Source organism: Massilia sp. Bi118, from assembly GCF_918697865.1.
Classification (GTDB): domain Bacteria; phylum Pseudomonadota; class Gammaproteobacteria; order Burkholderiales; family Burkholderiaceae_D; genus Telluria.
In genome coordinates this window covers 1-326,672 of the sequence record NZ_CAKKMV010000006.1, presented here as the reverse complement: position 1 = coordinate 326,672, position 326,672 = coordinate 1, and the positions used below count along the sequence as shown (strand labels likewise).

Genomic DNA, 326,672 nt, shown 5'->3' with positions numbered 1-326,672 from the left:
GGATGGGCAGGGCGAGTTGTATGTGCTCACCGCGAGCAGCATCCTGAAAATCGTGAAAGGTCAATAAGCGGCGTTCAGGCCGCTTGCCGGCCCGAGAAATCGGCGATCGCTTCCAGCAGGACCTTGGCCCGGAAAGGCTTCAGGATGACGCGGCCGATGCCGCGGCCCTGCAGCTCCTTCACCAGTTCGGTCGTCGCCCGGTCCGCCATGATGGCAATCGGCATGTCGGCGTCGCTGAGGCTCAGGCCCTGGCGGATCAGCTCGACCAGGGTCATGTCGTAGCGGCGCTCGCCCTCGCCTTCGACGCACTCTACCGCGATCACGGCGCCGTCGAAGCGCCGCTGGCCCAGCAGGCGGCGCGCAGCCTCGACGCTGGCCGCTTCATGCACCATGCCCAACCCCAGGCTGCGCGCCGTCAGCGAGACGGTACGGCGCAGCAGGGTTTCCGGCTCCACCAGCAGCATGTGCAGGGCGTGGTCAGTCATCGGCCTCTCCCTCGGCCCGGCCCAGCTCCAGCACCGCCAGGTCGCGCAGGGTCGCCAGGATGCCGAGTTCCATCGCATCCAGGGTACGCGGACGGCGGTCGATCAGGCAAAGGGTGCCGAGCGCGGCGCCGGACGGCAGTATCAGCGGCGCGCCCGCATAGAAGCGGATGCCTGGCTCGCCGGCGACGAGGGGGTTGTCGGCAAAGCGCGGGTCTTGCAGCGCGTCCGGCACCACCATGATGTCGCGCGCCAGGATCGCGTGACCGCAAAAGGAGATATCGCGGCCGGTCTCGCAGACATCCAGGCCGGTGCTGGCCTTGAACCATTGGCGCTCGCGGTCGACCAGGGTGAGCAGGGCGATCGGCACGTCGAATTCGGCAGAGGCGAATTCAACGATCTTGTCGAAGCGCTGTTCGGGCGGGGTATCGAGGATCAGCAGCGCGTACAGCGCGGCCAGGCGTTCGGCTTCGTTGTCGGGCAGGGCGGGTGCTTGCATGGACCTTATTATGCACGTCCCGCCGATGAGAAACCACCTCCGTGCATCTCCTCGATGCGCGGACGGCTCCAGCGATCCGGCTCGGCCATGTACACCTGGTCGGCGCTGGTGCTCACGACCTGGCCGGCCCCGTTCCATCCCCACACGCTTACGCGCCCGTCCGCGGCGGACGCGTACAGCTTGCGCACGTCCTCGAACAAGGGATCGGCGACCAGCTGTATGGCTTGCGCGCCGTCGAACTGGTTCGCCGCGGAAAAAAAATACAGTGCACCCCGGGCCGTGGCGAACAGGTCGGTGGTATTGTCGGCATGGCGACAGGCGGCGATCGTCTCGGCGGCGAGTTCCCCGGGCAACGCGAGGCGCCGCGACTGCGTCGGCAGCGAAGGAATGAAGGGGTTGTAGAGCGGGGAATACAGCAGTTGCGGGGTATCGCCCACTTTGCTGGCCAAATAAAGGCCGTCCACATTCCAGCTGCCGCGGCTGCGTCCGAGGCAGGCGGCGTAGACCTGCGCCTGGGGATGGCCCGGCGCATCGTGCGCGACCCAGCGCGGCGTGCCGTTCCGGCCGGTATCGATGTAGTAGCGCGAGCTCAGCGGCGCAGCGGCGCCGGGATTGCCGGCCATGTCGACGACGATGAAGGTCGCGTCGCTCGCTTCGCCGATCCGGACTGCGGCGATGTTCGGCCGCACCTGCGGCACGCCGCCGTCGAACGGGCAGGCCGTCCACACTGGCGCGCCGTGCAAGGCCAGTTCCGGCGCCGGATTCGACAGGCTCAGGTACAAGTGGTCCCCATGACCGTCATTGACGACCATCGCCAGGTGGATCAGGCCGGTCTGGCCGGGACTGCGGATCGTGCGTGCGCTGGCGAAGTGCTTGCACTGGCCACTCGGGTGGTCGCGCCGGATGTGCGCGTCGATGGAAAACAGCAGATCGCCGCCGTAGCTGCCGATAGCGAAGTTGCTGCATGCCGATCCCATCAAGTTCTCCCGGTAATAGACGCTGCCCGGCGCCCGTGAGACAAGCCGTTTGCAAAACGCATGCCAGAGGCCTGACAACGTGTTTCAGTAGGGAAATTGCGGCGCTGCGGCAAGTACAATGTGTAAATTGACACGGCAAGGACCGCGCTTTACATTGCTTTTTTACACTTCGACATGACAACAGCCGCATGCACGATCCGGACATCACCCTGACCTCGCCGCTGCCGGGCGCCGCCGGCCCCGGTGCGCCTATCCTGGCGCTGACCGTGCTCTGGCATCCCGACGCCGGTCGTGTGGGCGCCCAGTACCTGGAACCGGATGCGCGTGGCGTGATCGAGCTCAGCCGCTTCCTGCCCCTGTTCGCCCATCCCGGCGAGGACGGCCTCGGGCTCGGGCATGGCGGCGTGTCGCGCCTGCCGCTGCGGATCGCGCGCGAGGCGGATGGCAGGCTGTCGCTGGCGCCGCCGGAAAGCCGCATGGCGGTCGAAGTCAACGGCGCCGAGATCGACCGGCCGGTCGTGCTCGACGCCGCGCAGCTGGCGCAGGGCGTGGTGCTGGGACTCGGACGGGCGATCCTGCTGTGCATTCACTGGACCGACCGGCTGCCCCGCGACAACAAGGTGCCGGGCCTGCTCGGCGTGAGCAGCGGCGCGATCAAGGTGCGGGAACTGATCCGCGCCGTGGCCGCTACCGACATGCCGGTCCTGCTGCTGGGCGAAACCGGCACCGGCAAGGAAGTCGCGGCGCGCGCCATCCACGCCCTCGGCCGGCGCGCCGCGGCGCAGCTGGTGGCCGTGAACATGGCGGTACTGAACGAGGGCCTGGCGGCCGCCGAGCTGTTCGGCGCCGCACGCGGCGCCTATACCGGGGCGCAGTCGGCGCGCACCGGCCTGTTTGCCGAGGCCGACGGCGCCACCCTCTTCCTCGACGAGATCGGCAACACGCCGGCCAGCGTCCAGCCGATGCTGCTGCGGGTGCTGGAAAGCGGCGAGTACCGGCCACTCGGCGGCGACACCGACCGGCACAGCAGCGCCCGCGTGATCGCCGCGACCGACCAGGACCTGAGCGGGGAGGACTTCAACCAGGCCCTGCTGCGCAGGCTGGAGCGCTTCGTGATCGCCTTGCCGGCCCTGCGCGCGCGGCGCGAGGATATCGGCGTGCTGATGCTGCATTCCCTGGAACAGGCACGCGAGGACGGCGCCCAGCCGGCGCCGCTGCCCTTCGCCTTCGCCAGCGCCTGCGCCAACTACGATTGGCCGGGCAATGTGCGCCAGCTGGCGCATGTGCTGGGACGCGCCCTGCTGGAAATGCGGACCGGGCACGAGCCGGTGTTCGAGACACTCGTAAACGTCCGGCGCGGCACACCGGCGACGCCGGCTTCCGCCATGCCGGGAAAACGGCGCGCGCTCGGCGAAGTCGATGAAGAAGAGATCCTGGCGGCGCTGCACAACAATGGCTGGCGCATCCAGGGCGCGGCGGGCGAACTCGGTATTTCACGGCCCTCGATGTACAAGCTGATCGAGGCCCATCCGGCGATCCGCCGCCCCGAGGACATCGTCCTGGACGAACTGGCGGAAAATCTGCAGAAAAGCGGCGGCGATGTCGAACGCTGCGCCGCTCTCCTGCTGACGCCGCTAGAAGCCTTGCGGCGTCATTTGCGCGGGCTCGGCCTGTTAAGCTGAGGTCGCGACGCCATCATCGTCCGGTGGCGTGGCGCCGGTGGTGACCTGGCCTTCCGGATCGAAGGAGAATACGCGGTATTCGAGGCCTTTGGCCGTTTCGATTGCCACGGTCATGACGAACGAGATCTCCCAGCGTCCGCGGTTACGGATGATCAGCGCGGCGTCGGAATCCCAGCTCATCTGCGCCGCCGTGCCGAGGGCCTGGCCCTGGCCGAAGCTGAAGGTGGCGCCCTGGCCGTTGACCATCGTGGCCGGATTGAAGAAGGGCGAGGGATAGGGGTAGGTGCCGGCCAGCTGCCCTGGATTGCCGCGCTTCGAGAACATGACCGGACGATGCATCAAGTGGCAATCGATGATGTGCACGGAGCTCAGCTGTCCCTGGTAGCTGTTGGCCACCACGTTCAGGCGCATGGCGTCGCCGTCGTCGAACACGAACTGGCCGGTTTCCAGGCCGGTTGCCGGCTTGACCGGCTGGTGTTCCGCGTCTAGGAAGGTCCAGTCCAGCCTTTCGCTTTCCTGGCAAATGTCGAAACTCACATTCAGGTAATAACAATTCGGAGTCACTTCAGAATTCCCTTTGTTTGAATGGATTGGTAACGCGCGTCGCGGCGCAAGGCGACGAAATCCGGTTCGGCCTCGATGGCACTGGCTGGATAGCCGAGCCGCTTCGCCTGGGCCAGCGCATCGAGCGCCAGCTCCCGGTGATGCAGCAATTCGTATGCCAGGGCGGCGCGGAAATGCACGTCCGCGTTCTTCGGGGCCGTCGCCACCGCCTTGGCCGCCATCTGCATGGCGCCATCGGCGTCGCCACTGCGGGCCGCGTACAAGCCCATACGCGACAGCATGGTCACGTTGCCCGGCGCGCGTGCCAGCCGCGGCGCCAGCAGTTCCCTGGCCTTGGCATAAGCACTGCGTGCCTCTGTCTCGCGGCCTGGAATCCACAGCAGGGTATCGCCCAGGTTGGCCCAGTTCAGGTAGCGGTTCGGATTGCCCGCCGGCGGCGTCACCGCGCGCTCGAAGGCGCTGGCCGCGCCCACGTAATCGCCGCGCCGGAACAGCGCATTGCCCAGGTTGGTGTACAGGACGGCGTTCGGCCGGACCCGCAAGCCCTGCTGGACCACTTGCAGGGCTTCCTCGCTGCGGTCCTGGCGCAGCAGCGCCTCGTTCAGGTTGGCATAGGCATTACTGGCATCGGGTTCCAGCTGAATGCTGAGGCGGAATGCCTGCTCGGCCTCCTTGTAGCGGCCTTGCAGGTGATGCAGCGCGCCGAGCGCGTCGGCAAAGACACGCTGGCGCGGATGGCGGCGCAGCATGGCCTCGCCCCAGGCCCTGGCCTCGTCGTAGCGGCGCAGCCTGGTCAGGAAAGTGATCTTGCCGAGCGCCGCAAAATAATTGTCCGGCTCCAGGCCGAGCGCCTTTTCCACGGCCGCCAGCGCTTGCTCGGCCTGGCCCTGGTTGTTCAGCACCCAGGCCCGGGCCACGTGGCTGAGGGCCAGCGTCGGGTCGAGCCGCAGGGCTTGCTGGGAAGCCGCATCGGCACGCTTCAGCCAGGTGTCGTCCTGGGTATCGCCGGCGTAGCGGAAACTGTCCACCAGCGACATGCCGGCCACCGCGGCGGCATTGTCCGGGTCCCTGGCCAGCAGCGCCGCGAAATCGGCGCGCGCCGCTTCCAGACGCTCTTTCTGGTCGAAAGCTTCGAGCGCATGCAGGCCACGGGCGATGGTGGCCGCGCGCGAAAAGGCGGGGGTTCCGGTGCGCGCATGGTCGAGCGCAATGGCGCCGCCCACGCCCAGCGCCAGGACCAGGACGCCGCCCAGCCAGAGCTTGCGCGACCGGAGGCGGAGCAGCATGGGTAGGTGCGGCGGCGCGGCTTCCGGCGCCAGCTTCGGTGCCGGCGCCAGTGCGGTTTCGGCGGCAGGGCGAGAGACTGCCGCCGGCGCGCCATCGCGGCAGCCAGCCAGGGCGGCGCCGGCTTCTTCCATCCCAGCAAGGCGCTGCTCGGGCTGGCGCGCCGTCATCGAACGGATCAGCTCGATGAGCGGGGCCGGCGTCGAGGCCGGAAATACCCAGCTGGCCGAATTCGTTTGCATGTGCGCCGCCGCCAGGGCCAGGCCGGACAGGTTCGCGAACGGCCGTTCTCCGCAGACCATCTCGTAGAACATCACCCCCAGCGCATACACGTCGGACAGGCGGCTGGGCGGCTTGCCCAGCAGGCACTCGGGCGCCATGTAGGCGATCGTGCCCTGCTGGTCGAGTTCCATGACCGAGCTGGTCGCCTGCGGATCGTCGTGGAAGGCCAGGCCAAGGTCGAGGATGCGCAGCGTGCCGCCTTCGTCGACCATCAAATTCGAGGGTTTCAGGTCGCCGTGGACCAGGCCGCGCGCATGGGCCGCCTGCATCGCCGCCGCTGCCTGGGCGACCAGGTCGAACACCTGCTCGGTGGCGATCGGGCCGCGAACGATCAGTTCGCGCAGGGTGATGCCGGAAATCAGCTCCATCACGATCGCATGGCCGCCGCCGTCTTCCTCGATCGAATAGATTTTCACGAAGGCCGGATGCTCCAGCGAGGCGGCCAGGCGTGCCTCCTGCAGCAGGCTGCCCGGGTGCCCCGGAAGGCCCGCGGCCTTGAGCCGCTTGATCGCCACCCGCCGCTGCAGCGTGTCGTCCCAGGCCTCGCGCACTTCGCCAAAGCCGCCGGCGCCCAGCTGCCGTCCCAGGCGGTAGTGCCTGAACTGTTCTTGTGGGGTGGAGGTGCTGTCGTCGAGCTCTGTGCTGAGATCCATTGGCGGTGGACGGGTGAAACGAGACGACGAGTCTGGCACAACATTCCGCTCTCGGCCAGAAAAATCTTGCCGTAGTGATACATCCGCAACGCGTCATCAGCCTCCGACCTGCCTGAACGGATCAAGCGCCATGTCGATCAATCGCCGCTTGCGCACCACGATCTCGGCCGCCGCCGTCATGCCGTAGCGCAGCGGATACGCGGTGTCGCCGACCGTGTAGTGGTCGCGGTCGAGCGTGATCCGCCCTTCGTACACCGGCTGCCTGGTCTGCGCGGAAGCCTTGGTGGCCGGCGAGATGGTCTGCAACGTGCCGCCGATGATGCCGTAGCGCTGGTAGGGAAAAGCATTGAATTTCAATTGCACCGGCTGCCCCTCGCGCAGGAAGGCGCGGTCCTGCTCGGCGATCTCGATTTTCAGAATCGGCCGCGTGTTCTTCGGTGCGATGCCGCCCAGCGGGGTATTCGCTTGGATCTTGTCGCCCGGCTGGGTCGAGGTCACCTCGGTGATCACGCCATCCACCGGCGCCAGGATGCGCAGGAAGTTGTCCTTGTCGATGTTCTCGAACTGGATGCGCGAAGCGGCGTCGGCCACCAGGCGCGCGGTCTGCACCTGCAATCTGAGCTTTTCCTCGACGTTGCTGGCCTCGCGCGTGGCCGCCTCGTACTGCAGGCGCAGGCTGGCCAGCTGCTGGCCGCTGGTTTCCAGCTGTGCGCGCGCCTGGGTGGTTTCCAGGCTCTGGCGCGCGCCCAGTTCGCCGACCCGCGATTCCGCCACCCGCACCGCGTTCTCGGCGGCCTGCAGCGCGTTCTTCTTGGCTTCCACCTGCAGCTGCGAGACCCCGCCGCCGCCCGGCAGTGCGAACAGGCGCGCGTACTTGGCGGCCTCGTCGCGCGCGGCGGCGGCGGCGCGGCGTGCATCCTCGAGGTTGGTGCGCGCTTCCTGGCTCTGCGCGCGCTGGCCCTGCACGAGCTGGCCGGTGCCCTCGGCCAGGCGCCGCTGGTGCTGTTTCTCCTCGGTGTCCATCGCCTCCTTGAGCGCCGCCACGCGCTGGTCCAGCAGCGCTTTCTTCTGCGGGAATTCCTTCCATTCGCGCTCGGCGTCCTCGAGCTTCAAACGCGCTTCCAGGGCGTTGCGGGCGGCCTCGATCGCGCCGCGCGCGTACAGGCGCGCCACCACGTCGCCCTTCAGCACCGGCTGCCCTTCGGCGATGTAGATGTTCGCCAGTTCGCCGTCGATCGGCGCATACAGGCGCCGCACCTCGGAGGCCGGCACCAGGGTCCCGGGCGCGGTGACCAGCACGTCGGCGCGGCCGAAGAAGGACCAGGCCAGGCCCGCCAGCACCAGGCCCACCATGACCTGGATCGCCAGGCGCGTGTAGCGCCAGGGCTCGGCGGTCAGGATGCCGATGCCCTCGTCGCTGTGGTCTTCCAGCGCGCCGATCAGCGGCCGCAGCCCTTTTTTATTGATCGCTGCCATTGCTTCCTCCCGCCAGCGCCAGCTTGCGCAAGTCGCTCGCCACTTGCGCGTAGGTGTCGCGGAACGCCGGCACATAGGCCGCGATGGTCGCCGACGCGCGCTGGTGCGCCTGCTGCTCGTCCTGCCATTGCCTCAGAATGCGCTGGATGCGCGCCTGCTCGGCCGGATTGCGCACCGGCGCGTCGGCGCCGCCGCGCGCGGCGACGAACTGTTCGACTTCGCCGACCCACGCGATCTCCGCCACCAGCGGCGCGGCGTCGGCATTGTTCCGGCTCAGCCCCCGCATGCGCGCCACCGTCTGCGCGGCGGGCCCGAAACGGCGCGCCTTCACCTGCGCCATCCAGGGCGGCAGCTCGGCCCGCAGCAGCGCCTCGGTGCCCAAGGCGCGCAGCTCGGCGTTGTCCGGATCGCGCGCCAGGCGCTCGGCGGCGAGGGTGCTGGCGGCCACGACTTCACCGCTGTCGAGCAGGGCCTGCAGGCGGCGCTGGGGCGCGCCGGCCAGGTGGACGGCCAGCACGGCGGCCAGTACCAAGCCGCTCAGGACCATGATCCAGCGCCGCAGCCTGGCCTGGTCGGCCTCGCCGGCCGCGCCCAGGGCGTCGAGCAGGCCGGCCGCCATCAGGGCGACTTTGCCGCGTGGCTGTTTACTGGCCTGCTGCGCCGCGCCGGCAGGCGGCGCTTCCGCCGGATTGATTTCATCCTCCTGGGCGGCGGCGCGGTCGACGCAGAAGATGTCGAGGAAGGAGCCGGCCGCATCAACGAAGGTGGTGTGGTCGGCATCTTCCGTGGCGGCCGGAGCGGCAGCGGCCGACCTGAAACGGGTGACGGTGGGTTCGGGCGCCTGCTCGGGGGGCGCTTCCCACTGCAGGCCGACGCGGTACACGAAGTGGTGGCCGCCGAAGGCCACCACGTCGCCATCCTCGAGCGCGTGCGCATGCTCGTCGAGCCGGGCCGCGCCGATGAAAGTGCCGTTGGTGCTGCCCAGGTCCTCGATCCAGGGCAGGCCGCCCTTGATGAAGATGTGGGCATGACGGCGCGACAAATAGCCGACCTGGTGCGGTTCCTTGTCGCGGTAGCGGGCGAAGGTGTCGTCGACCTTGCTGATCAGGAAAGGAAAACTGCTGACGACGATGGTCTCGAGCCCCAGCTCGGCGCGTTCCGGGGTCAGGCTGAGGCTGGCCAGCCGCGCGGGCGGCGTTGACGCCGATGCGGCGGCGGCCTGCAGGCGCACGCGGTAGGCCAGCACCCGGGCGAAATCGACTTCGTCGCCCTCGTGCAGGCGCACGGCGGCCTGGCGTACCGGCGTGCCGTTGACGGTGGTGCCGTTCTTGCTGTCCAGGTCGGCCAGCCAGGCATCGCCGTTTTCCATGAAGATACGCGCATGGCGGCGCGACAGCTCGCCCACGACCTCGGGCGGATAGCCGGCGAAGGGCTGCTCGGTGCGGCCGATGGCGAACACGCCGTCGTCGATGGCGAGCGGCCCCAGCTCGGGATGGGTCAGCGCTTCGAGCACGATGGCGACGCGCTGGGCTGCCGGTGCCTGCCTGCTCCCCTGCATGGTCGCGGCCACGGCTTCCTCAGACGCCATCATTTGCCCGCCACATCGCGCACCTCGGTCGGGGGCCAGCCGCCACCCAGGGCCTTGTACAGCGTGACGGTGTCGGACAGGATCTGCTGCCGGTTGGCCAGCAGCGCCAGCTGGGCGGCCAGCAGCGAGCGCTCGGTCTCGAACACTTCCAGCTGCGACACCACGCCCTCCTTGCGTTGCGCATCGGTGGTAGTAGCGACAAGTTGCAGCTGGTCGACCTGCTGCTGCAGCTCGTTTCTCTGCTTCTTGTGCGCCTCGAGGTTGACCAGCGCGTTTTCGACGTCCTCGAAGGCGGCCATCACGGTGCTGCGGTACTGCTGCTCGGCGACTTTGGTTTGCGCCTCGCTGGTTTTTACGCGCGCCTTCACGCCGGGGTCGAGGATGGGGAAGTTGATGCTGGGGAGCAGGCCAAACGTAAACGACTTGAGCAGGGAGCCCAGCGCAAAGCTGGAGGTGCCGCCGCGCCCGGTCAGGCTGATCGAGGGCAGCTGGGCCAGCTTGGCCTGCCCGGTGAGATTGTAGGCTTCCAGCACCCGGTACTCGGCGGCGACGATGTCGGGCCGGCGCTTGAGCAACTGCGAGGGCAGGCCGCCCGGCACCTCCGGCACCTTGACCCGCTCCTGCAGGCGCCCGGTGGGCATCCGGTACTCGCCGGCCGGCACGCCGAGCAGGGTGGCCAGGGCATTGCCGGCCAGCGCGCGCAGGCGGCGCAGCTCGATCAGGTCCGTGCTCAGGCGGTTGACCTCGGCCGACTGCTGCAGCACGCGCGTGTGGGGGATCAGGCCGTTCTGCTCCATCGCCCCGTAAGTGGCGAGGATCTGCCGGTTCTTTTCCAGCGTCTTCTGCTGCTGCTCGATCTGCTCGTCGAACTGCAGGATCTGGAAATAGGTCGTCGAGACGTCCGACACCAGGGTCAGGTAAGCTGCGCGCCAGTCGGCTTCGGTGGCGGAAAACTCGGCCTTTTGCGCCTGCACGCCCTTTTCGACCTTGCCCCAGATGTCGATGTCCCAGTTGGTCTGGGTCGCCAGGTTGAACTGCTTGGTGAACTTCTGCCCGGTGCTCTTCTCGAAACTCGCTCCCGCACCGGCATCCAGGGTCGGCAGGGCGCCGGCGCGCGCTTCGCCGATCTGGGCGTTGGCCACGCCTATCCTCGCCGCCAGCACGGACAAATCGACGTTGCCGGCGATCGCGCGGCTGACCAGCTGGTCGAGGGTGGGGTCGCCGAAGCCGCGCCACCAGTCGGGCACGATCAGGTCCGTGCGGGAAATCGGCACGTCCGCCGAATTCGACCACGCCGCCTTGGAAGGCGTGTCCGGGCGCTGGTAGGGCCGCATGCTCACATCCGCGCAGGCGCTCAGCAACAGGACGGCGATCATGGCCAGGATGCGCTTCATGATGCGATCCACGCCTGGGCGTCGACGAAGACCTGGAACAGATTGCCGTCGATATGCCCGGCATCGCATTCTTCGCGCATGATATCCAGCGCCAGTTCCACCGGCACCGCTTTCTTGTACGGCCGGTCGCCGGCTGTCAGCGCGTCGTAGATGTCGCAGATGGTCAGGATCCGGGTCTGGACGCTGATCTGCGGCCCTTTCAAACCCATCGGATAGCCGGAGCCGTCCAGTTTTTCGTGGTGGCCGTGGGCGATCGCCGGCACCCCGCTCAAATCGCGCGTCCATGGAATCAGGACCAGGAAGGAGTAGGAATCGACCACGTGCTCCTCGATCTGGCGCCGCTCGTCGGCGGTCAGGCAGCCCTTGGGCAGGCTCAGCGCCGCCACCTCGTGCTCCTCGAGCAGGGGCAAGGGCAGGCCGTCCGGGTCGTGGCAGGCGTAGTGGACGATGTCGCGCAGGTCGGGCAGCGGGCTGCCGCGCTTGACCGCCGGCTCGTTGGCGCTGCGGATCGTGGCCAGGAAGGCGTCCAGCCGCCCGGTCTCATCCAGCAGCTGCACCTCGATCCCTTCCTTCTCGCTGCGGAACCTGGCCGCGCTCCAGCCTTCCTCGATATGGCGCTGCGCCAGGCCGCGGAAGGCGTGCCGCTCCATGCAGGCGCGCGCGTAGCGGAAACGCTGCTCGAGCAGGCGCATGTCGGCATGGTGCAGCTTCTTCTCCTTGCGCAGCACGTGCTCGCGCACGCCCACCTTGCCGAAATCGTGCAGCAGCGCGGCGTAACGGATTTCGCGCAGCTGCTCCTTGCTGAAAGTGATCCGGCGCAACTGGGGGTCGGCGGCGCGGTCGAGAGCGACGGCCAGCGACTCGGCATAGGTGGCGACCCGGAACGAATGGCCGGCGGTGACCGGATCGCGTTCCTCGATCGCCTGCACCGAAGCGCGCACGAAGCCGTCGAGCAGGCGCTCGATGTCGGTGTACAGCTGGAAGTTCTTCAGGGCGACCGCGGTTTCGGCGCACACCCCGGTCAGCAGTTCGAGGTCCGCCTCCTGGAAGGCGTGCGGGTCGGAGGAACTGTCGACCTGGATCAGCCCCAGCACCTCGTTGCCGACGATCAGCGGCGCGCACATGGCGCTGCGGATGGCCTGGGACACGATCGAATCCTGCGAGGCGAAATGGCGGTCGGATAGGGTGTCGCTCGACAGGATCGCATGCTTCTTGTTCATCACTTCGTCGACGATGGTGTGCGACAGCCTGGCCTGGCTCGGGTCTTCGACAGTGCCGTTGCGGCGCCGCGCGGCCACCGGCACCGGCGGGTCGCGTTCGCTCTGGCGCAGCAGGATGAAGGCGCGCTCGGCCAGCGGAAACAGGTCGAAGATGAAGTTCATGATCTTCTCGCTGAGCGTCTCGCGGTCGGTGACGACGCCCAGGGCGATGCTGACCTGGGCCATGGCGTGCAGTTTCAATACCGACTGTTCGAGCTCGCCGCGGGTGGCGTCGTGCGCGGCCGACACGCTCATAGTCGCCGGCAGGGTCGTGGGCGCATACTGGGTGGCGTCGACGCTCTTCCGGATCACGGTCGGCATGCTGGCGGCGCTCGGCGCGACCAGCGAGCGGAATACCAGCTGGGTCGAGGCCAGGGCCAGCTCGTCGCCGTCGCCCAGCTCGCGCCAGGAACCGGGCAGCAGGCGCTCGCCGTTGACGAAGGTGCCGTTCGAGGAGTGCAGGTCTTCGACCGACCAGGCCGCGCCGCGGCGGCGCAGGCGCACATGGCGGCGGCTGATGGTGTGCTGCGGGATGCAGACGAACTGGTCGGAGGGCAGTGCATCCTGGCGGTCACGGCCGATCACGATTTCGTCGTGCAGTGGAAAAAGCTGCGGCTTGGCCGCCCGGTTGCCGAGCAGCTCGAGATAGGCGCTGACGCCGCCTCCCGCCTGGTCAGGTGCTGCTTGTGTAGTCATGCGCGCTCCCCCGAACGCCCGCGTCGGCCGAATTGATAAGACAGCGGCGGCGCGCCGCAGTTCGCGGCCAGGCGCATTTCAGGGCGCGCTTGAGCACTCACTTCACCGTGATGGTGATCTTTTTGGACTGCACCGAGGGCTCGAAAGTCATGTGCTGGTCGTCGCCCATCACCAGCTGCAGCGTGTGCTTGCCGGGTGGGAGTTCGATCGTGGTTTCGGTCTCCCCGGTGCCGAAGTGCAGGTGCTGGCGGTCGCTCGGGATGGCGACGCCCGGACCGGGCGCATCGGTGTCGATCAGCAGGTGATGGTGGCCGGTGTTCGGGAATTTCACGCCCTTCGGCGCCACGCCCATGTTGCGCAGGCCGAACCAGACGCGGATCGGCTTGCCGCTTGATACCACCTGGCCGTTGTTGGGCCAGCCGATGTACAGGTAGGCGTCGGGCGGGGCCGGGGTGGCGGCCATGGCGGTGCCGGCGGCGGTGCCCAGAACCGCAAGGGCGAAGGCGGCGGCGAGTAGCTTGCGCATGATGGCCTCCTGGCTCACTTGACCGTGACGGTGATCTTCTTCGACACGACGGGCGGGTCGTGCGGGATGTGGTCCTTGTCGGCCAGCAGCAGCTGCAGCGTGTGGCGCCCCGGCGGCAGCTCGACCCGCGCCTCGGTTTCGCCGGCGCCGAAGTGCAGGTGGCTGCGGTCGCTGGCGATCGGCTCGTCCATGTTCTCGGGCAGGTCGACGTCGATCAGCAAATGGTGGTGACCCGTGTTGGCAATGTCCGTGCCCTTGGGCGCGACGCCCATGTTGCGCAGTCCCATGCGCACCCAGAAGGCGTGGTTGACGGTCATGCCGTCGCTGGGCCAGATGAAATACACCTGGGCGTTCTCGGGCGCCGGCGTGCGCGCCAGCACAGGCAACGACGCCAGCAGCGCCGTGCCAAGTATCAGAGCAATTTTCTTTCGCATACATCCTCCTGCCGGTGTGGGGGCCGCCGTTCCGGCAGCATCCATCAGGTACGGGCTGCGCCACCTGTGGCAGCACAAAGAGTTGGCCGGCACAATCGCGGCGCCCGGTGGTCTAAGCGGTTTGTGGCGAACTTCAGGGGAACTCCGGTGCGGACCAGACTCTCGATCCTGTGCGGCCTGGCCGCGATGATGACGATGGCGGCAATGTCGGCCGCAGCCGGCGTGCAAGCGGTGCGCCAGCACGCCGGGGATATCCAGCTTGCCGGCGTGGTGCCAAAAAACAGCGCCGAGCAGTTCGAACTGGCGTTCTGGAATTCGGTCAAGGACAGCAAGCAGGTCGGCGACTACGAGGCTTACCTGAAAGCCTATCCCAAGGGCCGCTTCGCCGCGCTGGCGCGGGCGCGCATCCAGCAACTCAAGAGCGCCCCGCAGCAGGTGCCGGCGCCCGCGCAAAAACCGGTCGCGCAGCCGGCCAAACCGGCCGAGAGCAAGCCGGCGCGCGAGCAGGCCCAGGCCAGGACCGCCAACACCAGCAAGGCCCAGCAGGGCAAGGCGCGCCCGCAGCAGGCGGACGCCACCGACGACGACCAGGAAGAGGCGCCGGCGCCAAACACGGCCGGCGCCATGGCCACGGTCAAGGATTGCGAGGCCTGCCCGACGATGGTCGCGCTGTCGCCGGGGCCGTTCACGATGGGCAGCAACAGCAGCGACCCCAGCGAGAAGCCGGCGCACAAGGTGGCGCTGCGCACGCCCTTCGCCATCGGCAAGTACGAGGTCACGGTGGACCAGTGGCGGCAATGCATCAAGGCGAACGTGTGCCCGACCGTGCCCTTGCCGGACGATGCGCCCGGCAACATCCCGATGCGCGACGTCAGCTGGGACGAAGCCCAGCTCTACATCAAGTGGCTCACCACGGCGAGCGGCAAGCCCTACCGGCTCCCCACCGAAGCCGAGTGGGAATATGCGGCGCGCGGCGGCACCGCCACCCGCTACTGGTGGGGCGACGAAATGAAGGGCGGGAATTCCAGCTGCAAGGATTGCGGCCAGCCCTGGAAAATGGAGGAGCCGCCGCCGGTCGGCAGTTTTCCCGCCAACCCCTTCGGCCTGCACGACATGAACGGCAGCGTGTGGGAATGGGTACAGGATTGCTGGCACAGCTCCTACAAGGGCGCCCCCACCGACGGCAGCGCCTGGGCCGAGCCGAATTGCCAGACGCGCGTCATCCGCGGCGGCTCCTGGCGCGAGGACGGCAGCTATATGCTCTCCACCACCCGCTTCAAGTACGACGCCAGCGTGCGCCAGTCGCAGAACGGGTTGCGGGTGGCGCGCTCGCTGAAATAACTCTATCGTTTTGGGTGCGTGGTAATTTGCAGGAACTCCACCGTGACCGCAGCCGCGCCGTGCGACTTGGCGACCCGCGCCAGTTGCTCGTCCAGCGCGCGCAGATAATCCGCTCCGGATTCGGGGTTCGCACGCACGCCGCCGAACAGGGGCTCAGGTGTGGCCATCAGCACCACCATTTCGGTACCGAAGGGCGCGCCGACTCCCCAGTTGTTCAGACTGCCGATGGTGGCGGTGTAGTTCGGCGGCGCAAAGGTCTCGCGCTCCAGCAAGGTCGGCAGCATGTGCACGACTTTTCCGTCGAGCGTGAAATAATCGACCGCCAGATAGGATTGATAGGCCGGCGAGGTGACGTCGAACAGCAGGGTAGCCCCCGCCTTGAGGTCGGTGCCGCGGCCGCTTTCCCTGTTCACCTTGATCGCGCTCGTGTCGGCGGCCGCGCCCGGCGCCATGCGGTGGGCTACCCAGTAGCGGCCCAGCACGCCCAGCAAGGCGCACTTGTTCTCGTCCACCTCCTGCACCGCCAGGTCGACCCCCGACACGCCCGGCAGCGCCATCAGCGTGTTCTTCAAGTGCGCTTTCCCGCTGCTGCGCCCGATATAGCCCTGTACGCGCACGGTACGTCCCTTGATAGTGGGCGCGAGCGCCGAACACGGCAAGTCGGCCAGGGCGGCGGACACGGCCGGCAGGCTGGGCGCGGATGCAGACGGTTTTGGTGCGGGCTGCACGGACTGAGCCGGCGGCGCTGCCTGGGGCGGCGCCTGGGCTTGCTGCGGCGCCCGGGCCTGCGGCGTCCCCTGCGGCGACCCGCTTGCCGTATCCGCAGCCCCAGCAGGCGGCGCCGCCTTCTCGGCGCCGTTCCACAGGAACAGGCGCAGCGCCACGAACACCACCAGCGCCGCTACCGCCGACAGGCCCACGCCCACCAGGAAGGATGGCTTTTGCCACACATCCTGCGCACCGATCTCCTGCAGGAACTGGTTCACACTGGGGGTGCGCTGCTCGCGCTGGAAGGACAGCGCACAGCGCAGCGCGCGCCACTGGCGGTGGCCCAGCCTGGGCGGGCGCTGCGGGCGCAGGCCGGCATCGCGCGCCTGGGTGGCGGACAGGCGGTTGAAAGGGTGCTTCCCGGTCAGCAGCTCGTAGGTGATGCAGCCGAGCGCATAAATGTCGTCGCGCGGATCGGGCTCGCGGTTTTCCAGCATTTCCGGGCTGGCGTAGGCCGGCGTCAGCGCGCCCAGGCTGCCGGGGTCGAAGACGGTGACGTCGGGCGCTTCCTCGGCCTTCTGGAACACGCGCGCAATGCCGAAGTCGATGACCTTGACGCCGCCGGCATCCAGCAGGACCACATTGGCCGGCTTGAAGTCGCAGTGCACGAAGCCGCGCTCGTGCGCATAAGAGAGCGCCTTGCCCATGCCGCGCACGATCTTCATCGCCTCTTCGAAGGGCAGGGCGCGGAAATCCGGCGCGCGCAGCAGCTGGCCGAGCGACTTGCCGGCCAGGTATTCCATCGTCACATACACCATCGAGCCGTCGCGGTCGAAGTCGTAGACCTGCACGATGTTGGCGTGGGCCAGGGTCTGCGCCTTTCTCGCCTCGCGCTGCAGGGCGATCAGCGACTTCGGATGCCCCTGGAACTGCACATTCAGCACCTTGATCGCGATATAGGGATGGCGGTCCGAGGCCTCCAGCTTGCGCAGGTCGAGCGCTTTATACACGGTGCCCATGCCACCGAAGCCGATGCATTCCTCCAGCACGAAGCGGCCGTTGAGGGTGTCGCCGACGCCCTTCATGCGCTCGACCGGGGCATCGTTGGCGTTTGCGCCCGCATAGGCGCCGGGCTGCGTCGGCTGCAGGGGCTTGGTCTGGACAAAGGTTTCCTCGTCGCCCACGCGCTGGCCGATGCGCCGGCCGCTGCGCTGCCGTACTTCGATCGCACGGGCGATACGGCGCTCGACCTCGCCATAGACCTCGGCCGGCAGCGGCGAACGGCGATGCGCTTCGTTGAGGGTCTTCAGCAGGCTGGATACGCTCTCGTGCGTATCCGCGAGCAGCCGGTCAAGGCGCGCGAACATCTCGGCCTGCCCGAGGGAGCCGCTCTGGAACAGGCGAAGGGTGTCGGCGAGACTGTCCATGTCACTTGCTCAGACACTGGAGCGCGCCGCGAATTCACCGCAGAGCCCTTGTGTTGTGGCCGGCCAAACAGTGCGACGAAAAGTGTTGGGACAAAGCCGCCGCTTCGAGCGCTGTTCGTTGGTGAACGCACAAGTAAAGTGGGCGAAAGGCCTGTTTCGGGGCCTGGCACGCTTCTCGCAAAGAGTAGGGTGAGCACGACGAAACCGGCTCACCAACCAACCCAATCTCAAGGAGCACTGACATGAAAACCCTGACCATCAAAGACCTGGCCCTGACCTGCGAACTGGACCGTGGCGCCATGGCGCGCGTACGCGGCGGTTACAAGATGCAGCAGCAAGCGCATTCGCTGGTGCCGATGCCGAGCTACAGCCCGAGCTTCGAGTCGTCGATCAAGGTCGACCAGAGCCTGCAGCAGCTGCAGAACGTGGTGAACGCCACCGCCAACGGCTCGGCCTTCATCGATGGCGTCACCGTGCACAACAACACCGACCAGTTCGGCCAGAACAACGTCGCTGTCTACCGCTAAGCAAAACCAGGCGGAGAGGCTCGTCTCCTCTCCGCCGAACCAAAGGAGAAACTCCATGTCTTCCATTCAGATCCACGACCTCGCACATGCGCAGCGTCTCGACCGCCATGCGATGGCAAGCGTACGCGGCGGCGTGCTCGGCGCACCGAACGTCAACGTCAACGTCACGCTCAACCAGCAGATCGCGCAGTTCCAGGACATCGGCGTGAACGTGCTGAACAACAACGGCGTGATCGGCGCCGGTTTCACGGGGCCCAGCATCGAGCTGAGTCCGCTGCAGTGGGCAAAGAACGAGGCGCAGCTGCCGAAGTTCTGAGCCACCCTGCCCATCCGCGCCAGCCCGGCCATCCTTGCGATGGCCGGGCTGGCACCCGTTTTTTTCAGGAGATAGAGATGGCTAGCATCGTTATCAAGGACCTGTCCGACAACCTCGAGCTGGACCGGAAGGCCATGCAGGCGATCAGCGGCGGCTCGCGGTTGCGCTCGCAGGTCAGGGCGGCCGGCACTGCACCGGCATCCTCGCCCCGGATCGTCGACTTTAAAACCCACGCCGTGCCCAGGGGGGCGCCGGGTAAGCAAACCAGATAAACGATTTATCTTAATGCGCGGCCGCCACCGATGCCGCCCGGACCGCAAGGCTGGGCGGCATTTTTACGTCCCCGTCCAGGCGGGTGTTGGGCCGTTCCGCACAGTACCTGGCCGCTGTTGGCCGATACCCACCAGATTCCCTGCCCAACAGGCCAAAAACGAAGACAGCCCGTCAACAAAAGGCCTGTTGAAGGCCGGTTTGGGGCCTGGCACGCATTCTGCTCATACCCAAGTGAGCACAAATCAAAGTGCTCTTAACCCAAATCACCGACTCAAGGAGAAAGACATGAAAACCCTGATCATCAAAGACCTGGCACTGAGCAACGAACTGGCCCGCAGCGACATGGCTGCCGTGCGCGGCGGACATGGCAAGCCCAGCATGCCGTGGCTGCCGACCTACAGCCCGTCCTACAACACCTCGATCAAGGCGGACCAGAGCCTGCTGCAAATGCAGGACGTGCAGAACCTGACCGCGAACGGCTCGGCCTTCGTGTCCGGCGTCCACGTCACCAACAACACCGATCAATTCGGCCAGAACAACATCGCCGTACTGTAAAGGAGAACCGACATGAAAACCCTGACCATCAAGGACCTGGCCGTTTCGTCCGACCTGAGCCGCAAAGAAATGACCGCCGTGCGCGGCGGCCACAAAGCCGGCTACACGATGCCCTCGTACTCGCTGTTCCCCATGCCTTCGTACGCGAAGTCGATCGATGCGTCGCAAGACCTGCGCCAGGCGCAGCAGGTGGTCAACGAGACCGCCGACGGCTCGGCCTTCATCTCGGGTGTGAACGTGACCAACAACACCTCGCAGTTCGGCCAGAACAACCTGCTGGTCGCCTGAGGCGAACCTGGCAAGCAAGGAGAAGATCATGGCATCGATCCTGATTCAAGACCTGAACCGTAAGCGCGAACTGGACCAGTGTTCCATGTCCGCGATCCGCGGCGGCAGCAAGGGTCTGGCCGCCTTCGGCCCGAACGTGAACCTGAACCTCGACCAGCGCATCGGCCAGGTGCAGGACATCAAGGTCAACGTCCTGAACAACAATGGCGTGATCGGTCCCGGCTTCGTCGGCCCCGATGTGACCCTGAATCCGCTGCAATGGGCCACCAACAACGCTGCAATCCCGCTGTAAATCCATTCATTCTTCAAGGAGCATCATCATGAAAACCCTGAACATCAAAGATCTGACCCGTACCCAGGAACTGGCCCAGGCCGAGATGGCTGCCGTGCGCGGCGGCCATGGCAAGAGCAGCGCTCCCTGGTTCCCCCAGCCCGGGCCGGCACACGTCAGCTCGTCGCTGGACGCCAGCCAGGACCTGACCCAGCTGCAAAAAGTCGTCAACGCGACCGCCAACGGCTCGGCCTTCATCGACTGCGTGGACGTGACCAACAACACCCACCAGTACGGCCAGAACAACATCCTGGTTGCTTGACCCTGACCGGTGGAGGCCGCAAGCGGCAACACTTGCGCGACCTCCACCAAAATATTGAACCAAAGGCGGTTTCAACTTGTCTTTCTACTGTCCCGCGACGCATCCAGGAGACGCATCATGGCCCAACTCCGCATTGACGATCTACGCTGCGACCGCACCCTCGACACCAGGGCGATGGCGCACATCCGCGGCGGCGACGGCGCGGCCTGGTGCTTCGGCTGGATCCAGCCCTACCTGCCCGCGCAGGCGCGCGGCGTGACGCCGGTGATCAACTTCTACCAGATCAACAACTACGCCGACCAGATGATCAATCAGTTCCAGTCGGTCAGCGTGAGCAACTCGGCGCCGAATTCGGTACTCACCGTCGGCGTGGACGAACGGAGCACCAACAACGGAACGATCTAATGGGCGACGAGACGCAGTTACGCTGGACCTCGGCGGCGCGCACCGATACCGGACTGGTGCGCAGCAATAACGAGGACATGGTGCTGAACCGGCCGGAGCGGCGCATGTGGGCCGTGGCGGACGGCATGGGCGGACACGCCTATGGCGAAGTGGCAAGCAGGATGACGGTCGAGGCGCTGGACGCACTGCCCGCGGGCGAACCGCTGCAGCAGGCGGCCGCGCAGGCGCGCGTCTGCCTGCTCGGGGTGAACAACACCCTGGTGGCGGAAGCGGTGGCGCGCAACGTCCCCGTTATCGGCACCACCCTGGTGCTGCTGCTGGCCTCCGGCCGCAGCGCGACCTGCATCTGGGCCGGCGACAGCCGCATCTACCTGTGCCGCGGCGGCAGCCTTCATCAACTCACGCGCGACCACAACCAGCTCGAAGAACTGCAGAGCAAGAACCACCTGTCGCGCGAGGAAGCCCAGGCCTGGCCCGGCGCCAACATGATCACGCGCGCGCTCGGTGCGGCCACGGGGCTGGAACTGGACGAAATCCAGGTGCAGGTCTGCGACGGCGATATTTTCCTGCTCTGCAGCGACGGCTTGAGCAATATGGTCAGTGCCGAGGCGATGTTCGGCGCGCTGACGGGCGGCGATTGCGCGCAGGCGGCCGATGCGCTCATCGCATTGGCCCTGGCCGGGGGCGGGCGCGACAATGTGTCGATGGTGGTGGTGCGGGCGGACGATGTGGAGCCGGATCAGACGGTGATGAATCCGTCGCTAGCTTGACCGTCGTCCCCGCGAAGGCGGGGACCCAAGTTTGTTTGAGCTGACGATACGCTGGCAGAACTTGGGTTCCCGCCAAGGCGGCCGGCGAGGTCGGGAACGACGTTTGATTACCTCGCCTGCCTGAAATCCTTCGAATGCAGCCCATGCTTCTTCAGCAAAATCTGCAAATGCGAGCGGTTCATGTCCCAGCGCCGCGCCAGTTCGGCCACGGTGCCGCCGACGTCCTTCAAACCGCGCTCCAGGCAGGCACGCTCGGCTTCGTCGCTGGCGGCGCGCTTGGCCTCCGCCAGCGAAGCCGGCGCCGGTGGCGTGGCCGCAGCGCGGTCGGTCTCTTTGAGCGGCGCCGGTGCAGGCACAGCCCGCGGGCGTATATCTTCCGGCAACTGCGCCAGGTCGGCCAGGTCGCCGGCCAGGCAGGCCAGCCGGTACATCAGGTTGCGCAGCTCGCGGATATTGCCCGGGTAGGCATACTCGAGCAGGAACTCGCGCAGGCGCGGACTCAAGGCCACCGGGCGCCGCTTGAGGACCTCGGCGGCCTCGTCGCCGTAATATGCCAGCAGCAGCGGGATCTCGTCCTTCCGCTCGCGCAGCGGCGGCAGGCTCACGTGGATCACGCTGAGGCGGTAGAACAGGTCTTCGCGGAACTGGCCTTCTTCGATCAGCTTGCGCAGATTCTTATTCGTGGCGGCGACGATGCGCGCGTCCACCGCAATCGTCTCGTCCGAGCCAACGCGCTGGATCTCGTGCGACTGCAGCACGCGCAGCAGTTTTACCTGCCCCTGCAGCGGCAGTTCGCCGATCTCGTCCAGGAAGATCGTGCCTTTATGCGCGCTCTCGAACTTGCCCTTGCGGTCGGTGGCCGCGCCGGTGAAGGCGCCGCGCTTGTGGCCGAACAGTTCCGATTCGATCAGGCTCTCCGGAATCGCGCCGCAGTTGACGGAGATATAGGCCTTGTCGGCGCGGGCGCCGTTGGCGTGGACCACCTTGGCCATCAACTCCTTGCCGGTGCCGCTTTCGCCGTCGATCAGCACAGGTAAATCGGTGGGCGCCGCCTTTTCCGCGATCTCGAGGGCGTCGAGCAGGCGCGGATTGTCGCCGAAGGTGCCCTCGAACACGAAGCTGCGCGCCAGCAGCGCCTGCCTGCGTTCGCCCGGGGCCGGCGCAGGCTTGTCCACAGCCTCGCTGCGCCGGTCGGTATCGAGCGCTTGCACGAAGCGCTCCTTGTGCGACAGCTGCATCACCTCGTCGCGCACGGCATTCGCCTGGCGCAGCAGTTTTTCGATGTCGGGCCGGTCGAGCTTGTTCGCCCAGCGCAGGGTGGAGCGCAGGATTTCGAGCCGCTCCAGCAGGCCGGCATAGGACATCGATGAACCGCGGGGTGCGAGATCCTGGTTGAAGAGCTTCATGCTGCCGCCAATTGCTTTTGGACTAATTCATAGTACATGCCGCGCCGCGCGAGCAACTCCTCATGCCGGCCCTGCTCGGCGATATGCCCCTCGTACAGCACCACGATCTTGTCGGCCCGCATGATGGTGCTGAGCCGGTGGGCGATGATCACGGCCGTGCGTCCGGCCAGGATGTCGTGCATGTTGGCGATGATGTTGCTTTCCGACTGGGTGTCCAAGGCCGAGGTCGCTTCATCGAAGACCAGCAGGCGAGGGTCGTGATACAGCGCCCGCGCGATGCACAAGCGCTGCACCTGGCCCCCGGACAAGCCGACGCCGCGCTCGCCGACCACCTGCTCGTAACCCAGCGGCATCTTGCTGATGAAAGCATGCGCATCCGCCATCTTGGCGACCTGCTCGATGCGGCGCCGGTCCGGGCTGTCGTCGCCGCTGGCGATGTTCTCGGCGATGGTGCCGGAAAACAGCAGATTGCTTTGCATGACATAGCCGACCTGGGCGCGGTAATAATCCTTGTCGATGGCGGCCATGTCGTAGCCGTCGACCAGGATCTTGCCGTCGCTCGGCATGTAAAAGCCGACCAGCAGCTTGGCCAGCGTGGTCTTGCCCGAGCCGCTGCGGCCGACGATGGCGATCAGCTCGCCACGCCGCATGTCGATGCTGATGTTGTCCAGCACGTAGGCGGTGTCGTCGCCGCCGTAGCGGAAATAGACGTTCTCGAGCTTGATGTCGCCCTGCAGGTCGGGCAGCACCACCCGGCTGGCGGCTTCGCTCGGCTTCTGTTCAGGTTCGATGTCGAGCACGTCGCCGAGTCTCTCCATCGCCACGCCGGCGTCGGCCAGCCGGCTCCACAAGGCCACCAGACCCATCAGCGGCGCGAGCACGCTGCCCATCAGGGCGTTGAAGGCGATCAGCTGGCCGATCGTCAGTTCGTGCTCGAGCACCAGGCTGGCGCCAGCCCACAGGATGGCGATCGTGGTGCCGGCATTCAGCAGCTGGCTGGCCAGGCCCACCAGGATATTGAATTGCTGCGCGCGGTACTGGGTGTCGAGCGCCTTGACGTATTTCTTTTCCCATTTCAAGCGCACCGGCCGCTCGCTGCCCATGCCCTTGATGGTCTCGACGCCGCCGAGCGCCTCCATCAGGAAGGCGTGCGCATCGGTCGAGGCGTTGAACACCTCACGCGCATACTGCTTGATGTGCGGCGTCGTAAAAATCGTCAGCGCCATGATGGGGATGACAAAGGCGATCAGGATCAGGGTCAGCTTGACGTTGTAGACGAACAGGATGGTGAAATAGATGAACACCATCAGCAAATTCAGCATCGTGGTGACGGTCGACTCGGTCAGGAAGGCGCGAATGGTCTGGTTTTCCTGAAAGCGCGCGATGATGTCCCCGGTTTTTCTCTTGGCGAAGAAGGAGAAGGGCAGCGACATCGTGTGCTTGAAGAAGCCCGCCATCATCGAAAAATCGAGGTTGCGCATCATGTAATTGGCCAGGTAGGCGCGCACGGTCGCCATCAGCTGCGAGAACACGTTGGCGATGATCAGCCCGCCGATCAGCAGATGCAGCAGGCTGACGTTCTGGTGCACGACCACGCCGTCGAGGATGTTCTGGATGATCAGCGGCGGCACGATGCCCAGCATCTGGATCACGAAGGTGGCCAGGAAAAGATGCAGCAGGATGGTGCGGTAAGGCCGCAGATAGGCGACGAAGCGCAGCCAGGGCGAGCGCTCGACGGCGGCCTGGGCCATGTCCTGGCTCGGCGTGAAGACCAGGCAAGTGCCGCTCCAGCCGCGCTCGAATTCCTCCACCGACATCTTGCGGAAACCCACCGCCGGATCCGCTACCCACACCTGGCGTTTCGAGACACCGTAGACGATCACGTAGTGGTAACCCTCCCAGTGCACGATGAAGGGCAACTCGAAACCCTGCAGCGCGTCGAAGGTGCATTGCACGCCGCGGCTCGAAAAGCCGAGGGTCTCGCCGGCGCGCGCCAGGCTGTCCAGGGTCGCGCCCTGGGTGGTGACGTTCGCCAGTTCGCGCAGTTTTCCCAAAGTGACTTGCAGGCCGTAATGGCGGCACAGCATGGCCAGACAGGCGGCGCCGCAATCCATCTCCTCGGCCTGCTCGACCAGGGCGAAGCGGCGGATGACTTTTTCGCCCAGCGCCGGCTTCGATTCGAGGTCCAGGCGCAGCGGGCGCTTGCGGCGCTCGGCCAGTTTCTTCTGGCGCTCCAGTTCGCGCTCGATGAAACGGATGCGGTCTTCCAGCACCTCGCGCAGGCCGGCATTGCGCTCGAGGATGGCGTGGGCGGTCTTTTCCGGAATCACCAGCAAGGTACAAGGCGTGACGGCCACCGCCGAGGCCATCTGTTCCTGGCGCATCAGGCAGGCTTTTTCGCCGAAGGTTTCGCCGGCCTGCAGGGTGGCCAGCGTGTATTCGTCGGCGCCGTCGTGATACAGCAGTTTTACTTGTCCCTGGCGCAGCACATACAGGCGGCGGTCCTCGCGCCCGTCCTGGGTCAGGATCTCCTTGCCGGCGGCGACGCGCTTGACGCCGACGCTGTGCACGAACTCTTCCAGCTCGTCCTTGCCGACCTTGCCGCGCAAATCGAAGAGGCGCGCCACCAGGCCGCCGGCCGAGCTGATCGCGACATAGCTGGTGACGAAATCGCGCGCCACCGGATTGCGCACCAGCACCGGCTCGATGGCCGTGCGCGGGATGAACCACAGCTCGGTTTTCAGGGAGGCGCGCGCCGACAGTTCGTGGTGGACTTCGCGCAGCATGGCGATGTCGCCGATGACTTCGCCGCTCTTCCTCACGCCGATGCTGACTTCCTTGCCGTTCTCGTCGGAAAACACGCGCACCGAGCCGGATTTCACCACGAACAAACCTTCGGCCGGCTCGCCGGCCTTGCAGACCGTGTCGCCGAAGGCGTAATGGCGCACCTGGATCGCTTCCGCCAGCTGTTCCAGCTCCTCGTCCGTGAAGGGAGACAGCAGGTCGACCGATGACAGGAATCTGGCGGGCGACTGCGCCTGGGACTGTGCTTCTTCCATAAGGGTCTATCGGGCCCGGCGCCTAGCGCACAGGGCACGCTTCGATCACGTGCTCCTGGGCGCGCGCCATCAGCCATTCCTCGCGCAGCAGGCGGCGTATCTCGGCGGCGGTATCAAGGTCGAGCGCGGCCGGGTGTCTGGCGTTGACGCAAAAGATCTCGTAGCAGGCGCCGTCAAGCGAGGGGAAGGGTCCGAGCAATTCGCCTTCGCGTGCATTGAACACGCGCGCCTCGATGTCGCCCTTGAGCGAGCCGCGCAGCACCTTGCCGATCCGGCCGCCCTGTCCCTTGGTATCGGGATCGATCGAGTGTTCGCGCGCCATTTCGGCAAAGGCTTCCGGCTCTTCCTGCAGCACCGACATCATCTCGCGCGCCGCGCCTTCCGCATCGAGCACGATGTGGCTGACCTCGACGCTGTCGAAGCGCGGCGAGTTGAGCGTGAAGTACCGGGTCACGGCGGTGTCGCTGCAGACCTGCTCGAGCATCTTTTCCCGGTACAGGCTGTCCGTGATCCAGACCTCGAATTCGTCCAGCGAGACGCCGAGCGCATCGAGGTAGTGGTTGGTGTCGGCGGCGCGGTGCAGGCCCAGGGCGCGGCGGAATTCGTCGGCGCGTTCCTGGATCTGCTCGGGCGCCAGTTGCAAGCCGGCCTGTTTCGCGGCGCGCGCGGCGAGGTGGTCGCGCACCATCTGCTCGACCAGGCCTTCGAACTGCCCGCTCAGTTTCAAGGTTCGGATGAAGTCGTCGGTGGTGATGACCTCGTCGTCGATGCGCACGATGCCTGACATAGGGGATGCTCCTGACGCCGGATGGTGTCCGGTGCAGGAGTTAGAGGGGCGTTCCGGCCTAAGGTTCGACCGGCGGCCCTGCCACCACAGGCAGCCGGATGGAGAAGGTGGCGCCCTGGCCGCGGCCGGCGCTGCTGACGCTGAGCGTGCCCCCGTGCAGCTCGACGATGCGGCGGGCGATGTACAGGCCCAGTCCGAGTCCGCTGGCGTTGTCGTGCTGCTGCAGCCTGAAGGCGCCGAATACATGCGGCAGGTCTTCCGCTTCGATGCCCTGGCCGGAGTCGGCGATGTCGATCTCGACCATGCCATCGACGCGCCGGATGGCGATGCGGATGACGCCGCCCGCCGGCGTGAATTTCACGGCATTGAACAGCAAATTCCAGATCACCTGCTGCAGGCGCCGGCCGTCCGCCTCGAAGCGGATCGGGTCGCCATAATCGGCCGGCGTCACCTGCAGCAGGATCTGCTTGGCGTGCGCATGCGGTTCCACGGTCGAGATGGCGTCGCGCAATACCTGGCCCAGCACGACCGGCGTGCGCGTGATCGACATCTGCCCGGTCAGCGTGCGCGCCGCGTCGATCAGGTCTTCGACCATCCCGGCTTCCTGGCGCACATGCACGCGCATGGCCTCGAGCCCGCTGACCGCACTCGGCGGCAGGTCGGGAATCGTGCGCAACAATACTTCAATGCGCATCGACAAGGCCGACAGCGGCGTGCGCATCTCGTGCGATACCGTCGCCAGGAACAGCTCGCGGGTGCGGTTCACGCGCGTCAGGTCGTCGATGGTTTCGCGCTGGCGGTCGAGCGTACTCGACAGGGTTTTCAGGAGGCCCGCATAGGTGCTCATGCGCTTGTCGGAGACGGGTGCATCGAGCCGCGCCTCGTTCCAGAGCAGGTGGCCGGCCAGCCCGATCTGCTTGGCGATGCGTTCGCAGGCCAGCGGCGAACTGAAGTCGGCAAAGCGCCAGCCGAACACCAGCACGCCGTAGACCTGGCCACGCAGCAGCAGCGGCTGGGCGCACACGCGGAAGCCTTCGTCGAATTGCCCGGACGCCGACTCCTTTTGTTCGCGTGCCTGGTGCACCAGCGTGCGTTCGAAGGCCGTGCCGGGACCGTCCTCGGCCCACAGCGTCGAGCGCTCCGCCAGCAAGGCCGACAGGCGCGACCCCGTCAGCGGACCGATTTGGCGCACCCCTGCCGCGTCATAGGCCGACGTGACGAGGCCCGTCGCTTCGGTGAACTGCCGCAGCGGCGTCTGCCAGTCGTCCCAGTCGACCGGCGTGTTGTCCGGCAGTTCGGCCTTGATCACCTGGGCTTTTCGGCCGGCAGGCGCGCCGAGTCGGGCAGAGGGGCGCCGCTGGCCACGGCTTCTTCGATGGCCGGGCTCTGGCGCGACGGTGAACGCGACAGCAAACCGTAATAGGACGAGAACGGCAATTGCGGCACGGCCTGGGTATCGTTGCCGCCTTCGTCGATCAGCACCAGGCCGCCGACGCCGATTTCGTATTCGCGCGTGACCTGCATGTTGCGGCTGCCGCGCACCTTCGGCACCGCCAGGGCCCGCCGCAGCACGGTCGAGATTTCCACATAGTTGAGCAGAATGATATTGTCGACCAGGTGCGAGCCCTTCAGTTCCTCGCTGATCTGCGAGACGCCCAGCAGTTCCGGGCTCTCGTAGTTGAACAGGGTCGTGGCCAGGCGGTTCTTGAAGAAGCTTGCCAATGCGTACAGGTAATCGGCAACCTCGTCGGCACTGGTCATTTCGTACACGGCCACCGAATCGAGGACGATACAGTCGATCTTTTCCTGCTCGACCAGCTTGACGATGCGGTCGAAATGCACATCCAGTTCGAGTTCCAGCGGCGACTCGTAATGAATGAACAGCTTGCCGTCGTCGATCAGCCCCTGGAGGTCGAAGCCGAGCGACTTGGCATTGCGGATCAGCTGGCGCGGATGTTCGTCCAGGCTCACCAGCAGCGCCTTGTGGCCATTCTTGATGGCGTCGGTCAGGAACTGGACGCTGAACACGGTCTTGCCGGTGCCGGAAATACCGCTCACCAAGGTCACCGATCCCTCGTAGATGCCGCCGTCCATCATCTTGTCGATGGCCGCCGAGCCGGTCGACAGTCTGCGCTCCGAGGTCGGCTGGTCGGGCGAAGCAACCGGGCGCGACTGGGCACGGCGATACACGTGCACGCCGACCTTCGGTTCGATGCGCATGGTATGGCTGCCGCCAATGAAATCCTGGCCGCGCGACTTCGTCACCGTCAGGCGGCGGTGGGTCCGGCGCCGCGCCTCGCCGAAGGTGAGCGAAATGATGGTGTCGAACACGAAGCGCTCGTGCGCCAGCACGCCGGTCATCGACTCGTCCTTCTCCGCCGTCACCATGGTGGTCACGCCCAGGCGCGTCAGGCCTTCGATCAGCAGGTGCACATCCTGGCGGAAAGGCATGTCGTTCACTTCGGCGTACAGCCGCAGCGGCGTCAGCCCGTCGATCAGCAGGCGCTTCGCGCCCATGGCCACGAGCGAGGCGGCGAAGGCGCCGTCGTCACTGCGGAACTCGCTCAGCAGCACGGCCGGGCTGGTCTGGATGATCTTGATCTTGCCCTGGTCGATCATGCCCTGCAGGTCCCAATTGAAGCCGGCGGCATCGCGCAGCAGCTTGGCGGGATCGAGTTCGAAGGACACGATGGCGCCCGGCTCATCGCAGTCGAGTGCGCCGTGGTAGATGAAGCCCAGCCCGAGCGTGGTCTTGCCCGAGCCGGGCGGACCTTCGACGATCAGGTTGTTATTGCGGGGAATGCCTCCGTGCAGTACCTCGTCCAGTCCGGTAATGCCCGTCTTGACCAGCTCGTCCATCGATTCGTCCCTTTTAAGTGTGTCAGCTTAGCATGCGGCGGCGCAACAGTCTGCCGAAGGCATTGCCGGCGCCAGCTGTCCTAGCTCGATGCGAACTTACTTTGCGAAAGTATTCGAGGGATTCTAAGACAGTTGGAAGCCGTGTATTAACACAATTGAAACATCTGAATGAGCGCTGCTTTCGCATTATTCGTTTGGCTGCGCGCGTGCTTGCAGCCTTTATGCGACACAAGTTCAAGCGCGCCGGGGTCGGCCGCGCACGGTCCTATGATGGTCCCGCATATTGATGAGTGATCCCTGACCAGAAACCATAAAAGGAGATCCGCCATGAAGCTGCTTGCCCTTGTTGCTGCTCTCGCCTTGACCGGCTGCGCCTCGCAGCCGGCGTATCCCGGAAAAACCACCATCAACGTCCCGCGCACGGAAAAGTGCAAACCGACCTCCGAAAAGAAGATCGCGGCCCTGTTCGAGCGCTGGAACGATTCACTCCAGACGGGCGACCCGCACAAGGTCGTGGCCAACTATGCGGAGGAATCGATCCTGCTGCCGACCGTGTCCAACCAGCCCCGGCTGACGCCGGCGGAGAAGGAAGAGGATTTCGAGCATTTCCTGCTGAATGAACCGTCCGGGGTGATCGACCTGCGTCGGATTTACCTCGGCTGCAATGTCGCTTTCGATGCCGGGCTGTACACGTTCACCTTCGGCCGGACCGGGCAGGTGGTGCCTGCGCGTTATACCTTTACTTATCGGTGGGATGGCGAGGAGTGGCTGATTACGAGTCATCATTCTTCGGCTTTGCCGGAGCAGGAGTGAAGGCCGGCAGCGGGGCGAAAAAAAACAGGCCGCGAGCTTTCGTTCGCGGCCTGTTTTGACTGGGATGAACCGGACTCTTACTCCACCGTCACCGATTTCGCCAGATTACGCGGCTTGTCCACATCGGTACCACGCGCCAGCGCCGTGTGATACGCCAGCAGCTGCAGCGCCGCCACGTGCAGGATCGGCGACAGCAGGCCATAGTGCTCCGGCAGACGGATCACGTGCAGGCCTTCGCTCGAGGTGATCTGGGTGTCGACGTCGGCGAAGCAGTACAGCTGGCCGCCGCGGGCGCGGACTTCCTGCATGTTCGACTTCAGCTTTTCCAGCAGGGCGTCGTTCGGGGCGATGGTCACGACCGGCATTTCTTCGGTCACCAGTGCCAGCGGACCATGCTTCAGCTCGCCTGCCGGGTAGGCTTCGGCGTGAATGTACGAGATTTCCTTCAGTTTCAGCGCGCCTTCGAGGGCGATCGGGTAGTGGATGCCGCGGCCCAGGAACAGGGCGTTTTCTTTTCGCGCGAATTCCTCGGCCCAGGCGATGATCTGCGGTTCCAGCGCCAGCACCGAGCTCAGCGCGACCGGCAGGTGGCGCATCTGCTTCAGGTAGGTCGCTTCTTCCTCCTCGCTCAGGCGGCCGTTGACTTGCGCCAGCGTCAGGGTCAGCAGGAACAGGGCTGCCAGCTGGGTCGTAAACGCCTTGGTCGAGGCGACGCCGACTTCGACGCCGGCGCGGGTGATATAGGCCAGCTTGCACTCGCGCACCATCGCGCTGTGCGCAACGTTGCAGATGGTCAGCGTGTGGGTCATGCCCAGGCTGCGCGCATGCTTCAGCGCGGCCAGGGTGTCGGCGGTTTCGCCGGACTGCGAAATGGTGACGACTAGGGTCTGCGGATGCGGGACGCTGTCACGATAACGGTATTCGCTGGCGATCTCGACGCTCACCGGGATCTTGGCCACCGATTCGATCCAGTACTTGGCGGTCAGGCCGGAATAATAGCTGGTGCCGCAGGCCAGGATCAGCACGCGGTCGATTTCCTTAAACACGCGGAAGGCCTGGTCGCCGAACAGTTCCGGCATGATGCCAGTGACGCCCTCGAGGGTGTCGCCGACCACGCGCGGCTGCTCGAAGATTTCCTTCTGCATATAGTGGCGGTACGGGCCCAGTTCGGCGGCGCCGGTGTGGGCGTGCACGGTCTTGACTTCGCGCTCGGCCGGGCGGCCATCGACGTCGACGATCCAGTAGCGGGCCAGCTGCAGGTCGACCACGTCGCCTTCTTCCAGGTAGATGATCTGGTCGGTGGTGCCGGCCAGGGCCATCGCGTCCGAAGCGACGAAGTTTTCGCCTTTGCCGAGGCCGACGATCAGCGGCGAACCCTGGCGCGCAGCCACCACGCGGTGCGGCTCTTCGCGGCAGAATACGGCGATCGCGTAGGCGCCGTGCAGGCGTTTCACCGCTTGCTGCACGGTTTCGAACAGGTCGCCGTTGTACATGTGGTCGACCAGGTGGGCGATGACTTCGGTATCGGTCTGGCTGGTGAAGTTGTAGCCGAGGTCCGTCAGTTCGCGGCGCAGTTCGTCATGGTTCTCGATGATGCCGTTGTGGACCAGGGCGATGCGGGCATTGTCTTCGGTCGGCGAGAAGTGCGGGTGGGCATTCTTGGTGGCCGGGGCGCCGTGGGTGGCCCAGCGGGTGTGGGCGATGCCGGTGAAGCCCTCCAGGCCGGTTTCCTTGATCTGGGATTCGAGTTCGGCCACGCGCGAGGTGCTGCGCGAACGCTGCAGGCGTCCATCGACGTGCAGGGCAACGCCGCAGGAATCGTAGCCACGGTATTCAAGGCGCTTCAGACCTTCGATCAGGATAGGGGTGATATTGCGCTGGGCTACTGCTCCGACGATACCGCACATGATGAGCTCCAATAAAAATTAACAGATGTCACTAATGTAGAGTAGGCGTCATGAAATAAGCTTTCTAAATTCAGCATTTTTTGATAGATTCTTTCATGACCTCGTAAGCATGAAATATTCTTTCAAATATCGAAGAAATCTTTATAAAAATGTCGACAGAGCCCGAAATCCTGGACGATCTTGATCGTCGCATTCTGAACACCTTGCAAGTTGACGCCTCTCACACCAATGCCGAGTTGGCGGAATTGGTACATGTGTCGCAGCCAACTTGTCTGCGAAGGGTCAAACAGCTGAGCGCGAGCGGTGTTATCGAAAGGCAAGTTGCGATCGTCTCGCCGGACAAGGTGGGTGCGAGACTCACCGCCATCGTCGAGATCACGCTGGACGTGCAGGCGGCTGATCGCATGGCCGAGTTCGAAGACGTCGTTGCCGAAGAGGCGGCCGTGCTGCAGTGCTACCGCGTCGCGCCCGGCCCGGACTTCGTGCTGGTGGTGCAGGTGGCGGACATGCCGGCCTACCACGCGCTGGCGCACCGCCTGTTCACCACCCATAAGAACGTGCGTAACGTAAAAGCCTATTTTTCAACCTTCCGCAGCAAGTTCGAGACCCGCATCGTGGTCTGAACAGGCCTTCACGCACAGGCTATCCACAGGGAGCTGTGAATAATGTGGATAAGCTGTTTACCTGTAAACTTTGCTACCGTAAAAGTAATGCACAATTCATCCACAGTGCGATGTGGACAAAGTGTGACACTGCTGAATTACTGAGCAAATGGCTGTCCTGACCAGCCATTCACACCGAATCGCAGCTGCCGGCACCCTGGTTCATGCGTTGTGGATAAGTCATGCAGCTGGCATGCCGTCGGGTTCACGCCACCTTCACGCCCTTGGACAAAAAGCGCGGTAAAACAGGCGCCAATAAAGACAACAGGCCCGCCGGAATACCGTGCGGGCCTGTGGATGACTTTGTGGATGACTGGCTGAAAACCCTGTGCAAAGGCGGTGGATCAGGCTGTGATTATCCTGTGATTCCCCTGTGACTTTGCTGTGGGTTTGCTGTGTGTGGCCAGTGGATTACTTGGGCTTCTTGACCGGACGCTTCCAGTTCTCGATCGTCAGCTGCCGCGGACGCGAAATGGTCAGCATGCCGGCCGGCGCATCCTTGGTCAGCGTGGTGCCGGCGCCCAGGGTCGCCCCCTTGCCGACGCGCACCGGGGCCACCAGCTGGCTGTCGCTGCCGATGAAAGCCTCATCCTCGATCACCGTGCGGAATTTATTCGCGCCATCGTAGTTGCAGGTAATGGTGCCGGCGCCGATGTTCACGCGCGAGCCGACGTCCGCATCGCCGACATAGGCCAGGTGGTTCGCCTTGCTGTGGGCTGCGACCTTGCTGTTCTTCACTTCGACGAAGTTGCCGATGTGGACATCTTCGGCCAGCTCAGTGCCCGGACGCAGGCGCGCATAAGGGCCGATCTGCGATTTTTCGCCGACAATGGCGTCTTCCAGGTGGCAGAAGGGTTTGATTTGCACGCCGGCAGCCACTTTGGTGTTCACCAGCACGCAGTTGGCGCCGACCGTCACGCCATCCGCCAGTTCGACGCGCCCCTCGAACACGCAGCCGACGTCGATCGAGACATCGCGGCCGCAGATCAGCTCGCCACGCACGTCGATGCGGGCCGGATCCAGCAGGTGCACGCCCTTCTCGAGCAGGGAAATGGCGATGTTCAGCTGATGGCGGCGCTCGAGTTCGGCCAGCTGCACCTTGCTGTTCACGCCGGCGACTTCCCATTCGGCCGAGGGGTGCGCGGACACCACCGGCACGCCGTGCGCGACCGCCTGGGCCACGATGTCGGTCAGGTAATACTCGCCCTGTGCATTGTTGTTCCCCAGCGCGCCGAGCCAGCTGTTCAGATAACGCGTCGGGATCACCATGATGCCGCTGTTGATTTCCTTGATCGCGCGTTCTTCCGCGTTGGCGTCCTTTTCCTCGACGATGCGCACGATCTCGCCATCCTCGCGGATGATGCGGCCCAAGCCGAAGGGGTTGTCCTGCACGACAGTCAGGATCGCCAGTTTATCGTTGCCGGCGGCCTCGACCAGGCGTTGCAAGCTGGCGCTGGTGGTCAGCGGCACGTCGCCGTACAGCACCAGGGTCGGCGCGTTTTCGTCGATCTGGGGCAGGGCCTGCATCACGGCATGGCCGGTGCCCAGCTGGGGCTGCTGCAGCGCGGTGTCGATGACCATGCCTGCTTCCGTACCCCATTCGTGTACCGCACTCGGCACCGCTGCGCCGCCGTGCCCGTAAATCACGCATAATTTAGTCGGGTTAAGACTGCTGGCTGTGGCTATGACATGTTGCAACAGCGGCTTCCCAGCCAGAGGATGCAGGACTTTTGGCAGAGCGGATTGCATGCGCTTTCCCATGCCAGCGGCGAGGATGACTACGTTCATATGTGCCGTTCTCAATAGAAAATGTAGTTGAATAATATGAAAAAGTTTAACACGCCCCAACCCCTGTTTTACCGTGCGCGCCTGCTGTTTCTGGTGGCGCTGATGGCCTTGCTGAGCGCCTGCAGCACGATCCGCTTCACCTACAACCACGGCGATACGCTCTTGTACTGGTGGTTGAATGCTTACCTCGATCTGGACAGCGACCAGTCCGACTGGGTCAAGAAAGACATCGATAAGCTCTTCCAGTGGCACCGCGCGACCCAGCTTCACGATTACGCCGGCCTGCTGACCAAGATGCAGCGCCAGATGGGCGACGGCAGCGTCACCCAGGAAGAGCTGCTGTCCGATTACCGCGACATCAAGGCGCGCACCGAGTTGCTGGCGTTCAAAGCGCTGCCCCAGCTGGCCGACCTGGCGATGTCGATCAAGCCCGATCAGATCGGTCAGATGGAGCAGAAGTTCGCCAAGAATAATGACAAGTTCCGCAGGGAGTTCATGAGCGGCAGCGTCGAGGACCAGAAAAAGGCGCGCTTTAAAAAGGCGATGGACCAGTTCGAGCTGTGGTTCGGCAGTTTCAGCCGCGACCAGGAAGCGGCTTTGCGCCGCGCCTCGGATGCGCGCCCGCTCGACAACGACGTCTGGCTGCAGGAGCGCCAGCTGCGCCAGAAGAAGATCGTCGCCCTGCTGCGCCGGGTGCACGACCAGAAGCTGAACAAGGAGCAGACCATGTCGGCCATCCACGACCTGCTGCGCGACATGTTCGACCGCATGGAGGCACCGGAACGCAAGGCCTTCTTCGACGCCTATGTGGATAACACCTCGAAATTCGTCCTCACGGCGATCAAGCTGACCAATGCGGAGCAGAAGCAGCATGCGCAGAAACGGATGCAGGGGTGGATCGACGATTTCAATACATTAGCCAAGGGTAAGTAAGCGTGGGCCGCGGGCACGGTGTGCCCACGACCAAACCGGAATACGCTGCGTGGTATAGTCCGCCCATGCAAAAGAAGTCCTCAAACAAACCCTCTTACCCCCGCCGTCCCGGCCCGCCGCAGCAAGTCCGCATCATCGGCGGCGCCTGGAAACGCACCCCTTTACCCGTGCTCGACGCCTTCGGCCTGCGCCCCACGCCCGACCGCGTGCGCGAGACCGTGTTCAACTGGATCCGCCACCAGCTGGATGGCGACTGGGACAGCCTCGACTGCCTGGACCTGTTCGCCGGCAGCGGCGCCCTCGGCTTCGAGGCCGCCAGCCGCGGCGTCCGTTCGGTGACCATGATCGACACGCTCGGCCCGGTAGTACGCCAGCTGGAAACGATCAAGGACAAGCTGAAGGCCGACAACGTGAAAATCCTGCGCGCCGATGCGCTGGCCGTGGCGCGCGACCTGGCCCAGCGTGGCCAGCGCTTCGACCTGATCTTCCTGGATCCGCCTTATCAACAGGATTTCCTGAGCCAGGCCCTGCCGCTGTGCGCAAGCCTGCTGAAGGAGGGCGGCCTGGTGTATGCGGAGTCGGGCGCCGCGCTGCCCTTCGCGGAAACGGAACAGGATGAGACGCCCGCGTGGTTGTCGGGCTGGCAGCCGGTGCGTGGCGACAAGGCCGGCATGGTCCACTTTTACCTGCTGAAGTTGCACTAAAAAACCGCAAAACCTGCCCCACTGCGGGGCGGCTGCCGAATTTTCAGGCATAATGCGCGCTTATTCAGGTGCATTCTCCCAGGGAGCCGCAATGGTTGTAGCCGTTTATCCAGGAACTTTCGATCCGCTGACCCGCGGCCACGAGGATTTGGTGCGTCGCGCATCGGGTCTGTTCGACACCCTGGTCGTCGGTGTCGCCGACAGCAAGAACAAGAAACCTTTCTTCTCGCTCGACGAACGCCTGGAAATCGCCAACGAAGTGCTGGGCCATTATCCGAACGTGAAGGTCGAAAGCTTCAGTGGCCTGCTCAAGGATTTCGTCCGCCAGCACGATGCGCGCGTGATCGTGCGCGGCCTGCGCGCCGTGTCCGACTTCGAGTACGAGTTCCAGATGGCCGGCATGAACCGCTACCTGCTGCCCGACGTCGAGACCCTGTTCCTGACCCCGTCCGACCAGTACCAGTTCATCTCCGGCACCATCGTGCGCGAGATCGCGATGCTGGGCGGTGACGTCTCCAAATTCGTGTTCCCTTCGGTCGACCGCTGGCTGCAAAAGAAAATCGCCGCCATGGCCGCCGCGCCGAAGGCGTAAGCATTCAAAGGTTGTAGAAATGGCTTTGCTGATTACCGACGACTGCATCAATTGCGACGTGTGTGAGCCCGAGTGCCCGAACGACGCCATCTCGATGGGCGCGGAGTTCTACCAGATCGACCCGCACAAGTGCACCGAATGCGTCGGCCACTTCGACGAACCGCAGTGCGTGGCGCTGTGCCCGGTCGCCTGCATCCCCTTCAACCCTGAGTGGCGCGAAACCCGCGAAGAACTCCAGGCCAAGTACGAAAAGCTGACCGCCGCCAAGGCAGCCTGATGCCGGCAGCGCCCGAGGCCGCCCGGCCCTGGCGCTTTTCGTGAACCATCCCCCTGCAGAAGCCGCAAGGCTTCATGCGCGAATCGGCGGTGCCGCGTCCGCGGACCGCTCGCGCGCCTCCTGTCGAGGCCCGGCTTCGGCATCTACGCAACACACTTTCCTCAGTAACTCCCGGTTGTGCGTCCGCAGCATCGAAATAGTCTCAATTATTTAATTTGGGCAAATTATTTGGTGCTATATTTATTATCAAAAAAATAGCACGCCCATACTTTTCCGATTGGGGACTACGGAGACACAATGATTAGAAATATGAGTATCGGCCAGCGCCTGGCCGTGGGCTTCGGCTTCGTGATTGCCTTGCTGATGGTGCTGGCAGGGATTTCGTATCTGCGGATGGAGAGCCTGAACAAGGAGATGGAGACCCTGGTGCAGGTGCGCTACGCGAATACCGTGGCCGCCAACCGGGTTAAGGAAGACGTCAGCGAAGCCACGCGCAGCATGCTGAATGTCCTGATCATGGGCGATCCGGACCAGATCAAGAAGGAACTGGCGAACACGGAAGCGCGCAGCGCCAAGGCCAGCGCCTCGGTGGCGCAACTGGCCAGGCACACCAGCGACGCCGAGGGCACCGAGATCCTGAAGGCGATCGCCGTCATCCAGGACAAGTTCCTGCCGGCCCAGACCAAGTTCATCGGCCTGGTCAACGAGGACAAGAAGGACGAGGCCATGGTCAAGTTCATGTTCTCGCTGCGTCCCCAGCAAGGCCGTTATTTCGAACAGCTCGACAAGTTCGTCGCCTACCAGAACGCGGCCATGAACCGCGCTGGCCTGGAAGCCGCCGCCGTCACCCGCCGCACCCAACTGCTGATCCTGGTGCTGGCGGGCGCGGCCTGCTTCCTGTCGCTGGGCGTGGCCATCCTGTCGACGCGCAGCATCACCGGACCGCTGGCCCAGGTCGTGCAGATCGCCCAGCGCGTCGCCGACGGCGACCTCACCAGCGAGATCGCCGTCGACAGCCGCGACGAAGCCGGCCAGATGATGGAAGCGCTGCGCCACATGAACGACAGCCTGATCCGCATCGTCGGCGAGGTCCGTTCCAGCACCGAATCGATGGCGGGCGTATCCGGCGAGATCGCCAGCGGCAACCTGGACTTGTCGAGCCGTACCGAAGCCCAGGCCAGCTCGCTGGCCCAGACCTCGAGCTCGATGCGCGAACTGACCGACACCGTGCAGCAGAACGCGGACAACGCGCGCCAGGCCAACGCCCTCGCGGCCCAGGCCTCCGAAGTGGCGGCGCGCGGCGGCGCCGTGGTCTCGCACGTGGTCGCCACCATGGGCTCGATCACCGATTCCTCGAAGAAGATTGTGGATATCATCGGCGTGATCGACGGCATCGCCTTCCAGACCAATATCCTGGCCCTGAACGCCGCGGTCGAAGCGGCGCGCGCGGGCGAGCAGGGCCGCGGCTTCGCCGTGGTGGCGTCGGAAGTGCGCAACCTGGCGCAGCGCTCGGCGGCGGCGGCGAAAGAGATCAAGTTGCTGATCAGCGATTCTGTGGATAAAGTGCATGAAGGCAGCCACCTGGTCGAGCAGGCCGGCGTGACGATGGCCGAGGTGGTCGAGAGCGTGCGCCGCGTGACCGACATCATGGCCGAGATCACGGCCGCCAGCGTGGAGCAGAGCGCCGGCATCGCCGAGGTCAGCCAGAACATCGTCGAGATGGACCAGACCACGCAGCAGAACGCGGCGCTGGTCGAGGAAGCGGCAGCAAGCGCGGCGGCGATGCAGGACCAGGCGGCGCGGCTGGCGCGCGCGGTCAGCGTCTTCAAACTCGACCAGGCCGCGGCCTCGGCGCCCGTATTAACGTCGCGTGAACCCCGGCTGACGCTGGGTTAAACCATTACAACAGTTTCATTCCTGAGGAGACATACATGACTTCCATCCGCACCACCTCCTTCGCCCGCAGACTCGTCGTCAAGGGCATGATGGCCGGCGCCCTGCTGGTGGCCGCCATCAGCCTGCCGGCCCAGGCTTCCGTCGACGTCAACGGCTACAAGTTCGAAGAAACCGCCAAGGTCGCCGGCAAGGACCTCAAACTGAACGGCGCCGGCATGCGCACCAAGCTGGTGTTCAAGGTGTATGCGGCCGGTCTCTACTTGCCGGAGAAGAAAAACGCCACGGCAGAGATCCTCAAACTGGAGGGGCCGCGCCGCGTAACCCTGCAGATGGCGCGCGACCTGACCTCCGAAGAGTTCGGCAAGGCCTTCATGGATGGCCTGAACGAAAACCTGGACAAGGCGGAAAAGCAGAAGATCGTGGCCCAGATCGGCAAGATGGGCGAGCTGTTCGCCTCGGTCGACGCGATCAAGAAGGGCGACGTGCTGCACCTGGACTGGATCCCGGGCACCGGTACCCAGGCTGAGCTGAACGGCAAGAAGCTGGGCGATCCCATCCCGGACGTGAACTTCTACAACGCCATCCTGCGCATCTGGCTGGGCGACAAGCCGGTCGACAAGTCGTTGAAGCCGGCCCTGCTCGGCGAAGCCAAGTAATGTAATCCTCGGCATCCTGGTTTAACGCGGCCCCGGGCAACCGGCGCCGCGTTTTTTTTCCCGTTCCGCCAAGCCTACGCAATTCTGTTCATTATTGAACAAATTTACTGTTGGCTTCCTGCTTCGCCGAGGCCGGTTTCGCCGCGTTCTTGCGACCGCGACCAGAGCCTTCCTCTCCACAGGCTGACACCGTGGAACTCACGGCCATCTGCTCAAGATTGATAGCAGCATTTACATCACGGTTGTGATGGGATCCACATGTCGGACAAGTCCATTCCCGAATCGACAACGACAATGTCTCTAGTTGAAACCCGCAGGCCGAGCACCTTTTGCTGCTTGCGAAAAAGCGATCTGCTACGATCACCTGACCACCACGCATCGCTGCCTTATATCTTAGCTGGCGTCGAAATTCGAAAAAGCCCATGTCAAGAATCGAGCGCGCCAAGCACCGGTTCTTTACCATGCCGCGCACGTTTAGATCCTCGATACCGATCGTATGGAAGCGACGTGTCAGATCTGTCGTAAGTTTGTTTAACGAATCGGATCGAATGGCTGCGATGCGGGAGTGAAGATTTGCCAGTTTGAACTTAGCCTTCCCACGATTCGCCGATCCATTTTGTTTGCGTGACAGGCTGCGTGCGAGCTTACGTTGGCGAGCTAGTAGCGCCCGGTGTGGTTTCGGTCCAGAGATAGGCGATCCTCCTGTGGAAAGCGTCGCCAAGGCCGACACGCCCAAGTCCACACCGACCACGCCTTGGTTTTCGGCTTTAGGCAAGTGCGATACGTCGACTGTATCGACAGTGAGACTGACATACCAGCGTTGCGCTGTGCGAGATACCGTTGCCGACTTTATTTTGCCGGCTAAACGCAGCGACTCGCGCATCCGTACCCAACCCAGCTTTGGAATATGGATGCGGCAGCCGTCGACGTGGAACTGGTCGTTGGTGAGAGCAAAACTGTCGTGTACACCTTTTTTATGAAAGCGGGGGTAATGTGCGCGACCGGCAAAGAAGTTCTTGAACGCCATGTCCAGATGACTAATAGCTTTCTGCGGCGCATTTTTAGTTACCTCTAGCATCCAAGGGAATTGTTCACGCTTAATGGCGTTGAGCTGACGCCCTAACGCTCCTTTAGATGGAAGGCACTGTCCCGGATCAACCTTATGCGCTTCGTACTGCCGCATCCATTCGGCCAATGCCCAGTTGTATGTAAAGCGCGCAACACCAGCGGCTTTCGCAAAGTAACTTGCCTGCACATTGTTTGGATCGAGTGCGATCTTATGAGCGATTAGCATCATGGCCCTCGGGCACATCCCTGCGCAATGTTGATCCTGCTTGTCCCTCTGTCCGCTCGGCGATTAATCCTCTGATTTCTCACTTGCGCAAGTCCTAATTTTGACGACTTCGCCCATGCGCACCAAGCTACCCATAGTCTTGACTTATTTAGTGCAAATTTCAAGCGAGCTTCTCTGCTCTCAATTTTTGACTGCGTGCCTACCGGATTTTCGGGAGGGGTGGGACCCCAGCCGGGCTTGCAACGGCGCTGGCGGCTTGTGCGTTCGATTCGATCGATGTGACTACTACTCATCCATATATAGCTACTATTGTTGAACTTCTGGCTTTTTATCGCTATCTCCTCACTAAGATGGTTCGATTGAATGTCTTTGTTCCTACTTCTTGTGTAATAAATATAATTTCAGGCAGGCCACGCTCAAGTACTGGAATACGATTAATATCATCTATTTCAAAGCTAAAATTCATCAATATGCATTCATCATGCATGGTGAACGATATTCGAATTCATGCACATCGCATACGATAGCGACTGATTGTTAAATCGATTCAGTCAAAACCCCCCCTGAAAAGCCGAGCGACCGGAAGTCGACGGCGATTCTTCATTCCCGCTCGTGTTTGGCGGGGCAACGGGGAAAAATGGGCGAAAAAAAACGGCACCCCGTTGTCGGGATGCCGTTCAAGGAGAAAGACGGGTGTAAAACTGAATCAGGAACGCAGGGCGCGGACCTCGGTGCTGCCGGTGACGGCCGCGGCGGCCTGTTGCGCCAGGCGCAGCTTGCGGCGTGCGGCCAGCTCGTCCTTGGTCGGACGGGGGCGCACCACCAGCACCAGCGCGCGGGCGATGCCGATCAACAGCGGGCGGAAGAACATCAGCACGCCGCCCAGCAGGGTCAGCTGGACCATGCTGATGAAGAGCTGCATGAAGGGTACGCCCGTCATGGGGTCCTGGAACAGGGTAGCAGCGAAGGACATGGCTGAATTAAAGCTCAGTTAAGTGTGAGAATGTGTTTGATGTTAAGGTTCCATGTAACTATAGTGCAACGCAACATATAAATCTAATCACGTTTACTGATGGTCCTTATATTGATCGTGAATGGAAATCGGGTACACTAACCGGAACCCAAAAAAACGCTGCCCCGAACGGATCCCATGAGCTTCCTCACGCTTGACCTGAACCTGCTCCGCGTCTTCGACGCCGTCATGACCGAGCAAAACCTGACCCGCGCCGCCGGCCACCTGGCCATGACCCAGCCCGCGGTGTCGAACGCCGTCAAACGCCTGCGCGAGAGCCTCGGCGACGAGCTCCTGATCCGCACCGCCTACGGCGTGAAGCCGACCCCACGCGCCGAAGCGCTGTGGCCGGCCGTGCGCCAGGCGCTGGCTGCGCTGGAAGCAGCCGTGATGCCGGAAACCTTCGACGTCTCCAAGGCCCAGGCCACCTTCCGCCTGGCGATGGCGGACGCGACGGCGGCGCTGTGGCTGCCGTCGCTGGTGCGTTCGATCGAAAAGGAAGCGCCGGGCGTGAACATCCGCATGGTGCCGCTGACCACGCGCGAACCGCGGCCGATGCTGCTGCGCGGCGATATCGACCTGGCTGTCGGCTTCTTTCCCGGCGTGGCGGCCCAGCTGTCGTATGAGACCGGCTCGCCGATCCGCCACGAGCGCCTGTATTCGGGCGAATATGTGGCCGTGATGCGCAAGAACCATCCGCTGGCCAAGGACAAGCTGGACCTGGACGCCTATTGCAAGTCGGACCACCTGCTGGTGAGTTTCTCGGGCCGCGCGCACGGCCTGGTCGACGAGGCGCTGGCGCAAATTGGCCGCGAGCGCCGCATCCTGCTGACCGTGAACCAGTTCTTCACCGCCGGCCGTGTGGTCGCGAATTCGGACCTGGTGACGGTGCTGCCGCGCCACCTGATCGCCTCGACCGGCGCCGCCGATGCCCTGGTATGGCGCGAATTGCCCTTCCAGCTGCCGGCCGTGCACCTGGACATGCTCTGGCACGAACGCGACGGCCGCAGCCCGGCGCACCGCTGGCTGCGCAAGAACCTCGAACAGATGTCGGCCGCGGCGCAGAAGACGCTGCCGCAGGCTTCGGAGGCGAATGTGAAGATGGAGAAAATTGCTTAGATCGTCGTTCCCGCGCAGGCGGGAACCCAAGTTCTGCATGAGCTATCGAAATGCGAACAACTTGGATCCCCGCCTTCGCGGGGACGACGAGATAGCTGCTTATTTGATCGGCAGCTTGGTCGTATTCTTGACCTCTTCCATCACCGCATACGTGTGCGTCTCCCGCACCCCCTTCTGCAGCAAGGTTTTACCCAGGAACTCCCGGTAAGCCGCCATGTCCTTCACCCGCGCCTTGACCAGGTAATCGAAGCCGCCGGCCACCATGTGGCACTCCAGGACTTCCGGAATCAGCTGGACGCTCTGCTTGAAGGCGTCGAACACCTCGGGCGTCGTGCGGTCCAGCACCACTTCGATGAAGACCAGCAGCGACACGTCCAGCAGCTGGGGGTTCAGCTGGGCCGTGTAACCCATGATGTAGCCGGACTCGTGCAGCTTACGGACCCGCTCCAGACAGGCTGCCGGCGACAGGTTGACGCGCGCCGCCAATTCGACGTTGCTGATTCGCCCGTCGCTCTGCAACTCGGCAAGGATTTTCTTGCTGATCTTGTCCAGCATGTTTGTCGCTCTCCACTATAAATATTATTTGGTGAAATTCTCTCACCAAAAACTATCTATTGCTAGTCTTCTCTAAAAACAGAATTAATCCAGAAGATTTCCCTCTACAATCGAATTCATGTATTTGTATTTGCACTTGCGCCGGCCATCCCCGATGGACCGGCGCTTTGTGCATGTGGATCCGATATTTACTTTTAGCCAGAGCCTTCATGAACATTGCCGCCACCCCGGCCATCACCTTCGTTCCCTTCGACGCCCTGCAGGCCGAGACCAACCGCGAGCAGACCCCGCTGCGCGCCGCCATCACCAGCGCCTACCGCCGCGACGAAACCGCGGCCGTCGAATGGCTGCTGGCCCAGGGCGCCGCTGCCTCGGCCGACGCCTACATGCTGGCACACCGCCTGGTCTCCGCCGTGCGCGAAAAACGCACCCGCTCCTCGGGCGTCGATGCACTGATGCACGAATTCTCGCTGTCGTCGGAAGAGGGCGTGGCCCTGATGTGCCTGGCCGAGGCGCTGCTGCGGATTCCGGATTCGGACACCGCCGACCGCCTGATCGCCGACAAGATCAGCAAGGGCGACTGGAAGAAGCACCTGGGCGAATCGCCGTCGCTGTTCGTGAACGCCGCCACCTGGGGCCTGCTCATCACCGGCAAGCTGGTCTCGAGCAGCAGCGAAAAAGGTCTCGGTTCGGCGCTGACCCGCCTGATCGCCAAGGGCGGCGAACCGCTGATCCGCAAGGGCGTCGACATGGCCATGCGCATGCTGGGCAACCAGTTCGTGACCGGCCAGACCATCAACGAAGCGCTGAAAAACAGCCGAGAGAATGAAACCCGCGGCTACCGCTACTCCTACGACATGCTGGGCGAAGCGGCGCTGACCGAGCTCGACGCCGAAAATTACTACGCTTCCTACGAAGCCGCGATCCACGCCATTGGCAAAGCCTCGAACGGCCGCGGCATCAAGGACGGCCCGGGCATTTCGATCAAGCTGTCGGCCTTGCACCCGAGATATAGCCGCGCCCAGTACGCCCGCGTGATGGGCGAACTGCTGCCGCGCGTGAAAAAACTGGTGCTGCTGGCCAAGCAGTACAACATCGGCATCAACATCGACGCCGAGGAAGCCGACCGCCTGGAAATCTCGCTGGACATGCTGGAAGCGCTGGCCTTCGATGCGGAACTGGCCGGCTTCGAGGGCATCGGCCTGGTGGTGCAGGCTTATCAAAAACGCTGCCCCTTCGTGATCGACTTCGTGGTCGACCTGGCGCGCCGCAGCGGCCAGAAGTTCATGGTCCGCCTCGTAAAAGGCGCCTACTGGGACGCCGAGATCAAGCGCGCCCAGGTCGACGGCCTGCCCGGCTACCCGGTCTACACGCGCAAGGTTTATACGGACGTCTCCTATCTGACCTGCGCGAAAAAGCTGCTGGGCGCCACCGATGTCATTTACGCCCAGTTCGCGACCCACAATGCGCACACCCTGTCGGTGATCTACACCTGGGCCAAGGCCGAGGGTGTCTCGAACTACGAGTTCCAGTGCCTGCACGGCATGGGCGAGACCCTGTACGACCAGGTCGTGGGCGCGGAGAACCTGGGTAAAGCCTGCCGCATCTACGCGCCGGTCGGTTCGCACGAAACCCTGCTGGCCTATCTGGTGCGCCGCCTGCTGGAAAACGGCGCGAATTCCTCGTTCGTGAACCAGATCGTCGACGAAAGCGTGCCGATCGACACCCTGCTGGCCGATCCCTTCGAGCAGGCCCGCGCCGCGCACTGCCTGCCGCACCCGCGCATTCCGTTGCCGCTGGACATGTTCGGCCTAGGGCGCAAGAACTCCGCCGGCCTGGACCTCGCCAACGAGCACGTGCTGCGCGCCCTGGCGGACAACCTGGGTACCCCGCGCCACTACCTGGCCGCGCCGCTGGTCGACGGTCCGCTGGAAGCCGTGGGCGCGGTCAATGTGATCAACCCGGCGCAAGCGGCCGATATCGTCGGCCAGGTGACCGAAGCGACGGTCGGCGACGTCGACACCGCGCTGCAGGCCGCCGCCACCGCGTTCCCGGCCTGGGAAGGCCAGGGCGCCGCTGCCCGCGCCGACATCGTCGCCAAAGTCGGCGACCTGTTCGAACAGAACATGGGCGAGCTGATGGCCCTGGCCGTGCGCGAAGCGGGTAAGTCGCTGCCGAACGCGATCGCCGAGATCCGCGAGGCGGTCGATTTCCTGCGCTACTACGCGAACGAGATCCGCGAAGAGGGCGATGCCAAGGCGCTGGGTCCGGTGACCTGCATCAGCCCGTGGAACTTCCCGCTGGCCATTTTTACGGGCCAGGTCGCCGCCGCGCTGGCGGCCGGCAACGTGGTCCTTGCAAAACCGGCCGAGCAGACCCCGCTGATCGCGCACCGCGCCGTGCAGCTGTTCCACGAAGCCGGCGTGCCGATGGGCGCCCTGCAGCTGCTGCCGGGCCGCGGCGAGACCGTCGGCGCCGCCCTTACGGCCGACCCGCGCGTGAAAGCCGTGATTTTCACGGGCTCGACCGAAGTCGCCCAGCTGATCAACCGCACGCTGGCCAGGCGCGCGGTCGAGGAAGGCTGCGACATCCCCCTGATCGCCGAAACCGGTGGCCAGAACGCGCTGATCGTCGATTCCTCGGCGCTGCCGGAGCAGGTGGTGCAGGACGTGCTGTCGTCGGCCTTCGACAGCGCCGGCCAGCGCTGCTCGGCCCTGCGTGTGCTGTTCCTGCAGGAAGACATCGCCGACAAGACGATCAAGATGCTGAAGGGCGCGATGCAGGAACTGCGCGTCGGCGTGCCGGACCGCCTGGCCACCGACATCGGCCCGGTGATCGACCGCGAAGCCCAGCAGAACCTGCTGGCCCACATCGAGGCTACGCGCGCCAGCGCGAAGCAGTACTTTGCGCTGGAGCTGCCGGCCGACCTGCAGGCGCAAGGCACCTTCGTGCCGCCGACCGTGCTGGAAATCGGTTCGATGGCGGAACTGCAACGCGAAGTCTTCGGCCCGGTGCTGCACATCGTGCGCTACCGCCGCGCGGACCTGGGCAAGGTGGTCGACACCATCAACGGCACCGGCTACGGCCTGACCCTGGGCGTGCATTCGCGCATCGACGAAACCATCGATTTCATCACCTCGCGCGCCCATGTCGGTAACATCTACGTGAACCGCAACATCGTCGGCGCCGTGGTCGGCGTGCAGCCTTTCGGCGGCGAAGGCAAATCCGGCACCGGCCCGAAAGCCGGCGGCCCGCTCTACCTGAAGCGCCTGCAACAGGCGGCCTTGCCGCTGCTGCAACGCGCGCGCCACAGCAATGCCGCGCTGGACGGCCTGATGGGCTGGATGCAGGCCAACGGCCACGGCGATGTCGCCGTGCTGGCCGAGGGTTATACCAACACCACCCTGGACGGCGTCAGCATCGACTTACCGGGCCCGACCGGCGAGCGCAATGTGCTCGGCTTTACCCCGCGCGGCGCCATCCTGTGCGCGGCGAGCGACACGAAAGGCTTGCTGAACCAGCTGGCGGCGGTGCTGGTCACCGGCAACCGCGCACTGGTGCTGGCCGACTCGCGCGACCAGGTGCTGGGCAGCCTGCCGCCGGAAGTGAAGGCGCAGGTGCGCTTCGTCGGCGAGGCAGAGCTGGACAGCCTGGATATCCAGATGGCGCTGGTCGAAAATGGTGTCAAAGGAAATCTGCAGGCGAAACTGGCGGCCCGGACCGGCGCCATCGTCGGCATCGTCGATACCCGGGCGGATCAGCCGGTCGCGCTGTGGCGGCTGGTGGCCGAACGGGCCTTGTGCGTCAACACGACGGCGGCTGGCGGTAACGCAAGCCTGATGACGCTGAGCTTGTAATCATAAGAAGAAATGACCGGGGCGCATGCCCCGGTTTTCACATGAGCAGTCGTTTCAGTTGTTAAAACTTGGAGGAAGACATGCTAGTTGGCGTTCCAAAGGAAATCAAAAACCATGAATACCGGGTCGGCCTGACCCCGCCCAGCGTCCACGAACTGGTGGGGCGCGGGCACCAGGTGCTGGTGCAGGCCGGCGCCGGGGCCGAGATCGGCTTATCCGACGAACAATACACGGCGGCGGGTGCCAGCATCGTCGCCAGCGCGAAGGAAATCTTCGAACGCGCGGACATGATCGTGAAGGTCAAGGAACCGCAGCCCCAGGAATGCGCGATGCTGCGCGAGGGACAAATCCTGTACACCTATCTGCACCTGGCGCCGGATCCGGAACAGACCGCGGCGCTGGTGAAGTCGGGCGCCATCTGCATCGCCTATGAAACCATCACCGGCGCGGGCGGCGGGCTGCCGCTGCTGGCGCCGATGAGCGAGGTGGCGGGGCGCATGTCCATCCAGGCCGGCGCCAGCCACCTGGAAAAATCGAAGGGCGGCATGGGCCTGCTGCTGGGCGGCGTCCCGGGCGTGGCGCCGGGGCACGTGGTGATCATCGGCGCCGGCGTGGTCGGCACGAATGCGCTGCAGATGGCGGTCGGCACCGGCGCGCGCGTATCCGTGCTGGACAAGAACGTCGATCGCCTGCGCCAGCTCGACCTGATCTACGGCAACCGGATCTCGACCCTGTACTCGAACGCCCATGCGATCGAGGAAGCGGTGCTGTCGGCCGACCTGGTGATCGGCGGCGTGCTGGTGCCGGGCGCGGCGGCGCCTAAGCTGGTGACGCGCAGCATGGTCTCGCGCATGAAGAAGGGGGCGGTGGTGGTCGACGTCGCGATCGACCAGGGCGGCTGCTTCGAGACTTCCCACGCGACCACCCACGCCGATCCGACTTTCGTGGTCGACGGCGTGGTGCACTACTGCGTGGCGAACATGCCGGGCGCGGTGGCCCGTACCTCGACCTTTGCCCTGAACAACGCCACCATCGGCCACGCGGTGGCGCTGGCAACCAAGGGCTGGCGACAGGCGCTGCGCGACGATCCGCACCTGAAGAACGGCCTGAACGTCTGCCAGGGCAAGGTGACCTACGCAGCTGTGGCGAAAGACCTGGGCTACGACTACGTGCCGGCGGACACCCTGCTTGCCTGAGCCGCCTGTAACTGGGCGCAGAACTGCCTGACGACATAAAAGGCATACCGCGCGGCTACCGACTTCACGAAGCGCATGAAGTCGGTGGCCGCGTTTTCATTGGCGTTGTCGGAAATCGTTCGGATCACGCCGAACGGAATCCCGAGCTCGAAACACACCTGCGCCACCGCGGCGCCTTCCATCTCTACCGCCAATAAGCCCGGCAAAGCCGCGCCAAGGGCCTGGATGCGCTCCCTGTGGCTGACGAACTGGTCGCCGCTACCGACCAGGCCGCGGTGCACCCGCGGCGCCTGGAGCGCGAATACGGCCCTTTCCTGGGGATCGATGGCCTTCTCGAACTCGAGTTCAAGGAAGCGCTGGGCGGCGTGCGTCAGCTCCAGCGCCATCTGGCGGTCGCCGGCGAAGTGGCTCAAACCCGTCAGCGGCACCTCGTAACGCGGAAACAGCGGACTCGCATCCATATCGTGCTGGACCAGGTTTTCGGCCACCACGATGTCGCCGACACGCACGGAAGCGTCACCTGACCCAGCCACACCCGTAAACAGGATGTGGGTAACACCGAACTTCTCCACAAGCGTCGTGGCTGTCATGGCCGCTGCAACCTTGCCTATACGCGATAAAACGCAAACAGCGTCGATTTCCCAGAGTTTACCGGTCCAGTACTCACGCATGCCATGGATGAGCTTGTAGGGCCTCTCCATGGCTTCTACGAGTCCCTGCTGTTCTTCGTGCAAGGCGCTGATGATCCCTAATCGCATGTTTTTCTCGTCCTGGATGGCCTTTCGACCGGGGTTTGAAGCGGTTTTGCAGCTCAGTGTTTTAATAAAACAAGATGTATATAAAAACTGGTAGTAGATAGTAAACAGGCAGTTTGCTGTGGATAAGACGAGATTTGTCTACAGCGTCAAAGGTTTACGTGCTGCCGGATGCGCTGGAAAAACATTGTATCCAAGCTGAACGGAACTTGGACAAAAACGCCTGGGCTTCCAAAAAACGGGCTTCTGCACATTTGCTGCTGTGGATATGCAGGCGTTTTTCCACAGACGAGATGGTTTGCAGGGCGTTTGAGCTGCTGAACTTGTCTGTTTGCATACAGATCAGCTGGCAAACAAGGCCGGCAGTTGGAGACCAGCAAGTCGGCGATCAGCAATCGGTGATCGGCGATCGCGTTTCGGATGTTGGCAGGATGCCGGCGATCGTCTTGCGCCGGTCTCGGCGGTTCCACTTTCTTCCTGAAGACAAAAAAACGCTCGAGCAGCGTTGGCCGTTGTCGATCGCCTTCGGCGTTTGCATTTCGTTGTTGCTGTTCGCTTCTTGTTTGGTAGCTGTTGGCTACAGGCGAATGGGGGCAAAGTGCCCGGTTTTCCACGCGAAGTCGTTCCTTTGTATTAGTTAACTTGTTTAGATATATAAATTGGTAGTGATAGTAAACGCCGCGCCTTCTGTGGATAAGTTGAATTTTCTTCGCAGGCTCAAGGGTTTACGTGCTTTTCAAACTGCTGAACAAGGCTTGCGTCTGGCAAGGACGTTAACTGGACAAAAAAGCGTCTGTGTCCAAGTCGCGTGGTTTCGCACATTCGATCCTGTGGATATTCATGGGCTTGTCCACAGAGGCGGGTAGTTTGCTGCTTGCCGACGTGTTTTTGGCTGCTTGCAAGCAAGGTCGAGGTGTTCGCTGGGTCGCCTGCTTGGCCAGAGTCGGAAAAATTTTTTAGTAGGTCTAGCCACTAAGGTTGGATCGTTTTCCGGGCGTTTTGGTCGAAGACGGATGAGTGACTGCGTTTTGTTTGCAAGGATGAAAGCAATGGAGAACGTTATGTATGGGTAGTTTGCGCCTGCTGCGAAGGATGCTAAATGTTTGTAGCGCACAAGATTAGGCTTGATCCGAACAATAATCAGCGTACTCATCTGGCTCGCGCAGCTGGAACCGCCCGCTTCGCCTATAACTGGGCATTGGCTGAATGGAAGCGTCAGTACGAGGCCTGCCAGGTCGATCCAGCGTTGAATCAGCCGAATGAAGCTGCTCTGCGGCGCCAGCTCAATAGCATCAAGCGAACGCAGTTTCCGTGGATGTTGGACGTAACCAAATGCGCCCCGCAGATGGCGATCATGCAGTTGGGACGGGCTTTTAGTAATTTTTTTGCTGGCCGTGCGGATTACCCGAGGTTCCGACGTATAGGAAGGGATGACCGTTTTACGATAAGCAACAACGAGTTTCATGTCAAAAACAGGTGCATACGGATCCCCAAGCTTGGTTGGGTACGCATGCGAGAAGAGTTACGTTTCACTGGCCATATCGTGTCAGCGTCAGTGTCTCGTACTGCCGGACATTGGTATGCCAGCATCACTGTCAACTGTCCTGAGCCGCTTCTACCGTACGCCGAAAACCAAGGCGTTGTGGGTATCGACTTAGGTATCACTAACCTTGCCACCTTGTCGACTGGCGAAAAGTTCAATAGTCCGCATGCTTTGCGTTGTTTGCTAGGTAGCGTACGGCGGTTGTCGCGTGCCTTGTCCCGCAAAGTAAAGGGTTCAAGCAATCGAGCGAAGGCAAAACTACGGTTGGCCAAGTTGTACGAGAGACTCGCACATATCCGCCAGAACAGCCTGCATCAACTCACTAGCAATCTCACACGCCGGTTTCACATGATTGGCATCGAAGACCTCAACGTAAAAGGCATGTTGAAAAACCGCCGGCTTGCGTTGGCGATCAGTGACATGGGCTTTTACGAGTTTCGACGCCAGCTTGAATACAAGGCAGCACAGCGCGGAAGTTGGGCCGTTGTAGCCGACCACTGGTATCCAAGCAGCAAAACTTGCTCAGTTTGTGGTTATGTAGCCGAGACGCTGGCTTTAGCGCAGCGCCGCTGGGTCTGTTCGAACTGCGGGACTCCACATGATCGTGACGTCAATGCCGCGGTTAATTTGAAGAATGTGGCGGTGAGTTCCACCGTCTTAGCCTGTGGAGAGGAAGGCGCTGGCCTTGCGCAAGAGCGTTAGGTGAACCGGCCTCGATGAAGCAGGAATCCAACTGCAAACTTAGCAACGCATGAGCTTTGTGTAAGTTCGGAAGAACGGTTTACAACTAAAGCTTGTTTACAAAATAGTGGTAGTAGTTAACGGAGGTACTCATCTGTGGATAAACCCTGTTTTGTCCACAAGATCAGCAGTTTACGCGCCGCATAAGCCAGTGCACTTGCCTTGCGTTTGCCTGAGGGAAAAAATGGATAAAAATTCGCGCTGCATGTAAACGGCGTGTTCCGCACAATCGATACCTGTGGATATACAGAAGCTTATCCACAATCACTAAGCCTTGACGATCTGGTAAGCTTGCCCAAACGAAGCATCACCGCATCTGAACGATAGGGGGCAGCGTGGAATCGGCAGGGGAATACGACTACATCATCGTGGGCGCCGGCACTGCCGGTTGCGTGCTTGCCAACCGCCTGTCCAGAAAGCCGGACGTCCAGGTCTTGCTGATCGAAGCCGGCGGCAAGGACGATTACCTGTGGATCCACATTCCGGTCGGCTACCTCTACTGCATCGACAATCCGCGCACCGACTGGCTATTCCGCACCGAAGCCGATCCTGGCCTGGCGGGGCGCGCGCTGATCTACCCGCGCGGAAAAGTGCTGGGAGGCTCGTCCTCGATCAACGGCATGATCTACATGCGCGGCCAGGCCGGCGATTACGACCGCTGGGCCGAGCTCAGCGGCGATCCGTCCTGGCGCTGGGAACATGTTTTGCCCCTGTTCCGGCAGAGCGAAGACCACCACGGCGGCGCCAGCGACATCCACGGCAGCGGTGGCGAATGGCGCGTCGAGCGCCAGCGTCTGTCCTGGGAAATCCTCGACGCTTTCCGCGAAGCGGCGAGCGAAGTGGGGATCCCGAAAATCGCCGATTTCAACGGCGGCGATAACGCCGGCTGCGCCTATTTCGAAGTCAACCAGCGCCGCGGCATCCGCCTGAACACCGCCAAAGCCTTTCTCAAACCGGCGTCGCAGCGGCCGAATCTCACCATCATGACCGGCTGCCATGTCGAAAAACTGCTGATCGAATCGAACGAGAACGGCAAGTTCTGCCGCGGCGTGCAGTTTACGGGCGGCGGCCGGGCCTTCAGCGCCACCGCGCGCCGCGAAACTTTATTGGCCGCCGGCGCGATCGGTTCGCCCACCATCCTGCAACTGTCCGGCATCGGCCCGGCCGCCAGCCTGGCGCAACACGGCATCGAAGCGCTGGTCGATGCCCCGGGCGTGGGCGAAAACCTGCAGGACCACCTGCAGCTGCGCATGGTCTATCGGATCACCGGCGCGCCCTCGCTGAACACGACGGCGGCCAGCTGGGTCGGCAAGGCCAAAATCGGCCTGCAATACATGCTGTTCCAGAGCGGGCCGATGTCGATGGCGCCGTCCCAGCTGGGCGCTTTCGCCCGTTCCGACCCCGGCCAGGCCACGCCCAACCTGCAATACCATGTGCAGCCGCTGTCGCTAGAAAAATTCGGCGACCCGCTGCACGGTTTTCCCGCCTTCACCGCCAGCGTCTGCAACCTGCGCCCGACCTCGCGCGGCCACGTGCGCATCGCCGCGAACGACAGCTACGCGCCGCCGAAGATCACGCCCAACTACCTCAGTACGCCTGAAGACCGGCAAGTGGCGGCGCACGCGCTGGCGCTGACGCGCCGCATCGTCGCTTCACCGGCGCTGGCCAGGTACCGGCCCGAGGAATTCAAGCCGGGCCCAAGCTACCGCACGGAGGAAGAACTGGCCACAGCCGCCGGCCTGATCGGCACCACGATTTTCCATCCGGTCGGCACCTGCAAGATGGGCAAGCTCGACGATCCGCTGGCCGTGGTCGACAGCGAGCTGCGCGTAAAAGGCGTGCGCGGACTGCGCGTGGTCGACGCCTCGATCATGCCTTTTATTACTTCCGGCAACACGAACTCGCCGACCCTGATGATTGCCGAGAAAACGGCCCAGCTGCTGGCGAAACAAGTGCACCGCTGAGCAAAAATGCACAATGGGTTTGCGCTGACGCAGACGCGACACGGGCGCGGGCGCAAACGATGTGTTGTATCGTGGCGATTCCTAAAAATGTGTAAGATTTGGAAAGTTTTCCACTCGTATCACTCGTCGATGGAGAAGTCATGGCGGACGTCATCCTGGAAACCCGCAAGCTGACGAAGGAATTCAAGGGGTTCACGGCCGTCGGCAGCGTGGACCTGCAAGTGCAGCGCGGCCATATCCACGCCCTCATCGGCCCGAATGGCGCCGGCAAAACCACCTGCTTCAACCTGCTGACCAAGTTCCTGGTGCCGAGTTCGGGCCAGATCCTGTTCAACGGCCGCGACATCACGGGCGCCCGGCCGGCCCAGATCGCCCGCATGGGCATCATCCGCTCCTTCCAGATCTCGGCCGTGTTTCCGCACCTGACGGTGCTTCAAAATGTGCGCATCGGCCTGCAGCGCGCGCTCGGCACCAGTTTTCATTTCTGGCGCAGCGAGCGCAGCCTGGACCAGCTGAACCAGCGCGCCATGGCCTTGCTGGAAGAGGTCGACCTGGCCAGCTTTGCCGGCATGCTCACCGCCGACCTGCCGTATGGCCGCAAGCGCGCGCTCGAGATCGCGACGACCCTGGGCATGGAGCCGGAACTGATGCTGCTCGACGAGCCGACCCAGGGCATGAGCCACGAAGACGTGCACCGGGTGACGGAACTGATCAAAAAAGTGTCAGCAGGGCGCACGATCCTGATGGTCGAACACAATATGAACGTGGTGTCCGGCATCTGCGACCGCATCTCGGTGCTGCAGCGCGGCGCCATCCTGGCCGAGGGCAGCTATGCCGAGGTCTCCCGCAACCCCCAGGTGCTCGAGGCCTACATGGGCACCGAAGCGCCGCTGCAAGGAGCGCATTGATGGCGGCCGCACTCGAGATTCAAGGCTTGCAGGCCTGGTACGGCGAATCGCACATCCTGCACGACGTCGGCTTGAGCGTCGATGAGGGCGAGGTCGTGACCCTGCTGGGCCGCAACGGCGCCGGCCGCACTACCACCTTGCGCGCCATCATGGGCCTGACCGGCACCCGGCGCGGCTCGATCCGCATCCACGGCCAGGAGGCGATCCGGCTGCCGACCTACAAGATTGCCCACCTCGGCGTCGGCTATTGCCCGGAAGAGCGCGGCATCTTTTCCTCGCTGTCGACCGAGGAAAACCTGCTCCTGCCGCCGGTGCTGGCGGCGTCGCAGGGCAGGGCGGCCGGCATGTCGCTGGACGAGATCTACGAGATGTTTCCCAACCTGTACGAGCGCCGCCGCAGCCAGGGCACGCGCCTGTCCGGCGGAGAACAGCAGATGCTGGCGGTGGCGCGCATCCTGCGCACCGGCGCCAGATTGCTGCTGCTGGACGAGATCTCGGAAGGCCTGGCGCCCGTTATCGTGCAGGCGCTGGCCCGCATGATCACGACCCTGAAGGCCAAGGGCTATACCATCGTGATGGTGGAACAGAATTTCCGCTTCGCCGCGCCGCTGGCGGAGCGCTTCTATGTGATGGAACACGGGCGGATCGTCAAAACGGTCCGCGCCGCCGAACTGCAGGCCAGTATGCCCGAGCTCACCGAGCTCCTCGGCGTCTGAATAACATCTTTTAAAACGGAGACCAGCCCATGAAACGCACCGCCATCGCCCTCGCCGCCACCGCCTTTGCCGCGGCACTGTCCTTCCCCGCCCAGGCCCAGGTGTCGGGCGACACCATCAAGATCGGCATGATCACCGACTTGTCCGGCGTGTATTCCGACATCGACGGCAACGGCGGCGCCGAGGCCGTGCGCATGGCGATCGCCGACCTCGGCGGCGCCGTCAACGGTAAAAAAATCCAGTTCATGGTCGCCGACCACCAGAACAAGGCCGATATCGCCGCGAGTAAAGCCCGCGAATGGTTCGACCAGCAGGGCGTCGACATGCTGATCGGCGGCACCAATTCCGGCGCCAGCCTGGCCATGGCCAAGGTGGCGCAGGAAAAGAAAAAAGTCTTCATCGCCATCGGCGCCGGCTCGGCCAGGCTGACCAACGAGGATTGCTCGCCCTACACCGTGCACTACGCCTACGACACCGTGGCGCTGGCGCGCGTGGCGGCACCGGCCATGATCAAGCAGGGCGGCAAGTCCTGGTACTTCCTGACCGCCGACTATGCCTTCGGCCAGTCGCTGGAAAAGGATGCCACCACCATCATCAAGGCCAACGGCGGCACCGTCGTCGGCAGCGTCAAGCATCCCTTGTCCGCGTCCGACTTCTCGTCCTTCCTGCTGCAGGCGCAAGCCTCGAAAGCCCAGGTGCTGGGCCTGGCCAACGCCGGCGGCGACTTCATCAACTCGATGAAAGCCGCCAAGGAATTCGGCCTGACCAAGACCATGAAGATGGCCGGCCTGCTGGTGTTCATCAACGATATCCACACCCTGGGCCTGAACACGACCCAGGGCCTGTACCTGGCCGACGGCTGGTACTGGGACCAGAACGACCAGACCCGCGCCTGGTCCAAGCGCTACTTCGCCAAGATGAAGAAACAGCCCTCCATGCTGCAGGCAGCCGATTACTCGGCCACCACCAACTACCTGAACGCGGTGAAGGCGGTCGGCAGCGACGATGCCGACAAGGTCATGGCCCAGCTCAGGAAGACGAGAATCAACGACATGTTCGCCAAGAACGGCGAGATCCGCCCGGACGGCCGCATGGTCTACGACATGTACCTGATGCAGGTGAAAACGCCGAAGGAATCGAAGGGACCGTGGGACTACTACAAGGTCGTGTCGACGATCCCGGGCGCCCAGGCCTACACGGCCAAGGCCGAGACCAAATGCGCGGCCTGGAAATAAGTAGATGCAGGCGATGATGAGCCAGCTCCTGCTGGGGCTGGTCAACGGTTCCTTCTATGCGATGCTGTCGCTGGGCCTGGCCGTGATCTTCGGCCTGCTCAACGTCATCAATTTCTCGCATGGGGCGCTGTACATGATGGGCGCCTTCCTCGCCTACATCGGCGTCACCGCCTTCGGCCTGAACTATTGGGCGATGCTGGTGCTGGCGCCGCTGCTGGTGGGCGTGTTCGGCATCCTGGTCGAGAAAACCATGCTGCGCTGGCTGTACAAGCTGGACCATTTGTACGGCCTGCTGCTGACCTTCGGCATCACCCTGCTGCTGGAGGGCGTGTTCCGCTCCTTCTACGGCGTGTCCGGCCAGACCCTGGACGTGCCGGAAGCGCTGGCGGGCGCCACCGACCTCGGCTTCATGATCCTGCCGAACTACCGCGCCTGGGTGGTCGCCGCTTCGCTGACGGTCTGCCTGGCGACCTGGTTCACGATCGAAAAGACGAAACTGGGCGCCTACCTGCGCGCCGGCACCGAGAACCCGAAGCTGGTCGAAGCCTTCGGCGTCAATGTGCCGCTGATGGTGACACTGACCTATGGCTTCGGCGTGGCCCTGGCGGGCTTTGCCGGCGTGCTGGCGGCGCCCGTCATCAACGTCACGCCGCTGATGGGATCGAACCTGATCATCGTCGTGTTCGCGGTGGTGGTGATCGGCGGCATGGGCTCGATCCTCGGTTCCATCCTCACCGGCCTGGGCCTGGGCGTGATCGAGGGCCTGACCCGGGTGTTTTATCCGGAAGCCTCGGAGGTGGTGGTGTTCGTGGTGATGGTGATCGTGCTGCTGCTGCGGCCGGCCGGCCTGTTCGGCAAGGAGAAATAAAGGACCTCGCAAACCTGCCGCGGTTTTCGAGGCCCTTTAAGAAAGGAATTATGAATAGGAAACTCGGCTATTTGATCGCCCTGGCTGTCGCACTGGCGGCCCCCTTCGTCGGCTACCCGGTTTTCCTGATGAAGCTGCTGTGCTTCGGGCTGTTCGCCTGCGCCTTCAACCTCTTGATCGGCTATACCGGCCTGCTGTCCTTCGGCCATGCCGCCTTCTTCGGCGGCGCCGGCTATGTGGCTGGTTACGCCCTGACGACGCTGGGACTGCCCTTCGAAGCCGGCATCGTGCTCGGCGTGCTGGCCGCCGCCGCCATCGGCCTGGTGATGGGTCTGCTCGCGATTCGGCGCCAGGGCATTTATTTTTCGATGATCACGCTGGCGCTGGCCCAGATGGTCTACTTCGGCGCCCTGCGCGCGCCCTTTACGCATGGCGAGGATGGCTTGCAGGGCGTGCCGCGCGGGAAACTGCTGGGCGTGCTCGACCTGGGCCATGACCTGACGATGTACTACGTGGTGCTGGCGCTGTTCGTGGGCGCTTTTGCGCTGATCGTGCGCATCATCCACTCGCCTTTCGGCCAGGTGCTCAAGGCGATCAAGGAAAACGAGCCTAGAGCCATTTCCCTGGGCTATGAGGTCGACAGGGTCAAGCTGCTCGCCTTCGTGCTTTCCGCGGCCCTGGCGGGCCTTGCAGGGGCCTTGAAAACGGTCGTACTGGGCTTCGAGACTCTGACCGACGTGCACTGGACCATGTCCGGCCTCGTCATCCTGATGACCCTGGTGGGCGGGATGGGGACATTGGCGGGACCGATCCTAGGCGCCTTCCTGGTGGTCGCCCTGGAAAACAAGCTCGGCGACGTAGGGAACTTCCTCGCCGAGAAGACGCATGTAGAATGGTTTTCATCCCTGGGCGAATCGGTGGGCATCGTCACCGGGCTGATCTTTGTCGCGTGCGTGCTGCTGTTCCGGCGCGGCATCGTCGGCGAAATCGCGGCGGTCTTCGATGCCGCCAGGCGCAAGGGGACAGCAGCCTAAAACACTGGAGGTGCATGTGGTCGACGAATCCCTGATGGTGAATACCAACGGCATCCACATGCACGCCACCTCGACCGGGCAGGGGCCGGTCATCCTGCTGCTGCACGGTTTTCCCGACACCCATCTCGTCTGGCGCAAGCAGGTGCCGGTGCTGGCCGGTGCCGGCTTCCGCGTCATCGCCCCCGACCTGCGCGGCTATGGCCGTACCGATGCGCCTCCTTACGTGCTCGACTACACGCTGGACAAGATCCGCGCCGACATTCTCAGCCTGCTGGACGCGCTCAAGATCGACAAGGTACACCTGGTCGGGCACGACTGGGGCGGCATCATCGGCTGGCAGCTGGCATCGATGGCGCCGACGCGCATCGAGCGCTTCGTCACGATGTCGACCGGCCACCCTTCGGCGATTTTCCATGCCGGTATCCTGCAGCAACTGCGCATGGCCTACGTGCCGTTTTTCTGCATGCCGGGCATCGCCGAACACGCGCTGCGGGCGGCCGACTGGTTCGCGCTGCGCCAGTTCACCAGCGAGCCAGGCCAGGCCGATTTCTGGAAGCGCGACCTCGACCCACCGGGGCGCCTGACGGCGGCGCTGAACTATTACCGGGCCAACCTGAAGCTGGCGCTGCCGCAATCTTTGCCACCTGTAAAAGTTCCCGTGATGGGCATCTGGAGCGACCGCGACGCAGCCCTGGGCGAAAAGCAGATGCGCGATTCCGCCCATTACGTCGATGGCGAGTTCCGCTTCGAGCGCATCCACGACGCCGACCACTGGCTGCAGCTGACGGCGCACGATAAGGTGAATACCTTGCTGCTGGATTTTCTTGGGGCGAAGAAGCCGCAGAGCAGCTTCTAAGTTAGCTTGTTCACGTCGTTCCCGCGAAGGCGGGAACCCAAGTTTGCTTGGATTCCCGCCTTCGCGGGAATGACGGCGGATTCACAGCGCGGCCGCGTAAATCGCACGCGCATCCTCCCGCGTCAGCTCGCGCGGATTATTCCCCAGCAGGCGGGTCTGCAGCATCGCATCGTCGGCCAGGCGGTCGAGGTCGCGCTCGGCGATCCCGACCTGCTGCAAGGTCGTCTCCACCCCCGTGATCTTGGCGATCTGCTGCATTGCAACAATCAAGGCCTGGGCCCGCGCCTCTTCGCTGCCGCTGGCGTGCGGCACGACGATGCCGGCCAGTTCCGCATAGTGGCTGCTCGCCGCCGGCAGGTTGAAACGCAGCACGTGTGGCAAGACCAAGGAGTTCGACAGCCCGTGCGCCACGTGAAAAATCCCGCCGATCGGATAGGCCAGCGCGTGCACCGCCGCCACCGGCGCATTCGAGAACGCCTGCCCGGCCAGGCAGGCGCCCAGCAGCATAGCTTGTCTCGCATCGAGGTTGTGGCCGTTCTCACAGGCCTTGACGATATTCGCCGACAGCAGAGACAGCGCCTGGCGCGCCAGCATGTCCGACAGCGGGTTCTTCTTGTGCCGGCTGGTATAGGCTTCGATCGCATGCACCATGGCGTCGATGCCGGTGGCGGCGGTGACCGCCGGCGGCAGGCCCACCGTCAGGCTGGCGTCCAGCACGGCCAGGTCGGCATACAGCTGGGGCGCGACCACGCCCATCTTGGTGGTCTCGCCGGTGGTGACGATGGCGATGTTCGTGACTTCGGAACCGGTGCCGGCGGTGGTCGGCACCTGGACGAGCGGCAGGCGCTGGCCAGCGACCTTGCCGATACCGTACATCTCGGCCAGCGGCTGCTCGTTGCCGGCCAGCACCGCGACCAGCTTGGCCACGTCCATCGAGCTGCCGCCGCCAAGGCCGATCACCAGTTCGCTGCCCTGCTTGCGGGCGAAGGCCGCAGCTGCCTCGACCACGGCCTCGGGCGGATCGGCGAGCACATCCGCGTAGACGCTCACCGTCATCCCATGGCGCTCCAGGCTGGCGCGTGGCGGCTCGGCCAGGCCGGTGCGCAGGAAGCCAGGATCGGTCACCACCAGCACCCGCCGCACGCCCGGGAAACGCTCGGCGACGAACTGTCCCAGCCGCAGCGAAGCGCCGGGTTCGGACACCATGCTGGACACGGTACTGAAGCTGAATGCGGAGGTGAAGGTGCTCATCGTGGCGTCTCCTGATGATGTTGTGTTTTCTCAAGCTTACACCAGCCACCGCGTTTCGTTACCGTACAATGGCGGTTTCCCTCCGAGTGCATTTGTTTCCATGTTCGACCTTGTCCTCCTGGCCTGCGCGGCCTTTCTTGCCGGTCTTGTCGATGCTGTGGTGGGAGGGGGAGGGCTGATCCAGATCCCGGCGATCTTTGCCGTGTTCCCGAAGGAAGTGCCGGCGACGCTGATCGGGACAAACAAGCTGGCGTCGATCTGCGGCACCTCGGTCGCGGCCGTCAAATATGCGCGCCGGGTGCCGGTGGCATGGGGTACCGCCGCGCCGGCCGCCGCCGCTGCTTTTGCGCTGGCCTTCGTCGGCGCCTGGACCGTGACCCGCGTGCCGGCCGATTTCGTGCGCAGCCTGCTGCCCCTGGTGCTGGTGGCGGTCGCCATCTACACATTTAAAAAGAAGGATTTTGGGTCGGTGCATGCGCCGGTCCATAGCGGCATGACCGAGCGCGTGCTGGCCATGGGTGTCGGCGCCGCCATCGGTTTTTATGACGGCTTCTTCGGTCCGGGCACCGGCAGCTTCCTGATCTTCATGTTCGTGCGCTTCTTCGGCTTCGATTTCCTCGGCGCCTCGGTAGCGGCGAAGATCGTCAACGTCGCCTGCAATTTCTCGGCCCTGATCTGGTTCGGCTACAGCGGCCACCTGATCTGGAAGCTGGCGGCGGTGATGGCGGTGTTCCAGGTGATGGGCTCGCTGATCGGGACGCGGCTGGCGCTGAAGCATGGCAGCGGTTTCGTGCGCAAGCTGTTCCTGGTCGTGGTGTCCTTGCTGATTGTAAAGACAGCCTACGACTCCTTCAAACACCTCGGCTGGTAATGTTTCACGTGAAACAGCTGGACATTATTTCGGTTGTTTGACTTTTACCACCAGAGTTGGCAACTCCCAGGCCCCGCCCGCTGCAATGCCTTTGCACATGCCGGTCGTCATCGACGACGTGTGAACAAAACCTTGTCCGTCCCAGGTCCAGGTGTCGCTCGATATGCAGTCACCCATGCCGCGGCCTTTCTGGATGGCGTAGATCCTGCCCTCGCTGTAATCGCTGCCGGCGTTTGTCACCATTACTGGGGCAAACGGCGGCAACGCGTTGGTTACCCAATAAGCGTCGCCGCTGTTATAGGTCGCCATGAAACAGCCTAGCGACACCAGGAGCCGAGAATCAGACAAGCGGTACGCGGACAGCTTGGCTGGGCTGCGTGCGTTCTCGTCGAAGCCCTCGCAGCTGTTTCCATCTTCGTCGCCGAGTGTCTTGCGCAGTTCCGCCAGCAGTGCCGTCAGTTGTTTCGCCGGCACTAGGCGCGGATCGGGCTCGTCGCTACGGACCGGCGCCGCAACCAGTTCGGGAAGCGGGAGGGCAGGCGCCACCGACGATGCCGATTTCCTTCCTTTGCGCACCAGCGCGCCGGGCGTGCCCAGCCGTCCCTGGAATTCATCCATTTTCAGCAGGACCGCATTCGCTCCTTTGGTGGAAAGCTTCCAGCTTTCCGTTTTCGCCGTCCAGCTGATCGGTGCATCCTTGAGCACGGCCGCGAGCAGTGCCTCGGTCTGGCTTGCGTCGAGCTCACCCTTGGCGTCGCCGTCGATCTTGACGGCGCCGAGCCGCCGGCCGGCCACGTGCATCTGCACGCTGTCGGGCGGAGCCGAGCCGGTGTCTGCCAACTTCAGCTGCACACGCGGGTTCTGATTCGCGCCGGCGGCGCGGGTCAGCAGTACCGAGACACCCGCTTCGGCATCGTCGTCCTGGTAGCCGGCTGCGCGGCAGGTACGCGTGTTGTCGCAGGCAATTTCCCAGTCCTTGTGAAAGAAACGCAGCTGCGGTGAGTCAGCCGCGTAAAGCGTCGACATCGGCAAAACGGACAAGAGCAGGGCGATACGGGCAGGATAGCGAATCATCTGGGGAGCTCGTAGACAGGCTGGAAAAGCATAGTATCAACCGCATATTCACAGTCCAGCAAGCCGTCTGTTTGGTTCCACGTGAAACAATTTTCTGTCGTTTTCGACCCGCAAGCGAAGCCGCACGGAAAAAAGAATCTATAATCCCTGCTTAACTCTCCTCGCAGCACATTCCATCATGTTATTTCCGACAGAATTCGACGTGATCGTCGTCGGCGGCGGCCATGCCGGCACCGAAGCGGCACTCGCGTCTGCACGCATGGGTCAGAAGACCCTATTGCTTACTCACAACATCGAAACCCTCGGGGCGATGTCCTGCAACCCGTCGATCGGCGGTATCGGCAAGGGCCATCTGGTCAAGGAAGTCGACGCCATGGGCGGCGCGATGGCCATCGCCACCGACGAAGCCGGCATCCAGTTCCGCATCCTGAACTCGTCGAAAGGCCCTGCCGTGCGCGCCACCCGCGCCCAGGCCGACCGCGTCCTGTACAAGGCGGCGATCCGTTCGCGCCTGGAAAACCAGCCGAATTTGTGGCTGTTCCAGCAGTCGGTCGACGACCTGATGGTCGAAGGCGAGCGCGTGGTTGGCGCCGTGACCCAGATCGGCCTGCAGTTCCGCGCCCGCGCCGTGGTGCTGACCGCCGGTACTTTCCTTGACGGGAAGATCCATGTCGGCCTGCAGAACTACACGGCCGGCCGCGCCGGCGATCCGGCAGCGGTCTCACTGTCCGCGCGCCTGAAGGAATTGAAACTGCCGCAGGGCCGCCTGAAAACCGGTACGCCGCCGCGCATCGATGGCCGCAGCATCGATTTCGCGGCCATGACCGAGCAGCCGGGCGACCTCGATCCGGTGCCGGTGTTCTCGTACATGGGCAATGTTTCCATGCACCCGAAGCAGGTACCGTGCTGGGTCACGCACACGAATGCGCAGACCCACGACATCATCCGCAACGGCCTCGACCGCAGCCCGATGTACACCGGCGTCATCGAAGGCGTCGGCCCGCGCTACTGCCCCTCGATCGAAGACAAGATCCACCGCTTCGCCTCGAAGGAATCGCACCAGATCTTCCTCGAGCCGGAGGGTCTCACCACCAACGAGTTCTACCCGAACGGGATCTCGACCAGCCTGCCTTTCGACGTGCAGCTGGCCCTGGTGCGTTCGATGCGCGGCCTGGAAAACGCGTTCATCCTGCGCCCCGGCTATGCGATCGAATACGATTATTTCGACCCGCGCGGCCTGAAAGCTTCGCTGGAAACCAAGGCCATCCAGGGCCTGTTCTTTGCCGGCCAGATCAACGGCACCACCGGCTACGAAGAAGCGGCGGCGCAGGGCATGCTGGCCGGTATCAACGCCGCGCTGCAGACCCAGGGCAAGGAAGCCTGGACCCCGGGACGTTCGGAAGCCTACCTCGGCGTGCTGGTCGACGACCTCACCACCCAGGGCGTGGCCGAGCCCTACCGCATGTTCACCAGCCGGGCGGAATACCGCCTGTCGCTGCGCGAGGACAATGCCGACATGCGCCTGACCGAGATCGGCCGCAAGCTGGGCGTGGTCGGCGATGCGCAATGGGAAGCCTTCGAGCGCAAGCGCGAATCGGTCGCGCTGGAGCTGGAACGCCTGCGTGCGACCTGGGTGAATCCGCGCATCCTGGCGGCTGCCGAATCCGAGCGCGTGATCGGCCAGGCCATCGAACGCGAGTACAACCTGGCGGATCTGCTGCGTCGACCGGGCGTCGAGTACGACAAGCTGATGACCATGCAGGGCAACGAAGGGCAGGCGCTGGCCGGCCCCGGCGTGGAAGATCCGGCGGTCAAGGAGCAGGTCGAGATCCAATTGAAATATTCGGGCTATATCGATCGCCAGGCGCGCGAAGTGGAGCGTCACGACTACTACGAAAACCTGAAACTGCCGGAAAACCTGAACTACCTGGAGATCGTGGCGCTGTCGATCGAGGTCCGCCAGAAGCTGGATAAGCAGCGTCCGGAGACCCTGGGCCAGGCTTCGCGCATCTCCGGCGTGACCCCGGCGGCGATCTCCCTGCTGCTGGTGCACCTGAAAAAACGCGGCGCCAAGGGTTTTACCAATACCCCGACGGAGAACACCGGTGAAGAGCCGAAGCAGGAGCTGGCCGAATGAAGAATTTCGACCGCCACACCCTGTCGCAAGTGCTGGCCGAGGGGATCGCCGAGATGAAGCTCGATGTAACCCCGGCCCAGCAGGAAAAGCTACTGGATTATTTGGCGCTGATGTTCAAGTGGAACTCTGTGTACAACCTGACCTCGCTGCGCGATCCGATGCAGATGGTGACCCACCACCTGCTCGATTCGCTGGCCGCGGTGCCGGCCTTCGCAGACTCGAAGAACGTGCTGGACGTCGGCTCGGGCGGTGGCCTGCCCGGCATCGTGCTGGCGGTGGTGCGCCCGGACATGAAAGTGTCCATGATCGACACCGTGCACAAGAAAACCGCCTTCCTCACGCAGGTGAAGGCGCAACTGGGCCTGGTCAACGTCAGCATCTATACCATGAAGGTGCAGGAACTGACGGTAAGCGACAAATTCGACGTCATCACCTCGCGCGCCTTTGCCGACCTGTCCGATTTCGTCAACTGGTCCTCGCACCTGCTGGCGGAGCAGGGCCGCTACATCGCCTTGAAAGGGACAGCGCCACAGGACGAACAGCAAAGGCTGCCGGCCGAATGGAAGGTGACGAAAGTGGAGCCCCTGCAGGTGCCCAGGCTGGGAGCGGAACGCCACCTGGTTCATATTGAGAAAATGCGCCAGAAGTCAGAATAACAGCGCAACAGGCTAAACGATATAAACAGTTCATACCGTATTACCGAGTAAACAGTATAAATCGTTTTAATGGTATTAACGGTATGGCTTTATAAAGGCATACATGGCGAAAATTTTTTGCGTAGCAAACCAGAAGGGCGGGGTCGGCAAGACCACCACCAGCGTCAACCTGTCCGCCGGGCTGGCCAAGCTGAACCAGCGCGTGCTGCTGGTCGACCTCGACCCGCAGGGCAACGCCACCATGGGCGCCGGCATCAACAAGGCCGGGCTGGCCTCTTCGATCTACCAGGTGCTGCTGGGCGAGGCCGACGTCGCCGCCGCGCGCCTGCGCAGCGAAGCGGGGCGCTTCGACGTGCTGCCGGCGAATCGCGAGCTGGCCGGCGCCGAAGTCGAGATGGTCGAGCTGGACAACCGCGAACGCCGCCTGAAGGAAGCCCTCGCCAAGGTCGATGCCGACTACGATTTCATCCTGATCGACTGCCCGCCCGCGCTGTCGATGCTGACCCTGAACGGCCTGGTGTGCGCGCACGGTGTGATCATCCCGATGCAGTGCGAGTACTACGCGCTGGAAGGCTTGTCCGACCTGGTCAACACGATCAAGAAGGTGCACGCCAACCTGAACCACGACCTGCGCATCATCGGCCTGCTGCGCGTGATGTTCGATCCGCGCATGACCCTGTCGCAGCAAGTCTCGGCCCAGCTCGAGCAGCACTTCGGCGACAAGGTCTTCAAGACCATCATCCCGCGCAACGTGCGCCTGGCCGAAGCGCCCTCGTACGGCATCCCGGGCGTGGTGTTCGATCCTTCGTCGAAAGGCGCGCAGGCGTACATCGCCTTCGGCGCCGAGATGGTCGAGCGCATCAAGACCATGTAATCCACACACATAACAAATCAGTCCAACACCATGGCAACGAAAAAACTGAAGGGACTCGGCCGCGGCCTCGACGCCCTGCTCGGCGGCGACGCCCACGACACCCCGGCCACGCCCGCCGGCAGCCCATCGACCCTGGCGGTGACCCGCATCCAGGCCGGCAAGTACCAGCCGCGCACGCGCATGGACGACGGTTCGCTGTCGGAACTCGCTGCCTCGATCAAGAGCCAGGGCATCATGCAGCCGGTGCTGGTGCGTCCGATTACCGGTGCCGGTGAGGTCGGCTACGAAATCATCGCCGGCGAACGCCGCTTCCGCGCCGCCCAGCTGGCCGGCCTCGAAGAGATTCCGGTGCTGGTGCGCGAGGTCGATGACCAGAACGCGGCCGCGATGGCCCTGATCGAGAACATCCAGCGCGAAGACCTGAACCCGCTCGAAGAAGCGCAGGGCATCGCGCGCCTGATCTCGGAATTCGACTTCACCCACGAACAGGCGGCGAATGCGGTCGGCCGTTCGCGCAGCGCGGTGTCCAACCTGCTGCGCCTGGTAAACCTGGCCCAGCCGGTGCAGACCATGCTGATGGCAGGGGATATCGACATGGGCCATGCGCGCGCCCTGCTGGCGGTCGACGCCGCCAGCCAGATCACGCTGGCGAACCAGGTGATCGCGAAACGCCTGTCGGTGCGCGAGACGGAAAAACTGGTGGCCCGCACGCTGGAGGAGCAGAACGCACCGGCGGCCACCACGCGCCAGAAGGAAAAGTCGGGCGACATCGTGCGCCTGGAAGAGGAACTATCGGACCGCCTGGCCACCCCGGTCGTGTTCAAGATGGGTAACAAGGGCAAGGGCCAGATGATCATCGACTTCGCTGATCTCGACGTGCTCGAGAGCGTGCTGGCGCGCCTGCGCGGCTGAAGTAACACTGCTTCACGGCTGTGGGTAAGTGGTAACTTGTCCACAGTGCATCCCGCCCCAACTCCCCCGGCGTGCTCCGTCTATGCACACTGCGTGCGCTGCGAGATCCCATTGTGTTGCTGCGAATACGAGGATTTTCGTAGGAAATTTAACAGTTTCGGCCGAAAATCCTTTGTCGTTTTTACATCGTCCAGCCTGCGATATAAGGACGGAAGAGTTTGACTACCGCGTTCATAAGCCCTTATAATCCCGCTGATTCATGTAATTACCATACCGTAACTCGGTTCCACCCTGGCTAGCGCGAAAGAACAAGAAAAATGCTGCGCCTGGTCTCCCTGCAAATGATGGCAACGATCGTGGCCGGCCTCATCGCCGGACTGATCGGGGGGTGGTCTGCGATGTTTTCCGCGGTATTGGGTGGCTTGTGTTGTGTCGTTCCCAACGGTGTCATGGCCATGCGCCTGTTCGCTGGCACGCAGAAGCCGGGCGGCGCGAACCCTGCCACATTTTTCATCTGGGAATTTGTAAAGATTGCTTTGACGCTGGCGCTGCTGTTTGTGACGGCGCGGCTCTACCACGATCTGAATTGGTTCGCCCTGATAGGCGGGTTCATCGTGGCGCTAAAAAGTTACATCATCTTATTATTTAGGCATTCACAATGACGAGTCCAACGGTAGAAACCGCCGCGGAGCATGCGCCAACCGCCGGCGAATACATCCAGCACCACCTCCACCACCTGACCGCCGGCCATCAGAGTTTCGTGGTCGATTTCCATGTGTGGAACCTCGACACGATCTTCTGGTCGATCTTCGCCGGTGTACTCGGCTGCCTGATCATGTGGCTGGCCGCGCGCCGCGCCACCTCGGGTGTGCCGGGCCGTTTCCAGGCCTTCGTCGAAATGATCGTCGAAATGGTCGAAGACCAGTCGAAAGCCATTATCCACGGCGATCGCAGCTTTATCGCCCCGCTGGCCCTGACCGTGTTCGTCTGGGTTCTGCTGATGAACTCGCTGGACTTCCTGCCGGTCGACCTGTTCTCGTCGCTGTTCCACCTGCTGGGCGTCGAGCACCTGTTCCCGACCCACCGCGTGGTCCCGACCGCCGACCTGAACGGCACCATGGGTATCGCCCTGGGCGTGCTGGCCGTGGTTCTGTTCTACAACCTGAAGGTCAAAGGCGTGGGCGGCTGGATCCATGAACTGTTCGCGGCGCCGTTCGGCATCTGGCTGGCACCGGCCAACTTCCTGCTGAACCTGATCGAATACGCAGCACGCACCGTGTCGCTCGGCATGCGACTGTTCGGCAACATGTACGCCGGCGAGCTGTTGTTCCTGTTGATTGCTCTGCTCGGCTCCATGGCCACTGCCTTCGGCTTTATCGGCCACGTGGTTGCCGGCTCGATCTGGGCGATCTTCCACATCCTGATCGTTGTCCTGCAGGCATTCATCTTCATGATGCTGACGTTGGTCTATATCGGTCAGGCCCACGAGAGCCACTGACCGACGCGTCGCAAGAACGAACAAGATAGTGGTAGTAAAGAAGTTGTAAATTTTCTAGTTTTTTAATTTTACTTTTGGAGTATTGTAATGACTGACTATTCTTACGTTGCACTGGCTTGCGGTCTGATCATCGGCCTGGGCGCTATCGGCGCATGTATCGGTATCGCTCTGATGGGCGGCAAGTACCTGGAAGCTTCGGCACGTCAGCCTGAACTGATGAACACCCTGCAGACCAAGATGTTCCTGCTGGCTGGTCTGATCGACGCGGCATTCCTGATCGGTGTCGGTATCGCAATGCTGTTCGCATTCGCAAATCCGTTCCACGCCTAATCGAAACACCATTCGGTTTTGAACAGCCGAACCTCCACGGTTCGGCATCCGTTTTTGTGAGAAGGAATTTACCGTGAACTTGAACGCAACTCTGTTTGCCCAGTTCGTGGTCTTCTTCATCCTGGTGTTCTTCACGATGAAATTCGTGTGGCCGCCGCTGATGAAAGCGCTCGACGAGCGCTCCGAGAGGATCGCGAACGGCCTGGCCGCTGCCGACCGTGGCAAGGCAGAAATGGCTGCCGCCGAAAAACGCATCGCCGCCGAACTGGCGTCGACCCGCGAAGAAAGCGCCAAGCGCATCGCCGACGCTGAAAAGCGTGCTGCAGCGATCATCGAAGAAGCCAAGCAGACCGCCTCCGTGGAAGCCGCACGCATCGTCGAAGGCGCCCGCGCCGACGCCGAGCAGCAGGTGACCCGTGCCCGCGAAGAACTGCGCGGCCAAGTGGCTGCCCTGGCTGTTGCCGGCGCCGAGCAGATCCTCAAGCGCGAAGTGAACGCAGCGGCCCACGCCGACCTGCTGAACCGCCTGTCGACCGAGCTCTGATCATGGCTGAGTTCGCAACCGTCGCCCGCCCTTACGCCGAAGCGCTGTTCCGTGTCGCCCAGAATGGCGACATGGCGGCCTGGTCCGGCATCGTCTCGGAACTGGCGCAAATCGGCGCCAATCCGGACATGCAGGCTTTTGCCGGCAATCCGAACGTCACGCCGGCCCAGCTGGCCGAGACGATTGCGTCGCTGGTCAAGTCGCCCCTGAGCCCTGAAGCGAAGAACTTCATCGCGATGCTGTCCGAGAATGGCCGCATCAACCTGCTGCCGGAAATCGCGGCGCAGTTCACCCAGCTGAAGAACGCATCCGCCGGCGCCGCCGACGCCACCGTCTACAGTGCCTTCGAGATGTCGGCTGACCAGGTGAATGCGCTGGCCGCCGCGCTGGAAAAGAAATTTGGCCGCAAGCTCAACCCCACGGTCGAAGTCGATCCGTCGCTGATTGGTGGTGTGCGCGTGGTCGTCGGTGACGAAGTGCTGGATACCTCGGTCCGCGCGAAGCTGCAGCAAATGCACAACGCGCTGGTAGCCTGAGGTTCCTGGCACCGTCTACCGCGTCCAAGCCCTTGCCCTACGCATCAAGAAACTATTAGGAGTTAGCACTCATGCAACTTAATTCGTCTGAAATCAGCGAACTGATCAAGAGCCGCATCCAGGGCCTCGAAGGTTCGGCTGATGTTCGTAACCAAGGCACGGTGATCTCCGTCGCCGACGGTATCTGCCGCATCCATGGTCTGTCGGACGTGATGCAGGGCGAGATGCTGGAATTCCCGGGTAACACCTTCGGTCTGGCGATGAACCTCGAGCGTGACTCGGTCGGCGCCGTGATTCTGGGTGCTTACGAGCACATCTCGGAAGGCGACACCGTCAAGACCACCGGCCGCATCCTGGAAGTCCCGGTCGGTCCGGAACTGCGTGGCCGCGTCGTCAACGCACTGGGCCAGCCGATCGACGGCAAGGGGCCGATCAACGCCGCCCTGACCGCCCCGATCGAAAAGATCGCCCCGGGCGTGATCGCGCGTGAATCCGTCTCGCAGCCGATGCAGACCGGTATCAAGTCGATCGACGCGATGGTGCCGATCGGCCGTGGCCAGCGCGAGCTGATCATCGGCGACCGCCAGACCGGTAAATCGGCTGTTGCTGTCGACGCGATCATCAACCAGAAGGGTCAGAACATGACCTGCGTGTACGTGGCGATCGGCCAGAAGGCCTCGACCATCAAGAACATCGTGCGCTCGCTGGAAGAGCATGGCGCGATGGAGTACACGATCGTCGTCGCCGCTTCCGCTTCGGAATCGGCTGCAATGCAGTACATCTCGGCCTACTCTGGCTGCGCGATGGGCGAATACTTCCGCGACCGCGGCGAAGACGCGCTGATCGTGTACGACGACCTGTCGAAGCAGGCTGTCGCTTACCGCCAGATCTCGCTGCTGCTGCGCCGTCCGCCGGGCCGCGAAGCTTACCCGGGCGACGTGTTCTACCTGCACAGCCGCCTGCTGGAGCGTGCCGCTCGCGTGAACGCCGACTACGTGTCCGCCTTCACCAACGGCGCCGTCACCGGCAAGACCGGTTCGCTGACCGCACTGCCGATCATCGAAACCCAGGCAGGCGACGTCTCGGCCTTCGTGCCGACCAACGTGATTTCGATTACCGACGGCCAGATCTTTCTGGAGACCTCGCTGTTCAACGCCGGTATCCGTCCTGCGATCAACGCCGGTATCTCGGTGTCGCGCGTCGGTGGCGCCGCCCAGACCAAGGTCATCAAGGGCCTGTCCGGCGGTATCCGTACCGACCTGGCGCAGTACCGTGAGCTGGCTGCGTTCGCGCAGTTCGCATCGGACCTGGACGAGTCGACCCGCAAGCAGCTGGACCGCGGTGCGCGCGTGACCGAACTGCTGAAGCAGAAGCAGTACTCGCCGCTGCCGATCTCGCTGATGGCCGCTTCGCTGTTCGCCGTCAACAAGGGCTATTTCGACGATATCGAAGTCAAGCGCGTGCTGGATTTCGAAGCCGGTCTGCACAACTTCCTGAAGTCCAGCCACGGCGCGCTGCTGTCGAAGATCGACGACAGCAAAGCCCTGGACAAGGACGGCGAAGCAGCGCTGGCCGCCGCCATCGCCGACTTCAAGAAGTCGTTCTAAGCGCGGCTATCTGATGGAATGCGGGGCCGGGGCAACCCGGTCCCTATAAGGAGTAAGGGCTCATGGCAGCAGGCAAAGAGATACGTGGCAAGATCAAAAGCGTAGAAAATACGAAGAAGATCACCAAGGCGATGGAAATGGTCGCCGCGTCCAAGATGCGCAAGGCGCAGGACCGGATGCGCGCCGCCCGTCCCTACAGCGAGAAGGTCCGCAACATCACGGCCAACCTCGCCACTGCGAACCCGGAGTACACCCACGCGTTCATGGCGAATGCCAAGGACACGAAAGCGAAAGCCGTCGGCTTCATCGTCGTCACGACCGACAAGGGTCTGTGCGGCGGCATGAACACCAACGTGCTGCGCCAGGTGACGCAGAAGACCCGCGAGCTGGAAGCCGCGGGCAATCGCATTGAAGTCGTTGCAATCGGCAACAAAGGTCTGGGCTTCCTGAACCGCATCGGCGTGAAGGTCGTTTCGAGTGTCACGCAAATCGGCGACACCCCGCACCTGGACAAGCTGATCGGCCCGATCAAGGTCATGCTCGACGCTTACCAGGATGGTCAGCTGGACGCGGTGTACCTGTGCTACACCAAGTTCATCAACACCATGCGCCAGGAACCGGTGGTCGAGCAATTGCTCCCGCTGCCGGCCGGGCACCTGAAGGCGGATGAAGGCGCCCACTCGTGGGACTACATCTACGAGCCGGAAGCGCAAGTCGTCATCGACGAGCTGCTGATGCGCTACGTCGAAGCGCTGATCTACCAGTCGGTGGCCGAGAACCTGGCGTCCGAGCAGTCGGCGCGCATGGTGGCAATGAAAGCCGCAACCGACAACGCGGGCAACGTCATCGGCGAGCTGAAGCTGGTCTACAACAAGACCCGCCAGGCAGCGATCACGAAAGAACTCTCCGAGATCGTCTCGGGCGCGGCTGCAATTAGCGCTTAAATGCGGCAGCTAAGCCGAACAAGCGATCTTACGAAACGACATTAAAACTATATCTGAAGGAACGAACATGGCTGATGGCAAAATCGTTCAGTGTATCGGCGCCGTGGTTGACGTGGAATTCCCGCGTAACGCAATGCCGAAGGTGTACGACGCACTGAAAATGGAAGGCTCGGAACTGACCCTGGAAGTCCAGCAGCAGCTGGGTGACGGCATCGTCCGTACCATTGCACTGGGCAGCTCGGAAGGCCTGCGTCGCGGCATGACCATCCAGAACACCGGCAAGCCGATCATGGTGCCGGTTGGTAACGCTACCCTGGGCCGTATCATGGACGTGCTGGGCAACCCGATCGACGAGCGCGGTCCGGTCAACGCCGAGACCACCGCATCGATCCACCGCACCGCCCCGGTGTACGACGAGCTGTCGCCGTCGCAGGACCTGCTGGAAACCGGCATCAAGGTGATCGACCTGGTCTGCCCGTTCGCCAAAGGCGGTAAAGTCGGCCTGTTCGGCGGCGCCGGCGTGGGTAAAACCGTCAACATGATGGAACTGATCAACAACATCGCTAAAGCGCACTCGGGTCTGTCCGTGTTCGCCGGCGTGGGTGAGCGTACCCGTGAAGGTAACGACTTCTACCACGAAATGGCCGATGCCAAGGTCGTCGATCTGGACAACCTGGGCAACTCGAAGGTCGCGATGGTCTACGGCCAGATGAACGAACCGCCGGGCAACCGTCTGCGCGTCGCGCTGACCGGCCTGACCATGGCCGAAGCCTTCCGTGATGAGGGTAAAGACGTTCTGTTCTTCGTCGACAACATCTATCGCTACACCCTGGCCGGTACCGAAGTCTCGGCACTGCTGGGCCGTATGCCGTCGGCAGTGGGCTACCAGCCGACCCTGGCCGAAGAAATGGGCCGCCTGCAAGAGCGCATCACCTCGACCAAGACCGGTTCGATCACCTCGATCCAGGCCGTGTACGTCCCTGCGGATGACTTGACCGACCCGTCGCCGGCAACTACCTTCGCCCACCTGGACTCGACCGTCGTTCTGTCGCGTGACATCGCTTCGCTGGGTATCTACCCGGCAGTGGATCCGCTGGACTCGACCTCGCGCCAGCTGGACCCGCTGGTCGTCGGTGAAGAGCACTACGCCACCGCGCGCGCCGTGCAGGGCACCCTGCAGCGCTACAAGGAACTGCGTGACATCATCGCAATTCTGGGCATGGACGAACTGGCGCCGGAAGACAAGCTGGTCGTCGCACGCGCTCGCAAGATGCAGCGTTTCCTGTCGCAGCCGTTCCACGTCGCTGAAGTCTTCACCGGCGCACCGGGCAAGTACGTTTCGCTGAAAGACACGATCAAGGGCTTCAAGATGATCGCGTCGGGCGAACTGGACCACCTGCCGGAGCAGGCGTTCTACATGGTCGGCACCATCGAAGAAGCGATCGAGAAGGCCAAGAAGCTGGCTGCTTAATCAAGCCAACTTCAAAGGACACTTATGGCAAACACTATTCACGTAGACGTCGTCTCGGCCGAAGAGCAGATCTTTTCGGGCGAAGCCGAGTTCGTCGCGTTGCCGGGTGAATCGGGTGAGCTGGGTATCTACCCGATGCACACCCCCTTGATCACGCGCATCCGTCCGGGCGCCGTGCGCATCACCGTGCCGGGCCGTACCGAAGAAGAGTTCGTCTTCGTGGCCGGCGGCATCCTGGAAGTCCAGCCGAAAGGCGTGACCGTCCTGGCCGACACCGCGATCCGCGGCGCCGACCTGGACGAGGCGAAAGCCCAGGAAGCCAAGCGCATGGCTGAAGAGCTGATGCTGAACAAGGAATCCCAGATCGACTACGCCAAGGCGCAAGCCGAACTGGCGGCCGCGATCGCCCAGCTGGCGGCCATCGCCAAGCTGCGTCACAAGGGCCGCTGATCTCAGCGTTTATCTTGTGATGAAAAAGAAGGCAGCCTGCGGGCTGCCTTTTTTATTGCCTGGCCGTTCTGGAAATACGGCGTCTCGGCCTTATATAGCGTGGACTACAACGATGGCTTGAAAGGACGGACCATGAAACAAGAAACCGCAATCCTCGCCGGCGGCTGCTTCTGGGGCATGCAGGACCTGATCCGGAAGATGCCGGGCGTGCTGTCGACCCGGGTCGGCTATTCCGGCGGCGACGTGCCGAACGCCACCTACCGCAATCACGGCACCCACGCCGAGGCGATCGAGATCGTGTTCGATCCGGACCGGATCGGCTACCGGCAGCTGCTCGAATTCTTCTTCCAGATCCACGACCCCAGCACAGCCAACCGCCAGGGCAACGATATCGGCGCCAGCTACCGCTCGGCGATCTTCTATACCAGTGACGAACAGAAGGCGGTTGCGCTGGACACGATCCAGGACGTCGACGCCTCCGGCCTCTGGCCCGGCAAGGTCGTGACCGAACTGAAACCCGCCGGCCCGTTCTGGGAAGCGGAACCGGAACACCAGGATTACCTGGTCAGGCATCCGAACGGCTATACCTGCCACTTCGTCCGCAAGGACTGGCGTTTGCCGCACCGCGACGCGACCGCCTGAGTTATCCGGGGGCATTGACTTAATGGGCGTCTGTGTAGAAACTGGTGTTCTTGCAAGATGTTTATCGAAAAGGAGCTGCCAGTGGATTACCAGTTCGCCCGCACCGTGCGTTACCTTGGCCGCTATTACCAGCGGCTCCCGCGTGAAGGCCGTATGCTCGTCATCGGGATGGTCTTGATGCTGCTCTTCATGCAGGCCGAATATATGGGCGAAAAGCTGGGCAAGGCTCTGTATTACCTGACCCACTAAGATCTTGTCTCAGTACATTCGTGGGCACAGCGTGCCCACCCTACGGGCCCTGATCCGGCGCCGCTCATCCCCTTGATGCCACCGCTCATCGGCGCCATTTCCCGATCGTCGTAAACGCATTGCCGCCTGTACTGACAGCGCCTATCTTGTCTCGACCATAACAACCGAGAGAGAAGGAGCCACCATGTTCAAGCCGTCCCCCGTCTGCGCCGCCATTGCCGTTCTGATGATGGCGCCGCTGGTCCACGCCGCGCCGGCATCCAGCAAGGATGTCGCCGCGCGCATCGACCAGGTGCTGGCCGCGACCTATCAAGCCGATGCACCGGGCGCCACCGTCATCGTGGTCAAGGACGGCAAGACCATCCTGCGCAAGGCTTATGGCCTGGCCGACGTCGAGCGCAAGCTGCCATTGGCGCCGGACACGCCGATGCGTCTCGGCTCCATCACCAAGCAGTTCACCTCGACCGGAATCCTGATGCTGGTCGACGAAGGCAAGATCAAGCTGGACGACGACATCACGGTCTACCTGCCGGACTACCCGACCCAGGGCAAGAAAATCACCATCGAGCACCTGCTGACCCATACTTCGGGCATCGTCAGCTATACCGGCAAGCCGGGCTATTCGCTGGCCATGCAAAAGGACCTGACGGTGCAGCAGATGGTCGACAGCTTCAAGAACGACCCGCTGGACTTCGCCCCGGGCTCGCGCTACAAGTACAACAACTCAGGCTATTTCCTGCTAGGTGCCATCATCGAGAAGGTGTCCGGCAAAACCTACGACAAGTTCCTCGAGGAGCGTATCTTCGTGCCGCTGGGGATGCAGCGCAGCGCTTACGAAGGCCGCGAGCGCGACAGGATCCCGCGTGCGCAAGGCTATTCCGGCGCACCGGGTGGCTTCCAGCTATCGAAGCCGATCAGCATGAGCCAACCCTATGCGGCCGGCTCGCTGGTGTCGACCGTCGATGACCTGGCGCGCTGGGATGCCGCCGTCAGCAGCGGCAAGCTGTTGAAAGCCGGAAGCTGGCAGCGCGCCTTCACGCCCTATACCCTGAGCACGGGCAGCAGCACCGGTTATGGCTACGGCTGGGAGACCGGCAAGCTGCGCGGCGCGCAGATGATCGGTCACGGCGGCGGCATCCCCGGTTTCAACAGCTTCGCGCTGCGCCTGCCGGCCGAGAAGCTGTACGTGGCGGTGCTGAGCAACGCCGATTCCGGCCTGGCGTCGGCCGGCGAGGCAGCATATAAAGCGGCCGCGATCGCGATCGGCAAGCCCTTCCCGGACTACAAGGAGCTCAAGCTCGATCCGAAAGTGCTGGATGCCTATACCGGCGTGTACCGCGTCGAGGGGAACGACACCCGCACCGTGCGCCGCGACGGCGAGCGCCTGGTGCTGCAGCGTGCGGGCCGGCCTCCGGTGACGCTGCAAGCCTATTCCGAGACCGGCTTCTTCATCCCGGATACGCTGCAAACCTTCGAGTTCAGCCCCGATGCCCAGGGCAAGGCGAGCCAGCTGATAGTGCACAACCCGACCTCTGACCAGATCAGCGCGCGCATCGGCGATGCGCCGCCGCCGCGCGTCGCGGTCAGGATCGACCATGCGAAGTTCGACGCCGTCGCCGGCCGCTACCAACTGGCGCCGACCTTCGTAATCGAGCTCACCCGCGATGGCGACCGCTACTGGACCCAGGCCAGCGGCCAGGGCAAGGTCGAAGTGTTCGCGCTGAACGACAAGACCTTCTTTTCGAATACCGTGGATGCGGAACTGCGCTTCGACGACGCCAACCCGGGGCAGATCGTGCTGGCCCAGGGCGGGCGCGAACTCAAGGGTGTGAAGCTGCCGTGATCGTGGCTGCTGCTGCAGCCCGCTTCTATTTTTGTTCCTGCGCCAGCCGCAACGCCACCTTGTGCCTGAAATAGCCATCCTGTACGTAGCGGTACAGGTTGGCGCCGGGGCAGACCGTCTGCTTCGAAAAATCGCGGTGGCTGGCGATGTGATCCAGGCCCACATCGTATTTCTTCGCCAGCAGCGCCATGAGCCGTACGACGGCATCCAGCTGCTGCTGGTTCGGCTCGACTTCCTCGAAATTCCCGACCACCTCGATCAGCGCGTGCCCGGTCGGGTCGTATTCGGTATTGGTGTCGCCGGCGTAGTCGATCTTGCGGCCTTCGAAGATCTTGCCGTCGAGGTCGATGATGTAGTGGTAGGGGATGTCCAGCCAGTGCTTGGTCCCGCGCGACCATTTTTGCAGGTTGCGCAGGTACTGCTGCGGATCGGTGCCCGGCTTGTAGGTCTCGCCCTGGTGGTGCAGGGTGATGTGGGTGATCGTCTGGCGATGCGCCAGTGCGGGATCGGCCGGGGTGCCGCCCCAGGCGGACACGGGGACGATGCTTCGTTCGACGTCGGCGAGGGACTGGGCCGAAGCGGGAACGGCGGCGAACAGCAGCAGGGAGAGAGCGAGCGCCAAGGCGGAGGAAGGTCGGATCGTCATGGAAGAGGTTTCATGCGCCGTGGCGCGTTACAAAGCTGATAAGCTAGACGTGACCATAACATAGCGAGCCCAGCATGCGAACCATCGAACAAATCCTGAAGTCCGCCAAGACCGTGGCCGTGGTCGGCATGTCGAACAAGCCCGAGCGCGCCAGCTACGAGGTGGCCGACTATCTGCAGTCGCAAGGCTACGAGATCCTGCCGGTGAACCCGGCCTACGCCGGCCAGGAAATCCTCGGCCGCAGCGTCTACGCCACCCTGCAGGAAGCCGCCGACGCGCTGGCGAAGGATGGCCGCCGCATCGACGTGGTCGATGTCTTCCGCAAGGCCGAAGACGTGCCGCCGGTGGCCAAGGACGCCATCCACGTGCGCGCCGGCGCCCTGTGGATGCAGCTCGGGATCGAGAACCAGGTGGCGGCCGACCTGGCGCGCGCGGCCGGCCTGGACGTCGTCATGAACCATTGCATGCTGGTCGAGCACCGCAAGCTCGGCGTGCAGGCATGAACGCCCGCGAGCGCTTCCGCGCGCCCAAGAAGCTCGAGCTGCGCGACGAGGACGCCGGCCTGACGCCCTTGCGCGAAAAGAACGGGGAGAAGAACGGCGGCACCAAGCAGCGCGAGCGATCGCTCACTAGCGAGCTGATCGGCCAAGTTGCCCACTTCCAGGAAATGCTGTTCGCCAGCCACAAGCAGAAGCTGCTGCTGATCCTGCAGGGCATGGACACCTCCGGCAAGGACGGCACCACGCGGGCGCTGTTCTCGCAGTCGCAGATCAGCCCGATGGGCCTGCAGGCCACCGGCTTCACCGCCCCGACCGAACGTGAACGGGCTCACGACTTCCTGTGGCGCATCCATGCGCATGTGCCGGGCGCCGGCCAGATCGCGGTCTTCAACCGCAGCCACTACGAGGACGTGCTGGTGCCGCGCGTGCTGGGCGATATCGACGGCAAGGAGACCAGGCGCCGCCTGGCCCACATCCGCGACTTCGAGCGCATGCTGTTTGAGACCGGCACCACGATCATCAAAGTCTTCCTGCACATCTCGAAGGACGAGCAGAAGAAGCGCCTGCAGGAGCGCCTGGACGATCCGGAAAAGCACTGGAAGTTCGACCCCGCCGACCTGGTCGCGCGCGAACGCTGGGACGACTACCAGCGCGCCTACGAGGATGCGATCGCTGCGACCGACGCCAACCACGCGCCCTGGTACATCGTGCCGGCCGACTCCAAGACCCACCGCAACCTGATCGTCGCCCACCTGCTGCTGGAGACCATGCAAGGCATGAAGCTGGCGTGGCCGGCGCCGAAGGCCGACCTCGACAAGGTCAAGGTGGAATAGAATGGCATTTCTTTAACCCCTGACCTTCGCCGCCATGTTCAAGACTACCGCTCTGCTGCTTTCCCTCGGCGCCGCGCTCGCCGCCACCACGCCTGCCCTGGCCCAGAGCGCGTCCGCCGCGCCGGTGCCGGCTGCCGCCGCGGCATCCTGCCCGGCCGTGCTGAAGCACACCTTCAAACGCCTGCAGGACGAGGCGCCGCAGGACCTGTGCCAGTACAGCGGCAAGGTGGTGCTGGTGGTGAACACGGCCAGCTACTGCGGCTTTACCCCGCAATACGAAGGCCTGGAAGCGCTGTACGCCAAGTACGCCGCGCGCGGCCTGGTGGTGCTGGGCTTCCCCTCGAACGATTTCAAGCAGGAGTCCGAGGACGCCAAGAAGATCGCCGACCTCTGCTACAACACCTATGGCGTGAAGTTCCCGATGTTCGCCACCACCCCGGTGACGGGCGCCGCTGCCAATCCCCTGTACGTCGACCTGATCAAGGCCACCGGCAACCAGCCGAAATGGAATTTCAATAAGTACCTGATCGACCGTAACGGCAAGGTACTCGACTACTTCCCGAGCAAGGTCACGCCGCAGGATCCGGCGCTGGTAGCCAGGATCGAGCAGGCGCTGGGCGGCTGATCCCTACTTGATTGCCTAGCGCAGCCAGGCCGCGCGGATTTCGTCCACGTAGCGCCGGCGCGAGCTGCGTTTCACCTCGTGCGGGGCGAAGGGAGAGGAAGCGCGGTCGAGCAGCTCGACCGCGGCCGCCAGCCTGTCTCGCTCCTCTTCCTTCAGCCCCTGCGGCGCGCCCGATGCCGTCAGGGCGCGGATCAGCACGATGGCCGCTTCCTTGGCGGCGATGTCTTCCGGCAGTCCCGAACGTGTGCACAAACCATAGGTCCCGTCCAGGAAGTGCCGCCATTCGGCTTCGATGTGGGTGTCGGCCGCCAGCGCCTGTGGATACGTGACCCGCTTGTCCACAGCCAGGTTCGCAAGGCGCCGCCGGTAGCGCTGCGCGAACACCGCGTAGGCCTCGCGCGGACCGTCCAGCGCCGCCAGCAGACCGGCCCAGGCCACATAGCCTTGCGCATACCAGTCGATGCGGTGGCTTTCCTCGTGCTGGCCGAAGAAGGAGCCGCAGGCCAGGTCCAGGCGCAGGCGGTAGGAGGGGCGCGGCATCATGCCGAGCGCCTGCCACTCCTGCAGGCGGTCCTCATCGATGCCGGTGCGCGCCAGCAGCTGCTCGCGCGTCAGGAAGTGTTGTTTCAAATAGTCGATCAGCTTCATGCCCGTGATCGTAGGGCAGGACGCTCCTGCCTTGCTTCGGCCGGCGCCGAAGCGTCAGCGCCGGATCGTCGCCCGCAGCGGCCCGCGCAGCGCGTTGCACACCACGATCTCCTGCGCGCGCTCAAGGGTCTCGCGCGAGATCGGGCATTCGATGGCATTCCAGGCAGGGTCTTCCAGTACCAGGGCCCGCATCACGCCGGGCAGCACGCCGGAGGACAGCGGCGGTGTGTACCAGCGCTCGCCGACGCGCACGAACACGCTGCTGCGGCCACCCTCGGCCAGCTCGCCGCGCTCGTTGAAGAACAGGGTGTCAAAGGCGCCCACGCTTTCAGCAAGCTTCCAGGCGGCGTCGTAGCGGCTGCGGATATTCGTTTTATGGCGCGCGAACAGGGAGTTCGAGTCGACCGGCTCGTCGGACAGCAGCACCGTCACGGGACAATTCGCCGGGCCATCCAAAGGCGCCAGCACCGAGGTGTGCACGATGACTTCGCCGTCCGGCTGCAGGGCCAGGCGCAGGCGGTGCGGCGTGTTCGCCGGCAGCACCGCGCAGGCGGCGATGGCGCCGGCCTGCGCCAGCTCCTCGGTAAAGGGGTAGCCGAAGTAGGCGGCGGACGCCTGCAGGCGCGCCAGGTGGCGTTCCAGGTGGCGGCAGCCCTCCTCGCGGGTCGCGTGGATGGTCTCGAAGATCTCGAAGCTGTTCGGCAGCCCGGTCAGGAAGCCCGCCTTCAGCCGGCACTCGGCATACTCCGCGCCCGGATCGCTGTCGTAGACGATGCCGGCGCCGACGCCGAGCTCGCCGTGGCGCACGCCGTTGTGCTCCGGATGCAGCACCAGGGTGCGGATCGGCACGGATAAACAGAAGTCGCCGAAGCGCGCGCCGTCCTGGGCGCCGAAGGCCGGCGGATCGATCCAGCCCAGCGCGCCCGTGTAGATGCCGCGCGGGGCCGGCTCCAGCTCGTGGATGATTTCCATGGTGCGGCGCTTGGGCGCGCCGGTGATCGAGCCGCAGGGGTACAGGGCGTCGAAGATGTCCGCCAGCGAGGTCCCTTCACGCAGCTGCGCCTGCACCGTGGAGGTCATCTGCAGCACGCTGCTGTAGCGGCGCACCTCGAACAGGGCCGGCACGCCGACGCTGCCGGTGCGCGCGATCCGTCCCAGGTCGTTGCGCAGCAGGTCGACGATCATCAGGTTTTCGGCGCGGTTCTTGGGGTCGGCGGCCAGCGCGCTGGAGCGCACTGCGTCGACGGCTTTGTCGCCGCTGGCCGGCGCGGTGCCCTTCATCGGCCGCGCCAGCAGGCGTCCGGCGTCATGGCGCACGAACAGCTCCGGCGACAGCGACAGCACCGCGCAGCCGTCCGGCAGCCCGATCAACGCGCCATACGGCACCGGCTGGCGCTCGCGCAGGCGCGCGTACAGCGCGTAGATGGAGCCGAAGGCGTCGAAGCGGATGCGGTAAGTGTAGTTGACCTGGTAGGTGTCGCCGGCGGCGATGTAGTCGCGGATGCGCCCGATGGCGCGCGTGAAGGTGGTTTCGTCGACGTTGCTGCGCACGTCGGCGATACCGGCCGGGCCGGCCATGCCGGCGCGTTCCGCCAGCCAGGCCTGCACTTCCTCGTTCGAGAGCGAGTCGTAGCCGCGGAACAGCAGCACCTGGGCCAGCGGGGCTTCGTGCAACTGAGCCTGGGCCTGCGCCGGCGGCACGATCCCCAGCAGCTGCTCGCCCAGTTCGTAGCGCAGCACCGGCACTGCGTACAGGCCGGCCGCCAGCGCTTCCTGCAAGCGCGCCAGCAGCAGCGGCCATTCCTCGGCCGCATGGCAGGCCAGCATGCCGGCGTAATCGCGGTACAGGCGCGAGCGCGCCGGCGGACTGGCGTCCGGGCTGGCGTCGTCGAGCAGGGCGAAGATCTCGTTCATTGCCGCTCAGGCGCTCAGGCAGCGAGCAGCAGGGACAGCTGCAGGCCGCTGTTCTCCGCCGGATGCTGGCGGAAGCCGCTCTTGGCGAAGCGGTGCCAGCGTCCGGTCACATAGGACACCAGCAGGCTGGCGCGCGCGGTCACGTCTTCCTCGCGTCCATGGCCCTGGGTGACGGCCACCCGCAGCGCGCCTTTGAAGGCCAGTTCGACCTTGTCGTAGAACTGGTTCATGCGCAGCTGCAGGCGCTCGTCCTCGCCCACCAGCGCATCGCCGATCAGCACCCGGGTCATGCCCGGATTGTTGGCGGCGAAGGAGAGCAGCATCTGCAGCATCGCGTGGGCTTGCGCCACGCCGTCGTCTTCGCGCTCGACGATCTGGTTGAACAGGCCGAAGACGCTCGATTCGATGAATTCGATCAGGCCTTCGAACATCTGGGCCTTGCTGGCGAAGTGGCGGTACAGCGCCGCTTCCGATACCGAGAGCTTCGCGGCCAGCGCGGCCGTGGTGATCTTTTCGCCCTTCGGCTGTTCCAGCATCGCCGCCAGGGCCTGGAGGATCTGCAGTTTACGTTGGCCCGGCTTGGTGCTTGCCATGTTGTCGCGGTGCTCCGTGTTCAGGTCGATGATTCGGGTCGATTTCAGGTCGCTGAGCGCAGCCGGCGCAGGTGCGACGGCAGCTGAAGCACGGATTTTACTTTGACATCGACGTAGGCGGGTCGTTTTAGCATCTTCGGCAAGGGCGCTTTACCGATCGGATCGCTGTAGCGCAGGTATTGCGTGACCCAGGCCGTGCGCACGCCGAGGCGCTTGGCCTGCTTCAGGTTGACCAGGGTGTCCTCGACCAGCACGCAGCGCCGCGCCGCCAGCCGGTGTTTTTTCAGCAGGCGCCGCAGCATCAGCGTCGACGGTTTCGGGCGCAGCTGGCGGTGCACGTGCATGTCCTCGATCGCGATGTGATGCGCGAAATGGCGCTGCAGGCCAATGTGGCGCACCACCTGCTTCGAATACGCGGTCGGCGCGTTCGTCAGCAGGATCTTGCGGCCGGGCAGGCGTTTCAACAGGCGCGACAGGCCGCGTTCCCAGCGCACCATTTCATGCAGGGCCTGCAGGTCGTGGGTCTCGCGTAAAAAATCGGCGGCGTCGACCTGGTGGTGGCGGATCATGCCGAGCAGGGTCGCACCGTAGCGCTTCCAGTAGCCTAGCCGGGCCGCGTTGACCGCTTCCTGGCTGGCCGGCGTGACGCCGTCGCCGAGCACGCGGGCGATATAGGTGTTCATGTTGGCGCTGATCGCCGGGAAGATCGCGTGGGACGCGTCGTGCAGGGTGTTGTCGAGGTCGAACAGCCAGACGATGGGGGAGGGTGTAGGCACGGCAAGCTTTGCGAAGAGAGGCAGTCTTGCATTATATCGACACCGGTATCTGCGCATGCGCAGAGGGTCTCCGTCGGGCAGTTTGATAATGAAATGGCAAGTTTCATTATCCATCCCGACTGGAGGCCGTATGCGCCGCCCGCTCTTTGCCTTCCTGTTCAGCCTGCTCTGTCTGCTCGCGTCCACCGCCTCCGCGGCTTCCGCCACCGAACGCGGCGCCCTGTTCAAGGTCAGCATCGACGGCCACGAAATGCATTTGTTCGGCACCCTGCACGTCGGCCTGCCCGAGTTCTATCCGCTCGAGCCGCGCATCGCCGAGGCGCTGGGCCAGGCCTCCACGCTGGCGCTCGAGATCGACCCGGCGCAGCCGCAGCGCGAATTGCTGCGCGCGGTGCGCGAGCACGGCATGCTGGACCCCGGCGCGCCCGGCTACGACGCCATGGAGGCGCAGCAGCGCGCGCTGCTGGACAAGCTGATCGAACAGGGCCGCATCGACGCCTCCCGCGCCATGACATTCAAGCCGGTGCTGCTGGCGACCCTGCTGACCCTGGCCGAGTACACCAAGCAGGGCTACCGCACCGATCTGTCGAGCGAAGCCTGGCTGGCGCGCCAGGCGCGGACGAAGGGAACGCGGATACTGGAGCTCGAATCGCTGGACCGGCAGCTGTCCCTGCTCGACCGCCTGGCGGAGCCGGACCGCTGGCGCTTCCTCGACGAGATGATGGCCTCGATCGTCTCCGGCGCCCAGCGCAGTGAGGCGCGCAAAACGGTGCAGGCCTGGAGCAGCGCCGACCGCGAAGCCCTCGACGCGATCGCCGCGCGCTGCGAGCTTGACGCCAGCGTGTCCGGCAGCTTCGTGAACAGGGTGCTGCTGAAGGAACGCAACGCGGGCCTGGCAGACAGCTTATTGGATTTGCTGCGGAAGGAGCCGCGGACCTTTGCCGCGGTGGGCGTGCTGCATTTGCTGGGGGCGGAAAGCGTGCCGAAGCTGCTGCAGGAGAAGGGCGTGCAGGTCGAAAGGATTTACTGAGGGCGGAAAAGAAAAAAGGCCCGAACAAGTCGGACCTTCTTTCTTTGATTCTGGCGGAGCGGACGGGGCTCGCCCACATCCTGCGGGCCGCGGAATCGCTTGCAAGCGATTCCCTTCGAGCCCGAAACCGGATCTCCCGCAGGGGAGATCCTCCTGTACCTGAAAAGAAAAAAGGCCCGAACAAGTCGGACCTTCTTTCTTTGATTCTGGCGGAGCGGACGGGGCTCGAACCCGCGACCCCCGGCGTGACAGGCCGGTATTCTAACCAACTGAACTACCGCTCCAGATGGTGCCCTTGACGTGGATTGAACACGTGGCCTCTCCCTTACCAAGGGAGTGCTCTACCACTGAGCTACAAGGGCATCAGACATTCATTTCGCAGCACCTTGAAGCGCTGCAAAATTTCAGTGAGACCGGATCATAGTGCCAAAGGCCTGTTCGGTCAAGACTTCCAGCAACAAACTGTGTTCAATGCGCCCGTCGATGATGTGCACGGTATTGACGCCGGACTTGGCGGCATCGAGTGCCGACGAGATTTTCGGCAGCATGCCGCCGGAAATCGTACCGTCCGCGAACATCTCGTCGATCTCGCGTGCCGACAGGTCGGTCACCAGCTTGCCCTGCTTGTCCTGCACGCCGGCGATGTTGGTCATCATGATCAGCTTTTCGGCTTTCAGGATTTCCGCGATCTTGCCGGCGACGACGTCGGCGTTGATGTTGTAGGCCTGGCCATCCTGGCCGAAGCCGATCGGCGAGATGATCGGGATGAAGGCGTCGTCCTGCAGGGCTTTCACCACGGCCGGATTGATCGCCTCGATTTCGCCGACGAAGCCGATGTCGAGGAATTCGCCCGGCTTTTCCTTGTCCGGCATCGCCATGCGGCGCGCGCGGATCAGGCCGCCGTCCTTGCCGGTCAGGCCAACCGCCTGGCCACCGTAGTGGTTGATCAGCATGACGATGTCCTGCTGGACTTCGCCGCCCAGCACCCACTCGACCACTTCCATGGTCTCTTCGTCGGTGATGCGCATGCCTTGCACGAAGGTGCCCTGCTTGCCGATCTTTTTCAGGGCGTTGTCGATCTGCGGACCGCCGCCATGCACCACCACCGGGTTCATGCCGACCAGCTTCAGCAGGATGACGTCGCGCGCGAAGCCGTGCTTCAGGCGTTCGTCGGTCATCGCGTTGCCGCCGTATTTGATGACGATGGTTTTTCCGTGGAAATTACGGATATAGGGAAGTGCTTCGGCCAGGATCTGCGCCTTGATCTGCGGCGAGACCGCAGTCAGGTCGTTCTTCTGGTCGTCGCCCGTCATTGTGCTCAGCGTAGCGTTCATTGGGGGTCCAAAAAGAATTTGCGAGATTTTACAGGCAATGGCCCGTCGCAGTGCGCATTATAAAGGCAGCTTGTTGTATTTTCCGGTCCATGCGGCTAAGGTGGGCCCATGAGCACTTGTACCCGTTGCGGCGCCAGCTTCGGCTGCGCCATGGTCGATGGCAGCGATGCCCCCTGCTGGTGCACCAGCCTGCCGCCGATTGTTCCCGTTCCTGCCAGCGCTTCCACGGCCTCCGGCGCGGATGCGTCCGCGTCCGGCTGCTGGTGTCCGGCCTGCCTGCGTGAGCATATCGCGCATCAAACAGAAGCGTCGTCCGGGACGGCGCGCTGATCCATCGCGCTCATCGCCGCGTCCGGAAGAAGCGCATCATCTCGCGGCTCGCGTTCGGGCCCTTGCCGTCCGTGTAGGTGCCGCGCGCATCGCCGCCCGACCAGGCGTGGCCGAAGCCGTGCACCAGCCAGTGTTCCGCGTGGATGCTGCCGTCCGGCTGGCGGTGCACGGTGCGCGTAAAGGCGTGGCCGTCCGGCACGCGGCCCGGCTCGACCGCGATCTGCTCGCCGGCATGGCGGCGCCGGCGCCGGATGAGTTCTTCGCCATTCGCCGGGTGCACGGTGGTGTCCTGGTCGCCGTGGAAGACGATGATCGGCAATTCGCGCACCTTGTTCCCTTTCGGGCGGCGGAAATCGCCTTTCATGGCCGCCATCGCGGTGGGCAGATCGTGCGCGGCCGCGAAAGGGAGGCCGGAGTGCACGCCCACCGCCGCGTACAGCTCGGGATACAGCGTGCCCATGATGGCCGACATCGCGCCGCCGGCCGACAGGCCCGCCACGTAGACCTGTTCCGGATCGATCGTGTAGCGCGCCATGATCTCGCGCGTCATGCCGGCGATGATGGACGGCTCGCCCTGGTCGCGCTTCTGGTCGATCGCATTGAACCAGTTCCAGCAGCGGTGGGCGTTGGCCTGCTGCGACTGCGCCGGATACAGCACCAGGCAGCCATGTTCCTCGGCCAGCACGTTCATGCCGGTGCCGAGCGCGAAGTCGTCCGGATTCTGGGTACAGCCGTGCAGCATCACCAGCAGTGGCGAGGCCTGGCCGGCATAGGTGCTGGGCACGTAGAGCTTGTAGTCGCGGGTGCCGGCCTCATTGGTGAACGAGGCGTCGACGAAATGGCCGGGCATGCCGATCGCGGCCGCACCTAGCGACAGCGGCGGCACATTGAAGGGATTCACGGACTGGCCGATACGGCTGAGGTCGGCCAGCATGTCGGACACGGGATCGAAGCTCATCTGGTTGGAGGCCGGTTGTTGTGTTGCCGCAGGGTGCAGGCTCGAGGCGGTCTTGATCGACTCGCGCATCATGGTGCGCGCCACGGACGGGCCGCGGCGCATCAGTGAACGGGTAGCGGCGCGCATCTGCGCCAGCATTTTCTTACTCAGGGACATCAGCCCTCCTTTGTCGGCGCTCTGGCCGCGCTTGCAGTGTTGCTCAGTCTTGGTCGGCAAACTTGCATCAACCTTACTGTGTTGGGCCAAAGGGTCGAACTCTACGCGCATGCGCTTTGCGGTCAAGCGCGATTCGTCCGGATACGTTAATCTGCCCACCATGAGCCCAACATTTCAGCCAGGCATCTGCTTCGAGTGGCAGTACACGGTGCCCGAGCGCGCTACGGTGCCTCAGCTTTATCACGATACCGCATTCTGCCTCGACATGCCGGATGTGCTCGCTACCGGCTACATGGTCGGGATGATGGAGCTTGCCTGTGTGCACGGCATGATGCCCTACATGGACTGGCCGCATGAACAAAGCCTCGGCACCATGGTCAATTTTCAACACCTGGCGCCGACCCCGCCCGGCATGACCCTGCGCGTCAAAGGCGAAGTCATCGAAGTCGACGGCCGCCGCGTGCGTTTCAAGGTCGAGGCCTGGGACGACGTCGAACGCATCTGCGAAGGCACCCACGAGCGCATCGTGATCGACCCGGCGCGCTTCAATGCCAAGCTGGCGGGCAAGATCGAGAAAGCTGCTGCATGAACCCCGAAGACCGTACGCCCATCCCATCCCCCTGCATCAACATCTGCCGCATGGTCCCTGCCACCGGCCTGTGCGAAGGCTGCATGCGCACCATCGACGAGATCGTCGCCTGGGGCCGCGCCGACGACGACACCAAGCGCGCCATATGGGCCGAGATCCGGCGGCGTGAAGCGCAGCTGTTCGAGTGATGCAGCTGCCGGCCTCGATGCGGGTGTTCGAACGCGGCTGGCTGTCCGCCAACAATATCCTGTTCATCGGCCGCGATGAAACGACCCTGGTCGATACCGGCTATGTGACGCATGCGCCGCAGACGCTGGCGCTGCTGCGTCACGCATTGGGCGCGCGGCCGCTGGACCGCATCGTCAACACCCATCTTCACTCCGATCACTGCGGCGGCAACGCGGCTTTGCAACAAGCCTTTGGCTGCCGCATCGCGATTCCCGTGTTCGAGGCCGACAAGGTGCGGGACTGGGACGAGGCGGCGCTGAGCTACCGGGCCACCGGCCAGCAATGCGCGCGTTTTACCTTCGACGAAACCATCGCGCCGGGCCAGATGCTGGCGATGGGCGACCTGGCATGGCAAGCGCTGGCCGCGCCGGGCCACGATCCGCACGCGCTCTTGTTCTGGTGCGCGGAGGAGGGCATCCTGATCGCCGGCGACGCCCTGTGGCAGAACGGTTTTGGCGTGATCTTCCCCGAGCTGGCCGGCGAGCCCGGTTTCGGCGAGGTGAAGGCGACGCTGGACCTGATCGCTTCCTTGCGGCCGCGCCTGGTGATTCCAGGCCATGGCGCGCCTTTTACGGACGTCGGCGCCGCCTTGCAGCGGGCTTATTCGCGCTTGGACTACCTGTCCGCCGACCCGGTGCGCAATGCCGAGAACAGCGTCAAGGTCCTGCTGAAGTTCTTGCTGCTCGAGCGCCGCGCGATGCCGCTGGCCGACATCGACACCTTGTTCGAGACGGTGCCGCTGCTGGTGCTGGCGCGCGAGCGCTTCCTGCCGCGTCCGCCTGCCGAGCTGGCGCAGTGGGCGGTGCGGGCGCTGGAGAAGGCCGGGGCGGCCACGGTGCAGGGCGGCATGCTGGTCGACGCCTGAATTAGAGCGCAGGATCTAGCACGGTCGTGCTTTTTTCGACCTATAATCGCAAAAAGCTGGCCCCGATCAACCCTCTACGAGAACATCCATGGCGCTGCCCCCAGTCCTGCAAGACCTTTCCTTACCCGTCATCGCTTCGCCGATGTTCATTGCCAGCAGCCCCGCGCTGGTCGCCGCGCAGTGCAAGGCCGGCATCGTTGGCTCCTTCCCGGCGCTGAACGCGCGCCCGGCCGAGCAGCTGGACGTCTGGCTGACGGACTTGCAGCGCGAGCTGGCCGACTACCAGGCGGCGCATCCGGGTCAGCGCGTCGGGCCGATTGCCGTCAACCAGATCGTGCACCAGTCGAACGACCGCCTGGCGCATGACGTCGAAGTTTGCGTCAAGCACCAGGTGCCGATCATCATCTCTTCGCTGCGCGCGCCGCCGCAGGAGATGCTGGACGCAGTGCACGCCTATGGCGGCATCGTGCTGCACGACGTGGTCTCGATTCGCCATGCCGAGAAGGCGCTGGAAGCGGGCGTCGACGGCCTGATCCTGGTGGCGGCCGGCGCCGGCGGCCATGCGGGCGCCCTGTCGCCGTTCGCGCTGGTGGGCGAGGTGCGCAAATTCTTCGACGGCCCGATCGCCCTGTCCGGTGCTATCGCGACCGGCGACGCCATCCTGGCCGCCCAGGCCATGGGCGCCGACTTCGCCTACATCGGCTCGCGCTGGCTGGCGACCAGGGAATCCAACGTCAGCGAGGCCTACCGCACTGCGATTGTGGAGTCCGCGGCCTCCGATATCGTGTACACGAATCTGTTCACTGGCGTGCACGGCAACTACCTGAAAAAATCGATCGTCGCGGCCGGGCTGGATCCGGAGAACCTGCCGGTGTCGGACAAGAGCAAGATGAGTTTTGGATCGGGCAGCGCCAAGGCCTGGCGCGATATCTGGGGCGCGGGGCAGGGCGTGGGCTTGATGGACGATGTGCCGACGGTGGCGGAGATGGTGGAGCGTTTGGCGCAGCAGTATCAGGCGGCGCGGACGCGTTTGGGTATCCGCTGAGCGTCGTTTCCCACTAGCGTTCGCATGTCATCCCCGCGCAGGCGGGGATCCAAGTTCGGCGATCAGTGCAAACGTATAGGCTGTTCGCCAAACTTGGGTTCCCGCCTGCGCGGGAACGACGAGTTTAGGCAGGTGGCGCATCCTCCACCTGCTTGTCCTCCTCCTTGATCACCCACAGTCCCGGCAGGTTACGCCAGTAACCATGCGCATCCATCCCGAAGCCGACCACGAACTTGTTCGGGATGGTCAGCCCCACGATGTCCGCCTGCACCGGCTTCTGCTTGCCCAGGTCCTTGTCCGCGAACACGGCCAGGATCACCTCGGCCGCGCCCATGTCCAGCAGACGCTGCTTCACGTGGGCCAGGGTTTCGCCTTCGTCGAGGATGTCGTCGACCACGATGATGGTGCGGCCGGCCACGTTCTGGCGCGGGATCACCTTCCACACGACTTCGCCGCCGCGGTCCTGGTCGCCGTAGCGCGTGACGTGGATGTAGTCGAATTCGAGCGGGAAGCTCAGCTGGGGCAGCAGGTGGCCGGTGAAGACCACCGCGCCGCCCATCACGCCCAGCACCAGCGGGAATTCGCCGGTGCTGTCGCTGTCGAAGCGGCTGTTGAGCACCTCGGCGACGTTGCGCACCGCGGCTTGCACCGTGTCGGCGCTGACGAGTTCCTCGGCGCGGGCCAGCAGGTCGCGCGCGCGGGTGTAGTGGAAATCCTGTTCTTGCATGATTTATTGTGAGAAAAAGAATGCAGCTCCGATTATCCGCCAGATTGCGTTGGGCCAGCGTTCCTCTTGGTTCAACGCAATGAGGCTCTGCGCCATATCCGTACAGAGGGGGGTATGATACATAGCTTGGAGAATCCACAACACATTCGTATCCCCGATATGCCAGCAACCACCGACACCACCGGCCTGCGCGCCGAACGCCTTTCCCAGCTGCGCGCCGCGATGGCCCGCCACCAGGTCGACGCCTTCATCGTCCCTTCCGCCGATCCCCACCTGTCCGAGTACCTGCCCGGCCGCTGGAAGGGCCGCGAATGGCTGTCGGGTTTTACGGGTTCGGTCGGCACCTTCATCGCCACCAGGGACTTCGCCGGCGTCTGGACCGACGGCCGCTACTACACCCAGGCCGAGCAGGAGCTGGCGGGCACCGAAATCCGCCTGATGAAGATCCCCTCGGGCGCCAGCCTGCTGCACATCGACTGGCTCGCCGAGACCATGCAGCCGGGCCAGACCGTCGCCGTCGACGCCCGCGTGCTGGGCCTGGCCGTCGCGCGCCTGCTGGAAGACGCGCTGAAGGCGCGTGGCATCAAGTTGCGCACCGACCTCGACCTGCTCGACGAGATCTGGAGCGAGCGCCCCGGCCTGCCGGCGGACGCCGTCTACGAACACGAAGCGCCGTACGCGACCACCACGCGCGCGGATAAACTGCACGCCACCCGCAATGCGATGGCCAGGCTGGGCGCCGAGCGCCATTTCATCTCGACCCTGGACGACATCGCCTATTTGTTCAACCTGCGCGGCGCCGACGTCAGCTACAACCCGGTGTTCGTGGCCCACGCGCTGGTCGAAGCCTCGCGCGCGACCGTCTTCGTCGCCGACGGCAAGGTGCCGGCCGCGCTGCGCGAACGCCTGGAGCAGGACGGCGTGCGCGTCGCCCCCTACGAACAAGCGCTTGATGCGCTGCAGGCGCTGCCGCCTGACTCCAGCCTGCTGATCGACCCTCGCCGCATCACCGCCGGCATGCGCGCCGCCGTGCCGCAGGGTGTGCGCGTGGTCGAGGCGATCAACCCGACCACCTTCGCCAAATCGCGCAAGCTGCCGGCGGAGCTTGACCACGTGCGCGATGCGATGGAACAGGATGGCGCCGCGCTCTGCGAGTTCTTCGCCTGGCTCGAACCGCTGCTGGCCGATCCGCAGCGCGCGCCGCTGACGGAGGTCATGATCGACGAGCAGATCACCGCGGCACGTGCACGGCGCCCCGGTTTTGTCAGCCCCAGCTTCGGCACCATCGCCGGCTTCAACGCCAATGGCGCGATCATGCACTACCGCGCCACGCCCGAGAATCACGCCACCATCACCGGCGACGGCCTGCTGCTGATCGACTCCGGCGGCCAGTACCTGGGCGGCACCACCGACATCACCCGCGTGGTCCCGGTCGGCACGCCTTCCGCCGCGCACAAGCGCGACTTCACGCTGGTGCTGAAGGGGATGATCAACCTGTCGGTGGCGCGCTTCCCGCGCGGCACCAGGGGCCCGATGCTGGATGCGCTGGCGCGTGCGCCGATCTGGGCCGCCGGCATCGACTACGGCCACGGCACCGGCCACGGCGTCGGCTACTTCATGAACGTGCACGAAGGCCCGCAGGTGATCTCGCCGACCGCCATGCCGGAAGCGCACACCGCGATGGAGCCGGGCATGATCACTTCGAACGAGCCGGGCATCTACCGCCCCGGACAATGGGGCATCCGCATCGAGAACCTGGTGCTGGCGCAGGTCGTCGAGACCACCGAGTTCGGCGAATTCCTCGGCTTCGAGACGCTCACCCTGTGCCCGATCGACACCCGCTGCATCGACATGGCGCTGATGCGCGGCGACGAAGTCGCGTGGCTGAACGACTACCACCGCAGCGTGCGCGCGCGCCTGCTGCCGCTGGTCGACGGCGCCGCCCGTGACTGGCTCGAACAGCGTACCCGGGAGATCTGAATGGCAGCCGGCATCCGCTCCACCCGCGCCAGCGCCGCCGTCGACCGGCTCAAGCGGCGCACCGGCATCACCACCTATTCGATGGCGCGCACCGGCGCCGGCCACTTCTTCCTGTCCGAGAAGGCCGGCGCGCCGCCGCTGTGCCCACCGATGGAGCTGGACGACTTCGTGAAATTCGTCGACGGCCTCGGGCCGCAGCCGGAAAAGCGCATCACCAAGAACGACGCGGCCTTCGAAAAACAACTGGTGCGAAAGAAGCAGCCTTGAATCCGGTGACACCGCAGAACGCTGTCCTGACCCTGCCGGACCTGGTCCACCTGTATTGGTCGCACGCGGAACTGCAAACGAATGCCCTGATTCTGCTGCACCTGATCGGCGCGCTGCTGCTCGGCCTGATGGTCGGCTACGAGCGCTCCTACCACGGCCGCGCGGCCGGCATGCGCACCTATGGCCTGGTGTGCATGGCCTCCTGCGCCTTGACCATCATCGCCGGCTACCCGAACGCCTGGTATGGCGGGCATGGCGCCGCCGTCGCGCTGGTCGACCCGACCCGCGTGATCCAGGGCGTGGTCACCGGCATCGGCTTCCTCGGCGCCGGCGTGATCATGCGCTCGGGTTTCAATATCAGCGGTCTGACCACGGCGGCCTCGATCTGGGCCTCGTCGGTGATCGGCATCATGGTCGGCGTCGGCTTCTACATGGCGGCAATGGGCCTGGCCTTCTTCTCGGCGATGATCATGATCTACCTGAACCGCGCGGTCAGCCTGCTGCCCTCGCGCCAGGCGGTGGCGGTGACGCTGCGTTTCAAACCCGGCGTGCGGCCGCAGGAAGACGAGCTGCGCACGATGGCGCTGGAACGCGGCTACGAGATCGCCGGCGGCTCGCTCACCATCGGCAGCGACAAGGATTGCCAGGAATGGCGCTTCGTCGCGCTGGCGCTGGCGAATCACGCGGGCGCGCCGCTGTCCTCGCTGGCCTCGGAGCTGGCGACTTTCCAGGGCGTGGACGGCTTCCTGCTCTCGCACGCCCGCAACTGACAGGAACATCAAATGACAGCACAGGAAGTACGCGACTTCTGGTTCGGTGCGCCCGGCAGCGACGCCGAAGGCCAGCCGCGCAAGGAATGGTTCGTCAAGAGCGATGCCTTCGACGACGAAATCAAACAGCGCTTCGGCGCCACGGTCAAGCAGGCGATTGCCGGCGGGCTGCGCGAATGGGATGCCGAGGGGCCCCAGGGCGTCCTGGCGCGCATCCTTGTCCTTGACCAGTTCACCCGCAACGCTTACCGGAACAAGCCGGAGTCCTTTGCCGGCGATGCACTGGCCCTCGCGGCGGCGCGCCAGCTGGCCGACAGCGGCGCGCACAAGGAACTGCCGCCGCTGCAGCGCGCCTTCGCCTACATGCCTTTCGAGCACGCCGAGGATGCCTTCATGCAGGAGCGCGCCGTCGAGCTGTTCACGGCGCTGGCGGCCGAACACCCGGGCTTCGACGACATGCTCGATTATGCGCACCGCCACCGCGGCGTGATCGCGCGCTTCGGCCGCTTCCCGCACCGTAACGAGATCCTCGGCCGCGCCTCGACCCAGGAAGAGATCGAATTCCTGCGTCAGCCGGGCTCGCGCTTCTGATGGCGCCGGCGCTGAACATCGTCGGCGCCGGCCATGTCGGGCGCGCGCTGGGGCGCTTGTTCGCCACGCGCGGCGTGTTCGCTGTACAGGATGTGCTGACCCGCTCGAGCGGCAGTGCGCAGGCGGCGGTGGCGTTCATCGGCGCCGGTTGTGCGCGTGACGATGCGGCGGCGCTGCGCCCGGCCGGCTTGTGGATGCTGGCCGTCTCCGATGACCGTATCGGCGAGGTGGCGCAGCAGCTGGCGGCGCGCGTTGTGATGAAAGACGCAGTGGTGTTCCACTGCAGCGGCGCCAAGGCCTCTTCGGAGCTGGATGCGTTGCGCGCGGCCGGCGCCTTTGTCGCCAGCGTGCACCCGGTGCGCAGCTTCGCCGATCCCGCGCAAGTGGCCGCCGCCTTCGACGGCACCTTCTGCGGCGTCGAAGGGGATGCGCAGGCGCTGGCGCTGCTGGTACCGGCTTTCGAGGCGATCGGCGCGCGCGTGGTGCCTATCGACGCCAGCGCCAAGACGGTCTATCACGCGGCCTCGGTGTTCGCTTCGAACTATCTGACCACGGTGCTGGACGCCGCCCTGCGCGCCTACCAGGCGGCCGGCATCCCGGCGGACGTGGCGCGCGAACTGGCGCGGCCGCTGGCCACCGAGACCCTGGCCAATGTGTTCCGGTTGGGACCGGAGACGGCCTTGTCCGGCCCGATCGCGCGCGGCGACACCGCCACCGTGGCGCGCCAGCAGGCGGCGGTGTCGGCCTGGGACCCGGCCGCCGGAGACTTGTACGAAGCGCTGGCCACGGCCACCTGGGCCCTGGCGCGGCGCAAGCATGGAGAGCAACAATGATCAAATGGAGTGCATGGGCCACCCTGGCGGTGCTCGGCGTGTATGTCTGGACCGGCGTGATGGCCGGCTGGGCGAGAGCGAAATACAAGGTGCCGGCGCCGCAAATGGACGGTCCGCTGCCTTTCTAGAGCGCGCAGCGGGTGCAGGCCAATACCCTCGAGCAGCTGCCGCTGGTGCTGGCGCCGCTGTGGCTGTGTGCTTATTATTTGGGCGATACCTGGGCGGCGGCCGGCGCGCTGCTGTGGTGCCTGGGGCGCATCCTGTATGCGCTGGGCTATTACCGCGACCCGAGCAAGCGCGAAGCCGGTTTTATTATCGGCATGCTGGCTTGCGGCGCCCTGGTCGCTGGCAGCGTGTTCGGATTGCTGTTGCAGTAGAGCAAAAATTCAGCAAGCTCACGTCGACAAAGTTCCCGTAGTGCAATAAGCTGGGAAGTCTAGACCACGGAGGATCGCATGCTGTTTTTGAAGAGTACCAGCGTTACCAAGGCGCCGGGCATTTACGAAGTCGACGTCGCTGCCAAACCGCCGGGCAAGACCTTCGGCGTCTTCCTGGCTACCGACCCGGACAATCCGCCGCAAGCCGTGCTGGCCGCGCTGCAGGAACTCGGGTTCAAGAACACCCATCAGCAAGGCTATGTCCACAAGGACAAGGGCAAAGTACTCGACATGCACTTCCAGAAAGACGGCACCGATCTGTTCAATGGCTGGAAGACCGATGAGTGCGCGAGCAACCTGGCGGCGCTGGATACGCTGTTCGGTAACTTTGGCGTCACAGTCGCGCCGCGGGTCATGAGCCTGGCGGAAGCCTACGCTTAAGACTTCACCTCGATGTGATACAGCGCCCAGGGGCAAGCCGCAAAGCGCTGCCCCAGCGGCAGCTTTGCCATGTCCGGCGCCCGGTCGGCGTCGTAGACAGCCCATAGCGGTCCCAATCCTCCCAGCGGCATCGGCTTGCCGTCCACGTGCGTGGCGATGACGAAGCGCCTTGCGCGCGCCTGCGCCAGCGGCAGCTCGACGTTGTAGCCGTCCACCGCGCGCAGCACCAGCACCGTCTTGTCCTCCAGTCTGGCGCCGGCGCGTGCCAGCACGTCTTCCAGCAGCGGTCCGCGCAGCATATGTGGCCTGGCGTCGTATTCCAGTGTCGGTTTGATCGTCTGTGCCGGCAGCGCGCGCAAGGCGGCATCGTCGAACACCCAGGCCTTGCGGAAGCTGACGCCGTGCTTGTGCATCATCTGGTCGAGCGCCGGGTCGAAGGGGCCGCGGTTGCTGTGGTCGATGTTGCCGGTGATCGTCAGCAGGGCCGGCCCGTCCGGCGGCGCCGGCTGGGAGGCTGCCGCGGCCCGGCCTGCAAGCGGGACGGCGCCGGCCGCTGCCGCCGCGCCGAGGAACTGGCGTTTGTTCATGCGAAAATATCCTGGTTATGGAATCTTGCCATCATACCTAGACTTACCTGCATGGATCTGTTTTCCGACGAGGCCAAATTGCAGGCCATCCCGATCGAGGATGGTGAACTGGCGCTGCTGCACCGGCTCCCTATGCCGCTGAGCAATGCCGAGATCTTCGCGCGCCTGGTCAATGACACCGCCTGGCGCCACGAGACCATCGTCGTCTACGGCAAGCGCCACCTGCAGCCGCGCCTGACCGCCTGGCATGGCGAAGCCAGCTATACCTATTCCGGCCTGCGCCTCGAAGCGCTGCCGATGACACCGCTGCTCGCCGAGCTGCGCAGCGCCGTCGAAGCCGCCACCGGCCACCGCTATAACAGCGTGTTGCTGAACTATTACCGGGACGGCGCCGACAGCATGGGCATGCACAGCGACGACGAGCCGGAACTGGGCCCGCAGCCCGCCATCGCCTCGCTCAGCTATGGCGCCAGCCGGACCTTCCTCCTGCGCCACAAACGCAGCAAGCGCACGCTGAAACTCGAGCTCGCCGACGGCAACCTGCTGCTAATGGCGGGATCCCTGCAGCGGCACTGGCTGCATGGGATCAACAAGACTGCAAAACCGGTCGGCGCGCGGCTCAATCTCACTTTTCGCTACATCGCTTAATTACTAAGCATTTGTAGTCAATATCAGTGATTTTATTACTGAATAATGGGTCAGTAAGTTACATGTTCTTACAGTTCTTACGAAATGGGCACTGACTTAAGCATTTGGCAGCTGATATCTTGACCACATCGCGATTCACTTTCGCATCGCGACTCAGTCAAACCAAATAAAGGATGCCGAATATGAAAAAGCTCATCGTTGCACTGATCGCAGGCGCCGCCATGACCGCTGCCCAGGCCCAGAACTTCACCACCGACCAGCCGCATGCCTATGTTGGCGTGGGCGTGGCCTCGGCCAAGAACATCCAGTCGGACGACTACAAGGCCGGCGGCAAGCTGTACGGCGGCTACGAATTCAACCGCACCTGGGCTGCTGAAGCCGGCTACACCGATTTCGGCGACCATGACGCCGCCGGCGGCACCACCAAGGGCCACGGCACCTATATCGCCGCCAAGGCCACCGCGCCGGTGAACGACCAGTTTGCCGTGTACGGCAAGGTCGGCGTGCAGCACAGCGAGCGCAAGTTCGACAGCGCGGCCCTGAACCTGAAGGACACCGATACCGGCGCCTACGGTGCGCTGGGCGTGCAGTACAAGCTGAACCAGAAGGTTGCGCTGACTGCCGAGTATGAGCGCTATGGCAAGGAGAAGGACATCGGCGCCAAGGCTAACGTTTGGACTGTTGGCGCGCATTACAACTTCTAAGAGGTCGGCGTAACGCTGACGTCATGCGTGGGCACGGGGTGCCTACAGGAACATCAAAGGGCCTTCGCGGGCCCTTTTTGCTTTTACAGGGGGAGCTGCGCCGATGGGTGGAGCGGACCCGTCCAAGGCGGTGGCGCCAGCGGCGGCTGCGGCGCGTCGAATCCGGCGGCAACGAAGCGGTGCAACGAGGACCAGGGCCAGTCGGAGGCGTGCTGGCAAAAGCCGTGGCGCATCGGATTGCTGTGTACGTAGTCGATCAGGGCCGCGTATTCGTTGTCGTCGCCGACGCGGTAATCGCGGTAGTGGCGCTCCCAGATCGCGGCGTCGGCCGCGCTCGCCAGCGCCAGTCCGGTCTTGTGCAGTGCTTTGGAAAAGGCGATCTTGACCGCGCGCCAGCGTGTGGCGCAATCGTGGTCGCCGGGAGGCAGGGTCCAGATCGCATGCGCGTGATCGGGCAGCACTACCCAAGCATCGACGTGGAAGGGTTTGCGGATCCGGGCCTGGCGCATGGCTTCGCCGAAGGCCGAGAAGTGGTCCGTCAACAAAGTGCTATTCCGGTCCAGCAGGCGCACCGTGAAAAAGTACGTCATGCCGGGAACGCGGTTATCGCGGTAACGTGTCATGAATGATCGTGGCGTGAGCCGACCTCAACGACGCCTGATTCTACACATGAGATGGAAATCGGGCCGATCCATTTCCGCGCGAAAAAATCGAGGCACGCACATCCGGGAAACCAGGCTTCAGGATTGTCCACATGCGCTGCTATCGCCAGCGAAGAGCGAAAAAAAAGCTCCCCGCAGGGAGCTTTTGTGGTGCAAACGCTACTAAAGCGCTGCGATGCAGCCAACTCAGGTAGTGAGCGGCTTGTAGCGGATACGCTTCGGCTTGGCGCCTTCTTCGCCCAGGCGCTTCTTCTTGTCGGCTTCATATTCCTGATAATTGCCGTCGAAGAAGGTGACTTGCGAGTTGCCCTCGAAAGCCAGGATGTGCGTGGCGATACGGTCGAGGAACCAGCGATCGTGGGAGATCACCATCACGCTGCCGGCGAATTCCAGCAGCGCATCTTCGAGCGCGCGCAGGGTTTCGACGTCGAGGTCGTTCGACGGTTCGTCCAGCAGCAGGACGTTGCCGCCTTGCAGCAGGGTCTTGGCCAGGTGCAGACGGCCGCGTTCGCCGCCCGACAGGTTGCCGACCACCTTCTGCTGGTCCGCGCCCTTGAAGTTGAAGCGGCCGAGGTAGGCACGCGACGGCATCTCGAAGCGGCCGACGCTCAGCATGTCGGCGCCGCCGGTGACATCTTCGAACACGGTCTTGTTGTTGGCCAGGTCGTCGCGGCTCTGGTCGACCAGCGAGACTTTCGCCGTCTGGCCGATGTGGACTTCGCCGCTGTCCGGCTGCTCTTTGCCGGCGATCATCTTGAACAGGGTCGACTTACCGGCGCCGTTCGGGCCGATGATGCCGACGATGGCGCCCGGCGGAATCGTGAACGACAGGTTGTCGATCAGCAGGCGGTCGCCGAAGGCTTTGCTGACGTTCTTGAACTCGATGACGTCGTTGCCCAGGCGCTCGGCCACGGGGATGAAGATCTCCTGGGTCTCGTTGCGCTTCTGGTATTCGTATTCGCTCAGCTCGTTGAAGCGGGCCAACCTGGCCTTCGACTTGGCTTGCCGCGCCTTCGGATTCTGGCGCGACCATTCCAGTTCCTTCTGCAGCGCTTTCTGGCGGGCCGACTCGGTGGCTTCTTCCTGCTTCAGGCGGGCCTGCTTCTGGTCCAGCCAGGACGAGTAATTGCCCTTCCATGGAATGCCCGAACCGCGGTCCAGTTCCAGGATCCATTCGGCGGCGTTGTCGAGGAAGTAGCGGTCGTGGGTGATGCCGACCACGGTGCCCGGGAAGCGCAGCAGGAACTGCTCCAGCCACTCGACCGATTCGGCGTCCAGGTGGTTGGTCGGCTCGTCCAGCAGCAGCATGTCCGGCTTGCTCAGCAGCAGCTTGCACAGCGCCACGCGGCGCTTTTCACCGCCCGACAGCACGGCGATCTTCTGGTCCCAGGGCGGCAGGCGCAGCGCGTCGGCGGCCATTTCCATCTGCAGGTTCAGGTTGCCGCCGTCGGCCGCGGCGATGATCGATTCCAGGCGCTCCTGCTCCTTGGCGAGGGCGTCGAAATCCGCGTCTTCATCGGCATAGGCGGCGTACACGGCCTCCAGCTTGGCTTGCGCCTCGAAGGCTTCGCCGAGGCCGCTTTCCACTTCCTGGCGCACGGTCTTTTCCGGATCCAGCTGGGGTTCCTGCGGCAGGTAGCCGATGTTCAGGCCCGGCATCGGGCGCGCTTCGCCCTGGATATCGGTGTCGATGCCGGCCATGATCTTCAGCAGGGTCGACTTGCCGGAGCCGTTCAGGCCCAGCACGCCGATCTTCGCGCCCGGGAAAAAGGACAGCGAAATATCCTTCAGGATCTGCCGTTTCGGTGGGACGATCTTGCCCACGCGGTTCATGGTGTAGACGTAATTGGCCATGTGATAGGTGTAATTCGGTGAGAAATAAGGACGACAGGATACTGTAAAAATTCGGGGTCAGAGCACATTTTCGGCTCGGCGCCGCTTGGAAGCTTGCCGAAAAATGTGCTCTGACCCCAAATTGAAGAAATTGCTCGAAAAAGTGCTCTGACCCCGAATTATTCTGACCCCGAATTATTCAAGCTTTGGCCGGGGTGGGGCGGCGCAGCAGGCCTTCGGCGGCGAACAGGGCGAGGGCGGCCCAGATCAGTGCGAAGCCGACCAGGCGGTCCGGCGTAAACGGTTCGTGGAACAGCCAGACGCCGAGCAGGAATTGCAGGGTCGGCGACAGGTATTGCAGCAGCCCCAGCACGGACAAGGGGATCTGGCGCGCGCCCGAGGCGAACAGCAGCAGCGGGATCGCGGTGATCGGCCCGGCCGCCATCAGCAGCAGCTGGGTCGAGGTCGATTCCGTGTTGATGAAGGCGTTCTGGCCGTTCATCGTCAGCCAGACCACATAGGCGGCCGCCACCGGGAACAGCACCATGGTCTCGAACGACAGCCCCTCCAGCGCGCCCAGCGCGGCGGTCTTGCGCAGCAGCCCGTAGCCGCCAAAGGAAAAGGCCAGCGCCAGCGCGATCCACGGCACGGTGCCCGCCTGCCAGGTCAGCCAGGCCACGCCCAGCGCCGCCACGGCGATCGCCGCCCACTGCGCCGGCCGCAATCTTTCTTTCAGCAGCAGGTAGCCGAGCGAAATGTTCACCAGCGGATTGATGAAGTAGCCCAGGCTGGCTTCGATTACGTGATTATTGTTGACCGCCCAGATATAGATCAGCCAGTTCACGCTCAGCAGCACGGCGGAGGCGATGAAGCTGCCGAGTATGCGCGGCTGGCGGGCGACAGCGAGCCAAGCCCATTGCCTGCGCACGGCCAGCACGATCAGCAGGAACAGCAGCGACCAGAGCATGCGGTGCGCCAGGATCTGCATTGGCGGCACCTCGCCGATGGCGTGGAAATACAGCGGGAACAGGCCCCAGCACAGGAAGGCCGAGGCGGCGGAAAGGATGCCGGTACGCATGGGGGACGGTGTGTCGATTGCAGGACCGACATTATCCCCGATCTAAAAAAGCGCCGCCGGCGATCCCCTGATTCGGATTATTTGCCGATCGCGAACAGGATCGCGTTATTGATCGCGTACACGGTCCCGTCCGCGCCGATCGCGGTCGGCGTGTAGGACTCGCCCAGGCCGCTGGTCAGGCGGATTTTCTGGCTCAGCGTGTTCGAGCTCAAGTCCCAGCGGTACAGCCAGCCATCCTCGCTGTTGATCAGGATGGACTTCGTGAAGGGATCGACCGCGGCCGTGTTGATACACCATTCGACCACACCGCCCGGGAAGTCGGGGTCAAGCGTCACGCCCATCACAGCCAGCACTTCCTTCATGACCGGGACCGAAGGCGCCACCAGGTCGGGCTGGCTGGCATTGGGATCCAGCACCGCGACCTTGTTGCGCGAATCGCCGCTGCCCGCGCGGCCATAGTTGTTGTACTTGGTGGTAAGCAGGTACTTGGACGGACCGGCATAGCCGGGCACCATCGATGCCGGGACGATCGAGGCCGTGTCGTCCCAGCCGAAGGAACCCGGGGTTTTGCTTTGCGCCAGCGCCGCATCGAAATGCAGCAGCCAGCCGCGCCCATTGTGCTGGTTCTGCGTGGTCTCGAGCACGCCGAAGAAGACTTCGCCGTCCGGGCCGATGGTGGGCGAGGCCGTGCTGTCGTCGGACACGCGCGCCGGCTGCTTGGTTTGCGGATCGAGCAGCAGGACTTTCGACTTCGCCTGCAGCGTGGCGGCGTCCAGCGCGACCAGATAGCCCTTCGAACTCGGTCCGTTGACCGCCACGTATAGCGTCTTCTGGTCGGGCGACAGGGCGGGGGCGCTGTTCATCGCCGCCTTGTCGACGGCATCGTCCTGCGCCAGCGTGCTTGCGGCGACCCAGCTGCCGGCGCCGTTCGCGCCGATGCGGGCGATGCCGCCCTTCAGGCCCGCCGGATTCGAGGGCAGGGCGCTGAAGCCGAAATACAGATTGCCCTGCGTGTCCGCCGTGATGGGCGTGTTGATGAAGACCGAGGCGTCGAACGCGCCCTTGGCGCCGTTGTAAGTGGATTCACCGTAGAACACCAGGCTCTTCACGGGGCCATTGGCCGCATCGGGGGCGTCGCGCAGCATCAGCTTGCCGCCCGCGCCGGGGAAGGCCAGCTGGTTGCCGGCGGTGAGGGTGAGGTTGTAGCTCGGCGTCCAGCGGTGCGCCGGCATGATGTAGTCGCTGTCCAGGGTCCAGGCCAGCGCGCCAGTGCGGCCGTCGTGCGCTTCGATGCGGTACAGCTCCTGCACGCCGCGCTTGACCGGCACCAGCACGGTGTTTTTCGTGGTGATGGCCGGCGAGCCGTAGTGCACCAGCAGATAGCCCTGGGCGCTGTACTGCGGCGCCATGTCCACCGCGGTGCGCCAGGCGATGCGCGCCAGGTCCTGGGTCGCCACCTGCGCCTGGGCCGCATGCTGCGCGTCGCCGCCGAAGCCCAGCCAGGCTGGCCCATTGACCGGCGTGCCGCCGCCGCCGACCGGAGGCGGATTGGCCACCACCGCCGGCGAGCCGCCACCACTGCCGCCGCAGGCGACCAGCACGGCGCAGGCGAGGGTGGCAAGGGCCGCCAGGCGGCGGGCATGCGGGTTGGCTGCAGCGATCGGCATGGCGTCTCCATTGTTGAAGTTTTGCTCACAGCTTGCCGAAAGCGCCTAAAAATTGCAACCTGGCATGAGGGCTCGGCTACACTTTATTCAGTTCGACAACAGGATTTATCCATGACGCGTTTCCGCTGCTGCTTTCTGGTCCTGCCGCTGGTGCTGTGCGCCGGCGCGCAGGCAGCGGCGTCCGCAGCACAAACAGCGCAAACAGCACAAACAGCGCAGCCGGTCCGGCTACGCTATCCGCTGCTGTTCGCGGCCCAGGTGCCGCCGCAGCACGATCACGCCACCCGCTTTTCCGCCTTCGCCAACCACCTGCCCGGTATCGAGGCCGCGCCACGCGGCGGCGACCTGATGCTGCGCTACCCCGACGGCAAGCTGCGCAACCTGACTCGCGAGGCCGGCTTCGGCAGCGAGGGCGAGCAGGGAGACAAGGCCATCGCCGTGCGCGAGCCGGCGGTGCACTGGGATGGCAAGCGCGCCCTGTTCAGCATGGTGGTCGGCAGCGGCCCGCGGGCGTTCTGGCAGGTGTACGAAGTGGCAGGCCTGGGAGCGGGCGAGCAGGTCCGCATCCAACAAGTGGCGGGACAGCCCCCGGATGCGAACAACCTGTCGCCCTTCTACGCCACCGATGGCCGGATCCTGTTCACCTCGGACCGGCCGCGCAGCGGCTTGCCGCACCTGTATCCGCAGCTGGACGAATACGAGGCGACGCCGACTACCACCGGCATCTGGAGCCTGGACCCGGCCAGCGGCCGGCTGCGCATCCTGAACCACACGCCGAGCGGCGCCTTCAGCCCCTTCGTGGACAGCTATGGCCGCATCGTGTTCGTGCGCTGGGACCATCTGCAGCAGGACCAGCTGGCCCAGCGCGACCGCGACGCCCAGGGCAATGGCGTCGCGCTGCCCTTCAAATCCTTCAACTACGCCGGCGAAGCCGCCAATGCGCCGGCGCTGGCCACGCGCGCCGAGACCTTCCCCGAATCGCGCACCGGCGGCAGCGGCCCCTACGGCGCGGTGAGCGCCTTCACCACCAATTTCTTTACCGCCTGGCAGATGGAGCAGGACGGCAGCGGCGAGGAGACCTTGAACCACATCGGCCAGCACGAGCTGTCCTTCGGCCATTTCATTCCCAGCTTCCGCGACGATCCCAACCTCTCTAGCCGCAGTGTCGACCGCCTGCACGCCAACCGCAGCAGCGTGCGCCGCGAGGGCGGCCTGTTCCAGCTGGCCGAGGATCCGCGCCGGCACGGCAGCTATCTCGCGATTGCGGCGCGCGACCGCGACACCTATGCCACCGGGCAGATCGTGCGCCTGAGCGGCGCGCCCGGGCTGGATGCGGAGCGGATGACGGTGGCGCCGGTGACGGCCGGGCATCCCGGCGACGCGCTGCCGACGGGGCGCTTCCGCAATCCGCTGGCGTTGGCCGACGGCGCGCTGGTGGCCAGCCATGCGCCCGAAGTCGACGCGCCGGCGCCGGACCGGCCGCTGGCCGGCTTGCGGCTGGTGCGCCTGGTGCGCGGTGGCGACGGCCTGTATCGCGCCGGCGCTCCGCTCACGGCGGGCATCCGGCGCGCCCTGTGGTGGCGCGGCGCGCATGGCCGCCAGGCGTGGTCGGGCGAATTGTGGGAGATCGAGGCGGTCGAGCTGAGGCCGCGCGCGCGTCCTGTGCGTGCGCGCAGCGGGCTGGAGGCGCCGGAGCGCGCGGTGCTGGCCGCCGAAGGCGTGGACGAAGCAAGCTTGCGGCGCTGGCTGACCACGCGCGGCCTGGCGCTGATCGTCACGCGCGACCAGACCAGCCGCGATCGGGCAGAATTGCAGCAGCCTTTCAACCTGCGCGTGCCGGGCGGCATCAGGACGGTGTCGCAGGATAAGCCGGGCGGGCGCACCTACGACATCGCGCACTTCCAGCTGTTCCAGGGCGACCAGGTGCGGGCCTACCCGGGCCGCCCCGGACGGCGCGTGCTGGCCAAGGCGCTGCACGAGGCGGTGAATCCGGCCAATCCGGGCGGACCGCCGGGGAGCGTGCGGATCGCCCGCGACGGTTCGACTGCGGCGCTGGTGCCGGCCGGGCGCGCCCTGACCTGGCAGACCACCGACCCGCAAGGCACGGCGGTGGTCCGCGAACGCAACTGGATCAGCTTCCAGGCGGGCGAGATGCGGGTCTGCGCCTCTTGCCACGGCGTCAACCAGCGGGATCAGGCGGGGCGGTTTGCGCCCCTGAACCAGCCGGAAGCGTTGCGGGATTTGCTCAAATGGTGGAAAACCTTGCCGAAATGAGGCCCGCACCATGAAAGATTTGCATTTTTCTTGACGATATCTTATGGTGCGGTGCACCAGAACAAGCAATGGTGACATCTTGAGTGAGCAACACAAGAAAAGCAGCCTCGCGGCACTGACCCTGGCTGCCGTCGGTATCGTCTACGGCGACATCGGCACCAGCCCGCTGTACACGCTGAAAACCATCTTCGACCCGACCCACGGCCTGCCCCTGAGCACGCCGAACCTGCTCGGCATCGTCTCCCTGATCTTCTGGGGCCTGACGATGATCGTCTCGCTCAAGTACGTGACCCTGGTGCTGCGCGCCGACAACCGCGGCGAGGGCGGCATCATGGCCCTGATGGCGCTGGCCCTGAATTCCGTCACCCGCCACTCACGCTGGCACTATGTGCTGATGATCATCGGCGTGTTCGGCGCCACCATGTTCTACGGCGACAGCGTGATCACCCCGGCGATTTCCGTTCTGGGCGCGATCGAGGGCCTGGAAGTGGCCACGCCCGGCCTCGAAAAATGGGTCGTGCCGCTGACCATCGTGGTGCTGGTGATCCTGTACAGCGTGCAGCGCCATGGCACCGCCGGCATCGGCCGCTTCTTCGGCCCGATCATGATCGTCTGGTTCGCGGCCCTAGCCATCATGGGCGTGATCAACATCGTCGAGGCGCCGGTGATCCTGCAGGCCCTGAACCCGCTGCACGCCTTCGAATTCATGCTGCGCAACCGCTTCATCGCCTTCGTCGCGCTGGGCGCGGTGGTGCTGTCGCTGACCGGCGCCGAGGCCCTGTACGCCGACATGGGCCACTTCGGCAAGAAGCCGATCCGCGCGGCCTGGTTCATGGTCGTGTTCCCGGCGCTGGCCCTGAACTACCTGGGCCAGGGCGCGCTCTTGATCATGCACCCGGACGCCGTCGAAAACCCCTTCTTCCACCAGCTCGGCAGCTGGAGCGTGCTGCCGCTGGTGGTGCTGTCGACGATGGCCGCGGTGATCGCCTCGCAGGCGACGATTTCCGGCACCTTCTCGATGACCAAGCAGGCCATTGCCCTCGGCCTGCTGCCGCGCATGCGCGTGATGCACACCTCGGAAAGCGAGATCGGCCAGATCTACATCCCGGCCGTCAACTGGCTGCAGCTGGCGGTGGTTCTGATCGCGGTGGTCGGCTTCGGCTCGTCGGATAAACTGGCCGGCGCCTACGGCATCGCGGTGACGGCGACCATGTTCGCCACGACGATTCTCACCTTCTTCGTGACACGCTACCGCTGGCACCTGCCGCTGGCGCTGTGCTTCGGCGCGACCGGCTTCTTCATGATCATGGACATCATGCTGTTCTCGGCCAGCACCCTCAAATTGCTGCACGGCGGCTGGTTCCCGCTGCTGCTGGGCGCGATCCTGCTGACCATCATGCTGACCTGGAAGCGCGGCCGTGAGCTGGTGTTCGAGAACCTGGAAAAGCACGCGATCCCGCTCGAGGACTTCCTGCAATCGCTGTTCGTCGGCCCCCCAAGCCGCGTGGCCGGCACCGCGATCTTCCTGCGCGGCGAAACCGACGGCGTGCCGCACGCCCTGCTGCACAACCTGCTGCACAACAAGGTGCTGCACGAGCGCGTCGTGTTCCTGACGGTGCACATCCGCGAAGAACCCTATGTGCCGGAGTCGGAGCAGGTCGAGGTGGTGTCGCTGGGCCACAACTGCTTCCAGCTGAACGTCAGCTACGGCTTCAAGGACGAGGCGAACATCCCCGACATCCTGCGCCTGTGCGCCTTGCAGCAGCTGGAATTCGAGATGATGGAGACCTCCTTCTTCATCGCGCGCCAGACCGTGATCTCGGTGCCGGGATCGGGCATGATGCCGTGGCGCGAGCACCTGTTCGTGCTCATGCAGCGCAACGCCCGCACCGCCGCCGACTACTACCAGATCCCGGCGAATCGCGTGATCGAGCTGGGCACGCAGGTAGAAATTTGAACGTCTTATTTAGACAAAGCCGTACAAATTTGGCATAGACAGCCACAGTGACTCCTTGGTATGGTCGAAGTTTCCCTAGTTAAACTTCAATCTGTACGAGGATTACCATGAAACTGTTGTCCTTCCCGCTGGCAGCCGCCTTCGCCGCCGTATTGAGCCTGTCCGCCTGCGGCGGCGGCGGTGGTGGTGATTCCGGTAGCAACGTCGTCGTTGCCAACCCGGCCGCCCTGACCAAGACCGACACCGTGGTCGGCACCGGTACTGAAGCCGTCAACGGCAAGAACGTCACGGTCACCTACACCGGCTGGCTGTACAGCACCACCGCGGCCGGCAACAAGGGCGCCCAGTTCGATACCGGCAGCTTCAGCTTCCTGCTCGGCGCGGGCAAGGTCATCGCCGGTTTCGACCAGGGCGTGGCGGGCATGAAGGTGGGCGGCAAGCGCACCGTGCTGATCCCGTCGAACCTGGGCTACGGCGCCAGCGGCAGCGGCTCGATCCCGCCGAACGCCGGCCTGGTGTTCGACATCACCCTGACCGCGGTCCAGTAAGCCTTCACTCCCGCAGCGCCAGCGCCGGCCGGATCCGCACCGCGGCCAGCGTGTGGCGCAGGGTCGATCCCAGCGTCACCGCGCAAGCCAGCAGCAGCGCGGCAACGATGGTCCAGGCGCCGATCGGCGCCCGTTCCGCAAAGCTTGCCAGGTAGCGCTGCATGGCGACCCACGCAAAGGGCAGCCCGGCCACGGCGCCGGCGCCCACCAGCAGCGCGAATTCGCGCAGTACCAGGCCGCCCACCGCCATCCCGTTCGCCCCATACAGCTTGCGCAGCACGATCTCGCGTTCGCGCCGCTGCACGCTGTAGGCCGCCAGCACATAGATGCCGAAGGCCGCGATCGCCATCGCGATCACGCTGGATGCCGCCAGCAGCTTGGCCAGGCGCAGGTCGTCGGCATAAAACTCCTCGACGATGAAGCTGTCCATGTGCACCACGCTCACCGGCTCGTTGGGGAAGTGGCGCGGCCAGATCTCCTCGATCGCATGCTTCACCGCCACCGGGTCGCCGCTGCAGCGGATCGTCAGGATCCGCACCCGGTCGCGCAGGTAGAACACGCTCGGCTGCGCGCCCTCGCGCGCCGAACGGTGCCGGATGTCCGGCGCCACCCCCACCACCTGCATTTGCCGGTCCTCGTTGTCGGTACCCTGGATCACCTTGCCGACCGCATCGTGCGGGCTGGCGAAGCCGAACTTGCGCGCCGCCGAGGCGTTGATCACCACCCGGTCGGTCTGGTTCATGCGGTCCAGCGCCGCGCTGTACAGGCGGCCCGCCACCGGCTTCAGGCCGTACACGTCGAAGAATTCCGGGCTCACCGAATACTGGTTGACGTCGGTCGCCTGGCCGCCTTCGCGGCGCAGCGTGGTATAGGCGTTGGTGAAGGTGACCGGCGTGCTTGACTCGGCCACGTTCGCCACCCCGGGCAGGCGCAGCACTTCGTCGCGGAAGGCGCGCAGGCGCGGGTCGCGCATGTCGTTCCCGGCCGGCAGCGTCAGCAGCGGGCGCGGATCGAAGCCCGGGCTGAGCGTGCTGGCGTAATGGGTTTGCCAGGCCACTGCCAGCGTGGTGCCGGTCAGGCCCATGGCCACCGCGAACTGCAGCGCGGTGAGGGAACGCCGCAGCCACAGGCCGCGCGCGGTCTCGGTGCCGTTGCGGCCGGCCAGAGCGGCGCTGGCGCGCACCCGCAGCGCCGACCAGGTCGGCCAGGCGCCGGCCGCCACGCCCAGCAGCACGCCGAAGGCCAGGGCGCCGGCGATCGCACCCGGGCTGAACATGGTATCGAAGCGGCGCTGCACCAGGTCGGCAAACAGCGGCAGCACCAGCCAGGCCAGCAGCAGACCGAGCACGGTGGCGATCAGGCACACCAGCACCGATTCGGCCAGGAACTGGCGCGCCACCGCCGGCGCCGAAGCGCCCAGCACCTTGCGCATGGCGATCTCGCGCTGGCGCGCCAGGGTGCGGATGGTGGCGAGGTTGACGTAGTTGGTCGCCGCCAGCAGCAGGATCAGCAGCGCCACCACGGCCAGTCCCAGCATCGCCTGGCGCTCGCCGTGAATCGGCGAGTGATCCGTCGTGTCGGGGTCGAGGTAGGCATCGGCGATCGGCCCGAGCTTGTACTCGATCAGGTCGCGCCCGCCGAGCGCCGCGACCTGCTCGGCATAGTCGCGCTGCACCAGCGATGAGGCACGCAGGCCGCGCCTGACGGCTTCCAGCACGGCTTGCGGATCGGCGTCGGGCAGCAGTTTCAGGTAGACCCGGCCGGCCGTGCCGCCCCAGGTGTTCCTGAAATTCTTGATGGAGGGCCAGACCGTGCCGCCGCTGCCCGCCAGCGCCTCGTAGGGCAGGGTGGTAGCGGCCGGCTGGTCGGCCACCACCGCCGCCACCAGATAAGTCTGGCGGTCATTCTGCAAGGTCTTGCCGACCACGTCGGCGCGCCCGAACATCTTGATAGCGGCGTCCCGCGTCAGCGCCACCGCATCCGGGCGGGTGAGTGCGGCGTGCAGGTCGCCGGCCAGCACTTTCGGCGCGAAGATCTTCTCGAAGTCCGGGTCGACCAGGGCCACGCCCAGCGTGCCGACGATGTCGCCGGCGCGCACGTCGAAGCTGACGCCGGAGACGGCGCTGGCCAGCAGCGGCTGGCCGCTCGCCAGCGCCGCGTCGCGCGCCGGCAGGCTGACGCCGTCGGACCACCCGGTGCCGATCGCTTCCACGTTCCAGTGCTGCATCAGCCGCATCACGCGCTCGCGCTCCGGCACGTTCTCGTCATAGGAAAAGGAATGGCGTACGAAGCCGAGCAGCAGGAAGCACACGGCAATGCCCACCGCCAGGCCGAACACCACCACCGCCGAATACGCCGGTTCCTTCACCAGTAAGCGCCAGCCGATGCGGAAATCGCGCAGGCTTGTTTTCATCGTCATGCCGTGTCCTTATTCGCGCAGCGCCAGCGCCGGGCGGATCCGCACCGCCGCCACCGTATGGCGCAGGGTCGAGCCCAGCGCCACCGCGCCCGCCACCAGCAGTGCGCCGACGATGGTCCAGGCGCCGATTGGCGCGCGTTCGTTGAAGCCGGCCAGGTAGTTCTGCATCGCCAGCCAGGCCGGCGGCAGCCCGATCAGGGCGCCGGCGCCGATCAGGGCCAGGAACTCGCGCATCACCAGGCTGCCCACCGCCGCGTTGCCGGCGCCGTACAGCTTGCGCAGCACGATCTCGCGGGCGCGCCGCTGCACGCTGTAGGCCGCCAGCACGTAGATGCCGAAGGCCGCGATCGCGGTCGCGATCACGCTGGATGCCGCCAGCAGCTTGGCCAGGCGCAGGTCGTCGGCGTAGCTCAGGGCGAAGCTGCTGTCGACGCGCTTCACGTCGATCACGTCGTTCGGAAAATAGCGCGGCCACATTTCCTCGATGGCGCGCTGCACCGCTTCCATCTGGTGTGCGCTGCGCACAGTAAAGGTGCCGATGCGGTCCGACAGGAAGTAGACGGTCGGCTGCATCGGTTCGTGTGCCGAGCGGTGGCGGATATCGGGGGCGACGCCGACCACCTGCATCGGATCTTCGCCGTTCGGCTGGCGGATGGTCTTGCCGATCGCGTCCTGGGCGCTGGCGAAGCCGAACTTGCGGGCCCCGGATTCGTTGAGCACGATCTTGTCGCCGTCTTCGAGCTTGTCACGTGAAGGCTCGTAGAGGCGGCCCGCCACCGGCTTCAGGCCGTACACGCCGAAGAATTCCGGACTCACGCGGAACCAGTTGATCTCGATCGGCTGGCCGCCGTCGCGCTGCAGCGCGGTGCTGTTGAAATTGAGGGTGACCGGGTAGTCGGTCACGCCGACGCTGTCCACGCCCGGCAGGCGCACCAGGGCATCGCGGAAGCTGCGCTCGTTGGCGTCGCGCAGGTCGCCGCTGGTGCGCACCACCAGCAGCGGACCCGGATCGAAGCCGGGATCGAGGGTGCTGGCGTAGTGCGTTTGCCAGGCCACGGCCAGGGTCATGCCGGTCAGGCCCATCGCGGTGGCGAACTGCATCACCGTCAGCACGCGGCGCAGCCACAGGCCGCCGGCGGTCTCAGCGTTGCCACGGCCGGACAGGGCGGCGGTGGGACGCACCTTCAGCGCCGACCAGGTCGGGTAGGCGCCGGCCAGCACGCCCAGCAAGGCGCCCAGCAGCACCGACAGGCCCAGCGAGGCGGGCGTGAACATGCGGTCCAGCTTGCGCTGCACCAGGTCGGAGAACACCGGCAGCAGCAGCCAGGCCAGCAGCAGGCCGATGGCGGTGGCGATCAGGCACACCAGGACCGACTCGGCCAGGAACTGGCGGCTGACCGCGCCGGCGCTGGCGCCCAGCACCTTGCGCACCGCGATCTCGCGCTGGCGGCGCAGGGTGCGCACGGTGGCCAGGTTGACGTAGTTGGTGGCGGCCAGCACCAGGATCAGGATCGCCACCGCGGCCAGGCCGAAGATGGTCTTGCGGTCGGCGTGGGTACTGGAGGTGCCGCCGATGTCGGGATCGAGATAGGCGTCGGCCAGCGGCCCGAGGCGGAAATCGATCATGTCGCGCCCGTTCAGCGAGGCCTTCTGCGCCGCCGTCTGGCGCGAATAGAAGTTCGAGGCCAGCATCGCGCGGCGCACGCCGTCGGCCACCGCCTGCGGATCGGCGCCGGGGCCGAGCTTGATGTAGACCCCGCCGTGCGACGAGCCCCAGTTGGTGGTGACCAGCTGGCGGTATTCCTGCTTCCAGATCGTGGTGGCGCTGCCGGCCAGCGATGCGTAGGGCAGGGTGGTGGCGGCCGGCTGGTCGGCCAGCACCGCCAGCACACGATAAGGCTGGCCGCCGATTTCGACCGTCTTGCCGAGGGCGTCCTGGCCGCCGAACAGCTTGGTGGCGGTCTCGCGGGTCAGGGCCAGCGCGTCCGGACGCGCCAGTGCGGCGTCGAGGTCGCCGGCCAGCACCTGCGGCGCGAAGATGCGGCGGAAGTCCGGATCGACCACGACCACGTTGATGGTCTGCACATGGGCGCCGATCTTGACGTCGATGTCGCGCGAAATGAAGGAGGTAGCCTGCAGCGGCACGCCGCTGGCGATGGCGCCGTCGCGCGCCGGCAGGCTGGCCGAATCGCTCCATTTGCCGTCGGCGGTGGAGATATTCCAGCGCTGCATCAGGCGGTAGACCTGTTCGCGCTGCGGCACGTGGCGGTCGTAGGACAGCGAGTGATTCACGTAGCCGAGCAGCAGGAAGCAGGCGCAGAAGCCCACCGCCAGGCCGAGGATCACGACCGCGGAAAAGGCCGGTTCCTTGACCAGCAAACGCCAGCCGATGCGGAAATCCCGCAAGTTGATTTTCATGGTGCTCTCCTCAAGCCGCCTGCAGGGCGTCGACCACCACGCGGCCGTCCAGCAGGTGCAGGGTGCGCGAGGCCTGGGCCGCGTGCGCCGGCGAGTGGGTCACCATCACCACCGTCGTGCCCTCGGCGTTAATCTGGCGCAGCAGGCGCATGACTTCGTCGCCGTGCGCGGTGTCGAGGTTACCGGTCGGTTCGTCGGCCAGCAGCATGGCGGGACCCGCCACCAGCGCGCGCGCGATCGCCACGCGCTGCTGCTGACCGCCGGATAGTTGCGAAGGACGGTGGCCGGCGCGGTGCGCCACGCCCAGGCGCTGCAGCATTTCCTGCACGCGGCGCTTGCGCTCGGCGGCCGGGGTGCCGGTGTATTCCAGCGCCAGCTCGACGTTCTCGTACACGCTCAGCTCTTCGATCAGGTTGAAACTCTGGAAGATGAAGCCGACCTTCCCGCGGCGCAGCGCATTCAGGCGCGCCTCGCTCCAGCCGGCCACGTTCTGGCCCTCGAACCAGTATTCGCCGGAAGTCGGCACGTCCAGCAGGCCGAGCACGCTGAGCAGGGTCGACTTGCCGCAGCCGGAGGGCCCGGTGATGGCGACGTATTCGCCGGCCGCGATGTCGAGGTCGATACGGTCGAGGGCCGTGGTTTGCACTTCGCCCGCGTGGTGGACTTTGCTGACGCCTGAGAGTTTGAGCATGCTGGAATCCCTGTTCTGTGAGTGTGAGTTTTACTTGGTGAGCTGCAGCCGCTCGGCCTTGCCGAATGGTGCGTAGCTGGAAATGACCACGTTTTCGCCCGGCGCCAGGCCGGACAGCACTTCGATCTGGGCGTTGTTGCGGCGCCCGAGTTTGACGCTGCGCTTCTCGACCCGCTCGCCGTCGCGCCCGACCACGAACACCCAGGCGCCGCCGGTGTCGTTCACGAAGGCGCCGTTCGGCAGCAGCATGGCCTTGGCCGGCTCGCCCAGGGTCAGCTGGGCGTCCATGCTCTGGCCGGGGCTGATCACCCCGGGTTGGGCACCCAGGAACACCATCTCGGCGGTGAAGCGGCCCTCCTTGATTTGCGGGTAGACGGTGGCGACCTTCAGCGCAAAGGACTTGCCGTCCTGGGTGACGGTCCCCAGGCGGCCGACCGTCAGGCGGCTCAAATAAAACTCGTCGACCTGGGCGCTGAGCTTGAAGTGCTGCGGATCGTCGATGCGGCCGATGTGCTGGTCCGGGCGCACGGTCTGGCCGACCAGCATGCGGAAGTCGGTCAGCACGCCGTCGGCCGGGGCGCGCACGGCCAGCGCGTCGACGGTGGCGCTGACCAGCTTCAGGCCCGACTGCAGGCCGTGCAGGCCGCTGTCCAGCTGGTCCAGCGCGCGGTCGCGCACTTTCTCTTCGCTGGCGACGGCGCGCTTTTCCTCGTCCAGCGCGCGCTGCTGCTGCGCCAGTTTATCCGCCGACTCTTCGAGCGCCACGGCGGAGATGAAGCCTTGCGCTGCCAGCCGCTGGTTGCGCGCGTGCTGCTTCCGGGCCTGGCTCAGTGCGAATTCGAGATCCGACTGGCGGCGCTGGTGGTCGGTGCGTACCGCTTCCTGGGCCACGCGCAGCTGGGCCGCGTTGAAGATCTGCTGCGAGTACTCGGTCTGGCGCGCCAGCAGCTCCAGGTTGCGCTGCGGGTTCGAGAGCCGGAACAGCAGGTCGCCCTTTTTGACGGCCTGGCCGTCCTTCGCGAACACCTCCTCCACACGGCCGCTCTCCACCGAGTCGAGGATGATCGAATTCAGCGGCTCGGCGGTGGCGCGCACGACGATATCGTCGCGGAACACGCCCTGTTCGACTCTGGCCAGGCGCACGTCGCGGCTGGCTACCTGCAGGCCGTGCGGGACGAACTGCCAGCCGGCCCAGGCCAGCACGCCGGTCACGGCGCAAGCGACGGCGATGCGCTTGAACAGCCGGCCGCGCCGTTTGGGGACGACGGTGTCCATGGCGGCGCCGGTGACGGCGGGAGGAGGAATGTGGTCCATGTGATGCGATGCGTTGAACGATGATGTGATCCCTTTTGCAAGTGCCGTGCCAGGCCGTTTTTACGCGCTTTTTGCTTGGTTTTCGGGGTCTGTCCGCTCCACCTGTCCGGATCCGGACAGCTATGCATGTGCGCTAGCGGACAGGCGTCCGCGGCGGCCCCTGCCAACGGTCGCCGGCCGGGTTAGGCGCTGCTAGAATGGCAACACAATGGCCGACTCCGCCCACATCCTGATCCTCGACGACGACACCGACGTCGCCTATGCCGCCCAGATGCTGCTGCGCCGCCGCCATGGCCGGGTGGCGACGCTCGACGATCCCGCGCGTTTATCGAACCTGCTGGAGGCCGGCGCACCGGACGTGGTCCTGCTCGACCTGAACTTCACGCCCGGCCGCATCGACGGCGCGGAAGGCCTGGCGGTGCTCGACCGCCTGCGCGCGCTGGCGCGGCCGCCCGCCGTGATCGCCCTGACCGCCTACGCCGACGTGCCGCTGGCCGTCGAGGCGCTGAAACGCGGGGCCAGCGATTTCATCACCAAGCCCTGGGACAACGCGAGACTCATCGCCGCCGTCGACAGCGCGCTGGCCCGGCGCAGCGCGGCTGCCGGTGCGGCCGCCACCAGTGGCCTGATGGGCGATTCGAACGCGATGCGCGACGTGAAGTCGATGATCGCCAGCGTCGCGCCCACCGAAGCGAATGTGATGGTGCTGGGCGAGAACGGCGTCGGCAAGGAACTGGTGGCGCGCGCGATCCACGCCGCATCGAGCCGCGCCGGCGCCACCTTCCTCGCGGTGGACATGGGCGCGCTGCCCGAATCGACCTTCGAGAGCGAATTGTTCGGCCACCGCAAGGGCTCCTTCACCGATGCGCGCAGCGACCGTGCCGGGCGCTTCCAGGCGGCGCGCGGCGGCAGCCTGTTCCTCGACGAAATCGGCAACATGCCTTTGGGAGCCCAGGCGAAGCTGCTGACGGCGCTGGAGCGGCGCGAAGTCACGCCGATCGGCGCCGACCGTCCGGAAGCGATCGACGTGCGCATCGTCAGCGCCACCAACCTCGATGAGGCGCGCCTGTTCGACCCAGGCGTGTTCCGTCCCGACCTGCTGTTCCGCCTGAACACCATCGTGATCCGCGTGCCGCCGCTGCGCGAACGGCGCGATGACGTGCCGGGGCTGCTGCACCATTACCTGTCGCTGTACGAGGCGCAGTACCGGCGCCCGGTGCGCGAGCTGGCGCCCAGCGCCCAGGAGCGCCTGTGTGCATGGTCCTGGCCCGGCAACGTGCGCGCCCTGCGCCATGCCTGCGAACGGGCCGTGATCCTGGCTGCGCAGGACGAATACCGCTACGAGGATTTCGGGCTGGCGATGCCGGCGCCGGCGGCGCTACCCGAGGCGCCGGCACGCCTGGCCGCCGTCGCCGCGCATGAGGGCGCCGACGGCGAATTCCGCCTCGGCGCGCTGGAACGCGAGACCATCGCCGCGGCCCTCGACAAGGCCAAGGGCAATATCAGCCTGGCGGCGCGCATGCTGGGCCTGAGCCGCGCCGCGCTGTACCGCAAGCTGGGCAAGCATGGCATCTGAAGCGCGCCTGAAGGCAGGCGCTGTGCTGGCGCTGGCCGGCGTCGCCCTGCTGGCCTTCGGCGCCGGCGCAATGCACGATTCGCCGCGCCTGACGGTGCTGTGCGGCCTGGCCGCGTTGCCGCTGGCTTTTCATTTGTGGCGCAGCCTGGACCGGCTGGCCGCGTTGCAGCATACCCCGCCCGCACCGGCTTCCGGACTGCCGATCGAGCAGCAGGCCCTGCTCGACAATGCGCTGGCGCTGGAAGCGCGCCTCGAGCACACCCCGGTGGCCCTGTTCCGCATCGACGGCGCCGGCGGCGAGGGTCAGGCGGCGCCGCTGAATGGCAATGCCCGTAAACTGGTGGCGCCGGGCCGCGCCAGCGATCCGGCCGCTCTGTACCGCCAGCTGGCGGCGCAGCCTGGCGAGCAGCGCGCCTTGATCGATTTCGACACCGAGCGCGGCACCGAGCGCGCGCTGCTGGCGGTGTCCTCGATCACCCTGCAGGGCAGGCCGCAGCGGCTGGCGGCCCTGATGCCGGTCGAGAGCGAGCTGGAAGCGGAAGCCCTGCACGCCTGGCGCCAGCTGGTGCACGTGCTGACCCACGAGATCATGAATTCGCTGACGCCGGTGGCCTCGCTGTCGCATACGGCCTACGGCTTGCTGGGCGAGTTCCGCGGCGCGCTGCCGGAGGACGTCGGCACGGACCTGAGCACCGCGCTCGACGCCATCCGGCGCCGCGCCGACAGCCTGGTCGATTTCGTCGCCAGCTACCGCAGCCTGTCGAACGTGCCGGCCGCGCGTCCGGAGCGGGTGCGCCTGGATGCGCTGTTCGAGCGCGTGTCCGCCCTGGTGGGGCCGGCCTGGCGTGCGCGCGGCGGCGAGGTCCACTTCTCGGTCGAACCGGCCTCGCTGGAATTGATGGCCGACCCGGGCCAGCTCGAGCAGGCCCTGATCAATCTGCTCAAGAACGCCTTCGAAGCGACGGGCGGCGGCCCGGGGCAGGCCTGGGTGGCGGCAAGGCTGGTGCGCGGCGCGCGCCTGCGCATCGAAGTCAGCGACGACGGCCCCGGCGTGCCGGAGGGGCTGGCGGCCCATATCTTTACGCCCTTCTTCACGACCAAGAAGCAGGGCGGCGGCATCGGCCTGGCCATGGTGCGCCACCTGGTGCACGAGAACGGCGGCACGGTGCGCCATGCGCGCTCGGTGGGACGCGGCGCGCGCTTCGTTCTCACTTTCTAAGAGCGCCCAACAAAACCTCCATGGCGGCGTTGCAGCGTCTCGCCGTACTGGCGTACTGTCTTCGCCGCTGCGCCTTGCCCTGAAGGCTTTGTTGGACGCTCTGAAAAAGCTTACTGCGCACGCCTGATCTGGCGCAGGCCGGCCTTATGCGGGCGGCGTATCGTTGGCAGCCTGATGTCCGGAGCCCGCCATGCGCTTGATGATGCTTGTCTTGTTACTGTTATTTTGTCCGGCCGCGCTGGCCCAGGGGAGCTATAGCGCGACCTTCCTGCCCGCGAATTTCCAGGCCTTGGCCATCGACGATGCCGGCCGCGTCGCCGGCCGCGGCACGGATCCCAACGGCAATGCGGTCGCCTTCGTGTGGACCGCCGGCAGCCTGGTCTTCCTGCCGGCGCCGGCGCTGCCGCCTGACGGGCAAACAGTCGTGGCCAACGCCATCGACGGCGGTGTGGCGGCGGGCGCCTGGCAGTCCGGCGGGATGACGCGCGGCTTCGTCACCATCGGCGGCGCCAGTCAGGACACCGGCACGCTGTACGGCGGCGACACCGCCGCCTGGGGCGTCAACGCGGCCGGGCAGGCGGTCGGCGAATCGCTGGACGCCGACGGCAACAGCCGCGCCTTCCTGTACAGCGGCGGCGGCATCGTCGACCTCGGCACCCTGGGTGGCGCTACTGCCCAGGCGCGCGACATCAACAACGCCGGGGCGATCGTCGGCGGCGCCCAGCCGGGGCCGGACTTTCCGGACGACGGCGCCCACGCTTTCCTCTACAGCGGCGGCGTGATGACCGACCTCGGTACCCTGGGCGGCGGCTTCAGCTGGGCGAATGCCATCAACGAGGCGGGGCAGGTGGCGGGCTACAGCCTGATCGCCGGCGACACGGCCTTCCACCCCTTCCTGTACAGCGGCGGCGCGATGCTGGATCTCGGTTCGCTGGGCGGCGACTACGCCGAGGCGCGCGCGCTCAACGAGGCCGGGCTGGTGGTGGGCCTCGCCAGCCTGCCGGGCTTCGGCTTTTCGCACGCCTTCCTGTACGCGGAGGGCAGCCTGCTGGACCTGAACCTGCTGGCCGAGGGCCTGGGCGACTTCACGCTGACCGAGGCGGTCGGCATCAACGGGCAAGGCCAGATCATCGCCAACGGCTGCAACGAGTTCGGCTTTTGCGCGCCGGTGTTGCTGACGCCCGTGCCCGAGCCGGCGCAATTGTTCCTGCTGCTGGCAGGGCTGCCGCTGCTGTCGCGCCGTCTGCTGCGCGCCACGAAACGCGAATAGCCACTATGCTAAGTCTGCCTGGCCTTTGGCAGATTTGGAGAATGGTATGGCAACAACGGACACGGCAAACGCACACGCGATCCAGGATCTGACACCGCGGCAGCGGGTCTTCGCGATCATCGGCGCGTCGTCGGGCAACCTGGTCGAATGGTTCGACTTTTATATCTACTCGTTTTGCGCGCTGTATTTCTCATCCGCGTTTTTCCCGAAAGATAATCCGACCACCCAGCTGCTGAACACGGCCGGTATCTTCGCCGCCGGTTTCCTGATGCGCCCGGTGGGCGGCTGGCTGTTCGGCCGCGTCGCCGACCGCTACGGCCGCCGCAACGCGATGATGATCTCGGTGCTGATGATGTGCGGCGGCTCGCTGCTCATCGCCGCGCTGCCGACTTACGCCACGATCGGCACGGCGGCGCCGGTGCTGCTGCTGGTGGCGCGCCTGTTCCAGGGCCTGTCGGTGGGCGGCGAATACGGCACCAGCGCCACCTACATGAGCGAAGTGGCGGAGCCGGGCCGCAAAGGCTTCTTTGCCTCCTTCCAGTACGTCACCCTGATCGGCGGCCAGCTGGCGGCGCTGCTGGTGCTGGGCATCCTGCAGCTGCTGCTGACGCACGACGAACTGGTGGCCTGGGGCTGGCGCATCCCCTTCGTGGTCGGCGCCGCCTCGGCCCTGGTCTCGCTCTACCTGCGCCGTTCGCTGCACGAAACCACCAGCGAATCGGAGCGCAAGAGCGAGCAGGCCGGCAGCGTGGCTTCGCTGCTCAAGCACCACGGGCGCGCCTTCGTCACCGTGCTCGGCTTCACGGCCGGCGGCTCGCTGATCTTCTACGCGTTCACGACCTATATGCAGAAGTACCTGGTCAACACGGTCGGCATGAGCGCCACCACCGCCAGCCGCGTGATGACCGTGTGCCTGCTGATTTACATGCTGATGCAGCCGGCCTTCGGCGCGCTGTCGGACCGCATCGGCCGCAAAACCTCGATGATCCTGTTCGGGCTTCTCGCCGCCATCTTCACCGTGCCCATCCTGAGCACGCTGCGCGGCGTCGGCAGCCCGCTGATGGCGGGCGTGCTGATCACCTGCGCGCTGGCGATCGTCAGCTTCTATACCTCGATCGGCGGCCTGATCAAGGCCGAGATGTTCCCGGTCGAAGTGCGTGCGCTGGGCGTCGGTCTGTCGTATGCGATCGCGAACGCGATCTTCGGCGGCTCCGCCGAATACGTGGCCCTCTGGTTCAAGCAGGCCGGCCACGAGCCCTACTTCTACTGGTACGTCAGCATCATGGCGGGCATCGCCTGCGTGGTGGCCTTCCTGATGCCGGACCCGACCAGGTCGGGCCACCTCAAGTAATCAGACCGGGGCGGCAAGTACCATGTCGATGTGCAGGATGCCGTCTTCGTCATAGGGTTCGGAGACGGTAACGAAGCCGAAGCTGTTATAAAAGGCTTCCAGGTGGGCCTGCGCGCCGATGCGGATCGCATGGCCCGGGTGCAGCTGCTGCGCCAGCGCGACGCCCTGCGCCACCAGCTCGCGGCCAAGGCCGCTGCCGCGCGCGGCCGGGCTGGTGACCACGCGGCCGATCGACATCTCTTCGTACTTCGCGCCCGGCGCCAGGCAGCGCAGGTGGGCCACCAGTTCCGCCTTGCCGTCGACTTCGCGCCAGCCGAGCAGGTGCTGGGCGCCCGGGTCGAGGCCGTCGATGTCCGGGTACAGGCAGGTCTGCTCCAGCACGAACACTTCCTGGCGCAGCGCCAGCATTGCGTACAGCTGCGCGACCGTCAGCGCATTAAATCCGTTCCATTGCCAGGTGATCATTTGTTTGTTTGCGTGAACAATTGTTTGTGATTCAGGCCGCCGTCTCGAAACCTTCGAGGACGTTGACCACGTTGATGCCGAGCTCAGGTCCCACTAGGCCACCTTCGAACACGAAGACGGTAGGCAGGCCCAAGTAGCCGATGCGCTCGCCGATGCGCAGGAAATCCGCGCTCGACAAACCGAAGCCGCCCACCCCCAGCGACACCACCAGCGCCTGCGGCGCGAACATCGACATCTTCAGGCAGGCCGACTCCAGCGCCGCGAACCATTGCGCCGTGCCGGCGTCCTGCGGCAGCGGCAGGTTCATGTTGTAGCCGAGGCCTTCACCGGCCCCGGTCTCGTCGGCGTGGCCGAGATAGTAGGGGAAGTCCTGGCGCGGGTCGGCGTGGACCGAGGCGAACAGCACGTCCTTGCGGTGATAGAAAATGCTTTGGGTGCCGTTGCCGTGGTGCTGGTCGAGGTCGAGGATGGCGACGCGCTGCAGGCCGTCGTCCAGCAGGTGCTGGGCCGCCAGCGCCGCATTGTTCAGGAAGCAGTGGCCGCCGAACCAATCGGCGCCGGCATGGTGGCCGGGCGGCCGGGTCAGCGCAAAGCTGCCATGCTCGCCCAGGCGCAATGCGTGGGCCGCGTTGACGGCGCAATCGGCGCCGGTCTTGGCCGCGACCCAGGTGCCGGCGGTCAGTGGGGTGCCGCTGTCCATCGAGTAGAGGCCGAGGCGGGCGCCGAAATCGTCGGGTTCGATGTCGTGGCGCATGCCGCGGATCGGCCAGGCCGAGGGCAGCGCATCGCGTTCAAGATTGCGCGGGTCGAGATTCAGCCACTCGCTCCAGGCCGAACGCAGGAAATGCAAGTAGCGCGGTGTGTGCACCCGCTCCAGCGACACCAGCGGTACGCCGTGCGGCGTGACGATCTGGCCCAGGCCGCGCCGGCTCAGCTCGGCAACGACGAGATCGGCCCGCTCGGGCTTTTCCGAACACGGGACGCGTTCGCCGCCGGACAGCGCGTGGCGCGGGGCGTGTTGGGCGTGGTGTTCGTTGTAAAAGGTGAGCAAGGTGGGAGCCCCGTGCGGTGGCGAGATCGTCGTACCCGCGAAGGCGGGTACCCAAGTTTGCACGCGTTTCGATAGCTCACGCAGAACTTGGATTCCCGCCTTCGCGGGAATGACGGCTAATCAGCAATTACCGCACAGTGTACTGCTGTTATACGCAGCAACAAAATCATCGAAGCTACCGGTGTCAAGCTGCTCGATCTGCCGCTGCTCGGCCAGCGACGCCTGCGCCATGTCGTCGAACACGCCGACTTCGGCCGGCATCAGCGCCTCGAGGCGGAAGGCTTGCGCGTGCAGTTCGCTCTGCTGCAGGCCGAATTTGGCAAACGAACCGAGTTCGCGCACTGCTTCCAGCACGCGCGCCGACGGGGTCAGGGACGCATCCAGCACCTTGGCCTTCTGCGCTTCCAGCGATTCCAGGTGGGCGCCATTGTAGTTGTGTTCCTTGTCCAGCAGCTCGGCCAGCGGGCGGATGCGTTCGATGAGTTCCAGCGCCCAGTCTTTCAGCGGGATCTCCTGATCGTCGCGCGTCAGCGTCAGCCCCGGGCGGCGGCCTTCCTTCACGGTGCGGGCGAAGTTGCGGGCGTGGATTTGTCCCTCCATCGCATTGATCTTCGGGCTTTCCTCAAGCGCGCAGAAGAGCAGGAAGGCGTCCAGGAAGCGGCCGGTTTCCAGCGCGATGCCGACCGGTTCGAAGGGGTCGACGTCCAGGCAGCGCACTTCGATGTACTGCACGCCGCGGTTGCACAGCGCCTGCACCGGGCGCTCGCCGGTGCGGATCACGCGCTTCGGACGGATCGTCGAATAGTATTCGTTCTCGATCTGCAGGATGTTGGTCGACAGCTGCACCCACTCGCCATCCTTCTTGGTGCCGATCTCTTCGTACGGCGGATATGGGCGGTTGACCGCGTCCATCAGCGAAGTGACATAGCTTTCCAGGCTGTTCTCGTGCGGGCGCAGGCCGGACTGGGCGTCGTTCTGGTAGCCCAGGTCGCTCATGCGCAGGCTGGTGGCGTACGGCAGGTACAAAGTGTCGTCGGACAGGGTTTCCAGCTGGTGCGAACGGCCGCGCAGGAAGCCATTGGCCAGCGCCGGCGAGGCGCCGAACAGATACATCAGCAGCCAGCTGTAGCGGCGGAAGTTGCGGATCATCGCGATGTAGCTCTCGGACTGGAAGTCGCGCAGCGCGTGGCGGCGCTCTTCCATGATGCCTTCGCTTTGCGCGATCAGGGTCCACAGCTGTTCCGGCAGCGAATAGTTGTAGTGGATGCCGGCGATGCATTGCATGGCCTTGCCGTAGCGCAGCGCCAGGCCGCGGCGGTAGACGTGCTTGAGCATGCCGATATTCGAGTCGCCGTACCAGGCGATCTCGATGTCTTCCTCGGAAGGCAGGTCGCAGGGCATCGACTGGCTCCACAGCATCTCATTGCCCAGCTTGCCGTAGGCGTAGCGGTGGACTGCGTCCAGGCGGTGCAGGGCCAGGGCGATGTCGTGTTCGGCCGGGGTGATGAATTCGAGCAGGGTTTCCGCGTAGTCGGTGGTGATCTGCGGATGGGTCAGGGCCGAGCCGAGCTGCACCGGATGGGGCGTGCGCGCCAGGTGACCCTGGCTGTCGACGCGCAAGGTCTCGCGCTCGATGCCGCGCAGGCCCTGCAACAGCAGGCCGCGGTGCGCATCGTCGTCCAGCAGGGCCAGGCGGCGTTCAAGTTGATTCGGCTTCGACACGGTGTTTCCTTTCTTGTACTGCAGATGAGGTGCAGAGATTAACCGAAAATAGCCAAGCGCGCCGGGTACCCCCCAATTCTGCAGTATGTGGTGTTTTTGTTACTGAAATATGTCGTCCGGGTCGCCGGGTTTGGCGCCTGGCGGGGTGGCCGGCGCTGCTGCGGCCGGGCTTGCCGGCACAGGCGCCGCGGCTGGCGCAGCCTCGGCCGGCGGCGTGCGCTGGGCGGCAATCCAGCGCCGCACCTGGCGCTCCAGCACCCCCAGCGGCAGGGCGCCGTTCTCGAGCACGGCGTCATGAAAGGCGCGGACGTCGAAGCGTTCGGCCAGCGCCGTTTGCGCCTCCGCGCGCAGCGAGGCGATGCGCAGCTGGCCCAGCTTGTAGCCCAGCGCCTCGCCCGGATGGACGATGTAGCGGTCGACCTCGACCTCGTTGTCCGCGGGCAGGTTCGCAGTGTTGGCGTTCAGGTAGTCGACGGCTTGCTGGCGGGTCCAGCCCATCGCATGGATGCCGGTGTCGGCCACCAGGCGCGCGGCGCGCAGCAGCTCGTCGGCCAGGTAGCCGAAGCGCGAGAACGGATCGCGCAGCAGGCCCAGTTCCGGTCCCAGGCTCTCCGCGTACAGGGCCCAGCCTTCGCCATAGGCCACATACCAGCCTTGTCTCCGGAAGGCCGGCAACGCGGCATTCGCCTGCGCGCGCGCCACCTGCAGGTGGTGGCCGGGCAGGCCTTCGTGCAGGGTCAGGGTTTCGATCTCCCACATCGGCCGCGTGTTCAGGCGCGAGGTGTTGATGACCAGCGCCGCCACCCGGTCCGGGCTGCCGGCTTCGTAATAGGCCGCGCCCTGGCCCTCGGCGCCGGCCGCCTGCACCGGCTTGACCGCCAGTTCGTCCTGCGGGATCGCATTGAACAGCAGCGGCAACTTGCTGGCTACGCGCCCGATCGTCCGGCGGTAGCGGTTCAGCAGCGCTTCCGGTTCCGTGTAGTAGAGGCGCGGGTCGCTGCGGGCAAAGGCGATGAATTGCGCCAGGTTGCCGCGGAAGCCCGTGCTCGGCACCAGCGCCGCGATCTCGGCGCGGATGCGCGCCACTTCCTTCAGTCCCAGCGCGTGGATCTCGGCCGGGGTCAGGTCGCTGGTGGTGGCGCTCTTGACGAGGTAGGCGTACCAGGCGGGGCCGCCGGGCAGGCTGGAGGCGGCGATCGTGGCTCTCGCCGCCGGCAGGTAGTCGGTGCGGATGAAGTCTTCGAGCTGCTGCAGGCTGGGCGCCAGGGCGGCGACCGCGGCCAGGCCCTCAAGCGCCAGTTTTTCGCGCGCGTCCTGGGGAATGGTGGCAGGCAGGCGGCGGAAGGGCTCGGACAGGGCGCCGTCGCCGAGGTGCTCGCGCAGCGCGCGCAACTGGTCCGGCAGCGCGGCCATCGCGGCTTTCGGCGCGGTCCAGCCGGTGCGCATCCCATAGCGCATCAGCTCGATCAAGCCTTCGACGTGGCGCGGCGCCGCGTTCAGGCGCGCGATATAGGTGCGGTAATCGTCTTCGTTCACGAAGGGCATCTGCGCAACCAGCTGCGGCAGGCGGATGTGGAAGCCGTCGCGCGCCGTGATCGGCTGCGGGTCGACCGGCGCAATGGCGATGCGCGCCAGGCTGCGTTCCTTGTCGGCGACGAACAGCTCGAGCGAGAGCAGATCCTGCCCGCTTAACTGGCTGCGGTCGAGCTGGCGCGCCAGGTCCAGCATGCGGCGCTCGTGCTCGACGGCTTTGGCGGCGCCGGCCGGCGAACTGTCCGACAACTGGGCGTCGTAGCGGTGATCGCCGACCGAGGTGGCGAATTCCGGCTGGTTCTTCAGGCGCCACTGCCAGTCGCGCTCGAACAGCGCATGCGCCTGTTCTTTCACATTGTCCGCCGCCGTGGCGCGCGGCGGCGCAAGCAGGCACAGGGTGGCGAGCAGGGATGCGGTGAACAGGGAAAGAGTCAGCCGGGCCGCGAACAGCCGGGGCGCGGACGGGCTAGGCATGCGTTCGCTCCGGAAAGTGGGCCTGCCATTGTAACAAATGGGGTTCTTGGCCAGCGCCGGGGTGGTTTATTTGCTGACCCGCCCGCCGCCGACCCGGCCGCCGCTGACGCGCTCGATCCCGGCCAGGTCGCGCCAGCTCTGCACCTCGGTATAGCCGGCCCCATCCAGCAGCGCGCGCACGGCGGCGGCCTGGTCGTAGCCGTGTTCCAACAGCAGCCAGCCGCCGGGGACCAGGTGGGCCGGGCTGCCGTCGACGATGGTTCTCAAGGCCGACAGGCCGTCAGCAAAGTCGGTCAGGGCGCCGGTGGGTTCGAAGCGCAGGTCGCCCTGCGATAAATGCGCGTCGCTGGCCGCGATGTAGGGCGGATTCGAGGCGATCACCTCAAACGTCTCGCCGGCGGCCAGGGCCTGGAACCAGTCGCTTTGCAGGAAGCGCACGCGGGCCCCGTTGCAGGCGGCGTTCTGGCGCGCGATGGCCAGCGCCGCTTCGCTCACGTCCAATGCGGTGACGGTAGCGTCCGGGCGGCTGTGGGCGACGGCGACGGCAATGGCGCCGCTGCCGGTGCCCATGTCGAGCAGGCGCCCTTGTGCCGGCAGGCGTTCGAGGGCGAGTTCCACGATCAGTTCCGTGTCGGGGCGCGGGATCAGCACCGCCTCGCTGACGGCGAAGTCGAGGCCGAAGAATTCGCGCTTGCCGACGATGTAGGCGATCGGCTCGCCGGCCAGGCGGCGCGTTATTAACTCGCTCAGCTGCGCGGCCTGGGCTTCGTCGAGCGGCTGCTCGGCGCGGGTGATCAACTGGACGCGGCTCAAACCCGTCGCGTGGCACAGCAGGATGCGGTTTTCCAGCGCATCGAGCGGCAGCGCGGCCTGGACCGCGGCAATCGTGGCGCCTGGCTGGATCATCATTGCGAAGCGCCTCAGCGTGCGCGGCGCACCAGCACCCAGACCAGCGCCAGGGTGAGGGTCACCAGCCAGACGGCCGACCACTGCGGCACGTTCAGGCCGAGCACCGTGTCCTGGGCCGCTTCGCACAGGCCGTCGGCGCGAAGCAGCCAGGGCAGCGCGGTCGCGGTCGGGATCTTGTTCAGGAAGGTCTCCATCGGGTCGATCCCGCAGGAGAAGCCCGGATGCGCCAGCACATACAGGTGCTTGCCGACCGCCACCAGCCCGCCCACAGCGGACAGCAGGGCCAGCACGCCGAAAGCCTTGATCTTGTTGGCGAAGGCGCCGATCAGGCTGAAGATTGCAATGCCCAGGAAAGCATAGCGCTGGAACACGCACAGCGGGCAGGGCAACATGTCCTTCACGTGCTGGAGATAGAGGGCGGCGCCAACCAGGGCCAGGCTGACGGCGGCGATCAGGAGCAGGGCGTTGCGGGACGTGGGCATGAATATTCCTGTGAAGACGAATCTTGCGATTTTCGCACGAACAAGCTTAATTAGAACTGAACCAAAATTCGGGGTCAGAGCACTTTTTTGAGCAATTTCCCAAAAAAGTGCTCTGACCCCGAATTATCGACTTCAGTCGCCCAGGGCTGCCAGCAGCTCGGCCTGGTGCTCGGCGGACAGGGCGCTGGTGAGTTCGTTCAGGTCGCCGTCCATGATCATGTCCAGTTTATACAGCGTCAGGTTGATGCGGTGGTCGGTCAGGCGGCCCTGCGGGAAGTTGTAGGTGCGGATGCGCTCGCTGCGGTCGCCCGAGCCGATCAGGCTTTTACGGGTGGCCGCTTCCTTGCTCTGCTGTTCGCGCAACTGCACGTCCTTGATGCGGGCGGCCAGCACCTTCATGGCCTGCGCCTTGTTCTTGTGCTGGCTGCGGTCGTCCTGGCACTCGACCACGATTCCGGTCGGCAGGTGGGTGATGCGCACCGCGGAGTCGGTTTTGTTGATGTGCTGGCCGCCGGCGCCCGAGGCGCGATAGGTGTCGATGCGCAGGTCGGCCGGGTTGATGTCGATGTCCTCGACTTCGTCCGCTTCCGGCATCACGGCCACCGTGCAGGCCGAGGTATGGATGCGGCCCTGGGTCTCGGTGGCCGGCACGCGCTGCACGCGGTGGCCGCCGGATTCGAATTTCAGCTTCGAATAGGCGCCGCTGCCGACCAGGCGCACGATCACTTCGCGGTAGCCGCCCAGGTCGGACGGCGATTCCGACACCATCTCGACCTGCCAGCGATTGCGTTCGGCGTAGCGCGTGTACATGCGCAGCAAATCGCCGGCGAACAGTGCCGATTCGTCGCCGCCGGTGCCGGCGCGGATCTCGAGGAAGATGTTGCGCTCGTCGTTCTCGTCCTTCGGCAGCAGCATTTTTTGCAGTTCCAGGTCGAGTTCGAGCAGGCGTCCTTTCGCCGCCTCGATTTCGTCCTGGGCGAATTCCTTCATCTCCGGATCCGCCAGCATCTCCTGCGCCGCGACAATGTCGCCCTGCGCCGTCTGGTACTGGTGATAGACGGCGACCAGCGGCCCGAGTTCGGCGTGCTCGCGGCTCATCTTGCGGAAGTTGTCCATGTTCGAAGTGGCGCCTTCAGTCGCCAGCAGTTCGTCCAGTTCGACGAGGCGGTTGGCCAGCTGGTCCAGCTTGAACAGCATGGATGGTTTCATAGTGGTATAAAACGGAAGAGGTGAACAGCCGCGCAGGCGGCACGGAATGCGGTCGCGACCGCAGGATAGCAGAAGCGGGGGCCGCTAACGGCGGCCGCGGAACAGCTGGGGCAGCAGGGCGGCCAGGCGCGCGCGTTCGTCGCCCTGGGCACGGTGCAGGGCCTGTTGCGGGCCGTGCAGGAATTTGGCGGTAAGACCTTTCGATAGCGCTTCCAGCACGGCGTCGGCGTCTTCGCCTTTCGCCAGCAGTTTTCTCGCGCGTTCGAGTTCGGCCAGGCGCAGGCTTTCGCTGGACTCGTGCAGGTCGCGGATCACCGGCACCACGGCGCGGTCGCCGATCCAGTGCATGAAGGATTGCACGCGGTTCTCGATGATGGCCTCGGCCTGGGCCACGGCCGCCTGCCGGTGTTCGACGCCGGTGCGCACCACGTCGGCCAGGTCGTCGACCGTGTACAGGAAGACGTCGTCGAGCTTGCCCACTTCCGGTTCGATGTCGCGCGGGACCGCCAGGTCGACCATGAACATCGGGCGGTGGCGGCGCGCCTTGACCGCGCGCTCGACCAGGCCTTTACCGATCAGCGGCAGCGTCGACGCGGTCGAGGAGATCACGATATCGTACTGCGGCAGCAGCTCGGGCAACTCGGCCAGGCGGATCGCGCGGCCGGAAAAGCGCGCGGCCAGGTTCTCGCCGCGTTCGAGCGTGCGGTTGGCGATCGTGATCGATTTCGGGTTGTGGGCGGCGAAGTGGGTGGCGCACAGCTCGATCATCTCGCCGGCGCCGATGAACAGCACGTTCTGGCTGCTCACGGAATCGAAGATGCGTTCCGACAGGCGCACCGCGGCGGCGGCCATCGACACGGAATGCGCGCCGATCTCGGTGGTGCTGCGCACTTCCTTGGCCACCGCGAAGCTGCGCTGGAACAGCTGGTGCAGGTAGGTGCCCAGGCCGCCGGCTTCGTCGGCGACCCGCACCGCATCCTTCATCTGGCCCAGGATCTGTGCTTCGCCCAGCACCATCGAATCGAGGCCGGAGGCGACGCGGAAGGCGTGGCGCACGGCGTCATGCTGGGGCAGCATGTACAGGTGCGGACGCAGTTCGGAAAAATTCAGCCGGTGGTAATCGGCCAGGAAGCGCGCGGAGGCGTCGAGCGGATCGGCGACGTCGCTGGCGGCGTACATCTCGGTGCGGTTGCAGGTCGAGAGCAGGGCGGCTTCGTGTTCGCCGCCGCTGCTCAGTTGCGGATCGAGACGGGAGAACCAGCTGCGCGCCGCCTGCACCGCCTGGCCCAGATGCTCGGGCGCCAGCGCCAGTTGCTCGCGCAGCGAGACCGGTGCGGTGGTGTGGTTCAGGCCGACGGCGAGCAGTTGCATGGGTGGTCAAAAAATGGGCAGCGCGCCCATTATACCCCGTTGCCGGGAGGGTTTCACGCCCCCAGTTTTTCCAGCCGGTAGCCGTAGCTGTATACGGGAACCAGGCGGAAACCGTTCTCCGGACGCAGGCGCAGCTTGTTGCGCACGCGCGAAACGTGGGTGTCCATGGTGCGCGACGGTACCGCGGTTTCACGCACCCAAATTGACTCGTGGATGTAGGCGCGCGACAGCGGACGGCCCAGGTTGCGGAAGAACAGCAGCGCCAGGTTGAATTCCTTGTGCGTGACGTCGATCGCTTCGCCGCCCATGGTCAGGCGGCCCGGGCGGGTTTCGAAGGTGTAGGGGCCGAATTGCAGCTGCTCGGCGCCGTTCTGCGACGGGTAAGCGCGGCGCAGCAGGGCTTGCACCCGCGCCACCAGCTCGCCGCGGCGCAGCGGCTTGACCAGGTAGTCGTCGGCGCCGGCGGTAACGCCGGACACGATATCGTCCTCGGAAGCGCTGCCGGCCAGGAAGATGGTCGGCGTGTTCGGCGCCATCTTTTCCTTGGCGCGGCGCAGCAGCTCGGCACCCGGCACGTCGTTGACCTGCCAGTCGAGCACCAGCAGGTCGGTGCTGTCCTTGCGCAGTTGCCCCAGCATTTCCTTGCCGCTGTCGAAGGCCTGGCATTGGTGCCCGGCTCCGGTCAGCACCTGGCAGATCAGCTCTGCCTGGGCGGTATCGTTATCCAGTACTGTGATTCTCATTTTGGTGCGTTTCCGGCAAGTGGGACTGTAACTTATGTTGCTGTAGGAGCACTCCTACAACTTATTTCCGAATATAGCAGACTTTTTAAAATCAAAGCTACATATGCTTCAGATAAATTTACATTTTCGTTGGGGAATAGCGTCACAGCCGTGACAACGCATCCACAGCAGGCGGGCTACACTGTCCTTACGAAAGCAAACCGGGGAAAGGCGATGCTCAAGAAAATCTTCAGAAAAAAGACACAGACCGGTACCGGGACGGTGGCCGTGCTGCCGCTCTCGAGCGACGACATCGGCCGGGTACGCGAGCGCTGCCGGGCGCTGGTGCGCAGGAAGGCGGCGATCTCGGCCGGCATCTCGGCGGTGCCGATCCCCGGCGTGGACATCGTGGCGGATCTCACCAGTTTCGCCTCCATGGTCGAGGCCATCAACAAGGACTTCGGACTCACACCCGCGCAGATCGAGGCGCTGCAGCCGCATATGCGGGTCGTGACTTACCAGGCGATGGCGGCGCTGGGCAGTACGCTGGTGGGCAAGCTGGTGACCAAGGAACTTGTGCTGAAACTGTTACAGAAGTCAGGGGCCAAGCTGGCGGCCAAGTCGGCCACCAAGATCGTCCCGCTGGCGGGGCAGATCGCCTCCGCGGCGATCGGGTTCGCGCTGTTCCGCCAGATGGGGTACCAGCACGTGGAAGCCTGCGCCAGGGTGGCGCAGGAGGTAGGACAAAAGACAGCGGCGCCGGCTTAAGCGTCCGGCAGGACCACGTTGACGTCGAGGACTTCCAGGTTGCCCTGGCGGTCGAGCGAGATCTTGATGTCGTCCGCGTTGACCTTGGTGTACTTCGAGATCACTTCGATCAGTTCGCGGTGCAGGGCCGGCAGGAAGTCCGGACCGCCCCGGCCGCCGCGTTCGCGGGCGATGATGATCTGCAGCCTTTCCTTGGCCGCACCCGCACTTTTCTGTTTCTGAGGAAACAGGAATGAAAGCAGAGGCATGTCACTTTGCTCCAAACAGGCGCTGCAGGAAGCCCGGCTTCTCGTAGCTGGTGTAGCGCAGCGGGATCTCTTCGCCGAGGAAGCGGCCGACCACGTCCTGGTAAGCCTGGGCGACGTCGGTGTCCTTGAAGTGGATCGCCGGGTTGCCCTGGTTCGAGGCGTGCAGTACGGCTTCCGATTCCGGAATGATGCCGATCAGCGGAATGCGCAGGATTTCCTGGACGTCCTCGTAGGACAGCATTTCGTCGTTTTCCACGCGGCGCGGCGAGTAACGGGTGATCAGCAGGTGTTCCTTGACCGGCTCGCCGCCGCTCTGGGCGCGGCGCGATTTCGCCTGCAGGATGCCGAGGATGCGGTCGGAGTCGCGTACCGACGAGACTTCCGGGTTGGTGACGATGACGGCTTCGTCGGCGAAGGTCAGGGCCATCAGCGCGCCATGCTCGATGCCGGCCGGCGAATCGCAGATGATGTAGTCGAAGCCCATCTGCACCAGATCGTTGAGCACGCGCTCGACGCCGTCTTCGGTCAGGGCGTCCTTGTCGCGGGTCTGCGAGGCCGGCAGGATGAACAGGTTTTCGCAATGCTTGTCCTTGATCAGGGCCTGCGTCAGCGTCGCTTCCTTGTTTACCACGTTGATCAGGTCGTACACCACGCGGCGTTCGCAACCCATGATCAGGTCGAGGTTACGCAGGCCGACGTCGAAGTCGATGACCGCGGTCTTGAACCCGCGCATTGCCAGGCCGGTCGAGAAGCTCGCGCTCGAAGTGGTCTTGCCCACACCGCCCTTGCCGGACGTTACAACGATAATTCTTGCCATGAAATATTTCAGTCCTATTCAGTATCTGGTCAGTGCCGGGTAGCTCAGGCGCGAGGCGCCGAACCCAGCGATGATATATCGATTCGGTCGCCAACCAAACGGATTTGTGCCGGCTGGCGCGACAGTTCTGTCGGGAAACCTTCGTCGAACGTCCGATAAACACCCGCGATCGACACCAGTTCAGGCTGCATCGCCAGCGCAAAGATGCGCGCATCCGCATTGCCGGAGGCGCCGGCCAGGGCGCGGCCGTGCAGCGGCGCATACACGTGGATGCTGCCGTCGGCGATGATCTCGGCGCCGTTGTTGACGACTGCCGTGATGATCAGGTCAGTGCCGCGTGCATAGATGCGCTGGCCGGCGCGCACCGGGGTATCGACGATCATGGCCTGGGCCGGCGCCGCCGGTAGCGGCGCGGGAGTGGGCGCAGGCGTCGGGGCGGGAGCCGGCGCAGCCGGGGCTTCCTCGCGCGCTGCCGGGATTGCGGCCCGCGTTTCAGGGGCACGCGCGTCGGCTGGCCGCACCCCGCTCGAGCCGTCGTCGAGGAACAGCCCATGGCTGCGGATCGTCTCGTGCACCGCCGCCGGGGCGCCGCGCACCGCGACCGCGTTCAGGCGGTAATTCTTCAGCAGCGCCACCAGCGCCGGCCAGTCGACTTGCACGGCATCGTCGGCGATGCCGGCGATGTCGATGACGGCGAATTCATCTTCGAAAAAGTCCGAAACCCCCCCGGTCATCTGCTTGAGTGCGGCATCGATCGCGATCGGATCGGCCGAATGCAGGATGGTCGAAATAGCCACGACCGTGGAAATCTTGATTTCGATGGGTAAGGAAGTCGGGCTCTTGGACATAAAACGTTCTGGTTGGCACTAGCCCGTGCATTCTACTGTGAAATTTCCTTGAAAGGTAAAGGGTTTCAGCCCTTTGGTTATAGGCGGCAACGGGTATTTCCATAGATAAAAAACTGAACAATAAGAGATGCTCAGCAATAATCTCCTAAGTAGTTTTCGCAGTTCTCTTCAATAAATAAACTGATAAGATTGATTTTGCTTAAACGTCTTACTAGGGATGCATCTAACATTGTTGGCTTTCTGCCCAACAGGCTTATTTTTCGGAGATTGATATGGAAGACGTCGTCATCGTGGCCGCCGGCCGCACCGCCATCGGCAAATTCGGCGGCACCCTCTCGAAGGTCCCTGCCACGGAACTGGGCGCGCAGGTGATCAAGCAGCTGATGGCCAGGACCGGCATCGATCCGGCCGCCGTCAGCGAAGTCATCATGGGCCAGGTGCTGACCGCCGGCGTCGGCCAGAACCCGGCGCGCCAGGCCGTGATCAAGGCCGGCCTGCCCGACAGCGTCCCCGCCTCCACCCTGAACGTGGTTTGCGGCAGCGGCCTGCGCGCGGTCCACCTGGCGGCCCAGGCCATCAAGTGCGGCGACGCCGAGATCGTCATCGCCGGCGGCCAGGAAAACATGAGCGCCTCGCCGCACGTGCTGAACGGTTCGCGCGACGGCTTCCGCATGGGCGACGTCAAGATGACCGACACCATGATCGTCGACGGCCTGTGGGACGTCTACAACCAGTACCACATGGGCGTGACCGCCGAGAACGTGGCCCGCAAGTTCGAGATTTCGCGCGCCGAGCAGGACGAATTCGCGCTGCAATCCCAGCTGAAGGCCGAAGCCGCCATGAAGGACGGCAAGTTCAAGGATGAGATCATCCCCATCGAAATCCCGTCCAAGAAGGGCCCGACCGTCTTCGATACCGACGAGTATCCGAAGCATGGCGCCACCCTGGAAGGCCTGGCCAGCCTGCGCCCAGCCTTCAACAAGGAAGGTTCGGTCACCGCCGGCAATGCCTCCGGCCTGAATGACGGCGCCGCCGCCGTGATCCTGATGTCGGCTTCGAAGGCCAAGGAACTGGGCCTGACCCCGATCGCCCGCATCAAGGCCTATTCGCTGTCGGGCCTGGACCCGACCATCATGGGCATGGGCCCGGTGCCGGCGGCGCGCGCCTGCCTGGAAAAGGCCGGCTGGACGCACGAAGACGTCGACCTGATGGAAATCAACGAAGCCTTCGCGGCCCAGGCCGTCGCCGTCAACAAGCAGATGGGCTGGGATACCTCCAAGATCAACGTCAACGGCGGCGCCATTGCACTGGGCCACCCGATCGGCGCGTCCGGCGCCCGCGTGCTGGTGACCTTATTGCACGAAATGGTGCGCCGCGATGCCAAGAAAGGCTTGGCCAGCCTGTGCATCGGCGGCGGCATGGGCGTCGCGCTGGCGGTCGAGCGCTGAGTCATCGGGGTTAAGGACGTTCAACGAGAACAAGCAGTTCTGACAGGTTCGTAAAAACTAGGAGAAGACAATGGCAAGAGTGGCATTAGTGACTGGCGGCATGGGCGGACTCGGTGAAGCAATCAGCATCAAGCTGCTGGCGCTCGGCTATACGGTCGTGACGACGTATTCTCCGGGCAGCAAGAAGGCCGAGGGCTGGCTCGCCGCCATGAAGGAACAGGGCTACGAATTCAAGGCCTACGAGTGCGACGTTGCCGACTACGATTCGGCCCAGGCCTGCGTGGCCAAGGTGACCCAGGAAGTGGGTCCGGTGGACGTGCTGGTGAACAATGCCGGTATCACGCGCGACATGACCTTCAAGAAGATGGACAAGGTCAACTGGGATGCGGTCATGAAGACCAACCTGGATTCCGTGTTCAACATGACCAAGCCGGTCTGCGATGGCATGGTCGAGCGCGGCTGGGGCCGGGTCATCAACATCTCGTCGGTCAACGGCTCGAAGGGCGCCTTCGGCCAAACCAACTACTCGGCGGCCAAGGCCGGCATCCACGGCTTCACCAAGGCGCTGGCGCTGGAAGTGGCGCGCAAGGGCGTGACCGTGAACACCATCTCGCCGGGCTATATCGGCACCAAGATGGTGACCGACATCCCGAGCGAAGTGCTGGAATCGAAGATCCTGCCGCAGATCCCGATGGGCCGCCTGGGCAAGCCGGAAGAAGTGGCCGGCCTGGTCGCCTACCTGTCCTCGGACGAGGCAGCCTTCGTGACCGGCGCCAACATCGCCATCAACGGCGGCCAGCACATGCAGTAAGCTGGGCCGTTTGCTGCTTTGAAACACCGCCTCCGGGCGGTGTTTTGCTATGTGAGAGGCTGTCATGTCCTTTGCCGCCAAACCCTATTTGCGCTCGGTTGCGATCGCGCCAGGCGCCGAGCCCGACCTCGACGAATATCCGTTCACGATTCCCGCCGTGCGCGAACTCGGCCTGCTGGAGCCGCATCCGGACGTGACTTTCTTCGTCGGCGAGAACGGCGCCGGCAAGTCGACCGTGCTGGAAGCCATCGCGGTGGAGCTGGGCATGCCGGCCGAGGGCGGCAACCGCAGCGTGCTGCGCGAGCAGCAGGCGGTGTCGCCGCTGCACGGTTACCTGAAACTCGTGAAAAGTTTCCGGCAGCCGAGCGCAAGCTATTTCCTGCGCGCGGAAAGTTTGTTCAACGTCTTCACCTATATGGATGAAGTCGGCGGCAGCGTCCGCAACGGGCGCGGGCTGCACCTGCGTTCGCATGGCGAAGCATTCATGGACCTGATGTCCAATTTTCGCGATGGCGGGCTCTACCTGCTGGACGAACCCGAAGCCGCACTATCGCCCAACCGCCAGCTGGCCGCCTTGTCCGTCATCGACCGTCTGGTCAAGGCCGGCTCCCAGTTCATCATCGCCACCCATTCGCCCATCCTGCTGGCCTATCAGCGCGCCAAAATCCTGCTGTTCGATGAAACAGGCATCAGCCATGTCGACTACGAGGACACCGAGCACTACGCGGTCACGCGCGACTTCCTGAACCATTATCCGCGCCGCCTGCAGCAGCTGCTGGAAGAAGAGTAGCCGCTGGGCTGCGCCATGCCTGCGGCCCCTTGTCGTATCCTCGGCCTCACAATGACGACAAGGACGAGGCGGCAAGCATGGCAATCGATACCAGGCAGGTCCAGGAAACCGTGATGCTCCCCGGTCCGCAGCGCTACGAATATTTCATTCAACGCGTGGCTGCAACGCGCACTGTCTGGAGCCTGTTCCGCAACGGCTGGGCGCTGGCGAAGAAGGAAGACGGCACCCTGGTGTTTCCGCTGTGGCCGGACAGCGAATTTGCGAAAATATGCGCGGATTACGAGTGGACCGGCTATGAGCCGCAGTCGTTTCCGCTGGACGAACTGGTCGGCGAGCTGCTGCCCCAGCTGGAGCAGGACGGCATCGCCACCGGCGTGTTCTATACCCCGGGCGCGCGCGACGTGATGCCGAGCGCCGGCTTGCTGCTGCGCGACCTGGACGATGAATTGAAGCGTTTGAGTAGTCAGAGGAACCCATGAATGCCTTGCCCCACGGCGGCCTTGCGCTGTCCAGTCTCGAAGAACAAGTATTGCAGCCCGGCGTCAAAGGCTTGCCGATCACGGCGCCGCTGCGCCAGGGCGCGATCGGCGTGCAGGGCTGGAAGCTGCTGCATGGCGACACCAGCTTTCCGGTCGCCGTCCTGAAAACCTCGGCGCTGCGCCACAACCTGGACTGGATGCGCGCCTTTTGCGAGCGCAACAAAGTCGAGCTGGCGCCGCACGGCAAGACCACCATGAGCCCGCAATTGTTCGGCGCCCAGCTCGCCAACGGCGCCTGGGGCATCACCCTGGCGAACGCCGTGCAGGTGCAGGTGGCGCACCGCTTCGGCGTGCGCCGCGTGCTGGTCGCGAACCAGCTGGTGGCGAGAAGCGACGTGCGCGCCGTGCTGCAGCTGCTGCACGACGATCCGGACTTCGAATGTTTCGTGCTGGCCGACTCGCTGGCCGGGGTGGCGCGACTCGCCGAGGAAGTCGCTCGGCATCCGCTTTCCCGGCCGCTGCCGGTGCTGGTCGAACTCGGCCTGTCCGGCAAGCGCGCCGGCTGCCGCACACCGGAGGAGGCGATGACGGTGGCGCGCGCGGTCGAAGGCGCCCCTGGCCTGCTGCTGGCCGGCTTCGAAGGCTACGAGGGTTTGTTGGACGACCCGCGCGCGGTCGAGGACTTCGTGCGTCAACTGTGCGCACTGGTGCTGGAAGCGGACGACGAGGGCCTGTTCGGCAGCCCCGAGATCCTGGTCACGGCCGGCGGTTCCGGTTTCTTCGACCTGGTGGCACGCGGCTTCCAGGGCTTGCACGGCTTGTCGCGGCCCCTGCGCCCGGTGCTGCGCAGCGGCTGCTACCTCACCAGCGACCATGGCATGTACCAGGTCCAGCTGCAGCGCCTCGACCAGCGCGAGGGCATCAAGCCCGGCGAGGGGCTGCGTCCGGCGCTGGAGATCTGGAGCGTGGTGCAGTCGCGCCCGGAACCGGGCCTGGCCATTCTCACCATGGGCAAGCGCGACGCTTCGCACGACGCCGGCCTGCCGGTGCCGCTGTGGACCCACCGTCCCGGCCCGGGCGCGCCGCATGCGCTGCCGGCCGCCTGCGAGATCGTCAAGATGAACGACCAGCACGCCTACCTGCGCCTGCCGGAGGGTGACCCCATCCGCGACAGCCTGGCGGTCGGCGACCTGGTCGGCTGCGGCATCTCGCATCCGTGCACGACCTTCGACCGCTGGCCCTTGTTGCTGGCGGTGGACGACGACTACCTGGTGCGTGGGGCATTGAACACCTTCTTCTGATGCTCGTTTGATACGGCCGGGCGGTGCGCTACAATCGGGCTGTCGCTCCATGAAAACCATGCCCATGCCCGCCATTCCACCGTCGCTGTTCCCGCCCATCCTGCCCAACCGTCACGGCATGCTGGCCGTCGACGGCCTCCACACGATCTATTGGGAAGAGGTGGGCAACCCGAACGGGATCCCGGTGATCTTCCTGCACGGCGGTCCCGGCGCCGGACTGTCGCCGCAGCACCGGCGCTTCTTCGACCCGGCGGTCTACCGCGTGATCCTGTTCGACCAGCGCGGCGCCGGCAAGTCGACCCCGCTGGGCGAGTGGCGCAACAACACGACCCAGCTGCTGATCGAGGACATCGAACGCCTGCGCGGCATGTTCGGCATCGAGCGCTGGCTGGTGTTCGGCGGCTCCTGGGGCTCGACCCTGGCGCTGGCCTACGGGCAGGCGCATCCGGAGCGCTGCCTCGGCTTCGTGCTGCGCGGGATCTTCCTGTGCACGCCGGCCGAGATCGAGTTCTTCCTGTACGGCGTGCAGTGGTTCTATCCCGAGCTGTACGACGAATTCATCGCCCCGATTCCGATCGAGGAGCGCGGCGACCTCTTGAAAGCCTATACGCGCCGCCTGCTGTGCGACGATCCGCAGCAGTACTGGCCGGCCGCGCGCGCCTGGAGCCGCTTCGAGGGCCGCCGCGTGTTCCTGCTGCCACAGGAAGAGGAGACCTCGTCCGACACCCTCGACCTGGGCGTCGGCCGGCTCGAGTCGCACTACATGGCGAACGGCGCCTTCCTCGAGGACGACCAGCTGATCCGCGACGTCGGGCGCATCGCCCACCTGCCGGCGGTGATCGTGCAGGGCCGCTACGACGTGATCTGCCCGCCGCTGTCGGCCTACCGCCTGCACCAGGCCTGGCCCGGCTCGCGCCTGCGCATGATTCCGGACGCCGGCCACGGCGCGCTGGAACATGGCATCGCACGCGCCCTGGTTGCCGCGACCGAGCAGTTCAAGCGTTTCGGCAAATTCGAATAAGAGCTCATGAACATCCAGACCAACGACATCGGCCACGTCATCCAGCTTGCCATCGCGCCCGTGTTCCTGCTCACCGGCGTGGCCACCAAGCTGACCGTGCTGATGAACCGCCTGGCGCGCATCATCGACCGCACCCGCGTGCTCAAGGACGAGCTGCGCAAGGCCCCGAACGAGGAATGCAGCGAGGAGCTGGACGTGCTCTACACGCGCTGGCAGCTGATCAACTATGCGCTGACCGCCAGCACCGCCTGCGGCTTCCTGATCTGCGTGATCATCGCCTTCCTGTTCCTCGACGACACGGCCAACCTGCCGCTCGATCGCTACATCGCCGGCATGTTCGTGCTGGCGATGGTGGCCCTGATCGCCAGTTTCATTTTCCTGCTGCGCGAGGTGTTTGTCTCCTTCCGCTACATGCGCATGCATCTGCATGACACCGCCCGTTAGAATCAACCGAAAGACCAGTTTATGCACGACTACCAACGTCCTCCCACCCTGCATCGCTATGGCATGCGCTCCGACCTGGAACAGGCGCTCAGCGCCGGCCAGTTCCGCCTGCTGCCGGCGAACGGCTTCCTGACCCTGTCCTTTTCGCAGGCCTGGGACAAGCAGCTGTTCACCGCGCTGGGCCCGGCCGACGCCTGCCTGGTCATCCACAACACCGAAGAATTCGGCGAGCGCCTGCACCGCGCGGTCCAGCGCACGCTGCCCAACTGGGCCGGCATCGACGGCCCGGTCGAATACGGCGTGCGCTCGCGCCTGGGCCTGGCCTTCAGCAAGAGCGAGGCCGAAGCCCGCGAAAAGGAATGGAAATTCGCCTGGCGCTCGATGTCGCCGCAGGCCAGTTTGAATCCGGTGACGGTAAGGATCGGCAGTATCGAACAGTTTGCGGAGTTGCGATCGCCGGAGAGCTATCCGGTTTGATGCTGGATATTTTAGAAACACGGGTCTAGGAAAACGCGGTTTAATCCGCTTATCCAGCACCGTCATTCCCGCGAAAGCGGGAATCCATACTGAGTTTCCGAAGTCGGCAATTCCGTAGTAACGTATCATCAACGACTTCGGTGTCTCCGTTTGGGTTCCCGCTTTCGCGGGAACGACGTTTAACTATGACCCGAATGAACGCACCCATCCCCACCACCGCCTACCCGCACCTGCTGTCTCCCCTCGACCTCGGCTTCACCACGCTGAAGAACCGCGTAATCATGGGCTCGATGCATACCGGGCTCGAAGACCGCTTTTACAACTACGGCAAGCTGGCGGCCTTCTACCGCGAGCGGGCGCGCGGCGGGGTCGGCCTGATCGTCACCGGCGGCATCTCGCCGAACCGCCAGGGCTGGCTGCTGCCTTTCGGCGGCACGCTCAATTTCATGGGCGACGTCCTGAACCACCGCCGCGTCACCCGCGCCGTGCACGAAGAGGGCGGCAAGATCCTGCTGCAGATCCTGCATGCGGGACGCTACGGCTACCAGCCGCTGGTGGTCTCAGCCTCGAACCAGAAGTCGCCGATCTCTCCGTTCCGCCCGCGCGCCTTGAGCGAAAGCGGGATCGAATCCACGATTAAAGATTACGTGCGCTGCGCGACGCTGGCGCAGCAGGCCGGCTACGACGGCGTCGAGGTAATGGGCAGTGAAGGTTATCTGCTGAACCAGTTCCTGTGCGCGCGCACCAACCGCCGCCAGGACCGCTGGGGCGGGGCGATCGAAAACCGCATGCGCCTGGCCGTAGAGGTGGTGCGCCGCATCCGCGAAGCCGTGGGCCGCGACTTCATCATCATGTACCGCCACTCGGTGCTCGACCTGGTCGAAGGCGGCAATACCTGGGACGAGATCGTGACGGTCGCCAAGGCCCTGGAAGCGGCCGGCGCGACCATCCTGAATACAGGCTACGGCTGGCACGAAGCCAGGATTCCGACCATCGTGACCTCGGTGCCGCGCGCGGCCTTTGCCGAAGTGGCGGGGCGGCTGCGCAAGGAAGTACGCATCCCTGTAGTGGCCTCGAACCGCATCAACATGCCGCACGATGCCGAGAATCTGCTGGCGCGCGGCGATGCCGACATGGTGTCGATGGCGCGGCCCTTCCTGGCGGACGCCGACTGGGTCGTCAAGGCGGCGTCAAACCGCAGCGACGAGATCAACACCTGCATCGCCTGCAACCAGGCCTGCCTCGACCACACCTTCTCGAACAAGCGCGCGACCTGCCTGGTGAATCCGCGCGCCTGCCACGAGACCGAGCTGGTGTTCCGCCCGGTGGTGCGCAAGCGCCGCGTCGCCGTGGTGGGGGCGGGGCCGGCCGGGCTGTCGGCGGCCACCGTCGCCGCCGAGCGCGGGCACGAGGTGACGCTGTTCGATGCACATGAGCGCATCGGCGGCCAGTTCAATGTGGCGATGCGCATCCCCGGCAAGGAAGAGTTCACGGAGACCATCCGCTACTTCGGGCGCAAGCTGGAATTGACGGGGGTGCAGCTGCGCCTGGGACAGCGCGTGACGCAGGAAGAGCTGATCGCGGCCGGCTACGACGACGTGATCGTGGCCACCGGCGTCACGGTGCGCATGCCGCGCATCGAGGGCATCGACCATCCGAAGGTGCTGTCCTACCTGGACGTGCTGCGCGGCGGGGCGGCGGTCGGCAAGCGCGTGGCGATCATCGGCGCGGGCGGCATCGGCTTCGACACGGCGGAATTCCTGCTGCACGATCCGGCGGAGGCGCTGCCGGTGCCGGTCGCAAAATGGATGGGCGAATGGGGCGTCGATCCGGCCGTGCGCAATGCCGGCGGCCTGATCAAGGCGCACAAACCGGCGCCGCTGCGCAGCATCTGGCTCCTGCAGCGCAAGACCACGCGTCCCGGCGCGGGTCTCGGTAAAACCTCGGGTTGGGTGCACCGCGCTACCCTGGTGCGCAACGGCGTGACGATGCTGGCGGGCGTGCAGTACGACCGCATCGACGACGCCGGGCTGCACATCACGGTGGGCGGCGAGCAAAAGCTGCTGGAAGTGGACAACGTAATCGTCTGCGCGGGGCAGGAGAGCCTGGCGGCGCTGATGCCTTCGGATGAGCCGAAGGCTGGGCCGCGTTTCCACAAGATCGGCGGGGCCGCGCTGGCGGCCGAGCTGGATGCGAAGCGTGCGATCCGGGAAGGGGCGGAGCTGGCGGCGCGCCTGTAAAAAAATGGCCGGGTGCCTACCGCCACCCGGCCGCCATTACCAGGGAATCGGGCCTCAGTCCTGCCCGGCCCCGCTGCTGCGTTTCTTGGTTTTCCTGCTCGAATGATCCGATGCCGGCTGCGCAGTCTGGGTGGATTGCGAGCCCGAGGCCTGCTTCTGTTCCATGCCGCCATAGCCCGACTGGCGCGAGGCGTTCAGGCGGTCTTCCTCGCCGCGCGCCTGCATGCGCTGGGCGCTCTGGCGGGCGCTCCAGCCGGCCTGCTGGGCGGCACCGCCGCCGCGCTGGCTGCCGACGTTCTGGTCACCCATGCCGTTGCCCTGCAGCGAACCGCGGGAGCGCAACGCAGCACCTTGCTGTTCAATATTTGCCGACTGCACGTTGGCACTGCCCGGCGCCACCCAGCCCGGCGCCCGCGGCTGCTGGCTGCCGCTCGCGACGGTGACGGTTTTTTCCTTGGCGATGCCGCGTGCGCGGACGCTATCAGGTCCTTTTTGCTTCGTCATTTTGATCCTCCTCAGGTGCTGCGCATGTTGATGCGCTGACTGGGAGATGATGCGCGCGGGGAAGGCCGTATTCCAGAGGAATCGGGAGCGCACCTTTGTAGGACTGGAACTACCAACACTCTTCAGTGGGTGAAGAGTGTTGGTTAATGCTGAGCTTGATGATGCAGCACGAACTTGGACCCCCGCCTGCGCGGGGGTGACGGTCCTTACTCGCCGGGGCGACGGCGTTATTTTTTTCTCACCACCACACAGCCGATCGAATACCCGGCGCCGAACGAGCAGATCACGCCCTGGGCGCCGCTCGGCAGGTCGTCCTGGTAGCTGTGGAAGGCGATGATCGAGCCGGCCGAGGAAGTGTTGGCATAGGTGTCGAGGATCACCGGCGCTTCGCCGGCTTCGGCGTCGCGGCCCAGCAAGGTGCGGGTGATCAGCTGGTTCATGCTCAGGTTGGCCTGGTGCAGCCAGAAGCGGGAGATGTCCTCAACCTTCAGGCCGGCGCCTTCGACCGTGGTGCGGATGGTCTCGGCCGCCATCGGGCAAACCTCTTTAAAAACCTTGCGCCCCTGCTGGCGGAACAGCTTGTCCGCTTTGCCGACGCCGTCTTCGTCGAAGCGGTTCATGAAGCCGAAGTTGTTGCGGATATTGTTCGAGAATTTGGTCTTCAGCTTCGAATCGAGGATCTCGAACTGGTGCTCGCCGACGGCGGTCTCAAGCGCTTCGATGACCATTGCGGTGCAGGCGTCGCCGAAGATGAAGTGGCTGTCGCGGTCGCGGAAGTTCAGGTGGGCGCTGGTGATTTCCGGATTCAGCACCAGGACGGCGCGCGCCTGGCCGGTCTGCACGGCGCCGGCCGCGGTCTGGATCGCGAAGGTGGCCGACGAGCAGGCCACGTTCATGTCGAAGCCGAAGCCTTCGATGCCCAGCGCATCCTGGACCTCGACCGCCATGGCCGGGTAGGCGCGCTGCATGTTGCTGGCGGCGACCAGCACCATGTCGATGTCGGCCGGGGTGCGGCCGGCGCGGGCCAGGGCCTGGCGCGCGGCGGCGACGCAGATCTCGGCCTGCAGCGACAGTTCCTCGTCGGCGCGCTCCTTGATGCGCGGGGTCATGTGCTTCGGATCGAGGATGCCGGCCTTTTCCATCACGTAGCGCGACTTGATGCCCGAGGCTTTCTCGATGAAGCCGCTGCTGGACGGTTCCAGCGCGGTGACTTCGCCGGCCGCGATCTTTTGCGCGTTTTCGGCGTTGAACAGTTCGACGTAGGCGTTGAAGGCCGTCACCAGCTCATCGTTGGAGATCGAATTCGGTGGCGTAAACAGGCCGGTGCCGCTGATGACGACAGGTTTCATGGTTGGCTTTCAAAGGTGATAACGGGAAGAAACTCCCTGCGAATCTGCCGATTCTACACAATCGTACAGACCGTGGGAACGGTCCCGGTATTACATCAAAAGTGCGTCAGTGGGCCTGTTGCGCCAGCGGTTCGGCCTTGTCCATGCCGCCGGCCCGCTTCGACAGCTGCAGCGGCAAGCCCTGCAGGTGGCGCAGCGCCTGGGCCAATTGAAAATCGGTGTCGCTGCCGAATTCGACCGGTTTGCGGTGGCGCTCGGCGGCCAGGATGCGCATCTGCGCCCTGATGTCGTCCTTGCGCGTGGCTTCCTCGCGCTCGCGGTCATTCGAGAGGTGGCTTTTCAGGTCGGCTTCGCGCATGCGCAGCGCGTTCAGGCCATCGCCGTCGGCGTTTTCGTCGACCGGGAAGTCGGGCACCACGCCGCGCGCCTGGATCGAGCGGCCGCTGGGCGTGTAGTAGCGCGCCGTGGTCAGTTTGACGGCGGTCTCGCCGGCCATCGGGCGGATGGTCTGCACCGAGCCCTTGCCGAAGGTCGGGCTGCCGACGATCGCCGCGCGCTTGTAGTCCTGCAGGGCGCCGGCCACGATTTCCGAGGCCGAGGCCGAGCCGGTATTCACCAGCACCACCATCGGGATGGTCTTGAACAGCGCCGGCACCTTTTTCAGCGGGTCGTCGCCGCGGCCCAGCATGTAGTGCTCGGGGCGGCCGTAGAAGCGCGCCTTCGATTCTTCCAGCTGGCCGTTGGTCGAGACGATTTCGGCGCCGGCGGGCAGGAAGGCGGCGGCGGTGCCGATCGCGCCCTGCAGCAGGCCGCCCGGGTCGTTGCGCAAATCGAGCACCAGGCCTTTCAGGTCCGGCTCCTCGCTCGCCAGCGTGGCGAGTTTGCTCGCCAGGTCGTTGACGGTCGGTTCCTGGAACTGCGAGACCCGCACCCAGGCATAGCCGTCGCCGTGGGACTTGAGGATTTTCCCCTTCACGCTCTTCTGCACGATCTCGTCGCGCACCACCGCGATTTCCAGCGGCGCCGGCGCGCCCGTGCGCAGGATGCTCAGCACGACCTTGGTATGCGGCTCGCCGCGCATGCGCTTGATCGCCTCGTCGATGTCCATGTCCTGCACCTTCGCGCCGTCGATGCGGGCGATCAGGTCGCCGGCCTGGATGCCGGCGCGGGCGGCCGGCGAATCCTCGATCGGGGCGACGATCTTGACGTAGCCTTCGTCGCTCTGGCCGATCTCGATGCCGAGGCCGACGAAGCGGCCCTCGGTGCCCTCGCGCAGCTCACGGTAGGCTTTCTTGTCCAGGTAGGCCGAATGGGGGTCGAGCGCATCGACCATGCCGGACATGGCATGGGTCATCAGCTTGCGGTCTTCGACCGGTTCGACGTAGGTGGATTTGATCAGGCCGTAGACGCCGGCCAGCTGGCGCAGGCTGTCCAGGGGCATGCCGTCCGCGACCGGTTTCTGGGCCAGCGCCGAAAATTGCATCGTGACCGCGACGCCGAGAACGGCGCCCAGGGCGAGGAGGGCGGAATGCTTGAGTTTCGAGCCCATGTGCTGATCGGTCCTTCGATAAGTTTATGCCTGAGCATGGTGGAGTATAACCGTCCCGCGCACGGAACGGACGCCCGGGCCCGGTCTTCGTGAATATGCACGGTGATATAATGGCCCGTTCACGTGCATATGTTGCTTATTTAAAATGAAGAAAGTCCTCATTCTCGGCGTCAACGGCTTCATCGGCCACCATCTGTCCAAGCGCATCCTCGAGACTACCGACTGGGAAGTCTACGGCATGGACATGAATTCCGAGCGCATCACGGAGCTCCTGAGCCACCCGCGCATGCATTTCTTCGAAGGCGATATCACGATCAACAAGGAATGGGTCGAGTACCACGTCAAGAAGTGCGACGTGATCCTGCCGCTGGTCGCCATCGCGACCCCGTCGACCTATGTCCAGGCGCCGCTCAAGGTGTTCGAGCTGGACTTCGAGGCGAACCTGCCGATCGTCCGTTCGGCCGCCAAGTACAGGAAGCACCTGGTGTTCCCGTCGACCTCGGAAGTCTACGGCATGTGCCACGACGACGAATTCGACCCGGAAAACTCGGAACTGGTCTACGGCCCGATCAGCAAGCCGCGCTGGATCTACGCCTGCTCCAAGCAGCTGATGGACCGCGTGATCTGGGGCTACGGCATGGAAGGCCTGAATTTCACCCTGTTCCGCCCGTTCAACTGGATCGGCGCCGGCCTGGATTCGATCCACACTCCGAAAGAGGGTTCCTCACGCGTGCTGACCCAGTTCCTGGGCCATATCGTGCGCGGCGAACCGATCCAGCTGGTCGACGGCGGCGCCCAGAAGCGCTCCTTCACCTATGTCGACGACGGCATCGACGCCCTGGTGCGCATCATCGACAACAAGGATGGCAAGGCCAGCGGCAAGATCTACAACATCGGCAACCCGTCGAACAATTACTCGATCCGCGAACTGGCCCACATGATGCTGGAACTGGCCGCCGAGTACCCGGAATACCGCGACACCGCCAAAGAGGTGAAGCTGGTCGAGACCAGCTCGGGCGCCTACTACGGCGCCGGCTACCAGGACGTGCAGAACCGCGTGCCGAAGATCGAGAACACGGTGTCGGAGCTGGGCTGGTCGCCGCAAGTGAATATGCGCGATGCGCTGGCCAGGATTTTCGATTCCTACAAGGACAATCTGGTCGATGCGAAGGATCTGATTCCGGAGCGCCGCCAGCTGCAGCGCGACTAAGACCCGCTATAGTAAAACAACGCCATTCCCGTGAAAGCGGGAATGGCGTTTTTACGTTTACGGTTTCATTCCCTTTACGATTTAAGGGAACTTGTAAATCCGTGTATGGCCCCGGATAGCGTGCCGTAAGTAATTGTAAGAATCAACACGAGAGAAAATCCCCGAGCCTATAGTTCTTATCAGTTTTTCTCTCTCTCCACTTCTTGAAGTGGTCTTTGCCCACGGTGCCCCCGTGGGCTTTTTTATGGTGACGATCCCTATGCCTACCCGCCTCCTTCGCGCCTGCCTGTTCGCCTGTGCCCTCGGCGCCGCAGGGTCGACGCTTGCCGTCCCGTTGATGGACATGCGCGCCGAAGACCTTGTGCCGATGACGTCCGAATTCAAGAAGTCGCTGAACCTGAACGCCAACCAGCAGACCCTGTGGCAACAGGTCGAAAGCCGCTCGCGCGCCGTGCTGCGCGAGCGCCAGCACCGCCGCGAGGCGCTGCAGGACAAGGCGAAAACGCTGCTGGCGAAGCCGGACGTCGAACTGCGCGAACTGAACGCCCTGGTGGAGGCTGAAAGCGCCGCCGTCGTCCAGGAAGACAAGCAGCTGCGCGAACTCTGGCTCGGCCTGAACGACGCCCTCGACGATACCCAGCGGCGCCAGGTGGCGACCCTGGTGAACGAACAGCTGCTGCGCGTGGTGCCGGAAGGACGTCCGGGTGGCGAGCGGGGCGGCGAGAAGGGCGGAGAACGCGGCGGCCGCGGGATGGGCGGTCACGGCCGTGGCGGCATGGGCGGACCCGGCGGTGGCATGGGCGGCATGGGTGGCAGCGCCGGCGGCATCAATATCGGCGGTTAGACATACATACGATGTATCGTAAAGTAACATCGGGCGCCTGACCCGTATCCTGGCTATGCTTAACGGCTAGAATTTGGTCCAACCGGACGGCAACAGTCCGGGCAACCGATCAACGATAAGCATGAGCAAACTGATCCCGATGGCCTGCCTGGCCTTGCCGGGCACGGCGGGACACGCATGGGCTTCCGCCCAGGAAGAGCAGGCCGCACGCACTGCAGGCCATATGTACCGGCGCCACGCCGGTTCACTCCCATTCCTATTCCAGTGTAATTGCCAGACAACAGCCCGGTTTTGGCAAGCCGGGCTGTGATACATTTGCCGATGGCCACAAGCCGTTCATATCCCGCAACCAAGGACATCTTCGTGAAACGTTACCTTCTGAGCACCCTGACCCTGTCCATGATGGCCGCCTTCGCCGGCGCCGCCGACAATGTCCATTCCGCTGCCGCCGGCACGACCTCCGGCATCGAGACGCAGTACATCGACCAGGGCGTGCGCGTCCAGGACGATTTCTTCGGCCACCTGAACGGCAAATGGCTGCAGACCACGGAAATCCCGTCGGACCGCACCAGCTGGGGCACCTTCATCGCGCTGCGTGACAGCACCCAGGGCCAGATCCGCGGCATCGTCGAAACGGTCCAGAAGAAGCCGGGCAAGAAGGCCGGCAGCGACGAGCAGAAGATCGGCGACCTGTACACCAGCTTCATGGACGAGAAGAAGCTCGAAACCCTCGGCGCGAAGCCGCTGGCCGGCGAGCTGAATCGCATCCGCGCGCTGAAGGACAAGAAGGGCGTGCCGGCCCTGGTGGCCCACCTGTCGCAGATCGGCGTGTCGGTCCCTTACGGCATCGGCGTGGCCCAGGATGCCAAGGAATCGACCAAGTACGCGACCTACATCCGCCAGGGCGGCCTGGGTCTGCCGGACCGCGACTATTATCTGAAGATGGATGACAAGCGCATGGCCGGCATCAAGGCCAAGTACGAGCAGCACGTCGCCAACATGCTGGCGCTCAGCGGCGACAAGGATGCCGCCGCCAAGGCCAAGGCCATCGTCGCCTTCGAGACCGAGCTGGCCCAGGCGCAGTGGAACCGCGTCGACCTGCGCGACCCGAACAAGAGCTACAACAAGATGAGCGTGGACGAGCTGTCCAGGCTGACCCCGGACTACGACTGGAAGGCCGCGCTGGGCGCCGCCGGCATCGGCAACAAAGCGGACTACGTCATCGTCGGCCAGCCGAGCTACATCACCGGCTTCAACCAGGTGCTGGCCAAGACCGATCTCGAGACCGTGAAGTCCTATTTCCAGTGGCAGGTGCTGCGCGAGTTCTCGCCTTTCCTGTCCAAGAAATTCGTCGACGAGCGCTTCGATTTCTACGGCAAGACCCTGTCGGGCGTGAAGGAAATGGAACCGCGCTGGAAGCGTGGCGTCAGCACCGTCGAAGGCGCGCTGGGCGAAGCCCTGGGCCGTGAATACACCGCCCAGTACTTCCCGCCGGAGCGCAAGGCGCGCATGGAAGAGCTGGTGAAGAACGTGCTGGCCGCCTACAAGGAATCCATCGACAAGCTCGACTGGATGGGCCCGGAGACCAAGAAGGAAGCGCAAGCCAAGCTGGCCAAGTTCAACCCGAAGATCGGCTACCCGAACAAGTGGCGCGACTACTCGAAGCTGGCGATCAAGAAGGATGACCTGATCGGCAACGTGATGCGCACCGCGACCTTCAGCTACAACCGCAACATCAACAAGCTGGGCAAGCCGATCGACCGCGAAGAATGGGGCATGACGCCGCAGACCATCAACGCCTACTACAACTCGCGCCTGAACGAGATCGTGTTCCCGGCCGCGATCCTGCAGCCGCCCTTCTTCAACGCCGCCGCGGATGACGCGGTCAACTACGGCGCGATCGGCGCCGTGATCGGCCACGAAATCGGCCACGGCTTCGACGACAAGGGCAGCCAGTCGGACGGCGACGGCAACCTGCGCAACTGGTGGACCAAGGAAGACGAGGCCCGCTTCAAGGCCAAGACCGACATGCTGGTCAAGCAGTACGACGCCTTCGAACCGGTGCCGGGCTACCACGTCAACGGCGCCCTGACCCTGGGCGAGAACATCGGCGACAACTCGGGTCTCGCCATCGCCTATAAAGCCTACAAGATCTCGCTGCACGGCCAGCCGGCCCCGGTGATCGACGGCCTGAGCGGCGACCAGCGCTTCTTCATGGGCTTCGGCCAGGTGTGGCGCTCGAAGATGCGCGACGAGGCGGCGATCAACCAGGTGAAAACCGATCCGCACTCGCCGGGCCAGTTCCGCGCCAACGGCACCCTGCGCAACCAGGCCGCCTTCTATGAAGCCTTCGGCGTCAAGGAAGGCGACAAGATGTACCTGAAGCCTGAAGAGCGCGTCACGATCTGGTAATACCAAGCGCCAGAACAGGGGCGGCGGCGATCCCGCTGCCCCCATCCACCAATAATACCGAGGGAGATGCAAGAATGAAGAAGCAGTACCTGTTGAGCGCCCTGACCCTGGCCCTGATCGCCAGCGTCAGCCACGCAGAGGGCAGCGGCGCCGCCGCCGCCGCGAAAGCCACCGCCACCAAGGGCCAGACCCTGAGCGCCGGCATCGCTACCCAATACATCGAATCGTCCGTGCGCCCGCAGGACGATTTCTTCGAATACCTGAACGGCAAGTGGCTCAAGACCGTCGAGATCCCGTCGGACAAGTCGAGCTGGGGCTCGTTCATGGAACTGCGCGAGAACACCCTGCCGCAGCTGCGCGGCATCATCGAGAACGTCGCCAAGAAGAACGCCGCCAAGGGCACCGACGAACAGCGCATCGGCGACTTCTACGCCAGCTTCATGGACGAAGCGCGCCTGGAACAGCTGGGCGCGACCCCGCTGAAGGGTGAGCTGGACAAGATCGCCGCACTGAAGGACAAGTCGGAGCTGCCGGCCTTGCTGGCCCACCTGGGCAAGATCGGCGTGGGCGTGCCCTTCGACTTCGGCATCCACCAGGACAACAAGGATTCGACCAAGTACGTCGCCGACATCGGCCAGGGCGGCCTGGGCATGCCGGACCGCGACTACTACCTGAAGGCCGACGACGCCAAGCTGGCCGCCACCAAGGCCAAGTACCAGCAGCACGTCGAGAAGATGCTGAGCATGGCCGGCGACAAGAACGCCGCCGCCTCTGCCCGCGCCATCGTCGACTTCGAGACCGAGATCGCCAGGGTGCAGTGGACCAAGGTCGAGCTGCGCGACCCGATCAAGGCCTACAACAAGGTCAACCTGGCCGACCTGAACACGGTCGCCCCGGGCTTCGACTGGAAGACCTGGCTGGACACCACCGGCCTGTCGGGCAAGGCCACCTACGTGATCGTGGGCCAGCCGACCTACCTGAAGTCCTTCATGGAAGTCGCCAACAAGACCCCGATCGATACCTGGAAGGCCTACCTGTCGCTGCACCTGATCGAATCCTACGGCAGCTTCCTGTCGAAGAACTTCGTCGACGAGCGCTTCGACTTCTACGGCAAGACCCTGTCGGGCGTGAAGGAAATGGAACCGCGCTGGAAGCGTGGCGTGGGCGCGGTCGAGCGTTCGCAGGGCGAAGCGGTGGGCAAGCTGTACGTGGACAAGTACTTCTCGGCCGAGAAAAAAGCGCGCATGGAAGCCCTGGTGAAGAACCTGCTGGCCGCCTACAAGCAGTCGATCGACAAGCTCGACTGGATGAGCCCGGCCACCAAGAAGGAAGCGCAAGCCAAGCTGGCCAAGTTCAACCCGAAGATCGGTTACCCGAACAAGTGGAAGGACTATTCGAAGCTGGTGGTGTCGCGTGACGACCTGGTCGGCAACGTGATGCGTTCGCGCGTGGTCGAAGCCGACCGCGAGATCAACAAGCTGGGCAAGCCGATCGACCGCGACGAATGGGGCATGACGCCGCAGACCATCAACGCCTACTACAACCCGGAGATGAATGAAATCGTGTTCCCGGCCGCGATCCTGCAGCCGCCGTTCTTCGACGCCAACGCGGATGACGCGGTCAACTATGGCGGCATCGGCGCCGTGATCGGCCACGAGATCAGCCACGGCTTCGACGACCAGGGCGCCCAGTACGACGGCGACGGCAACCTGCGCGACTGGTGGACCGCATCAGACCACAAGAACTTCAAGGCCAAGACCACCGCACTGGTCAAGCAGTACAACGCCTTCGAGCCACTGCCGGGCTACCACGTGAACGGCGAGCTGACCCTGGGCGAGAACATCGCCGACAACTCCGGCCTGGCGATCGCCTACAAGGCCTATCACATCTCGCTGAAGGGCAAGGCGGCACCGGTGATCGACGGCATGACCGGCGACCAGCGCCTGTACGCGGGCTGGGCGCAGGTGTGGCGCTCGAAGATGCGCGAGCAGCAGCAGATCGTGCAAGTGAAGACCGACCCGCACTCGCCGGGCCAGTACCGCGCCAACGGCACCCTGCGCAACCAGCCGGGCTTCTACGAAGCCTACAAGGTGAAGCAGGGCGACAAGATGTACCTGGCGCCGACCGAGCGCGTGATCATCTGGTAAACACCTCACTGTTGTAATGAAGGCCGCGGCATGCCGCGGCCTTTTTTATTGGCGCTACAATAAGAAGACAACAACAAACGAAGGGACGTCCTGTCATGAAACGCCTTGCATTGAGCGCATTGAGCCTGGCATTGGCCGCCGGCTTCGCTCACGCCGCGCCCGCGGCCAAAACCAGCGCATCCGCCGCCTCGCGCCCGGTCCTGGCCAGCGGCATCGCCACCCAGTACATCGATCCCGCGGTGCGCCCGCAAAACGACTTCTTCGCCCACCTGAACGGCAAGTGGCTGCAGACCGTCGAAATCCCCGCCGACCAGGCCAGCTGGGGCTCCTTCGACCAGTTGTATGAGGATTCGCTGACCCAGCTGCGCGGCATCATCGAGAAAGTCTCGGCCAAGGAGGGCGTCAAAGGCGCCGACGAGCAGCGCATCGGCGACTTCTATGCCAGCTTCATGGACGAGCCGCGCTTGGAACAGCTGGGCATCGCGCCCTTGAAGCCGGAGCTGGACAGGATCGCCGCGCTGAAGGACAAGGCCGAGCTGCCGGCCCTGCTGGCCCACCTCGGCAAGATCGGCGTCAACGTACCCTTCGACTTCGGCATCCACCAGGACAACAAGGACTCCACCAAGTACGTGGCCGACATCGGCCAGGGCGGCCTGGCGATGCCGGACCGCGACTACTACCTGAAGGACGACGACGCCAAGCTGGCCTACGCCAAGGCGAAGTACGAGCAGCACGTCGAGCGCACGCTGACACTGGCCGGCAACCCGCGCGCCGTGTTCGATGCGCGCTCCATCGTCGGCTTCGAGACCGAGATCGCGAAGATCCAGTGGACCAAGGTCGAGCTGCGCGATCCGATCAAGGCCTACAACAAGGTGAACCTGGCCGACCTCGACAAGCTGGCGCCCGGCTACGGCTGGAAGTCCTGGCTGGACGCCGCCGGCCTGTCCGGCAAGACGAGCTACGTCATCGTCGGCCAGCCGAGCTACCTGAAAGCCTTCGTCGAGCTGTCGAACAAGACCTCGCTCGACACCTGGAAGGCTTTTCTAGCGATGCACCTGGTCGACGCCTACGCCGGCTACCTGTCGAAGGCCTTCGTCGACGAGCGCTTCGGCTTCTATGGCAAGACCCTGTCCGGCACCCCGGAGCTGGAACCTCGCTGGAAGCGTGGCGTCGGCGCGGTCGAGCGTGCGCAGGGTGAGGCGCTGGGCAAGCTGTATGTGGCCGAATACTTCCCGCCGGCGCGCAAGGCACGCATGGAGGCGCTGGTGAAGAACCTGCTGGCCGCCTATAAAGAGTCGATCAACAAGCTCGACTGGATGAGCCCCGCCACCAAAAAGGAAGCGCAAGCCAAGCTGGCCAGGTTCACCCCGAAGATCGGCTACCCGAACAAGTGGAAGGATTATTCGAAGCTGGTAGTGAAGCGCGATGACCTGGTCGGCAACGTGATGCGCGCGCGCGTGGTCGCCGCCGACCGCGAGATCGACAAGCTGGGCAAACCCATCGACCGCGACGAGTGGGGCATGACGCCGCAGACGGTGAACGCCTACTACAACCCGGAGATGAACGAGATCGTGTTCCCGGCCGCGATCCTGCAGTCGCCCTTCTTCGACGCCAACGCCGACGACGCGGTGAACTATGGCGGCATCGGCGCCGTGATCGGCCACGAGATCAGCCATGGCTTCGACGACCAGGGCGCCCAGTACGACGGCAACGGCAACTTGCGCGACTGGTGGAGCAAGGCCGACCACAAGAACTTCAAGGCCAAGACCGCGATGCTGGTGAACCAGTACAACGCTTTCGAGCCACTGCCGGGCTACCACGTGAACGGCGAGCTGACCCTGGGCGAGAACATCGCCGACAACTCCGGCCTGGCGATCGCCACCAAGGCTTATAAAATCTCGCTGAAGGGGAAGAAGGCGCCGGTCATCGACGGCTACACCGGCGAGCAGCGCCTGTACATGGGCTGGGCCCAGGTGTGGCGCGCCAAGATGCGCGAGCAGCAGACCATCGCGCAGATCAAGGCCGACCCGCACTCGCCGGATGCGTTCCGCGCCAACGGCACGCTGCGCAACCAGCCGGGCTTTTATGAAGCCTTCGGCGTCAAGCCGGGGGACAAGATGTACCTGGCGCCGAAGGAGCGGGTGATTATCTGGTGAAGCGCATCCGGTGATAAACACCTTTTAAGCGCCCTGCATCGCGCCGCGGCCACTGTTGTCCGCCGGTTTACCCGGCAGACAACAGTGGCCCTTTTATATGTTGCTAAACGAACTCTTCCGCATTACCCTGTACAAAAAATCACTTTGATATAAGTCAAACTGCGTCCTGCAGCGGCTTTCGCGTCCAGAACTCTGCCCAGCCTAAAAGCATATCCATGCTGTTCAATTCGTTTACTTTTCTTTTCCTTTTCCTGCCGCTGACTGCGCTCGGCTATTTCATGCTCGCCCGGAAGAGCCATGAATATGCCGCCGCATGGCTGGCGCTGGCATCGCTGATCTTTTATGGCTGGTGGAGTGTGGCTTACATTCCGCTGCTGCTGGGCTCCATCGTCTTCAATTACTGGATGGGGCAACGCATAGGCGCGGCCAGCGGACCGGCGCGCAAGCAGTGGCTGACGGCCGCGGTCGGCGCCGACCTGCTGCTGCTCGCCTATTACAAATACACCGACTTTTTCATTTCGGGCGTCAATGGCCTGACCGGCGCCGATATCCCGGCGCTGCATATCATTCTTCCGATCGGTATTTCCTTCTTCACCTTCACCCAGATCGCTTATCTGGTGGACACCTACCAGAGCAAGGTGAGCGAATCCCGCTTCCTGCATTACGTCCTGTTCATCACTTATTTCCCGCACTTGATTGCCGGCCCGGTCCTGCATCACGCGGAAATGATGCCGCAATTCGGCCGCGCCGCCAGCTACCGCTTTTCAAACCGGAACCTGGCGGTCGGCCTGAGTATTTTTGCGATCGGTCTGGCCAAGAAAGTCCTGATTGCCGATAACCTCGCGCCCTACGCGAACTTCCTCTTCGATAAAAGCGACATGTTTTCGCTGGCCCTGGCATGGGGTGGCGTGCTGGCCTATGCCTTCCAGCTCTACTTCGATTTTTCCGGCTATTCGGACATGGCGATCGGCATCTCGCTGCTGTTTGGCATCCGCCTGCCGCTGAATTTCGATTCGCCGTATAAATCCGTGAACATCGTCGAGTTCTGGCGGCGCTGGCACATGACCCTATCCCGCTTCCTGCGCGACTACCTGTATGTGCCGCTCGGCGGCAACCGCAAGGGACGGGTACGGCGTTACGTGAACCTGATGCTGACCATGGTGCTCGGCGGCCTGTGGCATGGCGCGGGCCTGAATTACGTGATCTGGGGCTTGCTGCACGGCGTCTACCTGGTCATCAATCACAGCTGGGAAGCCCTGGCGACCAGGATCGGCTTCCCCCGCACGTCGCGTCCGTGGGCCCTCTTCAGCGTCGCGCTGACCTTTGCCGCGGTGTGCGTCGCCTGGGTGTTCTTCCGCGCGGCCGACATGGGCAAGGCGCTGCTGATCCTGCAGGGCATGGCCGGTGTCCACGGCCTTGGCCTGCCGGCATCGATCGGTGCGCAGCTCGGCGGCCTGAAGCCGGTGCTCGAGCATTGGGGCGTCGTGTTTTATATGGGCGGCGGCTCGCGTTTCCTCGAAACCTGGCAATGGGTGGTCATCGGCGGCCTGATCGCCTTCTGCCTGCCGAATACCCAGCAGATCATGGTCCGCTACGAGTCGGCGCTGGGCGGCGCCAGCCGGCCGTACCGCGCCACATGGCAGGTCTGGCAGCCGTCCAGGCGCTGGGGCATCTATATCGGCGCCATTTTATTGGGCAGCATGCTGTCGCTCAGCCGCCCTGCCGAATTCCTTTATTTCCAGTTTTAAGGTCGAACGATGGAACATATCCACAGCCAGGATGATGAGTTCGCCAGCCTGCCCGGCGTCGCGGCGGCAGCGGAACGTACGCCGTCTTTCGCCGTCTTCACGGCATGGTGCGCAGGCATCCTTGCCGCCGGTGCGGTATTGGTCACGGGTTTCGTCGTCGTGGCCGACCCATATCACCAGTTCGGCCTGGTCGATGCCGAAGGCTTCAATCGCATCAAACCGCTGCCGGAACAGTATCGCGAGCAAATCAAGGTCGCCCAGGCCAAAACGGCCCGTCCCAAGGCGCTCTTGCTGGGCAATTCGCGGGTCGAAGTCGGTTTCGATCCGGACAGCGGACCCTTGCACTCGCACGGCTATCCGGCTTACAACCTGGCCCTGGCCGGAACTAGCCTGGCGGTCTCGCAGCGTGTCTTCGAAGAGGTGCGACGCGACGTTCCGCCTCCCGCGATGGCGGTGGTCGGCGTCGAGTTCCTGGATTTCCTGGTGCAGCCGGACAGCCAGCCGGCATCCCAGCCGGCCAATGCGCAGTCGTGGCAATGGCGCGTGGACACCGTGTTTTCCCTGAAATCGCTGATGGACGCCGCGCGCACCTTGTCGATCCAGAAAGCGCCGGAAGTGGAGACCCTGACGGCGAGCGGCCATACGCCCTTGCTCGAGTACCGGAAATATGCGCGCCAGGAGGGCTATAACGCCATCTTCAAGCAACGCGCGCAGGAAAACGCCAAGAACCTGGTGCGCAAGCCGGCCAACCTGTTCCTCAAGGGCACCGGCAGTTCAGCCAGCATTGACCGCCTGCGCGAAATGCTGGCGCGCATGGCGCAGGACGGCACCGAAGTGAACTTGGTTATCTATCCCTACCATGCCCAGCTGATGGCCATGTTCGAGGAAGCCGGGCTGCAGCCGACGATGGAAGAATGGAAGCGCGTGCTGGTGCAGGAGGTCGATGCAATGCGCCGGCGCCAGCCGAATGCCCGCATCCATCTCTGGGACTTCAGCGGCTTCGATGCGGTCCAGTGCGAAGCGATTCCGGCAGCAGGCGATCTGCGCAGCACCACGAAATGGTATTGGGAAGCCGGCCACTTCAAGTCCGCCACCGGGGACTTGATCCTGCGCCGCGTACTGGGAGAAGAAGTGCCGTTCGGCATTGCGCTGACGGCACAGAATCTGGAACAGAACCGCCAGCGCATCGCGGCCGAGCGCGCACGGTGCCTGGGCAGTATTCCGGAGATCTTTGCAGATGCGCGCGCGACGATTGCCGACGCGCGCACCCACGCGCACTGATTACTGCGCCTCGTAGGCGCCGATGTCGAGATTGCCCAGCACCGGACGGGCCACGCCGGACGCCGTGTGCTTGTACTGCGCGACCGGCTTGAGCGAGACGCCGCTGCTCGAGGTACCCGGGGTCGAACCGGCGTTGGTCACCAACGCATTCGCCAGTGGACGCAGGTCCCAGGCCGAGCGGCTCACGAAGCCCGGTGACACCGAGCGGTAGTTGGTCTTCTGGACCGCGCTGGTCTGGGTGCTCAGGGTGCCGGTGCCGCCGAAGATGTTGTTCTGCAGCAGGACCGGGGTGGTCACGCCCGAACCGACCATCACGAAGGTGCCGCTCGAGCTGTTGTCGTTCAGGAAGGTGTTGTTCACCACGTACAGGTCCTTGCCCGGGTTGCTCGCGCCTTCTTCGCCGTAGGCCAGCAGGGTCGGGTTGCCGTTGACAGACGGCTGCTGGATCACGTTACCGATCACATAGGAAGTGCCGGCGTTCGGCAGGTCGATCTCGTAGCTCGGCTTGCCGATCGCGGTGCTGCCGGCCACGCCGGACGAGAAGCGGTTGTACACGATCGTGTTGACGCGTGCACGCGACTTCAGGTTGTGGCCGATGTTCGCGTCGTGCGAATAGTTGTAGCGGAAGGTCAGGCTGCCGACGTTGTTGATGTACAGGTTGTGGCTGTAACCGTCGCCATAGCCGTTGTGGCCGAACTCGCTGTATTCGATCACGATATTGCTCGAGGTATTCGAGTTGCTCAGGATACCGTTCTCGTTATCGTGCAGGAAGGAATTCCTCAGCGTGAAGTTGACGCCTTCAAGGCGCAGCGCGGCGCCGTTCTTGTCGGCGACCTTGGCGCCGTACATCTCGACGTTGTCGACGGTGACGTTGCTGCCTGAAACCACCCAGATACCTTTACCCATGGCGTTTTTGCCGTTGGCATTGATCTTCGGGCGGCCGTTCACGCCGCGGATGGTGATGTTGCTGGCGTAGACGCCGCAGACGTCGCCGCTATAGGTCGTGTTGCCGGTAATTTCGACCACGTCGCCGCTTTTCGCGACAGCGATGGCCTTGCAAGGGCTTGCGTAGATTTTGCCCGGACCCACCGACAAGGTGGCGGCCGAAGCGGACGATGCGAATGCCAGGCCGAGAAGAGCGGCCGGAACGAAGATGGAAGTCTTACGGGTGGACGGGTTGATTCGACCTTGCATGTGTTTCCTCTAGTCCAAGAAAGAGAGTCCGTTTCGAAAGTCAATGCTTATCGGAAACGCGAAACCTCAAGCTTAGCGAACAAATTGTGACGCGGAAAGTAACCATGTGTAACAAGATTGATGACTAAATGTTCTTTTTCCTAGGCATCGCTCTATGACAGAGCTTATTTTTGTCGTGCAGAAAATTGTTACAGAAAAAATTAAAGTAATGGCGTAAAAGCGACAAGAAGTTACAAGAAGGCATGTAAAAAAACCGAGGCAGCGCTGGCTGGCGCTACCTCGGCTTGCGTGCAGATTAGATCAGGTCAAATCAGCGCGGAACGATGGCAAACTGCGGGCCGTTGCCGTAGTTGGGCTTGACGCTACGGCCTGCGAACAGGGCCCAAGCGTTCTTGCCTACGTTGCCACCGACGGTTGCGGCGTACGACAGTGCCGGCTGCATGTTCGACGGATAGCCGTCCGGTTGCGATGCGTAGCCCTTCATTTCACCGACCTTCAGGCCGAGCTTGCTTGCCATGGCGGCGCTATTGCATTCCAAGGCCAGGATGTCGGCCGTGTGGCTGGCTTTGTAGGCTTCGGCGATCGTGTTGTAGAACGGGCTGGTCGACGAATCGCGTACCTTCATCGAGTAGATAGCGGCATCGATCCAGCAGGTGCCTGCACCCACCATGCGGGCGATCGGGAACTTCGCTTTCCATGCCAGCAAGGCGTTCGCCTTGGTAAAGCCGAGTTCAGCGCTATGACCGACGGCCGAGGTGAAGAAGTCATCCTGCCAAGGAGCGAGACCGGTACCGTTGTCGTAGCCGAGAGCATGGCTGTCGGTCAGAACGCCCAGGCCGGTTGCAGACGGATTGTTCGTATAGGTCGCGTTGTAGAAGTCCAAGTTGTTGTTGACGATGTTCGTGAACGTCGCCTTCAACGGGTTGCTGTCCGGCGTGATGTAAGCCGCTTCGGACGCGGTGCGCAAGCTCCAGGCCTGGCCGCGGATCTGGTCGGACACATACAGGCCTTTTGCGTACTGGCGGTAGTAAGGATTCGACGAGAACGAGTTCCACATCGCCCAGAACTGCAGCTCTTCCAGGTAGTAATAGTCACCCGTGACAAGGTAAGGCAGGTAGGCCAGGTTCGGTTGGTGCGCCGCGTCGTGCGTGTTCGGCGTGGTGCAAGCCGTCGACGATGCACATGCCGGGAAGGCTTCGTATTGCTTGGTCGCCGTATTAAAGGTGTCGGTGGCGCGGGCCAGGATCGTGGCGTAAGGATAGTCTGCCACGCTCATGGGCCGATCGGTCTTGCGGTCGCGGTAGTGCGACGACCAGCTGCCCGACAGGTCGGCAGTACCAAGCATGACTTCCTTGGCGCGCTTGTCCATGCTCAACAGATAGGTCGCGCTCCAGCCCGGCAGCAGGCCGATATCAGGACGGCCGCCGGTGTTCGGCATATACGAAATCGCCATGCCCGTGCCCATCGGTTGCGTCAGGTTACCGGTCCACTTCGTCTTCAGCGCCGCCAGTGCGGTTTCCGGAACGACCACGCTCTGGTCGTAGTTCGGGATCGCCTTCGAGGCGATCAGGTAAGCCGTGTTGTGCTTGACGTTGAGTTCCGGTGCAGCAGTGTTGTACCAGAACACCTGACGCCAGCGGGCATGGTGGTAATGGGTCATCGCGGCTTTGCTGTAGACCGACTTGCCGCCCATGACGACGCTGGCGTCATATGTGAAGTTCTGCGGCGACGGTTCATACGCCCAGTCGTTCTCGACAACGACATCGACGCGCGCCTTGTTCGTACCGGCATACCAGCGAACGGCGAAACGCGCCGAGAGGTGCGGGTGCTGTGCGCCGCTGCTGGTACGCAGCGGGGCCGAAACTTGCCATTCGGTGGCGATCGGGCCGTTCAGCCAAGTGGTCGCAGTGGCGCTCTTCAGTAGCTCGTCGGCCGAGGCGTAGTAATCGACGCCGCCAATTTTGGCGTGGACTGACGCGGTGAAGCCGCTGCGCAGCAGGGAATCGGTGGTGACGGTGCCGGTCGGCGCGGTGCCGCCTTTCACCAGCGACATGGTGCGCACCTTGGCCGGGGCGATGCTCGGCACGACAGCAGAAATAATGGCATGGCGCACCGAGCCGTCGGGGTGAGTCGCCTTGACGTCGACCTGCAGCGGCACCGTGGTGCCGTCTTCCAGGCGACCGGTCAGCTTGTCGGTTGCGAGCAGGTTGCCTTGAGCGAAAACTTGACCGAAAGTCACAGGAACATTGGTCTGGGTTGCGCTCGTGCTGGTGTTTTCGAAACGGATATCGGTAATGCCCGTGCCGGAGACGGCAGTGGGCGTGGTCGTGCCGCCGGTCGAGGGCGGCACGGTGGTGGTGATCGGGCCGGTCAGTATGCCCGGCAGGGAGGTGCTGAGGGACGCAGCGGTCTGGGCGCTGGAAGCGGTGCCCTGGGTCTGATCGCTACCCGCGCCACAGGCGGCGAGTGCGGAGCTGGCGACAACAACGGAAAGACGCCGGAGCGACAAGAAGTTTTTAACAGATTTCATTTCGGGTTTCTCTGGTTAAGCGCTAGTCGGTTTCTTTTTGTTCGGTAACGCTAGATTACGCCAAAGAAATTAGTGATGCACGGAAAAAGTCAAATAAGTGGCTGTTTGTTCCCGTAGGGCAACGAAATATTGTCTAGCAACTTATGAATATTATTCGGAAGCAATGTAATTTCGACAGTTTTTTGTATGGTTAAAAACATTGATTTAAAAACAAAAAACAAAAAAGCCGCCCTCGGGCGGCTTCTTGTAAGAGAGAAATTGTTACTTTGCTGCGGCTACCATATAGTCGACCGCACTTTTCACGTCGCCATCCGGCGCGCTCGACCCACCCTTCGGCGGCATCATGCCGGTCTTGCCTTGGAAGCCCTTGAGCGCATGCTCGTACAACACCAGGTTGCCTTGGGCAATGCGCGGCGCCCAGGCAGCCTTGTCGCCCATCTTCGGCGCACCCGCAATGCCGGCGCCATGGCAGGCCATGCAGGTGGAGCCGTACAAGGCCTTGCCGGCGCCGCTGTCTGCGGCGGCCATCACCGGCGCGCCGGCTGGCGAGGGAGCAGCGGCTGCCGGGGCCGCAGCAGGAGCAGCGGCCGCAGGAGTAGCAGGCGCAGCAGGCGCAGCGGCTTGCACCTGGGTGGCAGGTGCCGGCGCTTCCGGCTCCTTGAACTTGCCGCCCGATTGATTCGTCATATATACAAGGGCGCGCGCCACCTCGACATCGTCCAGGTCCGGGTTGCCACCCTTGGCAGGCATGGCGCGGATACCGTTGATCGCGTGCTGGAGGAGAGTGTCGTAACCTTGCGCGATGCGTGCGCTCCAGGCGCCGGCATCGCCGGCTTTCGGTGCACCGGCGGCACCGGTGGCGTGACAGGCGGCGCACACGGCGGTATAGACGGCCTGGCCGTTCTGCAGCACCTTGGGCGCATTCGCATCCTTCAGTGCGAAACCTTCTTCGGCAACCGGACGCAGGCGCGCCACGACCGATTCCGGGTTCTGGCCTTCCGAGCCCGCGCCCGTCAAATGTTGATTGGTCACGAACGACACCAACAAGATGATGCCGATGACGATGACGAGGAAAAACCCGGCCACTGCGGCGATCAGCTGTTTCGGGGTTCGGATGAAAGCCTGGTGTTCACTGTGATGTGCGTCGCTCATGATTTCCTTACTTAAACAATAAAAAAACCTGCTGGCGTCCGGCGCTTAGCTACCTTACCCGTCATAAATGGCGCGGAACCGGGCGATTATAGATCGAAAGCACGTTAATGGAAACGCAATTTCTCTATGGCCAACATTAGTGTCCATAGACGTGCCGGTCAAAACTCTGTATCCTTCGCTTCACTCCTGCGCGGCTGTAGCTCAGTGGATAGAGTATTGGCCTCCGAAGCCAAGGGTCGTGGGTTCGATCCCCGCCAGCCGCGCCAACTCCTCTCAGTAAATCAATAAGTTACCGTTCGCCACACTGGTGCCCGCGAACTCATACTCTTCTACGTCTAGTTCATCAAAAAAAGCAATGATTCCTATGCGCACGATTGCCGCGCAAACAAATTGCTTTTTCGAAGAATGTTAAAATTACATCTGACTCAGCGATGTTGCTTGTTGGAATTCTTGCGGCCTACGATGTTTTGCTTGCCTGCTTGAAACTACGGCCAGCAGCGCCATCCTGTTGTTTTTTAAGGAGAGAATCCTTGTCAGTTGTTGAGTGCAATTCTGTTTCCATGCTATATTTAAAATTAACAGAATTGCAAAAATTAATATTTGATCGGAATGTGCGAGATGAAAGCAGATGAAGTCGTCGCAGTAGTTGGCTTGGGCTATGTTGGGTTGCCGCTGGCTGTCGAGTTCGGCAAGAAGGCGAAAACGATCGGCTTCGACCTGTCGGCCAGCAAAGTTGAAAACTACAAGAAGTTCGTTGATCCGACCGGCGAAGTCTCGACCGAGCAGCTGAAGGCGGCGCAGCACCTGGAAGTCACCACCGACCCATCCGCACTGGCGCAGGCCGACTACATCGTGGTGGCCGTGCCGACCCCGGTGGACATCGCCCACAACCCGGATTTCACGCCGCTGGCCGGCGCCAGCAAGACCGTCGGCAAGCACATGAAACGCGGCGCGATCGTCGTGTTCGAGTCGACCGTCTACCCGGGCGCCACCGAGGAAGTCTGCATCCCGATCATGGAAAAAGAGTCGGGCCTGAAGTGGAAAGAGGATTTCCACGTCGGCTTCTCGCCGGAGCGCATCAACCCGGGCGACAAGGAACATACCCTGACCACGATCCTGAAAGTGGTGTCGGGCGATGACGACGCTACCCTGGACAGCGTCGCCAAGCTGTACGAATCGGTGGTGACCGCCGGCGTGTACCGCGCCTCCAGCATCAAGGTGGCCGAAGCCGCCAAGGTGATCGAGAATACCCAGCGCGACCTGAACATCGCCCTGATGAACGAACTCGCGATCATCTTTGACAAGGTCGGCATCGACACGCTGGAAGTCCTGAAGGCCGCCGGCACCAAGTGGAACTTCCTGCCCTTCCGTCCGGGCCTGGTGGGTGGCCACTGCATCGGCGTCGATCCTTATTACCTGACCCATAAGGCGGAGATGGTCGGCTACCACCCGCAGGTGATCCTGGCGGGCCGCCGCATCAACGACGGCATGGCCAAGTTCGTGGCCGAAAAGACCGTCAAGTCGATGATCTCCTCGGGCTTCCACGTGAAGGGTTCGAAGGTCAACGTGATCGGCCTGACTTTCAAGGAAAACTGCCCGGACCTGCGCAATTCGAAGGTCGCGGACATCGTCCACGAACTGGAATCCTACGGCTGCGAGGTACACGTCTACGATCCGGTGGCCGAAGCCGAAGAAGCCCAGCACGAATACGGCATCAAGCTGGAACGCTGGGAAGACCTGCCGAAAGCCGATGCCCTGGTCGTGGCCGTGCCGCACAAGGAAGTGCTGGCCCATTCGCTGCTCGATTTCCAGGCCAAGCTGAACGACAACGGCTGCTTCATCGACGTCAAGTCGCAATTCGATCCGAAGGCGATCAGCGAAGCCGGCTACTGCGTCTGGCGCCTGTAATACCGCCCCTACGGCCGTCCGCGACCGCGGGCGGCCGCGCAATCCGTAAGTAAAGTGTCTGCAAACGTGAACAAGATTCAAGACGTCCAACAGCAGCTGCGCCAACGCAGCTACCACTGGCTGGTCACCGGCGCAGCTGGTTTCATCGGCTCGAACCTGGTCGAAGCCCTGCTCAAGCTGAACCAGCGCGTCACGGGCCTCGACAACTTCGCCACCGGCCACCAGCGCAACCTGGACCAGGTGCGCGAGCTGGTGGGCGAGGCGGCATGGGCCAACTTTACTTTCCAGCAGGCCGACATCCGTTCGCCCGAGGATTGCGCACGTGCCTGCGAGGGCATCGACTTCGTCCTGCACCAGGCCGCACTGGGCTCGGTGCCGCGCTCGATCGCGGATCCGCAGCTGACCAACGAAACGAACATCACCGGTTTCCTGAACATGCTGGTGGCCGCGCGCGACGCCAAAGTGAAACGCTTCGTCTACGCCGCCTCCAGCTCGACCTACGGCGACCACCCAGGCCTGCCGAAGGTCGAGGACCGGATCGGCAAGCCGCTGTCGCCGTACGCCGTGACCAAGTACGTCAACGAGCTGTACGCCGACGTGTTCGGCCGCACCTACGGCATGGAATCGATCGGCCTGCGCTACTTCAACGTGTTCGGTCCGCGCCAGGATCCGAACGGCGCCTATGCGGCCGTGATCCCGAAATGGGTGGCGGCGCTGATCCGCAACGACGAGCTGCGCATCAACGGCGATGGCGAGACCAGCCGCGATTTCTGCTATGTGGATAACGTGGTCCAGATCAACCTGCTGGCGGCGATGGCCGGCAGCGACGCCGCCAACCAGGTGTACAACGTGGCGCTGAACGACCGCACCTCGCTCAACCAGCTGCATGCGCAGATGTGCGAGCTGCTGGCGCCGCGCTACCCGCACGTGGCCGCGCACAAACCGGTGTACGTCGACTTCCGCAAGGGCGACGTGCGCCATTCGCAGGCCGATATCGGCAAGGCCGCCGCGATGCTGGGCTATGCGCCCACCCACCGCATCGGCGAAGGGCTGAAAGAAGCCATGGACTGGTACGTGCACAACCTGTCCGAATAAGCACTGCAGTATGTGACCAAGAAGAATACCGGAGGGTAGCGTGCTTAAGATTTCCAACCACTATGTGTCGAAGATCGTCTTCGTCCTGCTGTTCGTCGAGGTGCTGGTCCTGCTCGGCGCCGCTTACGTCGGCGCGGCGGTGCGCTTCATGGAACTGGGCCAGCCGCTCGGCCTGCCGAACGTCGAGAACCTCGACCACTTCTTCACCTCGGCCATCGCCTTCACCGCCGCCATCATCTTCAGCATGAGCGCGATGGGCATGTACCAGCTCGACTTCAACGAAGGCCTGCGCAATCCCTTCTTCATGAAGCTGATGCCCTCCTTCCTGATGGGCTTCCTGATCCTGACCCTGGTGTTCTACGTCGCCCCGGACCTGTACTTCGGCCGCGGCATCCTGGCCCTGGTGTTCGCGATCGCCGCCGCCGGCATCTTCATCGCGCGCATGATCTTCTTCAAGAGCTCGGAGCTGCGCTTCCTGGAGACGCGCATCCTGTTCCTGGGCAGCGGCCCGCTGGCCAAGGAATGCAGCGACCTGGCCCTGCAGAGCGCCAGCTACCACCGCTACAACATCACCGGCTTCGTTCCGACCCCGACCGAGGAGCTGTGCGTGCCCTCGACCAGCCTGCTGAACGGGCGCGAGGGCGATACCCTGGTGGCGCTGGCGCGCCAGTACAACGTCGAGGAAATCGTGGTGTCGGTGCAGAACCGCCGCGGTGGCTTCCCGATCAAGGAACTGCTCGACTGCAAACTGGCCGGCCTGAAGGTCACCGACGCCGCCACCTTCTTCGAGCGCGAGACCTGCCAGATCCGGGTCGACTCGCTGCAGCCGTCCTGGCTGGTGTTCGGCGGTGGCTTCGACCAGAGTTTTGTCCGCACCTTCATGAAGCGCAGCTTCGACATCGTGTGCAGCGTGATCATCCTGGTGCTGACCCTGCCGCTGATGCTGCTGGCCGCGCTGGCCGTCAAGCTGGAAGACCGCGGTCCGGTGTTCTATTCGCAGGAACGGGTGGGCAAGGACGGCAAGACCTTCTTCGTGCATAAATTCCGCAGCATGCGCACCGACGCCGAAAAGGGCGGCAAGCCGCAGTGGGCCCAGCAGAACGATCCGCGCATCACCCGGATCGGCAACTTCATGCGCAAGACCCGCATCGACGAGCTGCCGCAGATCCTCAACGTGTTCAAGGGCGACATGTCCTTCGTCGGCCCGCGCCCGGAGCGCCAGTATTTCGTCGACCAGCTGATCGAAGTGGTCCCGTATTACAATGTGCGCCACAGCGTCAAGCCGGGCATCACCGGCTGGGCCCAGGTGCGCTACGGTTACGGGTCGTCCGCCGAGGACGCGCTGCAGAAGCTGCAGTACGACCTCTACTACGTGAAGAACAACAGCCTGTTCCTCGACGTCCTGATCCTCATCGACACCCTGAAAGTCGTCCTGTTCCGCAGCGGACGCTGACCGGCTCCGCCGTGCATCGTGACCAATATCACAGCCTATAGTTACGCGTTTGCCGCAGCCGGGTACCTGTTGCTGGGATTGCCCGTCCTGTCGGGCTGGCGCGGGCGCTTCCAGCGCGGCAGCCTGTCGGCCGCCTGCCTGCTGAGCGCCCTGTGGGCCGCCGCCCTGGCCTGGGACGCCGTCAACGACAGGTTGTGGACCTCGCTCACCGGCGCGCTCGAAGTGCTGCGCGACGGCGCCTGGTCGGTGTTCCTGGTCGCGCTGCTGGGCCACTGGCAAGGCGAAAACAGCCGGCTGCCCTTCGGCATGCGGCCCTCGCTGTTCGCGGCCGGCTGCGCCTACCTGGCGCTGCTGGCGGCGCTGGTGATCGGCCACTGGTACAACGAACTCCTGAACACCCTGGGCGCGCTGCCGGTGGTGACCTCCTTCGCCTGCCTGGCGGTGTACGGCATGCTGCTGGTCGAACAGGTGTACCGCAACAAGACCATCGAAGAGCGCTGGGCGATCAAGTTCGCTTGCCTCGGCATCGGCGGCATGTTCGCCTACGACTTCTACCTGTACACCAATACCATGCTGTTCCGCGACCTGAATCCGGAACTGTGGAATGCGCGCGGCCTGATCAACGCCCTGACCGTGCCGCTGCTGGCGGCCTCGATGGCGCGCCGCAAATCCTGGACCACCTCGGTCGGCGTCTCGCGGCGCGTGATGTTCCATTCGGCCGCGCTGTTCGGCTCCGCGATCTACCTGCTGGCGATGGGCTCGGCCGGCTATTACCTGCGCTTCTTCGGCGGCCGCTGGGGCACGGTGATGCAGGCCGGCTTCCTGTTCGGCGCGATCTGCCTGCTGCTCGTGATCCTGTTTTCCGGCACCTTCCGCTCCTGGCTGAAGGTCTCGATCAGCAAGCACTTCTTCACCTATAACTACGACTACCGCGAGGAATGGACGCGCTTCACGCGCACCCTGTCCGAACGCGGCCCCAACCTCGGCGACCGCGTGATCCAGGCCATGGCGGCGCTGGTCGAAAGCCCCGGCGGCACGCTGTGGCAGCGCGACGACGGCAACCGCTTCGAGCCGCGCGCGCACTGGCAGGCGCCGGACACCAGCATGGCCGAGCCGCACAACTCGCCGTTCTGCCAGTTCATGGAAAGCACCCAGTGGGTGATCGACATCGACGAGTACGTGGAGCGCCCCGACAAGTACGAGGGCCTGGCCGTGCCGCAGTGGCTGCTGGACTATCCGCGCCGCTGGCTGGTGGTGCCGCTGATCCTGCACGAGAAGCTGTTCGGCTTCGTGGTGCTGCAGCGCGCGCGCAGCCCGCTCAAGCTGAACTGGGAAATCATCGACCTGATGGAAATCGCCGGCAGCCAGGCGGCCGGCCACCTGGCCCAGGAAGACGCCGCCAACGCGCTGATGGTGGCGCGCCAGTTCGAATCCTTCAACCGCATGTCGACCTTCGTCGTGCACGACCTGAAGAACCTGGTGGCCCAGCTGTCGCTGATGAACGCCAACGCCGAGAAGCACAAGGACAACCCCGAGTTCCAGCGCGACATGCTGGAAACCCTGAACCACTCGGTGCAGAAGATGAAGCTGCTGCTGCAGAAGCTGTCGCGCACCGAGAACGCCGAGAAGCCGCTGCCGCTGGCGGTCGAGCAGGTGGTGCGCCAGGCGGTGGCGCTGAAGAACGCCTTCGAGCCGCGACCGCAGCTGGTGGTCGAGGTGCCGGGCCTGAAAGTGATGGCGGACCGCGAGCGCCTCGAGCGCGTGGTCGGCCACCTGATCCAGAATGCGATCGAGGCCACGCCGCGCGACGGCCACGTGATGATCCGCCTCGGCCGCCGCGACGTCGACAACGGCGCGCATGCGGTCGAGATCGAGATCACCGACACCGGCGAAGGCATGAGCGAGGAATTCATCCGCGAACGCCTGTTCAAGCCCTTCGACTCGACCAAGTCGGCCGGCATGGGCATCGGCGTGTTCGAGAGCCGCGAATACATCACCGAGCTGGGTGGCATGCTGGAAGTCAGCAGCAAGCCCGCGCTCGGCACCACGTTCAAGGTCGTGCTGCCGCTGTACCACGAGCCGGCGCCAGCCCTGATCTCCTGAGAGGACATCCGTGACCCAAACCAAACCCAAACTGTTAATCATCGAAGACGATCCCGGCCTGCAGAAGCAGCTGCGCTGGAGTCTCGACGCCTATGAGGTGGTGGTGGCCGGCGACCGCGAGGCCGCGCTGGCCCAGATCCGCCGCCACGAGCCGGCGGTGGTGACCATGGACCTGGGCCTGCCGCCCGACCCGGACGGCTCGACCGAAGGCCTGGCCACGCTGCAGCAGATCCTGGCGCTGGCGCCGGACACCCGCGTGATCGTCCTGACCGGTAACCAGGACCACAACAACGCCGTCAAGGCGATCGGCATGGGCGCCTACGACTTCCACCAGAAGCCGGTCGACCCCGAAGTGCTGAACCTGGTCATCCAGCGCGCCTTCTTCCTGCACAACCTGCAGCAGGAAAACCGCCGCATGCAGCAATCGCAGGCCGATTCGCCGCTGGCCGGCGTGATCTCGCGCGATCCCGGCATGCTGAAGGTCTGCCGCACCATCGAAAAGGTGGCGCCGACTTCCGCCTCCGTGATGCTGCTGGGCGAATCCGGCACCGGCAAGGAAGTGCTGGCGCGCGCCGTGCATGGCATTTCGCCCCGCTCGAAAGAGCGCTTCATGGCGATCAACTGCGCAGCGATCCCGGAAAACCTGCTCGAGAGCGAACTGTTCGGCTACGAGAAGGGCGCCTTCACCGGCGCCGCCAAGCAGACCAAGGGCAAAGTGGAACTCGCCCACGGCGGCACCTTCTTCCTCGACGAGGTCGGCGACCTGCCGATGCCGCTGCAGGCCAAGCTGCTGCGCTTCCTGCAGGAGCGCGTGATCGAGCGCATCGGCGGCCATGAAGAGATCCCGGTCGACGTGCGCATCGTCTGCGCGACCCACCAGAAACTCAAGGACCTGTGCGCGCAAGGGCGCTTCCGCGAGGACTTGTACTACCGCCTTTCGGAGATCGTGGTGACGATCCCGCCGATGCGCCAGCGCGAAGGCGACGCCGCGCTGCTGGCCCACCATTTCAAGAACAAGTTCTGCGCCCAGGAATCGCGCTCCTCGCTGCACTTCGCGCCGGACGCGCTGGCGGCGATCGAAGCCTATGCCTGGCCGGGCAATGTGCGGGAGATGGAAAACTGCATCAAGCGCGCGGTCATCATGGCCGACGGCAACACCATCGTCGCCGACGACCTCGGCCTGCCGGAACTGCCGGAATCAGACGCGGAAGAATCGCCGCTGAACCTGCGCCAGGTGCGCGACGAAGCCGAATATAAAGCCATCGTGCGGGCGCTGGCGCGCTCGGACGGCAATATCGTCAAGGCTTCCGAAATGCTGGGCGTCAGCCGCCCGACCCTGTACGACCTGATGGGACGGCACGGCATCAAGACCGGTGCGTGAGCGTGGCGCGCGCATGAAGGGCGTTTCGGTCCGCCGTGTGCTGGGCGGCGGCGTGCTGCTGGCGATCCTCGGCGCCGGCGCCGCCTTGTTCTACCTGCAGGGGCAAGGCATCGCGCCGCGCACTCTGGCGCCGTATGTCGACAAGCGCAGCAGCGGCCACAACATCCTGATCACGGGCGCCGGGCAGTGGCTGGGCGCCAGCCTGCTCGATCTGGACCGCGGCGAAACTATACCCGCCCTGGCACCGCCGCTGAGTGTCGGCGCTCAAGCGGCAACGGCTCCCCGCAGCGACGGCACGCGCAAGCTTGCGGGAACGGGCGAGGAGCTGCGCCGCGCGGTCGCGGCCGCCGCACCGGGCGACATCATCGTGCTCCTTCCCGGCAGCTACCGGATCCACGGGGATGTCCTTGCCAGCCGCGCGGGAGACAGCACGGCGCCCATCGTGGTGCGCGCCGACCAGCCGGGCACGGTGACCATCGAGTTCGACGCCGGTGAAGGCTTCAAGGTATCGGCGCCTTACTGGCGCTTCGAGAACCTGAGCATCCGCGGCGCCTGCGCGCGCCAGGAATTCTGCGAGCATGCCTTCCACGTGGCAGGCGGCGCCCACCATTTTGCGGCGGTGAACAACACCATCCTCAACTTCAACGCCCACTTCAAGATCAACGGCGATGGCGGCCTGTTTCCGGATGCCGGCCTCATCGAAGGCAATACACTCGGCAATACGGCGCCGCGCCGGACATCGAGACCCGTCACCCCGATCGATATCGTCGCCGCCAGCGATTGGATCATCCGGCGCAATCTGATTACCGACTTCATCAAGGAAGGCGGCGACCAGGTCAGCTATGGCGCTTTCGCCAAGGGCGCCGGGACGCGCACCCTGTTCGAACAAAACGTGGTCTTGTGCGAGCAGCGCCTGCGCGGCTTGCCGGGGCAGCGCGTCGGCCTGTCCTTCGGCGGTGGCGGCACCGGCAAGCCATATTGCCGCGATCGTCAATGCATCACCGAACAGGACGGCGGGACCATGCGCGCCAACCTGATCGCATCCTGCTCGGACGCCGGCATCTATGTCAACGCGAGCGCCGGCAGCCGGCTGCTCGACAATACCCTGGTCGACACGGCCGGTATCGACGCCCGCTTCCCCGAGAGCAGCGTCACGCTTGAGGGCAACCTGGTGGATGGCGATATCCGCGGCCGCAACGGCGCGCAGTTGCACGCCGGCGACAATCTGCAGACGCCGACCGCGCTGCTCTACCTGGGCTATCACCCGCTGCGCAAGCTGTTTGCCACGCCGGCCGTGTTCGATTTCAGCTGGCGCGAAACGCCGCGGGAATACATGGCGCCGGCAGCGCCATCGAAGGACTTGTGCGGCGTGGTGCGGCAGGGCAGGCGCCGCTACGGCGCCTTCGAGGACTATAAAGCCTGCCTGGCGCGGCCGCGCTAGCGCCTGGTACCTACCAGGACCGCAGCCAGCCCGCGGTCCAGCCTACCACCTGCTCGTGCCATTCACGCCGCGAACAGGTGTGGTCGGCGCCAGGAAGCAGGTGGCGGGTGACGGCGGGGCCATCCAGCAGGCGCTGCCAGTCGCGCGAGCCCGACGCCAGTCCGGCGAATTCCTGCGCGGTCAGGTCGGCGCCGCTCAGCATCACCAGCATCTTCCCCTTGAACGCCTGCAGGGCCGCATGCATCCGCCCGGGCAGGTCCGGTTCCGCCGCGCTGTCCGGCGCGGCGGGCTGGCCGGCGCCGAAGGCCGAGCGCAGCGAGGACGCGAAGGAGCGCGCGGCCTGGCCGGCGTCGAAGCGGCCGCTGGCGATCTTCTTCCACAGGCCCGGATCGAGCAGCCTGGCGCGGTAATAATGCTTCAACGTGGCCTTGGCGGCGCCCTGCTCGGTGCGCACCCAGGGATTGAGCAGGGCCACGCCGGCCACGCGCGCATCGCCGGGCGCATACATGGCCGCCGCCGAGGCGCCGTCGCACAGGCCCCACAGGACCACGTCGCGCATGTCCGGTACTTGCGCGAAGAAGCAGTCGAGCGCGGCGCGCAGGTCGTCCTGCACCTGTTCGAAGTCGCGCTGTTCGCCTTCGCTGTCGCCCATGCCACGGTAGTCGAAGCGCATGACGGGAAAGCCGGCCTGCGCCAGGCTGCGCGCCAGCAGCGTGAACTGGCGGTGGCTGCCGGTGCGCACCTGCGGGCCGCCGACCACGATCAAAATGCCGCGCGCGGCGGCTTGCGCCGGCAGCGACAGCACGCCGTACAGCCAGGCGCCGGCGCAGGAAAAGGACAGGGCGCGTTCTTCAGCCTGCATGCGCGGCCTCCCGGTACAGCTGGCAGGTGGCGTCCAGCAGGGCGGGACATTCGGCGATTTCCGGCGTGGTCCAGAACGCTTCTCCCTGCACCAGGTGCACGCCGAAGTCGATGCGCTGGGCCTGCCAGATGGCGGCGATCCGGCTTGATGCCGGCGGCAGCGGACGGCCGGCCGCGGGCAGGACCTCGAACCAGTCGATGCGGCAGCCGCGCGGCGCCAGCACCGAGGCGTCGAGCGGATCGATGGCGGCGACCAGTTCCGGCGCCAGGTCGTAGCCGGCGATTTCCACCGAGCGGCCCTGTTCGAGCGCAGCGCGCAGCGCCTTGGTGCCGCCGTTGGCCGCGCCTTCCTGCACCATGTCGGCGGCGATGCGCAGGCGCAGGAACTGGTTCATCACGGCGGCGCCGTTGGTGACCGGCTGCCACAGCAGCAGGCGCTGCGGCAGCTCCCGCGCGCCGGCGGCGTAGTCGAGCGCGAGCAGGGCGCCCAGGCGCAGTCCCCACAGCCCGGTCGAGCAGCCCAGGCGCTGCTGCAGCCAGGCGCGCGCGGCGTCGACGTCGCGCTTCCAGCCGTCCCAGCGCGCATCGCCGAACTCGCCGCTGCTGTCGCCGCAGCCGTGCAGGTCGATCTGCAGCACGCCCACGCCCAGCGCCGCCAGCGCGCGCGCCTGCAGCGCGGCCATGCGGCGCGTCTTGTTCATCTCTTCGGCAAAGGGATGCAGGTAGACCAGCGCGCCGCGGCAGGCGCCGGCGGGCGCGTGGTAGAGGCAATAGCGGACGCCGTCCTGTACGGGCAGGAAGAAGCTTTCCGCAGGCGCGTGGGTGGCGGTCATGCCTCAGCCGGCCTTTGCGGCCACGAAGGCGGCCAGGCTGCCGAGGGTTTCGAAGGTGCTGGCGCTGATGTCGTCGTCGTCGACAACGATGCCGAAGTGGTCTTCCAGCGCGCCGATCAGGGTGACCACCGCCATCGAGTCGAGCTCGGGCAGGCTGCCCAGCAGCGGCGAACCGGCATCCAGCTTCTCTCCGGCGGCGCCGAGGTTGAGCACGTCGATCAGGATAGTCTTGACTTCATTCAGGTACATGGGTGCTCCGTGAGGTACTGCGCAGGCGACCCAGGACCGCCCACCGGTAATAATTGACATGGTACATAGTGCGCACCTGATCCGTCCAGCGCAGGTGCCACTCCATGACGCGGCCATAGAACTCGATGCGGCGCATGCGGCCTTCCTCGAACAGGCGGCGCGTCGCTTCCTCGCGCATCAGCAGCGTCGGCGACAGGCTGGACGGCACGGTTTCGTCGTAGCTGGTCTTCAGCACCACGATGCTGTCGCGGTCTTCGATGCACAGGTCCATTGCCACCAGCCGGTCATTGAACCAGTAGCGGTAGACGCTGCCCTGGCCGCGCCGGCAGAAGGCTTCCAGCATGGCACGGTAATAGCGGCCCTGGGCATTGTCGGCGTGGACCGCGGTGCCTTCGCCGGCCTTCCAGCCCGAGCTCTCCAGGCGGCCGTAGTCGGCCACCGCCTCCGCCATCTGCCAGGCTTCGCGGCAGACCTCGAGGCGCGTCGCCGTGCTCTCGCGCTGCAGGCGGTTGCGCTGCTTTTTCAGGTTGCTCCGCAGGTTCTTGCCGCGCGCCTCCCAATAGTCGTCGAAGCTGCCCGTCAGGTCGACGTGGGCGGTGGCGATGTAGTCCAGGGTCCGGACATGGCCTTCATCGGCCGGGCGCGGTGTCAAGAGCGGGTCCATCTGGGTCAGGCCGAACACCAGCGGCATGCCGGGCAGGGCGCGCAGCAGGGCGCGCAGCAGCGGCTCGAGCGGCTGGCTTGGGTGCTGCAGCCAAAGGCCGAGCGGCGCCTGGGACGGCTGCAGCGTGGCCCAGCTCCCGCGTCCGGCCGGCACGACGATGGCCATCGCCACGATCTGGCCGGCCTGCTCGCAGCAGGCCAGCAGGGCATCGGCGGGGGCGAATTCGGTGATCAGCGGCGCGACGAAGTCGGCGTCCAGCAGGATCGAGGCGGCGCTGTCGGCGTGCAGGCGCCGCCAGCGATCGGCGAAGGCGGCGAAGCGGGCCGCCGGAACGAGGGTCCAGGTCATGCTTGCAGGGCTCATGCTTGTAAAATCGCGCGCAGGGTCGCGCACATCCATTCCAGTTCGTCTTCGTGCAGTTCCTGGTGACAGGGGAAGGCCAGCACGCGGGTCGAGAGCATGCTGCTGACAGCGCACACGCTGTCGTCCACGCCGGGCCAGAGCGGGCGGGCAAAGCGCGTGACCGGTACACCGGCGGCGCGCACCTCGTCGAACAGGCGCTCGGGATCGTCCACCAGCAGCGGGAACATCCAGGGGCAGACGCCATCGGGCAGGGACGGGAACAGCGGCCGCACGCCGGGCAGGCCGGCCACGGCCGCCTGCAGCCGCAGGTAGCGTGCGCGCCGCAGCGCGACGATGGACGCCGCCGGCAAGCGCCGCAGCAGCAGGCGCGACAGCCAGGACGAGCGCTTGTCGAGCCAGGCCGGATCGAAGTCGAAGCTGCTGTCGGAGGACGCCGGCGCCAGCGCGGCCGCTGCCGGCGCGGGCGCGTTGCGGCGGCCATCGCGCAGGCGGCGCAGCGCGCCCTTGAGCCACAGCGGCGGCGCCAGCAGCGCGCGCAGCAGCGGCAGGCGGCCGTAAGCAAAACCGCTTTCGAGGGTGGCCAGCGCGGCCTTGGCCTCGAAGCCGGCGCCGGCCGCGCGCAGCGCCACGTTGTCCAGCGTGCGGCGCGCCGACACCAGCGCCCCGCCCTCGTAGACCGGATAGAACTTCATGCTGCTGGCGGCAGCGGCATCGCCCCAGGCGCCGACCGGGCGCCCGCCATGCGCGCCGAAGAAGGCGTGCGCGCAGTCTTCCAGCAGCAGCAGGCCGTGCGCATCGCAGAAGGCGCGCAGCGCGCTCAGGTCCTGCAGGAAGCCGAAATAATGCGTCACCATCAGCACCTTCACCTGCGGCGTGAGCTTGGCCGCGACGTCGTCGAGGTCGACCGAGGTGTCCGCGCGCAGCCGGTAGAACACGGGGCTGGCGCCGGCGTGCAGCACCGGCGGGATCATCGACGGGCTGTGGTAGGCCGGCACCAGCACCGCGTCGCCCGCCTGCACGCCGAGTTCGCGCAGTGCCAGCGCGATCGCGATGCGGCCGCTGGTGACCAGGCGCGCCTTGCCGGCGTCCAGCACCGACGGCAGGCAAGGTTCAGCCGGCGCCCGCCGCCACAGGGATGCTGCCGCCAGCACGGGGGGCAGCGGAATACGGGGACGGGCGGGAAGATTCGTTCGAAGCATGGCCAAGTATAGCCGCGATGTTAAGATGGCGGCCATGCCTGATCTGATCCACGATTTCATCTTCGACGCCGCCCGCCGCACGCCGGACGCCGAGGCGCTGGTGCATGGTGCGGCCCGGCTCGACTACGCGGCGCTGGCCGCCGCCGTGCGCGGCGCCGCCGGCGCTCTGCTCGGCGCCGGCATCGAGCGCGGCGAGCGGGTGGCGGTGTACCTGGAAAAGCGGATCGAGAACGTGGCCGCGATGTTTGGCGCGGCCCTGGCCGGCGCCGTGTTCGTGCCGGTCAATCCGCTGCTCAAGCCGGAGCAGGTGGCCTACATCCTGGCCGACTGCAATGTGCGTGTGCTGGTCACCTCGAACGAGCGCCTGGCCCAGCTGGCGCCGGTGCTGGCCGGCTGCCCGGACCTGCGCAGCGTGCTGGTCACCGGCGCGCCGAATACAGCGGCGGCGCCGGACGGCGTGCGCCTGAGCGGCTGGGATGCGGCCCAGGCCGAACCGGACGACGCCCTGCTGCGCGCGCGGCGCGCGATCGACGCCGACATGGCGGCCATCCTGTACACCTCGGGCAGCACCGGGCGCCCGAAAGGCGTGGTGCTGTCGCACCGGAACATGGTGGCGGGTGCGCACAGCGTGGCCAGTTATCTGGCCCTGGGGCCGGCCGACCGGGTACTGGCGGTGCTGCCGCTCAGCTTCGATTACGGCCTGTCGCAACTGACGACGGCGTTCCTGGCCGGCGCCACCGCGGTGCTGATCAACCACCTGTTCGCGCGCGACATCCTGCACGCCGTGGTGGAGGAGCGCATCACCGGCCTGGCGGCGGTGCCGCCGCTGTGGATACAGCTGGCGGCGCTGGCCTGGCCGGCCGGCTGCACACTGCGCTATCTGACCAATTCCGGCGGCGCCATGCCGGTCGAGACGGTGCGTGCGCTGCGCGCGGCGCTGCCCGGCGCCGAACTGTTCCTGATGTACGGCCTGACCGAAGCCTTCCGCTCGACCTACCTGCCGCCCGCGGAACTAGAACGCCGCCCTGATTCGATGGGCAAGGCGATCCCGAACGCCGAGGTGATGGTGGTGCGTCCCGACGGCACGCCCTGCGCGCCGGACGAGCCGGGCGAACTGGTGCATCGCGGCGCGCTGGTCTCGCTCGGCTACTGGAACGACCCGGTCAAGACCGCCGAGCGCTTCCGCCCGGCGCCGGGACGCAATCCTGCGTTGCCCATCGTCGAGATGGCGGTGTGGTCGGGCGACACGGTGCGCATGGACAGCGAAGGCTTCCTGTACTTTGTCGGCCGCAGCGACGACATGATCAAGGTGTCCGGCTACCGCATCAGTCCGACCGAGGTCGAGGAAGCCGTCCATGCGACCGGACTGGTGCTTGAGGCCGCGGCCTTCGGCGTGCCGCATCCGTCGCTGGGGCAGGCAGTGGTGCTGCTGGCGCTGCCGCGCGAGCCCGGCCTCACGCCGGCCGCGCTGCTGAAGGAATGCCAGCGTCGCATGCCGGCCTACATGGTCCCGGCCCACGTCGAGCTGCGTGCCGAAGCCTTCCCGCGCAACCCGAACGGCAAGTTCGACCGCAAGCTGCTGCAGCAGTCCTACCTGACTTTGTTTGAAGGTAAAGCACCATGAGCACCAAGCCCGTCCACGCGGCGCAAACCCTGTATCCCGTCGCCGGCGGCTGCCTGCAGGTCGGCGGCATTCCTCTGACCCGGCTCGCGCAGCGTGTCGGCAGCACCCCCTTCTATGCCTACGACCGCCGCCTGGTGAGCGAACGTGTGGCGCACCTGCGCGCGCACCTGCCGGCGGATCTCGAACTGCATTATTCTATCAAGGCCAATCCGATGCCGGCGCTGGTGCAGCACCTGGCCGGCCTGGTGGACGGCCTGGACGTGGCATCTGGCGGCGAACTGAAGGTCGCGCTGGACACCGGCATGGCGCCCGAACGCATCAGCTTTGCCGGTCCCGGCAAGTCGGATGCGGAACTGGCCTGCGCAGTCGCGGCCGGGGCCTGCGTGCACGCCGAATCCGAACGCGAGATCCGCGCGCTGGCGCGTATCGGCGAACAGCTCGGCATCGCGCCGCTGCTGGCGCTGCGCATCAATCCGGATTTCGAACTGAAGGGTTCCGGCATGCGGATGGGCGGCGGCGCCAAGCAGTTCGGCATCGATGCCGAAGAGGCGCCGCACATGCTGGCGCTGGCCGCGCAGCTCGGCCTGACGGTGGACGGCCTGCACATCTTCAGCGGCTCGCAGAGCCTCAAAGCGGAAGCGATCGTCGAGGCCCAGGCGCAGACCATCGAACTGGCGCTCCGGCTGGCCGGCGCGGCGCGCGCGCCGCTGCGCACCCTGAATATCGGCGGCGGGTTCGGCATCCCGTATTTTCCGGGCGAGGCTGCGCTCGACATCGCACCGATCGGCGCGCGCCTGCAGGAAGCCCTGCCGCGCGTGCAGGCGGCGCTGCCCGGCGTGCAGGTGGCGATCGAACTGGGGCGTTACCTGGTGGGCGAAGCGGGAGTGTATGTGGCGCGCGTGGTCGACCGCAAGGTCTCGCGCGGCCAGGTGTTCCTGGTCACCGACGGCGGCCTGCACCACCACCTGGCGGCGTCGGGCAATTTCGGTCAGGTGATCCGCAAGAATTATCCGGTCGCGATCGGCAACCGGATGAACGAGAGCGTGGAGCCGGTGTCAGTGGTCGGCCCGCTGTGCACGCCGCTCGACCTGCTGGCCGAGCGCATGGAACTGCCGCGTGCGGAGGTGGGGGACCTGGTGGTGGTGTTCCAGTCCGGCGCCTATGGAAAAAGCGCCAGTCCGGCGGCTTTCCTCAGCCATCCGGACGTCGTCGAAGTGCTAGTTTAATCAGCCGATATTGCGCGCCTTGTCGAACTGCTGCTCCAGCATCAGGCCGTCCATGAAGAACTTGGTGGCCCAGTTCGGGTAGCGGTAAGTCATGTAGTCGCCGTTGACCGGGTGCGAGCCCTTCAGCGCGCCGCGCACGTTCAGGTCGCCCGTCTGCAGGTCCTGGATGCTCATGTTGAAGCGGTTGGCGCGGACAGCCGCATCTTTGCACCATTGTTCGCCGGTCAGCTGGGCCAGGCGCAGCCAGTTGATCGCCATCTGCGAGTTGCCGGTCACGCAGCTCCAGGTGCAGACCGTGTTCCAGTCCGGATCGTAGTAGCCGTTCAGGGCGCCGTCGTCGCGCTGCTGCCTGGCGACCTGCTTGGCCATGCGCAGGGCGATCTCGATCCATTCCTGGCGGCCGGCGCAGGCGCCGACTTCGAGGATGCCCCGGATCGAGTAGGCGATCGTGTGGGTCAGCGCCTTTTCCACTTCATGCTTGGTCAGGCAGTTGTCCGGCAGCCAGCCGTTCGGCTTGGCGCGGCTCAGCGCCCATTCGACGTTCTTGACGGCCGCTTCCAGGTAGCGCGAATCGTCCAGCGCTTCGAAGGCGCGGATCAGGCCGAAGGCCGAACGGGTGTTGTAGCTGTTCAGCTTCGAGGTCGTGAACGGCGACGGGAAACGGCGCCAGCAGCCGTCTTCGTCCTGCGCCGCCACCAGCCAGTCCGACGCGCGGATCAGCGAGGTCTTGAAACGCTCGTCGCGGGTTTCCAGATAGGCCTTGGCCCAGCCGAACAGCGCCTGTCCCGTGTTGAAAATGGTCGGCGCAACGATCTCGGCCGACATGGTGCCGGCGCGCACGCCGCCGTCGTCGAGCTGGATGTCGCATTCCCATTCGGTCATGCGGCGCGCGGCCTCGGCGTATTCGGGTGCGTTGTAGTAGTTCGCGTAGTCGTACAGGGTGGGGATCGCGTAGCCGGTGGTTTCCGGGTAGGAGGCGTTCCAGCTGCGCGAGCGGATATCGTAGCTGTGGGCGACGCCGTCGTCGGGCGTGGCTTTTTGCGCGACCAGCAGCCAGTCCGCTGCCGCCTTCAGGTGGGTTTCGATGGACTGGGCCGGCGCGGTGCTGGCACCCAGTTTGTCCTTAAAGAGCTGAGTGAGATGTTTCATTGTCTTGAATGGGTAAGGAAGGAACAGTCGGCACCGACTTTAGTGTGTTTATTAATAAATTGCAAATATCTCGTATCGCGCGCTCGTCCAGTCCGGCGCTGAACGGCAGGCCGAGCAGGCGCCGCGCGGCGGCCGTCGCTGCGTCGTCCGGGCGCTCGGCGCAGACCCGGGTCTGGTAACCCAGGCGGGTCTCGACGCCGGCGCGCGCCAGGCGCTCGCGCAGCGCATCGAGGTCGGTTGCGGGCGGCAGCGACAGCATCACGCGCGACAGGTAGCGCCCCGGCGCGTATTGCGGGAAGCCGATGCCGTACCCTGCGGGCAGGGCGGCGTGGTAGGCCTCGGCGCAGGCGATGCGGCCGCTGCGCAGGCGCGGCAGGCGCGCCAGCTGGGCCAGCGCGATGGCCGCATCCAGGTTGGCGATGCGGGCCGGCTGCGGCGCCACGCGCTGCCAGCCCAGGCGTTCGCCGATGCGGCGGAAGTAGTAGCCGCTGTTGCCGGTCCAGCCCTGCCACTGGTAATTCCAGAGGAAGTCCAGCAGCGCGCGCAGGCGTCCGCGCGGCGCCGGCAGCTGTTCCCAGGCGGCGCGTGCCTCATCGTCCAGTTCGGGGTCGTTCACCAGCAGCACACCGCCGGAGCCGGCGACGCCGGTGACCACCGCCTTCGATTGCGCAAAGCTGATCAGGCCGACGTCGCCGAAGGTGCCGAGCAGGCGGCCGCCGGCCGCTTCGCCCACCACTTGGGCGGCATCGTCGACCAGGAACACCCCGGCAGCGCGGCACAGGGTTTCGATGGCCGCGATCGGCGCCGGGCTGCCGAACATGTGCGGCGCCACCACGGCCAAGGTGCGTTCGCCGAGCACGGCGCGCACGCCGTCCACGCTCAGGTTCAGGTCGGGGCCGATGGCGGCCGGCACCGCGCGCAGGCCGGCCGCTTCGACCGTCTGCACCACGCTCGGGCAGATATAGTCCGGCACCACGACTTCATCGCGCGCCGGGCGGCGCTTGCGGAACAGGTCGAGCGCGATGGCCAGCCCGGTATGCGCGAAGTTGAGCGGGTACACGGTGGACGGCGCATACTGCGCGGCCAGGCGCGCCGCCAGGCGCTCGGGCGCCGGCCCGCGCGCCACCCGGCCGCCCAGCAGGCAGCGCAGTGCGGCGCCGTATTCGGCGGCCGACCAGTCGGCGTAGCGGATGCGTTGGCGTTTCAAGCGTCGTGCTCCGTCTTCAGCGGCCCAGCTTGGCGCCGATGCGGCCCAGCATCAGGTCGAGCCAGGGGCGCGGATCGTTCCAGCGCCAGTAGGCGTCGCACACCTTGTGGCCGGCCGAGCGCTGGTCGACGCCGCCGCCGCCTTCTTCCAGCGACCAGCGGTCGATCAGTGGCTCGCGCCAGATGCGCGGCACCGGCACCTTCTTCGGCGCCACCTGCGGCAGCCCCGATTCGTAGCGGTAGGCCGCTTCCGGGATGTTGACGCCGTTCAGGCTCGCGACTTCTTCCTGGAAGTCGGTGCGCGCCACGGTCGGCTCGACCATGTAGAAACGGCCGTCGCGCTCGTCGCGCTTGTATTCCATGCTGCCCATGCCCGTGAAGCCGACCTGGGCGAAGAACCGGGCGGTCATTTGGTCGAGTTCATCCGATACTTCCCAGGCCGCGGTGCAGCTGGCGGTGCCGCCGATGCGCGGCGGCCAGGCGCGGATCTTGCGGCCGCTGAAGGAGCTGACGACTTCACCGCCTTCGCCCACGTACTGCAGGCAGAAATAGACTTCGTTGTCGGCGCCTTCGATCCATTCCTGCACCACCATGTCGGCCAGCACCGGGAAGATCTGTTCGTACAGCTCGGCCACCTCGGCCGGCGACTGGACCTTATAGGCCTTCTTGAAACGCGCGCCGTACTCGTAGCTCTTGGCGGCCGGCTTGAACACGCAGGGGAAGGTCAGCGCCTCGATGCGCGGCAGGTCGGCCTTCGATTCCAGGCGCACGGTGCGCGGCACCGGCGCGCCGACCGCTTCGGCCAGGTCCTGGAAGCCCTGCTTGTGCATCAGCGCCATCAGGCGCTCGTGCTCGGGCAGGCGCAGGTGGAAGCGCGCGGCAAGGCGCGCACGCGACTTCGAAATCTCGGTGACCGTCTTTTCCTCGGTCACGAACAGCATCAGCTTGCGCTCGTATTTTGCGCCGAGGTCCAGCATGGCCTTGACGAAGTCTTCGCCTTCGAGGGCGGCGCAGCGCAGCTTGCTGCCGTAGCGCGAGCGCATCGCCGGCGAGCGCGGGTCGGTGTCGGCCACGATCACGGGAATGCCGGCGCTGCCCAATGCGCGCACGATACCGAGCGCATTCAGGCCGCCGCCGACGACGACAGCCGGGAGTAACTTGTTGTTTTCAGTAGTCATGGTTGGCTTGCTTGCACGGTCAGTGCACGGTTGAACGGCCAGTGCGCGAGGCGCTGTTCGGAGATGCCCAGGTCGAGCATGACCTGGCGGATTTCGGTCAGCCCGCGCTTGTCGAACTGGACGATCCACAGCACGTAGGCGACGGCGCCGGTGAGGATTTCGATCCCCAGCATCGCGAAGGCCGGCACGCCGGCCAGCAGCATCGCCTCGCGCACCGCCAGCACCGCCGCCGCCATCGCGGCCGCCGCCACCAGCACCGGCAGCAGGGTGCGGTAGTAGTCGCTCATCTGCAGGCCGGTACTGCGGCGCACCAGGTAGAGCAGGCGCACCGACAGCAGCGGGTAGACCACCATCCACACCAGCGAGACGCCGCGCAGGCCGTCGAACAGGGCGCCGCCGACCACCGCCAGGCTCATCGCGACGCCGCACATCAGCGTATAGCCGGACAGGCGCTTGGCGTTGCCGGTGGCGATCAGGACCTGGGACAGCAGCGGATCGACCGACTTGATCAGGCCCATCACGCACAGCGCGCCGAAGGGCACCAGCATGGCGATCCATTTATCGCCGAGCAGCACCGCGACCAGTTCGCGCGAGCACACCAGCATGCCGATCAGGGCCGGATAGGTCACATACGCCACCCCGCGCGTGAAATGCAGGATGAAGGCGCGCAGCTGCGCCATGTCGTTCTGCAGCTTCGAGAACAGCGGCGAGGCGACGTTGGTGGCCAGCGTGGTCACCTGGCTGGTGGGCAGCGTGGCCAGCGAGAAGGCCATGTCGTAGATGCCGAGCGAACGGTCGCCCAGCACCTTGCCGATGATGACCTTGTCGGCATTGCTGTACAGGTACCAGAACACGCGGCTGGCGGTCACCTGCAGGCCGTAGTTGACCAGGCCGAGGGCGGCGCGCAGGCTGAAATTGCGGCTCGGACGCCAGCCGGCCAGCCAGAAGGCGCCCAGCGACTGGATCACGCTGGAAGCGATGAAGCTCCATACCAGCGCCCAGGCGCCCATGCCGGCAAAGGCCAGCGCCAGCGACAGCAGGCTCTGGATGAAGACGCTGACCACGTTCACGCCGGCCACCGCCTTGAAGTTCATTTCCTTGCGCAGGAGGCCCAGCGGCACGGTGCCGATCGCGCCGAACACGAAGGCGCTGGCCAGCACCGCGATCATCGGCTGCAGGCGCGGATTGCCGAAGAAGCTGGCGGCGAGGCCGCTGCCCAGGGCCGTGAGAGTGAACAGCACCAGGCTGGTGAGGATCGAGAAGACGAAGCAGCCGTTGACCTCTTCTTCCTTCAATTCGGTCTTCTGGACGATCGCGGCGCCGATGCCGATCTCGTTGAAGAAGCTGACGAAGCCGACCAGCACCATCGCCATCGCCATCAGGCCGTAGTCGGCGGGCGTCAGCAGGCGCGCCATGACCAGGGTCGCGCCCAGCGAAATCACCTTGCCGAGGGCGCCGCCCAGTCCGAGGTGGCCGACCGCCTTGACGGTCTTGGAACGAAGGTCGGTACTCATGCCAGTGGTAATTCCTGTTTGGGGGCGTCGGCCGCGGCCGGAATGCTGCCGGATGCGGCGTCGTTCAGCACGGTGGCCAGCTGGCCGGCGCGGTGCACGCGCGAGGAGCCGGCGACCAGTTCGTCGCTGGCGATGTAGGCGCGGCCGGCCGCGATGTCGTCGATGAAGCCGGACAGCACCGGCGCGATGGCATCGGCGTTGTCCATGTCGGCCAGGCTGAGGAAGCCGGCGGTGCGCAGCACGCGCGCGGTCTCGCCGGCCGGGTCGACCAGGCCCATGACCGGCTTGCGGGCACGGAAGTACTCGTAGATCTTGGCCGGGATCTGGGTGTTGAAGGGGGTGCCCTGGAACACCAGCAAGCCGTCGGCGCCGAGCATCTCGCGCAGCGCGTCGCGATAGGGCACCGGCGGCGCCGATTCGACGATGTCGTCGACGCCGTGGCGCTGCGCCAGCTCGGCGATCTCCTTGACGTCGCCCGGGGCGCGCAGGATCACGCGCAGGGTGGCGGCGCTGGCGCGGCCCTCGGCCTTCAGGCGCGCAACGGCGGCCAGGAAGGCCGACGGATCGCGTCCTGCCTGGTACAGCACGCCGCTGTGGACCAGGGTGATGCGGCCCGCGGCGCCCGGCCGGGCGGTAGCGGCGGCGGACGGGTCGAAGCCGTCCTCGTCATAGCCGTTCTCGATGACCGTGAACTTCGATGCCGGCAGGTGCGGGAAGCGCTCGCGGTAGGAATTCAGGGCGCTGTGCGTGGTGAACACGGCGAGAGTGCAGCGTTCGATGGTGCGTTTCTCGATCCAGGCGTACATGGCGCGCTGCAGGCGCGGGGTCGGATAGGCCGGCTGGATCATCGGGTCGCGGAAATCGGCCACCCACGGCAGGCCGGTCAGGCGCTGCAGGCTCAGGCCGATCAGGTGCGCGGTGGCGAGCGGGAAGGTCGACCAGATCACCTCCGGACGGTAGCGCCGGATCAGCGACAGGCCGGCCGGCACCGCGCCCAGCCACCAGCTGATCCAGCGGTCCGGCAGCGCCAGCCAGCCCGGATAGCGGCCCTTGATGCCCAGGTGGTGCTTGGCGTCGAGCGCGAACACGCGGCGCACCACCAGGTCCGGCGGCACGCTGGTCAGCTGCGACGGGTTTTGCACGCTGTAGGCGCGCGGGTGGGCCGACAGCACCATCGGCTCCCAGCCATACTTTCCCAGGTGTTTTGCGAAGCTTAACGTGCGCTGGATGCCGCTGCTTGCCGCCTGGGGCGGAAAGTGAAAGGCGATCAGTAGTGCGCGTTTGGTCATGATGTTTCCAGTAATAGAACTTGTTGAATCGTGAGGCTAGCGTGGCGGAACGCGGGCTGGTATCGCCAGACCGTCAGCGGACGCCGGTACCTGCTCCGGCAGCACACTGGGTTTTTTTTGTTTGTACATCAGCAATTTTTCCATGGCCACCAGCAAGACCATGATGTCGTAAAGGAGGTCGAAATACGCCAGCGACAGGAAGGCGCCGCCGGCCATGAAACCGATCATGCTGACCTGGGACATCGAGGCCAGGTCGGACGCCCATTTCAGCTCCGGCTTGTCGCGGCAAAAGCGCACGATGCGGGTGCCGGTGCGCCAGACCAGGAACAGGAACACCAAGTACAGCGCCAGTCCGATGAAGCCGTGTTCCCCCATCACCTGGAAGTAGATGCTGTGCGGTGCGTGCACGTCGTGCGGGTTCGGCGCATAAATCTGGAACATGCGCGGCGTGAAGGTCCGGTAACCGCCGCCGGCCAGGCTGTCGGAGGCGATGTTGTAGGCGAACTGCCAGGCATTCAGGCGGCCGTTGGCCGAGGCGTCGCTCTTGTATTCGCCGATCGTGTTCATGCGGCCGAACCACTTCTCGGGCATCAGCGCATACACGGCGCCGACCAAGGCCAGCAGCACCAGGGCAGTACGCACCTTGTTCTTGTTACGCAGCCACAGCATGCTGAGCATCGCCGCACCGGCCAGCAAGGCGCCGCGCGAGTATGAACCGGCGGCCGCGGTGATCGTGAGGCAGGCCAGCGCCAGCAGGCCGTAGCGTATCCACTTGCGTGGTGCCTGCAGGCTCAGGTACCAGATGAGGGGAACGGTGGTCAGCAGCGCCAGAGCGATATCGTTGTTGTCCGTAATATATGAATCAGGCGGACCCAGCACGCGGCTGGTGCCGCCGGAAGTGATCGTGAAAATCCCACCCTTGGCGCCATAGAATCCGAGCGAAAGGCCGACCACCCAGGCGAACAGTTTGACGTCCCGTTCGGTGTTCAAGACGGCGATGGTAATGAAGATCATCACCATCTCCTTGATCACCCGCTCCCATTCGGCCCAGGCGCGCACCTGTTCGTTGGCAAAGAAAGTGGTGAACGTCATCCAGGCAATAAAGCAGGCCAGGACGACCAGGACGGGCAATTTGGGAATCATTTTGGGTTCGCGCGACTTCAGCATGCTGAACACGGTCAGCACGCTGATCATCAGCGCAAACTGGAAGTCGTAGGCGGCGCCGTAGGTCAGGCGGTGCGGATTCATCAGGCTCAGCCAGGCGAATACCATCACGCCGTAGGCCGGCCGCTTCAGGATAAAGGGAATGGTCCCGAAAATTAAGATGAAAACAAAGACGTCACGCATGGCAATCCCGGATCAGAACACGAGCCAGCGCAGCAGGCGCAGGGAGAACAGCAACGGATTGCTGTCCCATGGCAGGCTGCGCGGCAGGCGGAAGCGGTCGTCGCCGCTGGAGGCCGCGCCCAGCGCCGTGGTAAAGGCCGCCGAATAGCCGGCTTCGCGCGCCATCGCCACGTGGCGCTGGTCGAAGTCGCGGCCTTCCTTGCCGTTCGGGTAGGCGAAAAGGCGCACCGCGGCGCCGGTCACGGCTTCCAGCTCGTGCTTGCAGGCGACGATCTCGCGCCGCGCGCTGTCGTCGTCCAGGCTGGTCAGGATCGGGTGCGACACCGTGTGCGCGCCGATCTCGATGTTCGAGCGCGCCATCGTGCGCACCATCTCCGAGGTCAGCATCACGTCCGGCGCCGCGGCGCCGCCGGCGCGCCGTTCGAGTTCGGCGACCAGCACGGCGCGCCCTTCCGGCGGCAGGTATTTGGCGGTCTGGGTCAGCTGGCGCACGGCGTGGCGGCGCGCTTCCAGCCCGTTCAGCTGGTAGCTGCCGGCATCGTGCGCGCCCAGGTCGAGCGCGCCGTCGGGCAGGCGCCGCACTGCTTCCAGGATGCGGTCGTTCCACATATTGCCGTGGTCGAGGAAGCCGCTGGTGACGAACACCGTGGCCGGCAGCATGTATTCGCGCAGCACCGGCAGCGCCAGGTCATGCACCGAGCGGTAGCCGTCGTCGAAGGTGATCGCCACCGCGCGCGCCGGCAGGCGGCCGCGCGCCAGCAGGTCGACTGCGTCGGACAGCGGCAGCACGTTGAAGCCATCGGCCAGCAGTTTCATCTGCCAGCGGAAGATCGCCAGGTGCGGCTCGAACCCAACCAGCGGATCGGGCTGGGCCAGCACGCGGTGGTAATTCAGGATGCACAGGCGCCGTCCCTCGGACTCCTGGCGCGCAAGGCGGTCTCCGGCGAAGCGCACCAGGCGCGCACCGGGGTGACGCGAACGGACGTAGATCGTCATGCCGGCTCCCCGTCAGGCGGCACGCCGTTCCGGCTGCGGCGCCGGACTGTCCTGCAGCAGCTCGTCGAACAGGCCGACCACGCGGCGCGCATTCGCGTCCCAGGTCAGCTGGCGCGTGACGATCGTGGCGCGGGCGTTTTCCGCGACCCTGGCGCGCAGCGCATCGTCGGTGCACAGCACCTGGATCGCATCGGCCAGCGCGTCCGTGTTGTCCGGGTCGAACAGCACCGCGTTCTGGTTCTGCACCAGGATCTCTTCGATGTTCGGCTGGGCCGGGCCGACGATGGCCTTGCCCAGCGCGAGGTATTCGAACAGCTTGAGCGGCGAGGCGTAGGCCACCACCGCCGGCTGCAGCGCGACGTCGAAGGCGGCCACGTGGCGCGCGACGTCGTCGCGGCCGACGATGCCGGTGAAGGTCACGCGGTTCTCGATGCCCAGCTCGCGCGCCTGGCGTTCCAGGTTGGGCCGGGCCGGGCCGTCGCCGACCACCAGCAGGTGGCGGCGCGACGCCGGCGGGTCGTTGGCGATCAGGTTCAGCACCTTGTCCAGGCCGTGCCAGTCGCGCACGAAGCCCGTGAAGCCCAGCACCAGGCGGCCGTCCAGGCCGAGGGCGTGCTTGGCCGCCTCGACGTCCGGCGCGGATTCGAAACGCTCGCCGTTGATGCCGTTCGGGATCACCACGATGCGCTTGGGATCGACGCCGTAGGAGGCCACGATGTCGCCCAGCACCTGGGTCACCGGCAGCGTGACGTCGGCGTTGCGCCAGGCGTAGGCTTGCGACCAGCGCGCCAGGCGGGTCAGCGACAGGCCGTCGTAGCGGCTGCGTTCTTCCAGGATCGGCGCATTCACCTCGAGCAGCAGCGGCAGCTTGTAGCGGCGCGCAGCCCAGATCCCGGCCGGCAGGAACAGGTTGTAGCGCTCGTAGATGCAGTCCGGCTTGTGTTCCTGGATCGCCTTGGCCAGGCGGCGGTAGGCCACCGCCGAATAGCCCAGCTCCATCAGCTCGTAGAACCACTTGGGCAGCCAGCGCTTGAGCAGCGCGACCGCGCCGGCGTCGGAACCGAAGTCCTCCGTCTCCGCGCTCGGCGGCGCCACGATGATCACCTCGTGGCCCTGCTTGCGCAGCGCATGGATCATCTCTTCGATATGGACGTATTGGCCGTCCTTGGACCGCGTACGGTGGTGGTAAAGAATGCGCACTTAATTCTGCCCCATGATGATGTTTCGGAACAAATCGATCTGACCCTGGGTCGTGTCGTCCCAGCTGAAGCGTTCGGCGTAGCGGCGGGTGGCGCTGCGTTCGGGGCTGGCGGCGCGCAGCAGGCGCACCGCTTCGACCAGGCTGCCCGGGGTGCGCTCAGCCATCAGGCGCCCGGCTTCGGGCTGGGTCACCACCTCCGGCGTGCCGCAGACCGCGCTGGCCACCACCGGCGTGCCGCAGGCCATGGATTCGAGCAGCACGTTGGCCCAGCCTTCGCGCTCGGACGCCAGCACCAGCAGGTCGGCGGCGTTGTAATAATTGCGCAGTTCGGTCTGCGGCACCGGGCCGACCAGGCGCACGCGTTCGGCCACGCCCAGCTCGCGCGCCAGCTGTTCCAGGCGCTCGCGGTCCGGACCGCTGCCGGCCACCAGCAGCCTCACGTCCGGCAGCTGCGGCAGCGCGCGGATCGCGATGTCGTGGCCCTTGTGCGGCACCAGCTGGCCGACCGACAGCAGGGTGAAGGCGTCCAGGCCCAGCGCGGCGCGGGCGGCGTCCTTGTCGAGCAGCGAGAAGCGCTGCAGGTCGACGCCGTTGCGCAGCGGGACGATGCGGTCGGCGCGTGCGCCCAAGCCCACCATCTCGTCCTTGAGGTAGCTGCAGACCGTGATCACGGCGCGTGCGTTTTCCGCCGCCCACAGGATGAACTTGCGCGGGATGCGGTAGCGCGGCAGCAGGTTGATGTCGCTGCCGCGGGCGGTCACCACCACCGGCTTGTTGAAGTACTTGCCGAGCATGACGGCGGCCACACCGTCCGGATAGAAATAATGGGCGTCGATGGCGTCGAAATCGTAGCCTTCGTCGAGGATGCGGCCGATGGTCGAACGCGCCGCGCGCGCCATCAGCAGCGGCGCCACATTCATGCCGACCCGCGGCAGGGCAAGGTAGCGCGGATGTTCGACCTGCAGTCCGTTGCGCTCGGCGCGCGCCGGCACCGCCGCGTATTTCGCGTAGTGGCCGAAGCGCGGATGGGCAAGCGGAAACCAGGGGATGGGCGCGACGACGCGCGATTGCACTTCACCACTGGCGACCAGGTAACGCAGTCGGGTTTCCACGAACAAACCGTGATTTGGCTGTTGCGAATTTGGAAACAGGGTGCTGAAGGTAAGTAATTTCATGTCGAAGCCAAAGCAGGCAGCTGCGTGCCAACCGATATCAACCCTGCAGCACAAGTGCCGATTGTGACAGATATCAAAAGTAAAACAGCATCTTACCGTAGAAAAATTAAAATTTCGCACTGTTTCGTGCGAGCAATATTTGTTTTTATTTTATTCTTTTTTTACAACGCACGATAGAAGATGCTTGTTTGCAAAATTTCTATGCAACTGCTAGTCTTTCGCTAACTCAACCATTCCTTGACGCCGTCTTAGCGCATGTCAAGGCTCCTGCTTCCTCTCGAAGGCCTGGATCTCATATGAAAATTTCGATTATCGGCACCGGCTATGTAGGCCTGGTGTCGGGGGCTTGCTTTGCCGACGTCGGCAACACCGTGCTATGCCTGGACGTGGACGAGCGCAAGATTGCCATGCTCAACAACGGTGGGATTCCGATCCATGAGCCGGGACTCGACGCGTTGGTTGCACGCAACGCCAGTGCCGGCCGGCTGTTGTTTTCCACCAGCTATGACGAAGCGGTGGCGCACGCCGACGTGATTTTCCTGGCGGTCGGCACCCCGCCGGACGAGGACGGCAGCGCCGACTTGACCCACATCCTGTCGGCCGCGCGCAGCATCGGCGCGCGCATGGAGCGTCCGCTGGTGGTGGTCGACAAGTCGACCGTCCCGGTCGGCACCGCCGAAAAGGTCAGGGCCGCGATCGCGTCGGAACTGGACAAGCGCGGCGTAGCGGTCGAATTCTCGGTCGTCAGCAATCCGGAATTCCTGAAGGAAGGCGCGGCGATCGAAGACTTCACCCGCCCGGACCGGATCGTGATCGGCTGCGACAGCGCCGAAGCCAGCCGCCTGATGCGCCAGCTGTACACGCCGTTCAACCGCAACCACGAAAAGCTGGTCGAGATGGACATCCGCAGCGCCGAGCTGACCAAGTACGCCTGCAACGCCATGCTGGCGACCCGCATCAGCTTCATGAACGAAGTCGCGAACCTGGCCGAAGTGCTGGGCGCCGACATCGAGGCGGTGCGCCTGGGCATGGGCCTGGATCCGCGCATCGGCTCGCACTTCCTGTATGCCGGCACCGGCTACGGCGGCTCCTGCTTCCCGAAGGACGTCAAGGCGCTGGTCAAGACCGCCTCCGAGCACGAGCAGACCCTGCACCTGCTGGAAGCCACCGAGAAGGTCAACGAAAACCAGAAGCACGTGCTGTTCACCAAGCTGTGCCGCTTCTTCGGCGGCGCCGAGCACCTGCGTGGCCGCACGATCGCGCTGTGGGGACTGTCTTTCAAGCCGAACACCGACGACATGCGCGAAGCCCCGAGCCTGGTGCTGATCCGCGCCCTGTTCGAGGCCGGCGCCAAGGTCGTGGCCTACGATCCGGTCGCGAGCGAGGAAGCCAGCCGCATGCTGCTGTCCGAGCACGGCCCGCAGCGCTGCGCGGAACTGCTGCGCATCGTCACCTCGGCCAGCGAGGCGGTGCAGGGCGCCGACGCGCTGGTGCTGGTCACCGAATGGAAGGAGTTCCGTTCGCCGGACTTCGGCGCGCTCGCTACTGCACTGAAGGCGCGCGCCGTGTTCGACGGCCGCAACATCTATCCGCCGGAGCTGGTGACGGCCGCCGGGCTGCACTACGAAGGCATCGGCCGCCGCGCCCGCGCCCGCTGATTCCGCCGCAGCATGAAGAAAGCCACCCGCGGGTGGCTTTTTTTTCGTCCCTGAGCGTCGGGATCAGGATTCGAGGCTGACCCGCAGGAAGGCCTCGAACATCATCAGCGACCACAGCGGCGCGCTGTAGTCCGCCGCGCCGGATTCGTGCTGCGACACCATCTGCTCCAGGAAGCGGCGGTTGAAGATGCCGGTATCGAACATGCGCGTGCTGAGCACCGATTTACGGACCGCTTCGCGCAGCGGGCCGCGCAGCCAGTCGGCCACCGGGATCGAAAAGCCCTTCTTGGCGCGGTACATGATGTCGTGCGGCAGATGCGGCTCGAGCGCCTTCTTGAGGATGTATTTGCCTTCGCCGCCGCGCAGCTTCAGGTCGGGCGGCAGGGTCGACGCCCATTCGAGGAAAGTATGGTCCAGCAGCGGCACCCGCACTTCGAGCGAGTGCGCCATGCTGGCGCGGTCGACCTTGGTCAGGATGTCGCCCGGCAGGTAGGTCTTGAAGTCGACGTACTGGATCAGCGACAGCGGATCGTCGGTCGGCGCATTCTTCGCGTGGGCGCGCATCGCCTCGACCGCGCGGTAGCCCTGCAGGCCGCTGCGGAAGCTGTCGCTGAACAGCTGGTCGCGCACGCGGTCGGGCATGATGGACACGCCGTGGAAGTAGCCCTCGACCAGGTCGCGCGCCAGCGCCTCGAAGGTGGTCTTGGCGCGGAACATGCGCGGCGCCCAGTCGGCCTTCGGATAGATGCTGCCCAGGGTGCCGAACAAGGGTTTACGGATCGCTTCCGGCACGCGCGAACGCACGCTGTGCTCGGCCATCGCATAGCGGTAGCGGCGGTAGCCGGCGAAGTTCTCGTCGCCGCCGTCGCCGGACAGCGCCACCGTCACGTGGCGGCGCGCCAGCTGGCAGACGCGGTAGGTCGGGATCGCCGAGCTGTCGGCGAAGGGTTCGTCGTACAGGTGGGCCAGGGTGTCGATCAGGCCGTAGTCGTCCTTGTCGACGATCTGGGCGTGGTGCCTGGTATGGTAGCGCTGCGCTACCGCGTCGGCATAGCGGCTTTCGTCGAAGTCGGGATCGTCGAAGCCGATCGAGCAGGTGGTGACCGGATCGCGGTCTTCCTGGGCCATCATGGCGACCACCGCGCTCGAGTCGACGCCGCCGGACAGGAAGGCGCCGAGCGGCACTTCGGATTCCATCTGGCTCTGCACGGCTTCGCGCAGGCGCGCGATCAGCTCCTGCTCGACCTCGGCTTCCGGACGCGCCGGCGCCGGCTTGAACGGCAGGTCCCAGTAGCGCTGCGGCCGCACTTCGCGCTCGCCCACCTTCAGCAGGATGCAGTGGCCGGGGCTGAGTTTATAGGCGTTGTGGAAAATGGTGTTCGGTTCCGGCACGTAGCCGTAGGCGAAATAATCCTCGACCGCGCGCGGGTTGATCTGGCGCGACAGTTCCGGGAAGGTCATGATCGACTTCAGCTCGGAGCCGAACACGAACAGGCCGCCCGGCAGCAGCGAGTAGAACATCGGCTTGACGCCGACGTGGTCGCGCGCCAGGAACATGGTCTGCTGGCGGCGGTCCCAGATGCCGAAGGCGAACATGCCGCGCAGGCGGCGCACGCAGTCGGCGCCCCAGGCGATCCAGGACTGCAGCACGACCTCGGTGTCGGACCTGGTCTGGAACACGTGGCCGAGGGCGATCAGCTCGTCGCGCAGCGCGCGGTAGTTGTAGATCTCGCCGTTGAACACGATGACGGTGTCGCGCGCCGCGTTCAGCAGCGGCTGCTGGCCGGTCGCCACGTCGATCACCGACAGGCGGCGGTGGCCCATGCCCAGGCCTTTTTCAGTGTACAGCTCGCCCTCGTCGGGGCCGCGGTGATGCTGGCTCTCGTTCATGCGCCGCAGTGCTTCGCGGTCGATGTCCCGGTTGCCGTTGGTGTCAAAGATGCCGACTATTCCGCACATGATTTTGCTTTCTTGCTTGAAGATGAAACCGGCGCCTTGCGGCGGCACAGGCCGTCGTACAGGTCGCCGTAGGACGCCAGCATGGCGCGCATGCTGAAACGCTCCTCGACGCGCGCGCGCCCGGCGCGGCCGTGCTGCGGGCCGAGGTCCGGATTGCGCGCATAGCGGCCCAGCGCCTGCGCCAGCGCATCGGCGTCGCCGGCCGGCACCAGCAGCCCGTGCTCGCCGTCGGCCACCACTTCCGGGATGCCGCCGACGCGCGAGGCCACCACCGGCAGGCCGCTGGCCATCGCTTCCAGCAGCGAGACCGGCGTGCCTTCGGCCAGCGAGGGCAGGGCGAACAGCGAGAACGATTGCAGCAGGGCCTTGATGTCGGAACGCGCGCCGGGCAGCCAGACGGCGTCCTGCAGGCCGAGTTCTTCGACCTGGCGCCGCACCGCCGGCAGCAGCGGGCCGTCGCCGACGATCGACAGTTTGAGTCTGGTCGCCAGCTCGGGGTGCAGCGCGCGCAGGCGCGCGAAGGCCTCGACCAGGCAGGCGTGGTTCTTGACGTCCTGCACCCGCGCCACGGTGCCGATCACGAAGTCGCCCGCCGCCCATGGCGAATCGGGAGACGGATTGCCGCCGGGCGCGAACTTGTCGGTGTCGACGCCGTTCTTGATGAACAGGGTCTTGGCGCGCGGGATGCGCACCACCTCGCCCAGCCAGCGTTCGAGGTCGTCCGAGACCGGCACGAAGCGGTCGACGAAAGGGACCAGGCGGCGGCGCAGGAAATTATGCTTGGGGTTCAGGCCGTGCGGATCGCTGGCGTCGCGTCCGTGCTCGGCGTGGACCCGCACCGGCACGCCGGCCAGGGTCGCCGTGAACGCGTACTCGAGCGCCGACAGATTATAAGTGTGCAGCACGGTCGGGCGCAGGCGCCGCATCAGCTGCCAGAATTTGACGTGGGTGGCCAGGCCCAGGCCGGGCGGCTTGCCCAGCGCGTAGAGTTCGACGTCCGGGCGGGTGATGTTGTCGGCGAACGAACTGTAATTCGTCAGGCACACCACGGCGTGGCGGTAGGCTTCGGCCGGCATGCGGTTGATGCAGTCGACCAGCAGCACTTCCATGCCGCCGATACTGAGCGAGTGCACCAGGTGCACGACCAGCGGACGCGTGTCGACGCCGGCCGGCGCCAGGCCGGGCACGTAGGCGTTCATCGGCCGCGTTCCGCCGCGAGGCTGCGGTCGAGGGTTGGGCCCTGTTCCTGCACGAAGCGCTGCAGCGCGGCGCGCGCTTGGGCCGGATCGTCGGCCGGGGCCGACAGCATGATCGCCGCGCCGTCGTCGCCGCGCAGCAGGGCCTTCGCGCTGGCCTGGTACAGCTTGCCGGCGATGTCGCTGCTGGTGTAATGCCCGCCGATCCACATCCAGGACCAGACCATGATGTTCCCGCCGGGCTGGCGCAGGATGGTTTCGCGCAGCGCCAGCGGGCGGCCGGCGAAGCTCACGCTACGGGTTGCCGACTCGACCGCATGCCAGCTGTCCTTGTAGCCGGCCAGGCGGTTGATGGAGCTGATCAGGGACTTCTGGCGGTCCTGGTTGCGGTAGTACAGCACGGTCAGCGCCACCGGCGTGGCGCCGGCCTGGTAGCTGCGGTGCAGGGTGACGTCGGGCGCCATGTAGTCCGGCTTCCAGTCGGCGAATTCCGGCGCCGCGGGCCAGCTGACGGGAACGTCCCTGAAGGCGACCGGCAGCGGATTCTGGTTGCTGCGTTCGCCGACCAGCGCCAGCGCCGGCCACAAGGCTGCCGCCAGGATGACATAGCCGGCCATGGCAGGGATGCGGCGTCCGGCGCCGGCGCTAGCTGCGGCCTGCGCATCCGCCGTACCCGCGGCGGCCGGTGCCGCCGCCGGCGTGTCGGTGTCTTCGCGCCAGTAGCTGCCGATCCAGAACATGATGAACATCACCAGGCCGAAGAACAGCCAGCCGTAGATCAGGTGGTCGACGCCGGTGGCCAGCTCCATGCCAGACAAGTGGCCGATCATCACGATCATGTAGGCGCGCAAGCCGTTGGCGATGATCGGCACCACGATGGACAGGCCGATGAACAGCGCGCGCCGCGTCATCGAGCGGTAAGTCAGGTAGGCATACAGGCAGCCCAGCGTGATCGAGGAAATCAGGTAGCGCACGCCGCTGCAGGCCTCGACCACCGACCAGTTCCCGGTCGGCAGTTCGAAGCGGGTGCCGCTGCGCAGCACCGGAATGCCGGTGGCGCGCACCGCGGCCACCGTGAAGTCGGCGGTGAAGTGGATCAGCGGCTCGACGAAGATTTCGCCGAAGGGCACCGCGAACAGCAGGAACAGCAGCGGGAAGGCCAGCGAACCGGCCAGGCGCGGGCCGAACAGGGCCAGCGCCGCCACCGGCAGCATGGCGACGAAGGTGTATTGCGAGACCACTTGCACTTCGCCCAGCTGGGATGCCAGCCAGCCAGCGCCGAGCAGCGCCAGCAGTACCAGCCCCGGCGCGTAAGGCTGCGGTGGATAGAGGCTGAAGTTCGCGCGGCGGCGCCAGATCAGCCACAGGCTGATCGGCAGGATCACGTAGCCGTGGGCGAAGGTCTCGGAGCTGTTCCAGATCGAGACGATCGAGCGCACGGTACCGAAATACAGGGCGAAGGGCGCCAGCAGGGCCAGCGCGATCAGGACGATGGACGAACGCGCCAGCGGGGGCGCGGCCGGGGCGGCGGCGTGGGCGACGCCGGGCGGCGGATTCAGGAGCATTCCAGGTTCTCCCCTATGCATGCGAGGTTGCTCGACCAGCTGTAGCGGCGCTGGACCTTGGCGCGTGCGGCCTTGCCGATGGCGTCGGCGGCGCTGGCCTGGCCGGCCAGCAGGGTGGCGACGGCGTCGACGAAGGCGGCGGCGTCTTCGGCCAGCACCAGTTCGCTGCCCGGTTCGGCCTCGATGCCTTCCAGGGCCTGCGGCGAGACCACCACCGCGCGCGCCATCGCCATCGCTTCCAGCACCTTGTTCTGGATGCCGCGGGCGATGCGCAGCGGCGCCACGGCCACCGCCGCGTGCGCGATATACGGACGGACGTCGGGCACGGTACCGGTCACCACCACGCCGGCCTGGCTGGCCAGGGCCTGCACCGCCGGGGCCGGGCGTGCGCCGACGATGTAGAAGCGCAGGTCGGCAAAGCGCTCGCGCAGTTGCGGGAAGACGTCCCGCGCAAACCATTCGACGGCGTCGACATTCGGCCAGTAATCCATCGCGCCAGTGAACACCAGCGCGCGTTCGCCGGCCGCGTAGGGACTGGCGTGGGCCTCCTCGGGCGAGAAGTAGTCGGTGTCGACGCCGTTATTAAAATGGCCGATCTTGGCGGTGCTCTCCGGCGCCAGCTGGCGGAACAGGTCGGCCTCGGGCGCCGACACGAACAGCGAGGCGTCGTAGTCGCGCGCTACCTGGCGCTCGTAGCGCAGCAGCTGGTTCGCTTCGTAGCGGTACAGCCAGCTGACGGGCGCGGATTTCTTGTCGGCGTACTGGCGCCATTTATCCGAGTCGACGTCGCAGAAATCCACGACGCGGCGCGCCTGGCGGTACGGGTCGGCGTACTGCGCCATCGCCGACGAGAACACCAGCACGCGTTCGATGCCGTGTGCGGCGACGGTGTCGCGCACCCAGCGCGTCATGCCGGCGTCGCGGTAGTACTCGAGCGAGAGCGAACGGTTCTTCAGCAGGGCGCTCAGGCTCTTGATACGCGCGGCCAGCGGATGCATGCGGGCGAAATGGCTGCTCGCGCACAGCGCCTCGACGTGCGGTACGTACTGCCAGTCGTCGGGATCGTCCACGAAGGTCGCCAGGTGCACGCGGTAGTGTTTCGCCAAGTGCTTGAGCAGGTGGTACGAACGGATCTTGTCGCCCTTGTTGGGCGGGTAGGGGATCCGGTGGATCAGCAGGAGCAGGTCTTCCACGATTTTCAGCCCAGGTTGCGGACGATATAAGGACCCATGAAGTTCGCCACCGGCAGCGGCAGCTTCTTCCACATCTTGATGAACAGCTGGTATTTCGGGTTCAGCGGGTTGTTGTCCGGCAGGGCGGTGGCGCCGTACAGCTTGTACTCGTAGGGCAGGTGCTCGGCGGTGAAACCCCAGTTCTTCTTGAAGTCGTAGGCGCCGGTGCCCAGCTTGCTGCGGCCGAAGTCGAAGATCCGGCAGCCGCGCGCGGCGGCGGCCTGCATCAGGTTCCAGTACATGAAGTCGTTGCCGGCCACGTTGCGCGCGATGTCCATGCCGCCGCCGTAGTAGGGCACGACTTCGTCGCGCCAGTAGAAGGACAGCACCGATCCCACCAGTTCGTCCTTTTCGGTGAGGATGGTGCGCACTTCGCACTCGTCGCCGAAGGTCTTCTGCAGCAGGGCGAAGTATTTTTTCGGGAATACCGGGGTGCCGAGCCGGTGCACGCTGTGCGCATAGGCTTCGAACATGCGGTCGACGTTGTCCTCGACCACGTCCTTCAGGCCCAGCTTGATGCCCTTGCGGACCATCGCGCGCTGCTTGCGCGGGATCGCGTTCAGGTTTTCTTCGTCATCGCTGCTGATCTCCTTGCGGAAGGTGACGTACAGCTCCTTGGTGTGCCAGCTCGCGTCCTCCGGGTGGAAGCGCCGCATGCCGCGGTATTCCAGGTGGCCCACGCCCAGCTTCTGCGCCAGTTCGTGCGCGGCCTGGTCCAGCAGCGAGCGCGCTGCCTCGTTGATTGCGACCGGGCCGCCGTAGACACAGAAGGGCATCGCGCCCAGCGAGTGGCCGAACAGGCGGCTCTTGATTTCGGCGAGCGGCAGCACGCCCTGGATCTGGCCGTCCTGCTCGACAAAGTAGAACCAGGTCTTGATGCCGAACGAGGCTTCGATCACCTGCTGCCAGCCGGACAGGTGGAAGAAGGTCGCTTCGGGGCAGGCGCGCACAAAAGCGTCCCAGCGGCTGCGGTCCTGCGGCTGCATCAGGTGCAGGGTCAGCGGTCCGGCAGCCGGGGTGGGGCCAGCTGCGGGCGCCGCGCGCTTTACTACTGCTGCTTCGATGATCGAGTTCATGCTTGATTCAGAAAAATGCGGTCCATGCGGTCCCAGGCGAAATCGCGCGCCAGGGCTTCGATGCGGCTTTCCATCCGGTCGATGTTGATGTAGTGGCGAAAGCGCGATTTGGCGTCCAGGCCTTCAGGGCGCGGCTGCTGGCTGTCGATCTCCCAGGGATGGAAGTAGAACAGCGAGGGCTGGCGGTCGTCGCGGTTAACCTTGGCCATCATCCAGCGCGACAGCGCGTAAGGCAGCAGGCGGAAGTAGCCGCCGCCGCCGGCCGGCAGGTTACGACCCATCATCTGGACCGTGGTGATCGGCACTTCCAGCAGGCCGTCCGGGCCGTTCGGATAGAAGGCGAAGCGCGGCGCTTCCGGCATGCCGTAGTGGTCGTGCGCGATCGGGTAGATACTGGAGCTGTAGCGGTAGCCGGCTTCGAGCAGTTCGTCCAGCGCCCACAGGTTGGCGCGGCCGATCGAGAAGCTGGGCGCGCGGTAACCGAGCACCGCCTGGCCGCCGATGTCTTCCAGCAGCGCCTTGCTGGAGCGGATGTCGTTGGCGAATTCGGCGCGGGTCTGGTCGGAGGCACGCAGGTGGCCGTAGCCGTGGCTGGCCAGCTCGTGGCCGCCGGCGACGATGCGGCGCACGACCTGCGGATAGCGCTCGGCGATCCAGCCCAGCGTGAAGAAGGTGGCGTGCACGCCATTGCGCTCGAACAGGGCCAGGATGCGGTCCATGTTGGCTTCGACGCGGCACTCGCGGCTCGGCCAGCTGGCGCGGTCGATGTAGGGCGCGAAGGCCGAGACCTGGAAGTAGTCCTCGACATCGCAGGTCATCGCATTGCGGATGCGTTCCCCAGGCGCCGCCTGGGGCTTTGGTGCGAGTTCGAACATGTTCATTCTTGGTTGTCCATCGGCTGGGTTACCGCCCCCTGGGGCGTGGCGACGATCTTCTTCAGGATCGACAGCACGGAAACGATCGATTTTTCAAGACGCATCATGCGTTCGTCCAGCACCTCGACGCTGGCGACGCGGCGCTCGCCGACGCGCTGGTCGAGCGTGCGCAGCTCCTGCGGCAGGCTGCCCAGGGCGGCGCCCGGCAGCGTTTCCTGGACCGGTGCGGCTTGACCCTCGGGCAGCTGGAATTCCTCGCTGATGTCGCTGATGACGGCGCTGATGTCGGCTTCCGTGAAAGCGTGCATCTCTTCCAGGTAGCCCATCAGCAGCACGCGGTCCAGCAGGGTGTTGACCTTGCGCGGGATGCCGCCGCTGTAGGCGTAGATCGCGGCATGGGCGCCCTCGTCGAAGGCCGGGTCGCCGCTCCAGCCGACCGTCGCCAGGCGGTGCTCGATGTAGGCGCGGGTCTCCTGCGCATCCATCGGGCCTAGGTGGTAGCTGGCGATCACGCGCTGGCGCAGCTGCTGCATGCCGGGGCTGTGCAGGGTGGCGCGGAATTCGGGCTGGCCGAGCAGGAAGGTCTGCAGCAGCGATTTGTCGTCGGTCTGGAAGTTCGACAGCATGCGCAGTTCTTCGACGGTGCGCGCCGACAGGTTCTGGGCTTCGTCGATGACCAGCAGGGCGCGCTTGCCCTGGCGGTCGACTTCGGTCAGGAATTTTTCCAGGCGCGTCAACAGGTCGGTCTTGCTCGCGCCTTCGTACGGCAGGCCGAACGCCGACACCACCATGCGCAGGGTGTCTTCCGGGTCCAGGTGGGTGTTGACGATATGCGCCGCCACGATCTGGTCCGAAGGCAGGCGGTTGAACAGGTTGCGCACCAGCGTGGTCTTGCCGGCGCCGACTTCGCCGGTCACGATGATGAAGCCCTCGCCCTGCGACAGGCCGTACTCGAGGTAGGCCATGGCGCGCTTGTGACCCTTGCTGCCGAAGAAGAAGTGCGGGTCCGGGCGCAGCTGGAAGGGTTTGGCGGAAAATCCGTAAAAGGTCTCGTACATCGCTGCTCCGAATTAAAGCTGAACGGCTAGCGTCGCCGCCAGGGCGTTCTCGTTGTAGCCGGCAGGGGCTGCACCCGCGCTGTTGATCAGGGCGCCGCTCGGGCCATGGACATGGCGCAGCTCGAGGCTGCCGCGGGTCTTGCGGTCGAACTGGCGCGTCAGCCCCAGGCTGATCTGGTGATTTGGCGATTCGATGCCGGTCGTGAGCGACAGGGCGCGGCTGCCCGTCACCAGCAGATTGGCGCTGGTCCGCGGCGACAGGCGGTAGTCGAAGCCGGCCTGGATGCCCTTCTGGCGCACATTGTCGTTCAGTGAACCCAGCTGGGTTCCCAGCAGTTCGCTGTCGCTCTGCTGCGTCGTCAGGCCGACGCGTTCCGACTTGTACACCGACAGGCTCACGCTGCTGTGCGGCATGGTGTAGATGTAGCCCGCCTGCAGGCGCTTCTCGCGCATGAAACGGTTGCTCAGGTAGTTCACGGAGTCGGCCAGGGTCGGCGGCAGGCCGCTGGCGGCAAGGTAGTTCTGGACTGCCTGGGCGCGCAGGACCGGGTCGGTAATCGTGGCGCTGAACAGCTGGTCGAGCAGGGCCGCGGTGTCGATCGCCGCGGGCAGCAGGAATTGCGAGCGGCTGGTCGTCACCTGGTCGGTGTAGCTGACGCGCGAGACCAGGTGGCGGTTGCGCTGCACCGCCTGCAGCGAACCGGTCTTGCCGAGATAGCTGTGCCCGAACCGGGCGTCGACGCTGGTGCGGGCGGTCGGCGTCCAGGTGAACCCGGCGGTGAGGCTGCGGCCGGCATTGCGGTCGTGCGAGGACGAGTATTCGTAGCTGTCGTAGCCGCCCGTGCCAAGCACGGTCCAGGTGCGGCTGAGGCGGTAGTGCAGCGTTGCCGACGCATTCGTCGAGCGCGACGCGCCGAAGCGCTCGGTTTCCATGTCCTGGCGCGAGTACTGCAGCGTCCAGCCGAGCGGATTCGTGCTCTGCCTGCTGTTCAGGGTGAAGGACCCCGCGGTCGAGAAGCTGTTGCCGAACGCGGAGGTCTGGTTCCGGCCATCGGTCTTGACGCCGTCGCGCGTCAGCTGGGCCCGCAGGTCGGCCACGCTGCCGAAGCGGTGCTGCAGGATCGGGCTGATGCTCCAGGACTGGACGTCGGTGCTGTTGAAAGTCGAGTAGGGCGTCGTGAAGCGCGGCCCGAAGGCCGAAATCGCCTGCCTGGCGCCGCTCGCGCGGGTTTCCAGGGTCAGCAGATTCTCGATCAGCATGGCCTGCGCATTCGCCGAATAGCGGCGCTCGCGCGAGTGCGTGTTCGGCAGGTTCTTGTCGTCGTAGGCATAGAAATGCCATTCGCCGGAGGCCGCCAGGCGCAGGCGGCGCGAACGGCTGAGCAGCGTGAAGCCGGGGGTCGATTCGGCGATCCACTGGCCATGGGCTTCCTGGTCGCGCTGCAAGCCCGGGTTGTCGCTATAGGTTTCGGAGACGCCGATGGTCGGCGTGAACTTCCAGTCCGCACGGCACTCGGCCGACAGCATCAATGCCGCGAGGGCGAACGGCGTCAGCCGCAGCGCCTTGAGCGGCAGTTTAGCCGTAGTGATAGTCATACGTCTCTTCGATGCCGGGGAGATCCCTGGTCTTGTTATAAATGAGATTGACGTTGTTGAAGCCTTCGATCTGGCTCAGTGCTTCCTTGACCGCGTGCTGGGTCGTGGTCTGGGCTTCGACCACCATCACGATCTGGCCCATGTGCGAAGCCAGCTCCCGCGATTCGCTGGTCAGCAGTAGCGGCGGCGAATCGAAGATGACGACGCGGTCCGGGTAGCGGTTGGCGATTTCGTTGACCAGGTTGGTCATGGTCGAGCTGGCCAGCAGTTCGGTCGCGCGCGCGGTACTGGTGCCGGCCGGCAGGATCGACAGGGTATCGACGTTGGTGCGCAGCATGACGTCCGCCATGTCGAGCTTGTCGTCGACCAGGATGTCCATCAGGCCGCGCTGGTTCGGCAGGCCGAGCGTGCGCAGAACCGAGGGACGGGCCACGTCGGCGTCGACCAGCAGCACGGTGTGGTCGAGTTCCATGGCGATGCTCATCGCCAGGTTGATCGCGGTATAGGTCTTGCCTTCGCCTGGCAGCGAGCTGGTCACCATGATCAGGTTGCCCGGCTTGCCGGTCGGCGAACGCTCGCCGAAGGCGCGCTGCAGCAGCGGACGCTTGATGATGCGGAAGTCTTCCAGCAGCGGCGTACGGCCGCCGGCCGCGGTGACCATGCCCAGTTCGCGCATGCGCGCCAGGTCCAGCTCGACGCGGCGGGTCGTGAATTTTGGCGTTGCCGGCTGTTCGTTGCCGATGGCCAGGGCGGCCGGCGCGGCCGGGATCGCGTGCGCGGGTTCGTGGATGACCTTGTCCTGAACGACGGCCTCGTGGATGACGGCCTCGGCCACGGCCGGGCTGTCCGCCAGCACGGCGTGGGCCACGCCCGCCTCGGCGGGGCCGGCAGGGACGGCCGTGGCGGCGCTGCGCTGCCGGTCGATGCGGCTGGCTGCTTTTTCAATAATGCTCACGTGGTACTCCTTGCAATCTTTGCGGGGGCGCCGCGATTAAAGCGTCGGGTGGGACAGGATGGCCGCCATGCCGGCCCCATAGATGCCGAACAACACCAGCACCGATACCCCGAGGGCGGCCAGGCGGCGCTTACGGCGCACGGTCTGTTCCGCGGTCCAGTTCATGCCGATCGAACCGAGCACCGGCAGGCCGGTGACCTCGCGCAGCGTGGCCTGGCTCAGGAAGGTCGGGCGCAGCTGGCTCATCAGGAAAGCGACGGCAATGCCGGCCGCCAGCGCGCCGGCGAACACCAGCGAGAACAGGCGCAGGCGGTTCGGGCCGGTCGGCTGGGTCGGGACGGTCGGCGGATCGATCACGCGGAAGGTCAGCATGTCGGTGGCGGACGACAGGTCGCCCGACAGGCGCGCCGATTCGCGGCGTTCCAGCAGCTTCTGGTAGTTTTCCTTGTTGACCTGGTAGTCGCGATTCAGCTGGGCGAGCTGGGCTTCGACTTCCGGCACTGCGGAACTCTGGGTGCGCAGTCGCGCCACGCGGGCCGCGTATTCCTCGACGCGGGTGCGCATCGACGCCACATGGGCTTCGGCCTGCGACAGCGAGACGCTCAGCTGCTGCAGCATCGGGCTGTAGCCGGCGCCCGGATCGGCGCTGCGCTTCTTGTTCTTGGCCAGCTCGGCCTTCTGGGCCAGCAGCTGGTCCAGCAGGCGGCGGTTGGCGACGATGTCCGGGTGCTGCTCGGTGTACTGCAGGCGCAGGGCGTCCAGGTTCTTTTGCGTGGTGGAGATGCGGTTTTCCAGTTCCGGATCGGTGACCGGGATTTCGATGACCTCGCCTGGCTTGCCCGGCTTGGCCGGTTCGCCCGAGATCTGGCGGCGGATCGCGTTGCGGGCCTGCTCGGCCTCGGCCAGTTCCAGGCGCGCCTGGCTCAGCTGGTCGGTGGCCGAGATCAGCTGGCCGCTGAAGTCGCCGCCGCCTTCGCGCGGCAGCAGGCCCATGTTCTTGATCTTGAACTCTTTCAGCGAGTTTTCGGCGGCGGTCAGCTTGTCTTCATACGATTTGATCTGGTCTTCGATGAACTGCACGGCCTTTTCCGAATCCTGCTTCTTGCCGCTGAAGCTGCCCTCGACGAAGATTTGCAGCAGCGACTGGACGATGTCCTTGCCCAGCTTCGGGTTGCTGGCGTTATAGGTGATCGTGTAGATGTCGTCGCGCTCGGTGCCGCCGATCTTGATCTGGGAGATCAAGTCGTCGACCATCTTTTCGTGTTCCTTGCTGTCCTTGGCCTTGACGTCCAGGTCCACCATGCGCATCAGGCGCTCGACGTTCGGGCGGCTGATCAGCGTGCGGCGCATGAACACCACCTGCTGGTCCAGGTTGGGCATCGTGGTCATGCCCGACAGCAGAGGCTTGAGAATGCTCTGGGTATCGACATAGACACGGGCCGAGGCCTCGTACTGGTTCGGCAGGCGCAATACCACGGCCCAGCCGATGACGGCGATGGTCCAGGAAATGGCGACCGCGTACCAGCGGTACTTGCCGATTGCTTTAAGGAAATTCAGGAGGGTGGCTGTGATCTCTGCCATCGTGTCAATCTCACCATGAAAGATCTGGAATCGAGTAGTGATCCAAATCAAAGGAAAATGGAATACTTCGCATCATCGCTTGTACTCAGGGCAATTGCAATTAAGCACAAGAAAAATGTGAAGGGCTCAACAAGGCGTACCTCGTCTACAACACAAATTCCTTTAAGAAACCCGGAGTTAGGCTTAATTTTGCATTGGTTTTGTGAAATTATTGACGGGGGTTTAATGAAATCGCTTCCATTTTTTGCATTGAGGAAATAGGGCTGTGACGTGCGAAGCATTCATGAAGTAGACTTGCGGAATCGCAACTTTCTCAAAGTAACTGCTTCATTGTAATGTCTAAATTGCAAAAAGGGGTGCACGGTTGGTGCGCCATCGAAACACCGTGGAAGCTGTGGCAAGTTCTGTTGGCTGGCCTGGCCGCGATCTGCCTGCTGGCACCGGCAATGGCGGCCGACTTGACGGCAGTGATTCCGGTCGTCAAACGATCGGTGGTCGGCGTCGGCACTTTTGAGCGCACGCGCAGTCCATCGATCGTGTTCTTCGGCACCGGCTTCGTGGTGGGAGACGGCTTGAGCGTGATTACCAATGCGCACGTGGTGCCCGAGAGGCTGGACGAAGCGCACATGGAGCAGCTCGGCATCGTCATCGGCGACGGCGACATGGTGCGCTTCCGCCCGGCCCAGCTGGTGGCGCGCGACACCGAACACGACCTGGCGCACCTGCGCCTGAGCGGATCGCCGCTGCCGGCATTAAAGCTGGGCGATTCGGACGGCGTGCTGGAGGGGCAGGGCCTGGCCTATACCGGCTATCCGCTGGGCATGGCGCTTGGTCTGCATGCCGCCACGCACAAGGCCAGCCTGGCCGCCATCACGCCGATCGTCATGCCCTCGCTGAATTCGCGCAAGCTCGACCCGCGTCAGGTGGCGCAGCTGCAGCGCAGCTCCTTCGATATTTTCCAGCTCGACGGCACGGCCTATCCCGGTAACAGCGGCAGCCCGGTCTACGACCCCGCCAGCGGCGAAGTCTGGGGCGTCATCAATGCCGTGTTCGTGAAGGGCTTGAAGGAAAGCGCGATCAGCAATCCCAGCGGGATCACCTATGCGGTGCCGATAAAATATGTGAAGAATCTCCTGCAACAGAAGTGAGACTTTGGGAAAGATTTCTAGCGTGCGAGGCTTTTCCTAAAGCACTATGTTATACAATACATAGCCGTTAGCGGCTTATTAACATTTGTGTTGGACGAAAGGGAATGACGTGGGCAAGTACAAGGCGAACCTGATCAAACATACGGCATTGGCGGCCACCGCCGCGCTTGCACTGGTCCTGACCGGCTGCGCCACCCGGACTCTTCCGCCGCAAACCCAGGTGACCAATCCCGACTACCTGATCGGGCCGGGCGACACCGTCAACATCATGGTCTGGCGCAATCCGGAGGTGTCGATGTCGGTGCCGGTCCGTCCGGACGGCAAGATCACCACGCCGCTGGTCGAAGACCTGCCGGCCGCCGGCAAGACCTCGACCGACCTCGCACGCGATATCGAAAAAGCGCTCGCCAAGTTCATCCAGCAACCGGTGGTGACCGTCATCGTCACCAACTTCGTCGGCAATTTCAGCGAACAGATCCGTGTGGTGGGTCAGGCCGCCAAACCGCAGGCCTTGCCGTACCGCCGTGACATGAGCCTGATGGACGTGCTGATCGCGGTCGGCGGCGTGACCGAATTCGCGGCGGGCAACCGAGCCAGCCTGATCCGTACCGTCGACGGCAAGCAGCAGAAGTTCAACGTGCGTCTGGACGACCTGATCAAGGAAGGCGATATCTCGGCCAACATGCCGATGCGCCCGGGCGACGTACTTGTCATTCCTGAAAGTTTCTTCTGATTTTGTCAGGTTTTTTTACATCATCAGTCCGTTGAACTCTGCAATAGCCTCTAAAGTTTAGTTAAGTCACTGATTCCAAAAGAGTTGCTTATGGGAAGCTAGTCGATGGCACAAGGATTGCTTCTTCATAAGGAATCTGGCATTGTATCTAGTGCGCGACTATTAAATTGGATGAGGACCCCCCGTGGCTACCGAAGATTTTCCTGAGAGAGAAAGCAGTGAGCTTACCCCTGGCATGGCGCCAGGCACTGCCGCTGCCAAGCCGTCCTTGCTTTCGACTAAAGGTGCAGCGCGACGGCGTTTCAGCAAAGCCGGTGCCGGTGCAGCCGGCGTCCTGCTGACACTTCACAGTGAGCCCGGCATGGCTTGTACCTATTGCGGCTTGTCGGGCTCGGCGGCTTTGTCCGTGCAGGCCGGTGCAACCAGCTACCACCGAAAAGGTTCGGCTGTATGCAATGGTCGGCCACCGTACGACTGGCGCACTTTGGGCTGGCCATCGTCCTGTCCGTCGGGTGATTTGTTCCGCCGGCATTTCACGATCAGTCGCTATAGCCCGTATTACAACTTGAAATGCATGGACGTCATCAAAGGTGCGCAGTGCGATACGACCAAAATGGGTCAGTACGTCATGGCCGCCTACTTGAACGTCTTGTCGAAGCGTGTGAATTTCCAGACACTCGAATCGGTGCGGAACATGTGGACCGAGTGGAGCACGCGAGGCTATTACGAACCGACGGCAGGGCAGCGTTGGAATGCCTACCAAATCGTGGACTACCTCAAAAAGACAATGGATTGAGCTGTGGAAGCTGGCGATACATGGTATCTGCGGCCGGGTCAGCATTTGCAGTACCATGGCTGGGATGATGAATACCTGGTGTACAACGATCTCTCGGGTGACACTCACCTTCTCGGCGCGCCAGCCATCGAAATTTTGCTCGCGTTGAAACCAGCCTCGGCTACCCGCCAAGCGCTGATGGCTTTGCTGAAGGCAGAATTCGATATCGACGATGTTGAGCTGGAGGAGGAAACCGACGCCCTGCTCGAACAAATGAAACGCCTGTACCTCGTCGATACGATTGCATGTTGACGCTTGCATCCCTTACCCGGCGCCAACTGGAAGAGCGCCTGGCCGGCAGGGGGCTGGATATGCAGACTGGGCCCTTCATCAGCCGCATTTACTCGTCCAGTCCCAACGTGGCCGACGGAATTTCCTTGTTATATTCGGATTATCCGGTGCCCGAGCCTTGCGAGTTTGCCGACTTCCACGTTCGGCTGCGGAATGCCGGCGGCATGCGCAAATGGTTCCGTCCCCAAATCATCTTCGATCTCGACGGCTTGACGCCATTCGAGCCCTTGCCCGAGGCCCATGCGTTTCCCATGTTCGAGTGGGGGTTGAACTGGTGCATTTCAACGCGGGCTCACACCTATCTGATGGTCCATGCAGCCGTGGTCGAAAAAGATGGCTTCGCGGCGATATTGCCCGCCCCCCCGGGCTCGGGCAAGAGCACCTTGTGCGCTGCTCTGGTCAACCGCGGCTGGCGCCTGCTGTCCGACGAGCTCGCGCTGTTCCGGCCGCATGACTTGCGCCTGGCGCCCGTGCCGCGGCCGGTCAGCCTCAAGAATCGGTCGATCGATGTTATCCGCGCTTACGTCCCGGATGCGGTGTTCAGCCGCCCTGTCAGCAATACCACCAAGGGTACGGTGGCCTATCTGAAGGCGCCCGCTGGCAGCGTCGCCCGTGCCGGCGAAACGGCGCAGCCAGCCTGGATCATTTTTCCGAAGTACGAACCCGGTGCCGCGCTATCGCTGACGCCAATCCCGCGTACACGCGCTTTTTTGCGAGTGGCCGAGAACGCTTTCAATTACAGTCAACTGGGTGCGCAGGGATTTGCCACCCTGGGCGGCGTGATCGAGCGCTGCATGAGCTTCGATTTCCGCTACAGCGATCTCGATGAAGCGATTGCGATGTTTTCGGCGCTGGAGCGGCCACGGCCATGAAGGGGGTGTCGCTGCTGCTGCGTGCATTGCGCGACCCGGATCGGCTCCCCGCATTCAGCGTGAATGAGTGGGACCTGCTGATGCGCCAAGCGGCGGCGGCCAACCTGACCCCATCCTTGCTGGTGCTGATCGAGGAGCGGGAGCTGCTGCCGCAAGTGCCCGCGCGTGCGCGTGCGCTGTTCGAATGGGTCCGTCCGCTGGCGATACGCCATCGCCAAGCCGTGCATTATGAAGTTGCCTGCATCCAGGAAGCGCTGCGGCCAACCGGCCTGCCGGTGCTGCTGCTGAAGGGGGCCGCATACACGATGGCAAACCTATGTGCAGGTGATGGACGGCTTTACAACGACATCGATATCCTGGTGCCGAAGAACCGATTGGGCGAAGTCGAGTCGGCGTTGATGGTGCACGGTTGGGCCGGTACCCACCACGACGCCTACGACCAACGCTACTACCGCGAGTGGATGCATGAGCTGCCGCCGATGGAGCACGTCCGGCGCCAGAGCAGTATCGACGTCCATCATGCGATACTCCCCGAGACGGCAAGGGTGCGCCCGGATCCGGAAAAGCTGCGTGCTGCCGCCCGTCCGCTCGCCGATGCGCCTGGCCTGGCAGTGCTGGCACCGCAGGACATGGTGCTGCACAGCGCCGTGCACCTGTTCTCGGACGGCGAATTCAGTCATGGTTTGCGCGACCTGTTCGATATCCACCGGCTGCTGCTGCAGTTCGGCGGCCAGGCCGGGTTCTGGGCGGGGCTGGCGCCGCGCGCGCGCTCGCTCGAGCTGGAGCGGCCGCTGTTCTATGCGCTGCGCTATGCGGTGCGCCTGTTCGGCACGCCGGTGCCGGACACGGTGCTGGCGGACGCTGGCAGCGGGCGCGGAAGCCCGGGCCGGGCACTGCTGGCGCTGATGGACCGGCTGTTCCTGCGTGGCCTGGCGCCGGCCCACCCGAGCTGCGCCGATGCCATGACGCCGCTGGCGCTGAGCATGTTATATGTGCGCGGCAACTGGCTGCGCATGCCGCCCTTGCTGCTCGCGCGGCATCTGTTCCATAAAGCCTTCATCACGCCGCGCGTCGACGCCGGCCAGGTCCAGCAGTAAAAAAAACAGAGTAGAAATGAAAACACCCTGCAAGCCGAGGCTGTGCAGGGTGTAAAGAATTCCGTCAAGCCGAAGCCGGTGGCGGCTTCGGCCTGGCAAGGCCGGATTATCCGGCGCTTGTCCTGACGATTACTTGCGGCGGCGACGCAGGCCAGCCACGCCAGCCAGGCCCAGGCCCAGCAGAGCCAGCGAACCCGGTTCCGGAACGGCGGCGCCTTGCACGTCACCGCTGGCGTCGACGGTCCAGCCAGCAGCTGCCGATGCACCGGTCTGACCGTAGGTGACCTTCAGGAACAGGTCGTGCATGTTGCCGTTCGGGTCCATCTGGCCGTCGGTATCGAAGGTGTAGGCCATGCTGCCGCCGGTCACATCCAGGAAGCCCTGGCCGCCACCCGAAATGGTGTTGTTGGCAAAGCTGGAGGTGTAGGTGTATTCCGGATCGCCGCCCAGAACGCCTGCGCCGAAGTTAGCCGACAGCGCGAGGGTGCCAGGGACGTCGGTGATGCCCTTGTAGCCGAATTCGCCCAGACGGCCGTTCGGACCGTAGGAGGCGTTGTAGTTCTGGCTGGTCAGGTACATGTTCAGCCAGCCGCCGGTGCCCAGTGCCAGGGTCTGCGGCGATTTGTTGCCGCTGACTTCGACATAGGTGTCATGGATGCCGCCGAACATGCCGGTCATGAATTCGTTAGGGCCGGCGGTCCAGATCAGGCTGCCATCCGACACGCGCGAGATGCTCTGCACCGAGAAGATACCCCAGGTGTCTTCGCCGTTGTAGGCGTTCGGCGCCGGCGATGCTGCTTTGGTGTCGCATACAGCAGCGGTTTCGCATTTCACGCCAGAGGTGTTGCCGTAGCCGACGGTGCCGGCGTCAAAAGCGTTGATGGTGATCTTGATGTCACCAGCCACCAGGGTAACTGCGCTAGCCGGGGCAGCCAGGCCAATTGCCAGTGCGGCGCCGGCGACGATTCCCGAAATCTTCTTCATGTTCATCTTTGATCCTCACAAGGTAGTTATACACAACAGCGACATCGAGTAATAAGCACTATCTGTGCCAGCTTTAAGACTTATTGGCAAGTAACTGATTTCAAATGAAAAAAATGAGAAGGGGGTAAGGGCTTCGAAATCCTGCCCGTAAGGCTGTAAGAAAAACCGACAGTTAACCAGCGAACACAGCTGTCGTAAAATGAAGAAACTGTATCAAGGATATGATCACCCGCTCGACCCTCCGCCCACTACCAGCGAGACCTATGACTACCTTTAACTACGACGAATTTATCAAGCGCAACAGCGGCTATATCGATGCGACGACCCAGGACAAGATCCGTAACGCACGCGTACTGTTCGCCGGCTGCGGCCTCGGCGCCAGCACGGTGACCTGCGCGGCGCGCACCGGGTTCCAGAACTTCGTGCTGATCGATGGCGACACGGTCGACGCCCATAACCTGAACCGCCAGTTCTTCGATTTCGAGGACGTGGGCACGCCGAAAGTCGAAGCGCTGAAAAAGCATATCCTCCGCATCAATCCGGAAGCCAAGGTCGAAGCCCATGTCGCCATGCTCGACAAGAACAATGCGGCCGATCTGGTCAGCCAAGTCGATTTCATCTTCGATACCATCGATTTCGTCGACCTGGAAGCGGTGCTGGCCCTGCACGGCAATGCGGCGGCCCAAGGCAAGGCGATTTTCACGGCCATGAATATCGGCCCTGGCGCAGGTGTGCTGTATTTCCCGCCGAATTCAGGCAATTCCCTGCCGGAGATCCTGCAGCGCGACGTCGAGGCCGCGGCAGCCGAAGGCAATCTGAATTACACGGCAGTGTTCGGTCGCGTCATCGAGCGCATCGGCGCTCATCTGGACCCGCAGGTAAGGAGGGAGGTGGCGAAGGCGCTGACCATCATGGCGGACGGTACGCCTTGCCCGGCATCGCAGATTGCCGTCGGCAGCTTCGCGGTGGCGGCACTGGCGGTATCGATGATGCACGACATGCTGGCGGGCCTGGAAGTGCCGGCGGCGCCGAACATGGTCATCCACAGTTTCCGCAACCACATCACGAAATTCGTGAGTATCGCCGCCGCTTAATTTTCCTGCTGGCGCACGACGTGCAGGTGCGCCGCATGTTGCTCGACCACCGGCAGCCGTTCGCTGAACCAGGCTGCCAGTGTCGGGTTACCCGATGCCATCTTGTCGCGCACATCTTCGAGGTCGAGGATGTAGGGCGTCACGGCGCCGTAATAGCTGGCTTCCGGACCGATCGGCGTAAACCGGAAACCCATCTTTTTCAGGGCGTGGGCGAGCGAACGTTCCATTGCTGCAAACCAGAAGCGTACTCCCGTTTCGAAGCTGTGGCGGAACATTTCACGGTACATGCCGAGCAGTAGCATGGGTGAGGTATGGTCGCGGCGATCGATGGCGGGATCGATCGGCGGCTCTTCCGAACCGAAGCCCGGAATGCCCAGCACACTGTCGGCGCGACGGCGCCGATGGCTTTTCCTGACGACCAGGCGCGAAATCTCGGCCGATTGCTCGGGGGCGGGCATTTCGAAATCGTCGAAGGTCTGGCAGTGGAGTTCGAAAGGATAGGGCTTCGTACCCTTCGGCTGCACCAGCCTGACGGCCCCCACCAGTTTCTCGTCCATCGTATAGGCGGCGAAGTGGGTGGAGACATGATCGTAGTCGTCGAACTCGAGACCGTCGACGTACTGTTCTGCCTGCAGAAAAGCGCATTCCACGCAATACACCTGGTGGCGCAGCTTGAAAATGTCGCTAGGCACCGTACTGGCATGGTTGCCCAGGTATATTCGGAAAATTTTACGGTTGACGTAATCGACGCGCTCTTGGTGCGCCTCGTAATCGACTGGTGGCAGGAAAGCGCTGGGCGCGGCGTATGCTTTTCCGTTGTTCATCCCATTTATTGTCCTGTCGGACCCTTTTATTTTTTCCTGAAGCGACCCTCCAGGAAGTTGCCGACCATGGTTTTTACCATGATCCACATGGGGATCGGCTCGTCATTGAACCACGCAGCCAGAAACTTGTTTTCGTTCTGCAGGCGGCCGATCAACTCATCCAAATCTGCGACAAAAGGCGTGACCGGACCGTAATAGTCGACTTGCGGACCGATCGGCACAAATTTGAATCCCATCTTTTCCAGTGAACGCGCAAGCGAGCGTTCCATGGCGGCATACCAGTAACGGATGCCGTTCTGGCGGCTGTATCTGTAGAGCTCGCGATACATGCCGAGCAATAATAGCGGACTATTTCCGCGCTTGTCGCGCCGTACGGTTGGGCGCGGTTGAATCGACTTCGTGCTGCCTTTTTCCATGAAATCCGCCGAAATACCCTCCATCGAGTCGCCACGGCGCCGGCGGTGCGTCTTCTTGACAACCAGGCGCGAAATCTCGGCAGCATTGTCGCGGGCAGGATAAACGAATTCCGGAAATGCTGAACAATGTGTTTCGAACGGATACATCTGGCCCGGCGGCGGCTGCACCAGGCGCACGGTGCCGACGATATCGTTGCTCAAGGAGTAAGCGGCAAAATGGATCGAGCAATCGTCGTATTCGTCCATCTCCAGCTCTTCCTCGAAATCGCTAGCCTCCAGATAATGACGCTCGAGACAATAGACGTCGTAGCGCAAGCGGTATATCTCTTTCAGAACGTAGGATTCCATATCCCCTTTTAATACCCTGCGGAAATTAAAATAAGGAACCAGAATGTCGCTCTTGCCGAGCAAACGGTCGGTCATTCGAGAGAAAAATCCGGTGGGTGCCTGTTCGTAGTCTTGCTCTTGAGTAATGGAGGTCATGATGGGCTCATCCTGGCGGACGTAATTGCGAAGCTGGAAAGGAGCCACCGCAGTGGCTCCCTTAATATCAAAGCTGTTTCAGCAGATCCCTGGCCTTGTCCTTGGCAGCAAACGGCTGGTCGCTTGCCAGCGCTTGCTCGGCTTCCCTGCGGGCGCCGGCTTTGTCGCCGTTTTTGGCCAATGCAAACGCGAGGTGGTAGCGGATTTCCGGCATTTTCGGTGCGCCATCGACGGCTTTACGCAGCAAATCGGCAGCGCGCGCGGCGTCGCCTTTCTGCGCCAGAATCCAGCCCAGCGTATCCATGACCGCGGGATTTTGTCCGGCCAGCTGGTAGGCCTTTTCCGCCGTCGGCAATGCACGCGGATCGTTTTCCTGCTGGTAGGCGAAGGCCAGATTGTTGAGCGTTGCCGGATTCAATGGATTGGTTTTCAGTGCGGCTTCGAGGCTGACGATGGCGGGCTTGAACTGGCCTTTGGCCAGATAGTTATCTGCGACCAGCATCGCGATCATGTCGTTGCCGGGATAAGCCGTATGGAATTTGACCAGGCGCGCTTCCGCTTCCGCCGCTTTGCCATTGCTTGCCATGATTTGCGACATCTTGGCCAGGATCTGCGGCGAATTGGTCAGGGCAAAGCCTTTTTCATACGCAGCCAAGGCCGGCGCAATTTTCTTCTGGTTGAGCATCAGGTCGCCTTCCAGCACATAACCGGTGGCCGCCTTCGGCATGTTTTTCTGCACCTGGCGCGCTACTTCAAGCGCTTCGTCCGGCTTTTTGTTATGCATGGCGAGATCCATTTGCGCGACATAGGCCTGAGTGAAATTCGGATCGATGCTCAGGGCGCGTTTCAGATCCTGGGCGGCGGCGCTTTCGTTTTTATTCGCCGCATGCGCCGCTGCCAGGCGTACCTGGACAGCCGGCGATTTCGGCAGGACGGCGGCGAGTTTGCTGAAGGTCTCGACGGCGCCGTTCAGGTCCTTGGTCGCGAGCTGGGCCTGGCCCATCAAGTCCAGCAGTTCCGGGCTGCCCGGGTGCGCGACCAGCATCTGGCGTCCCAGCGCCACTGCCTTTTCAGGCTGCTTCAGGCGCAGGTATTGGCGGCCTAGGGTAATTGCCGGAGGAATCGCGTCGGGATTTTCGGATTGCGCCTTTTCCAGCCAGGTGGTGGCTTCGGCGGTTTTGCCCTGGCTCTGTTCGATGGCCCCCAGCGCGCTCATGGCGTCGATGTTTTTCTTGTCCTTGGCCAGTACGGCTTCGAAACGCTGTCTGGCCGCGGCGGGGTTCTTGTCGATCATGTCCAGACGGGCCAGGCCGGCAACCGCCGGAATGAAGGTAGGCTGCAGGGAAACGGCCTTTTCGAAGGCAGCGCGGGCATTCTTGGCGTCATTCTTGCTCAGGTAGACCTGACCCTTGATGTTCTGGACGGCGGGATTGTCGGGCTGTGCCTTCTCGAGATTCTGTACGGCCGCCAGTGCCTTGTCATATTCGCCGTGGCTCAGTTCGGCCTGGATGAGGGCGAAACCTGCGTTGACCGATTTCGGATCGAGGGTCGTCGCTTGCTGGAGTTCCTCGACGGCGTTATTCCACTCGCCCTTGCCAAGTTTGGACAGGCCCAGCGAGGTGCGGATGTCGGCGACGCCGGGCGCCAGGGCGCTGGCTTGCTCGAGGTAGTCGGAAGCCTTGCCGAACTCGCGCATTTGCAGGTAGGACTGGCCAGCCAGCGCCAGCATCTGGGCATCCTTGCCGGTATCCTTGAGTGCGGGCGCCAGCACGTTCGCCGCATCGGCTGCACGGCCCTGCTTCAGCATCGCCTGCGCCAGCAGCTTGCGCGCATAGGTATTTCCTGGGTTTGCGGTCAGGTAGCCACTCAATAATTGCTCGGCTTGCTGAGTATTGCCCAGGTTGAGCTCGACGGCGCCCAAGAGCAGGATACTCGGCAGGTGCTGAGGTGCAAGCTTCAGGACCTTCTGTAGCGAATCGCGCGCTTCCTTGTTTTTGCCAGTGTTGTAGTCGAGCAGGGCTTGGGTATAGGTAACGGTGAGATCGTTCGGGTGATGCTTGCGCGCCGCGTCAAGGTCAGCCTTGGCCGCATTGAAATCCTTGCCGCTGATGTGGAGCATCGCTTTCTCGACGTTGGCCGAGCGGTGCCCAGGCTCGATCGCCAGCACTTTGTCATAGGCAGCCAGTGCATCCTGGGACTTACCATTGATGCGGGCGAGGTTGCCGACGATCATCCAGACTCCGGCATTGTTCGGCGCGCGAGCCGATGCCTCGGCCGCAAAGCGCTGGGCGCCGGCCATATCCCCCGACATTGCCGCATGGCGCGCCATGCCGATCAGGGCATCGCCCGAGTTCGGGTCGAGCGCCAGAGCGGCCTTGTAGCTGTCGAGGGCCTTGTCCTTGTCGCCAAGGCCGAGGAAGGCATCGCCGCGGCGCGCCAGCAGCAGGGCGGAACCCTTTGCTTTTTCTTCAGTGACACTATCGAGCAGTGGTTGGAATTTATCTTGCGTTAAAAGGGTCTGTGCCAGCAAAGGCTGAATCTTGTCGGCTGGCGCACCCAGGCTGGCCGCCTTGCTCAATTCTTTTTCGGCCGAGACGGCATCACCGGTCTTGAGATGTTCGATACCCAGTTGCAAGCGTGCGTCTGCATTCTCCGGATTGTTGGCCACGGCATTCTTGAGCTGGATAAGCGCTGCCTTGTGATCGCCTTTTTGTTGATATTGTTTGGCGTCGGCAAGTAATTCTTCGGTAGTTTGCGTGCGTTTACAACCAATCATCCCTGCGCTGAGCAGGACAGCGCCGAGTACGACGGCTACTTTGGTTTTGGTGAGATTACCCGGCATGATCGTTCCCTTTGATGAAGGCGCTTGCGAACTTGGGGACTGCAAGCAAAAGTTTCCCGAGTGTTAATAATACCCTATGGAATGGGAATAAAAAGCGCACGAATTCATCAGGCAACACAATTTACGGCTGTCCGTTGCTATTCTGGGAAATAGCAGAAGACAAGTGTTGATTTGGGGAAAGATAACAGAAGTTCGCTTGGAAATGCCACGCCACGCGAGGGGGAATCAGGGCTTGCGCAGCCGGCTCAGCAGGGCTTCCACATTGTCGCCGGCAGGAATGCCGTGACGGCGCAACAGCTGCACATGCAGCACCAGGTTTTCCAGCACCAGCTTGGCCGATACCGCGAGAAGGGTCATCAGGCGGTCTTCGGTACTGAAGTTTTCCATCGACGCCGCCATCTCGCAAAGATGGCTGGCCACCAGCTCGCGCAAATCGTCTTCGGCGAAGGGCAGATCCGCGAAATCGATCGGGTCTTCCTGCTCGACCTCGCGCATCAGGGCGGCGAGTTGCTCGGGCTTGATCGGCATATATATAGCTCCGTCGTGGCGTCGGAACCATTCTAAAGTACAAATGAAAAACGGCGCCCGCAGGCGCCGTCATTTGCCGAAGCAGCGCAATTACATATTGCGGCGATACTGACCGCCCACCTCGAACAGCGCGGTGGTGATCTGGCCCAGCGAGCACACGCGCACCGCATCCATCAGGCGGGCGAACACGTTCTCGTTGTCGATCGCGGCCTGCTGCAGGGCAGCCAGGGCGGCCGGAGCGGCGTTGGCGTTGCGCTGGTGGAAGGCTTCCAGGCGCGTCAGCTGCGACTGCTTCTCGTCGTCGGTAGAACGGGCCAGCTCGATGGTGGCCGGGGCTTCCGCGCCCTTCGGGTTGCGGAAGGTGTTCACGCCGATGATCGGCAGCGAGCCGTCGTGCTTCTTGTGCTCGTACAGCATCGACTCTTCCTGGATCTTGCCGCGCTGATAGCCGGTTTCCATCGCGCCCAGCACGCCGCCGCGCTCGGCGATGCGTTCGAATTCCTGCAGCACGGCTTCCTCGACCAGGTCGGTCAGCTCGTCCATGATGTAGGAACCCTGGTTCGGGTTTTCGTTCTTGGCCAGGCCCCATTCGCGGTTGATGATCAGCTGGATCGCCAGCGCGCGGCGGACGGATTCGTCGGTCGGCGTGGTGATCGCCTCGTCGTAGGCGTTGGTGTGCAGCGAGTTGCAGTTGTCGTAGATCGCGATCAAGGCCTGCAGCGTGGTGCGGATGTCGTTGAAGTCGATCTCCTGCGCGTGCAGCGAGCGGCCGGAAGTCTGGACGTGGTACTTCAGCTTCTGGCTGCGGTCGTTGGCGCCGTACTTGTCGCGCATCGCCACCGCCCAGATGCGGCGCGCCACGCGGCCCAGCACCGTGTATTCCGGATCCATGCCGTTCGAGAAGAAGAAGGACAGATTCGGCGCGAAATCGTCGATGTGCATACCGCGCGCCAGGTAGGCTTCGACAAAGGTAAAGCCGTTCGACAGGGTAAACGCCAGCTGCGAGATCGGGTTCGCGCCCGCTTCGGCGATGTGGTAGCCCGAGATCGACACCGAATAGAAATTGCGCACCTGGTGGTGAACGAAGTATTCCTGGATGTCGCCCATCACCTTCAGCGAGAACTCGGTCGAGAAGATACAGGTGTTCTGGCCCTGGTCTTCCTTCAGGATGTCGGCCTGCACGGTGCCGCGCACATTGGCCAGCACCCACTCTTTGATCTTGGCCGCTTCGTCGTCGGTCGGCTGGCGGCCGTTGTCCGCGACGAACTTGTCGATCTGCTGGTCGATGGCGGTATTCATGAACATCGCCAGGATGGTCGGGGCCGGGCCGTTGATGGTCATCGACACGGACGTGGACGGGCTGCACAGGTCGAAGCCGTCGTACAGCACCTTCATGTCGTCCAGGGTCGCGATCGACACGCCGGAGTTGCCGACCTTGCCGTAGATGTCGGGACGCAGGGCCGGATCGGCGCCGTACAGGGTCACCGAGTCGAAGGCCGTCGACAGGCGTTTCGCATCCATGCCGGTCGACACCAGCTTGAACCGGCGGTTGGTGCGGAAGGCATCGCCTTCACCGGCAAACATGCGGGTCGGGTCTTCACCCTCGCGTTTGAAAGCGAACACGCCGGCCGTGAAGGGGAAGGAGCCCGGCACGTTTTCCAGCATCAGGAAGCGCAGGACTTCGCCATGGTCTTCGTACTTCGGCAGCGCGACCTTGCGGATCCTGGTGCCGGACAGGGTCGTCTGCACCAGTTTGGTACGGATTTCCTTATCGCGGATTTTGACGACGTAATCGTCGCCGGCGTATGCCGCCTGCATGTCCGGCCACATGGCCAGCAGCTTGCGGGCGCCGGCATCCATGGCGCCGTCGCGCTCGGTGATCAGGTCGTCGAGCACGACTTCGCGGTTGGCGGCCGCCAGCATGCGCTTGGTCTCAAGCAATTGCTGGCGCTCGCGCGCCAGTTTCACCTGCTTGTTGACGTTGCGGTGGTAGCCGCGCACGGTATCGGCAATCTCCGCCAGGTAGCGCGTGCGGCCAGGGGGCACGATCACGTTCTTGCCGCTCGAGTACTTCTGCGAAGGCTGCGGCAGCTTCGGCGCTTCCGCCTTCAGGCCCAGATTGGCGAGGGCCGGCAGCAGGCCGTGGTAGAGCGCGGTGACGCCGTCGTCGTTGAAGCGCGAGGCCTGGGTGCCGAACACCGGCATCTGGTCCGGCGACTGCGACCACAGTTCGCGGTTGCGCTGGTACTGCTTCGCCACGTCGCGCAGCGCGTCCTGGGCGCCCTTGCGGTCGAACTTGTTGATGGCGATGAAGTCAGCGAAGTCCAGCATGTCGATCTTCTCGAGCTGGGAAGCGGCGCCGAATTCCGGGGTCATCACGTACATCGACAGGTCGACGTGCGGCACGATGGCGGCGTCGCCCTGGCCGATGCCCGAGGTCTCGACGATCACCAGATCGAAGCCGGCCACTTTGCAGGCAGCGATCACTTCCGGCAGCGCCTGCGAAATCTCGGAGCCGGCTTCGCGGGTCGCCAGCGAGCGCATGAACACGCGAGATTGACCGTTCCACGGACTGATCGCATTCATGCGGATGCGGTCGCCCAGCAGGGCGCCGCCCGACTTGCGGCGCGAGGGGTCGATCGAGACCACGGCGATGTTCAGGCGGTCGTTCTGGTCCAGGCGAATGCGGCGGATCAGTTCATCGGTCAGCGAGGATTTGCCCGCGCCGCCGGTGCCGGTGATGCCGAGGACCGGCACTTGCAGACCTTCGGCCGCATCGACGATCTGCTTGCGCAGCTCGGCCGAAGCTTTACCGTTTTCCAGCGCCGTGATCAGCTGGGCCAGCGGACGATGGCGCTGCTCGATGGCGCCGGTGGTCAGCGGCTCGAGCGAGGTGGGCGAATAGGCCGAGAGATCGATGTCGCAGGTCTCCAGCATCGAGCGGATCATGCCGACCAGGCCCATGCGCTGGCCGTCTTCCGGACTGAAGATGCGGGTCACGCCGTAGGCATGCAGCTCGTCGATTTCGCTCTGGACGATCACGCCGCCGCCGCCGCCGAACACTTTGATGTGCGCACCGCCGCGCTGGCGCAGCAGGTCGATCATGTACTTGAAGTATTCGACGTGGCCGCCCTGGTAGCTGGAGATGGCGATGCCTTGCACGTCCTCGGCCAGGGCCGCGGTGACGACGTCGTCGACCGAGCGGTTGTGGCCCAGGTGCACGACCTCGGCGCCGTTCGACTGCAGGATGCGGCGCATGATGTTGATCGAGGCGTCGTGGCCGTCGAACAGCGAGGCGGCGGTCACGAAACGCACTTTATTGGCCAGTTTCGATTGCTCCGGCAGGTCGAGCTTGGCGGCGGGGGTGATGTCGTTCATGGTGTTCCTTGAGATTGCGGAAGCGAACAGGAGTTCTTGGTACGGTATATGACGTTAACGTAAACGTCAAGAATGCAAAACACCGTCGTCTCCGTGAAAACGGGGACCCATGCTGAGCTACCGAATTCGATCAAGCAGTAATACTGTTCAGCTTATCGATTCCTGATACTCAGTATGGGTTCCCGCTTTCGCGGGAACGACGGGGTGAAATTACGCGGCGCGCTTCTTGACGCTGCCGCTCAGCAGCTCCGCCTTGCGCACGCGGTACTCTTCCACCGCCTTTTCCTTCACGTGGCCAAAGCCGCGGATCTGTTCCGGCAGAGCAGCCAGCTCGACCGCAGTCGCGTGGGTCGACGCGTCCAGCGAGCGCAGCACGTCCTCGATCATCCCACGATATTCGCTAATCAGCGCGCGCTCCATCTTGCGCTCGGCCGTGTAGCCGAACAGGTCGAAGGCGCCGCCACGCAGGCCTTTCAGCTTGGCCAGCAGTTTGAAGGCGCTCCACATCCAAGAGCCGAATTCGGCTTTTACCAGATGACCCTTGGCGTCCTTCTCCGCGAACAGCGGCGGCGCCAGGTTGAATTTCACCGAGAACTTGCCTTCGAACTGGGTGGCAAGCTGCTCGACGAAGCGGCCGTCGGTGTACAGGCGCGCGACTTCGTACTCGTCCTTGTAGGACATCAGCTTGAACAGCGACTTGGCCACGGCCATCGACAGTTTATTCCCCAAGTTCTGCGCACCCTCGGCCGCGCGCACGCGCGAGACCAGCTCTTCATATTGCGCCGCATAGGCGGCGTTCTGGTAGCCGGTCAGGAACTCGACGCGCTTCTTGATCACCGAGTCCAGGCTCTGCGGCATCTGCACGACAATGGCTTGCGCCGGCGTCGCGGTCTTTTCGACGCGTTTGATGTCCACGGCGGCGCGGCGGCCCCACAGGAAGCTGCGCTTGTTCGAGCCGACGGCCACGCCATTCAGTTCGATGGCGCGCAGCAGCGAAGCTTCCGACAGCGGAATCAAACCCTTCTGCCAGGCGTAACCCATCATGAACAGGTTGGCGGCGATCGAGTCGCCCATCAGGCTGGTGGCCAGCTTGGTGGCGTCGATGAAGTCCACGCCCGATTCGCCGCCGACCGCTTCCACGATCAGCGAGCGCACCTGCTCGGCCGGGAATTCCCAGTCGCGCTGCTGGGCGAAGGTGCCGGTCGGCTGCTCGTGCAGGTTGACCACGACGGTGGTGCGGCCCGGACGCATCTTCGAGATCGCGTCCGAGGCGCCGGCGGTCAGCATGTCGCAGCCCAGCACCAGGTCGGCTTCGCCGGTGGCGATGCGCTGGGCGCGCAGGCGCTCCGGCGTTTCCGCAATCTTGACGTGCGAGGTGACGGAGCCGTTCTTCTGGCTCATGCCGGTCATGTCCAGCACCGAGGCGCCTTTGCCTTCCAAGTGGGCGGCCATGCCCATCAGCGCGCCGACGGTGATCACGCCCGTGCCGCCGATGCCGTTGATGAGGATGTTGTACGGCGATGCGATCGAGGGCAGCATCGGCTGCGGCAGGGCGCCCCAGCCATCGTCCGTGCCTTCTTTCGCGACGCCGGCCTTGTTCTTCTTCAGCGTGCCCCCTTCGACGGTAACGAAGCTCGGGCAGAAGCCCTTGGTGCACGAGTAATCCTTGTTGCAGGACGACTGGTCGATCGCGCGCTTGCGGCCGAATTCCGTTTCCTTCGGCAGGATCGAGACGCAGTTCGACTGCACGCCGCAGTCGCCGCAGCCTTCGCAGACGGCTTCGTTGATCACCATGCGCTTGTTGAGGTCGGGGAACTCGCCTTTTTTACGACGGCGGCGCTTCTCGGCGGCGCAGGTCTGGTCGTAGATCAGGACCGTCACGCCCGGCAGTTCGCGCAGTTCGCGCTGGATGTCGTCCATGTGCTTGCGGTCGTGGATGGTGACCAGTTCCGGCAGGGCCGAGCGGTCCTCGTAGCGCGACAAATCTTCGGTGACGAGGGCAATGCGCTTGATGCCTTCGGCCGCCATCTGCTGGGCGATCAGCGGCACCGAGGTGATGCCGTCGACCGGCTGGCCGCCGGTCATCGCGACCGCGTCGTTGTAGAGGATCTTGTAGGTGATGTTGACCTTGGCCGCGACGGCGGCGCGGATCGCCAGGTAACCCGAGTGGAAGTAGGTGCCGTCACCCAGGTTCTGGAAGACGTGCGGCACTTTCGAGAACGCGGCCTGGCCGATCCACGGGGTGCCTTCACCACCCATGTGGGTGGTCAGCTTGTTCATCTCCGGGTAGATCGAGGTCGCCATCACGTGGCAGCCGATGCCGGCCAGCGCGAAGGAGCCGTCCGGCACCTTGGTCGAGGTGTTGTGCGGGCAGCCGGAGCAGTAGAAGGCCGGACGGAACGGCGTCGTGACGGCCTTCATCAGCACCGCATCCTTGGCTTCCAGGAAGGCTAATCTCGCCTTGATCAGGTCGCGGGTGCGGTCTTCCAGGTTCAGGCGGGCGATGCGGCCGGCGATTACGCGCGCCACTTGCGCCACCGAGAAGTCTGCTTTAGGGGGCAGCAGCCATTCGCCGCGCGGCGAAACCCATTCGCCCTTGTCGTCGAACTTGCCGACGATGTGAGGACGGACGTCGTCGCGCCAGTTGTACAGCTGTTCTTTCAGTTGGTATTCGACGACCTGGCGCTTCTCTTCGACCACCAGGATCTCTTCCAGGCCCTGGGCGAATTCGCGCACGCCTTCCGGTTCCAGCGGCCAGATCATCGCAACCTTGTACAGGCGCAGGCCTACCTGGGCCGCCATCGCTTCGTCGATGCCCAGCTCTTCCAGCGCTTCCAGTACGTCCACATAGGATTTGCCGGAGGCGATGATGCCCAGCTTGGCGTCCGGGCTGTCGATGGTGACGCGATTCAGCTTGTTTTCACGTGCGTAGGCCAGGGCTGCGTAGATCTTGTAGTCCTGCATCAGCGCTTCCTGGGTGCGCGCCTGCTGGCCCAGCGGCACCGATGACAGGCGCGTATTCAGGCCACCCTCCGGCATTGCGAAGTCCTGCGGCAGTTTCACCTCGACGCGGAACGGGTCGGCATCGACCGAGGCGCTGGATTCGACGGTATCCGCCAGCGCTTTAAACGCCACCGCCAGGCCGGAGAAGCGCGACATCGCCCAGCCGTGCACGCCCAGGTCCAGGTATTCCTGCACGTTCGACGGGTACAGCACCGGGATCATGCAGGCCGCGAAGATGTGGTCGGACTGGTGCGGCAGGGTCGAGGAATAAGCGCCGTGGTCGTCGCCGGCCACCAGCAGCACGCCGCCGTTCTTCGCCGTGCCGGCGTGGTTCATGTGTTTGAAGACGTCGCCGCAGCGGTCCACGCCCGGGCCCTTCGCATACCACATGGCGAACACGCCGTCGTGCTTGGCCGGGCCGATCAGGTCGACGGTCTGGGTGCCCCAGACGGCGGTCGCGGCCAGGTCTTCGTTCACGCCCGGCACGAACTGGATGCTCTTCGCTTCCAGGTGGCCCTTGGCCTTCCACAGGTTCTCATCCAGGCCGCCGAGCGGCGAACCGCGGTAGCCCGACACGAAGCCGGCCGTGTCCAGGCCCGCCTGTTCGTCGCGGATCTTCTGGATCATCGGCAGGCGCACCAGCGCCTGGATCCCGGACAGGAAGATCTTGCCGGAGGTGGCGGTGTACTTGTCGTCGAGGCTGACGTCTTTCAGGCGGTCCGGCGTACCGGCAGGCGTGGCGGGAGCGGCAGGTGCGAGGGGCGCAGGCGCGCCCTGGCCCAGGATGGTGTCAGGCATGGTGTCTCCAAATGGTATTCAGGTGGGCTGGCGCCAGGCTTCGTGCCGGGTAGGCACTGGCTGGGGCGGGCCAATTAACGCTTTTTTAGCTTTGGCCCGCAGTGTAGAGACAAGTTGACGTATACGGAAATACGGAATGAGGATGGGGCTATAAGAAAAAATGATGGCCCATCAAACGGGCTGGATGGCCCTGGCGCCGATCCAGGCGCCGTCTGCGCACAGTTCCAGCGCCACCTGCGCTACCAGGCGGCTGACGGCGGCGGCGGCATTCGTCAGCGGGATGTTCTTCGAAGTGCACAGCACCACGGTGCGCGAAATCGCCGGACTGTGGATCGAAAGCGCGCGCATGGCGCCGCGCTCGACTTCGTCCTGCACCGGCGCCACCGGCAGGACGGTCGCGCCCATGCCGGCCAGGATCGCCGATTTCAGGATCGCGATCGAGTTGATCTCGATGACGCCGCGCGTATGCAGGCCGGCGGCGCGCGCCGTGCTTTCGATGCGCGGACGCACGCCATGCTGCAGGCCGGGCAGGATCAGGGTCGCGTCCAGCGCCTCCGCCAGGTTCAGGCTGTCGCGGCCTACCGCCCACGGTGCGTCGGCGCGGCAGATGAAGCGCAGCTCTTCCTCGACCAGGGGCGTGGTCGCGAAGCTGGCCAGCTGGCCGTCGTCGAGCAGCACGGCAAGGTTGACGCGGCCCGCGCGCAGCTGCTCGGCCAGGTTGCCGGTCAGTTCCTCGGTCAGCTGCAGGGTGATCTCCGGATAACGCTGGCGGATCGCGGTCAGCAGGGGCAGGGCCAGCGCGCCCGAAATACTGTGCGGCAGGCCGAGGGTGACGCTGCCGGACGGCCGTTCGGCCGACTGGGTGACGGCGGCCTGGGCGTCGGCCACCTGCTTCAGGATCGCCAGCGCGTGCTCGTAGAAGACTTTACCCGCATCGGTGCTGACCACGCCCTGCGCCGAACGGTGCAGCAGCTGGGCGCCGAGCTCGTCTTCCAGCTGGCGCAACTGCTGGGTCAGCGCCGGCTGCGCCACATGCAGCACCAGCGCGGCGCGGGAAAGCGAGCCGTGATCGACGATGGCGACGAAATAGCGGAGTTGGCGTAATTCCATGAACTTGTGGTTGTAGCCACAATGATACATTGCGGCAGGTAATGTTTATTTAAGGCAATGCTGGGGCTGAACAGTTGTTATACTGAACCTGCGTAAAAACGCGCCGAGATTAACACACCCCGTTTGCTTCCCATGCTCAAGAAAATCGATTCTTCACAGCTTCGCGTGGGGATGGCCATCCACGACCTCGATTGCGGCTGGATGGAGCATCCCTTCGTCCGTAACCGCTTCGTCATCACCAGCGAGGACGAAGTCCGCAAGGTGCTGAATGCCGGCATCCGCGGTGTGACCATCGATTGCAGCAAGGGGCTGGACGTCGACGATGCCCCGACCGTCGAGGAAGCGCAGGCGGTGCTCGATGCCGAAGTGGCGGCGATCGCGGCCAAGCCGGTGGCGCCGCTGCGCACCTCGCTGGCCGAGGAGTTCGATCGCGCCGTCGCGATCCGCCGCCAGGCGGCCGGCCTGGTGAAGACCGTGATGCAGGATGCGCGCCTGGGCAAGGCGGTCGAGCTGGACAAGGTGTCGCCGGTGGTCGAGAACATCACCGCGTCCATCCTGCGCAACGCCAGCGCTTTGCTCGGCCTTTCGTACATCAAGAACAAGGACGACTACACCTTCCTGCACTCGGTGAGCGTGTGCACGCTTCTGGTGGCCTTCTGCCGCTCGCGCAAGATGGACGACGAGACCATCTACCAGGCCGGCATCGGCGGCCTGCTGCACGATACCGGCAAGGCGCTGGTGCCGGACCATATCCTGAACAAGCCGGGCCGCCTGACCGACGAGGAGTTCGAAGTGGTGCGCCGCCATCCGCGCGACGGTTACGACATCCTGCGCCGTTCGCCGGAGATCGGCGCGATCCCGCTCGACATCACGCTGCACCACCACGAGCGCCGCGACGGCACCGGCTATCCGGACCGCCAGGGCGCGGAGCAGATCAGCGAGCTGGCGCAGATGGCGGCCATCGTCGACGTCTACGACGCGATCACCGCGGACCGCTGCTATCACAAGGGCATGCCGGCGGCCGAGGCGCTGCGCAAGATGTACGAGTGGAGCAAATTCCACTTCAATCCTTCGCTGACCCAGGAGTTCATGCGCTGCGTCGGCATCTACCCGGTCGGCACCCTGGTGCTGCTGGAATCGGGACGCCTGGGCGTGGTGGTCGAGCCGCACGAAACCAGCCTGCTGACGCCGAAGGTGAATGTGTTCTTCAGCACCAAAAGCCAGACCTATATCAAGCCGGAGACCATCGACCTGTCGCGCGGCCTCGGCTTCGGCGGCGGCGACAAGATCGTGCGCCACGAATCGCCCGAGAAGTGGAAGGTCGATCCGATGCGCTTCATGGCGCTCGCGGCTTAAGCGAGCCGGGAAGATTCAGAAGAACTCGGCGGTGTCGTTCGAGGCCACCGCCTGCAGCACGCCGTGCGAGACCAGGTCGTCGTAATGGCAGGCCTGGTTGCGGCCGTTGCTCTTGGCGTAATACAAAGCCTGGTCGGCGTGGCCCAGGGTCACCACCGGCGACTCGTAGGCGCTGATGCTCACGAAGCCCACGCTGACCGTCACCTTGCCCACCTGCGGGAACTCGTGGTTCTCGACATTGGTGCGGAAGCGCTCGATGATCTTCCAGGCGTTTTCCAGGGTCGTGGAACGCAGCAGCACGACGAATTCCTCGCCGCCGAAGCGGAACACGCGGTCCTGCCCCCGGAACGATGACTGCAGCAGGTTGGCGATCAGGATCAGCACCTCGTCGCCGTACAGGTGGCCGAACTTGTCGTTCACGGCTTTGAAGTGGTCGACGTCGACCACCGCCAGCCACTGCTTTTCCGGCCCATGCAGCTGGCGCCGTTCGGCTAGGCCGGGCAGGCGTGGGTCCTGCTCGTGGGCGCCATGCAGCATGCGCGCCAGCTGGTCGTCGAAGGTCTTGCGGTTGAGCAGTCCGGTCAGCGAGTCGCGCTCGCTGTAGTCCAGCAGGTTCTGGAAATTGCGGTAGACGCCGACGATGCCGCCGACGGTGTGGATGGTGGCGTTGCAGAAGGGTTTGTCGTTGCGCAGCTCGAGGCAGGTGCTGGCCTTGTCGCCGAACCAGATCGGCAGCCACAGCGTGCGGCTGCCGTCGGCGCCGATTGCTTCGGCGCTGTTACGGTGTTCGATCAGGCAGCTCGCCAGTTCCGGGCTCAGGGGCTCGCCGAGGGCGCCGTCCTGGGCGTCTTCCAGGCGCGCTTCGCCGCCCGACAGGATCGTTGCACGGGAACGCAGGTACTGCTGTCCGGCCACGGTGGCAATGCTGAGGATGCGCGTCTGCGCGGCGCCGGCCAGTTCCTGCACCGCCGAAATCACGGAGATGTCGAGCATCGCGTGATCGCGGTGACCGGTCATGTCCACCATGTGTTTCAGAAGCGAGTCCATGTCGTTCTCAGCAATGTAATCCACCGACCTGCGGGCCAAATCCAACCGCCGTTGCGTCTGCAGGTATCTGGCATGTCACAAAGAGCAAGCGAAACAGCATATAGCGTTTTTGTATTCTATGCAATTATGCAAAAGCAATTTTTTTCGCCCTCAAGCCATTTTCTCAAGAATCCACATGATGCGCTTCCCCCCGATAGGGGGTGACTGATTCTGCTCGACAAGAAAAGATGCCCTTGGGAAAACTTGTGTACAGTCAACTTGCCGTATGGCATCACCTTTTATAGTGAACTCACTGGCCGACGCGGAGCAGCAAGCCGCAGAAAGCAACAAGTAGTGCATCCGGCCAGGGTTGTACTTACTAACCTACCATATGGGAGTAAATCATGAGCAACTTCATCTCCGCAGTCAAAGCCTTCGCTGCTGATGAAAATGGTGTGACGGCCATCGAGTACGGCCTGATCGCCGCGCTGGTTGGTGTCGCAGTCATCGGCGGCGCCACTGCTCTCGGCGGCAAGCTGAGCAAGCTCTTCAGTGATATCGGCACCAAAGTGGGTGTCACTGTTGCGTAAGCCATGATGTTCAAGACCCCCTGGCGCTTGCCATGGGGTCTTTTTTCCTCACGAAAAAGCCGTGGCCGATGCCTTTCCAAGCTTTCCGACAGGCCGGTAATCATGGTGATCGATCTATCCCCGCCAAGGCCAGTCGCACTTTCGGCCGACGCTGCTTCACTAGCCTTTCTTACTGGAGCCTGTCATGAGCAAGTTCATCTCCGCACTTAAAACCTTTGCCGACGATGAAAGCGCGATAACGGCCATCGAGTATGGCCTGATCGCCGCGCTGGTCGGTGTCGCAATCATCGCCGGCGCCACTGCGCTGGGTGGCAAGCTCGGAAAACTTTTCGACGATATCGGCACCAAGCTGGCCGGTATCACCATCTGAGCGCTTCATCTCGTCCAGGTGCCTGGCTACAGAATCCCTTGCTCTGGAGGCGGCTATGCCAACTGACTCGTACCTCGAGGTCTGCCTGCTGCTGCTGGTGAGCGTTGCGGCTGTCAACGATGTGGCAACACGCCGCATTCCGAACCGCCTGCTGCTTGCCAGCCTCGCCTGTGCATTCCTGCTGCGCTTGCTCTCTCCCCATCCGGGCTCGTCCTTGCTGGACGCGCTTGGCGGCATGGCCACGGGGCTGGCGCTGTTCCTTCCGTTTTACATGCTACGCGGCATGGCAGCCGGCGACGTCAAGATGATCGCGGTGGTGGGCGCATTCACCGGCCCCAACGACGTGTTCGAGATTGCCGTGTTGAGCTGGTGCGCCGGCGGGGCGATGGCACTGCTGCTGGTGCTGGTGAACCGTCGGCTGGTTCTGGTTATCGGCAATCTTGGGCGCATGTTGCGCGGCGCCCTGACACCCGGGATGGGAATCGTCGCGCCGACGGAACAGACGAGTGCCGGTTCGATGCCTTATGGACTGGCGATCGCGTTCGGCACGGTCCTGTCCCTGGTTCGTCATTATGGTTGAGTCCGCCTTTTTGGTAAAACGCAAAGGCGGGCCGATAGCCGGTCGCTAGAATCAATTCCGACACATTTCGGAAAACATGCAGTTCTTAGGGGATTCCGATGATTGAAACGCTATCGATAGACAGTGCTTCAGCGCGTGCTGCGCAAGCGTTGCCGCCGGATGGACCGGACATCGTGCCCATCCTGCCGCGCCAGGCCAAGACTGTGCGCGATACCGGCCTGGAGCCGCGCTTTGTGACCGATCTGGTGCTCAAGACCATCCAGGCCAGCGGCAAGGTACAACTGGCAGTATTGGCAGGCAAGCTGCGGCTGTCGATCAGCGTACTGCGCGAGGTCCTGAATCCCCTGATCGCCGAACAGCAGGTGGAAGTGGCTTGGTGCGGCGAATCCGACATCGACATGCAGTACCAGTTGACGGCGATCGGACAGCGCGCCGCCGCCGATGCCCTGGGGCGTTGCTGCTACGTGGGACCCACTCCGGTGACGCTGGCTTCGTATCGTGCGATGGTCGAGCGCCAGGCGCTGCGCCATGCGGATATCGCGCGCATTACTTCGGCCCAGCTCGCCGCCGCATTGGGTGAGGATGGCCTGGCACCGGCCACGCGCGACATGCTGGGCGCCGCCTTGTACGCGCGCCGTTCGCTGCTGCTGTACGGTCCCTCCGGCAGCGGCAAGACCCAACTCGCGGGCAAGCTCGGACGGCTGCTGCCGGGACCGATCGCGGTGCCGTACGCATTGCTCGTCGGCCGTCAGGTGATCCGCCTGTACGATCCGGCGCTGCACGTGGCGCCGCCCCCGCTCGCACGCCAGCAGGAAGAACGGCGCAGCTGCGATGCGCGCTGGACCGTCTGCCAGCGTCCGCTGGTGCACGTCGGCGCCGAGCTCGGACGCGAGATGCTCGACCTGCGCTACGACGCCGAAGAAGGCCTGTATCATGCGCCGCCCCACCTGCAGGCGAACAACGGCATGCTGGTGATCGACGACGTCGGCCGCCAGCGCATCGGGGCCGCCGAGCTCCTGAACCGCTTCATCGGCCCGCTCGACGCCGGCGTTGACCAGCTGACGCTGCAGGGCGGCCAGGCCGAGGCGGTGCCCTTCGACGCCGCCGTGGTGTTCGCCACCAACCTGACGCCCGGCGCCATCCTCGACGACGCGGCCTTGCGCCGGATCGGCTACAAGGCCGAGATCGGGGCCTGGCCGGCCACCGCTTACCGCGCCCTGCTGCGCCGCCAGTGCCGGCTGCGCCGCATCGAGTACGACGACACTGCGGCCGAGCACCTGATCGAGCGCCTGCACGTACAGTCCGGGCGTGCGCTGCTGGCCTGCTATCCGGGCGAGCTGCTCGACCGCATCGCCGACTTTGCCGGCCTCGCCGGGCAGGACGCGCGCCTGACCACGGCGTCGGTCGAGCAGGCCTGGCGCAGCATGTTCATCGCTTGCGAAGCGGAGGCATAAATGAAGAACAAGCGCGCCGTTGCGATGATGGCCATCGCAATCCTGTTCGGCCTCATAGCCGTGGTGTTCGCCTCACGCTGGCTTCTGAGCCAGCCGGGATCCTCGGCCGGGCGCATTACCGTTGCTGCCGTCGACATCAGTCTCGGCCAGCGCCTGACGCCGGAGATGTTCAAGCTGGCCGACTGGCCGGCGCACAGTGTGCCGAAGGGCGCATTCACCGATCCGCAGAAGCTGAATGGCCGCGTCCTCAAGAACAACCTGGTGATGGGTGAGCCGGTCAGCGAAGCCAAGCTGGCACCGGCCGGAACCCTGGGCGGCCTGTCGGCCCTGATCACCGAGGGCAAGCGCGCCATCACGGTGCGCGTCAACGACGTGATCGGCGTGGCCGGCTTCGCCCTCCCGGGCAACTACGTGGACATCATCGTCAGCATGCAGAAAGACGTACCTCCCGGCTCCAACGCCCGCGAGCAGAACATCTCGAAGATCGTGCTGGAGCGGATCCTGGTGCTGGCAGTGGCCCAGGAAGTCAACCGCGACGAAACCAAGCCGAAGGTGGTCAACGCGGTCACGCTCGAGGTCACGCCGGAGCAGGCCGAAAAGCTCGACCTGGCGCGCAGCGTGGGCACCTTGTCGCTGGCCCTGCGCAACCAGGTCGATCCGCAATCGGCTTCTACCGAAGGCGCAACCAAGCTGACGCTGTTGCCGGAAGCGGCGCCGCCGCCGAAGCCTGCGCCCAAACCGGTTGTCGTGGTGCGCCAGGTGCCGGTGGTTGTCAAGACCGCGGCCAAGGTGGAGCGCGATTGCGTCACCGTGCTCAATGGCCTGCGCTCGGCGCAGGAATGCTTCTGAATCTATCCCTGGGTGCTGCCATGAACGGAAGTCCGATGCATACGCCGATCGTCCGCATTCTCTTCGCCGGCTTGGTCCTGGCCGCGTCCGGGCCCGCGCTCGCCGCCGCCAAGACCGCCGCGCAGGCGAACGACAACCCGACTGCCATGCGTTCCGAGCCCGGGCCGCGCTGTCAGGGTGAAGCCGCCCGGCCCGCCCAGCTGACCCTGAACGTCGGCAAATCGCAGCTGATGCGCCTGCCGGAAGCGGTCCAGCACCGCAGCGTCGGTAATCCGGGTGTCGTGCAGGCGATCCTGGTGGCGCCGGATACGCTGTACATCGCCGGCGTCGACATCGGCACCACCAATATGATCGTGCAGGGCAAGAGCGGGGTCTGCAACATGCTCGACATCACGGTGGCGATGGACCCGTCGGCCGTACGGGCCACGCTGGAGGCCGCACTGCCGGAAGAGCGCGACATCAAGGTACTGGCCGCTGCCGATACGCTGATCCTGAGCGGGGCCGTGAGCGATGCTGGCGTCGTCGAGCGCGCGGTCGAACTGGCGAACGCCTACGTGCGCCGGCCGCTGCGGCCGCTGGCGATGCCCGACAAGGACGAAGCTGCACCCGGCACCGTCGGCGGTGCGAACGGCGCCGCCGGAGGCGCTGCCTCGAGCACAAGCCAGTCGGGCGCCTCGAACGCACGGGTGATCAATCTGCTCACCGTCCACGCGCCGCAGCAGGTGCAACTGGAAGTGAAGGTGGCCGAAGTGTCGAAATCGCTGCTCGAACGCCTGGAGGCCGGCGCCGCCTGGCGCTTTGGCTCGGGCAGCTGGGGCGCGCAGCTGCTGTCGAACTTCCTCACCGGCAGTGCGCACGGTGCGCTGCAGGGTGCCAAGGTCACTGGCAACAGTGTGAAAGGTGTGAGCATCAATGCGGAGAAGGAGGACAGCCTGGTGCGCGTGCTGGCCGAGCCGAACGTGATGGCGATCAGCGGCCAGGAAGGCACCTTCCTCGCCGGCGGCAAGTTCTACGTGCCGGTGGCCCAGGATAACAATCGCGTGACGCTGGAAGAGAAGGAATTCGGCGTCGGCATCCGTTTCACCCCCACGGTGCTGGGAGGAGGGCGGATCAATCTGCGGGTCGCGCCCGAGGTCTCGGAACTGTCGCGCGAAGGTATCGGCATTTCGGCCACCGGCCTCAACGGCGCCGCCATCCTGCCCGTCGTGACCACGCGCCGCGCCAGCACCACCGTGCAGTTGTACGACGGCCAGAGCTTCGTGATCGGCGGCCTGATAAAAAACAACCTGGTCGCCAATCTGAAAGGCTTGCCGGTCCTGGGCGAAGTGCCCGTGCTGGGGGCGCTGTTCCGCAGCACCGACTACCAGCATGACCGCACCGAACTGGTGTTCGTGATCACCGCCCACCTGGTCAAGCCGCTGCAGGGTCCCGGCTACGAACTGCCGACCGACAAAGTGGGCATACCGTCGCGCGGTGCGATGATGCTCGGCGGTCGCCTGGACGCCCCGGCGCCGGAAGTCAGTACCGCCGCGGCATCGGCTCCGGCGCCGGGCCAGCGCCCGTCGCAAAGCGCCGGCGGCTTCGAACTGAAATAGGAGGAAGCAATGCCCATCACACGCAATCGACTCGGGGCAGCGGCGTTGACAGCCCTGCTGCTACAGGGCTGCAGCTCGGCCCCGCGCTTCGAGGACCACTTCGGGGGCTCGGTGCGCGCCAACCTGGCGGCCCAGGTCATCGACCCGGCCGCAGCGGCGAACGCCAATCCCGCTTCCGGCGTGGACGGCAAGACCGCACTCGCGGCTCGCGAGCACTATCAGCGGTCGTTCAAGGAACCCGACTCCAAGCCCCTGCAACTGCTGATCGGCGCGAGCGGCGCCAAATGATGCAGCGCTTGCCTGACTGGCTCCAGTGCGCGCCGCCCCCACCCGACATGGAACCGACCGATTGCCGTCCCGAGGAACCCAATGAAAGCCCTGCTGATCAGCCGCGACACCCAGCTTTACGCGGAGATCGCCTCCCAAGGCGCAGCGCGCGTGCCGCCGCTGAATGTCGCGGCCAGCCGCGCCAGCCTGCGCGACGCGCTCGACCGCCCGCTCGTTGATGCCCCCAGCCTCGTCATCGTCGACACCAGCGAAGCCGAGGCCGCCGATGGCGATCTGCTCGAGCGCCTGACCCGCCATTACGCGGCAGCGCATTTCATGCTGCTGACCGATAACCACCACCCCGAACTGCTGATTCGCGCCATGCGTGCGGGCGTGCGCGAGGTGCTGCAACTGCCGCTGGTGCACCGTGCGCTGCACGAAGCGATCGACCGCATCGCCGCCAGCGCAGGGGTGGCGTCGCTGCGTGACGGTAAAGTACTCGCCTTCATCGCCTGCAAGGGCGGCAGTGGCGCGACCTTCATCTCGACCAATTTCGGCTATGCGCTGGCCACGCTGGCCGACAAGAAAGTGCTGCTGATCGACCTGCATCGCCAGTTCGGCGACGCCACCCTGTACCTGTCCGACCAGAAGCCGGCCATGACGCTGTCGGACGTATGCCGGCAGATCGCCCGCATCGATGGTCCCTTCCTCGAATCCTGCCTGGTGCACGTGGCGCCCGGCTTCGGCGTGCTGGCCGCTGCCGACGACCCAGGGCAGACGACCGAGGCGAAGCCCGAGCACATCGACACCATCCTGCGCGTCGCGCGCCAGCATTACGACTACATCCTGCTCGACGTCGGCCGCCAGATCGACGCCGTGTCGCTGCGCGCGCTCGACAGCACCGATGCGATCTATCCTGTGCTGCAGCTGGCGCTGCCCGACATCCGCGACGCCCGGCGCCTGCTGGACATCTTCCGCTCGCTCGGCTACATCACCGACAACATCCGCCTGATCGTGAACCGTTACGAGAAGGGCGGGCGCCTGCGCCTGCAGGACCTGCATGCGGCGCTCGGCGCCGAAGTGCTGCATACCGTCCCCAACGATTACGTGGCGGTCACCGATTCGGTCAACCAGGGCATTCCCGTGCTGCAGCTGGCGCGCGGCAGCGCCGCCGCGCGCAGCCTGGCCGACCTGGTCGAAGTGGTGACCGCGCGCCGCGTGACCGAAACCAAGGGCCTGCTCGACCGTTTGTTCGGCCGCGGCGAAGGCGATGACTGAACTTTGAAGGAGCCGATCCCATGTCCCTGCGCGAGCGATTGTCCGGAGCCGACGAGGAACGCCAGCATCACAACCACCTGCCGGAAGTGGCGCAACAGGCGTATCAGGAGCTGAAGAAGACCATGCACCAGATGATCCTCGACCGGATCGATCTGGAGCGCCTGAAGCGCCTGACCAGCGAGCAGTTCAAGCACGAGCTGGCGCTGCTGGTCCAGCGCATCATCGAAGAAGAACGGATCGTGCTGAACCAGCAGGAGCGGCACCACCTGGTGCTCGACATCCAGCACGAAATGCTCGGCTTCGGCCCACTCGAGCCGCTCCTGAACGACCCGAGCATTTCCGATATCCTGGTTAACACCTGCAACAAGGTCTACGTCGAGCGGCGCGGTCGCCTGGAACTCACCGAGGTGACCTTCCACGACAATGCCCACCTGATGAAGATCATCGAGAAGATCGTCTCGCGCGTGGGCCGCCGCGTCGACGAATCGAGCCCGATGGTCGATGCGCGCCTGCCGGACGGTTCGCGCGTCAACGCCATCATCCCACCGCTCGCGGTCGACGGCCCGCTGGTCTCGATCCGGCGTTTCGGCGCGACCCCGCTGACGGTGCAGAACCTGCTCGACCTGAAAAGCGTGACGCCACCGATGATCAAGGTGCTCGAGAGCCTCGGCATTGCCAAGGTCAACATCCTGATCTCGGGCGGTACCGGCAGCGGCAAGACCACGCTGCTGAATCTGATCTCCGGCTTCATCCCCGGCAACGAGCGCATTGTCACCATCGAGGACGCCGCCGAGCTGCAGCTGCGCCAGCCGCACGTGGTGCGCCTCGAGACCCGGCCGCCCAACATCGAAGGCAAGGGTGAGGTCACGCAGCGCGCCCTGGTGCGCAACTCGCTGCGGATGCGGCCCGACCGCATCATCCTTGGCGAGGTGCGCGGCGCGGAAGCGATGGACATGCTGCAGGCGATGAACACCGGCCACGAAGGCTCGCTCGCGACGATCCACGCGAACACGCCGCGCGACGCCCTGGCGCGCCTGGAGAACATGGTCGGCATGGCGGGCGTGAGCCTGACCCCGCGCGCGATCCGCCAGCAGATCTGCTCGGCCATCACCGTGGTCCTGCAGGCTTCGCGCCTGACCGACGGCACCCGCAAGGTGGTGAGCATGCAGGAGATCACTGGCATGGAAGGCGACATCATCTCGATGCAAGAGATCTTCCGCTTCGAGCAGACCGGTGTCGACGCCGACGGCAAGGTGCTGGGCCACTTTTGCGCAACCGGCGTGCGCCCGCGCTTCGCAGAGCGTCTCAAGATGTTCGGCGCGCCGGTGCCCGAGGACACCTTCGACCCCGACCGGATCTTCACCTAGGCGCGAGGGGAATCTCGCATGGATATCCTTTTCTATGCTTTCGCGGTGTTCCTGTTCGCTGCCATCATCCTCGGCATCGAAGGCTTCTATCTGTGGTGGGTCGGCGCCCACGGCGCGGCGGCGCAGCGCGTGGCGCGCCGCCTGCAGCTCATGTCCGGCGGCGCCGGCCGCACGGGTGAACGCATCTCGATCCTGAAACAGCGCCGCTTCAGCCGCCACGATCTGGCCGACCAGCTGCTGCACCGCGCCGTGTTCGCGCACCGCATCGACCAGCTGCTGGTGCAGTCCGGACTGAAATGGTCGGTCGAGACCTTCCTGTTGTGGTCGGGCGCCGCGCTGCTGGCGGGTGCTTTCCTGGTCACGCAATGGCCCCTGCCGCTGGCGCTGCGCGCCGGCATCGCACTCCTGTTTTCGTTGATCCCGCTGGTGCTGGCGCGGCGCGCGCGCGCGCGGCGCCTTGCACGCATCGAAGAGCAGCTGCCGGAAGCGGCCGACTTCATCGCCCGCGCTCTGCGCGCCGGCCATTCGTTCACCAACGTGCTGCAAATCGTCGGCAACGAGCTGCCGGAACCGCTCAGCGGCGAATTCCGTATCGCGCGCGAGGAGATCAACTACGGCGTGCCGATGAGCGAAGCGCTGCACAACCTGGCGGCGCGGATTCCCCTGACCGACCTGCGCTACCTGGTCATCGCGATCCTGATCCAGCGCGAGACGGGCGGCAACCTGGCCGAAATCCTCGGCAACATCAGCCAGATCATCCGCGGCCGCCTGAAGCTGGCGGCCCAGGTGCGGGTGCTATCGGCCGAAGGCAGGATGTCGGCCTGGATCCTGGGACTGCTGCCGTTCGTGGTGACCGGTGTGCTGTTGCTGATCAATCCCGGTTACATCAAGCCGCTCTGGGCCGATCCGACCGGAAACCGGATGCTGTGGTACGCGCTGGTGATGATCGTCTTCGGCGTGATATGGCTGCGCAAGGTAATCCGTATCCGCATCTGAGGAGGCATCGATGACTAGCGCACAGTTGTTTTTTCTGCTGATCGTGTTCGCGATTGCCTGCGGCCTGGTATGGCTGGGCATGATGCTGTTCGCGCCCGGCACCCTGCGCGCGCGCCTGGCGGATTCCACGGCCCGCCCGGACACCGACGCTGCGGATCGCCGCCGCGGCTGGGTCGAACAGGTGGTGCGCGCCGTACGCCCGCTGACCAAGCTGTCGGTGCCGGACGAAGGGTGGGAGAAGTCGGCCCTGCGCGCCCGCTTCATGAATGCCGGATGGCGCAACCCGTCCACGCCGGCGCTCTACTTCGCCTCGAAAACCGTGCTGGCGCTGGTTCTGCCTGCGCTGGCCGGCATCGGCATCGCCTTCCTTCCCGCCGTCCCGGACGGCACCTCGATAATGTTCCTGCTGCTGCTGGCGGCGTCCTGCGGCTACTACCTGCCGAATGCGGTCCTGGCCCGCATCATCAAGCGCCGCAAACGCGAGATCTTCGAGACCATCCCCGATGCGCTCGACCTGCTGACCGTCTGCGTGGAAGCGGGCCTGAGCCTGGAGCGCGCGCTGGTGAAGGTGGCGGCCGAAATCCACATCAAGAGCGTGACCCTGGCGCAGGAACTGCAGCTGGTGCTGATGGAAATGCGCGCCGGCTTCAGCAAGGAGAAAGCCTTGCGCAACTTCGCCTTGCGGATCGGCCTGGACGACGTTGACTCGCTCGTCGCGATGCTGATCCAGTCCGAGCGTTTCGGCACCAGCATCGGCGACGCCCTGCGCGTGTACTCGGAAAATCTGCGCAACAAGCGCCGCGTGATCGCCGAGGAAGCGGCCGCCAAGATCGGCCTGAAACTGCTGTTCCCGCTCATCTTCTGCATCTTCCCGACCTTGCTGATGGTCCTGCTCGGCCCCGCCGTGATTCAGCTATCGAGCATCTTCGGCAGTATCGGCAGTAATCAATGATCTTTCGCGGAGAGTGTCATGCGTACCCGAATCCTGACCCGTACCTTGCCCCTGCTGTGCAGCGGCGTCCTGCTGGTGGCCTGCGGCAGTCCTTACCTGCGGCATGAAGCGCCGCAGGCCGCCGTCGCAGCCGCCGACGAGCACTACCTGCGCGGCCGCAACCTGCACCTGGGGCGCCGCTACGACGATGCGATCGCGGCCTACCAGCAGGCGCTGCAGGCGGATGCGACCCACGTGAACGCACGCAACGGCCTGGCGACCGCCTACGCCGAGCAGCGCGATTTCGCGAAAGCGATCCCGATCTGGCGCGAGCTCACGCGCGGCGCCACGATGGCCTCGGGCGCCGGCACCGCCTACCTGTTCGGGAACCTCGGCCATGCCTATTTCCTCAACGGCCAATACGATGAAGCCCTGGTCGCGCTGGAAAAAGCCTGCCTGCTCGACCCGCTCAACCACCGTACCTGGCAGCGCCTCGGCGAGACCCTGCAGCAGCTCGGCCAGGATGAGCGCGCCGGGCAGATGCTGCGCCAGGCCAGCGCCCTGCGCGAGCACGACTTCCGCGCCGATTACGCCGCCGCCGACGGTGGCACCAGGCTGCCCGCCATCGAACAGGCCGTGAAAACGCCGCAGCGGCCGGACCAGGACTGGGCCTTCGTCGAAGTCACCACCAGGCAGAACGGCATGCTCGAACTGCGCCGCGTGGTGCCTTCGCGCGGCACGCCGCCGGCGCCGGCGGCCAGGCTGCCCGCGCCGCAGCTGCCGAAAGAAAACCGGGATCCGGTCATCGTCGCCGCGCTCGAGATCAGCAACGGCAACGGGCGCCAGGGCCTTGCGCGGCTGATGTCGCGCCAGCTGCGCGATGCCGACCTGAAGGTGGTACGGCTGACCAACGAGAAGGGTTTCGCTGTGCGCCAGACCCGCGTCGAGTACCAGCCGGCCTTCCGCGGCGTGGCCGAGCGGTTGGCCGAGCGTTTCGGCGCCGGCAAGCCGGTCGAGGTCAGCAAGGCCGGCCGCGCCAACCTGCGCTTGGTGATCGGGCGCGACCTGTCGGCCGGATTGATTGCCAGCCGCGCGAGCGCCGTCCCGGCAGGGCAGGCAAGCGCAACGGGAGCTCCCTGAACGGGAACGGTATCGTTTTCACAACAGTATCGAGCGCCGGTCTACACCGAAATTGGGAATAATAAAAATCTCAACCAATTCGGGAGAACTGCCATGGCTTTTACTCGTCGTTTCCAGATCGCTATTGCCCAATCTGTCATCGCTGGCGCCATGCTGGTATCGGTGGTTGCCTGCGCCCCGACTGCCACCCGCGAAGGCACCGGCGAATACATCGATGACTCGATGATTACCGGCAAGGTGAAGGCAGCCTTCGCCGCCGATCCGACCGTCAAGGCAACCCAGGTTCAGGTGGAAACGTTCAAGGGTACGGTCCAGCTGAGCGGTTTCGTCGACTCGCGCGAAAGCGCCCAGAAGGCTGTCGAACTCGCGCGCGGCGTGAAGGGCGTGAAATCCGTGAAGAACGACACGGTGATCCGCTAAGCGCTGCCTCTGCAATACCGGCCGGTTCCACCGGCCGGTGTTCCTGGCGACTCAGTACCAGCCGAATTTACTGCCAGCTCACCTTACCGAATCCATTCGTGGTCGCATTGCGCGTCGACGGCTTGCCGTAGACAGTGGCCGAGCCCATGCCGTTCAGGCTGACGTTGGCCGCGGTCTTCGCGAACACGCTGGCGCCGCCCAGGCCGGACATGTCGAGGTCCACCGAGTCGGCGCGCAGCTGCTGCGCATCGAGGCTGCCGACGCCGCCCAGGTGGGCGCGCAGCACCTTGGTCTGGCCGCTCACGCTGATCTGGCCGGCGCCGCCCAGCTCCACCTCGATGCGGTCGGCCTGACCGGTCGTGTTCAGGGTCAGGCCGCCGACGCCGCCCAGATGCGCATTGATGTCGCGGTACTGGCCGCTGACTTTGACGGCGCCCGCGCCATCCAGCGAGACGGTCAGCCTGTCGCCGCTGAAGCCCGATACCTCGCTCGAGCCCACGCCTTCGGACACGAATTCCTGCAGGTTCGGCACCACCAGGTCGGCGCGCAGCTCGCCCGGATTATTGCGCCCGAAGTGCAGGTTGTTATTGTTTTCGGTGTCGATCGACAGCGTGTCGCCGCGCTGGGTCGTGGTGATCTTCGCCACGTAGCGGCGGTCGCCCGACACCACCAGCGACGGGGTCGCGCCCTGGCGCACGTTCAGGCGGATCACGCCGCCCAGGTGGATCTTCGAGACCCTGGCATCGACAGCGCGGTTTTCGCGCACGATGTCGTCCGCCCAGGCGGCATGGGTGCCCATGGCGAAGGTGGTGGCCAGGAATGCGGTGCCGAGCAGTTTGTTCATGACTTGTCTCCAAAAGGTGTTCTGATGGATTCACTATATGCCTGCGCATCCGGCCGGCAGGCCGGATTGCGACAGACTGCAGCATCGTCGGTATGAAGCGCAAAAAGGCTCAAGTTTGCAAGGCATCCCAGGACAGGCCGAAGCGCGCCAGATACTTCTTCAGGCGGTCGGCGTCGTTCGGCTGGCGCTTGGCATTGCGCGAGACCGCGAACAGCCTGCGGCCCGCGTCCGACAAGGTCTTCGACTGCCGGCACACGCCTACCACCGCAGCCAGCTGCAGCGCGTCGAACTGGTCCAGCTCCGCCGCAGCGTCGGCGCCGAGCAGCTGGTCCAGATCCACGTCGGCGCTGCCGCCGGCCGGCTCGCGGAAGGGCTGCCAGAGCCGCTTTAAGCGTACGCATTCCGCTTCGACGATCTCGTTGGTGATGCGGCCCGCCTCCGCCAGCGTGGCCATGCGCATGACCGAGGCCGACAGGTCGCGGAAGTTGCCGGTCCAGCGCGCCGCGTCCGACATCGCAAAGCGCATGTAGCGGTCGCGCGCCTCCTTGTTGAAGCGGACCATCTGGCCGTGCTCGGCGCCGAACTCGCGCAGCAGGTAGTCGATATTCGGCTCGATGTCCTCGAGGCGCTCGGCCAGGCCGGGCAGCTCGTAGGTCCACAGGTTGATGCGGGCGAACAGGTCATCGCGGAAGCGCCCGCGCGCCACTTCGCGCGCGAGGTCGCGGTTGGTGCCGGCGATCAGCTGGAAGTCGCTGTGCACTTCATGGTCGCCGCCGACCGGCAGGAAGCGCTTCTCCTCGATCGCTTTCAATAGCATCGCCTGCTCGTCCAGGCCCAGTTCACCGATCTCGTCGAGGAACAGCAGGCCCTTGTTCGCGGTGCGCAGCAAGCCGGCGCGATCGGAGGCGGCGCCCGTGAAAGCGCCCTTGATGTGGCCGAACAGGGTGGAGCCGGCGCCGTCGCCATGCAGGGTCGCGCAGTTGATCTCGACGAAGCCGCCCTCGACCTGGCGCCGCGCCTTTTTCAGCTCGTAGAGGCGGCGCGCCAGGAAGGATTTACCGGCGCCGGTGGGGCCCATCAGCAGCATCGGTGCCTTCGACTTGATGGCAACGCGCTCGATTTCCTCGATCATCCCGTTGAAGCGGCCATTGCGCGTGGCGATGCCGGACTTCAGGAAAGCCACGCCTTCCTGCTGCTCGCGCGAGAAGCGCTGGGCGATCTGGTCGTATTTCGACAGGTCGAGGTCGATCAGCGCATAACTGCCCGGCACACCCGGCTCGTGGCGCCGCGGCGGCGAGGTCTGGAGCAGGCGACCGGGGAAGTAATTCGCCTCCGTCATCAGGAACAGGCAGATCTGCACGACGTGGGTGCCGGTCGTGATGTGGACCCAGTACTCCTCCCTGTCCGGATCGAAGGGATAGGTCTTCGCAAAATCGAACAGGGCACCATACACCTGCTCGAAGTCCCACGGGTCGTCGATCTCGACATGGCGCGGCACGACCGCGGTCTCGGGCGACACCGCGCCGATATCCTGGCTGACCTGTTCGACCAGCGCATGCATATTCCCGTTGAACAGCAGCTCGATGCGGTCGACGACCACGTCTTCATGCTGGGTGAGCGCCACCGTCGACCGCCATTTTTCCCAGCGAACGCTGCCCCTGCCGCTGTCGAGCTGGGCGCCGACGAAGCCGATCACCACGATTTTCTTGTTTTTCATTGTATAAAACCTTATCCGTAAATATAAATTTACCATATTCCAGGATAGGCTCTTCGTTAAAAGAAAATCTTTTTCTTCTTATGAATCAATGGCTTGATGAAATTCCACAGTCCTCGAAAGCCGCTGGCACGCCAATTGCAATAGTAGAAGAACAAAGCGAAGACAAAAGGAGATGGAAAATGGGCTGGATCATCAGCGTCGGCAGGGCTGGCGTAAAAAGAACATCAGGGCTGCAAGCGGTTTCGCTGCGCGTGGACGTGCAGGGGATGCCGCCCCAAGTCAAGGTATTCGCGGATGCGGGCCGCCTGGCCGCCAACAGCGCCGATGCGCTTCCCGCCCTGCAGGCGCAGCGCGTCTGGCAAAACGTCCTCGCGACCCTTGTCGGGCACTGAGAACACGCTATATCGTTATACGGAAGAGAGAGAACAAATGAAAAACGAACACTACGATGTCCTGAACGTGGAAGGCGGCCGTCCGGTCAAGATGTGGACCCGCGGCGTGCCGGTCGAAGAGGAAGCCAAGCGCCAGCTGGCCAACACGGCGCGCATGCCCTTCATCTACAAGCACATGGCAGCGATGCCCGACGTCCACCTCGGTAAAGGCTCGACCATCGGCAGCGTGATCCCGACGCTGGGCGCGATCATCCCGGCCGGGGTCGGCGTCGACATCGGCTGCGGGATGATGGCGGCCAAGACCACCCTGAGTGCAAACGACCTGCCGGACAATCTCGGGCCGCTGCGCAGCGCGATCGAGCGCTCGGTGCCGCACGGGATGTCGCCCAAGACGCGCGGCTTCAAGGGACGCGACAAGGGGTCGTGGGATTCGCCGCCGCAAGCCGTGGACACCGCCTGGATGGCGCTGAAGGACGAATTCGACCTCATCTGCCAGAAGACGCCGCGGCTGCGCAACACGAACAACTACAAGCACCTGGGAACGCTGGGAACGGGTAACCACTTCATCGAGATCTGCCTCGACGAGGAGGGCTTCGTCTGGTTCATGCTGCACTCGGGCTCGCGCGGCGTCGGCAATGCGATCGGCACCCACTTCATCGAGCAGGCCAAGCAGGACATGCGGACCCACTTCATCAACCTGCCGGACCAGGACCTGGCCTATCTGCCGGAGGGCACGCAGCACTACGACGACTATATCGAAGCGGTCGGCTGGGCCCAGAAGTTCGCCCGCATGAACCGCGAGGTGATGATGCGGAACCTGATCGCGGCGGTGCGCACGGTAATAACGAAACCGTTCGAGACCCACGTGGAAGCGGTGAACTGCCACCACAACTACGTGCAGAAGGAGCAGCACTTCGGCAAGGAAGTGCTGGTAACGCGCAAGGGCGCGGTGTCGGCGCGCGAGGGAGAACTGGGCATCATTCCGGGTTCGATGGGCGCGAAGAGCTATATCGTGCGCGGCAAGGGCAATCCGGAGAGCTTCAACAGCTGCAGCCACGGCGCGGGCCGCACCATGAGCCGCACCGAAGCCAAGCGCCGCTATTCGATCGACGACCAGGTCAGGGCGACCGAAGGCGTCGAGTGCCGCAAGGACGAAGGCGTGATCGACGAGATCCCGATGGCATATAAAGACATCGACGCAGTGATGCAGGCGCAGAGCGACCTGGTCGAAGTGGTGCATACGCTCAAGCAGGTCGTGTGCGTGAAAGGATAGGAGAAGATGATAGAACTGGATGGATCGGCTGGCGAAGGCGGCGGCCAGATCCTGCGCACGGCGCTGACGCTGGCGATGATCACCGGGCGGCCATTCCGGATCCGGCAGATCCGCGCCCGCCGCGCCAAGCCCGGCCTGATGCGCCAGCACCTGGTGGCGGTGCAGGCCGCCGCGCGCATCTGCGGCGCCGAGGTCGCGGGCGCATCGCTCGGCAGCCAGGAGCTGGAATTCAATCCCGGCAAGGTGCAGGGCGGCGACTACCACTTCGCGATCGGCACCGCCGGCAGCTGCACGCTGGTGCTGCAGACCGTGCTGCCGGCGCTGCTGACAGCCGAGCGCCCGTCGACCCTGCGGCTGTCCGGCGGTACCCACAATCCGATGGCACCGCCGGTCCAGTTCCTGCAACGCGCCTTCCTGCCGCGCCTGGCCGAGATGGGCGCGCGCATCGAGCTGCACCTGGAACGCTTCGGCTTCTATCCGGCCGGCGGCGGCGAAGTGCTGGCCAAGGTCAGCCCGTGCGCAGAGCTGCGTCCGCGCAGCTGGATGGCGCGCGGCGAGCGCAAGGCGGCGTATGCCGAATGCTTCATCGCCGGCATCCCGGGACGGGTCGCGCAGCGCGAGCTGGAGTGCGTCGGCAAGTCCATGAACTGGGGAGAAGAACAGCTGCTGAACCGCAGCCTGCCGGCCGACCAGGGACCCGGCAATGCGCTGATGCTGACCCTGGAATACGCGCATGCAACCGAGGTGTTCACGGCTTTCGGCGAGAAATCGGTGTCGGCGGAGACGGTGGCGCGCCATGTCGTCCAGCGCGCCCGCCAGTACCTGTGCACGCAGGCGGCGGTGGCCGAATACCTGGGCGACCAGCTGATGCTGCCGCTGGCCCTGGCGGGCGGCGGCGGTTTTACGGTCGACGAAGTGTCGATGCATGCGCGCACCAATGCCGGAGTCATCGAACGCTTCCTGCCGGTGCGCTTCGCGTTCGGCAAAAACGAGGGCACCGACGCCATCACCGTGCATCCACGCTGATCTTGCCAAGCCCTCCCTCATCGCCTACGGTGGTGAGAGGAGGGCACCATGAAACCTCATCGAATCCTGCTGGCCCTGGCAGGCGCCGGCTTCGTTTCGCTGCTGGGCTTATCGCCATCGCAGGCCGGACGCGACCCGCAGCGCCCTGCCTTCGACCCATTGTTCGCGGGAGGCGCCGGCTGCACCGCGGCCCAGCCCGGACGCCCCGTGCTGCTGGCCAGCCTGCTGCAGGCCCAGCAGCCGCCTCGACAAACCTATCCGACCGAAACGCGGCCCTTCCGGCCGGGCCAGGCTTTGCCGGCCGCTGGCGACAACGCACCGCCGCCGCTGTATGACAATCTCGGCAAGCTCCACGTGCCGGTCACCACCAGCAGCCCGCAAGCCCAGGCCTATTTCGACCAGGGCCTGCGCCTGAATTTTGCCTTCAACCATGCCGAGGCCGTGCGCGCCTTCCGCGCCGCCGCACGCATCGACCCCGACTGCGCGATGTGCCACTGGGGCGAAGCGCTGGCGCTCGGCCCCAACATCAACGCGCCGATGTTCCCGGATGCGGTCGCCCCGGCCCATGCCGCGGCGCAGAAGGCCCTGCAGCTCTCAAGCCGCGCCAAACCGCATGAGCAGGCGCTGATCCGCGCCGTCGCCCAGCGCTACGCCGACACGGCGGTGGAAGACCGCGCCCACCTCGACAAGGCCTATGCCGACGCCATGGGAGAAGCGGCGCGCGCCTGGCCGGCCGACGACACCATTCAGGTGCTGTACGCCGAATCGCTGATGGACCTCGCGCCCTGGGATTACTGGCAGGCCGGCGGCACCCAGCCGAAGGGCCGCACGCCGGAGATGATCGCGGCGCTCGAGACTGTCCTCAAGCGCAATCCGAACCACCCCGGCGCCGCCCACTACTACATCCATGCGGTGGAAGCCTCGTCGACGCCGGAACGGGCCTTGCCGTCCGCGCGCCTGCTGGCCCGGCAGATCCCCGGCGCCGGCCACATCGTGCACATGCCGTCCCACATCTACTACCGGCTCGGCATGTACAGGGAATCGCTGGCAGCGAATATCGACGCCGTCGCCACCGACGAGCGCTACTTCGGCCGCTCGGGCAGCGACCCGGTCTACAAGGGCGCCTACTACCCGCACAACATCCACTTCGTGATGGTGTCGGCGCTGATGGGCGGCGATGGCAAGACCGCGCTCGACGCGGCCAATAAACTCGACAAGTCGCTGCCGCATGAACTGGTGGCGAAATTCCCGAGCATCCAGCCGGTGAAGGCGGCGCCGTATTTTTCGCAGGTGCAGTTCAGCGATCCGGACACGCTGATCGCGCTGCCCGACCCGGGACCGGAACTGGTGCTGGTGAAAGCCATGTGGCACTACGCGCGCGCGGTCGGCTATGCGCGCAAGAGCATGGTCAAGGAAAGCCGGCGCGAGATCGATGCGCTGGCGGCGATCGAGCGCAACACGGACTTCAAACCCTTCGCCGCCTGGAACGTGCCGGCCCAGGACATCGTCAGGACCGCGAGATACGTCGCCACCGGCCGCCTGGCCGATGCCCAGGGCGACCATCTGGTGGCGCTGGCGGCCTACCGCGAGGCGGTGACGGTGCAGGACAAGCTGCCGTATATGGAACCGCCTTACTGGTATTACCCGGCGCGGCAGTCGCTGGGCGTGGCGCTATTGCAGGTCGGGCGGCTGGACGATGCCGAGGACGTGTTCCGTGCGGCGCTGGCGCGTACGCCGAGCAATGGCTGGGCGCTGCGCGGGCTGATGGAGGTGTATCGGCTGAAGGGGGATACCACCTCGCTGCGGCTGGTGCAGCAGCGCTTCAATACGACCTGGCTGGGCAAGCAGGGGATGCCGGCCCTGGCAGCCTTGTAGCCTGCCTGGGTTCATTCCAGGCGGGATGCGCTCGTCATTGCGGAATAGCCCGACATCGGCATCCTGTCGAGTCGGCCGCCATGTGTCAGGACCGCAGAAAACACCGCCGTACAGGCAATCGCCAGGAGGATCCAGGCGGCCAGGGGATAGTAGAGCGGGTGTACTGATCCACTCAAGAGGACCAGGCCGGACACGGCGCCTGCCGTCAGTATTGCGGAAGAAATAAAGAAGTGAGTACGGCATACGGAAATCCTGGTCCAGGGGACAAGCACCATGCCCAGGGCGACTAGCGCAAGAAGAAAGATTGACCCATCAATCACAAACAAGGCAACCCCAAGGCCGGCTGCGGCAAGCAGCAGGCAAGACGAGATGGCACGGAAATCCAGCTGAAACCTGGATCCGTGGTCAATTGGCCAATGCCGGCGGTAACGGTAAATCGTGACCCCGGCCAGGGCAAGTCCAGGTATTGCCAACAGAATGTGCGTGAACACACGTGCATGGATATGTATTCCCCAGGCGTGCAGCAAGCCCCAGCCAAATAGCGTCAGGAAGAACGCGCCAAAAAGACTGTTGGTCGCCAAATTTCTCGACTTTGGACTGGATTTGATCATCTAGGCCCTCGCGGTAAGGATCGATCTCTTTAGAGTGATATTAGATTTTTTCTTAAAGATATATCGATTGCGATACCTCAAACTTGATGATTAGCCCAGCCGTAGAATTTTCTGAGAGCTTTCGAAAAGAAATTACCTCTATTCAATATGAGAGGCGCGGATGCCTGGGATAGACCGCCAAATTGTCGTGCCATGCCCTCGCATGCACCGGTCGCGTAAGTCTCCGCTACTACTGCGGCGTCAAAGCGGCGCTTTTGCGGTAATGACAGGCGTGTTGATTGTGATCATATTGGGCGTTTGTGGTCTGGCTATTGACTTGAGCCGGATGTATAACCGCAAAGTCGAATTGCAGACGGCTGCAGATGCTATTGCGATCGCAGCGGCCAAAGAACTGGATGGGACAGACACCGGTGTCACCAGGGCGTTGGCTTCCGCCGCGCAAATGGCTAGTCGGCATTTTTACGCCTACAACCTTGAAAGGGTCGAATGGCTGAACGATGCGATTCGCTTCGGCGCGACACCGTATGGCACGACCTGGCTGGACGAGACCGCAGCCAAGCAGCCAAGCAATGCAGCAAACTTATTCTACGTTCGGGTCGACACAAGCCGGCTTTCCAGTCAACACAGCGACGTAGGGATATTTTTTGCCGGGGTTCTCCCATCCGTTGGCAGCACCGCGCATATCGGCAGTGTTGCGACTGCAGGACGATCGTCGATCAATGTCATGCCGCTTGCCGTCTGTGCGATGTCGGACACGCCCGGACAAGCCCGGGGGACCGAGCTCGTCGAGTATGGATTTCGCCGCGGCGTGAGTTATAACCTGATGCAGTTGAACCCGAGGAACGATAGCAAAGGCGCTAATTATCTGATTAACCCTGTTACATTGCCGGGCACAACTGGCGTATCCGTAATGAGCAGAATGGATGTCGTCCGCCCTTTCGTTTGCACAGGAACACTTGCTATTCCCACCCTGGCAGGTGGCAATATTACAGTCGAGTCCGATTTTCCCCTGAGTTCGGTGTACCAGCAACTGAACTCACGTTTCGACTCATATACCGCCCCATGTGTTTCTACGACTGCGCCGCCGGATACCAATGTTAAGGAGTACATTTATTCAAGTGAATTTCCTTGGATGAATAGTCAGCCGACATCACAAGCTGCGGAGACGAGAACCAGGGCAAGTCCCAAGCAGTTGCTCACGGTCGCGGACCTGCCGACAGACGAGATCCCCGGCACCACAACAGGTGGCATGTATGGCCCACTATGGGTCTATGCCCAGGCTGTCGTCAAAGACGGTAAATATGTAAGCGGCACAGCGGAGCCAACAAGTGGCTACACAAAATTCGCTGCAACGGATTGGCCCACTCTCTATACGCCTGGAGACCAGAAAGTCAAATCCGGATTCAGCTATCAGGCGACGCCTTACAAACTCATCAAGAAACCGTCGCCCAGCGGTTTGAAAGGCATAGCTGACCGTCGGATATTGAACGTGCCCTTGCTTCGTTGTCCGGTGGGTTCGGGATCGCCTGCCACTGCCGAGGTGATGGCGATTGCAAAATTCTTTATGACCGTATCGGCGACAGAGTCGAATCTTTACGCCGAATTTGTTGGATTGGCGCCGCCAAAAGCGCTTGGTGGACAAGTGGAGCTATACCCATGAAACGCCCGTTCAAGTATATCTCGCGGCAGCGTCAGGAAGGCTCGGTTGCGGTGGAAGCCGCGGTCTGTATCGCATTAGTTTTGGCTCCCTTGATATTGTTCATATTCGTCTTTGGGAGATTCTTCTGGTATTACACGGCTGTGCAGAAGGCCATACATGACGCGACTCTCTATTTGGCGAGCGCGCCGCTTTCCGAGATCAAGAGTCCGGCCGCCTTGAATTTGGCAAGCGACATTCTGGCCCGCGAAACTGCCGACCTTTCTCCTGATACGACAATAGAATCCGCGTTCAATTGCGGGTACAAGATTTCGCCGAATTTTCCTGATCTGGCCTTCAGTAACTGCAGCGGAAGCACGACGCCGGATGCCGTTCAGACTTTTGCTATCGTAAGTTTTCCGATGCCTTTCTTTTCCGAGAGCGAAAGCATCCAGATTCGTCCTATCGCGGTGATGGCTTATGTCGGAAAGTAATCAAAAACTGCGCCAACCGCGCTTTGGCCTGGTGCGGCGTCAACGAGGTTCGACGGCTGTCGAATTCGCGCTTCTCGCTATCGTTTTTTTCATCATCGTTTTTGGTATTCTCGAGATAGCACGCGCATTTTACTTGTTCAATACCTTGCAGGAGGTAACCCGGCGTGCGGCCGCCACGGCGGTGAACTCGCATTTTGACCAGACAAGCATCGATAACATACGCAAAGCGGCATTGTTCGCGGATGTCGATGGAAATCTTGTTTTGGGTGAGCCGGTCACGCCTGCACACTTGAAGATCGAGTACTTGTCTGTGGCTCGCGATTCGGGCACAGGTGCGCTCACGCTGCAGCCGGCTGCACCAATGCCGTCGTGCCCCGCAAAAAACAAGCTCAACTGTTTGACCGACCCCTACGGTGCAAGCTGCATCCGCTTTGTCCGCGTGCGGGTCTGCCAACCTGGCGGCGGTGCCGAATGTACCCCCGTTCCTTACAAAATGATTTTCCCGCTGATCGACCTTTCCTCGATGAAGCTGCCATTGTCCACGACGATCGCGCCGGCGCAAACGTTAGGCTTCACATTCGGATCCATTCCCTGTCCCTAGGCAATTGCGGGACCCAGAAAAGCAAAAGCCCAACCATGAAGGCTGGGCTAAGTGCTTGATTCTATTGGTGCCGGCTGCAGGACTCGAACCCGCCACCTGATGATTACAAATCAACTGCTCTACCTGATGAGCTAAGCCGGCAATGTGGCCAGAATTATACCCTTATTTGATCCTGGTCAACGTCGGGCGGCCACCTTTTTTCGGCGGCTCGTTGTCGCCGTCGGGTAGATGCGACACCTCGGCAGTTGGCGCACTCGAAGCCTTGCCGGGCACAGCCGACAAGCCGGCAGGCGCAGCAGCAGAAGCCGTTTCCGCCGATGGAGAAGAAGCCGGCGCGGAAGCAGCAGGCGGCGCCATGTCGGCAGCCGTCGTGCTCACATCGAAAGCCATCCCCTGGCCGTTCTCGTTGGCGTAGATCGCCAGCACGTTCTGCACCGGAATGTAGAGCTCGCGCGAGACGCCGTTGAAGCGGGCGCGGAAGGTGATTGCGTCGTTGTCCATCTTCAGCCCGGAAGTGGCGCCGTAGCTGATGTTGAGGATGATCTCGCCCTTCTTCACGTATTCCATCGGAACCGTGGTGGCGGCGTCGACCTTGACCGCCAGGTAAGGCGTGTAGCCACTGTCCGTGCACCATTCGTAGATGGCGCGGAGGAGATATGGCTTCGTTGAAATGTCTGGCATGTTCAGGATCAGATTGCTTACAAGTTGTTACACGCCAGTGTAATCCGATTCGCCGGAGGGCGTCGAACGACTGGCGTGCAACGGTGCAGCTTAGCGGCGCATGACCTTTTCCGAAGGCGTCAGCGCTTCGATGTAGGCCGGACGCGAGAAGATGCGCTCGGCGTACTTCATCAGGGGGGCGGCGGTCTTCGACAGTTCGATGCCGTAGTGATCCAGGCGCCACAGCAGCGGGGCGATGGCGACGTCCAGCATCGAGAACTCGTCACCCAGCATGTACTTGTTCTTCAGGAACAGCGGAGCCAGGGTGGTCAGGCGGTCGCGGATTTCCGCCCTGGCCTTGTCGTGGCTCTTGTCGCCGACCTTGTTGCGTTCGTTCTCGAGCGTGTTCACGTGGACGAACAGCTCTTTCTCGAAGTTGAACAGCATCAGGCGGGCACGGGCGCGCATCAGCGGGTCGGCGGGCATCAGCTGCGGATGCGGGAAGCGCTCGTCAATGTACTCGTTGATGATGTTCGATTCGTACAGGATCAGCTCGCGCTCGACCAGGATCGGCACCTGGCCGTACGGGTTCATCGTCGAGATGTCCTCGGGCTTGTTGAACAGGTCCACGTCGCGCACTTCGAAGTCCATGCCCTTTTCGAACAGGACCAGACGGCAGCGCTGGGAGAACGGGCACGTGGTGCCGGAGTAGAGAACCATCATGGTTTATAGTTCCTTCAAGAAACAAAGGGGTGAAGCGCCACGCGGCTCACCCCAGGATAATAATTGCCCGCATTATAACCGGGCAATCAAATCACTTTACGTCTTTCCAATAAGAAGCGTTCAAACGCCACGCAAGGAAAGCGAAACAAGCAAGGAACAGCAACACGATTGCACCGAGGCGCTTGCGCAGATCCTGCGCCGGCTCCGCCATCCAGTTCATGTAGGCGACCAGATCGGCCACCTGGGTATCGAACTCCTGCTGCGTGAGCTGGCCTTTGCTGACCTGCTCGAAACCGGCGAACTTGTGCACCTTCTTGCCGTGCTCGTGCGGATCGTCTTCTTCGACCATCTTGACGGTGCGCACGCCCTGCAGCTGCCACAGCACGTGCGGCATGGCCACGTTCGGCACCACCATGTTGTTCCAGCCGGTCGGGCGGGCGTCGTCCTTGTAGAAAGTACGCAGATAGGTGTACAGGTAGTCCGCACCCGAACCGGCGCCGGATGCGCGGGCGCGCGTGATCACCGACAGGTCCGGCGGCACTGCGCCGAACCAGGCTTTTGCGTCCGCAGGGCGCATCGCGATGGTCATCATGTCGCCCACCTTCTCGCCGGAGAACAGCAGATTGTTCCTGATCTGGTCTTCAGACAGGCCCAGATCCCTCAGGCGATTGTAGCGCATTGCCGACGCCGAATGGCAGTTCAGGCAGTAGTTCACGAACAGCTTGGCGCCATTCTGCAGCGAGGCGACGTCGTTGCGTTCCGGCGCGTGATCCAGCGGGAAAGTTCCTTCGTTCGCAAAGACCAGTCCCGGCAGCAAGGCAAGGACCGCGAGTATCTTCTTCGATAATTTCATGGTTGTCCTATTCCTTGGCGATCAGTGCGGGGTGAACGTCACGCGATTCGGCACGGCCTTGAACCGGCCCGAAGCGCTCCACCACGGCATCAGCAGGAAGAAGCTGAAGTAGATCAGCGTGCAAGCCTGGGCGATCAGCGTGTAGGCCGGGGTCGGCAGCTGGGTGCCGAGGTAGCCCAGCGCGACGAAGCAGATACCGAACACCAGGTACACGTACTTGTGCCAGCTAGGGCGGTAGCGGATCGACTTCACCGGCGAGTGGTCCAGCCATGGCAGCAGGGCCAAAATCACGACGGAAGAGCCGAACAGCACCACGCCCCAGACCTTCGCATCCAGGAACAGCATGCCGATTTCCAGCACCACGGCGATCGCGGTGATGGCGACCTTGGTCTTGTACGACAGGCGCGAACGCAGCCAGATGAACACGACGTAGGCCGCCACGCCGGCCATCACCACCCACATGAAGTCGGAGGTGGTGGCGCGCAGCACCGAGTAGAAAGGCGTGAAGTACCAGGTCGGCGCGATGTGCGGCGGGGTCTTCATCGAATCGGCCGGGATGAAGTTGTTGTACTCCAGGAAGTAGCCGCCCATCTCGGGCGCGAAGAAGATCACCGCGCTGTAGATGAACAGGAACACCGACACCCCGAACAAGTCCTTGGTGGTGTAGTAGGGGTGCGACGGGATCATGTCGACGCCATGGCCGTCCGGGCCGACGTTTTCCTTCACTTCGATGCCGTCCGGGTTGTTCGAGCCGACTTCGTGCAGTGCGATCAGGTGCGCTGCCACCAGGCCCAGCAGGACCAGCGGGATCGCGATCACGTGGAAGGCGAAGAAGCGGTTCAGGGTCGCGTCGGACACCACGTAGTCGCCGCGGATCCACAGCGACAGGTCCGGGCCGATGACCGGGATCGCGCTGAACAGGTTGACGATCACCTGGGCGCCCCAGTACGACATCTGGCCCCAGGGCAGCAGGTAGCCGAAGAAGGCTTCCGCCATCAGGCACAGGAAGGTGGCGAAGCCGAACAGCCAGATCAGTTCGCGCGGCTTGCGGTAGGAACCGTAGAGCAGGGCGCGAGTCATGTGCAGGTAGACCACGATGAAGAACATCGAGGCGCCGGTCGAGTGCATGTAGCGCACCAGCCAGCCCCACGGGACTTCACGCATGATGTATTCGACCGAGCCGAAGGCCAGGGCGGCGTCCGGCTTGTAGTGCATGGTCAGGAAGATGCCGGTGACGATCTGCAGCACCAGGATCAGCATGGCCAGCGAGCCGAAGATGTACCAGACGTTGAAGTTCTTCGGGGCGTAGTAGCGGCCCCACTGGTCGTTCCACAGCTTGGTCAGCGGGAAGCGATCGTCGATCCAGGCCAGGGCTTTCTGGCTCTTCGGGGCATCCGCCGGGAGTTTGGTTTCCTTGAACGCAGCGCCCATCTTATGCCTCGCCTTTCTCGTCTTTGCCGATCACGATCTTGTTATCGGCCAGGTACATGTACGGCGGGACGTCGAGGTTGGCCGGCGCCGGCTTGTTCTTGAAGACGCGGCCGGCCAGGTCGAAGGTCGAACCGTGGCAGGGGCACAGGAAGCCGCCATGCCAGTCGTCCGGCAGGTTCGGCTGCGGACCTTCGGCAAAGCGCGAAGAGGGCGAGCAGCCCAGGTGGGAACAGATGCCGACCGCCACCAGCACTTCCTTGTGCTCGGCGCGCGAACGGGTCTCGTTCTTCGCATAGGAAGGCGTTTCCATCTGGTAAGGCTTGTCGGATTTCGGATCGGCGACCAGATTATCGTTCTTGGGTAGGCTCGCCAGCATTTCCGGGGTGCGGCGCAGGATCCAGACCGGCTTGCCGCGCCATTCCACCACTTTCATTTCGCCAGGCTTGACGTCGGAGATATCCACCTCGACCGGCGCGCCCGCCGCCTTTGCTCGTTCCGAAGGCTGGAAAGTACTTACCAGGACTCCGGCCGTTGAAACACCGACAACGCCACCCGCCGCGCATGTAGCCACGAGCAAGTTTCGCCGGCCGGTATCGACCTGCTTCTCTTCACTCATACCAACTCCATTCGTCAAATGCGAAATGCTGCAATGCAATAGATTGCAATCAGGTAAAAACCTTTTTTGCAACAGTCGATTATATGTGAACAGTTTTGCAAATTAAAGAAAAAATGTTCTTTGGGTCATGAGGGCTTCCAAATGTGCATTTCCGCTTCCCCCTACGCCGGCATCGGAACTCTCTCGCGGCAGGGACAGTCCGGCTTTCAGGTATCATCGCCGGGGGTATGTCGAAAACGATAAGGAGAATCGGGATGGCTATGATGGAAGAGTTCAGGAAGTTCGCGATGCGGGGCAATGTGATGGACCTTGCCGTCGGCGTGATCATTGGCGGGGCCTTCGGGCGCATCGTCGATTCGCTGGTCAAGGACGTGATCATGCCGCCAGTCGGCATGCTGTTCGGTAACCTTAACTTCGCCGACTATTACATCCCGCTGGCGCACCAACCGAGCGGCCTGCCACTGGCCGAAGCGCAGAAGGCTGGTGCCGTACTGGCCTACGGTAATTTCCTGACGATCCTCCTGAACTTCCTGATCCTTGCCTTCGTCATCTTCCAGATGGTGCGTTTGATGAACCGGCTCCGGAATTCGTTCCACCACGAGGAGGAGCAGAAGACGGCAGCGCCGGCGGCCACGCCGGAAGATGTCCTGCTGCTGCGCGAGATCCGCGACTCGCTGAAGAGCAGATAAGTCCCGGCCATGCGGCGCTTCTGGCTCCTGTTCGCGCAGACCGTCACGATCGCCCTCGGCGTCTATGCCGTGATCGCGGCCCTGCGCCCGGAATGGATAAGCTCGCTGCCATTGCGCCGGGAGCCGGTCCAGGTCGGCGTCGGCGGCGCGGGGCGGGCGGTGCCGGTGCTGCAGGCGCCGGGCGGCGGGCCGGGGATGCCGACGCCCGGCAGCTACCGCGAGGCGGCCGGCCGCGCCATGCCGGCGGTCGTCAACATCCTGACGAGTAAAGCCCTGCGCGATACCCATCCGCTGCTGAAGGATCCGTTTTTCAAGCGCTTCTTCGGCGACAAGCTGCCGCCGCAGGAACAGATGGCCAGCCTGGGTTCCGGTGTGATCGTCAGCGCCGACGGCTACATCCTCACCAACTACCACGTGGTCGAGGGCGCCGACGAGATCGAGGTCGGCCTGGCCGACGGCCGTAAAGCTGCCGCCAGCATCGTCGGTACCGATCCGGAGACGGACCTGGCCGTCATCCGCATCAAGACCAGTAAACTGCCGGTGATCGTGCTGGGCGACCCCAATGAAGCGCGGGTCGGCGATGTCGTGCTGGCGATCGGCAACCCGTTCGGGGTGGGCCAGACCGTCACCCTCGGCATCATCTCCGCCCTGGGCCGCAACAACCTGCACATCAACCATTTCGAGAATTTCATCCAGACCGACGCCGCGATCAACTTCGGCAACTCGGGCGGCGCCCTGGTCGACACCCGCGGCAACCTGCTCGGCATCAATTCCGCGATCTATTCGCAGACCGGCGGCTCGGTCGGCATCGGCTTCGCGATTCCCGTCTCGACGGCGAAGACCGTGCTCGATTCCATCATCAAGCACGGCCAGGTGGTGCGCGGCTGGATCGGCATCGAATCCCAGGACATCACGCCGGAACTCGCCGACAGCTTCGGCCTCGCGCGCGACAGCGGCGCCATCATCGCCGGGGTGGTGCGCGGCGGACCGGCCGACCGTGCCGGCATGCGCCCGGGCGACATCCTGCTGTCGGTGGACGGCAAGAAAGTCTCCAGCACCAACGACATGCTGAACCTGATCGCCGAGCTGGCGCCGGGCGGCAAATCGACCATGACGGTCATGCGCAAGAACCGCCAGGCGACCCTGGCTGTCACGGTCGGCCGCCGCCCGCGCCAGACGCCCTGATTTCCCTTCAATGAACAAGAAAAACTTATGCATCTGCGCGACCTGACGCAATTCCTCACTGAACTCAAGGACAACAACACCCGCCCCTGGTTCCTCTGGAACAAGCCCCGCTACGACATCCTACGGACCGAATTCGAGGAAACGGTAACGGAGCTGATCAAGGAAATCTCAAAATTCGATCGCCAGGTGGCAGGCTGCAATCCGAAGAAGGCAATGTTCCGCTTCCAGCGCGACACCCGTTTTTCGAACGACAAAACGCCGTATAAAACCCACTTTTCGGCAGGCATCGCGCCCGGCGACAAGCGCCGTCCCAGCGCCGCCGGCGGCCCGACCTATTACTTCCACATCGAAGCCAACGGCACCCTGCTGTTCGGCGCCGGCGAATACCTGCCGCCGGCGGCGCGCCTGAAGGCGATCCGCGAGCACGTGGTCAACGATGCGACAGGCTTCGGCAAAATGTTGAAGAATAAACATCTGCGTGAGACCTACGGCGACCTGAACCCGGAAGATAAATTGCAGCGTCCGCCGAAAGGCTTCGATCCGAACCACCCGCTGGTCGAATATCTCAAGCTGAAGAGCTATTTCGTGTGGATCGAGCAACCGGTCGACATCAATGCTCCGGAAAAGCTGGTGCCCCAGCTCGCGCAAGGATTCAAGGACGCCACCGCGCTGGTGAACTGGCTGCGCGGGGTGCCGCAGGTATTCGAAGAGACAGAGTAAAAGGAGAACCACCATGGCCTTGCAGCATGCGAGATCCGGCGAATGCATCGCGCTCGAGCGCGGCGAAGACGACATCGCGAACTTCACATCGATCGCACTGATCAAGACCGACCACATGGAGCTGATCCGGCTGGTGCTGCCGAAGGAAAAGCCGATGCCGGAACACTGGGTCGAGGGAGAAATGACCCTGCTTTGCCTGGAAGGGGAAATCGCGTTCGAGGCCCACGGCCGCACCACCATCCTGCGTCCGAACGAACTGGTCTACCTGGCCGGCGGCGAGCCGCATGCGATTCGCGCCAACCAGGATGCGGTAGCGCTGATGACCATCCTGCTGCACCCGGGCGACAACAGCGGCGGTCCGACGCGCCGCGATACGAACGGCGCAACAAATAACTGACGCGATGGGCCGTGGGGCATTTCAGGCCGGTGGCCTGAAATGCCCCACGCACCACGTCAATTACGCCAATTCATTTCGCGGATCGCGCGCCAACAAACGATCCACGGTCTCCTGTACCGACTCCCCGTCGAACAGCACGCCGGCCACGGCATTCGTGATCGGCATGTCCACGCCGAGCTTCGCCGCCAGCTCGCGCACCGCCTTCGCGCACGGCACCCCTTCGGCCACGTGGCCGAGTTCGCGGACGATGGTGTCGAGCTGCTTGCCCTGGGCCAGCGCCAGGCCGACGCGGCGGTTGCGCGACAGGTCCCCGGTGCAGGTCAGGATCAAATCTCCCATCCCGGTCAGGCCCATGAAGGTGCTGGCCTGGGCGCCGAGCGTGACGCCGAGGCGGGTGATTTCGGCCAGGCCGCGCGTGATCAAGGCCGCGCGCGCATTCAGGCCCAGGCCCAGGCCATCGGCCGCGCCGGTGGCGATGGCCAGGATATTCTTGACGGCGCCGCCGACTTCCACGCCGACCATGTCGTCGCAGGCATACACGCGCACACTGCCGCCGTGCACCAGAGAGACGACGCGCTCGCGCAGTTCGGCGTCATTCGACGCCACGGTCAGGCCGCAGGGAAGGCCGCGCGCCACTTCCTGGGCGAAGGAGGGGCCGGACAGGGCCGCGCCGGGCACCGGAGCGCCGGCCGCCGTATCGCCGAGCACTTCTCGCACCACCTGGTGCGGCAGCAGGCCGGTCTCGTATTCAAAACCTTTGCACAGCCAGACGATGTTCGGGATGGCGCGCCCCTTCAGCTGCTGCAGCAGCGGACGCAGACCGGCCACCGGACTGGCCGCGATCACCAGCGGCGTCGTCCCGGCTGCCGCCCCGGTGACGTGGGCGAGCGCGGCCTCGAAATCGGCCGTCACGCGCAAGGCGGGCGGCAGCGGATGGCCGGGCAGATAGGTGACATTGTCGCGCGCCGCTTCGGTGGCGGCCATCTGCTCGGGGTTGCGGCCCCACAGCAGGACGTCGTGGCGGGCGGCCAGCGCGATTGCGACCGCCGTGCCCCAGGCGCCGGCGCCGAGGACAGTGATGGGTTGGGATTGTTTTGTATCGGGCATGGAGGAGCGGGCTGAGATGCGGGGCTTAAATGCCCCAGACGTCGGCGGCCTTGACGTAGCCGCTGATGCCGTCGCGGTGGCGCACGCGCACCCACGGGCCGGCGTCGGGATCGACCAGTTCGAGCAGGACGTTCTTATCGGCCGTCATCAGGACGGCGGCATTCTCTTCCGGTGCGGCGCGCACCCTGGCCCCGGCCACGCGCACGATCACGTTGCGTTTGGCGGACAGGCCGCGCGCTTCGGTCCAGGCCAGGTCGCCGCTGGCGTCGCGCACCTTGACCCATTCGCCATAGCTCAGCATGACCTCGACCGGCATGCCGCTCGGGGCAATGTACAGCTTGCCGCCCTTGGCGGATGGGGCGTCGTAGAGGATCACGGAACGCGGGCCCACGGTCTTGAAATCGAATGCGAGGGCCGTGCAGGAAACCAGCATCAGGATGCTGCCTGCGATCAGACGTAGCCGAAGTGGGGCGGAGAGCATGACAGGCCTTTGGGGGGAACAACAGCGCAACACGCGCCAAAAGGCAGAAAAGAGAACGGCAAGGCGTTCCAGCCTTACCCGCGAAGGGGCCGGCCGGAACGTCTGGTACGACAAATTACTGGTTTGCGGCCGGGGTGCCGGCTGCGGCAGCCTGCTCGGCCAGGGCCTGGCGACGCTGCTGGTAGAACACTTCGAAGTTGATCTCGGCCAGGTGCACAGGCGGGAAGCCGGCACGGGTGATCAGGTCGGCGATGTTCGCGCGCAGGTACGGGTAGATGATGTTCGGGCAGCCGATGCCGAGCAGCGGATCCATCTGGTCAGCCGGGATGTTGCGGGCTTCGAAGATGCCGCCCTGCTTGCCTTCGACCAGGAAAGCGACCTTGTCCTTGACCTTGGCGGTCACGGTGATGGTCACGGTCGATTCGTAGATGCCATCGGCGATACCTTCGGCGCCAACGTCCAGCGAGACCTCGATGGTCGGTGCTTCCTGCTCGAGGAAGACTGCCGGGGAATTCGGTTGTTCCAGCGACATATCTTTCAGGTAGATACGCTGGATTTGGAACACGGGTTGCAGATTTTCGTCAGCCATGGAACGCTTTCAGTTTGTATGTAAGGGACAGCAAAGGCTGCCGCATGCTTGAATATCAAGGCGTCGGCAATTGTATCAAAACCAATTCGGTTGCAATAGCATTGCCGACGACCCTGCAGTTTACTGGCGTTTGCGTGGCTTTAAGCCTGCAATCAGGCCGCGTCGCCCTGCAGCAGCGGGTCCAGGCGGCCTTGCTGGTCGAGCGCGTACAGGTCGTCGAAGCCGCCGACGTGGGTCTCGCCCACGTAGATCTGCGGCACGGTGCGGCGGCCGGTGCGCTGCATCATGATCGCGCGCTGTTCCGGGTCGAGGTCGACGCGGATGCGCTCGATGTCGGTCACGCCCTTGGCTTCCAGCAGGCGCTCGGCGCGCACGCAGTAGGGGCAGCTTGCGGTGTGGTAGAGAACGACATGGGCAGTCATAAGCAATCCTTTCGTACGATTATTTGGTCACGGGCAGGCCGGCAGCCGTCCAGGCCGCAAGACCGCCTTCCAGTGCGTAGACGTCTTCGAAGCCGGCCGCCTGGAACTGGCGCACCGCCTTGTCGGCGCGCGCGCCGCTCTGGCACACCACGATCACGGTCTTGGTTTTCGACTTGTCCAATTCGCCAATGCGATTGCCCAAGTCTGCCAGCGGAATGTGTTTTGCGTCGCGCAGGTGCCCTGCGGCAAACTCCTCGCTGCTGCGCACGTCGACCACGGCGGTGGCTTTGCCGCGGTTCATCATCTGGGTCGCCTGGAGCGGGGAAGCACGGCGGCCGCGCGGAGCCAGCGCCGGCCACAGCAGGGCGCCTCCGGAAATCACGGCGATCGCTACAACAAAGATATGGTCTAGGATGAATTTCACGAAGTTTCCGTCGGTTGAACTGAATTGAATCGTCGCATTATAAAATAGAAGCTGAATCCGTATTTCTTCCAACTTACTTATCCCACTGAGTCTATGTACAAAATCGTATTCATGCGCCACGGCGAGTCCACCTGGAACCTCGAAAACCGCTTCACCGGCTGGACCGACGTCGACCTGACCGAGAAGGGCGTGGGCGAGGCGAAAACCGCCGGCCGCCTGCTGCGCGAAGCCGGCTTCACCTTCGACCTGGCCTATACCTCGGTGCTGAAACGCGCCATCCGCACCCTGTGGCTGGCCATGGACGAAATGGACATGATGTGGCTGCCGGTCAAGAACGACTGGCGCCTGAACGAGCGCCACTATGGCGCCCTGCAAGGCCTGGACAAGGGCGAGACTGCCGCCAAGTTCGGCGACGAGCAGGTGCTGGTCTGGCGCCGCAGCTACGACACCCCGCCGCCGGCGCTGGAAGCCAATGACCCGCGCACCTCGTTCAACGATCCGCGCTACGCCGGCCTCGACCAGGACCAGATCCCGCTGACCGAATGCCTGAAGGACACCGTGGCGCGCGTGATGCCGGCCTGGGACGAGGAAATCGCCCCGGCCATCCGCGCCGGCAAGAAGATCCTGATTTCGGCCCATGGCAACAGCCTGCGCGCCGTGATCAAGATGCTCGACAACATCAGCGACACCGACATCGTCGGCCTCAACATCCCGAACGGCACCCCGCTGGTGTACGAGCTGGACGAGAACCTGAAGCCGATCCGCCATTACTACCTGGGCGACCAGGACGCGATCGCGGCCGCGATGGCCGCCGTGGCCAACCAAGGGAAAGCGAAGTAACCTTGCCATTTCCCGCATTGAAGTCCGCCGGCAGCGCGCTGCTGTGCGGCCTGCTGGCCTGTGCGCTGTCCATCGGAGCCGCCGAGGCAGCGCCACGCCAGACCGCGCGCAGCAAGCAGAAGGCGCAGGCCGAGGCCCAGCGCGCCGGCATCCAGCAAAAGCTGAACGCGCTGAAGAAGGACATCAGCCGCACCGAGAGCGAAAAGGAAGACGCGGCCGACGAGCTGGCCGAGTCGGAAAGTGCGATCTCGGACGCCAACCGCTCGCTGCGCGAACTGGCCGGCGAGCAGGCCGCGACCAATACCAAGCTGCAGGATCTTGCCTCCCAGCAGGAGCGCCTGGTACAGACCATCGCGCTGCAAAAGCAGCAGCTGGCCAGGCTGTTGCGCGAACAATACGTGGCGGGAAATGAAGACCGCATCAAGTTGCTGCTGTCGGGCGATAACCCGAACCGCATCAACCGCGACCTGCAGATGATGGCTTATGTGTCGCAGGCCCAGGCCAAGCTGCTGGCTTCGCTGCGCACCAACCTGGCGGCGGTCGAGGCCAACCAGGCCGAGACCCAGAACGCCAGGGACGAACTCGAAGAAATCGCCCAGGAGCAGCGCGACCAGAAGGCGCTGCTGGAAAAAGAGAAGGCCAAGCACGCTTCGCTGGTCGTCAACCTGTCCAGCAAGCTGGTGAGCCAGCGCAAGGAAGCCAGCAAGCTGGAGCAGGACGCCCAGCGCATGAGCGGCTTGGTCGACCGCCTGACGAAACTGATCCGCGAACAAGAAATCGCTGCCGAGAAAGAGCGCAAGCGCCAGCAGGCCCTGGCCGCCGCACGCGCCAAGGCCGCTTCCGAAGCGAAAGCGCGCGCCCTGGCCCGCGCCAGGGAGCAGCAGGCCGAACGCGAACGCCTGGCGCGCGAAGCGGCCAAGGCCGGCAAACCGTATAAACCGCCGCCACCGGTCAAGGAAGAAGAACCGCAGGTGGCCGAGCAGCCGGCCGAGACCAGGCCGGCGAAATCCGCCGACACCGCCCTCGCCGCCGACCTGCCGAGCGGCACCTTCGAAAGCCTGCGCGGCCGCCTGATGGCGCCGATCTCCGGCACCATCGCCGCCCGTTTCGGCGCCAAGCGCGCCGACGGCCCGGTGTGGAAGGGCATGTTCATCAAGGCGCCGGAGGGGACCGACGTGCGCGCCATCGGCCCGGGCCGGGTCGTGCATGCGGCATGGATGCGCGGCTGGGGCAATATGATCATCGTCAACCACGGCGGCGAATACCTGTCCATCTACGGTTTCAACGAAACCCTCATCAAGCACGTGGGCGATTCGGTCAAGGCCGGCGAAGTCATCGCCAGTGCGGGCAGCAGCGGCGGCAACGGAGAATCGGGTCTATACTTCGAACTCAGGCATCTGGGCAAACCGATCGATCCGGCCGGCTGGGTCAAATTCTAGGTACTTAGGAACAGCAATGGGCAACAAACTCAAGAACCTCGGTCTGGTCGGCCTCGGCATGGTGGCCGGCGTAGCGGCCTCGGTCCAGTTCTCGGCGATGGCGCAGAAGGCGGGCGCCGAAGCACCGCTGCCGCTGGACGAGCTGCGCCAGCTGGCCGATGTCTATGGGCTGATCAAGAGCGACTACGTCGAGAAGGTAGAAGACAAGAAACTGCTGTCGGACGCGATCGCCGGCATGGTCGCTTCGCTCGATCCCCATTCCGTCTACCTCGACGAAAAGGATTTCGCGGAGATGCGCGAATCCGTGCAAGGGAAATTCGTCGGCGTCGGGGTCGAGGTGGCGATGGAAGACGGCTACGTGAAAATCGTCTCGCCGATCGAGGACACGCCCGCCTTCCGCGCCGGCATCAAGGCCGGCGACCTGATCACCCGCATCGACAACGTGCCGGTCAAGGGCCTGACCCTCGATGAGGCCATCTCGCGCATGCGCGGCGAGCCGCACAGCAAGGTGCTGCTGACCATCGCGCGCCGCGGCGCCGACATGCCCTGGGTGGTGCCGGTCGAGCGCGAAGAGATCCGCGTGGCCAGCGTCAAGGCCAGGCTGGTCGAGCCGGGCTATGCCTGGCTGCGCATCAGCCAGTTCCAGGAAGAGACCGTCGACGAGCTGGCCGCCAAGGTCAAGGAACTGTACGCCCAGAACCCGAACATCAAGGGCCTGGTGCTCGACCTGCGCAACGACCCGGGCGGCCTGCTGCCGAGCGCGATCGGGGTGTCGAGCGCCTTCCTGCCGCAGAACGAGGTGATCGTCTCGACCAAGGGGCAATTGCCGGAATCGAACGCCACCTTCTACGGCCGCCGCGACTTTTACGCCAGGCCGGGCGTCGATCCGCTGGCCAAGCTGCCGGCGGCCCTCAAAACGGTGCCGATGGTGGTGCTGGTGAACACCGGCTCGGCCTCGGCCTCGGAAATCGTCGCCGGCGCCCTGCAGGACTACAAGCGCGCCATCGTGATGGGCAGCCAGACCTTCGGCAAGGGCTCGGTGCAGACCCTGCGCCAGCTGACCGAGAACACCGCCGTCAAACTGACCACCGCGCGCTACTACACCCCGAAAGGGCGTTCGATCCAGGCACTGGGCATCGTCCCCGACCTGAAAGTCGACGAGACCCCGGAAGGCGACGGCCTGAACGCCCTGCGCGTGCGCGAAGCCGACCTCGACCGCCACCTGTCGAACGAAGGCGAAGCCAAGCCGAACGCGGTCAGCGCCAAGCGCGACGAGCTCGAGGAAGAACAGCGTGCGCTGGCGATCCTCAAAAGCGGCAAGGCGCCCGAGTTCGGCGGCAAGGACGACTTCCAGCTGGCCCAGGCCATCAACCACTTCAAGGGCCTGCCCGTGAAACTGGCCAAGGCCGACCCGCTCGACGACGCCCCGGCGCCGGCCAGGCTGCCGGGCACCGAGCAGAAGCCGCCCGAGGTGAAGGGCAGCCCGAAGAAGTAATCGGGGAAACATGGACGACCGCCAGCTGCTGCGCTACTCGCGCCACATCCTGCTCGACGAGGTCGGCATCGAGGGACAGGAGCGGGTGCTGGGCGCGCGCGTCCTGATCGTCGGCGCCGGCGGTCTCGGCTCGCCCGCCGCGCTCTATCTGGCCGCGAGCGGCGCCGGGCGCATCGCCCTGGTCGACGACGACGAGGTCGATCTCACCAATCTGCAACGCCAGGTCATGCATACCACGGCGCGCATTGGCCAGCCCAAGGTCGAGTCCGGCCGTGAGGCTTTGCTCCAGATCAATCCCGAGATCGACGTCATTGCCCTGCGCGAGCGCGTGAGCGGCGAACGGCTGCGGGAACTGGTAGCGGACAGCGATGTCGTACTCGACTGCAGCGACAACTTCGCCACCCGCCAGGCCGTCAACCGCGCCTGCGTGGCGGCGGGCGTGCCGCTGGTGGCGGGCGCCGTGATCCGCTTCGACGGCCAGGTCTCGGTGTTCGACGTGCGCGACCCGTCGTCTCCCTGCTATGCCTGCCTGTTCCCCGAGGACAGCCGCTTCGAGGACGTGGCCTGCAGCAGCATGGGCGTGTTCGCGCCGCTGGTCGGCGTGATCGGCGCCGTGCAGGCGGCCGAGGCCCTCAAACTACTGGCCGGCTGCGGGCAGCCGCTGGTCGGGCGCCTCCTGATGCTCGACGGCCGCGCCATGGAATGGACCGAGATGCAGGTCGGGCGCAATCATGCCTGCCCGGTCTGCAGTGAACGCGGACAGCAGCGCGGCTAGCGATTCCGCCAGGCATTCCGTCAGGCTTGCCCCTGGCTTACAATTGGAAAGTCTTCCGAGTGACGGTTTTACACAATTCGGCCTTATACTAGTTTGATTCAGCCTCTTTCGACCACCAACCATCATTATTTTATGCAGAACATTTCGCATCGCATGCAGCGGCGCCGCCAGCGCGGTTTCACCCTCGTCGAGATCATGGTCGTCGTGGTCATCATCGGCATCCTCGGCATGCTGGTCGTGCCCAAGCTGCTGGGCCGTACCGGCGAGGCGCGCGTGACCGCCGCCAAGACCGATATCGCGACCCTGATGCAGGCCCTGAAACTGTACAAGCTGGACAACCAGCGCTATCCGACCACCGAGCAGGGCCTGACCGCACTGGTGCAGAAGCCGACCACCGGCCCGGCCGCCAATGGCTGGAAAGAGGGCGGCTACGTCGAGAAGCTGCCGAAGGACCCGTGGGGCAACAATTACCAGTACCTGCAGCCGGGTCTGCACGGCGAGATCGACGTGTTCTCGCTGGGCGCGGATGGCCAGCCGGGCGGCGCCGGCGAAGATGCCGACGTCGGCTCCTGGGATAAATAAGCGGAGCCTTGCAGCCTGCGGAGAATCGACCCGATGACCAAGCACGCGCGAACCCGCGGCTTCACGCTCGTGGAGATCATGGTCGTGATGGTGATCATCGGCATCACGCTGGGGATGGCTTCGCTCAACGCCATGCCCAACCCGCAGCAGGACCTGCAGAAAGAAGCCCAGCGCCTGACCCTGCTGCTGCAGCTGGCGCGCGACGAGGCCATCGTGCGCAACCGCCCGGTCACCTTCGAGGCCACGCCCGAGCGCTATCACTTCCTGGTGCGCAACGAGACGCGCTGGGATCTGATTACCGGCGACGATCTGCTGCGCGAACGCGACTTCAAGAACGGCCCGCTGACCCTGCTGCTGGATCCGGCCAGCGCCGGCACCGTGAATCCGCTGCGCATCACCTTCGGCCGCGAGCCGGTCGATAAACCCTTCGTGCTGGTGCTGGCGACCGGCGGCAACCGCGTGGCCATCCGCGCCGATGGCGTCGGCCATTTCACCGTCGAATGAAAGCCCGCATGAAGACCTTGCGCTCAGGTGGATTCACGCTGCTCGAGGTGCTGGTGGCCCTGGTCATCGTCGGCACGGCCCTCGGCGCCGGCCTGCGCGCGGTCGGCAGCCTGACCGCCAACAGCAGCGGCCTGCGGACCTCGATGATGGCGACCTGGTCGGCCGAGAACCGGCTCGTGCAAATCCGCCTGGGCAAGGAATTCCCGGAAATTGGCAAGCGCGGCTTCGATTGCGCGCAGGGCGATCTGCACCTGGTCTGCCAGGAAGAAGTGTTCTCCAGTCCGAACCCACGTTTGCGCCGCGTCGAAGTCTCCGTTTTCGACATCGAAAATCCGAACCGGCGCATCGTCAAACTGGTCCAACTCGTGCTGAGGCCGCGTCTATGAGCGTAAAACTGAAGCGGCAGCGCGGTTTTACCCTGGTGGAGTTGCTGGTGGCGATCAGCATTCTCGCGATCGTCGCCGTGCTCGGCTGGCGCGGGCTGGATGGCATCATCCGCGCGCGTGTGGCGCTCACGAACCAGATGGAAACCACGCGCGGCATGCAGCTGGCCTTTGCGCAGATGCAGAGCGACTGCGAGCACATCGCCGGACGCGACGTGCTCGAACGCCGCCCGTATCTGCTGACGGGTACCGACCGCTTCACGATGGTGCGCGAGGTGTTCACCGAAAACCAGCCTTCGCGCCTGCAGGTGGTGGCCTATCGCATCGTCAACGGTACCCTGGTGCGGCGCGAGTCGCCGGGCGTGCGCGACCTGGTCCAGCTCGATGGCCTGTGGCAGGCCGCGGTCAGCGACACCGACACCAGCGGCGCCGTCGCGCTGCAGTCCGGGGTGGCCGGCATGCAGATACTGACCTGGGAGAACAAGGCCTGGCGCCAGTCGACCAGCGCCGCGAATGCCGGCAGCGCCGCGGCAGCTGCTGCGGCCGCCGGCGGCCAGGCCCAGCAGCAGGATCCGAATACCGTGCCGCTGCCGCCGACCGGCATGCAGGTGGCGCTGCAGGTGCAGGGGCAGCAAGTACCGATGACCAAGTCTTTCCTGCTGGGGGAACCATGAGCCGGCCACGCATGCGGGGACTGCGCGAAAGCGGCGTCGCCGTCATTACCGCGCTGCTGCTGACCACGCTGGCGATCTCGATCGTCGCCAGCCTGTTCTGGCAGCAGCAGGTGCAGGTGCGCTCGATGGAAAACCAGCGCCTGCACCTGCAGACCAAGTGGATCCTGCGCGGCGCCCTCGACTGGGCCAGCCTGGTGCTTTTCCAGGACGGCCTCGACCACCGCGATTTCACCGCCCTCGACCAGGTCTGGGCCACGCCGCTGGCCGAAACCCGGCTCGACCAATACATCGAACGCGAACGGGTCGAAGGAGAAAACTTCGACGCGACCTTGTCGGGTAACATTATCGACGCCTGCTCGCGTTACAATTTACGCAATCTGGCTGACAAGGGCATCGTCGATACCCAGCAGACCGAAGTGTTCGGGCGCCTGCTGCGCAACCTGCAGATGGACCAGCAGCTGGCGGGGCGGGCCGCCGCGTTCGTGGCGGCCGGCCAGCCGCTGGAGACGGTGACGCCGGAGGGCGGGGCGCCGAATCCGGATGGCACGGGCGGCGGCGCGGGCGCAGGCGCGGCGGGAGGCGAGGGCGCTGCAGGTGGCGGCACAGGTACGACGGCGGCGCAGCGCGCCGCGCGCAGCAGCGTGGCCGGTTCGCCGATCAAGTTCCTGGCGGTGGATGATTTATTGACGGTGCCGGGCTTCACGCCGGCCATGGTCGAGCGCCTGCGGCCCTTCGTGATCGTGCTGCCGGAGGTGACGCCGGTGAACGTCAACACGGCGCCGGCGGAAGTATTGGCGTCGCTGATGCCGAACATGTCGGTGTCGGAAGCGAATTCGCTGGTCGTGCGGCGGCAGCGCGCGGCCTGGCGCGACATGAATTATTTTTCGTCGGAGATCGGACAAAGCAGGCCGATCACGCCCAACGCGGCGGGCGTGCGAAGCGACTGGTTCCTGGTGAACAGCCGCATCCGCCTGGACCGCGCGGCCCTGGATGCCGAGGCGCTGATCCACCGCTTTCCGACGCTGATTGCCGGTGGCGGCACGCAGGTGGTCTGGATCCGCCAGTATTAAAAAAAGAAAGCGAGACGGTTTTTGACTACACTTTACATTCGGCATCCCGCCCGCGCGGAAGGCGAGCATGCGCTGAGCCGCTTCGCCCTCGTCAACGACGGCGGCGTCATCGAGCAGCAGGGCGAAGGCCCGCTGCGCAACCTGGGCGACCTGGTCGGCACCAGCCGCCGCATCGTGCTGCTGCTGGCCGGCGCCGACGTCAGCCTGCTGCAGGTGCAGGCGCCGCCGCTGACCGGCGCGCGCCTGAAGGCCGCCTTGCCCGGCCTGGTCGAAGAACACATCCTGGGCGACCCGCTCGATCACGTGCTGGTGGCGGCGCCCCAGCAGCCGGACGACAGCCGCCCGATCGCCGTGGTCGACCGCGACTGGCTGGAGGGCATCGTGCGCAGCCTGCTGGCGCAAGGCGCACGCAGCGTAAGCGCCGTGCCGGCCCAGCTGTGCCTGCCGCTGCAGCCGGGCAGTGTCTCAGCCGCCATCCAGGGCGCCGAGCTGACCCTGCGCCAGGGCCTGTTCCAGGGCTTCGGCCTGGCGCTCGACGCCGTGCCGGCCGTGGTGCTGCAGACCGCGCGCGCCTTCAGCGGCGATGCGCCGCTGGTGCTTTACGTGCCGCCCGGCCAGCTGGGCGAATACCAGGCCCTCGCGCTTGACGCCGGTCCCGGCATCACGCTGGAAACCGACGACTGGGCGCACTGGATCGCCGGCTCGAAGACCACGGCGCTCGACCTGGTGAGCGGCCTCGGCGCCGCCGGCAGCCAGCCGCGCGACTGGCGCCGCTGGCGCTGGCCGATCCGCCTGGCGCTGCTGGCGCTGGCGGTCAACCTGATCGGCCTGAACGTCGAATGGCTGCGCCTCAAGCGCGAAGCCGAGACCGTGCGCCAGTCGATGACCCAGACCTTCCGCTCGGCGTATCCGAACCAGACCACGATCCTCGATCCGGTCGCCCAGATGCGCCAGAACATCGCGCGTGCCCGCGCCAACACCGGCGAGGTGGCGCCCGACGAATTCACCTACATGGCGGCGGCCTTCGGCGAAGCTACCCGTTCGCTCGGACGTCAACCCGGCATTGCGTCAATCGAATACCGCGAACGCGCGCTCTCGGTCAAAGTCAAACCCGATACCGTCGACCCTGGTTTGACGGGCCAGTTGCGCACTGCCCTGGCGGCGCGCAACATGAGCCTCGATGAAGCCGCCCCGGGCAGCTGGGTGATCCGCAGCACAGGAGCCAAGCAATGAGTCTCGCCACCACCATCGCCCAATACCGCGAGCGCGCCACCGCCATGTGGCTCGCGCGCACCGAACAGGAGCGGCGTTTCCTGGGCGTCGGCGGCGCCGTCGTGCTGCTGGCGCTGCTGTACCTGATCCTGGTCGACCCCGCCGTCGAGGGCCGCGCCCAGCTGCGCCGCAGCCTGCCGCAGCTGCGCCAGCAGGCCGCCGAGCTGCAGGCCATGGCCCAGGAAGCCGGCCGGCTGGCGGCCGCGCCCAGCACCCAGGCCACCCCGCTCACGCGCGAAACCGTGAATACCAGCCTCAGCGGTCGCGGCCTGACCCCGCAATCGCTGTCGATGACGGGCGAGTACATCAAGCTGCAGCTGACCAACGTCTCCTTCGCCAATCTGGCGACCTGGCTCGACGAGCAGCGCCGCGCCAACCGCGTGCTGGTGCAGGACGCCGTCGTCACCGCCCTGCCGGCGGCTGGCCAGGTCGACGCCAGCATGACGCTGCGTCAGAACACCGGCACCGCCCAATGAAGCGAGCGCTGCTGTGGATCGGGCTGACCGTGCTGGCGGTCGCCGTCACGGTGCTGCTGTTCCTGCCGGCTGCCTGGCTGGGGACGATGGTCGAGCGCCAGACCGGCGGGCGTTTGACTCTCGGAGATGCGCAAGGTACGCTCTGGCGCGGCTCGGCCTTCGTGGGCGGCGCGCCGGGCGAGGGCGGATCGGTCACGCCGCTGCTGCCAGGCCGCTTCAGCTGGCGTTTGTCGCCGCTGGTGCTGTTCGGCCAGGTGAGCATGGACCTGGCCAACGACAAGGCGCTGGCGCAGCCGGTGCGCATCAGCGGCAGCTGGTCGCAGTGGCAGGTCAGCGCCGGCGAACTGCTGCTGCCGGCCGAGGGCCTGGCCGGGCTGGGGGCGCCGCTGAACACGCTGGCGCCGTCGGGCACGATCAAGCTGTCCTGGAATTTGCTGGACATCGCACGCCAGGGCCAGACGGTGGCGGTGCAGGGCAGGACCGTGCTGTCGCTGACCGACATGGGATCGCGCATGAGTCCGGTGAAACCGCTGGGCAGCTATGAGGTGGCGATGGATTGGCGCGGGCAGCAGGCCGACCTGGCGTTGCGCACGGTCCGTGGCGCTCTGTTGCTCTCTGGAAGTGGTACTCTGCAAAATGGTCGCCTGCGCTTTTCGGGCCAGGCTCAAGCGGCCGACGGATACGAAGACACGCTGGGCAACCTGCTCAATCTGCTGGGCCAACGGCGTATGGTGAACGGCAAGAACATAATCGCATTAGAGTTCAGATAATGAAAAACACCCCGCAAACCCCGGCCCTGCGCCGTATCGCCGCCCGTGTCATGCTTTGCTGCGCCGTTTTCGGCGCGGTGCCGCCCGCACCCGCGTTCGCCCAGGACGGCAATGGCGCCGCACTGAATTTCGTCAACGCCGACATGGAGTCGGTGATCAAGGCAGTCGGCCACTATACCGGCATGACCTTCATCATCGACCCGCGCGTCAAAGGGACACTCACCCTGGTGTCGGAGCGCACCCTGAGCAAGGCCCAGGCCTTCGCCCTGCTGACTTCGGCGCTGCGCCTGCAGGGCTATGCGGTGGTCACCGGCGACGGCTATGCGAAAGTGGTGCCGGAAGCCGAGGCCAAGCTGCAGTCCTCGCCGACCCAGGTCGGCGTCGGCGGCTCCAGGGTGCGTGGCGACCAGGTCGCGACCCAGGTCTACCGCCTGCAGCATGAATCGGCGGCCAACCTGACCGCGGTGCTGCGCCCGCTGATCTCGCCGAACAATTCCATCATGGCCGACCCGGGCAACAACAGCCTGGTCATCACCGACTACGCGGACAATTTGCGCCGCCTGTCGAAGATCATCGCCGCCCTCGACGCGCCCTCGACCGGCGACCTCGACGTCGTCCCGATCCGCAACGGCATCGCCAGCGACGTCGCCACCCTGGTCACGCGCCTGATGGAGCCGAGCCCGGGCGGCGATTCCGGCCGCGTCACCGTGCTGGCCGACCCGCGCACCAATTCCGTGATCGTGCGTGCGCCCTCGGCGGCGCGTGCGAACATGGCGAAAAGCCTGATCGCCAAGCTCGACCAGCCCACCTCCGAACTCGGCAATATCCACGTGGTCTACCTGAAGAACGCCGACGCCAGCAAGGTCGCGCAAACCCTGCGCGCCGTGGTGTCGCAGGACGCTTCGGCGGTGCCGGTGCAGCAGCAGGGCACGTCCGGCGGCTCGATCCAGTCCAGCGCCGCGGGTGGCACCGGCGCCGGCGGGCTCGGCGGCCAGCAGGGCCAGCAGAGCAGCATTGGGATGGGCGGCACCGGTAACACCGTCAGCCAGCAGGGCCAGGCCACGTCCGGCGGCGCCGGCGGCGGCCAGGGCTCCGGCTTCATCCAGGCCGACATCTCGACCAACAGCCTGATCATCACCGCGCCGGATGCGGTCTACCGCAACCTGCGCGGCGTCATCGACCAGCTCGACGTGCGCCGCGCCCAGGTCTACATCGAAGCGCTGGTGGTGGAAGTGACCTCGAACAAGGCCTCGGAATTCGGCGTGCAGTGGGTCGGTATCTCGGGCGACGACAGCAGCCGCTACCGCGTCGGCGGCCTGCAATCCTTCACCAACGGCACCACCGGCAACAATATCGTCAACCTGGTCACCGCGGCGACCGGCGCGGGCGGCACTAGCACCACCGGCAGCACCAGCAGCAGCATCCCGACGCTGGGTGGCCTGTCGATCGGCCTCTTCCGCCAGATCAATGGCCAGCTGGGCCTGGGCGCGATTGCCAGCGCCCTTGAAAACACGGGCAATGCCAACATCTTGTCCACACCGAACATGATCACGCTGGATAACGAGCTGGCAACGATCAAGGTCGGCCAGAACATCCCGATCATCACCGGTTCGTTCACGACCGGGGCGAGCGGGGCCAGCAACCCCTTCCAGACGGTCGACCGCAAGGACGTGGGCCTGCTGCTGAAAGTACGCCCGCAGATTTCGGAAGGCGGTACGATCAAGCTCTCGATCTACCACGAGAACTCGGGCATCGACTCGACCACGAATGCGTCGGGCATCATCACCACCGTGCGCGCCATCGAAAGCAATGTGCTGGCCGACGATGGCCAGATCATCGTGCTGGGCGGCCTGATCTCGGACGACGAAAGCGATAGCGACCAGAAGGTGCGCGGCCTGGGCGATATCCCCATCCTCGGCAACCTGTTCAAGTACAAGGCGCGCACCCGCAACAAACGCAACCTGATGGTCTTCCTGCGCCCCGTGGTGGTGCGCAGCAAGGAACAGAACAGCAGCATTTCGATGGACCGTTACGAGCTCATGCGTGCAGCCGGCGCGACCAGCCAGCCGAGCGATGATTCGATTTTGATCCGCAACCTCGGCGCACCCATGCTGCCGCCTTTGAACAACAATGGCCAGCCGCCTGCGGGCGGTGCGATGGCCACGATGCCGCCGCCGGCGCCAGTCGCGCCGCGTCCGGGCGCCGCCACGGGGCCGGGCACCAACCAGCCGCTGCCGCCCGCGCAACCGGGCCAGCGTCCGCAACCGGAATACCGTCCGGTGCAGCCCCAGCCGGCGCAGCCGGAATACCGGCCGGCATCGCCGATCCGGAACTGAAGATCATGAATAACCTGTTGCCCTACGCATTTGCACGCGACTACGGCGTGCTGGCGCGTTCCAACGGTGACCCGTCGCAGGCCGTCGAAGTCCTGGTGTCGAACGCAACCAAACCGGCCGCGATCGCGGAAGTCTCGCGCCGCTTCGGGCGCATCGTGCTGCACCGCATGGACCGCGCCGAGCTGGAAGCGGCGATTGCCGCCGCCTACGCGAACGCCGGCGGCGACGCCTCCCAGGTCGCCGACGAGTTCGATGCCGATCTCGATCTCACCAAGCTGCTGCAGGACGTGCCGGCCATCGAAGACCTGCTGGAATCGTCCGACGATGCCCCGGTGATCCGCATGATCAATGCGCTGCTGACGCAGTCGCTGCGCGAAGGCGCCTCCGATATCCACATCGAGCCCTTCGAACAGACCTCGGTCGTGCGTTTCCGCATCGACGGCGCGCTGCGCGACATCGTGCGCCCGCGCAAGGCGATCCACGCCTCCCTGATCTCGCGTATCAAGATCATGAGCCAGCTGGACATCGCCGAAAAACGCCTGCCGCAGGACGGCCGCATCACCCTGCGCGTCGGCGGCAAGCCGGTCGACGTGCGCGTGTCGACGCTGCCGACCGGCCACGGCGAGCGCGCGGTGCTGCGTCTGCTCGACAAGGAAGCGGGCCGCCTCGACCTCAGCCACCTGGGCATGAGCGAAGGCCTGCTGCCGCAGTTCGACAGGATGATCAACCAGCCGCACGGCATCGTGCTGGTGACGGGCCCGACCGGTTCCGGCAAGACCACCACGCTGTATGCCGCGCTGTCGCGCCTGAACGCCTCGACCACCAACATCATGACGGTGGAAGACCCGATCGAATACGACTTGAACGGTGTCGGCCAGACCCAGGTCAATGCCCGTATCGACATGACCTTCGGCAAGGCCCTGCGTGCGATCCTGCGCCAGGACCCGGACGTGATCATGATCGGCGAGATCCGCGACCTGGAAACGGCGCAGATCGCGGTGCAGGCCTCGCTCACCGGCCACCTGGTGCTGGCGACCCTGCACACCAATGATGCGGCCTCGGCCGTGACCCGCCTGCTGGACATGGGCATCGAGCCGTTCCTGCTGTCGTCGTCCCTGCTGGGCGTGATGGCGCAGCGCCTGGTGCGCAAGCTGTGCGAGTACTGCAAGCAGCAGGAGGGCCCGGGCCGCTGGCGCGCGGTCGGCTGCGACCGCTGCGGCCATACCGGCTACCACGGCCGGGTCGGCGTCTACGAGCTACTCGAAACGAACGAGCAGATCCGCGCGCAGATCCACAACCAGGTATCGGAAGCCGAGATCCGCGACGCCGCCCTGCATTCCGGCATGAAGACCATGCATGACGACGGCGAACGCTGGGTGCGCGAAGGCATTACCACCGAAGCCGAGCTGCTGCGCGTGACGAAGGCTGCCTGATGCCGGCCTTCCGCTACGAAGCCGTCGACACCGGCGGCGTCACTCGCAAGGGCGTGCTGAACGCCGACAGCCCGCGCGCCGCCCGCGCCGACCTGCGCCTGCAAGGCCTGACGCCGCTGGCGGTCGAGGCCATCGCGGCCCAGGTCGACGAAAGCGGGACAGCGCGCTCGCGCGGCTTCGGCGAGCGCCTGTCGCAGGTGGAACTCGCGCTGTTCACGCGCCAGCTGGCCAGTCTGCTGGAAGCCGGCCTGCCGCTCGAGCAAGCTTTTACCGCGCTGCTGGAACAGGCCGAACGCGCCTACATGCGCGACCTGATCGCCTCGATCCGTTCCGAAGTCATGGGCGGCGCGTCCTTCTCCAGCGCACTGTCGCGGCATCCACGCGACTTTGCCGAGATCTACCGCGCGCTGGTCTCATCCGGCGAGCAGATCGGCCAGCTGGCGCGCGTGCTGGCGCGCCTGGCCGACTACATCGAGCGCCGCAACGCGCTGGTATCGCGGGTGCGCCTCGCGTTCACCTATCCGGCCATCGTTACCGTGGTCGCGTTCGCGATCGTGATCTTCCTGCTCACCTATGTGGTGCCGCAGATCGTCTCGGTGTTCGCGAATACCAAGCAGAAACTGCCGTTCCTGACCATCATGATGCTCGGCGTGTCGAACTTTACGCGCGCTTATGGCATCTATGTGGGATTGGCCATCGTCGGCGCCTGGATCATGTGGCGCCGCGCGCTGCGCAATCCCGCGCTCAAGCTGCGCTGGCATGCCTGGCTGCTCGACGCCCCGGTCTACGGCCGCTTCGAGCGCAGCCTGAACACGGCGCGCTTCGCCAGCACGCTGGCGATCACCACCGGTTCCGGCGTGCCCATCCTGCGTGCGCTCGAAACCAGCCGCGACACGCTGTCGAACGTGGCCATGAAAGGCCTGGTCGAGGATGCGACCGCCAGCGTGCGCGAGGGCGTAAGCCTGGCGCGCGCGCTGTCGGTGCAGAAGTATTTCCCGCCGATGCTGGTGCACATGATCCGCGCCGGCGAGATCACCGGCGAGCTGCCGGCCATGCTGGAGCGCGCCGCCGATTCCCAGCAGGCCGACCTGGAGCGCCGCGCGCTGACCATCGCCGGCCTGCTCGAGCCGGTGCTGATCCTGGCCATGGGCCTGGTCGTGCTGCTGATCGTGCTGGCGGTGCTGATGCCGATTATTGAAATCAACCAGTTGGTGCGCTGACAAGGAACCAGATGAACAAGCGTTTGCCCCTTCTTTTGAGCCTGTTGGGCGTGATTCTGCTGGCCGCGTCGCTCGCGTACTGGATCCTGCAGCTGTACCAGCCACCGCAGCGTCCGATCGCCGCCGTGCCGCACAACAGCATGCCGGACCCGAGCATCGATGCCGCCGCGACCCTGTTCGGCGGCCAGGTCGCCACGGCCAGCGCCACCAATTACCAGCTGACCGGCATCGTCTCGGCCGGACGCGAAAGCGTGGCCATCATCGTGGCCGAGGGCTCGCCGCCGAAGGCGCTGGTGGTGGGTAAGGAACTGGTGCCGGGCATTACCCTGGCCGAGGTGCATGCGCGCTACGTGATGCTGTCCGATGGCGGCGTCATGAGGCGGCTCGACCTGGCGGCGGACACCAAGCCGGCGGCGGCGATGGGTGGCGCAGCCGTGCCTCCGGGACCGGCCGCGGCCGCGATGCCGGCCACGCTTGCACCGGGCGCGACGGTGCCGGAGCCGCCGATGTCGCCGGGTCCGGTGCCGCAGCAGCCGCCGCAGAACCAGGAATTCGCCAGCCCGGGCGACGTCGGCCAGCACGACGCGCCGCCGCCGGCCAACCCGAACAGCGCGCCCGCCGTTCCCAACAACCTCAACAATCCGAACGCGAACAACCAGGCGCCGGCGCCGGTGCAGATGCCGCCGCCGACCCGTCCGGCAGGCAGCCCGGTGGGCGGCGCTGCGCCAAACACCCAGTAAGCTTTACTTCTGTAGCGTTTAACGGCGCAGCGCCGTGAACGCGGAAAACTCCCACGAACGGAACCCCACCAGCAGGGTAAACCCGTCGCGATCGTTCGGCGCCAGGCGGCGGTCGTTGCGGTGCAGCCGGGCCAGTTCGCCGGCCAGTTGATGGATCTTTTCCGTGAGTTCGCCGGCGCTGGCCAGCGACAGGCGCGCAGGCAGGCACATCAGCGCCTCCCCGGGACCGTCGAAGCGGCCGTCGAAATAATCCCCCACCACATGCTCGCGGAAATAGCGCTGCACCGGGCCGTCCGGCAGCCAGCGGAAGGCGTTCGACACCCGCAGGCTGTAGCGGTTCAGGGGTTTCAGTTCGATCAGGCCGAGCCGGTCCAGTTCGGCCAGCAGGCCTATGCATTCGGGTTCGGTCAGGCGGTAGGTCTCGGTGATCTGTTCCAGGCTCCAGTGCCCGAGACAGCAGATCGCCATCAGCAGCAGGTGCGGCTTGGCGATCAGCGAGGTTTCCTGGGTGAGGGTGAGGGTGTCGGCCTGGGGCCGGGCATCGGCCGCGCGGCGCAGCACGTCTTCCAGCGCAATGCCGGCAGCCTGGCAGATCTGGGCCAGGCGCGACAAGGTCATGTCCTTCTGGCCGAACATGCGCTTGATGCTCGACTCGCTCATCGCAATGCGGTCGGCCAGCATCTTGTAGGTGATGCCGGCGGCGCGCAGTTCGGCGCGCAGGACATCCAGAACCATGTCAGGGGAGCTCATGGGTTCTGACTGTACAGAAGAAGGGGCCGCCTGTCACTCCTCGTCGGGCGTCAGCTTGACCTTCTTGAGCGCGCGCTTGGCGGCCTGCCTTTCGGCGGCGACCGGCTTGGCATGCGAGCCGGCCGATCGCTGCCTGGCGAAGCCGGCGAACGGGTTGCGCGGCTTGAGCGGCGCCGGATCGACGCGCAGCATCATCCTCTGCCGGGTTGCAAGCGCCTTGTTCGCCATCTTCGCCTCCTTATTGCTTAGTTACAGTACATAACGCGACAGGTCTTCGTTGACCGCCAGCGCATCCAGCCGCTCGTTGACGTAGGCGGCATCGACGACCAGGGTCTGGCCCGACTTGTCGGTGGCCGAGTACGAGATTTCCTCGAGCAGCTTTTCCATCACCGTGTACAGGCGGCGCGCGCCGATGTTCTCGGTGCGCTCGTTGACGGAATAAGCGATCTCCGCCAGGCGATGGATGCCTTCCGGCGCGAATTCCAGCTTCACGCCCTCGGTTTCCAGCAGGGCCTCGTACTGCTTGGTGAGGCTGGCGTCGGTCGAGGTCAGGATGCTCTTGAAGTCTTCCACCGACAGCGCTTCCAGTTCGACGCGGATCGGAAAGCGGCCCTGCAGCTCCGGAATCAGGTCCGAAGGCTTCGACAGGTGGAACGCGCCCGAGGCGATGAACAGGATGTGGTCGGTCTTGATCATGCCATACTTGGTGTTGACGGTCGTGCCCTCGACCAGCGGCAGCAGGTCGCGCTGCACGCCGGCGCGCGAGACATCGGCCCCGCCATGCTCGGAGCGCGAGGCGATCTTGTCGACCTCGTCCAGGAACACGATGCCGTTCTGCTCGACGTTCTGGATCGCCTTCTGCTTCATCTCGTCTTCGTTGACGAGCTTGGCGGCCTCCTCGTCGATCAGGATCTTCATCGCATCCTTGACCTTCAGCTTGCGCGGCTTCTTGCGGGCCGTGCCGACGCCGGCGAACATCGACTTGATCTGCTCCGTCATTTCTTCCATGCCCGGCGGCGCCATGATGTCGACCTGGGGCGCGGCGTCGGCGACCTCGATCTCGATTTCCTTGTCGTCGAGCGCGCCTTCGCGCAGGCGCTTGCGGAAGGTCTGGCGGGTGGTGTCGCTGTCCTTCGCATCGCTGCTTCCGACATTGAAGCCGAAGTCGCGCGCCGGCGGCACCAGGATGTCGATCACGCGGTCTTCGGCGGCGTCCTCGGCGCGCTGGCGGTTCTTCTTCATCTCGCTGGCGCGGGTCTGCTTGACGCCGATGTCGATCAGGTCGCGGATGATGGTGTCGACGTCGCGGCCGACGTAGCCGACCTCGGTGAACTTGGTCGCCTCGACCTTGATGAAGGGCGCATCGGCCAGCTTGGCCAGGCGGCGCGCGATCTCGGTCTTGCCGACGCCGGTCGGGCCGATCATGAGGATGTTCTTCGGCGTGATCTCGTGGCGCAGGGGCTCTTCCACCTGCTGGCGGCGCCAGCGGTTACGCAGGGCGATCGCCACCGCGCGCTTGGCCTTGCCCTGGCCGACCACGTGCTTGTCGAGTTCCGACACGATTTCGGAAGGGGTCATGTTCATGTGCGTATTCAGGTGATTGCTCATTACAGCGTCTCGACGATGTGGGACATGTTCGTATAGATGCACAGCTCGCCCGCGATCGTCAGGGCTTTCTTGACGACCTCGGCAGGCGCCAGATCGGTGTTTTCCTGCAGCGCCTTGGCGGCCGACTGCGCGTACACGCCGCCCGAGCCGATCGCGCCGATGCCGTCCTCGGGTTCGAGCACGTCGCCGTTGCCGGTGATGATCAGGGTTTTCTCGCGGTCGGCCACCAGCAGCATCGCTTCCAGGCGGCGCAGCACGCGGTCGGTGCGCCAGTCCTTGGCCAGCTCGACCGAGGCACGCAGCAGGTTGCCCTGGTGCTTTTCCAGTTTGGCTTCGAAGCGGTCGAGCAGGGTAAAGGCGTCGGCGGTGCCGCCGGCGAAGCCGCACAGCACTTTGCCCTGGTACAGCTTGCGTACTTTGCGGGCCGAGCCCTTCATGACGACATTGCCCAGGGTGACCTGGCCGTCGCCGCCAAGCGCGACCTGTTCGCCGCGTCGCACGCTCAGAATGGTCGTGCCGTGAAATTGTTCCATAGTTGCCTCGTGGTTGATTGCTCACCGAACGTGGGGCTACTTCACCAATTTACAAGCTGTAATTGTCGCGTTCGCCGGCCTGGGCGGCGTTCAATACTTGTGTGCGTACAGACGCGCGTGCTCTCCCACGCCCAGCAGGCGCAGCAGGGCAGCGACAAGATGGTTCAGGTCGCGCAGCTCGATGCTGCGCTTTTCGGCGCCTTCGGATTCGCCCTGATTGTCGGCCAGCTGGCGCAGGCGCGCGCCGAGGGCATTCGCCGCCGTGTAGTCGATGCGCGCCAGGCGCGAGCAGTCGAGCACCAGGGACGCATGCTGGCCGGCATAGGCCGAGATGGCGTCCAGCAGGGCCGTGCCCGCGCCTTCGATGACGCCCGGCAGCAGGAAGCGGTCGCCGGTGACCGTATTCGGGCCGCTGGCGCCGACACTGACCGCGGCCCGCGCCGGCGCCTCGAACGAGGGCGGCGAGAGCTCGAAGGTGACGCAATAATCCATCGCGGTCTCCTCGAAATCCTTTTCGCGGTTCATCAGGAGCAGCAGCTCGAGCAGCAGCAGCCAGGGTGCTTCGCCGGCGCCGCGGTCGCCGATCGCCAGCATCGGGCGCAGCACGGCAATCAGGTGGTCGGCGCCAGCCACGACCAGCTCGCGGCCGGCGCGGCGCAGTGTCTGCAAAGCCTGCAGCAGGACCGCGCAGCCTTCCGGCGTGGCCGAGGCGATGGTGCTGAACTCCAGCCGCACCAGCGGCATGCTTGAGGCCAGCACGCGCGCCAGCTGGGCGCCGGCGGTGGCGTCGAGCTGGCCCGACAGGCTGGCGGTCGGGGTCACGCCGGCAAAAGCCTGTCCCGCCGCCTGCGCGGCCTGTCCCGTAGACGGCGCGAAAGCCGGCGAATAGGCGGGCGGCGAGGTCTCGAAATGGCTGGCGTAGTCGATCGCGATGCTCTCGAATTCGGGTTCGCGGCCGCTGGCCTGGTAGAGGTCGAACAGCATCCACCAGGGCTGGCGCTCGTTGCGGCAGGCGCCGACCAGGCAGGCGCGCAGGGCCGCTTCGGCGGCGTCGAACTGGCCGTTGGCATACAGGATGGCGGCTTCCTCGACCGCCGGTGCGCTCGACGGCGCGATGGCGGTATCCGGCATGCCTTCCTCGACCAGCAGGTCGGCCGTGTTCAGGTCGAGCAGGGGCGCGCTGGGGGCGCCGGCCGCCACCGCCGGGGCGCGCCGGTTGCCGGCCCAGGCATGGTCGTCGAAGATGTCGTTGGCCATCTCCAGCTCGATCTCGTCGATCTTGGCGGCGGTGGCGCGCGCGATCTCGCGCTGGCGTTCGCGCTCGGCTTCGGTGTCGAGCGGCATGCGGGTGGTGGGGGCGAACACACTGACAGGATCGGCCAGCGCCGGGCGCGGACGAGCGCCGGCCCGCGCCTCGGGCGCATCGTTCTTTTTCTTCAGGAAGGAAAAGAGTCCCACGTCGGTCCTTGTACCCGTTGAGCGCGTAACGCTCTTATTCACCGGTCGAGACAGTAGCACGGCGGCCCGCGGAGCACGGCGCGCACGCCTGAGCTGCGTCAAGCCGAGGCTAGTGTATCCCATGGGAAATATCTTTGGCGCCCAAATAAAAAAAGCATGCGGAGAACGCATGCTTTTTTCGGGTCAGCCTGTCACGGTTCAATCACCGTAGAGCTTCTGCTTCAGTTCGCGGCGCTGCTGCGCTTCCAGCGACAGCGTGGCGGTCGGGCGGGCGATCAGGCGCGCCACGCCGATCGGCTCGCCGGTCTCGTCGCACCAGCCGTATTCGCCGGATTCGATGGCCGCCAGCGACTGCTGCACCTTCTTGAGCAGCTTGCGTTCACGGTCGCGGGTACGCAGCTCGAGCGCGTGCTCTTCCTCGATCGTGGCGCGGTCGGCCGGGTCCGGCACCAGCACCGTTTCACGCAGGTGCTCGGTGGTCTCGCCCGCGTTTTTCAGCAGCTCTTTTTCGAGTTCCTGCAGGCGGTTTTTGAAGAACGCCAGCTGGGCCGGGTTCATGTAGTCGTCGTCGCTCATCGCCCGAATCTCTTCTTCCGTCAGGAGGCGGTCTTCGGGCTGCGCCACGGTATTCGGTTTCGTTGTTTTAGTCATGACTTCACTACCTTCGATACGACAGAGTTTCCATTTTATCAGCTTACTCAGCGGTTACTTCTGTTGCTTCGTGCGCGCTGGTTCGCTGCCGTAATGGCGGGTTTGGACACCCCGCCGTGTTCAGTCGTTCAACTATCGGTTCGCAGAACCGGAGTAGTTTATACCAAACATTGTTCCAATCCTCGGATAAAGACATCTTTCGGTAAATTTTTACCAATAAACACCATTTTGCTGCCACGGGCTTCCTGATCGCCCCACTTTGCACCCAGGTCGCTGCCCATGATTTGATGCACGCCTTGGAATACCACCTTGCGGTCTGCGCCCGCCATCAAGAGTACGCCTTTGTAGCGCAGCATGTTGGGACCGAATACTTGCACCATGCTGCCGAGGAACTGGTCGAGGCGTTCCGGATCGAAAGCGCGCTCGCTCTTGAAGACGAAGGCGGCGATGTCGTCGCTGTGATGGCCGTGATGGTGGTCATGGCTGTGATCGCACGCTTCGGTGTGCACGTGATCATGGTCGTGATCGTGGCCATGCTCGTGGGCTTCGTCGGCAGTGAGGAAGGCCGGGTCGAGTTCCAGCTTGTCGTTCAGGTTGAAACCGCGCAGGTCGAGCACCTCCTGGATCGGCGCGCGCCCGAAGTCCGAGGTGCTGATCGGCGCACGCGGGTTGATGCGGCGGATGCGCGCCTTCAGTTCCTCGAGCGCGGCGGCATCGACCAGGTCGGTTTTCGACAGCAGGATCTTGTCCGCAAAGCCGACCTGGCGCTGGGCTTCCTCGTGGCGGTCCAGCTGGTCCATGCCGTGGCGGGCGTCGACCACGGTCACCACCGCGTCGAGCAGGTAGTGAGCGCCTACTTCCTCATCGACGAAGAAGGTTTGCGCCACCGGGCCCGGATTCGCCAGGCCGGTGGTTTCGATGACGACGCGGTCGAAGTGCAACTCGCCGGCGTCGCGCCTGGCAGCCAGCTTGCCCAGCGCCACGATCAGGTCCCCGCGCACGGTGCAACAGATGCAGCCATTGTTCATCTCGACGATCTGCTCGCCCGAGTCCTGCACCAGGATCTCGTTGTCGATGTTTTCCTGGCCGAACTCGTTCTCGATGACGGCGATGCGCAGGCCGTGGTTTTCCTGCAGAATGCGGTTGAGCAGCGTGGTTTTACCGGCGCCGAGGAAGCCGGTCAGGATGGTGCTGGGGATCAATTCCATATTTCGCTATCCGATCTAAAGAGGCCGTCCGGGGGCCGAGAATCGGGGGATTATGCCGGAATTTGCGGAATGTCACCACCGACCACGGTCTTGTGCGGTGGCGTTCGTTTGATCCAGTCCTGGATCCCTTATTTAAGCTTGGCCCGCGGATGGGCCTTGTCGTAGACCGCCGCCAGGTGCTGGAAGTCGAGCGAGGTATAAATCTGCGTCGAGGTGATGCTGGCATGGCCCAGCAGTTCCTGCACCGCGCGCAGGTCGCCCGAGGATTGCAGCAGATGCGAGGCGAAGGAGTGGCGCAGCACGTGCGGGTGGACGTGGACCGGCAGGCCGGCCTTGATGGCATGGTTCTTCAGGCGGTGCTGGACCACGCGCGGGCTGACGCGGGCGCCGCGCGCGGACAGGAACAGGGCATTGCTGCCGTCGGCCGCGGGCGGACGCACCGCCAGCCAGGCCGCGATCGCCTCGCGTGCCGGGCCGCCGACCGGCACCCGCCGCATCTTGTTTCCCTTGCCGGTGACCACGACTTCCTGGGCTTCCAGTTCCAGCCAGCCCAGCGAGGCGGGCGCGCCATCCCGGGCGGGCGTGAAGGTGACGTCCAGGCCGGCCAGTTCCGACACCCGCAGGCCGCTGGAATACAGGAGCTCGAACATCGCGCGGTCGCACAGTTCGGCCGGCTCGGGATGGCCGTGGCGGTTGGCGTCCAGCAGGCGCACGGCCTCGTCGACGGGCAAGGCTTTCGGCAGGCGCTTGGCGCGGCGCGGCGCACGCACGCCGTCGACCGGATTGGCCGGAAGCAGAGTGTGGCGCGCCAGCCAGTTGAAGAAGCCGCGCCAGCCGGACAGCTTGCGCGCGATCGAGGTCGGGCTCTGGCCACCGGCATGCAGCCTGGCGGTGAAGCGGCGGATATCGAAGTGGGTCAGCCGGGTCCAGTCGCTGTGGCCGGCCAGGTGGGCTAATTCGCCCAGGTCGCGCGCGTAGGCGGCGATGGTGTGGCTGGAGAGCTTGCGCTGGGTGCGCAGCTCTTCCAGGTAGCGGCCGGTCCAGTCGTCGGCGGCCGGGGTGTCCACGGCGGGTTCGCTCGGCCTCAGGCGGCGCGCAGGGGGAGCAGCGCGGCGCTGGCGGTTTCGCCGATGTGGACCAGGAAGTCGGTCCCCATGCTGGCGCTGAAGCGTTCCGGATCCGGCGAGCCGAGCACCAGCAGGCCGAAGGCCGCGCCGGCCGCACGCAGCGGCACCAGCACGGTCGAGCGCACCCCGGCGGCATCCTCGAGCCAGCGCACGGCCTCGAAATCGCGGTTCGGGCCGCAGTAGGGCGCGCGCAGGCTGTTGGCGAACAGGCGCACGTCGTCGGAAACGTCGCTCGCATACCACTCGGACGCGTGCTCCGGCGCCAGGCTCCACAGGCGCAGCGTGGCTTGCGGCACCATGAAGTGCTGGATCAGGCCATCGACCACGGCGCGCGGCATCGCGGCCGGCGCTTCGTCGGGCGCGCCGGCTTCCAGCAATTGGCGGGTCCAGCCGTGAAAGCGGTTGGCGATCGCCGCGTTTTCCTCGGCGTGGCGCATCAGCTCGGCCATGCGCAGCTCGAGTGCCTTGTACTTGTCGCGCATCACTTCCATCTGCCGTTCCTGCAGCGAGACGGCACGGCCGGTCAGCGGGCTCGACAGTTTTACTTCGCCCAGCAGGCCGGCATATTCTTCAAAAAACTGCGGATGATCGACCAGGTATTGGGCGATGGCAGCGGAATTCAGTGTTGCGGTCATTGCATGGTCTTGCAAAATAGGTAGACCGCTAATTTTACCTGACTGCAACCGCCATCAGCAGATAATCATGCGATTCCACCGCCACCGTGGCGCCAGGGTCAGAAGCGGTGCCTTACGCCCAGCTGAAAGGCGCGCCCATCCTCGCCCGGCGTCTTGGTGAAACCGCCGGGGACGCCCGCCGCCGCCGGGCTGTACTGAGCCTCATTGTCGTTCTTGATGAAGGCGGCGACGGCATAGATGTCGGTGCGCTTCGACAGGAAGTAGTTGTAGCCGAGCGCAAACAGGGTGGCGTCGCTGTCGGACGGCGTACGGTCGTTCTGGCGTGCGACCGAGGCCAGGAAGCGGTTGGGACCGACACGGTACTGCACGCCGGCCTGGACGCTGACCGCGTCCTGCCGGGTATTCGCGGTGATGTTGTTGACGAACACCGCGCGCAGGGCGGCGGCAGTGGCCGGCCCCAAAGGCGCCAGTTGGGGTGCGATCAGGGCGTCCCAGCCGGCGACATAGGTGGGCAGCAAGGTCGAATGCTGGTTGCGCTGGTCGTGCCAGCCGGCGAAGAACTTCCAGTCGTTCCAGGTATAGGAACCGCCGGCCGTGGTCGTGCGCAAGCTTGGCGCGCCGGACGGATCGTAGCCATGGTTGTGGCCGATGCCGACGTCCCAGCCGCGCGCTTTATAGGTGATGGCCGCGCCCCAGAATTTGTTGTACAGGCCATAGTAGCCCGAGCCGTGGCCGGCGATCATCAGCGAGCCGCCGAGCCCGGAGGGCAGGGCGATCCGGTACTGCAGCGCGCGCTGGGAGCGGATGTCGGCGCCCAGCGCCTGGAAGCCGGCGGTGCCGCCGGTCACACTGCCCCAGGTGCCGCCGGTGCCGACCTCGAAGGTGTCGGCCGCCGCGAACACTTCATAGCCCGGGGTGTACATGCGCCCCAGCAGGACCGCGCCCACCGGGGTGACCAGGCCGACCATGGCGGTGCGGTCGAACAGGGCGTTCTCCGGATTGACGGCCGGCCCCCCGCGCGGCTGCAGCGCGCCGCGCACGGCCGCCAGCAGGTTGGGCGGCAGGGCCTCCATGCCGCGCGTCAGGTAGAAGCCCTGGTTCTCGTTGAGCAGGATGGGCTGTTGCCTGCCCGTGTCGAGTTCGATGCGCGCTTCCAGGTTGAAGATGGCCTTCATGCCCCGGCCGAGGTCTTCGCTGCCCTTGAAGCCGAGGCGCGAACCGTCTTCGCCGCCGCTGATGAGCTTGGGCGAGGAACCGCGCTGCCACATCAGGCCGGCGTCGGCGATACCGTAGAGCTGAACGCTGGACTGGGCCAGCACGAAAGTCGGAAAACAGGCGCCGGCGAGCGCGCCCAGCAAAATCTTCTTCATTGCACCTCTCCCATCCACATCGATGACATTCGGATGCCCATCAATTCGCGCGGGTTGGTATTGCTCAGCCGCGTAAGCGTTGCGCGAATCGCACAAGGCCTGGATGCAACAAGGGCGGACCTGGTTGCCCAGGCCCGCCCTTGCGGACTTCCAGCTGAAGGGGGCGAACCCCCTGGCAGCTTAGAACGAGTGGTTCACGCCCACGTCGTAGTGGTTGACAGTCGGGACGCCAGCCAGGTTGCCGGTGGTGGCGTTGACGATGTCCTTCTTGCGCGATGCGTCCACGTACAGGTAGGTACGCTTCGACAGGTTGTATTCGTAGCCCAGCGAGAACTGCTTGGTCGAAGGAGCGTTGTCGATGTGCTTGCGGCCATAGCCAGCCAGGACCTTGCCCGGGCCGACAGCGTAGGTTGCGCCCAGCACCCAGCCCTTGGTCTTCGGACGCAGGGTGTTGGTGTGGCCCTGATCTTGACGGCTGTAGGTGCCCATCAGTTTCAGTTCCGGGGTGGCAGCCAGCGAACCGGCGATCGACCAGATTTTGCTTTCGACGGCGTTACGCTCGTAGGCAACCATCGCAGCGGCCGGGCCGTTGTTGTAGGTGCCGGCGACCGAGAACGGGTTCACGGTGGCTTCCGAGTTGGCAGCGTACGAAGCTGCACCCGGGCCGATACCGGCCAGCGCGCCGCCGGTCGATTCCTTGCTTGCCCAGGCAGCGTTCACCTGGAAGCCGCTGGCGACCGGCGAGTTGTAGAAGATCGCGTTCGAGAAACGGTTGTTGCTTGCCGAGCCGCCGCTGGTGTTGGTGTCCAGCGGGGTCGAGTTGTAGCCGGCGATCGAGATGTCGGTGTAGAAGCCGGCCGGGGTCGGCAGGCCGTGCCACGGTTCGAACGAACCGACGACTTCCTGGAACGGGGTCAGGCCACGGCCCAGGCGGATCATACCGAAATCACCCTGCAGGCCGACGCGGCTCTGGCCCTGGAACAGCGGACGGCCGTTGTTCTCGGTGGTGCCGGTGTCCGGCTCGTAACGCATTTCGATCTGGAACAGTGCTTTCAGACCGTTGCCCAGGTCTTCGGTACCCTTGAAGCCCAGGGTGTTCGAGGCGCGCTTGCCGATGGCCAGGGTCTGGTCGGTACGCTTGACCAGGCCGGCGTCGATGTTACCGTAGATTTGCACGGCGGTTTGCGCTTGCGCCACACCGGCGAATGCGCCCAGCAGAGCGACTGCCAAGAGTGATTTTTTCATCTATTTGTATCCTTATAAAGTGAAACGCAGGAATCCAGAGAGCATTGAGACTTTTTCTTGTTGCTGAACACTCGGATGTGTGAACCTTAATTGCTCAATGCGTCAAGGTTGTCGGATTAGTCAATTATGACGGCTTCAATTGGTGGAAAGCCAATAAATCCAATCGTGCTGTTGTATTTTCGAAACGGCTGAGGCCGTTCAGCACGGAAACCTTAAGCATTGATTAAGTTTCCCTGCGTCATCATACCAGTCCTGCCCGACCGATAACATTTGTGCAGCCTCAAATGCACATGGAATCGCAAACGAATCGCCCCTGAGCCGGCTATAGACTCTGGCCCATCCAACAAGCGCATATACCGAAGCCGACGGTCTGGCGACCTCATCCGTCACGTACTTAACGTGATGTGCATGCTTCTACACGTATCTGCGACGGCGTTTCACTACCGAAAAGAACGATGGCAAACCGTGAAGAGTTAGCAATTATCCGTGGCGCGCGCGCCGGGCGGACCGAGTCCCAGCTGGCGCTGGGCCGGCTCTACCTGTTCGGCAGCGCCGGCCTGCCCAAGAGCCTGCCCACCGCCTTGCACTGGCTGGACCGCGCCGCGCGCCAGGGCTGCGCCGAGGCCTGGCAGTTGATCGGCAACCATATACCCCTCGACCTGGCCCGCCAGAGCCCGCAGCCCGTCACCTGCTGGTACGAGCGCGCCTACGACGGCGGGCTGGCGCGGGCCGGCCTCGTGTATGCGCAACTGGTGCTGGGCGGCGAGCGCGTGCCGCCGGGGCAGCGCGCCAAGGCCTTGCGCGCACTGGAAGACGCTGGGTGTGGCGGCTTTCCCGAAGCGCAGTGGCTGCTGGCGCGCGAACATGGCGTGACGCCGCCGCGTTTCGGCGGACCGGCAGGCGAAGCGGCGGCCGGGCAAGGGGATGGCCGTACGCCGGATGCCCGTATTCCACGCCCCGAACCCCGGCGCCAGGATGAGACTGGAGCGTCGCGCAGCGGCGCGCCCGGCCGCGCCGGCCAGCGTTGGCTGCGCAGCGCCGCGGACAGCGGCGTTACGCCGGCCCAGTTCGCCTTGCTGGAGCAGGAGTGGGACGCCGGCCAGCACCAGGCCTACCTCGAGCGGGCGCTTCCGCTGGCGCGGGCCCTGGCCCGGTCCGAGGTGGCGCAGGGCAGGGCCTGCGCGCGCCTGGCGCCGGACGAGGTCACCCTGCTGTCGCGCTGTGCCCGGCTGGTGGATGAGGGGATGGCCGCCCACGACGTCGAGCCCGACGAACTGCACGCGTTCTGGGAACTGGCCGCCGCCGAGCAGGACCGGCACGCCCAGTTCGCCCTCGGCCTGTGGTGCGCCCGCATGCGCATCGACGGCAGGCGCATTTCCGGCGACAACGCCGGCAGTGGCGCCGCCGCCAACTTCAAGAAGGCAGTGCGCTGGCTGCAGCAGGCCGGCGAGCAGGGCCTGGCCGAAGCCTGGTACGCGCTGTCGCGTATCTACGTGAAGCCGGAGTTTTCCCAACGGAATGTCGTCGAGGCCCAGAAATACCTCGAGCGCGCCGCCGAAATGGGTTACCGGGACGCCCAGCTGGAATGCGGCAACGCCGCCTGGCGGGCGCGCCGCGAGAACGAGGGCAATGATGTGCGCGCCGTGTTCTGGCTGCAGAAGGCGGCGGCCCAGGGCTGCGCCAAGGCGGCGGCGATGCTGCGCAAGATCGCGCCGCGCGAGGCCGGCGCCTGGCGCGAGCTGGGTGCGCTGCCCAGGCGCGATATGTCGGAGTACCCCTTGCTGGCGGCGCGGCTCGAGCTGGCGCTGGCGTTCGGCCTGAGCCGCGCGGAGGCGCTGCTGCTGGACGTCAGGCATGCGGACCGCGGGCACTGCCTGGTGGTCGATATCCGCGCCAGCTATGGCCGCAGCCGGCGCCGCCTGGTGCCGGTCGAAACGGCGCAGGAGCGCCAATTGCTCGACCGCGTGGTGCGCCTGTTCGAGAACGTCGATTGCGGCCCTGGCGGACCGGAAGGGAATTACCGGCAGCGCCTGTACCGGCTGCGGACCTTGCTGCCGGAGTCGGGCGGACCGGATGCGCCGCTCGACCTGGATCTGGCGGCTTGATTAGAGCTTGATCTCGCCTTCGAACACCGTTTCAGCCGGCCCGCTCAGGTAGACCGGCTGGCCTTCTCCCGCCCAGGCGATGCTCAGGCGGCCGCCGCGCGCTTCGACCTGCACAGGCGAGTCGAGCAGGCCGCGCCGGATGCCGGCCACGACGGCCGCGCAGGCGCCGGTGCCGCAGGCCAGGGTTTCGCCGGCGCCGCGCTCGAACACGCGCAGTTTGACGTGGCGGCGGTCCAGCACCTGCAGGTAGCCGGCGTTGACGCGCTTCGGGAAGCGTGGGTGGTGTTCGATCTGCGGGCCGGTCTCCGCCACCGGGGCGGTGTCGACGTCGTCGACCACCTGCACGGCATGCGGATTGCCCATCGAGACGACCGACACCAGCACGGTCTGCTCGGCGCCGCGCGCGCGCACCGTCAGCGGCCACAGGGTGTCGCGGCTCTGGGCAACGCCGTCGAGGCCCTGGCTGTCGAAGGGCACACGGCCTGGTTCCAGCACCGGGGCGCCCATGTCGACCGTCACGCTGCCGTCGTCTTCGAGGCGCGGCGCGATGATGCCGGCCATGGTCTGCACGCGGATGCTGCGTTTATCGGTCAGGCCCTTGTCGCTGACGAAGCGCACGAAGGCGCGCGAGCCGTTGCCGCACTGTTCGACCTCGCCGCCGTCGTTGTTGAAGATGCGGTAGCGGAAATCGCAGCCTTCTTCGGTGGGGCGCTCGACGACCAGGATCTGGTCGGCGCCGATGCCGAAGCGGCGGTCGGCAAGGCGGCCCCACTGTTCGGGGCTGAGGTCGACCTGCTGGTTGACGGCATCGATGACGATGAAATCGTTGCCGGCGCCGTGCATCTTGGTGAATTTCAGTTTCATGTTCTGTTCCTTACTCGTAGAACGAGGGCTCGCCGTTCGGCCGGGTTTTAAAACGCTTGTGCGTCCAGAAATACTCGGCCGGGTTTTCGCGCACCCGTTCCTCGATGAATTCGTTCATGCGGCGCGTGGCGGCGATCATGTCGTCGCCGGGGTAGTTTTCCCATGCAGGATAGAACACCACGCGATAACCCTGGTAGTTGGGCAGGAAGGTCGCGATCACCGGGATCACCTTGGCTTTGGCGGCTGCCGACAGGCGCGGCAGGGCGGTGAGGGTCGCGGCCGGGATGCCGAAGAAGGGCACGAAGGCCGAATCTTTCTCGCCGAAGTCCATGTCCGGCAGCATGAAGTAGGGCAGGCCGTCGCGCAGCGCGCGCAGGATCGGCTTGACGCCTTCGTCGCGGGTAAACAGGCGCACCGGGCCGAAGCGTTCGCGGCCGTAGCGCAGCAGGCGGTCGAAAGCCTTGTTCTTCTGCGGCGAATAGATCGATGACACCGGAATCACGCGCGCGCCGACGCCCGCGACGTCGAGGCACACGAAGTGCGGGCACAGCAGGATGGTCGGGCCGCTTTCCATCTCGGCCTGGGGCACCGAGGGCTCGATGTGGATCAGCTTGCGCAGGCGCGGGATCGGCGCCCACCACAGCAGCGAGCGCTCCAGGATGCTGCGCGAATAGCCCTGGAAGTGGCGCTTGGCGATGGCGACGCGCTCCGCTTCGCTCAGTTCGGGCATGCACAGGCGCAGGTTGGTCAGGGCGATCTTGCGGCGCTTCGGGATCGCGACATACATCAGGCTGCCGACGGCATTGCCGATGCGGCCCAGGACAGGCAGTGGCAACCAGTGCAGCAGCCACAGCAAGGCAATCAGGATTCTCATGCGACTGCCTCGGTTTCCGGTGCGGCCACGCCCTGCGGGCGCTTGTAGCGGTTGTAACTCCAGAAATACTGGGACGGGCAACGTGCGATCAATTGTTCCATAGCGCGGTTGATGCTGGCTGCCTGCTCGGCCGGGGTGCCGGACAGGTCGCCGTCGAAGGGGACGAAGCGGACCACGTAGCCGCGCCCGTGCGGCAGGCGTTCGGCATAGGTCAGCAGGATGTCGGCCTTGCCCAGCTGGGCCAGCTTGGCAGGCAAGGTCATGGTGTAGGCCTGGCGGCCGAAAAAGGGCGCCCACAGGCCTTCGCCTTCCTGCGGCACCTGGTCAGGCAGCACGCCGACCGGCTGGCCGCCTTTCAGCGCCTTGACCAGCATGCGCACGCCCGACAGGTTGGCCGGGGCCAGGTGCATCTTGAGGCGGGCCCTGGCGCCTTCGACCAGGGGTTTCAGCGCGCTCTTGCGCGGCGGACGATACATGACCGTCAATTCCTGGCGCAGCGAGACTTGTTGAGCAGTCAATTCGAAGCAGCCCAGGTGTGGCGTCAGGAACACAATCCCGCGGCCGCTGTCGAGCTGGCGCTGGACCAGCTCCCAGTTCTCCATCGTGACATGTCTGGTAACGCGTTCCTGCGGCGCGCACCACACGAAGGGCAGTTCGACGAGGGCCTTGCCGGATTCGGCGATGGCGGCGCGCCGCAGGGCGCCATAGCCGGCCAGCTCGAGATTGCTGCGCAGGCGCCGTCGATAAGAGGGGGAAATGAGATAGACCAGCCAGCCGAGCGCCGATCCCAATGCGTGTAGCACAGGAAGGGGAAACACCGACAGGAGGCGGAACAAAAGAACAAGCATCTATTGATTCAGGGTAGAGGTGATGCGGGTTGCTACACCAAAATTTTTTAAGGAGCGTAAAATACCACTTTGAAGCAGGATCCGCGGAGTTAATGACAACTTGCGAAGCGGAATATAAATATCGCTAAAGCGTCGCAGGCAATGGTACTGCGGCATTTATCTCAACAGTATCAGGAGCCTAGATGTCTTCCAATGACTACCTCTTCACTTCCGAGTCCGTCTCGGAAGGCCACCCGGACAAAGTCGCCGACCAGATTTCCGACGCCATTCTCGACGCCATCCTCGAGCAGGATCCGCGCGCGCGCGTGGCCGCCGAAACCCTTTGCAACACGGGCCTGGTGGTGCTGGCGGGTGAGATCACGACGCACGCCAATGTCGATTATATTCAAGTTGCCCGCAACACCATCAAGCGCATCGGCTACGACAACACCGATTTCGGTATCGACTACAAGGGCTGCGCCGTGCTGGTGGCCTACGACAAGCAGTCGCCGGACATCGCCCAGGGCGTCGACGAAGGCGCCGGCCTGGATCTCGACCAGGGCGCCGGCGACCAGGGCCTGATGTTCGGCTACGCCTGCGACGAAACCCCGGAACTGATGCCGGCCGCGATCTACTACGCGCACCGCCTGGTCGAGCGCCAGTCGCAGCTGCGCAAGGACGGCCGCCTGGCCTGGCTGCGCCCGGACGCCAAGTCCCAGGTCACCCTGCGCTACGTCAACGGCCGCCCGGTCGCGGTGGACACCGTGGTCCTGTCGACCCAGCACGCGCCGGAAGTCAGCCACAGCCAGATCGAAGAAGCCGTGATCGAAGAGATCATCAAGCCGGTGCTGCCGAAAGAGTGGCTGCAGGACACCCGCTACCTGGTCAACCCGACCGGCCGCTTCGTCATCGGCGGTCCGCAGGGCGACTGCGGCCTGACCGGCCGCAAGATCATCGTCGACACCTACGGCGGCGCAGCCCCGCACGGCGGCGGCGCGTTCTCGGGCAAGGATCCTTCCAAGGTCGACCGCTCGGCTGCCTACGCCGCCCGCTACGTCGCGAAGAACGTGGTCGCCGCCGGCCTGGCGCGCCAGTGCCAGGTGCAGGTCAGCTACGCGATCGGCGTGGCCAAGCCGATCAACATCACCGTCTACACCGAAGGCACCGGCGTGATCTCCGACGAGAAGATCGCCCAGCTGGTGATGGAACACTTCGACCTGCGCCCGAAAGGCATCGTGCAGATGCTGGACCTGCTGCGCCCGATCTACCAGAAGTCCGCCGCCTACGGCCACTTCGGCCGCGAAGAGCCGGAGTTCAGCTGGGAGCGCACCGACAAGGCGGCGCTGCTGCGCGCCGAAGCCGGCCTGGCGTAATAGCGGCTTAAGAGCAACTTGGGCCCCCGCCTCCGCGGGGGCGACGAATCAGCAACACGTCGTTCCCGACCTAGCCGGCCGCCTTGGCGGGAACCCAAGTTTGCCAGCACACCGCTATCTTTACCCGTGTTAAACTAATGAATTCCGAGGAGCGTTGCGACGAAAGTTCTCACTTTCGCCAGGCTCGGATCATCAACACCGCGCTCACGTTACTTTTTTCTTAACTTGAAAGGAGGGCGTGATGAGCGCCGTACTCAAAGACACTTCCCAGGATTACCTCGTTGCCGACATCGGCCTCGCCTCGTGGGGCGAGAAGGAAATCCGCATCGCCGAAACCGAAATGCCGGGCCTGATGGCCATCCGCGAGGAATACGCCGCCAGCCAGCCGCTGAAGGGCGCACGCATCGCCGGTTCGCTGCACATGACCATCCAGACCGCCGTGCTGATCCGCACGCTGGAAGCCCTCGGCGCGCAAGTGCGCTGGGCATCGTGCAACATCTACTCGACCCAGGACCACGCCGCCGCCGCCATCGCTTCGGTCGGCACCCCGGTGTTCGCCATCAAGGGCGAAACCCTGGACGAGTACTGGGAATACACCCACCGCATCTTCGAATGGCCGGGTGACACCCACGCCAACATGATCCTGGACGACGGCGGCGACGCCACCCTGCTGCTGCACCTGGGTGTGCGCGCAGAGAAGGACATCTCGGTGCTGGACAAGCCGGGCTCGGAAGAAGAGATCTGCCTGTTCAACGCGATCAAGGGCCGCCTGGCCGTCGATCCGCAGTGGTACTCGAAGCGCCTGCCGGAAATCAAAGGCGTCACCGAAGAGACCACCACCGGCGTGCACCGCCTGTACCAGATGCACCAGGAAGGCAAGCTGGCCTTCCCGGCCATCAACGTCAACGACTCCGTCACCAAGTCGAAGTTCGACAACCTGTACGGCTGCCGCGAATCGCTGGTCGACGGCATCAAGCGCGCGACCGACGTGATGATCGCCGGTAAGATCGCCGTGATCGCCGGCTATGGCGACGTGGGCAAAGGCTCGGCGCAAGCCATGCGCGCGCTGTCGGCCCAGGTATGGGTCACCGAGATCGATCCGATCTGCGCCCTGCAGGCCGCGATGGAAGGTTATCGCGTCGTGACCATGGATTACGCTGCCGAACACGGCGACATCTTCGTCACCTGCACCGGCAACTACCACGTGATCACCGAAGAGCACATGCTGCGCATGAAGGACCAGGCGATCGTCTGCAACATCGGCCACTTCGACAACGAAATCGAAGTCGCGGCGATCAAGAAGTATCAGTGGGAAAACATCAAGCCGCAGGTCGACCACGTGATCTTCCCGGACGGCAAGCGTATCATCCTGCTGGCCGAAGGCCGCCTGGTGAACCTGGGTTGCGGCACCGGTCACCCGTCCTATGTGATGAGCTCCTCGTTCGCGAACCAGACCATCGCCCAGATCGAGCTGTTCGCCAACACAGACAAGTACCCGGTCGGCGTCTACACGCTGCCGAAGCACCTGGACGAGAAAGTCGCGCGCCTGCAGCTCAAGAAGCTGAATGCACAGCTGACCACGCTGACCGAAGAGCAGGCGGCCTACATCTCGGTGAGCCAGGAAGGCCCCTACAAGCCAGCGCACTACCGCTACTGATGGGACCTCGATAAACCTACTGCGCGGCCGCAGCTTCGGCCTGCGATGCTCGCCGTACCGTAAGTACGGCTGCGCTTCTCGGCCAAATCTGCGGCCGCTCGCTACGGTTTCTCGAGGCCCTGTTGCGCTAACTGGAACCACGGACCAGTCCGGTTCGTGGGCTCTCCCTCACGAAAGCAAAAACATGCGCTTGCTCCTGACCTGGCTGATCAACGCCGCCGCCTTGATGGCGCTGCCCTTCCTGATGCACTCGGTGACCGTCACCAATATCGGCGCCGCCCTCGTGGCCGCGCTGGTGCTGGGCCTGGTCAACACCATCATCCGTCCCGTGCTGGTCGTCTTGACCCTGCCGGTGACCTTGGTGTCGCTCGGGCTGTTCATCCTGGTGATCAACGCGCTGCTGTTCTGGCTGGTGGCGCACCTGGTCGAGGGCTTCCATGTCGCCGGATTCTGGTCGGCCTTCCTGGCGGCTATCCTGTACAGCGTGATTTCGTGGGCGCTTTCTACCTTACTCCTGAATAAAGATGGAAACCCCTAATATCAGCATCGAGTTTTTCCCGCCCAAGACCCCCGAGGGTGCGGAAAAGCTGCGCGTGGCGCGCCAGAAGCTGGCGGAGCTGCAGCCGAAATATTTTTCGGTGACCTTCGGCGCCGGTGGCAGCACCCAGCAGGGCACGCTCGACACCGTGCTCGAGATCCAGTCGGAAGGCCATCTGGGCGCGCCCCACCTGTCCTGCGTCGGCGGTACCCGCGACTCGATCCGCACAATCCTGAGCGAGTTCAAGTCGCACAATATCCGCCGCCTGGTTGCCCTGCGCGGCGACTTGCCGAGCGGTTATGGCGGCGCTGGCGAGCTGCGCTATGCCAGCGACCTGGTCGAGTTCATCCGCCAGGAAACAGGCGACTGGTTCCACATCGAGGTCGCGGCGTACCCGGAAATGCACCCGCAGGCGAAGTCGCCGCAGGACGACCTGCAGAACTTCGTACGCAAGGTGCAGGCCGGCGCGAACGCGGCGATCACCCAGTATTTCTATAACCCGGATGCCTATTTCCAGTTCGTCGACAACGTCGCCAAACTGGGCGTGGACGTGCCCGTCGTGGCCGGCATCATGCCGATCACGAACTACACGCAGCTGATGCGCTTCTCGGAGATGTGCGGCGCCGAGATCCCGCGCTGGATCCGCCTGAAACTGGCCAGCTTCGGCGACGACAGCGCTTCCATCAAGGCCTTCGGCCTGGACGTGGTCAGCCAGCTGTGCGAGAAGCTGCTCGCGGGCGGTGCACCGGGCCTGCATTTCTACAGCATGAACCAGGCGGCGGCCACCACCGCCATCTGGCAGCGCCTGCACGGGACGCAAGCAGCGGCCTGAAGCAGTGCAAACAAAAATGCCCGCACGCCAAAAGCCTGCGGGCATTTTTCATGGCCAAGGGATTTGTGATCCGCAGTCACAAATCCGTCATCGAATGTTGCTACGCTCCGTCACGATCGCATCCAGCGCCACATCGTGAGGGCCATGCCCGAACTGCGCTTCCTGGTTGCTATAGGCGATGCCCAGGGTGAGCGGGCGCGGCACCAGTTCCAGGGTGCGGTCGTAGTAGCCGCCGCCATAGCCCAGCCGGAAATTCTCCGAGTTAAACCCGAGGCAGGGAATCAGCAGGGCAGGGGGGCGCTCGATGAAGCGCAGGGTGGCCGGCACCGCCACGCCCATCTCGTCGGCCAGCATGGGCTCGTCCAGCTGCCATTCCGTGAAGGCGAGCGGGGCGTCGCGCTCCATCACCACCGGCAGCGCCAGGCGCACGCCGGCCAGGGCCAGCTCGGCATAGGCGGCGCGCAGGTCGGGTTCGCCGGCTAGCGGCCAGTAGACGCCGACGGTGTCCATCTGGCGCAGGCGCCACCAGGTGAGGACCTGGGCGCCGATATGGGCATCCCATTGGACCTTGATTGCTGGATCGAGCGCCCCACGTGCAGTCCTGAGCGCCTTGCGCAGCGCTGCCTTTGCCGTGTGGCCATCCCCCGTCACGCTTGAGGTGTTGTCTGGCAGGCCCGAGAGGGGGCGTGGTATTCTTGGATCGCCGGTCATGGATGAAATGAAACGTACATTGAGGTTGGTTTGATGTTTCCGTTGAAATTGTTAGCCGGCGCAAGTATTGCTGCCTCTACCCTGTTGCCCTTGGTGTCTGCGCTGGCCCAGGCCGCCCCGCCGCCTGCCGCTCCTGCAAGCGCGGCTGCGACGGCGCCCGCAGCGGCAGTGCCGCAAGCCCTCACCGACGCTGCCCGCGAGCAAGACGCGCTCTTCCTGCAGCTGCGCGAAGCCGCGCGCCAGAACGACGCCGCCAAGGCGGCCGAGCTGGCGGGGCGTCTGCCCGGCTACGCAATCCCTTCGTATGTCGACTATTATCGTCTCAAACCGCGTCTGAAGGACGCGACGAACGAGGAAGTGCTGGATTTCCTGAAGCGCTACGAGGGCAGCGCGATCGCCGACCGCCTGCGCAACGACTGGCTGCTCGAGCTCGGCCGCAAGCGCGACTGGGCCAACTTCGACCGCGAGCTGCCCTTGTTCGTGAAGAACGACGACTACCAGGTCCGCTGCTACGCCCTGTTGTCGCGCGCCGTCAAAGGGCAGAACGTCGCGTCGGATGCCCGGGCCCTGCTCGACAATCCGCCGATGTACGGCGAAGCCTGCGCCGCCCTGGTCGCCCAGCTGGCCCAGTCCGGCCAGTTCACGAAGGAAGACCTGCTGGCCCAGCTGCGCCTGGCCGGCGAGATGCACGCCACCGGCCCCTCGCGCCGCACCGCCATCCTGCTGGGCGCCTCGGACACCCGCGCCGCCCAGGCGGTCGACTTCCCGGCGCTGGCGATGGCGCGCGGCATCGGCAGCTCGCGCTCCGAGCACGAGGTCTACCTGGTCGCGGTCGGCCGCATGGCGCGGACCAGCCTGAAGCTGGCGACCGTCGCCCTGAACAAGAACGCGCCCAAATTGTCCGCCGAGGAAAAGGCGATCGGCTGGTCGAATATCGCCCTGGCCGCCTCGCTGGTGCTGGCGCCGGACGCGTACGACTACTGGCAGCGCGCCGCCGGCGCCCCGCTTTCCGAGAGCCAGGCCGAGTGGAAGACCCGGATCGCGCTGCGCCGAGGCGACTGGAAGATGGTGCGCGCCACCATCGAAGCCATGCCGGCCGACCTGCGCGCCCAGCCGGCCTGGACCTACTGGCTGGGCCGCGCCGATGCGGCGCAGGGCAAGAAAGAGGATGCGCAAGCCCTGTTCCGCCGCATCGCCGACCAGAACAATTTCTACGGCCAACTGGCGCTGGAAGAAGTCGGCCAGCAGATCACGATCCCGCCCAGCGCATCGCCGCCCACTGCGGCCGAGCTGGCGCAGATGGCCGCCAATCCCGGCTTCAAACGCGCGCTGAAATTTTTTGCGCTGCGCCTGCGCTTCGAAGGCACGCGTGAGTGGAACTGGACCCTGCGCGACTTTACGGATCGCCAGTTGCTGGTGGCGGCCGAGTATGCGCGCCAGAACGAGATCCTCGACCGCATGGTCAACACCTCGGAGCGCACCCGCACCGAATTTGACTACACCCAGCGCTTCCCGGCGCCGCACAACGACATCCTGCACCCGACCGCGCAGGGGCTGGGCCTGGACCAGGCCTGGGTGTACGGCCTGATCCGCCAGGAATCGCGCTTCATTTCCGACGCCCAGTCCGGCGTCGGCGCCTCCGGCCTGATGCAGGTGATGCCCTCGACTGCCAAGTGGGTGGCAGGCAAGATCGGCATGGACGATTACGGCCACGGCATGCTGAGCGATATCCGCACCAACATCCTGCTCGGCACCAATTACCTGAACATGGTGCTGAACAATGCCGAGGGCTCGCAGGTGCTGGCCACCGCTTCCTACAACGCCGGCCCCGGCCGCACCCGCACCTGGCGCGGGCTGCTGAACGCGCCGATGGAAGGCGCTGTCTTTATCGAAACCATTCCTTTCGAGGAAACGCGCAACTACGTGCGCAATGTGATGTCGAACGCAACGAACTACGCCGCACTGTTCGAAAAGCGTCCGCAGTCGCTCAAGGCCCGCCTGGGGACGATCGCGCCGCGCGGCAGCACGATTGGACTGCCATGACCGGCCTGCCCTAGGAGGCTTCCATGCGCCCGCTGTCGGTACTGTTGTTCGGAGGAACAGGATTTATCGGCAGCCACCTCGCGGCGCGCCTCAGCGAGCGCAATGTCGGCATCGTCGCGGTCACGCGCCACGAGGCCCACGCCATGCACCTGATGCCGCTGGGCGTGGACATCGTCGAGGCCGACCTCCATGACGATGCCGCCCTGCGGCGCCTGGTGGCGGGCAAGGATGCCGTCATCAACCTGGTCGGCATCCTGCATTCGCGCCGCGGCACGCCCTACGGGCCGCAATTCCGCCATGTCCACGTCGAACTGCCGCGCCGCATCGTTGCCGCCTGCGCCGCCGGCGGGGTGCCGCGCTACCTGCACATGAGCGCGCTGGGCGCGGCCCGCGACGGCCCTTCGATGTACCAGCGCTCGAAGGCCGACGGCGAACTGGCGGCCGCCAGCGAAGCGGCGGTTGCGCCGACCATCTTCCGGCCTTCGGTGGTGTTCGGTCCCGAAGATCATTTCCTGAACATGTTTGCGCGCCTGCAGCGCCACCTGCCTGTGGTGCCGCTGGCCGGCGCCAGGTCCCGCTTCCAGCCGGTGTACGTCGGCGACGTCGCCGATGCCTTCGTGCACGCCCTGTTCGACGCCGAAAGCCGGCATCGAACCTACGAGCTGGGCGGCCCGAGCATCTACACCCTGGCCGAGCTGGTGCGCCTGAGCGGGCGCTATGCCGGCCATCCACGCCCCATCATCGCCTTGCCCGATGCGCTGGCGCGGCTGCAGGCGATGTTCTTCGAGCTCCTGCCCGGCACGCCGCTGATCACCCGTGACAATCTCGATTCCATGAAGGTCGATAATGTTGTCACGCCGTCCAAACAAGTCTTGACAGCGGAGGCGCTCGATATCAAGCTCACGGCGCTCGAGTCCGTCGCGCCGGCTTGGCTGGCGCCGACCGGGCAGCTCGACGAGCTGCGCTCGCGGGCGCGCCATGCGCATGCGGAACATCCCCATCCGAAATAGAAAGAGACCATGCAGACTATCGAACTCGACCCGACGCTTTCGCAGACCCTCGACCAGGCGCGCCAGGCGGGCCTGACCCTCGTCATCGGCAACAAGAATTATTCGTCGTGGTCGATGCGCCCATGGGTGGCGGCGGTGGCGTCGGGGATCCCGTTCACCGAAGTCCGCGTGCTGCTCGACCAGCCCGATACCGCCGCCAACATCGCGCGCTTCTCGCACGCCGGCCGCGTGCCCGTGCTGCTGGCCGGCGAAATGACGATCTGGGACAGCCTCGCCATCTGCGAATACCTGGCCGAGCAATTTCCCGATAAACACCTGTGGCCGCAGGACGTGGCGGCGCGCGCGCTGGCGCGTTCGGTGGTCGCCGAGATGCATTCCGGCTTCGTCGATCTGCGCACCGCGATGACGATGAACATCAAGGCGCGCCTGCCGGGCCGTGGCCGCACGCCGGGCAGCCAGGCCGACATCGGCCGCATCTGCGAGATCTGGGAGGAGTGCCTGTCGCGCTTCGGCCACCACCGCTTCCTGTTCGGCGATTTTTCGATTGCCGACGCCTTTTACGCGCCGGTCGTCATGCGCTTCAAAACCTATGGCGTGGCGCTGGCGCCGGCCCTGCAGGCTTATTGCGACCGCATGCTGGCCCACCCGGCCGTGGCGCGCTGGGTCGAGGAAGCGATGCGCGAGACGGAAATCGCCGGCGCCCACGAAGACGAGCTGCCGGAGTAAGCACGATGCAGGCTTATGTCGTCGGTGGCGCCGTGCGCGATGAACTGCTGGGGCTGCCGGTGCAGGACCACGACTGGGTCGTGGTCGGCGCCACGCCCGAGCAGATGCTGGCCAAGGGTTTCCGTCCTGTCGGCAAGGATTTCCCCGTCTTCCTGCACCCCGACACGCACGAGGAATACGCGCTGGCGCGTACCGAGCGCAAGACGGCGCCGGGCTACCACGGCTTCGTATTCCACACCGACCCCGGCGTGAAGCTGGAAGACGACCTGATCCGTCGCGATCTCACCATCAACGCGATGGCGCGCGCCGAAGACGGCAGCATCGTCGACCCCTACGGCGGGCGGCAGGATTTAAATGACCGCATTTTCCGTCACGTTTCGGAGGCCTTCGCCGAGGATCCGGTGCGCATCCTGCGCCTGGCCCGCTTTGCCGCGCGCTTCCCGGACTTCCGCGTGGCCGCGTCCACGAATGCCTTGATGTGCAAGATGGTCGAGGAGGGCGAAGTGGACGCCCTGGTGGCCGAGCGGGTCTGGCAGGAGCTGTCGCGCGGGCTGATGGAGCAACAGCCCTCGCGCATGTTTGCCGTGCTGCAGGACTGCGGCGCATTGGCGCGCATCCTGCCGGAACTCGAGGCCAAGGCGCATCTGATGCGGGTGATCGACGATGCCGCCGGGCGCGGCGTCGAGCTGCCGGTGCGTTTTGCCGTCCTGATGCATGCGCTGGCCCCGGGCGCAATTTCCGAACTCGCCAAACGCCTGCGCGTACCGGTCGATTGCCGCGACCTGGCCGTCATGACGGCGCGCGAGCTTGGCGCTCTCCGCTGCACGCCGGCGCTCGATGCGGAAGCCATCGTCACCCTGTTCGAACGCAGCGATGCCTTCCGCAAGCCGGCGCGTTTTGCGCAGATGCTGGAGGCTGCCGAAGTCGCGTCGCCTGGCCACGAGACGCATGCGCCACGGCTGCTCAAGGCGCTCGAAGCGGCGCGTGGGGTGAATGCGGGGGAGATTGCGGGGCGGTTTGTGGAGAACAAGGCGGGGATTCCGGGCGCGGTGCACGCGGCGAGGGTGGCGGCGGTGGCAAGCAGCTGAATGTCATTCCCGACCTGGCCGGCCGCCTTGGCGGGAATCCATACTGAATAACCGAAGCTGCTACCTTGGAAGACCCAGCGGTCTTACAAATGAACGAATCCTAATATTCAGCATGGGGCAATAGCGCCGATAGCGCTATTGCACTTGCGCGGGAACTACGGGTGAGAATCCGCTACAATGGCGGCATTGGTGCAGTGCACAAAATCAATTGACCCCATGCAGGACAAGCCCCTACGCCGCTGGCTGAACAACCTGATCGGCAAACACGGCCGCCGGTCGGTCCTCGTCAAAGCCCTGAGCGAGCGCGACCGCCGGCGTGTTTTGCGCCACTTCATGGCGCTCGACAGCAGCGACCGCCTGCTGCGCTTCGGCACTCAGTTGCCCGACGAGCAGGTGAGCAAGTACGTCGGCAAGCTCGATTTTGCGAACGATATCGTGTTCGGGGTCTACAACCGCCTGTTCCAGCTGGTCGGCGTCGGCCACCTGGCCTTCACCTCGAAAGAAGCGCACCCGGACAGCATCCATTACACGGACAAGGAAAAAGTGGCGGAGTTCGGCGTCTCGGTGTCTTCGTCGGCGCGCGGGCAGGGCGTGGGTACGCGGCTGTTCGAGCGTGCGGCCATCCATTGCCGCAATGTGGACGTCGACACCCTGTACATGCAGTGCCTGTCCTCGAACCGCACCATGATGCACATCGCTAAAAAAGCGGGCATGGAGATCCACCGCGAATACGGCGAGGCCGACGCCCACCTGCACCTGCCGCCGCCCAGCCCCTCGAGCGTGCTGGCCGAGGCGCTGGAAGAGCAGGTGGCCAAGATCGACTACGCGGTCAAGAGAAACACGCGTGCCGCGTTAAAATGGCTGGCGCCTAAAAAATAAGCATTTTAGAACGACTAACAAACCCTTAGGGCAAGGCGCATCGTCGAAGACAGTACGTTAGTACGGCGAGACGATGCAACGCCGCCATAAGGGATTTGTTAGTCGTTCTAGACGATCGGCAGCGCCGTCGTTTCCTTGATCTTTTGCAGGGCAAAACTGGACTTCACGTCCAGCACCGCCGGATGCCGCAGCAGCGTCCCCATCATGAAGCGCGAGAAGTGGTCCATGTCTTCCACATGGACGCGCAACAGGAAATCCATCTCCCCCGTCATTGCATAGCAGTCCACGACTTCCGGCCAGGCCGAGACCGCCTGGGCGAACTCGAAGCGCGGCGAGGTGGCCGGCACGCGCGCATTCGGTGCGCCTTCCGCATGCTTTTCCAGACGTACATTCACATAGGCCAGCAGGCCCAGGCCCAGCTTGTCGGCGTCGAGCAGCGCCACGTATTGGCGAATCACCCCAGCTTCCTCGAGCCGCTTGATGCGGCGCAGGCAGGGCGATGGCGACAGGTTGACCTTCTCGGCCACGTCCTGGTTGGACAGGCGTCCGTCGGCCTGCAGGATGGCCAGGATCTTCCGGTCGGTTTTATCCAGCTCGATTTTTGACATGACTACCCTTGTCTTTCAGATGTTCCGCAATTTTATTGCGCAAATCGTTGGAGCGGGGGAATCCTTTGAAATTTTATGGCGAGGGCTCGCGCATATACTGGGCACCATCCCGACGCGGGCCCATCAGAAGAACACCGCGCGCACAAAGATTTCACTGGAGACACAATGAACGCACCCCTGGACCGCAGCCAGCTGGAGCCGGCACAGCCGTCGCACGACATCACCCTCGACGACAAGTGGACGCTGCAGCGCGGCCGCGCCTTCATGACCGGCACCCAGGCCCTGATCCGCCTGCCGATGCTGCAGCACGAGCGCGACGTCGCGGCCGGCCTGAACACCGCCGGCTACATCACCGGCTACCGCGGTTCGCCCGTCACCGCGGTCGACCAGACCGCCATGAAGGCGAAAAAGCACCTGCAGGCGCACAATGTTCACTTCCATCCGGGCATGAACGAAGACCTGGCGGCCACCGCCGTCTGGGGCACCCAGCAGACCAATCTGTTCGAAAACGCCAAGTACGACGGTGTGTTCGCCATGTGGTACGGCAAGGGTCCGGGCGTGGACCGTTGCGGCGACGTCTTCAAGCATGGCAACAATGCCGGCTCCGCCAGGCATGGCGGCGTGCTGGTGCTGGCCGGCGACGACCACGCGGCCAAATCTTCTTCGACGGCCCACCAGTCCGACCACATCCTGCACCACGTCGGCATGCCGGTGCTGTTCCCCTCGTCCGTCCAGGAATACATCGACTACGGCCTGCACGCCTGGGCGATGAGCCGCTACAGCGGCCTGTGGGTGTCGATGAAATGCGTCACCGACATCATCGAATCCGGCGCCGTGGTCGACCTCGACCCGGACCGCGTCCAGCCGGTGATCCCGACCGACTTCGAAATGCCGACGGGCGGCCTGAACATCCGCTGGCCGGACGCCGTGCTGGACCAGGAAGTGCGGATGAACAATTTCAAGTGGTACGCGGCGCTGGCTTACGCGCGCGCCAACAAGCTGAACAACATCATCTGGGACAGCCCGAAGCCGAAGATCGGCATCATCACCGCCGGCAAGAGCTACCTGGACACCCGCCAGGCCCTGGCCGACCTCGGCATCGACGAACAGGCAGCCAGCGACATCGGCCTGCGCGTGTATAAAGTCGGCATGACCTGGCCGCTCGACTCGATCGGCGTGCACGAGTTCGCGCAAGGCCTGGACGAGATCATCGTCGTCGAAGAAAAGCGGCAAGTGCTGGAATACGCGCTGAAGGAAGCGCTGTACAACCTGCCGGACGGCGAGCGTCCGCGCGTGGTCGGCAAGTTCGACGACCGCGGCGAATGGAGCATCGAGACTCGCAACGGCCAGGGCGACTGGCTGCTGCCCGGCACCTACGAGCTGAACCCGGCCCAGATCGCGCGCGCCATCGCCTCGCGCATCGGCCACTACTGCGCCGGCCACCCGGTCGCGCAGCGCGTGCAGGAACGCATCGCCTACCTGGAAGCCAAGGAAGCCGTGTTGAAGGCGATCCCGGTGAAAGCCAATCCGGAAACCGACCGCATTCCCTTCTTCTGCTCCGGCTGCCCGCACAACAGCTCGACCAAGGTGCCGGACGGTTCGCGCGCACTGGCCGGCATTGGCTGCCACTACATGGTGCTGTGGATGGACCGCGAGACTTCGACCTTCACGCACATGGGCGCCGAGGGCACGACCTGGATCGGCCAGGCCCCGTTCACCGACGAGAAGCACGTGTTCGCCAACCTCGGCGACGGCACCTATTTCCACTCGGGCGTGCTGGCGATCCGCGCATCGGTCGCGGCCAAGGTCAACATCACCTACAAGATCCTTTATAACGACGCGGTCGCGATGACCGGCGGCCAGACCCACGACGGTCCGCTGGACCCGGCCAAGATCAGCCGCCAACTGGCTGCGGAAGGCGTCAAACCCATTATCGTCGTCACCGACGAGCCAGAAAAATATCCGGCGGATTACCCGTGGGCCGAAGGCGTCACCGTGCGTCATCGTGCGGAGCTGATGGACGTGCAGAAGGAACTGCGCGAGATGCCCGGCGTCTCGGCGATGATCTACGACCAGACCTGCGCTTCCGAAAAGCGCCGGCGCCGCAAGAAGGGCGAGTTCCCCGACCCGGCCAAGCGCGCCGTGATCAACGAAGCCGTCTGCGAAGGCTGCGGCGACTGCTCGAAGCAGTCGAACTGCCTGTCGGTCGAGCCGCTGGAAACGGAACTGGGCCGCAAGCGCCAGATCAACCAGTCCTCCTGCAACAAGGATTTTTCGTGCGTCACCGGCTTCTGCCCGAGCTTCGTGACCGTCGAAGGCGGCGGTTTGAAGAAGCCCAAGAAAGCCGCGACCAATGAAGCTGCGCCGCCGGTGCTGCCGTCGCCGCGCATCCCGGCCACCATGGAACCCTTCGGCATCCTGGTGACCGGCATCGGCGGCACCGGCGTGGTGACCGTCGGCCAGATCCTGGCCGTCGCCGCCCACGTCGAGGGCAAGGGCGCGCTGGTGCTTGACATGAGCGGCCTGGCCCAGAAGGGCGGCCCGGTGATGTCGCACGTGCGCCTCGCGGATAAACAGTCGGACCTGCATTCGACCCGCGTCGGCACCGGCAGCGCGGACCTGGTGATCGGCTGCGACCAGATCGTGACCGCCAGCCGCGACGCCCTGTCGCGCATGGGCGAGGGCCGCACCCGCGCCTTCGTCAACAACAGCGGCGCCACCACGGCCGCCTTCATCAAGAACCCGGACTGGCAGTTCCCGGCCGAAGGTTCGAAGGGCGCGATCGTGCAGGCCTGCGGCGCGGACAAGGTCGATTTCGTCGACGCCGGCCAGATCGCCACGGCGCTGATGGGCGACGCCATCGCCACCAATATGTTCATGCTCGGCTACGCCTTCCAGAAGGGCCAGGTGCCGCTGCAGGAAGCCTCGATCATGAAGGCGATCGAACTGAATGGCGTGTCCATCCCCTTCAATAAAGCCGCCTTCAACTGGGGCCGCACCGCCGCCCACGACCTGGCTTCGGTGACGAAGCTGACCACCCCGGCCAAGGTGATCGAGTTCAAGCGCACCCAGACCCTGGACGACCTGGTGAAGCGCCGCGTCGAGCTGCTGACCGCCTACCAGAATGCAGCCTACGCCGGCGAGTACAAGGCCTTCGTCGACCAGGTCCGCGCCGCTGAAGAAAAAGCCGGCAAGGGCACGCGCCTGACGGAAGCTGTGGCACGCTACCTGCACAAGCTGATGGCCTACAAGGACGAGTACGAAGTAGCCCGCCTGTACACCGACCCGGCGTTCATGGAAAAGGTGAACAACATGTTCGAAGGCGACGTCAAACTGAAGTTCCACCTGGCGCCGCCGCTGCTGGCGAAGAAGGACAAGGACGGCCACCTGGTGAAGCAGGAATTCGGTCCGTGGATGATGAAGGTCTTCGGCGTGCTGGCCAAGCTGAAGGGATTACGCGGCACGGCGCTCGACGTGTTCGGGTATACCGAGGAGCGCAAGATGGAGCGTGCGCTGATAGTCGAGTACCGCCGCACCGTGGAGGCCTTATTGCCGAAGCTGAGCAGCGAGAATCTGGCGCAGGCTGTGGCGATTGCCAGTATTCCGGAAGAGATTCGCGGGTATGGGCATGTGAAGGAGCGTCACCTGGCTGCGGCCAAGCGGAAGGAGGCTGAGTTGGTGGCGGCTTTCCATGCGGGTGGCACGGTGTCGCGCGCAGCCTGATCCAGCCCGCGCAAGGCTTGGCGGCCCGTAGTCCGGTTTAGCACCGGCCTGCGGGCCGTTTCACATCATGCGTCACCAGTGCTACATTGAAGCCATGCCCCCCATGTCCAATGAATGCCGTGCGCTGCTGCAGCAGTCGCTCAGCCACGGACCGCTGTACGGCAACCGCCTGGCGAATCACCTGCCGATGGCGCTGCTGGCGCTCGACCGTCTGGGCGCGGACGCCGAGCTGATGCGCCGCTTCGCCGACGGCTATGCGCGCAAGCTCCTGCCTGCCGCGGCGTCCGCCAGCGAGCTCGATCCGCACGACTACCTCGGCAGCAGCGGCGATTATCCGCGCTTCGTCGCCTTTTTCCGCGACCGCATCCGCGAAGCCGGCGTCGACGCCGTGCTGCACGACTGGGTCCCGGTGCTGATGCCGGGCCTGGCGGCGTCCGCCTTCCACGCCCTGATCCGCCTTGCCTATGCCATCGAGGGCGGGTTCGAGGACGAGATTGCGCTGTCATTGGCCTATTGGGCCAGCGAATACGCGCCGCTGCCGCTGCCGCTGGATCCGGGCGAAGGCACGCTGGAGCAGATCGCGGCGCGCCTGCGCACCAAGGTGGTCGATCACGTGTTCAAGCCCGGCATCATCATCGACAGGATGATCGAGATCGCCTGGGACCCGGCGCTGGGCGGCACGCCGGTGCAGCCGGCCGCGGCGCCGCAGCTGGCCGAGATCGCGCGCTTCGCCTTGAAGGCCTATGCCGAACGCGAGGATTTCACCCTGCTGCACATCGTCACCGGCTGCCATGCCTTCCGCCTCGTGCAGCCCTACGCCAACGACAAGGCGCTGGCGCGGCGCTACCTGTGGCAGGCGGCGCTGGCGGCCTGGCTGACCGTCGTCATCTTGCCGGCGGGCAGGAAGAAGGCAGAGGAGCAGGTGGGGGCGCTCGGCGAGCAGGACATCGCGGCGCGCGCCATCCTGTCCAGCGACGACCACGTCATCAAGCTCTGCCATTCCGCGCTGTGTGAATACCGGGAATACGGCGATCCAGGCTACCTGCAAATCGCCGCCCGCAAGCTCAAACTTGACGAGTAGCACACACCGCGTGTCGCGTTGACCCAACTGTTACAGTTGCTTGCAATCGTGCAGGCAAGCGCGTCTATAATCGGGCGCATGACCTCGTTTTATGCACCCCGGCTTGCTGCCACGGCCCTGACGGCCCTTTTCCTGTTGTCCGCTTGCGGTGGCAGTGGCGGCGGCGCATCCGTGGCCAGCCCGCCGCTGGCCGACACGCCGCCGACGACGCCGACCGTGCCATCGGACCCGACGACGCCGACCACGCCGACTACCCCGACGACCCCGGTCACCCCGGCGGACCCGATCCCGGCCGACTACCAGAGCTACGCGAACCTGTGCGCCAAGCCGCGCACGGGCGTGGATGCGCAAGGCTTCGCTTTCCCGGACCGCCAGGGCACGCTGCAGGACGAGATGCGCTTCCTGCGCGGCTGGGCCGACCGTAACTACCTGTGGTACGACGAGATCCCGGCCACGCTGCGGATGGCCGATTTCAGCAATACGCTGGACTATTTTGCCGCGCTGAAGACGCCGGCCCTGACCGCGGCCGGCAAGCCCAAGGACCGCTTCCACTTCACCTACACGACGGCCGAGTGGGATGCGCTGACCACCGCCGGCGAGGAAGTCGGCTACGGCCTGACCTGGTCGCGCAACAGCGCCACCGCGCCGCGCACCTGGCTCGTCTCCATCGTCGAACCGGGTTCGCCGGCGGCGGCTGCCGGCCTGCAGCGCGGCGACATGCTGGTGGCCGTCGACGGCGTCGACTTCATCAATACGACCAGCACCAGCGGCGTCAGCGAGATCAACGCCGGCCTGTTCCCGGACAACGCGGGCGAGTCGCACCGCTTGACGGTCCAGCGCGCCGGCAACCGCTTCGACGTGAGCATGGTCTCGCAAGTCGTTGCCGCCGCTTCCGTGAAGAACACCAAGGTGATCGACACCCCGACCGGCAAGGTCGGCTATCTGACCTTCGACGACCACAATGCGGTGGCCGAGAAGCAGCTGATCGACGCCTTCAGCCTGTTCAGGAGCCAGGGCGTGAATGACCTGGTGCTGGACATGCGCTACAACGGCGGCGGCCTGCTGTACATCGCCAGCGAACTGGCCTACATGGTCGCGGGCCCCAGCGCGGCCGGCAAGACCTTCGAGCGCCTGAACTACAACAACAAGCTGCCGGCGGACGCGCCGATTCCCTTCCTCGACACGGCCTACGGCTTCAGTTCGCCGAACCCGGCCACGCCCGGCATGGCGCTGCCCTGGCTGGGCCTGAAGCGCGTGACCGTGCTGACCACCGCCGGCACCTGCTCGGCCAGCGAAGCGGTGATCAACGGCCTGCGCGGCGTGGACGTCGAAGTGAACGTCATCGGCGGCCAGACCTGCGGCAAGCCCTACGGCTTCACCCCGGTCGACAACTGCGGCACGACCTATTTCTCGATCGAGTTCCAGGGCGTGAACGCGAAGGGCTTCGGCGACTTCGCGGACGGCTTCGCGCCGACCTGCACCGTCGCCGACGACCTGAACCACGCCCTCGGCGATCCGGCCGAGAACCTGCTGGCCGCAGCGCTGAGCTACCGCGCCACCAACGCCTGCCCGGCAACGCCCCGCGCCAGCGCGGCGCGGATGACGCTGGTGCGGCCGGAGGTGAAGGAGATTGCGGTGTTGCGGAAGCGGTAGCGTTAGCCAGCAGCAGTAAGACCGTCATTCCCGCGGAGGCGGGAATCCAAGTTTGTTCGCGTTCCAGTAACTCAAGCAGAACTTGGATCCCCACCTGCGCGGGGACGACGTTTTAGCGTCTATAATTTCCGAACAGTATTTTTCCCAACTCTGCCGGAGCTATAGATGATTCGTTCTGCGTTACTGCTGGCCACGCTGGCCGCCGTTCCCCTCGCGCACGCCGCCCCCGACCTGGTCACCGTCTCGGAACGTTCGGGCTTCACGGCCACCGGCCGCTACGACGAAGTCATCAAGCTCTGCAGCGCCTTCCAGCAGGCCTATCCGAAACAGGTCAAATGCTTCCAGTTCGGCACCACGCCGGAAGGCCGGCCGATGCTGGCGCTGGCCGTGACCCGCACCGGCGCCTTCACGCCCGAAGCCGCGAGCAGGAAGAAGCTGCCCGTGACCCTGATCCAGGGCGGCATCCACGCCGGCGAGATCGACGGCAAGGACGCCGGCTTCCTGGTCCTGCGCGAGATGCTCGAAGGGCGCATCGCCCAGGGCGCGCTGGACAAGCAGGTGCTGCTCTTCGTGCCGGTCTTTAACGTGGACGGCCACGAGCGCTTTGCCAAATGGAACCGCCCGAACCAGCGCGGCCCGGTCGAGATGGGCTGGCGCACCACCGCCCAGAACTTCAACCTGAACCGCGACTACGTGAAGGCCGACGCGCCCGAGATGCAGGCCATGCTGGCCCTGGTCAACGCCTGGGATCCGCTCACCTATGTCGACCTGCACGTGACCGACGGCGCCATGTTCCAGCACGACGTCTCGATCCAGGTCGAGCCCGTGAATTCGGGCGATCCCGCGTTCCGCAAGGCCGGCCTGGCGCTGCGCAGCAATGTCATCCAGGACATCACCAAGGAGGGCTCCTCGCCGCAGTCCTACTACATGTCTTTCAAGGAAAACGACAACCCGGCCTCGGGCTTCGTCGACAGCGTTTCCGACCCGCGCTTCTCGACCGGCTATTTCCAGCTGCGCAACCGCATGGCCATGCTGGTCGAGACCCATTCGTGGAAGGATTACCCGACCCGCGTGCGCATCACCCACAATGCCATCGTCTCGGTACTGAACCAGGTGGCGGCGCACGGCAAGGAATGGCAGCAGGCGGCGGCAAGCGCCGACGCCCGCGCCAGCCATATCGCCGGCCAGCCGGTGGCGCTGACCTATAAAACCACCGACAAGACGACGATGGTCGACTTCAAGGGCTATGCTTACACCCGCAGCATGTCCGACGTCTCCGGCATGATGATGACCCACTACGACGAGAGCAAGCCGCAGGTCTGGCACGTGCCGCTGCGCGAAGAAATCGTCGAAGACCTGCGCGTGCAGGCGCCGGGCGCGGGTTATGTGGTGCCGGCCGCGTTTGCGCAAATGGTCGCCACCAAGCTGACCCGGCACGGCATCGCTTTCCGCAAGCTGGACAAGGCGGTGCCGGATGCGAAGGTCGAAACCTTCCGCGCGGACAAAGCGGCGTTTGCGCCCACTTCTTTCGAGTCGCACCAGCGCCTGAAGGTCGAGGGCGCCTGGAAACAGGAGCCGCGCACGCTGGGCAAGGGCGCGCTGTTCGTGCCCATCGCCCAGCCCAAGGCGCGCCTGGTGATGGCGATCTTCGAGCCGCAGGCGCCGGATTCGCTGCTGGCCTGGGGCGAGTTCAACAATGCCTTCGAGCGCAAGGAGTACATGGAAGAGTACGTGGCCGAGGACGTCGCCCGCGAGCAGATGGCGAAGGATCCGGCGCTGGCCGCGGAATTCCGCCGCCGTGTCGACACCGACGAAGCCTTCGCGAAAAATCCGCATGCCCGCCTGGAATTCTTCGCGCGCCGCCATGCATCCTGGGACGAGCGCCTGAACCTGTATCCGGTGATGCGTACCGATATCCCGTTGTAAGCGTTCTCCTGCTCATTTTCTGATCAGGCGCAAAGCTCAACGATTCCGCTGCAACGGCTGACCGCAACGCCGCTCTGATCCTGTATGGACGAGCGGCGTAAAACCAGCATGAATCCGCCGGCCAGCTGCGCCATCGTCTGCCGCCGGCAGCGGCCTGAACAGGTCGAGCGCCTGCTGGCCGGCATCACCACCGGCAGGCCCGGCCTGCTGGTCTATCTGATCGAGCAGGGCCCGGTCGATACGCTGCGCGCGCTGGCCGGGCGTTTCGGTGCCCACTACCGCCACCAGCGCGAGAATCCCGGCCACGCCCGCACCCACAACCTGGCGCTGCGCGAGGCCATCGCCGCCGGCAGCGCCTACCACTTCATCCTGAACCCGGAAATCCAGATCCCGCTCGACGGCATCGGCAAGCTGCTCGCGTACATGGAGCAGCATCCCGACGTCGGCCTGCTGGCGCCGCGCGTGCACTATCCGGACGGCCGCCTGCGGCCCCTGTGCAAGCTGCTGCCGCATCCGCTCGAACTGCTGGTGCGCCGCTTTTTCCCGCTGCTGCACCGCTCCAGCGGCCGGCTGGCGCGCTACGAGCTGCATGGCAGCGGCTATACGCGGGTGATGGACGTGCCGGCGCTGTCCGGCTGCTTCCTGCTGATGCGGCTCGAGACGGTACAGCGCGTCGGCCTGTTCGACGAGCGCTTTTTCCAGTATTTCGAGGATGTCGATCTGTCGCGCCGGGTCGGCCGCATCGCGCGCACCGTATTCGTGCCGCATGTGGCGGTGGTGCACGAGGATGGGAGTTCGTACCGCGACTGGCCGATGCTGTGGCATCGCCTGGTGTCGGGCGCGCGCTACTTCAACAAGTGGGGCTGGCTGCGCGACGCCGAGCGGGCCCGGGTCAACGCCAGGGCGCTGCGCGCCGCCAATCCGGCGCGCGCGGCCCAGCCAGGCGCGCGCCCGGCCAGGACCGATGTGAGTCCGTGATCAGCAGTTCTGCAGCGGACGGCGCGCGTACCAGCCGAACACCAGGATCAGCAGGTAGCAGACGGCGGGCACGGCCAGCGACAGGCGCAGGCTGGCCATGTCGGCTGCGAAGCCGGTAATCAGGGGCACGATGGCGCCGCCGACGATGGCCATGCAGATCAGGCCCGAGCCTTCGGCGGTGCGCTCGCCCAGGCCTTCCGAGGCCAGGGTAAAAATGGTCGGGAACATGATCGAATTGACCAGGCCGATGGCCAGCAGCGACCAGCCCGAGACGGCGCCGGTCGTGTTGGCCGAGACCAACAGCAGCAGGGCGGCCAGGCCGCCGGCCACGGCCAGCACCTTGCCCGGCGAGCAGATCCGCAGGACATAGGCGCCCAGGAAGCGGCCGACCATCGCGCCACCCCAGTACAGCGGCACGTGCTTGCCTGCGGCTTCCGCGCCCAGGCCCAGCACGTCGAGCTGCATCAGGTAATTGACGATGATCGAACCGACCGCCACTTCCGCGCCCACATACAGGAAGATGCACAGCGTGCCGAAGGCGAAGCGCGGGCGCTGTAGCAGGCCGAAGGCGTTCAGGATGCTGCCTTCCGGGCTGGTGTGCTCGACCAGCTTCTTGCGGTTGGCCCAGACCATGGCCGCGACGATGGCCAGCGCGATCGCCAGGCCGATGTAGGTGTTCACCACGACCTGGCTCTCCGCCGCGCGGTAGGCCGCCAGCTGGATCGCGTCCAGCGTGGCCTGGTCGACCTTGGCCAGCGAACCGAGGATCAGGATCGCGCCGACATAGGGGAAGACGGTGGTGCCGAGCGAGTTGAAGGCCTGGGCGAAGGTCAGGCGGCTGCTGGCCGTCTGCGGTGCGCCCAGCATCGAAATCAGCGGATTGGCCACCACCTGCACGATGGTGATGCCGGCTGCCAGCACGAACAGGGCCAGCAGGAAGGCGCCGAACAGGCTCGACGAAGCCGCCGGGATGAACAGCAGGCAGCCCGCCGTCATGGTCAGCAGGCCGACCACGGCGGTGCGCATGTAGCCGATGCGGCGCACGATGCTGGCCGCCGGCAGCGACACGATGAAATAGGCGGCGAAGAAGGCCGACTGCACCAGCATCGCCTGGGCATAGCTGAGGGTGAAGAGGTCTTTCAGCTTCGGGATGATGACGTCGTTCAGGCTGGTGATGCCGCCGAAGATGAAGAACAGGGCGAACACGAAGACGCGCAGGCTGGCGACGTTCGGATTGGCGGGGGCGGTGCCGGTCTGGGCAGCGCCGGCAGGGTGGCCGATTTGCATGAGAGTAGTCCAGGTGGGTTGATGCAGCAGGTAGGAATATTACATGGCTTTGGCTCAAAAACCTGCATTGGCGTATGAAAGCTACATCTTTCCTTTGCCTGGAGCTTCATGCTAGCCTGACAACTTAATTATTCCAGGATGACATCCATGCTATTCAAGCGCTTCTTTCTTGCCGCCGCCCTGCTGGGCGCCCTGGGACCCGTGGCCGCGCAGGACAAGCCGGCCGTGCAATATGATGCGGCACTGGCGAAGTCGCTCGGCGCCGACGACATGGGCATGCGCAGCTATGTGCTGGTGATCCTGAAGACCGGGCCCAACAAGATGACCGACAAGGAAGGACGCAAGAAGATGTTCGAGGGCCATTTCGCGAACATTAATCGCCTCGCCAGCGAGAAAAAGCTGGTGCTGGCCGGGCCGCTGGACGGCGTCGAGGGCCGGCGCGGGATCTTCGTGTTCAATACCCCGGATATCGAGGAAGCGAAGAAGTTCGTGGCGACCGATCCGGTGATCGTCAATGGCGAGATGGTGGCGGAATATCACAAGTTCTTCGGGTCGGCGGCGCTGATGGCGGTGAATGATATTCACGCGAAGATCGAGAAAAAGGCTGAGAAGAACTGAGCGGCTTTGCCGTAGCTGTTATCGGCCAGGAGTAGACCTGCCAATGATGTAAGGAGCCTATTAAATTACTAGAATGAAAAAGCCGGCTTTGTACCTCGTAGCGTTTTTCGTCCTGGTACCGACCACGCTAGTCGCGGCGCCGCTGACTGTAGTCGGCATGGTGGTCGCATGGACAAGCATTTTTGAACGAAGCGCAGCCTCTCCACCGGCAATGTTTTCCGCACTGACACTTGGATTCCTTGGCCTTGCATCCATGTGGGTGCTGTTCTTTCATTATCTTAAAAGTGTTTCAAATCCACCGGCATCACACTTGCACTGCATTGCATTGTTGGCTGGGGCGGCAGTATCTCTGGCGCTAGTTGTTTCCTCTGGTGGTAGTCTCTTATTCAGGGCGCTCTTCTTCGGTTGGCCGTTGACTGGTGCAGTGTTTTTTTAAGCTTGCTGTTCATGCACCGTAAAGCAGTACAAGGGCAGCTTGACGGCGTGAGTAAGTCCTCGGTCTAGCTGATCTTCATCCACGACCATTAATGAAGCTTGTATAGAGATGCCTATTCATCATCAGTTCACGTTTCCGCTATTGATGCTGATTGCCGCGATTGCGTCGGTCTTATCTGTGATTGCTGCGCGCAACAACAGTGGCCCATGGTTCGTGCCTCTTTGGTCTCGTAAACGCGAAAGTTTTACCGCAATTGGCTGGCGTTACCGTACTTTGTCAGTGTGGTGCGGGTATGCTTTCCTTGCAGTGGTAGCGGCCGACCAACTTTTAGCGTAGCGTCATGCGTATTACCGGTTGCAGAACATGCGCAACAGCACCGCTCAGGCTCGTCGCAGGCGAGCCGATCGGACCGCTCTTGCCGCCCAGGGCGTACGTCTCAAGGAAGAGGAAATGGACAGGGAAAAACTACTCCAGCTCCTGAACAGCATCAAACCGCCCAGGCCGGACAGCTTATCGGACGAAGAATTCGAATCGACCATCGACGCCTTCTGCGCCGGCTGCCCGGACCCAATCCAGGCCCGATGGCTCCTGCTCGACTGCCTCGACCCGCTCAGCGATGAAGAACTGGTCGACCGCGCACTGGCGATGCCGCCGAGGACTTAGGGCGTCCCCAGCAGAATAGTCCGTACCTTCCCATCCGCCCCTGGCAGCAGCTGATACAGCCGGTCGAACTCATCGTCGGCAATCTCCGTTCCCGGCGCGCCGCCGAATAGCTTGACCAGCTCGGGCAGGGTATTCGAATGTCCGACCACCACCACCGCGCCGCTCAAGCCGCGCACCTTCTCGACCAGCGCCAGGGGCGCCAGCGCATCGTAGAGTTGCACGTTCAAACCGGTCTGCTGGGCCAGCGGCGCCGCCGTCTGCTGGGTGCGAGCCGTCTTGCTGCTGAAGATGGCCGTGATGCCGGCCCGATGCAGGATGGCCGCGACGTGGCGGGCCCGTTCCTGGCCGCGCGGGCTCAAGTCCGGATCCTGCCCCGCCAGCTTCTCGCCGTGGCGCACGAGGTAGATGGCGCTCGGTTCCGCCGCCGCCAGGCCCGGCAGCAGGGAGAGGGCGGCAAGCGCGGCGCACAGCAGTCGGCGAAACGAGGTCATCCACATCTCCTTGGGTTTAGAGCGGCTGCAGCGGAATGGTGCCGACGGAAGGCGTCGAGCACGGTTCTTCGTCGAAGGCGATGTCGCCGTTCGGGTTGGCGATGCCGTCCGTTTTGAGGTCGACGAAGCCGAACATGTCGCGGTCCATCAGGTGCGAGGGCACGACCGTGCTCAGGGACGAGAAGATGTTCTCGACGCGGCCCGGATGCTTCTTTTCCCAGTCGCGCAGCATGGCCTTGATCTGCTTGCGCTGCAGGTTTTCCTGGGAGCCGCACAGGTCGCAGGGGATGATCGGGAAGCCTTTGACTTCCGCATAGCGTTCTGTATCCGCTTCCTTCACGTAGGCCAGCGGGCGGATCACCATGTGCTTGCCGTCGTCGGAGACCAGCTTGGCCGGCATGCCCTTGATCTTCGCGCCGAAGAACATGTTCAGGAAGAAGGTCTCGAGGATGTCGTCGCGGTGGTGGCCGAGGGCGATCTTGTTGCAGCCCAGCTCGTCGGCAACGCGATACAGGATGCCGCGCCGCAGGCGCGAGCACAGCGAGCAGGTGGTCTTACCTTCGGGGATCAGGCGCTTGACGATGCTGTAGGTGTCCTGGTTCTCGATGTGGTAGGCCACGCCCAGCTTGTCCAGGTAGGCCGGCAGCACCTCGGCAGGAAAATTCGGCTGCTTCTGGTCGAGGTTCACCGCGACGATGTCGAAGTGAATAGGTGCGCGCTCGCGCAAGGTCATCAGGATGTCGAGCAGGGCATAGCTGTCCTTGCCGCCGGACAGGCAGACCATCACCTTGTCGCCGTCCTCGATCATGTTGAAATCGCCGATGGCCTGGCCGACCAGGCGGCACAGGCGCTTGTGCAGCTTGTTGTTCTCGTACGCTTGTTTTTCAGCCTGTTTATCGACGGGCTGCTCAATCACTTCACTCATGCTTCATCCTTGATCTGGAATACTTCGACGCCGACGCCTTCGCAGTCGGGGTACACGTCCGGTTTCATCGTCGACACGCCGGCGGCGCGCACGCGCGGGTGGGCCAGCATGGCCTTGACCACGTCGTCGCAAAGCGTCTCTTGCAGGTGCACGTGGCCCTGGGCGATGCGCCTGGCGATGGTTTCGCGCATGAAGTCGTAGTCGACCACTTCGTGCAGCTGGTCTTCCTTCGGCGTCGACATGGCCAGCGGGATGTACAGCTCGACATTGATCAGGACGCGTTGCTCGCCCTTCTTCTCGAAGTCATGCACGCCGATGTTGATCATGACTTCGTAATTGCGCAGGAACAGGCGACGGCAATCGCGCAGCTGCGGGTGGGACAGGGCGGACAACATAGTGAAACCTTTATTTAGTTAAAAACATCACATCGCGCTGGAGCGGCACCAGGTGCTGGCCGCCGTCGACCAGCAGGGTGGTGCCGGTCAGGGCGCGTGCATTCGCCGCATAGCAGACGGCCTCGACGATGTCCTGCGGAGTGGACGAGCGTCCCAGCGGCGTGACGGTATGGGCCTGCGCGAAGCCGTCCTCGGTCTGGTCGCCGGACACCATCGTGATGCCGGGGGCGACGCCGACCACGCGCAGCTTCGGCGCCAGGGCCTGGGCCAGCATCGTCGTCGCCGTCAGCAGTGCCGATTTGGACAGCGTGTACGACAAAAAATCCGGGTTGAGATTGTACAGTTTCTGGTCGAGCAGGTTGACCACCACCGCCTGGCCGCCTTCCGGCGTCAGGGCGTGCAGTTCCTGCGCCAGCAGCAGGGGCGCGGCGACATTGCACTGCATGTGGGCCGCCAGCAGGCTGGGCGAGAAGTCTGCAGGCTTGTCGTATTCGAACAACGAAGCGTTGTTGACGATGCAATCCAGGCCACCCAGCAGGTGGACTGTTTCACGCGGCAACAAGCGCACGGCATGCTCGTCGGCGAGGTCGGCGTGCAGGGCTACCGCGCGCCGGCCGAGTGCGCGGATCGCGTGCACGACCTCCTCGGCCTCGGCTTGCGAGGCGCGGTAATGGACGGCGACATCCCAGCCGGCCTGCGCCATGCCGAGCGCGATCTCTCGCCCGATGCGGCGCCCGGCGCCCGTCACCAGGGCCACGCGGGCGCGCCCTGCGTGGGCCGGGCGGTCGGTAGTTGCGGTGTCTGTCATGTTCTGCTTGATATGTCCTACAATGGCCGGATGTCCCTACCCGTACCGAATAGCGACGCGCTGGCCGCGTCCCAGGCCTTGCAGCGCCTGATTGCTGCCGAGATCGCCGAACAAGGCGGCGCCATCCCGTTTTCGCGTTTCATGGAACTCGCGCTGTACGCGCCCAACCTGGGTTATTACAGCGGCGGTGCGGCCAAGCTGGGCAGGGATGGCGACTTTACCACCGCACCCGAGATCAGCCCGCTGTTCGGCGCCACGCTGGCGCGAGCAAGCGCCGCTATTATGGCCCAAAGTGGCCCCAACATCATCGAATTCGGCGCCGGCACCGGCAAGCTGGCGCGCGACGTGCTGACCACGCTGGCGGAACTCGGCGTGCAGATCGACAGCTATACCATCATCGAACTGTCGGGCGAGCTGCGCGCGCGCCAGCAGGAGGCATTGAAGGATTTCCCGCAGGTGCGCTGGCTGAACGGCATGCCCGAGGGCTTCCATGGCGCGGTGCTGGCCAACGAGGTGCTGGACGCCATGCCGGTCGAGCTGGTCATGAAGGAGGGCGCCGGCTGGACCCGCCAGTACGTCACCATCGCCGCCGGCGCTTTTACGCTGATTCCCGGTGAGATCGACGCCGCGTTGCTGGAGCAGGTCGAGCGCCAGATTCCGGACGCCAGCACGCTGCAGGACGGCTACCTGACCGAGGTGCACCCGGTGGCCTGCGGCTTCATGCGCTCGCTGGCCGGGATGTTCAAGAGTGGCAAGGGCGCGGCGCTGCTGTGCGACTACGGCTTTCCGGCCCGCGAATATTATTTCGACGAGCGCAGCAGCGGCACCCTGATGTGCCACTACCGCCACCACGCGCACCCGGACCCCTTCTATCTGCCCGGCCTGCAGGACATCACCGCCCACGTCGACTTCACCGCCATGGCGCTGGCTGCGCAGGACGCCGGCCTGGAGGTGCTCGCGTATATGAGCCAGGCCTCCTTCCTGCTGGCGGCCGGCATCGGCGAACTGCTGCTGCGCACCGACCCCGAGGACGCGCTGCGCTACTTGCCGCAATCAAAGGCTGTTCAAAAATTGGTGTCGCCGGCCGAAATGGGGGAACTCTTCAAAGTCCTGCTGGTCGGGAAAGGTGTGGAGGCCGACCCGGCAATTGTGCGTGCGGACCGTAGCCACCGGCTTTAAAATCTGACAACTTGCGCGCCGGATATAAACCCGGCTATGCTGTACCGTCACTACGCTCCGACCTTATGGCCAAAATCCACACACACTATGACAATCTGAAGGTGTCGCGTCACGCGCCTCAGGAAGTCATTCGTGCGGCCTACAAGGCGCTGAGCCAGAAATACCATCCCGACAAGAATCCGGGCGACGAACGCGCCGCCCGCATCATGGCGATCGTCAATACCGCCTACAACATCCTCTCCGATCCGCTGCGCCGCAAGGAGCACGACGACTGGATCGCCTCCGAGGAGTGGGAAGTCGAATGGCTCGAAGGCAGCCATGGCGAGGAAGGCCAGCGGCCGCGCGGCGAGGCCCAATGGGAGCCGCGCCAGGTCGAGGCGCCGTCGCGCTGGCGCTTCCTGCTGGCGCCGCGCTGGTGGGGCGGGATGCTCGCCTTCTTTGCCGGCGGCGTGGTGCTGACCATCCTGCTGGTCGATCCGCCGAAGGTACTGCCGGCCGCGCTGGCCTGGGCCGGCAAGACGCCCGGCGCGGGTACGGCATCCACCCCGAATTCCCCGCCCGATCCGCTCGGCGCCGACACCAGCAACGACGGCTGGGCCCGTCCGGCGGGCCAGGCTGACGCCCCGCCCGACATCAAGGCCCTGGGCGTGACCCAGCTGGTGGTGCCGGCGCGCGCCCCCGACTGCGATACCGACCTGCAGAGCCAGGTCTCGCCGAACGGCGACCCGTGGCCGGCCCAGTCCGGCTACATCGACAGCTTCCCGGTCGGTAACCAGGGCGAGGAAATGCAGATCCTGGTCGACAACAGCAACAATCCCTCGCCGGTGCTGGTCAAGGTCTACGACCTGGACCGCCGTTCGAACGTGCGCCATGCCTATGTGCTGGGGCGCGCCAAGTTCCTGGTCGACAAGCTCTCGGCCGGTAAATACGAGGTGCGCTACCAGAACATCGTCATCGGCGGCACCCGCGCCGAATGCGCCAGCGGCGGCCGCCGCCCAGTCCGCCAAGCCGCCGCCGGCTAGGAAGTGTGGTTTTCTGAGACAGTTCATGTGCCGTCTCAGGTGTGGATTTAAGTATTTTGTTCCCTGGACGTAATATACTCGGACAGCCCCGCGGGCCCATGCAGTCCGCGAGCCCACGCCCAACGCAGGCAGATCGGAAAACACCGGGATATGAACGAACTAGACGGGCTCAACGCCCTGATCATCGAGCCGCATGCCGGGATGCGGGCGACGATCCATAACATGCTGACAATGTGCGGCCTGAGCAAGGTCGACCATGCCGGCAGCTCCAACCAGGCGGTCAAGCATCTCGGGCTCAAGCAGTACGACCTGGTGCTGTGCGAATACGCACTGGAAGGCGGCCAGGACGGCCAGCAGCTGCTGGAGGACGTGCGCCACCACAAGCTGATGCCGCTGGCGACCATGTTCTTCATGGTCACGGCCGAAGGCGACTACGGCAAGGTCGTCAGCGCCGCCGAGCTCGGCCCCACCGACTACATCCTGAAACCCTTCACCGCCGACCGCCTGCTCGAGCGCATCGCCCGCGCGCTCGACAAGCGCAACGTGTTCCTGCCCGTGTACGAGCTGATGGAGTCGGGCAACCAGCGCGAGGCCATCGACCTCTGCATCGAGGGCGAGGAAAAGCATCCGCGCCATGCGATCGACTTCCTGCGCCTGCGCGCCGAGCTGCACATGTTCCTGGGCGAACCAGATCAGGCCGAGCCGATCTACCGGCGCCTGATCGAGGCCAAGGCGATCGCCTGGGCGCGCCTGGGCCTGGCCAAGACCCTGTTCCTGCGCGAGCGCTTCCAGGAGGCGCAGGACCTGCTCGAAGACCTGGTCGAGACCAACAAGAACTTCGTCGACGCCTACGACTGGCTGGCCCGCACCCACGAGGCGGTGGGCGCGCTGGACCAGGCCCAGGCGGTGCTGGGCGAGGCCGTGGCCGTGTCGCCGCATGCGGTGCGGCGCCTGCGCAAGCTGGGCGAGACCGCGCTCGAGGCCGGCGACCACGACACGGCGGAAAAGGTGCTGAAGCAGGTGGTCAGCAAGGCCAAGTACTCGGAATTCAAGGATCCGCAGGACCACGTGCGCCTGGTGCAGACCCTGGTGCGCAAGGGCGATCCGGTGCAGGCGGCGGCCGTGATCCGCGACCTCGACAAGTCGATGGCTTTCCAGAAGGGCACGGCGCTGTGCAGCGCGATCGCCTCCAGCATGGTGCATGAATACACCGGCAACGAAGCGCGCCTGAACGAATCCCTGATCGCGGCGCTGGCGGCGAGCAAGGATGCGCCGGCGCTGGCGTCCGACCTGAAGCTGGAGCTGGCGCGGGTGGCGATCGAGAACAACATGGAAGAGGGCGCCGCCGAGGTGATGCGCGAGGTGATGCGCAACGCCCAGAACGGCGCCGCGATGGGCCGCGCGATGGCGGTGTTCGAAAAGACCGGCCATGGCGACCTGGCCCAGCAGCTGGCCAGGGAAAGCCGCCAGCAGGTGGTCGACCTGGTGGCCGGCGGCGCCGCCAGGGCGAAAGAGGGCGATTTCAAGGGTGCGGTGGCGCTGATGCAGGAAGCGGTGGCCAAGCTGCCCGACAATCCGCAGGTGGTGTTCAACGCGGCGCTAGCGGTCCTCAAATGCCTGGACAATGGCGGCTGGGACGAGCGCCTGGGCCAGCAGGCCATCGCCTATATCGGCGCGGTGCGCCGCCTGGACCCGGTCAACCCGAAGCTGCCGGCGCTGGCCGGCCTGCACCAGCAGGTGCTGAAGAAATACAATAAGGCGCCACGACGCAAATGAACGCTGTACCCCTTTCGCCCCTGGCGGCGGACGATATCCCCGATGGCCGCCGCGTGCGCGCCGCGCTCCTGAACAAGGTCTGCGGCGACGAAGACATGTTCGCGCTCGGCAGCTCGGTCGCGCGCGTGGTGCAGATGGCGTCCTCGGACGACGAAGGCACCCATGCGCTGGCCTATTACGTGCTGTCCGACGTCGCCCTCACCCAGCGCATCCTGCGCCTGGCGAATACCGTCAAGTACCGCACCGCCTCCGGCACCGCCGTCACCACGATTTCACGGGCGATCTCCCTGCTCGGCTTCGACAACGTCAAGACCACCGCGCTGGCGATGCTGCTGGTGGATGCGCTGGCCAGCAGCGAGCATGCGTGGAGCGTGCGGATCGAGCTGGAAGCCTCGCTGTGCGCCAGCCTGGTCGGGCGCGAGATGGCGCGCCACAGCTTTTACCAGGGCGCCGAGGAAGCCTCGATCGGGGCGCTGTTCAAGAACCTGGGGCCGCTGCTGGTGGCTTCCCACGAGCATGAGCGCTACCGCGAGATCAAGACCCTGGCCGGCTCGGGCAAGCACAAGCTCGCGCAGGCGGCGCAGATGATCATCGGCTGCAGCTACGACGCGCTGTCCGAGGCTGTGTTGGGCGAATGGAAGATCCCCGACGTGATCATGCGCGCCCAGCGCCCGCTGCCGGAAGGGACCTTGAAGGTGGCGCTCAACCGCGGCGAATGGATGCGCCAGGTGGCCTCCTTCAGCCTGGATGTGGCGCGCCTGCTGGCCAAGGACGGCGACCCGGCCGGCAGCCCGGAAGCGCAGGCCCTGCTGGCGCGCTACGGCCACGCCCTGAACATCGACGGCAAGCAGCTGGACGAGCTGTTCGCGGCGGTCGCGCAGGAGATGACCGGTCTGCTGCAGAGCATGAACCTGGAACCGGTGCCGCGTCCGCAGGAAAGCGACGGCGACGGCCTGCCCAACGTGCTGCTGCTGGCCACCCTGGGCGCCGGTGAGGAAGAGCAGGGCAACTACCCGAGCGGCAAGCCGAAGAACGCGCGCGAGCTGCTGCTGGCCGGGGTGCAGGACGTGACGCAGATGCGCGCCGCCGGCGGGCACAAGGTCAACGACGTGGTGCTGGCCGTGCTCGAGACGCTCTACACCGCGATGGGCTTCCGCTTCGCCACCGTGGTCCTGAAGGACGTCAAAAGCGGCCAGTACCGCGCCCGTGTCTCCTTCGGCGCGGACAAGGCGGCGACCCAGGCCGGGTTTGCCTTCCCTGCGGCGGCGGGCAACGCCGCCGGGCGCGACCTGTTCTTCCTGGCGATGGCGAACAATGCCGACCTGATGATCTCGGACGCCGCCAGCCCGAAGATCCGCGACCTGCTGCCGGCCTGGCACCGCCAGCTGCTGCCGGACGCGAAGAGCTTCATCGTGCTGCCGCTGGTGGTGGGCCAGGCCCAGCTGGGCCTGTTCTATGCCGACCGCATCCAGGCCGCGCCGGAAGGCGTGCCGCCGGACGAGACTTCGCTGATCAAGGCGCTCAAGAGCCAGGTACTGGCTGCGCTTGCGCCCTGACGAAGTCGCCGAATTCGCGCGCCGGCATCGGCCGGCCGAACAGATAGCCCTGGGCTTCGTCGCTGTGCTTGTCGCGCAGGAAGCCCCGCTGGTACTGGGTCTCGACCCCTTCCGCCACCACCGATAAACCGAGCGAATGCGCCAGCCCGATGGTCGCGCCGACGATCGCGGCGTCGTTCGGATCGTGCTCGATGTCCTTGACGAAGCCGCGGTCGATCTTGATGCGGTCGATCGCGAACAATTTGAGGTAGGCCAGCGAGGAATAGCCGGTGCCGAAGTCGTCGATCGCCAGCTTGAAGCCGCGCGCGCGCAGCTGGCGCAGCAGGGCGCGGGTGTTTTCCGGGTCGCGCATGGCGGCCGTCTCCGTGATCTCCAGTTCCAGCAGCGAGGGGTCGATCGGGTGCTGGACCAGCAGCTGGTCGAGGCGGGCGAGCAGGGCGCCGCCGCCGAACTGGCGCGCCGACAGGTTCACCGCCAGGCGCAGCCCGCCCAGCCCTTCGTGCTGCCATTCCGCCAGCAGGGCCATGGCGCGCGCCAGCACCCAGTCGCCGAGCGGCAGAATCAGGCCCGATTCCTCGGCAATCGGGATGAAGCGGCTCGGCTCGACATCGCCCAGTTCGGGATCGTGCCAGCGCAGCAGCGCCTCGGCGCCGATCACGCGCCCGGTGTCGAGTTCGACCTGGGCCTGCAAATGGACTTCGAAGCCGCCATGTTCGAGCGCCGCCCACATCCGGTTTTCCAGCATCAGGTGCTCGTGGGTGGCGGCGTTCATGGCCGGCGAGAAGAACTGGAAATTGCCGCGGCCCTCGCGCTTGGCGGCGTACATCGCCATGTCGGCGTGGCGCACCAGGGTGTCGGCATCCTCGCCGTCGTCCGGGAACAGGGCCACGCCCACGCTGGCGCCGCTGTGCGCGGTGATGCCGCCCAGGTAATACGGCTGCTGCAGCGATTCGACCAGGCGCACCGCCACCGCCGTCACGCTGTCCGGCGTGAGCGGACCGGCCAGCACGATGATGAATTCGTCGCCGCCCAGGCGCGCCAGGGTGTCGACGTCGCGCAGCAGATCCTTCATGCGCGCGCTGGCGCCCACCAGCAGCTGGTCGCCGGCCTGGTGGCCGAGCGAATCGTTGATCTTCTTGAAGTGGTCGAGGTCGATGAACAGCACCGCCAGCGGCGCGTTCGCACGGCGCGCCAGGGCCAGCTGCTGCTCCAGCCGCATGCCGAGCGCGGCGCGGTTCTCGAGGCCGGTGAGCGGGTCGTGGTGGGCCAGGCGGTGGATGTCGGCCTGCGAGCGGTGCTGCTCGGTCAGGTCGCGCAGGATGCAGACATACATCCGCTCGCCCGGCAGCTTGACCTGCGAGACCGAGACCGCCAGCGGGAAGGGTTCGCTGCGCGCATCGATGCCCTTGAGTTCGCGCTCGTCGATCGGCGCCCCGTCCAGGCGCCGCAGCAGCTCGGCGCCATCCTCGCCGGCCGCGCCGGGCACTAGGGTGGTGAAGTCCAGGCCCTGCAGATGCGTCAGCGGGTAGCCGAACAGCGCCGCCGTGGCCGGGTTGGCCGACACCACCACGCCGCCGGCGTCGACGGTGACGATGGCGTCGCCCGCATTGTCGAGGATGGCCTGCAGGCGCGCCTCGCGGTCGCGCAGGCGCGCGGTGCGATCAAGCACCTTGGCTTCGACCGCGGCGCGCTCGCCGCTGGTCAGCAGCATCAGGGCGCCCAGCAGGGCGGTCAACAGCAGGCCGGCGGTCAGCACGGTCCAGCTGACCAGGCCGCGCTGCTGTTCCATGTAGGCGGGCGTCGGCGAAAACCGCAGCGCATAGGCGCGGCCGCCGTAGGATAGATGTACCCGGTAGTCGGCGCGCTGGACGGGGCGCAGGAAGTCGCCCACCAGCGCATGCGGCTTGCCGTTGCCGACGTCGGCCAGGCTGTAGGTAAAGCCGCCGAAGCCGCTGCGCCTGACCGCCTGCTCGACGAAAGCATGCGCGTCCAGCACCAGGGCCAGCATGCCGACCGGCGCCTGGCCGGCCTCGCCCACTGCGCGCAGCAGCACGATCCCTGTCTTTCCGGTCGAGACCAGCTGCAGCGGCGGCGTGGCGACCGGCTGGGTGCCGCGCAGGGCGCGCCGGGTGGTCTCGGCCCGCCCCGGCGCTGTCATGAAGTCGATGCCGCGCATGAAGCTGTTGGCCGGCGGCCAGGTATAGAGCATCGGCAGGTAGAGCTGCCGCTCGCCTGCCGGCCGCATCTTGTGCTCGGGGCCCATTTCGCGCACGCCGGCGAAGTCCTTGTCGACCTCGGCGCGTACCCAGGCCTCGAAGGCGCTGCGCTCGGCGCTGCTCACCGGCACCATCCAGTTGAGGCCAGTAATGTCGCGCCGGCCGTCGACATAGCCCCTGGCGATGCGCAGGAACTTGTCGCGCGCCATGTATTTGTCTTCGGCGCCCAGGGTGCGCGCAAAGGTGCCGACGAAGCGTTCATGTTCGTTCAATTCCGCCTGCAGGCCGTCCGCCACCTGCTGGGCCTTGAGGCGGTAGGGCTGCAGGTGCTGCTCGGTTTCCCATTTGACAGCCTGTTCGTAGACCGACACCACGGCGGCGGCCGCCAGGACCAGGGGCAGGGCGACCGGCAGGGCGCGGCTGCGCCACAGCGGGCGCGGGCGGCCGCAGATGATCCACACCAGCGGCGCCGCCAGCAGCACGCCGATGGTGTCGCCGGCCCACCAGTTGACCCAGTTGGCCCAGAACTCCGCGGTGGGGACCAGGCCCAGCCAGTACAGGGTGGGCACGCTCATGCCGGCGTTGATCAGGCACATCAGGGGCGCCAGCAGCAGGAAGCGGCCGACGTCGCGCGCCGAATCGAGGGCCGGCCGCGCCAGGCGCCGGAACCACCTGGCGCCCAGCCAGGCCTGCAGCACCGAGCCGAAGGTCGTCACTACCAGGATCACGGCGCCCGCGGACGGGGTGGCGTCGGGACCCAGCCAGCCGCCGGGCAGGTGCAGCAACCCCGAACCGAGGGCGATCGCGGGCAGGATGCGCCAGCCGGTGGTGACCGCAAGCGCGAAGCCGGCGCCGGCCGGCAGGAAGACCGGGGTGGCATAGCCGGGAGGCAGGTCGAGGCCGTCGCTGATGAAGCGCATGGCCACATAAATGCCGACGACCAACAGGCTCGCCAGCAGCAGCTGCGACCAGTGCCATCGTGTCGTACCGGGCGGTGGAATGCGGACCATGCTGGACCCCGTGTTTGGGAGCAGTCTAGCCGCTTCCGTCAATACGCGGCGCTTGAGATAAACTTTCTATAAACAGCCCTTGCGGAGTTGCGGTCGGGTCGCTACAATCACGCCCCGAAGCAACGACACTATGTGAGTCAGATCAGTTCTGATGAAACGGTAGTTGACAGAAGTTTGTCCGTGCTTCATACTCTGCGGTTCTTCGCGGTGGGGTGGCCGAGTGGTTAAAGGCAGCAGACTGTAAATCTGCCCTCTCTGAGTACGCTGGTTCGAATCCAGCCCCCACCACCAAAAAGCGTTGATCGTGTTGTGAATCGAAAGCAGTTGAGTTGAGAAGTACCTCGTGCGGGTGTAGCTCAATGGTAGAGCTGAAGCCTTCCAAGCTTATGACGAGGGTTCGATTCCCTTCACCCGCTCCAGTTTCAAATAAGCCCTTGTAGCTCAGTGGTAGAGCACTCCCTTGGTAAGGGAGAGGCCACGTGTTCAATCCACGTCAAGGGCACCAGAATTCAAAACGGCAGTCAGCAGTACCCGACCGTCAGGCGTGCCTGGTATTTTCAAAAAATCGTTAGGATCTTAGGAGTCAAGAATGGCAAAAGGTAAATTCGAACGGACCAAGCCGCACGTCAACGTCGGCACCATTGGTCACGTTGACCACGGCAAAACCACCCTGACGGCTGCAATCGCAACCGTCCTGTCGAAGAAATTCGGCGGC

The 326,672-nt window shown here is 64.7% G+C and carries 299 protein-coding genes, 7 tRNA genes and 1 riboswitch; of the genes, 175 read left to right on the top strand and 131 right to left on the bottom strand.

Going from position 1 to position 326,672, the window contains the following annotated elements:
- Positions 1-74: 74 nt before the first annotated feature.
- The 3 genes from LQV39_RS11675 to LQV39_RS11665 are packed head-to-tail and all read right to left on the bottom strand — an operon-like array spanning position 75 to position 1,958.
- Positions 75-485, bottom strand: a complete 411-nt coding sequence (locus tag LQV39_RS11675; protein WP_230025606.1) for a response regulator — start codon at positions 483-485, stop codon at positions 75-77.
- A complete protein-coding gene (locus LQV39_RS11670; protein WP_230025604.1) occupies positions 478-981 on the bottom strand; it encodes a GAF domain-containing protein in 504 nt (167 codons plus the stop codon). Before LQV39_RS11670 ends, LQV39_RS11675 begins: the two co-directional genes overlap by 8 nt.
- Positions 982-989: 8 nt before the next feature.
- Positions 990-1,958 (bottom strand): hypothetical protein, encoded by a 969-nt coding sequence (locus LQV39_RS11665; RefSeq protein WP_230025602.1) that lies wholly within the window; start codon positions 1,956-1,958, stop codon positions 990-992.
- 188 nt (positions 1,959-2,146) lie between these two features.
- Between LQV39_RS11665 and LQV39_RS11660 the strand changes: the two genes are divergently transcribed.
- Positions 2,147-3,640, top strand: a complete 1,494-nt coding sequence (locus LQV39_RS11660) for a sigma 54-interacting transcriptional regulator (protein WP_230025600.1) — start codon at positions 2,147-2,149, stop codon at positions 3,638-3,640.
- Here LQV39_RS11660 and LQV39_RS11655 read toward each other — a convergent pair.
- From LQV39_RS11655 to LQV39_RS11620, 8 genes are all read right to left on the bottom strand, one after another.
- On the bottom strand, positions 3,632-4,177 hold the full coding sequence (locus tag LQV39_RS11655; protein ID WP_230025598.1) for a hypothetical protein: 546 nt from the start codon (positions 4,175-4,177) through the stop codon (positions 3,632-3,634). The genes LQV39_RS11660 and LQV39_RS11655 overlap by 9 nt on opposite strands.
- 23 nt (positions 4,178-4,200) lie before the next feature.
- Positions 4,201-6,423, bottom strand: a complete 2,223-nt coding sequence (locus LQV39_RS11650) for a serine/threonine-protein kinase (protein ID WP_230025596.1) — start codon at positions 6,421-6,423, stop codon at positions 4,201-4,203.
- Positions 6,424-6,519: 96 nt separating this feature from the next.
- Positions 6,520-7,899: an HlyD family efflux transporter periplasmic adaptor subunit gene (locus tag LQV39_RS11645; RefSeq protein ID WP_230025594.1), complete on the bottom strand. Its 1,380-nt coding sequence runs from the start codon at positions 7,897-7,899 to the stop codon at positions 6,520-6,522.
- On the bottom strand, positions 7,883-9,490 hold the full coding sequence (locus LQV39_RS11640; protein WP_230025592.1) for an FHA domain-containing protein: 1,608 nt from the start codon (positions 9,488-9,490) through the stop codon (positions 7,883-7,885). Before LQV39_RS11640 ends, LQV39_RS11645 begins: the two co-directional genes overlap by 17 nt.
- Complete coding sequence (locus LQV39_RS11635) at positions 9,487-10,881, bottom strand: efflux transporter outer membrane subunit (protein ID WP_230025590.1); 1,395 nt, start codon at positions 10,879-10,881, stop codon at positions 9,487-9,489. Before LQV39_RS11635 ends, LQV39_RS11640 begins: the two co-directional genes overlap by 4 nt.
- Positions 10,878-12,836 carry an HD domain-containing phosphohydrolase gene (locus LQV39_RS11630; protein ID WP_230025588.1) on the bottom strand — a complete coding sequence of 653 codons (1,959 nt, stop codon included), beginning with the start codon at positions 12,834-12,836 and terminating at the stop codon, positions 10,878-10,880. Before LQV39_RS11630 ends, LQV39_RS11635 begins: the two co-directional genes overlap by 4 nt.
- 97 nt (positions 12,837-12,933) lie before the next feature.
- Positions 12,934-13,362 (bottom strand): DUF4399 domain-containing protein, encoded by a 429-nt coding sequence (locus tag LQV39_RS11625; protein ID WP_230025586.1) that lies wholly within the window; start codon positions 13,360-13,362, stop codon positions 12,934-12,936.
- Between the two features lie 14 nt (positions 13,363-13,376).
- A complete protein-coding gene (locus LQV39_RS11620) occupies positions 13,377-13,796 on the bottom strand; it encodes a DUF4399 domain-containing protein (protein WP_230025584.1) in 420 nt (139 codons plus the stop codon).
- Between the two features lie 147 nt (positions 13,797-13,943).
- Between LQV39_RS11620 and LQV39_RS11615 the strand changes: the two genes are divergently transcribed.
- Positions 13,944-15,137, top strand: a complete 1,194-nt coding sequence (locus LQV39_RS11615) for an SUMF1/EgtB/PvdO family nonheme iron enzyme (protein WP_230025582.1) — start codon at positions 13,944-13,946, stop codon at positions 15,135-15,137.
- 2 nt (positions 15,138-15,139) lie between these two features.
- Here LQV39_RS11615 and LQV39_RS11610 read toward each other — a convergent pair whose 3' ends face one another.
- On the bottom strand, positions 15,140-17,272 hold the full coding sequence (locus LQV39_RS11610; protein WP_230025580.1) for a serine/threonine protein kinase: 2,133 nt from the start codon (positions 17,270-17,272) through the stop codon (positions 15,140-15,142).
- Positions 17,273-17,514: 242 nt separating this feature from the next.
- Between LQV39_RS11610 and LQV39_RS11605 the strand changes: the two genes are divergently transcribed.
- The 9 genes from LQV39_RS11605 (at position 17,515) to LQV39_RS11565 (ending at position 20,999) form a co-directional block, all read left to right on the top strand.
- Positions 17,515-17,799 carry a hypothetical protein gene (locus tag LQV39_RS11605; protein WP_230025579.1) on the top strand — a complete coding sequence of 95 codons (285 nt, stop codon included), beginning with the start codon at positions 17,515-17,517 and terminating at the stop codon, positions 17,797-17,799.
- Positions 17,800-17,854: 55 nt separating this feature from the next.
- Positions 17,855-18,115, top strand: coding sequence for a hypothetical protein (locus LQV39_RS11600; protein ID WP_230025577.1), 261 nt, complete (start codon positions 17,855-17,857; stop codon positions 18,113-18,115).
- A gap of 77 nt (positions 18,116-18,192) precedes the next feature.
- Positions 18,193-18,387, top strand: a complete 195-nt coding sequence (locus tag LQV39_RS11595; protein ID WP_230025575.1) for a hypothetical protein — start codon at positions 18,193-18,195, stop codon at positions 18,385-18,387.
- A gap of 286 nt (positions 18,388-18,673) precedes the next feature.
- Positions 18,674-18,943 carry a hypothetical protein gene (locus tag LQV39_RS11590; protein WP_230025573.1) on the top strand — a complete coding sequence of 90 codons (270 nt, stop codon included), beginning with the start codon at positions 18,674-18,676 and terminating at the stop codon, positions 18,941-18,943.
- A 12-nt stretch (positions 18,944-18,955) separates the two neighbouring features.
- The gene (locus tag LQV39_RS11585) at positions 18,956-19,231 is read left to right on the top strand and encodes a hypothetical protein (RefSeq protein WP_230025571.1); all 276 of its coding nucleotides are present in this window, start codon (positions 18,956-18,958) and stop codon (positions 19,229-19,231) included.
- A 28-nt stretch (positions 19,232-19,259) separates the two neighbouring features.
- Complete coding sequence (locus tag LQV39_RS11580) at positions 19,260-19,523, top strand: hypothetical protein (RefSeq protein WP_230025569.1); 264 nt, start codon at positions 19,260-19,262, stop codon at positions 19,521-19,523.
- 28 nt (positions 19,524-19,551) lie between these two features.
- A complete protein-coding gene (locus tag LQV39_RS11575; protein WP_230025567.1) occupies positions 19,552-19,824 on the top strand; it encodes a hypothetical protein in 273 nt (90 codons plus the stop codon).
- 117 nt (positions 19,825-19,941) lie between these two features.
- Positions 19,942-20,229, top strand: coding sequence for a hypothetical protein (locus LQV39_RS11570; protein WP_230025565.1), 288 nt, complete (start codon positions 19,942-19,944; stop codon positions 20,227-20,229).
- The gene (locus LQV39_RS11565; protein ID WP_230025563.1) at positions 20,229-20,999 is read left to right on the top strand and encodes a PP2C family serine/threonine-protein phosphatase; all 771 of its coding nucleotides are present in this window, start codon (positions 20,229-20,231) and stop codon (positions 20,997-20,999) included. The genes LQV39_RS11570 and LQV39_RS11565 overlap by 1 nt, the downstream gene beginning before the upstream one ends.
- 107 nt (positions 21,000-21,106) lie before the next feature.
- On the opposite strand, the gene LQV39_RS11560 is transcribed toward LQV39_RS11565, so the two are convergent.
- The 5 genes from LQV39_RS11560 to LQV39_RS11540 are packed head-to-tail and all read right to left on the bottom strand — an operon-like array spanning position 21,107 to position 29,110.
- Positions 21,107-22,405: a sigma-54-dependent Fis family transcriptional regulator gene (locus LQV39_RS11560; protein WP_230025561.1), complete on the bottom strand. Its 1,299-nt coding sequence runs from the start codon at positions 22,403-22,405 to the stop codon at positions 21,107-21,109.
- On the bottom strand, positions 22,402-25,464 hold the full coding sequence (locus LQV39_RS11555; RefSeq protein WP_230025559.1) for an ABC transporter transmembrane domain-containing protein: 3,063 nt from the start codon (positions 25,462-25,464) through the stop codon (positions 22,402-22,404). Before LQV39_RS11555 ends, LQV39_RS11560 begins: the two co-directional genes overlap by 4 nt.
- Positions 25,465-25,486: 22 nt before the next feature.
- Complete coding sequence (locus LQV39_RS11550; RefSeq protein ID WP_230025557.1) at positions 25,487-26,251, bottom strand: peptidylprolyl isomerase; 765 nt, start codon at positions 26,249-26,251, stop codon at positions 25,487-25,489.
- A gap of 58 nt (positions 26,252-26,309) precedes the next feature.
- Positions 26,310-27,560 (bottom strand): sensor histidine kinase KdpD, encoded by a 1,251-nt coding sequence (locus LQV39_RS11545; RefSeq protein ID WP_230025556.1) that lies wholly within the window; start codon positions 27,558-27,560, stop codon positions 26,310-26,312.
- Positions 27,557-29,110, bottom strand: coding sequence for an ATPase domain-containing protein (locus LQV39_RS11540; protein ID WP_230025554.1), 1,554 nt, complete (start codon positions 29,108-29,110; stop codon positions 27,557-27,559). The genes LQV39_RS11545 and LQV39_RS11540 overlap by 4 nt, the downstream gene beginning before the upstream one ends.
- 327 nt (positions 29,111-29,437) lie before the next feature.
- On the opposite strand from LQV39_RS11540, the gene LQV39_RS11535 reads away from it, so the two are divergent.
- On the top strand, positions 29,438-29,923 hold the full coding sequence (locus LQV39_RS11535) for a DUF4440 domain-containing protein (RefSeq protein ID WP_230025552.1): 486 nt from the start codon (positions 29,438-29,440) through the stop codon (positions 29,921-29,923).
- 77 nt (positions 29,924-30,000) lie between these two features.
- Here LQV39_RS11535 and glmS read toward each other — a convergent pair whose 3' ends face one another.
- Positions 30,001-31,830: a glutamine--fructose-6-phosphate transaminase (isomerizing) gene (glmS, locus tag LQV39_RS11530; protein ID WP_230025550.1), complete on the bottom strand. Its 1,830-nt coding sequence runs from the start codon at positions 31,828-31,830 to the stop codon at positions 30,001-30,003.
- A gap of 149 nt (positions 31,831-31,979) precedes the next feature.
- Between glmS and LQV39_RS11525 the strand changes: the two genes are divergently transcribed.
- A complete protein-coding gene (locus LQV39_RS11525) occupies positions 31,980-32,453 on the top strand; it encodes an Lrp/AsnC family transcriptional regulator (protein WP_230025548.1) in 474 nt (157 codons plus the stop codon).
- Positions 32,454-32,903: 450 nt separating this feature from the next.
- On the opposite strand, the gene glmU is transcribed toward LQV39_RS11525, so the two are convergent.
- A complete protein-coding gene (gene glmU, locus LQV39_RS11520; RefSeq protein WP_230025546.1) occupies positions 32,904-34,280 on the bottom strand; it encodes a bifunctional UDP-N-acetylglucosamine diphosphorylase/glucosamine-1-phosphate N-acetyltransferase GlmU in 1,377 nt (458 codons plus the stop codon).
- Between the two features lie 36 nt (positions 34,281-34,316).
- Between glmU and LQV39_RS11515 the strand changes: the two genes are divergently transcribed.
- The 6 genes from LQV39_RS11515 to LQV39_RS11485 all read left to right on the top strand — a co-directional run bounded on the left by LQV39_RS11515 (position 34,317) and on the right by LQV39_RS11485 (position 39,338).
- Positions 34,317-35,213, top strand: coding sequence for a DUF6279 family lipoprotein (locus LQV39_RS11515; protein ID WP_230025544.1), 897 nt, complete (start codon positions 34,317-34,319; stop codon positions 35,211-35,213).
- Between the two features lie 65 nt (positions 35,214-35,278).
- Complete coding sequence (gene rsmD, locus LQV39_RS11510; protein WP_230025542.1) at positions 35,279-35,917, top strand: 16S rRNA (guanine(966)-N(2))-methyltransferase RsmD; 639 nt, start codon at positions 35,279-35,281, stop codon at positions 35,915-35,917.
- A gap of 91 nt (positions 35,918-36,008) precedes the next feature.
- The gene (gene coaD / locus LQV39_RS11505) at positions 36,009-36,509 is read left to right on the top strand and encodes a pantetheine-phosphate adenylyltransferase (protein WP_230025540.1); all 501 of its coding nucleotides are present in this window, start codon (positions 36,009-36,011) and stop codon (positions 36,507-36,509) included.
- Between the two features lie 19 nt (positions 36,510-36,528).
- The gene (locus LQV39_RS11500) at positions 36,529-36,786 is read left to right on the top strand and encodes a YfhL family 4Fe-4S dicluster ferredoxin (protein WP_230025538.1); all 258 of its coding nucleotides are present in this window, start codon (positions 36,529-36,531) and stop codon (positions 36,784-36,786) included.
- A 309-nt stretch (positions 36,787-37,095) separates the two neighbouring features.
- Complete coding sequence (locus LQV39_RS26385) at positions 37,096-38,682, top strand: methyl-accepting chemotaxis protein (RefSeq protein WP_290368577.1); 1,587 nt, start codon at positions 37,096-37,098, stop codon at positions 38,680-38,682.
- A gap of 35 nt (positions 38,683-38,717) precedes the next feature.
- Positions 38,718-39,338, top strand: a complete 621-nt coding sequence (locus LQV39_RS11485) for a chalcone isomerase family protein (protein ID WP_230025536.1) — start codon at positions 38,718-38,720, stop codon at positions 39,336-39,338.
- A 91-nt stretch (positions 39,339-39,429) separates the two neighbouring features.
- Here LQV39_RS11485 and LQV39_RS11480 read toward each other — a convergent pair whose 3' ends face one another.
- Both LQV39_RS11480 and LQV39_RS11475 read right to left on the bottom strand, forming a co-directional pair.
- A complete protein-coding gene (locus tag LQV39_RS11480) occupies positions 39,430-40,635 on the bottom strand; it encodes a transposase (RefSeq protein WP_230025534.1) in 1,206 nt (401 codons plus the stop codon).
- A 703-nt stretch (positions 40,636-41,338) separates the two neighbouring features.
- Positions 41,339-41,605, bottom strand: coding sequence for a hypothetical protein (locus LQV39_RS11475; RefSeq protein ID WP_230025532.1), 267 nt, complete (start codon positions 41,603-41,605; stop codon positions 41,339-41,341).
- 177 nt (positions 41,606-41,782) lie between these two features.
- Here LQV39_RS11475 and LQV39_RS11470 point away from each other — a divergent pair, with 177 nt between their 5' ends.
- Positions 41,783-42,763, top strand: coding sequence for a LysR family transcriptional regulator (locus LQV39_RS11470; RefSeq protein WP_230025530.1), 981 nt, complete (start codon positions 41,783-41,785; stop codon positions 42,761-42,763).
- A 99-nt stretch (positions 42,764-42,862) separates the two neighbouring features.
- Here LQV39_RS11470 and LQV39_RS11465 read toward each other — a convergent pair whose 3' ends face one another.
- Complete coding sequence (locus LQV39_RS11465) at positions 42,863-43,318, bottom strand: Lrp/AsnC ligand binding domain-containing protein (protein ID WP_036171419.1); 456 nt, start codon at positions 43,316-43,318, stop codon at positions 42,863-42,865.
- 209 nt (positions 43,319-43,527) lie between these two features.
- Between LQV39_RS11465 and putA the strand changes: the two genes are divergently transcribed.
- Both putA and ald read left to right on the top strand, forming a co-directional pair.
- Positions 43,528-47,175: a trifunctional transcriptional regulator/proline dehydrogenase/L-glutamate gamma-semialdehyde dehydrogenase gene (gene putA / locus LQV39_RS11460; protein WP_230025528.1), complete on the top strand. Its 3,648-nt coding sequence runs from the start codon at positions 43,528-43,530 to the stop codon at positions 47,173-47,175.
- Positions 47,176-47,255: 80 nt separating this feature from the next.
- On the top strand, positions 47,256-48,371 hold the full coding sequence (gene ald, locus LQV39_RS11455; protein WP_230025525.1) for an alanine dehydrogenase: 1,116 nt from the start codon (positions 47,256-47,258) through the stop codon (positions 48,369-48,371).
- Here ald and LQV39_RS11450 read toward each other — a convergent pair.
- Positions 48,341-49,129, bottom strand: a complete 789-nt coding sequence (locus tag LQV39_RS11450) for a 5'-methylthioadenosine/adenosylhomocysteine nucleosidase (RefSeq protein ID WP_230025523.1) — start codon at positions 49,127-49,129, stop codon at positions 48,341-48,343. The two genes, ald and LQV39_RS11450, sit on opposite strands and share 31 nt — an antisense overlap.
- Before the next feature lie 158 nt (positions 49,130-49,287).
- Between LQV39_RS11450 and LQV39_RS11445 the strand changes: the two genes are divergently transcribed.
- From LQV39_RS11445 to LQV39_RS11405, 9 genes are all read left to right on the top strand, one after another.
- Entirely contained in the window at positions 49,288-49,767 is a 480-nt protein-coding gene (locus LQV39_RS11445; RefSeq protein ID WP_230025521.1) for a hypothetical protein, read from the top strand.
- Between the two features lie 458 nt (positions 49,768-50,225).
- Positions 50,226-51,371 carry a transposase gene (locus LQV39_RS11440; protein ID WP_230025519.1) on the top strand — a complete coding sequence of 382 codons (1,146 nt, stop codon included), beginning with the start codon at positions 50,226-50,228 and terminating at the stop codon, positions 51,369-51,371.
- A 374-nt stretch (positions 51,372-51,745) separates the two neighbouring features.
- On the top strand, positions 51,746-53,374 hold the full coding sequence (locus tag LQV39_RS11435) for a GMC family oxidoreductase (RefSeq protein WP_230025516.1): 1,629 nt from the start codon (positions 51,746-51,748) through the stop codon (positions 53,372-53,374).
- 140 nt (positions 53,375-53,514) lie between these two features.
- A complete protein-coding gene (locus tag LQV39_RS11430) occupies positions 53,515-54,282 on the top strand; it encodes an ABC transporter ATP-binding protein (RefSeq protein WP_230025514.1) in 768 nt (255 codons plus the stop codon).
- A complete protein-coding gene (locus LQV39_RS11425) occupies positions 54,282-54,998 on the top strand; it encodes an ABC transporter ATP-binding protein (RefSeq protein WP_230025512.1) in 717 nt (238 codons plus the stop codon). Before LQV39_RS11430 ends, LQV39_RS11425 begins: the two co-directional genes overlap by 1 nt.
- A 29-nt stretch (positions 54,999-55,027) precedes the next feature.
- A complete protein-coding gene (locus LQV39_RS11420) occupies positions 55,028-56,233 on the top strand; it encodes an ABC transporter substrate-binding protein (protein ID WP_230025510.1) in 1,206 nt (401 codons plus the stop codon).
- 4 nt (positions 56,234-56,237) lie between these two features.
- Positions 56,238-57,101 carry a branched-chain amino acid ABC transporter permease gene (locus tag LQV39_RS11415; RefSeq protein ID WP_230025508.1) on the top strand — a complete coding sequence of 288 codons (864 nt, stop codon included), beginning with the start codon at positions 56,238-56,240 and terminating at the stop codon, positions 57,099-57,101.
- A gap of 50 nt (positions 57,102-57,151) precedes the next feature.
- Positions 57,152-58,135: a branched-chain amino acid ABC transporter permease gene (locus tag LQV39_RS11410; protein WP_230025506.1), complete on the top strand. Its 984-nt coding sequence runs from the start codon at positions 57,152-57,154 to the stop codon at positions 58,133-58,135.
- 16 nt (positions 58,136-58,151) lie between these two features.
- Positions 58,152-58,991: an alpha/beta fold hydrolase gene (locus LQV39_RS11405; RefSeq protein ID WP_230025504.1), complete on the top strand. Its 840-nt coding sequence runs from the start codon at positions 58,152-58,154 to the stop codon at positions 58,989-58,991.
- Positions 58,992-59,072: 81 nt separating this feature from the next.
- Here LQV39_RS11405 and LQV39_RS11400 read toward each other — a convergent pair whose 3' ends face one another.
- Entirely contained in the window at positions 59,073-60,242 is a 1,170-nt protein-coding gene (locus LQV39_RS11400; RefSeq protein WP_230025502.1) for an iron-containing alcohol dehydrogenase, read from the bottom strand.
- 100 nt (positions 60,243-60,342) lie between these two features.
- Between LQV39_RS11400 and LQV39_RS11395 the strand changes: the two genes are divergently transcribed.
- A complete protein-coding gene (locus tag LQV39_RS11395; RefSeq protein ID WP_230025500.1) occupies positions 60,343-61,113 on the top strand; it encodes a TSUP family transporter in 771 nt (256 codons plus the stop codon).
- A 24-nt stretch (positions 61,114-61,137) separates the two neighbouring features.
- Here LQV39_RS11395 and LQV39_RS11390 read toward each other — a convergent pair whose 3' ends face one another.
- Complete coding sequence (locus LQV39_RS11390; RefSeq protein WP_230025498.1) at positions 61,138-62,187, bottom strand: DUF1176 domain-containing protein; 1,050 nt, start codon at positions 62,185-62,187, stop codon at positions 61,138-61,140.
- A 178-nt stretch (positions 62,188-62,365) separates the two neighbouring features.
- Here LQV39_RS11390 and mnmG point away from each other — a divergent pair, with 178 nt between their 5' ends.
- The 16 genes from mnmG to LQV39_RS11310 all read left to right on the top strand — a co-directional run bounded on the left by mnmG (position 62,366) and on the right by LQV39_RS11310 (position 76,880).
- Positions 62,366-64,324, top strand: a complete 1,959-nt coding sequence (gene mnmG, locus LQV39_RS11385; protein ID WP_230025496.1) for a tRNA uridine-5-carboxymethylaminomethyl(34) synthesis enzyme MnmG — start codon at positions 62,366-62,368, stop codon at positions 64,322-64,324.
- On the top strand, positions 64,321-64,980 hold the full coding sequence (rsmG, locus tag LQV39_RS11380) for a 16S rRNA (guanine(527)-N(7))-methyltransferase RsmG (protein WP_230025494.1): 660 nt from the start codon (positions 64,321-64,323) through the stop codon (positions 64,978-64,980). The genes mnmG and rsmG overlap by 4 nt, the downstream gene beginning before the upstream one ends.
- 103 nt (positions 64,981-65,083) lie before the next feature.
- Positions 65,084-65,854, top strand: coding sequence for a ParA family protein (locus tag LQV39_RS11375; RefSeq protein ID WP_230025492.1), 771 nt, complete (start codon positions 65,084-65,086; stop codon positions 65,852-65,854).
- A 30-nt stretch (positions 65,855-65,884) separates the two neighbouring features.
- Positions 65,885-66,766: a ParB/RepB/Spo0J family partition protein gene (locus LQV39_RS11370; protein ID WP_230025490.1), complete on the top strand. Its 882-nt coding sequence runs from the start codon at positions 65,885-65,887 to the stop codon at positions 66,764-66,766.
- 317 nt (positions 66,767-67,083) lie between these two features.
- Positions 67,084-67,428: an ATP synthase subunit I gene (locus tag LQV39_RS11365; protein WP_230025488.1), complete on the top strand. Its 345-nt coding sequence runs from the start codon at positions 67,084-67,086 to the stop codon at positions 67,426-67,428.
- On the top strand, positions 67,425-68,264 hold the full coding sequence (atpB, locus tag LQV39_RS11360; protein WP_230025487.1) for a F0F1 ATP synthase subunit A: 840 nt from the start codon (positions 67,425-67,427) through the stop codon (positions 68,262-68,264). Before LQV39_RS11365 ends, atpB begins: the two co-directional genes overlap by 4 nt.
- Positions 68,265-68,351: 87 nt before the next feature.
- Positions 68,352-68,594, top strand: a complete 243-nt coding sequence (atpE, locus tag LQV39_RS11355) for a F0F1 ATP synthase subunit C (RefSeq protein WP_056133842.1) — start codon at positions 68,352-68,354, stop codon at positions 68,592-68,594.
- A 73-nt stretch (positions 68,595-68,667) separates the two neighbouring features.
- Positions 68,668-69,138 (top strand): F0F1 ATP synthase subunit B, encoded by a 471-nt coding sequence (locus LQV39_RS11350; protein WP_230025485.1) that lies wholly within the window; start codon positions 68,668-68,670, stop codon positions 69,136-69,138.
- A 2-nt stretch (positions 69,139-69,140) separates the two neighbouring features.
- Positions 69,141-69,674: a F0F1 ATP synthase subunit delta gene (locus LQV39_RS11345; RefSeq protein ID WP_230025483.1), complete on the top strand. Its 534-nt coding sequence runs from the start codon at positions 69,141-69,143 to the stop codon at positions 69,672-69,674.
- A gap of 71 nt (positions 69,675-69,745) precedes the next feature.
- Positions 69,746-71,281 carry a F0F1 ATP synthase subunit alpha gene (gene atpA / locus LQV39_RS11340; RefSeq protein WP_230025481.1) on the top strand — a complete coding sequence of 512 codons (1,536 nt, stop codon included), beginning with the start codon at positions 69,746-69,748 and terminating at the stop codon, positions 71,279-71,281.
- Between the two features lie 62 nt (positions 71,282-71,343).
- A complete protein-coding gene (gene atpG / locus LQV39_RS11335; RefSeq protein WP_230025479.1) occupies positions 71,344-72,225 on the top strand; it encodes a F0F1 ATP synthase subunit gamma in 882 nt (293 codons plus the stop codon).
- A 67-nt stretch (positions 72,226-72,292) separates the two neighbouring features.
- Positions 72,293-73,696, top strand: a complete 1,404-nt coding sequence (gene atpD / locus LQV39_RS11330; RefSeq protein ID WP_230025476.1) for a F0F1 ATP synthase subunit beta — start codon at positions 72,293-72,295, stop codon at positions 73,694-73,696.
- Between the two features lie 24 nt (positions 73,697-73,720).
- The gene (locus tag LQV39_RS11325; protein ID WP_230025474.1) at positions 73,721-74,146 is read left to right on the top strand and encodes a F0F1 ATP synthase subunit epsilon; all 426 of its coding nucleotides are present in this window, start codon (positions 73,721-73,723) and stop codon (positions 74,144-74,146) included.
- 132 nt (positions 74,147-74,278) lie between these two features.
- Complete coding sequence (msrA, locus tag LQV39_RS11320; RefSeq protein ID WP_230025472.1) at positions 74,279-74,788, top strand: peptide-methionine (S)-S-oxide reductase MsrA; 510 nt, start codon at positions 74,279-74,281, stop codon at positions 74,786-74,788.
- Between the two features lie 81 nt (positions 74,789-74,869).
- Positions 74,870-75,037: a hypothetical protein gene (locus LQV39_RS11315; RefSeq protein WP_230025470.1), complete on the top strand. Its 168-nt coding sequence runs from the start codon at positions 74,870-74,872 to the stop codon at positions 75,035-75,037.
- A gap of 184 nt (positions 75,038-75,221) precedes the next feature.
- Complete coding sequence (locus LQV39_RS11310) at positions 75,222-76,880, top strand: serine hydrolase (RefSeq protein WP_230025468.1); 1,659 nt, start codon at positions 75,222-75,224, stop codon at positions 76,878-76,880.
- 25 nt (positions 76,881-76,905) lie between these two features.
- On the opposite strand, the gene LQV39_RS11305 is transcribed toward LQV39_RS11310, so the two are convergent.
- The gene (locus LQV39_RS11305) at positions 76,906-77,526 is read right to left on the bottom strand and encodes a peptidoglycan recognition family protein (RefSeq protein WP_230025467.1); all 621 of its coding nucleotides are present in this window, start codon (positions 77,524-77,526) and stop codon (positions 76,906-76,908) included.
- A gap of 74 nt (positions 77,527-77,600) precedes the next feature.
- Here LQV39_RS11305 and LQV39_RS11300 point away from each other — a divergent pair, with 74 nt between their 5' ends.
- Genes LQV39_RS11300 through LQV39_RS11290 form a run of 3 tightly spaced genes read left to right on the top strand, consistent with a single transcriptional unit; the run spans position 77,601 to position 79,484 of the window.
- On the top strand, positions 77,601-78,029 hold the full coding sequence (locus LQV39_RS11300; protein ID WP_230025465.1) for a CoA-binding protein: 429 nt from the start codon (positions 77,601-77,603) through the stop codon (positions 78,027-78,029).
- On the top strand, positions 78,026-78,859 hold the full coding sequence (locus LQV39_RS11295) for a PPK2 family polyphosphate kinase (RefSeq protein ID WP_230025463.1): 834 nt from the start codon (positions 78,026-78,028) through the stop codon (positions 78,857-78,859). The genes LQV39_RS11300 and LQV39_RS11295 overlap by 4 nt, the downstream gene beginning before the upstream one ends.
- A gap of 34 nt (positions 78,860-78,893) precedes the next feature.
- Positions 78,894-79,484 (top strand): glutathione peroxidase, encoded by a 591-nt coding sequence (locus tag LQV39_RS11290; RefSeq protein WP_230025461.1) that lies wholly within the window; start codon positions 78,894-78,896, stop codon positions 79,482-79,484.
- Positions 79,485-79,499: 15 nt separating this feature from the next.
- Here LQV39_RS11290 and LQV39_RS11285 read toward each other — a convergent pair whose 3' ends face one another.
- Genes LQV39_RS11285 through LQV39_RS11270 form a run of 4 tightly spaced genes read right to left on the bottom strand, consistent with a single transcriptional unit; the run spans position 79,500 to position 83,415 of the window.
- Positions 79,500-80,132, bottom strand: a complete 633-nt coding sequence (locus LQV39_RS11285) for a DUF6058 family natural product biosynthesis protein (RefSeq protein WP_230025459.1) — start codon at positions 80,130-80,132, stop codon at positions 79,500-79,502.
- Positions 80,133-80,186: 54 nt separating this feature from the next.
- Positions 80,187-82,046 carry an aminodeoxychorismate synthase component I gene (pabB, locus tag LQV39_RS11280; RefSeq protein WP_230025457.1) on the bottom strand — a complete coding sequence of 620 codons (1,860 nt, stop codon included), beginning with the start codon at positions 82,044-82,046 and terminating at the stop codon, positions 80,187-80,189.
- Between the two features lie 14 nt (positions 82,047-82,060).
- On the bottom strand, positions 82,061-82,639 hold the full coding sequence (slmA, locus tag LQV39_RS11275; RefSeq protein ID WP_230025455.1) for a nucleoid occlusion factor SlmA: 579 nt from the start codon (positions 82,637-82,639) through the stop codon (positions 82,061-82,063).
- Positions 82,640-82,683: 44 nt separating this feature from the next.
- On the bottom strand, positions 82,684-83,415 hold the full coding sequence (locus LQV39_RS11270) for an HAD-IA family hydrolase (protein ID WP_230025453.1): 732 nt from the start codon (positions 83,413-83,415) through the stop codon (positions 82,684-82,686).
- Between the two features lie 130 nt (positions 83,416-83,545).
- Between LQV39_RS11270 and LQV39_RS11265 the strand changes: the two genes are divergently transcribed.
- Complete coding sequence (locus tag LQV39_RS11265) at positions 83,546-84,445, top strand: TraB/GumN family protein (protein ID WP_230025451.1); 900 nt, start codon at positions 83,546-83,548, stop codon at positions 84,443-84,445.
- Between the two features lie 207 nt (positions 84,446-84,652).
- Here the strand turns inward: LQV39_RS11265 and LQV39_RS11260 are convergent.
- The 3 genes from LQV39_RS11260 to argB form a co-directional block, all read right to left on the bottom strand.
- A tRNA-Asp gene (locus LQV39_RS11260) sits at positions 84,653-84,729 on the bottom strand.
- Positions 84,730-84,732: 3 nt separating this feature from the next.
- Positions 84,733-84,807: transfer RNA gene (locus LQV39_RS11255), tRNA-Thr, on the bottom strand.
- A gap of 42 nt (positions 84,808-84,849) precedes the next feature.
- The gene (argB, locus tag LQV39_RS11250; RefSeq protein ID WP_230025449.1) at positions 84,850-85,779 is read right to left on the bottom strand and encodes an acetylglutamate kinase; all 930 of its coding nucleotides are present in this window, start codon (positions 85,777-85,779) and stop codon (positions 84,850-84,852) included.
- 108 nt (positions 85,780-85,887) lie between these two features.
- On the opposite strand from argB, the gene LQV39_RS11245 reads away from it, so the two are divergent.
- A complete protein-coding gene (locus LQV39_RS11245; protein WP_230025447.1) occupies positions 85,888-86,109 on the top strand; it encodes a cysteine-rich CWC family protein in 222 nt (73 codons plus the stop codon).
- Positions 86,110-86,119: 10 nt separating this feature from the next.
- Here the strand turns inward: LQV39_RS11245 and LQV39_RS11240 are convergent, their stop codons facing one another.
- Positions 86,120-87,223 carry a PHB depolymerase family esterase gene (locus tag LQV39_RS11240; protein ID WP_230025445.1) on the bottom strand — a complete coding sequence of 368 codons (1,104 nt, stop codon included), beginning with the start codon at positions 87,221-87,223 and terminating at the stop codon, positions 86,120-86,122.
- Positions 87,224-87,383: 160 nt separating this feature from the next.
- On the opposite strand from LQV39_RS11240, the gene LQV39_RS11235 reads away from it, so the two are divergent.
- The 4 genes from LQV39_RS11235 to LQV39_RS11220 all read left to right on the top strand — a co-directional run bounded on the left by LQV39_RS11235 (position 87,384) and on the right by LQV39_RS11220 (position 89,950).
- Entirely contained in the window at positions 87,384-87,812 is a 429-nt protein-coding gene (locus LQV39_RS11235; RefSeq protein WP_230025443.1) for a thioesterase family protein, read from the top strand.
- Positions 87,809-88,000 carry a DUF1289 domain-containing protein gene (locus LQV39_RS11230; protein WP_230025441.1) on the top strand — a complete coding sequence of 64 codons (192 nt, stop codon included), beginning with the start codon at positions 87,809-87,811 and terminating at the stop codon, positions 87,998-88,000. The genes LQV39_RS11235 and LQV39_RS11230 overlap by 4 nt, the downstream gene beginning before the upstream one ends.
- On the top strand, positions 88,000-88,905 hold the full coding sequence (locus tag LQV39_RS11225) for an MBL fold metallo-hydrolase (protein ID WP_230025616.1): 906 nt from the start codon (positions 88,000-88,002) through the stop codon (positions 88,903-88,905). The genes LQV39_RS11230 and LQV39_RS11225 overlap by 1 nt, the downstream gene beginning before the upstream one ends.
- 88 nt (positions 88,906-88,993) lie before the next feature.
- The gene (locus tag LQV39_RS11220) at positions 88,994-89,950 is read left to right on the top strand and encodes a nitronate monooxygenase family protein (protein ID WP_230025439.1); all 957 of its coding nucleotides are present in this window, start codon (positions 88,994-88,996) and stop codon (positions 89,948-89,950) included.
- 124 nt (positions 89,951-90,074) lie between these two features.
- On the opposite strand, the gene LQV39_RS11215 is transcribed toward LQV39_RS11220, so the two are convergent.
- Entirely contained in the window at positions 90,075-90,677 is a 603-nt protein-coding gene (locus tag LQV39_RS11215) for a hypoxanthine-guanine phosphoribosyltransferase (protein ID WP_230025437.1), read from the bottom strand.
- Between the two features lie 159 nt (positions 90,678-90,836).
- Between LQV39_RS11215 and LQV39_RS11210 the strand changes: the two genes are divergently transcribed.
- The 8 genes from LQV39_RS11210 (at position 90,837) to LQV39_RS11180 (ending at position 95,936) form a co-directional block, all read left to right on the top strand.
- The gene (locus tag LQV39_RS11210; RefSeq protein ID WP_230025434.1) at positions 90,837-92,657 is read left to right on the top strand and encodes an aminopeptidase P family protein; all 1,821 of its coding nucleotides are present in this window, start codon (positions 90,837-90,839) and stop codon (positions 92,655-92,657) included.
- On the top strand, positions 92,658-92,924 hold the full coding sequence (locus LQV39_RS11205) for a hypothetical protein (protein ID WP_230025432.1): 267 nt from the start codon (positions 92,658-92,660) through the stop codon (positions 92,922-92,924).
- Positions 92,925-92,929: 5 nt separating this feature from the next.
- Positions 92,930-93,694: an MgtC/SapB family protein gene (locus LQV39_RS11200; protein ID WP_230025614.1), complete on the top strand. Its 765-nt coding sequence runs from the start codon at positions 92,930-92,932 to the stop codon at positions 93,692-93,694.
- 12 nt (positions 93,695-93,706) lie between these two features.
- Positions 93,707-94,285 (top strand): DUF924 family protein, encoded by a 579-nt coding sequence (locus LQV39_RS11195; RefSeq protein ID WP_230025430.1) that lies wholly within the window; start codon positions 93,707-93,709, stop codon positions 94,283-94,285.
- Positions 94,285-95,118: a Rossmann-like and DUF2520 domain-containing protein gene (locus LQV39_RS11190; RefSeq protein ID WP_230025428.1), complete on the top strand. Its 834-nt coding sequence runs from the start codon at positions 94,285-94,287 to the stop codon at positions 95,116-95,118. The genes LQV39_RS11195 and LQV39_RS11190 overlap by 1 nt, the downstream gene beginning before the upstream one ends.
- The gene (locus LQV39_RS26380) at positions 95,115-95,246 is read left to right on the top strand and encodes a hypothetical protein (protein WP_290368576.1); all 132 of its coding nucleotides are present in this window, start codon (positions 95,115-95,117) and stop codon (positions 95,244-95,246) included. Before LQV39_RS11190 ends, LQV39_RS26380 begins: the two co-directional genes overlap by 4 nt.
- 12 nt (positions 95,247-95,258) lie before the next feature.
- Positions 95,259-95,495: an MAPEG family protein gene (locus tag LQV39_RS11185; RefSeq protein WP_230025426.1), complete on the top strand. Its 237-nt coding sequence runs from the start codon at positions 95,259-95,261 to the stop codon at positions 95,493-95,495.
- Positions 95,496-95,573: 78 nt separating this feature from the next.
- Positions 95,574-95,936: a hypothetical protein gene (locus LQV39_RS11180; protein WP_230025424.1), complete on the top strand. Its 363-nt coding sequence runs from the start codon at positions 95,574-95,576 to the stop codon at positions 95,934-95,936.
- Here the strand turns inward: LQV39_RS11180 and LQV39_RS11175 are convergent.
- Positions 95,933-96,523, bottom strand: coding sequence for a molybdopterin-dependent oxidoreductase (locus LQV39_RS11175; RefSeq protein WP_230025422.1), 591 nt, complete (start codon positions 96,521-96,523; stop codon positions 95,933-95,935). The genes LQV39_RS11180 and LQV39_RS11175 overlap by 4 nt on opposite strands.
- Before the next feature lie 51 nt (positions 96,524-96,574).
- Between LQV39_RS11175 and LQV39_RS11170 the strand changes: the two genes are divergently transcribed.
- Both LQV39_RS11170 and LQV39_RS11165 read left to right on the top strand, forming a co-directional pair.
- On the top strand, positions 96,575-97,171 hold the full coding sequence (locus LQV39_RS11170) for an alpha-ketoglutarate-dependent dioxygenase AlkB (RefSeq protein ID WP_230025420.1): 597 nt from the start codon (positions 96,575-96,577) through the stop codon (positions 97,169-97,171).
- Between the two features lie 182 nt (positions 97,172-97,353).
- Positions 97,354-97,875: a porin family protein gene (locus LQV39_RS11165; protein ID WP_230025418.1), complete on the top strand. Its 522-nt coding sequence runs from the start codon at positions 97,354-97,356 to the stop codon at positions 97,873-97,875.
- Positions 97,876-97,958: 83 nt separating this feature from the next.
- Here LQV39_RS11165 and LQV39_RS11160 read toward each other — a convergent pair whose 3' ends face one another.
- From LQV39_RS11160 to LQV39_RS11145, 4 genes are all read right to left on the bottom strand, one after another.
- Entirely contained in the window at positions 97,959-98,498 is a 540-nt protein-coding gene (locus tag LQV39_RS11160; protein WP_230025416.1) for a transposase, read from the bottom strand.
- Between the two features lie 225 nt (positions 98,499-98,723).
- On the bottom strand, positions 98,724-100,391 hold the full coding sequence (ettA, locus tag LQV39_RS11155; RefSeq protein WP_230025414.1) for an energy-dependent translational throttle protein EttA: 1,668 nt from the start codon (positions 100,389-100,391) through the stop codon (positions 98,724-98,726).
- 178 nt (positions 100,392-100,569) lie between these two features.
- Positions 100,570-101,448: an EamA family transporter RarD gene (gene rarD, locus LQV39_RS11150; RefSeq protein ID WP_230025412.1), complete on the bottom strand. Its 879-nt coding sequence runs from the start codon at positions 101,446-101,448 to the stop codon at positions 100,570-100,572.
- Between the two features lie 77 nt (positions 101,449-101,525).
- The gene (locus LQV39_RS11145; RefSeq protein ID WP_230025410.1) at positions 101,526-103,115 is read right to left on the bottom strand and encodes a hypothetical protein; all 1,590 of its coding nucleotides are present in this window, start codon (positions 103,113-103,115) and stop codon (positions 101,526-101,528) included.
- Positions 103,116-103,226: 111 nt separating this feature from the next.
- On the opposite strand from LQV39_RS11145, the gene LQV39_RS11140 reads away from it, so the two are divergent.
- The 3 genes from LQV39_RS11140 (at position 103,227) to LQV39_RS11130 (ending at position 107,894) form a co-directional block, all read left to right on the top strand.
- Complete coding sequence (locus LQV39_RS11140; RefSeq protein ID WP_230025408.1) at positions 103,227-105,389, top strand: hypothetical protein; 2,163 nt, start codon at positions 103,227-103,229, stop codon at positions 105,387-105,389.
- 79 nt (positions 105,390-105,468) lie between these two features.
- The gene (locus tag LQV39_RS11135) at positions 105,469-107,346 is read left to right on the top strand and encodes a potassium transporter Kup (RefSeq protein WP_230025406.1); all 1,878 of its coding nucleotides are present in this window, start codon (positions 105,469-105,471) and stop codon (positions 107,344-107,346) included.
- Positions 107,347-107,453: 107 nt separating this feature from the next.
- Complete coding sequence (locus tag LQV39_RS11130) at positions 107,454-107,894, top strand: FKBP-type peptidyl-prolyl cis-trans isomerase (RefSeq protein WP_230025403.1); 441 nt, start codon at positions 107,454-107,456, stop codon at positions 107,892-107,894.
- Positions 107,895-107,898: 4 nt separating this feature from the next.
- On the opposite strand, the gene LQV39_RS11125 is transcribed toward LQV39_RS11130, so the two are convergent.
- From LQV39_RS11125 to LQV39_RS11110, 4 genes are read right to left on the bottom strand one after another with little or no spacing between them, the layout of a single operon-like run.
- Positions 107,899-110,313, bottom strand: a complete 2,415-nt coding sequence (locus tag LQV39_RS11125) for an ABC transporter permease (protein WP_230025401.1) — start codon at positions 110,311-110,313, stop codon at positions 107,899-107,901.
- Between the two features lie 9 nt (positions 110,314-110,322).
- Positions 110,323-112,731: an ABC transporter permease gene (locus LQV39_RS11120; RefSeq protein ID WP_230025394.1), complete on the bottom strand. Its 2,409-nt coding sequence runs from the start codon at positions 112,729-112,731 to the stop codon at positions 110,323-110,325.
- 10 nt (positions 112,732-112,741) lie between these two features.
- Positions 112,742-113,422: an ABC transporter ATP-binding protein gene (locus tag LQV39_RS11115; RefSeq protein WP_230025387.1), complete on the bottom strand. Its 681-nt coding sequence runs from the start codon at positions 113,420-113,422 to the stop codon at positions 112,742-112,744.
- Between the two features lie 30 nt (positions 113,423-113,452).
- On the bottom strand, positions 113,453-114,736 hold the full coding sequence (locus LQV39_RS11110) for an efflux RND transporter periplasmic adaptor subunit (RefSeq protein ID WP_230025380.1): 1,284 nt from the start codon (positions 114,734-114,736) through the stop codon (positions 113,453-113,455).
- A 208-nt stretch (positions 114,737-114,944) separates the two neighbouring features.
- Between LQV39_RS11110 and LQV39_RS11105 the strand changes: the two genes are divergently transcribed.
- The 4 genes from LQV39_RS11105 to LQV39_RS11090 all read left to right on the top strand — a co-directional run bounded on the left by LQV39_RS11105 (position 114,945) and on the right by LQV39_RS11090 (position 120,152).
- Positions 114,945-116,312 (top strand): sigma-54 dependent transcriptional regulator, encoded by a 1,368-nt coding sequence (locus LQV39_RS11105; RefSeq protein WP_230025374.1) that lies wholly within the window; start codon positions 114,945-114,947, stop codon positions 116,310-116,312.
- On the top strand, positions 116,302-117,531 hold the full coding sequence (locus tag LQV39_RS11100; RefSeq protein WP_230025367.1) for a PAS domain-containing sensor histidine kinase: 1,230 nt from the start codon (positions 116,302-116,304) through the stop codon (positions 117,529-117,531). The genes LQV39_RS11105 and LQV39_RS11100 overlap by 11 nt, the downstream gene beginning before the upstream one ends.
- A 211-nt stretch (positions 117,532-117,742) precedes the next feature.
- Complete coding sequence (locus tag LQV39_RS11095) at positions 117,743-118,801, top strand: hypothetical protein (protein WP_230025361.1); 1,059 nt, start codon at positions 117,743-117,745, stop codon at positions 118,799-118,801.
- A 46-nt stretch (positions 118,802-118,847) separates the two neighbouring features.
- Positions 118,848-120,152: an MFS family transporter gene (locus tag LQV39_RS11090; protein ID WP_230025354.1), complete on the top strand. Its 1,305-nt coding sequence runs from the start codon at positions 118,848-118,850 to the stop codon at positions 120,150-120,152.
- Here LQV39_RS11090 and LQV39_RS11085 read toward each other — a convergent pair whose 3' ends face one another.
- The 9 genes from LQV39_RS11085 to LQV39_RS11045 all read right to left on the bottom strand — a co-directional run bounded on the left by LQV39_RS11085 (position 120,153) and on the right by LQV39_RS11045 (position 130,111).
- Positions 120,153-120,617: a GNAT family N-acetyltransferase gene (locus LQV39_RS11085; RefSeq protein WP_230025348.1), complete on the bottom strand. Its 465-nt coding sequence runs from the start codon at positions 120,615-120,617 to the stop codon at positions 120,153-120,155. It abuts the gene before it with no gap.
- A 31-nt stretch (positions 120,618-120,648) separates the two neighbouring features.
- Complete coding sequence (locus LQV39_RS11080) at positions 120,649-121,668, bottom strand: histone deacetylase family protein (protein WP_230025340.1); 1,020 nt, start codon at positions 121,666-121,668, stop codon at positions 120,649-120,651.
- A 120-nt stretch (positions 121,669-121,788) separates the two neighbouring features.
- Positions 121,789-123,390 (bottom strand): glutamate--cysteine ligase, encoded by a 1,602-nt coding sequence (gene gshA, locus LQV39_RS11075; protein WP_230025332.1) that lies wholly within the window; start codon positions 123,388-123,390, stop codon positions 121,789-121,791.
- A 99-nt stretch (positions 123,391-123,489) separates the two neighbouring features.
- Complete coding sequence (locus tag LQV39_RS11070) at positions 123,490-125,397, bottom strand: DUF885 family protein (protein ID WP_230025325.1); 1,908 nt, start codon at positions 125,395-125,397, stop codon at positions 123,490-123,492.
- A 66-nt stretch (positions 125,398-125,463) separates the two neighbouring features.
- Positions 125,464-126,303 carry a peptide chain release factor N(5)-glutamine methyltransferase gene (gene prmC, locus LQV39_RS11065; RefSeq protein ID WP_230025612.1) on the bottom strand — a complete coding sequence of 280 codons (840 nt, stop codon included), beginning with the start codon at positions 126,301-126,303 and terminating at the stop codon, positions 125,464-125,466.
- 14 nt (positions 126,304-126,317) lie between these two features.
- Positions 126,318-126,788 carry a disulfide bond formation protein B gene (locus LQV39_RS11060; protein ID WP_230025322.1) on the bottom strand — a complete coding sequence of 157 codons (471 nt, stop codon included), beginning with the start codon at positions 126,786-126,788 and terminating at the stop codon, positions 126,318-126,320.
- A 132-nt stretch (positions 126,789-126,920) separates the two neighbouring features.
- Complete coding sequence (gene prfA, locus LQV39_RS11055) at positions 126,921-127,997, bottom strand: peptide chain release factor 1 (protein WP_230025320.1); 1,077 nt, start codon at positions 127,995-127,997, stop codon at positions 126,921-126,923.
- An 84-nt stretch (positions 127,998-128,081) separates the two neighbouring features.
- On the bottom strand, positions 128,082-129,368 hold the full coding sequence (gene hemA, locus LQV39_RS11050) for a glutamyl-tRNA reductase (protein ID WP_230025318.1): 1,287 nt from the start codon (positions 129,366-129,368) through the stop codon (positions 128,082-128,084).
- 53 nt (positions 129,369-129,421) lie between these two features.
- Positions 129,422-130,111, bottom strand: a complete 690-nt coding sequence (locus LQV39_RS11045) for a response regulator transcription factor (protein ID WP_230025316.1) — start codon at positions 130,109-130,111, stop codon at positions 129,422-129,424.
- Between the two features lie 213 nt (positions 130,112-130,324).
- Here LQV39_RS11045 and LQV39_RS11040 point away from each other — a divergent pair, with 213 nt between their 5' ends.
- Entirely contained in the window at positions 130,325-130,858 is a 534-nt protein-coding gene (locus LQV39_RS11040; RefSeq protein ID WP_230025314.1) for a hypothetical protein, read from the top strand.
- Here the strand turns inward: LQV39_RS11040 and minE are convergent.
- Genes minE through minC form a run of 3 tightly spaced genes read right to left on the bottom strand, consistent with a single transcriptional unit; the run spans position 130,855 to position 132,771 of the window.
- Positions 130,855-131,106: a cell division topological specificity factor MinE gene (minE, locus tag LQV39_RS11035; RefSeq protein WP_230025312.1), complete on the bottom strand. Its 252-nt coding sequence runs from the start codon at positions 131,104-131,106 to the stop codon at positions 130,855-130,857. The two genes, LQV39_RS11040 and minE, sit on opposite strands and share 4 nt — an antisense overlap.
- Before the next feature lies 1 nt (position 131,107).
- A complete protein-coding gene (minD, locus tag LQV39_RS11030; protein ID WP_230025310.1) occupies positions 131,108-131,923 on the bottom strand; it encodes a septum site-determining protein MinD in 816 nt (271 codons plus the stop codon).
- A gap of 44 nt (positions 131,924-131,967) precedes the next feature.
- Entirely contained in the window at positions 131,968-132,771 is an 804-nt protein-coding gene (minC, locus tag LQV39_RS11025; protein WP_230025308.1) for a septum site-determining protein MinC, read from the bottom strand.
- Between the two features lie 272 nt (positions 132,772-133,043).
- Between minC and LQV39_RS11020 the strand changes: the two genes are divergently transcribed.
- From LQV39_RS11020 to LQV39_RS10980, 9 genes are all read left to right on the top strand, one after another.
- Positions 133,044-134,219 (top strand): acetyl-CoA C-acetyltransferase, encoded by a 1,176-nt coding sequence (locus LQV39_RS11020; RefSeq protein ID WP_230025306.1) that lies wholly within the window; start codon positions 133,044-133,046, stop codon positions 134,217-134,219.
- 70 nt (positions 134,220-134,289) lie between these two features.
- Positions 134,290-135,030, top strand: a complete 741-nt coding sequence (gene phbB / locus LQV39_RS11015) for an acetoacetyl-CoA reductase (RefSeq protein ID WP_230025304.1) — start codon at positions 134,290-134,292, stop codon at positions 135,028-135,030.
- Between the two features lie 64 nt (positions 135,031-135,094).
- Complete coding sequence (locus LQV39_RS11010) at positions 135,095-135,820, top strand: AAA family ATPase (protein WP_230025302.1); 726 nt, start codon at positions 135,095-135,097, stop codon at positions 135,818-135,820.
- Positions 135,821-135,897: 77 nt separating this feature from the next.
- Positions 135,898-136,299: a DUF2750 domain-containing protein gene (locus LQV39_RS11005; protein WP_230025300.1), complete on the top strand. Its 402-nt coding sequence runs from the start codon at positions 135,898-135,900 to the stop codon at positions 136,297-136,299.
- The gene (locus LQV39_RS11000) at positions 136,296-137,600 is read left to right on the top strand and encodes an amino acid deaminase (RefSeq protein ID WP_230025298.1); all 1,305 of its coding nucleotides are present in this window, start codon (positions 136,296-136,298) and stop codon (positions 137,598-137,600) included. The genes LQV39_RS11005 and LQV39_RS11000 overlap by 4 nt, the downstream gene beginning before the upstream one ends.
- A 64-nt stretch (positions 137,601-137,664) precedes the next feature.
- Positions 137,665-138,621: a prolyl aminopeptidase gene (gene pip / locus LQV39_RS10995; protein ID WP_230025296.1), complete on the top strand. Its 957-nt coding sequence runs from the start codon at positions 137,665-137,667 to the stop codon at positions 138,619-138,621.
- 6 nt (positions 138,622-138,627) lie between these two features.
- Positions 138,628-139,065 carry a DUF2721 domain-containing protein gene (locus LQV39_RS10990; protein ID WP_230025294.1) on the top strand — a complete coding sequence of 146 codons (438 nt, stop codon included), beginning with the start codon at positions 138,628-138,630 and terminating at the stop codon, positions 139,063-139,065.
- 21 nt (positions 139,066-139,086) lie between these two features.
- Positions 139,087-139,542 carry a hypothetical protein gene (locus tag LQV39_RS10985; protein ID WP_230025292.1) on the top strand — a complete coding sequence of 152 codons (456 nt, stop codon included), beginning with the start codon at positions 139,087-139,089 and terminating at the stop codon, positions 139,540-139,542.
- A 194-nt stretch (positions 139,543-139,736) separates the two neighbouring features.
- Positions 139,737-141,782 carry an NADPH-dependent 2,4-dienoyl-CoA reductase gene (locus tag LQV39_RS10980; protein ID WP_230025290.1) on the top strand — a complete coding sequence of 682 codons (2,046 nt, stop codon included), beginning with the start codon at positions 139,737-139,739 and terminating at the stop codon, positions 141,780-141,782.
- 54 nt (positions 141,783-141,836) lie between these two features.
- Here the strand turns inward: LQV39_RS10980 and LQV39_RS10975 are convergent, their stop codons facing one another.
- The 3 genes from LQV39_RS10975 to LQV39_RS10965 form a co-directional block, all read right to left on the bottom strand.
- Positions 141,837-142,286: a hypothetical protein gene (locus tag LQV39_RS10975; RefSeq protein WP_230025288.1), complete on the bottom strand. Its 450-nt coding sequence runs from the start codon at positions 142,284-142,286 to the stop codon at positions 141,837-141,839.
- A gap of 227 nt (positions 142,287-142,513) precedes the next feature.
- On the bottom strand, positions 142,514-143,635 hold the full coding sequence (locus LQV39_RS10970; protein ID WP_230025286.1) for a beta-ketoacyl-ACP synthase III: 1,122 nt from the start codon (positions 143,633-143,635) through the stop codon (positions 142,514-142,516).
- A 106-nt stretch (positions 143,636-143,741) separates the two neighbouring features.
- A complete protein-coding gene (locus LQV39_RS10965) occupies positions 143,742-145,184 on the bottom strand; it encodes a S41 family peptidase (RefSeq protein ID WP_230025284.1) in 1,443 nt (480 codons plus the stop codon).
- A 145-nt stretch (positions 145,185-145,329) separates the two neighbouring features.
- Between LQV39_RS10965 and LQV39_RS10960 the strand changes: the two genes are divergently transcribed.
- From LQV39_RS10960 to LQV39_RS10930, 7 genes are all read left to right on the top strand, one after another.
- The gene (locus LQV39_RS10960) at positions 145,330-146,394 is read left to right on the top strand and encodes a bifunctional UDP-4-keto-pentose/UDP-xylose synthase (protein ID WP_230025282.1); all 1,065 of its coding nucleotides are present in this window, start codon (positions 145,330-145,332) and stop codon (positions 146,392-146,394) included.
- Between the two features lie 259 nt (positions 146,395-146,653).
- On the top strand, positions 146,654-147,238 hold the full coding sequence (locus LQV39_RS26375; RefSeq protein ID WP_290368575.1) for a hypothetical protein: 585 nt from the start codon (positions 146,654-146,656) through the stop codon (positions 147,236-147,238).
- A 363-nt stretch (positions 147,239-147,601) separates the two neighbouring features.
- On the top strand, positions 147,602-149,650 hold the full coding sequence (locus tag LQV39_RS10950) for a M13 family metallopeptidase (RefSeq protein ID WP_230025280.1): 2,049 nt from the start codon (positions 147,602-147,604) through the stop codon (positions 149,648-149,650).
- 74 nt (positions 149,651-149,724) lie between these two features.
- Positions 149,725-151,797 carry a M13 family metallopeptidase gene (locus tag LQV39_RS10945; protein ID WP_230025278.1) on the top strand — a complete coding sequence of 691 codons (2,073 nt, stop codon included), beginning with the start codon at positions 149,725-149,727 and terminating at the stop codon, positions 151,795-151,797.
- Between the two features lie 95 nt (positions 151,798-151,892).
- Positions 151,893-153,953: a M13 family metallopeptidase gene (locus tag LQV39_RS10940; protein ID WP_230025276.1), complete on the top strand. Its 2,061-nt coding sequence runs from the start codon at positions 151,893-151,895 to the stop codon at positions 153,951-153,953.
- Positions 153,954-154,168: 215 nt separating this feature from the next.
- Complete coding sequence (locus tag LQV39_RS10935; protein ID WP_230025273.1) at positions 154,169-155,701, top strand: MBOAT family protein; 1,533 nt, start codon at positions 154,169-154,171, stop codon at positions 155,699-155,701.
- A 9-nt stretch (positions 155,702-155,710) separates the two neighbouring features.
- Positions 155,711-156,982, top strand: a complete 1,272-nt coding sequence (locus tag LQV39_RS10930; RefSeq protein ID WP_230025270.1) for a hypothetical protein — start codon at positions 155,711-155,713, stop codon at positions 156,980-156,982.
- Here the strand turns inward: LQV39_RS10930 and LQV39_RS10925 are convergent, their stop codons facing one another.
- From LQV39_RS10925 to LQV39_RS10915, 3 genes are all read right to left on the bottom strand, one after another.
- Positions 156,983-158,176 (bottom strand): hypothetical protein, encoded by a 1,194-nt coding sequence (locus tag LQV39_RS10925; RefSeq protein WP_230025268.1) that lies wholly within the window; start codon positions 158,174-158,176, stop codon positions 156,983-156,985.
- A 310-nt stretch (positions 158,177-158,486) separates the two neighbouring features.
- Positions 158,487-160,706 (bottom strand): hypothetical protein, encoded by a 2,220-nt coding sequence (locus LQV39_RS10920; RefSeq protein ID WP_230025266.1) that lies wholly within the window; start codon positions 160,704-160,706, stop codon positions 158,487-158,489.
- Between the two features lie 261 nt (positions 160,707-160,967).
- Complete coding sequence (locus LQV39_RS10915) at positions 160,968-161,858, bottom strand: cytochrome c5 family protein (protein WP_230025264.1); 891 nt, start codon at positions 161,856-161,858, stop codon at positions 160,968-160,970.
- A gap of 190 nt (positions 161,859-162,048) precedes the next feature.
- Between LQV39_RS10915 and LQV39_RS10910 the strand changes: the two genes are divergently transcribed.
- From LQV39_RS10910 to LQV39_RS10880, 7 genes are all read left to right on the top strand, one after another.
- A tRNA-Arg gene (locus tag LQV39_RS10910) sits at positions 162,049-162,124 on the top strand.
- 352 nt (positions 162,125-162,476) lie between these two features.
- Positions 162,477-163,766: a nucleotide sugar dehydrogenase gene (locus LQV39_RS10905; RefSeq protein WP_230025262.1), complete on the top strand. Its 1,290-nt coding sequence runs from the start codon at positions 162,477-162,479 to the stop codon at positions 163,764-163,766.
- A gap of 66 nt (positions 163,767-163,832) precedes the next feature.
- Entirely contained in the window at positions 163,833-164,861 is a 1,029-nt protein-coding gene (locus tag LQV39_RS10900; RefSeq protein WP_230025260.1) for an SDR family oxidoreductase, read from the top strand.
- Positions 164,862-164,901: 40 nt separating this feature from the next.
- Positions 164,902-166,314 carry a TIGR03013 family XrtA/PEP-CTERM system glycosyltransferase gene (locus LQV39_RS10895; RefSeq protein WP_230025258.1) on the top strand — a complete coding sequence of 471 codons (1,413 nt, stop codon included), beginning with the start codon at positions 164,902-164,904 and terminating at the stop codon, positions 166,312-166,314.
- A gap of 18 nt (positions 166,315-166,332) precedes the next feature.
- A complete protein-coding gene (gene prsK, locus LQV39_RS10890; protein ID WP_230025256.1) occupies positions 166,333-168,417 on the top strand; it encodes an XrtA/PEP-CTERM system histidine kinase PrsK in 2,085 nt (694 codons plus the stop codon).
- A 10-nt stretch (positions 168,418-168,427) separates the two neighbouring features.
- Complete coding sequence (gene prsR / locus LQV39_RS10885) at positions 168,428-169,798, top strand: PEP-CTERM-box response regulator transcription factor (RefSeq protein WP_230025254.1); 1,371 nt, start codon at positions 168,428-168,430, stop codon at positions 169,796-169,798.
- A gap of 13 nt (positions 169,799-169,811) precedes the next feature.
- Positions 169,812-171,239 (top strand): chondroitinase-B domain-containing protein, encoded by a 1,428-nt coding sequence (locus LQV39_RS10880; protein WP_230025252.1) that lies wholly within the window; start codon positions 169,812-169,814, stop codon positions 171,237-171,239.
- Positions 171,240-171,249: 10 nt separating this feature from the next.
- On the opposite strand, the gene LQV39_RS10875 is transcribed toward LQV39_RS10880, so the two are convergent.
- The 5 genes from LQV39_RS10875 to LQV39_RS10855 are packed head-to-tail and all read right to left on the bottom strand — an operon-like array spanning position 171,250 to position 175,408.
- Positions 171,250-172,101: a hydrolase 1, exosortase A system-associated gene (locus LQV39_RS10875; protein WP_230025250.1), complete on the bottom strand. Its 852-nt coding sequence runs from the start codon at positions 172,099-172,101 to the stop codon at positions 171,250-171,252.
- Positions 172,091-172,933, bottom strand: a complete 843-nt coding sequence (locus LQV39_RS10870; protein ID WP_230025248.1) for a hydrolase 2, exosortase A system-associated — start codon at positions 172,931-172,933, stop codon at positions 172,091-172,093. The genes LQV39_RS10875 and LQV39_RS10870 overlap by 11 nt, the downstream gene beginning before the upstream one ends.
- A gap of 3 nt (positions 172,934-172,936) precedes the next feature.
- Positions 172,937-173,182, bottom strand: a complete 246-nt coding sequence (locus tag LQV39_RS10865) for an acyl carrier protein (protein ID WP_230025246.1) — start codon at positions 173,180-173,182, stop codon at positions 172,937-172,939.
- Positions 173,169-174,194 carry a GNAT family N-acetyltransferase gene (locus tag LQV39_RS10860; RefSeq protein WP_230025244.1) on the bottom strand — a complete coding sequence of 342 codons (1,026 nt, stop codon included), beginning with the start codon at positions 174,192-174,194 and terminating at the stop codon, positions 173,169-173,171. The genes LQV39_RS10865 and LQV39_RS10860 overlap by 14 nt, the downstream gene beginning before the upstream one ends.
- Positions 174,195-174,205: 11 nt before the next feature.
- A complete protein-coding gene (locus LQV39_RS10855) occupies positions 174,206-175,408 on the bottom strand; it encodes an aminotransferase class I/II-fold pyridoxal phosphate-dependent enzyme (RefSeq protein WP_230025242.1) in 1,203 nt (400 codons plus the stop codon).
- 34 nt (positions 175,409-175,442) lie between these two features.
- Here LQV39_RS10855 and LQV39_RS10850 point away from each other — a divergent pair, with 34 nt between their 5' ends.
- Positions 175,443-177,032: an acyl-CoA ligase (AMP-forming), exosortase A system-associated gene (locus LQV39_RS10850; RefSeq protein WP_230025240.1), complete on the top strand. Its 1,590-nt coding sequence runs from the start codon at positions 175,443-175,445 to the stop codon at positions 177,030-177,032.
- Positions 177,029-178,258, top strand: coding sequence for a pyridoxal-dependent decarboxylase, exosortase A system-associated (locus tag LQV39_RS10845; RefSeq protein WP_230025238.1), 1,230 nt, complete (start codon positions 177,029-177,031; stop codon positions 178,256-178,258). The genes LQV39_RS10850 and LQV39_RS10845 overlap by 4 nt, the downstream gene beginning before the upstream one ends.
- On the opposite strand, the gene LQV39_RS10840 is transcribed toward LQV39_RS10845, so the two are convergent.
- From LQV39_RS10840 to LQV39_RS10800, 9 genes are read right to left on the bottom strand one after another with little or no spacing between them, the layout of a single operon-like run.
- Positions 178,259-179,407, bottom strand: coding sequence for a hypothetical protein (locus LQV39_RS10840; RefSeq protein ID WP_230025236.1), 1,149 nt, complete (start codon positions 179,405-179,407; stop codon positions 178,259-178,261).
- Entirely contained in the window at positions 179,382-180,614 is a 1,233-nt protein-coding gene (locus LQV39_RS10835) for a DegT/DnrJ/EryC1/StrS family aminotransferase (protein ID WP_230025234.1), read from the bottom strand. The genes LQV39_RS10840 and LQV39_RS10835 overlap by 26 nt, the downstream gene beginning before the upstream one ends.
- A gap of 16 nt (positions 180,615-180,630) precedes the next feature.
- Positions 180,631-181,791: a carboxylate--amine ligase gene (locus LQV39_RS10830; RefSeq protein ID WP_230025232.1), complete on the bottom strand. Its 1,161-nt coding sequence runs from the start codon at positions 181,789-181,791 to the stop codon at positions 180,631-180,633.
- Positions 181,788-183,305, bottom strand: coding sequence for a lipopolysaccharide biosynthesis protein (locus tag LQV39_RS10825; protein ID WP_230025230.1), 1,518 nt, complete (start codon positions 183,303-183,305; stop codon positions 181,788-181,790). Before LQV39_RS10825 ends, LQV39_RS10830 begins: the two co-directional genes overlap by 4 nt.
- Positions 183,302-184,594, bottom strand: coding sequence for a glycosyltransferase (locus tag LQV39_RS10820; protein WP_230025228.1), 1,293 nt, complete (start codon positions 184,592-184,594; stop codon positions 183,302-183,304). The genes LQV39_RS10825 and LQV39_RS10820 overlap by 4 nt, the downstream gene beginning before the upstream one ends.
- 36 nt (positions 184,595-184,630) lie before the next feature.
- The gene (locus tag LQV39_RS10815) at positions 184,631-185,941 is read right to left on the bottom strand and encodes a putative O-glycosylation ligase, exosortase A system-associated (RefSeq protein WP_230025226.1); all 1,311 of its coding nucleotides are present in this window, start codon (positions 185,939-185,941) and stop codon (positions 184,631-184,633) included.
- Between the two features lie 12 nt (positions 185,942-185,953).
- Positions 185,954-186,937 carry a polysaccharide deacetylase family protein gene (locus LQV39_RS10810; RefSeq protein ID WP_230025224.1) on the bottom strand — a complete coding sequence of 328 codons (984 nt, stop codon included), beginning with the start codon at positions 186,935-186,937 and terminating at the stop codon, positions 185,954-185,956.
- A 12-nt stretch (positions 186,938-186,949) separates the two neighbouring features.
- Positions 186,950-188,137 (bottom strand): glycosyltransferase family 4 protein, encoded by a 1,188-nt coding sequence (locus LQV39_RS10805; protein ID WP_230025222.1) that lies wholly within the window; start codon positions 188,135-188,137, stop codon positions 186,950-186,952.
- Positions 188,138-189,313, bottom strand: a complete 1,176-nt coding sequence (locus LQV39_RS10800; RefSeq protein WP_230025219.1) for a glycosyltransferase family 4 protein — start codon at positions 189,311-189,313, stop codon at positions 188,138-188,140.
- Between the two features lie 296 nt (positions 189,314-189,609).
- Between LQV39_RS10800 and LQV39_RS10795 the strand changes: the two genes are divergently transcribed.
- On the top strand, positions 189,610-190,971 hold the full coding sequence (locus tag LQV39_RS10795; protein WP_230025217.1) for a UDP-glucose/GDP-mannose dehydrogenase family protein: 1,362 nt from the start codon (positions 189,610-189,612) through the stop codon (positions 190,969-190,971).
- A gap of 63 nt (positions 190,972-191,034) precedes the next feature.
- On the opposite strand, the gene LQV39_RS10790 is transcribed toward LQV39_RS10795, so the two are convergent.
- The 10 genes from LQV39_RS10790 to LQV39_RS10745 are packed head-to-tail and all read right to left on the bottom strand — an operon-like array spanning position 191,035 to position 204,064.
- Positions 191,035-192,930, bottom strand: a complete 1,896-nt coding sequence (locus LQV39_RS10790) for an XrtA/PEP-CTERM system amidotransferase (RefSeq protein ID WP_230025215.1) — start codon at positions 192,928-192,930, stop codon at positions 191,035-191,037.
- A complete protein-coding gene (locus tag LQV39_RS10785) occupies positions 192,918-194,129 on the bottom strand; it encodes a TIGR03088 family PEP-CTERM/XrtA system glycosyltransferase (RefSeq protein WP_230025213.1) in 1,212 nt (403 codons plus the stop codon). Before LQV39_RS10785 ends, LQV39_RS10790 begins: the two co-directional genes overlap by 13 nt.
- Positions 194,126-195,691, bottom strand: coding sequence for an exosortase A (gene xrtA, locus LQV39_RS10780; RefSeq protein ID WP_230025211.1), 1,566 nt, complete (start codon positions 195,689-195,691; stop codon positions 194,126-194,128). The genes LQV39_RS10785 and xrtA overlap by 4 nt, the downstream gene beginning before the upstream one ends.
- Positions 195,682-196,884: a TIGR03087 family PEP-CTERM/XrtA system glycosyltransferase gene (locus LQV39_RS10775; protein WP_230025209.1), complete on the bottom strand. Its 1,203-nt coding sequence runs from the start codon at positions 196,882-196,884 to the stop codon at positions 195,682-195,684. Before LQV39_RS10775 ends, xrtA begins: the two co-directional genes overlap by 10 nt.
- Before the next feature lie 5 nt (positions 196,885-196,889).
- Positions 196,890-197,999, bottom strand: coding sequence for a FemAB family XrtA/PEP-CTERM system-associated protein (locus LQV39_RS10770; protein WP_230025208.1), 1,110 nt, complete (start codon positions 197,997-197,999; stop codon positions 196,890-196,892).
- A complete protein-coding gene (locus LQV39_RS10765; RefSeq protein WP_230025206.1) occupies positions 197,996-198,880 on the bottom strand; it encodes an XrtA system polysaccharide deacetylase in 885 nt (294 codons plus the stop codon). Before LQV39_RS10765 ends, LQV39_RS10770 begins: the two co-directional genes overlap by 4 nt.
- Positions 198,877-199,932, bottom strand: a complete 1,056-nt coding sequence (locus LQV39_RS10760; RefSeq protein ID WP_230025204.1) for an XrtA/PEP-CTERM system-associated ATPase — start codon at positions 199,930-199,932, stop codon at positions 198,877-198,879. Before LQV39_RS10760 ends, LQV39_RS10765 begins: the two co-directional genes overlap by 4 nt.
- 12 nt (positions 199,933-199,944) lie before the next feature.
- Positions 199,945-201,528 (bottom strand): TIGR03016 family PEP-CTERM system-associated outer membrane protein, encoded by a 1,584-nt coding sequence (locus LQV39_RS10755; RefSeq protein ID WP_230025202.1) that lies wholly within the window; start codon positions 201,526-201,528, stop codon positions 199,945-199,947.
- Entirely contained in the window at positions 201,509-202,483 is a 975-nt protein-coding gene (locus LQV39_RS10750; protein WP_230025200.1) for an XrtA-associated tyrosine autokinase, read from the bottom strand. Before LQV39_RS10750 ends, LQV39_RS10755 begins: the two co-directional genes overlap by 20 nt.
- 36 nt (positions 202,484-202,519) lie before the next feature.
- Positions 202,520-204,064 (bottom strand): XrtA system polysaccharide chain length determinant, encoded by a 1,545-nt coding sequence (locus tag LQV39_RS10745; RefSeq protein WP_230025198.1) that lies wholly within the window; start codon positions 204,062-204,064, stop codon positions 202,520-202,522.
- 407 nt (positions 204,065-204,471) lie between these two features.
- Here LQV39_RS10745 and LQV39_RS10740 point away from each other — a divergent pair, with 407 nt between their 5' ends.
- The 6 genes from LQV39_RS10740 to LQV39_RS10715 all read left to right on the top strand — a co-directional run bounded on the left by LQV39_RS10740 (position 204,472) and on the right by LQV39_RS10715 (position 209,040).
- Entirely contained in the window at positions 204,472-205,212 is a 741-nt protein-coding gene (locus tag LQV39_RS10740; RefSeq protein WP_230025196.1) for a S1C family serine protease, read from the top strand.
- Positions 205,213-205,321: 109 nt separating this feature from the next.
- The gene (locus tag LQV39_RS10735) at positions 205,322-205,945 is read left to right on the top strand and encodes an XrtA/PEP-CTERM system exopolysaccharide export protein (protein ID WP_230025194.1); all 624 of its coding nucleotides are present in this window, start codon (positions 205,322-205,324) and stop codon (positions 205,943-205,945) included.
- A 184-nt stretch (positions 205,946-206,129) separates the two neighbouring features.
- Positions 206,130-206,741, top strand: a complete 612-nt coding sequence (locus tag LQV39_RS10730; protein WP_230025192.1) for a hypothetical protein — start codon at positions 206,130-206,132, stop codon at positions 206,739-206,741.
- Positions 206,742-206,744: 3 nt separating this feature from the next.
- On the top strand, positions 206,745-207,032 hold the full coding sequence (locus tag LQV39_RS10725; protein ID WP_230025190.1) for an HPr-rel-A system PqqD family peptide chaperone: 288 nt from the start codon (positions 206,745-206,747) through the stop codon (positions 207,030-207,032).
- Positions 207,026-207,943 (top strand): HprK-related kinase A, encoded by a 918-nt coding sequence (locus LQV39_RS10720; RefSeq protein WP_230025188.1) that lies wholly within the window; start codon positions 207,026-207,028, stop codon positions 207,941-207,943. Before LQV39_RS10725 ends, LQV39_RS10720 begins: the two co-directional genes overlap by 7 nt.
- Positions 207,940-209,040, top strand: a complete 1,101-nt coding sequence (locus LQV39_RS10715) for a nucleotidyltransferase family protein (protein ID WP_230025186.1) — start codon at positions 207,940-207,942, stop codon at positions 209,038-209,040. The genes LQV39_RS10720 and LQV39_RS10715 overlap by 4 nt, the downstream gene beginning before the upstream one ends.
- A 129-nt stretch (positions 209,041-209,169) precedes the next feature.
- Here the strand turns inward: LQV39_RS10715 and LQV39_RS10710 are convergent, their stop codons facing one another.
- A complete protein-coding gene (locus LQV39_RS10710) occupies positions 209,170-210,030 on the bottom strand; it encodes a PEP-CTERM sorting domain-containing protein (protein ID WP_230025184.1) in 861 nt (286 codons plus the stop codon).
- A 257-nt stretch (positions 210,031-210,287) separates the two neighbouring features.
- Here LQV39_RS10710 and LQV39_RS10705 point away from each other — a divergent pair, with 257 nt between their 5' ends.
- Positions 210,288-211,118, top strand: a complete 831-nt coding sequence (locus LQV39_RS10705; RefSeq protein ID WP_230025182.1) for a ThiF family adenylyltransferase — start codon at positions 210,288-210,290, stop codon at positions 211,116-211,118.
- Here LQV39_RS10705 and LQV39_RS10700 read toward each other — a convergent pair.
- From LQV39_RS10700 to LQV39_RS10670, 7 genes are all read right to left on the bottom strand, one after another.
- Positions 211,115-211,942: a PEP-CTERM/exosortase system-associated acyltransferase gene (locus LQV39_RS10700; protein ID WP_230025180.1), complete on the bottom strand. Its 828-nt coding sequence runs from the start codon at positions 211,940-211,942 to the stop codon at positions 211,115-211,117. The genes LQV39_RS10705 and LQV39_RS10700 overlap by 4 nt on opposite strands.
- Before the next feature lie 26 nt (positions 211,943-211,968).
- Entirely contained in the window at positions 211,969-212,841 is an 873-nt protein-coding gene (locus LQV39_RS10695; protein ID WP_230025178.1) for a PEP-CTERM/exosortase system-associated acyltransferase, read from the bottom strand.
- 67 nt (positions 212,842-212,908) lie between these two features.
- Positions 212,909-215,683, bottom strand: a complete 2,775-nt coding sequence (prsT, locus tag LQV39_RS10690; RefSeq protein ID WP_230025176.1) for an XrtA/PEP-CTERM system TPR-repeat protein PrsT — start codon at positions 215,681-215,683, stop codon at positions 212,909-212,911.
- A gap of 225 nt (positions 215,684-215,908) precedes the next feature.
- A complete protein-coding gene (locus LQV39_RS10685; RefSeq protein ID WP_230025174.1) occupies positions 215,909-216,211 on the bottom strand; it encodes a hypothetical protein in 303 nt (100 codons plus the stop codon).
- A gap of 90 nt (positions 216,212-216,301) precedes the next feature.
- Positions 216,302-219,589, bottom strand: coding sequence for a fused isobutyryl-CoA mutase/GTPase IcmF (gene icmF / locus LQV39_RS10680; RefSeq protein WP_230025172.1), 3,288 nt, complete (start codon positions 219,587-219,589; stop codon positions 216,302-216,304).
- A 210-nt stretch (positions 219,590-219,799) separates the two neighbouring features.
- Positions 219,800-223,390: an indolepyruvate ferredoxin oxidoreductase family protein gene (locus tag LQV39_RS10675; RefSeq protein WP_230025170.1), complete on the bottom strand. Its 3,591-nt coding sequence runs from the start codon at positions 223,388-223,390 to the stop codon at positions 219,800-219,802.
- Positions 223,391-223,561: 171 nt separating this feature from the next.
- Positions 223,562-224,500: a LysR substrate-binding domain-containing protein gene (locus LQV39_RS10670; RefSeq protein ID WP_230025168.1), complete on the bottom strand. Its 939-nt coding sequence runs from the start codon at positions 224,498-224,500 to the stop codon at positions 223,562-223,564.
- Positions 224,501-224,632: 132 nt separating this feature from the next.
- Between LQV39_RS10670 and LQV39_RS10665 the strand changes: the two genes are divergently transcribed.
- On the top strand, positions 224,633-225,856 hold the full coding sequence (locus tag LQV39_RS10665; RefSeq protein ID WP_290368574.1) for an HD-GYP domain-containing protein: 1,224 nt from the start codon (positions 224,633-224,635) through the stop codon (positions 225,854-225,856).
- Between the two features lie 15 nt (positions 225,857-225,871).
- On the opposite strand, the gene LQV39_RS10660 is transcribed toward LQV39_RS10665, so the two are convergent.
- Positions 225,872-226,903 carry a GGDEF domain-containing protein gene (locus tag LQV39_RS10660; protein WP_230025164.1) on the bottom strand — a complete coding sequence of 344 codons (1,032 nt, stop codon included), beginning with the start codon at positions 226,901-226,903 and terminating at the stop codon, positions 225,872-225,874.
- A 383-nt stretch (positions 226,904-227,286) separates the two neighbouring features.
- Here LQV39_RS10660 and LQV39_RS10655 point away from each other — a divergent pair, with 383 nt between their 5' ends.
- The 13 genes from LQV39_RS10655 to LQV39_RS10595 all read left to right on the top strand — a co-directional run bounded on the left by LQV39_RS10655 (position 227,287) and on the right by LQV39_RS10595 (position 238,719).
- Positions 227,287-227,472 (top strand): Flp family type IVb pilin, encoded by a 186-nt coding sequence (locus LQV39_RS10655; RefSeq protein ID WP_230025162.1) that lies wholly within the window; start codon positions 227,287-227,289, stop codon positions 227,470-227,472.
- A 184-nt stretch (positions 227,473-227,656) separates the two neighbouring features.
- Positions 227,657-227,842 (top strand): Flp family type IVb pilin, encoded by a 186-nt coding sequence (locus LQV39_RS10650; protein ID WP_230025160.1) that lies wholly within the window; start codon positions 227,657-227,659, stop codon positions 227,840-227,842.
- 55 nt (positions 227,843-227,897) lie between these two features.
- Positions 227,898-228,422, top strand: coding sequence for a prepilin peptidase (locus tag LQV39_RS10645; protein ID WP_230025158.1), 525 nt, complete (start codon positions 227,898-227,900; stop codon positions 228,420-228,422).
- Between the two features lie 173 nt (positions 228,423-228,595).
- Positions 228,596-229,876: an ATP-binding protein gene (locus LQV39_RS10640; RefSeq protein ID WP_230025156.1), complete on the top strand. Its 1,281-nt coding sequence runs from the start codon at positions 228,596-228,598 to the stop codon at positions 229,874-229,876.
- Positions 229,877-230,725: a Flp pilus assembly protein CpaB gene (gene cpaB, locus LQV39_RS10635; protein ID WP_230025154.1), complete on the top strand. Its 849-nt coding sequence runs from the start codon at positions 229,877-229,879 to the stop codon at positions 230,723-230,725.
- 35 nt (positions 230,726-230,760) lie between these two features.
- Positions 230,761-232,320: a type II and III secretion system protein family protein gene (locus LQV39_RS10630; protein ID WP_230025152.1), complete on the top strand. Its 1,560-nt coding sequence runs from the start codon at positions 230,761-230,763 to the stop codon at positions 232,318-232,320.
- Positions 232,321-232,329: 9 nt separating this feature from the next.
- Positions 232,330-232,608: a hypothetical protein gene (locus tag LQV39_RS10625; RefSeq protein ID WP_230025150.1), complete on the top strand. Its 279-nt coding sequence runs from the start codon at positions 232,330-232,332 to the stop codon at positions 232,606-232,608.
- A gap of 81 nt (positions 232,609-232,689) precedes the next feature.
- On the top strand, positions 232,690-233,865 hold the full coding sequence (locus tag LQV39_RS10620; RefSeq protein ID WP_230025148.1) for an AAA family ATPase: 1,176 nt from the start codon (positions 232,690-232,692) through the stop codon (positions 233,863-233,865).
- A gap of 20 nt (positions 233,866-233,885) precedes the next feature.
- Positions 233,886-235,232, top strand: a complete 1,347-nt coding sequence (locus tag LQV39_RS10615; protein ID WP_230025146.1) for a CpaF family protein — start codon at positions 233,886-233,888, stop codon at positions 235,230-235,232.
- Positions 235,233-235,250: 18 nt separating this feature from the next.
- Positions 235,251-236,228 carry a type II secretion system F family protein gene (locus LQV39_RS10610; RefSeq protein WP_230025144.1) on the top strand — a complete coding sequence of 326 codons (978 nt, stop codon included), beginning with the start codon at positions 235,251-235,253 and terminating at the stop codon, positions 236,226-236,228.
- 10 nt (positions 236,229-236,238) lie between these two features.
- The gene (locus LQV39_RS10605) at positions 236,239-237,180 is read left to right on the top strand and encodes a type II secretion system F family protein (RefSeq protein WP_230025142.1); all 942 of its coding nucleotides are present in this window, start codon (positions 236,239-236,241) and stop codon (positions 237,178-237,180) included.
- Between the two features lie 18 nt (positions 237,181-237,198).
- Positions 237,199-238,299, top strand: coding sequence for a LytR C-terminal domain-containing protein (locus LQV39_RS10600; protein ID WP_230025140.1), 1,101 nt, complete (start codon positions 237,199-237,201; stop codon positions 238,297-238,299).
- Between the two features lie 93 nt (positions 238,300-238,392).
- A complete protein-coding gene (locus LQV39_RS10595; protein ID WP_230025138.1) occupies positions 238,393-238,719 on the top strand; it encodes a BON domain-containing protein in 327 nt (108 codons plus the stop codon).
- A 67-nt stretch (positions 238,720-238,786) separates the two neighbouring features.
- On the opposite strand, the gene LQV39_RS10590 is transcribed toward LQV39_RS10595, so the two are convergent.
- Both LQV39_RS10590 and rtcR read right to left on the bottom strand, forming a co-directional pair.
- Complete coding sequence (locus LQV39_RS10590; protein ID WP_230025136.1) at positions 238,787-239,563, bottom strand: GIN domain-containing protein; 777 nt, start codon at positions 239,561-239,563, stop codon at positions 238,787-238,789.
- A gap of 109 nt (positions 239,564-239,672) precedes the next feature.
- Positions 239,673-241,280 carry an RNA repair transcriptional activator RtcR gene (gene rtcR / locus LQV39_RS10585; RefSeq protein WP_230025134.1) on the bottom strand — a complete coding sequence of 536 codons (1,608 nt, stop codon included), beginning with the start codon at positions 241,278-241,280 and terminating at the stop codon, positions 239,673-239,675.
- An 80-nt stretch (positions 241,281-241,360) separates the two neighbouring features.
- Here rtcR and LQV39_RS10580 point away from each other — a divergent pair, with 80 nt between their 5' ends.
- From LQV39_RS10580 to LQV39_RS10565, 4 genes are read left to right on the top strand one after another with little or no spacing between them, the layout of a single operon-like run.
- The gene (locus tag LQV39_RS10580) at positions 241,361-241,672 is read left to right on the top strand and encodes a hypothetical protein (protein ID WP_230025132.1); all 312 of its coding nucleotides are present in this window, start codon (positions 241,361-241,363) and stop codon (positions 241,670-241,672) included.
- A 37-nt stretch (positions 241,673-241,709) separates the two neighbouring features.
- Positions 241,710-242,945, top strand: coding sequence for an RtcB family protein (locus tag LQV39_RS10575; RefSeq protein WP_230025130.1), 1,236 nt, complete (start codon positions 241,710-241,712; stop codon positions 242,943-242,945).
- 6 nt (positions 242,946-242,951) lie between these two features.
- Entirely contained in the window at positions 242,952-243,971 is a 1,020-nt protein-coding gene (gene rtcA, locus LQV39_RS10570) for an RNA 3'-terminal phosphate cyclase (protein WP_230025128.1), read from the top strand.
- A gap of 48 nt (positions 243,972-244,019) precedes the next feature.
- Positions 244,020-245,846, top strand: a complete 1,827-nt coding sequence (locus tag LQV39_RS10565) for a hypothetical protein (RefSeq protein ID WP_230025126.1) — start codon at positions 244,020-244,022, stop codon at positions 245,844-245,846.
- A gap of 11 nt (positions 245,847-245,857) precedes the next feature.
- On the opposite strand, the gene LQV39_RS10560 is transcribed toward LQV39_RS10565, so the two are convergent.
- Positions 245,858-246,457: a hypothetical protein gene (locus LQV39_RS10560; protein ID WP_230025124.1), complete on the bottom strand. Its 600-nt coding sequence runs from the start codon at positions 246,455-246,457 to the stop codon at positions 245,858-245,860.
- 160 nt (positions 246,458-246,617) lie between these two features.
- Between LQV39_RS10560 and LQV39_RS10555 the strand changes: the two genes are divergently transcribed.
- Genes LQV39_RS10555 through LQV39_RS10545 form a run of 3 tightly spaced genes read left to right on the top strand, consistent with a single transcriptional unit; the run spans position 246,618 to position 249,188 of the window.
- Positions 246,618-248,117, top strand: a complete 1,500-nt coding sequence (locus LQV39_RS10555; RefSeq protein ID WP_307727841.1) for a pilus assembly protein TadG-related protein — start codon at positions 246,618-246,620, stop codon at positions 248,115-248,117.
- Positions 248,114-248,587 carry a TadE/TadG family type IV pilus assembly protein gene (locus LQV39_RS10550; protein WP_230025120.1) on the top strand — a complete coding sequence of 158 codons (474 nt, stop codon included), beginning with the start codon at positions 248,114-248,116 and terminating at the stop codon, positions 248,585-248,587. Before LQV39_RS10555 ends, LQV39_RS10550 begins: the two co-directional genes overlap by 4 nt.
- Complete coding sequence (locus tag LQV39_RS10545) at positions 248,574-249,188, top strand: TadE/TadG family type IV pilus assembly protein (RefSeq protein ID WP_230025119.1); 615 nt, start codon at positions 248,574-248,576, stop codon at positions 249,186-249,188. Before LQV39_RS10550 ends, LQV39_RS10545 begins: the two co-directional genes overlap by 14 nt.
- A 65-nt stretch (positions 249,189-249,253) precedes the next feature.
- Here LQV39_RS10545 and LQV39_RS10540 read toward each other — a convergent pair.
- The 6 genes from LQV39_RS10540 to petA all read right to left on the bottom strand — a co-directional run bounded on the left by LQV39_RS10540 (position 249,254) and on the right by petA (position 253,471).
- Positions 249,254-249,329 (bottom strand) — tRNA-Thr (locus tag LQV39_RS10540).
- A gap of 21 nt (positions 249,330-249,350) precedes the next feature.
- Positions 249,351-249,869, bottom strand: coding sequence for a ClpXP protease specificity-enhancing factor (locus LQV39_RS10535; protein ID WP_230025117.1), 519 nt, complete (start codon positions 249,867-249,869; stop codon positions 249,351-249,353).
- A 90-nt stretch (positions 249,870-249,959) separates the two neighbouring features.
- On the bottom strand, positions 249,960-250,571 hold the full coding sequence (locus LQV39_RS10530) for a glutathione S-transferase N-terminal domain-containing protein (RefSeq protein ID WP_036231132.1): 612 nt from the start codon (positions 250,569-250,571) through the stop codon (positions 249,960-249,962).
- Between the two features lie 91 nt (positions 250,572-250,662).
- Positions 250,663-251,424, bottom strand: a complete 762-nt coding sequence (locus LQV39_RS10525) for a cytochrome c1 (protein ID WP_230025115.1) — start codon at positions 251,422-251,424, stop codon at positions 250,663-250,665.
- Positions 251,425-251,445: 21 nt separating this feature from the next.
- The gene (locus LQV39_RS10520) at positions 251,446-252,855 is read right to left on the bottom strand and encodes a cytochrome bc complex cytochrome b subunit (RefSeq protein ID WP_230025113.1); all 1,410 of its coding nucleotides are present in this window, start codon (positions 252,853-252,855) and stop codon (positions 251,446-251,448) included.
- A gap of 1 nt (position 252,856) precedes the next feature.
- Positions 252,857-253,471 (bottom strand): ubiquinol-cytochrome c reductase iron-sulfur subunit, encoded by a 615-nt coding sequence (petA, locus tag LQV39_RS10515; protein ID WP_230025111.1) that lies wholly within the window; start codon positions 253,469-253,471, stop codon positions 252,857-252,859.
- Between the two features lie 254 nt (positions 253,472-253,725).
- On the opposite strand from petA, the gene mscL reads away from it, so the two are divergent.
- Genes mscL through LQV39_RS10495 form a run of 4 tightly spaced genes read left to right on the top strand, consistent with a single transcriptional unit; the run spans position 253,726 to position 256,462 of the window.
- Positions 253,726-254,160 (top strand): large conductance mechanosensitive channel protein MscL, encoded by a 435-nt coding sequence (mscL, locus tag LQV39_RS10510; RefSeq protein ID WP_230025109.1) that lies wholly within the window; start codon positions 253,726-253,728, stop codon positions 254,158-254,160.
- A 9-nt stretch (positions 254,161-254,169) separates the two neighbouring features.
- Positions 254,170-255,345 carry a Do family serine endopeptidase gene (locus tag LQV39_RS10505; protein ID WP_230025107.1) on the top strand — a complete coding sequence of 392 codons (1,176 nt, stop codon included), beginning with the start codon at positions 254,170-254,172 and terminating at the stop codon, positions 255,343-255,345.
- Between the two features lie 27 nt (positions 255,346-255,372).
- Positions 255,373-256,065 (top strand): DUF2461 domain-containing protein, encoded by a 693-nt coding sequence (locus LQV39_RS10500; RefSeq protein WP_230025105.1) that lies wholly within the window; start codon positions 255,373-255,375, stop codon positions 256,063-256,065.
- A gap of 13 nt (positions 256,066-256,078) precedes the next feature.
- A complete protein-coding gene (locus tag LQV39_RS10495) occupies positions 256,079-256,462 on the top strand; it encodes a cupin domain-containing protein (RefSeq protein WP_230025103.1) in 384 nt (127 codons plus the stop codon).
- Between the two features lie 60 nt (positions 256,463-256,522).
- Here the strand turns inward: LQV39_RS10495 and LQV39_RS10490 are convergent, their stop codons facing one another.
- The 5 genes from LQV39_RS10490 to LQV39_RS10470 all read right to left on the bottom strand — a co-directional run bounded on the left by LQV39_RS10490 (position 256,523) and on the right by LQV39_RS10470 (position 259,485).
- The gene (locus tag LQV39_RS10490) at positions 256,523-257,569 is read right to left on the bottom strand and encodes an NAD(P)H-dependent glycerol-3-phosphate dehydrogenase (protein ID WP_230025101.1); all 1,047 of its coding nucleotides are present in this window, start codon (positions 257,567-257,569) and stop codon (positions 256,523-256,525) included.
- A 25-nt stretch (positions 257,570-257,594) separates the two neighbouring features.
- Complete coding sequence (locus LQV39_RS10485) at positions 257,595-258,050, bottom strand: SH3 domain-containing protein (protein ID WP_230025099.1); 456 nt, start codon at positions 258,048-258,050, stop codon at positions 257,595-257,597.
- Positions 258,051-258,165: 115 nt separating this feature from the next.
- Positions 258,166-258,639, bottom strand: coding sequence for a protein-export chaperone SecB (secB, locus tag LQV39_RS10480; RefSeq protein ID WP_230025097.1), 474 nt, complete (start codon positions 258,637-258,639; stop codon positions 258,166-258,168).
- Between the two features lie 152 nt (positions 258,640-258,791).
- On the bottom strand, positions 258,792-259,061 hold the full coding sequence (gene grxC / locus LQV39_RS10475) for a glutaredoxin 3 (RefSeq protein WP_230025095.1): 270 nt from the start codon (positions 259,059-259,061) through the stop codon (positions 258,792-258,794).
- Positions 259,062-259,080: 19 nt separating this feature from the next.
- Positions 259,081-259,485 carry a rhodanese-like domain-containing protein gene (locus tag LQV39_RS10470; protein ID WP_230025093.1) on the bottom strand — a complete coding sequence of 135 codons (405 nt, stop codon included), beginning with the start codon at positions 259,483-259,485 and terminating at the stop codon, positions 259,081-259,083.
- 93 nt (positions 259,486-259,578) lie between these two features.
- Here LQV39_RS10470 and gpmA point away from each other — a divergent pair, with 93 nt between their 5' ends.
- From gpmA to LQV39_RS10390, 16 genes are all read left to right on the top strand, one after another.
- Complete coding sequence (gene gpmA, locus LQV39_RS10465) at positions 259,579-260,325, top strand: 2,3-diphosphoglycerate-dependent phosphoglycerate mutase (protein WP_230025091.1); 747 nt, start codon at positions 259,579-259,581, stop codon at positions 260,323-260,325.
- Between the two features lie 2 nt (positions 260,326-260,327).
- Complete coding sequence (locus LQV39_RS10460; RefSeq protein WP_374199422.1) at positions 260,328-261,764, top strand: murein hydrolase activator EnvC; 1,437 nt, start codon at positions 260,328-260,330, stop codon at positions 261,762-261,764.
- 16 nt (positions 261,765-261,780) lie between these two features.
- Complete coding sequence (locus tag LQV39_RS10455; RefSeq protein WP_230025089.1) at positions 261,781-263,259, top strand: S41 family peptidase; 1,479 nt, start codon at positions 261,781-261,783, stop codon at positions 263,257-263,259.
- Positions 263,260-263,269: 10 nt separating this feature from the next.
- The gene (locus tag LQV39_RS10450) at positions 263,270-264,034 is read left to right on the top strand and encodes a molybdopterin-synthase adenylyltransferase MoeB (RefSeq protein ID WP_230025087.1); all 765 of its coding nucleotides are present in this window, start codon (positions 263,270-263,272) and stop codon (positions 264,032-264,034) included.
- Between the two features lie 132 nt (positions 264,035-264,166).
- Complete coding sequence (gene gspG, locus LQV39_RS10445; RefSeq protein ID WP_290368571.1) at positions 264,167-264,616, top strand: type II secretion system major pseudopilin GspG; 450 nt, start codon at positions 264,167-264,169, stop codon at positions 264,614-264,616.
- A 33-nt stretch (positions 264,617-264,649) separates the two neighbouring features.
- Entirely contained in the window at positions 264,650-265,120 is a 471-nt protein-coding gene (gspH, locus tag LQV39_RS10440; protein WP_230025085.1) for a type II secretion system minor pseudopilin GspH, read from the top strand.
- 8 nt (positions 265,121-265,128) lie between these two features.
- On the top strand, positions 265,129-265,506 hold the full coding sequence (gspI, locus tag LQV39_RS10435) for a type II secretion system minor pseudopilin GspI (protein ID WP_230025083.1): 378 nt from the start codon (positions 265,129-265,131) through the stop codon (positions 265,504-265,506).
- Complete coding sequence (locus LQV39_RS10430) at positions 265,503-266,177, top strand: type II secretion system protein J (RefSeq protein ID WP_230025081.1); 675 nt, start codon at positions 265,503-265,505, stop codon at positions 266,175-266,177. Before gspI ends, LQV39_RS10430 begins: the two co-directional genes overlap by 4 nt.
- Positions 266,174-267,247, top strand: coding sequence for a type II secretion system minor pseudopilin GspK (gene gspK / locus LQV39_RS10425; protein WP_230025079.1), 1,074 nt, complete (start codon positions 266,174-266,176; stop codon positions 267,245-267,247). Before LQV39_RS10430 ends, gspK begins: the two co-directional genes overlap by 4 nt.
- 21 nt (positions 267,248-267,268) lie before the next feature.
- Positions 267,269-268,480, top strand: a complete 1,212-nt coding sequence (gspL, locus tag LQV39_RS10420; RefSeq protein WP_230025077.1) for a type II secretion system protein GspL — start codon at positions 267,269-267,271, stop codon at positions 268,478-268,480.
- Positions 268,477-268,995: a type II secretion system protein GspM gene (gene gspM, locus LQV39_RS10415; protein WP_230025075.1), complete on the top strand. Its 519-nt coding sequence runs from the start codon at positions 268,477-268,479 to the stop codon at positions 268,993-268,995. The genes gspL and gspM overlap by 4 nt, the downstream gene beginning before the upstream one ends.
- The gene (gene gspN, locus LQV39_RS10410; protein WP_230025073.1) at positions 268,992-269,765 is read left to right on the top strand and encodes a type II secretion system protein N; all 774 of its coding nucleotides are present in this window, start codon (positions 268,992-268,994) and stop codon (positions 269,763-269,765) included. Before gspM ends, gspN begins: the two co-directional genes overlap by 4 nt.
- Entirely contained in the window at positions 269,765-272,101 is a 2,337-nt protein-coding gene (gene gspD, locus LQV39_RS10405; RefSeq protein ID WP_230025071.1) for a type II secretion system secretin GspD, read from the top strand. The genes gspN and gspD overlap by 1 nt, the downstream gene beginning before the upstream one ends.
- A gap of 5 nt (positions 272,102-272,106) precedes the next feature.
- Positions 272,107-273,534 carry a type II secretion system ATPase GspE gene (gene gspE / locus LQV39_RS10400; RefSeq protein WP_230025069.1) on the top strand — a complete coding sequence of 476 codons (1,428 nt, stop codon included), beginning with the start codon at positions 272,107-272,109 and terminating at the stop codon, positions 273,532-273,534.
- Complete coding sequence (gene gspF, locus LQV39_RS10395; protein ID WP_230025067.1) at positions 273,534-274,754, top strand: type II secretion system inner membrane protein GspF; 1,221 nt, start codon at positions 273,534-273,536, stop codon at positions 274,752-274,754. Before gspE ends, gspF begins: the two co-directional genes overlap by 1 nt.
- 11 nt (positions 274,755-274,765) lie before the next feature.
- The gene (locus LQV39_RS10390) at positions 274,766-275,494 is read left to right on the top strand and encodes a type II secretion system protein N (protein WP_230025065.1); all 729 of its coding nucleotides are present in this window, start codon (positions 274,766-274,768) and stop codon (positions 275,492-275,494) included.
- Positions 275,495-275,512: 18 nt separating this feature from the next.
- Here LQV39_RS10390 and LQV39_RS10385 read toward each other — a convergent pair whose 3' ends face one another.
- The 11 genes from LQV39_RS10385 to LQV39_RS10335 form a co-directional block, all read right to left on the bottom strand.
- Positions 275,513-276,229: a helix-turn-helix domain-containing protein gene (locus LQV39_RS10385; protein ID WP_230025063.1), complete on the bottom strand. Its 717-nt coding sequence runs from the start codon at positions 276,227-276,229 to the stop codon at positions 275,513-275,515.
- 48 nt (positions 276,230-276,277) lie between these two features.
- Positions 276,278-276,472, bottom strand: a complete 195-nt coding sequence (locus LQV39_RS10380) for a hypothetical protein (protein ID WP_230025061.1) — start codon at positions 276,470-276,472, stop codon at positions 276,278-276,280.
- A 21-nt stretch (positions 276,473-276,493) separates the two neighbouring features.
- Complete coding sequence (gene hslU, locus LQV39_RS10375) at positions 276,494-277,828, bottom strand: ATP-dependent protease ATPase subunit HslU (RefSeq protein ID WP_230025059.1); 1,335 nt, start codon at positions 277,826-277,828, stop codon at positions 276,494-276,496.
- Positions 277,829-277,851: 23 nt separating this feature from the next.
- Positions 277,852-278,385 (bottom strand): ATP-dependent protease subunit HslV, encoded by a 534-nt coding sequence (gene hslV, locus LQV39_RS10370; protein ID WP_230025057.1) that lies wholly within the window; start codon positions 278,383-278,385, stop codon positions 277,852-277,854.
- Between the two features lie 90 nt (positions 278,386-278,475).
- Positions 278,476-279,843 carry a hypothetical protein gene (locus tag LQV39_RS10365; protein ID WP_230025055.1) on the bottom strand — a complete coding sequence of 456 codons (1,368 nt, stop codon included), beginning with the start codon at positions 279,841-279,843 and terminating at the stop codon, positions 278,476-278,478.
- Between the two features lie 198 nt (positions 279,844-280,041).
- The gene (gene dksA / locus LQV39_RS10360) at positions 280,042-280,494 is read right to left on the bottom strand and encodes an RNA polymerase-binding protein DksA (RefSeq protein WP_230025053.1); all 453 of its coding nucleotides are present in this window, start codon (positions 280,492-280,494) and stop codon (positions 280,042-280,044) included.
- A gap of 158 nt (positions 280,495-280,652) precedes the next feature.
- Positions 280,653-281,702: a GTP-binding protein gene (locus LQV39_RS10355; RefSeq protein ID WP_230025051.1), complete on the bottom strand. Its 1,050-nt coding sequence runs from the start codon at positions 281,700-281,702 to the stop codon at positions 280,653-280,655.
- Between the two features lie 128 nt (positions 281,703-281,830).
- Positions 281,831-282,790, bottom strand: a complete 960-nt coding sequence (gene xerC, locus LQV39_RS10350; RefSeq protein WP_374199423.1) for a tyrosine recombinase XerC — start codon at positions 282,788-282,790, stop codon at positions 281,831-281,833.
- The gene (locus LQV39_RS10345; RefSeq protein WP_230025047.1) at positions 282,787-283,464 is read right to left on the bottom strand and encodes a DUF484 family protein; all 678 of its coding nucleotides are present in this window, start codon (positions 283,462-283,464) and stop codon (positions 282,787-282,789) included. The genes xerC and LQV39_RS10345 overlap by 4 nt, the downstream gene beginning before the upstream one ends.
- 98 nt (positions 283,465-283,562) lie before the next feature.
- A complete protein-coding gene (locus LQV39_RS10340; protein WP_230025045.1) occupies positions 283,563-284,834 on the bottom strand; it encodes a porin in 1,272 nt (423 codons plus the stop codon).
- 180 nt (positions 284,835-285,014) lie between these two features.
- Entirely contained in the window at positions 285,015-286,079 is a 1,065-nt protein-coding gene (locus LQV39_RS10335; protein WP_230025043.1) for a porin, read from the bottom strand.
- A 455-nt stretch (positions 286,080-286,534) separates the two neighbouring features.
- On the opposite strand from LQV39_RS10335, the gene LQV39_RS10330 reads away from it, so the two are divergent.
- Positions 286,535-288,184 (top strand): SEL1-like repeat protein, encoded by a 1,650-nt coding sequence (locus LQV39_RS10330; RefSeq protein WP_230025041.1) that lies wholly within the window; start codon positions 286,535-286,537, stop codon positions 288,182-288,184.
- Here the strand turns inward: LQV39_RS10330 and dapF are convergent, their stop codons facing one another.
- Genes dapF through LQV39_RS10315 form a run of 3 tightly spaced genes read right to left on the bottom strand, consistent with a single transcriptional unit; the run spans position 288,185 to position 290,770 of the window.
- Positions 288,185-289,048: a diaminopimelate epimerase gene (gene dapF, locus LQV39_RS10325; RefSeq protein ID WP_230025039.1), complete on the bottom strand. Its 864-nt coding sequence runs from the start codon at positions 289,046-289,048 to the stop codon at positions 288,185-288,187. It lies immediately after the preceding gene.
- Between the two features lie 10 nt (positions 289,049-289,058).
- Positions 289,059-289,922, bottom strand: coding sequence for a lipid A biosynthesis acyltransferase (locus LQV39_RS10320; RefSeq protein ID WP_230025037.1), 864 nt, complete (start codon positions 289,920-289,922; stop codon positions 289,059-289,061).
- Positions 289,919-290,770 carry a lysophospholipid acyltransferase family protein gene (locus LQV39_RS10315; protein ID WP_230025035.1) on the bottom strand — a complete coding sequence of 284 codons (852 nt, stop codon included), beginning with the start codon at positions 290,768-290,770 and terminating at the stop codon, positions 289,919-289,921. Before LQV39_RS10315 ends, LQV39_RS10320 begins: the two co-directional genes overlap by 4 nt.
- Before the next feature lie 182 nt (positions 290,771-290,952).
- Between LQV39_RS10315 and metK the strand changes: the two genes are divergently transcribed.
- From metK to metF, 4 genes are all read left to right on the top strand, one after another.
- Positions 290,953-292,122: a methionine adenosyltransferase gene (metK, locus tag LQV39_RS10310; protein ID WP_230025033.1), complete on the top strand. Its 1,170-nt coding sequence runs from the start codon at positions 290,953-290,955 to the stop codon at positions 292,120-292,122.
- Between the two features lie 140 nt (positions 292,123-292,262).
- Positions 292,263-292,335, top strand: a riboswitch (S-adenosyl-L-homocysteine riboswitch).
- Positions 292,336-292,363: 28 nt separating this feature from the next.
- Entirely contained in the window at positions 292,364-293,779 is a 1,416-nt protein-coding gene (ahcY, locus tag LQV39_RS10305; RefSeq protein WP_230025031.1) for an adenosylhomocysteinase, read from the top strand.
- A 184-nt stretch (positions 293,780-293,963) separates the two neighbouring features.
- Positions 293,964-294,317, top strand: a complete 354-nt coding sequence (locus LQV39_RS10300) for a phage holin family protein (RefSeq protein WP_230025029.1) — start codon at positions 293,964-293,966, stop codon at positions 294,315-294,317.
- On the top strand, positions 294,304-295,149 hold the full coding sequence (gene metF, locus LQV39_RS10295; protein ID WP_230025027.1) for a methylenetetrahydrofolate reductase [NAD(P)H]: 846 nt from the start codon (positions 294,304-294,306) through the stop codon (positions 295,147-295,149). Before LQV39_RS10300 ends, metF begins: the two co-directional genes overlap by 14 nt.
- Positions 295,150-295,236: 87 nt before the next feature.
- On the opposite strand, the gene LQV39_RS10290 is transcribed toward metF, so the two are convergent.
- Entirely contained in the window at positions 295,237-295,860 is a 624-nt protein-coding gene (locus LQV39_RS10290) for a 5-formyltetrahydrofolate cyclo-ligase (protein ID WP_230025025.1), read from the bottom strand.
- A gap of 33 nt (positions 295,861-295,893) precedes the next feature.
- Between LQV39_RS10290 and LQV39_RS10285 the strand changes: the two genes are divergently transcribed.
- From LQV39_RS10285 to LQV39_RS10265, 5 genes are all read left to right on the top strand, one after another.
- Positions 295,894-297,903, top strand: coding sequence for a lytic transglycosylase domain-containing protein (locus tag LQV39_RS10285; protein WP_230025023.1), 2,010 nt, complete (start codon positions 295,894-295,896; stop codon positions 297,901-297,903).
- A 23-nt stretch (positions 297,904-297,926) separates the two neighbouring features.
- Positions 297,927-298,913: a complex I NDUFA9 subunit family protein gene (locus LQV39_RS10280; RefSeq protein WP_230025021.1), complete on the top strand. Its 987-nt coding sequence runs from the start codon at positions 297,927-297,929 to the stop codon at positions 298,911-298,913.
- A gap of 9 nt (positions 298,914-298,922) precedes the next feature.
- Positions 298,923-299,639, top strand: coding sequence for a glutathione S-transferase family protein (locus tag LQV39_RS10275; protein WP_230025019.1), 717 nt, complete (start codon positions 298,923-298,925; stop codon positions 299,637-299,639).
- A 5-nt stretch (positions 299,640-299,644) separates the two neighbouring features.
- On the top strand, positions 299,645-300,727 hold the full coding sequence (locus tag LQV39_RS10270; RefSeq protein ID WP_230025017.1) for a multifunctional CCA tRNA nucleotidyl transferase/2'3'-cyclic phosphodiesterase/2'nucleotidase/phosphatase: 1,083 nt from the start codon (positions 299,645-299,647) through the stop codon (positions 300,725-300,727).
- Between the two features lie 216 nt (positions 300,728-300,943).
- The gene (locus LQV39_RS10265; RefSeq protein ID WP_230025016.1) at positions 300,944-301,606 is read left to right on the top strand and encodes a GNAT family N-acetyltransferase; all 663 of its coding nucleotides are present in this window, start codon (positions 300,944-300,946) and stop codon (positions 301,604-301,606) included.
- 107 nt (positions 301,607-301,713) lie between these two features.
- Here the strand turns inward: LQV39_RS10265 and LQV39_RS10260 are convergent, their stop codons facing one another.
- Positions 301,714-302,214, bottom strand: coding sequence for an Lrp/AsnC family transcriptional regulator (locus LQV39_RS10260; RefSeq protein ID WP_230025014.1), 501 nt, complete (start codon positions 302,212-302,214; stop codon positions 301,714-301,716).
- A gap of 165 nt (positions 302,215-302,379) precedes the next feature.
- Here LQV39_RS10260 and LQV39_RS10255 point away from each other — a divergent pair, with 165 nt between their 5' ends.
- The 5 genes from LQV39_RS10255 to LQV39_RS10235 all read left to right on the top strand — a co-directional run bounded on the left by LQV39_RS10255 (position 302,380) and on the right by LQV39_RS10235 (position 311,575).
- Positions 302,380-305,937: an indolepyruvate ferredoxin oxidoreductase family protein gene (locus tag LQV39_RS10255; RefSeq protein WP_230025012.1), complete on the top strand. Its 3,558-nt coding sequence runs from the start codon at positions 302,380-302,382 to the stop codon at positions 305,935-305,937.
- Positions 305,938-306,040: 103 nt separating this feature from the next.
- Positions 306,041-307,018 carry a questin oxidase family protein gene (locus LQV39_RS10250; RefSeq protein ID WP_230025010.1) on the top strand — a complete coding sequence of 326 codons (978 nt, stop codon included), beginning with the start codon at positions 306,041-306,043 and terminating at the stop codon, positions 307,016-307,018.
- Between the two features lie 78 nt (positions 307,019-307,096).
- Positions 307,097-308,671: a S41 family peptidase gene (locus LQV39_RS10245; protein WP_230025008.1), complete on the top strand. Its 1,575-nt coding sequence runs from the start codon at positions 307,097-307,099 to the stop codon at positions 308,669-308,671.
- A 165-nt stretch (positions 308,672-308,836) separates the two neighbouring features.
- Entirely contained in the window at positions 308,837-310,597 is a 1,761-nt protein-coding gene (locus tag LQV39_RS10240; RefSeq protein WP_230025006.1) for a M14 family metallopeptidase, read from the top strand.
- 84 nt (positions 310,598-310,681) lie between these two features.
- Positions 310,682-311,575 (top strand): glycosyltransferase, encoded by an 894-nt coding sequence (locus LQV39_RS10235; RefSeq protein ID WP_230025004.1) that lies wholly within the window; start codon positions 310,682-310,684, stop codon positions 311,573-311,575.
- Here LQV39_RS10235 and LQV39_RS10230 read toward each other — a convergent pair whose 3' ends face one another.
- Positions 311,576-312,862, bottom strand: coding sequence for a sugar MFS transporter (locus LQV39_RS10230; RefSeq protein WP_230025002.1), 1,287 nt, complete (start codon positions 312,860-312,862; stop codon positions 311,576-311,578). It abuts the gene before it with no gap.
- Positions 312,863-313,009: 147 nt separating this feature from the next.
- Between LQV39_RS10230 and LQV39_RS10225 the strand changes: the two genes are divergently transcribed.
- The 3 genes from LQV39_RS10225 to LQV39_RS10215 all read left to right on the top strand — a co-directional run bounded on the left by LQV39_RS10225 (position 313,010) and on the right by LQV39_RS10215 (position 314,579).
- Entirely contained in the window at positions 313,010-313,480 is a 471-nt protein-coding gene (locus LQV39_RS10225; protein ID WP_230025000.1) for a YciI family protein, read from the top strand.
- A gap of 73 nt (positions 313,481-313,553) precedes the next feature.
- Complete coding sequence (locus LQV39_RS10220; protein ID WP_230024998.1) at positions 313,554-313,916, top strand: hypothetical protein; 363 nt, start codon at positions 313,554-313,556, stop codon at positions 313,914-313,916.
- Between the two features lie 450 nt (positions 313,917-314,366).
- The gene (locus tag LQV39_RS10215) at positions 314,367-314,579 is read left to right on the top strand and encodes a hypothetical protein (RefSeq protein ID WP_230024996.1); all 213 of its coding nucleotides are present in this window, start codon (positions 314,367-314,369) and stop codon (positions 314,577-314,579) included.
- Here the strand turns inward: LQV39_RS10215 and LQV39_RS10210 are convergent.
- From LQV39_RS10210 to LQV39_RS10195, 4 genes are read right to left on the bottom strand one after another with little or no spacing between them, the layout of a single operon-like run.
- Positions 314,576-315,070, bottom strand: coding sequence for a histidine phosphatase family protein (locus LQV39_RS10210; RefSeq protein ID WP_230024994.1), 495 nt, complete (start codon positions 315,068-315,070; stop codon positions 314,576-314,578). The two genes, LQV39_RS10215 and LQV39_RS10210, sit on opposite strands and share 4 nt — an antisense overlap.
- 16 nt (positions 315,071-315,086) lie before the next feature.
- On the bottom strand, positions 315,087-315,995 hold the full coding sequence (gene ttcA, locus LQV39_RS10205) for a tRNA 2-thiocytidine(32) synthetase TtcA (protein ID WP_230024992.1): 909 nt from the start codon (positions 315,993-315,995) through the stop codon (positions 315,087-315,089).
- Positions 315,992-316,390 carry a dihydroneopterin aldolase gene (locus tag LQV39_RS10200; protein ID WP_230024990.1) on the bottom strand — a complete coding sequence of 133 codons (399 nt, stop codon included), beginning with the start codon at positions 316,388-316,390 and terminating at the stop codon, positions 315,992-315,994. Before LQV39_RS10200 ends, ttcA begins: the two co-directional genes overlap by 4 nt.
- Before the next feature lie 10 nt (positions 316,391-316,400).
- On the bottom strand, positions 316,401-317,198 hold the full coding sequence (locus tag LQV39_RS10195) for an SDR family oxidoreductase (protein ID WP_230024988.1): 798 nt from the start codon (positions 317,196-317,198) through the stop codon (positions 316,401-316,403).
- Between the two features lie 30 nt (positions 317,199-317,228).
- Between LQV39_RS10195 and LQV39_RS10190 the strand changes: the two genes are divergently transcribed.
- The 4 genes from LQV39_RS10190 (at position 317,229) to LQV39_RS10175 (ending at position 322,731) form a co-directional block, all read left to right on the top strand.
- A complete protein-coding gene (locus LQV39_RS10190; protein WP_230024986.1) occupies positions 317,229-318,377 on the top strand; it encodes a class I SAM-dependent methyltransferase in 1,149 nt (382 codons plus the stop codon).
- 65 nt (positions 318,378-318,442) lie between these two features.
- Positions 318,443-319,399 carry a J domain-containing protein gene (locus LQV39_RS10185; RefSeq protein ID WP_230024984.1) on the top strand — a complete coding sequence of 319 codons (957 nt, stop codon included), beginning with the start codon at positions 318,443-318,445 and terminating at the stop codon, positions 319,397-319,399.
- Between the two features lie 150 nt (positions 319,400-319,549).
- Positions 319,550-321,175, top strand: a complete 1,626-nt coding sequence (locus tag LQV39_RS10180) for a tetratricopeptide repeat-containing response regulator (protein ID WP_230024982.1) — start codon at positions 319,550-319,552, stop codon at positions 321,173-321,175.
- Positions 321,172-322,731, top strand: coding sequence for an HDOD domain-containing protein (locus tag LQV39_RS10175; protein WP_230024980.1), 1,560 nt, complete (start codon positions 321,172-321,174; stop codon positions 322,729-322,731). The genes LQV39_RS10180 and LQV39_RS10175 overlap by 4 nt, the downstream gene beginning before the upstream one ends.
- Here LQV39_RS10175 and LQV39_RS10170 read toward each other — a convergent pair.
- Entirely contained in the window at positions 322,697-325,957 is a 3,261-nt protein-coding gene (locus tag LQV39_RS10170; protein WP_230024978.1) for an EAL domain-containing protein, read from the bottom strand. The genes LQV39_RS10175 and LQV39_RS10170 overlap by 35 nt on opposite strands.
- Positions 325,958-326,163: 206 nt before the next feature.
- On the opposite strand from LQV39_RS10170, the gene LQV39_RS10165 reads away from it, so the two are divergent.
- From LQV39_RS10165 to LQV39_RS10150, 4 genes are all read left to right on the top strand, one after another.
- Positions 326,164-326,248 (top strand) — tRNA-Tyr (locus LQV39_RS10165).
- A gap of 54 nt (positions 326,249-326,302) precedes the next feature.
- Positions 326,303-326,376: transfer RNA gene (locus tag LQV39_RS10160), tRNA-Gly, on the top strand.
- Between the two features lie 11 nt (positions 326,377-326,387).
- Positions 326,388-326,462, top strand: a tRNA-Thr gene (locus LQV39_RS10155).
- An 84-nt stretch (positions 326,463-326,546) separates the two neighbouring features.
- Positions 326,547-326,672, top strand: a 126-nt coding sequence (locus tag LQV39_RS10150; RefSeq protein ID WP_229427325.1) for a GTP-binding protein, incomplete at its 3' end; no start/stop codon positions are given.

Coding starts and splice junctions, on each gene's coding strand:
- prmC (WP_230025612.1), bottom strand. CDS start 126,303: ATGATCCAGCCAGGCGCCACGATTGCCGCGGTCCAGGCCGCGCTGCCG.
- LQV39_RS10275 (WP_230025019.1), top strand. CDS start 298,923: ATGCAGACTATCGAACTCGACCCGACGCTTTCGCAGACCCTCGACCAG.
- LQV39_RS10290 (WP_230025025.1), bottom strand. CDS start 295,860: ATGACCGGCGATCCAAGAATACCACGCCCCCTCTCGGGCCTGCCAGAC.
- LQV39_RS11190 (WP_230025428.1), top strand. CDS start 94,285: ATGGCGCCGGCGCTGAACATCGTCGGCGCCGGCCATGTCGGGCGCGCG.
- LQV39_RS10335 (WP_230025043.1), bottom strand. CDS start 286,079: ATGAAAAAATCACTCTTGGCAGTCGCTCTGCTGGGCGCATTCGCCGGT.
- LQV39_RS26380 (WP_290368576.1), top strand. CDS start 95,115: ATGATCAAATGGAGTGCATGGGCCACCCTGGCGGTGCTCGGCGTGTAT.
- LQV39_RS10615 (WP_230025146.1), top strand. CDS start 233,886: ATGTCCCTGCGCGAGCGATTGTCCGGAGCCGACGAGGAACGCCAGCAT.
- LQV39_RS11645 (WP_230025594.1), bottom strand. CDS start 7,899: ATGGCAGCGATCAATAAAAAAGGGCTGCGGCCGCTGATCGGCGCGCTG.
- LQV39_RS11560 (WP_230025561.1), bottom strand. CDS start 22,405: ATGAAGCTCTTCAACCAGGATCTCGCACCCCGCGGTTCATCGATGTCC.
- LQV39_RS10630 (WP_230025152.1), top strand. CDS start 230,761: ATGCATACGCCGATCGTCCGCATTCTCTTCGCCGGCTTGGTCCTGGCC.
- LQV39_RS10315 (WP_230025035.1), bottom strand. CDS start 290,770: ATGCTTGTTCTTTTGTTCCGCCTCCTGTCGGTGTTTCCCCTTCCTGTG.
- LQV39_RS10705 (WP_230025182.1), top strand. CDS start 210,288: ATGACTACCTTTAACTACGACGAATTTATCAAGCGCAACAGCGGCTAT.
- LQV39_RS10190 (WP_230024986.1), top strand. CDS start 317,229: ATGTCCCTACCCGTACCGAATAGCGACGCGCTGGCCGCGTCCCAGGCC.
- LQV39_RS11650 (WP_230025596.1), bottom strand. CDS start 6,423: ATGGATCTCAGCACAGAGCTCGACGACAGCACCTCCACCCCACAAGAA.
- LQV39_RS11555 (WP_230025559.1), bottom strand. CDS start 25,464: ATGGAAGAAGCACAGTCCCAGGCGCAGTCGCCCGCCAGATTCCTGTCA.
- prsT (WP_230025176.1), bottom strand. CDS start 215,683: ATGCCGGGTAATCTCACCAAAACCAAAGTAGCCGTCGTACTCGGCGCT.
- LQV39_RS10270 (WP_230025017.1), top strand. CDS start 299,645: ATGCAGGCTTATGTCGTCGGTGGCGCCGTGCGCGATGAACTGCTGGGG.
- LQV39_RS11640 (WP_230025592.1), bottom strand. CDS start 9,490: ATGATGGCGTCTGAGGAAGCCGTGGCCGCGACCATGCAGGGGAGCAGG.
- LQV39_RS10645 (WP_230025158.1), top strand. CDS start 227,898: ATGCCAACTGACTCGTACCTCGAGGTCTGCCTGCTGCTGCTGGTGAGC.
- LQV39_RS10790 (WP_230025215.1), bottom strand. CDS start 192,930: ATGTGCGGAATAGTCGGCATCTTTGACACCAACGGCAACCGGGACATC.
- LQV39_RS11635 (WP_230025590.1), bottom strand. CDS start 10,881: ATGAAGCGCATCCTGGCCATGATCGCCGTCCTGTTGCTGAGCGCCTGC.
- LQV39_RS10450 (WP_230025087.1), top strand. CDS start 263,270: ATGGACGACCGCCAGCTGCTGCGCTACTCGCGCCACATCCTGCTCGAC.
- grxC (WP_230025095.1), bottom strand. CDS start 259,061: ATGACTGCCCATGTCGTTCTCTACCACACCGCAAGCTGCCCCTACTGC.
- LQV39_RS10345 (WP_230025047.1), bottom strand. CDS start 283,464: ATGACCGCAACACTGAATTCCGCTGCCATCGCCCAATACCTGGTCGAT.
- LQV39_RS10530 (WP_036231132.1), bottom strand. CDS start 250,571: ATGATGGTTCTCTACTCCGGCACCACGTGCCCGTTCTCCCAGCGCTGC.
- LQV39_RS10580 (WP_230025132.1), top strand. CDS start 241,361: ATGAATCAATGGCTTGATGAAATTCCACAGTCCTCGAAAGCCGCTGGC.
- LQV39_RS10595 (WP_230025138.1), top strand. CDS start 238,393: ATGGCTTTTACTCGTCGTTTCCAGATCGCTATTGCCCAATCTGTCATC.
- LQV39_RS10865 (WP_230025246.1), bottom strand. CDS start 173,182: ATGTACCTGAATGAAGTCAAGACTATCCTGATCGACGTGCTCAACCTC.
- LQV39_RS26375 (WP_290368575.1), top strand. CDS start 146,654: ATGCCTACCCGCCTCCTTCGCGCCTGCCTGTTCGCCTGTGCCCTCGGC.
- LQV39_RS10520 (WP_230025113.1), bottom strand. CDS start 252,855: ATGGGCGCTGCGTTCAAGGAAACCAAACTCCCGGCGGATGCCCCGAAG.
- LQV39_RS10745 (WP_230025198.1), bottom strand. CDS start 204,064: ATGGCAGAGATCACAGCCACCCTCCTGAATTTCCTTAAAGCAATCGGC.
- LQV39_RS10945 (WP_230025278.1), top strand. CDS start 149,725: ATGAAGAAGCAGTACCTGTTGAGCGCCCTGACCCTGGCCCTGATCGCC.
- gspN (WP_230025073.1), top strand. CDS start 268,992: ATGAAGCGAGCGCTGCTGTGGATCGGGCTGACCGTGCTGGCGGTCGCC.
- LQV39_RS10660 (WP_230025164.1), bottom strand. CDS start 226,903: ATGGACTCGCTTCTGAAACACATGGTGGACATGACCGGTCACCGCGAT.
- mnmG (WP_230025496.1), top strand. CDS start 62,366: ATGTTATTTCCGACAGAATTCGACGTGATCGTCGTCGGCGGCGGCCAT.
- LQV39_RS11570 (WP_230025565.1), top strand. CDS start 19,942: ATGGCCCAACTCCGCATTGACGATCTACGCTGCGACCGCACCCTCGAC.
- LQV39_RS10330 (WP_230025041.1), top strand. CDS start 286,535: ATGGCAAACCGTGAAGAGTTAGCAATTATCCGTGGCGCGCGCGCCGGG.
- LQV39_RS10235 (WP_230025004.1), top strand. CDS start 310,682: ATGGACGAGCGGCGTAAAACCAGCATGAATCCGCCGGCCAGCTGCGCC.
- LQV39_RS10195 (WP_230024988.1), bottom strand. CDS start 317,198: ATGACAGACACCGCAACTACCGACCGCCCGGCCCACGCAGGGCGCGCC.
- LQV39_RS11515 (WP_230025544.1), top strand. CDS start 34,317: ATGAAAAAGTTTAACACGCCCCAACCCCTGTTTTACCGTGCGCGCCTG.
- LQV39_RS11120 (WP_230025394.1), bottom strand. CDS start 112,731: ATGAAAATCAACTTGCGGGATTTCCGCATCGGCTGGCGTTTGCTGGTC.
- LQV39_RS10930 (WP_230025270.1), top strand. CDS start 155,711: ATGGAACATATCCACAGCCAGGATGATGAGTTCGCCAGCCTGCCCGGC.
- LQV39_RS10545 (WP_230025119.1), top strand. CDS start 248,574: ATGTCGGAAAGTAATCAAAAACTGCGCCAACCGCGCTTTGGCCTGGTG.
- LQV39_RS10850 (WP_230025240.1), top strand. CDS start 175,443: ATGCCTGATCTGATCCACGATTTCATCTTCGACGCCGCCCGCCGCACG.
- LQV39_RS11010 (WP_230025302.1), top strand. CDS start 135,095: ATGTCCTTTGCCGCCAAACCCTATTTGCGCTCGGTTGCGATCGCGCCA.
- LQV39_RS10670 (WP_230025168.1), bottom strand. CDS start 224,500: ATGGAATTACGCCAACTCCGCTATTTCGTCGCCATCGTCGATCACGGC.
- LQV39_RS11210 (WP_230025434.1), top strand. CDS start 90,837: ATGCCAGCAACCACCGACACCACCGGCCTGCGCGCCGAACGCCTTTCC.
- LQV39_RS10975 (WP_230025288.1), bottom strand. CDS start 142,286: ATGACGAAGCAAAAAGGACCTGATAGCGTCCGCGCACGCGGCATCGCC.
- ald (WP_230025525.1), top strand. CDS start 47,256: ATGCTAGTTGGCGTTCCAAAGGAAATCAAAAACCATGAATACCGGGTC.
- LQV39_RS11230 (WP_230025441.1), top strand. CDS start 87,809: ATGAACCCCGAAGACCGTACGCCCATCCCATCCCCCTGCATCAACATC.
- LQV39_RS11040 (WP_230025314.1), top strand. CDS start 130,325: ATGCTCAAGAAAATCTTCAGAAAAAAGACACAGACCGGTACCGGGACG.
- LQV39_RS11420 (WP_230025510.1), top strand. CDS start 55,028: ATGAAACGCACCGCCATCGCCCTCGCCGCCACCGCCTTTGCCGCGGCA.
- LQV39_RS11575 (WP_230025567.1), top strand. CDS start 19,552: ATGAAAACCCTGAACATCAAAGATCTGACCCGTACCCAGGAACTGGCC.
- LQV39_RS11215 (WP_230025437.1), bottom strand. CDS start 90,677: ATGCAAGAACAGGATTTCCACTACACCCGCGCGCGCGACCTGCTGGCC.
- icmF (WP_230025172.1), bottom strand. CDS start 219,589: ATGAACGACATCACCCCCGCCGCCAAGCTCGACCTGCCGGAGCAATCG.
- LQV39_RS11670 (WP_230025604.1), bottom strand. CDS start 981: ATGCAAGCACCCGCCCTGCCCGACAACGAAGCCGAACGCCTGGCCGCG.
- LQV39_RS10490 (WP_230025101.1), bottom strand. CDS start 257,569: ATGCCCGATACAAAACAATCCCAACCCATCACTGTCCTCGGCGCCGGC.
- rsmG (WP_230025494.1), top strand. CDS start 64,321: ATGAAGAATTTCGACCGCCACACCCTGTCGCAAGTGCTGGCCGAGGGG.
- LQV39_RS11290 (WP_230025461.1), top strand. CDS start 78,894: ATGTTCAAGACTACCGCTCTGCTGCTTTCCCTCGGCGCCGCGCTCGCC.
- LQV39_RS10500 (WP_230025105.1), top strand. CDS start 255,373: ATGCATCTGCGCGACCTGACGCAATTCCTCACTGAACTCAAGGACAAC.
- dksA (WP_230025053.1), bottom strand. CDS start 280,494: ATGACTAAAACAACGAAACCGAATACCGTGGCGCAGCCCGAAGACCGC.
- LQV39_RS10245 (WP_230025008.1), top strand. CDS start 307,097: ATGACCTCGTTTTATGCACCCCGGCTTGCTGCCACGGCCCTGACGGCC.
- LQV39_RS10875 (WP_230025250.1), bottom strand. CDS start 172,101: ATGCAGGCTGAAGAACGCGCCCTGTCCTTTTCCTGCGCCGGCGCCTGG.
- LQV39_RS10390 (WP_230025065.1), top strand. CDS start 274,766: ATGAACAAGCGTTTGCCCCTTCTTTTGAGCCTGTTGGGCGTGATTCTG.
- LQV39_RS10840 (WP_230025236.1), bottom strand. CDS start 179,407: ATGAAACATCTCACTCAGCTCTTTAAGGACAAACTGGGTGCCAGCACC.
- LQV39_RS11625 (WP_230025586.1), bottom strand. CDS start 13,362: ATGCGCAAGCTACTCGCCGCCGCCTTCGCCCTTGCGGTTCTGGGCACC.
- LQV39_RS10605 (WP_230025142.1), top strand. CDS start 236,239: ATGACTAGCGCACAGTTGTTTTTTCTGCTGATCGTGTTCGCGATTGCC.
- LQV39_RS10430 (WP_230025081.1), top strand. CDS start 265,503: ATGAGCGTAAAACTGAAGCGGCAGCGCGGTTTTACCCTGGTGGAGTTG.
- LQV39_RS11000 (WP_230025298.1), top strand. CDS start 136,296: ATGAATGCCTTGCCCCACGGCGGCCTTGCGCTGTCCAGTCTCGAAGAA.
- LQV39_RS10925 (WP_230025268.1), bottom strand. CDS start 158,176: ATGCAAGGTCGAATCAACCCGTCCACCCGTAAGACTTCCATCTTCGTT.
- pabB (WP_230025457.1), bottom strand. CDS start 82,046: ATGAACGAGATCTTCGCCCTGCTCGACGACGCCAGCCCGGACGCCAGT.
- LQV39_RS10260 (WP_230025014.1), bottom strand. CDS start 302,214: ATGTCAAAAATCGAGCTGGATAAAACCGACCGGAAGATCCTGGCCATC.
- gpmA (WP_230025091.1), top strand. CDS start 259,579: ATGTACAAAATCGTATTCATGCGCCACGGCGAGTCCACCTGGAACCTC.
- atpB (WP_230025487.1), top strand. CDS start 67,425: ATGACGAGTCCAACGGTAGAAACCGCCGCGGAGCATGCGCCAACCGCC.
- rtcA (WP_230025128.1), top strand. CDS start 242,952: ATGATAGAACTGGATGGATCGGCTGGCGAAGGCGGCGGCCAGATCCTG.
- LQV39_RS10685 (WP_230025174.1), bottom strand. CDS start 216,211: ATGCCGATCAAGCCCGAGCAACTCGCCGCCCTGATGCGCGAGGTCGAG.
- LQV39_RS11430 (WP_230025514.1), top strand. CDS start 53,515: ATGGCGGACGTCATCCTGGAAACCCGCAAGCTGACGAAGGAATTCAAG.
- LQV39_RS10870 (WP_230025248.1), bottom strand. CDS start 172,933: ATGACCGCCACCCACGCGCCTGCGGAAAGCTTCTTCCTGCCCGTACAG.
- argB (WP_230025449.1), bottom strand. CDS start 85,779: ATGAACGCTACGCTGAGCACAATGACGGGCGACGACCAGAAGAACGAC.
- LQV39_RS11130 (WP_230025403.1), top strand. CDS start 107,454: ATGAAACTGTTGTCCTTCCCGCTGGCAGCCGCCTTCGCCGCCGTATTG.
- LQV39_RS11415 (WP_230025508.1), top strand. CDS start 56,238: ATGCAGGCGATGATGAGCCAGCTCCTGCTGGGGCTGGTCAACGGTTCC.
- LQV39_RS10815 (WP_230025226.1), bottom strand. CDS start 185,941: ATGCGTGACGTCTTTGTTTTCATCTTAATTTTCGGGACCATTCCCTTT.
- LQV39_RS11180 (WP_230025424.1), top strand. CDS start 95,574: ATGCTGTTTTTGAAGAGTACCAGCGTTACCAAGGCGCCGGGCATTTAC.
- xrtA (WP_230025211.1), bottom strand. CDS start 195,691: ATGCTCCTGAATCCGCCGCCCGGCGTCGCCCACGCCGCCGCCCCGGCC.
- LQV39_RS10215 (WP_230024996.1), top strand. CDS start 314,367: ATGGACAGGGAAAAACTACTCCAGCTCCTGAACAGCATCAAACCGCCC.
- LQV39_RS10240 (WP_230025006.1), top strand. CDS start 308,837: ATGATTCGTTCTGCGTTACTGCTGGCCACGCTGGCCGCCGTTCCCCTC.
- LQV39_RS10765 (WP_230025206.1), bottom strand. CDS start 198,880: ATGAACATGTTCGAACTCGCACCAAAGCCCCAGGCGGCGCCTGGGGAA.
- LQV39_RS10800 (WP_230025219.1), bottom strand. CDS start 189,313: ATGAAATTACTTACCTTCAGCACCCTGTTTCCAAATTCGCAACAGCCA.
- hslU (WP_230025059.1), bottom strand. CDS start 277,828: ATGAACATGACCCCTTCCGAAATCGTGTCGGAACTCGACAAGCACGTG.
- LQV39_RS11465 (WP_036171419.1), bottom strand. CDS start 43,318: ATGCTGGACAAGATCAGCAAGAAAATCCTTGCCGAGTTGCAGAGCGAC.
- LQV39_RS11165 (WP_230025418.1), top strand. CDS start 97,354: ATGAAAAAGCTCATCGTTGCACTGATCGCAGGCGCCGCCATGACCGCT.
- LQV39_RS10625 (WP_230025150.1), top strand. CDS start 232,330: ATGCCCATCACACGCAATCGACTCGGGGCAGCGGCGTTGACAGCCCTG.
- LQV39_RS11325 (WP_230025474.1), top strand. CDS start 73,721: ATGGCAAACACTATTCACGTAGACGTCGTCTCGGCCGAAGAGCAGATC.
- LQV39_RS10655 (WP_230025162.1), top strand. CDS start 227,287: ATGAGCAACTTCATCTCCGCAGTCAAAGCCTTCGCTGCTGATGAAAAT.
- LQV39_RS10560 (WP_230025124.1), bottom strand. CDS start 246,457: ATGATCAAATCCAGTCCAAAGTCGAGAAATTTGGCGACCAACAGTCTT.
- LQV39_RS10180 (WP_230024982.1), top strand. CDS start 319,550: ATGAACGAACTAGACGGGCTCAACGCCCTGATCATCGAGCCGCATGCC.
- LQV39_RS10280 (WP_230025021.1), top strand. CDS start 297,927: ATGCGCCCGCTGTCGGTACTGTTGTTCGGAGGAACAGGATTTATCGGC.
- atpA (WP_230025481.1), top strand. CDS start 69,746: ATGCAACTTAATTCGTCTGAAATCAGCGAACTGATCAAGAGCCGCATC.
- LQV39_RS11410 (WP_230025506.1), top strand. CDS start 57,152: ATGAATAGGAAACTCGGCTATTTGATCGCCCTGGCTGTCGCACTGGCG.
- LQV39_RS10820 (WP_230025228.1), bottom strand. CDS start 184,594: ATGACCAAACGCGCACTACTGATCGCCTTTCACTTTCCGCCCCAGGCG.
- gspM (WP_230025075.1), top strand. CDS start 268,477: ATGAGTCTCGCCACCACCATCGCCCAATACCGCGAGCGCGCCACCGCC.
- metF (WP_230025027.1), top strand. CDS start 294,304: ATGGAAACCCCTAATATCAGCATCGAGTTTTTCCCGCCCAAGACCCCC.
- LQV39_RS11660 (WP_230025600.1), top strand. CDS start 2,147: ATGCACGATCCGGACATCACCCTGACCTCGCCGCTGCCGGGCGCCGCC.
- rarD (WP_230025412.1), bottom strand. CDS start 101,448: ATGCGTACCGGCATCCTTTCCGCCGCCTCGGCCTTCCTGTGCTGGGGC.
- LQV39_RS10495 (WP_230025103.1), top strand. CDS start 256,079: ATGGCCTTGCAGCATGCGAGATCCGGCGAATGCATCGCGCTCGAGCGC.
- LQV39_RS10980 (WP_230025290.1), top strand. CDS start 139,737: ATGAACGCACCCATCCCCACCACCGCCTACCCGCACCTGCTGTCTCCC.
- LQV39_RS11060 (WP_230025322.1), bottom strand. CDS start 126,788: ATGCCCACGTCCCGCAACGCCCTGCTCCTGATCGCCGCCGTCAGCCTG.
- LQV39_RS10880 (WP_230025252.1), top strand. CDS start 169,812: ATGAAGGGCGTTTCGGTCCGCCGTGTGCTGGGCGGCGGCGTGCTGCTG.
- LQV39_RS10340 (WP_230025045.1), bottom strand. CDS start 284,834: ATGAAGAAGATTTTGCTGGGCGCGCTCGCCGGCGCCTGTTTTCCGACT.
- LQV39_RS10320 (WP_230025037.1), bottom strand. CDS start 289,922: ATGAGAATCCTGATTGCCTTGCTGTGGCTGCTGCACTGGTTGCCACTG.
- LQV39_RS11610 (WP_230025580.1), bottom strand. CDS start 17,272: ATGGACAGTCTCGCCGACACCCTTCGCCTGTTCCAGAGCGGCTCCCTC.
- LQV39_RS11425 (WP_230025512.1), top strand. CDS start 54,282: ATGGCGGCCGCACTCGAGATTCAAGGCTTGCAGGCCTGGTACGGCGAA.
- LQV39_RS11370 (WP_230025490.1), top strand. CDS start 65,885: ATGGCAACGAAAAAACTGAAGGGACTCGGCCGCGGCCTCGACGCCCTG.
- LQV39_RS10600 (WP_230025140.1), top strand. CDS start 237,199: ATGCGTACCCGAATCCTGACCCGTACCTTGCCCCTGCTGTGCAGCGGC.
- cpaB (WP_230025154.1), top strand. CDS start 229,877: ATGAAGAACAAGCGCGCCGTTGCGATGATGGCCATCGCAATCCTGTTC.
- metK (WP_230025033.1), top strand. CDS start 290,953: ATGTCTTCCAATGACTACCTCTTCACTTCCGAGTCCGTCTCGGAAGGC.
- LQV39_RS10720 (WP_230025188.1), top strand. CDS start 207,026: ATGTTGACGCTTGCATCCCTTACCCGGCGCCAACTGGAAGAGCGCCTG.
- LQV39_RS11310 (WP_230025468.1), top strand. CDS start 75,222: ATGTTCAAGCCGTCCCCCGTCTGCGCCGCCATTGCCGTTCTGATGATG.
- LQV39_RS10285 (WP_230025023.1), top strand. CDS start 295,894: ATGTTTCCGTTGAAATTGTTAGCCGGCGCAAGTATTGCTGCCTCTACC.
- LQV39_RS11485 (WP_230025536.1), top strand. CDS start 38,718: ATGACTTCCATCCGCACCACCTCCTTCGCCCGCAGACTCGTCGTCAAG.
- minC (WP_230025308.1), bottom strand. CDS start 132,771: ATGTCCAAGAGCCCGACTTCCTTACCCATCGAAATCAAGATTTCCACG.
- LQV39_RS10170 (WP_230024978.1), bottom strand. CDS start 325,957: ATGGTCCGCATTCCACCGCCCGGTACGACACGATGGCACTGGTCGCAG.
- LQV39_RS10710 (WP_230025184.1), bottom strand. CDS start 210,030: ATGAACATGAAGAAGATTTCGGGAATCGTCGCCGGCGCCGCACTGGCA.
- LQV39_RS10715 (WP_230025186.1), top strand. CDS start 207,940: ATGAAGGGGGTGTCGCTGCTGCTGCGTGCATTGCGCGACCCGGATCGG.
- LQV39_RS10990 (WP_230025294.1), top strand. CDS start 138,628: ATGAACATCCAGACCAACGACATCGGCCACGTCATCCAGCTTGCCATC.
- LQV39_RS10810 (WP_230025224.1), bottom strand. CDS start 186,937: ATGACGATCTACGTCCGTTCGCGTCACCCCGGTGCGCGCCTGGTGCGC.
- LQV39_RS11265 (WP_230025451.1), top strand. CDS start 83,546: ATGCGCCGCCCGCTCTTTGCCTTCCTGTTCAGCCTGCTCTGTCTGCTC.
- LQV39_RS11470 (WP_230025530.1), top strand. CDS start 41,783: ATGAGCTTCCTCACGCTTGACCTGAACCTGCTCCGCGTCTTCGACGCC.
- LQV39_RS11300 (WP_230025465.1), top strand. CDS start 77,601: ATGCGAACCATCGAACAAATCCTGAAGTCCGCCAAGACCGTGGCCGTG.
- LQV39_RS11110 (WP_230025380.1), bottom strand. CDS start 114,736: ATGGACCACATTCCTCCTCCCGCCGTCACCGGCGCCGCCATGGACACC.
- LQV39_RS10760 (WP_230025204.1), bottom strand. CDS start 199,932: ATGTACGAGACCTTTTACGGATTTTCCGCCAAACCCTTCCAGCTGCGC.
- phbB (WP_230025304.1), top strand. CDS start 134,290: ATGGCAAGAGTGGCATTAGTGACTGGCGGCATGGGCGGACTCGGTGAA.
- LQV39_RS11235 (WP_230025443.1), top strand. CDS start 87,384: ATGAGCCCAACATTTCAGCCAGGCATCTGCTTCGAGTGGCAGTACACG.
- LQV39_RS10610 (WP_230025144.1), top strand. CDS start 235,251: ATGGATATCCTTTTCTATGCTTTCGCGGTGTTCCTGTTCGCTGCCATC.
- gspD (WP_230025071.1), top strand. CDS start 269,765: ATGAAAAACACCCCGCAAACCCCGGCCCTGCGCCGTATCGCCGCCCGT.
- LQV39_RS11535 (WP_230025552.1), top strand. CDS start 29,438: ATGAAGCTGCTTGCCCTTGTTGCTGCTCTCGCCTTGACCGGCTGCGCC.
- LQV39_RS11345 (WP_230025483.1), top strand. CDS start 69,141: ATGGCTGAGTTCGCAACCGTCGCCCGCCCTTACGCCGAAGCGCTGTTC.
- LQV39_RS11375 (WP_230025492.1), top strand. CDS start 65,084: ATGGCGAAAATTTTTTGCGTAGCAAACCAGAAGGGCGGGGTCGGCAAG.
- msrA (WP_230025472.1), top strand. CDS start 74,279: ATGAAACAAGAAACCGCAATCCTCGCCGGCGGCTGCTTCTGGGGCATG.
- LQV39_RS10965 (WP_230025284.1), bottom strand. CDS start 145,184: ATGGGCTCGAAACTCAAGCATTCCGCCCTCCTCGCCCTGGGCGCCGTT.
- LQV39_RS11170 (WP_230025420.1), top strand. CDS start 96,575: ATGGATCTGTTTTCCGACGAGGCCAAATTGCAGGCCATCCCGATCGAG.
- LQV39_RS11285 (WP_230025459.1), bottom strand. CDS start 80,132: ATGAAGCTGATCGACTATTTGAAACAACACTTCCTGACGCGCGAGCAG.
- LQV39_RS10535 (WP_230025117.1), bottom strand. CDS start 249,869: ATGCCAGACATTTCAACGAAGCCATATCTCCTCCGCGCCATCTACGAA.
- LQV39_RS10960 (WP_230025282.1), top strand. CDS start 145,330: ATGAAGAAAGTCCTCATTCTCGGCGTCAACGGCTTCATCGGCCACCAT.
- LQV39_RS11105 (WP_230025374.1), top strand. CDS start 114,945: ATGGCCGACTCCGCCCACATCCTGATCCTCGACGACGACACCGACGTC.
- LQV39_RS11020 (WP_230025306.1), top strand. CDS start 133,044: ATGGAAGACGTCGTCATCGTGGCCGCCGGCCGCACCGCCATCGGCAAA.
- LQV39_RS11295 (WP_230025463.1), top strand. CDS start 78,026: ATGAACGCCCGCGAGCGCTTCCGCGCGCCCAAGAAGCTCGAGCTGCGC.
- ttcA (WP_230024992.1), bottom strand. CDS start 315,995: ATGAGTGAAGTGATTGAGCAGCCCGTCGATAAACAGGCTGAAAAACAA.
- LQV39_RS11475 (WP_230025532.1), bottom strand. CDS start 41,605: ATGTCCTTCGCTGCTACCCTGTTCCAGGACCCCATGACGGGCGTACCC.
- rsmD (WP_230025542.1), top strand. CDS start 35,279: ATGCAAAAGAAGTCCTCAAACAAACCCTCTTACCCCCGCCGTCCCGGC.
- LQV39_RS10385 (WP_230025063.1), bottom strand. CDS start 276,229: ATGGTTCTGGATGTCCTGCGCGCCGAACTGCGCGCCGCCGGCATCACC.
- LQV39_RS10795 (WP_230025217.1), top strand. CDS start 189,610: ATGAAAATTTCGATTATCGGCACCGGCTATGTAGGCCTGGTGTCGGGG.
- hemA (WP_230025318.1), bottom strand. CDS start 129,368: ATGCAACTGCTCGCCGTCGGCCTGAACCACACCACCGCACCGGTCTCG.
- LQV39_RS10565 (WP_230025126.1), top strand. CDS start 244,020: ATGAAACCTCATCGAATCCTGCTGGCCCTGGCAGGCGCCGGCTTCGTT.
- LQV39_RS11585 (WP_230025571.1), top strand. CDS start 18,956: ATGAAAACCCTGACCATCAAGGACCTGGCCGTTTCGTCCGACCTGAGC.
- LQV39_RS10860 (WP_230025244.1), bottom strand. CDS start 174,194: ATGACCTGGACCCTCGTTCCGGCGGCCCGCTTCGCCGCCTTCGCCGAT.
- gspG (WP_290368571.1), top strand. CDS start 264,167: ATGCAGAACATTTCGCATCGCATGCAGCGGCGCCGCCAGCGCGGTTTC.
- LQV39_RS10525 (WP_230025115.1), bottom strand. CDS start 251,424: ATGAAATTATCGAAGAAGATACTCGCGGTCCTTGCCTTGCTGCCGGGA.
- LQV39_RS10935 (WP_230025273.1), top strand. CDS start 154,169: ATGCTGTTCAATTCGTTTACTTTTCTTTTCCTTTTCCTGCCGCTGACT.
- LQV39_RS11070 (WP_230025325.1), bottom strand. CDS start 125,397: ATGCCTAGCCCGTCCGCGCCCCGGCTGTTCGCGGCCCGGCTGACTCTT.
- LQV39_RS10250 (WP_230025010.1), top strand. CDS start 306,041: ATGTCCAATGAATGCCGTGCGCTGCTGCAGCAGTCGCTCAGCCACGGA.
- LQV39_RS11480 (WP_230025534.1), bottom strand. CDS start 40,635: ATGATGCTAATCGCTCATAAGATCGCACTCGATCCAAACAATGTGCAG.
- minE (WP_230025312.1), bottom strand. CDS start 131,106: ATGCCTCTGCTTTCATTCCTGTTTCCTCAGAAACAGAAAAGTGCGGGT.
- LQV39_RS10200 (WP_230024990.1), bottom strand. CDS start 316,390: ATGTTGTCCGCCCTGTCCCACCCGCAGCTGCGCGATTGCCGTCGCCTG.
- LQV39_RS11115 (WP_230025387.1), bottom strand. CDS start 113,422: ATGCTCAAACTCTCAGGCGTCAGCAAAGTCCACCACGCGGGCGAAGTG.
- LQV39_RS10700 (WP_230025180.1), bottom strand. CDS start 211,942: ATGAACAACGGAAAAGCATACGCCGCGCCCAGCGCTTTCCTGCCACCA.
- LQV39_RS10970 (WP_230025286.1), bottom strand. CDS start 143,635: ATGAAACCTGTCGTCATCAGCGGCACCGGCCTGTTTACGCCACCGAAT.
- petA (WP_230025111.1), bottom strand. CDS start 253,471: ATGAGTGAAGAGAAGCAGGTCGATACCGGCCGGCGAAACTTGCTCGTG.
- dapF (WP_230025039.1), bottom strand. CDS start 289,048: ATGAAACTGAAATTCACCAAGATGCACGGCGCCGGCAACGATTTCATC.
- LQV39_RS11605 (WP_230025579.1), top strand. CDS start 17,515: ATGAAAACCCTGACCATCAAAGACCTGGCCCTGACCTGCGAACTGGAC.
- LQV39_RS11450 (WP_230025523.1), bottom strand. CDS start 49,129: ATGCGATTAGGGATCATCAGCGCCTTGCACGAAGAACAGCAGGGACTC.
- LQV39_RS11100 (WP_230025367.1), top strand. CDS start 116,302: ATGGCATCTGAAGCGCGCCTGAAGGCAGGCGCTGTGCTGGCGCTGGCC.
- LQV39_RS11240 (WP_230025445.1), bottom strand. CDS start 87,223: ATGTCCCTGAGTAAGAAAATGCTGGCGCAGATGCGCGCCGCTACCCGT.
- LQV39_RS11590 (WP_230025573.1), top strand. CDS start 18,674: ATGAAAACCCTGATCATCAAAGACCTGGCACTGAGCAACGAACTGGCC.
- LQV39_RS11140 (WP_230025408.1), top strand. CDS start 103,227: ATGACGCGTTTCCGCTGCTGCTTTCTGGTCCTGCCGCTGGTGCTGTGC.
- LQV39_RS10300 (WP_230025029.1), top strand. CDS start 293,964: ATGCGCTTGCTCCTGACCTGGCTGATCAACGCCGCCGCCTTGATGGCG.
- LQV39_RS10770 (WP_230025208.1), bottom strand. CDS start 197,999: ATGAACTCGATCATCGAAGCAGCAGTAGTAAAGCGCGCGGCGCCCGCA.
- LQV39_RS10175 (WP_230024980.1), top strand. CDS start 321,172: ATGAACGCTGTACCCCTTTCGCCCCTGGCGGCGGACGATATCCCCGAT.
- LQV39_RS10230 (WP_230025002.1), bottom strand. CDS start 312,862: ATGCAAATCGGCCACCCTGCCGGCGCTGCCCAGACCGGCACCGCCCCC.
- LQV39_RS10455 (WP_230025089.1), top strand. CDS start 261,781: ATGGGCAACAAACTCAAGAACCTCGGTCTGGTCGGCCTCGGCATGGTG.
- LQV39_RS10755 (WP_230025202.1), bottom strand. CDS start 201,528: ATGACTATCACTACGGCTAAACTGCCGCTCAAGGCGCTGCGGCTGACG.
- pip (WP_230025296.1), top strand. CDS start 137,665: ATGCCCGCCATTCCACCGTCGCTGTTCCCGCCCATCCTGCCCAACCGT.
- LQV39_RS11390 (WP_230025498.1), bottom strand. CDS start 62,187: ATGATTCGCTATCCTGCCCGTATCGCCCTGCTCTTGTCCGTTTTGCCG.
- mscL (WP_230025109.1), top strand. CDS start 253,726: ATGGCTATGATGGAAGAGTTCAGGAAGTTCGCGATGCGGGGCAATGTG.
- LQV39_RS11395 (WP_230025500.1), top strand. CDS start 60,343: ATGTTCGACCTTGTCCTCCTGGCCTGCGCGGCCTTTCTTGCCGGTCTT.
- LQV39_RS11145 (WP_230025410.1), bottom strand. CDS start 103,115: ATGCCGATCGCTGCAGCCAACCCGCATGCCCGCCGCCTGGCGGCCCTT.
- LQV39_RS11440 (WP_230025519.1), top strand. CDS start 50,226: ATGTTTGTAGCGCACAAGATTAGGCTTGATCCGAACAATAATCAGCGT.
- LQV39_RS11500 (WP_230025538.1), top strand. CDS start 36,529: ATGGCTTTGCTGATTACCGACGACTGCATCAATTGCGACGTGTGTGAG.
- gspF (WP_230025067.1), top strand. CDS start 273,534: ATGCCGGCCTTCCGCTACGAAGCCGTCGACACCGGCGGCGTCACTCGC.
- LQV39_RS11675 (WP_230025606.1), bottom strand. CDS start 485: ATGACTGACCACGCCCTGCACATGCTGCTGGTGGAGCCGGAAACCCTG.
- LQV39_RS10550 (WP_230025120.1), top strand. CDS start 248,114: ATGAAACGCCCGTTCAAGTATATCTCGCGGCAGCGTCAGGAAGGCTCG.
- LQV39_RS11205 (WP_230025432.1), top strand. CDS start 92,658: ATGGCAGCCGGCATCCGCTCCACCCGCGCCAGCGCCGCCGTCGACCGG.
- LQV39_RS10355 (WP_230025051.1), bottom strand. CDS start 281,702: ATGGAATTGATCCCCAGCACCATCCTGACCGGCTTCCTCGGCGCCGGT.
- LQV39_RS10505 (WP_230025107.1), top strand. CDS start 254,170: ATGCGGCGCTTCTGGCTCCTGTTCGCGCAGACCGTCACGATCGCCCTC.
- LQV39_RS11595 (WP_230025575.1), top strand. CDS start 18,193: ATGGCTAGCATCGTTATCAAGGACCTGTCCGACAACCTCGAGCTGGAC.
- LQV39_RS10855 (WP_230025242.1), bottom strand. CDS start 175,408: ATGCTTCGAACGAATCTTCCCGCCCGTCCCCGTATTCCGCTGCCCCCC.
- LQV39_RS11125 (WP_230025401.1), bottom strand. CDS start 110,313: ATGACGATGAAAACAAGCCTGCGCGATTTCCGCATCGGCTGGCGCTTA.
- LQV39_RS10695 (WP_230025178.1), bottom strand. CDS start 212,841: ATGACCTCCATTACTCAAGAGCAAGACTACGAACAGGCACCCACCGGA.
- gspI (WP_230025083.1), top strand. CDS start 265,129: ATGAAGACCTTGCGCTCAGGTGGATTCACGCTGCTCGAGGTGCTGGTG.
- LQV39_RS10675 (WP_230025170.1), bottom strand. CDS start 223,390: ATGCCTGACACCATCCTGGGCCAGGGCGCGCCTGCGCCCCTCGCACCT.
- LQV39_RS10845 (WP_230025238.1), top strand. CDS start 177,029: ATGAGCACCAAGCCCGTCCACGCGGCGCAAACCCTGTATCCCGTCGCC.
- LQV39_RS11525 (WP_230025548.1), top strand. CDS start 31,980: ATGTCGACAGAGCCCGAAATCCTGGACGATCTTGATCGTCGCATTCTG.
- LQV39_RS11225 (WP_230025616.1), top strand. CDS start 88,000: ATGCAGCTGCCGGCCTCGATGCGGGTGTTCGAACGCGGCTGGCTGTCC.
- LQV39_RS11305 (WP_230025467.1), bottom strand. CDS start 77,526: ATGACGATCCGACCTTCCTCCGCCTTGGCGCTCGCTCTCTCCCTGCTG.
- LQV39_RS10485 (WP_230025099.1), bottom strand. CDS start 258,050: ATGCTCTCCGCCCCACTTCGGCTACGTCTGATCGCAGGCAGCATCCTG.
- prfA (WP_230025320.1), bottom strand. CDS start 127,997: ATGAAACCATCCATGCTGTTCAAGCTGGACCAGCTGGCCAACCGCCTC.
- gspK (WP_230025079.1), top strand. CDS start 266,174: ATGAGCCGGCCACGCATGCGGGGACTGCGCGAAAGCGGCGTCGCCGTC.
- LQV39_RS10650 (WP_230025160.1), top strand. CDS start 227,657: ATGAGCAAGTTCATCTCCGCACTTAAAACCTTTGCCGACGATGAAAGC.
- LQV39_RS11045 (WP_230025316.1), bottom strand. CDS start 130,111: ATGAGAATCACAGTACTGGATAACGATACCGCCCAGGCAGAGCTGATC.
- LQV39_RS10185 (WP_230024984.1), top strand. CDS start 318,443: ATGGCCAAAATCCACACACACTATGACAATCTGAAGGTGTCGCGTCAC.
- atpD (WP_230025476.1), top strand. CDS start 72,293: ATGGCTGATGGCAAAATCGTTCAGTGTATCGGCGCCGTGGTTGACGTG.
- LQV39_RS11160 (WP_230025416.1), bottom strand. CDS start 98,498: ATGACACGTTACCGCGATAACCGCGTTCCCGGCATGACGTACTTTTTC.
- LQV39_RS10590 (WP_230025136.1), bottom strand. CDS start 239,563: ATGAACAAACTGCTCGGCACCGCATTCCTGGCCACCACCTTCGCCATG.
- ahcY (WP_230025031.1), top strand. CDS start 292,364: ATGAGCGCCGTACTCAAAGACACTTCCCAGGATTACCTCGTTGCCGAC.
- minD (WP_230025310.1), bottom strand. CDS start 131,923: ATGGCAAGAATTATCGTTGTAACGTCCGGCAAGGGCGGTGTGGGCAAG.
- LQV39_RS11565 (WP_230025563.1), top strand. CDS start 20,229: ATGGGCGACGAGACGCAGTTACGCTGGACCTCGGCGGCGCGCACCGAT.
- ettA (WP_230025414.1), bottom strand. CDS start 100,391: ATGGCCAATTACGTCTACACCATGAACCGCGTGGGCAAGATCGTCCCA.
- LQV39_RS10575 (WP_230025130.1), top strand. CDS start 241,710: ATGAAAAACGAACACTACGATGTCCTGAACGTGGAAGGCGGCCGTCCG.
- LQV39_RS11005 (WP_230025300.1), top strand. CDS start 135,898: ATGGCAATCGATACCAGGCAGGTCCAGGAAACCGTGATGCTCCCCGGT.
- LQV39_RS11220 (WP_230025439.1), top strand. CDS start 88,994: ATGGCGCTGCCCCCAGTCCTGCAAGACCTTTCCTTACCCGTCATCGCT.
- LQV39_RS11175 (WP_230025422.1), bottom strand. CDS start 96,523: ATGAACAAACGCCAGTTCCTCGGCGCGGCGGCAGCGGCCGGCGCCGTC.
- LQV39_RS11365 (WP_230025488.1), top strand. CDS start 67,084: ATGCTGCGCCTGGTCTCCCTGCAAATGATGGCAACGATCGTGGCCGGC.
- gspH (WP_230025085.1), top strand. CDS start 264,650: ATGACCAAGCACGCGCGAACCCGCGGCTTCACGCTCGTGGAGATCATG.
- atpG (WP_230025479.1), top strand. CDS start 71,344: ATGGCAGCAGGCAAAGAGATACGTGGCAAGATCAAAAGCGTAGAAAAT.
- LQV39_RS10620 (WP_230025148.1), top strand. CDS start 232,690: ATGAAAGCCCTGCTGATCAGCCGCGACACCCAGCTTTACGCGGAGATC.
- LQV39_RS10920 (WP_230025266.1), bottom strand. CDS start 160,706: ATGAAATCTGTTAAAAACTTCTTGTCGCTCCGGCGTCTTTCCGTTGTT.
- LQV39_RS11550 (WP_230025557.1), bottom strand. CDS start 26,251: ATGTCAGGCATCGTGCGCATCGACGACGAGGTCATCACCACCGACGAC.
- LQV39_RS10915 (WP_230025264.1), bottom strand. CDS start 161,858: ATGAGCGACGCACATCACAGTGAACACCAGGCTTTCATCCGAACCCCG.
- LQV39_RS10210 (WP_230024994.1), bottom strand. CDS start 315,070: ATGACCTCGTTTCGCCGACTGCTGTGCGCCGCGCTTGCCGCCCTCTCC.
- LQV39_RS10940 (WP_230025276.1), top strand. CDS start 151,893: ATGAAACGCCTTGCATTGAGCGCATTGAGCCTGGCATTGGCCGCCGGC.
- gspE (WP_230025069.1), top strand. CDS start 272,107: ATGAATAACCTGTTGCCCTACGCATTTGCACGCGACTACGGCGTGCTG.
- LQV39_RS11580 (WP_230025569.1), top strand. CDS start 19,260: ATGGCATCGATCCTGATTCAAGACCTGAACCGTAAGCGCGAACTGGAC.
- hslV (WP_230025057.1), bottom strand. CDS start 278,385: ATGGAACAATTTCACGGCACGACCATTCTGAGCGTGCGACGCGGCGAA.
- rtcR (WP_230025134.1), bottom strand. CDS start 241,280: ATGAAAAACAAGAAAATCGTGGTGATCGGCTTCGTCGGCGCCCAGCTC.
- secB (WP_230025097.1), bottom strand. CDS start 258,639: ATGGCTGACGAAAATCTGCAACCCGTGTTCCAAATCCAGCGTATCTAC.
- LQV39_RS10905 (WP_230025262.1), top strand. CDS start 162,477: ATGAAAGCAGATGAAGTCGTCGCAGTAGTTGGCTTGGGCTATGTTGGG.
- LQV39_RS11195 (WP_230025430.1), top strand. CDS start 93,707: ATGACAGCACAGGAAGTACGCGACTTCTGGTTCGGTGCGCCCGGCAGC.
- LQV39_RS10825 (WP_230025230.1), bottom strand. CDS start 183,305: ATGAGTACCGACCTTCGTTCCAAGACCGTCAAGGCGGTCGGCCACCTC.
- glmS (WP_230025550.1), bottom strand. CDS start 31,830: ATGTGCGGTATCGTCGGAGCAGTAGCCCAGCGCAATATCACCCCTATC.
- LQV39_RS26385 (WP_290368577.1), top strand. CDS start 37,096: ATGAGTATCGGCCAGCGCCTGGCCGTGGGCTTCGGCTTCGTGATTGCC.
- glmU (WP_230025546.1), bottom strand. CDS start 34,280: ATGAACGTAGTCATCCTCGCCGCTGGCATGGGAAAGCGCATGCAATCC.
- coaD (WP_230025540.1), top strand. CDS start 36,009: ATGGTTGTAGCCGTTTATCCAGGAACTTTCGATCCGCTGACCCGCGGC.
- LQV39_RS10225 (WP_230025000.1), top strand. CDS start 313,010: ATGCTATTCAAGCGCTTCTTTCTTGCCGCCGCCCTGCTGGGCGCCCTG.
- LQV39_RS10830 (WP_230025232.1), bottom strand. CDS start 181,791: ATGACTACTGAAAACAACAAGTTACTCCCGGCTGTCGTCGTCGGCGGC.
- LQV39_RS11400 (WP_230025502.1), bottom strand. CDS start 60,242: ATGAGCACCTTCACCTCCGCATTCAGCTTCAGTACCGTGTCCAGCATG.
- LQV39_RS10555 (WP_307727841.1), top strand. CDS start 246,618: ATGCCTGGGATAGACCGCCAAATTGTCGTGCCATGCCCTCGCATGCAC.
- atpE (WP_056133842.1), top strand. CDS start 68,352: ATGACTGACTATTCTTACGTTGCACTGGCTTGCGGTCTGATCATCGGC.
- LQV39_RS10785 (WP_230025213.1), bottom strand. CDS start 194,129: ATGAACGCCTACGTGCCCGGCCTGGCGCCGGCCGGCGTCGACACGCGT.
- LQV39_RS11665 (WP_230025602.1), bottom strand. CDS start 1,958: ATGGGATCGGCATGCAGCAACTTCGCTATCGGCAGCTACGGCGGCGAT.
- LQV39_RS10985 (WP_230025292.1), top strand. CDS start 139,087: ATGCACGACTACCAACGTCCTCCCACCCTGCATCGCTATGGCATGCGC.
- LQV39_RS11630 (WP_230025588.1), bottom strand. CDS start 12,836: ATGACTACACAAGCAGCACCTGACCAGGCGGGAGGCGGCGTCAGCGCC.
- LQV39_RS11620 (WP_230025584.1), bottom strand. CDS start 13,796: ATGCGAAAGAAAATTGCTCTGATACTTGGCACGGCGCTGCTGGCGTCG.
- LQV39_RS11540 (WP_230025554.1), bottom strand. CDS start 29,110: ATGGACGAGCTGGTCAAGACGGGCATTACCGGACTGGACGAGGTACTG.
- LQV39_RS10265 (WP_230025016.1), top strand. CDS start 300,944: ATGCAGGACAAGCCCCTACGCCGCTGGCTGAACAACCTGATCGGCAAA.
- LQV39_RS11245 (WP_230025447.1), top strand. CDS start 85,888: ATGAGCACTTGTACCCGTTGCGGCGCCAGCTTCGGCTGCGCCATGGTC.
- LQV39_RS10255 (WP_230025012.1), top strand. CDS start 302,380: ATGAACGCACCCCTGGACCGCAGCCAGCTGGAGCCGGCACAGCCGTCG.
- LQV39_RS10665 (WP_290368574.1), top strand. CDS start 224,633: ATGCTCAAGAAAATCGATTCTTCACAGCTTCGCGTGGGGATGGCCATC.
- LQV39_RS10220 (WP_230024998.1), top strand. CDS start 313,554: ATGAAAAAGCCGGCTTTGTACCTCGTAGCGTTTTTCGTCCTGGTACCG.
- LQV39_RS10380 (WP_230025061.1), bottom strand. CDS start 276,472: ATGGCGAACAAGGCGCTTGCAACCCGGCAGAGGATGATGCTGCGCGTC.
- LQV39_RS11090 (WP_230025354.1), top strand. CDS start 118,848: ATGGCAACAACGGACACGGCAAACGCACACGCGATCCAGGATCTGACA.
- putA (WP_230025528.1), top strand. CDS start 43,528: ATGAACATTGCCGCCACCCCGGCCATCACCTTCGTTCCCTTCGACGCC.
- LQV39_RS11085 (WP_230025348.1), bottom strand. CDS start 120,617: ATGATCACCTGGCAATGGAACGGATTTAATGCGCTGACGGTCGCGCAG.
- slmA (WP_230025455.1), bottom strand. CDS start 82,639: ATGGCAAGCACCAAGCCGGGCCAACGTAAACTGCAGATCCTCCAGGCC.
- LQV39_RS11600 (WP_230025577.1), top strand. CDS start 17,855: ATGTCTTCCATTCAGATCCACGACCTCGCACATGCGCAGCGTCTCGAC.